This window comes from Chelativorans sp. ZYF759, assembly GCF_012911015.1.
Lineage (GTDB): Bacteria > Pseudomonadota > Alphaproteobacteria > Rhizobiales > Rhizobiaceae > ZYF759.
Map to the genome: position 1 here is coordinate 112,606 of NZ_WVVV01000002.1, position 335,037 is coordinate 447,642.

Annotated in this window: 332 protein-coding genes, 8 tRNA genes, 1 pseudogene and 1 riboswitch (1 of these 342 only partly in view); of the genes and pseudogenes, 172 read left to right on the top strand and 169 right to left on the bottom strand. The window is 65.5% G+C overall.

The window, feature by feature from the left end:
• The 3 genes in view from hfq to GRZ55_RS04430 are tightly spaced (at most 25 nt apart) and all read left to right on the top strand, a layout consistent with a single transcriptional unit that may run on beyond the window.
• Nucleotides 1–151 carry the 3' portion of an RNA chaperone Hfq gene (gene hfq / locus GRZ55_RS04420; protein ID WP_169285696.1) on the top strand. Its footprint begins 95 nt before the window's first position, so only the last 151 of its 246 coding nucleotides appear in the window; its start codon lies off the left edge, out of view; the stop codon is at nucleotides 149–151.
• Nucleotides 152–1,513: a GTPase HflX gene (gene hflX / locus GRZ55_RS04425; protein WP_169285697.1), complete on the top strand. Its 1,362-nt coding sequence runs from the start codon at nucleotides 152–154 to the stop codon at nucleotides 1,511–1,513. It begins immediately after the preceding gene.
• Nucleotides 1,514–1,538: 25 nt separating this feature from the next.
• A complete protein-coding gene (locus GRZ55_RS04430) occupies nucleotides 1,539–1,874 on the top strand; it encodes an NIPSNAP family protein (protein ID WP_246734516.1) in 336 nt (111 codons plus the stop codon).
• A 7-nt stretch (nucleotides 1,875–1,881) separates the two neighbouring features.
• On the opposite strand, the gene mazG is transcribed toward GRZ55_RS04430, so the two are convergent.
• The gene (gene mazG / locus GRZ55_RS04435; protein WP_169285698.1) at nucleotides 1,882–2,706 is read right to left on the bottom strand and encodes a nucleoside triphosphate pyrophosphohydrolase; all 825 of its coding nucleotides are present in this window, start codon (nucleotides 2,704–2,706) and stop codon (nucleotides 1,882–1,884) included.
• Between the two features lie 90 nt (nucleotides 2,707–2,796).
• On the bottom strand, nucleotides 2,797–3,015 hold the full coding sequence (locus GRZ55_RS04440) for a helix-hairpin-helix domain-containing protein (protein ID WP_169285699.1): 219 nt from the start codon (nucleotides 3,013–3,015) through the stop codon (nucleotides 2,797–2,799).
• Between the two features lie 467 nt (nucleotides 3,016–3,482).
• On the opposite strand from GRZ55_RS04440, the gene GRZ55_RS04445 reads away from it, so the two are divergent.
• The gene (locus GRZ55_RS04445) at nucleotides 3,483–4,196 is read left to right on the top strand and encodes a superoxide dismutase (RefSeq protein ID WP_169285700.1); all 714 of its coding nucleotides are present in this window, start codon (nucleotides 3,483–3,485) and stop codon (nucleotides 4,194–4,196) included.
• Nucleotides 4,197–4,404: 208 nt separating this feature from the next.
• On the opposite strand, the gene GRZ55_RS04450 is transcribed toward GRZ55_RS04445, so the two are convergent.
• The 9 genes from GRZ55_RS04450 to GRZ55_RS04490 form a co-directional block, all read right to left on the bottom strand.
• Nucleotides 4,405–4,875: a YbaK/EbsC family protein gene (locus tag GRZ55_RS04450; RefSeq protein WP_169285701.1), complete on the bottom strand. Its 471-nt coding sequence runs from the start codon at nucleotides 4,873–4,875 to the stop codon at nucleotides 4,405–4,407.
• A 12-nt stretch (nucleotides 4,876–4,887) separates the two neighbouring features.
• Nucleotides 4,888–5,703, bottom strand: a complete 816-nt coding sequence (locus GRZ55_RS04455) for an MBL fold metallo-hydrolase (RefSeq protein ID WP_169285702.1) — start codon at nucleotides 5,701–5,703, stop codon at nucleotides 4,888–4,890.
• The gene (locus GRZ55_RS04460) at nucleotides 5,696–6,487 is read right to left on the bottom strand and encodes a TatD family hydrolase (RefSeq protein WP_169286006.1); all 792 of its coding nucleotides are present in this window, start codon (nucleotides 6,485–6,487) and stop codon (nucleotides 5,696–5,698) included. The genes GRZ55_RS04455 and GRZ55_RS04460 overlap by 8 nt, the downstream gene beginning before the upstream one ends.
• 8 nt (nucleotides 6,488–6,495) lie before the next feature.
• Nucleotides 6,496–8,046, bottom strand: a complete 1,551-nt coding sequence (gene metG / locus GRZ55_RS04465) for a methionine--tRNA ligase (protein WP_169285703.1) — start codon at nucleotides 8,044–8,046, stop codon at nucleotides 6,496–6,498.
• A gap of 77 nt (nucleotides 8,047–8,123) precedes the next feature.
• Nucleotides 8,124–9,176, bottom strand: coding sequence for a DNA polymerase III subunit delta' (locus GRZ55_RS04470; RefSeq protein WP_169285704.1), 1,053 nt, complete (start codon nucleotides 9,174–9,176; stop codon nucleotides 8,124–8,126).
• Nucleotides 9,173–9,841, bottom strand: a complete 669-nt coding sequence (gene tmk / locus GRZ55_RS04475) for a dTMP kinase (protein WP_169285705.1) — start codon at nucleotides 9,839–9,841, stop codon at nucleotides 9,173–9,175. Before tmk ends, GRZ55_RS04470 begins: the two co-directional genes overlap by 4 nt.
• 103 nt (nucleotides 9,842–9,944) lie before the next feature.
• The gene (locus tag GRZ55_RS04480; RefSeq protein WP_169285706.1) at nucleotides 9,945–11,108 is read right to left on the bottom strand and encodes a D-alanyl-D-alanine carboxypeptidase family protein; all 1,164 of its coding nucleotides are present in this window, start codon (nucleotides 11,106–11,108) and stop codon (nucleotides 9,945–9,947) included.
• A gap of 94 nt (nucleotides 11,109–11,202) precedes the next feature.
• The gene (locus GRZ55_RS04485; RefSeq protein ID WP_169285707.1) at nucleotides 11,203–12,432 is read right to left on the bottom strand and encodes a septal ring lytic transglycosylase RlpA family protein; all 1,230 of its coding nucleotides are present in this window, start codon (nucleotides 12,430–12,432) and stop codon (nucleotides 11,203–11,205) included.
• A gap of 210 nt (nucleotides 12,433–12,642) precedes the next feature.
• Entirely contained in the window at nucleotides 12,643–13,038 is a 396-nt protein-coding gene (locus GRZ55_RS04490) for a hypothetical protein (RefSeq protein WP_246734517.1), read from the bottom strand.
• A gap of 123 nt (nucleotides 13,039–13,161) precedes the next feature.
• On the opposite strand from GRZ55_RS04490, the gene GRZ55_RS04495 reads away from it, so the two are divergent.
• Nucleotides 13,162–13,251 (top strand) — tRNA-Ser (locus tag GRZ55_RS04495).
• A gap of 317 nt (nucleotides 13,252–13,568) precedes the next feature.
• Here the strand turns inward: GRZ55_RS04495 and GRZ55_RS04500 are convergent.
• The 4 genes from GRZ55_RS04500 to GRZ55_RS04515 all read right to left on the bottom strand — a co-directional run bounded on the left by GRZ55_RS04500 (nucleotide 13,569) and on the right by GRZ55_RS04515 (nucleotide 17,009).
• Nucleotides 13,569–13,826, bottom strand: a complete 258-nt coding sequence (locus tag GRZ55_RS04500; RefSeq protein ID WP_169285708.1) for a hypothetical protein — start codon at nucleotides 13,824–13,826, stop codon at nucleotides 13,569–13,571.
• A gap of 559 nt (nucleotides 13,827–14,385) precedes the next feature.
• Nucleotides 14,386–15,219 (bottom strand): 3-deoxy-8-phosphooctulonate synthase, encoded by an 834-nt coding sequence (kdsA, locus tag GRZ55_RS04505; protein ID WP_169285709.1) that lies wholly within the window; start codon nucleotides 15,217–15,219, stop codon nucleotides 14,386–14,388.
• Entirely contained in the window at nucleotides 15,216–16,025 is an 810-nt protein-coding gene (locus GRZ55_RS04510; RefSeq protein ID WP_169285710.1) for a VOC family protein, read from the bottom strand. The genes kdsA and GRZ55_RS04510 overlap by 4 nt, the downstream gene beginning before the upstream one ends.
• A gap of 36 nt (nucleotides 16,026–16,061) precedes the next feature.
• Complete coding sequence (locus GRZ55_RS04515) at nucleotides 16,062–17,009, bottom strand: alpha/beta hydrolase (protein ID WP_169285711.1); 948 nt, start codon at nucleotides 17,007–17,009, stop codon at nucleotides 16,062–16,064.
• 175 nt (nucleotides 17,010–17,184) lie between these two features.
• Here GRZ55_RS04515 and GRZ55_RS04520 point away from each other — a divergent pair, with 175 nt between their 5' ends.
• Nucleotides 17,185–18,309 (top strand): glycosyltransferase family 1 protein, encoded by a 1,125-nt coding sequence (locus GRZ55_RS04520; protein ID WP_169285712.1) that lies wholly within the window; start codon nucleotides 17,185–17,187, stop codon nucleotides 18,307–18,309.
• Between the two features lie 18 nt (nucleotides 18,310–18,327).
• Here GRZ55_RS04520 and GRZ55_RS04525 read toward each other — a convergent pair whose 3' ends face one another.
• The 3 genes from GRZ55_RS04525 to tpiA form a co-directional block, all read right to left on the bottom strand.
• Nucleotides 18,328–19,956, bottom strand: a complete 1,629-nt coding sequence (locus GRZ55_RS04525; protein WP_169285713.1) for a CTP synthase — start codon at nucleotides 19,954–19,956, stop codon at nucleotides 18,328–18,330.
• A 133-nt stretch (nucleotides 19,957–20,089) separates the two neighbouring features.
• A complete protein-coding gene (gene secG, locus GRZ55_RS04530; protein WP_169285714.1) occupies nucleotides 20,090–20,467 on the bottom strand; it encodes a preprotein translocase subunit SecG in 378 nt (125 codons plus the stop codon).
• Between the two features lie 135 nt (nucleotides 20,468–20,602).
• Complete coding sequence (gene tpiA / locus GRZ55_RS04535) at nucleotides 20,603–21,370, bottom strand: triose-phosphate isomerase (protein WP_169285715.1); 768 nt, start codon at nucleotides 21,368–21,370, stop codon at nucleotides 20,603–20,605.
• A 141-nt stretch (nucleotides 21,371–21,511) separates the two neighbouring features.
• Between tpiA and GRZ55_RS04540 the strand changes: the two genes are divergently transcribed.
• The 6 genes from GRZ55_RS04540 (at nucleotide 21,512) to lexA (ending at nucleotide 27,745) form a co-directional block, all read left to right on the top strand.
• Entirely contained in the window at nucleotides 21,512–23,395 is a 1,884-nt protein-coding gene (locus GRZ55_RS04540) for a peptidyl-prolyl cis-trans isomerase (RefSeq protein WP_169285716.1), read from the top strand.
• Nucleotides 23,396–23,406: 11 nt separating this feature from the next.
• Nucleotides 23,407–24,432, top strand: a complete 1,026-nt coding sequence (trpD, locus tag GRZ55_RS23365; protein WP_368856589.1) for an anthranilate phosphoribosyltransferase — start codon at nucleotides 23,407–23,409, stop codon at nucleotides 24,430–24,432.
• Nucleotides 24,429–25,244: an indole-3-glycerol phosphate synthase TrpC gene (gene trpC, locus GRZ55_RS23370; RefSeq protein WP_368856582.1), complete on the top strand. Its 816-nt coding sequence runs from the start codon at nucleotides 24,429–24,431 to the stop codon at nucleotides 25,242–25,244. The genes trpD and trpC overlap by 4 nt, the downstream gene beginning before the upstream one ends.
• 6 nt (nucleotides 25,245–25,250) lie before the next feature.
• Nucleotides 25,251–25,748: a cyclic pyranopterin monophosphate synthase MoaC gene (moaC, locus tag GRZ55_RS04550; protein WP_169285718.1), complete on the top strand. Its 498-nt coding sequence runs from the start codon at nucleotides 25,251–25,253 to the stop codon at nucleotides 25,746–25,748.
• Between the two features lie 2 nt (nucleotides 25,749–25,750).
• Nucleotides 25,751–26,956: a gephyrin-like molybdotransferase Glp gene (gene glp / locus GRZ55_RS04555; RefSeq protein ID WP_169285719.1), complete on the top strand. Its 1,206-nt coding sequence runs from the start codon at nucleotides 25,751–25,753 to the stop codon at nucleotides 26,954–26,956.
• A 78-nt stretch (nucleotides 26,957–27,034) separates the two neighbouring features.
• Nucleotides 27,035–27,745 (top strand): transcriptional repressor LexA, encoded by a 711-nt coding sequence (gene lexA / locus GRZ55_RS04560; protein ID WP_169285720.1) that lies wholly within the window; start codon nucleotides 27,035–27,037, stop codon nucleotides 27,743–27,745.
• A 39-nt stretch (nucleotides 27,746–27,784) separates the two neighbouring features.
• Here lexA and GRZ55_RS04565 read toward each other — a convergent pair whose 3' ends face one another.
• Complete coding sequence (locus GRZ55_RS04565; protein ID WP_169285721.1) at nucleotides 27,785–28,594, bottom strand: VOC family protein; 810 nt, start codon at nucleotides 28,592–28,594, stop codon at nucleotides 27,785–27,787.
• Between the two features lie 144 nt (nucleotides 28,595–28,738).
• Here GRZ55_RS04565 and GRZ55_RS04570 point away from each other — a divergent pair, with 144 nt between their 5' ends.
• Nucleotides 28,739–29,287 carry an alpha/beta hydrolase gene (locus GRZ55_RS04570; RefSeq protein WP_169285722.1) on the top strand — a complete coding sequence of 183 codons (549 nt, stop codon included), beginning with the start codon at nucleotides 28,739–28,741 and terminating at the stop codon, nucleotides 29,285–29,287.
• Here the strand turns inward: GRZ55_RS04570 and GRZ55_RS04575 are convergent.
• Nucleotides 29,284–29,670, bottom strand: coding sequence for a septal ring lytic transglycosylase RlpA family protein (locus GRZ55_RS04575; protein ID WP_169285723.1), 387 nt, complete (start codon nucleotides 29,668–29,670; stop codon nucleotides 29,284–29,286). The genes GRZ55_RS04570 and GRZ55_RS04575 overlap by 4 nt on opposite strands.
• Nucleotides 29,671–30,010: 340 nt before the next feature.
• On the opposite strand from GRZ55_RS04575, the gene GRZ55_RS04580 reads away from it, so the two are divergent.
• Nucleotides 30,011–31,558 (top strand): DEAD/DEAH box helicase, encoded by a 1,548-nt coding sequence (locus tag GRZ55_RS04580; protein WP_169286008.1) that lies wholly within the window; start codon nucleotides 30,011–30,013, stop codon nucleotides 31,556–31,558.
• Here GRZ55_RS04580 and GRZ55_RS04585 read toward each other — a convergent pair whose 3' ends face one another.
• A complete protein-coding gene (locus GRZ55_RS04585; RefSeq protein ID WP_169285724.1) occupies nucleotides 31,559–31,879 on the bottom strand; it encodes a TfoX/Sxy family protein in 321 nt (106 codons plus the stop codon).
• A gap of 64 nt (nucleotides 31,880–31,943) precedes the next feature.
• Here GRZ55_RS04585 and GRZ55_RS04590 point away from each other — a divergent pair, with 64 nt between their 5' ends.
• Nucleotides 31,944–32,435 carry a GFA family protein gene (locus tag GRZ55_RS04590; RefSeq protein WP_169285725.1) on the top strand — a complete coding sequence of 164 codons (492 nt, stop codon included), beginning with the start codon at nucleotides 31,944–31,946 and terminating at the stop codon, nucleotides 32,433–32,435.
• Between the two features lie 22 nt (nucleotides 32,436–32,457).
• Here GRZ55_RS04590 and sufA read toward each other — a convergent pair whose 3' ends face one another.
• From sufA to GRZ55_RS04610, 4 genes are all read right to left on the bottom strand, one after another.
• The gene (gene sufA, locus GRZ55_RS04595) at nucleotides 32,458–32,844 is read right to left on the bottom strand and encodes a Fe-S cluster assembly scaffold SufA (protein ID WP_169285726.1); all 387 of its coding nucleotides are present in this window, start codon (nucleotides 32,842–32,844) and stop codon (nucleotides 32,458–32,460) included.
• A 108-nt stretch (nucleotides 32,845–32,952) separates the two neighbouring features.
• Nucleotides 32,953–33,279 carry a membrane protein insertion efficiency factor YidD gene (gene yidD / locus GRZ55_RS04600; RefSeq protein ID WP_169285727.1) on the bottom strand — a complete coding sequence of 109 codons (327 nt, stop codon included), beginning with the start codon at nucleotides 33,277–33,279 and terminating at the stop codon, nucleotides 32,953–32,955.
• A 20-nt stretch (nucleotides 33,280–33,299) separates the two neighbouring features.
• Nucleotides 33,300–33,440 (bottom strand): hypothetical protein, encoded by a 141-nt coding sequence (locus tag GRZ55_RS04605; RefSeq protein ID WP_169285728.1) that lies wholly within the window; start codon nucleotides 33,438–33,440, stop codon nucleotides 33,300–33,302.
• Between the two features lie 10 nt (nucleotides 33,441–33,450).
• Nucleotides 33,451–33,897 carry an iron-sulfur cluster assembly scaffold protein gene (locus tag GRZ55_RS04610; RefSeq protein ID WP_169285729.1) on the bottom strand — a complete coding sequence of 149 codons (447 nt, stop codon included), beginning with the start codon at nucleotides 33,895–33,897 and terminating at the stop codon, nucleotides 33,451–33,453.
• Nucleotides 33,898–34,141: 244 nt separating this feature from the next.
• Between GRZ55_RS04610 and folE the strand changes: the two genes are divergently transcribed.
• The 4 genes from folE to GRZ55_RS04630 all read left to right on the top strand — a co-directional run bounded on the left by folE (nucleotide 34,142) and on the right by GRZ55_RS04630 (nucleotide 37,292).
• Nucleotides 34,142–34,777, top strand: coding sequence for a GTP cyclohydrolase I FolE (gene folE, locus GRZ55_RS04615; protein ID WP_169285730.1), 636 nt, complete (start codon nucleotides 34,142–34,144; stop codon nucleotides 34,775–34,777).
• Nucleotides 34,778–34,813: 36 nt separating this feature from the next.
• The gene (gene hisI / locus GRZ55_RS04620; RefSeq protein WP_169285731.1) at nucleotides 34,814–35,236 is read left to right on the top strand and encodes a phosphoribosyl-AMP cyclohydrolase; all 423 of its coding nucleotides are present in this window, start codon (nucleotides 34,814–34,816) and stop codon (nucleotides 35,234–35,236) included.
• 84 nt (nucleotides 35,237–35,320) lie between these two features.
• A complete protein-coding gene (locus GRZ55_RS04625) occupies nucleotides 35,321–36,298 on the top strand; it encodes a patatin-like phospholipase family protein (protein WP_169285732.1) in 978 nt (325 codons plus the stop codon).
• Between the two features lie 88 nt (nucleotides 36,299–36,386).
• Complete coding sequence (locus tag GRZ55_RS04630) at nucleotides 36,387–37,292, top strand: patatin-like phospholipase family protein (protein WP_169285733.1); 906 nt, start codon at nucleotides 36,387–36,389, stop codon at nucleotides 37,290–37,292.
• Here the strand turns inward: GRZ55_RS04630 and recJ are convergent.
• Together recJ and glpX are read right to left on the bottom strand one after the other, a co-directional pair.
• On the bottom strand, nucleotides 37,279–39,081 hold the full coding sequence (recJ, locus tag GRZ55_RS04635) for a single-stranded-DNA-specific exonuclease RecJ (protein ID WP_169285734.1): 1,803 nt from the start codon (nucleotides 39,079–39,081) through the stop codon (nucleotides 37,279–37,281). The genes GRZ55_RS04630 and recJ overlap by 14 nt on opposite strands.
• 137 nt (nucleotides 39,082–39,218) lie before the next feature.
• Entirely contained in the window at nucleotides 39,219–40,196 is a 978-nt protein-coding gene (gene glpX, locus GRZ55_RS04640; protein WP_169285735.1) for a class II fructose-bisphosphatase, read from the bottom strand.
• 724 nt (nucleotides 40,197–40,920) lie between these two features.
• On the opposite strand from glpX, the gene GRZ55_RS04645 reads away from it, so the two are divergent.
• The gene (locus tag GRZ55_RS04645) at nucleotides 40,921–44,742 is read left to right on the top strand and encodes a vitamin B12-dependent ribonucleotide reductase (RefSeq protein ID WP_169285736.1); all 3,822 of its coding nucleotides are present in this window, start codon (nucleotides 40,921–40,923) and stop codon (nucleotides 44,740–44,742) included.
• Between the two features lie 444 nt (nucleotides 44,743–45,186).
• Here the strand turns inward: GRZ55_RS04645 and istB are convergent, their stop codons facing one another.
• Nucleotides 45,187–45,978, bottom strand: coding sequence for an IS21-like element helper ATPase IstB (gene istB / locus GRZ55_RS04650; RefSeq protein WP_169285737.1), 792 nt, complete (start codon nucleotides 45,976–45,978; stop codon nucleotides 45,187–45,189).
• The gene (gene istA / locus GRZ55_RS04655) at nucleotides 45,968–47,500 is read right to left on the bottom strand and encodes an IS21 family transposase (RefSeq protein WP_169285738.1); all 1,533 of its coding nucleotides are present in this window, start codon (nucleotides 47,498–47,500) and stop codon (nucleotides 45,968–45,970) included. The genes istB and istA overlap by 11 nt, the downstream gene beginning before the upstream one ends.
• Here istA and GRZ55_RS04660 point away from each other — a divergent pair.
• The 5 genes from GRZ55_RS04660 (at nucleotide 47,499) to GRZ55_RS04680 (ending at nucleotide 52,048) form a co-directional block, all read left to right on the top strand.
• The gene (locus GRZ55_RS04660) at nucleotides 47,499–48,149 is read left to right on the top strand and encodes a hypothetical protein (RefSeq protein WP_169285739.1); all 651 of its coding nucleotides are present in this window, start codon (nucleotides 47,499–47,501) and stop codon (nucleotides 48,147–48,149) included. The genes istA and GRZ55_RS04660 overlap by 2 nt on opposite strands.
• Nucleotides 48,150–48,292: 143 nt before the next feature.
• A complete protein-coding gene (locus tag GRZ55_RS04665; RefSeq protein ID WP_169285740.1) occupies nucleotides 48,293–48,739 on the top strand; it encodes a hypothetical protein in 447 nt (148 codons plus the stop codon).
• Between the two features lie 607 nt (nucleotides 48,740–49,346).
• Nucleotides 49,347–50,225, top strand: a complete 879-nt coding sequence (locus GRZ55_RS04670) for a DUF2971 domain-containing protein (protein WP_169285741.1) — start codon at nucleotides 49,347–49,349, stop codon at nucleotides 50,223–50,225.
• Nucleotides 50,226–50,567: 342 nt separating this feature from the next.
• Nucleotides 50,568–51,236, top strand: a complete 669-nt coding sequence (locus tag GRZ55_RS04675) for a DUF2726 domain-containing protein (RefSeq protein ID WP_169285742.1) — start codon at nucleotides 50,568–50,570, stop codon at nucleotides 51,234–51,236.
• A 413-nt stretch (nucleotides 51,237–51,649) separates the two neighbouring features.
• On the top strand, nucleotides 51,650–52,048 hold the full coding sequence (locus tag GRZ55_RS04680) for a hypothetical protein (RefSeq protein ID WP_169285743.1): 399 nt from the start codon (nucleotides 51,650–51,652) through the stop codon (nucleotides 52,046–52,048).
• 98 nt (nucleotides 52,049–52,146) lie between these two features.
• On the opposite strand, the gene GRZ55_RS04685 is transcribed toward GRZ55_RS04680, so the two are convergent.
• On the bottom strand, nucleotides 52,147–52,392 hold the full coding sequence (locus GRZ55_RS04685) for a hypothetical protein (protein WP_246734519.1): 246 nt from the start codon (nucleotides 52,390–52,392) through the stop codon (nucleotides 52,147–52,149).
• A gap of 171 nt (nucleotides 52,393–52,563) precedes the next feature.
• Here GRZ55_RS04685 and GRZ55_RS04690 point away from each other — a divergent pair, with 171 nt between their 5' ends.
• Both GRZ55_RS04690 and GRZ55_RS04695 read left to right on the top strand, forming a co-directional pair.
• Nucleotides 52,564–54,078, top strand: a complete 1,515-nt coding sequence (locus GRZ55_RS04690) for a YcjX family protein (RefSeq protein ID WP_169285744.1) — start codon at nucleotides 52,564–52,566, stop codon at nucleotides 54,076–54,078.
• Nucleotides 54,075–55,136 (top strand): YcjF family protein, encoded by a 1,062-nt coding sequence (locus tag GRZ55_RS04695; RefSeq protein ID WP_169285745.1) that lies wholly within the window; start codon nucleotides 54,075–54,077, stop codon nucleotides 55,134–55,136. The genes GRZ55_RS04690 and GRZ55_RS04695 overlap by 4 nt, the downstream gene beginning before the upstream one ends.
• A 22-nt stretch (nucleotides 55,137–55,158) precedes the next feature.
• Here the strand turns inward: GRZ55_RS04695 and GRZ55_RS04700 are convergent, their stop codons facing one another.
• Nucleotides 55,159–56,073 carry a DMT family transporter gene (locus tag GRZ55_RS04700; RefSeq protein ID WP_169285746.1) on the bottom strand — a complete coding sequence of 305 codons (915 nt, stop codon included), beginning with the start codon at nucleotides 56,071–56,073 and terminating at the stop codon, nucleotides 55,159–55,161.
• Between the two features lie 337 nt (nucleotides 56,074–56,410).
• Here GRZ55_RS04700 and GRZ55_RS04705 point away from each other — a divergent pair, with 337 nt between their 5' ends.
• Nucleotides 56,411–56,902 carry a hypothetical protein gene (locus tag GRZ55_RS04705; protein WP_246734543.1) on the top strand — a complete coding sequence of 164 codons (492 nt, stop codon included), beginning with the start codon at nucleotides 56,411–56,413 and terminating at the stop codon, nucleotides 56,900–56,902.
• Nucleotides 56,903–57,020: 118 nt separating this feature from the next.
• Nucleotides 57,021–58,865: a monovalent cation:proton antiporter-2 (CPA2) family protein gene (locus GRZ55_RS04710; RefSeq protein WP_368856583.1), complete on the top strand. Its 1,845-nt coding sequence runs from the start codon at nucleotides 57,021–57,023 to the stop codon at nucleotides 58,863–58,865.
• Between the two features lie 4 nt (nucleotides 58,866–58,869).
• Here GRZ55_RS04710 and folK read toward each other — a convergent pair whose 3' ends face one another.
• From folK to folP, 3 genes are read right to left on the bottom strand one after another with little or no spacing between them, the layout of a single operon-like run.
• Complete coding sequence (gene folK, locus GRZ55_RS04715) at nucleotides 58,870–59,367, bottom strand: 2-amino-4-hydroxy-6-hydroxymethyldihydropteridine diphosphokinase (protein ID WP_368856584.1); 498 nt, start codon at nucleotides 59,365–59,367, stop codon at nucleotides 58,870–58,872.
• 7 nt (nucleotides 59,368–59,374) lie between these two features.
• The gene (gene folB, locus GRZ55_RS04720) at nucleotides 59,375–59,761 is read right to left on the bottom strand and encodes a dihydroneopterin aldolase (RefSeq protein ID WP_246734520.1); all 387 of its coding nucleotides are present in this window, start codon (nucleotides 59,759–59,761) and stop codon (nucleotides 59,375–59,377) included.
• Nucleotides 59,739–60,584, bottom strand: coding sequence for a dihydropteroate synthase (gene folP, locus GRZ55_RS04725; protein WP_169285748.1), 846 nt, complete (start codon nucleotides 60,582–60,584; stop codon nucleotides 59,739–59,741). The genes folB and folP overlap by 23 nt, the downstream gene beginning before the upstream one ends.
• Nucleotides 60,585–60,731: 147 nt before the next feature.
• Here folP and GRZ55_RS04730 point away from each other — a divergent pair, with 147 nt between their 5' ends.
• Nucleotides 60,732–61,349, top strand: coding sequence for a DUF922 domain-containing Zn-dependent protease (locus GRZ55_RS04730; protein ID WP_169285749.1), 618 nt, complete (start codon nucleotides 60,732–60,734; stop codon nucleotides 61,347–61,349).
• Nucleotides 61,350–61,371: 22 nt separating this feature from the next.
• Here the strand turns inward: GRZ55_RS04730 and GRZ55_RS23685 are convergent, their stop codons facing one another.
• The 3 genes from GRZ55_RS23685 to GRZ55_RS04745 form a co-directional block, all read right to left on the bottom strand.
• Nucleotides 61,372–62,064 (bottom strand): NAD(P)/FAD-dependent oxidoreductase, encoded by a 693-nt coding sequence (locus tag GRZ55_RS23685; RefSeq protein ID WP_169285750.1) that lies wholly within the window; start codon nucleotides 62,062–62,064, stop codon nucleotides 61,372–61,374.
• A gap of 17 nt (nucleotides 62,065–62,081) precedes the next feature.
• The gene (locus tag GRZ55_RS04740; protein WP_169285751.1) at nucleotides 62,082–62,402 is read right to left on the bottom strand and encodes a 2Fe-2S iron-sulfur cluster-binding protein; all 321 of its coding nucleotides are present in this window, start codon (nucleotides 62,400–62,402) and stop codon (nucleotides 62,082–62,084) included.
• 134 nt (nucleotides 62,403–62,536) lie between these two features.
• On the bottom strand, nucleotides 62,537–62,866 hold the full coding sequence (locus GRZ55_RS04745) for an Hpt domain-containing protein (protein WP_169285752.1): 330 nt from the start codon (nucleotides 62,864–62,866) through the stop codon (nucleotides 62,537–62,539).
• Between the two features lie 275 nt (nucleotides 62,867–63,141).
• Between GRZ55_RS04745 and GRZ55_RS04750 the strand changes: the two genes are divergently transcribed.
• The 12 genes from GRZ55_RS04750 (at nucleotide 63,142) to gcvP (ending at nucleotide 78,553) form a co-directional block, all read left to right on the top strand.
• Nucleotides 63,142–68,151 carry a hypothetical protein gene (locus tag GRZ55_RS04750; RefSeq protein ID WP_169285753.1) on the top strand — a complete coding sequence of 1,670 codons (5,010 nt, stop codon included), beginning with the start codon at nucleotides 63,142–63,144 and terminating at the stop codon, nucleotides 68,149–68,151.
• Nucleotides 68,152–68,290: 139 nt separating this feature from the next.
• A complete protein-coding gene (locus GRZ55_RS04755; protein ID WP_169285754.1) occupies nucleotides 68,291–69,259 on the top strand; it encodes an alpha/beta fold hydrolase in 969 nt (322 codons plus the stop codon).
• A gap of 50 nt (nucleotides 69,260–69,309) precedes the next feature.
• Nucleotides 69,310–70,095, top strand: a complete 786-nt coding sequence (locus GRZ55_RS04760) for a hypothetical protein (protein WP_169285755.1) — start codon at nucleotides 69,310–69,312, stop codon at nucleotides 70,093–70,095.
• The gene (locus GRZ55_RS04765) at nucleotides 70,092–70,562 is read left to right on the top strand and encodes a YaiI/YqxD family protein (protein WP_169285756.1); all 471 of its coding nucleotides are present in this window, start codon (nucleotides 70,092–70,094) and stop codon (nucleotides 70,560–70,562) included. Before GRZ55_RS04760 ends, GRZ55_RS04765 begins: the two co-directional genes overlap by 4 nt.
• Complete coding sequence (locus tag GRZ55_RS04770; RefSeq protein ID WP_246734521.1) at nucleotides 70,559–71,182, top strand: DUF1345 domain-containing protein; 624 nt, start codon at nucleotides 70,559–70,561, stop codon at nucleotides 71,180–71,182. Before GRZ55_RS04765 ends, GRZ55_RS04770 begins: the two co-directional genes overlap by 4 nt.
• 171 nt (nucleotides 71,183–71,353) lie before the next feature.
• Nucleotides 71,354–71,782: a hypothetical protein gene (locus tag GRZ55_RS04775; RefSeq protein ID WP_169285757.1), complete on the top strand. Its 429-nt coding sequence runs from the start codon at nucleotides 71,354–71,356 to the stop codon at nucleotides 71,780–71,782.
• Between the two features lie 424 nt (nucleotides 71,783–72,206).
• The gene (locus tag GRZ55_RS04780; RefSeq protein ID WP_169285758.1) at nucleotides 72,207–72,602 is read left to right on the top strand and encodes a type II toxin-antitoxin system VapC family toxin; all 396 of its coding nucleotides are present in this window, start codon (nucleotides 72,207–72,209) and stop codon (nucleotides 72,600–72,602) included.
• Nucleotides 72,599–73,435, top strand: coding sequence for an S-formylglutathione hydrolase (fghA, locus tag GRZ55_RS04785; RefSeq protein ID WP_169285759.1), 837 nt, complete (start codon nucleotides 72,599–72,601; stop codon nucleotides 73,433–73,435). The genes GRZ55_RS04780 and fghA overlap by 4 nt, the downstream gene beginning before the upstream one ends.
• A 122-nt stretch (nucleotides 73,436–73,557) precedes the next feature.
• Nucleotides 73,558–73,938: a helix-turn-helix domain-containing protein gene (locus GRZ55_RS04790; RefSeq protein ID WP_169285760.1), complete on the top strand. Its 381-nt coding sequence runs from the start codon at nucleotides 73,558–73,560 to the stop codon at nucleotides 73,936–73,938.
• Nucleotides 73,939–74,009: 71 nt separating this feature from the next.
• Nucleotides 74,010–74,097, top strand: a riboswitch (glycine riboswitch).
• A gap of 147 nt (nucleotides 74,098–74,244) precedes the next feature.
• Entirely contained in the window at nucleotides 74,245–75,345 is a 1,101-nt protein-coding gene (gcvT, locus tag GRZ55_RS04795; RefSeq protein ID WP_169285761.1) for a glycine cleavage system aminomethyltransferase GcvT, read from the top strand.
• A gap of 6 nt (nucleotides 75,346–75,351) precedes the next feature.
• On the top strand, nucleotides 75,352–75,720 hold the full coding sequence (gene gcvH, locus GRZ55_RS04800; RefSeq protein ID WP_169285762.1) for a glycine cleavage system protein GcvH: 369 nt from the start codon (nucleotides 75,352–75,354) through the stop codon (nucleotides 75,718–75,720).
• A 28-nt stretch (nucleotides 75,721–75,748) separates the two neighbouring features.
• Complete coding sequence (gcvP, locus tag GRZ55_RS04805) at nucleotides 75,749–78,553, top strand: aminomethyl-transferring glycine dehydrogenase (protein ID WP_169285763.1); 2,805 nt, start codon at nucleotides 75,749–75,751, stop codon at nucleotides 78,551–78,553.
• Nucleotides 78,554–78,588: 35 nt separating this feature from the next.
• Here gcvP and GRZ55_RS04810 read toward each other — a convergent pair whose 3' ends face one another.
• The 17 genes from GRZ55_RS04810 to GRZ55_RS04890 form a co-directional block, all read right to left on the bottom strand.
• The gene (locus GRZ55_RS04810; RefSeq protein ID WP_169286014.1) at nucleotides 78,589–79,272 is read right to left on the bottom strand and encodes an ABC transporter ATP-binding protein; all 684 of its coding nucleotides are present in this window, start codon (nucleotides 79,270–79,272) and stop codon (nucleotides 78,589–78,591) included.
• Nucleotides 79,272–80,576 (bottom strand): lipoprotein-releasing ABC transporter permease subunit, encoded by a 1,305-nt coding sequence (locus GRZ55_RS04815; RefSeq protein WP_169285764.1) that lies wholly within the window; start codon nucleotides 80,574–80,576, stop codon nucleotides 79,272–79,274. Before GRZ55_RS04815 ends, GRZ55_RS04810 begins: the two co-directional genes overlap by 1 nt.
• Nucleotides 80,576–81,901: a proline--tRNA ligase gene (proS, locus tag GRZ55_RS04820; protein ID WP_169285765.1), complete on the bottom strand. Its 1,326-nt coding sequence runs from the start codon at nucleotides 81,899–81,901 to the stop codon at nucleotides 80,576–80,578. The genes GRZ55_RS04815 and proS overlap by 1 nt, the downstream gene beginning before the upstream one ends.
• A 501-nt stretch (nucleotides 81,902–82,402) precedes the next feature.
• Nucleotides 82,403–83,821 carry a peptidoglycan DD-metalloendopeptidase family protein gene (locus tag GRZ55_RS04825; protein ID WP_169285766.1) on the bottom strand — a complete coding sequence of 473 codons (1,419 nt, stop codon included), beginning with the start codon at nucleotides 83,819–83,821 and terminating at the stop codon, nucleotides 82,403–82,405.
• Nucleotides 83,822–84,057: 236 nt separating this feature from the next.
• Nucleotides 84,058–84,705 carry a protein-L-isoaspartate(D-aspartate) O-methyltransferase gene (locus tag GRZ55_RS04830; protein ID WP_169285767.1) on the bottom strand — a complete coding sequence of 216 codons (648 nt, stop codon included), beginning with the start codon at nucleotides 84,703–84,705 and terminating at the stop codon, nucleotides 84,058–84,060.
• A complete protein-coding gene (surE, locus tag GRZ55_RS04835; protein ID WP_169285768.1) occupies nucleotides 84,702–85,460 on the bottom strand; it encodes a 5'/3'-nucleotidase SurE in 759 nt (252 codons plus the stop codon). The genes GRZ55_RS04830 and surE overlap by 4 nt, the downstream gene beginning before the upstream one ends.
• Nucleotides 85,460–86,752 (bottom strand): serine--tRNA ligase, encoded by a 1,293-nt coding sequence (serS, locus tag GRZ55_RS04840; protein WP_169285769.1) that lies wholly within the window; start codon nucleotides 86,750–86,752, stop codon nucleotides 85,460–85,462. The genes surE and serS overlap by 1 nt, the downstream gene beginning before the upstream one ends.
• Before the next feature lie 72 nt (nucleotides 86,753–86,824).
• Nucleotides 86,825–87,622: a twin-arginine translocase subunit TatC gene (gene tatC, locus GRZ55_RS04845; protein ID WP_169286015.1), complete on the bottom strand. Its 798-nt coding sequence runs from the start codon at nucleotides 87,620–87,622 to the stop codon at nucleotides 86,825–86,827.
• 47 nt (nucleotides 87,623–87,669) lie between these two features.
• The gene (gene tatB / locus GRZ55_RS04850; protein ID WP_169285770.1) at nucleotides 87,670–88,371 is read right to left on the bottom strand and encodes a Sec-independent protein translocase protein TatB; all 702 of its coding nucleotides are present in this window, start codon (nucleotides 88,369–88,371) and stop codon (nucleotides 87,670–87,672) included.
• 50 nt (nucleotides 88,372–88,421) lie between these two features.
• Nucleotides 88,422–88,643, bottom strand: coding sequence for a twin-arginine translocase TatA/TatE family subunit (locus GRZ55_RS04855; protein ID WP_169285771.1), 222 nt, complete (start codon nucleotides 88,641–88,643; stop codon nucleotides 88,422–88,424).
• Nucleotides 88,644–88,679: 36 nt separating this feature from the next.
• Nucleotides 88,680–89,786 carry an ABC transporter ATP-binding protein gene (locus GRZ55_RS04860; protein WP_169285772.1) on the bottom strand — a complete coding sequence of 369 codons (1,107 nt, stop codon included), beginning with the start codon at nucleotides 89,784–89,786 and terminating at the stop codon, nucleotides 88,680–88,682.
• 56 nt (nucleotides 89,787–89,842) lie between these two features.
• Nucleotides 89,843–90,592 (bottom strand): SMC-Scp complex subunit ScpB, encoded by a 750-nt coding sequence (gene scpB / locus GRZ55_RS04865; protein WP_169285773.1) that lies wholly within the window; start codon nucleotides 90,590–90,592, stop codon nucleotides 89,843–89,845.
• Complete coding sequence (locus GRZ55_RS04870) at nucleotides 90,585–91,397, bottom strand: ScpA family protein (protein WP_169286016.1); 813 nt, start codon at nucleotides 91,395–91,397, stop codon at nucleotides 90,585–90,587. Before GRZ55_RS04870 ends, scpB begins: the two co-directional genes overlap by 8 nt.
• 66 nt (nucleotides 91,398–91,463) lie before the next feature.
• Complete coding sequence (gene nagZ / locus GRZ55_RS04875) at nucleotides 91,464–92,483, bottom strand: beta-N-acetylhexosaminidase (RefSeq protein WP_169285774.1); 1,020 nt, start codon at nucleotides 92,481–92,483, stop codon at nucleotides 91,464–91,466.
• Nucleotides 92,484–92,558: 75 nt separating this feature from the next.
• A complete protein-coding gene (locus GRZ55_RS04880) occupies nucleotides 92,559–95,219 on the bottom strand; it encodes an SPOR domain-containing protein (RefSeq protein ID WP_169285775.1) in 2,661 nt (886 codons plus the stop codon).
• Between the two features lie 106 nt (nucleotides 95,220–95,325).
• Entirely contained in the window at nucleotides 95,326–97,086 is a 1,761-nt protein-coding gene (argS, locus tag GRZ55_RS04885) for an arginine--tRNA ligase (protein WP_169285776.1), read from the bottom strand.
• A gap of 62 nt (nucleotides 97,087–97,148) precedes the next feature.
• On the bottom strand, nucleotides 97,149–98,372 hold the full coding sequence (locus GRZ55_RS04890; protein ID WP_246734524.1) for a deoxyguanosinetriphosphate triphosphohydrolase: 1,224 nt from the start codon (nucleotides 98,370–98,372) through the stop codon (nucleotides 97,149–97,151).
• A gap of 82 nt (nucleotides 98,373–98,454) precedes the next feature.
• Between GRZ55_RS04890 and erpA the strand changes: the two genes are divergently transcribed.
• The 7 genes from erpA to GRZ55_RS04925 all read left to right on the top strand — a co-directional run bounded on the left by erpA (nucleotide 98,455) and on the right by GRZ55_RS04925 (nucleotide 104,703).
• Nucleotides 98,455–98,805, top strand: a complete 351-nt coding sequence (gene erpA / locus GRZ55_RS04895; protein WP_169285778.1) for an iron-sulfur cluster insertion protein ErpA — start codon at nucleotides 98,455–98,457, stop codon at nucleotides 98,803–98,805.
• 6 nt (nucleotides 98,806–98,811) lie between these two features.
• On the top strand, nucleotides 98,812–99,609 hold the full coding sequence (gene xth / locus GRZ55_RS04900; protein ID WP_169285779.1) for an exodeoxyribonuclease III: 798 nt from the start codon (nucleotides 98,812–98,814) through the stop codon (nucleotides 99,607–99,609).
• Between the two features lie 45 nt (nucleotides 99,610–99,654).
• On the top strand, nucleotides 99,655–99,948 hold the full coding sequence (locus tag GRZ55_RS04905; RefSeq protein ID WP_169285780.1) for a hypothetical protein: 294 nt from the start codon (nucleotides 99,655–99,657) through the stop codon (nucleotides 99,946–99,948).
• A gap of 236 nt (nucleotides 99,949–100,184) precedes the next feature.
• Nucleotides 100,185–101,279 carry a sensor histidine kinase gene (locus GRZ55_RS04910; protein WP_169285781.1) on the top strand — a complete coding sequence of 365 codons (1,095 nt, stop codon included), beginning with the start codon at nucleotides 100,185–100,187 and terminating at the stop codon, nucleotides 101,277–101,279.
• A gap of 210 nt (nucleotides 101,280–101,489) precedes the next feature.
• Nucleotides 101,490–103,532, top strand: coding sequence for a DNA topoisomerase IV subunit B (gene parE, locus GRZ55_RS04915; protein WP_169285782.1), 2,043 nt, complete (start codon nucleotides 101,490–101,492; stop codon nucleotides 103,530–103,532).
• 67 nt (nucleotides 103,533–103,599) lie between these two features.
• Nucleotides 103,600–104,394 carry an alpha/beta hydrolase gene (locus GRZ55_RS04920; RefSeq protein ID WP_246734525.1) on the top strand — a complete coding sequence of 265 codons (795 nt, stop codon included), beginning with the start codon at nucleotides 103,600–103,602 and terminating at the stop codon, nucleotides 104,392–104,394.
• Between the two features lie 66 nt (nucleotides 104,395–104,460).
• Complete coding sequence (locus tag GRZ55_RS04925) at nucleotides 104,461–104,703, top strand: PepSY domain-containing protein (RefSeq protein WP_169285783.1); 243 nt, start codon at nucleotides 104,461–104,463, stop codon at nucleotides 104,701–104,703.
• Here the strand turns inward: GRZ55_RS04925 and GRZ55_RS04930 are convergent, their stop codons facing one another.
• The gene (locus GRZ55_RS04930) at nucleotides 104,704–105,846 is read right to left on the bottom strand and encodes a DUF2336 domain-containing protein (RefSeq protein ID WP_169285784.1); all 1,143 of its coding nucleotides are present in this window, start codon (nucleotides 105,844–105,846) and stop codon (nucleotides 104,704–104,706) included.
• A gap of 126 nt (nucleotides 105,847–105,972) precedes the next feature.
• Here GRZ55_RS04930 and GRZ55_RS04935 point away from each other — a divergent pair, with 126 nt between their 5' ends.
• Together GRZ55_RS04935 and GRZ55_RS04940 are read left to right on the top strand one after the other, a co-directional pair.
• A complete protein-coding gene (locus tag GRZ55_RS04935) occupies nucleotides 105,973–106,425 on the top strand; it encodes a MaoC family dehydratase (protein ID WP_169285785.1) in 453 nt (150 codons plus the stop codon).
• Nucleotides 106,425–107,303, top strand: a complete 879-nt coding sequence (locus tag GRZ55_RS04940) for a CoA ester lyase (protein ID WP_169285786.1) — start codon at nucleotides 106,425–106,427, stop codon at nucleotides 107,301–107,303. Before GRZ55_RS04935 ends, GRZ55_RS04940 begins: the two co-directional genes overlap by 1 nt.
• A 3-nt stretch (nucleotides 107,304–107,306) precedes the next feature.
• Here GRZ55_RS04940 and GRZ55_RS04945 read toward each other — a convergent pair whose 3' ends face one another.
• Entirely contained in the window at nucleotides 107,307–107,915 is a 609-nt protein-coding gene (locus GRZ55_RS04945) for a flavin reductase family protein (RefSeq protein ID WP_169285787.1), read from the bottom strand.
• 3 nt (nucleotides 107,916–107,918) lie between these two features.
• Nucleotides 107,919–108,503, bottom strand: a complete 585-nt coding sequence (locus GRZ55_RS04950; protein WP_169285788.1) for a nitroreductase — start codon at nucleotides 108,501–108,503, stop codon at nucleotides 107,919–107,921.
• A gap of 115 nt (nucleotides 108,504–108,618) precedes the next feature.
• Between GRZ55_RS04950 and GRZ55_RS04955 the strand changes: the two genes are divergently transcribed.
• On the top strand, nucleotides 108,619–109,563 hold the full coding sequence (locus GRZ55_RS04955; RefSeq protein ID WP_169285789.1) for a hypothetical protein: 945 nt from the start codon (nucleotides 108,619–108,621) through the stop codon (nucleotides 109,561–109,563).
• Between the two features lie 81 nt (nucleotides 109,564–109,644).
• On the opposite strand, the gene GRZ55_RS04960 is transcribed toward GRZ55_RS04955, so the two are convergent.
• Nucleotides 109,645–110,238, bottom strand: coding sequence for a hemerythrin domain-containing protein (locus tag GRZ55_RS04960; protein ID WP_246734526.1), 594 nt, complete (start codon nucleotides 110,236–110,238; stop codon nucleotides 109,645–109,647).
• An 81-nt stretch (nucleotides 110,239–110,319) separates the two neighbouring features.
• Entirely contained in the window at nucleotides 110,320–110,718 is a 399-nt protein-coding gene (locus tag GRZ55_RS04965) for a GFA family protein (RefSeq protein ID WP_169285790.1), read from the bottom strand.
• A 156-nt stretch (nucleotides 110,719–110,874) separates the two neighbouring features.
• Here GRZ55_RS04965 and GRZ55_RS04970 point away from each other — a divergent pair, with 156 nt between their 5' ends.
• A complete protein-coding gene (locus tag GRZ55_RS04970) occupies nucleotides 110,875–112,152 on the top strand; it encodes a phosphatidylserine/phosphatidylglycerophosphate/cardiolipin synthase family protein (protein WP_210257224.1) in 1,278 nt (425 codons plus the stop codon).
• Here the strand turns inward: GRZ55_RS04970 and GRZ55_RS04975 are convergent.
• From GRZ55_RS04975 to GRZ55_RS04985, 3 genes are all read right to left on the bottom strand, one after another.
• Nucleotides 112,070–113,368, bottom strand: coding sequence for an FAD-dependent oxidoreductase (locus tag GRZ55_RS04975; RefSeq protein ID WP_169285792.1), 1,299 nt, complete (start codon nucleotides 113,366–113,368; stop codon nucleotides 112,070–112,072). The genes GRZ55_RS04970 and GRZ55_RS04975 overlap by 83 nt on opposite strands.
• Before the next feature lie 16 nt (nucleotides 113,369–113,384).
• On the bottom strand, nucleotides 113,385–114,761 hold the full coding sequence (locus tag GRZ55_RS04980) for a class II 3-deoxy-7-phosphoheptulonate synthase (RefSeq protein ID WP_169285793.1): 1,377 nt from the start codon (nucleotides 114,759–114,761) through the stop codon (nucleotides 113,385–113,387).
• A gap of 98 nt (nucleotides 114,762–114,859) precedes the next feature.
• Nucleotides 114,860–115,507, bottom strand: a complete 648-nt coding sequence (locus GRZ55_RS04985; protein ID WP_246734527.1) for a gamma-glutamylcyclotransferase family protein — start codon at nucleotides 115,505–115,507, stop codon at nucleotides 114,860–114,862.
• A gap of 177 nt (nucleotides 115,508–115,684) precedes the next feature.
• On the opposite strand from GRZ55_RS04985, the gene GRZ55_RS04990 reads away from it, so the two are divergent.
• A complete protein-coding gene (locus GRZ55_RS04990) occupies nucleotides 115,685–116,590 on the top strand; it encodes an esterase (RefSeq protein ID WP_169286020.1) in 906 nt (301 codons plus the stop codon).
• On the opposite strand, the gene gor is transcribed toward GRZ55_RS04990, so the two are convergent.
• The 5 genes from gor to GRZ55_RS05015 all read right to left on the bottom strand — a co-directional run bounded on the left by gor (nucleotide 116,565) and on the right by GRZ55_RS05015 (nucleotide 119,639).
• A complete protein-coding gene (gene gor / locus GRZ55_RS04995; protein WP_169285794.1) occupies nucleotides 116,565–117,956 on the bottom strand; it encodes a glutathione-disulfide reductase in 1,392 nt (463 codons plus the stop codon). The genes GRZ55_RS04990 and gor overlap by 26 nt on opposite strands.
• A 90-nt stretch (nucleotides 117,957–118,046) precedes the next feature.
• Entirely contained in the window at nucleotides 118,047–118,601 is a 555-nt protein-coding gene (locus GRZ55_RS05000) for a DUF2059 domain-containing protein (RefSeq protein ID WP_169285795.1), read from the bottom strand.
• An 18-nt stretch (nucleotides 118,602–118,619) separates the two neighbouring features.
• Nucleotides 118,620–119,318, bottom strand: a complete 699-nt coding sequence (gene rpiA / locus GRZ55_RS05005; protein WP_169285796.1) for a ribose-5-phosphate isomerase RpiA — start codon at nucleotides 119,316–119,318, stop codon at nucleotides 118,620–118,622.
• A 138-nt stretch (nucleotides 119,319–119,456) separates the two neighbouring features.
• Nucleotides 119,457–119,530: transfer RNA gene (locus GRZ55_RS05010), tRNA-Gly, on the bottom strand.
• 24 nt (nucleotides 119,531–119,554) lie between these two features.
• Nucleotides 119,555–119,639 (bottom strand) — tRNA-Leu (locus GRZ55_RS05015).
• A gap of 178 nt (nucleotides 119,640–119,817) precedes the next feature.
• On the opposite strand from GRZ55_RS05015, the gene lipB reads away from it, so the two are divergent.
• The 4 genes from lipB to GRZ55_RS05035 all read left to right on the top strand — a co-directional run bounded on the left by lipB (nucleotide 119,818) and on the right by GRZ55_RS05035 (nucleotide 124,470).
• Nucleotides 119,818–120,522: a lipoyl(octanoyl) transferase LipB gene (gene lipB, locus GRZ55_RS05020; protein WP_169285797.1), complete on the top strand. Its 705-nt coding sequence runs from the start codon at nucleotides 119,818–119,820 to the stop codon at nucleotides 120,520–120,522.
• A gap of 11 nt (nucleotides 120,523–120,533) precedes the next feature.
• A complete protein-coding gene (gene ggt / locus GRZ55_RS05025) occupies nucleotides 120,534–122,282 on the top strand; it encodes a gamma-glutamyltransferase (protein ID WP_169285798.1) in 1,749 nt (582 codons plus the stop codon).
• 116 nt (nucleotides 122,283–122,398) lie between these two features.
• Complete coding sequence (locus GRZ55_RS05030; RefSeq protein WP_169285799.1) at nucleotides 122,399–123,457, top strand: branched-chain amino acid ABC transporter substrate-binding protein; 1,059 nt, start codon at nucleotides 122,399–122,401, stop codon at nucleotides 123,455–123,457.
• Between the two features lie 5 nt (nucleotides 123,458–123,462).
• Nucleotides 123,463–124,470, top strand: coding sequence for a P1 family peptidase (locus tag GRZ55_RS05035; protein ID WP_169285800.1), 1,008 nt, complete (start codon nucleotides 123,463–123,465; stop codon nucleotides 124,468–124,470).
• A gap of 157 nt (nucleotides 124,471–124,627) precedes the next feature.
• On the opposite strand, the gene GRZ55_RS05040 is transcribed toward GRZ55_RS05035, so the two are convergent.
• Entirely contained in the window at nucleotides 124,628–125,290 is a 663-nt protein-coding gene (locus GRZ55_RS05040) for a TetR/AcrR family transcriptional regulator (RefSeq protein ID WP_169285801.1), read from the bottom strand.
• A 76-nt stretch (nucleotides 125,291–125,366) separates the two neighbouring features.
• Here GRZ55_RS05040 and GRZ55_RS05045 point away from each other — a divergent pair, with 76 nt between their 5' ends.
• The 6 genes from GRZ55_RS05045 to purB all read left to right on the top strand — a co-directional run bounded on the left by GRZ55_RS05045 (nucleotide 125,367) and on the right by purB (nucleotide 130,561).
• A complete protein-coding gene (locus GRZ55_RS05045) occupies nucleotides 125,367–126,353 on the top strand; it encodes an NAD(P)-dependent oxidoreductase (protein WP_169285802.1) in 987 nt (328 codons plus the stop codon).
• Nucleotides 126,350–126,928, top strand: a complete 579-nt coding sequence (locus GRZ55_RS05050; protein ID WP_169285803.1) for a methyltransferase domain-containing protein — start codon at nucleotides 126,350–126,352, stop codon at nucleotides 126,926–126,928. The genes GRZ55_RS05045 and GRZ55_RS05050 overlap by 4 nt, the downstream gene beginning before the upstream one ends.
• 112 nt (nucleotides 126,929–127,040) lie before the next feature.
• Nucleotides 127,041–127,496: an Rrf2 family transcriptional regulator gene (locus GRZ55_RS05055; RefSeq protein ID WP_169285804.1), complete on the top strand. Its 456-nt coding sequence runs from the start codon at nucleotides 127,041–127,043 to the stop codon at nucleotides 127,494–127,496.
• Nucleotides 127,486–128,370, top strand: a complete 885-nt coding sequence (locus GRZ55_RS05060) for an NAD(P)/FAD-dependent oxidoreductase (RefSeq protein WP_169286021.1) — start codon at nucleotides 127,486–127,488, stop codon at nucleotides 128,368–128,370. The genes GRZ55_RS05055 and GRZ55_RS05060 overlap by 11 nt, the downstream gene beginning before the upstream one ends.
• Before the next feature lie 68 nt (nucleotides 128,371–128,438).
• A complete protein-coding gene (locus tag GRZ55_RS05065) occupies nucleotides 128,439–129,173 on the top strand; it encodes a DUF2259 domain-containing protein (RefSeq protein WP_169285805.1) in 735 nt (244 codons plus the stop codon).
• A gap of 80 nt (nucleotides 129,174–129,253) precedes the next feature.
• Entirely contained in the window at nucleotides 129,254–130,561 is a 1,308-nt protein-coding gene (purB, locus tag GRZ55_RS05070; protein ID WP_169285806.1) for an adenylosuccinate lyase, read from the top strand.
• 264 nt (nucleotides 130,562–130,825) lie between these two features.
• Here the strand turns inward: purB and GRZ55_RS05075 are convergent, their stop codons facing one another.
• Nucleotides 130,826–133,120 (bottom strand): ComEC/Rec2 family competence protein, encoded by a 2,295-nt coding sequence (locus GRZ55_RS05075; RefSeq protein ID WP_169285807.1) that lies wholly within the window; start codon nucleotides 133,118–133,120, stop codon nucleotides 130,826–130,828.
• 128 nt (nucleotides 133,121–133,248) lie between these two features.
• Here GRZ55_RS05075 and gltX point away from each other — a divergent pair, with 128 nt between their 5' ends.
• The 5 genes from gltX (at nucleotide 133,249) to GRZ55_RS05100 (ending at nucleotide 139,119) form a co-directional block, all read left to right on the top strand.
• Entirely contained in the window at nucleotides 133,249–134,667 is a 1,419-nt protein-coding gene (gene gltX, locus GRZ55_RS05080) for a glutamate--tRNA ligase (protein ID WP_169285808.1), read from the top strand.
• Nucleotides 134,668–134,828: 161 nt separating this feature from the next.
• A complete protein-coding gene (gene gltA / locus GRZ55_RS05085; RefSeq protein WP_169285809.1) occupies nucleotides 134,829–136,118 on the top strand; it encodes a citrate synthase in 1,290 nt (429 codons plus the stop codon).
• 365 nt (nucleotides 136,119–136,483) lie between these two features.
• On the top strand, nucleotides 136,484–136,762 hold the full coding sequence (locus GRZ55_RS23740) for a DUF4212 domain-containing protein (protein ID WP_210257225.1): 279 nt from the start codon (nucleotides 136,484–136,486) through the stop codon (nucleotides 136,760–136,762).
• A 12-nt stretch (nucleotides 136,763–136,774) separates the two neighbouring features.
• Nucleotides 136,775–138,616: a sodium:solute symporter family protein gene (locus GRZ55_RS05095; protein WP_169285811.1), complete on the top strand. Its 1,842-nt coding sequence runs from the start codon at nucleotides 136,775–136,777 to the stop codon at nucleotides 138,614–138,616.
• Nucleotides 138,617–138,762: 146 nt separating this feature from the next.
• The gene (locus GRZ55_RS05100) at nucleotides 138,763–139,119 is read left to right on the top strand and encodes a YggT family protein (protein ID WP_169285812.1); all 357 of its coding nucleotides are present in this window, start codon (nucleotides 138,763–138,765) and stop codon (nucleotides 139,117–139,119) included.
• A 75-nt stretch (nucleotides 139,120–139,194) separates the two neighbouring features.
• Here GRZ55_RS05100 and GRZ55_RS05105 read toward each other — a convergent pair whose 3' ends face one another.
• Nucleotides 139,195–139,647, bottom strand: coding sequence for an outer membrane protein assembly factor BamE (locus tag GRZ55_RS05105; protein ID WP_246734549.1), 453 nt, complete (start codon nucleotides 139,645–139,647; stop codon nucleotides 139,195–139,197).
• 175 nt (nucleotides 139,648–139,822) lie between these two features.
• On the opposite strand from GRZ55_RS05105, the gene GRZ55_RS05110 reads away from it, so the two are divergent.
• The 11 genes from GRZ55_RS05110 (at nucleotide 139,823) to GRZ55_RS05160 (ending at nucleotide 151,119) form a co-directional block, all read left to right on the top strand.
• Nucleotides 139,823–140,377 carry a ubiquinol-cytochrome C chaperone family protein gene (locus tag GRZ55_RS05110; protein ID WP_169285814.1) on the top strand — a complete coding sequence of 185 codons (555 nt, stop codon included), beginning with the start codon at nucleotides 139,823–139,825 and terminating at the stop codon, nucleotides 140,375–140,377.
• Nucleotides 140,374–140,940: a DUF177 domain-containing protein gene (locus GRZ55_RS05115; RefSeq protein WP_169285815.1), complete on the top strand. Its 567-nt coding sequence runs from the start codon at nucleotides 140,374–140,376 to the stop codon at nucleotides 140,938–140,940. The genes GRZ55_RS05110 and GRZ55_RS05115 overlap by 4 nt, the downstream gene beginning before the upstream one ends.
• A gap of 94 nt (nucleotides 140,941–141,034) precedes the next feature.
• Complete coding sequence (plsX, locus tag GRZ55_RS05120; protein WP_169285816.1) at nucleotides 141,035–142,096, top strand: phosphate acyltransferase PlsX; 1,062 nt, start codon at nucleotides 141,035–141,037, stop codon at nucleotides 142,094–142,096.
• Between the two features lie 3 nt (nucleotides 142,097–142,099).
• Nucleotides 142,100–143,071: a beta-ketoacyl-ACP synthase III gene (locus tag GRZ55_RS05125; RefSeq protein ID WP_169285817.1), complete on the top strand. Its 972-nt coding sequence runs from the start codon at nucleotides 142,100–142,102 to the stop codon at nucleotides 143,069–143,071.
• Nucleotides 143,072–143,183: 112 nt separating this feature from the next.
• A complete protein-coding gene (locus GRZ55_RS05130) occupies nucleotides 143,184–143,510 on the top strand; it encodes an integration host factor subunit alpha (protein WP_169285818.1) in 327 nt (108 codons plus the stop codon).
• A gap of 111 nt (nucleotides 143,511–143,621) precedes the next feature.
• Entirely contained in the window at nucleotides 143,622–144,155 is a 534-nt protein-coding gene (locus tag GRZ55_RS05135; RefSeq protein WP_169285819.1) for a MerR family transcriptional regulator, read from the top strand.
• A gap of 207 nt (nucleotides 144,156–144,362) precedes the next feature.
• Nucleotides 144,363–145,046, top strand: coding sequence for an outer membrane protein (locus tag GRZ55_RS05140; RefSeq protein ID WP_169285820.1), 684 nt, complete (start codon nucleotides 144,363–144,365; stop codon nucleotides 145,044–145,046).
• A 702-nt stretch (nucleotides 145,047–145,748) separates the two neighbouring features.
• The gene (gene uvrA / locus GRZ55_RS05145) at nucleotides 145,749–148,670 is read left to right on the top strand and encodes an excinuclease ABC subunit UvrA (protein ID WP_169285821.1); all 2,922 of its coding nucleotides are present in this window, start codon (nucleotides 145,749–145,751) and stop codon (nucleotides 148,668–148,670) included.
• 238 nt (nucleotides 148,671–148,908) lie between these two features.
• Nucleotides 148,909–149,220: a DUF4258 domain-containing protein gene (locus GRZ55_RS05150; protein WP_169285822.1), complete on the top strand. Its 312-nt coding sequence runs from the start codon at nucleotides 148,909–148,911 to the stop codon at nucleotides 149,218–149,220.
• A 4-nt stretch (nucleotides 149,221–149,224) separates the two neighbouring features.
• Complete coding sequence (locus tag GRZ55_RS05155; protein WP_246734561.1) at nucleotides 149,225–149,431, top strand: hypothetical protein; 207 nt, start codon at nucleotides 149,225–149,227, stop codon at nucleotides 149,429–149,431.
• Between the two features lie 209 nt (nucleotides 149,432–149,640).
• Nucleotides 149,641–151,119, top strand: coding sequence for a hypothetical protein (locus tag GRZ55_RS05160; protein WP_169285824.1), 1,479 nt, complete (start codon nucleotides 149,641–149,643; stop codon nucleotides 151,117–151,119).
• A gap of 6 nt (nucleotides 151,120–151,125) precedes the next feature.
• On the opposite strand, the gene GRZ55_RS05165 is transcribed toward GRZ55_RS05160, so the two are convergent.
• Both GRZ55_RS05165 and GRZ55_RS05170 read right to left on the bottom strand, forming a co-directional pair.
• Nucleotides 151,126–151,515, bottom strand: a complete 390-nt coding sequence (locus GRZ55_RS05165) for a type II toxin-antitoxin system VapC family toxin (protein ID WP_169285825.1) — start codon at nucleotides 151,513–151,515, stop codon at nucleotides 151,126–151,128.
• Nucleotides 151,512–151,931, bottom strand: coding sequence for a type II toxin-antitoxin system Phd/YefM family antitoxin (locus GRZ55_RS05170; protein WP_169285826.1), 420 nt, complete (start codon nucleotides 151,929–151,931; stop codon nucleotides 151,512–151,514). The genes GRZ55_RS05165 and GRZ55_RS05170 overlap by 4 nt, the downstream gene beginning before the upstream one ends.
• A 157-nt stretch (nucleotides 151,932–152,088) precedes the next feature.
• On the opposite strand from GRZ55_RS05170, the gene GRZ55_RS05175 reads away from it, so the two are divergent.
• Nucleotides 152,089–152,484 carry a hypothetical protein gene (locus tag GRZ55_RS05175; protein ID WP_169285827.1) on the top strand — a complete coding sequence of 132 codons (396 nt, stop codon included), beginning with the start codon at nucleotides 152,089–152,091 and terminating at the stop codon, nucleotides 152,482–152,484.
• A gap of 89 nt (nucleotides 152,485–152,573) precedes the next feature.
• Complete coding sequence (locus GRZ55_RS05180; RefSeq protein WP_169285828.1) at nucleotides 152,574–153,377, top strand: DUF72 domain-containing protein; 804 nt, start codon at nucleotides 152,574–152,576, stop codon at nucleotides 153,375–153,377.
• Between the two features lie 180 nt (nucleotides 153,378–153,557).
• Here GRZ55_RS05180 and GRZ55_RS05185 read toward each other — a convergent pair whose 3' ends face one another.
• A complete protein-coding gene (locus GRZ55_RS05185; RefSeq protein ID WP_169285829.1) occupies nucleotides 153,558–155,090 on the bottom strand; it encodes an NAD(P)H-hydrate dehydratase in 1,533 nt (510 codons plus the stop codon).
• Between the two features lie 207 nt (nucleotides 155,091–155,297).
• On the opposite strand from GRZ55_RS05185, the gene GRZ55_RS05190 reads away from it, so the two are divergent.
• Both GRZ55_RS05190 and glnA read left to right on the top strand, forming a co-directional pair.
• Nucleotides 155,298–155,636 carry a P-II family nitrogen regulator gene (locus tag GRZ55_RS05190; RefSeq protein WP_169285830.1) on the top strand — a complete coding sequence of 113 codons (339 nt, stop codon included), beginning with the start codon at nucleotides 155,298–155,300 and terminating at the stop codon, nucleotides 155,634–155,636.
• Between the two features lie 46 nt (nucleotides 155,637–155,682).
• Nucleotides 155,683–157,092, top strand: coding sequence for a type I glutamate--ammonia ligase (gene glnA, locus GRZ55_RS05195; protein WP_169285831.1), 1,410 nt, complete (start codon nucleotides 155,683–155,685; stop codon nucleotides 157,090–157,092).
• A gap of 79 nt (nucleotides 157,093–157,171) precedes the next feature.
• On the opposite strand, the gene GRZ55_RS05200 is transcribed toward glnA, so the two are convergent.
• The 3 genes from GRZ55_RS05200 to gatB all read right to left on the bottom strand — a co-directional run bounded on the left by GRZ55_RS05200 (nucleotide 157,172) and on the right by gatB (nucleotide 159,718).
• Entirely contained in the window at nucleotides 157,172–157,651 is a 480-nt protein-coding gene (locus GRZ55_RS05200; protein WP_169285832.1) for a pyridoxamine 5'-phosphate oxidase family protein, read from the bottom strand.
• 111 nt (nucleotides 157,652–157,762) lie between these two features.
• The gene (locus GRZ55_RS05205) at nucleotides 157,763–158,149 is read right to left on the bottom strand and encodes a PRC-barrel domain-containing protein (protein ID WP_169285833.1); all 387 of its coding nucleotides are present in this window, start codon (nucleotides 158,147–158,149) and stop codon (nucleotides 157,763–157,765) included.
• A gap of 66 nt (nucleotides 158,150–158,215) precedes the next feature.
• Nucleotides 158,216–159,718: an Asp-tRNA(Asn)/Glu-tRNA(Gln) amidotransferase subunit GatB gene (gene gatB, locus GRZ55_RS05210; RefSeq protein ID WP_169285834.1), complete on the bottom strand. Its 1,503-nt coding sequence runs from the start codon at nucleotides 159,716–159,718 to the stop codon at nucleotides 158,216–158,218.
• 192 nt (nucleotides 159,719–159,910) lie between these two features.
• Between gatB and GRZ55_RS05215 the strand changes: the two genes are divergently transcribed.
• Genes GRZ55_RS05215 through GRZ55_RS05230 form a run of 4 tightly spaced genes read left to right on the top strand, consistent with a single transcriptional unit; the run spans nucleotide 159,911 to nucleotide 164,874 of the window.
• On the top strand, nucleotides 159,911–161,371 hold the full coding sequence (locus GRZ55_RS05215) for a deoxyribodipyrimidine photo-lyase (RefSeq protein WP_169285835.1): 1,461 nt from the start codon (nucleotides 159,911–159,913) through the stop codon (nucleotides 161,369–161,371).
• Entirely contained in the window at nucleotides 161,368–162,708 is a 1,341-nt protein-coding gene (locus GRZ55_RS05220; protein WP_169285836.1) for an NAD(P)/FAD-dependent oxidoreductase, read from the top strand. Before GRZ55_RS05215 ends, GRZ55_RS05220 begins: the two co-directional genes overlap by 4 nt.
• 11 nt (nucleotides 162,709–162,719) lie before the next feature.
• On the top strand, nucleotides 162,720–163,568 hold the full coding sequence (locus GRZ55_RS05225; RefSeq protein ID WP_169285837.1) for a DUF1365 domain-containing protein: 849 nt from the start codon (nucleotides 162,720–162,722) through the stop codon (nucleotides 163,566–163,568).
• Nucleotides 163,569–163,599: 31 nt separating this feature from the next.
• Entirely contained in the window at nucleotides 163,600–164,874 is a 1,275-nt protein-coding gene (locus GRZ55_RS05230) for a cyclopropane-fatty-acyl-phospholipid synthase family protein (protein WP_246734528.1), read from the top strand.
• A 10-nt stretch (nucleotides 164,875–164,884) separates the two neighbouring features.
• Here GRZ55_RS05230 and GRZ55_RS05235 read toward each other — a convergent pair whose 3' ends face one another.
• The 3 genes from GRZ55_RS05235 to GRZ55_RS05245 form a co-directional block, all read right to left on the bottom strand.
• A complete protein-coding gene (locus GRZ55_RS05235) occupies nucleotides 164,885–165,361 on the bottom strand; it encodes a hypothetical protein (protein WP_169285838.1) in 477 nt (158 codons plus the stop codon).
• Nucleotides 165,362–165,427: 66 nt separating this feature from the next.
• Nucleotides 165,428–167,401 (bottom strand): bifunctional 2',3'-cyclic-nucleotide 2'-phosphodiesterase/3'-nucleotidase, encoded by a 1,974-nt coding sequence (locus GRZ55_RS05240; RefSeq protein WP_169285839.1) that lies wholly within the window; start codon nucleotides 167,399–167,401, stop codon nucleotides 165,428–165,430.
• A 111-nt stretch (nucleotides 167,402–167,512) separates the two neighbouring features.
• Nucleotides 167,513–167,989, bottom strand: coding sequence for an Lrp/AsnC family transcriptional regulator (locus GRZ55_RS05245; protein ID WP_169285840.1), 477 nt, complete (start codon nucleotides 167,987–167,989; stop codon nucleotides 167,513–167,515).
• A gap of 136 nt (nucleotides 167,990–168,125) precedes the next feature.
• On the opposite strand from GRZ55_RS05245, the gene ald reads away from it, so the two are divergent.
• Nucleotides 168,126–169,241 carry an alanine dehydrogenase gene (gene ald / locus GRZ55_RS05250; protein WP_169285841.1) on the top strand — a complete coding sequence of 372 codons (1,116 nt, stop codon included), beginning with the start codon at nucleotides 168,126–168,128 and terminating at the stop codon, nucleotides 169,239–169,241.
• Nucleotides 169,242–169,316: 75 nt separating this feature from the next.
• On the opposite strand, the gene GRZ55_RS05255 is transcribed toward ald, so the two are convergent.
• From GRZ55_RS05255 to GRZ55_RS05270, 4 genes are read right to left on the bottom strand one after another with little or no spacing between them, the layout of a single operon-like run.
• Nucleotides 169,317–169,889 (bottom strand): GNAT family N-acetyltransferase, encoded by a 573-nt coding sequence (locus GRZ55_RS05255; protein ID WP_169285842.1) that lies wholly within the window; start codon nucleotides 169,887–169,889, stop codon nucleotides 169,317–169,319.
• Entirely contained in the window at nucleotides 169,886–170,737 is an 852-nt protein-coding gene (gene sseA, locus GRZ55_RS05260) for a 3-mercaptopyruvate sulfurtransferase (RefSeq protein WP_169285843.1), read from the bottom strand. The genes GRZ55_RS05255 and sseA overlap by 4 nt, the downstream gene beginning before the upstream one ends.
• Before the next feature lie 11 nt (nucleotides 170,738–170,748).
• Nucleotides 170,749–171,489, bottom strand: a complete 741-nt coding sequence (locus GRZ55_RS05265; RefSeq protein WP_169285844.1) for an alanyl-tRNA editing protein — start codon at nucleotides 171,487–171,489, stop codon at nucleotides 170,749–170,751.
• Nucleotides 171,486–172,523 carry a cysteine synthase A gene (locus GRZ55_RS05270; protein ID WP_169285845.1) on the bottom strand — a complete coding sequence of 346 codons (1,038 nt, stop codon included), beginning with the start codon at nucleotides 172,521–172,523 and terminating at the stop codon, nucleotides 171,486–171,488. Before GRZ55_RS05270 ends, GRZ55_RS05265 begins: the two co-directional genes overlap by 4 nt.
• Nucleotides 172,524–172,751: 228 nt before the next feature.
• Between GRZ55_RS05270 and GRZ55_RS05275 the strand changes: the two genes are divergently transcribed.
• Nucleotides 172,752–173,393, top strand: coding sequence for a ChrR family anti-sigma-E factor (locus GRZ55_RS05275; protein ID WP_169285846.1), 642 nt, complete (start codon nucleotides 172,752–172,754; stop codon nucleotides 173,391–173,393).
• A gap of 42 nt (nucleotides 173,394–173,435) precedes the next feature.
• Complete coding sequence (locus GRZ55_RS05280) at nucleotides 173,436–174,251, top strand: SDR family NAD(P)-dependent oxidoreductase (RefSeq protein ID WP_169285847.1); 816 nt, start codon at nucleotides 173,436–173,438, stop codon at nucleotides 174,249–174,251.
• Here GRZ55_RS05280 and GRZ55_RS05285 read toward each other — a convergent pair.
• Complete coding sequence (locus tag GRZ55_RS05285) at nucleotides 174,232–175,563, bottom strand: MFS transporter (RefSeq protein ID WP_169285848.1); 1,332 nt, start codon at nucleotides 175,561–175,563, stop codon at nucleotides 174,232–174,234. The genes GRZ55_RS05280 and GRZ55_RS05285 overlap by 20 nt on opposite strands.
• A gap of 107 nt (nucleotides 175,564–175,670) precedes the next feature.
• On the opposite strand from GRZ55_RS05285, the gene GRZ55_RS05290 reads away from it, so the two are divergent.
• The gene (locus GRZ55_RS05290) at nucleotides 175,671–176,642 is read left to right on the top strand and encodes a carboxylesterase (protein WP_306785593.1); all 972 of its coding nucleotides are present in this window, start codon (nucleotides 175,671–175,673) and stop codon (nucleotides 176,640–176,642) included.
• A gap of 3 nt (nucleotides 176,643–176,645) precedes the next feature.
• Here GRZ55_RS05290 and GRZ55_RS05295 read toward each other — a convergent pair whose 3' ends face one another.
• Together GRZ55_RS05295 and GRZ55_RS05300 are read right to left on the bottom strand one after the other, a co-directional pair.
• The gene (locus GRZ55_RS05295; protein WP_169285850.1) at nucleotides 176,646–177,851 is read right to left on the bottom strand and encodes an MFS transporter; all 1,206 of its coding nucleotides are present in this window, start codon (nucleotides 177,849–177,851) and stop codon (nucleotides 176,646–176,648) included.
• A gap of 109 nt (nucleotides 177,852–177,960) precedes the next feature.
• Complete coding sequence (locus GRZ55_RS05300) at nucleotides 177,961–178,689, bottom strand: GGDEF domain-containing protein (RefSeq protein WP_210257226.1); 729 nt, start codon at nucleotides 178,687–178,689, stop codon at nucleotides 177,961–177,963.
• A 253-nt stretch (nucleotides 178,690–178,942) separates the two neighbouring features.
• On the opposite strand from GRZ55_RS05300, the gene GRZ55_RS05305 reads away from it, so the two are divergent.
• Nucleotides 178,943–180,400: a TrkH family potassium uptake protein gene (locus GRZ55_RS05305; protein ID WP_169285852.1), complete on the top strand. Its 1,458-nt coding sequence runs from the start codon at nucleotides 178,943–178,945 to the stop codon at nucleotides 180,398–180,400.
• Between the two features lie 73 nt (nucleotides 180,401–180,473).
• A tRNA-Pro gene (locus GRZ55_RS05310) sits at nucleotides 180,474–180,550 on the top strand.
• Between the two features lie 98 nt (nucleotides 180,551–180,648).
• On the opposite strand, the gene GRZ55_RS05315 is transcribed toward GRZ55_RS05310, so the two are convergent.
• The 10 genes from GRZ55_RS05315 to GRZ55_RS05360 form a co-directional block, all read right to left on the bottom strand.
• Complete coding sequence (locus GRZ55_RS05315) at nucleotides 180,649–180,921, bottom strand: hypothetical protein (protein WP_169285853.1); 273 nt, start codon at nucleotides 180,919–180,921, stop codon at nucleotides 180,649–180,651.
• Between the two features lie 218 nt (nucleotides 180,922–181,139).
• Nucleotides 181,140–183,182, bottom strand: a complete 2,043-nt coding sequence (locus tag GRZ55_RS05320) for a S8 family serine peptidase (RefSeq protein ID WP_169285854.1) — start codon at nucleotides 183,180–183,182, stop codon at nucleotides 181,140–181,142.
• A gap of 527 nt (nucleotides 183,183–183,709) precedes the next feature.
• A complete protein-coding gene (locus GRZ55_RS05325) occupies nucleotides 183,710–184,507 on the bottom strand; it encodes a tetratricopeptide repeat protein (protein WP_169285855.1) in 798 nt (265 codons plus the stop codon).
• Entirely contained in the window at nucleotides 184,494–186,218 is a 1,725-nt protein-coding gene (gene ilvD / locus GRZ55_RS05330; protein ID WP_169285856.1) for a dihydroxy-acid dehydratase, read from the bottom strand. The genes GRZ55_RS05325 and ilvD overlap by 14 nt, the downstream gene beginning before the upstream one ends.
• A 233-nt stretch (nucleotides 186,219–186,451) precedes the next feature.
• Nucleotides 186,452–189,223: a valine--tRNA ligase gene (locus GRZ55_RS05335; protein WP_169285857.1), complete on the bottom strand. Its 2,772-nt coding sequence runs from the start codon at nucleotides 189,221–189,223 to the stop codon at nucleotides 186,452–186,454.
• Between the two features lie 155 nt (nucleotides 189,224–189,378).
• The gene (locus tag GRZ55_RS05340) at nucleotides 189,379–190,095 is read right to left on the bottom strand and encodes a PopZ family protein (RefSeq protein WP_169285858.1); all 717 of its coding nucleotides are present in this window, start codon (nucleotides 190,093–190,095) and stop codon (nucleotides 189,379–189,381) included.
• 159 nt (nucleotides 190,096–190,254) lie between these two features.
• Complete coding sequence (locus GRZ55_RS05345; RefSeq protein ID WP_169285859.1) at nucleotides 190,255–191,640, bottom strand: TolC family outer membrane protein; 1,386 nt, start codon at nucleotides 191,638–191,640, stop codon at nucleotides 190,255–190,257.
• Between the two features lie 184 nt (nucleotides 191,641–191,824).
• Entirely contained in the window at nucleotides 191,825–192,499 is a 675-nt protein-coding gene (locus GRZ55_RS05350) for a protein-L-isoaspartate O-methyltransferase (protein WP_169285860.1), read from the bottom strand.
• A 36-nt stretch (nucleotides 192,500–192,535) separates the two neighbouring features.
• Nucleotides 192,536–192,609 (bottom strand) — tRNA-Cys (locus tag GRZ55_RS05355).
• Between the two features lie 89 nt (nucleotides 192,610–192,698).
• Nucleotides 192,699–192,983, bottom strand: coding sequence for a hypothetical protein (locus tag GRZ55_RS05360; protein WP_169285861.1), 285 nt, complete (start codon nucleotides 192,981–192,983; stop codon nucleotides 192,699–192,701).
• Between the two features lie 186 nt (nucleotides 192,984–193,169).
• Between GRZ55_RS05360 and GRZ55_RS05365 the strand changes: the two genes are divergently transcribed.
• The 3 genes from GRZ55_RS05365 (at nucleotide 193,170) to GRZ55_RS05375 (ending at nucleotide 194,147) form a co-directional block, all read left to right on the top strand.
• A tRNA-Asn gene (locus GRZ55_RS05365) sits at nucleotides 193,170–193,244 on the top strand.
• A 118-nt stretch (nucleotides 193,245–193,362) separates the two neighbouring features.
• Nucleotides 193,363–193,758 (top strand): DUF6481 family protein, encoded by a 396-nt coding sequence (locus GRZ55_RS05370; protein WP_169285862.1) that lies wholly within the window; start codon nucleotides 193,363–193,365, stop codon nucleotides 193,756–193,758.
• Between the two features lie 197 nt (nucleotides 193,759–193,955).
• The gene (locus tag GRZ55_RS05375) at nucleotides 193,956–194,147 is read left to right on the top strand and encodes a hypothetical protein (protein WP_169285599.1); all 192 of its coding nucleotides are present in this window, start codon (nucleotides 193,956–193,958) and stop codon (nucleotides 194,145–194,147) included.
• A 1-nt stretch (nucleotide 194,148) separates the two neighbouring features.
• Here the strand turns inward: GRZ55_RS05375 and GRZ55_RS05380 are convergent, their stop codons facing one another.
• Nucleotides 194,149–194,415 carry a hypothetical protein gene (locus GRZ55_RS05380; protein ID WP_169285863.1) on the bottom strand — a complete coding sequence of 89 codons (267 nt, stop codon included), beginning with the start codon at nucleotides 194,413–194,415 and terminating at the stop codon, nucleotides 194,149–194,151.
• A gap of 95 nt (nucleotides 194,416–194,510) precedes the next feature.
• Between GRZ55_RS05380 and GRZ55_RS05385 the strand changes: the two genes are divergently transcribed.
• On the top strand, nucleotides 194,511–194,840 hold the full coding sequence (locus GRZ55_RS05385) for a hypothetical protein (RefSeq protein WP_169285864.1): 330 nt from the start codon (nucleotides 194,511–194,513) through the stop codon (nucleotides 194,838–194,840).
• A gap of 111 nt (nucleotides 194,841–194,951) precedes the next feature.
• Nucleotides 194,952–195,107 carry a hypothetical protein gene (locus GRZ55_RS05390; protein ID WP_169285865.1) on the top strand — a complete coding sequence of 52 codons (156 nt, stop codon included), beginning with the start codon at nucleotides 194,952–194,954 and terminating at the stop codon, nucleotides 195,105–195,107.
• A gap of 6 nt (nucleotides 195,108–195,113) precedes the next feature.
• On the opposite strand, the gene GRZ55_RS05395 is transcribed toward GRZ55_RS05390, so the two are convergent.
• From GRZ55_RS05395 to GRZ55_RS05405, 3 genes are all read right to left on the bottom strand, one after another.
• Nucleotides 195,114–196,589: a DASS family sodium-coupled anion symporter gene (locus GRZ55_RS05395; RefSeq protein WP_169285866.1), complete on the bottom strand. Its 1,476-nt coding sequence runs from the start codon at nucleotides 196,587–196,589 to the stop codon at nucleotides 195,114–195,116.
• 37 nt (nucleotides 196,590–196,626) lie between these two features.
• Nucleotides 196,627–196,702 (bottom strand) — tRNA-Thr (locus GRZ55_RS05400).
• Between the two features lie 154 nt (nucleotides 196,703–196,856).
• Nucleotides 196,857–197,483, bottom strand: a complete 627-nt coding sequence (locus GRZ55_RS05405) for an invasion associated locus B family protein (RefSeq protein ID WP_169285867.1) — start codon at nucleotides 197,481–197,483, stop codon at nucleotides 196,857–196,859.
• Between the two features lie 238 nt (nucleotides 197,484–197,721).
• On the opposite strand from GRZ55_RS05405, the gene GRZ55_RS05410 reads away from it, so the two are divergent.
• Nucleotides 197,722–199,542, top strand: a complete 1,821-nt coding sequence (locus GRZ55_RS05410) for an extracellular solute-binding protein (protein ID WP_169285868.1) — start codon at nucleotides 197,722–197,724, stop codon at nucleotides 199,540–199,542.
• A 20-nt stretch (nucleotides 199,543–199,562) separates the two neighbouring features.
• Nucleotides 199,563–200,252 carry a DsbA family oxidoreductase gene (locus tag GRZ55_RS05415; RefSeq protein ID WP_169285869.1) on the top strand — a complete coding sequence of 230 codons (690 nt, stop codon included), beginning with the start codon at nucleotides 199,563–199,565 and terminating at the stop codon, nucleotides 200,250–200,252.
• 76 nt (nucleotides 200,253–200,328) lie between these two features.
• Here the strand turns inward: GRZ55_RS05415 and GRZ55_RS05420 are convergent, their stop codons facing one another.
• A complete protein-coding gene (locus GRZ55_RS05420) occupies nucleotides 200,329–200,721 on the bottom strand; it encodes a type II toxin-antitoxin system VapC family toxin (protein ID WP_169285870.1) in 393 nt (130 codons plus the stop codon).
• Nucleotides 200,721–200,963, bottom strand: coding sequence for a type II toxin-antitoxin system VapB family antitoxin (locus tag GRZ55_RS05425; RefSeq protein WP_169285871.1), 243 nt, complete (start codon nucleotides 200,961–200,963; stop codon nucleotides 200,721–200,723). Before GRZ55_RS05425 ends, GRZ55_RS05420 begins: the two co-directional genes overlap by 1 nt.
• Nucleotides 200,964–201,168: 205 nt before the next feature.
• On the opposite strand from GRZ55_RS05425, the gene GRZ55_RS05430 reads away from it, so the two are divergent.
• A complete protein-coding gene (locus tag GRZ55_RS05430; protein ID WP_169285872.1) occupies nucleotides 201,169–201,471 on the top strand; it encodes a GIY-YIG nuclease family protein in 303 nt (100 codons plus the stop codon).
• 336 nt (nucleotides 201,472–201,807) lie between these two features.
• On the opposite strand, the gene GRZ55_RS05435 is transcribed toward GRZ55_RS05430, so the two are convergent.
• The 6 genes from GRZ55_RS05435 to GRZ55_RS05460 all read right to left on the bottom strand — a co-directional run bounded on the left by GRZ55_RS05435 (nucleotide 201,808) and on the right by GRZ55_RS05460 (nucleotide 207,427).
• The gene (locus GRZ55_RS05435) at nucleotides 201,808–202,464 is read right to left on the bottom strand and encodes a DedA family protein (RefSeq protein WP_169285873.1); all 657 of its coding nucleotides are present in this window, start codon (nucleotides 202,462–202,464) and stop codon (nucleotides 201,808–201,810) included.
• Nucleotides 202,403–202,750, bottom strand: coding sequence for a hypothetical protein (locus tag GRZ55_RS05440; RefSeq protein ID WP_169285874.1), 348 nt, complete (start codon nucleotides 202,748–202,750; stop codon nucleotides 202,403–202,405). The genes GRZ55_RS05435 and GRZ55_RS05440 overlap by 62 nt, the downstream gene beginning before the upstream one ends.
• Nucleotides 202,751–202,865: 115 nt before the next feature.
• Nucleotides 202,866–203,084, bottom strand: coding sequence for a hypothetical protein (locus GRZ55_RS05445; RefSeq protein WP_169285875.1), 219 nt, complete (start codon nucleotides 203,082–203,084; stop codon nucleotides 202,866–202,868).
• 47 nt (nucleotides 203,085–203,131) lie between these two features.
• Complete coding sequence (locus tag GRZ55_RS05450) at nucleotides 203,132–203,527, bottom strand: cupin domain-containing protein (RefSeq protein ID WP_169285876.1); 396 nt, start codon at nucleotides 203,525–203,527, stop codon at nucleotides 203,132–203,134.
• Nucleotides 203,528–203,639: 112 nt separating this feature from the next.
• Nucleotides 203,640–207,137 (bottom strand): transcription-repair coupling factor, encoded by a 3,498-nt coding sequence (gene mfd / locus GRZ55_RS05455; protein ID WP_169285877.1) that lies wholly within the window; start codon nucleotides 207,135–207,137, stop codon nucleotides 203,640–203,642.
• Nucleotides 207,134–207,427 (bottom strand): succinate dehydrogenase assembly factor 2, encoded by a 294-nt coding sequence (locus GRZ55_RS05460; RefSeq protein ID WP_169285878.1) that lies wholly within the window; start codon nucleotides 207,425–207,427, stop codon nucleotides 207,134–207,136. Before GRZ55_RS05460 ends, mfd begins: the two co-directional genes overlap by 4 nt.
• A 95-nt stretch (nucleotides 207,428–207,522) precedes the next feature.
• On the opposite strand from GRZ55_RS05460, the gene recG reads away from it, so the two are divergent.
• The 3 genes from recG to GRZ55_RS05475 all read left to right on the top strand — a co-directional run bounded on the left by recG (nucleotide 207,523) and on the right by GRZ55_RS05475 (nucleotide 210,916).
• The gene (gene recG / locus GRZ55_RS05465) at nucleotides 207,523–209,628 is read left to right on the top strand and encodes an ATP-dependent DNA helicase RecG (RefSeq protein WP_169285879.1); all 2,106 of its coding nucleotides are present in this window, start codon (nucleotides 207,523–207,525) and stop codon (nucleotides 209,626–209,628) included.
• A 214-nt stretch (nucleotides 209,629–209,842) separates the two neighbouring features.
• Entirely contained in the window at nucleotides 209,843–210,130 is a 288-nt protein-coding gene (locus GRZ55_RS05470; RefSeq protein ID WP_169285880.1) for a GIY-YIG nuclease family protein, read from the top strand.
• Nucleotides 210,131–210,505: 375 nt separating this feature from the next.
• Complete coding sequence (locus GRZ55_RS05475) at nucleotides 210,506–210,916, top strand: hypothetical protein (protein WP_169285881.1); 411 nt, start codon at nucleotides 210,506–210,508, stop codon at nucleotides 210,914–210,916.
• A 20-nt stretch (nucleotides 210,917–210,936) separates the two neighbouring features.
• Here GRZ55_RS05475 and GRZ55_RS05480 read toward each other — a convergent pair whose 3' ends face one another.
• The 3 genes from GRZ55_RS05480 to glmU all read right to left on the bottom strand — a co-directional run bounded on the left by GRZ55_RS05480 (nucleotide 210,937) and on the right by glmU (nucleotide 215,084).
• Nucleotides 210,937–211,647, bottom strand: a complete 711-nt coding sequence (locus GRZ55_RS05480) for a DUF502 domain-containing protein (protein ID WP_169285882.1) — start codon at nucleotides 211,645–211,647, stop codon at nucleotides 210,937–210,939.
• Nucleotides 211,648–211,738: 91 nt separating this feature from the next.
• A complete protein-coding gene (gene glmS / locus GRZ55_RS05485; protein ID WP_169285883.1) occupies nucleotides 211,739–213,562 on the bottom strand; it encodes a glutamine--fructose-6-phosphate transaminase (isomerizing) in 1,824 nt (607 codons plus the stop codon).
• Between the two features lie 175 nt (nucleotides 213,563–213,737).
• Nucleotides 213,738–215,084: a bifunctional UDP-N-acetylglucosamine diphosphorylase/glucosamine-1-phosphate N-acetyltransferase GlmU gene (glmU, locus tag GRZ55_RS05490; RefSeq protein WP_169285884.1), complete on the bottom strand. Its 1,347-nt coding sequence runs from the start codon at nucleotides 215,082–215,084 to the stop codon at nucleotides 213,738–213,740.
• A gap of 96 nt (nucleotides 215,085–215,180) precedes the next feature.
• On the opposite strand from glmU, the gene GRZ55_RS05495 reads away from it, so the two are divergent.
• Nucleotides 215,181–216,104 carry a DMT family transporter gene (locus GRZ55_RS05495; RefSeq protein ID WP_210257229.1) on the top strand — a complete coding sequence of 308 codons (924 nt, stop codon included), beginning with the start codon at nucleotides 215,181–215,183 and terminating at the stop codon, nucleotides 216,102–216,104.
• Nucleotides 216,105–216,107: 3 nt separating this feature from the next.
• On the opposite strand, the gene GRZ55_RS05500 is transcribed toward GRZ55_RS05495, so the two are convergent.
• A complete protein-coding gene (locus tag GRZ55_RS05500) occupies nucleotides 216,108–216,881 on the bottom strand; it encodes a cytochrome c biogenesis CcdA family protein (protein ID WP_169285885.1) in 774 nt (257 codons plus the stop codon).
• Nucleotides 216,882–217,081: 200 nt separating this feature from the next.
• On the opposite strand from GRZ55_RS05500, the gene GRZ55_RS05505 reads away from it, so the two are divergent.
• A tRNA-Lys gene (locus GRZ55_RS05505) sits at nucleotides 217,082–217,157 on the top strand.
• A gap of 208 nt (nucleotides 217,158–217,365) precedes the next feature.
• On the opposite strand, the gene GRZ55_RS05510 is transcribed toward GRZ55_RS05505, so the two are convergent.
• From GRZ55_RS05510 to GRZ55_RS05520, 3 genes are all read right to left on the bottom strand, one after another.
• Entirely contained in the window at nucleotides 217,366–217,713 is a 348-nt protein-coding gene (locus tag GRZ55_RS05510) for a uroporphyrinogen-III C-methyltransferase (RefSeq protein ID WP_169285886.1), read from the bottom strand.
• A 170-nt stretch (nucleotides 217,714–217,883) separates the two neighbouring features.
• Nucleotides 217,884–218,255: a DUF2155 domain-containing protein gene (locus tag GRZ55_RS05515; RefSeq protein ID WP_246734553.1), complete on the bottom strand. Its 372-nt coding sequence runs from the start codon at nucleotides 218,253–218,255 to the stop codon at nucleotides 217,884–217,886.
• A gap of 138 nt (nucleotides 218,256–218,393) precedes the next feature.
• The gene (locus tag GRZ55_RS05520; protein ID WP_169285888.1) at nucleotides 218,394–218,792 is read right to left on the bottom strand and encodes an NADH:ubiquinone oxidoreductase subunit NDUFA12; all 399 of its coding nucleotides are present in this window, start codon (nucleotides 218,790–218,792) and stop codon (nucleotides 218,394–218,396) included.
• A gap of 145 nt (nucleotides 218,793–218,937) precedes the next feature.
• Here GRZ55_RS05520 and GRZ55_RS05525 point away from each other — a divergent pair, with 145 nt between their 5' ends.
• Nucleotides 218,938–219,354, top strand: a complete 417-nt coding sequence (locus GRZ55_RS05525; protein ID WP_169285889.1) for a hypothetical protein — start codon at nucleotides 218,938–218,940, stop codon at nucleotides 219,352–219,354.
• Nucleotides 219,355–219,359: 5 nt separating this feature from the next.
• Here the strand turns inward: GRZ55_RS05525 and GRZ55_RS05530 are convergent, their stop codons facing one another.
• From GRZ55_RS05530 to GRZ55_RS05540, 4 genes are all read right to left on the bottom strand, one after another.
• Nucleotides 219,360–219,860 (bottom strand): GNAT family N-acetyltransferase, encoded by a 501-nt coding sequence (locus tag GRZ55_RS05530; protein ID WP_169285890.1) that lies wholly within the window; start codon nucleotides 219,858–219,860, stop codon nucleotides 219,360–219,362.
• A gap of 50 nt (nucleotides 219,861–219,910) precedes the next feature.
• Nucleotides 219,911–220,039 carry a hypothetical protein gene (locus GRZ55_RS23610; RefSeq protein WP_256379791.1) on the bottom strand — a complete coding sequence of 43 codons (129 nt, stop codon included), beginning with the start codon at nucleotides 220,037–220,039 and terminating at the stop codon, nucleotides 219,911–219,913.
• A 108-nt stretch (nucleotides 220,040–220,147) separates the two neighbouring features.
• The gene (gene hdaA / locus GRZ55_RS05535; protein WP_169285891.1) at nucleotides 220,148–220,852 is read right to left on the bottom strand and encodes a DnaA regulatory inactivator HdaA; all 705 of its coding nucleotides are present in this window, start codon (nucleotides 220,850–220,852) and stop codon (nucleotides 220,148–220,150) included.
• On the bottom strand, nucleotides 220,849–221,982 hold the full coding sequence (locus GRZ55_RS05540) for an AI-2E family transporter (RefSeq protein ID WP_169285892.1): 1,134 nt from the start codon (nucleotides 221,980–221,982) through the stop codon (nucleotides 220,849–220,851). The genes hdaA and GRZ55_RS05540 overlap by 4 nt, the downstream gene beginning before the upstream one ends.
• 161 nt (nucleotides 221,983–222,143) lie before the next feature.
• Between GRZ55_RS05540 and purM the strand changes: the two genes are divergently transcribed.
• The gene (gene purM / locus GRZ55_RS05545; protein WP_169285893.1) at nucleotides 222,144–223,208 is read left to right on the top strand and encodes a phosphoribosylformylglycinamidine cyclo-ligase; all 1,065 of its coding nucleotides are present in this window, start codon (nucleotides 222,144–222,146) and stop codon (nucleotides 223,206–223,208) included.
• Nucleotides 223,205–223,918, top strand: coding sequence for a phosphoribosylglycinamide formyltransferase (gene purN / locus GRZ55_RS05550; protein ID WP_169285894.1), 714 nt, complete (start codon nucleotides 223,205–223,207; stop codon nucleotides 223,916–223,918). Before purM ends, purN begins: the two co-directional genes overlap by 4 nt.
• 10 nt (nucleotides 223,919–223,928) lie before the next feature.
• Here the strand turns inward: purN and GRZ55_RS05555 are convergent, their stop codons facing one another.
• On the bottom strand, nucleotides 223,929–224,660 hold the full coding sequence (locus GRZ55_RS05555; RefSeq protein ID WP_169285895.1) for an SDR family oxidoreductase: 732 nt from the start codon (nucleotides 224,658–224,660) through the stop codon (nucleotides 223,929–223,931).
• Nucleotides 224,661–224,802: 142 nt separating this feature from the next.
• Here GRZ55_RS05555 and GRZ55_RS05560 point away from each other — a divergent pair, with 142 nt between their 5' ends.
• A complete protein-coding gene (locus GRZ55_RS05560) occupies nucleotides 224,803–225,363 on the top strand; it encodes a TetR/AcrR family transcriptional regulator (protein WP_368856585.1) in 561 nt (186 codons plus the stop codon).
• A 35-nt stretch (nucleotides 225,364–225,398) separates the two neighbouring features.
• Here the strand turns inward: GRZ55_RS05560 and GRZ55_RS05565 are convergent, their stop codons facing one another.
• Nucleotides 225,399–227,504 carry a molybdopterin-dependent oxidoreductase gene (locus GRZ55_RS05565; protein ID WP_169285897.1) on the bottom strand — a complete coding sequence of 702 codons (2,106 nt, stop codon included), beginning with the start codon at nucleotides 227,502–227,504 and terminating at the stop codon, nucleotides 225,399–225,401.
• A 105-nt stretch (nucleotides 227,505–227,609) separates the two neighbouring features.
• Here GRZ55_RS05565 and GRZ55_RS05570 point away from each other — a divergent pair, with 105 nt between their 5' ends.
• Nucleotides 227,610–228,458, top strand: coding sequence for a 23S rRNA (adenine(2030)-N(6))-methyltransferase RlmJ (locus GRZ55_RS05570; protein WP_169285898.1), 849 nt, complete (start codon nucleotides 227,610–227,612; stop codon nucleotides 228,456–228,458).
• Between the two features lie 53 nt (nucleotides 228,459–228,511).
• On the opposite strand, the gene GRZ55_RS05575 is transcribed toward GRZ55_RS05570, so the two are convergent.
• Nucleotides 228,512–229,747, bottom strand: a complete 1,236-nt coding sequence (locus GRZ55_RS05575; protein ID WP_169285899.1) for a serine hydrolase — start codon at nucleotides 229,745–229,747, stop codon at nucleotides 228,512–228,514.
• Nucleotides 229,748–229,984: 237 nt separating this feature from the next.
• Here GRZ55_RS05575 and GRZ55_RS05580 point away from each other — a divergent pair, with 237 nt between their 5' ends.
• Both GRZ55_RS05580 and GRZ55_RS05585 read left to right on the top strand, forming a co-directional pair.
• Nucleotides 229,985–230,650, top strand: a complete 666-nt coding sequence (locus GRZ55_RS05580) for a TetR/AcrR family transcriptional regulator (protein WP_169285900.1) — start codon at nucleotides 229,985–229,987, stop codon at nucleotides 230,648–230,650.
• Nucleotides 230,651–230,883: 233 nt separating this feature from the next.
• Nucleotides 230,884–232,509 carry an FAD/NAD(P)-binding protein gene (locus tag GRZ55_RS05585; protein ID WP_169285901.1) on the top strand — a complete coding sequence of 542 codons (1,626 nt, stop codon included), beginning with the start codon at nucleotides 230,884–230,886 and terminating at the stop codon, nucleotides 232,507–232,509.
• Nucleotides 232,510–232,561: 52 nt separating this feature from the next.
• Here the strand turns inward: GRZ55_RS05585 and GRZ55_RS05590 are convergent, their stop codons facing one another.
• The 4 genes from GRZ55_RS05590 to GRZ55_RS23745 form a co-directional block, all read right to left on the bottom strand.
• A complete protein-coding gene (locus GRZ55_RS05590) occupies nucleotides 232,562–232,903 on the bottom strand; it encodes a TraR/DksA C4-type zinc finger protein (RefSeq protein WP_169285902.1) in 342 nt (113 codons plus the stop codon).
• 121 nt (nucleotides 232,904–233,024) lie between these two features.
• Entirely contained in the window at nucleotides 233,025–234,035 is a 1,011-nt protein-coding gene (locus GRZ55_RS05595; protein WP_169285903.1) for a CNNM domain-containing protein, read from the bottom strand.
• Nucleotides 234,032–235,408, bottom strand: a complete 1,377-nt coding sequence (locus GRZ55_RS05600) for a hemolysin family protein (RefSeq protein WP_169285904.1) — start codon at nucleotides 235,406–235,408, stop codon at nucleotides 234,032–234,034. Before GRZ55_RS05600 ends, GRZ55_RS05595 begins: the two co-directional genes overlap by 4 nt.
• A gap of 399 nt (nucleotides 235,409–235,807) precedes the next feature.
• On the bottom strand, nucleotides 235,808–236,170 hold the full coding sequence (locus tag GRZ55_RS23745) for an exopolysaccharide biosynthesis protein (protein WP_368856586.1): 363 nt from the start codon (nucleotides 236,168–236,170) through the stop codon (nucleotides 235,808–235,810).
• On the opposite strand from GRZ55_RS23745, the gene GRZ55_RS05610 reads away from it, so the two are divergent.
• Nucleotides 236,151–236,588 carry a hypothetical protein gene (locus GRZ55_RS05610; RefSeq protein WP_169285906.1) on the top strand — a complete coding sequence of 146 codons (438 nt, stop codon included), beginning with the start codon at nucleotides 236,151–236,153 and terminating at the stop codon, nucleotides 236,586–236,588. The two genes, GRZ55_RS23745 and GRZ55_RS05610, sit on opposite strands and share 20 nt — an antisense overlap.
• Nucleotides 236,560–237,216, top strand: a complete 657-nt coding sequence (locus tag GRZ55_RS05615) for a ribonuclease T2 (RefSeq protein ID WP_169285907.1) — start codon at nucleotides 236,560–236,562, stop codon at nucleotides 237,214–237,216. The genes GRZ55_RS05610 and GRZ55_RS05615 overlap by 29 nt, the downstream gene beginning before the upstream one ends.
• 84 nt (nucleotides 237,217–237,300) lie before the next feature.
• On the opposite strand, the gene GRZ55_RS05620 is transcribed toward GRZ55_RS05615, so the two are convergent.
• Nucleotides 237,301–237,981, bottom strand: coding sequence for an outer membrane protein (locus GRZ55_RS05620; protein ID WP_169285908.1), 681 nt, complete (start codon nucleotides 237,979–237,981; stop codon nucleotides 237,301–237,303).
• A gap of 276 nt (nucleotides 237,982–238,257) precedes the next feature.
• On the opposite strand from GRZ55_RS05620, the gene GRZ55_RS05625 reads away from it, so the two are divergent.
• From GRZ55_RS05625 to GRZ55_RS05655, 7 genes are all read left to right on the top strand, one after another.
• Nucleotides 238,258–239,202, top strand: a complete 945-nt coding sequence (locus GRZ55_RS05625) for a calcium/sodium antiporter (protein ID WP_169285909.1) — start codon at nucleotides 238,258–238,260, stop codon at nucleotides 239,200–239,202.
• Nucleotides 239,203–239,216: 14 nt separating this feature from the next.
• Nucleotides 239,217–239,978, top strand: a complete 762-nt coding sequence (locus GRZ55_RS05630) for an SDR family oxidoreductase (RefSeq protein WP_169285910.1) — start codon at nucleotides 239,217–239,219, stop codon at nucleotides 239,976–239,978.
• Nucleotides 239,975–242,053 carry an excinuclease ABC subunit UvrC gene (uvrC, locus tag GRZ55_RS05635; protein WP_210257230.1) on the top strand — a complete coding sequence of 693 codons (2,079 nt, stop codon included), beginning with the start codon at nucleotides 239,975–239,977 and terminating at the stop codon, nucleotides 242,051–242,053. The genes GRZ55_RS05630 and uvrC overlap by 4 nt, the downstream gene beginning before the upstream one ends.
• Nucleotides 242,054–242,146: 93 nt before the next feature.
• The gene (gene pgsA, locus GRZ55_RS05640; RefSeq protein ID WP_169285911.1) at nucleotides 242,147–242,740 is read left to right on the top strand and encodes a CDP-diacylglycerol--glycerol-3-phosphate 3-phosphatidyltransferase; all 594 of its coding nucleotides are present in this window, start codon (nucleotides 242,147–242,149) and stop codon (nucleotides 242,738–242,740) included.
• The gene (gene moaD, locus GRZ55_RS05645) at nucleotides 242,730–242,993 is read left to right on the top strand and encodes a molybdopterin converting factor subunit 1 (protein WP_169285912.1); all 264 of its coding nucleotides are present in this window, start codon (nucleotides 242,730–242,732) and stop codon (nucleotides 242,991–242,993) included. Before pgsA ends, moaD begins: the two co-directional genes overlap by 11 nt.
• A gap of 5 nt (nucleotides 242,994–242,998) precedes the next feature.
• Entirely contained in the window at nucleotides 242,999–243,478 is a 480-nt protein-coding gene (locus GRZ55_RS05650) for a molybdenum cofactor biosynthesis protein MoaE (protein ID WP_169285913.1), read from the top strand.
• 90 nt (nucleotides 243,479–243,568) lie between these two features.
• Entirely contained in the window at nucleotides 243,569–245,041 is a 1,473-nt protein-coding gene (locus GRZ55_RS05655; protein WP_169285914.1) for a sensor domain-containing diguanylate cyclase, read from the top strand.
• Between the two features lie 13 nt (nucleotides 245,042–245,054).
• On the opposite strand, the gene ndk is transcribed toward GRZ55_RS05655, so the two are convergent.
• Together ndk and GRZ55_RS05665 are read right to left on the bottom strand one after the other, a co-directional pair.
• The gene (ndk, locus tag GRZ55_RS05660) at nucleotides 245,055–245,477 is read right to left on the bottom strand and encodes a nucleoside-diphosphate kinase (RefSeq protein WP_169285915.1); all 423 of its coding nucleotides are present in this window, start codon (nucleotides 245,475–245,477) and stop codon (nucleotides 245,055–245,057) included.
• A 75-nt stretch (nucleotides 245,478–245,552) separates the two neighbouring features.
• On the bottom strand, nucleotides 245,553–246,242 hold the full coding sequence (locus tag GRZ55_RS05665; RefSeq protein WP_169285916.1) for a glutathione S-transferase family protein: 690 nt from the start codon (nucleotides 246,240–246,242) through the stop codon (nucleotides 245,553–245,555).
• A gap of 64 nt (nucleotides 246,243–246,306) precedes the next feature.
• Here GRZ55_RS05665 and GRZ55_RS05670 point away from each other — a divergent pair, with 64 nt between their 5' ends.
• Nucleotides 246,307–246,819, top strand: coding sequence for a DinB family protein (locus GRZ55_RS05670; protein ID WP_169285917.1), 513 nt, complete (start codon nucleotides 246,307–246,309; stop codon nucleotides 246,817–246,819).
• On the opposite strand, the gene GRZ55_RS05675 is transcribed toward GRZ55_RS05670, so the two are convergent.
• Nucleotides 246,820–247,743, bottom strand: a complete 924-nt coding sequence (locus GRZ55_RS05675) for a diacylglycerol kinase family protein (RefSeq protein WP_169285918.1) — start codon at nucleotides 247,741–247,743, stop codon at nucleotides 246,820–246,822.
• Between the two features lie 127 nt (nucleotides 247,744–247,870).
• Here GRZ55_RS05675 and GRZ55_RS05680 point away from each other — a divergent pair, with 127 nt between their 5' ends.
• Nucleotides 247,871–249,748, top strand: coding sequence for an ABC-F family ATP-binding cassette domain-containing protein (locus GRZ55_RS05680; RefSeq protein ID WP_169285919.1), 1,878 nt, complete (start codon nucleotides 247,871–247,873; stop codon nucleotides 249,746–249,748).
• A 76-nt stretch (nucleotides 249,749–249,824) separates the two neighbouring features.
• Nucleotides 249,825–250,529 carry an HAD family hydrolase gene (locus GRZ55_RS05685; RefSeq protein WP_169285920.1) on the top strand — a complete coding sequence of 235 codons (705 nt, stop codon included), beginning with the start codon at nucleotides 249,825–249,827 and terminating at the stop codon, nucleotides 250,527–250,529.
• A 3-nt stretch (nucleotides 250,530–250,532) separates the two neighbouring features.
• Here the strand turns inward: GRZ55_RS05685 and GRZ55_RS05690 are convergent, their stop codons facing one another.
• Nucleotides 250,533–250,982 (bottom strand): DNA polymerase III subunit chi, encoded by a 450-nt coding sequence (locus tag GRZ55_RS05690; RefSeq protein ID WP_169285921.1) that lies wholly within the window; start codon nucleotides 250,980–250,982, stop codon nucleotides 250,533–250,535.
• A 6-nt stretch (nucleotides 250,983–250,988) separates the two neighbouring features.
• On the bottom strand, nucleotides 250,989–252,482 hold the full coding sequence (locus GRZ55_RS05695; protein ID WP_169285922.1) for a leucyl aminopeptidase: 1,494 nt from the start codon (nucleotides 252,480–252,482) through the stop codon (nucleotides 250,989–250,991).
• 226 nt (nucleotides 252,483–252,708) lie between these two features.
• Between GRZ55_RS05695 and GRZ55_RS05700 the strand changes: the two genes are divergently transcribed.
• From GRZ55_RS05700 to GRZ55_RS05720, 5 genes are all read left to right on the top strand, one after another.
• Nucleotides 252,709–253,494, top strand: a complete 786-nt coding sequence (locus GRZ55_RS05700) for a phosphatase PAP2 family protein (protein ID WP_169285923.1) — start codon at nucleotides 252,709–252,711, stop codon at nucleotides 253,492–253,494.
• A gap of 123 nt (nucleotides 253,495–253,617) precedes the next feature.
• Nucleotides 253,618–254,817: an LptF/LptG family permease gene (locus GRZ55_RS05705; protein ID WP_169285924.1), complete on the top strand. Its 1,200-nt coding sequence runs from the start codon at nucleotides 253,618–253,620 to the stop codon at nucleotides 254,815–254,817.
• A complete protein-coding gene (lptG, locus tag GRZ55_RS05710) occupies nucleotides 254,814–255,902 on the top strand; it encodes an LPS export ABC transporter permease LptG (RefSeq protein WP_169285925.1) in 1,089 nt (362 codons plus the stop codon). The genes GRZ55_RS05705 and lptG overlap by 4 nt, the downstream gene beginning before the upstream one ends.
• Nucleotides 255,902–258,286 carry an LPS-assembly protein LptD gene (locus GRZ55_RS05715; RefSeq protein WP_368856587.1) on the top strand — a complete coding sequence of 795 codons (2,385 nt, stop codon included), beginning with the start codon at nucleotides 255,902–255,904 and terminating at the stop codon, nucleotides 258,284–258,286. The genes lptG and GRZ55_RS05715 overlap by 1 nt, the downstream gene beginning before the upstream one ends.
• 101 nt (nucleotides 258,287–258,387) lie before the next feature.
• Nucleotides 258,388–259,332, top strand: a complete 945-nt coding sequence (locus GRZ55_RS05720; protein ID WP_169285927.1) for a SurA N-terminal domain-containing protein — start codon at nucleotides 258,388–258,390, stop codon at nucleotides 259,330–259,332.
• A 39-nt stretch (nucleotides 259,333–259,371) separates the two neighbouring features.
• Here the strand turns inward: GRZ55_RS05720 and GRZ55_RS05725 are convergent, their stop codons facing one another.
• Together GRZ55_RS05725 and dusA are read right to left on the bottom strand one after the other, a co-directional pair.
• Nucleotides 259,372–260,202 carry a sulfite exporter TauE/SafE family protein gene (locus GRZ55_RS05725; protein WP_169285928.1) on the bottom strand — a complete coding sequence of 277 codons (831 nt, stop codon included), beginning with the start codon at nucleotides 260,200–260,202 and terminating at the stop codon, nucleotides 259,372–259,374.
• Nucleotides 260,203–260,267: 65 nt separating this feature from the next.
• Nucleotides 260,268–261,293, bottom strand: coding sequence for a tRNA dihydrouridine(20/20a) synthase DusA (gene dusA, locus GRZ55_RS05730; RefSeq protein WP_169285929.1), 1,026 nt, complete (start codon nucleotides 261,291–261,293; stop codon nucleotides 260,268–260,270).
• A 232-nt stretch (nucleotides 261,294–261,525) separates the two neighbouring features.
• Here dusA and GRZ55_RS05735 point away from each other — a divergent pair, with 232 nt between their 5' ends.
• Nucleotides 261,526–261,867, top strand: a complete 342-nt coding sequence (locus GRZ55_RS05735) for a hypothetical protein (RefSeq protein ID WP_169285930.1) — start codon at nucleotides 261,526–261,528, stop codon at nucleotides 261,865–261,867.
• 142 nt (nucleotides 261,868–262,009) lie between these two features.
• Here GRZ55_RS05735 and GRZ55_RS05740 read toward each other — a convergent pair whose 3' ends face one another.
• From GRZ55_RS05740 to GRZ55_RS05755, 4 genes are all read right to left on the bottom strand, one after another.
• Nucleotides 262,010–262,393 carry a DUF427 domain-containing protein gene (locus GRZ55_RS05740; protein WP_169285931.1) on the bottom strand — a complete coding sequence of 128 codons (384 nt, stop codon included), beginning with the start codon at nucleotides 262,391–262,393 and terminating at the stop codon, nucleotides 262,010–262,012.
• Nucleotides 262,394–262,529: 136 nt separating this feature from the next.
• Nucleotides 262,530–264,035 (bottom strand): glucosylglycerol-phosphate synthase, encoded by a 1,506-nt coding sequence (ggpS, locus tag GRZ55_RS05745; protein ID WP_169285932.1) that lies wholly within the window; start codon nucleotides 264,033–264,035, stop codon nucleotides 262,530–262,532.
• Nucleotides 264,025–264,825 (bottom strand): HAD family hydrolase, encoded by an 801-nt coding sequence (locus GRZ55_RS05750; protein WP_169285933.1) that lies wholly within the window; start codon nucleotides 264,823–264,825, stop codon nucleotides 264,025–264,027. Before GRZ55_RS05750 ends, ggpS begins: the two co-directional genes overlap by 11 nt.
• Complete coding sequence (locus GRZ55_RS05755; protein WP_169286025.1) at nucleotides 264,822–265,946, bottom strand: NAD(P)H-dependent glycerol-3-phosphate dehydrogenase; 1,125 nt, start codon at nucleotides 265,944–265,946, stop codon at nucleotides 264,822–264,824. Before GRZ55_RS05755 ends, GRZ55_RS05750 begins: the two co-directional genes overlap by 4 nt.
• 410 nt (nucleotides 265,947–266,356) lie before the next feature.
• On the opposite strand from GRZ55_RS05755, the gene GRZ55_RS05760 reads away from it, so the two are divergent.
• Complete coding sequence (locus tag GRZ55_RS05760; RefSeq protein WP_169285934.1) at nucleotides 266,357–267,109, top strand: DUF1428 domain-containing protein; 753 nt, start codon at nucleotides 266,357–266,359, stop codon at nucleotides 267,107–267,109.
• A gap of 34 nt (nucleotides 267,110–267,143) precedes the next feature.
• Entirely contained in the window at nucleotides 267,144–267,812 is a 669-nt protein-coding gene (locus GRZ55_RS05765) for a glutathione S-transferase family protein (protein WP_169285935.1), read from the top strand.
• A gap of 14 nt (nucleotides 267,813–267,826) precedes the next feature.
• Here the strand turns inward: GRZ55_RS05765 and GRZ55_RS05770 are convergent, their stop codons facing one another.
• The 3 genes from GRZ55_RS05770 to GRZ55_RS05780 are packed head-to-tail and all read right to left on the bottom strand — an operon-like array spanning nucleotide 267,827 to nucleotide 270,470.
• Nucleotides 267,827–268,771 carry an acetamidase/formamidase family protein gene (locus tag GRZ55_RS05770; RefSeq protein WP_169286026.1) on the bottom strand — a complete coding sequence of 315 codons (945 nt, stop codon included), beginning with the start codon at nucleotides 268,769–268,771 and terminating at the stop codon, nucleotides 267,827–267,829.
• Nucleotides 268,772–268,830: 59 nt separating this feature from the next.
• Nucleotides 268,831–270,102 carry an RNA polymerase sigma factor gene (locus GRZ55_RS05775; protein WP_169285936.1) on the bottom strand — a complete coding sequence of 424 codons (1,272 nt, stop codon included), beginning with the start codon at nucleotides 270,100–270,102 and terminating at the stop codon, nucleotides 268,831–268,833.
• Entirely contained in the window at nucleotides 270,099–270,470 is a 372-nt protein-coding gene (locus GRZ55_RS05780) for a YciI family protein (RefSeq protein WP_169286027.1), read from the bottom strand. Before GRZ55_RS05780 ends, GRZ55_RS05775 begins: the two co-directional genes overlap by 4 nt.
• A gap of 278 nt (nucleotides 270,471–270,748) precedes the next feature.
• On the opposite strand from GRZ55_RS05780, the gene deoC reads away from it, so the two are divergent.
• From deoC to maiA, 4 genes are read left to right on the top strand one after another with little or no spacing between them, the layout of a single operon-like run.
• A complete protein-coding gene (gene deoC / locus GRZ55_RS05785; RefSeq protein ID WP_246734559.1) occupies nucleotides 270,749–271,681 on the top strand; it encodes a deoxyribose-phosphate aldolase in 933 nt (310 codons plus the stop codon).
• 11 nt (nucleotides 271,682–271,692) lie between these two features.
• Nucleotides 271,693–274,071 carry an aldehyde dehydrogenase family protein gene (locus GRZ55_RS05790; protein WP_169285938.1) on the top strand — a complete coding sequence of 793 codons (2,379 nt, stop codon included), beginning with the start codon at nucleotides 271,693–271,695 and terminating at the stop codon, nucleotides 274,069–274,071.
• A gap of 25 nt (nucleotides 274,072–274,096) precedes the next feature.
• Entirely contained in the window at nucleotides 274,097–274,600 is a 504-nt protein-coding gene (hpaR, locus tag GRZ55_RS05795) for a homoprotocatechuate degradation operon regulator HpaR (RefSeq protein WP_169285939.1), read from the top strand.
• Nucleotides 274,597–275,247, top strand: a complete 651-nt coding sequence (gene maiA / locus GRZ55_RS05800; protein WP_169285940.1) for a maleylacetoacetate isomerase — start codon at nucleotides 274,597–274,599, stop codon at nucleotides 275,245–275,247. Before hpaR ends, maiA begins: the two co-directional genes overlap by 4 nt.
• A 305-nt stretch (nucleotides 275,248–275,552) precedes the next feature.
• On the opposite strand, the gene GRZ55_RS05805 is transcribed toward maiA, so the two are convergent.
• Together GRZ55_RS05805 and GRZ55_RS05810 are read right to left on the bottom strand one after the other, a co-directional pair.
• Nucleotides 275,553–275,981 carry a phasin family protein gene (locus tag GRZ55_RS05805; RefSeq protein ID WP_169285941.1) on the bottom strand — a complete coding sequence of 143 codons (429 nt, stop codon included), beginning with the start codon at nucleotides 275,979–275,981 and terminating at the stop codon, nucleotides 275,553–275,555.
• A gap of 70 nt (nucleotides 275,982–276,051) precedes the next feature.
• Nucleotides 276,052–276,585, bottom strand: coding sequence for a GNAT family N-acetyltransferase (locus GRZ55_RS05810; protein ID WP_169285942.1), 534 nt, complete (start codon nucleotides 276,583–276,585; stop codon nucleotides 276,052–276,054).
• A 203-nt stretch (nucleotides 276,586–276,788) separates the two neighbouring features.
• Here GRZ55_RS05810 and rirA point away from each other — a divergent pair, with 203 nt between their 5' ends.
• Nucleotides 276,789–277,250 (top strand): iron-responsive transcriptional regulator RirA, encoded by a 462-nt coding sequence (rirA, locus tag GRZ55_RS05815; RefSeq protein WP_169285943.1) that lies wholly within the window; start codon nucleotides 276,789–276,791, stop codon nucleotides 277,248–277,250.
• A 47-nt stretch (nucleotides 277,251–277,297) separates the two neighbouring features.
• Complete coding sequence (locus GRZ55_RS05820) at nucleotides 277,298–277,612, top strand: antibiotic biosynthesis monooxygenase (protein ID WP_169285944.1); 315 nt, start codon at nucleotides 277,298–277,300, stop codon at nucleotides 277,610–277,612.
• A 60-nt stretch (nucleotides 277,613–277,672) separates the two neighbouring features.
• Here GRZ55_RS05820 and putA read toward each other — a convergent pair whose 3' ends face one another.
• Nucleotides 277,673–281,290 carry a bifunctional proline dehydrogenase/L-glutamate gamma-semialdehyde dehydrogenase PutA gene (gene putA, locus GRZ55_RS05825; RefSeq protein WP_169285945.1) on the bottom strand — a complete coding sequence of 1,206 codons (3,618 nt, stop codon included), beginning with the start codon at nucleotides 281,288–281,290 and terminating at the stop codon, nucleotides 277,673–277,675.
• Nucleotides 281,291–281,430: 140 nt separating this feature from the next.
• Here putA and GRZ55_RS05830 point away from each other — a divergent pair, with 140 nt between their 5' ends.
• Nucleotides 281,431–281,880, top strand: coding sequence for an Lrp/AsnC family transcriptional regulator (locus tag GRZ55_RS05830; RefSeq protein ID WP_246734531.1), 450 nt, complete (start codon nucleotides 281,431–281,433; stop codon nucleotides 281,878–281,880).
• Here the strand turns inward: GRZ55_RS05830 and GRZ55_RS05835 are convergent.
• The 5 genes from GRZ55_RS05835 to GRZ55_RS05855 form a co-directional block, all read right to left on the bottom strand.
• Complete coding sequence (locus tag GRZ55_RS05835; RefSeq protein WP_246734532.1) at nucleotides 281,867–283,072, bottom strand: cytochrome-c peroxidase; 1,206 nt, start codon at nucleotides 283,070–283,072, stop codon at nucleotides 281,867–281,869. The genes GRZ55_RS05830 and GRZ55_RS05835 overlap by 14 nt on opposite strands.
• 21 nt (nucleotides 283,073–283,093) lie before the next feature.
• The gene (locus tag GRZ55_RS05840; RefSeq protein ID WP_169285948.1) at nucleotides 283,094–283,528 is read right to left on the bottom strand and encodes a FixH family protein; all 435 of its coding nucleotides are present in this window, start codon (nucleotides 283,526–283,528) and stop codon (nucleotides 283,094–283,096) included.
• Nucleotides 283,529–283,601: 73 nt separating this feature from the next.
• On the bottom strand, nucleotides 283,602–284,636 hold the full coding sequence (locus GRZ55_RS05845) for an aldose epimerase family protein (protein WP_169285949.1): 1,035 nt from the start codon (nucleotides 284,634–284,636) through the stop codon (nucleotides 283,602–283,604).
• 9 nt (nucleotides 284,637–284,645) lie between these two features.
• Nucleotides 284,646–286,103 carry an NAD-dependent succinate-semialdehyde dehydrogenase gene (locus GRZ55_RS05850; RefSeq protein ID WP_169285950.1) on the bottom strand — a complete coding sequence of 486 codons (1,458 nt, stop codon included), beginning with the start codon at nucleotides 286,101–286,103 and terminating at the stop codon, nucleotides 284,646–284,648.
• Between the two features lie 119 nt (nucleotides 286,104–286,222).
• Nucleotides 286,223–287,170, bottom strand: coding sequence for an AEC family transporter (locus GRZ55_RS05855; protein ID WP_169285951.1), 948 nt, complete (start codon nucleotides 287,168–287,170; stop codon nucleotides 286,223–286,225).
• Between the two features lie 148 nt (nucleotides 287,171–287,318).
• On the opposite strand from GRZ55_RS05855, the gene GRZ55_RS05860 reads away from it, so the two are divergent.
• From GRZ55_RS05860 to GRZ55_RS05885, 6 genes are all read left to right on the top strand, one after another.
• On the top strand, nucleotides 287,319–287,873 hold the full coding sequence (locus GRZ55_RS05860) for a histidine phosphatase family protein (RefSeq protein ID WP_169285952.1): 555 nt from the start codon (nucleotides 287,319–287,321) through the stop codon (nucleotides 287,871–287,873).
• 132 nt (nucleotides 287,874–288,005) lie between these two features.
• Entirely contained in the window at nucleotides 288,006–288,293 is a 288-nt protein-coding gene (locus GRZ55_RS05865) for an acyl carrier protein (protein WP_169285953.1), read from the top strand.
• 22 nt (nucleotides 288,294–288,315) lie between these two features.
• Nucleotides 288,316–289,506, top strand: a complete 1,191-nt coding sequence (locus GRZ55_RS05870; RefSeq protein WP_169286028.1) for a beta-ketoacyl-ACP synthase — start codon at nucleotides 288,316–288,318, stop codon at nucleotides 289,504–289,506.
• 20 nt (nucleotides 289,507–289,526) lie between these two features.
• Entirely contained in the window at nucleotides 289,527–290,792 is a 1,266-nt protein-coding gene (locus tag GRZ55_RS05875; protein WP_169285954.1) for a beta-ketoacyl-ACP synthase, read from the top strand.
• 33 nt (nucleotides 290,793–290,825) lie between these two features.
• Nucleotides 290,826–291,854 carry a zinc-binding dehydrogenase gene (locus GRZ55_RS05880; RefSeq protein WP_169285955.1) on the top strand — a complete coding sequence of 343 codons (1,029 nt, stop codon included), beginning with the start codon at nucleotides 290,826–290,828 and terminating at the stop codon, nucleotides 291,852–291,854.
• On the top strand, nucleotides 291,854–292,792 hold the full coding sequence (locus GRZ55_RS05885) for a lipid A biosynthesis lauroyl acyltransferase (protein ID WP_169285956.1): 939 nt from the start codon (nucleotides 291,854–291,856) through the stop codon (nucleotides 292,790–292,792). Before GRZ55_RS05880 ends, GRZ55_RS05885 begins: the two co-directional genes overlap by 1 nt.
• A gap of 10 nt (nucleotides 292,793–292,802) precedes the next feature.
• On the opposite strand, the gene GRZ55_RS05890 is transcribed toward GRZ55_RS05885, so the two are convergent.
• From GRZ55_RS05890 to GRZ55_RS05905, 4 genes are all read right to left on the bottom strand, one after another.
• Entirely contained in the window at nucleotides 292,803–293,711 is a 909-nt protein-coding gene (locus GRZ55_RS05890) for a DmsC/YnfH family molybdoenzyme membrane anchor subunit (protein ID WP_169285957.1), read from the bottom strand.
• Nucleotides 293,712–294,473 (bottom strand): 4Fe-4S dicluster domain-containing protein, encoded by a 762-nt coding sequence (locus tag GRZ55_RS05895; RefSeq protein WP_169285958.1) that lies wholly within the window; start codon nucleotides 294,471–294,473, stop codon nucleotides 293,712–293,714.
• Nucleotides 294,470–297,313 (bottom strand): molybdopterin oxidoreductase family protein, encoded by a 2,844-nt coding sequence (locus tag GRZ55_RS05900; RefSeq protein WP_169285959.1) that lies wholly within the window; start codon nucleotides 297,311–297,313, stop codon nucleotides 294,470–294,472. The genes GRZ55_RS05895 and GRZ55_RS05900 overlap by 4 nt, the downstream gene beginning before the upstream one ends.
• Nucleotides 297,314–297,404: 91 nt before the next feature.
• Complete coding sequence (locus GRZ55_RS05905; RefSeq protein WP_169285960.1) at nucleotides 297,405–297,863, bottom strand: L,D-transpeptidase; 459 nt, start codon at nucleotides 297,861–297,863, stop codon at nucleotides 297,405–297,407.
• 212 nt (nucleotides 297,864–298,075) lie between these two features.
• Between GRZ55_RS05905 and GRZ55_RS05910 the strand changes: the two genes are divergently transcribed.
• From GRZ55_RS05910 to GRZ55_RS05930, 5 genes are all read left to right on the top strand, one after another.
• A complete protein-coding gene (locus GRZ55_RS05910; RefSeq protein ID WP_169285961.1) occupies nucleotides 298,076–299,353 on the top strand; it encodes an acetylornithine deacetylase/succinyl-diaminopimelate desuccinylase family protein in 1,278 nt (425 codons plus the stop codon).
• A gap of 88 nt (nucleotides 299,354–299,441) precedes the next feature.
• On the top strand, nucleotides 299,442–300,923 hold the full coding sequence (locus GRZ55_RS05915; protein WP_169285962.1) for an ABC transporter substrate-binding protein: 1,482 nt from the start codon (nucleotides 299,442–299,444) through the stop codon (nucleotides 300,921–300,923).
• Nucleotides 300,924–301,004: 81 nt separating this feature from the next.
• Nucleotides 301,005–301,952, top strand: a complete 948-nt coding sequence (locus GRZ55_RS05920; protein ID WP_169285963.1) for an ABC transporter permease — start codon at nucleotides 301,005–301,007, stop codon at nucleotides 301,950–301,952.
• Complete coding sequence (locus tag GRZ55_RS05925; RefSeq protein ID WP_169285964.1) at nucleotides 301,949–302,821, top strand: ABC transporter permease; 873 nt, start codon at nucleotides 301,949–301,951, stop codon at nucleotides 302,819–302,821. Before GRZ55_RS05920 ends, GRZ55_RS05925 begins: the two co-directional genes overlap by 4 nt.
• A complete protein-coding gene (locus GRZ55_RS05930) occupies nucleotides 302,818–304,494 on the top strand; it encodes an ABC transporter ATP-binding protein (protein WP_169285965.1) in 1,677 nt (558 codons plus the stop codon). The genes GRZ55_RS05925 and GRZ55_RS05930 overlap by 4 nt, the downstream gene beginning before the upstream one ends.
• Here the strand turns inward: GRZ55_RS05930 and GRZ55_RS05935 are convergent.
• Entirely contained in the window at nucleotides 304,491–304,868 is a 378-nt protein-coding gene (locus GRZ55_RS05935) for a TerB family tellurite resistance protein (RefSeq protein ID WP_169285966.1), read from the bottom strand. The genes GRZ55_RS05930 and GRZ55_RS05935 overlap by 4 nt on opposite strands.
• A gap of 143 nt (nucleotides 304,869–305,011) precedes the next feature.
• Between GRZ55_RS05935 and GRZ55_RS05940 the strand changes: the two genes are divergently transcribed.
• Nucleotides 305,012–305,797, top strand: coding sequence for a TSUP family transporter (locus tag GRZ55_RS05940; RefSeq protein WP_169285967.1), 786 nt, complete (start codon nucleotides 305,012–305,014; stop codon nucleotides 305,795–305,797).
• A 59-nt stretch (nucleotides 305,798–305,856) separates the two neighbouring features.
• On the opposite strand, the gene GRZ55_RS05945 is transcribed toward GRZ55_RS05940, so the two are convergent.
• The 4 genes and pseudogenes from GRZ55_RS05945 to GRZ55_RS05960 form a co-directional block, all read right to left on the bottom strand.
• Nucleotides 305,857–306,318 carry an SRPBCC domain-containing protein gene (locus tag GRZ55_RS05945; RefSeq protein ID WP_169285968.1) on the bottom strand — a complete coding sequence of 154 codons (462 nt, stop codon included), beginning with the start codon at nucleotides 306,316–306,318 and terminating at the stop codon, nucleotides 305,857–305,859.
• Between the two features lie 92 nt (nucleotides 306,319–306,410).
• A pseudogene (locus GRZ55_RS05950) lies at nucleotides 306,411–306,824 on the bottom strand (GFA family protein).
• Between the two features lie 38 nt (nucleotides 306,825–306,862).
• Nucleotides 306,863–307,327: an SRPBCC family protein gene (locus GRZ55_RS05955; protein ID WP_169285969.1), complete on the bottom strand. Its 465-nt coding sequence runs from the start codon at nucleotides 307,325–307,327 to the stop codon at nucleotides 306,863–306,865.
• Nucleotides 307,327–307,644 carry a helix-turn-helix transcriptional regulator gene (locus GRZ55_RS05960; RefSeq protein WP_169285970.1) on the bottom strand — a complete coding sequence of 106 codons (318 nt, stop codon included), beginning with the start codon at nucleotides 307,642–307,644 and terminating at the stop codon, nucleotides 307,327–307,329. The genes GRZ55_RS05955 and GRZ55_RS05960 overlap by 1 nt, the downstream gene beginning before the upstream one ends.
• A gap of 150 nt (nucleotides 307,645–307,794) precedes the next feature.
• On the opposite strand from GRZ55_RS05960, the gene GRZ55_RS05965 reads away from it, so the two are divergent.
• The 4 genes from GRZ55_RS05965 (at nucleotide 307,795) to mmsB (ending at nucleotide 311,313) form a co-directional block, all read left to right on the top strand.
• The gene (locus tag GRZ55_RS05965) at nucleotides 307,795–308,643 is read left to right on the top strand and encodes an AraC family transcriptional regulator (RefSeq protein ID WP_169285971.1); all 849 of its coding nucleotides are present in this window, start codon (nucleotides 307,795–307,797) and stop codon (nucleotides 308,641–308,643) included.
• A 79-nt stretch (nucleotides 308,644–308,722) separates the two neighbouring features.
• Nucleotides 308,723–309,130: a VOC family protein gene (locus GRZ55_RS05970; protein ID WP_169285972.1), complete on the top strand. Its 408-nt coding sequence runs from the start codon at nucleotides 308,723–308,725 to the stop codon at nucleotides 309,128–309,130.
• An 87-nt stretch (nucleotides 309,131–309,217) separates the two neighbouring features.
• Nucleotides 309,218–310,393 carry an isobutyryl-CoA dehydrogenase gene (locus tag GRZ55_RS05975; RefSeq protein WP_169285973.1) on the top strand — a complete coding sequence of 392 codons (1,176 nt, stop codon included), beginning with the start codon at nucleotides 309,218–309,220 and terminating at the stop codon, nucleotides 310,391–310,393.
• A 35-nt stretch (nucleotides 310,394–310,428) separates the two neighbouring features.
• Nucleotides 310,429–311,313: a 3-hydroxyisobutyrate dehydrogenase gene (gene mmsB, locus GRZ55_RS05980; RefSeq protein ID WP_169285974.1), complete on the top strand. Its 885-nt coding sequence runs from the start codon at nucleotides 310,429–310,431 to the stop codon at nucleotides 311,311–311,313.
• Between the two features lie 263 nt (nucleotides 311,314–311,576).
• On the opposite strand, the gene GRZ55_RS05985 is transcribed toward mmsB, so the two are convergent.
• Nucleotides 311,577–311,930 (bottom strand): hypothetical protein, encoded by a 354-nt coding sequence (locus GRZ55_RS05985; RefSeq protein WP_169285975.1) that lies wholly within the window; start codon nucleotides 311,928–311,930, stop codon nucleotides 311,577–311,579.
• 37 nt (nucleotides 311,931–311,967) lie between these two features.
• Nucleotides 311,968–312,372, bottom strand: a complete 405-nt coding sequence (locus tag GRZ55_RS05990) for a carboxymuconolactone decarboxylase family protein (RefSeq protein ID WP_169285976.1) — start codon at nucleotides 312,370–312,372, stop codon at nucleotides 311,968–311,970.
• Nucleotides 312,373–312,438: 66 nt separating this feature from the next.
• On the opposite strand from GRZ55_RS05990, the gene GRZ55_RS05995 reads away from it, so the two are divergent.
• Entirely contained in the window at nucleotides 312,439–312,720 is a 282-nt protein-coding gene (locus tag GRZ55_RS05995; RefSeq protein ID WP_169285977.1) for a type II toxin-antitoxin system RelE/ParE family toxin, read from the top strand.
• 10 nt (nucleotides 312,721–312,730) lie between these two features.
• Nucleotides 312,731–313,027 carry a HigA family addiction module antitoxin gene (locus GRZ55_RS06000; protein ID WP_169285978.1) on the top strand — a complete coding sequence of 99 codons (297 nt, stop codon included), beginning with the start codon at nucleotides 312,731–312,733 and terminating at the stop codon, nucleotides 313,025–313,027.
• 6 nt (nucleotides 313,028–313,033) lie between these two features.
• Here GRZ55_RS06000 and GRZ55_RS06005 read toward each other — a convergent pair whose 3' ends face one another.
• From GRZ55_RS06005 to solA, 3 genes are read right to left on the bottom strand one after another with little or no spacing between them, the layout of a single operon-like run.
• Entirely contained in the window at nucleotides 313,034–314,410 is a 1,377-nt protein-coding gene (locus GRZ55_RS06005; RefSeq protein WP_169285979.1) for an aspartate aminotransferase family protein, read from the bottom strand.
• A gap of 48 nt (nucleotides 314,411–314,458) precedes the next feature.
• A complete protein-coding gene (locus GRZ55_RS23615) occupies nucleotides 314,459–314,584 on the bottom strand; it encodes a hypothetical protein (RefSeq protein ID WP_256379792.1) in 126 nt (41 codons plus the stop codon).
• A gap of 32 nt (nucleotides 314,585–314,616) precedes the next feature.
• Complete coding sequence (gene solA / locus GRZ55_RS06010) at nucleotides 314,617–315,765, bottom strand: N-methyl-L-tryptophan oxidase (RefSeq protein WP_169285980.1); 1,149 nt, start codon at nucleotides 315,763–315,765, stop codon at nucleotides 314,617–314,619.
• 106 nt (nucleotides 315,766–315,871) lie between these two features.
• Between solA and GRZ55_RS06015 the strand changes: the two genes are divergently transcribed.
• From GRZ55_RS06015 to GRZ55_RS06035, 5 genes are all read left to right on the top strand, one after another.
• Nucleotides 315,872–317,449: a trimethylamine methyltransferase family protein gene (locus GRZ55_RS06015; RefSeq protein WP_169285981.1), complete on the top strand. Its 1,578-nt coding sequence runs from the start codon at nucleotides 315,872–315,874 to the stop codon at nucleotides 317,447–317,449.
• Nucleotides 317,450–317,625: 176 nt separating this feature from the next.
• Complete coding sequence (locus GRZ55_RS06020) at nucleotides 317,626–318,060, top strand: endonuclease domain-containing protein (protein WP_368856588.1); 435 nt, start codon at nucleotides 317,626–317,628, stop codon at nucleotides 318,058–318,060.
• A gap of 270 nt (nucleotides 318,061–318,330) precedes the next feature.
• Complete coding sequence (locus GRZ55_RS06025; protein ID WP_169285983.1) at nucleotides 318,331–320,943, top strand: FAD-dependent oxidoreductase; 2,613 nt, start codon at nucleotides 318,331–318,333, stop codon at nucleotides 320,941–320,943.
• Nucleotides 320,944–320,992: 49 nt separating this feature from the next.
• Nucleotides 320,993–321,799, top strand: coding sequence for a nitroreductase family protein (locus GRZ55_RS06030; protein WP_169285984.1), 807 nt, complete (start codon nucleotides 320,993–320,995; stop codon nucleotides 321,797–321,799).
• A gap of 55 nt (nucleotides 321,800–321,854) precedes the next feature.
• Complete coding sequence (locus GRZ55_RS06035; RefSeq protein ID WP_169285985.1) at nucleotides 321,855–322,604, top strand: NYN domain-containing protein; 750 nt, start codon at nucleotides 321,855–321,857, stop codon at nucleotides 322,602–322,604.
• Between the two features lie 23 nt (nucleotides 322,605–322,627).
• Here the strand turns inward: GRZ55_RS06035 and GRZ55_RS06040 are convergent, their stop codons facing one another.
• Together GRZ55_RS06040 and GRZ55_RS06045 are read right to left on the bottom strand one after the other, a co-directional pair.
• Nucleotides 322,628–323,470 (bottom strand): phosphate/phosphite/phosphonate ABC transporter substrate-binding protein, encoded by an 843-nt coding sequence (locus GRZ55_RS06040; RefSeq protein WP_169285986.1) that lies wholly within the window; start codon nucleotides 323,468–323,470, stop codon nucleotides 322,628–322,630.
• A gap of 41 nt (nucleotides 323,471–323,511) precedes the next feature.
• Complete coding sequence (locus GRZ55_RS06045; protein WP_169285987.1) at nucleotides 323,512–324,522, bottom strand: fatty acid desaturase; 1,011 nt, start codon at nucleotides 324,520–324,522, stop codon at nucleotides 323,512–323,514.
• Nucleotides 324,523–324,665: 143 nt separating this feature from the next.
• On the opposite strand from GRZ55_RS06045, the gene GRZ55_RS06050 reads away from it, so the two are divergent.
• From GRZ55_RS06050 to GRZ55_RS06060, 3 genes are all read left to right on the top strand, one after another.
• The gene (locus GRZ55_RS06050; RefSeq protein ID WP_169285988.1) at nucleotides 324,666–325,520 is read left to right on the top strand and encodes a helix-turn-helix domain-containing protein; all 855 of its coding nucleotides are present in this window, start codon (nucleotides 324,666–324,668) and stop codon (nucleotides 325,518–325,520) included.
• Between the two features lie 55 nt (nucleotides 325,521–325,575).
• Nucleotides 325,576–326,589, top strand: a complete 1,014-nt coding sequence (gene bmt, locus GRZ55_RS06055; protein WP_169285989.1) for a betaine--homocysteine S-methyltransferase — start codon at nucleotides 325,576–325,578, stop codon at nucleotides 326,587–326,589.
• 178 nt (nucleotides 326,590–326,767) lie between these two features.
• A complete protein-coding gene (locus GRZ55_RS06060; RefSeq protein ID WP_246734534.1) occupies nucleotides 326,768–327,733 on the top strand; it encodes a glutaminase in 966 nt (321 codons plus the stop codon).
• Nucleotides 327,734–327,748: 15 nt separating this feature from the next.
• Here the strand turns inward: GRZ55_RS06060 and GRZ55_RS06065 are convergent, their stop codons facing one another.
• The 3 genes from GRZ55_RS06065 to GRZ55_RS06075 form a co-directional block, all read right to left on the bottom strand.
• Nucleotides 327,749–328,654 carry an N-formylglutamate amidohydrolase gene (locus GRZ55_RS06065; protein ID WP_169285990.1) on the bottom strand — a complete coding sequence of 302 codons (906 nt, stop codon included), beginning with the start codon at nucleotides 328,652–328,654 and terminating at the stop codon, nucleotides 327,749–327,751.
• Nucleotides 328,655–328,715: 61 nt separating this feature from the next.
• A complete protein-coding gene (locus GRZ55_RS06070; protein ID WP_169286030.1) occupies nucleotides 328,716–329,417 on the bottom strand; it encodes a hypothetical protein in 702 nt (233 codons plus the stop codon).
• Between the two features lie 92 nt (nucleotides 329,418–329,509).
• Nucleotides 329,510–331,084, bottom strand: a complete 1,575-nt coding sequence (locus tag GRZ55_RS06075; protein WP_169285991.1) for a trimethylamine methyltransferase family protein — start codon at nucleotides 331,082–331,084, stop codon at nucleotides 329,510–329,512.
• Between the two features lie 240 nt (nucleotides 331,085–331,324).
• Here GRZ55_RS06075 and GRZ55_RS06080 point away from each other — a divergent pair, with 240 nt between their 5' ends.
• Entirely contained in the window at nucleotides 331,325–332,026 is a 702-nt protein-coding gene (locus GRZ55_RS06080; protein ID WP_169285992.1) for a B12-binding domain-containing protein, read from the top strand.
• 18 nt (nucleotides 332,027–332,044) lie between these two features.
• Here the strand turns inward: GRZ55_RS06080 and GRZ55_RS06085 are convergent, their stop codons facing one another.
• Complete coding sequence (locus GRZ55_RS06085; RefSeq protein ID WP_169285993.1) at nucleotides 332,045–332,200, bottom strand: entericidin; 156 nt, start codon at nucleotides 332,198–332,200, stop codon at nucleotides 332,045–332,047.
• 101 nt (nucleotides 332,201–332,301) lie between these two features.
• On the opposite strand from GRZ55_RS06085, the gene GRZ55_RS06090 reads away from it, so the two are divergent.
• From GRZ55_RS06090 to GRZ55_RS06105, 4 genes are all read left to right on the top strand, one after another.
• The gene (locus tag GRZ55_RS06090) at nucleotides 332,302–332,868 is read left to right on the top strand and encodes a DUF1638 domain-containing protein (RefSeq protein ID WP_169285994.1); all 567 of its coding nucleotides are present in this window, start codon (nucleotides 332,302–332,304) and stop codon (nucleotides 332,866–332,868) included.
• 131 nt (nucleotides 332,869–332,999) lie between these two features.
• Complete coding sequence (locus tag GRZ55_RS06095) at nucleotides 333,000–333,632, top strand: exopolysaccharide biosynthesis protein (RefSeq protein ID WP_169285995.1); 633 nt, start codon at nucleotides 333,000–333,002, stop codon at nucleotides 333,630–333,632.
• Between the two features lie 110 nt (nucleotides 333,633–333,742).
• Nucleotides 333,743–334,045, top strand: a complete 303-nt coding sequence (locus GRZ55_RS06100; RefSeq protein ID WP_169285996.1) for a virulence factor — start codon at nucleotides 333,743–333,745, stop codon at nucleotides 334,043–334,045.
• Between the two features lie 81 nt (nucleotides 334,046–334,126).
• Nucleotides 334,127–335,037, top strand: a 911-nt coding sequence (locus tag GRZ55_RS06105; RefSeq protein ID WP_169285997.1) for a methyltetrahydrofolate cobalamin methyltransferase, incomplete at its 3' end; no start/stop codon positions are given.

Genomic DNA, 335,037 nt, shown 5'->3' on the forward strand with positions numbered 1-335,037 from the left:
GCTGACCGGCGTCGTGACGTCGTTCGACAACTTCTGCGTGCTCCTGCGCAGGGATGGCCATTCGCAGCTCGTCTACAAGCATGCGATCTCCACCATCATGCCGAGCCAGCCCGTGCAGCTCTTTGACGCGGACGAGAACCGCGAGGCCTGATTGGCCAACGACATCGTTCCTGACACGTATTCGACCGAATCGGTGACGGCTCGCGCCGTCATCATCGTGCCGATCCTTCCGCAGCAGTTTCGCGACTCCGCGCGCGCCACGGAACGTACAGCTGAGGCACGTCTGGAAGAGGCGATCGGGCTCGCCTGCGCGATCGATCTCGATCCCGTCCATTGCGAGGTTGTCACGGTCAGTTCGCCCCGCGCCGCAACGCTCATCGGCACCGGCAAGCTTGCCGAGCTGGCCGAGATCGTGAAGGAGGCGGAGGCCGAGCTGGTGGTCGTCGACCACGCTCTCTCACCCGTCCAGCAGCGCAATCTCGAAAAGGAACTCCATGCCAAGGTGCTCGACCGCACCGGCTTGATCCTCGAGATTTTCGGACGCCGGGCGCGCACGCGGGAAGGGCGCCTTCAGGTCGATCTCGCGCATCTCGAATACCAGCGCGGCCGCCTCGTCAGAAGCTGGACTCACCTGGAGCGCCAGCGCGGCGGCGGCGGCTTCATGGGCGGCCCCGGCGAAACCCAGATCGAGGCCGATCGGCGGCAGCTGCAGGAACGCATCACGCGGCTGAAACGCGAACTGGAGCAGGTCCGCCGCACCCGCGACCTGCACCGTTCCAAGCGCCGCAAGGTGCCGCATCCCATCGTCGCGCTTGTCGGCTACACCAATGCGGGCAAGTCCACGCTCTTCAACCGGCTGACGGGCGCCGGCGTGATGGCCAGGGACATGCTTTTTGCCACGCTCGACCCGACGTTGAGGCGGGTTCACCTGCCGCACGGCACGGAGGTCATCTTCTCCGACACGGTGGGCTTCATCTCCGACCTGCCGACCCATCTCGTGGCGGCCTTCCGGGCCACTTTGGAAGAGGTCATCGAAGCCGATCTCGTCATCCATTTGCGCGACATTGCCGATCCCGATACCGCCGCGCAGGCCGAGGACGTGGTCGAGATCCTGTCCGACCTCGGTGTCGAGCGCGACAACGAACGGGTGCTCGAGGTCTGGAACAAGATCGACCTGCTCGATGCCGACCAGCACGACCATATCGTCCAGGCCAGTGGCTCCGCGCAGGCCATCGCGGTTTCGGCGATCACCGGCGAGGGTGTCGACACGCTCCTGTCGGAGATCGAACGGCGCATTGCGGGAACGCTGGAATCGATGGATCTGTCGCTGTCGCCCGACCAGCATGGCGAGCTGGAATGGATCTACCGCAACGCCGAGGTACTCGCGCGCACCGACCGCGAGGATGGCGGTGTCGATGTGCGGGTGCGTGCCCCCGAAACGGCCTGCCGGCGCATCCGCGAACGCGTGGCGGCAACCAGCCGGCCAGCGCCAGGGGGCCCTGAATCTGTCTGACATGCGCCGTTTGCAGCGGAGGTGAATGTTGATCTACCAGTTGCGGATCTACGAGATTTTCGAAGCGAACAAACTGGAATTTCACGCCCGTTTCCGGGATCACGCGCTACGCATCATGAAGAGCTACGAATTCGACATCGTGGCGGCCTGGGAAGCCAGGTCTCAAGAGAGGACTGAGTTTCTCTATGTCGTGCGCTGGCCCGACGAGGCGACGATGAAGAGCCATTGGGCCAGGTTCATGGCCGACGAGGAATGGCAACGCATCAAGCAGGAAACGGCGGCCGTCAGCGGAAGACTCGTCGGCGAGATCCAGGAGCGCATCATGCACGAGGTCGAATATTCGCCTCGCCAATGGCGGTAACTGCGGGCTAGCGCCGCCGCTTGGCGGCCTGCCAGAGCGCTTCCATCTCGTCGAGCGTGGCGTCCTGGAGCGTGTCGCCGCGTTCCAGAAGCGCCTGTTCGATGGCGTGGAACCGGTCCCGGAACTTGTCGTTGGTGCCGCGCAACGCGTCTTCGGCCTCGACGCCCAGATGCCGGCCGAGATTGACCACGGCAAACAGCAGGTCGCCGAATTCCTCCGCGATCTCGGCCTTGCCGCCAGCTGCCACGGCCTCGCGCAACTCGCCGATCTCTTCCTCGATCTTGTCGAGAATGGGCGGCGCCTCCGACCAGTCGAAACCGACACGCGCGGCCTTCTGCTGCAGCTTGAGCGCGCGCACCAGGCCGGGCAGGGCAAGCGGTATGCCGTCGAGATAGCCCTTGCCGTTTTCCTCCGGATCGAGCCCGCGGGCGAGCCGCGCGGCGCGCTTCTCGGCCTTTTCCTCTGCCTTGATGTTCTCCCACATGCCCTTGGCCATGCCGGCGCCGCGCGCTGTCTCGTCGCCGAAGACATGCGGATGGCGCCGGATCATCTTTCGCGTCACCGTCTCGACGACGTCGCCGAAATCGAAACTGCCTTCTTCCTCCGCCATCCTTGCGTGATAGACCACCTGCAGCAGCAGATCGCCCAGTTCCTCGCGCAGGTCGTCCTTGTCGCCACGCGCGATGGCGTCGGCCACCTCGTAGGCTTCCTCGATCGTGTAGGGCGCGATCGACGCGAAATCCTGTTCGAGATCCCACGGACAGCCGGTGACCGGGGTCCTGAGCGCTTCCATGATTTCGATGAGGCGAAAGACGTCGCGGGAAGGTGTCATCCTGCGACGCTATGCGAAGCCAGGGCGAGGGCCAATGCCCAGCTTGCGCCAGCGGGGCTTGTCCACAGGCGGACCGGCTGGACGGGAGTCTCAGGAAGGCCTGTAGTCGAGACCCTTTGCGGCCAGGGCATCGCCCAGTATGGCGATCGCCTTCGGCCCGATACCATGGATCGCCAGCAGTTCCTTCTTTGAATGGCTGGCCACCTGGTGCAGCGTGGTAATGCCATTCTGGGACAATTCTCGCGCAGCTGTCTTGCCGATGGCATTCGGCAGATCGCCGACAGGGCGGATATCGGGTGTAGGGGCCATTACGCGTCAGTCCACCGTTGCATCCAACTCCGGCAGACTAGCCGGGGAGAGCGATAACGAGCAACGTGGCTCAGCCTCCCATAGCCACATCCGTCAGTCGCATAAGATAGATTATGGAACTCACATATGCCCACAAACCCGGTGGATTGGGATTGAGACCGGCTCGATAGCCGCAATATACACCACACCAAGCAGTCCTCACACCGGGCGTTCGATGCACCATGGCAATCACAGACGGACTGCCGGCCCCGTCCACACGGTGCTTCTTTGATCAGCACGACATTCTTGCCGCATCAGCGGGTTAGCCGATCTTGCTCATCTCGGTTTTGAGTTGCACGTGCGGCCTGGATGGGATTTCCGCGGCCGCGCGCCAACGCGTGCGCGATGATCGCCATTCCGTGACCGGGTCATCTGAACATTTCAAGCTTCAAGGCGTTTGCGACCTACGAACACCGAGGAGATCCACAATGCTTCGAACCACTTTTCCCGCCACGGCCGTTGCCCTCGTGTTGGCGTCATCCGCCGCCTTCGCACAGGAGGATTTCGGGTCCGCGACCGCGCCGTTCTCGCTGCCCGAACTGCCTTATGCGACCGATGCGCTGGAGCCCGCAATCGATGCGGAGACGATGGAACTGCACCATGGCATGCATCATCAATCCTATGTCGACACGCTCAACGAGGCCGTCGAAGCCGACCCGGCGCTGGCCGACATGACCCTCGACGAACTCGTGGCCGCTGCCGGCGGTCTGTCGGACGAGGTCCGCAACAATGCGGGCGGCCACTGGAACCACTCCTTCTTCTGGCCCTTGATGGCGCCCGAGGGCGAAGGCGGCGAGCCTTCGAAAGAATTCGCCGGCGCCATCGATGCGGTCTTCGGCTCCATGGACGAGTTCAAGAGCGCCTTCGAGGAAGCCGGCACCGGCCAGTTCGGCTCGGGCTGGGCCTGGCTCATTGTCGACGGCAACGGCGAACTGGCCATCACCTCCACGCCTGACCAGGACAATCCGCTGATGGACGTGGCCGAAATCCAGGGTACCCCCATCCTTGGCAACGACGTGTGGGAACACGCTTATTACCTCACCTACAACAACCGCCGCGCCGAATATCTGAGCGCCTGGTGGGATGTGGTGGACTGGGAACAGGTCTCCGCCAACTACGCCGAGGCCGTGGCCGCGCAATGACGCTGACGGGACGCCCGGGCAATCGGTCCGGGCGCTTCCCCTGCCCTTCGCCCGCCACCTGTCCTCAGCCGAGCGCCGTCATGCATCTCGTCCCCATCCCGCTCGCACTGCTGGCCTCGGCCGCTGGCGCCTTCACGCTGGTCTCGATGATTCCCACATAGAGCGCCTTCTGAAGGTGCCGCGGACGCTGGATGCGCGGGCCCCTGTTCTACGCAGCCAGCGCCGCGACCTGTGCCCCGGCCGCGTCAAGCAGCGCGCGTGGCTCGGCTGAAAAGACCGCGTCATGCGCGCCGGCCGCCGCCCACACGACCTTGAAACCGAGCAGCGTCTCGTCGGCAAAGGCGGTTATGGGCTCGAGATGGCCGATCGGCGCCACGCCGCCGATTGCGAAACCGGTGCGCTCACGGATAAGCCGCGGGTCGGCGCGCTCCAGCGCCTCGCCGGCCAGCGCGGCCGCCCTTGTCGTGTCGAGCCGGTTGTTGCCGGCCACCAGGAACAGCACCAGCCGGCCGGACTCCTTGCCCTGGAAGATGAGCGACTTCACGATCTGCGCCACGTCGCAGCCGCATTGCTGCGCGGCTTCTTCTGCGGTGCGCGTGGACTCACCCATGCGCCGCACCTCGATCGTCAGCCCGGCCGCCTTGGCGGCTTGCTCGACACGGCGGATGCTCTTGCTCATTTCCTCACCATTTCAGTCACTTGCAGCGTCGAATTCAATCACCATGCCATCATGCCCCGGCCGCACGTGATCCGGTGTTTCACGCGCGACCGTCTCGTAGTCGAGCGGAATATGCATATGGGTGAGGATGGCGCTGCGGGGCTTGAGGCGCTCGATCCATTCCAGCGCTTCGCCGAGCGACAGATGGCTCGCATGAGGCTTGTACTGCAGCGCGTCGATGACCAGTAGGTCGAGATCCTGAAGCTGCGCCGCGGTGTCGCCGGGAAAGTCGCTGACATCAGAGCAATAGCCGATCCCGCCGACCCGATATCCCAGCGCGATGATGTCGCCATGGATCAGCGGCAGCGGCTGGAAGGTGATCGCACCGCCCGCGCCGTCTATCGTGAACGGCAAGTCGTGGGCGACGGCGTGCGCGCGCAGGATGGGCGGATAGGAACTGCCGGGCGGCGTTTCGAAGCAATATCCAAACGAATGATGCAGCCGGTCGAGGGTCGGCCGGTCCGCATGGATGTCCACCAGCCGGCGCTGGTAGAGCGCGAAGCCGCGCAGATCGTCGATCCCGTGTATGTGGTCGGCATGCGGATGCGTGTAGACCACCGCGTCGAGCGCCTGCACGCCCGCATCGATCATCTGCAGGCGGAAATCCGGCCCCGTGTCGATGACGACGCGGGTGGTCCCCGTGTCCGACACGCGCTCGATCATGGCCGAGGCGCGGCGGCGGCGGTTTTTCGGGTTGGCGGGATCGCAATTGCCCCAGTCGCCGGTGATGCGCGGCGTGCCCGGCGACGAGCCGCACCCCAGAAGCGTGAAGCGCAGCCGGTCAGGCATCGATGTCCGGCCGCTGCGCCCGCGCGAACAGGCGGAAGAAATTGTCGGTCGTCAGCCGCGCGATCTCCGCGTCATCCACGCCGATCGTCTCGGCCAGCACATGCGCGGTATGGGCCACGTAAGCCGGCTCGTTGCGCTTTCCCCGGTGGGGCATGGGCGCGAGATACGGCGCGTCGGTCTCCACCAGAAGACGCTCGCGCGGCACGTCGCGTGCGATCGCCCGCAATTCCTCCGATTTCTTGAAGGTGAGGATGCCCGAAAACGACACATAGCCGCCGAGCTTCACGCCGGTTTCCGCCAGCTTGCGGCCCGAAGAGAAACAATGCAGCACGAAGGGGAAGGCCCCCTTCCCCATCTCGTCTTCCAGGATGGCTGCCATGTCGTCGTCCGCGTCGCGGGCATGAATGACGAGCGGCAGCCCGCTTTCGCGCGCCGCGGCGATATGGGTGCGCAGACCCGCCGCCTGGTCGTCGCGCGGCGCCTTGTCGTAGAAATAGTCGAGGCCGGCCTCGCCGATGGCGACCACCTTCTCGTGCTCGGCCAGCCTGAGCAGCTGGTCGACCGTGACGTCCGTCTCCTCGCCGGCATTGTGCGGATGCGTGCCGACCGAGCACCAGACTTCCTCATGCGCCTCGGCGATCGCGCGGATATCGTCGAAACGGCGTACCCGCGTCGAGATGGTGACCATGCGCTTGACCCCGGCCGCGACCGCGCGCGCGATGAAGCCCGCGCGGTCCTCGGCGAAATCCGGAAAATCCAGATGGCAATGGCTGTCGACAAGCATGCTCACGGTCAGGCTGTTCCCGCGTCCTGGTCGACATAGCGCGGAAAGACGCCCTGCGGCGCCGGCAGCGCCGTGCCGGGCACCAGCGCATGGGCATCGCCCAGATGCGCGAAGTCGCGCGCATCCGGCGCCACCGCGAGAAGGTCGAGCAGCTTGGCGGCCGAGCCCGGCATGAAGGGCTGGCACAATATCGCCAGCCGCCGGATCGCCTCCGCCGTGGTGTAGAGCACGCTGTTCATGCGCGCGGGATCGGTCTTCTTCAGCGCCCACGGCTCCTGGCCGGCGAAATAGCGGTTGGCCTCCGCGACCACGGCGAAGATTGCAGCCAGCGCATGGTGGAGCGCCTGGTCGCCCATGGCCTTGCGCGCCTCCGCCAACGCCTTTTCCGTCTGCGCCAGGATGGCACGATCGGCCTCGGTCGCCTCGCCCTTCTCGGGCACCTTGCCGTCGCAATTCTTGGCGATCATCGATAGCGAGCGCTGCGCCAGATTGCCAAGATCATTGGCGAGGTCGGCATTGGTGCGGTTGACGATGGCCTCGTGGCTGTAGGTGCCGTCCTGGCCGAACGGCACCTCGCGCAAGAGGAAATAGCGCACCTGGTCGAGGCCATAGGTCTCGATCAGCGCGAAGGGATCGACCACGTTGCCGACCGATTTCGACATCTTCTCCCCGCGGTTGAACAGGAAACCGTGCGCGAAGATGCGCTCGGGCAGTTCGATGCCCGCCGACATCAGGAAGGCCGGCCAGTAGACGGCGTGGAAGCGCACGATGTCCTTGCCGATGATGTGGGTCGCCGGCCACCACGACCAGGCCTTGCCCTGGGTGTCGGGATAGCCGGCCGCGGTGATGTAGTTGGTCAGCGCGTCGACCCACACATACATGACGTGCTTCTCGTCGCCCGGCACCGGAACGCCCCATGAGAAGGTCGAGCGCGAGATCGAGAGGTCGCGCAGGCCGGACTTCACGAAGCTCATGACTTCGTTGCGGCGTTCGGCCGGACCGATGAAGTTCGGGTTCTTCTCGAAATGCGCGATCAGCCTGTCCTGATAGGCCGAAAGCCGGAAGAAATAGGTCTCTTCCTCCTGCCATTCGACGGGCGAGCCGAGCGGCTCGCGGCGCACGCCATCATCGCCGAGCGTCGTTTCGCTCTCGTCGAAATAGGCTTCCTGGCGGACCGAATACCAGCCCTTGTAGCTGTCGAGATAGATGTCGCCATTATCCGCCATTGCCTTCCAGATCGCCTGGCTGGCCACGTGATGGCGCTTCTCCGTGGTGCGGATGAAATCGTCGTTGGAGCCGCCGACGGCTTCCACCATGGTGCGGAAGATGGCCGAGTTGCGGTCCGCCAGCTCCTGCGCGCTGATCCCCTCCTTGTCGGCCGTCTGCTGCATCTTCAGCCCGTGCTCGTCGGTACCCGACAGGAAGAACACCTGCTTGCCGTCCAGCCGCTGGAAACGAGCCAGCGCATCGGTGGCAATCACCGTATAGGCGTGCCCGATATGGGGCTTGCCGTTCGGGTAGAAGATCGGGGTGGTGATGTAGAACTTGTCGCGCGTCATTCGAAAGCATGTCCGGGAGTAAGGGCTGTGGCGCCCAGATAGCCCATCGGGCGCTGATTGGCCATATGCCCGGACCGTCAGCGCGCCATCTCGTGCAGCTGCCGCAGCAGGCCCACCACATGCTGGCGCTTGTCGAGATTGTAGACCCGCGTCGCGCCGATGCGTTCCGTGGCTTCCTGCCAGAAGGAGGAGAGTTCGGCGGCCTGGCGCAGCCGCCCTTGCCCCGCCGCCTGGCGTGCCAGTTCCGAGATGCGCCCGAGCACGGCGTCGTTGAACACGGCAAAGCGCGCGCCATCGTCGCGCGCCGCGACCCCGTCTGCCACCTTGTAGGCGGCCGCGGCGTCGAAACGCGGTGCGTCCACCAGTTTGCGCAGTTCGGCAACGATATCCAGGCCGGAAAAGCGCGTCAGCATCAGGGCGTCGCGCACGCTGCCGCCCGCCTGTTCGAGAAGCAGGCGACGCCGCGCCTCGTCCTCCGGCAGCTCCGCCCCGATGGCGTGGAGCGCCCGCATCAGGTCGGCATCGCCGAGCGGACGCAGGCGCAGGATGCGGCAGCGCGACCGGATGGTGGGCAGGAGCCGGCCCGGCGAATGCGCCATCAGGAAGAACAGCGTGTTGGCGGGCGGTTCCTCGAGGCTCTTCAGGAGCGCGTTGGCGGCATTGGCGTTCATGTCGTCGGCCGGATCGACGATGACGACGCGGTACCCGCCGTCATGGGCCGTCATGGACAGGAAACGGCCCACGCGTCGCACCTCGTCTACGGTGAGCGCCTGCTTGAAGCCCTTGCCGCGATCGGCCACCGGCCGCGTCAGATGCAGAAGCGAGGGGTGTGCCCCCTGCGCAATCAGCCGTGCGGTCATGCTGGCCATGTCGGGCTCGCCCAGTTCGGCGGGCGCCGCGCGCGCATCGGCATGGGACAGGATATGGCGCGCCAGCCGGAAGGCGAGCGTGGCCTTGCCGATGCCGGCCTTGCCGGCCAGAACCAGGGCATGATGCATGCGCCCCGAGCGATAGTCGGCGGCAAGCTGCGCGACCTCGTCGTCATGGCCGAAGAGATGCGGGTTTTCCGGCGGCTCCGGCACGTCTTCGAGACTGTCGTGCTGTTCGGGATAGAGGCGCTCGTAGCTCATGCCCGCTCCTCCATCCTGACGGCGCCGCCCTCGCCCGCCAGAGCGGCTTCAACGGCCGCCGCGATGTCGGCGGCCACGCTGTCGGGATCGCGCCCGGCATCCACCACGACGCAGCGTTCTGGCTCGGCCCGGGCGATGGCGAGATAGGCATCGCGCCGGGCCCGGTGGATGTCCAGCGTTTCCTTCTCGTAGCGGTCGGGCGTGTCGTCGCCGCGCCGGGCGGCGGCCCGCGCAAGCCCCTGCTCCGCCTCAAGATCGAGGATGAGTGTCAGATCCGGCATCATGCCGTTGATCGCCACCCGCTCGAGCGCCTTCATGAAGCCGGGCGAGAGCCGGGCGTCACCGCCCTGGTAGACGCGGCTGGAATCGAGAAACCGGTCGCAGAGCACGATGCTGCCGCGCGCGATGGCCGGCCGGATGACCTGCTCGACATGATCCGAACGTGCGGCGGCGAAAAGAACGGCTTCCATGGCCGGACCGAATGGCTCCGCCGCACCCGACAGAAGCACGTGGCGTACCGCCTCCGCACCGGGCGAACCGCCCGGTTCGCGGGTGACCAGCACCTCGTGGCCCGATTCGCGCAGGCGGTCGGCGAGCCGTGAAATCTGGGTGGATTTGCCCGCCCCTTCCCCGCCTTCGAAGCTGATGAAGATGCCGCGTTTCAAGACCTGTCGGAGCCTGCCGGTTGCGCACCGCCCCAGCGGGCGGCACGGCGTTTGTCATGCCGGCAAGCTCTAAGGCTTTTGTCCGCGAAGGTCCACGCCCGGACTAGCGCAGCCAGCCCACCAGAAGCTCCTGCACCGCGTCGAGCGCACGCTGGTGGATCTGGCCCGTGGGTACGCTTTCGGCCGCGTAGAGCGGCGTTTCCTGGCTCATCGTGTCGCCGATCCACACCCGCAGCGTGGCGATCTGCTGGCCTTCCTCGACGGGGGCGTCGACCGGCCCGCGATAGACGATGCGCGCGCTCATCCGGTCGCGGCTCATCGTCGGCACGAAGATCGAGACCGGTCCGTTCGCGCGCAGTGGCACGGAACGCTGCGCCCCGCCATAAAGCCGCGCCTCGCCGATCACCGAGCCTTCGGCGAAGATGTCGGACCGCTCGAAGGCCCGCATGCCCCAGTCGAGGATGCGCCTGGCCTCCTCGGCCCGCTGCGCCTCGCTGGTCATGCCGCTCATCGCCACGAACAGGCGCCGATCGCCGCGCGCCACCGAGCCCACGATGCCGTAGCCCGATTCGGTCGTGAAGCCGGTCTTCATGCCGTCCGCCCCGATATCCATGCGCAGGAGCGGGTTGCGGTTGCGCTGCAGGATGTTGTTCCAGGTGAAGTCGGGCTGCGCGTAGAAGCGGTAATATTCGGGATATTCGGCCCACATGTGGCGCGCCAGCTTCACGAGTTCGCGTGCCGTCACGAACTGCCCTTCGGCCGGAAGGCCGGTCGAATTGACGAAGACGGATCGCTCCAGCCCGATCTGGCGCGCGCGTTCGGTCATGAATTGCGCGAAATTCTCCTCCGAGCCCGCCATGCCTTCGGCGATGATGATGCAGCCGTCATTGGCCGATTGCACGATCACGCCCTGGATGAGGTCTTCCAGCCGGATGGAGGAGCCGAGCTCGGCGAACATGGTCGACCCGCCCGACATGGCGCCACCGCTGCGCCAGGCGTTCTCGCTGACCAGAAACGTGTCGTCCATGGTCAGGCGCCCGGTCTTCAGCGCGTTGAAGACGACTTCCATCGTCATCAGCTTGGCCAGCGAGGCCGGCGGGATCAGCTTGTCGGGATCCTTGGCGAACAGGATCGTGCCGGTCTCCGCGTCGACCATGAAGGCGGTGTCGGCGCGTGTTTCGTAGAGCTGCGCCTGCGCCGGAACGACGATGAAGGATAGAAGTAGCAGCAGCACGCCGAAGCGGGCCCGCGAGAAAGCACGTGTCATTGATCCGCCTGATTCTGCATCCTGTCCCCAGCGGAACGAAGGTAGCAGTGCGCGGGACCGCGCATCAAGAAAAGATCGCGTGAGGGTTGCAGCCTCAGTCGCGAACGGTCAGGGCGTCGGTGGCACCGGCATCCCAGGCGGCCTTGAGGATATCGTCGATCGACGCGCGCCCGTCGGGCCGCACGACCAGGGAGGACATGCCGCCGCTCGCCGCCAGGATCTCGACGGCACCGAGCGCGGCCAGCGGACGGGCCAGACGCCGCGCTGTGGCCTCGTCGGCAAATGTGCCGGCGGCAACATGCATGCCCGACACCGCATTGGCCGCCGCGGCCTGTTCGGCATTGCGGCGCTCCCAGGAAGCGACGGCGGCCGTATCCGACACCCGGCCGCTCGCCAGACCTTCAAGCGCGGCCGACGCGGCCACGATACGGTGGTCGGCATAGGAAAGCGCCAGGCCGGCAGCCTGCGCCTGCGCCAGCAATTGCGGGCGCTGCGGCAGGATGGGCCCGTGCTGGGGCATGGTGGGGAAATCGCCGGCGCTGCCTGGCGTCGAAGCCGGCGCACCCGTCGCGCCGATCGCGGCACCCGGGCGCCGCCCGTCAAAGGCCGGCGCGGACGCTGCCGCGGCGCTCGGCGTGGCACCGTTCATGGCCATCATCACGCCGCTCGGCAGGCCGTCCGAGGGATCGGGCCCGCGCCCGCCGGGGCGATAGGAAGCCATGAGGAACTGTTCGTCCTGGCCGTGCAGCGGCGCACGACCCAGATATTCGACCTGCACCCGCGCCACGCCATTGCCCTTGGTGCCCAGCACCTCGGCCGAGCGGCGCGACAGGTCGATGATGCGCCCGGACACGAACGGCCCGCGATCGTTGACCCGCACGACGAGCGAGGTGCCGTTTTCCAGATTGGTGACCCGCGCATAGCTGGGCAGCGGCATGGTGGGATGGGCCGCCGTCAGGTGATGCATGTCGTAGACTTCGCCATTGGCCGTCAGGCGGCCATGGAAGGCGCTGCCGTACCAGGAGGCCTGCCCGACCTTGCGGTAGTCCGGCTCTTCCTTGGGATGGAACCACTGGCCGCGGATCTGATAGGGCCGGCCCACATGGTCGCGCCCGCCGCCGCGCGGCAGGCCCCGCTCGAGATTGGAAACCCGCGGGCTGGCAGCCACGCCCCAGATGGATTCGGCGAAATATTCGCCCGTGCGCGTCTGCTTGGCCGTCTGCTGGGTCGGCTTGGCGCCGCAGGCCGCCAGCAAGGCGGCACAACAGGAGATGATGACGGCAGCAGGCGCGCGCGAAAACAACCGTTGTCCGCTGAAAGGCATTCTTGACCCGTCCCCTTGCCTCGCCCGCCAGGATGGCGACCGGGCGAAGGCCTCGTCCCGTCCCAAGCGAGGCCTGAATTTCACTCTGTACGCCTAATGGCGCGAAAGTTCTTAGCAGCCTGTTAAGGAAATGTGGCCAGAAGGGGGCGATTCTTGGTTAACGGCGCGGACGCCGCCGCTTTTGCCGGCGACGGCGGGCTGGAACCGGCCTCAGCCGGAAATCCGGGCGGTGCCTTCCATGCCGTCATTGCGCTGCCAGTTGATGCTGTTTTCGCCGGTCGACTGGATGGTGAAGCAATGCGTCTCGCCATCGTACCAGCTCGGCCATTGCTGGCACATGCGGTTATCTTCCACCCACCAGCTGCCGGTCTCGCGCGGCGCGAACATGCGCGCCAGCGTGATTCCGGAAATGTCGCCCGTCACCTCGCCATTGGCGCCGTAGCGCAGCGGCAGGGTCACGCCGTAAGACGTCGACAGGTGGACGGTGCGATCCTGGATCAGGCCGCGTATCTCGTCTCCCGACAGCGCATTGGCACTGGCGGGGCCGGCCATCGTGACGGCCAGGAGGACGGATGCGGTGCAGGCGGCGAGGCTCTTCAGGGCCATTGGGCTATCTCCGGGTAGAATGGACACTGCCGCAAACTACGCTGCGCGACCGCACGCGGATCAGACACGAAAGGTGAAAGCTTGAAAAGAACAGCCACTTGGCCCATTAACGCGGGCTGAAACGGAGGGATGGCCGAGCGGTTTAAGGCACCGGTCTTGAAAACCGGCGTGGGTGCAAGCTCACCGTGGGTTCGAATCCCACTCCCTCCGCCATCCACCGCCGATTGCCCCCCGACGCGCGATACTCTCGCGATTACCGCCGGCTATTCCTATGGCGGCGACAAAAGCCATGGCGCCCGCGTCGGACTGGCCGGCGAGTTCTGACGGCCAGATCGTCAGAACCGCAAGCGATCGTATATGTTTGAACACCCCAAGACGAAAATGCCCCCGCCAGAGGCGGGGGCAACTCTTGCCGGCGCCCTTGGGGCGGGGGTCTTCGGCACCGGCAAGAATACTCTAGTCGGCGCCCGAAACTTCATCGCTTAAAATTGTTAGGGCTTACGGCGAATTTCTTGCCGGCCGCTGTCGGCTCACGTCGAACTGATGGGCAGTCGCTGCGAGATCATGCCGGCCAAGGCTGCCCAGCTCCCGGCGGGCGCTGCCTGTGGGGCGGTCATTTGACGGGGCGTGCCGATCGGGCCGCAACCCGGCGCCCAGTCGATCTGCCTCATCTTGCGCGTGGCATGTGCGGCGTTCCTGGCTCGCACCCGCGCGGTGTGGGTCATCCCGTCGGCGCGGTAGGCGCACAGGAACACGGGGCCAAGCCTTTCCTCTGCGTTTCTCATCATGTGCCTCTTCGAAATCGGGTTTTGCTGAATCAACTCCCCCGGACGGCGGGGGTTCCCGATGATCGAACAAGCTGGCGTGGTGGTCAGCCTCGGCCGTCTTCCGTTCCCGGCGACCGGCGGCAAGGGCCGCAAGCTGCCGCCGGAATCAAAGATGCCCGGACCGCGCGTCGGCGCGGTCCGGGCATGTGTCAGTCCTTGGACTGATGGTCGATCCGTATCAGAGAACGCCGACCAGAAGCAGGACGATGATCAGCGAAAGCGGGACGCCGAGGAGCCAGAGGATGATGGGCATTTTTCGAATTCCTGTTTGAGTTGCCGTTGCCTCAATAACGACACACCCGGCAATCCGTTCCCATCTTCGTGGCTTTGGCTAATTTTCTTTCCGCTCCCAGGTCAGGTCGGTGAAGGCGAGAACCACGGCGAAGGTCGCGAAGAATGCGACGACGGCGGTGGTGAGAAGCATGGTTTCGGCGGGCATGTCGGACCTCCATTGGCTATGTGTCACCAATGGCGCTGGGCCGCCTTCAAGACCTTGACCAAGGTCAAATCCGCGTCGAAATCAGACCTCTTTGGCGACGCGGTCGAGCCGCATCAGCGTCTCGATCAGCGCCGGCATGTCGGCCAGCGGCACCATGTTCGGCCCGTCGGAGGGCGCATTGTCGGGATCCTCGTGGGTTTCCACGAACACGCCCGCGACACCCACCGCCACCGCTGCACGCGCCAGCGGCCCCACGAACCGCCGGTCTCCGCCGCTGGAGGCGCCCTGCCCGCCCGGCTGCTGAACCGAATGGGTCGCGTCGAAGATCACCGGCGCGCCGAAATCCGCCATGATTGGCAGCGAGCGCATGTCCGACACGAGCGTGTTGTAGCCGAAGGACGCGCCGCGCTCGGTCACCATGACCCGGTCATTGCCGGAGCCCGTCAGCTTGGCGATCACGTTCTGCATGTCCCAGGGCGCCAGGAACTGCCCCTTCTTCACATTGACGATCTTGCCCGTCGCCGCGGCCGCCACCAGGAGGTCGGTCTGGCGGCACAGGAAGGCCGGGATCTGCAGCACGTCGACGGCTTCGGCCACCGGCGCGCATTGCTCGGCCGTGTGCACGTCGGTCAGAACGGGAAGCCCCAGATCGCGCCGCAGGTCGGCGAAGACCGGCAGCGCGGCGTCGAGCCCGAGGCCGCGTCGCCCGGTGAGCGAGGTGCGATTGGCCTTGTCGAAGGAAGATTTGTAGACGAGCCCGATGCCGAGCCCCGCGCACATCTCCTTCAGCCGCCCCGCCACCTCGAACGCGTGGTCGCGCGATTCCATTTGGCACGGGCCGGCGATCAGCGCGAGCGGCGCGTCATTGGCGAATCGGACGCTGCCGATTTCGATGGAATGCTGCGGTTTGGTCATGCTTCCTCGAAGATAAATTCTGTGCCCTGTCCCGGCGCCGGCGGCACGGTAAGGCGGTTGCCCGACCTCGTGTAGTCGATGCCGGCCTCGGAAAACAGTCTTTCCGTGCGGGCGCCGTCGGTCACGGCCAGAACGATGCCGGCAAAACGCAGCCCCGAGCCGTGCCGACCTGGCCTCATCTCGATGGTGCCGGCCGGGGTGGGCACGGCCACGTCCAGAAACGCGCGCGCACGGGCCGGGTCCCCGGCCTCGGCGAGAATCGCGCTGATCGCGCGGGCGCCGTTGGCGTGAATCTCGAGAGCGGACCGATCCACCTGAGGCACGCCGATGCGCTGGCAGGTGAAAAGATAGCCAGCCGTCTCGGAAGGTTCGGCGGCGAAGGCCAGTCTGAACGAAGCGGTGCCGCTTGCCCCGTCCGGATCGCGAAAGCCACGCGAGAAGGTGAGCATCGGTCCGGCCGAAATCCCTTGTGCAACAAAGCCACGGTCATCGGCCGCGGCATCTTCGGTCTTGAAGACCAGTGCCGAAAAACCTTCTTCGCCCAATTCCTGCCGGAAGGCCCTGTCGCGCGCCACGAAGACATTGCCGGCGCCCACCGCCTCCTCGACGGATGCTGCGTTGCCGATCGCCAGTGGCTCCAGAAAAGTGTCGTCGGAGAAATAGACGCAGGCATTCACCGTGCCGAATGGATGGACACCCTCCGGTGCCACCGTGAAGCCGAGCGCGGCCAGCCGCGCGCGTGCCGTCGCCAGATCGCCGACGGGCAGCACGCAATGATCGATGACGCGAAGGGCGGGACTGGTCATGCCCTCATCTGCCCGCTTTCGCCGCGCCGTTCAAGATCAGGGTATGATGGCGGTTGCCGCTGTGCTGGCCAGCGTTGCCGCCCCGCGTTCCATCTTCGCCAGGAAGCCCGCCACCGTGACCCCTGCCCCGTGGCGGATGATGTTGAGATGGTTGGCGCCCGGAAAGACATGCACGGTCGCAAGCCCTTCATTCAGCGCCGCCAGCTGCTTGGCGAAGAAGGCCGGTGTCACGCTGTCGAGTTCGCCGGCCAGTATCAGGATCGGCGCATCGATCAGCCCCATGCGCGAGCGCGTGTCGAACTGGCTGCTGACGCGCCAGATCGGCAAAGGCGCGGCCTGATAGCGCACGACATCCGCGAAGCTGGTGAAGGGCGCCTCCAGGATGACGCCCAGCGGGTGGAAGGCAGCCGCCGCGTAGCTCGCGATGCCAGTTCCCATCGAATAGCCGTAGATGACGTAGCCGTCCGGCGCCAGGGCGCTGTCTTGCGCCAGATCGAGCAGGGAGCGTGCGTCACGGTAGAAATCCGCCTCGCCGGGACGACCGGGATTGCCGCCATAGCCGCGATAGCTGGCCAGAAGCAGGCCGTAGCCCTGATCGGCCAGCTGGAACAGATGGGCGGGCTTGCGCGCGAAATCGCCCATGCGGTCGGGGAAATAGACGATGACCGGCTTGCCGGGCGCAGCCGGCCGGTACCAGTTGCGGAGCGTCAGCCCGTCATGCGTCTTCAGGTCGACCGCCTGGAAGCCGTCCCGATCGGCCAGCGCCATGATGGAGACGCGGAAGCGGTCGGCATAGAGATACATCTCCGGGATGGTCAGTCCGGCCAGGAAGCCCGTGGTCGCGAGGAACACGAGCAGCGCCGAGGCAAGCTTGACGGGCCTGCCCGCGTATCGTGTCCTGCGCCTCGCCTCGACTGTCGCCATGTCGCCAAGCCCCGTGCCACCGACCCACGGGATCGCACCCGTCGACCAAATCAGTAACATCACGCTAAACCGATTGGATGTTACAGTCTCGTCACGTTTCGTGAATGTTACTGATTGTGATGATGCCGCAACACTGCCGGGCCGGGATGCGAACCCCTTTTGTTTCACGGCTCCTTGCGCGGCCGGACAGGGGCATGGAACGACAGCGCAGCCGTGTCATTGGGAGTTCATGGTGATGACCGACAAGAAGACCGAGCCTGGCCGCTGGCGAATCGATTTCTGGAACCGCCGGCGCCAACCCGAGCCTGCCGAGCATGACTGGAACCTGGACGTGAAAAGGATCCTGTTCGTCACCGACGCCTGGGAACCGCAGGTCAACGGAGTCGTGCAGACGCTGAAGAGCCTGTTTGCGGCTCTGTCGGCAATCGACATCGAAGTCGCCCATCTGACCCCGGCCGGGCATCGCACCCTGCCCCTCCCCTCCTACCCGGATATCCGGCTGGCCCTGACCACGCGCGGCCAGATCGCGCGCCGCATGGAGGAGGTCAGGCCCGACCACGTCCACATCGTGACCGAAGGTCCGCTCGGCATCCATGCACGCCGCGTCTGCCTGAGCCGCGGCCTGCCCTTCACCACGAGCTACCACACGCGGTTTCCCGAATATCTGCGCGCCCGCGTGCCGGTGCCGGAAGCCTGGAGCTACCGCTGGCTGCGGGCCTTCCACAATTCCGGCAGCGGCACGATGGTGGCGACGCCGTCGCTGCGCGAGGAACTGGCCGCGCACGGATTCGACAAGCTCATGCTGTGGGGCCGCGGCGTGGATACCGAGACCTTCCACCCGCAGCTGCGCGCCGATCTTGGCCACCAGCGGCCGGTCTTCCTGTATGTTGGCCGGGTCGCGGTGGAGAAGAACCTGCCGGCCTTTCTCGATCTCGACCTGCCGGGCACCAGGATCGTGGTCGGCGACGGACCGGATCTCGCTTTGCTCAAGGGCCGCTACCCGCACGTCGTCTTCGCCGGCACCAGGCGAGGCGAGGAACTGGCCCGCTATTTCGCCAGCGCCGACGTTTTCGTTTTCCCCAGCCGGACCGACACGTTCGGCCTCGTGCTGCTCGAGGCTTTGGCGAGCGGAACGCCGGTTGCCGCCTACCCCGTCACCGGTCCGGCTGACATCTTCGCGGATGGGCGCGGCGGCGCGCTGTCGGCCGATTTGCGCACGGCCGCCCTCAAGGCGCTCGAAATCCCGCGCGAGGAAGCGCGCGCCAAGGCGCTCGAATATGGTTGGGACGCGTGTGCCCGGGCCTTCATGGAAAACGTCCAGCAGGCCCAGCACGATTTCGCCGCCCGCCAGGCGGCCTGATCTTCACGCCAGCTGGCTTCAGACCAGCCGGCTCTGCTCGACCGCGGCGGCGATGAAGGACGCAAAGAGCGGGTGCGGCTCGAAGGGCCGGCTCTTCAGCTCCGGATGGTACTGCACGCCGATGAACCAGGGGTGGTCGGCATATTCGACCGTCTCCGGCAGCACGCCGTCGGGCGACATGCCGGCAAAGATCAGCCCGCACGCCTCCAGCCGCTCCTTGTAGTCGATATTGACCTCGTAGCGGTGGCGATGGCGCTCGGAAATATGTGTGCTGCCATAGATCTCGGCGATCTTGGACCCCGGGCGTAGCGCCGCGTCATAGGCGCCGAGCCTCATCGTGCCGCCGAGATCGCCCGATGCCCTGCGCTTCTCGAGCATGTTGCCCTTCAGCCATTCGGTCATCAGGCCCACCACGGGCTCGTTCGTCTCGCCGAACTCGGTCGAGGACGCCTTTTCGATCCCCGCCAGCGAGCGCGCCGCCTCGATGCAGGCCATCTGCATGCCGAAACAGATGCCGAAATAGGGCACCTTTCGCTCACGCGCGAATTTGGCGGCCAGGATCTTGCCCTCGGAGCCACGCTCGCCGAAACCGCCCGGCACCAGGATGCCATGCACCTTCTCGAGCCAGGGCGAAGGGTCTTCCTTCTCGAAGATTTCCGATTCGATCCATTCGAAACGGACCTTCACCCGGTTGGCCATGCCGCCATGGGCGAGCGCCTCCATCAGCGACTTGTAGGCGTCCTTGAGACCCGTGTACTTGCCCACGATGGCGATCGCCACCTCGCCTTCGGGATTGTGGATGCGGTCCGAGACCTCGTGCCAGCGTTCCATGCGGGGCTTCGGCGCCGGATCGATGCCGAAGGCGGCCAGCACTTCCGAATCCAGGCCTTCCCCGTGATAGGCCATGGGCACGTCGTAGATATGCGCCACGTCCAGCGCCTGGATGACGGCCGATTCGCGCACGTTGCAGAACAGCGACAGCTTGCGCCGCTCCTCGACGGGAATTTCCCGGTCGGCGCGCACCAGCAGGATGTCGGGCGCGATGCCGATCGAGCGCAATTCCTTGACCGAATGCTGCGTCGGCTTGGTCTTGAGTTCGCCCGCCGCAGGGATCCACGGCATCAGGGTGAGGTGGATATAGACCGCCCCGCCGCGCGGCAGTTCGTTGCCGAGCTGCCGGATCGCCTCCAGGAACGGCATCGCCTCGATGTCGCCGACCGTACCGCCGATCTCGCACAAAACGAAATCATAGTCGTCATTGCCGTCGAGGACGAAATTCTTGATCTCGTCGGTGACGTGGGGAATCACCTGGACAGTCGCGCCCAGATAGTCCCCGCGCCGCTCGCGGTCGATGATGTTCTGGTAGATGCGCCCGGTCGTGATGTTGTCGGCCCGATTGGCCGAGCGCCCGGTGAAGCGCTCATAATGGCCGAGATCGAGATCCGTCTCCGCACCGTCGTCGGTGACGAAGACCTCGCCATGCTGATAGGGCGACATCGTGCCCGGATCGACATTGAGATAGGGGTCGAGCTTCCTGAGCCTGACACGGTAGCCGCGCGCCTGGAGAAGCGCGCCGAGCGCCGCCGAGGCAATGCCTTTACCGAGGGAGGAAACCACGCCGCCAGTGATGAATACGTATCGCGCCATGGGAGTCAGGGCTTAGCGCCGCCTCCCCGATTCCGCCAGAGAAAATTTCGCTTTTTCATCTTTATCCCCGCTTCAGAGCGCAAAGAGAAAGGGGCGGTCGCCCGCCCCTCGCTGATGGTTCCGGACCCGGATTCTACTGGCCGCTCGGGACCTGTGGCTGTCCGGTGGGCTCCGTGCCGCTCGGCGGCGCGGGTGTGTCGTCGCCTCCCAGCTGGTCCAGCACGCCGCCACCGCCCTCGGGAAGCGTCTGCTCCTGGCCCGGCATGCGGTCGAAGATGTCGACCGGCTGCGCGCCATAGCGCGCCATCAGCGAAAGGCTGAGCGAGGTGGCGAAGAAGGCCACGGCCAGGCCGGCAGTCACCTTGGTCAGGAGATTGCCCGAGCCGCGCGCGGCAGCGAAGTTCGATCCGCCGCCAATGCCCAGGCCACCGCCCTCGGATCGCTGCATGAGCACGACAGTGACCAGCGCGATCACGATCATCAGATGGATGACGATGAGAATTGTCTGCATGGGAAGAACAGGTGCTTTCGGTTGTAAGCGTTCGGCTCGCGAAAGGCGGCTCCTTACACGGCTTCTTGCCGTATTCCAAGCCCCGTGCCCGCCCATATGGGCATCGACACGACGCCTGAAAAGGTCAATGGCCCATCACAGCTTGCGATAGGCCTCCGCGATGCCGAGAAAATCGTCGGCCTTGAGGCTTGCACCGCCCACGAGCGCGCCGTCCACATGGGCGACCGCCATCAATTCGGCGGCGTTGGCCGGCTTGACCGACCCACCATAGAGAATGCGCATCCGCGCGGCTTCCGACTCGCCCACCGCCTTCGCCAGCTCTGCGCGGATATGGGCATGGGCCTCGGCCACGTCGTCTGCCGTCGGCGTCAGGCCGGTGCCGATCGCCCATACCGGCTCGTAGGCCAGGATCAGATTGGCCGCATTCGCGCCCCCCGGCAGCGACCCCTCGATCTGGCGCGAGAGCACGTTGAGCGTCTCGTCGTCCTCGCGCTCGTCCTTGGTCTCGCCGATGCACAGGATCGCGACCAGCCCGCCCCGCCAGGCGGCCTCCGCCTTGGCGCGCACGTCGGCGTCGCTTTCCTCATGGTCGGCGCGTCGCTCGGAATGGCCCACGATCACATGGCTGGCACCTGCGTCCTTGAGCATTTCGGCCGAAACGTCGCCGGTATGCGCGCCGCTGGCTTCGGCATGGCAGTCCTGGCCGCCGACGCCCACCGGCGTGTCGCGCAACGCCTCATGGGCACGCGTCAGAAGCGTCGCCGGGACGCATATCAGCGCCTCTGTCTCGGTCTCGAGCCCTTCCATGAAGGCATTGCCGATGCGAACGAGCTCGGGCAGCGAGGCACCCGTCCCGTTCATCTTCCAGTTTCCGGCGACAAGTGGCCTGATGCCTGGCGTCATGGCTCGATCAACCTCATTCCGTTTCGGGGATGGGGCCTTCCTACCAAAAAGCGGCCACAAAGCAATCGACACTGGGCGTCTGGGGCGGTATTCCCGATCTTGCTTTCGAACGCACACGCTATTTCAGGTAACGGACGGTCCATGCTCACATCGCTCAGAAACGCTTCCGGCTCGCTGGTGGTCAAGCTGCTGCTCGGCCTGCTCGTGCTCAGTTTCGCCGTATGGGGCATTTCCGGCCAGATGCTGGGCGGCGGCAGCAACAACGTCGTCACCGTGGGCGAAACCAGCGTGTCGCCGATCGACTATCGTCTCGCCCATGACCGGCAGATGATGATGATGTCGCAGCAATTCGGCACCCAGCTGACGCGCGAACAGGCCCGTGCCTTCGGCGTCGACCAGCAGGTGCTCAGCCAGGTGGTCGCCGGTGCCCTGCTCGACGAACAGGCCCGCGAGATGCGGCTCGGCCTGTCGGTGGACCGACTTGCGGCACTGACCGCCGAGGATCCCGCCTTCCGGGGCCCGGATGGCCGCTTCGACCGGGGACAGTTCGAATGGGTGCTGCGTCAGGTGGGCATGCGCTCGCAGGACTATCTCGCCAACCGCGAGCGCGTCGCCAAGCGCCAGCAGATCGTGGAGGCCGTATCCGACGGCCTGACCCTGCCCGACACCTTCCTGCGCGCCATGGCGCTGCACCAGGGAGAGCGTCGCAGCGTCGACATGATCATCCTGCCGCCGCGCCTGGTCGACGATGTCGAGGCCCCCACCCAGGCCGAACTTGAGGCATGGTACGAGGCGAACCAGGAAAACTACGTGGCGCCGGAATACCGCACCGTCAGCTATCTGCGCCTCGACCCGGACTCGCTGGCCGACCCCGCCGCCATTTCCGACGACGAGGTCGAGGCCTATTACCAGGCCAACATCGAACGCTTTTCAGCCGAAGAGCAGCGCCGCATCGAGCAGATCGTCTTTGGCGATGCCGACGAGGCGGAGGCTGCGCTTGCCCGCATCAGAGACGGCGAGGATTTCGCCGCCGTCGCCCAGGACCTCGGTCGTGCGCCGGGCGACCTGCTCCTCGGCATCTATGCCGAAGGCCAGGTTCCCGACGCGGCGATCGGTGCGGCCGCGTTCGAACTCGACGAAGGTGAGGTCAGCGACGTGGTCGAGGGCATGTTCGGTGCCATCCTTCTGCGCGTGACCGAGATCACCCCCGCCGGCGCCGAGCCGCTCGCCGATGTCGAGGACGAGATTCGCCAGGAAATCGCGCTCGACCGCTCGAGCGACATGGTCATGAGCGTCTACGATTCCTACGAGGATGCGCGCGCTGCGGGCGATACGATGCAGGAGGCCGCAGACAGCCTGCAGCTCAACGCCGTGACCATCGAGGCCATCGACGCCTCCGGCAGGACGCCGGATGGCTCCACCCTCGACATTCCGGAAGCCTCCGCGCTGGTCGAGGAAGCCTTCGCGACCGAGGAAGGCGTCGAGAACCCGCCGATCAACATCGGCACGCTGGGCTTCCTCTATTACGAGGTCGACGCCATCGCCCCCTCGCGTCAGATGACGCTCGACGAGGTGCGCGAGCAGGCCGCGGCCGACTGGACGGCGGCGGAGCGTGCCTCGCGCCTGTCCGAGCTTGCGGCCGACATCCGCCAGCGTGTGGACGGCGGCGAGAGCCTCGCGGAGATAGCGGAAGAGCTGGGCCTGTCGGTCCAGAACAAATATGGCCTCAACCGCACGACCAACGACAGCGATCTCGGCCGCGATGGTGTCGCCGCCGTCTTCGCCGTTCCCCAGGGCGCGACCTCCGCGATGTCGTTGCCCGATGGACGCGGCCACGTCGTCTTCACCGTCACGAATGTCTCGCAGCCCATGGCCGCGGGTCCCGACGCCATCGACGAGAACACCCGGACGCGCATGTCGGCCGGGCTTTCGGACGATCTTCTCGACCAGCTGGTCGCCCGTCTTCAGGGCGTCTACCCGGTCTCCGTCAACCAGAATGCGCTGCAGCAGGCGCTGAGCTTCTGAGCGTTGCCATGGTGGGGGAGTTCAAGACCTATGTCGCGAAGGCCGGGAGCGGAAAGCCCCTCTCCTTCGAGGATGCGCGCGCCGCCTTCGACCTGATGATGTCGGGCGAGGCCACGCCGACCCAGATCGGCGGCTTCCTGATGGCGCTGAGGGTCCGCGGCGAGACCGTCGACGAGATCTCCGGCGCCGTCGCCACGATGCGCGCCAAGATGCTGACGGTAAAGGCCCCCGACGACGCGGTCGACATCGTTGGCACCGGTGGTGACGCGTCGGGCTCCTACAATGTCTCGACCTGCGCCGCCTTCATCGTGGCGGGCGCCGGCGTTCCCGTCGCCAAGCACGGCAACCGCGCGCTCTCCTCGCGTTCCGGCGCCGCCGACACGCTGGCCGCCTTGGGCGTCGACATTGAGATCGGGCCGGAACTCATCGCGCGCTGCATCGATGAGGCCGGTCTGGGCTTCATGTTCGCCCCCTCGCATCATTCGGCCATGCGCCATGTCGGCCCCTCCCGCGTCGAACTCGGCACCCGCACCATCTTCAATCTGCTCGGCCCGCTCTCCAACCCCGCCGGCGTCTCGCGCCAGCTGGTCGGCGTCTTCGCACCCGAATGGGTCGAGCCGCTCGCCCATGTGCTGAAGGGCCTCGGCTCCGCGACGGTCTGGGTCGTGCACGGCGACGGTCTCGACGAGATGACGACCACCGGTCCGACCCAGGTCGCGGCACTCGAAGAGGGCGAGATCCGCACCTTCGAGATCACGCCGGAAGATGTCGGCCTCGCCCGTGTGCGGCCCGAGGCGCTCAAGGGCGGCGACGCCAGGCACAACGCCCGCGCGCTCAAGGCCGTCCTGTCGGGAGAAGCAGGCCCATATCGCGACATCGCTCTTCTCAACGCCGCCGGCGCCCTGGTCGTGGCCGGCCGCGCGCGCAAGCTTGCCGACGGCGTCCGGCTCGCCGCGCAATCCATCGACGAAGGCCGCGCCATGAAGGCGCTCGACAGGCTGGTCGCCGTCTCGACCGGCAGGGAGGCGCCGTTGTGACCGACATTCTGCGAAAGATCGAGGCCTACAAGCGCGAGGAGATCGCCGCCGCCAGGACGTCCGTGCCGCTCTCCGAACTGAAGGCGCGGCTTGCCGATGTCGCGGCCCCACGCGGCTTTGCCGAGGCCCTGCGTCGCAGGATCGATCAGGGCCGCTTCGCGCTGATCGCCGAAATCAAGAAGGCGAGCCCGTCCAAGGGTCTGATCCGGGCCGATTTCGATCCGCCCGCACTCGCCCGCGCCTATCAGGCTGGTGGTGCTGCCTGCCTGTCTGTGTTGACCGACACGCCTTCCTTCCAGGGCGCGCCTGAATTCCTGACCTCCGCGCGCGCCGCCACCACCCTGCCCGCGCTGCGCAAGGACTTCATGTTCGAGCCCTACCAGGTCTATGAGGCGCGCGCCTGGGGTGGAGACGCGATCCTGATCATCATGGCAAGCCTTGCGGACGAGGAAGCCCGCGCGCTCGAAGACTGCGCCTTTGACCTCGGCATGGATGTCCTGATCGAGGTCCATGACGAAGCCGAACTGGAACGCGCGCTCCAGCTCTCCTCCCCGCTCATCGGCATCAACAACCGCAACCTCCGCACCTTCGAGGTCAGCCTCGAGACCTCCGAACGCTTGGCGGCGATGATTCCCGACGACCGCCTCATGGTCGGCGAGAGCGGCATCTTCACCCATGAGGACTGCCTGCGGCTCGCGCGGTCGGGAATCTCCTCCTTCCTCGTCGGCGAGAGCCTGATGCGCCAGGACGACGTGGCCGCCGCCACCAGGCAACTGCTCGAAGGCGCCGCCGCTCCCGCGGCCGCCGGCTGAACGGACATGACGGAACCAAGCGGCAAGCGCCTGACCCATCTGGCCGAATCCGGCGCCGCCGACATGGTCGACGTCGGCGCCAAGGACGAGACAGTGCGCACGGCGGTGGCCGAAGGTCGGGTGCGCATGCGCCCCGAGACGCTCGACCTCATCCTCGCCGGCAACGCCAAGAAGGGCGACGTGATCGGCATCGCGCGTATCGCCGGCATCATGGCCGCCAAGAAGACGCATGAGCTGATCCCGCTCTGCCACCCCCTGCTGCTCACCAAGGTGACGGTCGACATCGAGCCCGACCATGCGCTGCCCGGCCTGCGTGTGACGGGGCGTGCCCGCGTCACCGGCAAGACAGGCGTCGAAATGGAAGCGCTGACGGCCGTCTCCGTCGCTTGCCTGACGATCTACGACATGGCCAAGGCGGTCGACCGCGAGATGAGCGTGGAGGGCATCCGGCTGCTTGAGAAGACGGGCGGCAAATCCGGCGACTTCCGCGCCGGGAGCGCCTGAACATGGCGCTCCTCCCGGTCGACGAGGCACTTTCCCGAATCCTCGCCGGCGCACATCCCCGGGCGCCCGAGACCGTGCCGCTGGCCGAGGCCGGCGGCCGCATCCTCGCCGAAGACGTCATCGCCTTGCGCGACCAGCCACCCTTCGATGCCTCGGCCATGGATGGATATGCTGTGCGCGCGAGCGATATCGCATCCCCGCCCGCAAGTCTGCGCGTGACAGGCGAGGCCGCTGCCGGCCGCCGGTTCGGCGGCGAAGTCGGCCCCGGCGAGGCGGTGCGCATCTTCACCGGCGCGCCGGTACCGCCGGGCGCCGACACCATCCTGATCCAGGAGAATGCCCGCCGCATCGACGCGACCACGATCGAGGCGCTGGACGCCACGGCCGCAGGGCGCCACATCCGCCGCGCGGGCCTCGACTTCGCCACCGGGCGGCGCGTGCTCGAGGCGGGGCGCGAACTGGATGCGGCCGCGCTGTCGCTCGCCGCTTCCGCCAACCGCCCTGCCCTGTCGGTCCATGGTGTTCCCACCATTGCCATTCTCGCCACCGGCGACGAGCTCGTAGCGCCCGGCACGCCGCCCGGCCCCGACCAGATCGTCTCTTCCAACAATGTCGGCGTGGCGGAGATCGTGCGCCGTGCCGGCGGCCGCGCGCTCGATCTCGGCATCGCCCGCGACCGCGAGGCCGAGATCGGCGCATCGATCGCAGGCGCGCGCCGGCAGGGCGCCGACGTGATCGTCACCATCGGCGGCGCGTCGGTGGGCGACCACGATCTGGTCCACAAGGCGCTGTCAGGCCAGGGCATGGAGCTCGATTTCTGGAAGATCGCCATGCGGCCCGGCAAGCCGCTGATGTTCGGGCGGCTCGGCGAAACCCTGGCCATCGGCCTGCCCGGCAACCCGGTCTCCGCCCTCGTCTGCGCGCATCTTTTCCTGGCCCCGCTGGTGGCAAGGCTCTCGGGAAGGCCGCACCACCACGACGTCAGGACCATGCGTCTCGGCGCCGACATGGCCGCCAATGCCGAGCGCCAGGACTATGTCCGCGCCATTGCCGGCACGACCGATGGCGAGATGGTGGCGACCCCCCTCGACCTGCAGGATTCCTCCATGCTGTCGGCCCTTGCAGCCGCCAACGCCCTCATCGTGCGCCCGCCCAATGAACCGGCCGCCCAGAAAGGCGCGCCCTGCCAGGTCGTGATGCTGCGCTAGGCCACGGCTCCCGCACTTGCGGAACACGTCACGAACAGATACAGTCTGTTCTGCATTTGTTTAGGCCGAGGTGGCGCGATGTTGACCCGCAAGCAGCACGAACTTCTGATGTTCATTCATCAGCGCATGAAGGAATCCGGCATCCCGCCCTCCTTCGACGAGATGAAGGACGCGCTGGACCTCGCTTCCAAGTCCGGCATCCATCGCCTCATCACCGCACTCGAGGAACGAGGCTTCATCCGACGCCTCGCCAACCGTGCCCGCGCGCTCGAGGTCATCCGCCTGCCCGAATCGATGTCGCCCGGCCTGGCCCAGGGCCGCAAGTTCACCCCCGGCGTGATCGAGGGGGGCCGTTCCGGCGAAAAGCGCCGTCCGCCGGTGGCGGGCAACGATCAGGACGCCGGCGGCTCGATTTCGGTCCCCGTGATGGGCCGGATCGCGGCCGGTGTGCCCATCGACGCGATCCAGCACCAGACCCATTCGATCAGCGTGCCCCCGGACATGATTTCCGGCGGAGAGCATTATGCGCTCGAGGTGAAGGGCGATTCGATGATCGAGGCCGGCATCTTCGAGGGCGACACGGTCATCATCCGCCATGCCTCGACCGCCACGCCCGGCGAGATCGTCGTGGCTCTCGTCGATGGCGAGGAAGCGACGCTGAAGCGTCTGCGCCGCAAGGGCGATTCGATCGCGCTCGAAGCCGCCAATCCCGCCTATGAGACCCGCATCTTCGGCCCCGACCGTGTGAAGGTTCAGGGCAAGCTGGTGGGCCTCATCCGCCGCTACTGACGGCGCGTCCGCGCGTCTCGGTCAGGACCGGGTGCGAGCCTATGCCCGCCCCGGCACGATCCTGATTTCGCTGCCCCAGGGGTCGGCCGTCACCCGCTCGCCGGTCGCGGCGCCATCCACCATCTCGACAAAGGCCAATCCTGCCCTGGTCGCCTCGCGCGGCCCGGCATTGCGGCTCCTCCAGATATTGGCCCCGATATGGTGGTGATAGCCGCCACTTGAGAGGAACACCGCCTGCGAGCCGTAATGGGCCGTCGTCTCCAGGCCCAGTTCGTGCCACCATTCCTCTGCCGCGTCGACGTCGCCGGCGCGCAGATGCACATGCCCGATCACGGTGCCTTCCGGCGCCCCCTGCCAGCCGGCATCGCCGGCATCGAGGGTCGACAGCAGGCCGTCCACGTCCAGCCTCTCGGTTGTCATCGCGATCCGCCCGTTCTCCCGCTTCCAGACCTCCTGCGGCCGGTCGGCATAGATCTCGATGCCGTTGCCTTCCGGATCGTTCAGATAGATCGCCTCGGAGACGTGGTGGTCGGAGGCACCGGTAATCGCGATCCGGCTGTCCACGGCATGCTGCACCCAGCGCGCGAGATCTGCGCGCCCCGGCAGGAGGAACGCCGTGTGGAAGAGGCCCGCCGAGCGGGGATCGTCGGGCGCCAGGCTTGGCGCATGTTCGATCTCCAGCAATTCGCGCCCGCCCGCGCCAAGCGCGATCGCGGCGCCGCTGCGCCGCATCTCCGTCAGCCCGAGCAGCGATCTGTAATAGGATGCCAGCGCCTCGCCGTCGCGCGCGCGCAGGCCGACGCGGCCGACATGGATCGGCGTCGTGGCGGAAAAGGGAAGGTCGGACATGGGTTCTCTCCGGACAAGGCGGCCGTGGGCCTTTCCGTCAAGATCGGAGCTACGATCGTTCACCACAAGTGATATGAATCGAAACAGCGCGTTCACACATTTCACGGCGTTGCATCGCGGCGCGCCTGCGGCTAGTCACGCGGCATGAAGGCAAGCGAAGCAGATATTCTGATCGTGCCGGGATACACCAATTCCGGTCCCGGCCACTGGCAGACGCGGTGGCAGACAAAACTGTCCACGGCACGCCGCGTCGAGCAGGCGGAATGGACCAAGCCCGTCCGCGAGGACTGGACGCGCACCATCGCCGAGGCGGTGAACACGGCCGAGCGGCCGGTTGTCCTGATCGCCCATTCGCTGGGCGTGGCGGCCGCCGTGCAGGCGCTCGACGCTTTCGAGAAACGGGTCGCGGGCGCGTTTTTCGTGGCCCCGCCCGATGTGGCGAACCCGGCGATCCGCCCCCGCCACCTGATGACGTTCGGCCCGTATGCGCGCGACCCCCTGCCCTTTCCGTCCGTGCTCGTCGCCAGCCGCAACGACCCCTATTGCGATTACGATGTCGCCGAGGACATCGCCGGCGCCTGGGGATCGCTGTTCATGGATGCGGGCGAAGCCGGCCATCTCAACACCGAGTCCGGTCACGGACCCTGGCCGGAAGGCCTGCTCGTCTTCGCCCGCTTCCTGTCGAGGCTCTAGCGCAGCACTTCCAGCTTCACCGGCGCAACGCCCGAATTGACCATGCCGATGGCGCCCGCGGCGCCACGGGAAAGGTCGATGATGCGGCGTCCGGCAAAGGGTCCACGATCGTTGATGCGCACCACCACGGCGCGTCCGTTGCGCTGGTTGGTCACGCGCACCTTGGTGCCGAAGGGCAGGCTGCGATGTGCGGCCGTCATCTGGTGCATGTCGTAGCGCTCGCCATTGGCGGTGCGCCGGCCGTGGAACTTGGAGCCATACCAGGAGGCCTGGCCGCTGGCGGACTGCGCCACGGGCTGTTGGCTGGCATGGGAAGGTTCAAGGGAAAGGAGGGAGAAGGCAAGCAACGCCGCAGGCACTGCGGCAAGTCCGGTTAGCTTCATCGACGGATTCCGAGTTCTTGTTTGCGATTGAAGCCCCCCGGCTGGGGCTGGCATCTGACCGCTCGGATTGACGACAACTTGGCGACAAATTGACGATTTCTAGGCAATTCTCCTAAGACCTGATTGATTTCCTTCGCTGAACGCTTATCTTTCGAGCCTCAAGGAGCCGCCGCCGGTTGACATCGGACGGCGCGTTCCTTAACGCCGACAGGCATGGGTCCGTCCGGATGCGGCGGTTCAGGAGCCAGTGCACCCCTACTGCGCAGGCAACATCAGCAAAGACCAGGCAAACGTGTCATCAGACGATAAGACCGAAGCAGGCGCCATCGACGCGCCCCAGATCACATTCGACCAGCTGGGCCTGTCCCGTAAGGTCGTCTCGGCCGTCGCCGACGCCGGCTACACGATCCCGACGCCGATCCAGGCGGACGCCATTCCTCATGCCGTCGCCGGCAAGGACGTGCTGGGCATAGCGCAGACGGGAACGGGCAAGACGGCGGCCTTCGTGCTGCCCATGATCACCCGGCTCGAAAAGGGCCGCGCCCGGGCGCGCATGCCGCGCACCCTCATCCTCGAACCGACGCGCGAACTCGCCGCGCAGGTCGAGGAGAATTTCGTCAAATACGGCAAGAACCACCGCCTCAACATCGCGTTGCTCATCGGCGGCGTCTCCTTCGATGAGCAGGAAAAGAAGCTCGAGCGCGGCGTGGACGTCCTCATCGCCACGCCGGGCCGCATGCTCGACCATTTCGAGCGCGGCAAGCTGCTTCTGACGGGCGTCGAGATCCTCGTCATCGACGAGGCCGACCGCATGCTCGACATGGGGTTCATCCCCGACATCGAGCGCATCTGCAAGCTGATCCCCTTCACCCGCCAGACGCTGTTCTTCTCGGCCACCATGCCGCCGGAGATCACCAAGCTCACCGAGCAGTTCCTGCAGGCTCCGGTGCGCGTCGAGGTGTCCAAGGCGGCATCGACGGCAACCAACATCGTCCAGCGCCTGGTCAAGTCCAAGTCGAAGGGCTGGGACAAGCGCGAGACGCTGCGCAATCTCATTCGCCAGGAAGGCGACGATCTCACCAACGCGATCATCTTCTGCAACCGCAAGGTCGATGTGTCGGAGCTCTTCCGCTCGCTGGTGAAGCACGATTTCGACGCCGGCGCGCTGCATGGCGACATGGACCAGCGCGCGCGCATGGCCATGCTGGACGGCTTCAGGAAGGGTAAGCTCAAGCTGCTCGTGGCCTCCGACGTGGCCGCACGCGGACTCGACATTCCCGCCGTCAGTCACGTCTTCAACTTCGATGTGCCGATCCACGCCGAGGACTATGTCCACCGCATCGGTCGCACCGGCCGTGCGGGCCGGTCGGGCAAGTCCTTCACCATCGTCACCAAATCGGACGCGAAATATCTCGATGCGATCAAGAAGCTGATCGGCCAGGATATCGAATGGCTGGACGGCGACGTCTCGACCATCGCACACGATGACGAGGATGATTCCCCCCGGCCGCGCCGCGGCCGCGAGCGCAAGCCGCGTGGCGACAGCAAGCCGCCCCGGAAGACGAGAAGTGCGCCAGCGCCCGTCGAAGACGATGCGCCGTCGGTCGTCCCGGCCGAGCCGCTTGCCCCCGCCGCCGTCGTCGAGGCGGTCCAGGAGGAAAAGCCTCAGCGCAAGCGCCGCGACGCGATCAAGGCCGAGAACGCCGAACGCAAGGCGGCCCAGCCCGAGGCGGCTCCCGCCCCACGTCGCGAAGACCCTGCCCCGCGGCGCGACGACAATGACAGGCGCGGCGGCAAGCGCCGTGGTCGCGACCATGATGAGGGTGACGGGACCATCGGTTTCGGCGACGACATGCCCGCCTTCATGAAGATCGAGGTTAAGGCCTGATTATTTGCGGCTGCGCAACGCGGCCGCAAATGCCTTGCGCGCCCATTCGGCGCGCTCCTCCGGATCGTCGACCGCCGCATCCGGCACGCTCCAATAGGGCATCGCGGTCGTCTTGCCCTCTTTCCCCTCATAGATGAACTGGCGCGAACCGGCAGCCTTGAACTCCGGTGCGCTCTCGGCATCCGCCTTCAGCAGGATCTCGCCATAGGCTTCGAGCGCGAATATCTGCCCGTCGCGGTAGATGCCCGTTCCACCGAACATCTTGCGTGTCGTGACCGGCCCGAAGCCCTCGAAGAAATCGGCTATCTCGTCCTGTGTCATCGCCGAACCATTCCATGCCAGATGCGTTCAATCTGGCAGGAACGCAGCCGGGAAGGAAGACGCCATGCCCATGCTGATGACAGGCTCCTGCCGCTGCGGCGCCGTCCGCTTCGAGGTCGCCAGCCACACGCCCGTCCCCTACCAGCTCTGCTACTGCTCGATCTGCCGCAAGCAGCAGGGCGGCGGGGGATATGCCATAAACCTCGCGGCCCTCGCCGCGACGCTGAAGATCGAGGCCGACGGCGAATTGGGGCTCTACCGGGCGGAGATCGAGGAGGCTGGCGGTTGCCGCATCTCGTCGGGCGAACGCCGCTTCTGTCGCGAGTGCGGATCGGCTCTGTGGCTGTTCGATCCCAGCTGGCCCGAACTCGTCCACCCCTTCGCCAGCGCCATCGACAGCGACCTGCCCCGGGCCACGGAGCGGGTCCACCTCATGCTGCGCTACAAGGCGTCATGGGTGGAGCCCGCCATCCGCCCAGGCGATTCTACCTTTGATCTCTATCCGAAGGAATCGATTGAGGACTGGCACCGGCGCCGGGGATTGTGGGTGGAATAGGCGCCGGTAGGATGGCGCTGCCTTAGACCCCGCTCGCCGCCCGCGCTTCGGCCAGTTCCTTCAGGTCTGCGGGCTTGAGCTCTACCGATTCCCCGCAGCCGCAGGCCGATGACTGGTTGGGGTTGTTGAAGACGAATCCCGTCCTCAGCGTCGTGACCTCGAAATCCATCTCGGTTCCGAGCAGGAACAGCGCCGCCTCCGGCGCGACCCAGACATGGGCGCCCTCATGCTCGATATGATCGTCACCGGTGGCGGGCTCCGTCACCAGGTCGATAGTATATTCCATGCCCGCGCAGCCGCCCTTCTTGATGCCGATGCGCACGCCGCGCACGCTTTCGCGGCTGTCGACGATTTCACGAACGCGCGCTGCCGCTGCGTCCGTCATGGAAATAACGGAAAATCTGCCCATCTCTTGCTCCATTCGGCACGGGTTCAAGGCCCGCGGAAAGGGTGAGTCCCGAAAATGGGGGAGAAGGCGGCGCCTTGCAAGCCTTCAGCGTTGCATCGCGGCGCGGCGTCAGTCCCCATCGTGTTTCCGGCTGACGCGCCACAGGCGCCACGGCGCCCACCAGACCTGATCGGCGGCCAGATGGTCGGGCACCAGATCGATGCCATGCGTGCCGCCCGGACCGCACCGCATCACGCGGAAAAGACCCATCCAGCCCCCCTGCCACAACCCATGCCGCGCGATCGCCTCATAGGCGAATTCCGAACAGGTGGGAAAATGGCGGCAGGAATTGCCGATGAAGCCGGACAGCGTCAGCTGGTACAGCCGCACCAGCGCGGTGCCGAGCAGCCGTCCCGGCGTCTTCGGCCAGGGACCCGGGAAATTGCGGGAAGGCATCTTGGCAATCCCCTTAAGGCTCAAGGCGTCCACGCAGAAGTCGCCGAGCTGGGTCTGTCGCCGCGTGCCACACAACCGAAGACCAGCGGGTTCCTTGCCGGATAGCGCGCGATGATCGCCAGCACCTCGTGGCGATGAAGCAGCGCCTCGGAGGGTTTCATGGCCGGCTCCTCACGCCGCGGCGCCGGCCCGCCGCCGCTCCACCTGGTCGATCGCGTCGACCACCGCGTCGAAGGTAAGCAGCGTGGAGGCATGCCGCGCCTTGTAGTCGCGCACGGGCTCCAGAAATTTCAGATCCGCGAAACGCCCCTCGGGCGGCGCGCCGTTTTCTTTCAGCATGCGGCGCATTGTCTCGCGCACGGCACGCAGCTCGTCGGCGCTGGCACCCACCACGCTGCTGGCCATGATGGCCGAGGATGCCTGGCCGAGCGCGCAGGCCTTCACCTCATGCGCGAAGTCGGTGACGACACCATCCTCGAGCCGGATGTCCACGATCACCGTCGAACCGCAGAGCTTGGAATGGGCGGTCGCGGTCGCGTCTGGCGCCTCCAGGCGTCCAAGGCGGCCGATATTGCCTGCGAAGCCCAGAATTTTCTTGTTGTAGACCTCGTCGATCATGGCGTTCCCCATTTCGGGCCCTTGGCGCAAGAGCTTCTCGCGCCGCAGTCTTTCAATTGATGGTCGTCGCAAATATATAAGGGTCAGTACCGGCGGCCAGCAAGGCTGGCGCGGACGCGACATGCCGGTACGCATATGCAGGCCGATTCTCGGGCAGGAAACAGGGTTCTTCTTTTCCCGCGAAGGGCTGTGGTCCGTTCAACTCGTCGCGCCGTATAGAGCGTGACTACGGGAGACGCCTTTCATGGACGCGATAATCAAGAGTTTTCCTCCCCTGCAGCAGGATGCCCCCCCCAGGCCCGAGCGCCCTTCCCAGGCCGAAGTCGAGGCCGCCGTGCACACGCTTCTGCGCTGGACCGGTGACAACCCCGATCGAGAGGGTCTGCTCGACACGCCCAAGCGCGTCGCCAAGGCCTATCGGGAGATGTTCGGTGGCTACGACCAGGACCCGGTCGAGGAGTTGGGCCGCACCTTCGAGGAGGTCGCCGGCTACGACGATCTTGTCCTCATCAAGGACATCCCCTTCCATTCCCATTGCGAGCACCACATGGTGCCGATCATCGGCCGGGCCCATGTCGGCTACCTGCCGGATGGCCGCGTGGTGGGCCTGTCCAAGATCGCGCGGGTGGTCGACATATTTGCCCACAGGCTGCAGACGCAGGAAGCCATGACCGCGCAGGTCGCCGGCACCATCCAGGACGTGCTCCAGCCGCGCGGCGTGGCCGTGATGATCGAGGCCGAGCACATGTGCATGGCCATGCGCGGCATCCGCAAGCCGGGCTCGACGACGCTGACGTCGACCTTCACCGGCGCCTTCCGGGACACGCCTGAAGAGCAGGTTCGGTTCATGATGATGGTGCGCGAAGGAAATCGGCGCTAGAAGGCTGCTTCCCGCAACCTGCCCCGGAATTTTGACGTGTCCAGATTTCCAGAACCGCCTCGCGACAAGGCCGCGCTCGAAGAGGGTGCGGCCTTTACGCCGCGTTTTGACGCCGACGGCCTCGTGACTGCCGTCGTGACGGATGCCGAAGACGGAACCTTGCTGATGGTCGCGCATTTGAACGCCGAGGCGCTCGCGTTCACGCTCGATACAGGCATCGCCCATTACTGGTCGCGCTCCCGCGCGCAACTCTGGAAGAAGGGCGACACCTCCGGCAATGTCCAGCATATCGTGGAAATCCGAACCGACTGCGACCAGGACGCGCTCTGGTTCAAGGTGCGTGTCGCCGGCGACAACGTCTCCTGCCACACCGGTCGCCGCTCCTGCTTCTACCGTGTCGTGCGATCGGGCCAGCAAGCGCCGGAACTCGTCGAGAGCGAGCCTTCGGCGACGGCGTGAAGCATCCCTCTTCGCGCGCCGGCTCATATTCACCAAATTCACACGCTTTCTGCGGCATGATGCGCGTGGGACAAGGAGAGGATGATGCTGGATTGGGCATCCTTGCGCGGGAGGCATGACGCGGATCTGATGAAGGACGCGCCGGTTCCTCCCCATGAGGGGGATCCTGTGGTGGCTGGTGGACCCCCGCCGGGCATCGCGCTCGCGCTGGGCGGCGGCGCCGCCCGCGGCTGGTCCCATATCGGTGTTTTGCGCGCCCTCGACGAGGCGAATATCCGGGTCGACATGATCGCCGGAACCTCGATCGGCGCCCTGGTCGGCGGATGTTATCTGGCCGGCAAGCTCGACGAGCTCGAGGAATTCGCCCGATCGCTGACCAAGCGCAAGGTCTTCGGCCTTCTCGACTTCAACTGGGGCGGCAGCGGCCTTTTTGGCGGCATGCGGCTCACCCAGCGCATGGAGGCGCATCTGGCCGGCGTGACCTTCGCCGACCTGCCGCGGCCCCTCGTATGCGTCGCCGCCGAAATCCGGACCGGCCACGAGATCTGGCTGTCCCAGGGTAATCTCATCACCGCCATGCGCGCCTCCTACGCCCTGCCGGGCGTGTTCGAGCCGGTGTCCTGCAACGGGCGCGTGCTCGTCGATGGCGCGCTGGTCAATCCGGTCCCCGTCTCCGCCTGCCGCGCCCACGAGCAGCGCCTGGTGGTGGCCGTGAACCTCCATTACGATCTCTTCGGGCGCGCCGCCGTCATCAAGCACAGTGCCGACATGCCGGACGGCAGCGGCGCGGACGATGCCCATCTCGTCATCGATCGCGGCCCGCGCGAGCGCGAATCGCGCATCGGCATTACCGGCGTGATGGTCGAGGCCTTCAACATCATCCAGGACCGCATCTCCCGCGCCAGGCTGGCGGGCGATCCGCCGGATCTGTCGCTCCAGCCCAAGCTCGGCCATGTCGGACTGACCGACTTCCACCGTGCCGACGAGGCCATCCGCCTGGGCTACGAAGCGACCCGCGCCCAGATTTCCGAACTTCAGCGGCTCCAGGCCGTGCTGGCCTGATATCTGCGTCGACCTGTTGCCGCCCGCCGCTTGCATCGGCGCGAGATTCCGCCCACATCTGGCGCGCGGCAAGCAAGGGTGAGACGGCGTGACTTCTTTGGAAAAGCCCAGGATCGGTCTGGCTCTGGGTTCGGGCGGCGCCCGTGGCTGGTGCCACATAGGCGTTCTGCGCGGACTCGAGAAGATGGAGATCTGGCCCGACGCGATCGCCGGCTGCTCGATGGGCGCCCTCGTCGGCGCAGCCTATGCGGCCGGGCGGCTCGACGAATTGGAAGACTGGGCCTGCAGCCAGACCAAACGTTCCATCATGGGGTTGATCGATGTCCGTCTCACTGGCGGCGGTGTCGTCGGCGGGGCCGAAATCCTGTCCATGCTCGGCACGATCGGCATCCCGGACCGGATCGAGGAACTGCCGATCCCGTTCGTCGCGGTGGCCGCCGACATCCAGACCGGCCGCGAGATATGGCTGCGCGAAGGACCGCTCGCCAAATCGATCCGCGCCTCCGTTGCCATTCCCGGCGTCTTCAGCCCCGAACGCGTCGACGGTCGCTGGCTGATCGATGGCGGCGTCGTCAATCCGATCCCCGTCTCGGCCGCCCGTGCGCTCGACACCGATATTGTCATCGCCGTGAATCCGGACGCCCGCATGAATGGCGGATTCTGGAAACCCGGCATGACGCGGCCCGGCCTGCCCACGCTGTCCGATCTGCTGCCTGACCTGCCCGAATCGCTGCGCAGCCTGTGGCCGAGCCAGCCGCAGCGCGAGATCGTCACCCCGCCCGCCTATCTCGAGCTGGTATTGACCGCCATCGACATCATGTCCGAGCAGATCCGCCGTAGCCGGCTGGCGGGCGACGCGCCGCACGTGCTGCTCAACGCCTACCTGACCGATATGAGCGTGCTCGATTTCCACCGCGCGCGCGAGGCGATTGACGAGGGCGAACGCATGGTGGAAGCCCACGCGGAGTGGATCCGCGCGGTCACGTCCGGATAGGTCGCATCGCTGCCGGCGCGGCATCCAGAATCCTGAATTGGGGCTTCCGGCTCCCGTTCCAGTGGTTGATCGACAGCGTGCCTGCCAGATGCACCGCCTGGCCCCGGTTCTCGAACAGGAAACGGCCGAGCTCGTTGTCGGCCGCCCGGAAGGCGATCGCCTGCAGCCGCCCGCCCGCATCCGACCTGAGATTCACCCGCACATGGGCGGTCCCGACCCCCGCCGCGTCGATGATCGTGTGGCGCGGCAGGGCGAGGATCGGCTGGGAATGGCCGGTTCCGTAGGGACCCGCCCGCTCCAGCATCTCGCACAGCTCGATCGTCGCGCCATCCGCCGACACGGCCGCGTCGATGCGCAGCGCGTCCTGTGCCCTGAGTTCGTCCACCACCGATGCCGCCCGCTCCTCGAAGAAGGCGCGCAGTTGGCCGAGCTTCTCGCGCCGCAGCGTGATGCCGGCGGCCATCGCATGGCCCCCGCCCTTTTCGATAAGCCCCGCCTCCAGCGCGTCGCGCACGATCCGCCCCAGGTCGAAGCCCGCAATGGAGCGACCCGATCCCGTCCCCGTTCCGTCCGGCCGGAAGGCGATGGCGAAGGCCGGACGCCGCGCCTGCTCCTTCAGGCGGGCCGCGATCAACCCGACAATGCCCGGGTGCCATTTGTCGCTTGCCGTGACGATCACGCCGGGCGGGTTGGACGAGGCGAGTTCCGCATCCACCTCCTGGCGCGCCTCCGCCAGCATCGCCTGCTCCATCGCCTGCCGCTCCTGGTTCAGCCGGTCGAGCGTTTCCGCGATGGTCTGGGCGTCGACGGGATCCTCCGTCGCCAGCAGGCGGCTGCCAAGTGCCGCATCGCCGATCCGCCCGCCCGCATTGATGCGCGGGCCGATCAGGAAGCCCAGATGGAAGGCGCTGAGCGGCTCGCCGATGCGCGCGGTGCGCGCGACCGCCGCCAGCCCCGGGTTCTGCATCTGGCGGGCGGCCTGGAGTCCTTTCACCACGAAGGCGCGGTTGACGCCGATAAGCGGCACCACGTCGCACACCGTCGCCAGCGCGACCAGGCTGAGAAGCGACAGCAGATCGGGCCCGGCATCGTGCCCGCCCTCCCGCAGCACGCGCGCGGTCCGCACCAGTGCCAGGAACACGACCCCGGCCGCGCAGAGATGCCCCTGCCCCGACATGTCGTCTTCGCGATTGGGATTGACCACCGCCACCGCCGGCGGCAGTGCCCCGGAGACCTGATGATGGTCGAGCACGACGACCTCGGCCCCTGCCGCGTTCGCCGCCTCGATCGCCGCCTGGCTGTTGGTGCCGCAATCCACGGTGACGATCAGGCTGGCGCCACGCGAAACCAGCTCCTGCATGGCCTGGGGGTTGGGGCCGTAGCCTTCGAAGATGCGGTCTGGAATATAGATCTCCGCGACCATGCCGAAATGGTCGAAGTATCGCTTCAGGAGCGCGGCCGAAGCTGCTCCATCAACATCATAATCCCCGAATATGGCCACGCTCTCGCGCTGCCGGATAGCCTGCGCGAGCCGCGCCGCCGCGCGGTCCATGTCGGTCAGCGAGGAGGGATCGGGCAGGAGGTCGCGGATCGTGGGATCGAGGAACCGGGCGGCCGCGTCGAGCGCCACGCCGCGCCCCGCCAGGATACGCGCCACGATGTCGGGCACGCCATGCGACTGCGCGATCGCCATGGCGATGTTCTCCTGGCGCGGGTCGAGCCGGTGATGCCATGCCGTGCCACAGGCCGACTGCCTGATGTCGAGGAAAGGGCGCTGCTCAGACGTCATGATTCGTTCCGCTCCCGAGGACCGGCGACACTAGCCGACGCGGGCGGCGAAGCCAAAGGCGCCATGCCGTGCCGGCAGCGGCGGGAGACGAAGCCGCCACTGCCGTCCTTGCGGCGGGTCGAAGCGGAACGCCGCGCTCAGAACTTCTCCAGATCCTGATGCCTGGCCTTGATCTCGCGCACCGTGCGCGAGGAGGAGCGCATGACGATGGTGTGCGTCTGGACCGAATCGCGGCCGAACTTCACGCCGGCCAGCAGGCTGCCATCGGTCACGCCGGTGGCGGCGAATAGAACGTCGCCGCTCGCCATCTCTTCCATCGAATAGACCTTGCCGGGATCGGAAATGCCCATGCGTTCGGCCCGCGCGCGCTTTTCCTCCGTGTTGATCTGCAACCTGCCCTGCATCTGGCCGCCGATGCAGCGCAGCGCGGCGGCCGCCAGCACGCCCTCCGGCGCGCCCCCGGTGCCGATATAGATGTCGATGCCGGTCGCGCCGGGCTCGGTGGTGTGGATGATGCCGGCCACGTCGCCGTCGCCGATCAGCTGGATCGCCGCCCCCGTCGCGCGCACCGCCTCGATGAGGCGGGCATGGCGCGGACGGTCGAGGATGCAGGCCGTGATCTCGCCCACCGGCACGCCCTTGGCCTTGGCGAGCCGTGCGATGTTGTCGGCGGGCGGCGCGTCGATGTCCACCAGCCCGTCCGCATAGCCCGGCCCGATGGCGATCTTGTCCATGTAGATGTCGGGCGCGTTCAGAAGGCTGCCCTTCTCGGCGATCGCGATGACGGCCAGCGAATTGGGCAGGTTCTTGGCGCAGATCGTGGTGCCTTCCAGCGGATCGAGCGCGATGTCGACCCCTGGCCCCTCGCCGGTGCCCACTTCCTCGCCGATATAGAGCATCGGCGCCTCGTCGCGCTCGCCCTCGCCGATCACCACGGTGCCTTGGATCGGCAGCCGGTTGAGCTCCGAGCGCATGGCGTCGACCGCGGCCTGGTCGGCGGCCTTTTCGTCGCCGCGTCCGCGCAGCCTTGCTGCCGCCACGGCCGCGCGTTCGGTCACGCGCACCAGTTCGAGGGTCAGGATCCGGTCGAGACCGGACGAGGCGGATGTGAGCATCTTGGCTTCCTGCGCATGTGGCCCGTCGGGCGATTGGGCCTCTTTTGGCAAACAGGCTCCGGAGCGGCAAGTGTCGCGCGCCATGTGAATCGATTGAAAGCCGCGCACCCGATCTTTGTCCGCGATCGCGCCGGACAGCCATGGCCCGCCCACTGCCCCAGCGTCATGTATGAAGCCCCTCGCTATGCCCGCTATCCACACCCGCCGACCACAAGATATGGTGGGTCGTAAAACTTACACACTCCAGCCCTTGACGCTCCATCCCGAGTCATTTCTTATGACCCTGACGCTCGCGTTCCGGCGTCGCCGGTCAGGTTTCGATCCCGGCACCAATCCCAAGGTTTCTCATGCGTTTCGGCGGACCTACCCGTTCCGACAGCGGGCTGTTCGCGTGCGTTTCCTTGCGACCGGACCTGGCATTTGGAAGTAGCGTAAACAGCCTGTTAATACTATATTTAGTGTTTGCGGTGAGTTTTCGCCCTAGATACGGTGTGCCTCCTCTTCCGGGAGAATCACCACGGCAACACGGCAGGGCCTCGGCGCGAAAGCGGGGGCCGGCCGATCCGGCCCTTGGCCGGGACGGTGCGTGCGGCTGGTTTCGGGCAGGAATGAGGGGGTCGGCGCGCACGTCGTGCTGGCATGAATGCGGATGGCGCGCCAGGCGAAGAATACGAGGCTTCGCTGTGGATAATGAGCGCCTAGATATTGGGACATAGAGGACACGATGCGCATCGAACGCCGTTTCACCAAAGCCGGGCAGAACGCCTATTCGGAGATCGAATTCCGCAAGGCGGTGAGCGAGATCCGCAATCCGGACGGCTCGATCGTCTTCCGGCTGGCCGACATCGACGTGCCCGCGCAGTTCTCGCAGGTGGCCTCCGACATCCTGGCCCAGAAATATTTCCGCAAGGCCGGCGTGCCGGCGCGCCTGAAGCGCGTTGAGGAGAACGACGTCCCCTCCTTCCTGTGGCGTTCCGTGGCCGACGAGGCCGCCTTGGCCGAACTGCCCGAGGACGAGCGTTACGGTTCGGAAACCGACGCGCGCCAGGTCTTCACGCGGCTGGCCGGCACCTGGACCTACTGGGGCTGGAAGGGCGGCTATTTCAAGTCCGAGGAAGACGCCAGCGCCTTCATGGACGAGCTTTCCTACATGCTCGCCACCCAGCGCGTGGCGCCCAACTCCCCGCAATGGTTCAACACCGGCCTTCACTGGGCCTACGGCATCGACGGCCCCGGCCAGGGCCACCATTATGTCGATCCCTTCACCGGCAAGCTGACGCGCTCGAAATCCGCCTACGAGCATCCCCAGCCCCATGCCTGCTTCATCCAGTCCGTCGGCGATGACCTCGTCAATGATGGCGGCATCATGGATCTGTGGGTGCGCGAGGCCAGGCTGTTCAAGTACGGCTCCGGCACCGGGTCCAACTTCTCCTATCTGCGCGGCGAGGGCGAGAAGCTGTCGGGCGGCGGCAAGTCGTCGGGCCTGATGAGCTTCCTCAAGATCGGCGACCGCGCCGCCGGCGCCATCAAGTCGGGCGGCACCACGCGCCGCGCCGCCAAGATGGTCGTGGTCGATGTCGACCACCCCGACATCGAGGCCTATATCGACTGGAAGGTCAAGGAGGAGCAGAAGGTCGCCGCCCTCGTCACCGGCTCCAAGATCGTCAAGCAGCACCTCACGGCCATCATGAAGGCCTGCGTCAATTGCGAGGGCAATGGCGAGGATTGTTTCGATCCGAGCCTCAACACCGCGCTGAAGCGCGAGATCAAGGCCGCCAAGAAGAACCAGGTCCCCGAGAACTACGTCAAGCGCGTCATCCAGTTCGCGCGCCAGGGCTACACCTCGATCGACTTCGCCACCTACGACACCGACTGGGATTCGGAGGCCTACCTCACCGTTTCCGGCCAGAACTCCAACAACTCGGTCTCGCTCAAGGACGATTTCCTGCGTGCCGTCGAGGAGGATGGCGACTGGCACCTGACCGCCCGCAAGGACGGCAAGGTCATGAGGACGCTGAAGGCGCGCGACCTGTGGGAGAAGATCGGCCACGCCGCCTGGGCGTCCGCCGATCCGGGCCTGCACTTCAACACCACCATGAATGACTGGCACACCTCGCCCGAGGCCGGCCCGATCCGCGCCTCCAACCCGTGCTCGGAATACATGTTCCTGGACGACACGGCCTGCAACCTCGCCTCGCTCAACCTGCTCGCCTACCGCAAGCAGGACGGATCGTTCGACATCGAGGCCTATGAGCATTCGGTCCGCCTGTGGACCATCGTGCTCGAGATCTCGGTCATGATGGCGCAGTTCCCGTCGAAGGAAATCGCCCAGCTCTCCTACAAGTACCGCACGCTGGGCCTCGGCTACGCCAATATTGGCGGCCTCCTGATGACCAACGGCATCCCCTACGATTCCGACGAGGGCCGTGCCATTTGCGGCGCGCTGACGGCGGTCATGACGGGCGTCGCCTACGCCACGTCCGCCGAGATGGCGGCCGAACTCGGCGCCTTCCCCGACTATGAGCGCAACGCCCCCCACATGCTGCGCGTCATGCGCAACCACCGCCGCGCCGCCCATGGCGAGAGCACGGGTTATGAGGGCCTGTCGGTCAATCCGGTACCGCTCATCGCGTCCGATTGCCCCGAGCCCGTCCTGATGGAGCGCGCACGGCGGGCCTGGGACCGCGCGCTGGAACTCGGCGAAAAGCACGGCTACCGCAACGCCCAGTCGACCGTGATTGCGCCGACCGGCACGATCGGCCTCGTCATGGATTGCGACACCACCGGCATCGAGCCCGACTTCGCGCTGGTGAAGTTCAAGAAGCTCGCCGGCGGCGGCTATTTCAAGATCATCAACCGCGCCGTGCCGGAGGCGCTGCGCACGCTGGGCTATTCCGAATCCCAGATCGCCGAGATCGAGGCCTATGCGGTCGGTCACGGCAATCTCGACCAGGCGCCCGGCATCAATTCGGCCACCTTGCGCGCCAAGGGTTTTGGCGACGACAAGATAGCCGCGCTCAACGAGGCGCTGACGGCGGCCTTCGACATCAAGTTCGTCTTCAACCAGTGGACGCTCGGCGTCGACTGGCTGAAGGAGACGTTTGGCTTCACCGACGAGCAGCTTTCCGATTTCTCCTTCGAGATCCTGCCGGCACTGGGCTTCTCCAAGAAGGAGATCGAGGCCGCCAACATCCATTGCTGCGGTGCCATGACGCTGGAAGGCGCCCCGCATCTGAAAGAAGAGCACTATCCGGTCTTCGATTGCGCCAATCCCTGCGGCAAGGTCGGCAAGCGCTATCTGTCGGTCGACAGCCACATCCGCATGATGGCGGCTGCCCAGCCCTTCATCTCGGGCGCCATCTCCAAGACCATCAACATGCCCAATGACGCGACGGTGGAGGACTGCAAGTCGGCCTACATGCTGTCGTGGAAGCTGGCGCTCAAGGCCAACGCGCTTTACCGCGACGGCTCCAAGCTGTCCCAGCCGCTCAACGCCTCCCTCATCGAGGATGACGAGGACGAGGACGATCTGGTCGAGGAGCTGGTCGCCGCCCCCACCGCGGCCCAGGCCGTGCAGGTGACCGAGAAGATCGTCGAGCGCGTGGTCGAGCGTCTCTACCGCGACCGCGAGAAGCTGCCCAACCGGCGCAAGGGCTACACCCAGAAGGCGGTCGTCGGCGGCCACAAGGTTTACTTGCGCACCGGCGAGTTCGACGACGGGCGCCTCGGCGAGATCTTCATCGACATGCACAAGGAAGGCGCCGCCTTCCGCGCCATGATGAACAATTTCGCCATCGCGATCTCCATCGGCCTGCAATATGGCGTGCCGCTCGAGGAATATGTGGAGGCCTTCACCTTCACCAAGTTCGAGCCGGCCGGCATGGTCCAGGGCAATGACGCGATCAAGAACGCCACCTCGATCCTCGACTATGTCTTCCGCGAGCTGGCCGTCTCCTATCTGGAGCGCAACGATCTGGCCCATGTCGACCAGTCGGACTTCTCCAACACCGCGCTCGGCAAGGGGATTTCGGAGGGCAAGACCACGCCCTATTCGCGTGGCCTGACGCGCGGTGCGCCGCTCAAGCTGGTGACCGGCGCCGCCGAGCCCAAGGGCCAGGCGGCTCCCTCCACCGGTGGCCAGCCGGGCGCCCCTGCCCCGCAGCGCGCCGCCCCCACGGCCATCGCCGGCACCAGCGTGCGCGCCATCGCGCCCGTCGGCGGCACGGTGACGGCGCTCAAGACCGTGTCTGCGGAGAAGCTCGAGGAGGCCGTGGCCTTCAAGCGCGACTACGAGGACCGGGCGAGCGAACGGGCCGAGCAGATCGCGCAGGACAACGCGCAGGAGAGCGCCGAAACCGCCCTCTTCACCGAAGCCGCCGCCCAGCAGGCCGCCGAAGCCAAGGCGCTCGCCGCCGAACGCCGCGCCAAGGCGATCATGCAGGGCTACACCGGCGACATGTGCTCGGAATGCTCCAACTTCACCATGGTGAGAAACGGCACCTGCCTGAAATGCGACACCTGCGGTAGTACAAGTGGGTGCTCTTGATACTAAAGCTACTCGCGTTGACGAAGGGTTCTGGCAAGCAAAGCTATGAGCCATTGGGGGGCGGCGCGCCCTCAATAGCGCCGTAGCCGCCCCCCAATGGCGACTGCAGCCCTGTTCGGCAAGGGCAGACCATAACGCTGATGCCAGCCCCCTTGGACCTGCCCCGAAAGGGGCGGGCTTTGAGAGCCTGCATCAAGCGAGTTCCCAGCCGCGCAACTCTGGAGTGGATCCGTGCTGCATCTCATGGACCATGGGCCTGCCAGTGCTCTGCAGTTTTCAGACCAACCAGTTCGAACACTTCGGAGTGTGGGTCCGCCCGTCGGCAGCTGGCGCTTCAGCAGACCCCTCTTGATCGATCATGTGCGTCAGGGTGTTGGTTTCCGCTGAGAAGTGACCCGGGTTTTCCATCGAGTTTTGACCCGGCTGAAGTTTATGTTCTTGGGGTCACGCTGGGGTCAAGGGCCGAGGGTCCTCCTTCCGTTTTGTTGCCGCAGCCGAGCTTGCCTTGAAGCGGAAGCTGTCGTTTCCGGTTTCCAGGATGTGGCAGCGGTGGGTGAGGCGATCAAGCAGCGCGGTGGTCATCTTGGCGTCGCCGAAGACGGTGGACCATTCGCTGAAGCTGAGGTTGGTTGTGATGACGACGCTGGTGCGCTCGTAGAGCTTGCTCAGGAGATGGAACAGCAATGCCCCGCCGGAAGCGCTGAAGGGCAGATAGCCCAACTCGTCCAGGATCACGAGGTCGAGGCGCACGAGGCTTTCGGCAATTTGGCCGGCCTTTCCCTTTGCCTTTTCCTGCTCCAGCGCGTTGACCAGCTCAATGGTGGAGAAGAAGCGGACCTTGCGCCGGTGGTGCTCGACTGCCTGGACGCCGAGAGCAGTGGCGACATGGGTCTTTCCGGTTCCCGGCCCACCGATCAGGACAACGTTGTGAGCGTCCTCGAGGAACTCGCAGCGGTGCAGCTGGCGCACCTTGGCCTCGTTGATCTCGCTGTCGGCAAAGGTGAAGCCGGACAGGTCCTTGTAGGCGGGGAAGCGCGCCGCCTTCATGTGATAGGCAATGGAGCGTACCTCGCGCTCGGCCAGTTCGGCTTTCAGGAGCTGCGAGAGCATCGGCACAGCGGCATCGAAGGCCGGGGCGCCCTGTTCCATCAGATCGGTGACGGCCTGGGCCATTCCGAACATCTTCAGGCTGCGCAGCATGATCACGACGGCGGCGCTGGCGGGATCATGACGCATGACGGGTCTCCTTCACGTGGCCGCGCAGTCCGTCATAGCGTTCGACGTTGGCCCTGGGCTCGTTGTTCAGGGCAAGAGCCAGTGGGGTATCGATGGGCGGCATGTCATGCGTCTTTGCGTCGATCAGGCGATGCAGGATGTTCAGCACATGGGTCTTGGTCGGCACCCCCGCCTGCAAGGCCAATTCCACGGCCGTCAGCACGACCTGCTCGTCGTGGTGCAATACCAATGCCAGCACATCGACCATCTCGCGGTCGCCGCCTGGCCGCCGCAGCAGGAGTTCCTGCAACTGCCGGAAGGCGGGCGGCATCTCCACGAAGGGCGCGCCATTGCGCAGGGCGCCGGGCTTGCGCTGGATGACGGCCAGATAATGCCGCCAGTCATAGATGGTGCGCGGCGGCAGATGGTGAGAACGCTCGATCAGCCGCGGATGCTCGCACAGGATCCGCCCTTCGGCCGCTACGACGATCCGCTCGGGATACACCCTCAGGCTGACCGGCCGGTTCGCGAACGAAGCCGGCACGCTGTAGCGGGTGCGCTCGAAGCTGATCAGGCAGGTCGGCGAGACACGCTTGCTGAGTTCGACAAAGCCGTCGAAGGCAGGTGGCATCTGCATGAGAGCCGCTCTCTCATCCGCCAAGGCATCGGCGATGCTGCCAGGCAAGGCCCCATGCGGAATCTCGTGCCATAGCTCCCGGCAGCGTCGCTCCAGCCAGGCGTTCAGTGCCGCCAGGTCCGGGAGGCTCGGCATCGGCTGCCAAAGGCGGTGGCGAGCGTCCTGGACATTCTTCTCCACCTGGCCCTTCTCCCAGCCGGCCGCCGGATTGCAGAACTCCGGCTCGAACACATAGTGGCTGGTCATCGCCAGGAACCGGGCGTTGACCTGGCGCTCCTTGCCCTTGCCGACGCGGTCAACGGCGGTGCGCATGTTGTCGTAGATGCCCCGCGCGGGAACGCCGCCGAAGACCCGGAAGGCATGACCGTGGGCATCGAACAGCATCTCGTGGGTCTGCAGCAGATAGGCCCGCAGCAAGAATGCCCGGCTGTGCGACAGCTTGATATGCGCCACCTGCAGCTTGGTGCGCTCGCCGCCCAGAATGGCCCAGTCCTCGCTCCAGTCGAACTGGAAGGCCTCGCCGGGCGCGAAGACGAGCGGCACGAAGGTTCCGCGCCCCGTGGTCTGCAGTTCCCGCTGTCGATCCGCCCGCCAGGCTCGTGCAAAGGCGGCAACCCGGTTGTAGGAACCGGTGAAGCCCAGCGCGACAAGATCGGCGTGGAGCTGCTTGACGGTGCGGCGCTGCTTGCGCGACTTGCCGGCCTCCGTCTTCAGCCAACCCGCCAGCTTCGCGGCATAAGGATCAAGCTTGCTCGGCCTCTCGGGCACGGTGAACTTCGGTTCAACCGAGCCCGACCTCAGATACTTCCTGATCGTATTTCGCGACAGGCCAGTGCGCCGCGCGATCTCCCGGATGGGCACATGCTCACGCAGTGCCCAGCGCCGGATTATGCTCAAAAACGCCATGTCGATCACTCCGATAACCCCCGACGATGCCAGCCAGGGGGAGGGTCTCACATGGGTCAATTCTCAGTGGAAATCTTGCGCCTGCCCGGGTCACTTCTCGGTGGAAATCAACAAACTGTCATCAGAGGTAATGGATGTAGCTGCAGAAGCGTCCATCGTCCTCGCCGAAACTGGCATCCAGGAAGTGCTCGAAGGAAGAGCTGGCGGACCTGCTGCCGCTCCCTTGAAACGTGGCTTGGACGGAATGGCGATGCGCCGCGGGATCGAGGTGCTTGGCACGGAGGATGTTCGTGAGGCTGCGGAGATTTTGACTGCCAACGGCGTCTATTGGAGACGTGTGCGTCCGGGGATTATCTGCACGAAGGCACCCGGCCAGTACGGTCCTTGTACCAAGGGGCGAGGAACTCCCGACAAGGGAGCGTGCAGAACTTCATGCGTTGCACGCCTTGAGCTCGAACTCGCCAAGGCGCAGTGCCGTGAAGAACTCTTGATGCATATCGACGAATACACGCGATATGCCGATCATCCTATGAAATCTGCGCGTCTTCAAGGTCAGATTCTGGCAAATCTCCATCGATGGCAGGATATTCGGGAGGAAGTAATCGCCAACTCCGATATTGCACGACAAATTTGGAGCCGTGTGGCATGACGGAAGCCTCCCATAAGCGTCCTCGGATCGAACGACCCCAGAGGAAGCTACGAGCGCCTCCTGCTGCCCAGCGCATAGCGGTACCCTCTGCCCCGACTGAACTTGACAGCTTCGCCCGTATCGATTGGGCCCTCCGAAAGATCATGGAAGAAGTCAAGCACAACCGGGGCGAATACCCCTATTCATCCCGTGCCCCCACGATCCGCGAGGTTCTCTTCAGAGCCGGACTCAGCGCCCGCTACCTGGAGAACCAGAACGGAACTCGCAGTCGCGAAACGTTGAAAGCACGATGTAAGGAGAAGATTAAGCGCGTTCTCCGTAGAGTGAAGTCCGGACGATATAATGCTGCCCGTCGGACCCACAAGGCCGATGGAAATCGCCATGAGCCCTCCCGCTGGGTCGAACTTCGAGAAAAATTGCAGTCACTGAAACAACGATGGGCAGAGCAAGAGCTTGAATACATCGACGCTCAGAACTGTATTCAGGAATATGAGGGACGATTGCAGGAACTGACTGCAGAAGTCGATCGGCTCCGGAACCTCCTTGCAGCCTCCAACATCCACATTCTGCATCGACCGACAGGTCATTAACTTCCAGCTTCGCCGGATATGACCGAGGCCTTGGTGCGATCCTGGGCATCGCAGTCGTCAAGCTCGACGCGGCCGCCTTTAGAGTCCGGACCGCACAGAGTTTTCGTCGAGCGGGGTGACATATTTCACGGCTGCTGAAAGGGCGATGCGTCGGGATCATTTCTTGCTGACCGATGTTTGTGCCTATTGCGAAACCCACACATCGGCACAGTGGGAGACGTCGGCAACGTCATGCCATACGCCATCGGCCACAACTTCCGGATCACCCTGGCATGGTTCGGGGAGATCTTGTTCCTGACCCTGGCTGCCATACTGTCCCGGTCCCCGCCGCCCCGCTCAGGCGTCGCCTGACAAAGTAGGTTCTTCATTGGGGTTCAGCATGCAAGCGCTGCCCCTTTGAGTTGGAGCTATTGCGAGTAGCAACACGAGTAGCTTCTCCATAACCTCCTGAAATGCAGAACTTTTTGCTCAAAGGCATGAATAGAAAACGGGGGCCACGAGCGGGTGTAGCTGAGGGGCGAAATCTATCCCTCATTTTGAGGTTGCTGTAAGTTCACCTGCCCTATCGGCGGGTGAACTTATTTGATTCGGAGTTGCAGTGCATCGAATGGCCTATCTCGAACATATTCCGACCAGACCCCTGTACCACTACACCAACGAAGCTGGCTTTAGAGGGATACTGCAATCACGTGAATTATGGCTCTCTGATCTTCAGCAATCTAATGATCCACGTGATCTTCATATGGGCTTGGCGACACTGCGCCAAATAATGAATAATATTCGCGTTCGCGATTATTCTCAGAAAACTGGTGATACGCTCGCAAAGATGATTATGAAGATAACTAGATATTTCGAAACTGATCGTCTATATACAACATGCTTTACACCATACGCCGATAATATAAATATGTGGCGCGAATACGGAGATGGTGGAAAAGGTTATTCAATTGGATTTAGGCCTCGCGCGATAACTGATATGCACGGACGCATATATCAAGTAAGATACATCGACGACGATAGTCACGATGATTTATACAATCTCATTTCCGAAATACTTAAGCCAATAGAAATATACGGCGACGGAATTTTTCATAGTATCGAAAGAGAATTGGAGATTGCCACTGCTTTGATCTCAATAGCTGGCTCTCTGAAGCATATCACTTGGGAATATGAGCACGAGGTTCGCTTAACTTTTGCGGCCGGCGACAACAGACCGTCCAATCAAATGCCAGTTTCCTTTTTTCCCGATGAGCGGGAAATGCAATGGAAGAAATTCCGAACACGTCAAGCAGGCGAAAAGATGATAAAATATCATTCGCTCCCATTTGGGAAATTTGTCGGACAGGAAAACAACCCCAGAGAAGCTGTCTTTTGTGTACTGCTAGGTCCAAAATCAAACCTAAGTGAGGGGGACGTCAAAAAGATACTTTTGGACAACGGATTCAGCAGCTTTAATGTCTCTAGTTCGACGTGCGCTTTCAGATGAGTGAGCCGCCTAAGCGGGTGTATTGGGTTCGATGCATTGTCTCCATTCTGTTGCCCCCACCGCGGAGACCGTCCAAAAGATCGAGACGGAAATCCGCGACGCCATCCGCTTCCACATCGAGGGCCTGAAGTAAGACGGCCAGCCCGGTCCAGATGCCGCCAGCCGCACCACCTGGATCGAGGCCTGATCGCGCTTCAGTCGCCAGGCGTATCCGTCCCAACCTCCCGCCACTCGGCCATCGACGCCCCACAAATTCAACGGCTCGCCAGTGGCCAAGACAGTACATGCAAATCGAAATATGCAATTAATACTTCTCCGATCTTTTCTTTTTATCCTGAGGGGATGCTGACCCCGTTTCTTGCCGATTTCGAACAGCTGCTCCTGTTGACTGGCGTCCTGCTGGTCGGCGCCGCTGTGGGGAGCAGCATCGAGCGATATCGATCCAGTCAGCGCAGAAAGGCGTGGCGGCAGAAGAACCCGCACTGGGAAAAGCAGCCGGGCTGGCAGGATTTGCGAGTCGTGCCGGCGACGCCCGCGCCTTCGTCGAGTGCCAGCGATGCCGTCGATCAACTGAGAATCGTCCTCGGCGCCGAGTTTGCCGCACGCGCGCTCCTCAACCGCAGCGAGGCGCGCGTGTTTCGTGAGCTCGATCGCATCGTGCTCGGCTTCAATCCCGCTTGGCAGGTGATGGCGCAGGTGTCGCTGGGCGAGATCCTGAGCAGCAGGGACACAAACGCCTATAGATGTATCAATTCGAAGCGGGTCGACCTGCTGCTCGTGGACGAACATTGCCGTCCACGGCACGTGGTGGAGTATCAGGGCGGCGCCCACCATCAGGGTTCTGCCGCAGCAAGAGATGCCGTGAAGAAGGAAGCGCTCCGGCGGGCCGGCATCGGCTACCATGAGGTCATCGCGGGCCAGACCACGCCGTCCGACCTGCGCCGCCTCATCGAGCGTTTGGTCGACCGGCCGCCGGAGCTCCCAGCCTCCGTTCCCACGATCAAGGCCTGAAGGCAGGCGCCGGCGGACGATGAAACACCCTCCGGTCGGACTCCGTCTACGGCACCGACGATTGGCCGCCTCCTCCCCGCCGTCGTCATCCCAGGGCAAGCGAAGCAAGGCGGAGCGCGACCCTGGGATCCATGCCTGAACGGCCAATGGCGCGCGCGGCGCCTAACCGTAACCGCTAATCGATCACCATTCAGACCTGGATGCCCGGGTCTTCGCCTCGCTCCGCTCGGCTCTGCCCGAGCATGACGAAGCGGAAAGGTGACTGCCCTTTCTGCCCACCCCCGGTGGACAGATCCCCCTGTCCTCTCCCGCCAATCCGCTGATTCCTCACCCCTTTCCCCTCAGCCCGCATTTTTTCCATCCACACCCCTGCGCCCTGCCCCACACTGCGTCCCAGAGCAGCAGAGGCGCCCATGCGGATCCACCCGGCCATCGCGGACAACAGCAAGCACCTCCGGCATCTCGCCGCGATGCTTCGCGCGCTGGCCGATCTCGCGGAACGGGCCGCCGGACGCTCCCGCGTCGTCTGCGCGCTCGTGCTGTGCCTGCTTGACCCCGCCGAGGCGGTCGCCCGCCAATATCTCCAGAAAATTGCGCCGGGCGCTGTCACCCCACCGGCCCGGGCGCCACTGCGGTCGATCGACGCCGTCGCCGAGGCCCTTGACCTTGCGGCGCGTTTTCGCGCGCTTGCCGACACCCTCGCCGCGCTGGCGCATAATTGCCGCCGGTCGGCCACGCCAGGGAACCAGCCGCCCGCCCGGTCATCGCGTCCGGCCGCGTGCGCCGCCATCGCCGGGCTCGACAGTTCCTAGGCCACGCGGCGCGCCCAGGCTGTGGCATTTCGAAGGGCGGCGGCTCAGCTCCAGCCGCGCGCAGCCGGACAGCCGGGCGCGGCGTTGCGGCTTGGCGCCTACGAGATCAGGTCGCCGCGCTTCCACTCCTGCCTTGTATGGTTGCGCAGCCGCATGCGGGGCACGATGAAGCTCGCGGCAATTGGCGCCAGAACCAGGGCCGCCACGACGACGGCCGGGATGAGATAGTTGGCGTGTTCGGCAAGTGCCGGGATTGCCAGAACAGGCACGATGCCGAAGCCGAAGAGAACCGCATTGGCCACCAGGGTACACGCGATCATGAGCCATATGTGGGTGCTGAACATGTTGAAAATCCTTTTTCGTTCCCATGGGGAAGCCCCGAGACGACAGGAAGTTCCGCCTCCGGCGGGTCGCGGGCGCAGACAGGGGCGCGCGGCCGTCGACCGGCCCCACGCCGATCGCCACGGTGAGGCGCCGCCACGACCCGCATTTCAAATCCCCTCCCCGCCCCCTATATGGGAAAGGCCCCCGCGGCTCCTGTTCGTCCCACCAGCAAGAGGCTTCCCCCTACCTTGGCGTCCCTGACCACATTCGGCGACGAGGCCCGCATCGCGCTCGACACGATTTCGGGCCGCGCCTCGGGCCTGGTGCAGCCGGCTCTCCGGCTGGGCGTCACCGGCCTGTCCAAGGCCGGCAAGACGGTCTTCATCACCTCGCTCGTCCACAATCTCGTCCATGGCGGGCGCCTCCCGCTCTTCGAGGCGCAGAAGAACGGCCGCATCGCGCGTGCCAGCCTCGCCCACCAGCCCGACGACGCCGTGCCCCGCTTCCAGTACGAGGACCATGTCCGTGCCCTGGTCGACAGCCGCGTCTGGCCGCAATCCACCCGCGCCATCTCGGAGCTGCGCCTCGTCATCGAATTTGAATCGGCCTCTGCCTGGGGCCGCATGTTCTCGCGCGGGCGCCTCGCCCTCGACATTGTCGACTATCCCGGCGAATGGCTGCTCGACCTGCCGCTTCTCGCCAGGGACTACGCCACTTTTTCGCGCGAGGCGCTGGAACTCGCCGCCCTGCCCGCCCGCGCCGATCTGTCGGAGCGCTGGCGCCAGCTGGCCGAGGCCACCGACCCTTTCGCCGAGGCCGACGAGATGCGCGCGCGCGATCTTTTCGAGGCCTTCGCGGCCTATCTGAAGGCCTGCAAGGAGGATGACCGCGCGCTGTCCACGCTGCCGCCCGGCCGCTTCCTGATGCCGGGCGATCTCGAAGGCTCGCCGGCGCTCACCTTCGCGCCGCTATCCGGCCTCGATGGCCGGCGCGCACCGCCCAACTCTCTCGCCGCCATGATGGAGCGGCGCTATGAGGCCTACAAGCGCCACGTGGTCAAGCCTTTCTTCCGCGAACATGTCGCGCGGCTCGACCGCCAGATCGTGCTCGTCGATGCCATGCAGGCCATGAATGCCGGTCCCGCCGCCGTGGCCGATCTGGAGCGCGCGCTGACCGAGATCCTGGCCTGTTTCCGCGCCGGGCGCGGCAGCGTCTTGACCGACTGGTTCGCGCGCCGCATCGACCGCATTCTCGTGGCCGCCACCAAGGCCGACCACATCCATCATGAAAGCCACGACCGGCTGCAGGCCATTGCCCGCCGCCTGACCGACCGGGCGCTGGAGCGGGCCAATTTCTCCGGCGCCGAGGTCGACGTGCTCGCCATGGCCGCCGTGCGCGCCACCCGCGAGGGCACCGCCCGCCACGGCAAGGAAGAACTTCCCGTCATCATGGGCACGCCGATCAAGGGCGAGACGATCGCCGGCGAGCGCTTCGACGGCAAGACCGAGACCGCCATCTTTCCGGGCGACCTCCCCGCCGACCCCGCAGAGGCGCTGCGTGCGGCGGCCGACGAGGACAACGCCATCCGCTTCGTGCGTTTCCGCCCACCGAAGCTCGAAAAGACCGCCGAGGGCCTCACGCTGTCGCTGCCGCATATCCGGCTCGACCGGGCCCTTCAGTTCCTGCTGGGAGATCGGCTGGCATGACCGAGCGCAGACGCCCCGCCTCCTTCCGCATCGAGCCCGAAATCCCGCCGGCCGAGCCCACCCCGCGCGCCGAGGCGCCGAAAGCCCGCAAGCCCCGCGCGGCCGACCCCGCCCGCGTGGAACCCGCCGAAATTGACGTCTTCGACGAGGTCGACGCGCTGGACGCGGCGCCGCCGCCGCCGGCTTTGCCCGCCAGGCGCCGCTCGCGCCTGCGCGCCGTCTTCCTGTGGTCGGCGGGCCTGCTGGTCTCGCTCGCTGTCGGCCTGTGGACGGAAGCCCTGGTCCGCGAACTCTTTGCGCGCGCCGAATGGCTGGGCTGGGTGGGGCTCGTGCTCGCGCTCATGGCGGTGGCCGCGCTCGTGGTCATCATCGCCCGCGAGGCGATGGCGCTCGCCCGGCTCGCCTCGGTGGCCCGGCTGCATGAGCGCGGACGGGAGGCCATTGCCGCCAACGATCCGAAGAAGGCGCGCGCGCTGGTCGACGAACTGGCCGGTTTCGTGGCCGCCCAGCCGGAAACGGCGGCCGGCCGACGCGCGCTGGAGGAGCTGCGCGGCGACATCATCGACGGTGCCGATCTCGTGCGGCTGGCCGAGGTCGAGCTTCTCGCGCCTCTCGACGAAAGGGCGCGCCGGCTCACGCTCGATGCCGCCAAGCGCGTGTCGCTGGTCACCGCCGTCTCGCCGCGCGCCCTGGTCGATCTCGCCTATGTCGCCTTCGAAGCCGCCCGCCTCATCCGCCGCATCGCCGAACTCTACGGCGCCCGGCCGGGCACGCTCGGTTTCCTGCGCCTGGCACGCAACGTGATCGCCCATCTGGCCATCACCGGCGCGCTGGCGGCCGGCGACGAATTCGTGCACCAGATCGTCGGCCAGGGGCTCGCCGCCCGGCTCTCGGCAAGGCTGGGCGAAGGCATCGTCAACGGCATGATGACCGCCAGGATCGGCATCGCCGCCATGGAGACCTCGCGCCCCCTGCCCTTCTCCGCGATCAAGCGGCCTGGCCTGTCGGATTTCCTCGGCGTGCTCGTCGCCTATGTGCGAAAGTCCGGCCGCGCGTAAAGCCCGTTCGCTGGCAGCCCGGCTATTGGCGTAAAGACAGGATGCCACCTCCCACGATGAGCAATATGCCTAGCGTCGACGTCATGTCCGGCACCTCGGCGAAAAAGACGAAACCCCAGATGACGGCAAACCCGACATAGGCGAAGTCGAAGGTACCGATCATCGCAGGCGGCCCGTTCTGATACGCGATGGCCGCACCGATGCTTCCGATCAGGATGGCAGCAGCCAGCAGCGTCATGGACATCCATTCGGCGGCGCCCATGCCTGCCCACGGAGCCAGCAGGAACCCATGCCGCGCGGTTTCCGGCAGCAGCAGGATAAGCGCTGCCGCCAAGCCGCCGACGATGACAAAGCTGAAGTTGAGGGCCAGCGACAGCATCAGCGGGTCGTGATCGCGGCATCTGGTGCGCGTCAGGATCATGGCGCCCGCATAGAGCATCGCTGATATCAGCGGCAGGATTGCATAGGTGTTGAAATCCCCCGCTGCGGGACGGAGGATCAGCAACACGCCCAAAAACCCCATGAAGACCGCGGCCCAGCCAGTGCGCGAGATATGATCACCCACGAAGAGGGCCGAGAACAGCGTGATGAAGATCGGAAGCGTGTAATAGGCGGCGGCAGCCGCTGGCAGGGTCAGTTCGGAAAGCGATAGATAATAGCAGACCCACATGCCCACCAGCATCCCGCTGCGCAGGGCTACCCACCCGATCGCCTCCGGTACCCGGATCATCCCTCGCGTTCTTGTCCACAAGATACCGAGCAGCACCGGAATGGCGATCAGCGATCGGAGCACGAATATCTGCCAGATGACGAAGCTGCCGCTCGTCATCTTGATCAGCGCGTCGCCCAGGGAGAGCGCCAGCACGGTCAGGATGATGACGCCGACGGCAAGTGGGATACTGTCGGCGCTTTGCTCCTGCGGGCGTGCGTGCTTCATCCGGGCCTTCTCCGGTTGTCTCGCAGGAACGTTAGGTGAACACCGGAGTACAGGCAAGAACCGGGGGGACGAAAGCCGTCATCCCGACAGCGAAGCGCAAGCGAGGTGAGCCAAGCGCGCGCGGAAGATGAAACGCAGACACCGCCTGCGCGTTATGGGCTTGCCAAGCAGGCCGGAGTGAATCATTGTCTCCCGCAACGGGCATAGACGGGGCGTTAACCATTCGCCTTCACTGTCCCCGGGAACGGGCCGGGCCAGGCCTCCAACGGGTGAACTCATGACAAACCGCCTTTCCAAGACGATTTTCACCGCCCTTTTCGCCGCTGGCTTCATCGGCATGACCGCCGCCGCCTCCGCTTCGGAAGCCGACAGGCGCTTTTTTGATTCGGTCAGCGGACAGTGGTCGGGCCCCGGCGAGATCGTCGCGGGCAAATATGCCGGCACCAAGTTCATGTGCAATTTCACTGGCTCGACGCCCGAAGGCAAGGTTGGCATGTCGCTCGATGGCGGCTGCCGCGTGGGTCTGTTCACCCAGCGCATGTCCGCCAATATCGAGCAGCACGGCCGTTCGGGCTATCGCGGCACCTTCATGGATGGCTCCCAGGGCGAAGGCCTCGACGTGGTCAGCGGCCAGGTCACCCGCGAGCAGGTGATTTTCGCGATTAACCGCAACGCCCTCAACGGTGCCATGCAGGCGCGCCTGTCGGATCCCAACACCATGCAGGTGACGGTATCCGTCAGGGTGGACGACACAATGGTGCCGGTCATCGGCGTCAACCTGAAGCGCGCCGACGGCCGCGCGGTCGGCTCGACCGCCCAGAACTACTGATCCAGGCGACGCCTGACCTGACCGCCTTGGGATCGGCGCCCTCCTTCGGGGCGCGCCCTGCCCATTTCAGTGTCCCGATCGGGCATCCGGTCCGTCTGCCCTCTTCCGGAGCAACGCCGTGCCGACAGACGAGTTGAACGCCGGGCTCGATCTCCTCCCGGTGGTCGCCCTGTTGGCGGCCGGCGTCATCGCCGTGCCCCTGTTCAGGCGCTTCGGCCTCGATTCCGTGCTCGCCTATCTGGCCGCCGGCCTCGTCATCGGGCCGCATGGCATTGCGCTCTTCACCGATCCCCAGACCATCCTCAACGTCGCCGAGATAGGCGTCGTCATGTTCCTGTTCCTGATCGGGCTCGGCATGCAGCCCTCGCGCCTGTGGAGTCTGAGGCGCGATATCGTCGGCCTCGGCTTCCTCCAGGTCGCCACGAGCGGCGCGGTGCTGACCCTGCTTGGCGTCGCCATGGGCTTCAGCCCTGCCGTCGCTTTCGTCTTCGGCATGGGCTTCACGCTCACCTCGACGGCGGTGGTCGTCCAGATCCTGAACGAGCGCGGCGAGCTCGGCCTGCCCAAGGCGCAACGCATGATCTCCATCATGCTGGTGGAGGATCTGTCGATCGTCCCGCTGCTGGCCTTCGTGGCCTTCATCGCGCCGGGCGGCGAAGACGTCACGGCTGCCGACAGGTGGCTGGCCGTCGCCATCGCCATCGGCGCGGTCGTCGCATTGGTCCTCGTCGGACGCTTCCTCCTCAACCCGCTGTTCCGTATCCTCGCCCGCACCGGGGCACGTGAGGTATTGACCGCGGCCGCCCTCCTCGTCGTGCTGGGCGCCGCGCTCGCCATGGAATCGGGCGGGCTCTCCATGGCCATGGGTGCATTCCTGGCTGGCGTGCTCCTGTCGGAAAGCACCTTCCGCCACCAGCTGGAGGCCGACATCGAGCCGTTTCGCGGCATCCTTCTTGGCCTGTTCTTCCTGGGTGTCGGCATGTCGCTCGACCTCGACACCATCGCCGCCAATTTCGGCATGGTCAGCCTGGCGGTGCTGGCCTTCATGGCCGGCAAGGCCATCGTTATCTACAGCATCGCCCGGCTCCTGCGTTCCGCCCACGCGGAGGCGCTGGAACGCGCGGGCATGATGGCGCAGGGCGGCGAGTTCGCCTTCGTGCTCTATGCCGCCGCCGCGGCGGTCGGCCTTATCGACGGCCCCACCAACGCCATCTTCACCTCCACCGTCATCATCTCCATGGTTCTCACGCCCTTCGTGATGATCGCGCTCAGGCGTTTCATTCGCCCGCCGGCGCCTTCCATGGACGGTGTAGAGGCACCGGACGGGCTGAGTGGCAACGTCCTCATCATCGGCTTTGGCCGGTTTGGCCAGATCGCCAGCCAGCCGCTTTTGATGCGCGGCTGCGACGTCTCCATCATCGACAACGACGTCGAGATGATCGAGGCGGCCGGCAGCTTCGGCTTCAAGGTCTATTTCGGCGACGGCACACGCCTCGACATCCTGCACGCCGCCGGTGCCGGCAGCGCACGCGCGGTCCTCGTCTGCGTCGACGCGCCCGAACAGGCAGAGCGTATCGTGCGCCAGATGCAGGCCGAATTCCCTCTGGTGCCGGTGCTGGCCCGTGCCTATGACCGCGGCGCCGCCATCCGGCTGATGGAGGCCGGCGCCAGCTACCAGATTCGTGAGACGCTGGAATCGGCCATGGCCTTCGGTGCCGAGGCGCTCGCCCAACTGGGCGTGTCGGAGGAGGAGGCGGGCGAACTGATGGCCGAGATGCGCCGCCGCGACGCCGAGCGGCTGGAGCTGCAGATCTCGGGCGGCATGCATGCGGGCGACGACCTGCTCAAGGGCAACGCCCCGCGCCCTGCCCCGCTGGCCAAGCCGACACGCTCGGGACGGCCCGGCAACGAGGAAGCCGCGAGCGCGCTGTCGGCCAAGCGGCGCATGCCGCCGGAGACCTGATCTCTCAGCCGCGCCACCAGGCGGCAGGGCTTTCCAGCTTTGTGATACCGGCCGTATCGAGCGCGTCGGCCCACGCGGCCACCGTTTTCCCGTCGACCTCGGCATCCGTTGCTATTTCGGACAGGGGCAGCAGCACGAAGGCCCGCTCCACCATGCGCGGATGCGGGACCTGCAGGCCCGCTTCGTCGATCCGCTCGCTGCCGAACATCAGGATGTCGATGTCGATGACGCGCGGCCCCCAGCGTATGTCGCGGACGCGCTTGAGGGAGGCTTCGACCTCGAGGCAGAGCGCCAGCAGATCACGCGCGCCCAGCCGGCAGTCGACCGCGGCCACCGCGTTGAGAAAATCGGGCTGGTCCGTCAGGCCCCAGGGCGGCGTGCGGTAGAGCGAGGAGACGGCCACCACGTCCACACCGGCATCCGCATCAAGCGCGCGCAAGGCCGCGGCCATCGCGGAAGCCGGATCGCCGATATTGCCGCCGAGCCCGAGATAGGCCCTCACGGGCGCGTCATTCCGGCCAGGCAACGGTCACCTCGACATGATCGAGCACGCCCGCGACCGGCGCATTGGGCTTGCGCACGGTGATGCTGGCCTTGGCGATCTGGGGGAAACGCCGGCACAGAGACTGCGCCACATCCAGCGCCAGAGCTTCGATAAGATGGCGGCGGCGGCCGGTGATGATGCGCTCGATCTCCGCGAACACGATTCCGTAATCGACTGTATTGGCGATGGAATCGTCCGCCAGCGAACCGTCCGGATTCACCCGCAGTTCCGCATCCACGTAGAAGCGCTGTCCGAGGGTTTCCTCCTCGGCATGGACGCCATGGCGCGCGAAGAAGGCGCAGTTTTTCATCCGCAGGACGTATGACAATTCAGTTCTCCGCCGGTCGGGCATGGTCGAGGATGGCGTCGGCAATCGCCAGGGCATCGATATTGGTCGCCACGTCGTGGACCCGAAAGACCACGGCGCCCTTCAGGCGCAGCGCGACGCTGGTCGCCGCCGTCCCGGCGTCCCGCGCCTCCACCTCCCTGCCCGTCACATGACCGATGAAACGCTTGCGCGACGTGCCGACAAGGAAAGGGAAGCCAAGCGGCGCCAGTTCCCCGAAACGCGCGATGATCTCCAGATTCTCGTCCGCGCCCTTGGCGAAGCCGAAGCCGGGGTCGAGCAGGATTTGCTCGTCGTCGACGCCCGCCTCCCGCGCGATCTCGATCGAGCGCGTCAGGAAGGCGAACTGGTCGCCGATGACATCGGGCAGTTTCTCGCGCTCGCGGCCCGTATGCATCAGCACAAGGCCTGCCCCGGTGTCCGCTGCGACCCTTGCAATGCCGGGCTCGCGCTGGGCACCCCACACGTCGTTGACGATGTGGGCGCCTGCCTCCACCGCCAGCCGCGCCGTTTCCTCGCGGTAGGTATCCACCGAAATGATCGCGTCGCCCCGTGCCGCCAGCGCCTCGATGACCGGCAGCACGCGTCGCTGCTCTTCCCCGGCATCGATCGGTTCGGCGCCCGGCCGGGTCGACTCCCCGCCCACATCGACGATCAGCGCGCCTTCCGCCAGCATCCGCTCGGCCTGCGCGACCGCCTGGTCTGCCACGGCGAACCGGCCACCATCCGAAAAACTGTCCGGCGTGACGTTGAGCACCCCCATCACCACGGCTTTCGAACCGAGCGGCAATGTGCGGCCATGCGCGAGCTTCCATTCGAATGCGGGCATTGCCGGTCCCAGGGTGTTGAAGTAGGCGGACTTGTGGGTGCCTTTGCAGACAAAATCAACGAATTTCCGCTACCTTTGGCATAAGCTCTTCAATTGGCCATCTTCGGCTGACGGAATGGCCACTCGTCAATTTTTGCGGAGCATTGCATGTCTCGCCTGCTGTTGTCGCTGCTTGCGGCCCTCGTCATCGCCGGCCCGGCTGGCGCGTCTTCCGTCGAGCGCAGCTACAGCTATTTCACGATCGGCGGGTCGACCCTGGCGGAGATCGAGGAAGAGCTCAACCGCCGCGGTCCGATGGTGGGCACGACCGAGCGCCGCCATCCCGGCGCCACCCGCATGCAGTTCGCCACCCGCGTCAGCTACGGCGGGAGCGACGGGCGCTGCGGCGTGATCGATGCGAGCGTCGAGCTAAACGCCAACATGATCCTGCCACGCTGGCGCATCACCCGCGATGCCGGCATGGAAACCCGCATCATCTGGGACACGCTCGCCGCCGACATCAGGCGTCATGAAGAGGCCCATGTGGTCATCGCGCGCAACTACGCCCGGGAAATGGAGGCCGCGCTCAAGGCGGTGCGCAACGAGCGCGATTGCGAGGCCGCCGAAGCACGCGCGGAAAAGATCCGCACCGAAATCCTGCGCCGTCACGACGAGGCCCAAGTCGAGTTCGATCGCATCGAAGCCATCAATTTCGAGCGCCGCATGCTGCGGCTCCTCGACTACCGCCTCGAGCGCATGGAAGACGGTCGCCTGCCAATGCCGTGAGTGCGGCAGGCGCCGCCGGACCTCATTTTTCCACGCCCAGGCGCCGTTGCAGCGTCGGCGAGGTGCTCGCATAGAGCGGCGGCGTCCTGCCGTCGGGGCTGAGGTGCCTGCGCGCGGCCTGCGCCATCAGCGCCGCCTCGTGGAAGGCCGACAGGATGAGCCTCACCTTGCCCGGATAGTGGCACGCATCCCCGATGGCGAAGACGCCGGGCATCGAGGTGGCGAAGGTCGCGCTGTCGACCGCGATGGCGCCGTCGGCTGCCTCAAGCCCCAAGGCCGATACCGCAAGGGGCTCCACGGTAACCGTATCCGGGTCCGATGATTGCGCGTCTTGTCCCGCGCGGAACGCCCCGCCGCCCGCTGCGACGACCACCATCCTGCCCAGCAATGTGTCGCCCGTATCCGTCGCGACCGCATATCCCTGACCCGCCTGGCCTTGGATCGACGTGGCTTTGCAGCGGAAACGAAACGCCGGCGAGAACGCATTCGCCTGCTCCAGCAGTCGACCCGCAATGTCGCCGGCATCGATGCTGGCGAAGCCAGGCATGTCGTAGACGGGCTTGTCCGCATAAAGCGCGGCGCATTGCCCGCCGGGCCGGTCCAGCGTGTCGATCAGGAGACTGCGAAACCCGAAAAGGCCGAGTTGGAAGGATGCGAACAGGCCCGCCGGCCCGGCGCCGATGATGATCGCATCGATCTCCGCGGGCTGGTCCATGGACGTGCGCGCGACGGTCAGCCCTGCCTTTCGGGAACCGAAACCACGAGTCCGTCGATCTTGTCGTCGACCTTGATCTGGCAGGAAAGGCGCGAGTTAGGCTTCACCTCGTAGGCGAAATCCAGCATGTCTTCTTCCATCGGGGAAGGTTCGCCGACCACATCCGTCCAGGCCTCATCGACATAGACGTGGCAGGTCGCGCAGGCGCACGCTCCACCACATTCCGCCTCGATCCCCGGCACGGCATTCTTGATCGCGTTCTCCATCACGGTGGAGCCGGTTTCCGCCTCGACGTCGAAGCGCGTTCCATCGAAGGCGATGAAGGAGATCTTTGCCATGCGCGTACCTTGCCAATTTCGAAGATGCTGAAAGGAGCGGGAGAAAGCCCGGGAGCGGTTTGCCGACAGATAAATGCTGAAACGCAGGTGTCAACAGCGCCGGGCGTCGGACATCTGAAAGGCCGCCCTCGCCGTCAGTCCGACATCGACCGGATTGCCGCGTCGATCCGGTCGGCCAGAACGCCGAATCTGCCGATCAGCGTGTCCTCGGCGGGCTGGCGTTCGATGCCGGCGGCGCAGTCGCCGATTTCGAACGCCCCCAGTCCTCTCGCGGCGCCCTTGACCGCGTGGGCGATCTGCCCGCGTTCGGTCGCGTCGGCGGCCGCCAGCCTCAGGCGGGCTTCCGCGATCTGCGTCTGGAACATGGCCAGGAGTTCGCGTTGCAAATCCCTGTCGCCGAGCGTGGCACGGTTAAGGTGCTCTCGGTCGATGGGCGAAGCTGTGTCATGCTTGGTTGTGGACATCTGGCAACTTTCCGTCACGGGCGGGCCGGCTGGGGCTAGGATAGCGTCGCGCGACACACCCGGGAAAGACGATTCACGAACAGGCCCCAAAGAAATTTCCTCAAATGCCACCGGCCGTTAACCCTATGTTTAAACTTTTAGGAATGCGCGAGAATGCGTGTTCCAATCGGCAGCCGGTAAAGCTACCATGAGTGTGGGCGTAGAGTAGCCTCAATAGCGCGGTCACGAGGGGCCAAACATGGCGGACCGCGAAACATGTACAGGGTATAGGCGGCATGGCGCGTAACACGGCAAGTTCCACCGACATCGACCACGAGGTCGCGCTCGACCTTGAGGACGCACTCGAACTCGAACTGGCGAAGGATCAGGCCCCTGCCGGGCTCGACATCGCCGCCTCCATGGAGGATTTCGAGCGGCAGATCTCCGAAGCCGCGGAAGAACTCGCGCGCGACCGCGATGCCGTCCCGCCGGTGGCCGCGGCAGCTCCTCAGGCAGCCCAGCCCTCCCGCGCCGCGCCGAGCGCGCCCAAGGAACAGCCAAAACCCAAGCCCACCAAGGCTGCCAACGATCCCCTCGACGATGGCGGTCAATCGCAGGCCGAACTGCGCCCCGTGCACCCGCGTCCCTCTGCGGCCTCGCCGGCCCTGTCGCCTGCCAATGACGATCGTCACAACGAATACCGCGCCTTCCAGCGCTCGCTGTCGCGCCACACGCCGAGAACCGTCTACTGGATCGTGGCGTTGCTCAGCATCGGCTGGGTCAGTGCCGGCCTCGCCATCGCCAACCAGCTCTACGGCCCGCAGATCTGGCAGATCTCGTCCGTCCCCGAACTGATGGCCATGCCCCAGGCGCTCGTCGTGGCGGTGGTCACGCTCGTGCCGGTTCTCCTGTTCTGGGGCTTCGCCGTCATGGTGCGTCGCGCCAACGAGATGAAGCTTGCAGCCCGCTCGATGAGCGAGATCGCCTTCCGCCTGGCAGAGCCCGAATCCATGTCGCAGGACCGCGTCATGACCGTCGGTCAGGCGGTTCGCCGCGAGCTTCAGGCCATGAACGAGGGCATTGAGCGCACGCTGGCACGCGCCGTCGAGCTGGAGACCCTGGTCCACACCGAGGTCAGCGAGCTCGAGCGCGCCTATTCCCAGAACGAGGGGCGCATCCGCACCCTCGTCGACGGTCTCGGCGCCGAGCGCGAGGCCGTCATCAACCATGCAGAGCGTGTCCGCGCCTCCATTTCCGGCGCGCACGAGACACTCAAGGAAGAACTCGACGCGGCCAGCAGCATGGTCCGTCGCAACATCTCCGACATCACCACCGAGCTGAGCCAGACCATCGACGTGTCCGGCAGTGCGCTGGTCGAACGGATGAACGAAAGCGGCAGTGCGATCAGCTCCGCCATCGATCAGCGGCTTGAATCCCTTCCCGATCGTCTTCAGACGTCGGGCGAAGCGATCGCCAACCTGCTCGACTCGCGCATCGCGCGGCTTGGCGCCTCCACCGACGAGGCGATGCAGTCGCTCACCGGCATGCTCGACACCCGCACGAGTGACCTCGTGTCGATCATTGGCGACGCCGGCCGCTCCATGACCGACCAGTTCGGCGTGCGCATCGGCGAGATGGAAGAGACGCTGAAGACCCGTGGCCAGGCCCTGATCCAGGACTTCGAGACCCGGGCCGAACTGCTCGAGAAGGGTGCCGAGAAGCTCAACACCGCCCTCGAAGCGCGCTCGCGTCAGATCAATGAGACATTGCTCGTCAGGGCCCGCGAGATCGCCCAGACCTTCAATGACGGGCGCAGCGACATCAGCGCCCTGATCGAGGAAGGCAAGGCCAAGATCGGCTCGGAACTGGCCGAGCTCGTCACCTCGACCTCCGACATGCTGGCCGCCCGCGCCGCCGATTTCCGGGACGGCCTGGCCAGCGGCCGCGCCTCGATCTCCGAAGCCCTCGAGACCGACCTTCGCCTCCTGGCGGAAGCCCGCGCCGGCGTCGACGAATCCGTTGCGGGGCAGATCGAGCAGATCGCCCAGAGCCGCACCCGCATCGCCGACGAACTCCGTTCCGATCTGGGCATGCTCGCCGAAACGCGGGCCGAGGTGGAGAACATTCTCGCCGTCCAGATGGACAAGCTGAGGGAAGGCCGCACCGGTCTTTCCGCCGCGCTGCAGGACGATCTGGAACGGCTCGCGACCACGCGCGCCGATCTCGACGCCACCCTCAAGGATCATGTCGAGGGGTTGACCGCCCGCCAGGCGGAACTGTCGCGGTCGATCGCCGACGACGTCGCCCGTATCGATCAGGCCTTCGGCGCGCAGACCGGCATCATCGAGGAGCGCACCGATTCCATGCGCCGTGCCTTGGAGATGGGCGTCGACAGTGTCCGCAAGACACTCGAGAACAGCGCCGTCGTCATCGCCGGTTCGCTGCGCGACAAGGTTTTGGAAGCCACGGCGGCACTCGGCGAGGAAGCCGAGGCGGCCATGGGCAATGTCGACCGCCGCATCGGCCAGAGCATGGGTAGCGTCGAGCAGGTGCTCGCCGAGCGCGCGGATCAGATCCGGCTCGTCTTCGAGGAAGCCGACCGCACGCTGGCATCGCGTGTCGATGAGACGGGTGTTGTCCTGGCCTCCCGCGCCGACGAGATCGTCAACGTCTTCGCATCGGCCGATGAGCGCATCGCGGCCCGCACCGAAGCCACGGCGGAAACGCTCAAGAACCGCATGGGCGAGACGGGCGCCATCCTGGCATCGCGCGCCGACGAGATCGTGAATGTCTTCACCACCGCCGAGGAGCGTATCGCAGCGCGTGCCGAGGCCACGGCCGAAATGCTCACGAGCCGCATCGGCGACGTCGCGGATTCCTTCAAGGACACCGACATGCGCCTGGGCCAGCGTGCCCAGGACATCGCGCGGGTCTTCGAGGATGCCGACCAGCGCATCATCCAGCGTACCCATCAGAGTTCGGCCGAACTCGACGCCAGGGCCCAGCAGATACTCGAGGCCCTCGAAAGCGTGGAAAGCCGCCTCGACCGCGGCGCGGCCGCCGTCGGCCAGAAGATCGACGAGCAGGTCGCCGGCACCGAAATGCGCCTCACCGAACGCGCCGATGCGATCGCCCGCACCTTCGCGGCCATCAACCAGCAGATCGAACAGGGCAGCCAAGAGGCCATCCTGTCGATCGATGGCACCACCTCGCGGCTTCAGGAAGCCTTGCAGGCAACGGGCGCGCTTCGCGAGAGCATCCAGGAAGCCGCACGCAGCATCGACGCCCGCAGCGGCGACATCGCCGAGACCTTCCTGGCGGCCGACAACAAGCTGGCGCGCAGCGCCGAACAGCTGACCGCGCGTATCGACAGCGAGATCGCCGTCGCGGCCGAGCGGCTGGGCCAGGGCGCGGAAGCCATTGGCGACCGCCTCACCGAGCAGGTCGGCCGCACGGAGGCCCAGCTCATCGAGCGCGCCAACGTGATCGCCGAAACCTTCTCCGCCGTGAACCAGCACATCGGCCGGCGCACGGGTGAAGCCACCCAGGCCATCGAGTCCACCACCCGCCAGCTTGGCGAGATGTTGTCGGCCCGTTCGACGGAGATCACACGTATCCTTGACGAGACCGCACGTCCGCTGGCCGACCGGTTTGCCAGCAGCGGGCAGGAACTCCAGCAGAGGATCGAGACCACGACGCATCAGGCCATCGAGCGTCTCAGCCAGGAGAGCAACGTCCTGGTGGACATGCTGGGCGACCGCACATCCGCCACCGTGAGCGAACTCGAGCAGGCGCGCCACGCGCTTACCCGCAGCGTTCGCGAGATGAACGAGCAGCTCAGCGGTTCGGCCGCGCAGCTGGGAGAGGTCGTCGAGACGACGACCGCGGAGGCCACGCGCCGCCTCAGCAGCCAGAATGCCGCCCTTGCCGCGAGCGTGAAGGAACTGACCGGCCAGCTCGACCAGTCCAGCACGAAGCTCGCCGACCTCGTCGACGGCGCCGTCATGAACCTGGCGACCCTCGATCAGAACCTGGCCCGGTCCGCGCAGAACTTCTCGGAAACCGCGGAAAGAGCGACGAGCAGCTTCGAGGCTTCCTCGCGCCTGATCGACACCAACACGACGAAGCTGTCGACCCTCTCGTCCAAGACCCTGAGCGACGTGGGCGCGATCGCCCACAGCTTCAGCGAGCACGGCAAGATGCTGCAGAACGCCAGCGATCTTCTCGGTTCGGCGCAGAACAACCTCACCTCCACCCTCGAGGAGCGCAAGGAAGCGATCGAGAGTCTGTCGAGCGGGCTGCTGAAGAAGTCGGAGGAGATCGAACGCGCGATGCGCTCCTTCGAGAACATCATCGAGAAGACGCTGGAGAAGGCCGAGGGCCGGACGCTGGGCGCTACCGAACAGCTGCGCGTCGCCGTTGGCGAGGTCGTCGAGGCGGCCGGCAAGAAGTTCTCGGATGCGACGGACGAAATCCGCCGCACCGCCGCCACGATCCGTTCCGAGCTGGAAGAAACCCGCAGCGAGCTGAAGCGTGGCGTTACGGCGCTGCCGGAGGAAACCCGCGAATCCACTTCCGCCATGCGCAACGCGGTCAGCGAGCAGATCAACGCCTTGAAGGAACTGGCTGATATCGTTGCGAAATCGGGACGCGCCTTCGACGTCTCCACCCCTTCGGCACAGCCTGCCGCACCGGTGCGCGGTTCCGCGCCCCAGGCCCCGCAGCCTGCCGCCCGCGCCACCACGATGGAACGTCCCGCCGCGGCGTCGCGGCCTGCGGCAGCATCGCGGCCTGCGGCGACCTATGCGCCGGCCTCCCAGCCGGAGCCGCGGCAGGCCTCGGCGGCAGACCAGCCACAGGGCCGCGGCTGGGTCCGCGACCTTCTGCGCGGTGCCTCGCGTGAAGACGAAGCGGCGCCGGCTCCGAAGGCCGGCCCGACCGTGGGCGAGCGTTCACGCCTCCATCTTGTCGAATCGCTCAATTCGCTGTCGGTCGACATCGCCCGGGCGATCGACCACGATGCCTCGATCGAGCTGTGGGACAGATATCGCCGCGGCGAGCGCAACGTCTTCACCCGCCGGCTTTACACGCTCAAGGGTCAGCAGACCTTCGACGAGATCCGCCGCAAATATCAGGCAGATGGCGAGTTCCGTGCCGCCGTCGACCGTTATTGTCAGGATTTCGAGAAGCTGCTCAACGACGTGACGGCCAGTGACCGCGACAACATGATGGCCCAGACATATCTGTCGTCGGACACCGGCAAGGTCTACACGATGCTGGCGCATGCCAGTGGCCGCCTGCAATAGGCTCGGCCGAAGGCATGCATTTGGCGGGAGCGGCAACGCTCCCGCTTCTTTATGTGCAGTCCCCCGCCGGGCACTGGCCTCTTCGGCCCCGGCGGCCTAGACTGCGCCGTTGGATTTCGGGGATTTCGGGAGGTTTTGGGTGAAGGGCGCGATCGGTATCGTGGCGGGTTTGACCGTGGCGCTCGTGCTCGCGGCCGCGGCTTTCTTCTTCTATGGAAGTTGGCAGTCCGCACGTTTCCTCCAGGCTTCCCTTGCAGTTGGCGGTCCGACGGCCCAGGGGACCGGCTGGCCTGCTCCAGAGGCGCCGTCCGATATCGGTTTTGCCGGCGATCCCGGTCAGGCCTTCGGCTACGAGTTCCGCACCGTGCGCCTCGGCTCGGATCTGGGCGACATGCCGGCCTGGCTGGTCCCGCCGCAATCCGGAGCGATGCAGGACCGGCCCTGGGCGATCTTCGTTCATGGCATCGGCGGACGTCGCGAGAATGGCTACCGCTTCCTCCCGGTCCTGCATCGGGCGGAATTGCCGGTCATGCTGATCTCCTACCGCAATGACGAGGGCGCCCCGCCCTCTTCCGAAGGCATCTACGCTTTCGGCCTGACCGAGTGGCGAGATCTGGAATCGGCGGTCGAGCATGCCGTCGATCACGGCGCGTCGTCGGTGGTGCTTGTGGCAGAATCGATGGGCGGCGCGATTGCGGGCCAGTTCCTGCGCCGTTCGCGGCTTGCCACACGCGTGTCGGCCGTTGTGCTCGATGCGCCGGCCCTGGATTTTCCGGGCCTCGTGGCGGCCCAGATCGACCGCGAGGGCATCCCGTTCGCCGGTATCATCGCACGCGGCGGCTTTGTCCTGTTCGGGCAGCGCACGGGCGTGGACCTCGCCCAGGCCTACACAATCCCGGACTTCATTGCGTTTCCCGGCCCGCTCTTCCTGTCGCACGGGGCAAATGACCGGCTGGTGCCGGTTGCCTCCAGCGACCACCTCGTGGCCAACCGCGCCCACCCGACCGAGTATCTTCGCACGGAGGCGGATCATATCCTGTCGTTCAAGGCCGATCCGCAGGCCTATGAGAGCGCTCTGTCGGCTTTTCTCGCCGGCTTGGGTGAGTGAATGAACCTTGACGCACGCATTGCGTTATCGCGCATTGCAGGAGCATTGAGATGTCCTACCGCAGATTGATCGCCAGCGGCGTTGCCGCCACCGCCCTACTCGTTCTTGCCGGTTGTGGCGAGGACCCGACGATCGTGACGGAATCCGGTCCGTCCACTTCCGAGAGCACCAGTCCCGATGACCAGAACCAGCCGGACACCATGGACCGGGTCCGCGAGGGTGCCGGCCGACTAGCCACCGAGGCCGAACGCCTGGCCGGCGAGGCGCGCGAACGCGCCGAGGAGGCCTTCCGGAACCCGGGCCCTCTCCTGGAACAGGCCGGCGAGGTCGCCGACCGCATCGGCCAGTCCGTCGACGAGATCGTGCGCCGGGCTGCCGAAGACTTGCAGCATGGCGTGGAACTGCTGGAGCAGCGGATCGCCGAGATGTCCGGAGAGCGTGTTGTGCGCGAAGACGCCGATGCCGCGCTGCCGCCGGAAGAGAACCTCAATGCCGACACCAGCGCCGCGGCCCGCGCCGTCCAGGCGGGCGTCGGTCCGGATTATGTCGGGGTGTGGGCCGAGACGCCCGCGGCCTGTGCCCGCATCGACCAGGAACCTGTCGAGATCTTCGCCGTCATCACGCCGACCACCATCCGCCGGTATGAGAGCGTCTGCAACTTCCAGGCCGCCCAGGTCGAGGAAGGCAGCGCGCAGGTCAACGCCGAGTGTATGGCCGAAGGTGATGCGGAAGAGCGCAATATCTCCTTCGCCATGCCGGATTTCGACACGCTTCGCATTTCCTACGACGGCCAGCCCGGTGGCGCCGAACTGATCCGGTGCCATCTGACGCAATGACGGAAACGAAACCCTCGATCTTCGTCGACGCCGATGCCTGCCCGGTCAAGGACGAGATCGTCCGCGTCGCGGAGCGCCATGACCTGGTCGTGACTTTCGTGGCCAATGGCGGCCTGCGTCCCTCGCGCGACCCCATGATCCGGAACGTCGTCGTGCCCCAGGGCGCGGATGCCGCGGATGACTGGATCGTCGAGCATGCACGGCCAAACGACATAGCGGTGACGGCCGACGTGCCGCTCGCCGCACGGCTGGTGGAAAAAAATGTTCATACGCTCGGCCCCACGGGAAGGCCATTTACCGTGGAATCCATCGGAATGGCCGTCGCGATGCGCGATCTGAAACAGCATCTTCGCGAGAGCGGCGAGATCAAGGGCTACAATCCCGGCTTTACGCATCGCGACCGCTCGGCTTTCCTTTCGGCACTGGATCAGGCCGTCCGGATCGCCAGGAAGACGGTCGCCCCTTGACCGCGGGCAACCGCCACCTGCCATTCTACCTCGCGGCCGGTGCCGCTGCAGTTTCGACTATCTCGGCAGTCTGGGTCGCGCCGCTGATGGTCTCGATCATTGCGTCGAATGCCTTCTTCGCGACCTATCTCGCCTTGGCGCTTTCACGGATGTTCGGTCACCCCGGCGGGCAGCGAGGCAGGGCGGCCGGAGACAACGATGAACCCGCATGGGTCATCTTCTTGATCACCATAGGTGCCGTGGGGACAGCACTTGCCGCCCTCTTCATCGTTATCAATGCGCGCGACACGCCGGGAGCCGGTATTCTGGTGCTCGCGTTCTGCGCCGTACCCCTGGGCTGGGCGGCCATCCACGTGATGGCGGCAGCACATTACGCTCATCTTTACTGGCAGGACGCCGACAAGACGGCAAAGATCGAATTCCCCAGGACAGAGGAACCCGGGCCGACCGAATTCGTCTATTTCGCGTTCGTGATCGGCATGACTGCCCAGACGTCCGACGTGTCGATCAATTCATCCGAAATTCGCGCGGTCGCCACAGTTCATGCCATCGTTTCGTTCTTTTTCAACACCGTCTTGGTGGCGGCAGCCGTCAACGCGGCTGTCGCCCTGGGCAATTGATTGCCCACCGACGCCGTCTCCACTTCTGGGCGAAGACTCACGACACTCATGAACGTTTGACGAGTGTAAAGCTGGACTCCTGCAGCGCCGGGTGATTAGCCTTTGGGCCGCGCTTCCCCGCATGGCGACGGTGACGAGCGGTTGCTCCGACTTCGCCAGAGGAACACCTTCATGAAGCATTTTTACGCAGCACTGGCCATGACGCTCGCCTTCATGGCACCGTTGGGCACAGCCACCGCGCAGGACGCGGCGGCAATGCCGGATCTCAAGGGGAACTGGGTCGGCAGCAGCGAGACCGTGCTGATGGGCAGCGCCCTCCATCACGCCGACGGCGACGCCGAGCCCCGCTTGAGCGAGGTGGCATTCACGATCGCGATCGAAGGCCAGGATGGAAGACGCTTCTGGGGAACGGTTTCGTCGCCGCAGGGCAACGAGGCCATTCTGGGTGTGATCGGCTTCGACAACAAGTCGATCGTCGCCAGGGACGTCGATGGATACATGGAGGGTGACCTCGCCGACGAGGACACCATGCACCTGATCTATTCCCATTCGGGTGACTCGACCGTCATCGCGGCCACCACCTTCAAGCGACAGGACTAGGTCTTCCCGCGTGGCGCCGCACCTTCTCTCGGTCCGGCGCCACGCCGACGACCTCGATGAGGCCGCCAGCGCTCCGCCACGCGCGCCAAGCCCCCGTGGTTTGCGCCACCAGGCCTGCGGTGATATCAGACTGATATCAACCGAGGTGTTCCCATCGCCAGCATCTTGATCAGGAATATCCCCGAGGACGTCCTCAGGCGCTTCCGGGAACCTGCCAAGGCGGACGGCAAGTCAGCCGAACAGCTGGCGCGCGCGAGGCGATCGCGGAGAAGGCTCAACCGGATCGCGAGGAGGCTTGGCGCCAGATCGATATCCTGCGGTCGGAAACAAGAAGAGTGGACGACTTCGATATCGTCGGGGAAATCAGGCGCGACAGGGAAGAGCGAGCCGATCGCGTTCTGGGCCACGCCCGGGGAACTGATGAATGATTGTTGACGCCAGTGCCGCCGTGCCGGTCCTCGTCAATCATGCGCTGACCGAACAGGCACGCTCGGTGCTCGCCGGAAGAGATCTCAGTGGGCCCGCGCTGATCCTGACGGAGACGGCCAACGCCTTGTGGAAGTATGCAATCAGCGGCGGAATGACTGCAGAGCAGATCAATGCGGCCATCCGCCAGATACATTCAATCGTCCATACGGTCCCTGATGAAACCATTATGGCGCAGGCCGTAAAACTGGCGGTCGCGCACCGCCATCCGGTTTACGCCTGCCTCTACCTCGCCCTTGAGAGGCGCGCGCCGCTGGCGACCGCCGACCGCCGCATGGCCGCCCTCGCCCAGCAACTTCTCATCCCAACAGAACTGATCGAGCCTGATTCATGAAAACCATCTCCACCGCAAAATCCCATGGCGGCACCCAGGGTGTCTATTCCCACGCCTCCGATGCCTGCGGCTGCGACATGACCTTCGCCGTCTTCGTCCCGCCTCAGGCGGAGCATGGCCCCTGCCCCGTGGTCTGGTATCTGTCCGGTCTCACCTGCACCCATGCCAATGTGATGGAAAAGGGCGAGTACCGGCGCTGGGCCGCCGAACTCGGGGTAATCGTCGTCTGTCCCGACACCAGCCCGCGCGGCGATGATGTGCCGGACGAAAAGGACAACTGGCAGTTCGGCAAGGGTGCGGGCTTTTATGTCGATGCCACCCAGTCGCCCTACGACAAGAACTACCGCATGTACTCCTACGTGACGGAAGAGCTGCCGAAGCTGATCGGCGCGCACTTCCCGGCCGACATGAACCGTCAGTCGATCTTCGGACATTCCATGGGCGGCCATGGCGCCATGACGATCGCGCTTCTCCATCCCGACCGTTTCAAGGCCTGCTCGGCCTTTGCCCCCATCGTCAACCCGATGACCGCCGGTTGGTCGAAGGGCGCCTTCGAACGCTATCTCGGCCCCGACCAGGCCACCTGGCGCCGGCACGATGCGTGCGCCTTGGTCGAGGACGGTGCGCGGTTCCCTGAATTCCTGATCGACCAGGGCACCGCCGACGGCTTCCTGGACGAGGGTCTGAGACCCTGGCTGTTCGAAGCAGCCTGCAAGGATACCGGCATCGCCCTGACTCTGAGAATGCAGGAAGGTTATGACCATTCCTACTTCTTCATTTCCTCCTTCATGGAAGACCATCTGCGCTGGCACGCCGAGCGCCTGAAACGCTAGTCGGACCCAAATCGCCATCGGGCGGTTGAAAGCCCGGTCCCGGACGCCCATGCTTCAGCCACGACGCGTGCGCGGCCAGATTGCGCGCCCGTCTTCGCGAACGGAATGAAGGGGGAGAAAATATGCCCGACACCGCCACGATCTATTCCGGCAGTCCCGATCTCGACACGATGGGCGGGCGGCTTTCGCGTGCCCGCGATGCGCTCGGCCTGTCCGCCGCCCAACTGGCGCGCCGCCTCGGCGTGCAGACATCGACAATCAGCGCATGGGAGACCGATCGCTCCCAGCCCCGCGCCAACCGGCTCAGCATGCTGGCCGGCGTGCTGAATGTCAGCCCGTCCTGGATCCTGCACGGCGTGGGCACCGCCCCGGTCGAGGACACGCGGCCCGAGGCCGTGCGTGCGCTCGAATCCCAATTGGACCGCATGAAGCAGCTCCATGCGGAGATGGGCGAGATCATCAGCCAGTTCGAGATCGAACTCGGATCGCTCGCGGACCGCTGATTGCCGATCAGCGCAGGTGACAAGTCGTCGCGCTTGGGCTAGCGTCCGACTCGTCGAGGGCGCGAATGCCCTGCCATCTCGCGGGAGAGAGCAGCCTGTGCTGCCGCCGAAGGGGAAATCGCCCGAAATCTCTCAGGCAAGAAGAACCGTGAGACGGACAAGACGCTCTGGAAAGTCGGGGACGCATCCCCGCGCCGAAGGTGTAAGCGCTGCCGACAGGGTTCCGGGGCGCGAGTCTCTCAGGCTTCAGACAGAGGGGCACGACCAACGACCGCTCGCGCGGTCGCGTGCGACTCTGGAGGCCACATGGCGCAAACGGGCGAACTGAAGACACTTCCTCTCGATGCGATGCATCGCCGGGCCGGCGCCCGCTTCGGAGCCTTTGCCGGCTGGTCCATGCCGCTCACCTATCCCGACGGTGTGATGAAGGAGCATCTTCACACCCGCGAAAAGGCTGGCCTTTTCGACATCTCCCACATGAAGCTGTTTCTGGTCTCGGGCCCGGGCGCTGCTTCGGCGCTGGCGACCGCCTGTCCGTTCGATCCCGAGGCCCTTGGCGAGGGACAGTCGAAATACACCTTCTTCCTGAACGATCATGCCGGCATCATCGACGATCTGATCGTCACGAGACTCGGCGCCGACCGCTTCATGGTTGTCGCCAATGCCGGCAATGCCGAGATTGACCAGCGCCATCTCGAGCTGGTCCGCGTCGATCTGGCCTGGACATTGAAGCCGCTCGACCGCGTCTTCCTCGCCCTCCAGGGCCCTGCCGCCGAAGACGTGTTGAAGGAGGCCGGACTCGACCTGTCCGATCTCACCTTCATGGAGGGTCGCGAACCGCGCGAAGGCTGGTTTGCCACCCGCTCGGGCTATACGGGCGAGGACGGTTTCGAGGTGGCCCTGCCGCCCGAGGAGGCCGAAGCCTTCGCCGCGGAACTGCTGGCCGACGAGCGCGTCGCCTGGATCGGGCTTGCCGCCCGCGACAGCCTTCGCCTCGAAGCCGGTCTCTGCCTGCACGGGCAGGACATCACACCCGATACCACACCGCTCGAAGCAGGCCTGATGTGGGCGATCCCCAAGGCGCTCAGGGCGAATGGCCGGTTCATCGGCGCCGAGGCCCTGCGCCAGCGGCTTGCCGGAAGCCCTGAAGAACGGCGGGTCGGCATCAAGCCCGAAGGCCGCCAGCCCGTGCGCCCGGGAACGGTCCTCTTCGACCAGGATGATCGCGAGATCGGCCGCGTCACCTCCGGCGGCTTCGGCCCCTCGGCAGGCTTTCCCGTGGCCATGGGCTATGTCGCGGGCGAAAGCCGGCCCGGTCGCCAGATATTCGCCGATGTGCGCGGCAAGCGCCTGCCGGTCGAAATCCACGCTCTGCCCTTCACGCCGCATCGCTACCGCAAAGGATAAGCTCACATGGCAACCACGTATTTCACCGAAGATCACGAATGGGTCCGCGTCGAGGGCGGCGAGGCCACGGTCGGCATTACCGACTACGCCCAGGAGCAGCTTGGCGATCTTGTCTTCGTCGAACTGCCGGAGACGGGCAGGACCCTGGCGAAGGGCGACACGGCCGTCGTGGTGGAATCCGTCAAGGCCGCCTCCGACGTCTACGCCCCTGTCGATGGCGAGATCACCGCCGTCAACGACGCGCTGTCGGATGATCCCGCACTGGTCAATTCCTCGGCTACCGACAAGGGCTGGCTCTGGAAGATGAAGCTGTCCGACGAAAGCCAGCTCGAAGGGCTGATGGACGAGGCCGGTTACAAGGCCACGCTGGAATAGCCCTGAACATACCCTCCAACAGGAGATGATGATGAGTGAAGCGAATCTGACATTCGGCGACCGCCATGTGGGTCCTGGCCGCAACGACCTGAGGTCGATGCTGGCCACCCTCGGCGTCACCTCCCTGGAGACCCTCATCTCGCAGGCCGTGCCGCAATCGATCCGGCTGGAACGCCCGCTCGACCTGCCGGCCGCCGCCAGCGAGCACGCCGCACTGGCGGAGCTCTCGGACATCATGGGCCGCAACACCATGCTGAAGAGCTTCATCGGCGCCGGCTACCATGGCTGCCTGGTGCCGCCCGTCATCCAGCGCAACCTGTTCGAGAACCCCGCCTGGTACACCGCCTACACCCCGTATCAGGCCGAGATCAGCCAGGGACGGCTCGAGATGCTGTTCCACTTCCAGACGCTGGTCACCGAACTCACCGGCCTGCCCGTAGCCTCCGCCTCGCTGCTGGACGAGGCGAGCGCGGTGGCCGAGGCCGTCGGGATCGCCTATCGCCATCACCGCCAGAAGCGCCACAAGATTTCCATTGCCGGCGAGATGCTCCCGCAGACAATGGATGTCGTCGCCACGCGCGCCGAGCCGTTGGACATCGAACTGGGCAACGGCACCGTTGACGCGGAAACGGCGGCCCTGATCGTGCCCTGGCCGGACAGCCGCGGCGTCTTCGTCGACCACAAGGGTCTTATTGCCAAGGCGCGCGAACTCGACGTCCTGGTCGTCTTCGTCGCCGACCCGCTGGCGCTCGCGGTCTCGGACTCACCGGCCTCTCTGGGCGCCGATATCGCCGTCGGCTCCATGCAGCGTTTCGGCGTGCCCATGGGTTATGGCGGCCCGCATGCCGCCTATTGCGCCGTGGCCGAAAAGCTGACCCGCCTGATGCCCGGCCGCATCGTCGGCCAATCGGTCGACGCGCATGGCCGCCCTGGCTACCGCCTGGCGCTGCAGACGCGCGAACAGCACATCCGCCGCGACAAGGCGACCTCCAACATCTGCACCGCGCAGGCGCTGCTGGCCAACATGGCCGCCGCCTACGCGATCTGGCATGGACCGAAGGGCCTGCAGGCCGTCGCCGACCGCATCCACGGCCTGGCCGCGCGCTTCTCGCAAGCCATGCGTGAAGCCGGGCTGGCAACCGCCCCGGGCGGCTTCTTCGACACGATCACTGTCGCCGCCAAGGGCGGCGCGCAGGACCTTGCCGCGAAAGCTCAGGAAGGCGGCCGCCTTCTGCGCGTCCTCGACGAGGACCACGTCGCGATCACCTTCGACGAATGCTCCAACGAAGACGATCTGGCCGCGCTGGCGGCACTCTTTGGTGCAGATGTTCCGGCCAGGGCAACCCCGGCACTGCCCGGCAGCCGTCGTGGCGACGCGTTCATGACCCAGCCGGTCTTCCACGAAAATCGCTCCGAAACCGAGATGATGCGCTTCCTGCGCCGGCTCGCCGACAAGGATCTGGCGCTCGACCGAGCGATGATCCCGCTCGGCTCCTGCACGATGAAACTGAACGCGGCCGCCGAGATGATGCCGGTCTCCTGGCCTCAGGTGGCCGGCCTCCACCCCTTCGCGCCCGCCGCCCACGCCGCGGGCTACCGCCGGATGGCCGACGATCTGGAGCGTTGGCTGGCAGAGATCACCGGCTTCGATGCCGTCTCGCTGCAGCCCAATGCCGGCAGCCAGGGCGAATATGCCGGCCTGCTCGCCATCCGCCGCTACCACCGCGAGCGCGGCGAAACCGAGCGCACCGTCTGCCTGATCCCTTCTTCCGCCCACGGCACCAATCCGGCCAGCGCCTCCATGGCCGGCATGGACGTCGTCGTCGTGCGATGCACCGACGAAGGCGACATCGACATCGACGACCTCAAGGCCAAGGCCGAACAGCATGCCGAGCGGCTGGCGGCGCTGATGATCACCTATCCCTCCACCCACGGCGTCTTCGAGGAAGGCGTCAAGGACATCTGTGCCGTCGTCCATGCGCATGGCGGACAGGTCTATCTGGATGGGGCGAACCTCAACGCCATGGTCGGGCTGGCACGGCCGGGCGACCTCGGCGCCGATGTCTGCCACATGAACCTGCACAAGACCTTCTGCATCCCGCATGGCGGGGGTGGACCGGGCATCGGCCCGATCGGCGTCAGGTCGCATCTGCAGCCCTATCTGCCGGGCCATGTCGAACAAGGCACCAGCCACGCCGTGGCGGCCGCACCGCTCGGCAGCGCCTCGATCCTGCCGATCACCTGGATGTATATCCGCATGATGGGGGCAAGCGGCCTGAAACACGCCACCGAGGTCGCAATCCTCTCGGCCAACTACATCGCCGAAAAGCTCAAGGCGCACTACCCCGTGCTCTACAAGGGCCGCAACGGGCGCGTCGCGCATGAATGCATCCTCGACACGCGTGTGCTGAAGGAAAAGGCCGGCATCGGCGTCGAGGATGTCGCCAAGCGCCTCATCGACTACGGTTTTCACGCGCCCACCATGTCCTGGCCGGTGGCCGGTACGCTGATGGTGGAGCCGACCGAATCCGAACCCAAAGCCGAACTCGATCGCTTCTGCGAGGCCATGATTGCCATTGCCGAGGAGACCGAACGTGTCGCCAAAGGCGAATGGCCGAAGGACGACAATCCCCTCGTCAACGCGCCCCATACGGCCGAGGAAGCGGTTGCAGACGAGTGGACGCATGCCTATCCGCGCAGGCTCGCCGTATTGCCGGCCGGCGATGGCGCGGCGACGTCCAAATACTGGCCGCCGGTGTCGCGCATCGACAATGTCGCGGGAGACCGCAACCTTGTCTGCGCCTGCCCGCCGATCGAGGCTTTGGCCAGTTGAGGAGATCGGGCGGAGCCGTTGCGCTCCGCCCGCCGTCACATGTCGACGATCTTGCCGCCCGCGATCGTGATGCGGCGGTCCATGCGGCCCGCCAGCTCGTGATTGTGGGTGGCGATCAGAGCCGTGAGGCCGGACTGGCGCACCAGCGCCTCGAGCGCGGAAAAGACATAGGCCGCGGTCTCGGGGTCCAGGTTGCCGGTCGGCTCGTCGGCGAGCAGCAGCAACGGTGCGTTGGCGACCGCGCGCGCGATGGCGACGCGCTGTTGTTCACCACCCGACAGCTCTGACGGCCGGTGATCGGACCGGTGGCCGATCTTCATGTAGTCGAGCAGCTCCGCCGCGCGCTGACCGGCCTCGGCCGGGGAAAGCCCCCGGATGAGCTGCGGCAGCATGATGTTCTCGAGCGCGGTGAATTCCGGCAGGAGATGGTGGAACTGGTAGACGAAGCCGATGTCGTTGCGGCGGATGGCCGTGCGCGCGTCGTCACTCAGATCGCCGCAGGAGCGGCCGTTCAGGAATATCTCGCCGTCGTCCGGGCGCTCCAGCAGTCCCGCCAGATGCAGGAGTGTCGACTTGCCCGCCCCAGAGGGCGCCACCAGCGCCACCGTCTCGCCACGCCGCAGATGCACCTCGGCCGCATCGAGGATGACGAGCTCGCGCTCGCCCTGGTGATAGCGGCGGGAGATGCCCTTGAGCTCGAGCAGGCTGGTGCTGGCCATCATTCGTATCTCAATGCCTCGACGGGATCGATCTTTGCCGCCCGCCAGGCCGGAAGCAGCGTGGCGAAGAAGGACAGGACAAGCGCCATGATGACGACCGAAATCGTCTCGCCGGCATCCATGCGGGCCGGCAGCTGGCTCAGGAAATAGAGTTCCGGATCGAAGATCCGCGTGCCCGACAGCCACGAGAAGAACTGGCGGATCGATTCGACATTGAGCACCACGATGATGCCGAGGATCACGCCCGCAAGCGTGCCGGTCACCCCGATCGCCGCCCCCGTCATCAGGAAGATGCGCATGATGGCGGCGCGGGTCGCCCCCATGGTGCGCAGGATGGCGATGTCGCGCCCCTTGTCCTTCACCAGCATGATCAGCCCCGAGATGATGTTGAGTGCGGCCACCAGAACGATCAGGGTCAGGATCATGAACATGACGTTGCGCTCCACCTGCAGGGCGGAGAAGAACGTGGCGTTGCGCTGGCGCCAGTCGCTGATGATGATCTGCCGCTGGGCGGCTTCCTCGATGGCTGGCCGCATCTGGCCGACAGCGTCGGGATCGTCGACGAAGAGCTCGATCGAATGGGCGATGCCTTCGGCGTTGAAATAGAGCTGCGCCTCCTCCATCGGCATGTAGATGATGGCGGCGTCTATTTCCGACATGCCCACCTCGAAGATGGCGGCGATCGGATAGGTCTTCTGGCGGGGCGTGGTGCCGAACGGCGTCACATCGCCTTCCGGGGCGATGAGCGTGATCGGATCGCCCTGCATCAGCCCCAGCCGCTCGGCCATGCGCGAGCCCACGGCAATGCCCTCGCCGGCCGCGAAATTCACCAGCGATCCATGTTTGATGTTCTCCGAGACGCTCGGCAGGCGCGTCAGATCCTCGGCCCGGATGCCGCGCACCAGCGCGCCCGTACCGGCACTCACCCGCCCTGAGGCGAAGACCTGACCCTCGATGAGCGGAATGGCGAGCTGCACGCCCGGCACGCCCTCGAGCCGCCCCGCGACCTCTGCATAATCCTCGAACGAACGGTCGATCGGCTGCACCACCAGGTGGCCGTTGATGCCCAGGATCCTGTCCATCAGCTCGGCGCGGAACCCGTTCATCACCGCCATGACGATGATCAGCGTGGCCACGCCCAGCATGATGCCGACGAATGAGATCGAGGCGATCACCGAGATCACCGTCTCCTTGCGGCGCGAACGCAGATAGCGCCACGCCACCATGCGCTCGAAGCCCGAGAAGGGACCTGCGCCGGGCGGCTTGCGTACCGGCACGCTTTCCTCGGCGACCGCTGTGCTCATCAGGCGACTCCCAGCCTTGCGATGACCGAATCGGGCGACACCGTCTCGCGCTCGCCCGTGGCGCGATTCTTGATCTCGACTTCGCCCGCGGCGACGCCGCGTGGGCCGACGATGATCTGGTAGGGAAGCCCGATCAGGTCGGCGGTGGCGAATTTGCCCCCTGCCCTCTGGTCGGTGTCGTCGTACAGCACGTCGATGCCGGCGCGTCCCATTTCGCCGTAAAGCCGTTCGCACAGGCCGTCGCAGGCGTCGTCGCCCGCCTTCATGTTGATCAGCGCGACATCGAAGGGCGCCACCGAGCGCGGCCAGATGATGCCGTTCTCATCATGGCTCGCCTCGATGATCCCGGCCACCAGCCGCGACGGGCCGATACCGTAGGATCCCATCGACACGGCATGTTCCTTGCCGTCGGGTCCCAGCACCTTGGCGCCCATCGGTTCGGAGTATTTCTGCCCGAAATGGAAGATGTGGCCTACCTCGATGCCGCGCGCCGCCAGCCGGTCGCTCTCGCCGACCTTCTCCCACTCGCCCTCGTCATGCATGTCGTCGGTGGCCGCATAGGGAGTCGTCCACTGCGCCACGATCCCCGAAATCGCCGCGTCGTCGGAAAAATCGGTCTCCTCGCCCGGCACCGGCAGTTCCAGGTAGTGCCGGTCGCAGAACACAGCGCTTTCGCCGGTCTCGGCCAGGATGATGAACTCGTGGCTGAGGTCGCCACCGATCGGCCCGGTCTCGGCGCGCATCGGAATGGCCTTCAGACCCATGCGCTCGAAGGTGCGCAGATAGGCGACGAACATGCGATTGTAAGCCGCCTTGGCGCCCTCGAAATCGAGGTCGAAGGAATAGGCGTCCTTCATCAGGAACTCTCTGCTGCGCATCACACCGAAACGCGGACGCACCTCGTCCCGGAACTTCCACTGGATGTGATAGAGGTTCAGCGGCAGGTCCTTGTAGGACTTCACATGCGCGCGGAAGATGTCGGTGACCATTTCCTCGTTGGTCGGCCCGTAGAGCATGTCGCGCTCGTGCCGATCCTGGAGGCGAAGCATTTCTTTGCCATAGGCCTCGTAGCGCCCGCTCTCCATCCAAAGGTCCGCCGACTGAATGGTCGGCATCAGTATTTCATGCGCGCCCGACCTGTTCTGCTCTTCGCGGATGATCGCACAGACCTTGTCGAGTACTCGCTTGCCGAGCGGCAGCCAGGAGAAGGAGCCCGCCGCCTGCTGCTTGAGCATGCCTGCCCTGAGCATCAGCCGGTGCGAGACGATTTCCGCCTCGCGGGGGTTTTCCTTGAGGATGGGAAGAAAGAAGCGCGACAGCCGCATGGGAAATCCGTGAACAAAGAGGACGGCGCTGGAATCGCTGCCGTGCAGGCGTTCTGCATGGGCTTCTTAGCCATTTCAAGGCTTGTTGGAAACCCGACCTCGCAGCGGTCGCGTGCATCCCGCGCGCGGGATCCTGCCAAAGAATTGTGCATTGCAGCACAATCCATTGGCAATCACGAGAAATTTCCTAGTGACAAACGCAACGATCATGTTCTACTGTCCGCTCATAAAACGAGAAGACGGTGAAACAATCCGTCTTCCTCACGCGGTCAAAGTCTTGGGAGGATGCGATCTAGGCGCGACTACCCGCAGCCGCCGGTTTACCGGAAATGATCGGACGCGTTTAATTGCAAGGCCTCGCGCCTTGCATTTTTTTTGGCCCATCGTCCAATCTTTAGTCCCACTATAATTGAAGAGGCCCGCCCCTTGTCGGGGCGGGCAACGAAACGATCCGGACTGGAGACAAAACGGACCGATCTTCTTCTTCTTGCCTGGAGGCAGCTACTCCAGGAAGGACGTGGGATCGACCGGTGTCGAATCCTTGCGGACTTCAAAATGCAGCCGTGGCGTGTCGGCCGCGCCGCTGGTTCCCGAAAGCGCGATTTCCTGGCCGCGGCGCACAGTGTCGCCGCGCGAGACATTGAGCCGGCTGTTGTGGCCGTAGACGGTGACGAGCCCGTCATCGTGACGGATCAGCACGGTATTGCCGAACTCGCGCAGGCCGTCACCGGCATAGATAACGACGCCGTTCTCCGCGGCCCGCACGGCCGTGCCCTCGGGAACCGAGATGTCGATGCCGTCATTGGTCTTGCCCCCGATCGAATCACCGAAGCCGGCGATCACCCTGCCGCGCACGGGCCAGCGGAGCCCGGAGGGACCCGATGCCGCGGGCGCCGTTTCCTGGGGACTGATCGTGCCCGTGGTGAGCGGCTCGGCGGATTGTGCCGAAGGCGTGGTGGTCGCGGCCTGCTGCTGCCCGCCTGCCGCGGGCGCGGAAGCCACTGGAGCAGGCGTCGACGGTGCCGGCGTGGCCTGCGCCGTCTGCTGCGGTACCTGGCCACCCGCTGGAATGCGGAGCTCCTGTCCGATGCGGATGAGGCCGTTGTCGAGATTATTGGCCTGCTTCAGCGCATCCACGCTGACGCCGGTGCGCCGTGAAATACCACTCAGCGTATCGCCGGAGACGACCTTGTAGGTTCCGCCCGCCGCGGGCGCGCCTGTAGTCGCGCCGTCGCCTGGCTGGCTTGAAGCCTGCCCCTGGCGCTCCTGCAGTCCCGGCTGCTGCGGAAGCACGGCCTGCTGGTTCGGCTCCGGTAGCTGCGGGCTCGACGGCTGGGGCGCATTGGCGTTGCGCGGCTGGCCGCCGGGCTGCGAAAAGGTCGGAATGACGATGTTCTGGCCGGCGGCGAACTGCTGGCCGCCCGACAGGCCGTTGGCTTGGCGCAGGGCGTCTTCGGGCACGTTGTAGCGGCTCGCCAAGGCGGCCACCGTGTCGCCCTGGCGAACGGTCACCCGGCTGCCGCCCTGTGCCGACCAGCCGCCGGGGTGGGGCTGCGTCGCCTGCGGCGCGGGAGATGAGGGAAGCGGCTGCGCCTGCTGGACCTGCTGCGTCGAGCCCGTCACCGACGGATCGAGCGCGCTGCGGGACACCGGCGCGAGAGCCGGACCGGCCGAGATCGTCCCGGAAGGCGCTGACTGGACGGGCTGCGGATAGTGCTGCTGCTGGGGCGCGGCCACTGCCATTCCCGCCTGGCTGCCGACATTGGCTGCCGGCGTTGGCGTGAGGCCAGCGCGACCGAGAATGCCGCCGCCGCGCCGCGGCTGCTGGGCCACCGTGCCGGTATAGGTCTGATCGACATCGCCGGGGAACGGCTGGTGCGCGGGAGCCGTCTGAGCTGGCGCCCGGGAGGAGCCGGTCATGATGGAATCCTGGAACCGCGTGATGTCGGAACTGCACCCGGCGGCGAGCCCGCCGAGGATGATGAGTGCCGCTCCTTGCGTCAAACGGCGCCGATGATTGCCTGCCACACCCGAACGCATCGCTACCTACCCAAGTTACTCGTTACCTTGGGTTGATTAGAGCGCGTTAATCTTACTGCACGGTTAAGGATGCCGACCGAATTGCGGCAAATGGCAAGCAAATGCTTGAACGGACTTCATATTGATGCGGCCATGCCTTCGGCCAGCGGCTGCAGGCGGACACGACCCAGCTCTTCGCGCTCGAACCGGCTCCCGACCTTGGAGAGTTTCGCAAGCGCCTGCTCGCCTTCCGCCGGCCCGATGGGGGCCACCGCGATCCCGCCCGTCGATAGCTGGTCGACCAGATGCCGTGGGTGCTCGGCATAGGCTGCCCAAACGACGATGCGGTCGAACGGCCCCTCGGCGGCCAGCCCCTGGCGCCCGTCCGCCTGCCGCAGGAGCACATTGGACAGTTCCAGCACCTCGAGTCGCTGGCTGGCCAGTTCTATCAGCGTGCGGTAGCGGTCGAGCGTGATGACGCGGGCGACCAGGCGGCTCATCACGGCGGCGGTGTATCCCGACCCCGTTCCGATCTCGAGAACCTTCTGCCCAGGTTGGAGATCGAGTGAGGCCAAGACGCGCGCCTGCAGGTCTACACCCTCGATCGCCTCGCCGCACTCGATCGGCAGCATGCCCTGCGACCAGCTGTCGGCATGCCACTGCGTCGGCACGAAGCTCCGCCGCGGCGTGGTTTCGAAAGCGGTCATCAGATCGCGGCTGTCGATGCCCAGCCCGCGCATGCGCAGCAGAAAGGCGGCAAATCCCTCGCGATCCGATCCCGTCATGAAAGTGCCTTGGCCAGAGGGTCCAGCATCTCGTTCGCCGTGAGGTCGAGATGGAGCGGGGTCACCGCCACGAAACCGTCGCGCAGCGCGGCCATGTCGGTGCCGTCCAGCACCTCCTGGGCCTCGCGCCCGAAACGCAACCAGTAATAGGGAAAGCCGCGCCCGTCCTTGCGCTCGTCGATCCAGAACCCGTGCAGCCGCTTGCCCTGTGTCGCGACCCGCGCGCCTTTGACCTCGCCGGGTGCGATGGCGGGGAAATTGACATTCAGGAACACGCCCTTCGGCAGATCCAGCCCGACCAGCTTGGCGATCAGTTCCTTGCCGACCGTTTCCGCCGTGTCCCAGCGCAGCTGCCGCCCTTCCTCGGTGACCGTATAGGCCTGGCTGAGCGCGATCGAGCGCACGCCCAGCAGCGTGCCTTCCATGGCGCCCGCGATGGTGCCGGAATAGGTCACGTCGTCGGCGATGTTGGAGCCGGAATTCACCCCCGACAGGATCAGGTCCGGCGGCTCCGGCAGAAGCCGTCGCACACCCATGATGACACAGTCGGTCGGTGTGCCGCGCAGCGCGTAGTGGCGGTCGTCGAGCTTGCGCATGCGCAAGGGCTCGGACAGCGAAAGCGAATGGGCAAAGCCCGACTGATCGGTCTCCGGCGCCACGACCCAGACGTCGTCGGAGATGGTTCTGGCGATGCGTTCCAGCACCTCCAGCCCCTCGGCGTGGATGCCGTCATCATTGGTCAGGAGAATGCGCATCAGGCGGCCCCGATCGTTTCCAGCCCGCCCATATAGGGGCGCAAGGCTTGCGGAATGGTGACCGAACCGTCCTGGTTCTGGTAGTTCTCGATCACCGCAATCAGCGCCCGCCCGACGGCCACGCCCGAACCGTTGAGCGTGTGGACGAATTCGACGCCCTTGCCTTCCGTCGGCCGGTAGCGCGCATTCATGCGCCGGGCCTGGAAATCGCCGCAGACCGAGCAGGACGAGATCTCGCGATAGGCGCGCTGTCCCGGCAGCCACACCTCGATGTCGTAAGTCTTGCGCGCGCCGAAGCCCATGTCGCCGGTGCACAGCACCACCGTGCGGAACGGCAGCTCGAGCCGCTTCAGCACTTCCTCCGCGCAGGCCGTCATGCGCTCATGCTCGTCGATCGAGCTTGCCGCATCAGTAATCGAAACCAGCTCGACCTTGTAGAACTGGTGCTGGCGCAGCATGCCGCGCGTATCGCGCCCGGCCGAGCCTGCCTCCGAGCGGAAGCACGGCGTGAGCGCCGTATAGCGGCGCGGCAGCGTGTCGTGCGCGACGATTTCCTCGCGCACGAGGTTGGTTAGAGAGACCTCGGCGGTGGGGATGAGCCAGAACCCCTCCCTGGTCTGGAACAGATCTTCCTCGAATTTCGGCAACTGCCCCGTGCCGAACATGGCATCGTCGCGCACCAGCAGCGGCGGCTGCACTTCCGTGTAGCCGTGCTCGGTCGTGTGCAGGTCGAGCATGAACTGGCCGAGCGCGCGTTCCAGCCGCGCGATCTGTCCCGACAGCACAGTGAAGCGCGAGCCCGACAGCTTCGCCGCGCGCTCGAAATCCATCTGGCCGAGCGCCTCGCCGATTTCGTAATGCTCCTTGGCCCAGTTCCATTCGTTGCGGCGCCCGACCCGGCGCACCTCGACATTGTCGCTCTCGTCTCGGCCGACCGGTACGTCATCAAGCGGCAGATTGGGCAGCACGGCGAGAGTCGCTTCGAGTTCCTTGTCGAGTTCGCGCTCACGCGCCTCGCCGGCCTGGATGAACGACTTGATGTCGGCGATCTCGGCCTTCAGCGTTTCCGCCTTGACGCTCTCGCCCGCGCGCATCGCATTGCCGATCTCCTTGGAGGCGGCGTTGCGGCGTTCCTGCTTTTCCTGCAGCTCGGTCAGATGGGCGCGCCGGGCATCGTCGCGGGCGATCACCTTGTCGACTTCCACGGACGCGGCCGAAGCTTCCCAGCCGCGCTTTTCGAGCGCCTTGGCGAGAGCCTGCGGGTTTTCGCGAATCCATTTGATGTCGAGCATGTTCGAACGTCCCTGTTGCGAGCCGCAAGGGCGTAAACCGCAATCGGAACGGACGCAAGATCGAAGCGCGCGCTACTCCGCGGCCGCGCTCGCTTCGCCTTCCTCGGCCTCCGCCTTCTCGCGCGCCAGCCGGCGCTCCTCGCGCTGACGTTCCACCATGCGCGCCGTCCAGATGGATATTTCGTAGAGAAGGATCGTCGGGACCGCGAGCCCGATCTGGCTGACCGGATCGGGCGGGGTCAGCACGGCCGCCACGATGAAGGCGCCCACGATCGCGTATTTGCGCTTGTCCTTGAGGCCCTCGGAGGTCAGCAGTTCGGCGCGCGCCGCCAGCGTCGTCACGACAGGCAGCTGGAAGACCAGCCCGAAGGCGAAGATCAGCGTCATGATGAGGCTGAGATATTCCGAAACGCGCGGCAGGAGCGAGATCTGGATCGCATCGTCCGGTCCCACCTGCTGCATCGACAGGAAGAACCACATCACCATCGGCATGAAGAAGAAATAGACCAGCGCCGCACCGATCGAGAACAGCACCGGGGTCGCGATGAGAAACGGAATGAAGGCCTGGCGCTCGTTGCGATAGAGGCCGGGCGCCATGAACTTGTAGATCTGCGTGGCGATCAGCGGAAAGGCGATCAGGAGCCCGCCGAACATGCCGAGCTTGATCTGCGTGAAGAAGAACTCCTGGGGCGCCGTATAGATCAGGTCGACCTTGTTGGAATCGAGACCGGCCCAGTCCGAGGCCCACAGAAACGGCTGGACCAGCAGGTTGAACAGGTCGCGTGCCATGAAGAAGCAGAGCAGAAAGGCGATGAAAAACCCGCCGATCGACCACATCAGGCGACGCCTGAGTTCGATCAGGTGTTCCATCAGCGGCGCCGACGACTTGTCGATATCCTCGTCTTCTTCGGGGCGGCTCAATTCTTCTTCCCGGCTTTGCTGGCGCTACCTTCGGGCTTGGTGGTCTTGGCCCGGGCGGATGGCGCGTTCGGTTTGGATGTCGCCGCTGCGGCCTTGCCCGAAGTGCCCGCGGTCTTGGAGGGCGTGGCGGCTTTGGCCGACGCGGAAGCAGCCTTTGGTCTGGCGGTCGCCGCGGGCTTGGCAGCGGCAACGGGCTTTCCAGGCGCAGCAGCCGCGGTGGCGGGCGCCGTGGTCCTGGCTTTCGCCGCCTTCGCAGCCGCCTCTGCGCGTTTGGCGCCGACGGCTTCGGGCAGCGGACGCGAGGCCGCCTTGCCCCCCGCGACGGCGGCGGTGCTGGCCGGCGCCTGCGTCGCTGCATCGCCTGCCACGGCGTCGCTCGTGCCGGGCTTGGTCGGGGACATCGCGGAATCGAGCCCCGCCTTGACGTCCTTCGCCGCCCGTTCCATCGGCGACATCGCCTTCTTCAGTTCGCTCGCCGGATTGAACTTGCGCGCCTCGCTGGCAAGGTTCTTCACCTCGTCCAGATCGGCTTCCTTGATGGCGTCGTCGAACTGCTTGCGGAATTCACCCGCCATCGAGCGGATCTTCGACGTCGTACGCCCGAAGGCGCGCATCATTTTGGGCAAGTCCTTGGGGCCCACGACCACGATCAGGACGATCGCGATCACGAGCATCTCCGGCCATCCGAGATCAAGCATGACTCGTCACGCGAAAGGGCAAGGTCGGAAAGCCGCGCAAGGCGCGGCGATCAGGTCTTGCTCGCCTTTTCCTTTGTCGTGCTCTGGACGGTCTCGTCATTGCGATGCTCGACGGTCTTCGGATCCACCGCCTCATCATCGGACATGCCTCGCTTGAAGCTCTTGATGCCCTTGGCCATGTCGCCCATCAGCTCGGGGATCTTGCCGCGGCCGAACAGCAGCAGCACCACCACGAGGACGATGAGCCAGTGCCATACAGAGAAGGTACCCATGATCGCTCTCTTTCGAATTATTTCCCAACTGGAGACTTATGCATTTTCGCGTTCTGTTTCAAACACTAGAACGTCGGAGGGGCGTACGGAAAGGAAAATATCCCGAACGTCCGACGGCAGGACGCCGCAGCGCACGCGCGCCCGGATCGGCTCTTCGGCACCCGCCACCGCCATTTCCAGATGCTCGACCACGCCCAGGAAACGCCGCGAGAGGATGCGCGCGGGCACTTCGCCATGGGATTCGTGGAGGTCGAAGCCCGACAGGCGGATGGCCACGTCGACCCTTTGTCCGTCCCCGATGTCGCCGCAGGGCACCCGGCCGAGCGGTGTATCCACCGCGCCGCCCGAAACGCGAGCGGGCAGGACGTTGAGTTCGGAAAAGAAACCGGCTGCAAACAGGCTGGCCGGGTTCTGATAGAGATCCTCCCCCGTGCCCGCCTGCACGAGCCGTCCATCCTTCAGGAGGGCGATGCGGTCGCCCATGCGCATCGCCTCTTCGGCGTCGTGCGTGACGACGATGGCCGTCGCCCGGCTCTGGCGCAGGATCGCCAGCGTTTCGGCGCGCACCGAATCCTTGAGCCGCGAATCAAGGCCGGAGAAGGGTTCGTCCATCAGCAGCACGGAGGGACGCGGCGCCATCGCCCTGGCCAGCGCCACGCGCTGCTGTTCTCCGCCCGAAAGCACGTGCGGATAGGAATGGGCATAGCGCTCCAGCCCCACCCGCCGCAGCGAGATCATCGCTTCCTTCTCCGCCTCGGGCCTGGACAGTGCGGTGAGGCCGAACCGCACATTGTCGATGATCGTCATGTGGGGAAACAGCGCGAAATCCTGGAACACCAGGCCGACGGATCGCTTCTCCGGCGGCAGGAAAACCTTGGGCCCCGCGATCTCGCGATCGTTGAGCAGCAGCCGTCCGCCCGTCTGCACCTCGATGCCCGCCGCAATGCGCAGAAGCGTCGTCTTGCCCGACCCCGAAGGCCCGAGCAGGCACAGGACCTCGCCCGGATTGGCGGCGAGCGACACCCCGTGCAGCGCCGGCACGCCGGGGCTGAACTCGTGGGCGACGTTCTCGAAAGTCAGGCGTGCCGCAAAGGTCACGCCCGCAGTCACCCGGGATGCGGCCCCGGGCTCGACTACCGACATCGGTTTCTCCGCGCGATTGGAGCCGTCAGGAGCCCGCATCGTGCGGGCGCCTCTCGTCAATCATCCTCGATCCGGGGTGTCAACAGCCCGAGTTCTTCCAGGTCGATATCGGTCAGCGGGTCTTCATCCTCCGACAGCTCGTCCGTGTGGGCCGGCGGCTGCGGCACCGAGAAGTTGGAAGGCATGCGCGGCGACAGCAGCCCCGCGCCCTTCAGCTCGTCCATGCCGGGCAGATCGCGGATTTCCTCGAGCCCGAAATGATCCAGGAACGCGTCGGTCGTGCCGTAGGTCACGGGACGGCCGGGCGTGCGGCGGCGGCCGCGCAGCCGCACCCATCCCGTTTCCAGAAGCGTGTCCAGCGTGCCCTTGGAGGTCTCGACGCCCCTCACCTCCTCTATCTCGGCGCGGGTCGTCGGCTGGTGGTAGGCGATGATGGCCAGCACCTCCAGCGCCGCACGCGACAGTTTCCGCTGCTGGATCGCGTCCCGGCTCATCAGGAAGGCCAGGTCACCCGCCGTGCGGAAGGCCCAGCCCTCGCCGACCCTGACCAGGTTGACGCCGCGGCCCTCATATTGCCGGCGCAGCTCTTCCATCACCGCGGCCACATCCGTGCCGTCCGGCAGGCGGGCCGAAAGAGCCTTCTGGCTGACAGGCTCGGCCGATGCAAATACGATCGCCTCGGCCATCCGCAGGGTCTCGCCCATATGAGCGTGCAACTCGGCCTGCCCCGTCTCGTCCTCCCGATCCTCGCCCATCTCGCCGTCGCGGACGAAGGGGATCACCTTGGCCTTGCCGCCCTCACTCATTGCCGGCCTCCGCTTGCGGGCGATCGACCGGCTCCGGGCGCCTGCGCATGTAGAGGGGCGCGAACGCCGCGTCCTGGCGCATCTCCAGCGTGCCTTCGCGCACCAGTTCCAGGCTCGCGGCAAACGAACTGGCGATCGCCGTCGCGCGCTCTTCGGGCCGGGGGATATAGCGCAGGAGGAAATGATCGAGCGCCGTCCAGTCGCTGAAGGAGCCGATCAGCCGAGTGAGAATGTCGCGCGCCTCCTTGAGCGACCACACGCCGCGCTTGGCGATGCGCACATTGGTGATCGCCCGGCGCTGCCTTTGTCCGGCATAGGCCGTCAGCAGGTCGTAGAGCGATGCCGTGTAGGCGCTGCGGCGCTCGTCCACGATCGCCTCCGGCATGCCGCGCATGAAGACGTCGCGGCCGAGCCGGTTCCGGTTCACGAGTCGCGAAACGGCATCGCGCATGGCCTCAAGTCGCTTCAGGCGGAATTGCAGGATGGCCGCCATTTCCTCGCCGCTCGCCTCGCCGTCATTGGCGGGTTTGGGGATCAGAAGCCGGGATTTCAGATAGGCGAGCCAGGCCGCCATGACCAGATAGTCGGCCGCCAGTTCCAGTCGCACCGCGCGCACGCGCTCGATGAAATCCAGATATTGTTCGACAAGGGCCAGGACCGAAATGCGCGACAGATCGACCTTCTGGCCCCGTGCCAGATGGAGAAGCAGGTCGAGCGGTCCCTCGAAGCCCTCCACGTCCACCACGAAGGCGGGATCGGAACTGGTCCTGTCGGGCGCGGCATCCTCGCTCCACAGCCGCTCCAGCGGCGTGGCCGAACCTGATGCTTTTTGGGGACCCGCGCTCACCGCCCGAAATACTCCTGTTGATCGTCAGGCCGCAGCCTCGAAGAGAGATCTGAACTCCGCCCGCAATGCGGCGATGTCGAGACCGTCGCCCGATGACAGCAGGGCGCAGGCCCGCTGCGCCCGTTTCAGCGCCTCGCCGGCCAGGATGGGCGCGGCCCCTGCGACCGGCCCCATCTCGTCCATGACGCCGTTGCAGTGAAGGACCACATCGCAGCCCGCCGCAAGGCTGGCCGCCGTACGCCGGGCGAAATCCCCAGAAAGTGCGCGCATCGACAGGTCGTCGCTCATCAGGAGCCCGTCGAAGCCGATCTCCTCGCGGATGATCTGCGAAACGATCTTGGCCGACGTCGTGGCCGGCGCGCTGCCGTCGATGGCGGTGTAGACGACATGCGCGGTCATCGCCATCGGCATGTCGTTGAGCGCCCTGAAGGGCGGGAAGTCATGCGCCGACAGCGCCTCGTGGGACGCGTCCACCTTCGGCAGATCCAGGTGGCTGTCCGCGAGCGCCCTTCCGTGCCCCGGAATGTGCTTGATGACCGGCAGCACGCCGCCCGCCAGCAGCCCTTCCGCCGCGGCCCGGCCGAGGGCTGAGACCGTCTCGGGATCCTTGCCATAGGCGCGGTCACCGATCACGTCATGCGCGCCATCCACCGGCACGTCGAGCACCGGCAGGCAGTCGGCGTTGATGCCGTAGCCTGCGAGATCGGCCGCATGGAGCCGCGACATCAGCCAGGCCGCCCGCAGGCCGGCCTCCGCGTCGCGCCGGTAGAGCGCGCCGATGGCCGCCCCGGGCGGATAGGTTTCGGCCAGCGGCGGCCGCAGGCGCTGCACGCGCCCGCCTTCCTGGTCGATGAAGACCGGCGCGGCATTATCGTCCACGCAGGCACGCATCTCGGCCACCAGCTCGCGGATCTGGTCGGGCTCGGAAAGATTGCGCGCAAACAGGATGAAACCCCACGGGCGCTCGCCCGCGAAGAAGTTTTTTTCCTCGGCCGACAGACGAAGCCCGCTGGCGCCGAGGATCATTGCCTTTGATTCGCTCATGGATGCCACAATAGAACGAAGGCGGCGCGTTCGCACGCGCCGCCTTCGATTGATTTTGTGAGTTGCCTCAGCCCGTCAGCGCGAAACGAAGCAGCTGCCGCCGGCCTGCTGGTAGCGGGTGCACAGGTTCACCGCCTCGTCGCGGGTCGCCATCGGAATGCGCACCCGGTAGAAGGTCCGCCCGTCGACCTGGGCGCTGACGATGTTCACGCCCCGGCCCTCAAGCAGCGAACTGTAGCGGCGCGCGAGGTCCTGATAGGTCGCCTGGGCGCTCTCCGAACTTGGCTGCGAGGCAATCTGCATCGACCATTCGCTGGTCTGCGTAGCCTGCGGGGCAGCCGGCGTCGGCGCGACGGCGGCAACCTGCTGCTCCGGCTGCGGTGCCGGGGTTGGCGCTGCGGCAGCGGGCTGTTGCTCCGCGGGCCTGGCTGCCGGCGCAAGCTGGATCTCCTCGGGCATGGCGGCAGCGGCCTCGACGGTCTCCTCGGGAGGAGCCGACGGTGCCTGCGCGGCGGCATTGTCGGGCTGGGCCAGCTGTTGCACGGGTGCGGGCGCACTTTCTGGAGCGGCGGATGCTTCCTCCTCGCGCGGGACGATCGAGCCGTCGGGACGTACCACCATCGTGCGCACCCGGCGCGGCTGCAACGCCACCACGTCGTCGGCGGCGTTCGAGGCCGAGTCGCCCGAAGCGGCATCGAGCCGGTCATCGACCTTCACCGCCGACAGGTCCGAGCCGAAGCCGGCATCGCTGTCAGCGCCGGGACCCACGATACGCGGCGCGTTCTGGACCGTGAGATCGATCGGCTCTTCGGCGGTATCGATAAGGCGCGTCTGGGAAGGCTCCGCCTCCTCGCGGCCACCGGCGACACGCTGGTAGACCTCGTTGTCCTGGTTGGGCACCACCGTGCCGCCCGGCTCTTCGGGACGAACGCGGACGGGCTCGCCATCGGCCTGCAGGAACACCGGCTCTCCGCCGCCTGCTCCCCCGCCCGACCAGAGCGCGAACACGCCGACACCACCAAGGAGCAACAGGGCAACGGCACCACCGGCAACCATCATGTTCCTGCGCCGGTTGTCGCGCAGCACGGGGCGGTCGCCGTCCATGTCGTCGGCCAGATCGTCGTCATGACGATAGGCAGCGAAGCCCGTTGCGGCGCCGGCGCTCTGGAAGTCACCCCGGAAGGCGGCATCGTCATAGTAGGACGGGTCCGCCGTCTCCGCGTCGTCGGCATGCAACTGGCCATTGCCTGGCCCGACATTCACGGCCGTATCCCATTCGAACTCCGGCTCTGACGCATGGCCCGACGCCGCGTCCTCGGCGGCGTAGGCCTCTTCCGCTATCCGGTCCGGCTGATCGTCGCCGAGTTCGAAGGCACGGCTCAGTTCGGCAGTCAGATCGTCATATTCGCTCGCCGCCTTCACCGGTTCGTCGACCGGCAGATCGGGGATCTCGAATTCCGCGCTGCGGATCGGCTCGAAATTGGTCATCTCGACCGTCTCGATCTCCGGAACGTCGCGATCGGCAGCGGCCGGACGCGAGGGCCAGGCCACGCGAGCCGCCACCGGGGCAGCCGCCTGGACGACGGATTCCTCGGCTCGCGGCATGGCGGGTGCGGCATGGGCGGCATGGGCGGCAGGCTCCGCTGCAGCCGCTGTACCCGGCTTGTCGGCGCCGGCGAGCAGCATCGTCAGTTCTTCTTCCAGGCTCAATGGCTGGGGTGCGGACTGGCTCTGGTCGGCGTCGGAGACAGGCTCGGGTGCCTCGGCGACGAACATCTCTTCATCCGCAACGGCTTCGGCCGGCTCGTACAGGCTGTCCTCGAATGGTGCCGCCTCGGCCGTATCGAACCCAGCGGGCTCTTCCGCTGCAAACGCGGCGGCGGCGCTCGGCTCGGCGCGGACCGGCTCCGCCTCGAGCGCACTCATGAATTCCTCGTCGAACTCGAATTCCTCGAAGGCGGCTTCCTCATGGAGGGGAGCTTCTTCGGGCTGCGGCGCCATGGCGACGGCGGAGGGCACGGAATCAACCTCTGCTTCGCCCCAGCCTTCATTGGACAAGTCGCCGCCTGACGGTTCCTGCTCTGATGCGGGAGCTTCATCGTCCCGCGCCGTGACCGAGGCAACCTCCGGCGGCTGCGCCCACCGCTCGGGCTGCGTATCGCGGGTCTGCCAGTCGTCGTGGGAACGCGCTGCCGGGACAGGATCGTCGGCAGTTTCGAAGTCGAGATCGTCGATCGCCTCGACCATGGCATAATCGGATTCCGACCATGGGTCGTCGGAAGACGCAGAAACATCCGCCGATGTCGGTTCGTCTTCGGCGGGCAGCGCCGGCTCGTCGTCGAGGCCGGTATCGAAGGCTGCCCCGAGCTCCGCATCGAGATCGGAGAAATCGAGCTCGTCGACCATCTCGTCGGTCGGCCCGGCATACGTTTCGGCCTGCGGTGCGGCAAACGCTTCGGCCTGCGGCGCGACCGGCGCGGCGGGCTCGTCATGCGGTTCGCGCGCCACGTGCGGCGTGTCGGCAACAGCAGGCTCTGCGGCAGCTACGGGTTCGTCATATTCGCCAAGGTCCAGATCGCCCAGAAGCTCGTTCTCGAGGTCGAGAGCAAAATCGCTTTCGTCCACCCGCTGTTGATCCTGCCGCGGGTCGTGTCCCATGATCCGGGTCAGTTCCGCGAAGGGATCGTTGTCGTCGAGGTCCGGGCGCTCACTGCGCCCTGCAATATTGTCTGCCATGCCTTTTCCCGCACTGAATAGTGGTCGGACGCCGGCGACGTCTCAAACTTTGTTTCGGCCCGTACCAGCGCAATGTGGGCAAATGGTGTCAGGAAACGATGGCGGTCTAGCGCATCTCAGCGGGAGCTTCCGCGCCGATCAACGCCAGGCCGGACGTCAGGACGTCACTCACAGCCTGCACCAGCCCGAGTCTGGCATAGGTCAACTCTGGGTCGTTAACCTTAACAAACCGTAAGTCGTTTGTCTCTGTGCCGCGATTCCAGTGTCCGTGGAACGTGCTGGCGAGATCGTGGAGGTAAAAGGCGAGACGATGCGGCTCGAGTTGCTGGGCCGCCGACTCGATCAGGCGCGGATATTCGGCGAGCTTTCGGATCAGCCCGACCTCGCCCTCGTCGGTCAGCCGGTGGGCCGCCGCCGCCAGCGCATCGCGGGCGATCATCCCGTCGACGCCAAGTTGCTCCTTCGCCTGCCGGAAGACCGAATGGCAGCGTGCCGAAGCATACTGCACGTAGAAGACCGGATTGTCCTTGGACTGCTCGGTGACCTTGGCGAAATCGAAGTCCAGCGGCTCGCCATTCTTGCGGAACAGCATCATGAAACGAACCGGGTCGCGCCCGACCTCGTCGACGACCTCGCGCAGCGTGACGAAGGTCCCTGCCCGCTTGGACATGCGCACGGGCTCGCCGGCGCGGTAGAGCTTGACCAGCTGGCACAGAAGGATGGTCAGCTTCACCTCGCCGTCCGACAGCGCGCGCGCCAGCGCTTCCATGCGCTTGACATAGCCGCCGTGGTCGGCGCCGAGGATGAAGATCAACTGGTCGAACCCGCGCGCGATCTTGTCCTTCATGTAGCCGACATCGGCCGCGAAATAGGTGTAGGCGCCGTCCGACTTGACCAGCGGGCGATCCATGTCGTCGCCGACCTCGGTGGAACGGAACAGCGTCTGTTCGCGATCCTCCCAGTCGTCCGGCGTCTGACCCTTCGGCGGCGGCAGCTTGCCCTTGTAGACATGCCCCTTCATCGTCAGGTCGTTGATCGCGTTGCGGATGGCCGAAGCGTGGTCGGCATGCAGCGTGCGCTCGGAGAAGAACACGTCGTGATGGACGCCGATCGCGGCCAGATCGTCGCGGATCAGTTCCATCATGGCATCGATGGCGCGGTCCTTGGCGATCTCGAGCGCCTCGTCTTGCGACATCTCCATGAGCCGCGCACCGAATTCCGCCGCCAGCTTCTCGCCGACCGGCACGAGGTAGTCGCCGGGATACAGGCCTTCCGGAATCGCGTCGATCTTCTCGCCCATCGCCTCGCGATAGCGCAGCAGCACCGAACGGCCGAGCACGTCGATCTGCGCACCGGCATCGTTGATGTAATATTCCTTGGTCACGTCGAAGCCCGCGAAGGCCAGCACGTTGGCGAGGGCGTCGCCCACCACCGCGCCGCGGCAATGCCCCACATGCATCGGCCCGGTGGGATTGGCCGAGACATATTCGACATTGATCCTGCGGCCCGCGCCGACGGTCGAACGGCCGTAATCGGTACCCGCCTTCAGCATGTCGGCGAGCTGTACCTGCCAGAACCCGTCCGAAAGCCGCAGATTGATGAAGCCCGGCCCGGCCACTTCGACCGAGGCCACGTCGGGATCGGCCCGCAGCGGCCCGGCAATGGTCTCGGCCAGCGCGCGCGGGTTCTGACCCAGGGATTTGGCCAGCACCATGGCGGCATTGGTCGCCAGATCCCCATGCGTCGCATCTCGCGGTGGCTCGACCGTCATGCGCGAGAGGTCGAGCGCGGCGCCGTCCTTGGTCTCCAGGCCGAGCGCCTGGATCGACTTGCGGATGCGGTCGCTGAAATCAGCGAAGATGTTCATGGTCGGGCTTTCGTGACGGGAAGGTTGCACGTGCGGGCCGGGGCCGGCAGAACGGGCATCGCCTAGACGAAATCGGGCGTATGGTCAAACAGGCGCCGGTGTTCCTTGATCGCGTAGGTGTCGGTCATGCCGGCCAGGAAATCGGCCACGCGGCGCGCGCGCAGGGCCAGGTCGCGGAGCGGCTCGGTGCCGCGCCAGGCCTCGGGCAGCGCGCCATCGTCCTCCATGTAGCGGTCGAACAGCTCGTCGACGACACGTTCGGCCCGCGCCCGCACCGCCATGACGTCGGGATGCCTGTAGAGATTGGCGTAGAGAAAGGCCTTCAGTTCCTTCTCGGCGGCCTGCATTTCCTTTGAGAAGGCGACCACCGGTCGGCCTGCGGCATGAATGTCCTCCGCGCTCTGCGGCTGCAGTTCTCCGATGCGGGTTGTCGCCGTGGATATCGCGTCCTCCACCATCAGCGTGATCTGGCGGCGCATCAGCTCGTGTCCGGTGCGCACGGGATCGAGGTCGGGGTAACGTTCCCTCACCTCGGCCAGGATCGCCGCCGGCAGCGTGACGTCCTCCAGCATGTCCAGCGTCAGGAGCCCGGCGCGCAGGCCGTCATCGATGTCGTGCGTGTCATAGGCGATGTCGTCGGCCAGGGCTGCGGCCTGCGCCTCGAGACCCGCATGGCGCGACAGTTCCAGATCGTGGCGCTCACAATAGTCGAGGATCGATTGCGGCACCGCCCCGTCGATCCCCCTGCCCTCGGCATCGACCAGCGGCCCGTTGTGCTTCACCAGGCCCTCCAGCGTCTCCCAGCTCAGGTTCAGCCCGTCGAACTCGGCGTAGCGGTGCTCCAGCAGCGTCACGATCCGCAGCGATTGCGCGTTGTGGTCGAAACCGCCCCACGGCGCCATCTTGCGGTCCAGCGCCTCTTCGCCCGTATGGCCGAAGGGCGTGTGGCCGAAATCATGTACCAGCGCCACCGCCTCGGCCAGGTCCTCGTCGCCCCGCAGCGCCCTGGCGAGCGCCCGCGCAATCTGCGCGACCTCGATCGAATGCGTCAGCCGCGTGCGGAAATGGTCGCCCTCGTGGGCAATGAAGACCTGCGTCTTGTGCTTCAGCCGGCGGAAGGCCGTGGAATGGATGATGCGGTCGCGGTCGCGCTGGAAGGGCGTGCGCGTGCGGCTTTCGGGCTCGGGCACCAGCCGCCCGCGCGACCGCGCGGGATCGCTCGCATAGGCCGCGCGCGGCCTGTGGCCGAAACCGATATCGCCCAAAACTGTCTTGTCAGTTGCCAATGTCGCCGCGCCCGTCCCGCGTGTTGACTTGGGGTGTGCCGCTCCATACCTATGTTGGGACCATGAACGCAAGGTGACGCCGATGGGCATGGACGCAGCTACCGAGATGAAGAACGTGGAAGTCAGCGATGCCGCCGCCGCGCGCATTGCGAAGATTCTGGCCGGCGAGCCCGGCAAGACCGCGCTGCGCGTGTCGGTCGAAGGTGGCGGCTGCTCGGGCTTCTCCTACAAGTTCGACCTCGTGGACGAACGCAACGAGGACGACACCGTGCTCGAGAAGAACGGCGCCACGGTGCTGATCGACGAATTGTCGCTTGTCTATATGGGCGGCTCGGTCATCGACTTCGTCGACGATCTGATCGGCCAGTCCTTCCAGATCAAGAATCCCAACGCGGTTGCCTCCTGCGGCTGCGGCACCTCCTTTTCGATCTGACATCACATGCGCGTCGCGACCTGGAACATCAACGGCGTCAAGGCGCGCCTGGACAACCTGCTGCACTGGCTTGAGGAGGCATCCGCCCCCGAGATCGTCTGCCTGCAGGAGATCAAGTCGGTCGACGAGCAGTTTCCGCGGCTTGAGATCGAGGCGCTCGGCTATCATGTCGAAACCCATGGACAGAAGGGGTTCAACGGCGTCGCCATCCTGTCGAAGCTGCGCTTCGACGAGGTGAACCGCGGCCTTCCCGGCGACGAGGCCGACGAGCAGTCCCGCTTCATCGAGGGCGTGTTCTCCGTCGATGGCGGCGTGGTCCGCGTCGTCAGTGCCTACATGCCGAACGGCAACCCGATCGGCACCGAAAAATTCACCTACAAGCTCGCGTGGATGGAGCGCCTCCAGGCCTGGACCGAAGCCCGCATGGCGCTTGAGGAGCCGCTGGTCCTGGCCGGCGACTACAACATCATTCCGCATCCGGTCGATGCCCGCGACATTTCCGACTGGCTGGGCGACGCGCTCTACCAGCCGCAGAGCCGCGCCGCCTTGCGCCGGCTGGAAGCGCTCGGCATGACGGAATGCGTGCGCGCCGTCACCGATGCGGCCGAGACCTACACTTTCTGGGATTATCAGGGCGGCTCCTGGCAGAAGAACAACGGCATCCGCATCGATCACATCCTGCTCTCGCCCGAAGCCGCCAACCGGTTCGCATCGGCCGCGATCGACAAGCGGGTGCGTGCCTGGGAGAAGCCGTCCGATCACGTACCGGTGATCGCCGAACTGGATTTTCACGCGCCGCATTGAGCCTGCCCGCGTGGCCGGGCCGGCTTCTGCGTGGTAATATTGTTCATGGACCCGGCCTCGGCATTCGCGTTTCTGCTCGCCGCCTTCACCGCTCCCGACATGGAGCCGGACGGTCCGCTGTGCCGCGCCAACGGCCAATGGTACCGTCAGGGCGAGATCGCCTGCATCGAACCGCCCTGCATGGCCCCGCGTCTGTCGCGCTGCGGCATGGTGCTCAACAACTCCGCCTGGGTGAAGATCGAGGACGGTTGTCCCACCACATCGGCTCCGCCGGACGGCTCCTTCCTGACGGCGACGAGCGGGTTCCCACCTTTGCCGCAGGACCGTTGCGGCCGCTGAGCACGCAGCTCCTCGAATTGTGGCGGCCGGTCCGCAGGGCTCCGAAATTGCCGGAGCGGCGCGCCAAAGATTCTTCCCCCGAACAGCCCTGATCGCTGCAATTGAGATATTTTCAGTTGCACGCAAAGATCGTAGAGTGCCCGTCCAGTCGAGTAGCAGTGGGGAGCTTCATGTCTGTCGCGTCTAACTCCTCCACGTCCGGAACTGACGGTCTGTTGCTCCCCCGCAGCGGACGGATGGCCCAGCAGATCCTCTCCTTTGATTGGGCCGGCACCTCGCTGGGACCCATAGGCAGCTGGCCCAGGTCGCTTCGCAACATCCTCAGCACCGTGCTGGCGTCCCGTCAGCCGATCTGCTTCTGGTGGGGGCCGGACCTGTTGCAGTTCCACAATGACGATTACCTGCCCGTGCTGGCGGACCGGCAGGATCGGGCTCTCGGCGCCCCGTTCGAGGAGTTGTGGGCGGATGTCTGGGACGATGTGAAGCCTTTTGTCGACGAGGCCATGGCCGGCCGGGGCACATGGGCTGAAAACCTGCCTCTCGACATGGTCCGCAACGGCGCTGTCGAACAGACACTCTGGACGTTCTCCTACAGCCCCCTTTATGACGACGACGGACGGATTGCGGGACTGATGAACATCGTCTCGGAGACGACAGAAGCAATCCGCGATCGGGACACGCTGGCCGCCGAGATCGAACGCGCCAGTGCCGCGCTCGCCGCGCAGCGGGAAGCGGAACGACAGCAGCGGCTTCTCCAGCGCGAATTGTCGCATCGTTTGAAGAACACCCTCACCATGGTGCAGGCGATCGTCTCGCAAAGCCTGGAAAATGCGACGGATCCGGCCGACGGCGCACGCCGGGCGTCCGAGCGCATCCAGGCACTCGCCAGGGCCCAGAACATGCTGACGTCGGGGAACTGGGAGAACGCGGACATACGCGAAGTGATCGGTGCCGCGGTCGCTCCGCATTTTGACGGGACGGAAAGGGTGAAGATCGCGGGGTCGAATGTCGGCCTCTCCGCGCAGCAGGGTCTGGGACTGTCGCTGGCGGTGCACGAACTTTCGACCAATGCCGTCAAATATGGCGCCCTGTCCACGCATAAGGGCCGCGTCAGCATCGGCTGGACGGTCGACGAGGAGGGCGCGTTTCACTTCGAGTGGGTCGAACAGGACGGACCGCCGGTCAGGCAGCCGGAACGGCAGGGCTTCGGATCGAGGCTGACGACACGCGTCGTGCCCACCTATTTCGACGGAAAGGCCGCCGTCGAGTTCAGATCCGACGGCATCGTCTACAGCCTGAGCGGCCGCCTTGCCGGTGGCTCGCCGGACTGAACATCGCATCCGACGTCTTTTCGCGCGGTGATCCCCGACCTGGCCGGAGCCGCGGGTGGCAGGTCGGCTTGCCAAAGCAGGGTGTCACGGTCCCGTCCGTTCTCCAGTGGCGGCATTTCCCCCGGCATGCGGCTGACGACCGAACCCGTTCGCTTCCCCAATTGAAGCGTGGCACTATCGCCCGTGATTCGCAGCCGATATACGGTGCCCATGCACGAAGACCTTTTTTCAACCGCCCCCCCGTCCCCGCCCGAACGCGAGCCCGAGGCCCCTGCCCCGCGACCGGCGCCGGCGCGCAAGCCTGCTCCAGTGGCCGATGCCTCCGACAGCTATGGCGCCGCCGACATCGAGGTGCTGGAAGGCCTCGAACCGGTCCGCCGTCGCCCCGGCATGTATATTGGCGGCACGGATGAAAAGGCGCTGCACCACCTCTTCGCAGAGGTGATCGACAATTCGATGGACGAGGCCGTCGCGGGCCACGCCACGCTGATCGAGGTCCGCTTCGACGCGGATGGCTCGCTGACGGTCATCGACAATGGCCGCGGCATTCCCGTCGACCCGCATCCCAAGTTCAAGGACAAGTCGGCGCTTGAGGTCATCATGACCACGCTCCATGCCGGTGGAAAGTTCGACTCCAAGGTCTACGAGACCTCCGGCGGCCTGCACGGCGTGGGCATCTCGGTCGTCAACGCGCTGTCCGAGAGCCTGCGGGTCGATGTCTTCCGTGCCCGCCAGCATTACCGGCAGAGTTTTTCGCGTGGCCACGCACAGGGGCCCATCGAAAGGATCGGTGAGGTCCACAATCGGCGCGGCACGCAGGTGCGCTTCAAGCCCGATCCTCAGATTTTCGGCGCCAAGGCGGCTTTCGACCCCGCCCGTCTCTACAAGATGGCGCGTTCCAAGGCCTATCTTTTCGGCGGCGTGAAGATCCGCTGGTCCTGCGACGCCAGCCTGCTGGATCCCAAGGGCGAAACGCCCGATACCGCGGAGTTCCACTTCCCCGGCGGCCTCAAGGATTATCTCGGCGCCTCGCTGAACGGCGACTTCCAGGTCACGCGCGAGCCCTTTGCCGGCAAGAGCGCACGCCAGGGCGGCCACGGCTCGGTCGAATGGGCCGTCACCTGGTTCGGCGGCGATGGTTTCGTGCATTCCTACTGCAACACGATTCCCACTGCCGAGGGCGGCACCCATGAGGCGGGCTTCCGCACCGCGCTGCTGCGCGGCCTGAAATCCTATGCCGAACTCACCGGAAACAAGCGCGCCGCCGCCATCACCAGCGAGGACGTGATGATCTCGGCGGCCGGCATGCTGTCGGTGTTCATCCGCGAGCCCGATTTTGTCGGCCAGACCAAGGACCGTCTGGCCACCACCGAGGCCATGCGGATCGTCGAGCAGGCGGTTCGCGATCCTTTCGACCACTGGCTGGCGGAAAATCCGCAGGAGGCCACCAAGCTGCTCGACTGGGTGATTGCGCGCGCCGACGAGCGCGTGCGCAGGCGCCAGGAAAAGGAAGTCAACCGCAAGTCCGCCGTGCGCAAGCTGCGCCTTCCGGGCAAGCTTTCCGATTGCACGCAGAACGCGGCCGGCGGCACCGAACTCTTCATCGTCGAGGGCGATTCGGCCGGCGGCTCCGCCAAGCAGGCCCGCGATCGGGCCAGCCAGGCAGTGCTTCCCCTGCGCGGCAAGATCCTCAACGTCGCCAGCGCCGGCCATGACAAGCTGACCGCCAATCAGACGATCGCCGACCTCGTCCAGGCGCTCGGCTGCGGCACGCGCAACAAATACCGTGACGAGGATCTGCGCTACGACCGCGTGATCATCATGACCGACGCCGATGTCGACGGCGCCCACATCGCGGCGTTGCTCATCACCTTCTTCTACCAGGAGATGCCGCAGCTCATCAAAGGCGGCCACCTCTTCATGGCCGTGCCGCCGCTCTACAAGATCACCCAGGGCGGCAAGACGATGTATGCCCGCGACGACGCCCACAAGGACGAACTCCTTCGGACCGAATTCACCGGCCGCGGCAAGATCGAGCTTGGCCGCTTCAAGGGGCTGGGCGAGATGATGGCGTCGCAGCTCAAGGAAACGACCATGGACCCGAAGAAGCGGATGCTGCTGCGTGTCGAGATCGGCGATGCCCAGGAGGAGACCACGAAATCCGCCGTGGATGCGCTGATGGGCACCAAGCCCGAGGCGCGGTTCCGCTTCATCCAGGAGCGCGCCGAATTCGTCGAGGAGCTCGACATCTGACCTCGATCAGCCTCGCTGAGGGCTGCCGGTAGCCAGGGCGGGAGGTTGCGCCATCACCAAGACCATCTTGAAGATCGCACTGGTGCTGGCGCTGGGCTACGGCCTGGTCGTGGCGCTGATGTATTATGCCCAGCGTGGGCTGCTCTATCCGGGCGCGAGCCTTGCCGGCGCCGCGCCGCGTACCGCGCCCTGGGGCAAGTCCGCCCGCATTCGCACCGAGGACGGCGAAATCCTCTACGCGCTTCATGCCCGCGCTTCCGTCGGCGCGCCCACGGTTCTCTACTTCCACGGCAATGCGGACCGGGTGACCAACTATGCCTTCCTGGCCGAAGGGCTGGCCGCCCGTGGCATCGGCCTGCTCGCGGTCTCCTATCGCGGCTTCACCGGTTCGTCCGGCAGCCCGACCGAGGCCGGCCTGCTCCTGGACGGGTTGGCGGCTTACGATTGGCTCGCTTCCAACACCAGCGGCCCCATCATCGCGCTTGGCCAGTCGCTGGGCAGCGCAGTCGCGATCCATCTGGGGCGCGAGCGGCCCGAACTCGACGGCCTCATCCTGGTATCGGCCTTCGATTCCATCGTCGGTCTGGCATCGGGGATCTATTTTTTCCTCCCCGTCCGGCCGTTCCTCAAGGACACCTTCCGCGCGGACCGATGGATCGCGGATGTCGGCCAGCCGAAACTTTTCGTCCATGGCGAGCGGGATGCCGTCGTCCCCATCCGGCATGGCAGGAACATCTTCGAACTGGCGCCGGAGCCCCGCCAGATGCGGCTGTTCGAATCCCGTGGCCACAACGATATCTGGACCGACGAACTGATGGACGATGTCGCTGCCTTTATCCGCGCCCTGCCGGGACGGGATTGAGGGAACGAACGCCTCCTGAAGTCATTTCCGAAACGCTGACCCCAGCAACACGAAAAGGACATTCAGATGCGTAACGCCCTCATCGCCCTCTCGGCCCTCGTCTTCCTGCCCACCGCCGCACTCGCCCAGCCGCCGGCGGACGCCATGCCCTTGTCGGAAATCCTCGCCTCGATCGAGAGCGAGGCCGATTTCAGCCATTTCGACGACGTCGACTGGGATGATGACGGCTATTGGGAGATCGAATACTACCGCGCCGACGGCGCCAAGGTCGATGTCGACATTGACCCGGTGAGCGGTCAGCCCCGCTGATCAGGCGGCCGCGATCGCCAGCGCGTGGCCCCGCGCATTGTCTCTGAGGGCGTCCAGATGGATTTCCTTCAGAAGCCTGGCGAGTTCCTGATGCGCTTCCCCCGGTCCGCTCTGGCCGGGGGTCGCCCCGATCTCCTTCAGCATCATCCAGCTGACTTCCTGCGCGCCGGCCAGACGACGCCCATTGGCGACGTCGCGCCAGATCTTCAGCGCGGACAGGATCACGCCATGCGTTGCATCCGCCAGTCCCGACGCGCGCAACAGCGCCGCGATGGCGACGTCGCGCCCTGATGCCAGCAACGACCGCACCCGCTCCTCGCCTTTGCCCGACAGCGCCACGAGCGCGGTCCCGAAAAAATCGATCTTGCCATTGGCGACCGCCCGGATCAGGAAGCCGGCCGTCAGATCGCCCCTGAGACGCAGATGCTCGACCAGCGCCGCCAGTTCGTCTTCCGGCGTTGCCTCGATCAGCGTCACCGAAGCGCGCACGCAGGCGGCCCGGGTGATGCGCTCGGCCCTGCGTTCACCCATCAGCGCCAGCACCAGCGGCGCGCTGCGCAAAGCCTCGCCCAGCTTCACCAGCAGCATGTGTCGGCAGTCGGCGGGCAGCCGCGGATCGGCGATCAGCGCTTCGCGCAGTATCGCCGAATCGCCGTGACGCTCCACCATCCGGCGAAAGCTCAGATTGGCGATCCTCGCGCCAGAATTCTGCAGCAGTTCCAGGCAGGCGCCCTCCTCGCCGACTTCGGCAAGCGCGGCAGACACCGCCATGGAGACCTGGGCCCGCATGGCCACGAAGCGCTGGACGTCGCCGTCGCCGCCCGCCACGCGGTCGATCAGATCGAGATCGGTAAGCAGCGGCGAACGAACGAGAACGAGCGAGGCCACCTCCTTCTGGTCCTGGGCAAGGCCCGCCACGATCTGCGCCGGCGCGTGGGGGCTGAGGCAGAACACCTCCGCCATTGCGAGCCGCACCTTCTCGGAGGGATCGTCGAGGAGCAGCGTCAGCGCGGCCTCGGCTTCGCAGCGATCCTCGAAGCGTATATCGTTGCCCAGATAGGCCCGCGCGAGGGCGGCCGCCGCAACCGAGCGCTCCGCCACCTTGGCGTGGTTGACCCATTTGAGAAAGTGACTGATGACCATTGAACGCCGTCCCCGAAACCTAGGGCGAGACTGGCCCAAAATGGTTTACGAACGGTTCACCATGTTTATTAAGCCCTTGGAAGCGAGCCGTTTTGGCCGCGCTCGGCGCTGACGGGAGGAGGAGCGATGCCTGGCCTTTACCTTGAGGAATTCGAACTCGGAATGGTCATTCGCCACCCCATCCGGCGAACGGTGACGGAGACGGACAACATCCTTTTCTCCACCATGACCATGAATCCGCAGCCGCTTCACATCGATTTCGACTTCGCAGCGAAATCGGAATGGGGAAAGCCGCTTTTCAACTCGCTGTTCACGCTCGGCCTGATGGTCGGCATCTCCGTGCACGACACCACGCTCGGCACCACCGTGGCCAATCTCGGCATGAAGGAGACTGTGTTTCCGAATCCCCTCTTCCACGGCGACACCGTACGGGTGGAAACCGAGGTGAAGGGCGTGCGCGAATCGAAATCCAGGCCCGATCGCGGCATCGTCGACCTCGAGCACCGCGCCTTCAACCAGGACGACGTGCTGGTTGCCCGATGCCTGCGCCAGGCCATGATCATGAAGAAGCCCGTCTGATGCGTTCGCTGCTTTTTGTTCCCGCCGATTCCGAACGGAAGCTCGAAAAGGGCCTCGAATCGGGCGCCGACATTCTGATCGTCGATCTCGAGGACTCCGTCTCGGCCGCCAACAAGCGCGCCGCGCGCGAGATGGCGGCGGCCTTCATCGCTGGCCGGGATCGAGCGAGCGCCCCTGCCCTTTATGTCCGGGTCAACGATCTCGCGACCGGGCTCACCGACGACGATCTGGCCGCCGTCATCGCCGCTCGGCTGCGCGGCGTCATGCTGCCCAAATCCGGCGGCATCGACGATGTGCGTCGGCTGGCGGTCAAGCTCAGGGTTCATGAGGCCCGTGCGGGGATCGAGGACGGCGCGACCCGCATCATCCCGCTCGTTACCGAGACGGCTGCCGGCGTGCTCAATGCGGCCACCTACGCCACGGGCGAGCCCCGCATGGAAGCTCTGACATGGGGCGCGGAGGATCTGTCGGCGGCGATCGGCGCGCAGGCGACCCGCGATGCGGATGGCCGGCTGACCGATGTCTTTCGTCTGGCCCGCGCCACGACCATCCTCGCCGCCTCGGCTGCCGAAGTGCCGGCCATCGACACCGTCTTTCCCGATTTCCGCGATCTCGACGCCTTCCGGCGGTCCTGCGAGGAGGCCGTGCGCGACGGCTTTGCCGGCTGCATGGCGATTCACCCGGCGCAGGTGCCGATCATCAATGAGGTCTTCTCGCCCTCGCCCGAGGCCATCGCCGAGGCGGAAGGCATCGTGGCGGCCTTCGCGGCGGAGGGAAATCCCGGCGTCGTGGCGATTTCCGGCAAGATGTTCGACCGGCCGCATCTGCGGCGGGCCGAAAACCTCCTCAGCCGTGCCGGGAAAAGCGCCGGCGCGTGAAGCCTACTCGCCTTTCCATTGGGGCCGGATCATCTCGAATACCTCGCTGATGGAGGCATATTCGCGATAGCCGAGCCGCGAGACCGTGCCGGCCTTCACGATGTCGAACAGGCCGTCCGTCAGCGCCTCGTCCTTGATGTGGATGCCGACCACCTCGCCGAATACCACGATGCTGCCACCAGGCTTCCCGTCGAGCCCTTTGGGATGATGGATTTCCGTCATCCTGCATTCGAGCGCGGCCAGCGCCTCGCCCACGCGCGGCGGGGCGACGAGCTTGCTGGCCACCGGCGTCAGGCCGGCGCGTTCGAATTCCGAGACGCCGCGCGGCGCGTCGATGCCGGTCATGTTCATCTGCTCGGCAAGATCGCGTCCGACCAGATTTGCGACGAATTCTCCGGTCTCGCGGATGAAGGACAGGCTGTCCTTCTCGCCCTCCGAGGCGAACATCACCATGTGCGGATGCGAGCCGATCGCGTTGAAGAAGGAATAGGGCGCGAGGTTGAGCGACCCATCCCTCGCGATGCTCGATATCCATCCGATCGGCCGCGGCGCGACGAGCGCCTTGAAGGGGTCGTGGGGAAGGCCGTGGCCGTTTTTCGGCTCGTAGAACATGGCTCAGCCCTCCCAGGGACCGGAATAGTCGCTGGTGAGCGTCGCGGGGTCGGGCCGCGGGCGGTCGGGCAGTTCTCCCTCATGCCGGCCGATATGGATGAAGCCCACCGCGCTCTCATGTGGTGCCAGGCCGAGAAGGGCGAGGCCTTCCCGGTCCTCTGAATACCAGTTGGTGATCCAGTTCGTGCGGTAACCCAGCGCGTTGGCAGCGATCATCAGGTTCATCGCCGCCGCCGCCCCCGACAGGAGCATTTCCCATTGCGGTATCTTGGGGTTTTCCCGGGCTACGGAGACCACGCCGATGACGAGCGGCGCGCGCGAGAACCGCGTCCGCTCTTTCTCCAGCCGCATTTCGGGCAGTGGTCCTTCGCGCTTCTCGGCCAGCTCCGCCAGCATCTCGCCAATCTTCACGCGCGCATCGCCGCGATACAGGATGAAGCGCCACGGCGCGAGCCGGCCGTGATCGGGAACCCGCGTCGCGACCTTCAGCATCGTGGCGATCTCGTCGTCGCTGGGCGCTGGACCCGTCATCTCGTCGATTGGCGCGGATCGTCGCGACAGCATGAAATCAAGCACGGTATGGGACAAATCTGGCTTCCTTGTCGTCTTGTTGGGAGAGAGTGTGCCGGGCGGGCGATGGCGTAATGGGTGCTGGCTGCCGACAGGACTTGAAAATGCCACCAGCTTGCGCTTCAAGGCAAGCATGCGTTTGGCCCTGCCTTTCCTGCTGAAGATCGTGTGTGCCGTGGTCCTCCTCCTTGGAGCGGGGCAGATGGCGCTCGCCCAGTCCTTCGGTGATTCGACCCCGCAGTTCCACTTGCCGTCGATCCAGCCCTATGCGCCGCCCACGATCGAATCGCCGCTGTCGACCATTGGCGGCGGGCAGCTTTCGGTCTCGGCGCATCTCACCGAGGAATCGCCGGCGCTGGATCGCGGCCTGGTCTGGCGCATCTTCAAGCCGGAGGCCGGCCCCGACGGCCGTCTGCCGCTCGTCGCCTCGGCGCAGGGTGGAACAGGCGTCTTCGATCTCGAGCCCGGCAGCTATCTGGTCCATGCCTCCTTCGGCCGCGCCGGCGCCACCAAGCGCATCCGCATCGGCAATGGCGTGGTCAGCGAATCGCTGGTGCTGGAAGCCGGCGGGCTGAAGCTGGACGCCGTGCTGTCGGGCGGGGTGCGCATTCCGCCGAACCGGCTGCGCTTCTCGATCTATGAGGCGTCGGCCGATGCCGTGGGCGAACGCGCGCTGATCGTTCCCGACGTCAGCCCGAACACTGTCGTCAGGCTCAATGCCGGCATCTACCACGTCGTCTCGACCTATGGCAGCGTCAACGCGGTGATCCGCTCCGACATCCGTGTCGAGGCGGGCAAGCTGACCGAGGCGATGGTGGAGCACAAGGCCGCCGAGGTCACCATGAAGCTGGTGCGGGATACCGGGGGCGAGGCAATTGCCGATACCTCCTGGTCGGTCCTCACCGAATCCGGCGACATCGTGCGCGAGAGTGTCGGCGCCTTCGCCTCGATGGTCCTGGCCGAGGGCAACTACGCCGTCGTCGCAAAGAACCGCGACCGGCTCTACCAGCGCGAGTTCACGGTCGAAGCCGGCCGCAACCGAGATGTGGAAGTGCTGGCCGCCGAGGCCGAGAACTAGCGGCCGCGAAGTTGCCTCGCGGGCGACGCCCGCTCCGGCCTGCCATATCCTCCGTATCGCGCGCGCAGCCTGCATGGGCGCTCAATAGCCACCGAGCTCGCGATCGCCCTTTTCGAGGATCAGCGGAATGATCAGATCCTCTTCATCGTCGAGGTGCCGGGCCAGCATGGCCACGAGTCGCTCGTTCTCGTTGGCATAGGCGTCGGCGGCAAAACGCTGCGCGTCGTCGTCGCCCGCGAGCGCCTGGATGAAGGCGTTGGCCGTGCCCGCATTGCGCTCGAGCGCGTCATGGATCAGGTGATGATCCGAATCGAGAATGTCGAAGCCGCGCTTCAGCCCCGTCTCGACACGAGCGAAGACCGGAAAATAATGCTGGTCCTCGACATTGTGGTGCCCGTCGAGGTGGCCGAGAAAATAGTTCAGCCGCGGCGCGAAGAACTGCGCGAATTCCGTCGCCGTTGATCGACCCTCGCGATAGTCGGCGATCGACCCGGTGAGGATGCCGCCGAGTTCGCGGAACATGTCGTGTCGCTGCAGCCACATGCGCGCCATCCCGTGCACGTTGGGATGGGCTTCCCAGCTGTCGCGCGGATATTTGGCGACGAGGTAGCGCAGATCCTCCGGCAGGCCCGAACGCTGTTCGAGCGTGAGGATGTCTTGTATCTGGGAAGGCAAGGCGGACTCCAGGGCGAGGTTGTGCGCTGGAGATAGGCCTGCCCGGCTCGCCTGCCAACCCTGGCCCCATTGACGAACCGTTCAGCTATCCCTTCCGTCCGGCGATTGCGGCAGCCCGTCCGCGATCTCGTAATAGTCGCCTTTGTCGGCCACGAAGATATGGCCAGTGGCCTCGAGCCCCGACGGGAGGTCGAAGCTGCCGGCCATCACGGAGGTTCGCGGCGAACGCGAATCCTTCCAGAACAGCGCCGACCCGCACACGCGGCAGAAGCCGCGCCGGGCAAAATCGGAGGCCGAGAACCAGGTGAGATGGTCTTCGCCCTCCACCCGCAGATGGTCGTCGTCCACGTCTGTTGCCGCGTAGTGATGCCCGCTCTGGCGGCGGCACTGCGAACAATGGCAATAGACCACGCCGCGAAGGACGCCTTCCGTTTCGTATCGCACTGCCCCGCAAAGACAGCCGCCCGTGTTGCGCTGCATCGTCCAACCTCCTGCTATGATGCTGGCAGGTTCGCACATTGCCCCGCCATCGTGGAATCCCGAATACTGAAGCCAGGATTCAACCCGATTGAGCCTAAACTCCGGAACGAATCCGACTTTTCGACGTTTTCCGGCCGGCACAGAGGGGCATATGCATTGAACTTGCGACTGGCCTGGCGGATCGGTCTGGCATTTGTGATCGTTGGCATACTTGCCATCGTCGCGCTCAATCTCGCGCCCGAACGGCGCGACCTGCGGGAACCGATCCCGCATCTTCATGCGGTTTCCGATCCTCAGTTCCTGCGCACCATGGAAGGCATCTTCAGCGGCAATCTGCGCGGGGGCCACGAGATCGACACGCTGCTCAACGGCGTCGAGATCTTTCCTGCCATGCTCGAGTCCATCCGCGCGGCCACCGACACGCTGAACTTCGAGACCTTCGTCTACTGGTCCGGCGAGATCGCGGAGGAATTCGCCAACGAAATGGCCGCCGCCGCCCGCCGCGGCGTCGAGGTGCGGGTGCTAATCGACTGGGCCGGCTCCATCCCCTTCGAGCAGCGGCTGATCGACATCATGGAAGAGGCCGGTGTTTTGGTGCACCGGTTCCGGCCCATCCGCTGGTACACGATCGACCGGGTCAACAACCGCACCCACCGCAAGATCCTGCTGGTCGACGGCAATATCGGCTTCACCGGCGGCGTCGGCATCGGCGACGAGTGGCTGGGCGACGCGCGCGCGCCCGACGAATATCGGGAGAACCATTACCGCATCACGGGCCCGGCCGTGGCACAGCTGCAGGCCGCCTTCGCCGAGAACTGGCTCGAGGCGACCGGCGAGGTGCTGCAAGGCGAGCGCTTCTATCCGGAGCAGCCGACCGACGGCGAGATCACAGCCCAGCTCGTGAAATCGTCACCGCGCGGCGGCTCGCGCTCGATGCACCAGATGCTCTTGATGTCGCTGGCGTCTGCCACGCAGAACATCCGCATCGGCATGGCCTATTTCGTGCCCGACGACATCGCCATCGGCCAGTTGGTGGATGCGGCAGAGCGCGGCGTGGAAATCGACATCATCCTGCCCGGCCCGCACATCTCCAAGGAGACCGTGCGTCATGGCTCGCGTTATTTCTGGGGCGATCTGCTTGCGGCCGGCATCCGCATCCACGAGTTCCAGCCGACCATGTACCATGCCAAGCTCTTCATCGTGGACGAGGACTGGGTGTCGATCGGCTCGGCCAATTTCGACGAGCGTTCCTTCCGCCTCAACGACGAGGCCAATCTCAACATCTACGACCGCGACTTCGCGCTCCAGCAGATCGAAATTTTCGAGGAAGACTTGGCGCGCTCCAGGCTGATCACTCTGGAGGAGTGGGAGAACAGGCCGTGGCGCCAGAAGTTCCTCGACTGGGTCGCGAGCCACCTCCGGACCCAGCTCTGATCAGGGGCGACGTCACATGTTCAGGACGTATGCCGAGGCCAACCAGTCGGCCCGGAATGCGCCTCAGGAGCGGGAAACGCGCAAGAAGCCGTACCGGCAGGGGCGGTTTGAGGCTTTGTCCCCGCTGCGCCAGCACCGGCGCCAGAAGGCGGTTGTGGGCCAGAACCTGCGCCGCCTGGGTGAGGCGGGTCGGGAAAATGCGCCGCCTCTCGATGGCGGCAAGATGGTCGCCGGAGAGCGACCCTTCCGTCAGCGGCCCGGCGAGAATGTTGGCCGCGGCCACCGCGTCCTGGATCGCGAGATTGATGCCCACGCCGCCAACCGGCGACATCGCGTGTGCGGCGTCGCCGATGCACAGCAAGCCCGGCCGCCACCAGCGTCTCAGTCGATCGACCGAGACCGAGAGCAGGCTCACGTCGTCGAAGCTGGCCAGCGCCTCCGCCCTTTCGGCCTCGAACGGCAGGAGAGCCCCCACATCGCTGCGGAACGCCTCGATGCCGCGGGCGCGCACCGCCTCCGCCGCTCCCTTCGGGATCACGTAGGCGCACTGCCAATAGTCGCCGCGGTAGATGCGCACCATGAGGCGGCCGGGGTCGAAGCGGCCGGCGGACTCCTCGGTGTCTTCCGGCTTTCGTGGCAGCCGGAACCAGAGCACGTCGATGGGCGCACCGAGTTCTTCCACCTCGAGCGCCGCCGCCTTGCGCATGTCAGAGCGTCGCCCGTCCGCGCCGACGACCAGCCGGGCCCTGATCTCCAGGGGACCATCCGGCCCTTCGGCGGTGACGCCCACGACTGACCCGCCCTCGTTGATGAGGCCTGTTGCCCTGGTGCTCATGAGGCAGCGGAAGCCGGAATGCCGTTCCCCTTCCCGCTTCAGGAAGTCGAGAAAATCCCACTGTGGCATCATCATGATGTAGGGTGAGTGCACCGGCAGGTGGGACATGTCCGCCACCGGCGTCTCGCTGGCGCCGATGCCGGCGGACATCTGGTGCACCTTCTGATGCGGCAAGCGTTGTAGGCCCTCGAAGAGGTCCAGCTCGTGCATCACCTCGAGGGTGGAGGGATGCAGCGTGTCGCCGCGGAAATCGCGCAGGAAGTCCGCATGTTTCTCGAGCACCAGCACGCTGGCACCGGCCCGGGCCAGCAGCATGCCGAGCATCATGCCGGCCGGCCCACCGCCCGCGATCGCGCAATCGGCGGTGAGCCTCGCGCTCATCGAGCGCCCCGCCCGGTCAGCCGTTGACTGCCTTCTTCTCCGGCTGGTTCGCATGGGCCTTCTTCAGCAGGCCCGACAGGAGGAAGGAGAGCTCCAGCGCCTGGTCTGCATTGAGGCGCGGGTCGCAATGGGTGTGGTAGCGGTCCTGCAATTCGTCGTCGCGAATGGCGCGTGCGCCGCCCGTGCACTCGGTGACGTTCTTGCCCGTCATCTCGATATGGATGCCGCCGGGATGCGAACCTTCCGCGCGGTGGACATCGAAGAAGGTCTCCACCTCACTCAGGATGCGGTCGAAGGGCCGCGTCTTGTAGCCCGCCGCGGTGATCGTGTTGCCGTGCATCGGATCGCACGACCACACCACCTTGCGGCCTTCCTTCTGCACCGCGCGCACCAGTTGCGGCAGGTGCTCGGCCACCTTCTCGTGCCCGAAGCGCGCGATCAGCGTCAGGCGTCCCGCCTCGTTGTCGGGGTTCAGGATGTCGATCAGCCTGATGAGGCCGTCCGGCGTCATCGACGGGCCGCATTTCAGGCCGAGCGGGTTCTTGATGCCGCGGCAATATTCGACATGCGCCTGCTCGGGCTGGCGCGTGCGGTCGCCGATCCAGATCATGTGGCCGGAGGTCGCGTACCAGTCGCCCGACGTCGAATCGACGCGCGTCAGCGCCTCCTCGTAGCCGAGCAGCAGCGCCTCGTGGCTCGTGTAGAAATCGGTCTCGCGCAGCGAGGCATGGCCTTCTGAGGTGATGCCGATCGCCTTCATGAAGTTGATCGTCTCGGTGATGTGGCTCGCCAGTTCCTGGTAGCGTTCGGCCTGCGGGCTGTCGGAGACGAAACCGAGCATCCACTGATGCACGTTGTCGAGGCTCGCGTAACCACCCTGCGCGAAGGCGCGCAAGAGGTTGAGAGTGGCGGCCGACTGGCGGTAGGCCATGCGCTGGCGCGCCGGATCGGGCGTGCGGGAGGCCTCGTCGAACTCGATCCCGTTGATGATGTCGCCGCGATAGGACGGCAGCGTGATGCCGTCCTTGGTCTCGCTGTCCGACGAGCGCGGCTTGGCGAACTGTCCGGCGATGCGGCCGACCTTCACCACGGGCTGCGCGCCGGCATAGGTCAGCACGACCGCCATCTGGAGGAAGACACGGAAGAAGTCGCGAATATTGTCGGCGCCGTGCTCGGCGAAGCTTTCCGCGCAGTCGCCGCCCTGCAGCAGGAACGCCTGGCCCTCGGCCACGGTCGCGAGCTGCTTCTTCAGCTTGCGCGCCTCGCCGGCAAAGACGAGCGGCGGATAGCTGGCCAGCTGCTTCTCCGTTGCGGCCACGGCATCCTGGTCGGGATAGGCGGGAACCTGGCTGATCGGCTTGCCGCGCCAGGAATTCGGAGACCACTTCGTCATTGTCTTGTCCAACTTTCAGCAGTTTTGGGCGTTCCGCGCCCCAAAAGACGTCCGCTCATCGCGGACGCGGCTCCCATACACCAAGGGAGACACCTATTCTACCCTGACCGACCGACCTGGACGAAGCGAATTCCGCCTTTGGCGGCCAGAAGCGCATCGAAACGCGCCGCCAGCTCCGCCCCGAGCGCGACCGCGCGCGGGTAGATCGGCGCGTCCCGGTCGGCATGCACGGGCAGATCGAACGCGTCCGTCTCCGACAGGAACCGCGCCAGCCCCCCTTCCCCGTGCTCGTTCAGAAAGCCGAGCATCACCGCATCGAGATAGCTCTGGAGGATCGTCGGCGGCGCGCGGTTGACCGGCAGATCCTCTTCGGCCACGTAAAGCCAGATCGGGCAATCGGCCGGCAGTTCTTGCCCGAGTTCCAGCCTGCCGGGATCGATCGCCACCCGCCGGTAGCGGGCCTCGCGCGCGTCGATGGCGGCAAGGTTCTCGGCCCGGTCGATGACCAGCAGCCCGTCGCAGCCCGCCCCCTTCTCCTCGCGCACCGTAAGCAGCGCTGCGGGAAAGCCAGGCATGTCGGGCCGTGGCCGCCAGCTGCGGCGCCAGCCATTGAGCCGCGCCGGCACGGCATGCACGATCTCCGTGCGGTGGGTCGCGCGACAGACCAGCGAGCCGTAGCCGAAATAGGCGACCTGCCCCTTTGCCGCGGGCGGAAGATTGGCGAGAGCATCGACGGGATTTTGCATGCGGCGCATGCTATCCGGCCGGCGCCGCGAGGCAAGGGTCCGCCTATTGACTTTGACGTTAACGTCAATGCTACGCTCGACCCGTCACTTCACCATCGGGACGGCATCGACATGGGCGGACGAGCGGCAACGAGACCTTCGCAGCGCGCGGCAGCGCCTCTTTCCACCCTGCCCGGCATCGAGCGGCAGAAGATCGCCTTTCGCGCCGCCGACGGCTTTCCGCTCTCCGGCACGCTCTTTTCGGGGAGCGGCGACGGGCCGCTGGTCCTGATCTCCTCGGCCACCGCCGTGCCGCAGCGCCTCTATTTCGGCTTCGCCGCGCATTTGGTTGAGCGCGGCGCCAGGGCCGTCCTCACCTATGATTACCGTGCCACGGGGGCTTCGCCCGCCCCGTCGGCCTGGCGCCGGCGCATCTCGATGAAGGACTGGGCGCTCCTCGACTTCCCCGCCGCCGCGGCCGCGCTGGAGACCGTCGCCCCCGGACACGCCATGGCGGGCATCGGCCAGTCGTTCGGCGGACAGGCACTCGGCCTCTCCGGCATCTCGGACCGTTTCCATCGCTACGCCATCGTGGCCAGCATGTCGGGCGCCAGGCGCCTGCTGGACGATCCCTGGGTGTGGCCGCGCATGAACCTGCTTGGCGTGCCGACCGCCATCGCGCTGGGCCGCATCCCCTCCTGGATGGGCATCGGCGAGGAACTCCCCGGCAGCGTCTTCCGCGACTGGGCGCGCTGGTGCCGGATGAGGAACTACTTTTTCGACGACCCTAATCTGCCCGAGACCGCGAATTTCGCGCAGGTCCGCATTCCGCTCCTCTCGCTCGGCATGCTGGACGATCCGTGGGGAACGCCGCGCGCCGTCGCCCATCTCCTGGAGCGCTACGGGAACGCCGACATCACCGAGCGCTGGTTCGGCCCCGAACATGTCGGTGGCCATCCGGTCGGTCACCTGGGCTTCTTCCGCTCGCGCTTTTCGCACACCCTGTGGCCCGCGCTCGGCGAGTGGCTCCTGAGCGGCAGGCAACCCGCGATCGGCACCACGCGCGCCGAAATCCCGGTCAGTCGACGCGCTTCCCGTTCCTGATCCGGTAGCTCGGCTGGTACATGGTGACCAGTTCCTCGGCAGCCGAGGGGTGGACCGCCATCGTGCGGTCGAAATCGTCCTTGGTGAGCTGCGCCTTGAGCGAGATCGCCAGCAGCTGCGCCATCTCGCCCGCATCGGGACCCAGCACATGCGCGCCGACCACGCGCCGGCTCTCGGCCTCGACCACCAGCTTCATCAGCATGCGCTCCTGGCGGCCTGACAGCGTGTGGCGCATGGGCCGGAAGCTCGCCCGGTAGATCTCCACCTCGGCAAATTCGTGCGCCGCATCCTCTTCCGACAGGCCGACCGTCCCGATCTCCGGCTGCGAGAAGACGGCGGTGGCGATCATGTCGTGATCGGGCGATGTCGGCTTGTCGCGATAGAGCGTGTCGATCAGGCACATCGCCTCGTGGATCGCCACCGGCGTCAGCTGCACCCGGTTGGTGACGTCGCCGATGGCAAAGATGTTGTCGACATTGGTCCGCGAATGCTCGTCCACGATGATCTCGCCGACGCTGCCGGTCGCGACCCCCGCTTCTTCCAGCCCCAGCCCGTCCGTGTTCGGCTTGCGGCCGATGGCCAGCATCACCTGATCGACGGTCATCGTCGTGTCGTTCGAAAGATGGGCATCGAATCGGCCGTCCCCGCGCTTCTCGATGCGCGAGAATATCGTGTGGCAGAGAATGCGGATGCCCTTGGCCTCCATCGCCTCGTGCAGCGAGGAGCGCAGATCGTTGTCGAAACGACCAAGGATTTCCTTGCCGCGATAGACCAGCGTCGTCTCGACCCCGAGACCGTGGAAGATGTTGGCGAACTCCACGGCAATGTAGCCGCCGCCTGCGATGACGATGCTCCGCGGCAGTTCCTTGAGCTCGAACGCCTCGTTGGAGGTGATGCACAATTCGTGGCCGGGCAACGCCTCGTGCGGGTTCGGCCGGCCCCCCGTGGCGACCAGGATCCTCTCGGCGGTGACCACGCGATCCTCGCCGACGAGACGGATCTCGTGCTTGCCCTCCAGCACCGCGCGGCTTTCGATGATCTCGGCGCCCGCCTTGTCGAGGCCCGCCCTGTAGAGCCCTTCCAGCCGCGCGATCTCGCGGTCCTTGTTGGCCTTTAGCGTCGTCCAGTCGAACCGCGTCTCGCCCACGCTCCAGCCATAACCGGCCGCATCCTCGAAATGCTCGGGGAACTGGGACGCATAGACGAACAGTTTCTTGGGCACGCAGCCGCGGATCACGCAGGTGCCGCCGAAGCGGTATTCCTCCGCGATCGCCACGCGCTTGCCGAGCGAAGCCGCGAGCCGGCCGGCGCGCACGCCACCCGATCCGCCGCCGATCACGAACAGATCATAGTCGTAGTCGGCCATTCTTCGTCCCATCGCTGCGGGTTGGTAAGGGCGGGTGCACGGTCTCGCTCGCCCGGCGGCGCGGCCGCCGCCTGCGGGGCGTCAGACCGTCTATTGCTGCTGCGGCATGTCCAAGTTGAGCTCGACATCGGTATCGATGTCGCGGTCGACCTGTTCCTGCAGCGCGCTGCCGACGCCCTGCGAGAGGTCGCGCGCGATCCCGTTCTGCCAGATCTCGGCGGCGCGGAAGACTTCCTGCGTCATCTCCGGCCCGACCTCGAGCAGCTTGCGGCCGGCGGGCGAGGAATAGAATTCCGCCAGCTGGTTCAGCTCTTCCTCGGAGAAGTTGCGCGCATAGGTCAGTGCCGCCTCGCGCTCCAGGTCGACGCGCCGCGGGGCCAGCGCGATCGCCTGCTCGTCCACGGTGCGGTTGATCACGCTCACCAGGTCGGGATTGTTCGAGATCAGCGTGTTCTTCAGCTCGATCGCGGCCTCGGGCAGGATCAGGTCGAAACCTTCCGTCGAACGCATCGCCGAGATCGCGGCGCGCGCGGCCCTGAGATGGGTGTCGGAAATCTCCTGTGCGGCCGCCGGATAGGCCATCGCAGCGAAGCCGAGAGCGGTTGCGGCTGCCAGGGTGCGGCGAAGCCTCGTGCTGAGGGTCATGATGATCGAACTCCTTCTTTAGCGGTTCGAATGCAGTTCAGTGATTCCGGAAGGCCCCGCCAGTATGGCCAGATCGGCAAGGTCGATGAAAAGACCGTGCTCGACCACGCCGGGTATGGAAAGAAGGGCGCTGGAAAGCGCTCTTGGATCGGGAATGCGGCCAAAAGATGCGTCGACGATCTGGTGCCCGCCATCGGTGACAAAGGCCTTTCCGCCGGCCTGGCGAATGGCCAGCGGCCCCGACAGGCCGAGCGCGCCGGCCGCCGACTCGATCGCCGCGATCGTGGCGCGCAGCCCGAATTCATTGACCTCGATGGGCAGCGGAAAGCGCCCGACCGTTTCGACCTTCTTGGACTCGTCGGCGATCACGATCATGCGGCGCGAGGCCGCCGCCACGATCTTCTCGCGCAGAAGCGCCCCGCCCCCGCCCTTGACCAGCACCAGGCCGGGACCGACCTCGTCGGCGCCGTCGATGGTGAGGTCGAGCCGGGGTTCCTCGTCGAGGCTCGCCAGCCTGACGCCGAGTTCACGGCAGAGCGCGGCGGTGCGTTCGGAGGTCGGCACGCCGATGATGGCGAGCCCGCCCGCCACCTTCTCGGCCAGGAGCCGCACGAAGGCCTCCGCGGTCGAGCCGGTCCCGATGCCGAGCTTCATTCCGTCTTCGACATGCGCGAGCGCGGCTCTCGCCGCCTCGGTCTTTAATGCTGCTGCGTCCATGACCGCCCGGATCGTGTGATTTGATGCGAGCCTCTAGCATTTTTGGCGCACTTCGCAAACGCCCACCGCTCGCCGGAGAACCCGGCCCGCAAACGCGCCGCGGCATGGGGCGCACGATCGGAAGAAAGGGTGGTGGTCTGGAGCGGGTAGCGGGAATCGAACCCGCATATTCAGCTTGGAAGGCTGCTGCTCTACCATTGAGCTATACCCGCGAAGGGGCCTCGCCTGGCGAGGAATGGTGCGGTCGAGAAGACTCGAACTTCCACGGGTTGCCCCACAGCGACCTCAACGCTGCGCGTCTACCAATTCCGCCACGACCGCACGCAGCTGGATGCCGGCGCTGCCGGCTCGGGGCATGTAGCAAATAGCCCATGGCGAAACAAGTGCATCCGAGCGCCTTTCGTCGCGAATGCCCAAACTGCCGAAAGGCCTTGCTGCCGCGGGCTGGACGCATGGGTTCGAAGGCGCCATATGGGAGGCACGAGGTCAACGAACGACGATGAACATCCGCCCGCAGACCGGCACGATTCTCTTTCCCCGCGACGACGCGGCGGCGGTCGCCTTTGCCCGCGCCGCCGGCCTCACCGCCTATCCCGAAGCCCTCGCCTTGATGGAGGCCCGCGCGCGCGCCATCGCGGAGGGCGACGCCGGCGAGCTCGTCTGGCTGGTCGAGCACCCGCCGCTCTACACCGCCGGCACCAGCGCGCGCCAAAGCGACCTCGTCGAGCCCGGGCGCTTTCCCGTCTTCGATGCCGGGCGCGGCGGGCAATACACCTATCACGGGCCCGGCCAGCGCGTGGCCTATCTCATGCTCGACCTGAAGCGCCGCCGTCAGGACGTGCGCGCCTTCGTCCAGGCGCTCGAGGAATGGATCATCCGCGCGCTCGCCCGTCACGACATCGCCGGCGAACGCCGCGAGACCGGCGTCGGCGTCTGGGTGGAACGGCCCGACGGCCCTGGTGCCGAGAAGATCGCCGCCATCGGCATCCGCCTGCGCCGCTGGGTCTCCTTCCACGGCATCGCGATCAACGTGCGTCCCGATCTGTCCCATTTTGCCGGCATCGTGCCCTGCGGCATCCCCGGCGCCGGCGTGACCAGCCTCGCGGAGCGCGGGGTTGACCTTTCCCTCGCCGAATTCGACCGGTCGCTCAAGGCCGCCTTCGAGGAGGTCTTCGGTCCGGCCACGCCCATCGAGGAAGCCTAGGAGACAAGACCATGCGCAGCCCTGCTTTTGCCCTCCTTCTGTCTGTCGCCCTGGTGGGCGCCGCCCAGGCCCAGCAGCTCTCCGACCAGATCGCGCCGGAAGCCGCCACGGGCACGGCCGCGCGCCAGGCCGTTACCGCCGATACCCGCATGGTCGCCGCCGCCAACCCGCTCGCCGCCGAGGCAGGCCTCGACATATTGCGCGCCGGCGGCAGCGCGGCCGATGCGCTCGTCGCCGTGCAGACGGTGCTGGGCCTGGTCGAACCGCAATCCTCGGGGCTCGGCGGCGGGGCGTTTGCGCTCTGGTACGACGCGCAGACCGGAGAGATCACCACCTATGACGGCCGCGAGACGGCGCCTGCCGCCGCCGGTCCCGACCTCTTCCTCGACGACAATGGCGAACCGCTCGCCTTTTTCGACGCCGTGGTCGGCGGCCGCTCGGTCGGCGTGCCGGGCATTCCGCGCCTCATGCAGGAGATGCATGCAAGTCACGGCCGGCTCGACTGGCCAGGCCTTTTCGATCCCGCCATCGAACTGGCCGAGGCGGGTTTTGCCGTGTCGCCGCGCCTGGCAGGGCTTCTCCAGGAAGAGTTCGGCCGCCTCGATCGCCAGGAAGCCGCCCGCGCCTATTTCTTCGACGAGGCGGGTGCGCCCCGCGCCGAAGGTCATCTTCTGGCCAACCCCGCCTATGCCGATACGCTGCGCGCGCTGGCCGAAGGCGGCGCCGATGCCTTCTATGCCGGGGAAATCGCCGAGGCGATCGTGGCGGCCGTGGAAGGCTTCGAGGACAATCCTGGCCGCCTCTCGCTCGACGACCTCTCGGCCTATGAGGTGATCGAGCGCGAACCCGTCTGCGTCACCTACCGCGCGCACGAGGTCTGCGGCATGGGACCGCCCTCTTCCGGCGGGCTCACCGTCGGCCAGATCCTCATGATGCTCTCGCCTTACGACATCGCCACGCTCGGCCACGACGACCCCACCGCCTGGCGCCTGATCGGCGACGCCACGCGTCTGGCCTTCGCCGATCGCGGCCGCTACATGGCAGATTCCGATTTTGTCGACATGCCAAAGGGCCTTTTGAACGCGGACTATCTGGCCGAGCGTGCCCGACTGCTTGAACGCCCCGACGCCCTGCCCGCCGACGCCGTCTCGCCCGGCGAACCGCCCTGGGACGACGCGACGCTGCGCCTCGACGGCCACGAATTCGAACGCCCCGCCACCACCCATTTCGTCATCGTCGACGATTGGGGCAACATCGCCTCCGTCACCTCCACCATCGAGAGCGCCTTCGGCTCACGGCTGATGGCGGCGGGCTTCCTTCTGAACAACCAGCTCACCGATTTCTCCTTCCGCCCCGATGCCGATGGCGAGGCCGTCGCCAACCGCGTGGAGCCCGGCAAGCGGCCGCGCTCCTCCATGGCCCCCACCATCGTGCTTCAGGACGGCGAGGCGCGCCACGCGCTGGGTTCGCCCGGCGGGGCGACCATCATCCCCTTTGTCGCGCGCACCATTGTGGCGCTGATCGACTGGGAGATGGACATGCAGCAGGCGATCTCCCTGCCGCATGGGGTGAACATGTTCGGCGACTATTTGGTCGAGCAGGGCACGGCGGCCCAACAGGCCGTGCCCGACCTCGAGGCGCTGGGCTTTGCGACCGCCATCCGCCCGCTCACCTCCGGCCTTCAGGGCATCACGATCATTCCGGACGGGCTGATCGGCGGTGCCGATCCGCGCCGTGAAGGCGTGGCCGTGGGCGATTGAGGCCCGGCGTCGCCGCCCTTGGGCCGCGCTTGCCGCTTGATCCCGCGCCCATTCCATGGGAACCGGGGGGACGGTCTTCCTTCAAACGCAAAATGCCCAGCGAGCCCGCCCTTCCCATGCGTCTTGTCGCCCTGATCCTGGCTCTTCTGTTCGCCGCCCCGCTGGCGCGGGCGGAGGGCTTCGTGATCGGGCTGGCCGCGCCGCTTTCCGGCCCCTATGCCATCATCGGCGAGCAGATGCGCCAGGGGGCGGCGGCCGCGCTCGCCAACAGCGGCGCCGAGCTGGTGATCGTCGACGATGCCTGCACGGCCGCCTCCGGCGAGGCCGCCGCCGCCCGCCTCATCGCGCGCGAGGTGGCGGTCGCCGTCGGTTTCGTCTGCACCGAAAGCGTGGAGGCAGCCCTCCCCGCGCTCACTGAAGCCGGCATTCCCGTCATCAGCCCGGTCATCCGCACCGTCTCGCTCACCGACCGGCGCCAGCGCACCGGCTGGCCCTTCTTTCGCCTCGCGCCCCGCGGCGATGCCGAACACGCGGCGGTTGCCCGCATCCTGATCCCACGCTGGCGCGGCGACCTCTACGCGCTGATCGACGACGGCACCATCTATGGCCGCGAGCTCATCGAGAGTTTTCGCCTCGAGGCCGAGACGGCCGGGCTTTCGGCCGTCTTTATCGACACCTACCGCCCGCAGATGGAAAACCAGGTCGCCCTCGTCGGCCGGCTCGCGCGTTCCGGCGCCACCCATGTGCTGGTCGGCGGCGACCGGGAGGATGTCGCCATCATGGCGCGTGACGCCGCCGAGATGGGCCACGATCTGGTGCTGGCCGGCGGCGAGGCCCTGCGTGCGGCCCCCGGCGAGGTGCCGCTTGCCGAAGGCGTGCTGATGGTCGCCCCGCCCGAATGGTCCGAACGCGCGGCGGACGCGACGATCCAGGCGCTGCGCGACGCCGGGATCGAGCCGGACGGCTACGTGCTGCCCGCGCATGCGGCCATGGAAATCGCCGTCATCGCGGCGGCCGCCGCCGAGGATGGCAGCGAGTTGGTTGCCGACGTGCTTTCCGCCCGCGCCTTTCCGACCGTCATCGGCACCGTCGCCTTCGACGCTCAAGGCGACCTCGCCGATTTCGCCTACCGCCTCTACCGTCACGACGGCAGGCAGTTCCTTCCCGTCGAGTAGCCATCATGCCCGCACCCGGACCGAAAAACCTCATCACCGACGTCGCCGGCCTGCGGGTCGGCCAGGTCGAGGATCACGCTTTGCGCTCCGGCGTCACCGTCGTCCTCTGCGACGAACCCGCCGTGGCGGGGTTCGAAGTGATGGGCGGGGCGCCCGGCACGCGTGAGACCGATCTTCTCCACCCCCACAACATGGTCGAGACCGTCAACGCCATCGTGCTGTCGGGCGGTTCGGCCTACGGGCTTGACGCCGCCTCCGGCACACAGGCCTGGCTCCGCGAACAGGGTATCGGCCTGTCCGTGCGCGGCCACATCGTGCCGATCGTGCCGGCCGCCATCCTGTTCGATCTCGTCAATGGCGGCGACAAGGACTGGGGCCGCTACCCGCCCTATCGCGAGATGGGATATGAGGCGGCATCGCGGGCCGGCCTCGATTTCGCGCTGGGCACCGCGGGTGCCGGCACCGGCGCGCTGTCGGCGGGCTTGAAGGGCGGCCTCGGCTCGGCATCGCTGCGCTTAGCCAGCGGCATCACCATCGGCGCGCTCGCCGCCGTCAACCCGGCCGGCTCCGTCACCGTCGGCCAGACCCGCCATTTCTTGGCCGCCCCCTTCGAGATCGGCGACGAATTCGGCGGCCTCGGCCTGCCCTTGCCCTTTCCGCCAGACGCTGCCACCCCGCGCTGGAAATGGCAGGACCCCGCAAGTGCCGGCGCCAACACCACCATCGCCATCATCGCCACCGACGCGAAACTGACCAAGCCCGAAGCCAAGCGCCTGGCGATCGCCGCCCATGACGGCTTCGCCCGCGCCATCTGGCCCGCCCACAGCCCGGTCGACGGCGATCTGGTCTTTGCGCTCGCCACCGGGACCAGCGGGATTACCCCCGACCATTCAGCCGCCATGGACATCTATGCCCATGCGGCGGCGACCATGGCCCGCGCGATTGCGCGGGGGGTGTATGAGGCGCGGGCGGTGGAAGGGGATTTGCTGCCGGCGTGGGGGGAGCGGGGGTGAGGGCAGGTTTCGACCCCACAAGAGACATAACGGCGTTCGTGCGGATTTCTCGGAAGCGGCCGCAGACTCCCGATTGACGCAGCTTCTGACGCTGCGCGCAAACGTGCCGTCGGCCGAGGGCCGGGCATAGCCGGAGCACGCATGCTCCGATCCCAGATCAAGTAGTCGAGCGACTCCCCAAGGCGCCGATGTGGCCATAGTCGACGCCAGCCTCGAAGGCTCGGCTTAGGGTCGCGACCGTGGCGCGTAGCTGGTCCTCAACAGGCGCGTTCACCTCGATGGCCTGCGCAAGCAGTTGGGGATGAATGAAGGCCGTGACGGCGTCGCGCACAACGCTTGCCGCCGTGGACACGTCGCTGACGTGCCATTCTCCCCGGTCGACACCCTGGGCGATCAGCGTCTCGATCAGCCGGGTCATGCGCTGCGCGTAAGCGAGGATCATGTCCGGCCGCTCGACCAGGATGCGCCGGTACAGGTCGTGGATCTCCCTGTCGCCTGTGAACCGCGCACGCTTGCGATGGTGGATGTCGAGAATGATGAGCAGGAGGCGCTCGGCAGCGGGACCCTCCGCGTCCAGCCACTTGCCCGCAAGTTCCTCCTCTTCGTCCATGGCCTCCTGGACGATGGCGTCCATGACCGCGGCCTTGGAGGGAAAGAACCGATAGAGCGCCGCGTGGCTGACCCCCAGCGCTCTGCCGATATCCACCATGTTGGTCTTGCCCTCGCCCAGTCGACGGACGAGCGCGGTCGCAGCCTCGAGAATTGACGCAGGCGAGATGACGTTCTGCTTTTCCGACATGGCAAAAAAATAGGTTCCCACCACCCTCTTGTCAACAAGTTACAAAATACGTAGATTGTAATTTGTAACACTGATCCGTTGATGAAGAGGCAGAAAAATGACCAAGGCCTTCGTAACAGGTGGCACCGGCTTTCTTGGCGGCCGACTGATAAGGATGCTCGTAGCAAGAGGCTGGCAGGTCCGCGCCCTCCACCGATCTCCCGGTGATGCCGCGAAACTGTCAGCATTGGGTGCCCTGCCGGTGCCTGGCGACCTCGACAGTATCGAGGCGCTGTCACACGGGATCGGCGACGCCGAAGTGGTGTTCCACGCCGCGGCCATGTTCAAACTGTGGGGATCGGCAGAAGCGTTCGAGCGGGCGAATGTCGACGGCACGCGCAATGTGCTGGCGGCGGCGAAGGCGCAGGGGGTCAAGCGTTTCGTTCAGATCGGCGCGGGTGCCGTCGTCATGGGGCCGGGAAAGCACATGCGGGGCGTCACCGAAGAGGCACCGTTTTCCTTGCCCCATTGGGCGCCTTACATCGCCAGCAAGGGACGCGCGCAGCAGATGCTGATGGAAGCCGACGATCCTGCCGGCATGCGCACCGCGATCATCCTTCCCCCGATGATCTGGGGCGCCGGCATGCCCATGATCCGGGAGACCATCCACAATGTGAATGCCGGGAGGTTCAGGTGGCCGGGCGGCGGCAAGAGCCTGATGTCCACCGCGCATGTCGAGAACGTGTGCCATGCCGCCGTGCTCGCGGCCGAAAGCTCGACCGGCGGTCGCGCCTATTTCGTGACCGATGGCAAGGATCGAAGCCTGCGCGAGATGATGGGGACCTTGCTTGCCACGCAAGGCGTCGATCCGGGCAACAGGTCAGCCCCCCTCGGCGTGGCCTGGTTCATGGCGACCGTCATGGAGAATGTATGGCGCACCTTCCGCCTCAAGGGCGAGCCGCCGCTGACGCGCCAGATGCTGCGACTGGTCGGCTACGACTTCACTATGTCCGACCGCCGCGCCCGCGACGAACTGGGATATGCTCCGGTCGTCACCTGGGAACAGGGCGTCGAGGAAATGCGGGCGGGAGCTCTCCGGCCATGAATTCAAGATCCGCATCCTCGGACGCTTTCATCTTCTTTCGCGCATGGAGCCGAAAGCCGCTTCGCGTCGCTTCGATTGTCCCGTCCGGGCAGTCGCTTAGCCGATTGATTACCCAGGAGCTTGACGAGAACTGCGGCCCCGTCATTGAACTTGGGCCGGGTACTGGAGTCTTTACGCGTGCCATCATCGCGCGCGGCGTCGCCGAACAGAACCTCGTTCTCGTCGAAACGGGCCGCGAATTCGTCGACATGCTCTCGCGACGCTTCCCGCGGGCGACCGTCCTCGAGGCCGATGCCGCCGAACTCGGAAGTTTCGGCATTCGCGGCCCGGTCGGCGCAGTGGTGAGCGGGCTACCGCTCCTGTCGATGTCAACGAACCAGGTCGAGGCAATTCTGTCAGGCGCGTTCAGGCATCTCTGTTCCGATGGCTTTTTCTACCAATTCACCTACGGGCCCCGTTGCCCCGTCCCTCGGAAAACGCTCCGCCTGCTGGGACTGGAAGCCAGACTGATCGGACGCGCGTTGCTCAACTTCCCACCCGCATCCGTCTACCGGATATCGCGAAAGCAGCTGTAGACAAGCATTGCAGTCCCTTGTCTGGCTCACTGAAAGCCGTCGGTCCGCAAACCACCCCAAATCCGGCCTCCCCCCCTTGCCCCCCACCCCMTCATGTAATAATCAAAGTTACATGAAACGCGACTCCCGCCTCTCCTCCGTCCTCCACGGCCTCCTGCACATGGCCGACCATGACGGCCCGATGACCTCCGAACAGCTCGCCCAATGCATGGGCACGCATCCCGTCGTCGTGCGGCGCACCATGGGCGGGTTGCGCGAGGCGGGGCTGGTGGCGTCGGAACGCGGCCACGCGGGCGGCTGGCGGATCGTCGCCGATCTCAACAAGGTCACGCTGCGCCAGCTGCACGAGGCCCTGGGCGAGCCCGCCATCTTCGCCATCGGCAACCGCAACCAGAGCCCCCAATGCCTGGTCGAGCAGGCCGTCAACGCAACGCTGAACGATGCGTTCGCCGACGCCGAGGCGCTGCTGCTCGAGCGTTTCGCAAGGGTCACGCTCGCCGATCTCGCCGCCGAATTCAGCCGTCGCTTCGCCAACCACAAATCCCGAAAGAAAAATGATGCAGCATGATGTCATCGTCATCGGCGGCTCCTATGCCGGCATGGCCGCCGCCCTCCAGCTCCTGCGCGCGCGCCGCTCCGTGCTCATCGTCGACGCCGGCCAGCGCCGCAACCGCTTCGCCAGCCACTCGCACGGCTTCTTGAGCCAGGACGGCGCCGACCCGGCCGAGATCGCGCGCACCGCCCGGCGCCAGCTCGAGGCCTATCCCACACTCTCCTGGATCGACGGGACGGCCGCGGCCGCCAGCGGCGAAAAGGACGGCTTTTCGGTGAGCCTGGCGGACGGCTCGGGCCACGAAGCACGCCGCCTGCTCTTTGCCACCGGGGTCGCCGACGGCCTGCCCGAAATCGAAGGCCTCCAGGAGCGCTGGGGCAGAAGCGTCTTCCACTGCCCCTATTGCCATGGCTACGAGCTCGACCGGGGCAGGATTGGCGTCATTGCCACCGGCCCGATGTCGATCCACCAGGCGCAGCTCATCCCCGAATGGGGCGAGGTCACCTTTTTCACCAACGAGGCCATCACGCTCGACACCGCCGCCCGCGCCGATCTGGCGGCGCGCCACGTCACGATCGAGGAAATCCCCATCGCCCGCATCGAGGGCCATGCCGAGATCGTCTTGACCGACGGGCGAGAACTCGCCTTCGCCGGCCTCTTCACCGCCCCCCATGCCACCCCCGCCACGCCCATCGCAGAAAATCTAGGCTGCGCGCTGATGGAAACGCCGATGGGCATCCAGATCCGCACCGACGAGGCCAAGGAGACCACCCTGCCCGGCGCGTTTGCCTGCGGTGATGTCGCGAAGATGCCGCATTCGGTGACGCTGGCCGTCGCCGACGGCGCCTGGGCCGGCGCCAACATCCACCGCACGCTGGTCTTTGCCTGAGGCGCGGGGGACGGCGGGCGCGTCCTGTGCTAGCCTCACCTTGGGATTTTTCGAGCTGGAGGCCTGTCATGCGACCGCTATTCACCGCCCTCGCGGCATTCGTTCTCGCCGCCCTCGCCGCGCTTCCCGCCCGCGCGGGCGATGCCGCCACGCTGGAAATTCTCGGCTTTTCGGCCGATGGCGGCATCTTCGCTTTCGAACAATACGGCGTCCAGGACGGTTCCGGCTTTCCCTATGCCGAGCGTTTCTACATCGATGTCGACAATGACAGCTGGCTGCCTGGCACGCCGATCCGCGTGCGCCTCGACGACGAGCTGGCGTCGGTGGAGCAGGCCCGCCAGGAGGCCCGCGACCAGGCCCAGCCCATCGTCGCGGACGACGAACTGGCCGCCCATCGCGGCTTCACCGCCGGCATGAACCCCGTGACGGAATATTCCGCCGACCCGCACCGCATGGCGGTCAACCCGCGCCCCGTCTTCCCGCCAATCGACGACCCGCTCGAATTCCGCATCGAGGAAGTCACCGTCTCGCCGCCCGAGCGCTGCGAGGGGCTGGGCTGGGACATCAAGGGCTTTCGCCTCATCCGCATCGCGGCCGTTCCCGGCGGCACCACCGAGCTGGTGCACGAGGACGGGATGAGCGTGCCGTCGAGCCGCGGCTGCCCGCTGGGCTACGCGATCGGCGCCATCCAGGCCTATTTCCCGCAAGGTGGCAGCCCGGCCTACGCGGTGCTGGTCGCCATCCGCACCTTCGGCTTCGAGGGCCCCGACCACCGCTGGATGGCCATCGTCGGCAGGCTGTGAGCTCCCGGGCCGCGACGTTGTGATTCCGGGCGGCGTCTGCTACGTCGCCCGCATCTTCCGCACGCCACCCAGGATTGACGATGATCCCGCGCTATTCGCGGCCCGAAATGGCCGCCCTCTGGTCACCCGAGACCAAGTTCCGCATCTGGTTCGAGATCGAGGCCCATGCCTGCGACGCGCTGGCCGAGATCGGCGTCATTCCGAAGGAGGCCGCAAGAACGATCTGGGAAAAGGGCGGCCCCGCCACCTTCGACGTCGAGCGCATCGACGAGATCGAGCGCGAGACCAAGCACGACGTCATCGCCTTTCTCACCCATCTGGCCGAGATCGTCGGCCCCGATGCCCGCTTCGTCCACCAGGGCATGACCTCGTCCGACGTCCTCGACACCTGCTTCAACGTCCAGCTGGTGCGCGCCGCCGACCTCCTGATCGCCGATCTCGACGCCCTGCTCGCAGCACTCAAGAAGCGCGCGCTCGAGCACAAGGACACCGTCACCATCGGCCGCAGCCATGGCATCCATGCCGAGCCGACCACCTTTGGCGTGAAACTCGCCTTCGCCTATGCCGAGTTCGACCGCTGCCGCAAACGCATGGAGCTCGCCCGCGAGGAGATCGCCACCTGCGCGATCTCGGGCGCCGTCGGCACCTTCGCCAATATCGACCCGCGGGTCGAGGAACATGTCGCCGAGAAGCTCGGCCTCAAGGCCGAGCCGGTCTCCACCCAGGTGATCCCGCGCGACCGCCACGCCATGTTCTTCGCCACGCTGGGCGTCGTCGCCTCCTGCGTCGAGCGCCTGGCGACCGAGATCCGGCATCTGCAGCGCACCGAGGTGCTGGAAGTCGAGGAGTATTTCTCGCCCGGCCAGAAGGGCTCCTCGGCCATGCCGCACAAGCGCAACCCGGTGCTCACCGAAAACCTCACCGGTCTCGCCCGCATGGTGCGCGCCTACGCGCTGCCCGCCATGGAAAACGTGGCGCTCTGGCACGAACGCGACATCTCGCATTCCTCCGTCGAGCGCATGATCGGCCCGGACGCCACCGTCACGCTCGATTTCGCGCTGGCGCGGCTGACCGGCGTGATCGAAAAACTGCTCGTCTATCCCGACACGATGGAAAAGAACCTCCACCGCTTCCGCGGTCTCATCCACTCCCAGCGCGTGCTGCTGGCGCTGACCCAGGCCGGCGTAAGCCGCGAGGATTCCTACCGCCTCGTCCAGAGAAACGCCATGAAGGTCTGGGAACAGGGCGCTGATTTTCTGGAGGAATTGCTGGCCGACACCGACGTCCGCGCCGCCCTCTCCGAGGACGATATCCGCGAGAAATTCGACCTCGCCTATCATACAAAGCACGTCGACACGATCTTCGCCCGGGTGTTCGGGTCGGCATAGATCGCCTCCCTCACCCTCCCCTCGATGGGGAGGGTCGGTCCTGAGCTTGTCGAAGGACCGGGGTGGGGTGCTCCGCCGCCATCACCCCCTCCCGCCGCTACGCGGCGACCTCCCCCATCAAGGGGGAGGTAAAGGCAGCCGCAACGCTCCACTCTCCCTTTAGGCGGTGTCTGGCGCCACCGCCCCCTCACCCTCCCCTCGATGGGGAGGGTCGGATCGAAGATCCGGGGTGGGGTGCGCGCCGGTCCAACCGCCACCAGCCCACTACTCCGGACGCCATGGCGCCAGCCCGCGCGCCTCGCGCGAAAAGCGCCGATGTCCGTGCCAGGGCCGGTAGGGTTCGCCGATCGCGTGTTCGATCCGCACGCCCGCGCCCGAAAACGTCACCGCGACGCTGCCGCGCCGCGCCATGTCGCGCTTGGTCAACACGATCGTGCCCGCCCCGCACGGGTTTTCAGCCGTCGCGTCGTCGATCACGATCAGCACCGCCGCTAAACAGAGCCCCCCTGCCCGTTCTGCATCCGGCACATGCGCCACGACCTGCCCCGAAACGCTTCTGGCCACGCAGACATCCTCCTGGCAGGCAAACCCCGCCAGCCCTTCCCCCCGCGCCGCCGCCGGCGTCCAGAAATCCTCCAGTCCCAGCGCCCGCGTCCAGTCCTGCACGGTGAAGGCGTTGGGCCGGTCTCGATTGACCGCCAGCACCTCCGGCGCGGTCCTTACCGCCACCAGGCGCCCGTCCTCCGAGATCAGCACCTCCGGCAGCGTCCGGTCGGTGAGCATCCACGCCCCCAGCACCGCCGGGATCAGCGCGCTCGCCCGCAAGACCGTGGTCGGCAGCGTGGCGAGCACCAGCGCGAGCGTCAGCACCAGCACCCCGCCGGCCGGCAGGATGCCGATCGCGTCGAAGGGAGACCGGTCCGAGACCCAGGCCGCGACCCAATTGACATATGTCAGTCCCGCCCCCATCACCCACAGGAACGGCCCGTCGAGCCCCAACGGCATCGCCAGAACCGAGATGACGGCAAACGGCATGACGATGGCCGTCACCACCGGCATGGCGGCCAGGTTGGCAACCAGTGCCAGCGGCGGCACGCGGTAGAAATGGTAGGCCCCGTAAAGCGCGGTCGCCAGCCCCGCGATGATCGATGTCATGGCCAGCCCGCCCAGAAAATAGAGTATGTAACGCCTGATGCGGGCCGCCAGCGAAAGATTGGCGGGCGGCACGAGGCCCTTCTGATAGCGCCGCGCGCGATGCTCCGACCACGCCGCATAGGCCCCGATCAGCGAGGCCGTGGCCGCAAAAGACATATGAAAGGACGGCCCCGTCACCTCATGCGGCGACACCGCGATGATGATGAGCGCGGCGATCGCCAGATTGCGCATGGTCAGCGCCGCCCGGTCGAAGAGCAGCGCCGTCAGCATTACCGCCAGCATGATGAAGCTGCGCTGGGCGGCGACCGCGGCCCCCGAGATCGCCAGATAGAAAGCGCAGGCCAACAGCGCGGCGAGYGCGGCATATTTCTTGACCGGGTGGCGCGAGGAGAAATCCGGAAACAGCCCGAACGCGATCCTGAAGCCGAGTAGCACCGTGCCGGCCACCAGCGCCATGTGCAGCCCTGATATCGCGAGAATATGCGCCATGCCGGTCCGCCTCAGCGCCTCGGCCGTCTCTTCTGGAATGCCGGCGCGCATGCCCGCGATCAGCGTCGCCGCGATCTCGCCTTCAGGCCCGGCGATCTGCGCGCGCACCCGCTCGGCCAGCGCCAGTCGGATGCTCTCCACCCAGTCGGCCGCCCGCTGGCGGGCCGTGGCCTCGCCCCCCGGCGGCGCCTCCGCCAGTTCCGGATCACGGTAGAAGAATCCGACCGCGCCCAGCCCGTCGAACCAGGCATGAAAGGAGAAGTCGTAGCTGCCTGGCCTGACCGGTCCCGACAGCGGCATCAGCTGCGCGACCCCGCTCACCACGCTTCCCGGATGCGTGCCCGGCGGGACCGCGCGCGCCGAAAGGCGCACCCGCTCGGGCGCGAAGCGCAGTTGAGGCCGTGCGGTGGCAATCAGGTCGAGCGTCAGGCGGATGCGCCCCGAGGCCTGGTGTTCGATGCGCACCACGCGGCCCGTCACGCGCGTGGCGACTTCCGAGCCGTTCATCTGCGTGGCCGCGCGCAGGTTCTCGACCTTGCCCGCCCCGATCCCGGCCAGCAGGAAGAGCATTGCGGCCAGCCCCGCCCGCAGCACGATCGTCTGGCGCAGCGCCAGCAGAAGCACGCAGAGCCCCGACATGGCCAGGAGAAGCGGTAGCCAGGGAGGTTCATGGGCGAGATTGAAATAGACCAGCGCGCCGGCCGCCATCATCACGGGCAGGAAGACGAACCCCGTCCCCCGCTCCCATTCGTCCTCCAGCGCCCGCGTCAGGCGGGCGCGAAATGCGGTCCGGAAGCGGCGGGTGCGCGGTCGCGTCGGGGACCCTGTGTCGGGCGCGAGCGGGTCCCCGGCTGCGTTTCGGCGGCCGTCGAACTGCCGGCGTTCGCCGACGATTTCCGCAGCATCCGCGCTCATGCCGACGTCCCCGGTTGGGGGCGAGCGCTTGCACCCCCGATCCCCTATGCTACATGAACGCCCACGAAACGCCACGTCGCGCCACGGAGGCCCCGGTCCGTCCGCGCGCTCCCATTCCAGGATTTGTCATGACCGCCAACGTCGTCACCCGCTTCGCGCCCTCGCCCACCGGCTATCTGCATATTGGCGGCGCGCGCACGGCCCTCTTCAACTGGCTTTTTGCCCGCCACACCGGCGGCAGGATGCTGCTGCGCATCGAGGACACCGACCGCGAACGTTCCACCGACCAGGCCCGCGACGCCATCCTGGAGGGCCTGTCCTGGCTCGGTCTCGGATGGGACGAAGAGCCGGTCTCGCAATATGAGCGCGCCGACCGCCACCGCGCGGTGGCCCTCGAGCTGCTGGAAAAGGGCGAGGCCTATCATTGCTACGCCAGCCAGGAGGAACTGACCGAGATGCGCGAAAAGGCCCGCGCCGAAGGCCGCCCGCCGCGCTATGACGGCCGCTGGCGCGACCGCGATCCCGCCGAGGCGCCCGAAGGCGTCAAGCCCGTGGTGCGGATCAAGGCGCCGCGCGAAGGCGAGACGATCGTCCATGACAAGGTCCAGGGCGAGGTGCGCTTTCCCAACAAGGATCTCGACGATTTCATCATCCTGCGCTCCGATGGCGGGCCGACCTACATGCATGCCGTCGTCGTCGACGATCACGACATGGGCGTCACCCACATCATCCGTGGCGACGACCACCTGACCAACGCCGCCCGCCAGACCGTCATCTACAAGGCGATGGGCTGGGACGTGCCGGTCATGGCGCATATCCCGCTGATCCACGGCCCGGACGGGGCGAAGCTGTCCAAGCGCCATGGCGCGCTCGGTGTCGAGGCCTATCGCGAGATGGGTTACCTGCCGCAGGCGCTGCGCAACTATCTCGTGCGCCTCGGCTGGAGCCATGGCGACGACGAGGTGATCAGCCTCGACAAGATGATCGAATGGTTTGAGATCGAGGACGTCAACAAGGGCGCCGCCCGCTTCGACTTCGCCAAGCTGGAGGCCCTGAACGGCCTCTACATGCGCCAGTCCGGCGACCGCGAGCTCTATGACGTGTTCCTGGACACGCTACCCCACCTGCCCGATGGCCCCGCTTTGCTCGAGCGGATGGGCGAGACGGGCCGTGCGCGCCTGCTCGCCGCCATGCCCGGCCTGAAGGAACGCGCGAAAACCCTGGTCGAACTGGCCGACAGCGCCGCCTTCCTCTTCGCCGAACGCCCGCTCGCCATGGACGAGAAGGCCGCCCAGATCCTGGCCGATGGCGGCCGCGAGGTCGTCGCCGCGCTGCTGCCGCGATTCGAGGCGCTGGGCGAGTGGACGGCCGCCGCCACCGAGGCCGAGGTGCGCGCCCATGCCGAGGAAGCGGGCCTCAAGCTCGGCAAGGTGGCCCAGCCCCTGCGTGCCGCCTTGACCGGCCGTGGCGTGTCTCCCGGCGTCTTCGACGTGCTTGAGGTGCTGGGACGCGAGGAAAGCCTGGGGCGGCTGCGCGACGCCGGCTAAGCCGACGCAGCGGCAGCACTTTTGCAATGCAACATTGGCCCTTCGCCTTACTTGGCAGGGTTCCTCAAATGCGCTAGCTAGTGCGCGCCGGTCGGCGCAGACGAGATTTCCGACAAAGCGATATTGAGTTCCCGGAGGGATCGAGATTGAAAGGTGCTGAGATGACGAATTCGACCGCAAAGCTGGAATTTGGCGGCAAGTCCCACGAATTCTCGGTTCACAAGGGCTCGGTGGGCCCGGAAGTCATCGACATCAGCTCTCTCTATAAGGAGACCGGAGCTTTCACCTACGATCCCGGCTTCACGTCCACGGCAAGCTGCGAATCGGAGATCACCTTCATCGATGGCGACGAAGGCATCCTGCTGCACCGCGGCTACCCCATCGACCAGCTCGCCGAGCATGGCGACTTCCTCGAGACCTGCTACCTGCTGCTTTATGGCGACCTGCCGACCAAGGTGCAGAAGGAGGATTTCGACTTCCGCGTCACGCGCCACACGATGGTGCATGAGCAGATGAACCGCTTCTTCACCGGCTTCCGCCGCGACGCGCACCCCATGGCGGTGATGTGCGGCGTGGCCGGCGCCATGTCGGCCTTCTACCACGACTCGACCGACATCGCCGATCCGCACCAGCGCATGGTCGCCTCGATCCGCATGATCGCCAAGATGCCGACCATCGCGGCGATGGCCTACAAATACCACATCGGCCAGCCCTTCGTTTACCCGCGCAACGAGCTGAACTACGCCGCCAACTTCCTGCACATGTGCTTTGCCGTGCCGTGCGAGGAATACAAGGTCAATCCGGTCCTGGCGCGCGCCATGGAACGCATCTTCATCCTGCACGCCGATCACGAGCAGAACGCCTCGACCTCGACCGTGCGCCTCGCCGGCTCCTCCGGCGCCAATCCCTTCGCCTGCATCGCGGCCGGCATCGCCTGCCTGTGGGGCCCTGCCCATGGCGGCGCCAACGAGGCGGCCCTCAACATGCTGTCCGAGATCGGCACCGCCGACCGCATCCCGGAGTTCATCGCCCGCGCCAAGGACAAGGATGATCCCTTCCGCCTGATGGGTTTTGGTCACCGGGTCTACAAGAACTACGATCCGCGCGCCAAGATCATGCAGAAGACCTGCCATGAGGTGCTCGACGAGCTCGGCGTCAAGGACGACCCGCTGCTCGAGGTCGCGATGGAACTCGAGAAGATCGCACTGACCGACGAGTACTTCATCGAGAAGAAGCTTTATCCCAACATCGACTTCTATTCGGGCATCACGCTCAAGGCGCTCGGCTTCCCGACCACCATGTTCACCGTACTCTTCGCGGTGGCGCGCACCGTCGGCTGGATCGCCCAGTGGAAGGAAATGATCGAGGATCCCAAGCAGAAGATCGGTCGCCCGCGCCAGCTCTATACCGGCGCGCCGCAGCGCGACTACGTGCCGATCGCCAAGCGCTAGGCCGAATCGCTTTCACGCGCATTCGTTGCGGGGCCGTCCTTCGGGGCGGCCCTCCTTGATTCTGGCTTGGCATGGGGCGCTGCCGGCGCTTTGCCGGCAAGGTACGGGCCGCCTCGCCCGGTCACCGCAAAGCCTTCTGCCGCAAGGCCTCTGCCGATCGCTGCGCCTGCGTCTAATCCCAAAGTCCAATTATGGCGGACCACCCCCGGTGGTATGCATTTCACACGCGCGGAAATCTGCATGCCTGGGGGCAGGCACATCCGTTGGCGGACCCGGCGGCGGAATACTCGGCTGTCGGGGGTGGAGGATGCGGAAGGGGGCGCCGCGGCGCCCGGTTTCGCAACAATCGGAGGGAGGATTCCCAAGTGGCTCAACTCAGTGCGGTAGACCGCGCCGAGCATTGGAGGCGAACGCGCAATCTGATGATCGGGCATCTCGTGGTCTGGTTCATATTCTCATTCGGCGTGCACATGTTCGCCGACCAACTCTATTACGTTAACTTCTTCGGCTGGCCGCTCAGCTACTATCTCGCGGCTCAGGGCTCGCTGATCGTCTTCGTCGTTCAACTGTTCCTGTTCAACAGGCAGCAGAACGCCATCGACGTTCAGTTCGGCGTCGATGAAGCCAGCCACGCAATCAAGTAGGAGGGTCGCCCCATGAAAATGCAATGGGAAGGCGAGTCCTTCATGCAGAACCTGCCGAAGCTGTACGGTCTCTATACCGGCGGCTTCTTGGCATTCTTCGCGCTGATGGCGGTTCTGGAGCAGCTCGGGCTGCCCGCCAACGTCATCGGCATCCTGTTCGTGATGTTCACGATCGGTATCTACGCCTTCATCGGCATCCTCTCGCGCACGATGGCGGTGGAAGCCTACTACGTGGCCGGCCGCTCCGTGCCGCCGGTCTTCAACGGCATGGCCACGGCGGCCGACTGGATGTCGGGCGCCTCCTTCGTCGCCATGGCAGGCGGCGTGTTCATGGCCGGCTATTCCTACATGGCCTTCATCGTGGGCTGGACGGGCGGCTACATTCTCGTGGCCACCCTGATGGCGCCTTACCTGCGCAAGTTCGGCTGCTACACGGTGCCGGACTTCATCGGCACGCGCTACGGCGGAAAGATGACCCGCTTCGCGGCGGTCGTGGTTCTTGTCGTGGCGTCCTTCACCTATGTGACGGCGCAGATCACCGCGACGGGCACCATCGCGGCACGTGCACTGCTCATCCCCTTCGAGGTGGGCGTGTGGTTCGGCCTGGCCGGCATTCTCGTCTGCTCGATGTTGGGTGGCATGCGTGCGGTGACCTGGACCCAGGTGGCCCAGTACATCGTCCTCATCGTCGCCTATCTGATCCCGCTGGTCTGGATGTCGGTGGTGCAGGGTTTCGGCCCGATCCCGCAGTTCACCTACGGGCCGGCAGTCGAGCGCATCATGGAGCTCGAGCCGATACTGGGTGTGGGAACGCCGCCACTTGAGGCGGTACCTGGACTGTCCGCCCTGACGGCACTCCACGCCGACCCGGCGGCAGGCATCATGGCCGCCTGGCAGTTCGTCACGCTGGTGGCCTGCATGATGATCGGTACGGCATCCCTGCCGCACATCCTGATGCGCTACTTCACCACCCCCACGGTGCGTGACGCGCGCAACTCGGTGGCATGGTCGCTGTTCTTCATCTTCCTGCTGTACTTCTCGGCGCCTGCCCTGGCGACCTTCAGCAAGCTCTCGATGATCGACCCGACACTGCCGACGGCGATCATCGGACAGCCCATCGAGGCAGTCATGGCGCTGAGCTGGATCCAGAACTGGAGCGAGATCGGTCTGTTGCGGGTGATCGACCAGAACGGTGACGGCATACTCCAGATCAACGAGTTCTTCCTGAACCCGGACATCATCGTGTTGGCAACGCCGGAAATGGCCGGTCTGCCCTACGTGATCTCAGGTCTGGTCGCCGCTGGCGGTATGGCGGCAGCCATGTCGACCGCCGACGGTCTGCTGCTCGCCATGGCCAACGCCTTGTCGCATGATCTCTACTACAAGATCATCGACCCGAAGGCGGAGACCAGGAAGCGTCTGTTGACCTCGCGCATCCTGCTGCTGGGCATCGGTGCGGCTGGCGCTCTCGTGGCCAGCATGCAGCTCACCGGCATTCTGGGTGCGGTTGCCTGGGCCTTCTGCTTCGCCATGTCCGGCCTCTTCTTCCCGCTCGTCCTCGGCGTGTGGTGGAAGCGGGCGAACCGGCAGGGCGCATTGGCGGGCATGGTCGTCGGCCTCTTCGTCGGCTGGTGGTACCTGCTGGCCGTCCGCAACCCGGACGCCTGGTACGGCATCGCCGCGCCTTGGCTCGGTCTCAACGACCTGCGCTTCGGCATCGTCGGCATCACGGCCAGCCTGGTCGCCATGGTGGCGGTGACATACATGTTCCCGGCTCCCGACCAGGAGACCCAGGACATGATCGACGAGCTGCGCATTCCGAGCGGCAAGACGATCATCGGAGCGACAAGCTGATCGTGCCCTTCTGCACGACAGGCCAGTAACGGATGCCGGGGCGGGGAAACCTGCCCCGGCATTTGACTTGAGAACCAAGCCCTCCACGGGCTAAGGACAAGGACGGCGCGTTGCCCGGGGGCCGTGCCGCAGATGCGGAGTTGGGGATGATCGAGGGTGTTCCGTTCTGGGCGGTGGTTGTCGATTACGCGCTGGGCGTGATCATGTGGACGCTGATCGGCCGCTTCGGCATGCGTATATTCCTGCCGGAAGACACCAAGTTCTTCTTCGCCCGCTTCTTCATCCGCGTGACCGACCCGATCCTGCGGCTCTTCGCGCCAATCACGCCGGGCTTTCTGATCCAGCCCATGGTGCCACTCTACGTGGCCTGGTTCTTCTTCATGTTCCGCTTCTACGTGATGCCCTGGCTGCTCGGCTATTCGGTCATGGGCATGCTGTCCTTCCCGCTGGAAGGCGAGATCGCCCGCGCGATCTACTATCTGGGCTCCCTGCTGACGCGCTGACGCGCGCCACATGCAGAAAGGCCCGCGGAGATCTCCACGGGCCTTTGAATTCGATTCTCGAAATGAGCGGGCCGCCTAGAGTCCCGGAAGGCTCGTCGGGCGACCGCCGCCGGCCACGCCCGCAATCATCTGCTGCAGGAAGTTCTGCTCGCGTCCCGCCGTCGGCGTGGTGCGCGAGATGAAGTCGAACACGCGCCCGTCCTGCATGCCGTAATCGGCGATCTGGGACACGCGCCCGTCCCCGCCGAAATAGACCGCCATGACGCGCTGGTCGACAATGCGCGGATTCATGAAGGCGACCGGGCGGCTGCGCGTCTGCGAGACGTAGTAATACGCCTCGTTGTCGAAGGTTGCGGTGATCGAGGGCGTGCCCAGCGCCAGCAGAACCTGCTCGCGGCTCGAGCCTTCCGGCACCATCGCCAGCATCTCTTCGTCTGCGATATAGCCCTGCTGCAGCGTCTCGCCGGGCATCAGCGTGTCCGCGGCCGTGCAGCCGGAAAGGAAGATTGCGGCGCCGCAAGCCAGCATGATGGCACGCGCACGCGTACCGGTCTCGACTGCGGACTTGCCAGATTTCTCGTTACGTACCATGTCATCCCCGTTATGGCCGTGCTTGCGCTGGCCGCCGAAAGCGGTAAACCAGCTTGGGCGCCGATGCAACATCCAGGCCGGCTCGAAGCGAGCAGCGCAAGAGAAATAGCCCATGTTCAAGCGACTTTTTGGTCTTTCGCGATCTCCCAACGAGAAGATCGTCGATTCCCTCTACGAACAAATCGTGGCGGCCGCACGGCAGCCGCGCTTCTACGCCGACTGGCTGGTGCCCGACACGCCCACCGGCCGCTTCGAGATGCTGTCGCTGCACATGTTCCTGTTTCTCAGGCGCTCGCGCACCGGCAACGAGGCCTTGGGCGCGATCGCCCAGGAGACGGTCGACATGTTCTTCACCGAAATCGACCACTCGCTGCGCGAGCTCGGCATCAGCGACACGGGCGTGCCCAGGCGCATGAAGAAGCTCGCCAGGATGTTCTACGGCCGGACCCAGACCTACACACAGGCGCTCGAGGCCGGCGACCGGACCGCCATAGCCGAGGCGCTGGCGCGCAACGTCGCGCCCTCCGATCCCGCCTGGCCGGGCGCCGACGACCTTGCCGCCTATGCGCTGGCCGCCGACCGCGCGCTGGCGCTGCAGTCCGACGCGGCCATCGTGGCGGGAAACATCTCCTTTGCCGCGCACGCCCCTGCGGAGGTTGAGCCATGAACAGCGCCCCGGCCGCACCGAGCCCGCTTGCCTACCCGATCAACGTCGCCCGCCTGCCCACGCGCGGCATGCCGCTGCGCATCGTCGCCGACGAGGACCAGCGCCGCGAACTGGCCGACGCGCACGGACTTCTGTCGGTGGAACGGCTGGAGGCCGAATTGCTGGTGACGGCCTGGAAGAGCCGCGGCGTGCGCGTCACGGGCCGGCTGCGCGCCAAGATCAGCCAGAGCTGCGTGGTAACCCTCGAACCCGTCGTCTCGCGTATGGACGAGCCGATCACCGCGGTCTTCGCCCCCGAAGGCTCGCGCCTGTTGCGCCCCGACATGGACGAGGGCGGGGAAATCCTGCTCGACGCCGAGGGACCCGACGGGCCGGAGCCCTTCAGCGGCAACGAGATCGATGCCGGTGCCCTTGTCGAGGAGTTTTTCGCGCTCGCCATCGATCCCTATCCGCGCAAGGCCGGCGTGGCGCTCGAAGCAGGTGAGGAAGCCGCCGATCCCGACGCCGAAGAGGCGCGCGGTCCCCTCCATGATCAGCTCCGGCAACTAAAGAAGAACGGCTGATCGGCCAAAACGCTGTTGTGCCCGCTCTCAAAACCGCTATTTTCGCCCGTCTCCGGCCAGGCCCGGGCTCCTTTTCATGCGAGACTGACATTTCGTGATACGCATCTCAATTGACGCCATGGGTGGCGACCACGGTCCGGAGACCATCATTCCGGGTCTCGCCATGGTTGCCGAGCGACGCCCCGACATACGCTTCGTCATCTTCGGGCAGGAGGCGCGCGTGCGCCCGGTCCTCGACGCCCACCCGCTTGTGGCCGAACGTTCCGAGTTCCACCATTGCGATGTGTCGGTGGGCATGGACGACAAGCCCAGCCAGGCGCTGCGGCGCGGGCGCTGGAAATCCTCCATGTGGCGCGCCATCGAGGCGGTGAAGAACGGCGAGGCCGACGTGTGCGTGTCTGCCGGCAACACCGGTGCGCTCATGGCCATGTCGAAATTCTGCCTGCGCACCATGGCCGACATCGAACGTCCGGCCATCGCCGCCATCTGGCCGACCATGCGCGGCGAAAGCGTGGTGCTCGATGTCGGCGCCACGATCGGCGCGGACGCGCAGCAGCTGATCGACTTCTCCATTCTCGGCGCCGCCATGGCCCGCGCCGTGCTCGGGCTGGAACGCCCCTCCATCGGCCTGCTCAATGTCGGTGTCGAGGAGATCAAGGGCCAGGAGGAGGTCAAGGAGGCCGGGCGCCTGCTGCGTGAATCCGGGCTCACGACGCTGAAATATCACGGCTTCGTGGAGGGCGACGATATCGGCAAGGGCACGGTGGACGTCGTGGTCTGCGAAGGTTTTGCCGGCAACATCGCGCTCAAGACGGCCGAGGGCACTGCCCGTCAGATCGGCACCTATCTGCGTTCGGCGATGAGCCGCACCTTGATGGCCCGCATCGGCTACCTCTTCGCCAAGGGAGCCTTCGACCGCCTCAGGGAAAAGATGGACGTCCGCAAGGCCAATGGCGGCGTCTTCCTCGGCCTCAACGGCATCGTGGTCAAGAGCCACGGCGGAACCGACGGCGAGGGCTTTGCCGCTGCCGTGGAACTCGGCTACGAGATGGTGCGGGCCGGGCTCCTGGCGGGGATCGGCGAGGAAATGGCCAGGTATCATGGCCGCGAAGCCGGACGCACGCGCGTCGAGGCGAAAACGGCGAACAAGGAATAGACGATGATCAGGTCCATCGTACGCGGCACGGGCACCGCCCTTCCCCGCCGCGTCATGAAGAATACCGATTTCGCAGGCGTCGTGGAGACTTCGGACGAGTGGATCGTCCAGCGCACCGGTATCCGCCAGCGCCACATCGCCGAGCCCGACGAGACCACGGCCTCGCTCGGTGAAGAGGCTGCCCGCAAGGCGCTGGAAGCCGCCGGGCTCACGCCGGCCGACATCGACCTGATCGTGCTGGCCACCTCGACGCCCAACAACACGTTCCCGGCCACCGCCGTCGAAATCCAGCAGAGGCTTGGCATGACGCACGGCTTCGCCTTCGACATGCAGGCGGTCTGCTCGGGCTTCGTCTACGCCGTCAACACGGCCGATCTCCACATTCGCGGCGGCATGGCCAGGCGCGCGCTTGTCATCGGCTCTGAAACCTTCTCGCGCCTGCTGGACTGGAACGACCGCACCACCTGCGTGCTTTTCGGCGATGGCGCCGGCGCGATCGTCCTGGAAGCGGCCGAAGGCGAAGGCACGCTGGCCGATCGCGGCGTGCTGGCGGCCAGCCTGCGCTCGGACGGCTGCCATCGCGACAAGCTCTATGTCGATGGCGGCCCGTCGACGACCGGCACGGTCGGTCATCTGCGCATGGAGGGCCGCGAGGTCTTCAAGCATGCCGTCTCCATGATCTCCGACGTCATCGAGACCGTCTTCGACCAGGCCGGCATCACCGCCGACGACATTGACTGGTTCGTGCCCCACCAGGCCAACAAGCGTATCATCGACGCCTCGGCCAAGAAGCTCGGCATCGCGCCCGAGAAGGTCGTCATCACCGTCGACCACCACGGCAACACCTCCGCCGCCTCCGTCCCCCTCGCCCTGCACACGGCGGTGGCCGACGGACGGATCAAAAAAGGTGATCTCGTCCTGCTTGAGGCGATGGGCGGCGGATTTACCTGGGGCGCCGTGCTCCTAAGATGGTAAACGGCTCATATACCAAGGTTTGAGCTTCCGTCCTTGACCTCGTTTGCTCAATTTCCTAACGTCTGGGCTAATTGCGGTTTTTCAAATATTTCAGCATGGTTAGGCGATCCTGATGGGGGGTAAGACCGTAACGCGCGCCGATCTGGCCGAGGCAGTCTACCGTAAGGTCGGCTTGTCGCGAACGGAATCCGCCCAGCTCGTGGAAATGGTGCTGGAGGAAATCTGCGAAGCCATTGTCCGCGGGGAAACGGTCAAGCTGTCCTCCTTCGCGACCTTCCAGGTCCGCTCCAAGAACGAGCGTGTGGGGCGCAACCCCAAGACCGGCGAGGAAGTGCCGATCTCGCCGCGGCGCGTCATGACCTTCAAGGCCTCAAACGTGCTCAAGCAGCGTATTCTGCGCTCGCACCGCACCAATTCACGCGTCGAAGAAGAGGTCTGAGGCAAGCCCGCCGCCTTATTCGGTGGATTAAGCCTTTCGGTCCACTTGAAAGTCAGCCCCCAAAAGGCTGATCATAAAGCCGATTCGTGACATCAGCACTGGGTACCCGGCATGGACAAGAGCCCCGACGCCTTCCGTACCATCAGCGAGGTCGCCGAAGATCTCGACCTGCCGCAGCACGTGCTTCGTTTCTGGGAAACGCGATTTACCCAGATCAAGCCGATGAAGCGTGGCGGCGGCCGTCGTTATTACCGGCCCCAGGATGTCGATCTGATCAAGGGCATCCGCCACATGCTCTACGACCAGGGCTATACGATCAAGGGCGTGCAGCGCCTCCTGAAGGAAAACGGCAACCAGTTCCTCGTGGCCATCGGCGCGGGCGACGTGGCCGCCGCCGAAGCCATCACCCTGCGCAAGGCGGAGGCGGAGGCGACGGCCTCCGCGGACAAGCTGGCCATCGACGACACGGTGCTCGGCAAGCCGCGCATGAAGGCCGGCCGCCGCTTCTTCGGCCTTGGCCGCACGGAAGAGGACGGCCCGGTGGAAGCCGACGAGGGGCGCCTGACCCGAGACAACCGTGCCCTCCTCCAGGAAGCGCTGTTCGACCTCCTCGAATGCAAGCGCCTGCTCGACCAGGTACGCTGACGGCAATTCCGTATACTGAGATTCCGGGCACTTGCACTGCTGCTTTGATTGACAACCAGGGCTCGTGGCGAAGTTGCCGAACGGCCACTACTTGCCTCATTTCGTTCGCCGCAAGTCCAGCTGCCCGCTCTTTCCGCTTGCCAACGGCCGTTTACTGGCGAAACCTCTGCGTGAAGGTTGCAGGCCTTCAAGGAGAGGAGACCACAAATGCTCAAGTACAGAATGGCAGTTCTGGCGACCGCACTTGCCGGGGTGGCATTGACCGCCACGCCTTCGTCAGCGGCAGATCCCAGCTATTGGGACCAGCCCAGCCCGACCTTCGACTGGAGCGGCTTCTACGTAGGTGCACATGTCGGTGCTGGCGGCAGCCGTGTTGGCTGGGAATTCATACCCGGGGGTACAACCGCCAACCACAATGGAAGTGGGGCCTTCGGCGGCATCCAGGCCGGCTACAACATGCAGTATGACAGCTTGGTCTTCGGTGCCGAGGCGGACATCTCATATGCCGGGATCAACGGCAGCACGCCGTGCCCAAATCCCGATTTTGCGTGCCAATCGCGCATCAACTGGCTGGGTTCGGCACGTCTGCGGGCCGGCTTCGCGTTCGATCAGGTTATGATCTATGGTACCGGCGGTCTCGGCTTCGGCAATGTGCGTATGCAGACGGTGGACTTGGTCGGCGCGCTCGGCACAAGTGGAGAAACCAGAACCCGGGCCGGATGGACGCTGGGTGCCGGTGCCGAGTTCGCATTCGCGGATGGCTGGTCCTTGAAGGGGGAGTATGTTTATTACGATCTCGGCAGGGCAAATTACACCGTGTTCCCTGCCCTGGAGGCCCGTGCCCGGACGCAGATCCACACCGGCAAGATCGGCGTGAACTTCCGCTGGTAGTCCGTCCGAACCGCAGTCTCTTCGAAAGCCCGGCCTCGGCCGGGCTTTTCTTTGGCCGGCATGGTCGAGGCGCCGGCCCGGCAAAAACCCCGCCGCCTTGTCCAGGCGGGCGGGGCTCTTCTGCGCGGCAACTTGGCCGCCCTGCCGGATCCTGTCCGGCTCGTGATTTCGGATGCGTCTCGGGACGGCGCCCGATGATCCGACTGTCAGTCTCTGCGATGTGGTTTGGAAACGACCTTCACGGTTTGCCGCTTGGTCCGGCGGCACCTATGAAAGGCGCGGCCCCGCGCTTCTGCGGAGCCCGTGGGACTGTCCGGTGGAGTCATTCCTTCACCTCCCTGTTGGCTTCACCAAGCCTGCCGGGCGCTGATCCGGGTGCCGCGCATCGTCGCGCAGGCCGCCCACCGGCGCCGGAGAGCGTCATCGCGCTCGTCCCGGAAAGGCACGAAACAGTCTGCGCCCGACCTGCCCCAAGGTCAAGCGAAGTCGGACGGCGCACGCCAAATGTGATCGGCCGCTTCGCCGGATGTCAGCATGTTGTTCGATATTTGTTCTTTCCGCTTGCTCCCTCCGGGAAAAAACGGGAAAACATCGCCTCCTCTTCCGCGCGCGCCTCGACGCCGGCGCGGATCGACCTACATGAGGGGCTGGCCGGGACGCCCGGGCCAGGCGCAAGAACAGCAACGAGCGGCAATCCCGGCCATGCCCGAACACAAATTCATCTCCATCCGCGGCGCGCGCGAGCACAATCTCAAGAACATCGACATCGAGCTGCCGCGCGACAGCCTGATCGTCATGACCGGCCTGTCGGGTTCCGGCAAGTCGTCGCTCGCCTTCGACACGATCTATGCCGAGGGACAGCGCCGTTATGTCGAGAGCCTGTCGGCCTACGCGCGCCAGTTCCTCGAGATGATGCAGAAGCCCGATGTCGACCAGATCGACGGGCTGTCGCCAGCCATCTCCATCGAGCAGAAGACGACCAGCCGCAACCCGCGCTCCACCGTCGGCACCGTCACCGAGATCTACGATTATCTGCGCCTGCTGATGGCGCGTGTCGGCGTTCCCTATTCGCCGGCCACCGGCCTGCCCATCGAGAGCCAGACCGTCTCCCAGATGGTCGACCGCGTCATGGCGCTGGAGGAAGGCACCCGCCTCTTGCTGCTCGCCCCCATCGTGCGCGGCCGCAAGGGCGAATACCGCAAGGAACTGGCCGAGCTGCAGAAGAAGGGGTTCCAGCGCGTCAAGATCGACGGCGCCTTCTACGAGATCGCCGACGCGCCGACGCTCGACAAGAAGTACAAGCACGACATCGACGTCGTCGTCGACCGTATCGTGGTGCGGCCCGATCTGGCGGCGCGCCTCGCGGATTCGCTGGAAACCGCGCTGAAGCTCGCCGACGGCCTGGCCGTAGCCGAATTCGCCGACCGCCCCCTGCAGGGCAAGCTGACCGGGGCCGATTCGGTCAACAAGAGCGCCAACGAGACCCACGAACGCCTCGTCTTCTCCGAAAAATTCGCCTGCCCGGTGTCAGGCTTCACCATTCCCGAGATCGAGCCGCGGCTCTTTTCCTTCAACAACCCCTTCGGCGCCTGCCCCACCTGCGATGGCCTCGGCAGCCAGCAGGCGATCGACCCGATGATGGTCGTGCCCGACGAATCCCTGACCCTGCGCGCCGGCGCCATCGCACCCTGGGCCAAGTCCACCTCGCCCTATTACCTCCAGACGCTGGAAGCGCTCGGCAAGGCCTACGGCTTCAAGGTCGCCGACCGCTGGAGCGACCTGTCCGAGGAGGCCTGTGACGCCATCCTCAACGGCACCGGCGCCCGCAAGGTCACCTTCCGCTACCAGGACGGTCTGCGTGCCTACGACACGACCAAGACCTTCGAGGGCGTGGTGCCCAACCTCCAGCGCCGCTGGAAGGAGACCGAATCGGCCTGGGCGCGCGAGGAGATCGAGCGTTACATGTCGGCCACCCCCTGCCCCGCCTGCTCGGGCTACCGGCTGAAGCCGGAGGCGCTCGCCGTCAAGATCGCCGGCCACCACATCGGCGAGATCACCGCCATGTCGATCCGCAAGGCCGCGAAATGGTTCGAGGAACTGCCGGCCTCGCTGACGCCCAAGCAGAACGAGATCGCGACCCGCATCCTCAAGGAAATCCGTGAGCGACTGCGGTTCCTGAACGATGTCGGCCTGGATTACCTGACCCTGGCACGCAATTCCGGCACGCTGTCGGGCGGCGAGAGCCAGCGCATCCGGCTCGCCTCCCAGATCGGCTCCGGCCTGACCGGCGTGCTCTACGTGCTCGACGAGCCGTCCATCGGTCTTCACCAGCGCGACAATTCCCGCCTGCTGGACACGCTCAAGCACCTGCGCGACCTCGGCAACACGGTCATCGTGGTCGAGCATGACGAGGACGCGATCCTCACCGCCGACCATGTCGTCGATATCGGCCCCGCCGCCGGAATCCATGGCGGCAGGGTCATCGCGGAGGGCAAGCCCGCCGAGATCATGGCCAACCCCGCCTCGCTCACCGGGCAGTACCTGTCGGGTGCGATGGAAATCCCGATGCGGACCGAGCCGCGTCCCATCCGGAAGGGCAAGCGCATCCGCGTGGTGGGCGCGCGCGCCAACAATCTGAAGAACGTCACCGCCGACATCCCGCTCGGCACCTTCACCGCCGTCACCGGCGTGTCGGGCGGCGGCAAGTCGACCTTCCTCATCGAGACGCTGTTCAAGGCGGCGTCCCGCCGCGTCATGGGTTCGCGCGAGCACCCCGCCGAGCACGACCGCGTCGAGGGTCTGGAATTCCTCGACAAGGTCATCGACATCGACCAGTCGCCCATCGGCCGCACGCCCCGCTCCAACCCCGCCACCTATACCGGCGCCTTCACGCCGATCCGCGACTGGTTCGCAGGCCTGCCCGAATCCAAGGCGCGCGGCTACCAGCCCGGCCGCTTCTCCTTCAACGTGAAGGGCGGGCGCTGCGAGGCCTGCCAGGGCGACGGCGTCATCAAGATCGAGATGCACTTCTTGCCCGACGTCTACGTCACCTGCGACGTCTGTCACGGCAAGCGCTACAACCGCGAGACGCTGGACGTCACCTTCAAGGGCAAGTCGATCGCCGACGTGCTCGACATGACCGTCGAGGAGGCGGCCGAGTTCTTCGCCGCCGTGCCCTCCGTGCGCGACAAGATGGAGACGCTCAAGAAGGTCGGGCTGGGTTATGTCAAGGTCGGCCAGCAGGCCACCACGCTCTCGGGCGGCGAGGCCCAGCGCATCAAGCTCGCCAAGGAACTGTCGCGCCGCGCCACCGGCAAGACGCTCTACATCCTCGACGAACCCACCACCGGCCTGCACTTCCACGACGTGGCGAAACTGCTCGAGGTGCTGCACGAACTCGTCGACCAGGGCAACACGGTCGTCGTCATCGAGCACAATCTGGAGGTCATCAAGACCGCCGACTGGGTCCTCGACCTCGGCCCCGAAGGCGGCGACGGCGGCGGCGAACTCGTCGCCCAGGGCCGCGTGGAAGACATCTGTGCCGAAGAGCGCAGCTACACCGGCCAGTTCCTCAAGGAAGTGCTGGAAAGAAGGCCGGGACGGCGGCGGGAAGCGGCGGAGTAGAGCCGTCCTCTCCGCGTCGCCCTCTTCGGACGCCGCCCCGCCGCTTCGTCATCCTCGGGCTTGACCCGAGGATCCATGCCTGAACGCCGGACAATCGGCGAAACCGGATGCGATGGCCGATCCCCCTCGGGAGACGTCCTGAAGGAAAGAGAGGCGCGCCAGAGGGCGCTGTTCTTGATAAGCTCACGCCCATGACCGGAAACCGAAGCGGTACAGGGCGCTAGGCAGTGGAGCGGTAATGGACGATCTTGTCGACCAGATACGCTCGCGTATCGAGAACGGCGCGTTCAGGGTATCCGGACACGCCCAAGGTCGATTTGACGAACGGGGTCTGCGGCTTACCGATATACTTGCAAGCGTGAAAACCTGGACGATCGTCGGGACCTATGTGCAAAGCCGCATGGGCCCATCCTTCCTGGCAAAGCACGACCTGCCGGGTGGTCCGATCCATGCGGTATCTGCCGACGCGGCCCATGCCGTTCTCGTAACCGTCTACCATCCTGACAAGGACAAGTGGGATGAACACTCCACGACCCGCCGCCAAGAGTGAACAGGTGACACGACTCGTCGACGAGGGCGCCTACATTGCGAAGGTGCCTGTCACGCTGATTTACGAGCCCGATGACCCCACCGATTGGGGGCCCTATCTGTCAGCCGATGACGCGCTCAAGCTCGACGAGGTACGACAGGCCCTGAGGCGCGGCGACATCACCGCCGCCGCCCGCCATGGGGAGGTCTTCGAACTCACGAAGGTGGCGTGAAAAGCGGGCGAACGGCTCCATAGGCCGCAGCTTGCGACAAGCGCCGCCATTACCCCGCCTCGTCATCCTCGGGCTTGACCCGAGGATCCACGCCTGAACGCTCGGCGATGGGCGAAACCGGACACGACGGCTAATCTCCCCCGCTCGTGGGGGAGATGTCCGGCGGGACAGAGGGGCGCCGTAGGGCGTGTGCGCTGATGAGCCGAAACTTGGAACGTCCACCCAAAGCCTCGGTGCATGAACTTCACGACATCGTCGCTGAAATCATTTCAGAACTCGCACGCATTCAGAATCTGCCGCGACCGTATAGGGACGAGGAGGATGACTTTCCTTTTCCTCGCGAGATCGCCGTAGGAAATGGATTAGTCGTCACAATTAGCAGGAAGATCGATCAACTCATCGGAGATGTTGCTCGATCGATGCGCAGCAGCGCGCTACTGGAAGGCCAATTCACCGCCGATGATTACCGAAAACTCGTTCGACGCGCCTTTGGACCAGCTCTTGCCAGAATTGAGCTCAGCCTCCCACTCACCCAAAACGCAAGGTCGGTTTTGGCTGACGTTGACGCAAAAGTCACCGAGGAGATCGACTGGCTTTTGAACAACGGCCGGCGGGAGTATGCGCTTGGATGCACACTCTTCACCTTCACGGACTTTCCGCCCTTTGTTATCGGCCCCGTCCGCTTTGAGCCGCGAGAGATATGGCTGGACCGAAAGGCTTCGGATGGACGCTCAGCGCGCATTAGCCGGGGCGGTCGGATAGAGCGGTTTGGGCATCAAATCGCCGATGGCCCGATTTCAAACGTTGCGAAGCGACGAATCTTGCGCGCATGGCAAGGGCAGAAGCCGAAGGGTCGCAAGCCTTCCGTCGACAGCCATAGTGAACGAGACATCATCGAAGCAATCCGCGACTGCCCGTACGTATGCAGTGTTAAGATGCCGGGGTTTGGAGACAAGGCCGGACAGGACAAGGCACTGCTGGCGGCCCGCCTCGCACTGACGACCATATCCCTAATCTGGGAAAGACCATCGAAGGCTTTGGACGGTCTCAACCTGCTTTTCGACAGGGAGATGCGGGGTCGATCACTGCTATCCTTTACGTCAGACGGCTTGATCCTCGGTGGCAGGATGACATCCAACATGCCACATGCGCCTTGGGCCAGGCGCGACGAGTTGCAAAAGCACTTTGAAGAGTTTGCAGGTGAGTTCGCGGTTGCTGGTGAGGCCTTGGAATGGCTGCTCAACCCAACGGGCAACGACCAAAGGCCACAGCTCATGAGCACAATCACACAAGCGATGATTTGGCTTCACGATGGGTGCCGCGAAATCACCGATCTCAAAGCAATCGTCAGCTTCGCGTCGTCCATGGAAATTCTCGCCGGTGGAGACGGAAAGAAATCAATTGTCAGACTTGTTCATGCTCGCCTAGGAGCTGACGAAAATACAAGAATCCATCGCGATGGTTTCAGCGTGAGAGAAGTCATCGACCAGATATACGACCAAGGCCGCACACGCTTCATCCATGGCCCAAGAAAGAAGGGCAATGATGTTTGGGGAGACAAGCTCGGCCACGACTGGTCGGAAACACGAGGAAATGCAGAACGTCTCGCGCGGATGTGTTTAGTAAGCTCCATGGAATGGTCTGCGGAAAATCCCCAAGGCGATGATCCTCGTCTCTTATTGAAATAGAACAAATCACCCCCAAACCACCTCCGCCCCCAACTTCCCCAACCCCCGGTCGCTCGACACGAGCCGCAGCCCTTCCACCATCGCCTGCGCCACCAGCATCCGGTCGAAGGGGTCACGGTGGTCGCCGGGAAGCAGGCCGGCGCGCAGCGCGTGGCGCGGCGTGACGTTGAGGATCGACAGATTGGCGGCCGCCGCCAGTTCTTCAAAGCCTTCCATGAAGGGCGCGACCTCAGGCCATTTGCCGAGCCGGAATTTCTGCGACATCTCGTAGGCCGAAATGGCGCTGACATAGGTCTCGCCCCGGTTCTGCTCGATCGTGTCGCGAAGGCGCGGGCCGATGCGCCGCTCGCCCCGCAGCCACCACACGAAGACACTGGTGTCGAAGAGCAGGCTCAAGTTTTGTCCCTGCCGGGATCGACCGCCTCATCGCCTTCCCAGGCGCGCAGTTCCTCTTCCGACAGGGGATCGAAGAACGCGTCGGGCACCGGCGGCAGATGCGCCAGCATGCCGAAACCGCGGATGCGCTTCTCCTCCGTCGGCACCAGTTTTGCCACCGGCTTGCCGTCCTGCATGATCAGAAACTCCCTGCCCGCTTTCACCGCCGCGCGCATCGCGCCGACATCGTACTCCGCCTGGCTGTCCTCCGCGAAGCCGCCGGGCGGCGAGCCACCCATGATCACTCCGCTATCGACCGGCACCAGCCGCACCGCCGGCTTGTTGCGGCGCGCGATCACGATCTCCTCGCCGGCCTCGGCACGTGCCACGAGGTCGGAAAGCCGCGTCTTGGCGTCATGCATGTTGATGATGGCCATGCACATATCCTAGCTAAGTATCTGGCTAGGTACAACCGAAGGAAGGCCGTTCATCCCGTGGTCCCGCCTTTGGCCGTCTACCTCCCCTGCCAGGGAAAAAAGTCTGTCCACCTCTCCTTCGAACGCCTGACAATGGCCCGAGAAAGGAGACCGCGCGGTGAAGGCAGCGCATCACAAGGACCCGAATGTCGAAGCGCTGAAGCGCATCGTCGCACTGCTTTTGTCGCTGGCCGGCCTCGCCCGCCGCGCTTCCGCCCACTCCGCGCCCATGCGCTTCCTCGTCCAATTCGTCATCGGCCGCGCCGAGACCGCGGTCCTCGCCTTCATCGGGGTGCCGGCGGAAGAGGCACGCCCCCGCGCGCACGGGCTGCCGGGTCCGTCCGATCTGCTCTTGCTCTCCGCCCGCCTGCACACCCTCGCCTTGCTGCTTGCCCAGGCCTGCCGCATGGACCCGCGGACAGGCGAGACGCGACCCGTTCCGAGCGCCCTCCCGGCCCTCCTCGCGATCCTGCCTCTCCCCCTCCCCCTCGCCCCGTTCCACGACACGTCCTGACCTGGCCGCACCTGTCAGCAGCCTCGTCCTTCCGGGTGGACATTTCGGTCCGGCCCGCGCACGGTCGCGCCCAAAAAGAGGAAGAGAGAATGACCACATCAGGCACCATCCGCGCCGGCATCGGCGGCTGGAATTTCGAGCCTTGGGAGGGCACGTTCTATCCCGCCGACCTGCCGAAGAAGCGGCAGCTCGAATTCGCCTCGCGGCAGCTCTCGACCATCGAGATCAACGCCACCTATTATCGCGGCCAGACGCCGGCCACCTTCGCCAAATGGGCGTCGGAAGTGTCCGATGGCTTCGTCTTCGCGCTCAAGGGCAATCGCTTCGTCACCAACCGCAAGGTGCTGGCGGAGGCCGGGCCCTCGCTCGAAAAATTCTTCGCCCAGGGGCTGGAGGAACTGGGCCCTGCCCTCGGGCCGCTGGTCTGGCAGTTCGCGCCGACCAAGAAATTCGAGCCCGACGATTTCGAGTCCTTCGTGAAGCTTCTGCCGACCGAGCACGCCGGGCAAAAACTGCGCCACGTGCTGGAGGTCCGCCACGCTTCCTTCGCCGTGCCGCAATTCGTTGACATCGCCCGCCGCCATGGCGCGGCGATCTGCTATGCCCACCACCACGACTACCCCGAGATCGCCGACGTCACTTCCGATTTCGTCTATGCCCGCCTGCAGAAGGGCGAGGACGACGTCCCCACCGCCTACAAGCCAGGCGAACTCGATGCCTGGGCGGCGCGGGCGAAAGATTGGGCCGAAGGCGGCCAGCCCGGCGACCTGCCGCTGGCCGATCCCGGCCACCAGCCGGAAAACCGCCCGCGCGACGTCTTTGTCTATTTCATTCACGAGGGAAAGATCCGCGCACCCCAGGCTGCGCAGGCTTTGATGGAGCGGCTCGGCTAGGAGCCGTGCACCCTCCCCTTGATGGGGGTGAGGAGCGGTCGGCACTTGCCGAAGCCAACGATTTGGCTTCCGGAGCGACGAACGCCCGGAGCCATAGCGGAGGGCACGCGGGGAGGATGGCGGAACCGACTGGGGGAGTCGAGGTAAGTCACCCCGGCCTGCACCCCAAGTGGCGGCTGGTCACTCGCCCATCAATTCCCGCAGCACCCCCGGCACCAGCCCCGGCAGGTCCTCCGCGATCAGCCCGGGCCCGAACCGGCGGCCCGCATCGGCATGGATCCACACCGCGGCACAGGCAGCCTCGAAGGTGGGCATCCCCTGCGCGATCAGCCCGGCGATCAGCCCGGCCAGAACGTCGCCGGAACCCGCCGTCGCCAGAAGCGGCGTGCCATTGGCGTTGATGACGGCCCGCCCGTCGGGCGCGGCCACCACCGTGTCCGCCCCCTTCAGCACCACGACGCCAGACGCGCGCGCGGCCGCCCGGCGCGCCCGTTCCAGCTTCGAAGGCACGCTGTCGGCGTTGATGTCGGGAAACAGCCGGCCGAACTCGCCCTCATGCGGCGTCAGCACCAGCCCCGCCGAAGTCTCGGCCGCCGCAAACAGCGTGTCGGGCGCCGCTGCGCAGGCGGTGATCCCGTCGGCGTCGAGCACCAGTGCCGGCCCGCCCTTCATCGCCAGCAGTTCCAGCGCGTGGGTGCGGGTGTGGTGGTTCACCCCCGCCCCTGGCCCCAGCACGAAAGCGGCGGGCTTTCGCTCCTTCACGAATTCGGAAAGATCGTCGACGCTGTCGGTCCGCCTCAGCATGATGGCCGTCAGATGCGCGGCATTGACCAGCACCGCGCTCGACGGCGAGAGCAGCGTGACGGCGCCTGCCCCGGCACGCGCCGCGCCCATTGCCGCCAGTCGCGCCGCCCCGGTCGCCGACGGTCCGCCGGACATCACCCCCACATGGCCGCGCCTGTATTTATGCGTATCGGCTTCCGGCCTCGGCAGGCGAGCGGCCCACAGCGCGGGCCCGTTTCGAAACGCTCTTGGCCCGATCTCGTCCAGCACGGAATCGGGGATGCCGATATCGGCCACCACTGTCGTCCCGCAATGTCTGCGGCCGGGCATCAGCAGATGACCGGGCTTCAGGCGAAAGAAGGTCACCGTCAGATCGGCGTCGAAGGCCGCCCCCATCGCCTGGCCGGTCTCGCCGGAGATGCCGGAGGGCAGATCCACCGCCACGACGGGCGAGCCGGCCGCCTCCACAGCGCCGATCACCGTCGACACGTCGCCGGCCAGCGGCTTCGACAGCCCGGCGCCGAACAGCGCGTCGACCACCAGCCGGTCCTCCGCAGGCGCGAAAGAAGCAAGCGGCGCCGCCTCGACGGGACAGGCCTGCCTGGCGCGCGCCGCGTCGGAACCCTGCCCCGGCACGCCCAGCGCCCATACCCGCACATGCAGCCCGCCCTCGGCCAGCAGCCGTGCCACGACATAGCCGTCACCACCATTGTTGCCCGGTCCGCAAAGCACGTCTAAGCCGGCCGCTTCGGCATGACGAGAGAGGATTTCCGCCGCGATGGCCCGCCCCGCGTTCAGCATCAGCCCGTAGCCGTCGAGCCCTCCGCCGGCGATGGCCAGCTGGTCGGCCCGGGCCATTTCGTCGGGCGTCAGCAGGGCGTGCGCTTCGGACGAATGCCCATTCTTTTCGCCATTTGCATAATTTTTCATCAGGCCTCACAATCAATGGCCCCGGTCGGCTGAACGCGCTTCGTGCGATGCATCGAATGACGAGCTTGAAACCCTGTCATGCTCCGCCGCTCGCGTTTTTCAGGCGCTTTTCACCAAATCGGGTCCGAATTGGCACGCTTCGTGCTTTCATTTTACCTGAAACGGGTCCCAAGACCTGTTTTCTATCCCATCGGAGGCCATTCTCGCATGAAAAAGATCGAGGCGATCATAAAACCCTTCAAGCTCGATGAGGTGAAGGAGGCTCTCCAGGAGGTCGGCCTTCAGGGCATCACCGTCACCGAGGCCAAGGGTTTCGGGCGCCAGAAGGGCCACACGGAACTCTACCGGGGGGCCGAGTATGTCGTCGACTTCCTGCCCAAGGTGAAGATCGAGGTGGTGCTGGGCGACGAGCAGGTCGAACAGGCCATCGAAGCCGTCCGCAAGGCTGCCCAGACGGGCCGCATCGGCGACGGCAAGATCTTCGTCACCAATGTCGAGGAAGTCGTGCGCATCCGTACGGGGGAAACCGGTCTCGACGCCATCTGAGCATCGGGCCAATCAAGTTTGCACTTTGTCATCACAGGAAAAACACATGACCACAGCCAATGACATTCTGAAGCAGATCAAGGACAACGACGTGAAGTTCGTCGACCTGCGCTTCACCGACCCGAAGGGCAAGATGCAGCACGTCACGATGGACGTCGTCGCGGTCGACGAGGACATGTTCGCCGACGGCGTGATGTTCGACGGCTCCTCGATCGCCGGCTGGAAGGCCATCAATGAATCCGACATGGTGCTGATGCCCGACACCGAGACGGCCCATATGGACCCGTTCTTCGCGCAGTCGACCATGGTGATCGTGTGCGACATTCTCGATCCGGTCTCGGGCGAGTCCTACAATCGCGATCCGCGCGGCACGGCCAAGAAGGCCGAGGCCTATATGAAGGCCGAAGGCGTGGGCGACACGATCTATGTCGGCCCCGAGGCCGAGTTCTTCGTGTTCGACGACGTCAAGTACAAGGCCGATCCCTACAACACCGGTTTCAAGCTCGATTCGACCGAGCTGCCCTCCAATGACGATGCCGAATACGAGACCGGCAACATGGGCCACCGCCCGCGCGTCAAGGGCGGCTACTTCCCCGTCCCGCCGATCGATTCGGGCCAGGACATGCGCTCCGAGATGCTCTCGGTCATGTCCGAAATGGGTGTCGTCGTCGAGAAGCACCACCACGAAGTGGCGGCCGCCCAGCACGAGCTCGGCATCAAGTTCGACGCGCTGACGCGCAACGCCGACAAGATGCAGATCTACAAATACGTCATCCACCAGGTCGCCAATGCCTATGGCAAGACGGCCACCTTCATGCCGAAGCCGATCTATGGCGACAACGGCTCGGGCATGCACGTGCACCAGTCGATCTGGAAGGACGGCAAGCCGACTTTCGCGGGCAATGAATATGCCGGCCTGTCGGAGACCTGCCTCTATTACATCGGCGGCATCATCAAGCACGCCAAGGCGCTCAACGCCTTCACCAACCCGTCGACCAACTCCTACAAGCGTCTGGTCCCCGGCTTCGAGGCTCCGGTCCTGCTGGCCTATTCGGCACGCAACCGCTCGGCATCCTGCCGCATCCCGTTCGGCACGTCGCCGAAGGCCAAGCGCGTCGAAGTCCGCTTCCCCGATCCGACCGCCAATCCGTATCTCGCATTCGCGGCGATGCTGATGGCCGGTCTCGACGGCATCAAGAACAAGATCCACCCGGGCGCCGCCATGGACAAGGATCTCTACGACCTGCCGCCGAAGGAGCTCAAGAAGATCCCGACTGTCTGCGCCAGCCTGCGCGAGGCCCTGCAGAGCCTCGACAAGGACCGCGGCTTCCTGAAGGCCGGCGGCGTGTTCGACGACGACCAGATCGATGCCTATATCGAGCTGAAGATGGCCGAGGTCCTCCGCTTCGAGATGACCCCGCATCCGATCGAGTTCGAGATGTACTACTCCGTCTGATCCTCCCGGACGAAAAAGGGGCCGCGCTGGCGACAGCGCGGCCCTTTTTTGTTGGGTGGAAGAAAATCCGGGCGTCAGGTCACATGCGGACCTTGGCCTGATCGCCCATGTCGGGCGCCCCGGAGGTCATCGCGGCCACGGCCATCTTGGCATAGGCGACGATCGTGCCGGGTCCGTCCCAGTACTGCGCATCGCGCGGCGTCACCTTCAGCACGCGGATCGACGGGTCGTCCGGATCGTCCCACCAGGCCTTTGCCGGGGTCGACCAGAGTTCCTTGATCTTGGCGCGGTCGTTGGAAACCACGGCATCGCCCGAAAGCGACACATAATTCTGCCCGCTCGTATCGGCGAAGAAGAGCGCCACGGTGGGGTCGCGCGAGATCTCCTCGTCCTTGTGGCTCTCGGCGTCGGTGAGGAAATAGATGCAGTGCTCGTCACGCTCGACATGCGCGGCCATGGGGCGGCCGCGGATCAGCTTTCCGTCGTGGCTCGCCAGCATGCAGATGCCGATCTTCTGCATCAGTTTCCACACGCGCTCGATGTCGCCTTGTTCGGCCATTTGGTCTTGCTCCTTGGATGTGAACCTCTGGCAGGCGAACGCGCCGCCAGGCGCGTTGTTCCCGCCGACCCCGACGGCGTGGGGAGCCGGCGGGACCAGTTTTTTGACCGATCAGACGTAGGGGACGCCGTAATGATCGTGCACGGTACGGCCATAGGCCGGGTCCCGCCACGGGTCTTCCTCGCGGCCGTAACGGGGTGCGCCCTCGAGCTGTTCGCGGGTCACATCAACGACATAGCCACCCATGTCCTTGCTGTAGTCGAGCGATTTCCACGGCAGCGGGTGGTAGCTCTCGCCAATGCCCAGGAAGCCGCCGAAGCTCATCACCGCGTAGGCAACCTGGCCTGAATGTTTGTCGACCATGAAGTTGTAGACGTCGCCGAGGCGCTCGCCCTGGCGATCGTAGACGGCGGTGCCTTCGACGCGGTTGGAAGCGATGAGGCGGGCGGTTTCGTCCGTCTCGACGTCGGTGCCGGTATTGCGGTCAGTATAGGCCATGGAAGGTCTCCTTGGTTGGGGACCTTCTAAGCGTCTGACGTTCTGGATGTTCCGGCCCGTCGCGGCCTACTCTTCGATGCCGAGCTTTGCCTTGACCAGTTCGTTGACGGCCTGCGGATTGGCTTTGCCGCCGGTGGCCTTCATCACCTGCCCGACGAACCAGCCGGCCATGGTCGGCTTGGCCTTCGCCTGCTCGACCTTGTCGGGATTGGCGGCAATCACGTCGTCGACGGCCTTCTCGATCGCCCCGGTGTCGGTGACCTGCTTGAGGCCGCGTTCTTCCACCAGCACTTTCGGGTCACCGCCCTCGTTCCAGACGATCTCGAACAGATCCTTGGCGATCTTGCCCGAAATGACGCCGTCCTTGATCAGCTCGATGATACCGCCGAGCTGATCGGGCGAGAGTGGCGACTCGTCGATGTCCCGGCCGGCCTTGTTGAGCGCGCCCAGCAGATCGTTGATGACCCAGTTGGCCGCCATCTTGCCGTCGCGACCCTCCGCCACCTTCTCGAAATAATCGGCGATCGCCTTGTCGGAGACGAGCACAGAGGCATCGTAGGCCGACAGTCCAAGCGAGGCGATGAGACGCGCCTTCTTGTCGTCCGGCAGCTCGGGAAGCCCCTCGGCCAGAGCGTCGACATAGGCCTGGTCGAATTCCAGCGGCAAGAGGTCCGGATCGGGGAAGTAGCGATAGTCGTGCGCCTCTTCCTTCGAGCGCATCGAGCGTGTTTCGCCCTTGTGCGGGTCGAAGAGCCGTGTCTCCTGATCGATCTTGCCGCCATCCTCCAGAATGCCGATCTGGCGGCGCGCTTCATATTCGATCGCCTGGCCGATGAAGCGGATCGAGTTGACGTTCTTGATCTCGCAGCGCGTGCCGAATTCACCGCCGGGCTTGCGCACCGACACGTTGACGTCGGCGCGCAGCGAGCCCTCCTCCATGTTGCCGTCGCAGGTGCCCAGATAGCGCAGGATGGTCCTGAGCTTGGTCACGAATGCCTTGGCCTCGTCCGAGGAGCGCAGATCGGGTTTCGACACGATCTCCATCAGCGCCACGCCGGAACGGTTCAGGTCGACATAGGACATGGCAGGGTGCTGGTCGTGCAGCGACTTGCCGGCATCCTGTTCCAGATGCAGGCGCTCGATGCCGACCTCGATATCCTCGAAATTGCCCTGTCGGTCCGGCCCGACGGAGACGGTCACCACCCCCTCGCCCACGATCGGCTGCTTGTACTGCGATATCTGGTAGCCCTGCGGCAGGTCGGGATAGAAGTAGTTCTTGCGGTCGAAAACCGAGCGGTGATTGATCTCGGCCTTCAGCCCGATGCCGGTGCGGATGGCCTGCTTGACGCATTCCTCGTTGATCACCGGCAGCATGCCGGGCATCGCCGCATCGACAAGGCTCACATTGGAATTCGGCTCCGATCCGAAACTCGTGGACGCGCCCGAGAACAGTTTCGAGTTCGACGTGACCTGCGCGTGGATCTCCATGCCGATAGTGATTTCCCAATCTCCGGTGGCCCCGGAGATCAGGCGCTTCGGATCGGGCAGGCGTGTGTCGACGAGGGTCATGTAGGGGCTGTCTCGAGGCTGTTCGGTGTCGCCATTTCGCTAGACCAATAGCCGCCCCGAGGCAAGACATGGCTCATCCGCACCCCCGCAGAAGGATTTGCCCGAACGCCGCTTCCGGCAAATCCAGATGGCCCGTCCGGGCGTATGACCTTCCGTTACAACGAGACTGCCGAAAGCAGACCCGCCCGCCTCATGACCACTTCCCCCCAAAGCGACGCAAACCAGACCGCGATCGTGCTTTTCCGGCACGATCTGCGCATAGAAGACAACCGCGCCCTGTCTGCAGCCGCTGAAAACTTCGAGACGGTCATCCCCGTTTTCGTCTTCGACGAGGATTCGGAGGGAACACGTCCGATCGGCGGCGCGCGCCGCTGGTGGCTGCACCATTCGCTCGAAGCACTCGCGGCGTCGCTGGACAGGCTTGGTGCGCCGCTCATCCTGCGAAGGGGCAGGATGGACGAGATCGTCCCCGCTCTGGCGGATGAGACCGGCGCCGCTGCCGTGTTCTGGAACCGGCGTTACGATCCGCCCGGCATGGCGGCCGACCGCCGCATGAAGGCGGCGCTCAGGCAGGCGGGTGTTGAGGCGGAGAGTTTCGAGGGGCACCTGTTGCACGAGCCGTGGCAGGTCAAGACCGGCTCGGGCGGCTATTACCGTGTCTACAGCCCGTTCTGGCGCGCACTCTGCGCGCAGGGCGATCCCCGCCCGCCCGTCGATGCTCCCGGGAAACTGAAGGCACCTTCAAGGACACCCGGCTCGGAAGAGCTTTCGGACTGGACGCTGCTGCCGACCACGCCCGACTGGGCCGGCGGTCTGCGCGAGAGCTGGGCCCCGGGCGAGGCTGCCGCCCAGGAGCGCCTTGCCGAATTCCTGGACGGCGAGATCGAAGGGTATGCCGATGACCGGGACAGGCCCGACAAGCCCGCGACCTCGCGCCTCTCCCCTTACCTGACCCATGGCGAGATCACCCCCTATCAGATCTGGCACGCCGTCACGCAGAAGACTGGCATCCAGGCACGTGATGCCGAGAAATTTCTCAAGGAGGTCGCCTGGCGTGAATTCTCCTGGCACCTCCTTCATCACAACGCCGATCTGGCCACCCGGAACTTTAATGCCGATTTCGACGCCTTTTCGTGGCAGGGTAAGGCCGACGACCTCCAGGACTGGCGAAGAGGCCGCACCGGTTATCCCATCGTCGATGCCGGGATGCGGCAGCTGTGGCGCACGGGCTGGATGCACAACCGGGTGCGCATGGTCGCGGCTTCCTTTCTGATCAAGCACCTGATGATCGACTGGCGCGAGGGCGAGGCCTGGTTCTGGGACACGCTGGTTGATGCCGACCCGGCCAACAACGCCGCCAGCTGGCAATGGGTGGCAGGCTCGGGCGCCGATGCCGCGCCCTATTTCCGCATCTTCAACCCCATCCTCCAGGGCGAAAAATTCGATCCTCGGGGCGATTATGTCCGGGCCTTCGTCGAAGAGGTGAAGGACCTGCCCGATCGCAGCCTTCACAAGCCTTGGGCAGCCGGCAAGGACGCGCTCGACAGAGCGGGGATTGAACTCGGCAGGAATTATCCTTGCCCCATCGTGGACCATGGCGAGGCGCGCGGTCGCGCCCTTGCGGCATATGACAAAGTGAAAGAGGCATCATGAATATCGTCCCCTTGTCCCGTGCCGAGGACGGCAGGCAGAAGATCGCGGTCGTCGGATCGGGCATAGCGGGCGCCTCGGCCGCCTGGGCACTGTCTGCCACAGCCAACGTGACGCTCTACGAGGCCGAGCGTCGCGCCGGCGGCCATACCGCGACCGTCGACGTGGACTATGACGGCATCTCCGTGCCGGTGGACACCGGCTTCATCGTCTACAACGAGCTCAACTATCCCGATCTCACTTCCATGTTCGCCCATCTCGGCGTGGCCACGCATGAAAGCCGCATGGGTTTCGGTCTGTCGCTCGACGAGGGCCGGCTGGAATGGAGCGGCCAATCCTACCGTTCCATTTTTGCCCAGCCGCTTAATGCCCTGTCGCCGTCCTTTCTGCGCATGCTGTCGGAGATCATGCGCTTCAACCGGACCTGCGTGGTCGACCGGGATGCGGGCCGGCTCGCCGGCCATTCCATCGGCTCCTATTTGGCCGAATGCCGCTTTTCCAGCGCATTCCGCGACAACTACCTCATTCCCATGGCCGCCGCGATCTGGTCGACCCCGCGCGTCAAGATGCTGGAATTCCCGGCCTCCACCTTCGTCACCTTCTTCGAGAACCACCGCCTGATTCACGAGGAGCGCCCGGTCTGGCGCACCGTCTCTGGCGGCTCGCGCAATTACCTGGAAAAGCTGCTGGCCCCGCTTGCAGGCAAGGTCCGGCTGGCCACGCCGGTCGAGACCGTCATCCGCGACGCGCTTGGCGTCACACTCTGGGCGAAGGACCGGGAGCCGGAACGTTTCGACGCCGTCGTGCTCGCCGGGCACTCCGACCAGACACTGGCCATGCTGGGCGATGCATCGCCGGTCGAGACCACCATCCTCTCATCCGTCCAGTATCGCCCGAACCGCGTCGTTCTCCACCGCGATCCCCGTCTGATGCCGAAACGCCGGGGCGTCTGGTCTGCCTGGAACTATCTGCGCTCCTCGCGCGGGGAGGAAGAGCCCGAAGTCTGCGTCACCTACTGGATGAACGAGCTGCAGGGCATAGACCATTCCACGCCGCTATTCGTCTCGCTCAACCCGGTGATCGAGCCGCGCGCCGAACTGACCTTCGGTGAGTGGTCCTTCGCCCACCCGCAATTCGATGCCGCCGCGATCTCGGCCCAGGCCCGGCTTGGCGAGATCCAGGGTCATCGTCGCACCTGGTTCGCCGGCGCCTGGACCGGATTCGGCTTCCACGAGGACGGGCTGCGCTCGGGTCTCGACGCGGCCCGCGGGCTGGGCGCCACGATCCCCTGGCGCGCGGCTCCGATTGCCGATGTGGAACTCGCCGAAGCGGCGGAGTAGGATCGGCGATTATGGCGCTTGCACGACGCATCACCACTATGACGGACAACGGGGCTCCCCCCGGGGCCGCTGTCGCGCTCTATCCCGGCGAAGTGATGCACGCCCGCATGAAGCCCTTCAGCCATCGCTTCACCTACAAGGTGTTCTCCCTGCTGATCGACCTCGATCGCCTGGAAGAAGCCGGCAGGGCCTCGCCGCTTTTCCGGGTGAACCGGGCAGGCCTCCTCTCCTTCCACGAGGCCGACCATGCCGAGATCGAGGGCGAAGGCCTGCGCGCGATGGCGGACCGTCTTCTGGCAAAGTCGGGACTGGCCGAGCCGGCGGCACGCATCCTGCTCCTGGCCTATCCCCGCATGCTGGGCTACGTCTTCAATCCCATCTCTGTCTTCTTCGCCTATGGGCGCGACGGCGGGCTTCTCGCCGTCATCTACCGTGTGCGCAACACCTTTGGCGAACGTCATTCCTACGTCGCGAAGGTTGAGGAGGGCGAGTTGAGCGAGGCGGGTCTGCGCCAGCAGCGCACCAAGATCTTCCATGTCTCCCCCTTCATCCCGCTCGGCGCGCGGTACAATTTCCGTATCCTGCCACCGGGCAAGGCCGTCCGCGTGCGAATCCACGAAACCGAAGCCGGCGAACCGCTGCTCGCGGCCACCTTCGTCGGAGAGGAAAAAGCCTTCACCACTGCCTCCCTCCTGCGCGCCCTGGCCCGCACGCCCTTGATGACGTGGAAGGTTGTTTACGCAATCCACTGGCAAGCCTTGAAAATCTGGCTGAAAGGAGCGACTTTCCATACCTCTCCGCCGCCGCCGGAGCCGGTTAGTTTCCACGATCAGGAAGGGGCTTTCCGTCCTGGTGAATAGAAGGATCATCGCGTCGGCGGGACGGCGCAGCATGAGCAGGTTTTATGAAATGACCGACACCACCGCCTCTCCCTCTCCCCAGGCCGCACCTGTCCGGCTCGATGACCGCAATTTCGCAGAGGTAACCCGTGGCCTGCCCGCCAAGGCCAGGCTGGCGCTGTCCGTCGGCATGAAACTGCCCAAGGGCACGCTGGTGGTCCACACGCCCGAGGGCAAGGTGATGGAAGTCGGCGGCAACGCACCCGGCCCCCATGCCGAGATAATCCTGAAGAACTGGAACCTGCCACGCCGCGCATTTTCCGGCGCAACCATCGGCGTGGCCGAATCCTACATGGATGGCGACTGGGAGAGCCCCGACGTCACCGCCTTTCTCGAGCTGTTCGTCGTCAACGAAGAGGCCGGCGAGAAGATCGCCGGCGGCGCCAACTGGCTCCTGACTGCGGTCGAGCGCGTGCGCCACTGGTTGAACGACAACACGCGTTCGGGGTCCAGGCGCAACATCTCGGCCCATTACGATCTGGGCAACACCTTCTATCGCGAATGGCTCGATCCCTCGATGACCTATTCCTCGGCGCTGTATGCGAATGGCGCCAACGATCTGGAAAGCGCGCAGGCCGCGAAATACCGCGCGCTCGCCCAGGATACGGGCATCGGGCCGAACGACCATGTTCTCGAGATCGGCTGCGGCTGGGGCGGTTTTGCCGAATTCGCCGCGCGCGAGATCGGCTGCAAGGTCACCGGCCTCACCATCAGCCGCGAGCAGCATGATTTCGCCAGCGCGCGTATCCAGAAGGCCGGTCTGGCCGATAAGGTCGACATCAAGTTTCAGGATTATCGCGACGAGACCGGCCGATACGATCGCATCGCCTCCATCGAGATGTTCGAGGCGGTCGGCGAGAAGCACTGGCCCGTCTTTTTTTCCAAGATGAAGGAATGCCTCAAGGCGGACGGGGCGGCCGGGCTTCAGATCATCACCATCAAGGACGAAGCCTTCGACGCCTACCGCGCCCGTCCGGATTTCATCCAGCGCTATGTCTTTCCCGGCGGCATGCTGCCCTCGCCCGAGCGCCTTCGCACGCTTGGCGACCAGTTCGGCCTCACCTACGCCCGCGACCGCATTTTCCCGCATGACTATGCGCGCACGCTCGCGGAATGGCGCGAGCGTTTCTGGGCATCGTGGGACCGGATCCGGCCGCTCGGCTTCGACGACCGTTTCAAGCGCATGTGGGAGTTCTACCTGCATTATTGCGAAGCAGGTTTCCGCGCCAGATATATCGACGTGCGGCAGGTGGTGTACCGGGCCTGAGCCCCTGCCTTTAGCGGGCGTCCGCCGCTTTCATGTCATCGTCACTTTGAAACGCGGCAAGCCGGCCGGCCGAGTCGCGGTCGAGGTAGACCCACAGCCGTGTCGTGCCCCTGCTCCAGCAGAGGCTCGCATCCCTGTGGACCATGCATTGTTCACCAGCACCCTCGAAACCGAGTTCGGCCGCAACGGCCCTGGCGAATTCCTCGGGCCACAACCTGTCGTTGGTTTCCCGGTAGACCGAATAGGTGATGCGATCCTTCGGCGAAAGGTTCGCGGTGATGAGCCCGCCTTCCGGCAAATCGCAGGAGATGAACTGCTCGCCCTCCCTTTCACCGATGATCAGCCTGGTGCACTCGCTCCTGAGGTAGTCCTGGATCTGCGACATCGACATGCCGATCCTCACTTTCACCCTCTCCTGCGCCTGAGCGGGTACTGCGGCCAGCACCAGGAAAGCAGCTAGGAACACCTTTCCGACAGCAACACTCATGGACTGGTCCTCCCACCAATCGCGGGACGGGAGGACCGCGCAGGGCGATCCTCCCGTCCCATCAACCTATAGCGTGATGCGGAAGCGGGCGAAGCCGTCCTCGCCTTCCCCCGCCTCCTCGATGGCGACGCCCTCGACCTCGCCGATGAAGGCGGAGGCACGCGGGCCCGTCTCGAACAGCACCGTCGTGCCCTCCATCGGCGCAAAGCCCCAATTGCCGTCGGCCGAAGGGTTGATCGTGCCCTGCTCGACGATGTAGCGCACGATGACGTCGCGATTGGTATCGGGCGCCTCGAAGATCACCTTGTCGGGGCCGATCTCGGGGAAACTGCCGCCACCGCCGGCGCGGTAATTGTTGGAGGCGACGACGAATTGCTGCTCCGGGTCGATCGGCTGGCCCTCGAATTCCAGATCGACGATGCGGCTGGAATCCGCATTGATGAGCTCGCCGCGCGGCGAGTATTTCGGCGGCTGGCTAAGGTCGATCCCGTAGGTCACCCCGTCGATGACGTCGAAATTGTAGGACGGGAAGTCCTCATTGATGAGCGGCTGGTCGCTCGCTCCAGGCTCGATCTGGTTGAAGATGCCGGCCGACATCTCCAGCCACTCCTTCACCTGCGCACCGTTGATCAGGACCGCCTGGACGGTGTTGGGATAGAGATAGAGATCGGCCACGTTGCGAATGGCGACCGCGCCCGGCGGCACCTCGGTGAAATATTCGGGCCCGCCGCGACCGCCCGCCTTGAACGGTGCCGCCGCCGATAGCACCGGGATGCCGGCATGTTCGGTGCCGCTCAACATGTCCTCGATGTACCAGGTCTGGGCGTTGGAAACGATCTGCACGGAAGGATCGTCGGCCACCAGCGCAAAGAAGGAATGCAGCGCGGCCGACGTCTCGCCGACCGGCTGGCCGACATAGGCGATGGTTGCCTCGTGGTCCTCGCGCACCGCCTCCTCGACCTCCGCCTTGCTTTCGACCAGTGGCCGCGTCTGGCCGTCGACGCGTTCGGAGATCGGCCGCACCTCGCTGGTGGAACCCACGACGCGCCATTCATTGCCGTCGCGCTCCAGCATCAGGTCGACAAGGCCCAGATGCGAGCCCCAGAATCCGCCCATGACGCCCGGCTTGCCGCCGATCGTGCCCGACGCGATGTCGACGCCGTCGACACCCTCGAATTGCGGGCCGGGGAAGGCCAGATGGCTGTGCCCGGTCAGGATCACGTCGACGCCGTCGATCATCGCGATCTGCAGCGAGGCGTTCTCGAGGTTTTCCTGGTACGCGGCCGGGCCTACGCCCGAATGCGAAAGCGCGACCACGATGTCGGCGCCTTCCTCGCGCATCTGCGGCACCCATGCCTCGGCGGCCTTGACCATGTCGCGCGCCGACACGTTGCCTTCCAGGTGACGCGAGTCCCAGGTCATGATCTGCGGCGGGACGAAGCCGATCAGGCCGATGCGGATCGGGTGTTCCTCGCCGGCGCCGTCGGTCACCGTGCGGTCGAGAATGACATAGGGCGGCAGGATCAGGTCGTCGTCGCGCGGGTTCTCGGCCAGGCTGCCGCGCGCGACATTGGCGCAGACGATCGGGAAATCGGCGCCGTCCAGCACCTTGAACATGAAGTCGAGCCCGTAATTGAACTCATGGTTGCCGAGCGTGGAGGCATCGAACTCCAAGACGTTCATCGCCTTCATGATCGGATGGACGTCGCCATCCTGCATGCCGCGCTCATAGGCGTAGTAGTCGCCCATCGGGTTGCCCTGCAGGAAGTCGCCATTGTCGAGCAGCAGCGAATTGGTCGCCTCGGCCCGGATCTCGTCCATGATGGTGGCCGTGCGCGCCACGCCCATCGTGTGGTTCTCGCGGTCGGCGTAGTAGTCGTAGGGAAAGACGTGAACATGAAGATCCGTCGTCTCCATGATCCTCAGATGTGCCTGGTTGGCGGCAGCGCGCAGCGAAAAGGGGTGCAGCATGATCAGCGCGCCGGCGGCACTGGCACCGGCAAGGAATGTTCTGCGCGAAAGTGAATGGGTTCGTGCCATGATGCCTCTCCTGAAGAGTTTTCTGGTCGCCTGTCCCCGCGGCCGCAGTGTCGCGCCTGGGCTTGCATGTGTCCAGCCGGATATCGACCGCCCGGCCCCCTCGCCCCGACGCTAGCCCAGTTCCGGCTTCATGCCGACATTCGTGCGGTCGACGATCTCGCGCAACGCGAACGAGGAATTGATCCGCGTCACATGCGGCATCGCGGTGAGCCATTCCTTGTGGATGCGCTCGTAATCCTGCAGGTCCTTGGCCGCGATGCGCAGGATGTAATCATACTCCCCCGACATCAGGTGGCACGAGAGGACATTCGGGCAGCGCTTCACCGCCGCCTCGAAATCCGCCAGCGTCTTCTCGAACTGTCCCGACAGCGAGATGTGCACGATGGCCGTCATCCTGTAGCCGAGCGCGGCATTCGAGAGCCGCGCGTGATATCCCTTGATGAAGCCTTCCTTCTCCAGCCGATCCAGTCGGCGCGAACAGGCCGACTGCGACAGCCCCACCTTTTCGGCAAGGGCCGCGTTCGGCAGACGCCCATCGGCCTGCAGCGCCTCCAGAATCGCGACATCGATGCGGTCGTGCTGGCCCATGCGCCGAATAATCCTCGTTTCACCCTTTTCCGCGCAAGAATGCACGGAAATCCGGCCCTCGACCAGCCTGCTTTGCAAGCTCCTTCGGCTGCCGTTGCGGTATTCTTGGCCGATAATCCGGAGGAGTTGGCAGAACATGCGCATCGGGTGCCCGAAAGAGATCAAGAACCACGAATACCGCGTCGGACTGACCCCCGGCGCCGTGCGCGAATATGTGGCCCATGGCCATGAGGTGTTGGTGGAAACCGGCGCCGGCGCAGGCATCGGGGCCGACGACAACGCCTACCGCGCCGCCGGCGCACGCATCGCGGCTGCGGCCGAAGACGTGTTCGCCAAGTCGGACATGATCGTGAAGGTCAAGGAGCCGCAGCCCTCGGAATGGGTGCAGCTGCGCGAAGGGCAGATTCTCTACACCTACCTGCATCTGGCGCCTGATCCGGAGCAGACCAAGGGTCTGTTGGCCTCGGGCGTGACCGCCATCGCCTACGAAACCGTCACCGACGAGCGCGGCGGCCTGCCGCTGCTTGCCCCGATGTCGGAAGTCGCCGGACGCCTCGCCATCCAGGCCGGCGCCACCGCGCTGCAGAAGGCCCATGGCGGGCGCGGTATCCTGCTTGGCGGCGTGCCCGGCGTCCTGCCCGCCAAGGTGACGGTGATCGGCGGCGGTGTAGTCGGTCTCAATGCCGCCAAGATGGCCGTCGGGCTCGGCGCCGACGTCACCATCATCGACCGTTCGATCCCGCGCCTGCGCCAGCTCGACGACATCTTCAACGGTCGCATCCATACGCGCTATTCCACCGTCGAGGCCATCGAGGAAGAGTGCTTCTCGGCCGACATGGTGGTGGGCGCGGTGCTGATTCCGGGTGCTGCGGCGCCGAAACTCGTCAGCCGCGAGATGCTGTCGGGCATGAAGACCGGCGCGGTGATGGTCGACGTCGCCATCGACCAGGGGGGCTGCTTCGAGACCAGCCACGCCACCACCCATGCCGAGCCGACCTACGAGGTCGACGGCATCGTGCATTATTGCGTGGCCAACATGCCGGGCGCGGTGCCGGTCACGTCCGCCGCCGCCCTCAACAACGCCACCCTGCATTACGGCCTGCAGCTGGCCGATCGCGGCATGAAGGCGCTGATGGACGACACGCATCTGAGAAACGGGCTCAACGTGCACAAGGGCCGCGTCACCAATGCCGCCGTGGCCGAGGCGCTGGGCTACGAATTGGCGGAGCCGCGCACCGCGATCGCGGCCTGATTCCTCCCTCCGCGTCTCTTCCTCCTGCGCGGAGAAACGGCCCGCCGGTCTGCACCACCGGCGGGCCATTTTTGTTCAGGGCCGGAACAGGATGTCCGCACGTTCCCGGTCGCCAAGCGGCACGACCCGCTCCTGCGACTGGGCGACCGGCACGAAGCCCATCTTCTGGTACAGCGCCAGCGCGCTCGGGTGATCGAGCGTGCAGGTCTGCACGATCACCTTCTCGGGATGGTGCGCCCATGCCGCCTCGATCGCCGCGCCCAGGAACCAGCGCCCGAAGCCGCGCCCGATCGCATGCGGCATCATGCCGAAGAACACCAGTTCCACCGCGCCCTTCCGTTCCGTGCCGAGATCGAAAAAGCCGGCCGGTGCGCCGTCGAGATAGAAGACCCTAATGTCGCGGCTCTCCGAATGGATGGCCGCCGAAAGCTCTTCGTCGTCGAGCCGCAGCGAATTGACCCAGTGCCATTTGCGGCCCACCCGGTCCATCAGGTAGCGGTAATAGTGAAGCGGGATGTCCTTCACCCGCAGGACCGCGATCTGGGCACCGAGGGGCAGGGGCGGATAGCGCGTCGGCGGCTTCGTCATCTCCAGATAGGTGACCGTGACCTCGATCGGCTCGATGATCCCCGCCTCCGCCATCCTCATGCCTCGCCGGTCGCGACTGGCGTATCCTGCAGGCCGCCCCATTCCGACCAGGAGCCGTCATAGAGCCGGTTGTCGGTGTGGCCGACTGTTTCCAGGGCCAGCGTGATCACCGCCGCGGTCACACCGGAGCCGCAGGACGTCACGACGGGCCTTTGTAGATCGATGCCGGCTTCCGCGAAGACCCGCTTCAGCTCCTCGGGTGGCCGCAGATGGCCGTTCTCGACCAGGTTGAGGAAGGGCAAGTTCTTCGCTCCCGGCATGTGACCCGAGCGCATGCCGGGACGCGGCTCCGGCTCCACGCCGGTAAAGCGGCCAGGCGACCGGGCATCGGCGATCTGTGCCTCGCCCGTTTCCACGATATGCCGCATGTCTTCCAGCCCGGCCACGCGCTTGTTGTCGAAATCGACTTCGAAGAGACAGCCCGCCGTCTTGGTCTGCTCGGCCGTCACGGGCCGACCCGCCTCCTTCCAGCCATCCAGCCCACCGTCGAGGAGATAGACGTTCTCGACCCCCATCACGCGGAACATCCACCACACGCGCGGCGCCGAGAAGAATCCCGGCCCGTCATAGACGATCACCGTGTCGCGGCTGGAGATGCCCATCGAACCCGCATATTGCGCGAAGTGGCGGGGGCTCGGCAGCGTATGCGGAAGGTCCGCGCCCGGTTCGACCACCTCGTCATGATCGAAGAAGATCGCCCCCGGAATGTGCCCTTCATCGAACTCGGCGCGCGCATCGCGGCCCTGCGCCGGCAGGTACCATGAAGCGTCGATGACGATGGTGCCGGGCGCGCCCAGCCTCTCCTGAAGCCAGTCGGCAGAAACGACGAAGGGGCTGGTGGGCTGCATGGGCTGTCTCCTCAGGCGGCGGGGGGTGGGCCGAAGCGAAGCCGGAAACGCCGGTTCTCCCTGCCCTTCTTTTCGATCTTGCCGATATGGACCTCGCCCACCTCGCCGGTGCTTGCGACATGGGTCCCGCCGCAGGGCTGGCTGTCGATCTCGCCCGAGGCGCCGATCGCCACCAGCCTGATGCGGCCGGAGCCAGCCGGCGGGCGTACATTCTTGGACTTCACAAGAGTTGGATTGGCCACCAGGTCCCCGTCCGTGATCCATTTGACGGAGATCGGATGGTCGGCGGCCACGAGCGCCATCAGCTTGGCCGTGACGTCCTCCTTGGTCAGCCCGGCATCGGGGAGGTCGAAGTCGACCCGGCTGTCCTCCTCGCCGACCGCTGCGCCGGTGATGGGATAAGGGCAGACCACGGTCAGAAGGTGACAGGCCGTGTGCATGCGCATCAGCCTGTGCCGCCGCTCCCAGTCGATATTGAGCGTCAGCACCTCTCCGACTTCCGGCAGCGGCTCACCTGCCGCCGGCACATGGATGATCTCTTCCTTGGACTGGCCGGTGATGGTCGCCGCGATATCGATCCGCGATCCGTCCTGGCGCTCGAAATGCCCTGTGTCGCCGGGTTGTCCGCCGGAGGTGGCGTAGAAGATGGTGCGGTCGAGCAGGATGCCGCCACGCTCGTTGACGCCCACGACCGCCGCCGTCGCCTGCTTCAGATAGGCATCGTCCTGGAACAGGGCGGCGCCCGCGCTCATGGCGCGACATCCTCGAAGGGGATGGCGATGTCGGGCGTGCGTTCCATCCATTCGGGCACCGGCAGGTCCTTGCCGCGCAGGAAGTCGGGGTTGAACATCTTGGACTGGTAACGGGTGCCGTAGTCGCACAGGATGGTCACGATGGTGTGGCCCGGCCCCAGCTCACGCGCCAGCCGCACCGCGCCGGCAATGTTGATGCCGCTCGACCCGCCGAGGCACAATCCCTCTTCCTGGATCAGGTCGAAGACGATCGGCAGCGCCTCGTCGTCGGGGATCTGGTAGGAGAAGTCGGGTGTGAAGCCTTCGAGATTGGCCGTGATGCGCCCCTGCCCGATACCTTCGGTGATCGACGAGCCCTCCGACTTCAGTTCGCCCGTCGTGTAGTAGCTGTGAAGCGCCGCCCCCAGCGGGTCGGCGATGGCGATCTTCACGGCGTTGCTCTTGGCCTTCAGCCCGGCCGAAACACCGGCCAGCGTGCCGCCCGTGCCCACGGCGCAGACGAACCCGTCGACCTTGCCGTCGCTCTGGCGCCAGATCTCCTCGGCCGTCGTCTCGACATGACCGTCACGGTTGGCGACATTGTCGAACTGGTTCGCCCAGATGGCCCCGTTGGGTTCGCTTTGCGCAAGCTTTTCCGCCAGCCGGCCGGAAACCTTCACGTAATTGTTCGGGTTGCGGTACGGCACCGCTGGCACCTCCAGCAGTTCGGCGCCGAGGAGCCGCAGCGCGTCCTTCTTCTCCTGGCTCTGCGTATCGGGGATCACGATCACCGTGCGGTAGCCGAGCGCCTTGCCGACGACCGTCAGCCCGATGCCGGTATTGCCGGCCGTGCCCTCGACGATCACCCCGCCGGGCTTCAAGAGACCCTTCTTCTCGGCATCGCGAACGATGAACAGTGCAGCGCGGTCCTTGACCGACTGTCCGGGATTCATGAACTCGGCCTTGCCGAGGATCTCGCAGCCCGTCAGTTCCGAGACGCGCCTGAGCCTGATGAGCGGCGTATTGCCGATCACATCGATCACCGATTTGTTCATGCCATATCCCTCGAACCTGCTGGGCTGGAAATTATGAACCCAGCCTCCTACATGCAAGAAAGCATTTCCCCGCTATCGCGCTATCATGGCAAAAACTGCCTCACCCGACTAAGCCGGGAGGGCACTGATCCGCTTTGAATTCCATGGCGTATATGGCACAAGGACGCGGCAAGACAAGGAAACACGGTCGCGCTTCGAGATGATGACATTATTGGAAGCTGGGGCAGCATGACCGCCGACACAATCGATACCATGGACGCGCTGATGGCGCGCTTTGTTGCGGGCTCCCTGCCGTATCCCGCGCATGTGCTTGTCGAATCCCACCTCGAGCTAAAGCCCGACAACCGTCGGTTCGTGCGGGGTATGGAAGAGCTGGCGGGCCGCACGCTGGATGATACCGGCGCCGTCGAACTGTCGGACCGCGAGCGTCGGCTTGCCGCAATCCTCGACAGCGAAGCAGCCGCCGAGGCGGTCCCGCTGGCCGACGATGGTGTGTTCCCGCGCGCCCTGCGCGACTTCATCGGCTTCAACGTGGATGATGTTCCCTGGCGCACCAAGCTCCCCGGGTTCAAGGAATATGATCTGGGCGATGTCGACGGCTGCCACGTGAATCTTTTCTGGATCCGCCCCGGCCGGCCGATTCCCACCCACACCCATGAGGGTTCCGAGCTGACGCTGGTGCTGGACGGGGCCTTTACGGATGTCGTCGGCCGCTACGGCCGCGGCGACATCTCGGTGGCCGACGAATCGATCGAGCATCGCCCCGTCGCCGATCTTGAGCGGCCGTGCATCTGTTTTGCCGTCACCGACGCACCATTGCGTTTCACCGGCACCTTGCGCCAGCGCCTGAGCGACCTTATCGGGGCGTGATCTGACGGCTTCTGGCCAACCGCCTGTTTGGAACATGACGACATGACGCTCTATCGCGCGAAACCGGCCGACGGCGTGGCCTGGGTTACCGGAGCCAGCACCGGCATCGGTCGCCAGCTTGCGCTCGATCTTGCCGGCCAGGGCTACACGGTTGCCGCAACGGCGCGCGACGCCGAAAATCTGGAAGCCCTGGCCCAGGAGGCCGCGACCCGCAACTTGCGCATCCTCGCCATGCCCTGCGACGTCACCGACGAAAAGGAAATGGACCGCACAGTCGCCCGCATCGAGAAGCAGGCGGGACCCATCGCGCTCGCCATCTTCAATGCCGGCACCTATTCGCCGACCCATGGCGAACGGCTGGAAACCGACAATTTCATCAACACCTTCCGCGTCAACGTGTTCGGCGTCGTCTTCGGCCTCGTGCCGGTCGTCGACCGCATGCGCGAGCGCGGTTTCGGGCAGGTCGTGCTGGTGGGTTCCGTCACCTCCTATTTCGGCTTGCCGTCGGCTGCCGCCTATGGTGCCACCAAGGCCGCGCTGAACAACATGGCCCAGTCGCTCAAATACGATTTCGACAAGCTCAACATCCGCATTCAGGTGGTCAATCCGGGCTTCGTCGACACGCCGCTGACGGCAAAGAACAAGTTCGACATGCCGGGGCTGATGGCGGTCGACAAGGCCTCCGCCAGATTCGTTGACGGCATCGCACGCGGCGGTTTCGAGATCGTCTTCCCGCGCCGCCTGGCCTGGATGCTGAAAGCCGGCACCTTCCTGCCGCAGATGCTCTACCACCGCATCATCCGCAAGGCGACGGGGTGGGACCAGCGCCGTTTCGGCATCAAGAAGAAGCCGAAATAGCCGGCTCGTTCCCCTCGATGCGTGTGCGCAGGGCCTTCTGCCTGACCTCGTCCAGCGGGAACCCCCACATTAGCCAGATTGCCACGCCCTTGAACGCGATCGGCACCCAGCCATAGACGATCGCCAGCGCCATCAGAGATCCGGGCGCATTCTGGCCGCCGGGTTCGAATCCGAACAGCGACAAAAGGGGAAAGGCGATGCCCACCCCCAGCGCCAGCGCCAGCTTGGTCGTCAGGCTCCACGCGGCGAAATATTGTGCCGATCGCTGTTCCGATGATGCCGCCGTGTCCTCGTCGATGATGTCGGCCTGGATCGACGCCGGCAGCGACAGGTCGAAACCGAGCGCGAGACCGGTCGCCACGCAGACCAGCGCGAAGGCGATCACGTTCCCCTCGCCGATGAGCGGAGCCGTGGCGAAGACTGCGCAGGTGGCGATCATCGCCACGCTCCAGGCACGGTGTTTTCCGAAACGTCCCGCCAGAGCCAGCGCCAGCGGCACGCCGGCCAGCCCGCAGGCGAAATACAGAAACAGCAGCGGCCCGCGCATTTCCGGCACGCCAAGCCGGTCGGATACGAAATATAGAAACAGCGTCGCCGGCACCGCATTGGCCAATCCGTTGAAGAGATAGGCCACGATGAACCGGCGGAACGGCGCGTTCGCCGCCATGACCGCCAGGCCTTCGCGCAGGCTGATCTGCGTCTTCGAGTGGTCGCGTGGTTCGGCGACCCGGCTCACCGTCACGGCGCCGGTGAGAACCAGAAGCCCCGCCACCGACAGTCCAAGTATCGCAAGCCCGTGCAGGCTGTCGGGATCGTCGAAACCGATCGCGAAAGGCAGCGCGATCGCCACCAGCGTACCGACCAGCGTAAAACCTTCCCGGAAGCCGGCGACACGGCTGCGTTCGCGGTACTGCCCCGCCATCTCCGCTCCCCACGCCTGGTAGGGCAGGATCGCCGCGGTGTAACCGATCGACAGCACCAGCCCCCAGAGGAGCACATAGCCGATACCCGCGGTCACGGGCGGCCAGAACAGCATGATCGCTGCCAGAGCACAGATGGGAATCGACACCATGAACAGCGCCTTGCGCCGCCCGATTCTGGGTCGCCATCGGTCGCCCACCCATCCGATCATCGGGTCGCTGACCGCATCCGCGAGCCGCACCGCCAGCAGCGCGGCGCCGACGCTTGCCAGCGGCAGCCCCAGCGATTCGGAATAGAAGGTCGGCACGATGATGTAGAGCGGCAGCGTCAGCGCCGCGAGCGGCACCGCCGGCAGGGCGTACTGGATCAGGGTCTTGGCGGGGATGGACATGCAGGGCCTTGGGGCTAAAGTCTGTCCTGTTACGAAGCGCGGGGGCTCGTGGTTCTCCGGCGAACTGTCTTCAGGAAAAAACCTCTTCGGAGGCCAGGATGGGGCACATGTTCTACGCGACGGCCTTTGCACTGGCGGTGGTCGCCGTGGCCTACCTCCTGGGACCCCGGGCGGTCGCGGACCAGAACGTCCGCTTCGACCCGGCCGCGATTGGCCCAGATCCGCAAACCTACCTCGCCGCGCGCGAAGGCGAACATGCCGACATCCGCGATGGGCTCGCCAGGGAGATCATCTGGGCCGATCCGGCGACGCGCGCGCGCACGCCCGTATCCATCGTCTACATCCACGGCTTTTCCGCCTCGAAGGGCGAAGTGCGCCCCCTGCCCGACCTGATTGCCGCCGATCTCGGTGCCAACCTGTTCTACACCCGCCTGGCTGGCCATGGCCAGGATGGACCCACCATGGGCGCGGTCAGGGCCGAAGACTGGATAGATGATACCGCGGAAGCCCTCGCCATCGGCCGCGCAATCGGCGAACGCGTGGTGGTGATCGCCGCCTCGACCGGCGCCACGCTCGCCAGCTGGGCCGCCACCCGGCCGGACCTCGCCGAACATGTCGCCGCGATGATCCTGATCTCGCCCAACTACCGAATCAACGGTGCCGGTGCCGGTCTGCTGTCCGCCCCCTGGGGCGGGCAGATCGCCCGCCTGCTGCTGGGTCCGCAGCGCGGCTTCACCGCAACGAACGAGCTCCAGGCGCATCTGTGGACAACCTCCTACCCGACGAACGCCCTGCTTCCGCTCGCCGCAACGGTCGCCATGACGGCTGCAAGCCGTGTGGAGGACATCTCCATCCCCGCCCTCTTCGTCTTCTCCGACAAAGACAAGGTCGTCGATCCACGGGCCACCCACGCCGTCATCGGTCGTTGGGGCGGCCCGACGCGCACCTTGCTTGTCAGCGATTCCGAGGACCCCAACCATCATGTGATTGCCGGCGACGCCTGTTCGCCTTCCACGACGACCCGCCTGGCCGGGGCGAGCCTGGAGTTCCTGCGCGAAATACTGGGCGAGGCCGACTGAGCTTCAGATCTTCGTCGTCTGTTCGGGCCGCGCATCCTTCGCGAACAGGAAGATGAATAGAGCCACCGCCATCAGCAACGCGTAGAAGCCGAACAGGGCGACATAGGCCCGCACGGGATCGTCGGGCACGGCGGCGGCCGCCACGACGCCTCCGGTGGCGAACTGGATCACGCCCACGCCGCCGATCGAGAAGAAGTTCAGGAGCGTGACCCCCCGCCCGGTCAGTTCGGGCGGCAGGAAGGCGCGCCCATGCGCCATGAGAAGCCCGTAGGAGGCACCCGACACGCCAATGATCGCGAACAGGACCGTCACCGTCCACACGCTCGCCAGCGGCATCATGGCCAGCGTGACAAGCGCCATGAGCCCGATGAGATTGCCCACGACAGCGACCCATTTGCGCGTCCGGAAGAAGGTGTCGAGCGGCCCGTAAATGAAGTTGCCGGCCACCATGGCGAGCGCCATGATCAGCGTGACATGGCCGATGAAGAGCAACTCCGCGCCGTGGACCTCGAGCAGATAGGGGCCCGCCCACAGGCCGCGAATGCCCATGGCGGGGGCGTAGTTGATCGCGATCAGCGGCAACAGCAGCCAGAGCGTGCGGATCTTGAAGAGGTCGATATAACCGCCGAATCCGGCGCGGCCCACACCGTCCTCGGGCAGTTTCGCGGGATCGCGCACGATGAAGAAGATCGCCACCGCGTTCAGCAGCGTGATCGCTGCCAGGCCGATCATCACCTCGCGCCAGCCAAAGGCTTCGGCCGCGGCCGCCAGCGGCGAGGCGCCGATCACGTTGCCGGCCGAACCGAAACCGATCAGCCAGGACGTCAGGATGGCAAGCCGGGCGGCACTGAAGCTGCGCGCGAAGATGAACACCGACGCCATCAGGACCGGCGAACAGCCGATGCCGATCAGCGTCATGGCCGCGATCACCATCCATGGCTGGCTGGCCGCCGCGAAGAGCAGCGCGCCACCGCCCCCGCCCACGGCCAGCAGCACCGACGCCGTCAACCGGGGGCCGTAGCGGTCGAGCGACACGCCGACGGCGAACTGCATGAGCGCGAAGGACGCGAACCATGCGCCCGAAGCGACCGACAACTGGGTATTGGTCATGCCCAGCTGGACCGTCAGTTCCGGCGTCAGCACGGCAAGGAAAGTGCGGTAGAATTGCGACAGCACATAGGCTGTCGCCAGCGCGGCGAGTCCGGCCATCAGGCGTTGTCCGTCCCGTTTGTGTTCTTCTTGTTCCGCCGGCCGACCGGCCAACGCGGGCAAGGCTTAGATCAAGCGCGGACTGGAGGCAACGGGCCTGATTGGCCTGTCAGGCTGCGCCAGGCAGGGCACAGACCACCCTGTCGCGCCCCGCGCGTTTGGCGCCGTAGAGGTGAGTATCGGCCTCGTTCATCAGCGTTTCGAGCCCCTGGCCCGGCTTGCGCACCGCGATGCCGATGCTGACGGTGAACTGCACGACCTCCGGCAGATCCGAAAGCGCCATCTCCCGCACCCGCCGCCGGATCTTTTCGGCCAGCGACTGCGCTGCCCAGATGTCGGCCCCCGGCATGAACACGGTGAACTCCTCGCCGCCGATCCGCGCGGCGACCGCGTCCTTGCCGACATTGGCGGAGATCAGCGCCCCCAGGCTGCGCAGCACCCTGTCGCCCACGGCGTGGCCGTGTGCATCGTTCAGCTGCTTGAAGTTGTCGACGTCGATGTAGAGAAGCGCGCCGCCGCCGGAACTCTCGCGCAGGAGGCTTTCGGTCTTGTGCATGAAGCAGCGGCGGTTGGCGAGGTTGGTCAGTTCGTCCATCCGCGACACCCGGTCCAGTTCCGCCGCCACGGTCCTCAGACGCACGTTCTGGCCGATAAAGAGATAGCCCAGCGGATATCCGAGCACGATCACGATGACCGTCGTGAAGAACAGGTCGAGGAGAAGCCTGTCCTCGAAGAAGATGGAATAGAAGAGCAGCGTCAGCGCGTTTGCGCCCATCAGCGCCGCGCCCACCATCAGCGTGGTTTGCCTCAGCACGGACATCGTCTCGAGCCTGCGCATCAGCACATCCCCAACTCCCCACATGAAGCAACCCCTGTCTGATTTGGGCGTGCATTAGCACCGGAATATGAAGATTGCCTTTGCGTCATGTGCGCGATCGCGCCGGCGGCGCGGGGTCGCCACGTTAAAGCTGTTGGCGTGCGGGCTCGCCTGTTGCAAATTGCCCGCCCTCTCGCCAATGTCGCGCGACGAACAGCAACCGGCCAACGCTGCCGGCGCCGTGCGGAGGCGCCAGGATACGAGGTATTCTTCCGTGCCATATTCCGCCATCCGCGCTGCCGTGCACATCGCGGCGATTTTCGCGATCTACCTCTCCGTCGTGATGCTGGTGCCGGCGGCCGTCGATCTCTATTACGGCAATGACGACTGGCAGGTCTTCGCCTTCTCGGCCTTCTTCACCGGAGGTCTGGCCCTGGCGGTGGTGCTCGCCACCCAGGGCGCCGCGCCGCCGATCACGTCGCGCTTCGGCTTTTTCGTGGTCAATCTACTCTGGGTGCAGACCACCCTGATCGGCGCCATCCCGCTTCTTGCTTCCTCGCTTGAGATCAGCGTCACCGACGCCATCTTCGAGGCCGCTGCCGGCGTGACGACCACCGGCTCCACCGTCATCGTCGGGCTCGACAATCTGCCCCCCGGCCTCCTCCTGTGGCGCTCGCTGCTGCAATGGATGGGCGGACTCGGCGTCATCGCGCTCGGGCTGTTCGTCCTGCCGCTGCTCAACGTCGGTGGTGTGTCCTATTTCAAGATCGAATCCTCCTCGATCGAGGACCGACCCTTCGAGCGTTTCTCGACCTACACCGTCGCCCTCATCGGCATCTATATCGTTTTGACCGTCATCTGCACCATCGCCTACGCGGCAGCCGGCATGGGCGGGTTCGAAGCGCTCAACCACGCGCTCACCACCATCTCCACCGCCGGCTTTTCCACCCATGATGCGTCGATGGGCTACTATGCCGACCAGCCGGCCATCCTGTGGGTGGGCACGATCTTCATGTTCATCGGCGCCCTGCCCTTCTCCATCCTTATCCTCTTCGGCCTGCGCGGCCGTCTCGACGCGTTGCGCGATCCCCAGATCCGGGTCTTCGCGATCTATGTGCTGCTGCTCATTCTCGCGGTTTCCATCTATATGCGCGTGTCCGGCGAGATGAGCTTTTTCGATGCCCTCACCCAGACCGCCTTCAACTTCATGTCGATCATCACCACGACGGGCTATGCGAGTTCGGACTACGGTCAATGGGGCGCCTTTGCCTTCGCCTGCGCCTTCGTCGCCATGTTCCTCGGCGGCTGCTCCGGTTCGACCACCGGCGGCATCAAGGCCTATCGCTTCCTGATCCTGTTCGAGCTCTTGGCAAACGGCCTGCGCCGCCTCGTCTATCCCAACACGGTGCTGTCGGTGCGCTATGGCGACCGCCCGGTGGACGAGACCATGCAGCGCGCCGTCGTGCTCTTCATCTCGGCCTTCCTCGTCATCTGGCTCATCACCATCGTGCTTCTGGCCGCGACCGGTCTGGATTTCATCACCGCCATGTCGGGCGCCCTGACGGCGCTCACCAATGTCGGCCCCGGCCTTGGCGACACGATCGGTCCGGCAGGCAATTTCTCGTCCCTTCCGGACGTCTCCAAATGGATCCTCACGGTGGCGATGTTGATGGGGCGGCTCGAGCTTCTGGCCGTGCTCGTGATCTTCACCCCGGTCTTCTGGCGCCGTTGAGTTCAACCGCGGTGCAACGCCGTCATTTTGCACTTGCGCCGCACACAACCAGCCTATAAGCCTCCCCTCGGTTCGGAGCGTAGCGCAGCCCGGTAGCGCACTTGACTGGGGGTCAAGGGGTCGTGGGTTCGAATCCCGCCGCTCCGACCAATATCTTCAAGATATGGAACTGCACCGGGGAATGAGTTGCCGCTTTCCAGCACGGGAAGCGACAGCGAATATGCCGCCTGACGCGGCCCCGGTCGCTCTCAGTCGTCCTTCCCGCCCCTGGGACGATAGGTAACCTCGCCGGTGGGCACTTCCGCACCGAAATGAAGCGAGAACAGAAGACGGTTGCGCTCGTCCGTGACATGCATGGTCCAGGGTGACCCCTGGTGCCAGAAGGCCCCGTCAAGTTCCCTCAATACCGCCCCCGCAAGCGAAATCGCTTCGGCGCGCGCCTCATCCACCCCCGACATCTCCGTCCCTTCCGGATCGGGCGCCTGGGAGCCGTTGTCGATGTGGAAAAAGTATCTGGGCATCGGCATCTCCAAAGACTTGCTCTGAAGAACAATCGAGCGTGGCGTTTGTTCGCGCCGATTGCGAAAACGCCGTCGAAACACGCTCGAAGCTGCCTCCCCCGCCGATAACGGCGCGGGATGGGTCGCAAAAAAGGCCGGGACGCTGCCGTCCCGGCCTTCGTGTCTGATCGATGGTCTTTTCCGCCCGCAAGCCGCCCGCTTGGCGGCCCCTGTTCGTCCTAGAAGCTCAGACGCAGGCCGGCACCGACAGTATGTGCATTGGCGTTGCGCTGGAACGCCGCGCTATAGCCGGCGAAACCGCTGAGACGTCCGCCGTCGGAGGCGAAGTTGACATTTGCGCCAACCCGCAGGACGTCCCGGCCAAGGGCCGCGCTTCGCGCCGCGATCGTTCGGCCCAGAAGCTCGACATTGGTCAGATAGGCATTGTCGCCCATCAGGCGGCCATAGGAAGCATCGGCCTTCACCCGCAGGACGCCGGTATTCATCGGCATCGGCGCCGAGGAGAACCGCAGCCCGGGGCCGACCTCGAACTGCCGCAGGCTGGAAGCCTGCGCGTCGAGGCCGAAGATGCCCGCACCCGTCTCGCTCGCGGCATTTGTGTTCTGCCAGCGCGCCATGGCGCCGATGAAGGGCGACAGCGACATGCCATTCGCCATTTCGAACTCGTGTCCGGCGCGCAGATCCGCTTCCACGCCACTGCCCGACAGCCGCGTCCGGCCGATCGGCGTTGCCGAGGTGCCGACGGCACCGGCAATCGAATGACGCGTCAGGGTCTGGCCGAAGAACGCCGCCTGCGCCGTCCCTTCCACGAACCAGCCATTCTCCTTCCACTCGCCATAGGCGCCGAGATGGAAATTGTCGGCCGTGGCCTGGTCGTCGGATCCTGCGGTCGTGAGGCGGGTATTGGTGTAGCCGCCCGCAACGCCGAACTGGAACGTGTCGCCGTTGATGAGGTCGGCACCGACAATCACGCCCGCCGTGTTGCTGCGCGCGCTGTTGGAGGAGGGGCCGGCCGCGATGGAGGCGGTGCCGAAGATCGGCATGGCCCACACGCCCGGCACCACCGGATTGGTGACCCTGGCGCCGCCGCTGCCCATCGAGCCGCCGCCTGCCGCATAACCCATCAGCATCATGTCGGCGCTGCCGGAGGCCTGATTGCCGCCCGAAACGCTCAGCCGCTGGCGCATGGCCTGGCTGACATGCCCCAGCGCGGCAGAGCGCGACCAGGCCGCGTTGGCGAAGCTGCCCGCCGTGCCCGGATCGATGGTGGAAACCATGTTGCCGACATTGAGCAGGCCCCAGCCATAGACAGCATCGATGCCCGGCGCGCCGATATCGGTGGCCGTCTGCAGAACCAGCTGCGCCAGTTCCGGCGCCGTCGCATTCGGGAACATCTCGGCGGCGATCGCCATTGCCCCGGTCACGTGCGGCGCGGCCATGGAAGTGCCGTTGATGCTGTAGTAGCCACTGCCGGGCACCGACGACCAGATCGCGTCATCGCTACCTTCCGGACCGTCGCCACCGGGCGCCGCCAGGCACCAGTCCGCTGCAATTCCGCAGCGCTCGGAATAGCTGGCAATTGTACCGGTCGGACCCACGGCGGCCACGGCCAGCCAGTTCGCCTGCAACTCCGGGAAATAATAGGGCAAGCCTGCGAACACGCCCGGTTGCGATTGCGCGGCATTGCCGGTCGAGAATACCTGCACGGCGCCGGCCGCCGCTGTATCGCGGAATGCCTGCAGCTGTGCCGGCGCAAATGACTCGATATCCTGCCTCGTGACCTCGAGAATGGTAATCGTCCGATAGGAGGGCGGCGGCTCCTGCAGCCCCCAGGAATTGTTGAAGATCCGAATGCCCTGGTCCAGCCCCCAATAATAGCCGGCCGCGAAGCCGCCATCGCTCGGCGCTGCATTCCAGTTGATGCCGTATAGAAGCGCGCCGGGGGCAACGCCCACATTCTGCCCGAGAACCGTACCGGCCACGTGCGTACCATGCAGTTGGGCGGGGCCGTACGGGCTGCCATCGACATTGAAGCCGCCCTGCCAGCGATCCGCATATTCAGGGTGATCGAATTGGATGCCGTTATCCATGACGCCGATCTTGACACCTGCGCCGGTAAAGCCGGCATCACGCGCCTGATCGACCCCGATCATGCGCAGCCCCCACAGCCGCTCGTCGATCGCCTGCGCATTCGCCAGCGAAACCGTGGCCACGCTGGCCGATAAACAGATCATACCGAACTTGATGATAGACTTTGTCAAAACGACCCCCAGTGAATTCCCACGCGCCCTGCCGCGCGCCTTGCTCCTGCCCGTCACATCCGACCCGATCATGGTGCGGACATGATTGCCCCATCTGCCAATGACGGAGCAGCTACCCTGCCTGTTCCTGGAAGAGACACCATCATATGGTGAACAAGCCGTTAAATACATGATCTGCGTACATGTAATCGCGCCTTCTACATGCTGATATATATCTGCGTAGACGACTGACTTGCCGTAGACTTGTGATCCTGAACAGGCTTCCTTGAGCTATCCACTTGCCCCGGATCGGTCAAGTTCCCAACACGCTGCCGCCTGACTAATTTTGGGTGCATTTCTCCCGCCTGCCCGCAAGGCTGCGTTTCAGCCGACGGCAGCGCTCGGGCGCCGTCATATGTGTTGGTCTGCAAGTCTGGAGAGAGTGCGTACGAACCCACGGACCAGCCCGTCCATCGCCTGGAAAGCCGGCCCCGTTTTGTCGATGGGTCGATGTGCTGAGAGGTATCGAGAGCTGCGGAAGTGCCCGCCTAGCGCCCGCCCTGCGCGATGATGTCCTCGGCGAGCGCTATCGCAGTGCGCCGGTCGACCTCGTCGGCGAGCGCGAAGGCCTCTTCCTGCATCTGGCGGATCCAGCCCTGTTCCGAGGCGGGCGCACGGTGAAGCGCGGCCGTCATCATGGCCAGCCCGCGTACCGCGCGGCCCGACTGGAACAGGAGATCGCCCAGCGTTGCCTGTGCGCCTGCATGGCCCTTTTCCGCAGAAAGCTGCAGCCAGCGCGCGGCCTGCTGCACATTGGCCTTGAAGCCGTGATTGCCCAGGAACATGCGTCCGACTTCGAACTGCGCCGCAGGATGCCCGTAATTGGCGGCCGCACGCATGAAATAGTCCTGCGCGAGCGCCGGGTTGGGGCGCACCGGGCTGTCGGGGATGCCGTAGAGCAGGTAGCCGCCAAGCGCCACCAGCGCATCCGACAGATAGGGCTCGTCCGGGCTGCCCGGCTCGACATCCTGCTGCACGATGTCCTGGAAGAACTTGAAGGCCTCGTACTCGTCGCGTGTCACGCCGTCGCCGTCGGCATACATGCGCGCCAGCTTCCAGCGCGCCCCGAGCTGGCCGTTCTCGGCCGCGTAACGATAGGCCTCGAGCGCCTGGTCCTTGTCGCCGCTCTGATAGGCGGTGAAGCCGAAGCGGAACACCGCCCAGGGGGAGTCGCGACCTTCCGCATAGGCGCGGTCTTCGGCCAGCGCCTGCGTGCCCGCGCCGAAGCCGGCCACAGCGAAGGCGGCTGCCACCATCCCTGCCCTGAGCGCGTCAGATATCGGCATAACAGTGCGTTTCCTTTGCCGCGCCAGGATGCGTCACCGCACCCTTGCGGGCCGACCCTACGGTCTGGGCATATTTCCAGATCGCGCCCGACTGGTAGTCGGTCTCGCGCGAGTTCCAATCCTTGCGGCGGCTTTGCAGTTCATCGTCGCTGAGGTCGACGGAGATCGTCCCCTCCACCGCGTCGATGGTGATGATGTCGCCGTCCCTCAACAGACCGATAGGACCGCCGGCGGCGGCCTCCGGACCCACATGGCCGATGCAGAAGCCGCGCGTGGCGCCCGAGAAGCGGCCATCGGTGATCAGTGCCACCTTGTCGCCCATGCCCTGCCCGTAAATGGCAGCCGTGGTGGCCAGCATCTCGCGCATGCCTGGACCGCCGATCGGGCCTTCATAGCGGATGACCAGAACCTGGCCTTCCTTGTAGTCGCGTGCCTTGACGGCTGCGAAAGCCTCTTCCTCGGAATCGAAACAGCGCGCCGGGCCGGTGAATTTCAGGTTCGCCATGCCGGCGACCTTCACGATCGCCCCGTCCGGCGCCAGATTGCCTTTCAGCCCCACCACGCCACCGGTCTTGGTGATCGGCTTGTCGGCGGGACGCACGACGTCCTGTGCGTCGTTCCAGGCAACCTTCTCCATGTTCTCGGCGATCGTGCGACCGGTCACCGTCATGCAGTCGCCGTGGAGATAACCGTGGTCGAGCAGCGTCTTCATCAGAAGCGGAATGCCGCCGGCCTCGAACATGTCCTTGGCGACATATTTGCCGCCCGGCTTCAGGTCGGCGATGTAGGGCGTCTTGTGGAATATCTCGGCCACGTCGAAGAGATCGAACTCGATGCCGCATTCATGCGCGATGGCCGGCAGATGCAGCGCCGCGTTGGTCGAACCGCCGGAAGCCGCCACCACCGCAGCCGCATTTTCCAAAGCCTTGCGCGTGACGATGTCGCGCGGCCGGATGTTCTTGGCGATCAGTTCCATGACCTTTTCGCCCGCCGCGAAGTTGAAGCGGTCGCGCATCTCGTAGGGTGCCGGCGCGCCGCAGGAATAAGGCAGCGCGAGCCCGATCGCCTCGGCGACGGTGGCCATCGTGTTGGCGGTGAACTGGGCGCCGCAGGAGCCCGCCGACGGACACGCGGCCTGCTCGATCTCCATGAGATCGTCATCGGAGATCGAGCCGACCGAGTGCTGTCCCACCGCCTCGAAAACGTCCTGGACCGTGATCTGCCGGCCCTTGTAGGAGCCAGGCAGGATCGAGCCGCCATAAATGAAGACCGAAGGCACGTTGAGGCGGACCATCGCCATCATCATGCCGGGAAGGGATTTGTCGCAGCCCGCCAGCCCGACCAGCGCGTCGTAGCAATGGCCGCGCATGGTGAGTTCCACGGAATCGGCGATCACCTCGCGGCTGACCAGCGAGGCCTTCATCCCCTGATGGCCCATGGCGATGCCATCGGTCACGGTGATGGTGCAGAATTCGCGCGGCGTGCCCTGGGCAGCAGCCACGCCCTTCTTGACCACCTGCGCCTGGCGCATCAGCGAAATGTTGCAGGGCGCGGCCTCGTTCCAGCAGGAGGCGACGCCGACCAGAGGCTGGGCGATTTCCGCCGACGACAGCCCCATCGCATAGAGATAGGAGCGGTGCGGTGCGCGCGCGGGACCTTCGGTCACATGGCGGCTCGGCAGTTTCGTCTTCGAGATCACTTTGGCGTCCATACTCATCCTTGCCGCCGAAACGGCGGCCTCCCCTGCGATCTGGGCGCTTACTGAACCCGCGCCAGTCGAAGGAGCCTTTGACGTGCGCTGGGTTTATGGCGGGAAATGGGCGCCCCGTTCCCATGAAGGGGTATAGCGCATCGGCACCAAGGGGGCTGTGGCAGGAATGCCACAGAATCATCATGCCGGCCCGGATCGCCGGACCGGCATGGAACCAATTGGAAACTATGTCTTCAGGCGACCCGCGACAGTGCGACCGTCAGACGGTCGCGCGTTTCGGCATATTCCGCGCGCTTTTCGCGCTCCGCTTCCACGATCTCGTCCGGCGCGTTGGCGACGAATTTCTCGTTGGCGAGCTTCTTGTCGATCCGCGCCATCTCGCCCTCTGCCTTGGCGATTTCCTTCTTCAGCCTTGCGGCCTCCGCCTGGAGATCGATCAGGTCGCCGAGCGGCAGGCAGGCCGTCGCCTCGCCAACCACGATCTGGGCGGCCGCCTTCGGCGCCTCGGAACCGAAGGCGATCTCGCCGATACGCGCGAGCCGCTTGATCGCCGGCTCGTGGCGGGCGACACGCTCGCGGCTGACGCTGTCTGCGCCGACCACCACGAGCGGCGCGATTGCGCCGGCCGGCACGTTCATCTCCGAGCGCACCGAACGGATGCCGGAGACGAGATCGATCAGCCAGTTGATCTCGGCCGCCGCGTCGGCGTCTTCGGGCCCGCCTTGCGGCCAGGCCGCATGGCACAGCAGCCCGTCGCGCGCATGAGCGCCCGCCGTGTGCTCCCACAGCTCTTCCGTCATGAAGGGCATGAAGGGATGCAGGAGCTTCAGGATCTCGTCGAGCACATACGCCGCCACCGCCTGGCTTTCGGCCTTGGCCGCCTCGTCGGCACCGGCGAAGACCGGCTTAAGCAGTTCCAGATACCAGTCGCAGAACAGGTTCCACACGAAACGGTAGGCCGCCGCCGACGCCTCGTTGAAACGGTAGCGTTCGACGCCCTCGGTGACGGCCGCGGTCGCACGCGACAGTTCGGTGAGGATCCAGCGGTTGATGGTCAGCTTCGCCGACGCGGGATTGAAGCCCGGGTCGCGCTTCACCCCGTTCATCTCGGCAAAACGCGTCGCGTTCCAGAGTTTGGTGCCGAAATTGCGGTAACCGGCGACCCTCTGCGGGTCGAGCTTCACGTCGCGCCCCTGCGCCGCCATGATGGCCAGCGTGAAGCGCAGCGCGTCGGCGCCATATTCGTCGATCAGTTCCAGCGGGTCGATGACGTTGCCCTTCGACTTCGACATCTTGGCACCGTTCTTGTCGCGCACCAGCGCGTGCACATAGACGGTGTGGAACGGCTCTTCCTCCATGAAGTGCAGGCCCATCATCATCATGCGGGCGACCCAGAAGAAGATGATGTCGAAACCCGTCACCAGCACGTCGGTCTGGTAGTAGGTCTTCAGCTCCTTGGTCTGGTCGGGCCAGCCGAGCGTCGAGAAGGGCCAGAGTGCCGAGGAGAACCAGGTGTCGAGCACGTCCTCGTCGCGGGTCAGGATCTTGCCCGGCTCGTAATTGTCGAGCTGCTCCTTCACCCAGTCGCGCCACGGCGTGTCGACGGCCAGGTAGTATTCGACCGCATCGTCCAGCGCGCGCTTTTCGTCCCGCGCGACGAAGACATGGCCGTCCGGGCCGTACCAGGCGGGAATGCGGTGCCCCCACCACAGCTGGCGCGAGATGCACCAGGGCTGGATGTTCTCCATCCACTCGAAATAGGTCTTTTCCCAGTTCTTCGGCACGAACTTCGTGCGCCCCTCGCGCACGCTGGCGATCGCTGGCTTGGCCAGCGTCTTGGCGTCCACATACCACTGGTCGGTCAGGTAAGGCTCGATCGGCACGCCGCCGCGGTCGCCATGCGGGACCATGTGGCGGTGCGGCTCGACCTTGGCCAGGAACCCGCCCTCCTCCATCATCTCCACGATGCGCTTGCGCGCCGCGAAGCGGTCGAGGCCTTCCAGTTCGCTGATCGTGCGCGTGACTTCCGGATGGCTCTCCAGCCCCTCCATGAAGTCGTCATTGTCCTTGAGCGTGATCGCCGCTTCGGTTGTCAGCACGTTGATGGCGCGCAGGTGATGGCGGCGCCCGACCTCGAAATCGTTGAAATCATGCGCCGGCGTCATCTTCACCGCGCCGGTGCCCTTTTCCGGATCGGAATATTCGTCGGCCACGATCGGCAGGCGTCGTCCCACCAGCGGCAGGATGACGTTCTTGCCGACCAGGTGGGTGTAGCGCTCGTCCTCCGGGTGCACGGCCACGCCGCTGTCGCCCAGCATCGTCTCCGGCCGCGTCGTCGCAACGGTGACGAAGGTCGAGCCATCCTCGGGATCGAAGGTCTTGCCCTCGATCGGATAGCGGAAATGCCAGAGATTGCCTTCGATCTCGATCTGCTCGACCTCGAGATCCGAAATGGCGGTCAGAAGCTTCGGGTCCCAATTGACCAGCCGCTTGTCTTTGTAGATGAGGCCTTCCTCGTAAAGCTTTACGAAGACTTCGATAACCGCCTTCGATAGCCCCTCGTCCATGGTAAAGCGCTCGCGCGACCAGTCACACGAGGCACCCAGCCGCTTGAGCTGGTTGACGATGATGCCGCCGGATTGGGACTTCCACTCCCAGACCTTGTCGACGAACTCCTCGCGCGTCAGGTTGCGGCGGTGGATCTGCCTTTCGGCCAGTTGCCGTTCCACCACCATCTGCGTGGCGATGCCGGCATGGTCCATGCCCGGCTGCCACAGCACGTTCTTGCCGCGCATGCGCTCGAAGCGCACCAGGATGTCCTGCAGCGTGTTGTTGAGCGCATGGCCCATGTGCAGCGAACCGGTAACGTTCGGCGGCGGGATGACGATCGTATAGGGCTCTGCGTCGGCTGCGGCGCCCGCGCCGGCGCGGAAGGCATCCGCATCGGCCCAGCGTCCGGCAATTTTCGGCTCGACGGAGCCGGCGTCATAGGTCTTTTCGAGCATGGGGGTCCCGCATTTCCAGCGTTCCGTTGGCCTCGCTGTAAACCGGATGGGTCTGGCCGAGTCAACCGCGCCGCATCGACGCCCCTCAAATGGACAAGGCCACCGTCGCCGGCAGCCCTGTCCACGGGTCCCACCCCCGAAGTTCGTGTCGGGCCTCAGGCGCCGCGCGCCACCCGCTCGATTTCCTCGCGCACCAGGCGCTCGACCAGCACCGGCAGGTTGTTGTCCATCCACTCGCGCAGCATCGGGCGGATCATTTCCTCCGCCATCTCATCGAAGGAGCGCCGGCGGCTCGCCGCGAAGACCTCCGAAAGTTCCCCGAACGCGGCGGCCACCTGGCGGCCGGCCTGCTCCGAGATGATCGAGGGGCGCAGCTCGCTCGGTGCGTCGGCGGCGGGCTCCTCGACCGTCTTCTTGTCGGCGCTGGTCGCCTCGGACGCCGGCGCGGCATGCGCGCCGTTGACGCCCGCATACGAGGGCGAAGGCGCCTGGCGCGTCGGCTCTGCTGGCACATCTCGCCGCACGGACTCCGGCGTCTTGGCGGGCTCATGCGCCTGCACCGCGTCGATCGCGTTCAGCGAGGCCTTGATGTCGGACATGGAGGGGCGCACCTCCGGCTTCACCTCGGGCGCCGTCCTGGCCGGCTGTGCCTTGTCGGCCTCTTCCCGCCCCAGCCCGTCGCGAAACGCCTGCACCTCGATCACCGAGCCCTCGCCGCCGGCCGGACCTTCGTCCTCGTTGTCCCAGTCCTGCGCCGCCATCTCTTGCTGCGGCTTGGTGGACCCCGGCTCGCTGTCCTCGATGATGCGCCGGATGGAGGCAAGGATTTCCTCCATTGTCGGTTCGCGCTGAATGCTGCTTGGTTGTGCCATTGTCACCGTCTGCCGCCCCCGTGACCTCGATATTCGAACATGCCGCCTGGCCATGGGGCGGATGCGCTGCGAATCAGCCAAGCCTAACGCAGACGCCGGGGCAAATGAATCCCCCGGCGCCGTACGAACCGCTTTCACACAGGAATTGAAGTTTCGGCCTCAGCGCCCGTCGGGCGTGCTCGTGCCGATCCACAGATCCTTGACCGCATCGTAATGTTCCTGCGGCCGATGCTCGTTGACCGGCAGGCCAAGACGGCGAACCGACAGCGCGCCGATGGCCGACAGGATGGCGTAGCTCGCCACGACCTGGTCGCGCTCGGAACTGGCCAGGTTGATCTGGGCGTTGATGACGTCGGCCTGGGCGTTGAGCACGTCGAGCGTGGTGCGCTGTCCGACATTGCGTTCTTCGGTGACGCCCGAAAGCGCGAGTTCGGCGGCCGAGACAAGCTGCCGGTTGGCCGCGGCGACCTCGCGCGCGGCGACGAACTGGGTCCAGGCCGAAGCCACCGCCTGGCGCACCTGGTCGCGGCTCACATCGACCTCGATGCGCGCCTCGCCGAGCGACTCCTTCGACTGGCGCACCCGCGCCGACGTCTGCCCGCCCGAATAGATGGGTACCGTGAGGTTGAGGCCGATCGTGGCCGAATTGGTGGTCGTCGTCTCGTACCCGCCGACACTGACACCGGGCAGGCCGGCGGCCGGTGCGCGGCGGATCTGCGACTGCACGCTGGCCTGTGCCGAAACCTGCGGCAGCAGCGCGCCTTCCGCGGCCTTCACCGCGAAGGAGGCGACGTCGACGAGATGCTGGGTCGCCACGATTGCCGGATGCTCGCGCAGCGCGATGACGAAGGCGTCCTCCATGCTGCGCGGCAGGAGGCTTGTCGCGGGGCTCGCCGCCTGCAGCTGGCCGGGGTTCTCGCCCACCAGCTGGCGATAGGTGGCCTCGGACACCTGCACCTGCGCGCGCGCCGCGCTCAGCTGGGCCTCGGCAGCCGAACGGCTGGCCTGCGCCTGGGCGGTGTCTGTCCGCGTGCCCTCGCCGACCTCGAAACGCGATTCGGCCGCGCGCACCTGCTCGGCCAGGAATTCGAGGTTGCGCTGGCGGAACGCCGCGATGCGGCGGTCGCGGATGACGTCCATGAAGGCCGCCGCCGCGTTGAACAGCACGTTCTGTTCGGTATTGCGCAGGCTCTCGTTGGAGGCGCGCACCCGGGCTTCGGCCGCCCGCACGTTGTTCTGTGTCTGGAAGCCGTCGAAGATCGACTGCTGGATCTGCACGCCGAACTGGCCCGTGGAAATCTGCGTGCCGGCCTGTTCGGTGACACTGGCGCTGCCCGAGCCCACGATCTGCGGGCGATAGCCGGATTTCGCCAGCGGTACGCCTTCATTGGTGACGCGCACGCCGGCGCGTGCGGCGTTCAGTTGCGAATTGTTCTGATAAGCCTTCGCCAGCGCCCCCGTGAGGGTCTCCGCCATCGCTGGACCTGAAAACAGCAGCGACGTAGCCAGCAACGCGGCCGGAAAGACCCTATTCAACACGGACATACCCTACCTCGTGCGATGTCGGGCGATTGCGGCAATGCCTACCCCTGGCATGCCCCCGCCCTCAAACTTCTGGTCCGGCTCCGCCAGCGCAATCGCACCCGCCGTCCCTGCATGCCAAAACATTACAGCAATTTCCACGAGTGCAAGTGACAGTTCGGTAACACAGGTGACAAAACGTCCCCGGTCAGAAGACGAAGCCGGGCTCTCGCTGGAACTCGGGCAGCGGGCGCACCGCGGCGTTGAACGAGGCGCGGCTGGAAACGACGCCGCCTTCCTTGATGAAAAGCGTCGCGCGACCCGCATTCCCGTGGCCGACGACCGCCACCAGCCGTCCGCCATTCTTGAGCTGGTCCAACAGCGCATCGGGCACGAAATCCACCGCCCCTTCCAGGATGATGAGGTCGAACGGGCCCTGGTCCGCGCAGCCCTCGGCGAGCTTGCCGCCCACCACCGCCACGTTGTCGCAGCCGAGTCGCGAAAGGATGTCGGTTGCCTGTGCCTCGAGGTCGGGATCGCTCTCGAGCGCGATCACCGAGCCCGCGAGCTTCGACAGCACGGCCGAGGAATAGCCCGTGGTACACCCCACATCGAGCACGAAATCATCGGGACGAACCCGTGCCATCTGCACCAGCTTGGCGAAGGGGGACGGCTCCATGATGTAGCGTGCCGGCTGCCCGTCGCGCGCATCCGCCACGATGATGTCCTCGTCGATATAGGCCAGCGCCCGGCGCCGCGAGGGCACGAATTCCTCGCGCGGCAGCGTTCCCATGGCGGTGAGCAGGTGCGACTCCGTCACGTCGGTCGTCCGCAGCTGCCCGTCGACCATCTTGATGCGCTGGAGGGTGAAGTCGGCTGTCATCGAGCTATTCCGGATATGAGATGCACCGGAAGCATGTGGAGGCCTCGGCCGGAATCGAACCGGCGTGCAAGGATTTGCAGTCCTCTGCGTAACCACTCCGCCACGAGGCCCCGCCGCTTGCGGCGTCTGGGAAGCGACCTGTTAACAGAGGCGTGAAGGCTCGGCAAGTCGCGCGGCGCGTTTCGCGCGCCCATTTCGGCTAGGGATTGCGGCGTCCGTTGCGCCGCCCCCACTGGACCACGAATCGGCGGCGCCACCGACGGATCGCGGCGAATTCATAGGACAGGACGAGCAGTCCCAGCGGAATCATCCAGAAACCGAGAATCGGCAGGAAGCCCAGGAAGCCGAGGAAGACCAGCACGAAACCGATGATCACCCGCACCAGCCGCGATTGCGGCAACACGAACTCGCGCCCGAATATCCGGATGCGGCGCAGCTTCTCGCCCGCCGCCCTTTCGAGTTCCTGCTCGACCTCCGTGCCCATCGCCGCTCCCTGGCCGAGCCTTGCGCCATCCGCCGTCCTGGCGATCGTGGCCTCGCATGCCTATATGAGGTGTGGCGAAACCGCCCACCAGAGCGCCAAGGGGTTCTATCGGCAAATTTTTGCGCAATGCTCTTTGCAATGCCAAAAACTGTTTGCTATAGGCACCGCACTCACGCGAGCAGGTATTCCCCGGTAGCTCAGTGGTAGAGCAACCGGCTGTTAACCGGTTGGTCGCTGGTTCGAATCCGGCCCGGGGAGCCACTCTTCATCAGAATGTGGCCATAGCCTGAGTTTCGCTCTCATGGGATTTCCTGTATCCGCCGGCTGCAGGCACCGCATCGTCGTGCCGGCCTGATTTCACACCTCGCAAGGACAACGAATGCAATCTCGCAAGACCCCCGACTTCCTCGACCGCCAATCCGATGCTGCCGCCGCCAAGCGCGCCATGCTTCAGCGTGCCCGCTCCGTGGCCGAAGATCCCAAGATTGAGGCGCGCCGCGCCGCGCGCGGCGAGATCGTCAAGGCACGCGAAGCGCGCGCCGCCGAGCGTGCCGCGGCCCGGAAGATCGAGGAAGCCCGGGCGGCCGAGGCAAAGGCCCGCGCCGATGAGGCCGCCCGAATCGCGGCGGCCGAGGAAGCCGAGCTTGCCGTGGCCATCGAGAAGGAAGAGGCCGATAGGCAGCTCGCCCTTCTGGCCGAGCAGAAGGCCGCGCGCGACGCTCGCTATGCGGCCCGCAAGGCGGCCAAGAAGGAACGCCGCAAGGGCGGCATGTGAGTTTCGGCGCCAGGGCCCGCGCGCGGGCATCTGGCGGCCGTCGAAGATAAGGGGCTGGCGACAGGATCGCCGGCCCCTTTTGTCTGTCGGGTCCTTTGCCGGGGGCGGGCCGGCGCGCGGTCGACATAGGCTCTCGCCTTGCCCTCGGGAACACCGCCTCTTTCCGTACGTTGCTCCTTTCGAACGGAGAACCTGCAATGAGCGACGACCCGAACACAGCCGGTCAGGACCGGCCCGACGGCGACAAGGCCATGGACGACGAACTGGCGATGCGCCTCGCCGAGGAGACGGATCTGTCCCCCAATCAGGCCAAAAGGCTGATCGAAAAGCACGGCCGCGACTACGAGAAGCTCCGCGAGCTCGCCGCGACTTTCAAGGCGGAAGGCTAGACTAGCCCTGCGCCTTCACCTTCACCGGTCGCCACACCACCATCTCGCGCTTGCGCGAACTTTCCTGGCGAAAGGGCAGCGCACGGCCGTCCGGGCCATGGCACTGGCTGCATTTGAAGCGCAGCGACGCGATCGAGCGCCCCTCGCCGTAGATCGAGGCGAGATCGCCGGCCAGGAAACAGGCCTCGTGCCGGCAGGAGGGGCACGTCACCTGGATCAGGAAGTCGTGGCGGGCGGCAAGGCCGAGGGTTCGTATCGTGCGTGTCATGAGAACGAAATAGGAACATATCCCTCCTTCGGTCAATCGGCTGGCGCAATCACTTTTTTGGCGGCATGGTCGGCGCTCGCGTATTCCGGTGGGCCATGAACACAGTCAACCTTGCCCTTCTGGGGGTTTCCACGGCGGCTTTCCTCGCAGCGGCCAGTGCCGCCAAGAGCTGGGCGCTCAGGCCGGGATGGTTCTGGCTGCTCCTGACGCTGGCGCTCTACACGATCGGCAACCTGATCATGCTGCGGCTTATCCGCGATTTCGGCATGGGCGCCGCGCTCAGCCTGTCGGCCGTTATCCAGCTCGTCGCGGTCAACCTCATCGCGCTGACAGTCTTCGGCGAACGCCTTTCCGGTCTGCAGACACTGGGCATCGCGCTCGCCATCGCCGCCATCGCGCTCATCACGCTGGCCCCCGAGGCCTGACGGATAGATCGCCCGCCGCGGCCACTTGCCTCAAATGCCATCCTTTTCGGCAACCAACGCGACACGCTTGGCGGCTAACCTGTCTGACGGGGGCGTGGGCTGGAGAACAAGATGGCCAGGCGAACCGACAATCTCTACGGCAACTACAATGCGGCAAGCTCCGCAAAACCGCGCGCTTCCGGCCTCATGCGGGCATCGGTGGAGTGGATTGCCGTGGCCCTCGTCATGGCGGCGGGCGCGGCGATCGTCCTGTTCTGGTTCGCCTGACGAGCCTCAGCCGGCCACCGGCATCAGCGGCTGCAACGCGAGTGCCGCGGCCGAGACCAGCAGCACCGAGACCAAATTCATCACGATGCCGGCCCGCACCATGTCGGCCACCCGCACATGTCCGGAGGCAAAGACCAGCGCATTGGGCGGCGTGGCGACCGGGAGCATGAAGGCGCAGCTGGCCGCCATCGCGACGGCGGCCGAGATCGTCACCACGTCCATGCCGGTTGCCGCTGCAACCGTCGCCACGATCGGCAGCAGCGCGGCCACGGCGGCCGTGTTGCTGGCCAGTTCCGTCAGCATCACCACCGTTGCCGTCAGGAGCAGCAGGAAGACCAGCGGCGGCAGGCCGCCCACCGCCGACAGCGCCTCGCCGATCCAGATGGCCAGTCCGCTGCGGTCCATGGCGGCCGCCAGCGACAGCCCGCCGCCGAACAGCAGCAGCACCTCCCAGGGAATACCCTTGGCCTCGTCCCAGCTCATCAGGAAGCGGCGGTCCTGCGCCATGCCGCTCGGGATCAGGAACAGCGCGAAGGCGCAGGCAAGCGCGATGCCCGGATCGCTCATCCCGCCGAGCCCCGGCAGGTTGTTGAGCAGCGGCCGGGTGATCCACAGCGCGGCCGCCACGAAGAAGACCAGCGCCACGCGCTTTTCGGCCTTTGTGATGGCCCCGCTCTCGGCCATCTCGGCCAGCGCGTCATGTCGCCCGCCCGAATCCGAAAGTTCCGCACCGATCGGAAAGACCAGCCGGGTCAGGATCAGCCAGCCGAGTGGGAGGAAGACCACGACCAGCGGCACGCCGACCGTCGACCAGGCCGCGAAGGAAAGGTCGATCCCGTGGCTTTCGAGCAGGTAGCCCGCCAGAAGCGCATTGGGCGGCGTCCCGATCAGCGTGCCGACCCCGCCGATGCTGGCCGCATAGGCAAGCCCCAGAAGCAGCGCCAGCGCGAAACGCCGCGCGGCCGCCTTGTCTTTTGTCCCCTCCTCCATCACCGCCACGATCGACACCGCCACCGGCAGCATGAGCACGACGGCCGCCGTGTTGTTGATCCACATGGACAGGAAGCCGCTGGCCACCATGAAGCCGAGCACCAGGCGCCGTGGCTCCATGCCGATCGCCCGAATGGTCCAGAACGCCATGCGCCTGTGCAGGCCCCAGCGCTTGACGGCGGCGGCAAGCAGGAAGCCGCCCAGAAACAGGAAGACGAGCGGGTTGGAATAGGGTTGGGCGGCGGCCGTGACGTCGCCGATCCCCAACAGCGGCAGGAGGATCAGGGGCAGGAGCGCCGTGGCGCCCATCGGCACCGGCTCGGTGCTCCACCAGATCGCCATCATCAGCGCCAGGCCAAGCGTCTGCCAGCCCGCGACCGGCAGACCGCCCGGTGGTGGCAGGATCAGCGTCGCCGCGAAGATCAGCGCGCCCACCACGAGCCCGATGCGCGACGAGACGGCGAGTAGCGGCTTTGTTCTGGCTGAAGGCATCGGCTCGGCGGGCGGTTCTTCTCGAGGCGCAAATGAGTGGTGCCGGCTGAGGGATTCGAACCCCCGACATCGTGATTACAAATCACGCGCTCTACCAACTGAGCTAAGCCGGCCTGCGCCGCCGCGCACGGTGCGGGCTCCGGTTACCACAACCAGCCCGCCAGTAAAGGAATTTTGTGCCTGTGGCGCTCCCTCGCCCGGCCGCCGCAACGAAAAACGGGGCCCAACGGCCCCGTCAATTCGTTCTTCGAGCTTAAGACCCGTCGATCACTCGGCCTCGAGCGAGCGCTGCTGCTCTTCCTGCAGGCGGCGCTGGAAATCCTCGGTGTTGCGCGAGACATAGTCCTGCAACTGGCGCTGACGCGCCTCGAGGTCGGACTGCTGCATCGGTTCGCCGTCGAAGGCGGCGGTGAAACCGGCCAGCGACACCTGCACGGGGCTCTGCTGGTTCTGGAAGTTCACCGAGGTGAGCGTCAGGGCCTGGCCGCGCTTGAAGGAGGCGACGACATTGTCGTCGAGCGGCGCCTCGGCGATGCAGCGGTCCGGCAGGCACACCACATATTCGAGCTGGCGGGTCTGGCCGCCGTCGATCTGCATGCCGATGCCGGGCGGGATTGCGCGGCCCGACGGCACGGTCACTTGGAAGACGCGCTGGTTCACCTGGCCTTCGAGCGTCAGCATGCTGACCGCCGTGATCAGCTGGCCGGATTCGGCGATGACGATGTTCTGCACATTGCAGATGTCGACATCTTCCTGCTTCGTGCAGGCCTTGTACCAGCCTTCCGGCGGCTGTTGCTGCTGGGCATTGGCTGCCAGCACGCCGCTGGCCAGGATACCGGCCACACCGGCCGCCACGAGCGAAGCGCGGCACGCATTGGAGATCTCTTTGGTCATGTCGTCCGTTTCATCCTCTGGTCGTGCTGTCGTCGGGACGGCAGATTCATGTCGCTGCCGATCTGTTGATGAAATACGGCAGCAGCATGACTTCGCCCGCTTACAATGAAAGCAGGGCGCGATCCAGACCCCGCCACCGGCTTTTCGTCATCTTTTGGGGCCAGTTTGCGGGCTGGGTTCCAATCCGTGATACTGACCAGTCAAACTGCCCAATCGAATCGTCGATGGAATTGCCCCCATGCCAAGATTGAACGCCCGCGCTGTCGCGCCCCTGTTTGCCGTGATCTTCGCCGCCCTGGCCCTGCCGGCCGCGGCCGAAGGGCCGTCCCACGGCCTTGCCATGCATGGCGAGCCGGCGCTCGGCGCGGATTTCGAGCATTTCCCCTATGCCGATCCCGACGCGCCCAAGGGGGGACGGCTGAATTATGCCGTCTCGGGCTCCTTCGACAGCCTCAACCCTTTCATTGTGCAGGGAGACGCCTCGCGCGGCCTGTTCGACCAGTTTTTCGGCTACAACGTCTTCGAGACGCTGATGGCGCGCTCTCGCGACGAGCCCTTCACGCTCTATCCGCTCATCGCCGAATCGGTCGAGACCGACGAGGACCGCACCTTCGTCGAGTTCACGCTGGACGCGGATGCGCGGTTTTCCGATGGCGAGCCGATCCGCGCGCAGGACGTGATCTTCTCGATGGAACTCCTGGCCGAGAAGGGTCGCCCCCTCTACCGCAACTGGATCGGGCTGGTGGAGAAGATGGAGATCGTCGGCGAGCGCGGCGTGCGCTTCACCTTCAAGGAGACCGCCGACCGCGAGATTCCCCTGCTTCTGGCGCTTCTGCCCGTGCTCCCCGAACACGCCACCAATGTGGAACGTTTCGACCGCTCCACCCTCACGCCCATGGTCGGCTCCGGCCCCTATGTCATTTCCGAGGTGCGCCCCGGCGAGTTCGTGCATCTTTCCCGCAACCCGGACTATTGGGCCAGGGACCACCCCTCCAAGACGGGTCTCGACAATTTCGACGAGATCCGCGTCACCTATTTCCGCGACGACAATGCCATGTTCCAGGCCTTCCAGCGCGGCCTCGTCGACATCTTCCAGGAAACCAGCTCCAGCCGCTGGGCGACCGGCTACGACTTCCCCGCCGCCCGCGACGGCCGCGTGATCCAGGAGAATTTCGAGATCGGCCTGCCATCCGGCATGTACGGCTTCGTGCTCAACACCCGCCGTCCGCAATTCGCCGACATCCGCCTGCGACGGGCGATCGCGGGGCTGCTCGATTTTGAATGGATCAACCAGAACCTCTTTTCCGGCGCCTATGTGCGCACCAGGAGCTTCTATGACGGATCGGAGCTTTCCTCCCACGGCGTGCCGGCCAGCGAGGCCGAACTGGCTCTCCTCGGCGATTATGCCGAGACCATTCCCGCCGAAATCCTCGACGGCACGTGGGCACCGCCCGCCAGTGACGGTTCGGGCCGCGACCGCGCCTTCATGCGCGCCGCCATGGAGCTCTTCGCCGAGGCCGGCTACCGCGTGGACGGTGGTCGCCTGCTGGGCCCCGACGGGCGCCAGCTTTCCTTCGAGATCATGCTGAACGGTCCCTCCGCCCAGCCGCTCGCCATGGCCTGGCAGCGCACGCTGGAGCGTGTCGGCATCGCGGTCTCGATCCGCGTCGTCGATTCCGCGCAATATCTCCAGCGCCAGCGCACCTACGATTTCGACGTCATGCTCATGACCTACACCTCGTCCCTCTCGCCGGGCGCCGAACAGATCATGCGCTGGGGTTCGGAGGCCCGCGACCTTGACGGCACGTTCAACTTCGCCGGTGCGGCCGACCCCGCCATCGACGCCTTGATCCAGTCCATTCTCAGCGCCCGCACGCGCGAGGATTTCGTCACCGCCGTGCGTGCCTATGACCGGGTGCTGCTGGCCGGCGCCTATGTCGTCCCGCTCTATCACCAGCCCGAGCAATGGGTCGCACGCCAGAACTACATCCGGCATCCGGGCGCCACGCCCGTCTACGGGCCCCAGTTCCCCACCTGGTGGCACGACCGCGCGAACTGAAACCAGCAGGGAAACTCATCATGGAAGACCGGCAGAGCCTTGCCATCGACGTCGTGTCCGACGTCGTCTGCCCCTGGTGTTATGTGGGCCAGAAGCGGCTCGCGGAGGCGATGGCGATCGCGCCCGAGATCGACGTCCGGCTGCGCTGGCGCCCCTATCAGCTCGACCCGACCATCCCGCCCGAGGGCCTCGATCGCGACAGCTACATGAAGGCCAAGTTCGGCGATGAGGGACGGCTGGAAGAGATGCAGGCGCGGCTGGAGGCGCTCGGCCGCGATGCCGGCATCGTCTTCCATTTCGAACTGATCACGCGCTCGCCCAACACGCTCGATGCCCACCGCCTCATCCGCTGGGCGGCAAGCGCCGACGGAACCGACGTGCAGGACGCCGTCGCGCAACGGCTCTTCCAGCTCTATTTCGAGGAAGGGGCGGATGTCGGCGACCGGGCCGTGCTGATCGGGGCCGCGCGCGAATGCGGCATGGACGCCACCCTGGTCGAGACGCTGCTCGCCGCCGGCGCGGATGTGGACGAGGTCCAGACGGAGATCGAGACCGCCCGGCGCATGGGGGTCACCGGCGTGCCCTGCTTCCTCATCGAGAACCGCTACGCCATCATCGGCGCCCAGGACGCCGAGACCCTGGCCGATGCGATGCGCCAGATCGCGGGCGCGAAAGCCCGGGGCGAGCTGGACGGGCCGGCACAGGGCTGAGGCCCTGCATGGGGAGAGCTGGACGCAGAGCGGCCGGTGGAAAGGTCATGCGAAGCCGGATCAGATGGTCTTCGGCTCAAGCCAGATCCGTGTGGGCAAAATCCCCGCCCTTGTAGAGCAGCGTCACGCCCAGCCGTTTCGCGCAGGCATAGGCAAGGCAGTCGGCGAGGTTGAGGCGGGCGGGATGCCCCCTGCCCTTGCCGTATTCCTGAAAGGCGTTGATTGCCAGATCGGCATCGGCAGGCTCGATCGCAACCAGCGCGATACCCGCATCCGCCAGGAAACGGTGAACGGCAGCTCCCGCCTCCAACGGCTCCACGGCAAGCTTCGAGGACAGCCGCATTGCCGTTTCCAGCACGACGAGCGCAGATGTCGTGCAGCTCGCGGCTTTTTCGATCCGCCCCGCCCAGTCGTCCGCATCCTCCTCTTCCGAGAGGATGGCAACAAGGACCGAGCTATCCACGAACATCAGCCGTGGCCCCACATCGCATCGATCTCGTCCCTGGTCATGTCGCGACCCTCACCTTTGGAGCGGGCCCGCAATTCGCTGGCGATCGTGCGTGCGCGCTCGGCAAGCGGCGTCCGCCCGGCCTCCCGGTGCAATTCCGCCTCCAGCGCGGCGATCACGGCTTCCGTCATGGAAATCTTGCGCTTGGCGGCCAGTTCCCGTGCCAGCGCATGCGCCCTGGGGTGTCTGATCTGCAGATTCACGGTCCGCACCTCGCGAGGAATTGTTGTCATTACAGAATAGCAGAGTTGTCATGACAGAGCTAGGCGCATCCGCAACGCAGCAGCCCTCATCCTGAGGTGCGCAGCGAAGCGAAGCCTCGAAGGACGAGGGCTGCGCACGCCCTTGCCAAAAGCCCTACCTTTGCGAAACTCCCGCGTAACGGTGGGCGGGCCTGGAGCTTTCGTCGTGGAGGTCACGGTTTACATTCTGCGCTGCTCCGACGGGAGCTTCTACACCGGGCTAACCAAACAGGAGATCGAAGCCAGGCTGTGGGAGCACAATCAGGGCATCTATGATGGTTACACGAAGAAGCGGCGGCCAGTGGAACTGGTATTCACGGAAACCTACGACCGGATAACCGACGCGATTGCCCGTGAGCGGCAGATCAAGGGGTGGAACCGGGCCAAGAAAGAGGCCCTGATCCGCTACGACTATGAGGCATTGCCGGAACTTGCGAGCCGGAGACGGCGCCCGCAGCCCTCATCCTGAGGTGCGGAGCGAAGCGGAGCCTCGAAGGACGAGGGCTGCCCCCACCTGGAACCACCCTCGTGGTTCGATGCTTCGCCTTCGCTGCGCTTCGGCTGCGCACCTCACCATGAGGGTTCCCGTTGCAGCCGGCACACATGGAGCCACGGCGACACCTCGTCTTCAGATGCAAAGTCCCCCGCCAGCCTCATCCCGAGTCGCTGATGGAAAAGCAGCCTCGAAGGACGAGGACGCTCTTTCCGACATCCCCTCCACGCGCCAGAATCAAGCCAGGGGTCTGGCCAGTTCGATCTCGCCTCTGATCGGAATGCCAGAGGCACCAACTGGGCACAAGGCGCCCTACTGCCTCGGCCGCCGCCGCTGCGCCAGCCTGAAAAGCAGCACACCCAGCAGGACGGTGATGATCCCGGCGGTCAGGAATGCGATCGAATTGCCGAGCAGCTCCGCCAGCTGCGCTATGCGGCTCGAGAATGCGTAGCCGAGGCCGACATAGACCCCGACCCAGATCGCCTCTCCGGCGGTGTCCCAAAGCGTGAAGCGCGCCCAGCCCATGCGCGTGGCGCCCGCCAGGAGGTTGACGTAGGGGCCGAGCGGGCTGAACAGCCAGGTGCTGAAGAAGACGCCAACGCCGCCCCACCGATCCACGATCCGTCGCGCCCTTCCGAACACGATGGCGCGATTCGGCTCGCTTTCCAGCCGCGCGGTCAAGGCTGCGCCACCGAACCTGCCGATGTGGTAGCCGGTCTGGTCGCCGAGAACCGCGCCGGTCAGCGCAGCCAGCAGGACATGCGTCGCGGAAAGATCGCCGGACGCGGCAAAGGCTCCTCCGGCAAGCATGACGAAGGACGTCGGGACCGGCAGGCCGAGACAGGAAAGATAGGTGGCAGCCAGGATCAGGACGATCCCGTAGGTCGAAACGAGACCGAAGGCGATCTCAGTCATCGAGGTCGGCTCGATGGTCCAGAATGGCGGCGCGAAGGCTGGCCGCGATCTCATCGACGCTCTCGCCCCTCTCGGCGGCAATTTCCGCGACCGTCAGCCGGGGGCGCTCGCCGGTTTCGAGGTCGAGGGCCTCAGTCAGCACCTCGGGCGGCACGTTCCACGATCGTGCGATATAGCGGATCGGCATCCACCCTTCGATCGTCTGTTCCTGATGCGCCGGATTGGCCCAGTGAAGCGTGAAGATGACGGTGCGAACGAGGAAGAACGACGTCAGCGACAGCGCCACCAGAAAGACGATGAACAGCCCGCGGTGAGCGCGCCATAGCTGCGTGATGCTCATGTCGGGCGGCTCCCCGGCCTGTATCGCGGTGAATCGGTTCGGTGCCGCTCGGCCGACGGTCGCTCACGCTGTCCCACGGGACAATCCGCCGATCGGGCGCTGCCGCTCCGACCCGCTACTTTCTCTCGCTGTCGGCCTGGTTCTTCAAGGTCAGATACATCAGACCCAGATAGACCGCCGGCACGATGCCGAGGATCATGAACTCCAGGAAGCCGGCTGGCGCGCATTCCATGCAGGCGAACCGATATGCCGTATAGGCCACGGCGGCCAGGATGATCGCCAGGCCCGTCCACCAGGCCATCATCGGATTGCGCGATCGGGTGTCGTTGGCCATGTCCGGTTCTCCCTTTGGTGCCGCCGCGGACATGCGCGGGGCGACGGCTACTCGCTCGTCACGCCATCGAAATGCTCTTCGTGCGCATCGGCGTCGGCCTTGGTGGCGTGGACCGTTCCATGGCGATGCTCGGGTGGGGCGTAGAGGGTGTAGAGCCTGAGGGGCTCGCTCCCCGTGCTCTTCACATTATGCCGGGCACCCGCCGGAACGATCATGGCCATGTCTGCTCCGATCTGGCTGACGACGCCATCGATCAGGATTTCTCCCGATCCCGCCTCGACGCGGAAGAATTGGTCGCGGTCGTCGTGCACCTCTTCGCCGATTTCGTCGCCGGGCTGAATCGCCATCAGCACGAGTTGCAGGTTCTTGCCCGTGTAGAGAACGCGCCGGAAGTCGTCATTCTCCTCCGTCAGGTTCTCGATGTCGTCGACGAAACCTTTCATGGGGTCTTCCTTGGTGTTCGAGGCATTCAGGGCATCCGCGTGGGTGCAAGGTCTCACCCTACAGGCTTGTTCGGGCGCAGCGTTGATCGCGATCAACTTCGCCTTCCCGCCTCTACCCCGCCTTTTCCACCAGCCCTGCCAGCTGCGTCATCACCACCGCGGCGCCCTTGAGCCGCTTCTCCGGGGTCGGCCAGTCGCGCGAGAAGAACACGCTCTGGTCGGGCCGGATCTTTGCGAGCGACCCCTGTTGCGCGATGAAGCCCACCAGCCCCGTCGGATCGGGGAAGGAATTGTGGCGGAAGGAAACGACCAGCCCTTTCGGCCCGGCGTCGAGCTTTTCCACATTGGCCGTGCGGCAGAGCGACTTGATGAAGACGATCTTCATCAGGTGATCGACCTCCTGCGGCAGCGGTCCGAAACGATCGATCAGCTCGGCGCCGAATCCGTCGATCTCCTGCGGGCTCTGCAACTCGCCCAGCCGACGATAGAGACCGAGGCGCAGCTGCAGGTCCGGCACGTAGTTTTCGGGGATCATCACCGAGGTGCCGACCGCGATCTGCGGCGACCAGGCCTCGTCGACGGCCGCACCCGAACCCTTCATCTCCGCCACCGCCTCCTCCAGCATCTGCTGGTAGAGCTCGAAGCCGACCTCCTTGATGTGGCCCGACTGCTCCTCGCCGAGCAGATTGCCCGCCCCGCGCAGATCGAGATCGTGGCTCGCCAGCTGGAAGCCGGCGCCCAGCGTATCGAGCGACTGCAACACCTTGAGCCGCTTTTCGGCCAGCGTCGTCAGCGAGCGCTTGGCCGGCAGGGTGAACAGCGCGTAGGCACGGAGCTTGGAGCGTCCCACCCGCCCGCGCAACTGGTAGAGCTGCGCCAGCCCGAACATGTCGGCGCGGTGCACGATCAGCGTGTTGGCACTCGGGATGTCGAGGCCGGATTCCACGATGGTGGTCGACAGAAGCACGTCGTAGCGCCCGTCATAGAAGGCGTTCATCACGTCGTCGAGCTCGCCCGCCGCCATCTGGCCGTGGGCCGTGGCGACCTTCAGCTCCGGCACCTGTTCGGCCAGGAACTGCGCCACTTCGGCAAGATCCGAAATGCGCGGCACGACATAGAAGCTGTGCCCGCCGCGATAGCGTTCGCGCAACAGCGTCTCGCGGATCACCAGCGGGTCGAACGGCGCGATGAAGGTGCGCACCGCCATGCGGTCGACCGGCGGCGTGGCGATCAGCGACAGCTCGCGCACCCCCGTCAGCGCCAGCTGCAGCGTGCGCGGGATCGGCGTGGCCGAAAGCGTCAGCACGTGCACGTCCGACTTCAGCTCCTTCAGCCGCTCCTTGTGCTTGACCCCGAAATGCTGCTCCTCGTCGATGATCAGCAGGCCAAGGTTCCTGAAGGTGACCGCGGGGCCGAGCAGCGCATGCGTGCCCACGACGATGTCGACGGTCCCGTCGGTAATGCCCTTCTTGGTTTCGGCCAGTTCCTTCGTGCCGACCAGCCGCGAGGCCTGGCGCACCTTCACCGGCAGGCCGGCGAAGCGTTCGGAGAATGTCTTGAAATGCTGGCGCGCCAGCAGCGTCGTGGGCACCACCACCGCCACCTGCAGCCCGCCCATCACCGCCACGAAGGCCGCCCTCAGCGCCACTTCCGTCTTGCCGAAACCGACATCGCCGCAGATCAGCCGGTCCATCGGCCGCCCGAGCGAGAGATCGTCGATCACCGCGTCGATGGCCGACTGCTGGTCCTCGGTCTCGTCATAGGGGAAGCGTGCGGCGAACTCGCCATAGATGCCGTCCGGCGGCGACAATTGTGGCGCCGGGCGCGTCTGGCGCTCGGCGGCCAGCGCGATCAGCTGTCCCGCCATGTCGAGCAGGCGGCGCTTCAGTTTCGCCTTGCGCGACTGCCAGGCGACGCCGCCGAGCTTGTCCAGCACCACGCCGGCCGCATCCGAGCCGTAGCGCGACAGGAGTTCGATGTTTTCCACCGGCAGGAACAGCCGGTCGTCGCCCGCATAGCGGATTTCCAGGCAGTCATGCGGTGCGCCCATCGCTTCGATGGTCTTCAGCCCGGCGAAGCGGCCGATGCCGTGATCGGCATGCACGACGATGTCGCCGGACGACAGCGATGCGACTTCGGAGATGAAGTCCGCCGCCCGCTTGCGCCTGCCGCGCCGCACCAGCCGGTCGCCCAATATATCCTGTTCGGCGATCACCGTCAGCCGCTCGGTCTCGAAGCCGGTCTCCAGCGGCAGCACCGCCATGGCCGCCGTCTCGGCCGGCAGCTTCTCGGCGTCGCTGAGTGTCTCGACGGTCCTCAGATTGCCGAGCCCGTGTTCGGTCAGGATCTGCGACAGCCTGTCGGCTGAACCCGCCGTCCAGCCGGCCACGATCACCCGCCGCTTGGCCTTGCGCAGGGCGGCGATGTGGCCGACCACCTCGTTGAAGACATTGGCCGAAGGGTCTGCCCGCTCCTCGGCGAAGCTGCGCCCCGACCGGCCGCCCGCATGGATCACGCGCGCGCTACCTCCCTCGGGCGCCTCGAAGGGGGTGAAGGACAATGTCTGACGGCCCGCGCTTCTCTGCGCCACCTCGTCGGGGCTCAGATACAGCCCGTCCGGCGCCATCGGGCGATAGGGCACCGCCTCGGCGATCGCCCCGCCTTCCGCCTGGCGCTGCCTCGCCTCGTAATGGTCGACGATCAGTGTATGCCGCTCGGCGATCGCCTCTTTCGCCAGGTGGTCGAAGACGATCGTCGCCTCGTCGAGATAGTCGAACACCGTCTCCAGCTTCTCGTGGAAGAGCGGCAGCCAGTGCTCCATCCCCGCGAACCGCCTGCCCTCGCTGACGGCTGCATAAAGCGCGTCGTCCCGCAGCGGCGCCCCGAAGGCCTCGATATAGCCGCGCCGGAAACGGCTGATCGTCTCCGGCGTCAGCGTCACCTCGCTCATCGGCTGCAGCTCGACCGAGCGCTTCTGGCCGGTCGAGCGCTGGGTTGCCGGATCGAAGGCGCGGATCGTCTCCAGCGTGTCACCGAAGAAGTCGAGCCGCAGCGGCTCCTCCGCGCCCGGCACGAAAAGATCGAGTATGCCGCCGCGCACCGCATATTCGCCGACCTCGCGCACGGTCGAAACGCGCTCGAAGCCGTTGCCCTCCAGCCGCGCCACCAGGCTTTCCATGTTCACGACGGAGCCGGGCTGCGCAAAGAAGCCCTGCGCGGCGATTGCGTCCGCCGAGGGCATGCGCTGCAGCACGGCATTGGCGCTGGCCAGCACCAGCGCGCGGTGCGGGGCGGCCTTCAGCGCCGCCATCTGCGTCATCGCCGACAGCCGCCTGGCCGCCACCGCGCCGCCGGGCGACACCCGGTCATAGGGCAGGCAGTCCCAGGCCGGCAGTTCCAGGATCGGCAGGCCGGGGGCGGCAAAACGCACGATGTCGGCCAGCGCCGGGATCATCTGCCCGTCGCGCGCCACGAACAGCACCGGCCCCTGCCGCGCCGGATCGGCCGCGAGCGCCGCCAGCACGAAGCCGGCATGACCGTCGGCCACGCCGTCCAGCACGAACTGTCCCGAAACGTCCGGCGCCAGCGCGATTTTCCCGATCAGGCTCATGTCTCGCGGGGCCTCGCCACCTGGCGCGAAGCCTCGAGGATGCGGCCGAACAACGCCGTGTCATGCACGGCGGCCACCTTCTCCCGCCCCGTCAGCCAGTCCAGGATTTCCTGGTCCTGCACCTCCAGCAGCGCCTCGAACTGCGCGAGTTCGTCATCCGACAGCGTCTCGATCTCGCGGTCGGCGAATCCGCCCAGCACAAGGTCGGTCTCGCGCATGCCTCGATGCCAGGCGCGGAAGCGTGCCCGCCGCCTGCGGTGATCGAGTTGGTCGCCCGGCTGTCCGCTCATGGAAGTTCTGTCCTTTTCGACGATGGCGCGCATATAGCGCGCGTGATCTCCGATGTCAGCCTTGCGCGGCGATCCTGCCGACATATTGTGCCCCCATGCGCCCATCCCTCCTCGATCCCCTCTTCGCCCCCGTCACGACGCTTTCCGGCATCGGGGAGAAGCTTGGCCATCTCCTGGCCCGCATCGTGCCCGTCGACACGGCCGGCCGCGAGCTGCGCGTCGGCGACCTGATCTTCGCCCTGCCGCACTCGCTCATCGACCGGCGCAACCGGCCGGGCATCGCGCTTGCCCCCGAAGGCGCCATCGTCACGCTGGAAGTGCGCATCGACCGTCACCAGGCGCCGCCGCGCGGCTCCAGCGCCCCCTACCGCATCTTCGCCCATGACGAGACCGGCGAGATCGCGCTCACCTTCTTCCGCGCCAAGGGCGACTGGCTGGCCCGCCAGATGCCCGAGGGCGAGACCATGCTGGTGTCGGGCCGCATGGAATGGTTCAACGGCCGCCCCTCCATGGTCCATCCGGACCACGTGGTGCCGATCGACAAGGCCGACGAGCTGCCCGAGATCGAGCCCGTCTATCCCGGCACCGCCGGGCTCGCCCCCAAGATCCTGCGCCGCGCCGTTGTCGAGGCGATCGCCCGCGTCCCCGCCCTGCCCGAATGGCAGGATGCCGCCTTCATGGCCAGACACTCTTTCCCGTCCTTTGCCGACGCGCTTGCCCGGCTTCACGCGCCCCGCGATGCCCATGATTTGGCGCTCGAATCGCCTTCCCGCCGCCGCCTCGCCTATGACGAGATCCTGGCTGGCCAGCTGGCGCTGGCGCTCGTGCGGGCCCGCATGAAGCGCGCCGCCGGCATTCCCCTTCTGGGCGACGGCGCCATCGAGGCCAGGATCCGCGCCGCGCTCCCCTGGTCGCTCACCGCCTCTCAGGAGACCGCGCTTTCCGAGATCAAGGAGGACCTTTCCTCGCCCGAGCGCATGCTGCGGCTGCTCCAGGGCGATGTCGGCTCCGGCAAGACTGTGGTGGCCCTTCTCGCCATGGCGCGCGCCGCCGAAGCCGGCCGCCAGGCGGCCCTCATGGCGCCCACGGAAATCCTCGCCCGCCAGCATTTCGCCACCATCGCGCCCTTGGCCGAGACCGTCGGCCTTCGCACCGCCATCCTGACCGGCCGCGAGAAGGGCCGCGAGCGCGCGGCCACCGCCGCTGCCATCGACGCCGGCGAGATCGACATCGTCATCGGCACCCACGCGCTCTTCCAGGAAAGCGTCTCCTTCCGCGACCTGGCGCTGGCCATCATCGACGAGCAGCACCGTTTCGGCGTCCACCAGCGCCTTGCCATGACGGCCAAGGGCACCGCACCCGACATGCTGGTCATGACCGCCACGCCCATCCCGCGCACGCTGGTGCTGACCGCCTTCGGCGACATGGACGTCTCTCGCCTCACCGAAAAGCCGCCCGGCCGCCGCCCCATCCGCACCGTCACGCTGCCCGACGACCGCATCGACGAGCTCGTTGCCCGCATGGAGACGGCCGTGGCCGAAGGCCAGAAGATCTACTGGATCTGCCCGCTGGTCGAGGAATCCGAGGAGGTCAGGCTCACTTCCGCCGAGGAGCGCTTTGCGTCACTCAAACCCGTCTTCGGCGATCGCATCGGCCTCGTACATGGCCGCATGTCGGGCCGCGACAAGGACGAGGCCATGCGCGCCTTCAAGGCCGGTGAGACGCGGCTCCTCGTCGGCACCACGGTGATCGAGGTCGGCGTCGACGTGCCCGACGCCACCATCATCGTCATCGAACATGCCGAGCGTTTCGGCCTCGCCCAGCTCCACCAGCTGCGCGGCCGCGTCGGCCGCGGCGAAAAGCCCTCGAGCTGCGTGCTCCTCTACCACGACCCCTTGGGCGAAATCGCCCGCGCCCGCCTGGCCGTCATGCGCGACACCGAGGACGGTTTCCGCATCGCCGAAGAGGATCTGCGCCTGCGCGGCGAAGGCGAACTCTTGGGCACCCGCCAATCCGGCACCCCCGGCTTCCGCGTGGCCCGCCTCGAAGCCCACGGCGACCTGCTGGAAGCCGCCCGCGACGACGCAAGGCTCGTGCTTACGCGGGACCCGGAACTGGCGGGGGCGCGGGGGGAAGCGCTGCGGCTGTTGCTCTATATGTTCGGCCGCGATGACGCGGTGCGGTTGCTCAGAGCGGGGTAAGCCCCCCACCTTCGGCATCCCAGGGCAAGCAGGCCGAAGGCCGTCGCGCAGACCCTGGGATCCATGCCTGAACAGCCAATGCCGCGCAGGGCGCAACACCGGAACCGGCCATCCATCCCCGTTCAGACAGGGATCCTCGGGTCGAGCCCGAGGATGACGACCCCCAGTGTGACCACCCCTCCCCTGTCCGGCCCCCAGCCGCTAATCTCTCGCCATGACGGGCTATGTCTACATGCTGGCCAGCCAGAAGCGGGGCACGATCTATATCGGCGTCACCTCTTCGCTCGGCCGCCGCATCCCCGAGCACCGGGAAGGCACGGGCTCGCGCTTTACCGGCCGATACGGCGTGCGCCGACTGGTCTGGTACGAGGAACATGTCGACATCCGCGACGCCATCATGCGCGAAAAATCGCTCAAGCGCTGGAAGCGGCAGTGGAAGATCGACCTGATCGAGAAGACCAATCCCGACTGGGAAGAGCTCTTTCGCGGGTGGGGCTGGTAGGGCCCTTCCACGCGGGTTGCCCTTCACCAACGTTCAGGCATGGATCCCAGGGTCTCCATCTCGCTGCGCTCGCCTCCGCCCTGGGATGACGAAGTGCGGAGGACATGGTCATCCGCCAGCGTTGGAATATGTCCAACCCACCCCACGCGCTTCGTCATCCTAGGGCGAAGCAGGCCGAAGGCCGTCGCGGAGACCCTAGGATCCATGCCTGAACGGCCAATGCCGCCAGGGGCGTGATCACCCCCGTGGAGCAATTCCCGCCCCCTCTCCCGCCAACCTCTTGATGCCATGCCCCTTTCCCCGCCCGCCAAATTTTTTCCATCCACACCCTCGGCCCCTGCCGCACACTACGCCCTCGATCCACAGAGGCCCGGCATGCGTTTCCACCCCACCCCCGCGAAGAACGCAAGGCAGCTCCGCCACCTCGCAACCCTGCTCTGCGCGCTGGCCGACCTGGCGGAACGCGCCGCGGGCCGCGCGCCAATCGTCTGCTGGCTCGTCATCGGGCTCATCCGACCCGCCGAAGCGGTCGCCCGCCACTATGTCGATGGAATTGCGCCCGGCGCAGCCCAGATGCCGGCGCCGCTTCGGCCGTTCGGCGGCGCAGAAGAGGCCCGTCGTCTGGCAGGGTGTCTTCGCTTCTTGGCCGCCACCCTCGCCGCATTGGCAAAACAGAGCCTTGACCTTTTTCCGGCAGCACCCGCGAACCGCCGGCCCGCCGACCGGGCCGCGCCATCGCCTGCCGGCGTCATGGCATGGCCGGCCCGGCAACCCTGTCCGCCGTAATGCGGCACGCCGCCGCCGCCCTATTCCACCGCCGTACGCCGGTCCTGTTCGGCCTTTTGGCGCGCTTCGGCGGCAAGCCGCTGCGTGGTCGCGTCATATTCGGGCGAGACGAGGCCTGCCGAAATCACCAGCTTGGCGCCCTCCTCCACGCTCATCGACAGTTCGATGATGTCGGTCTTGGGCACGAAGAGCAGGAAGCCCGAGGTCGGGTTGGGCGTGGTCGGCAGGAAGACGGCCACCGTCTGGCCGGCCGCGTCGCCCACCTTGGCCTGCACCTCGCCGCCCGTCTCCGTGGCCATGAAGACCAGCGCATAGAGGCCCTTGCGCGGATATTCGATCAGCCCGACCTTCTGGAAGGTGTTGGACTTGTCGGAAAGCACCGTTTCCAGGATCTGCTTCAGGCCGTTGTAGATCGAGCGCACCAGCGGCATGCGCCCGACGATGAACTCGCCGGTCTGCACGATCTTGCGGCCGATGATGTTGGCGGTGAGAAAACCCACCAGCGTGATCAGCACCAGCCCGATGATCAGCCCCAGCCCCGGCACGCGGAACGGCACATAGGTGTCGGGATTGTAGGTCGAGGGAATGTAGGGCACGACCCAGGAATCGACCCAGCCCACGAAGGACCAGATCAGCCAGATGGTGATGACCAGCGGCGCGCACACGATGAAGCCCGTGAAGAAATAGGTCCTCAGGCGGTGCATAAGGGAGTGTCTGGGTGTGTCGGTCATGGGTGGTTTCGAAGGGGCCCCGGTCTCCCCCTTCTAGGGCAAACCGGGCTGCTGTTGAATAGGCCAAATGCGGGCGGAAAGACCCGCGGGCCTATTCCACCGTCACCGACTTGGCGAGGTTGCGCGGCTGGTCGACATCCGTGCCCATCACCACTGCCGTGTGGTAGGCCAGCATCTGGATCGGCAGGGCGTGCACGATGGGCGCGCAGATCTCGGGCACGTTGGGCATCACGATCGTCTCCATCGTGTCGACGCTGCAGGCCGCCGCCCCCTTCTCGTCGGTGATCAGGATGATGCGCCCGCCGCGCGCGGCCACTTCCTGCATGTTGGAAACGGTCTTCTCGAAGATGCGATCATGCGGCGCGATCACGATCACCGGCATGGTCTCGTCGATCAGCGCGATCGGCCCGTGCTTGAGTTCGCCCGCCGCATAGCCCTCGGCATGGATGTAGGAGATTTCCTTGAGCTTCAGCGCGCCTTCCATGGCCAGCGGATAGTTCGTGTCGCGGCCGAGATAGAGCACGTGGCGCACCTGGGAGAGTTCGCGCGCGACATGTTCGATCTGCTCCTGCAGCTTGAGCGCCTGGTTGATGTATTTCGGCACTTCCGAGAGCTCGCGCACCAGCCGCTTCTCGTCGTCGCTGGAGATCGTGCCGCGCTGCACGGCAGCCATCACCGCCAGCGAGGCCAGCACCGAGAGCTGGCAGGTAAACGCCTTGGTCGAGGCGACACCGATCTCGGGGCCGGCAAGGGTGGGGAAGATCGCGTCGGATTCGCGCGCCATGGTGGATTCGCGCACATTGACCACCGAGGCAATCGGCATGCCGATCGCGCGGCAATAGCGAAGCGAGGCCAGCGTGTCGGCCGTCTCGCCCGATTGCGAGATGAATATCGCCGCGTCCTTGTCCGACAGCGGAATCTCGCGGTAGCGGAACTCGGAGGCGACATCGATGTCGACGGGCAGCCGCGCGAAGCGCTCGAACCAGTATTTACCGATCAGTCCCGCCAGATAGGCCGTGCCGCAGGCCGAGATCGCCAGCCTGTCGATGGCGGCGAAATCGAACGGCATGTCGATGGCTTTCACCGTGCCCGTGGTGAAGTCGAGATAGTTGGCCAGCGTATGGGAGATCACTTCCGGCTGCTCGTAGATCTCCTTTTCCATGAAGTGGCGGTAGTTACCCTTGTCGACCAGGAAGCTCGTGCCCACCGATTGCTGGCGCTTGCGCTCGACCTTGCTGCCTTCCATGTCGAATATCTGCATGCCGTCGCGGCGCAGCACCGCCCAGTCGCCATCTTCCAGATAGGTGATGGAATCGGTGAAGGGTGCCAGCGCGATCGCGTCGGATCCCAGATACATCTCGCCCGTGCCGTGGCCCACGGCCAGCGGCGGGCCGTGCCTTGCGCCGACGATCAGGTTCTCCTCGCCGCCGAACATGATCGCCAGTGCAAACGCACCCTCCAGCCGCTTGAGCGCGGCGAAGGCGGCATCCACGGGCGCGGCCCCGCGTTTCAGCTCGCGCGAGACGAGATGGGCGACCACCTCGGTGTCGGTCTGCGAGGAGAACGTATAGCCGTCGGCCTTCAGCTCCTCGCGCAGCTCCGCGAAATTCTCGATGATGCCGTTGTGGACCACCGCCACTTCGGCGGAAAAATGCGGATGCGCATTGGTCTCGTTGGGCACGCCATGGGTCGCCCAGCGCGTATGGCCGATGCCGGTCGTCCCGCCCAGCGGGTCGGTGCCGATCAGCCGTTCCAGATTGACCAGCTTGCCCTCGGCGCGCCGCCGTTCCAGCCGGCCGTCGCTTATCGTGGCCACGCCCGCCGAATCATAGCCGCGATATTCGAGCCGCTTCAAGGCGTCCACGATCAAGGGTGCGACAGGCTGGTTGCCCACGATCCCGACGATACCGCACATGGTCTTTGCTCCGTATTGTGTCCGCGCCGGTCGCGACCCTCTGTTGAGATGCCATTAAGAGAAGCAGACGAAGCAGCGAAGTAAATCTTGGTAACGCGACGTGACCGAATAAGCCGGTTTCATCATGAAGTCTATGCGCCCCGACCCGCGCCGCACACCGCCGGGAATGGCGGCTTCAGGAAGAAGCCTTCTTCAGGGCCCTCAGCCGCGATGCCCTGCCCTCCTTGGTCACCTGTCGCGCCCGGCCGAAGGCCAGCGAATCGGCCGGCACGTCGCTCGTGATCACGCTGCCCGAGGCGATGAAGGCGCCTTCGCCGATGGTCAGCGGCGCCACCAGCGACGTGTTCGACCCCACAAACGCGCCGGCCCCGATCTCCGTCCGGTGCTTGGAAACGCCGTCATAATTGCAGGTGATGGTGCCGGCCCCGATATTGGCCTTCGCGCCGATATGCGCATCGCCGACATAGGTCAGGTGGTTGACCTTGGCGCCCTCCTCCAGCACCACGTTCTTGACCTCGCAGAAATTGCCGACCTTGGCGTTGCCGCCAATATCGGTCCCGGGCCGCAGCCGCGCGAAGGGGCCGATCTCGGCACCGCCCGCCACATGGGCGCCTTCGAGATGCGAGAATGCGCGGATGCGCGCGCCAGCCGCCACGCGGACGCCTGGGCCGAAGACCACGTTCGGCTCGATCAGCGCGTCGGCCTCGATCTCGGTGTCGTGCGACAGATGCACCGTTTCAGGCGCCAGCATGGTCACGCCCGCCAGCATGAGGTCCCGGCGCCGCCGCTGCTGCCAGACCGTCTCCGCCTGCGCCAGTTCCGCCCGGCTGTTGATGCCGAGCGCGCTTTCGACGCCCGTCTGCGAGGCGATCGCCTTGAGCCCGCGCGCATTGGCGATTTCGACGATGTCGGTCAGGTAGAACTCGCCCTTGGCATTGTCATTGCCGACCGCCTCCAGCAGCTCCAGCGCATGTTTCCCGTCGATCACCATCAGCCCGCTATTGCAGAAATCGATGGCGAGCTCCGCCGCCGTGCAGTCCTTCGCCTCTCGGATGGCGACGAGCCTGCCATCCGTCTCGACCAGCCTTCCATAGGCGCCGGGCTCCTCGGGGCGAAAGCCCAGCACCACCACCGCGGCATCTTCGCCGACAAGCCGCTCACGCGCCGCGGCCAGTTCCGCCGCTGCCAGCAGGGGCGTGTCGCCGAACACGACCAACACGTCGTCGAACCCTTGCGCGATCGCGTCGCGCGCCGCCAGCACCGCATGGGCGGTGCCCAGCCGCTCGGTCTGCTCGAAAAACCGTGCCTGCGGCGCGAAGCCTTCGGCCGCGGCTTTCACCTTGTCGCCGCCATGACCGACCACGATGGCGACCTCGTCTCCGCCGGCCGCTTCTACCGCGCGCACCACATGGGCCAGCATCGGCAGGCCGGCGACCGGGTGCAGAACCTTGGGCAGTCCGCTCTTCATGCGGGTGCCCTCGCCGGCGGCAAGCACGATGGACAGGCAGCTTCTTGGGCTCATGGTCGACGTCCGGAAAATGCGGGTTGATAGGCAGGCGGCGACTCTTTAACACGCCCGCAGCCGCGATCAAATTCGCCGGCCGCAGGGATTTTCCGTTTGTCCGCATCCGTTTCCGGCCGCACCCGGCTGGCGATCCTCGTCATGATCGTCACCCCTCTGTTCTTCTCCACCAACCTCATCTTCGGTCGGGGCGTGGTGGATGAGGTCGCGCCCTTTACCCTGGCGCTCATCCGGTGGGGCGCGGTCGCGCTGGCGCTTTGCCCCTTCATCGTCCTCGAATGGGCGACCGTCCGCCCGCTGGTCTCGGCCAGGCCGGGCCTGTTGCTGCTTCTGGCCTTTCTCGGCATGTGGATCTGCGGCGCCATCGTCTATCTCGCGCTGGGGCTGACCAGCGCCACCAACGGCACGCTGATCTACACGACCTCCCCGGTCATCATCATCCTTCTGGAAGCGCTGTTTTTCGGGCGGCGCATCGGCTGGCGCGAGGGCGCAGGCGCGCTCATCGCCTTTGCGGGGATCGCCACCATCGTGCTGCGCGGCGATCCGGGCGCTCTCCTGTCGCTCGACTTCAACCTCGGCGATCTCGTCTTCGTGGGTGCCGCCATCTCGTGGGCGGCCTATTCCATCCTCTACCGGTCGGGTCCGCTGCGTGCTGTCTCCAACATGACACTTTTCGCCGTGGTGTCGGCGTTGGGCGCGCTGCTGCTGATCCCGTTCGCTGCCGTCGAATGGGCGCTCGGCTGGCCGCTTCCGGCGACGGGTGCCGCCTGGGGCGGCATTGCCGGCATCGTCGTCTTTGCCTCGCTGCTGGCCTTTTCGGGCTTCCAGTTCGGCGTGCGCGAACTCGGCGCGCCGCTGGCTGGCATGTTCATGTATCTGATGCCGCCTTATGGCGTGGGACTGGCCGTCCTCTTCCTGGGCGAAAGCCTGGAGCCGTTCCATCTGGCCGGCATCGCCATGGTCATGGCCGGCATCGTGCTGGCCACCCTGCCGGCGCGGCTCCTGTCGCGTCCCGGCTGAGCCTCAGCCGAGCAGGCCGAGCGCGGGGAAGGTTTCGAGCAGCCAGAACGCGGCCCACTCCACGCCGCCGGTCATGAACAGGATGCCCGCGATGACGAGCAGCGCCCCCATGATCTTTTCCACCAGGCCCAGATGCACGCGGAAGCGCGACAGGAAGCGCATGAAGGCGCCCGAGAACATGGCCGCGATCAGGAAGGGAATGCCGAGACCCAGCGAATAGGCGCCGAGCAGCATCGCGCCCTCGCCCACCGTCTCGCGCCCGCCGGCCAGCGTCAGGATCGGCCCCAGCACCGGGCCGATGCAGGGTGTCCAGCCAAAGGCGAAGGCCAGTCCCATCACATAGGCGGCAGACGCACTCGCCGGCGAACCGTTGGCCTGGAAGCGCGCCTCGCGCGACAGGAGCGGGATGCGGATGACGCCGAGGAAGTTCAATCCCATCAGGATGATAACGGCACCCGCCGCCAGCGCCAGTTCCTGCTGCCACATGCGCAGGAACGCGCCCGCCGCCGAGGCGCCGGCGCCGAGCACCACGAACACGGTGGTGAAACCCAGCACGAAGGCCACCGCCGCGCTCATCAGTGCGAATCGGGCGGGGCTGGCCGCCACCGCGGCCGCACTGCCGGCGGCGCCCGCCGCGCGCGGCTCGGCCCTGAAATCGTCCATGGAGACACCGGCCATGTAGCACAGATAGGGCGGCACGAGCGGCAGCACGCACGGCGACAGGAAGGAGATCGCCCCCGCCGTGACCGCGCTCAGATAGCCGACATCGATTGCCATGAACCCCTCGGGAAAGCCGTTCGTCCTCGTCGCCCCGCATATAGAGGGCGGGCGGGCACAACGCAAAATCACCAATGCGTGGCGAGGGGTCGCAGGCGGGCGGCAAAACCGCGCCGATCGCCCGAATCCGGCATTGACCGCCACGCCCACCCTGCCTATGTTCCGCCGCACCTTGAGGGCGCGCCAGTCGCCCCTTCCGGGAGCGCGTAGCTCAGTTGGTAGAGCAACTGACTTTTAATCAGTAGGTCCAGGGTTCGAGCCCCTGCGCGCTCACCATCTCTTCCGGGTCGCCATCATCATCGAGAATGCCGGCAGCAACGGTCTCCCGACCGCGCGCGTGCAACATCATGCTGCTCAACATGAGGGTACGGATCTGCGGTGTGAGAATGAGCTTGAAGCGTTGGCTCGCGTGCCGAGCACCAACTCTGCATGCAGCCAGCGCCCGGGCGTGCAGGCCCGGGCGCTGCTGGAAACGCACCGCCTTCTACTCGGCGTCGGTCTCGTCGCCTTCTTCCGCCTCGGGCGCCGCGGGTTCGGTCGCGGCGGGCGTCTCGGTCGCCTGGCCCTGAAGCTCTTCGATCTCGGCGTCGCGCGCGGCGAGTTCGGCTTCCAGCGCCTCGACCTGCTCGTTGAGCGCCTGGTTTTCCGCGGCGAGCGTCTCCGCGTCGGCCGCCATGGTGCCGGCCGTCTCGTTGGCCTGGACGAGTTCGGTCTCCGCCGTCGAAAGCCGCGCCTCGAGTTCGTTGACCTGGCCCATGGCCACGAAATAGCCGATCGCGCCACCGACCACGAGTGCAATCACCGCCGTGATCCAGGTTTTTCCGTCACCCATCTTCATCTCCATTCTTGCAAGGCCCCGCGCGCGCCGCAACGCGTGCGGGCGCCGATCGTCACCCTTCGACGGCATGAATTTTCGTCCAACCCGGAGAGCGGCCGTCGAACGCCCTCCGTATATAGGAACGGGCCCATGGCCCGCACCAGACTGAAACCGGTGTCGGCCGCTCAGTCCGACGGGCCATCCGGCGGCGGCACCTCGGACTCGCCCTTGCAGGCTTTCAGCCAAACGTCATAGACGGCGTGCTCGACGGCGTTCAGACCCGGGCTCTCGGCGAACATCCAGCCCGAGAAGATGCGGCGGATCGTGCGGTCGAGCGTGATCTCGTCGACATCGACGAAGGATTCGGTGCGCGGCTCCTCGCCCTCGCCCGAGCTGACGCACACGCGCGGCGTCACCTGCAGCGCGCCGAACTGCACCGTCTCGTCTATATAGACGTCGAAGGTGATGGTGCGGCCGGTGATCTTGTCGAGCCCGGTGAATTCGGCGACCGGGTTCTCCACGCGCGCCTGCTGGGCGGCGGCAGGCGCCGCCACCATGAGAATGGAAGCGGCACAAGCGATGCCCCGGCATGTTGCGGACAGCATGTTCTTCATTCTCCAGGCCCCGCTTGCTCTCTCGTGGCCTTTCGCTAGGCCCCGATTGTGGCGAGAACGGTCACGTCCCGATCCGAAAGCTCAGTTGCCCGGCGTCCAGGCATCGTAGTCGCCCGTCACGCGCGGGCGCTTCTCCTGCGACTGCACGGAGCCGCGCGGCCGATAGGCCGCGGCCGTGCCGGTCATGTTGGGCACGTGCGGCTTCTGCCACTCGCGCGGCGTGTATTCCTCCGCGCTCGGCGGCGTGTCGACGCGGTGATGCAGCCAGCCATGCCAGCCGGGCGGCACGGCGGAAGCATCGGCATACCCCTTGTAGATCACCCAGCGCCGCGTGCGGCCCTCCGAATCGGTGCCGCCCTCGTAATAGAGATTGCCGAACTCGTCCTCGCCGACGGCGGTGCCGGCCCGCCAGGTGTGGAAGCGGGTGTTGAGATTCTGCCCGTTCCACCAGGTGAAAATCTGGGCGAGGAGCGTCTTCATGATAGACCCTTTCGGCGCCTGCGCGCTGCGTGCCTTGTCTGGCGACCTTATGGCGACTGGCCGTGGCCATTGCAAGACCTGTCGAACCGGCCCAGGATCGATTGCGACTCAACCGGGCAAGGGCGGGCATGGGGATGAAACGGACATGAAGGCGGGCATCATCGCAATCGCGGCACTGGCCATCCTGGCGACGCTTCAGCCGGCCGCGGCACAGCGGCTGGGCATCGCCATCGTGGAAGCGCCCGAACAGTCGAGCGGCATGTGCTTTGCCGACAATCTCGACCGCGGTTTCGACTGCGCACGCGCCGAATGTGTAGCGGGCGGCGCCGAAAGCCGCGATTGCCTGCGCGTGGCGTGGTGCTATCCGGCCCGCTGGAGCGCGGACGTATTCTTGCAGAGCAGCGAGGGCTTCCACTGGCACGAATATCTCTGCGGCTGGGCCACGCGCGAGGCCGTCGAGGCGGCGGTCCGCGTCAAATGCGAGGAGCAGGGGGAACTTGAGCTGATCGAATGCGCCATGGTCCGGCTCTGGGACGAAGGCGAGGAGATCGCCTTCGAATAGCAGGCTCAATCGGCCCAGACGATCGGCCGCTCGTAGATCGCGGCCGGAATGCCCGAGCCCGCCTGCCCGCAATCCGCCGTCTGGCCGACCTTGGCGAAACCCTGCTGATGGTAGAAGCCCACGGCCTTGGCATTGGCTTCTTCCACCTCGAGACGCATCTTGTCGGCGTCGGGAAAGCAGCTTTCGATCTCGTCGAGCAGCAGCGAGCCAATGCCCTGTCCCTGCAGGCCAGGACGCACATAGAGCTGGTGCAGCGTCACCGTCTTGTCCTCGGGCGAATAGGTCGCGAAGGCGACGCCGCCGAGCGTGGCACCGTCATCGGCGACGAGGAATTCCGAGTGCGGCTGGTCCAGCCGCGTTTCGAGCGTCGCGGCGGAATGCCATTCATCGGTGATCGCGCGCACGCGCTCGGCCCCGTAGATCGCGTCATAGGTGTCGTGCCAGGTCGCGACCAGAAGCTCGCGCACGGCCGCAATATCCAGGCTGGAGACGGTTCTGACGAACATGGGCTACTCCGCGATCGGGCAGGCTCTATGGCCATGCGCCCGTCCGCCCGTCAAGGCAGAAGAGCCGGCCCTGCGATCGCATGCGCGAAGCTTCCGCCGCCCAGCGCCCACAGCGCGGCCACGAAGAAACCCACGAAGACCAGCAGCGCGATTTCGAATTCAAAGTTTCTCTGGCTCATCTGCATCCCCACGATCAGATCCTCTCGTGGGTGTGGGGATAGGCCTCGGGCGGGACGGATTTTCGGCGCGATCTGGGCCTTTCCATGGCTTTTCGGTTAACGCGACATTCACAGGTCGAGCGCGCCCTGCCCTGCATCGAGCATGTTCACCACCTCGCCGGCCAGGGCACGCGAGATGCGGCTCTTGCGTTCCAGCGCCAGCCGGTCGAGCCGGTCGACGACCGCGATGGCGGTGGCCAACGAGCGCTCGATGCGCCGAACGATGAAATCGATGACATGCGGCTCGACCTCGACCTGCCGGTCGGCGAAAAGTTTGGCCATGATGGCGCACAGAAGCGCGTCGTCGGGTTCCCCGATCTCCACCAGCGCGGCCGCCTTGAGCCGCGATTGCAGGTCGGCAAGACCGACTGGCCATGACACGGGAAAGCGGCGGGCGGTCATGAGCAGATGCGTGCCCGCGCCGCGCACCGCGTTGATGAGGTGGAAAAGCCCTTCTTCGTCGAGACCCTCCGCATCGGCATCGTCGAGGAAGACCGGTCCTTGCAACACGGCCTCCAGCGCCGCTTCGCCGATCTTGCGCGGGGCAAGGATTGCCGCCCCGCTGCGCTCCCGCCAGACTGCGCCCATATGGGATTTGCCCGACCCCGAGGGTCCGGCCAGCACCACGACGGGCGCCGGCCAGTCCGGCCAGCGATCGATCAGCGCCACCGCCGCCTCGTTCGAGGCGCCGACGACCAGATCCTCGCGCGCCTGACGGTCGGTATTGGCAAGGTCGAGCGGCAATTGCCGGAATGTCGGACGCCCGGCGCTCATGGCCCGGCCTGCGGGCCCTTGCTGCCCATATAGAGTGGCGACACGAGATAGCGCGCCAGGGCGAAACGCACGAGCACGCCGATCGCCGCCGCCGCGGGCACCGCGATCAGGAGCCCCACGAAGCCGAACAGCACGCCGAAGGCGAACAGCGCGAAGATGAGCCAGACGGGATGGAGCCCCACGCTCCGTCCCACCAGCCGGGGCTGCAGGATGTTGCCCTCGATCAGCTGGCCGAAAACGAATATCCCCGCGACGAGCACGATCATGTGCCATTCGGGCCAGAACTGGACCAGTGCCACCCCGACGGCCAGCACCAGGCCGAGCGCGGCACCCACATAGGGTATGAAGGACACGAACCCGGCAAAGAGGCCGATCAGCAGCCCGAAATTCAGCCCGACCAGCGTCAGCCCGAGCGCATAATAGATGCCCAGCGCAAGGCAGAGCGTGCCCTGCCCGCGCACGAAACCTGCCATCGAGCGGTCGATGTCGCTGGCGATCTGGCGCACGGTGTTGACATGGTCGCGGGGGATCAGGCTGTCGACGCGCGCCACCATCCGGTCCCAGTCTAGCAGCATGTAGAAGGCGACCACCGGTGTGATCACGAAGAGGCCGGCGATGTCGATCAGCGCGCGGCCCGAATTCCACAGGGACTGGAACAGCGCGGTCAGGAAGCCGGCGGCCTGGGTCAGCAGGCCCGAGAGCCCTTCGCGCAGGCTGGACGGCTCCACGCCCAGGGTGCGCGACAGCCATTCGGGATCGAAATCGGTCACGATGAACTGCAACCGCGTGACATAGGACGGAATGCGCGTGATGAATTCCGCCAGCTGCGACACGAGGATCGGCACCACCAGCATCAGCGCGATCACGAAGCCGACGAGGAAGCTCAGCACGATCAGCGCCGTGGCGAGCGCCCGCGACAGGCCCAGACGTTCCAGACGGTCCGCCACAGGGTCGAGGAAATAGGCCAGGATCATGCCGGCCACGAAAGGCAGCAGGATCGAACGGAACACATAGAGAAAGCCGATGAAGGCGAGCGCGGTCACCAGCCAGAAGATTGCCTGGCGCCGCAGCTGGGCAGCCTCGATCGCTCGGGTCGCCCGTTCATGTGTCGCTGCCTTGGGTTCGTCCATCGTCTCGCATGCCCCGGAGCCTGTCCCGCGAGATAGGCCGCGCGCCGAGCCTCGGTCAAGTGAACCTTTGCCTGGCCGCGCCGCCGATGGTGTCCTGTTTGACTTGCGAGCCTCAAGCCTTCGTGCGAATAGCCGCCGATGAGCCACAGCGGATGCGGTCGATGAGCGAACAGAAGAACGGTCTCACCTATGCCCAGGCTGGCGTCGACATCGACGCTGGCAACCGTCTGGTAGACCTCATCAAGCCGATGGTGCGCTCCACGCGCCGCCCCGGTGCCGACGGTGAGATCGGCGGATTTGGCGGGCTGTTCGATCTCAAGGCCGCGGGCTTTACCGATCCCGTCTTGGTCGCGGCCAATGACGGCGTCGGCACCAAGCTGCGGGTCGCCATCGAGGCCGGCCGCCACGACACGGTCGGCATCGACCTCGTCGCCATGTGCGTCAATGACCTCGTCGTCCAGGGCGCCGAACCCCTCTTCTTCCTCGATTATTTCGCCACCGGAAAGCTCGATCCCGAACAGGGCGCCGCCATCGTCTCCGGCATCGCGGAAGGGTGCCGCCAGGCGGGCTGCGCACTTATCGGCGGCGAGACGGCCGAAATGCCCGGCATGTATGCAGGCGACGATTACGACCTTGCCGGCTTCGCGGTGGGCGCTGCCGAGCGTGGCCAGTTGCTGCCCACCGACGATATCTGCGAGGGCGACGTGCTGTTGGGCATCGCCTCCTCGGGACTTCATTCCAATGGTTTCTCGCTGGTGCGCCGCGTCGTCGAGCACGCGGGCGCCGGCCTCGACCGGCCCGCCCCCTTCGACAGCGGGCGCACGCTGGGGCAGGCTCTGCTCGAACCGACCCGCATCTATGTGAAGCCGCTGCTCCAGGCGATCCGCGCCACCCATGGCATCAAGGCGCTCGCCCACATCACTGGCGGTGGGTTTCCGGAGAACATACCGCGTGTCATGCCGGCCTCATGCGCGGCCGAACTCGACCTCGACACGATCCACGTCCCGCCGGTCTTCTCGTGGTTGGCCACAGCCGGCGGCATTGCCCATGCCGAGATGCTGCGCACCTTCAATTGCGGCATCGGCATGGTGGTGGTCGTTGACGGCGGCCAGGCCGCCCAGGTGGCCGCCGTGCTGCAGCAGGCCGGCGAAACCGTCACGCCCATCGGCCGCGTCGTGCCGCGCCGCGACGCCGGCGTCGTCTACAGGGAACATCTCGACCTATGATCACCAGAAAGCATCGCGTCGCTATCCTCATTTCGGGACGGGGGTCCAACATGGCCGCCCTCATCGAGGCCGCTGCCGACGAAAACTTTCCCGCCGAGATCGTGGGCGTCATCGCCGACCGCACCGATGCGCGCGGTCTCGAGCGTGCCCGTGCGCTCGGCATCCCCGTCCAGGCGATCACCAGGGAAGACCATTCCGACAGGCAGGCGCTCGATTCGGCCGTCGATGCGGCGCTCGGCAACATGGGTGCGGACTATGTCTGCCTCGCCGGCTATATGCGTATCCTGTCGCCGGCCTTCGTCGAAAAATGGGCCGGACGCCTGCTGAACATCCACCCCTCCCTGCTGCCGCTCTTCAAGGGTCTCGACAGCCACCGCCGCTGTCTTGATGCCGGCATGCGGATCCATGGCTGCTCGGTGCATTTCGTCACCGCCGAAATGGATGCCGGGCCCATCATCGCCCAGGCTGCCGTGCCGGTCCTGCCTGCCGACAATGAGGACGTGCTGTCCGCGCGCGTCCTGCGCGCCGAACACGCGCTCTACCCCCTTGCCCTGCGGCTGGTACTGGAGGGCAAGGTGCGCATGGAAGAGGGCCGCGCCGTCCATGAATACCTGACCGAGGACGAAGGCGAGGCCAGCCTCTTCGCCCCGGCTCGCAACGCCATCTCCGGCCCCGCCGACATCGAGAGCCTGGCCCGCTTCACGCCTTAGCCTCGTCGCCTTACCAGGGCGCTTCGCCATCAGGCTCGATGAACCGCCCGGTCACCGCGTCATCGCCGAGAAGTGCGTATCGGACCGGCAGCCTGGCGCCCTCTTCCGGCGTCATGAAGCCGTTGTTCCCGGTCAGGTCCGTCCTGACATAGCCGGGCGCCACCGAGTTCACGACGATGGGCGTGGCCTTCAGTTCCGCCGCCAGTTGCACCGTCAGCATGTTGAGCGCCGCCTTGGAGGCGTTGTAGCCGATCAGCCGGGCTTCGTAATAGGGCGAGGACGGATCGCCATTGATCGCCAGCGATCCGAGCGTGGTCGCCAGATTGACGATGCGCCCCGCCCGCGACCTGCGAAGCAGGGGCAGCATCGCCTGCGTCACGGCGAGCGTGCCAATGAAGTTTGTCTCCATGAGCCGGCGCGCCGCCGCGGCCTGTGCCATGGAAGGCGGGCCATCGGCCGCGTCGACGATACCGGCATTGTTCACCAGTATGTCCAGGCGCCCATGCTCGGCCGCGATGCGCTCGGCCGCACGGGCGATCGTGGATTCGTCGTTGAGATCGATCTCGATCGCCGCGACATTCAACCCGCTCGCCGACAGCTCATCGATCGCCGCCCGCCCGCGCTCGGCGTCGCGGGAGCCGAGCAGCACGGTGACATCGGCTTCTGCGAGCTGACGGGCGATCTCCAGCCCGATGCCCTTGTTGGCGCCGGTGACGAGGGCAATGCGTTGTGTGCCAGTCATGGAATGTCCTTTCAGAACTTGGCCTGTGATCGCCGCCAATATATGAAGGATCATTCAGATTGAGGATTCGCGTATGCATGCGACCCCGCCGCGCCATCTGAGCCCGCGGAAAAGGCCGGTTCAGGCCCGGGCGACCGTTACGGTGGACGCCATTTTCGAGGCGACCATTCAGGTTTTGCTGGCCGAGGGAGTGTACCGCCTGACCACGACCCGCGTCGCCGAGCGCGCCGGTGTATCCGTGGGCACGATGTACCAGTACTTCCCGCACAAGCAGGCGCTGCTTTATGCGTTGAACGAACGCTACCTGGACATCGTCGCTGATCGGGTCGAGACGGCCTGCCGCCGGCATCACGGCGCCACGACGGCGGAAATGGTCGAGGCGCTGGTCATGGCCTATTGGGATGCCAAGACCGAGCGCAGCGACGTCACCCGCGCACTCTACCGCTCCGTGGTCGAGCTCGACAACGCGGCACTGATAGAAGCTTTCGCCGGGCGGATGGACGCCGCAACGACCGCCATGCTCGCGAGCGCCCCCGACGCGCGTTACGCCGACATCGTCCTGGTCAATGCGACGTTGCTGTCGGTGATCTTCGGCACGGTCAGAAACGTTTTCGAGCGCAACCTGCCCGAGCCGATGCAGGCCGACATCCGCAGCCAACTCTCCACGATGTGCCTGTCATATCTCGAGGCATCCAAAGGCTGATCGCCGTTCGCCGTTCGGTGGGAAGGCCACCCCGATCAGGCTCGGGCCGGGCGCACCCAAACCTTCGTGTCGTGGAACGCCGCCCCGCCGCAGGGCGCGGCGGCATCCGCGCCCGTCAGCACGTTGATCCCCTCGCCCCGCTCATGCGCGGAATTCGGCCAGATTCCTTCGGCGATCACCACGCCCGTCCTGACATCGTCCGACAGGCGCGCATGCAGCACCACCTCGCCGCGATGGTTGCCGATCTCGACCCGCTGTTCGTCGGCGAGACCCAGGGCTGCGGCATCTTGCGGGTGGATCAGCAATTCCGGCCGCTTTTCGCGCTTCACCGATCCGGGCGTCTCCGTGAAGCTGGAATTCAGGAACGATCGCGCCGGCGACGTCGCCAGCCGGAAGGGATGTTCGGCGTCCGCCGTCTCGATCAGGTCGACATGATCGGGAAAGTCCGGCAGGCGCTCATGCGGTCCTTGGAAACCGACCGAGGGCGGCGGCAGGTTGGGCACCGCGGTTCCCGTCCATTGCGGCCGGAAGCGGAATTTTCCGTCGCGGTGGCCGAAACCGTTGAGGTAATGCGCGGTCTCGAAATCCGGCTGCATGTCGACGAAGCGGTCCTCCTTGAGCCGCTGAAAGGCGCCGCCCTCCCCCAGCATGCGGTCGATATGTTGCTCCTCGCTCATGCCGAAGCCGGGCATCTCCGCCACGCCCAGCCGCTTGGCAAGCTCCTCGATCACGAAGAGATTCGTACGCGGGCCGTCTGGCGGCTCCACGAGCTTCGGCCCGGGGATCATGTATTGGTTGCCGCCGCCCTTGTAGATGTCGTCATGCTCGAGGAACATGGTCGCGGGCAGCACAACATCGGCGAGCTTCGCCGTATCCGTCATGAACTGCTCGTGCACGCAGGCGAACAAATCCTCGCGCAGGAAGCCCTGCTTCACCAGCCTTTGCTCGGGGCAGACATTGACCGGGTTGGTGTTCTGGATCAGCAGCGCGGTGACCGGCGGCCCGCCGCGAAGCGCCTCCGCGTCGCCCGTCAGCACCCGCCCGATCTGCGACTGGTCGAGGAAGCGCACGGAAGGATCGCGATAGGCCGTGCCTTCAAGCACGCTCTTGTCCAGCCTGTAGATGTCGCCATTGTTGTGGAACGCGCCGCCCCCTTCATGCTGCCAGCATCCCGTCACCGCCGCGATGGAGGTCGCCGCATGCATGTTGACGGCACCGTTGCGCTGGCGCGCAAAGCCGTAACCGAGGCGGAAGAAGGTGCGTTTTGTCGTGCCGACAAGCCGTGCGAAAGCCTCGATCTCGGCCACCGAAAGACCGGTGATCGCGGCTGCCCATTCGGGCGTCCGGGTCGCGAGATGCGCCTCCAGCCCCTTCGGGTCGTCGGTGTATTTCTCCAGGTAGTCCCAGTCGGCCATCCCCTCGCGGAACAGCACGTGCATCACGGCGCAGGCCAGCGCACCATCGGTACCCGGTCGGAGGACCAGACCGACATCGGCCTGTTTCATCGTGGCATTGTCGTAGATGTCGATGACCACGATCTTGGCGCCGCGTTCCTTGCGGGCCTTGACCGCATGGGTCATCACATTGACCTGGGTGGCCACCGCATTGGTGCCCCAGATCACCACGCAGTCGGATTTCGCCATTTCGCGCGGATCGGGACCGGCCAGCCGCCCCGTGCCCATCACGTAGCCCGTCCAGGCCAGATTGGTGCAGATCGTTCCGAAGAAGCCGGAATATTTCTTGGCGTGGCGCAACCGCTCGATCGAATCGCGCTGCACGAGGCCCATCGTGCCGGCGTAGAAATAGGGCCAGACCGCCTCCGCCCCGTGTTTCTCCTCGGCGCGTGTCAGCCTTTCGGCCACGAGGTCGAGCGCGGCTTCCCAGCTTGCTTCCTTCCAGACCCCCTCGCCCTTGCCGCCGGCCCGCACCATCGGGGTCAGAAGCCGCTCGGGATGGTGGATGCGCTCGGCATAACGCGCCACCTTGGCGCAGATCACACCCGCCGTGTAGCTATTGTCCTTCGCCCCGCTCAGCCGGCCGATCCGCCCGCCGGGCAGGATCTCGACATTGAGCGCGCAGGTCGAGGGACAGTCGTGGGGACAGGCGGAATGGCCGATTCTGATGTTTGCGGGAGCGTTCATGGTCGAACTCACTAGCGCAATTTCGTCTCCCGGAGTAGGCACCAGCATGCCTGTTGGATTGATGCAGCCACCGGGCGGCGCCCCCCTGCGCGGAGCCGACCGCCCATGAACTACCGCCACGCCTTCCACGCCGGCAATTTCGCCGACGTGCTGAAGCACGCCGTGCTGGCGCGCCTGATCGACTACTTGAAACGCAAGGAAGCGGCCTTCCGCGTCATCGACACCCATGCCGGTGTCGGCCTCTATGACCTCTCCTCCACGGAAGCCGGCCGCACCGGCGAGTGGGAGACCGGCATCGCTCGCCTCCTGGACGCGCCCGCGACAGGCCGCGCGGGCGAATTGCTGGCACCCTATCTGGACGTGGTCCGTGGGCTCAATCCGGACCGCCTCACGCTCTATCCCGGCTCCCCGCTCGTCACCCGCAGGCTCCTGCGTGTCCAGGACCGCCTGACCGCGATCGAATTGCACCCCGCCGATGCCGCCCTGCTCAAGGCGAATTTCGCCGGCGACTTTCAGACCAGGATCATCGAACTGGACGGCTGGCTCGCGCTAGGGGCGCATCTGCCGCCAAAGGAGCGGCGTGGCCTGGTGCTGATCGACCCGCCCTTCGAAAAGCCCGACGAATTCGATACCATCGTGAAAGGCGTTGCGAAGGCCCACCGCCGCTGGCCGGGGGGCACCTATGCGATCTGGTATCCGATCAAGAAGGTCGACGAGGTCGAGCGATTTCGAAAGGGCCTTGCCGCCCTCGCGATCCCGGGCATCCTCGACATCAGGCTCACCATCCGTGCGCCTGGCCCTGAGCCCCGCCTCCACGGCTGCGGCATGGCCATCCTCAACCCGCCTTACGTTCTCGAAGCCGAAATGGCCGACATCCTGCCCCATCTGGCGAACACGCTGGCGCTCGACGATGGCGCGGGAGCCGGAACGGTGTGGCTGACGGCGGCGAGCTAGCCGCTGGTCGCCGACCCGGCCTGCGTTGTGCCGCAGGCCGGGTCGATGTCAGCTTATGAACCGCCGAGACGCTCGGTGATCTGCGAAAACAGCTGTGCGTTTTCCGCATCGCGACCGACCGGTTGGGCCGTATGGCTCACCTTCACGATGACCAGATCATTGCTTGGATCGATGTGGATGTACTGATGATGTAGGCCCCTGGCCGCATAGGCATCGGAGTTGGCATCGGTCCACCACTGATATTGATAGCCCAGGGGGGCGTCAGGCGCGGTCGGCTCATAGCCCTCGTCGGCAATTGTCGCCTCACGCACCCACTCGGCCGGGATCACCTGCTTGCCGTTTGCCATGCCCCCGTTCAGGAACATGAGACCGAAACGGGCATGGTCGCGCGCCGTGGCGTTGAAGCCGGCTCCGTAGAATTCGCGCCCCACGGAATCGGGCCCGTCCATGATCCAGTAGGCGTCGTTTTCCATGCCGGCTGGTTGCCACAGCTTTTCCGACATGTATTCAGACCCGGTCATGCCCACGGCCTTTTCAAGAATGCAGCCGAGCACGCTCGTATCCAGAGTCGCATAATTGAACGAGGCATCGGGCGCGTTGTCGCCGGGCTTGGAGTCGTTTGCCGCATAGTCGCACCAGCGATAGCGGTAGGCCACCAGCGAATTGTCATGCACCGTGGTCAGCTGCGTTTCGCTGCCGAATTCGTAGACCTCGAGCCATTCGACACCCGAACGCATGCGCAGGAGATCGCGGATGGTCGGCCCGTCATAGCCGGTTCCTTCCATTTCCGGCAGGTAGTCGGTCACCTTGTCGTCGAGGCTCTGAATAGCGCCATCTGCCAATGCGAGCCCGATCAGCGTGGAGACGTAGGACTTGGCAACCGAGAAGGTCAGGAACCGCGTGTTCTCGTCGCTGCCATTTCGATAGGTCTCATGGACGATCTTGCCGTCCTTGATGACAACAAGCGCGTTCGTGGACGTGGCTTCGAGAGCCTCTTGGAGACTGAGCGTCCGGTCGCCGATCGTATAGTCGCCATCCAGAGATACCGGTTCGGAGGGCAGCTCCCACACCTCGCTGCCCGCTTCGACGGTGCGGCTCGCGAACAACTGATCCATGTGCTGGAACGTCAGATAGTTGAGGTTGGCATCGAACATATGCGCCCGTGCCGTGATCATGGTTGGCGTGAGCCAGCGTGAATCGTCCTCTGCGACAGCATGAGAGAACGGGATGCAGCCCGCGATGGCCACAGCCATCGCCATGCGGTGATTTTTCAGTATGGATTTCAACATTTTTGGAACCTCCCTGGAAAAGACTGTCCCGGTCGCCGATGACCTCCGCATTGTGGACCGAGCCGATGGCTGCATTGATTGTTATGCAATGTAACCATTGGCAACATTGCCGAGGCGGCCCTGTCCGTCAAGAGGCTTGGTCAAGCCATGCATTTGTCTGTCGGGCAGAGACATGCGTTGAGACCGGGCCTGTCGTGCGGTAGTCCATATCGGCGGAAATGCAGCAGGGAGACCGTCGTGAGCGCTGGCACGGACACTGGAAAGAAGACCGGCTATCATCACCACGACCTGCGCAACGCGCTGCAGGACGAGGCGCTAAGGTTCATTTCGGAACGCAATGGACCCGCATTCTCGCTTCGGGAGCTCGCCGAGGCTGTGGGTGTTTCACACACCGCCGTCTATCGGCACTTTGCCAACAAAGCCGCCTTGCTCGAAGCACTGACCGAGCGTGGATTTGGCGTGCTGCACCGGTATCAGCAGTCCGAGATCGCGAAGGCTGGCTCCGATCCCTTGGAGCGGCTGCACGCGCTGGACGAGGCCTATATTGCTTTCGCCCGCGAGAACCCGGGGGCATTCTGGCTGATGTTCGGAAATCGCGGAGAGGAAACCGATCGCGCCAAATCACGGCCCAACATCAACAAGGAAGCTCTCCGGGAACTCATTGATGCGATCGTGCTGTGCCAGCGCGAAGAGATCATCATCCCCGGCGATCCGTTCCGCATCGCGAGCTATCTGATCATGGCTCCCCACGGACTGGCATGCTATTCAGCCAAAGACCTCGAGATGGTCGGCGTACCGGGCGAAGTCATGACCACGAGGATGCTTGCGGAGATCGCCTTGATCCCCGTGATGACAAATCCACCATCGCCTGGCGAAATCACGTCCCGTTATTTCTCGGCCTGAACGACAGCTGGGCCGACCGATCTGGCTGGCTCGCACGATTGACCGCATAGGTGGTACGGCAAGCGCGCCCTGCCCCTGCGGCCACCGACGAGCCGTCTCGCAGCGGGCCGCCCGGCGGCCGGCGCCCCAAGACGAATTTTGCGCCGGGCAGGAACAAGGCGACCGCTTGAAGCTTTCTTGCTGGCCGGTGCGCAACTGCATCCAGTCACCACCCGACCGGCGCAAGAGGCTTCATGCACAGCGTATGTGTCATCGGTACGGGTCCAACCGCCCTCTACACGCTCCACGCCCTCCTGGCGGCGCCGCAACCGCTGGCCATCACTTTCTACGAGAAGTCGGGCTCGGCTGGCACGGGAATGCCCTACCGTGCCGAGATCAACGACCCCGCCCTTCTCGCCAACATAGCCAGCATCGAGCTCCCGCCCCTGCTCGAAACCCTGCAGGCCTGGCTGGAAAGTCGTTCGCCGAGGGCCCTGGATGCGATGGAAATCGAGCTCGACGAAGTGGACGAGCGCACCTTCCTGCCGCGCGTGGTGCTTGGCACCTATTTCCGCGATCAGTTCTTCCGCCTGCTCGACCTCGGCCAGCGCCGCGGCTTTGCGATTGAGGCCCGCGTTGGCTGCGAGGTGCTCGACATCGTGCCGTTGCCTTGCGCCATCCGGGTGACGGGCATCGATTCTGAGGGGAGGCAGTTCAGCCGCGAATTCGATGAAGTCGTTGTCGCCACGGGCCACACCGTCGCAGCCGACACGGCCACCGACGCGACCTATTTCGACAGCCCCTACCCGACCAGCCGCCTGCACATGTGCCCGCCCGGCCGGATCGGCATCCTCGGCACCTCGCTCAGCGGCATCGACGCGGCGGTGACGATCGCCGCGCGCCACGGCACCTTCGCCCGCGACGGCTCGGTCTATACGCCGAACGCCGAGGCCGGCGGCCTGCGGCTGACCATGATGTCGCGCCACGGCTACCTGCCGGAGGCCGATTTCTACTGTCCGCTCCCCTACCAACCGCTCGATATCTTCACCGACGAGGCGGTGGACGGCGAGGTTGCCGCAGGCGGCGACGGCCTGCTCGACCGCCTCTTTGCGCTCATCGCACGCCAGCTGCGCGCCGAAGCACCCTCGCACCCGCTGGCCGGGCACGGCATGACGGCCGACAGTTTCGCCGACGTCTATTTCCGCCCGCGCTCTGATGCCGATCCGCTGGCATGGGCCCGCGAAAACCTGCGCCAGACGGAGGACAACCGCGCCCGCCGTCACACGGTAGCCTGGCGCTACGCGATCCTGCGCATGCACGAGCCCTTCGAACGCGCCGTCGCTGCCCTGGACGAGGCCGACCACGCGCGCTTTGCCGGCGGCCTGAAGCGCGTCTTTGTCGACAATTACGCCGCCATTCCGCCGGCTTCCGTTCGCCGCATCCTGGCGCTGGCGGAGGCCGGGTGCCTGGAGATCGCAAGGCTCGGTGATGATTATGAGCTCGGTGGCGCGTCAGAAGGGCCTCCCTACCGCCTGTCCAGCGCCGGGGAAGAGCGCGATTTCGACGCGGTGGTGGTGGCGATCGGCGAACCCGCCCGCTCGCATGCGGACTATCCGTTCCCCGGGCTGCGGGAGCATTTCGCACGTGTGGAACGTTTCGGCCGTCCTTGCACGCTCGACGAGGATTTCCGCATCCCGGCCACGCGCGGCGGATCGGTCTATTTCCTCGCCCTGCCCTATTTGCTGGAAGGCCGACCCTTCGTGCAGGGCCTCGTCGCCTGCCACGAGCTGGGCTCGCTCGCCGCCGCATCGATCATCCACCGCGCGGGACCCGCTCCGCAATCAGCCGCGCCGGAATTGGGCATCCAGCCGGCGGCCTGAGCGGCGGCCCCTGCGTTTTGGCGGGTTGATCAGCCCCGCGCCGCCCCGGCTGTCAGGCGCAGCGCACGCATTTGAGCGCGGCAGGATCAATCTCCAGACGCTTTTCGCCGATGAACTCGTCGCAATCCACGCAGTAGCCGTAGTCGCCGTCATTCATCCGCCGCAAGGCCTGGTCGAGGGCCACGATACGCGAACGACGCCGCTGTTCCACCGCATTGGCCATGGCCTGCATCTGAAGCGCATCCATGCGCGACAGGCGACCCACCGATTGCTGATCGAGCTCGACCGGCTGGCGGTGTTCGCGCGTGGCGTCCGACTGCTGCCTCAGTTCCGCCAGTTCCTGCTCGATCAGCGGCCGCAAGTGGGCTTCGACTGCCTTCTGGTCAGGTTCCATGACACTTTTATGCGCTTCGCGTGCCAGAGCGGCAAGATGGGCACCTTGCAGGTGCCCAATTTCCCGGCCGAACCGATCATCCTGGCGCGGATGCGCGAGGAGATACGCAGCATTACCCCTTCTAGGGCGTCGTACCGACCGGAAGTACCCGCTTCAGGATGTCCGCGAGGCTGACGATTCCGCGCACCTCGTTGTTGTGCATTACGACGGCGAGTTGCACGCTTGAGCCGCGCATGCGGCCGAGTGCCTCGTAGACGGGCGTCTGCGCCTCGAGCAGGAAGGCAGGCCGGGCACATTCCATCGCGGGCTGGTCATCCGTCAGAAGCAGGGTGTCGCGAACGTGCACAACGCGTGGCGGTTCACCGTCCGTGCCGAGCATCAGGATACGCATATGCCCCGAGGCCAGCGCAGCAGCCCGCGCATCGGCGACCGTTGCCGTGGACGTCACGTGCGTCGGCGTCACGTCGGGTATGAGGGCGTCGACCCGCAGGGTTCCTAGGTCGATAAGCCCCGAGATCTGTTGCTGCATCTGCGGCTCGAGCGTGCCAACCCTGGCTGAATGTTCGACAAGCTGTCGGATGGTCGCGATGTCCTGGCCCCCGACGGCCGCACTTTCGACGGGCTCCACACCGCTGGCCTTCACCAAGCGGTTCGCAAGACTGTTCACCCAGCGCAGCAGCGGCCGCAGCGGCCAGATATAGGCCCGCGAGATCAAGCCGATGGCCAGGGCCGACCGTTCGGGGTGTGCGATGGCCCAGGATTTGGGTGCCATCTCGCCAACCACCAGATGCAAAAAGGTGACGACGAAGAGCGACAGGCCAAAAGCCATGCCGCCGGCAGCCCAGTCCGGCAGGCCCCAGGTGATGAACACTGGGCCAAGCCAGGCATCGACGGCGGGCTTGGTCACTGCACCGAGAGCGAAGGTGCAGGCCGTGATGCCCAGCTGGGCCCCGGCCAGCATCAATGTCAGGTCGTTCATGCCGCGAAGGGCGGCCCGAGCAGAGCTGCTGGCGACGGCAAGCTCTTCGAGACGATGCCGACGTGCCCCCAGCAGTGCAAATTCGATGATGACGAAGAAGCCGCTCAGGGCGATGAGCGCCACGGTTGCAAGGCTGACGATCAGCGGGCTCATCGGCCATCCTCGAACATCGCCACCTCGACCAGCCGCACCCGCAGTTCGGTCGGGACATGGCGCTCGACGCGCAGCACGTCGACCTCGAGCCGGTGCCGAACGGGCGTGTCTGCAACCAGTTCGGCCGGATCGACGGGCAGGTCGATGATCACCGTCTCGCCTTCGGTCGGTAGCGCACCCAGTTCGGCGATCAGCATACCTGCCACCGTCTCGACATCGCCGCGCGGCAGTTCGTGTCCGATGGCGCGCTCAACCTCGTCCAGGTGCACGTCGCCCTCCATGATCCAGATGTCGTCGCCCTGCGCGACCACGGCCGCGCCGATCTCGACATCGTGTTCGTCGGTGATTTCACCGACTATTTCCATGGCAAGATCCTCGATCGTCAGCACGCCGGCGAAGCCGCCATATTCATCGATGACGCAGGCAAGCTGGTTGGTGGTCGCCACCAACTGCGCCAGGGCGTCCGGCAAGGGCATCAGCGTGGGCATCACGGTGGCGGGCCGCATCACGGCGGCGACGCGCTCATTGGTGCCCCCCGTGGCCAGGCGCTCCAGCACGTCGGACAGGTGCACGACACCCACGGGGGTGTCCTCGTCATCGATCACGGGGTAGCGCGTGTGGGCGCGCGCCATGAGTTCGCGCAGTTCCTCGAGCGTGGTCTCGGGGCTGACCCAGTCCACCTGCGAGCGCGGCACCATCGCGTGCTCGACGTCGCGCTGCGGGAAGTCGAGGATGCGGTCCATCATCAGCGACAGCTCGACAGGCAGGTCGCCGCTGTCGCGGGAATCGGCGATGATACGCGGCAGGTCGACGGCCGAGGCGCTGACGTCGAGGTCGTGAACAGGCTCAATGCGCAGCGCCCGCAGCAGCAGATTCGCGGATTTGTCGAAGAAGCCGACGAGCCAGCCGAAGACCGTGAGATAGATGAGAGTCGAACGGGCGAGGCCGCGCGCCAGCGGCTCCGGATTGGAGATGGCGAGGTTCTTCGGATAGAGCTCTCCGAAGATCATCTGGACAATGGTGGCCAAAGCGAGAGCCAGTGCCGTGCCGACGGTCACGCCCACCTCGGCCGGGACGCCGATTCCACCGAGCAGCATGCCGAGCGACTGGCCGACCAGCGGCTCGGCGACGTAGCCGACGAGCAGGCCTGTGACCGTGATCCCCAGTTGGGCACCCGACAGCATGAAGCTTGTGCGTTTCGTCACCGCCAGCGCGTGCTTGGCGGAGGCATCGCCCTCGGCGGCCCGCGCCGCGAGCCGCGTGCGGTCGACCGCCATGTAGGCGAATTCCTGCGCGACGAAATAGCCGTTGGCGGCAATGATCGCCAGGATCACGAGGATACCCAGCAGCAGCAAAAGGATTGGCTCGATCACCGCGCCACCGCCAGCATGGAGGGCGGGACAGGAATGGCTCGTATTGGCCTATGGTCCACGGCGGGTACAGAGTCTTCTATGTTGCGAATGGTTTGCAGATGGGACGGACGTGGCACGTCGTCAAGCCCCGCCCGGAAACTTCCGGGTCGAGCGCGCAGTTGATCGGCTGCGTCCTTGAGGGCACGCGGATCAGGAGTCTCCCTCCCCGCCGATCCGTCCTGTTGCGGGCCCAGTTCTTCTATCATTCGATCCGCGCCCGACCGACCATCGTCCGGCTCCGGTGAATTGGTGAAAACAAGCCGGGAAATCACCAGAACACGCTCTGCAGAAAGACCATCGGGATGTCTGCCGCGATCGTCATGATTGCGAGACCGGCCACCGCGAAAACCCCGTCCCGCCTCAGCAGTCCAACCGAGAACGACAGAACCGCGGCCCCGAGATAGAGCTGGAGAACGGTACGACCTCCAGCAGAGGCATCAGTGCCCCGGCGATCATGCAGAGCAATTGCAGGAGTGTTCGCCCGGCAGTTCCGACAAGCAAGTGCAGACGGCCTTGGCGCGTGTACCGGTCGAGATAGTCCGCCACCCACTGCATCTTCTTAACGCCGGTGCGCAGCCTGGCGGCCGGCACCTGGCATCGAACCACGACATCAGGAAGACGCAGATGCCCCCCAACCAGCCTTGACCTTCCGCGCGCCATCGGGGATTCTGGCTGTCTGACACCCCATGAGGAACCGCCCCGGATGAAGTCTCTTGCCCGCATTGCCGCCGCGCTTGCGTTGTCCCTTTCCGTGCTGGCGCCGGGGCCGGCCGTTTCGGCCGATCTGATTCGTGGCGTGCATGCCTATGATCCGGGCGTGTGCGGCAACGAGCGTGTGCTCGGTACGATCGGGCGGCGCTTCGACCATCAGGTCCGCCACGTGCCCAATCTGCCCCCGGTCGGCATCGCGGCCTTCTATCAGGTGCGCGAGAACCGTTATCTGCCGGCCATGGAAGACCGGCCGATTGACCGCCGCTATTGCCAGGCGACGGTGGCGCTGACCGACGGTCACCAGCGCGACGTCTGGTATCTGATCGAGATCCCGATGGGTTTTGCCGGCATCGGCTCCAATGTGGAGTTCTGCGTGGCCGGCTTCGACCGCTGGAACGTCTATGGCGGAGGCTGCCGCGTCCTCCGCTAGGCGTCGGGCGCTCCCCGCCCTCCTCGCCGGTCTTCTCCTCGCCGCCTGTGGCGCGCAGCGGGAAGACGACGGACCGGGTCATTTCTACGTGCTGGCCGTCTCATGGTCGCCGAGCTACTGCGCGGCCGAGGGGGCCGCGGCCAATCGGCGTCAATGCGGCGCGCGCCCGGGTTTCGGCTATGTCGTCCACGGCCTCTGGCCGCAATATGAGGAAGGCTGGCCCGAATTCTGCGCACCCGGTGCCGAGGAATGGGTGCCCGATACCATCGTCGACGACATGCTCGACATCATGCCCTCGCCGGGCCTGATCGGCCATCAATGGCGCAAGCACGGCTCCTGTTCCGAGCTTTCGCAGGAGGATTATTTCGCCCTCACCCGCCGGGCCTTCGAGCGCGTCGCGCTGCCGGTGCCCGATGCGGCGCGAATCGTGCCACAGGATCTGGCGGGCGCGATCGTTTCGGCCAATGCGGGACTGAATTCCGCCGCCATGGCGGTTACCTGCGACGGCGAGTTCCTGCGCGAGATCCGCATCTGCATGGGCGAGGATCTGGCCTTCCGGCCGTGCCCGGAGGTCGCCGCACGCGGCTGCACGGCGCGCGCCGTCCTCATGCCGCCAGTGCCGCGCTAGGCGCGGCAAAAAAAGGGGTGAGCCCCAAATGAAAAAGGCCGGGCACAGGGCCCGGCCTTCTCGTTACTGGTTCGGCAGGCAGCCTTAGAACTTGACGCCAAGGCCGACGCCCACGCGGTGGTCGCGCGAGCTGACCGACTCGGAACCGGCGCCGAAGTCGAAGTTGCGGTTGCTGTACTGCGTGTAGCGGTACTCGACGCGGCCGAAGACCTGGTCGGTCAGGCGGGCATCCATGCCGGCGCCGACGGTGAAGCCGACGAGAGCCTGCGTGTCGCTGTCGAGACCAACAACGTTCGGATCGACGGTCAGACGCTGTCCGGCAATACCACCGGTACCGTAGATGAGGATGTCGTCGGTAAGGGCGGCGCCCAGACGGGCGCGCAGCGAACCGTCGATGCCGGTGCGGGCGTCATCGCCAGCAGCGGTCGAACCGGTGAAGCGCGTGTAGTTCACGTCAGCCTCGACACCGTATACGAACATGTCGTGCTGGAAGTTGTAGCCGGCGAACGCGCCGCCATACCAGCCGTCGGTGGTGATGTTGCCGGTCGTGTCGTTGCCGACGCGGCCGCTGAATCCGTAGCCGAACTGGAGACCAGCATAGGGGCCGGTCCAGGTAGCGATCGGACCGAAGTCCATCGGAGCGCTGGGCTGAGGAGCCGGCGGCTCCTGGAAGACGACGTCAGCCGCATTGGCGGGGACTGCCGCGAGGACGGCGATACCGAGGGCAGCGGCAAAGGGCCGGGCGAGAATCTTGCTGGCTTTCATTCTTTTTACTCCTGAGCCGAAGGAAACGCATTACGCTTCCGACTTGAAAAAGCACCTCGTCCGGTCTTGGGAAACCTGCGATCCGAGGCGCTGCGGTTCCGGACATTGCTGCCCGAATGAGGCTCAAACACACCACAAAGGTGAAGGTTTCCTGTCTGAAATCAGGCGGAAAGATGACGTTGCATTTTCGTCACAGGCCGTATGGGGCTTGGTGCCACGGCGCCCCTCACCTATATGCGCGCCACAGCAAGCCTCCAGCCGCCGGTTCCCTTTCCCATGTTACTCAGCACCATGTTGCTCCTCGCCGGAATGGCCCTCCTCTTCTGGACCGGCGACTTTCTCGTGAAGGGCGCGGTGGGGCTGGCCGAGAACCTCGGCATCCCTCAACTGGTGATCGGCCTGACGGTGGTCGCCTTCGGCACCTCGGCACCGGAGCTCTTCATTTCGGTGCAGGCAGCCCTGGCCGGGCAGTCGGGAATCGCCGTCGGCAACGTGGTCGGCTCCAACATCGCCAACGTGCTGCTCGTCATCGGGCTGCCGGCGCTTCTGGCACCCATCCTGGCCGATCAGGCCGGGTTGCGGAGAAACATGCTGGCCATGATAGGCCTGACCGTCGTTTTCCTCTGGCTCCTGTCAAATGGCGTGATCGGCAGGCTTGAGGGCGGGTTGCTGTTTGCCGGGCTCTGCGCCTTCATCGGCTGGCAGATCTATGAGGGCATCACCGCGGACCAGCCCGTCGACCACGACTTTCACGAGGAACTGGGCGATGCACCCCACACCGGGTGGAAGGTCGCATTCTACCTGGTAATCGGCATTGTCGGCCTCCCCCTGGCTGCCCAGCTGACGATCGCCGGCGCCGTCGACATCGCGGAGTATTTCGATATCTCCGATGCGGTTATCGGGCTTACCGTGATCGCGATCGGAACCTCCTTGCCCGAACTCGCCACGACCCTCATGGCGGCGATTCGCAACAGCGGCAGCGTCGCGATCGGCAACATCGTGGGGTCCAACATCTTCAACCTCGCCGCCATCATGGGACTGACGGCACTGATCGCCCCGGTCACCGTCGCCGACCGCATCATCCTTGTCGACATGTGGGTGATGCTCGCGACCAGCCTGCTGCTGGCCGCTCTCGCCTTCGCCCGAATCACGTCAGGAAAGGTCATGGGGGTGGCTATGCTCGCCGCATTCGGGGCCTATATTGCCAGTTTCCTATACTGAGGCTGGGTGGCGACATGCGAGCGGGACAGGCCGTTCTGGTGACGGGAGGCGCAAGGCGCGTCGGGCGGGCGATCGTGGAAGATTTGGCCGCGCACGGTTTCGCGGTCGCCATCCACGCGAACACGTCGATTCAAGACGCCTGCGAACTCGCGACCCGGATTTGCCAGGACGGTGGACAGGCGGTCGCGGTCGAGGCGGACCTGTTGGACGAGGTCGCGACGCGCGGGCTGATCGAGCATGTCGAGACTTCCCTCGGACCGGTGACGCTGCTCGTCAACAACGCATCGATCTTCAAGGACGATCGGGTGGAAGACGGCATTTGGCCGGATTGGGACGCCCATTTTGCCGTACACGTCAAAGCGCCCGCGATCCTCACCTCGCAAATGGCAAGACGTCTTCCTGCTGGGTGCGAAGGGCTGGTGGTCAATCTCATCGACCAACGGGTCTGGGCACCGACGCCCTTGAACTTCTCCTATACCCTGTCCAAATCAGCTCTCTGGACCGCGACGCAGACCATGGCGCAGGCGCTTGCGCCGCGCATCCGCGTCAACGGCATCGGCCCCGGACCGACCCTTGCAAACGATCGGCAGGACAAAGCCGCATTCCGACGGCAGGCAGAAGCCGTCCTCCTGAAGCGTTCGCCGGACCTCTCGGAATTCGGGGCCACGATCCGTTGGCTCGTGGAGGCAAGGTCTGTGACAGGACAGATGATCTGTCTTGATGGCGGCCAGCATCTTGCCTGGGAGACGCCGGATACGGCAGACGGACCGCAATGACAGCGCGCATACCCTCCCTCCCCACCCCTTCCAGCACGCGGACGACGGATACGTCCGAGGATGTTGCCGGCTACCTGCCCGACACGGGCGACGAGGCGGAAGAGGACCTTGCCGACGCGCCGGCGGAACTGGCTGGGCCGGCCGCGCAGATCGAATGGGACCATGGCGGACGGACGGTCGCTGGAAAGACCGGGATCGAACTCGTTCAGACGCTGGTCAAGCGGCTGCCCAACGCGCCCGGCGTCTACCGCATGATGAATGCCGCCGGCGACGTGCTCTATGTCGGCAAGGCTCGCAGCCTGAAGAAACGCGTGACCAACTACGCCCAGGGGCGCGGCCACACCAACCGGATCGGCCGCATGATTCGCGAAACGGCCGCGATGGAATTCGTTGTCACGCGGACGGAAACCGAGGCACTTCTCCTCGAAGCCAACCTCATCAAGCGCTTCCGCCCGCGCTTCAACGTGCTCCTGCGGGACGACAAGTCCTTCCCCTATATCGTGCTGAGCAAGGACCATCCGGCGCCGGGCATTTTCAAGCATCGCGGCGCCCGCTCGCGCAATGGCGAGTATTTTGGCCCCTTTGCCTCTGCCGGGGCCGTCGCGCGGACCATTAATGCGCTCGAGCGCGCCTTTCTCCTGCGCAGCTGCACCGATTCGGTCTTCGAGAGCCGCACGCGCCCCTGCCTGCTCTACCAGATCAAACGCTGTTCCGGCCCGTGCACCGGCGAGATCGCGCAGGCCGATTATGCCGAACTGGTCAATGAAGCGCGTGACTTCCTGTCGGGGCGGTCCGGAAAGGTCAAATCCGAAATCGCTTCTGCCATGCAGGAAGCCTCCGAAGCGCTCGATTTCGAGCGGGCCGCCCTTCACCGCGATCGTCTGTCCGCCCTCTCGCATGTCCAGGGACATCAGGGCATCAATCCGCGGGGCGTCGAGGAAGCCGATGTATTTGCCATCCATCAGGAAGGCGGTCAGAGCTGCATCGAGGTCTTCTTCTTCCGTACCGGACAGAACTGGGGCAACCGCGCCTATTTCCCAAAGGCGGACCCCGCGCTCAGCCCAGGAGAGGTTCTGGGTGCCTTCCTTGCCCAGTTCTACGACGACAAGCCCTGCCCGCGTGCGCTGCTGCTGTCGCATGATGTCGAAGACCAGCAATTGTTGGCGGACGCCCTCTCCGCACGCTCGGGACGCAAGGTCTCGGTCACCAGTCCGCAACGCGGGGAGAAGCGGGAACTGGTGACGAATGCCCTCGACAATGCACGCCAGGCGCTCGGGCGCCGGCTGGCCGAGACCTCGTCGCAGCGGCGCCTGCTGGAAGGGCTCGCGCAAACGCTTGGTCTCGCAGCGCCGCCGCGTCGCGTCGAGGTTTACGACAATTCCCACATCATGGGGTCCAATGCCGTGGGTGCCATGATCGTCGCCGGCCCCGAAGGCTTCGTGAAGAACCAGTACCGCAAGTTCAACATCAAGACGGAGGGCATCGCGCCCGGCGACGACATCGCGATGATGCGGGAGGTCATGCAGCGCCGCTTCGCCCGGCTCCTGAAGGAAAATGCGGAAGGGGCGCCCGCGGCAGCGCTCCTCTCCGACGAGGACGATGATGAAGCCCCTCTTCCCGCCTGGCCCGATCTAATCCTGATCGACGGCGGCCAGGGCCAGATGAGCGCCGTGCGAGAGGTGCTCGCCGAACTCGGCATCGCGGAACGGGTCACCGCCATCGGTGTGGCGAAGGGAGCCGATCGCGAGGCCGGACGCGAGCGCTTCTTCATGGAAGGTCGCCAGCCCTTTACCCTTCCGGTCCGCGACCCCGTCCTCTATTTCGTGCAGCGCCTGCGCGATGAGGCGCACAGATTTGCCATCGGCTCGCACCGCGCGCGCCGAAAGAAGGAACTCGTCAGGAACCCGCTCGATGAGATCGCCGGCATCGGCCCGGCGCGAAAGCGCGCTCTGCTCCACCATTTCGGCACGGCCAAGGCGGTCGGGCGCGCGGGCATCGAAGACCTGCTGAAAGTCGAGGGCGTCTCGGAGGCCATGGCCCGATTGATCTACAACCACTTCCATCCCGACAGCTGAGCGGTCCTCTCGCATTTGGTTCTCTGCCACTGGTGGTTGACCTTCCATGCGCGTATCTGCTTTCTGTCGACACAGCCCAACGGGACCATTTCCATGTCGAAGCAGGCCTACAATCTGCCGAATCTTCTGACCTATGCCCGCATCCTGGCGGTGCCGCTGATCGTGCTGTGCTTTTTCACCGAAGGTGAGCTGAACTCCAGCAACTTCGCGCGCTGGTCGGCACTGTTCATCTTCGTCGCCGCCAGCGTCACCGACTATCTTGACGGATATCTCGCGCGGATATGGGAGCAGACGTCGAATATCGGCAAGATGCTGGACCCTATTGCCGACAAGCTGCTGGTTTCCACCTGTCTGCTGCTTTTGGCTGCAAACGAGACCATCGCCGGCTGGTCGCTCTGGGCCGGCATCATCATCCTGTGCCGTGAGATACTGGTTTCCGGTCTGCGCGAGTATCTCGCCGCCCTCAAGGTTTCGGTTCCGGTCACTCAGCTGGCCAAGTGGAAGACGACGATGCAGATGGTGGCCATCGCTTTTCTCCTGGTCGGTCCCGCGGGTGACGCGCTTTTGCCGGCCGGACTCACCATGTCGATCGGGATCACGCTGCTGTGGATTTCGGCGATTGTGACCCTCTATACCGGTTACGACTACTTTCGGGCAGGGCTGAAGCACGTGATGGATGGCCAGTGACGTGAAACTTGTCTATTTCGCCTGGGTTCGCGAACGGATCGGCAAGGCTGAGGAGGACATTGATCTTCCGGCAGAAGTATCGACCGTAGCCCAACTCCTCGTTTTCTTGCGTGAACGCGGCGAGGAGTACCGAAATGCACTCGCGCGGCCGGAGGTCATCCGCGTGGCCATCGATCATGAACATGTGGATCACGGCCATTCCATCGCGGGTGCGCGCGAAATCGCGCTCTTCCCGCCCATGACCGGCGGTTGACGAGCATGGAGCCCGTCCCCGCCCCCATTCTGCGGATCCAGGCGGCAGATTTCGACGTTGCCGCCGAAATCGATCGCCTTTCGCAAGCGAGGGCTGATGTCGGCGCGATTGTCACCTTCACCGGTATTTGCCGCGCCGAGGAGGGTCGGCTGGCGGCACTTGAGCTTGAACATTATCCCGGCATGGCCGAAGCCGAAATCGGACGTATAGCCGGCGAAGCCGTACGGCGATGGGAGCTTTCCGGTCTTACCGTCATCCATCGGATCGGCCTTGTGAAGCCGGGCCAGAACATCGTCCTGGTTGCCGCGGGATCGGTGCACCGGCAAGCCGCATTCGAGGCGGCCAGCTTCGTCATGGATTTTCTCAAGTCGCGGGCCCCGTTCTGGAAACGGGAGCACCTGAATGACGGTACGACCGGCGATTGGGTGGAAGCACGGGATGCCGATGAGGACCGAATTCGCGGCTGGGCAGTTACGAAGGATTAACTCACTCGAGCATTGATGCCGTTGCATTAGGTGATTTTTCAACCAGACCGAGCCAAAAATCCCCCACGCACGTAAACTCAGGCGGGGCGGATGGCAGAGCTCTACTTTCAAGGCGGCACATCCCTATTCGGTCACTGGACGACGTTTCTCGTCGCCTTAGCCATATTCACGGCCGGCCTGGGGCTCGTCTGGTACCGGCTGCTCTACCTTTCCGAGAGCGCCGAGAACCAGAATGCGCGCGAACTGATCGAGAACCTGTCCGAGGGCATCTACCGCTCCACCCTCGATGGGGGCATCCTTTCGGCCAATCCGGCCCTGGCGAAGTTGAATGGGTGCGACACGTCCGAAGAACTTCTCGGGATGGTCAACGACATTGCTGGTCAGTGGTATGTCGATCCGAACCGCCGCAGCCAGTTCAGGCGCATTCTCATGCGCGACGGCCAGATCCGCGACTTCGTGTCGGAGGTCTATCGATACAAGTCCCGGGAAACGATCTGGGTGGTCGAGTCGGCGCGCCTCGTTCGCGACCCCGTGACGAACAGGCCCCTCTACTACGAAGGGTCCGTGCGCGAGATTACCGAAACCATGAAGCGTCTCCAACTGGAGCAGTTCTATCAGAAGCTGATCAGCCAGATACCCGGCGGCCTCTTTCAGATCGCGCGCAGCGCCAGCGGTAGCTTCAACATGAGCTTCGTCAGTCCTGGCTTCCGCAAGCTAGTCGGGCTGGAGGAGGACGACGCGATCCTGACGACCGAAGACTTCTTCGCGATGATCCTACCCGAAGACCGAGGCGACTTCCTTGCCTCTTTGAACAGGTCGGCCAGGGAGCAGTCACGGTGGGAATGCGAGTTCGCCGCGATCGACGCCAAGGGTGTGCGCAAATGGCTTCGCATCGCCGCGGCCGCCGAGACCGCGGACGGTGGGACCGTCTGGCATGGCTATCTGACGGACTGTTCGCTGCGCCGGCAGCACGAACTCGAGATCGAGCAACTTGCCTACAAGGACCCGCTGACGGACCTGCTCAACCGGCGCATGCTGTTCGAGCGGCTCCGCAACGCCAGCCGCAAGTGCCTCCGGCACCGCCGCCACGGTGCGCTGCTGTTTCTCGATCTCGACAATTTCAAGGAAATCAACGACAGCCACGGCCATCATGTGGGCGACTCGTTGCTGCGGACCGTGGCCCGGCGGCTTGAGGATTGCACGGGGCGGCGCGAGGTCGTGTCCCGGATGGGAGGCGATGAATTCGTCGTACTGGTGGAGGATGCTGGCCGCGAACGTGCCGACGCTGCTCAGAGATCACTGCTGCTCGCCGGCCAGCTGCTGGCAGCCTTGCGCGAGCCCTGCATCATCGGCGGGATCGCTCACCGTACTTCAGCCAGTATTGGCATTGTCGTGTTCGACGGACGCGACGAGACGGCCGACGACGTCCTCAAGAAGGCTGATCTGGCGATGTACCGCATCAAGGCCACCGGCCGTGACGGGCTTGCCCTCTATGACGGCGAGGGCACGGAGATCGCAGAACGCCCGGCGGCGGCAGAGTCCCGCCACCGCCTGAGCGCCTGAGTTCCGTCTGAGCTCAGCCGACGATTTCGGTTTCGGCGAACCAGTAGGCGATTTCCTGGGCAGCTGTTTCCGGTGCGTCGGAACCGTGGACGGAATTTTCGCCGATCGACTGCGCGAAAGCCTTGCGGATGGTGCCCTCGGCCGCATCGGCCGGGTTGGTGGCACCCATCACCTCACGGTTCTTGGCAATGGCGTTCTCGCCCTCCAGAACCTGAACGACAGTGGGCCCCGAGACCATGAAGTCGCACAATTCGCCGAAGAAGGGCCGGTCCTTGTGAACGGCATAGAAGCCCTCGGCCTGCCGGCGGCTCATCCAGACGCGCTTCGACGCGATGACGCGCAGGCCGGCATCTTCCAGCATCTTGGTGATGGCGCCGGTCTGGTTGCGCGCGGTCGCGTCCGGCTTGATCATCGAAAAGGTGCGTTCGATCGCCATGTGAATTCCTTCGAATGTTGGGGTGGGAAACTGGATGGCGGGTCTATACAGGCGCACCATGGGGCTGTGAAGGGGCTATGCCGCCGCGACCCGCGCCCCGAGCCCGCCATGCAGTGAAAGGCATCTCTCGAACCATTCCGCCACCGGGTCGCCCTCTTCCAGAAGGCGAAACGGTGAGACCACCCGCGCCCATTGAAAGGCGCCAGCGACGATGTAGTCGCAAAACAGAGGCTGCCGGCCGCCGATGAATGGCTGCATGCCGAGCGTCGAGCGCAGCGGCTCCAGCGACTGGCGAAAGACGGCCAGCCCCGTGTCGCGTTGCGCCGGAACTTCCTCCAGCCGCTTGCCGAAACGGGCCTCGCGCGTGGTGCGGAAATGGGCTTGGTCTTCGGGGGCCAGGCAGTCGTGGATATCCATGAGCACTGCTGCGCCAATAAAGGGATGGATCGTCAGTTGGCACCATCTCTCGATGAACCGTGCCATGGCCTCTCCGCCTTCGCCGGAAAACAAGGACGGCCGTTCTGGATAATTTCTTTCGAGGTAGAGCGCGATGGCGAAACTGTCGGCCACGACCGCACCCCCATCACGGATCACCGGGATGGTTGGCGACACGCCATCCTCCACCGCCGGAACCTGGGTAAATGTGGTCGGCACGCTCTTGAAGTCGAGCCCCTTGTGGGCCAGCGCGAACGCCACCTTCCAGCAATGCGGGCTGAACGGGCGTTGCGGGTCGCGCCCGACGAGTTCGTACAAGCTGATTGTCATTGGCAGGAAGCCTTCCACCGGTGTAGTGCTCCATCCCATCGAGCGGGACTAACGGATAATGCCCATGCACCAGCATTTCGCAATGATGGCCGCCTATAATCGCTGGTCCAACAGGCTGGTCTATGACTGCGCCGCCCAACTCGACGTCGACGATCTGGATCGACAGACGGGCGCCTTCTTCGGCTCGCTCATGGCCACGCTGAACCATGTCCTGGTCGCCGATCGCATCTGGATGAAGCGCTTTACCGGCGAAGGTGACGCGCCGACGCGGCTCGACGCCACCATCCATCGTGGCCTTGCGGAACTGCGCACCGCACGCGAAGCGGAAGATGCGCGCATCGTTGCCTGGATCGATGGTCTCGACGATGCGGCATTCGGCGGCCGTTTCACCTATCTGACTGCCACCGACATGCGGACGGTCTCCCAGCGGCTGGCGCCCGCCCTGGCACATTTCTTCAATCACCAGACCCACCACCGCGGCCAGTGCCACGGGATGCTGACCGGCTTCGGCCAGCCATCGCTGGCACTTGATCTGATCTATTTCCAGAGAACGCCGGAAGGCCGCCCCTACGCCTGATCATCCCCGAAGCCGCAACGCATTCGGAACCACCTCGATCGAGACGGGAGTGAAGCCCGCCGTCTCGCCATCGATCTCCAGGCCGACCGGGCGCGTCATCGCCGCGATCTCGACATGCTTGCCGCGATGGAAGGAGCACAGGCCCAGGTTGCGGTGCGACCCGTCATAGACCAGTCGGAGCGCACGGATCAGAGCCAGGCGCGAAGCGTCGCGCACGATCACGATGTCGAGCAGCCCATCATCCATCCGCGCATCCGGAGCGATCATCATACCTCCGGCGAAGGAATGGTTGTTGGCCACGGCCACCAGCGCGCTCTGCCCTGCAAAGACTGTCTGCCCGTCGATGCGCACCGTCATCCCTACGCCGCCATAGCCAATGAGCTCTCGCAGCGTGTGCCACGCAAAGAGCGCCTTGCCCGTCAGAAGCCGCTTCGACGACGCGTTGACCGCACGCGCGATGTCGGCCGATATCCCGAGGCTCGCGATGTTGAGGAAGCAGCGCTGCTGCTTGCTCCCGTCCTCCAGCCGGTAGGTGACCCGCGCCGCGTCCAGATGGCGCGGAGGACGCGTCTTGATAGATCGGGCAAGGAGCGCCGGATCGCGCTCGACGCCCAGCGAACGCCCAAGATCCGAGCCCGTCCCGACAGGAAGAAGCGCGAGGTCGGGAAGTTTCGGGCGAGAGGCAGCATCCTTCATCATGCCATCGACGACCTCGCTGGCCGTACCGTCCCCGCCGGCGGCGATGATCACGTCCACGTCCTGCCGCGTGAATGCCGCCGCCAGCCCGCGGCCGTCTCCCGGACGCTGGGTCACGGCAACATCGAGCCGACCGAGAGCGGCCGTCAAGGCAGCCTCGGCAGCCGGCCACATGCGACCCATGCGCCCGCCGCCGGCGGCGGGATTGACGATGACCGCGACCCGCAAACGACCCCTCCTCCTGCGATCAAGCATGTTAGCCGGCAACGCGCCGTTGTAGAAGGTCTCAGGCAATGCTGATCGAGATGCGCCCTCCCCTCTTGCGCCGGCGGCGCGGCTCCGCCAAACAGGCGCCATGCTGATCCTAGATGACATTTCGCTGCGCGTGGCCGGAAGGCTGTTGATCGACCATAGCTCGCTGACGCTTCCATCCGGTGCCAAGGCAGGCCTCGTCGGCCGCAACGGCACGGGCAAGACGACGCTGTTCCGGGCCATTACCGGCGATCTCGCCACCGAGAGCGGCCGTATCAGCCTGCCCAAGGGTAGCCGACTCGGACAGGTCGCACAGGAAGCTCCAGGCACGGAAGAACCGCTGATCGACATCGTGCTGGCGGCGGACCGCGAACGTCTTGCACTCATGCAGGAGTCGGAAACGGCAACCGACGCTCACCGCATTGCCGAGATCCAGACCCGGCTGGCCGACATCGACGCCCATTCGGCCGAAGCGCGCGCCGCGACCATCCTTGCGGGCCTCGGCTTCGACCACGAAGCGCAGAAGCGGCCGGCTTCCTCCTTCTCCGGCGGCTGGCGCATGCGCGTGGCCCTAGCGGCCGTGCTCTTTGCCGAGCCCGACCTCCTGCTGCTCGACGAGCCGACCAACTACCTCGATCTCGAGGGCACCATGTGGCTGGAGAGCTATCTCGCCAAATATCCGCATACGGTGCTTCTCATTAGTCACGACCGTGACCTCCTCAACCGCGCGGTGGATTCCATCGTTCATCTGGAAAACAAGAAGCTGACATTCTGGCGCGGTGGCTATGACCAGTTCGAGCGCCAGCGGGCCGAAAAGATCGAACTGCTCCAGAAAAGCGCGGTCAAGCAAGATGCCAAGCGCAAGCACATGCAGGCTTTCGTCGACCGCTTCCGCTACAAGGCGTCGAAGGCGCGTCAGGCGCAGTCGCGGCTGAAGGCACTGGAGAAGATGGCGCCCGTCGGCGCGATCGTCGACGAGCATGTGCGCCCCTTCTCCTTCCCGGAGCCGGACAAGCAGGTCGCCTCGCCCATTGTGGCGCTGGAAAAGGCCTCCGTGGGCTACGAGCCGGGCAAGCCGATCCTGAAGAACCTGTCGCTCAGGATCGACAATGACGACCGGATCGCCCTGCTTGGCGCCAATGGCAATGGCAAGTCGACACTGGCCAAGCTGCTGTCTGGGCGCCTCTCCGTCGACCAGGGCACGATCACGGTAGCCCCCGGACTGAAGGTCTCCATCTTCGCCCAGCACCAGCTTGACGACCTGCGGCCCGAGGAAAACGCCGTCGAGCATGTTCGCCGCCTGATGCCCGAAGCGGCGGAAGCAAAGGTGCGTGCCAGGGTCGCACAGATGGGTCTGCCAACAGAGAAGATGAACACACCGGCAAAGGATCTGTCGGGCGGTGAGAAGGCGCGCCTCCTGATGGGACTGTCCAGCTTCGAGGGTCCCAACCTCTTCATTCTCGATGAGCCGACCAACCATCTCGACATAGACTCGCGCCGTGCCCTGATCGACGCGCTCAACGAGTTTCCGGGCGCCGTCATCGTGATCGCGCATGACCGCCATCTGCTCGAGGCGACGGTCGACCGGCTGTGGCTCGTTTCGGGGGGAACGGTCGCGCCGTATGACGGCGATCTCTCCGACTACCGCAGTCACATCACCGGCGGCCAGAGCGATCGCCGCGAGAAGCGCGAGGCCGACAAGGCCTCGAAGGCGGATCGCCGACGCGAGGCCGCGCAGCGGCGCGCAGCTCTGGAACCACTCGCCAAGGAGATCAAGACCTTGGAGGGGCTTGTCGAGCGGACCCGCAAGCGGATGGAGGCCATCGATCGCGAACTGGCCGATCCCACGCTCTATGACCGCAACGCCGCCCAGGCGACGAAGCTGGCCAAGGAACGGTCCGAGCTTGTCGATCGCCTCGCCGTGCAGGAAGATCGCTGGCTGGAGCTTTCGGCCGAGTATGAGCAGGGAACGGCGGCATGACGATCCGCAACGGGATCGATGCTGCGGTGCGCTTCGTTTCTGGCGAGGGCCGATCCAGCGATTTCGGGGATATCTGATGGGCAGCCTCACCACCATCGGCTTCGATGCCGACGATACGCTTTGGCAGAACGAGCAGTTCTTCCGGATCACGCAGGATCGCTTCGAGGCTTTGCTGGCCGACCATGCCGAGCCCGACCACATATCCGATCGCCTGCTGGAAGCCGAGAAGCGCAATCTCGGCAGATACGGTTTCGGCATTAAGGGCTTCACCCTGTCGATGATCGAGACGGCGATCGAGATCACCAACGATCGCGTGCCGGCTTCGGTGATCCGCCAGATCCTGGAGGCCGGCCGTGAAATGCTGGAGCATCCGGTCGAGACCCTGCCTCATGTCCGCGAGACGCTCGAACGCCTCACCGGCCGCTACCGGATCCTGCTCGTCACCAAGGGCGATCTGTTCGATCAGGAGCGCAAGCTGGCTGCTTCCGGCCTCGGCGAATTCTTCGATGCGGTCGAGATCGTCAGCGACAAGACGCAAGCCACCTACGAGCGCGTCTTCGCGCGTCACGGCGACGGCGCCGAGCGCGCCATGATGGTCGGCAACTCGCTCAAATCCGATGTCGTGCCGGCAATCGCGGCCGGCGGCTGGGGCGTCTTCGTGCCGCACGAACTCACCTGGGTGCTGGAGCATGTCGAGCCGCCGCGCGACGACCCGCGCTTCCGCGAGATCCCCCATCTGGGGGAACTGGAAAAAGTAATTGTCGCCACCGAGGAAGCGTGAGCTTCAGGCCTTTTTCTGCCAGCGGCGATCGGGGCCCTGCTGCCAGTAGGTGACCTCGTGTCCCGCGCCCTTCAACGCGGACCATTGCCGCCGCGCAGCCGCAAGCTGTTCCTCGTCATGTCCATCGAACATGACAACACCACGCGCATAGCCCGACAGATCGGGCGGCTCCGCCCCCTCGACGACGAACCGCACCTGCGCGCCATTCGCATTGCCGGGTCCGGTGGTCAGCAAGACCGGCTGGTGGGCGGCGTGTGGCGAGCCGTCGAGCCCGTGCGCGAGAAAGGAATCGTCGCGATAGGTCCAAAGATGCGTTTCGAGCACGTCACGCCGTTCCTCGCTCGCGGTCTGGACAGCGGCCCGCCACCCTCGCTCCAGGCTTCTTTCCAGGAGCGAGGGCAAGGCTTCCTCGAGCGTCGATTCCGTGAGGTGGTAGAAAAGCACCTCGGTCATGGTGGCCTACTTCTCGAAATTTTCGGCGACGAGGCGATCGAGCAGCCGCACGCCGAAGCCCGACGCCCAGGACTGGTTGATGTCGCTGGAGGGCGAGGCCATCCCCGTCCCGGCGATGTCGAGATGCGCCCAGGGCGTATCCTTGACAAAGCGCTTCAGGAACTGGGCCGCGGTGATCGAGCCCGCGTGGCGTCCGCCGACATTCTTCATGTCGGCGTTCTTGGATTCGATCATCTTGTCGTAGTCGGGGCCGAGCGGCAGGCGCCAGAGCTTCTCGCCGGTCGACAGCCCCGCCGACAGGAGCTTCTCCGAAAGGTCGTCGTCATTCGAGAACAGCCCGGCATGGACATTGCCGAGGGCCACCAGGACCGCGCCCGTCAGGGTGGCGAGGTCGATCATGAACCGCGGCTCGAAGCGTTCGTTGCAATACCAGAGCGCGTCGGCCAGCACGAGCCGCCCCTCGGCGTCGGTATTGATGACCTCGATCGTCTGGCCCGACATCGAGGTCACGATGTCGCCCGGCCGCTGCGCGGTCCCGTCCAGCATGTTTTCGACAAGGCCGATGATGCCGATCACGTTCGCCTTGGCCTTGCGCGCGGCCAGCGCGTGCATCAGCCCGGTGACGGCGGCAGCACCGGCCATGTCACCCTTCATGTCCTCCATGCTGGCGGCCGGCTTGATCGAGATGCCGCCCGAATCGAAGACCACGCCCTTGCCGATGAAGGCGATCGGCTTGTCCTTCGCCTTGCCGCCATTCCACTGCATGACGACCAGACGCGGCGGCTTCGCCGAACCCTGGGCGACGCCGAGCAGTGCGCCCATGCCCAGCTTCTTCATCTCTTTTTCGCCCAGAATCTCGATCTTGACGCCCAGGCTTTCCAGTTTGGCGGCCCGGTCGGCGAATTCGACGGGACCGAGCACATTGGCTGGCTCGTTGACCAGTTCCCGGGCGAGCAGCACGCCCTCGCCAACCCCTTCAAGATCCTCGAAGGCGCGCTTGGCGCCCGCCGGATCCGCACACAGAATCGTGAAGCGCGCGGGTTTGGGTTTCTTGCCGTCCTCACCGTCCGACTTCTTCGTCTTGTATTTGTCGAATGCGTAGGAGCGCAGGAGAATTCCCAGCCCGACATTCGCTGCGTCGTCCGCTGAAATATCCGTGTCCGGAAGGTCGAGCACGACCGACACCGACGCGCTCTTCCGAGACGCGGCGAAGGCGACCCCGCCGATGCGCAGCCACGCTTCTTCCTTCAACTCGGCCGGCTTGCCGGCGCCAACCGCCACCAGCCGGTCAAAGTCGGTACCCGACGGGGCCACGACATCGAGTGTGGCGGCCAGCGCGCCCTTGAAATCGTTGATTTTTGCGGCGCGCTCGAGGGCGCCATCTGGATTGCACGTCCGGGCAGCCTCTCCCAAACCCATTCCGTCGGCGGCAAGGACGACGACCGCTCCCTTGGCTGGCGTCGCGATCCTGGCAAAGGTGACTTGCGGGCGATGGGACATGCATTCTCCATTTATTCGTGGTCAGGCGGCCGGCGCGTCGCGCAGCGCAAGTTGCAATCGGCAGCGGGGCTCTTCGGCATTGGAGATAGCGTTTTCCGTCGCTCGCCTCAACACAGGTCCATCTTCTGCACACCGGGCGATCCGCCGTTGCCCATGGAACGAGTCTTTCGGCGGTTGGCCAAGACGTGTATCGAGAGCCAATGTTGATTTCCAAGGGTTACGTTTGTTGACACAGGATGCTCTCCGACACGGTTCCGCTCCCGCGAACAGCACGCAAGGCGCCCCCTCTCCCTATCTCGCGCCCTTCTCCAGGCCCGGGGTAGCGATCGGTCTCGGGCTGGCGACCCTCGCTCTGCTCGTGATCTTCAACCGTTTTCCTCAACTCGATTTGGCCGTCGCATCCTGGTTCTTCACGGAGCAGCCCTGTCCCGAGGACGATCCCGGCCCAGTGTGCGGCAGCTTCACGGCGATGAACAACACGACGCTGATGCTGATACGGGAAGTTCTGCACTACCTGCCGGTCAGCCTTGCCATACCCTTGCTCATCGCGGCCATTCCGGCGGGCCTGTCGAGTGTCCGCAGATACCGTCTGTTCGCGCGGGGCGCCATGACGGCGGTGGCCGCCATTCTCATATCCCCGCTACTCATCGTGAACGGCCTGCTCAAGGAGTTCAGCGGCCGGCCGAGGCCTGTGCACACGGATGTGTTCGGCGGCGACTGGCCTTTCGTCGAGGCGGGGCGCTTCACCGATTATTGCAGCTCGAACTGCTCTTTCGTGTCCGGGGAGGCTTCGACCGGATTCTGGTTGATCTGCCTGGTACCGCTGTTTCCTGCCCGTTTCAGGCCTCTCGCCTGGGTCGTCGCCTTGTCGCTCGCCGTGACGACCTCCGGTCTCAGAATTGCCTTCGGCGGACATTATCTGTCCGACGTCTTGCTCGGTGCGGCGATCACGATCTTCGTCTTCTCGGCGCTGGCGGCACTCGCACGGTGGCGGCGCTGGTACGAGGTCTGAGCGCGGTCCGGCGAAACGAAGAATTAACCCTGTCGATAGGTCGATTTCTTTTCAAATTGTCCATACCGTCGCCAAGCCTGATCCTGAGAAGGACGCTCGCGAAACAAGGAATCCGCCCACCGAATGCCAGTCGCCGAGAGATACATACTCCGCAACCTGCTGGTGACGTCGGGCCTGTCGCTGGCGACGATGCTCGTGCTCGTCATGATCACGCAGGTTCTGATCTTCCTCCACGTGGTGACGAATTCGAGTGAAGCACTGCTGACGCTGGGCAAGCTGGTGGCGTCGCTTCTGCCGTCGCTGACCACGATCGTCATGCCCTTCGCACTGCTTATCGCCGTCGGACACACCTTCAACCGCATGCACACCGACTCGGAGATCATCGTGCTGGAAGCGGCTGGCGCGCCGCGCAGCATGCAGATCCGGCCCGTCATGCTGCTTGCGGCAGCCATGTCCGGGCTGACCCTCGTCAATTCACTGGTCGTCGAGCCATACGCCAACCGGCAGTTGCGAACCACCATCTACGAATCAGCGGCCAACGTCGTGCAATACGCAGCGAGCACGGGCGCCTTTCACCGCATCGAGAACAACCTGTATCTGCAGTTCGGCGGCCAGCTCAGCAACGGTGATTTTTCCGGGCTCTTCATCGCCGACATGCGCGAGCCCGACAGCGAGTTCATCTATTATGCGAGCCGCGGCCGGATCGTGGCCCAGTTCGACTATGAGATGCTCGTCATGTTCAACGGCGAGATCCATCGCCGCAACGCACGCACCGGCGAGGTGTCCACCATCACCTTCGCCTCCTACGCGCTCGATCTGGCCGATTTCGGGCCCTCGCGCGGCACGCCCTTCTATCAGCCGAAGGAGCGCTCGACCATGGAGGTCTTCTGGCCGGACATCAACGATTCCTATTTCCAGAGGCAGCCTCATCGCTTTCACGGCGAGGCGCACCGCCGGCTCACCGAGTGGCTCTATCCCTTGGCCTTCGGTCTGGTGGCTCTCTATTTCGCCATCGGCGCCCGCTCCAACCGCGAGGAACAGCTTCTTGGTATCGGCGCGGCGGTCGGCGCCGCACTCGCCTTCCGCGGCGGTGGCTTCATCTTCCTGAACGATGCGGGCCGCTCGGCCTTTGCCAGTTTCATGCTCTATTTCCTGCCGATATCCTGCATCGTCCTTTTTGCCTGGCTACTCGTATCGGGACGCCGCGCACGCGTTTCGCAACGCTGGCTCGACCGGATCGCCGCGCTGACGGCGCGGGTGGCGGAACTTCGCCGGCGCGGACTGCGCGGATGGCTGGGATCCCGCGAAGGAACGGCACGATGATTGGCGGCACGCTCTTCTGGTATTTCTCGCGCCGCTTCTTGGTGACCGCCCTGCAGCTTTTTGCCGGCATCACCATCATCATCTTCCTGGTCGACTTCACGGAGTTCGCACGCCGTACCTCAAGCCATGCCGAATACACGGTACAGCTCGGCCTTCTCGCTTCCGCCCTGCGCATTCCCCTCATCCTGCAAACGGCGATCCCCTTCATGGTCATGATCGCCGCCATGGTGACTCTCACCGCACTGAACAGACGCTACGAACTGGTCATCGCACGCGCATCCGGCGTCTCGGCATGGCAGTTCCTGGCCCCGCTGCTTTTCGTCAGCTTCTCCATCGGCATCTTCTCCGTCATGGTGTTCAACCCGCTTTCCGCGACTGCCCTCGCCTCGGCGCAGGAAATCGAGTCACGCCTCGTGGGTGGCGGCGCGGCGCGCAGCGGCGGCAACGAGATTCCGTGGCTGCGCCAGCGCACGGAGGAAGGCACCACCATCATCGGCGCGGCCCACACCGCGCGCCGGGGCCAATTGCTATCCGACGCCACCTTCATCGAGCTTGATGAGGAAGGCCAGATCCGGCGGCGAATCGACGCAAAACATGCGGAACTGATGCTCGGCCGCTGGGAATTGCAGGACGTCACCTTGTTGCGGCGCGGCAACACACCGGAACGAATAGACACCATGCAGATTCCCACGAATCTGGATCCGACATTCGTTGAAGAGCGGTTCACCGTGCCCGAGATCATCTCGATCTACGAGTTGCCGCGCAAAATTGCCGCTTCCCGCTCCTTCGGAATGAGCGGAAACTCGTTCTCAACCCATTTTCATTCACTGCTGGCCCTGCCGTTTTTCCTGGCCGCGATGACCCTGATAGCGGCAACCGTGACGATGCGCTTCGCGCGTATGGGACAGCCGATCTACATCATTCTGGGTGGCATCCTGGCGGGCTTTCTGCTTTATGTCCTCACGGCCGTGATGCGCGCGTTCGGGGGCAGCGGGATTGTGCCGCCGCTCATGGCAGCATGGTTGCCGGTCTTCATTGCCGGGTTTTATGGGGTGACGTTTCTTTTGTACAAGGAGGACGGCTAGTGGGGACCGAAGACGCACGCGCATTGCGACGCGCGCGCCAGCTTCTCCTTGCGGGGGTTGCCGCAGCCGCGTGCCTGGCGGGTATGGGCCTCATGGCACCTGCTCCCGCCCATGCACAGCAGGCCGATCTCGGGTTTACGCCCTCCCCCGGTGCCCAGATGCTTCTGGAAGCCGATACGCTCGTTTATGACAACGACCGCAACACCGTCAGCGCGGTAGGCCGCGTCCAGATCGACTATGACGGTTTCCGGCTCGTCGCCCAGCGCGTGACCTATGACCGCGACACCAGCCGCTTGATTGCCTTCGACGGCGTCGAGATCGTGGATCGCGACGGCAATCGCTTCCTCTCCGACCAGATCGACATAACCGACGATTTCCGCGACGGCTTCGTTCAGGCATTGCGCGTGGAATCGGCCGATAACACCTATTTCGCGGCCGAAAGCGCCGAGCGGCGGGATGGGGAAATCACCACGTTCAACCAGGGCATCTACACCGCATGCGAACCCTGCGAGGCGCGCCCGGATCAACCGCCGATCTGGCGCGTAGGCTCGCGGCGGATCATCTGGAACGGTCGCGCTCAGACGATCCGCTTCGAAGGCGCCCGGTTCGAGTTCTTCGGGCTGCCGATCGCCTATCTGCCCTTCTTCGAGATTCCCGATCCGACCGTACGCCAGAAATCCGGCTTCCTCACGCCCAATTTCGGTTTCCAGTCCGAACTCGGTGCAAGCGCCACAATTCCTTATTATCTCGCGCTCGCCCCCACATACGACCTGACCGTCCAGGGAACCTACTATACGCGCCAGGGCTTCCTGGCCGAGGCGGAGTGGCGACAGCGTTTCGAGTCCGGCGGCTACAATCTGCGCGTGGCGGGCATCGTGCAGCAGTCTCCCGAGGCATTCGGTGACGGTGCGAACAACGTCAACAACAACGTTCGCCAGCGCTTCATGGCGGCATCCACGGGCCGGTTCCATATCAACCCGCGCTGGTCGTTCGGCTGGGATGTCATGGTCCAGACCGACAACAATTTCGCGCGTACCTACAGCATTACCGACAATGCGGACAGCGTTCGAACCTCGCAGGTCTATCTGACGGGACTCAACGACCGGAACTACTTCGATCTGCGGGGATACCACTTCCAGGTCCAGGAGGATCGGCTCGACAGCCACCCGCGCGCCCGCAATCCTCGCCAGCCCTGGGTCCTGCCGTCCTTCGATTATCAGTTCACGCCCGACGAGCCTGTCGGCGGCGGCGAACTGACCGTAAGCCTGAACGCCCAGAGCCTGTACCGCAGCACGCTGGATGACGCCAACTTTGATGCGGACAACCAGACTCAGAACCTGCGCGGGCTCGACGGCAATTCCACGCGGTTCACCGCCGAGGTGGAGTGGAAGCGCAGCGTCATCACGCAAGGCGGGCTGGTCTTCACGCCGCTCCTGCACGGGCGCGGCGACGCGATTTTCACGAATTTCGGGGACGGTGCGCAGCAGGCCTTCAGCCAGCCGCCATTCGACACGGCGGCAGAAGTCCGCGCTGCATACTACCGCTACATGGCAACCGCCGGCATGGAGGTCCGCTGGCCGGTGCTGTTCTCCACCTCAAGCGCGGCCCACATCCTGGAGCCGATCGGCCAGATTTTCGTGCGGCCCGACGAGCCCTATGGCAATTCGCTCGGCATCCCCAACGAGGACGCCCAGAGCCTCGTCTTCGACGCGACCAACCTCTTCCAGCGCGACAAGTTCTCGGGATTCGACCGGATCGAGGGCGGTACGCGCGCCAATCTCGGTTTCCGCTACACAGGCGATCTCGGCGGTGGCTGGTCGACCCACGCCATTTTCGGCCAGTCCTACCACCTGGCCGGCCGCAACCCCTACGCCTCGCCGGATCTCGTCAATGTCGGCGCCTACTCAGGGCTACAGACGGCCCGCTCCGATTATGTCGGCCAGGTCGGCATCGGCACGCCGAACGGTTTCAACTTCATCGCAGGTGCCCGTTTCGATCAGGCGAATTTCTCGCCCCGCCGCGCCGACCTGACGACTACCTACAGCGGTTCCTTCACCAGGCTCGCCGCCCGTTACTCCTACATCGCCGCCCAGCCGACCTACGGCTTCGCAGATGATAGACAGGAAGCCACGATCTCCGGCTCGACGCAGGTGGCGGAACACTGGCGCGTCTTCGCCTCGGGCACCTACGACTTCCAAAACAGCCGCCTCACGAGCCGCTCCATCGGCTTCACCTATGACGACGAGTGCTTCCTCTTCACTCTTTCCTATACGGAACGCCATCCGGTGAACCGGGACGAAGTGAGCCGCAGCCTTGGCTTCCGGGTCTCGCTGCGCACGCTGGGCGACTTCGGAACCTCGTCATCCGTCTTCGACAGCTTCTAGCTCACGGCCTTGTGTGTCATGCTTTCGCCCAAGAAGGCGCTGACAAGGGTGCAAAATTGCGCTAGCGCAGGTGCGGACATCGAAATTCAGGGAACATCGATATGAAAAAGGTCACGAGAGGCCTGCTGATCGGCACCATGACCGTCTTGCTCGCCGCCACGGCCGTTCCGGTCTCCGGCGTGATGCCTGCGCAGGCGAGCGAGATTCGCGTCGTGGTCAACGAGACGCCTATCACCAGCTACGATATCCAGCGTCGTCAGGCCTTTCTCAGGCTCCAGCAGCAGGGGGGCGGCGCCGATCGTGCCACCACCGAGATGATCGACCAGACCTTGCGCCTCCAGGAGATGCAGCGGCTGAACGTTCGCATCAGCGAGGATCAGGTCACCGATTCCTACAACAACTTCGCACGCACCAACAATCTGACCGCCGCGCAGCTGAACGAGATCCTCGCTGACTCAGGCGTCACCCGCGATCACTTCCGCCAGTTCATCCGTGCACAGATGGGCTGGGCGCAGGTCCTTCAGGCCCGGGCGCAGTTCGAGCAGGGCGGCGGCGGTCGCGTGAGCGAACAGGAAGCCGTGCGCCGCATGATGGAACAGGGCGGCGAGAAGCCCTCGGCGACCGAATACATGTTGCAGCAGGTCATCTTCGTGGTTCCGGCCGCCGAACGCGGTGCCCGTCTCGCCCAGCGTCGCCGCGAAGCCGAACAGTTGCGCGCCCGCTTCCAGAGTTGCGAGACGACGCGCGAGATGTCGCGCGGTCTCATCGACGTGACGGTCCGCGATCTCGGTCGGGTGCTTCAACCGGAGCTGCCACCGGATTGGAAAGACCGCATCACCTCCATCCGGGCCGGACAGGCCACGACCGTGCGCGATACCGAACGCGGCGTCGAATTCATCGCGATCTGCAGCGCCCGCGAAGTGTCGGACGACCACGTGGCGCAGCTCGTTTTCCAGGCGGAGAACCAGACCGAGAGCGGCTTGCAGGCCCTGTCGGAAAAATATCAGGCCGAACTGCGCGAGCGCGCCCGCATCAACCGACGCTGACGCCTGAAGGGCCGCGGGAAGCGGCCCTGCATATCCGCGTCAGAGCAGCGAGGCGAAGAACCTCGCCGACATCGCTAGGCAGAAGATGCCGAACGCGATCTCGAGATGCCGCTTTTGCATCCAGTGCGCGATGCGCACGCCGTAAGGAGCCACCACCAGCGTGATAGGGATGATCAGCGCCACGGCCACCCAGTTCACGAAGCCGGTCGAGAGGATCGGCAGCAGCGGGTTTCCCCACCCCGCCCAGATGTAGCCCAGCGTACCCGGAATGGCGATCAGGACGCCGACGCCCGCCGAGGTGGCGACCGCCTGATGCATCGGCCTGCCGAACAGGGTCATGAAGGTGTTGTTCAGGATTCCGCCTCCGATACCCATAAGCGTGGACAGATAGCCGATGACGACACCCACGATGGAGCGCATCGGATTGCAGGGAAGTTGGGATCCGAGACGCCAGCTTTCGCGGTTGAACAGCAGCCGAACGCCGACCAGGATCATGATGGCCGCGAAAATGGCGCGCAGGCCCGCACTGGAGATGTAGGCGGCCGTCAGCGCCGCCAGCACCACGCCGATCGGTACCGAGATCAGGAACCCGCGCAGGACGTCCATGTCGACCGCCCCGCGCGCCTTGTGCGCGAAAAAGGACCGGATGGAGGTCGGCACGATGATGGCCAGCGACGACCCGACCGCCAGATGCATGCGCACCGCCTCGTCGATCTCGATCAGCCCGAACACCTGATAGAACACCGGCACCAGGACGGCGCCGCCACCAATGCCGAATACGCCCGCCAGAAGCCCCGCGACGACGCCAGCCGCCGCCATCGCCACGACGAACGGAGCCAGTTCGCCGGCAATCGATGCAAATTGATCCATGAAATCCATGTCCCGAGACGAGAGACGCTGGCTAGCCCAAACGGGGGACCGTGTAAATCGGCCAGTCAGGCCGCGTGCAACTCCAGCCCCTGCGTGATGGCCTGATGGGCCTTTGTCAGCACCTCGGGGCCGGCTCCCGGCCGGGTAGCTTCGGTCGATAGAATCTGGCGGAAACGGCGCGCGCCCGGCTGGCCGTGGAACATGCCGACCATGTGGCGCGTGACATGGCTGAGCCGGCCGCCGGCCGCGATGTGGCGTCCCGCATGTTCGGCCATAGCCGCGATGATCTCGCCCGGATCGACCGGATCGACCGCCTCGCCGTAAACCAGCCTGTCGACCTCGGCCAGAACGCCGGGATTCTGATAGGCGGCCCGGCCGATCATTGCGCCATCGGCATGGTCGAGATGGACGAGCGCTTCCGCTATCGATTGAACGCCGCCATTCAAACCAATGAATCGACTCGTATTCTCCTGCTTCAGCCGATAGACGCGCTCATAGTCGAGCGGCGGGACTTCGCGATTTTCCTTGGGGCTGAGGCCCTGCAGCCATGCTTTGCGGGCATGCACCCACAGCGCGTCCGCGCCCGCCATCCAGACCGCCTGTGCCAGCCCGTCGAGCGCCGGTCCGGGATCCTGTTCGTCGACCCCGATGCGGCACTTCACCGTCACCGGCACGTCGACGACCTCCTTCATGGCCGCCACGCAACGCGCCACGATATCGGGCGTCTTCATCAGGCAGGCGCCGAAGGTGCCGCTCTGCACGCGATCGGAGGGACAACCCACATTGAGATTGATCTCGCAATAGCCGAAACCCGCGCCGATCCGGGCAGCCTCGGCAAGCTTCTTGGGCTCCGAGCCGCCGAGTTGCAGCGCAACGGGCTGCTCGACGTCGTCAAATCCCAGGAGCCTTTCGCGCGGCCCATGGATTGCGGCATCCGCCACCACCATTTCGGTATAAAGCAGCGCACGACGCGTGAACTGACGGTGCAGGAAACGACAATGCCGATCCGTCCAGTCCATCATAGGTGCAACGGCTAGAACGGGAGCCGTGTAGATCGCGGGCGTCCATTGGCCCTTGCTGTCTTCTGCCATCATCTCTTCTCAAACGTGTCCGCCGCCGGCAAGGACGCGGGCCGGGAGGGGTGCCTACGCCATATATAGGGGCAGCGCGGATAAATCGAGGCACGGCCACGGGCGCCTGACACTGTGGCCGGCAGGACACGCCGGGCCTTGGCGGGAATGCAGTCAATCTCCATCCCACGGGAGCAAAACCCGAGCTCCGATGGTTCGAGAAGAGCGAATCGTCAGGAAGATGGAGAAGGCCATGGCCGACAGGCAGAATGTGAGCAGCAACGGCGCCCAGGTAAGGGGCGACATCCAGGCGGGCGACACAGGAGACAAGCGGCCGGGCTTCGACCCGGCCCTCGCCCCGCTGGAAACCGATTCCGAAGCCGGCGGTGTCGGTCTCGAAGGCGCGAGCGCCGAGTTGGCGCGCACCAGCCAGCGCAGCGACGTCAATCGCGGCCCCGATCCTTCCTTCAGCAGCGCCATGCGCCCGCCGGAGCGTCCCATACGTCGTCATGCGCCACGCTGGGCATGGCCCGTCGCCGTCGCGGTGGCAGTCGCCGCAGCGCTTGTGGTCTTTATTTTCGTAGGGACCGGCTAGGCCGCCAGAAACCGCTTAATCTCCGACACAGCGGCTGCAGCGCCAGCACGAAACTGTTGCAGCCCGCCCCCGACCTCACACGGGGGGCGCCCCGCGCGAGATGGTGGCCTCAACCCGTCGACGGCTTGTGTCGGACTCCGCTCTAGCCTGGCCAGTCCGCGACGCGCTGCGCCTTCTCTTCGGACGTCACGATATCCGCATCGAGCTCGTCCGACACAAAGGCGGCGTGGGCAACCGGCACGCGCCCATCCTCCGTCGCTTTTTCGAACACGATGACGGCAGCTTCCAGCCGCTCGCCCACCGCCACCACGTCCCAATAGGACAGGAGCGGGCTGTCGGAAGGACGACCGCTTTCCGTGAGCAACTCGAAATTCACGTCCCTGAAGGGCACGAGATGCAATTCTTCGCCGTCATGACACAATGCGGTGAGAGCCGCCTCGCTGGAAGCAATTACCGCACCGCGATAGCGGATGTTCACCACTCCCTTGAAGGGCTCTACGCTGGCAATCCGGTCATCCAGTGGCATCGTCGCTCCTTGCTTTCGCTACATGGTCGCGCCTGGGCACGGCCTCGCTGCCCCGGCTTCGTCTCCCTACGATCTGCCGGGCGCAATTGTTCCGAAAGCCTGCCATGCGCCTTGCAGGTCGCTGGCATCGAGGCGGTCAGCTGGCGGCGGCGAAATCGACCACCGCTTCATCGCCCCTGGCGAGCGCCCGCATCTGGTCTTCCGCCCAGAAGCGGACGTCCTGGCGCGCCACCATCTCGCGCAACGCGCCCATCCGGTGGCGACGCTCTTCCTCTCCCATGGCGAGCGCCTGCAGGACAGCCTGGTCCATGGAGCGATGCGAGAAGGGATTGGTGAGGATGGCCGAGTGCAGCTCCACCGCTGCGCCGGCGAATTCCGAAAGCACCAGCACGCCGTCGCCATCCACCCGCGCCGCGCAGAACTCCTTGGCCACGAGATTCATGCCGTCGGCCAGCGGCGTGATCCAGGCGATGTCGGCCGCGCGGTAATAGGCAACCAGGCTTTCGAATGCCAACGGACGCGAGATCAGCGTTACCGGCTGCCAGTCGAGGCGGCCAAAGCGGCCGTTGATCCGCCCTGCGATCTGTTCGAGGTCGTTCTGGATGTTCTCGTAGACCGACATGTTGCGGTTGGCGGGCACGGACACGTGCATCAACCGGATATGCCCGCGCAGATCGGGATTGTTCTCGATAAGCCGCTCGTAGCTCTCCAGCTGCTCGATGCCGCCTTTTGTGTAGTCGGTGCGACCGACCGACAGGAGCAGCCGCGACTGGCCCAGTTCCTGGCGGATTTCCGCCGTCTGGCTGGCCGTCTCCGGGCGCCCGGCAATGGCCTGGATATAGCCCACGTCGACCCCGACGGGCGACGCCTGGAGCGCCACGGTCCGGCCCTCGAACTGCAACGTCGTCGGCACGGTCTGCTCGGAAAGCGCGGTCGCGCGCGACGACATGGCCTCGCTCACCTTCTGCCGGTCCACGACGGTGGCCTCCAGCAGGCTGCGCGCAGCCGAAACGAAATTGTTCACGTAGCGGGGAATGTGAAAGCCGATCACATCGCAGGCGAGCAGGCTCTTGAGGATCTCCTCGCGCCACGGCAGCACGTTGAACATGTCGGCAGAGGGAAACGGCGTGTGGTGGAAGAAGGTGATCTTCACGTCCGGCCGCAGCTGCCGCAGATAGCCCGGCACGAGCCAGAGGTTGTAGTCGTGGATCCAAACGACCGCACCCTCCGCGGCTTCCGCCGCGGCTGCCTCGGCAAAAGCCCAGTTGACTTCCCGAAAGGTCGGCCAGTCGACGGGATCGTAATTGTAGCGTTCCTTGAAGCCGTGCAGGATGGGCCAGAAGGCCTCCTTCGAGCTGACGTGATAGAAGCTGCGGATCTGGTCGGCAGTTAGCGGCAGCCGCGAAACGGTATAGCTCCCGTAGGCATCGTCGATCTCGACCACCCGATCGAAATCCGGGTTGCTGACGTCCTCCACCTCCTTCCAGGCCACCCAGGCACCGCTGTCGAACCTTCCGAAGAAGCTCTTCAGCGTCGGCACGATGCCATTGGGGCTCTTGTTTTCCTTGAAGACGGTCTTCCCGCCTTCCTGGACTTCCTCATAGGGCTGGCGATGGTAGACGATGACGAGATTAGAGGGCATGCGTTCTTCTTTCTGGAATGTCGTGGAGTTCGAAGGCGGCAATCGCCTCCATGATGCCCGCAGCGCCATGCGCGCGGGCCTTGTGAATCGTGGTCGAGCCGGCGATCTCTTCGAGCAGCCGGGCTTCCGAGTTCCCCACCGCGACCGCCTTCAGGCCGCAGATCAGCATCGAGAGATCGTTCAGCGTGTCGCCGGCAGCCAGGACACGCTCTTCCGGGATCGCGAGATGTTCGACGAGGCGCCGCAGGGACGGCCCTTTGGACACGCCTCGGGGCAGCACGTCGAAGAAGCGGTTGTCGGAGATCAGGCTGTCCAGCCCCATCTCCTCGACCATGGCGACGGCACGCGGGTCGAACTTGGCGGGATCGAGGTCGTAGCTGACGCGATAGCGGAAGGGCGTCGGCTGGAGCGTCAATCCCGGATGACCCTGCAACGCGTCGCGCACCGCCATGCCGCTGTCTCCCCAACGCCGCGAAATGTCTGCTTCCAGCGCCGCGATCGGCTCGACGCGTTGCTCCTCCCTGTCCACCCGCGCGATGGTTGTGCCGACGTCGCCCACGACCAGATCCGGCCAGGGCAGTCCCTCGTGCGAACACATGCGCAGGATGAACTCCGGATCGCGCCCGGTGACGAAGATAAGACCGATGCTGTCGCGATTATCCTCGATCCACCCATAGAGCTCGGCCCGGTCGCTGTCGGTGCCGCCGAGAAACGTCCCGTCGAGATCGGTCGCGAGCGTGAGGCGGCGGGATTTCAGCGGCGGCAGGCCGGCATGCAGGCCAGTGTTCATATGGCAATTCCCTTGAAGTTGAACGGTGCGGCGGCCGGAGCATCGGCAAACGACAGATCGAGCGCGCGGGGCTCGGCCTCGATCGGGCGCGACCACAGCGCCCCGAAGGCCTGCGCCAGATCGGCGCCTTCGTGCAGCACCGCATGAACGGTCTGGCAGATCGGCATCGCGACACCGATCCGGCGCGCGAGATCGATCACGGAATGGGCGTTCGCTTCTCCTTCCACCACGACGGGCTTGCCGCCGAAGCAGTCGCGCCGCGCCAGGCCCTGTCCCAGTTGCAGGCCGAGCGACATGTTGCGCGAGGTGGTCGAGGAGCAGGTCAGCGTCAGGTCCCCTGCCCCTGCCAGACCCGTGACCGTCTCGCGCCGGCCGCCAAGCGCCTCGGCCAGCGCCTTCATCTCGTCGATGCCGCGCGTGATCAGCGCCGCCCGCGTATTCTCCGCAAAGCCCGCGCCCGACATCATGCCGCAGGCGATGGCGATCACGTTCTTGACCGCGCCTCCCACCTCGACGCCGACGAGATCATCGGAAACGTAAGGACGGAACCCGCTCCCGGATATGGAAACGGCGAGCCGTACGGCCGGGGCGGAACCCGGGTCCAGACGATGGCGGTAGTCGAAGGGAAATGCCACGGTGGCGGCGGTGGGATGATCGAGCGCGGTCTCTCTGGCGAAGGTCGGTCCCGATATGGCGCCGACAGGGTGGCCCGGCAGTTCCTGCGCGACGACTTCCGAAAGCAGCAGCCCGGTGCCGCGCTCGATGCCTTTGCAGCAAAGGGCGATGGCGGCGTCGGGATTCAGGAGCGGGCCTATGCTGCGCGACATGTCGCGCAGCGACGTCGATGGCGTCACGAGAAGCACGGCGTCGGCTCCCGCCAGCGCGGTGGCCAGATCCGATGTGGCTCTCAGGCTCGCGGGCAACCTTACGCCGGGAAGATACTCGGCGTTTTCGCCAGTGGCGCTGATCGTCTCGGCCAGGTCCGGGCGGCGTGCCCAGAGCATCACGTCACGGCCGTTGCGGGAAAGAACTGTGGCGAGAGCGGTTCCCCAGGCCCCGGCGCCGATGACGGCAAAACGGGAATAGGGGACTGGGGGAGCTTGTAAGAGAGGATCCTGGATGACGTAGGCCTGTTAGCTGTGATTTCGTTGGACGCAAACTCGCCACCCGGTCCCGACACCAATCGCCACGCAACGCGCAGCGAAAATCTGAAGGGTACCGGCCAACCAGTCGCTTTGTCTTGGCACAGCCCCAATTCTAGCGCTTTCTCGCCGCAATGCAAGGTTTTTGCTGCAGCGCAGCAAAGCCGGGTGCCTCAACTGCCGGGAATTTGGCGCCCTTGGCAGGCCCGCTGGATGCGATTGCGTGCTTTGGTATCGCAGGACTTGGGGGCCCGCGCGCCTCCCCTGTTTTTGTCCCATCACACGGCAGTGAATGTCAGCATGATCGCGCCAGGCCTTTCCCAAACCACATTAGGTTGATATCAATCCAATAGTCCAGCCGGGCGGGTTGCGATGTCGAGGAGAACACCATGATCTACGTCGAAGGATTTGTTACCCCCGTTCCCACTGCCAACCGGCAGGCCTACCAGCAACATGCGGCAGGCGTCGCGCCCATGTTCCGGGAGTTCGGCGTCGCCCGCATGGTCGAGGCCTGGGGTGACGATGTGCCGGATGGCAAGGTCAACGACTTCAAGGGAGCCGTCCAGGCCAGGGCTGACGAAACCGTGGTCTTTTCCTGGTTCGAGTATCCCTCCCGGGAAGCGCGCGATGCCGCCAACGGCAGGATGTCTGCCGACCCCCGCATGGAGGAAATGGGCAATTCAATGCCCTTCGATGGCAAGCGCATGATCATCGGCGGCTTCCAGGCCTTCGTGGATGAGGGTACCGGAGACGGCATGGGCTACGCCGACGGTTATCTGTTGGCCGTCCCGGAAGCCAAGCGTGAAGCATATCGCGAACTGGCGGCGCGGATGGCCCCCGTCTTTCTCGAGATGGGCGCCATTCGCGTCGTCGAGGCCTGGGCAGACGACGTTCCGGAAGGCAAGGTCACGGATTACCGCCGCGCCGTCATCGCGAAACCGGACGAGACGGTGGTCTTCTCCTTCGTGGAATGGCCTTCCCGGGAAGCCCGCAAGGAAGGCTGGAAGCGGATGATGGAAGATACGAGGAGCCACCCCGACGGTGAGATGCCATTTGACGGCACCCGTATGATCTACGGCGGTTTCACGCCGATCCTCGACATCCGGCATGGTGCGCGGCTCGTCGACCGCAAGGTCGCCTAGCACCGTCCAGTCCCGCGTCAACGGAGGATCGTGCATGATTACCCTTACCGCGCTTGCATGGGTCCCGCCCTTTGCGCAGGGCCTTGTCCGAGATCTGCGCGTCCGCTGGGCGTTGGAGGAAGCCGGTGTGCCCTATGGCGTGCGCCTGCTCGACGCAGCCGATCAGTCGAGCGCCGAATATCGCCGTCTGCAGCCTTTCGGCCAGGTACCGGCGCTCTGCGACGGCGATATCGAACTCTTCGAATCCGGCGCGATCGTGCTCCATATCGGCGCGCGCAGCGAGGTCCTGCTGCCGACCGACCCCGACCAGCGGACCCGCGCCGTCACGTGGCTTCTGGCCGCGCTCAATACGGTGGAGGTTCCCGTCCAGCAACTCGCGGCGATCGATCTTTTCCACGCGACGAAAGAATGGAGCCGGCAACGGCGGCCGGAAGTGGAAGCATCCGTGCGCAATCGGCTAGCTGATCTTGAGGCCTGGCTTGGTGACCGGGACTACCTCGAGCAGCGTTTCACCGCGGGCGATTTGATGATGACCAGCGTGCTGCGCATCCTGCGCCACACCGACATCGTCGCCCGGATGCCCACCCTCGCCGCCTACCAGGCAAGATGCGAGGCGCGGCCTGCCTTCCAGAAAGCTCTTGCCGACCAGATGGCCGCATTCGCCGCGACCGAAGCAGAGCGGGAGCAGCGTGGCGCGGCCTGACCCGGGCCTTTTTCCTATTCCAGCACGAGCCGCGGAAAGTAGAAGGACACCACCCAGTTCGGTGCGTCGACGATCTCGCTGATCCTCAGATCCCCGGCCACGCTCGCCAGCATGTAGGCATCGACCGCCGCCATGCCGGTGCGCGTGGAAAGCAGTTCCACCATCTGGGAGACCGCGTCCCGCGCCGCCTGCATCAGATCGGGCCCGATCCCGGTCGTCACGTCGTAGCCCGCACCGTCGAGATGCCGCGTCACCGGCCCCCTGGTGCGGAAGCGCGGGAAAGCCGGTGCCGCGCCCTTCTCCAGTTCGAATTTCAGCGCCACCGACATCGGGCTCTCGATCGCCGTGCCGCAGACCTCGCCATCGCCCTGGGCGGCGTGCGTGTCGCCGACAGAGAACAGCGCACCCGCCACCTCCACCGGCAGCCACAGTTCCGTCCCTTCCCCGATATCGCGAATGTCCATGTTGCCGCCCACCCTGCGCGGCGGCACCACGCTGTGTGTTCCGGCTTCCGCTGGCGCCAACCCGATCGTGCCGCAGAACGGTTTCAGCGGCACGCGCCCGCCCGGCCCGAAGGCCGCTGGCGCCATCGCTGCCGTGTCGTAGCTCCAGACATGCAGCGCCGGCTCCGCAAACTGGTCGGCCAGAAGCCCGAAGCCCGGAATATTGGCCGTCCAGCCCCAGCCACTCGGCGCAAGACCGAGGATCGTCACCTTCACCGCGTCGCCCGGCTCCGCCCCGTCGATGAAAACCGGCCCCGTGACCGGGTTGACCTTCCCGAAATCCATGCGCCCGATGTCTTCTGCGGTGGAGCCCGGCGAAAGCTGTCCGCCAGAGGCGTCGACCGTGTCGAATTCCACCGTCTCGCCAGGCGCCACCCTCAGGGCGGGCGCGTTGTCGCGGTCCCAGCCATGATGGTGGATCGTCTTGTGCAGGGAATGGTCGCAGCCATGGGCCATGGGAAACTCCGCTTCTCGCGCTTCCGGTGGGGCCATCCTGACCCGACCTCCTCGACGGCTCAACCCTGGTCGACCCCCTCCCGTTCCCCCGCATCGCGTTGCAGCCCGTCGAGCTGAATGCGGATCTGGTTGGCTTCCGCCGCCGAGCCGGCGAGCGAGATGGCGCGGTCGAAAGCGTCTTTCGCCTCCGCGTCTCGGCCGAGCTGTTTCAGCAGCCAGCCGCGCACTCCGTGAAAATGGAAGTAGGATCCGAGCCGGTCGCCGAGCGGCTCGACCAGCGCCAGCGCGGCCTCCGCCCCGTGCGCCTTGGCCACCGCCACCGCCCGGTTCAGCGTGATGACCGGTGAGGGCTGCATGCGTTCCAGCGCCGCGTAGAGCAGGTCGATCTGCTTCCAGTCGGTGTCTTCGGGCCGCTGCGCCCTGGCATGGAGTGCGGCGATCGCAGCCTGCGCCTGATAGGGTCCGGGAGCGCGATGCCGCACGGCCTTGTCGACCAGCGCCAACCCCTCGGTGATCATGCCCCGGTTCCACAGGCTCCGGTCCTGGTCGTCGAGCAACACGATCTGGCCGGCTGCGTCGTGGCGTGCCCGTTGGCGCGCGTGCTGCAGCAGCATCAGCGCCGTCAGCCCCATCACCTCCGGTTCCGCCGGATACATGCGCAACAGGAGGCGGCCCAGCCGGATCGCCTCGTCGCACAGCGCGCTCCGCTCGGCCACATGCTCGCCGGTCGCGGAGTAACCTTCGTTGAAGACGAGGTAGACCATCGCCGCCACGGCGCCCAGCCGCTCCGCTCGTTCCACCGCGTCCGGTGCCGCGAACGGCACCCCGGCCGAGGCGATCTTGGCCTTGGCCCGCGTGATGCGCTGCTCCATCGCCGCCTCGCCCACCAGGAAGGCACGCGCGATCCGCTCGACAGGCAGCCCCGAGACGATCCTGAGCGCCAGCGCGATCTGCCGCGTTGGCGGCAGGTCCGGGTGGCAGCACACGAACAGCAGCCGCAGCACGTCATCGCGATAGTCGGCCTCGTCGATCGTCGCGACCAGTTCCGCCTCGCGGTCGCCGTCATCCGATATCGTTTCCTCCGGTGGCAGTTCCGTCAGCCTGCCGGTCTTGCGCTTCTCGTCGATGCCGGCATTGCGGCCGACCAGCACCAGCCAGGCGACGGGATCGCGCGGCGGACCGTTCCGGGGCCAGTTGCGCAGCGCCCGCAGGCTGGCGTTCTGGAACGCCTCCTCGGCAGTGTCGAGATCGCGGAAGTAGCGCAGGAGCGCGGCCAGCGCCTGGGGACGCGCGGAACTGAGGGCCGCGTCTATCCAGGCGAGCTCGCTCATAGGGTCGCCGGCACGGGCGAATAGAGGCCGACCGGCCGCACTTCGTGCGTCCCGCCCGGATTCGCGATCTCCAGCCTGCGTGCCACGTCGATCGCCTCTTCCAGATCCTTGCATTCGACAAGGTAGAAGCCGAGCAGCTGCTCCTTGGTTTCGGCGAAAGGTCCGTCGAGCACCAGCGGCTCGTCGCCCTTCATGCGCAGGCTGGCGGCCGCCGTGGTTGGAAGAAGGCGGGCAACGGGCCCGAGCCGACCTTCCCTGGCCAGGTCCTCCTGCACGGCGGCGAGTCTGGCCATGCAAGCCTCCTCCTCTTCGCGCGTCCAGGCGCCCACCACGTCTTCCTTGTGATAGCAGAGAATGGCGTAGAGCATGAGGAAGCCTTTCATGTTGGCAAGGACGTGAGCAGCAAGGCTAATCCGACACGACGCGCACCGACAATAGTCACGCCGCCCGCCACCAGCCGTTTGTTTTGATGCCAATTCATGCCATAGGATGCCTTTCGGGCCGTTGGTCCGTGTCTTGTGCCGCAATGTGAGTGAGTCCAATGGCTTCGCAGGCAAGCGACCCAATCCAGGCGAGCGGAGCAAGCCTTCATCGGCTGCCGACCGGTCGCGACGAGCAGTCAACCAACCTGCCCCGCAATCCCGGCATGCCGCTCGATCTCGGCTGGCTGGAGGAAATGCGCCACGTCAACCGTTCGGCGCTGGAGCGCCGCGTCGGCACCTTGACCAGGCGACGCTCCATCAAGGGCGACAACCAGGCCGCCTGGTTGCTGCGCGCCATCTCGCTGATGGACCTGACGACGCTGTCGAGTGACGACACGCCGGAGCGCGTCCGGCGCCTGTGCGCCAAGGCACGCAACCCGTTGAGGCCGGACCTGGCCGAAGCTCTTGGCCTCGGCGAGACCCTGATCCGCCCGGCCGCGATCTGCGTCTATCACCCCTTCGTCGCAACTGCCGTCGAGGCGCTCAAGGGCACCGGCATCCACGTCGCCGCCGTCTCCACCGCGTTCCCGCACGGTCTCGCACCGCTGCACACGCGTCTGGCCGAGATCATCGGCTCGGTCGGCGACGGAGCCGACGAGATCGATGTCGTCATCCCGCGCGGGCTGGTGCTGGGCGCCCGCTGGCAGGAGCTCTACGACGAGATCGCCGCCTTCCGCGAGGCCTGCGGCGAAGCGCATCTGAAGGTTATCCTCGGCACCGGCGATCTCTCGACGCTGCGCAACGTCACGCTGGCCTCGATGGTGGCGATGATGGCGGGCGCCGACTTCATCAAGACCTCGACCGGCAAGGAGAGTGTCAACGCCACCCTGCCCGTCGGTCTCGCGATGACCCGCTGCATCCGCACCTACCGCGAGCGCACCGGCTTCCTGATCGGCTTCAAGCCCGCCGGCGGCATCTCGACCGCCAAGGCCTCGCTCGACTGGATGGTGCTGATGCGCGAGGAGCTGGGCCGCCGCTGGCTGGAGCCCGAACTCTTCCGCTTCGGCGCCTCCAGCCTGCTCACCGATATCGAGCGCCAGCTCGAGCACCATCTGACCGGCCGCTATTCGGCCGCCCACCGCCATGCCATGGGCTGAGCAAGATCGTCATGAACATCCTCCAGCGCTATCACGACATGGATTACGGCCCCGCTCCCGAATCGCGTGCCGAGGCCGATAGCTGGCTGAAAGGCCGCGATTTTTCCGCCGCCCTCTTCATCGACGGCAAATGGCGCAAGCCGGCCGCCGGCCGGACCTTTGACACCACCGACCCCGCGACCGGCAAGGTGCTCGCCAAGGTGGCCGAGGCCGGCGCTGCCGACATAGACGCAGCCGTCACCGCCGCCCGAAAAGCCCTGCCTGGCTGGCGCAAGGCATCCGGCTACGAGCGCGCCCGCGTGCTCTATGCCATCGCCCGAGCCATGCAGCGCCATGCCCGCCTCTTTGCCGTGCTGGAATCGCTCGACAATGGCAAGCCGATCCGCGAAAGCCGCGACATCGACGTGCCGCTCGCCATCCGCCATTTCATCCACCATGCCGGCTGGGCCCAGTCGCTGGACGACGAGTTTCCCGGCATGCAGGGCGTCGGCGTCGCCGGCCAGATCATCCCGTGGAACTTCCCGCTCCTGATGCTGGCCTGGAAGATCGCGCCGGCACTCGCCGCCGGCTGCACGGTCGTGCTCAAGTCTGCCGAATTCACGCCGCTGACCTCGATCCTCTTCGCCGAGATCTGCGAGCGCGCGGGCGTGCCGAAAGGCGTCGTCAACATCGTCCAGGGCGGGCCGGAAGCGGGCGCGGCCATCGTCGAGCATGACGGCGTCGACAAGATCGCGTTTACCGGCTCCTCGGAGGTCGGCAAGATCATCCGCCGCGCCACTGCCGGCTCGGGCAAGAAACTGTCGCTGGAACTCGGCGGCAAGTCGGCCTTCATCGTCTTCGAGGATGCCGATCTGGACTCGGCCGTGGAAGGTCTCGTCGACGGCATCTGGTTCAACCAGGGCCAGGTCTGCTGCGCGGGTTCCCGCCTGCTGGTGCAGGAAAGCGTGGCCGAGCGCTTTCTCGCCAAGGTGCGCGAGCGCATGGGCCATCTGCGCCTCGGCGACCCGCTCGACAAGAACACCGATATCGGCCCGCTCGTCGACAAGGTACAACTCGAGCGCGTCCGCTCGATGGTGGCGAAGGGCGAAGCTCAGGGCGCCACGATCTGGCGGCCCGACTGTGCCTTGCCCGAGACCGGGTATTTCCATCTGCCCGTGCTCGCCACCGATGTCGGCACGTCGAATCTGCTGGTCCAGGAAGAGGTGTTCGGCCCGGTTCTCGCCGCCATCAGCTTCCGCACCACCGGCGAGGCGATCGAACTCGCCAACAACACGCGCTACGGGCTCGCAGCCTCCGTTTGGTCGGAAAACATCAATCTCGCCCTCCATGTCGCGCCGCAACTGAAGGCCGGCGTGGTCTGGATCAACGGCACCAACCTCTTCGACGCCGCCTGCGGCTTCGGCGGCTATCGCGAGAGCGGTTTCGGTCGCGAGGGCGGCCGCGAGGGCATGCTGGAATATCTGGCGCCCGCAGCCGCCAAAAAGGCCACCGCCATCGAACCCTGGCCCTTCCCCGGCGGCGCCGGTGTGCGTGAGGCTGGCGACGTGGCCGTCATCGACCGCACCCCAAAACTGTTCATCGGCGGCAAGCAGGTACGCCCGGACGGCAACTATTCCTACGCGATCCACGACGCCAAGGGCCGACTCGTCGGCGAAGCCGGCATCGGCAGCCGCAAGGACATCCGCGACGCGGTTTCCGCCGCGCGCAAATCCGGCTGGGGCGCGGCCACGGCCCACAACCGTGCGCAGGTGCTCTTCTTCCTGGCCGAAAATCTCGCCATCCGCGCCGACGAGTTTGCCACCCGCATCGCCTCGCTCACCGGCGCCTCGGCCAAGTCCGCCCGCGCCGAGGTCGATGCCGCGATCGAGCGTATCTTCGCTGCCGCCGGCATGGCCGACAAGTTCGAAGGCACCGTCCACCAGCCGCCCATGCGGGCCATTGCGCTCGCCCTGCACGAACCTGTTGGCACGCTTGGCATCGTCGCGCCCGACGACGAGCCGCTGCTCGGCCTCGTCGCCATGATGGCGCCCGCGCTCGCCATGGGCAACGCAGTCGTCGCCGTGCCCTCGCCGCGCCACGCTCTGGTTGCCACCGATCTCTACCAGGTCTTCGAGACCTCCGACCTGCCCGCCGGCGCGGTCAACATCGTCACCGGCAACCCGGCAGAACTGGCCGCCGTGCTGGCCAGACACGACGATCTCGACGGCCTGTGGTGCGTGGCCGATGCCGAGACCTGCCGCACGGTCGAGATTGAATCGGCGGGAAATCTGAAGCGCGTCTGGACGAGTGGCGGCCGTGCCACCGATTGGAACGGCCCCCAGGGCAAGCTCGCCGCGCTTCTGCGGCGAGCCGTGGAAGTCAAGAATGTCTGGGTACCCTACGGCGACTGAGCCTGGACGAAAGGATATTGAAACGATGAATGCAGTGGACCGGCAGACCGTGCCGGATCGTTCCGGGCAAGGACGTGCACCGGTGCACCTCGACAGATCGCTCCCGATCGCACTCCTGCGCGCGCGCGAATCCATCATGACCCGGTTCCGGCCCCTGCTCGCCGAGCACGGTACGACGGAGCAGCAATGGCGTGTTCTGCGCGTTCTTCAGGAGACCAGCCCGCTTGATGCAAGCCGCCTTGCCGAGCGCGCCTGCGTTCTGGCGCCAAGCCTCACGCGGATGATCAAGACGCTCCACGACCGGGGTTTCGTGCGCCGCATGCAGGACAATGGCGACGCACGCCGCAGCATGCTCTCGATCACGCCCGCCGGCGTCGCCTTCATCGAGATGATCGTTCCGTCCGCGCTCGCCATTCACGACGAACTGCGCAGCCGCTACGGCGCGCAACGCCTGGAGGCCCTGATCGACATGCTGAACGAACTCGCGGCCATTGAAGAGTCGGCACAGGTCCAGGATGGGGACCAATGAGCCGGATCATCCTGCATAACTACTTCCGCTCTTCCACCTCCTACCGCGTGCGCATCGCCCTTGCCCTGAAGGGTCTGGACTACGATTACGTCGCCCATCACCTGCGCCATGGCGAGAACCGGAAACCGGAGTTTCTTGCGATCAATCCGCAGGGGCTCGTGCCGGCTCTCGTCTGGGAGGACGGCACGGTACTGGCCCAGTCTCTGGCCATCATGGAGTTTTTGGAGGAGATCGCGCCCGAGCCGGCTCTCCTGCCGGCTGATGCGCTGGGTCGCGCGCGTGTGCGCATGATCTGCCAGATGATCGGCTGCGACATACACCCCATCAACAACCTGCGCGTTCTGAATGCGCTGCGCTCGCGCTATGGCGCGGACGATGCCGAAATCGGTGATTGGTTCAGGCACTGGGTCAACGAAACATTCCAGCCTCTTGAGAAGATTCTGGAAGATTCATCCGACACCGGCCGCTTCTGCCATGGCGACACCCCCGGCATGGCGGATATCTGCCTGGTCGCGCAGGTCGCCAACAACGCACGATACAATGTCGACATGACGCCATACCCCGTCATCTCGCGCATTCGCGACGTCTGTATGGAGATGGCGGCCTTCGCCGATGCCGCGCCGGCACAGCAGCCTGACGCGGAATAGCACTATCGGCCTTCGATGATGTCAGCCTCAGGCGTCGCCATGTCGGCATTGGCAACGACGGGCGCCGGCGCAATGACAGCCTGCGGTCCCGCGCCTGCGTCTCCGAAAAAGTGGAATACGGTCCCGACCACGGCGATCATTGCCGCCAAGGCAAATAGCTTTCCAAGCATGTGAAACAACTCTGCGATTTCATTCTTGCGCCCTGGAGGAAGCCCTCCTGGGCACTCGACCCTTCGCAGATAGAAGTCTCACCAAGTGCAATTGGTTCCGATCTTTTTCGGGCTGACCGGCTTACCTTGCGATGCCTATTTCCGTTCGAGTCCCGATCGCATCTCTTCCATGCTCTCTTGGATCCGGCGACGCAGAATCTCGATCGATTCCTCGTTGGACTTGCGCACCAGACTGGCCATCTCGCCCGTGTTGCGCACCGCCGCTTCGAAAGCCTTGCGCGTGAACTCGGCCTGCTTTCGCATGGCCTCCTGGGGATCAGCGCTCGCCTGCAGGTCGCGGGCCATGGCGCCGAATTCCTCCAGCGTCTCGCCCAGCATCTCGCGCTGGCGGGCCATGATCTTGGAAGTTCCCTCGCCGGCCGCCTGCGCGCTCTGCTGGAAGGCTTCGAGGTTCTTGCGGTGGGTCTCGATCACCCGCTCGACATCGGGAGCGGGCATCTTCATCTGTTCGCCGAACTTGGCGAACATGTCGATTATGGAATCCGATTGCGGTTTGCGGGCCATGACAAACTCCTGAGATCGCGATCTTCGGAGTGTAGGCCCGTTGGCGCCGGCGTTCAATCGCGCACCGACATCAGGCCGACAGCTGCATCTCTGTAAGCCCTTCAAGATCCGGCCGCCCGAGTTCTATCTCGCCCATCGTCGAACCATCAGAAAAGCTGAGCCGTGCCCGGAAGGTTCGCGCGAGCCGCTTCATGGCCTCGTTGTTGGGGTGGGTGGTCACGAGCAGCCGCGTGTAGTCGAGTGCGTGCGCATGCAGGATGAGCCGACGGAAGAGCCGGCGCCCGATCCCCCGTTTCTGGTGCCCGGGCTCCACCGAAAAGGCGATCTCACCCGTATCCGCAAGCTCCGGCCGCTCGTGCAGTTCCGCCGCACCATGCACATGTCCCTCGCGGCCGAGATAGCCGACCACGGTGGTGCCGTCATGAAAACAGCGCTCCGCATAGGTCGAAAGGAAAGCGTCGCTGGCGGTGCCGTTGAAGCGGTCCCGGCGGCTGTCGCGGTCCAGACGCAGCAGGTGCTCCGTGAATTGCGAGAGGTCGGAAGGCCTTAATTGCCTGATGCGACCTTCGATGGAATCGGTGAAGGCAGATACGATATTGTCCATGGCGCGCTCCTCGAGAGGTCCTCCCCGAGTCGTCGCAACTCGCCGACCGCCAATATTGTGCAGCGCAGCATGAATTTCAAGCGCCAAGCGCACGGCACCTCGTCGCAAAAACATGACCCATACGGTCAACTTTACTTGCAATTTCCTGGAATTGTTCTAATCTACCGGGAATTCGCTCCCGATGGAACAGGAGAAGCAGTCTCATGCGGCTTACCCGCCAGACCAACTACGCCGTCCGTATCCTCATGTATTGCGCGGCGAATCAGGGCCGGCTGAGCCGTGTGCCCGAAATCGCGGCTGCTTATTCCGTGTCCGAGCTTTTTCTGTTCAAGATTCTCCAGCCGCTCGTCGAGAACCGCATGATCGAGACCGTCAGGGGCCGCAATGGCGGCATCAGGCTGGCCCGGCCGGGATCGGAGATTACGCTTTTCGAGGTCGTGCGCGCCACGGAAGAGAATTTCGCCATGGCCGAGTGTTTCGAGAACGACGCGACGGAGTGTCCGCTGGTGGATTCCTGCTCGCTGAACGAGGCCCTGCGCAAAGCGCTCGGCGCCTTCTTCGAGGTGCTGGAGGGTTATACGATCGAGGATCTGGCGCGAAACAAGCCCAAGCTGCGTCATCTGCTCAATATCGATGATGGCGCCGCGGCAATCCGGGCCAACTGATCGCGCCGGCCGCGCTTTCTCCTTCATGTCACAGAGGTTGATGACTCATGTTTTTTGCGATGAACCGTTTCAAGGTGGTCCGTGGTTCCGAAGAGGCCTTCGAGACGGTGTGGAAGAACCGCAATTCGTCGCTGGACGAGATGCAGGGCTTCAAGTCGTTCCATCTTTTGAAGGGCCCGGTGAACGAGGAGGAGGGCTACACGCTCTACGCCTCGCACACGATCTGGCAGAGCCATGGAGATTTTGTCGCCTGGACGAAATCCCAGAACTTCCGCGACGCCCACAAGAATGCCGGCGACCACAAGCCGGCTTATCTCGGACACCCTGTTTTCGAAGGCTTCCAGGTCGTCGAAGGCGCCTGACCGCCTCTCGTTTCCGGCACGCGGGGCAATGTTGCCCCGCCACCCAGCCCTGATCTGTCTTCAGCTCGATGCCAGCAGGCTGGCATTGCCGCCGGCCGCTGTCGTGTCCACGCAGACCGCCCGCTCATGGGCATAGGCCGCCGGGTAGGCCACTTCCGTAACGAGCGGCACGATCTTCCCGTCCCGTGCCGCCAGCGCCCTTCGCATCGCGCCCACGTCTTCTCCATCGCCCGAGAATGCGACCAGGTCCAGTTCGAGCGCATCGAGGGTGGACGGCTCGATCTGTCCGTCGATCACGGCCAGCGGCAGCCCCTTGCCGACCAGCGGCTTCAGCGCCTCCGAGGCGATCGGCGCCACGGCCAGGACGGCATTCCCGGCCCCCAGCGCCTGAACCACCTGCCAGACCAGCGCGTCTGAATCCGGCCCCAGGCAAAGGGCCTTTCCACGCGGCACCAGGCTCACCGTGTTGGCCTCCCCGGTCGGCCCTGGCAGGTCGATCGGTCCGAAATCGAGCCCCGCGACCGCCGCGATCGGCTCCGACGCCTTGCCGCGCAGAAGCTTGCGCAGGATGGCGACCCGGTCGGGACGCGTCGCCCAGTTGCCGCGGGCCGCATCCGGCATGTGCTCGGCCAGCATGCGCGCGGCGATCTTGGGCGCCGTCGGCCCCGCCGTCCCACTGGGTGCGATGGCAGCCGATCGCCGGAAGCGTCTCAGATAATGCGGCCCACCCGCCTTGGGCCCCGTCCCCGAAAGTCCCTCCCCGCCGAAAGGCTGCGAGCCGACCACCGCCCCGATCTGGTTGCGGTTGACGTAGATGTTGCCGGCATGGACACCGTCCACGATCCGCTGCACGCGCTCCTCGATCCGTGTATGCAGCCCGAAGGTCAGCCCGTAGCCGCGGCCGTTGACCGCGCGGACCACCTCGTCCAGCTTCTCCGCCTCATAGGTCGCGACATGGAGAACCGGTCCGAAGACCTCGCGCTCCACCTCCTCGATCCCCGACACCTTGATCACCTGCGGCGCCACGAACAGCCCGTCTTCCGGCGCGTCAATACGCGCCAGCAGCTTGCCCCTCGCCTCCATTGCGTTGCAGTAGCTGGAAATACCATCGCGGGCCTCGGCGTCGATCACCGGCCCCACATCGATCGACACATGCCAGGGATCGCCGACCGACAATTCGGCCATCGCGCCTTTCAGCATGTCGAGCATCCTCGCCTCGACATCCTTCTGCACGTAGAGCACGCGAAGCGCCGAGCAGCGCTGCCCGGCGCTCTGGAAGGCGGAAGCCAGGATGTCGCGCACGGCCTGTTCCGGCAGCGCGGTGGAATCGACGATCATGGCATTGAGACCGCCGGTCTCGGCAATCAGCATGGCGTCTGGCGCGGCCGTCTCGGCAAGTTGCCGCTCGATGAGACGCGCGACTTCCGTCGACCCGGTAAAGCACACGCCGGCGATGCGTGGATTGGCCGTCAGTGGGGCGCCGACGGATGGCCCGTCACCCGGCAGGAGATGCAACACTTCTCCGGGCACGCCCGCCTGCCACATCAGTTCGACCGCCCGTGCGGCGATCAGCGGCGTCTGTTCCGCCGGCTTGGCGATGACGGCGTTTCCGGTCACCAGCGCCGCTGCAACCTGCCCGGTGAAGATCGCCAGCGGGAAGTTCCAGGGCGAGATGCAGGCGATCACGCCGCGCGCCGGGCCGATGCTCTCCACCCGTGCCGCCTCGTTGGCATAGTAGCGCAGGAAGTCGACCGCCTCGCGCACCTCCGCGATACCGTCGAACAGTGTCTTGCCGGCCTCGCGGGCAGCCAGGGCGAAGAACTCGCAGGCATTGTCCTCATAGAGATCGGCGATCTTCCGCAGGATGTAACCGCGTTCGACGACCGGCATTGCTGCCCAGGCCGGCTGCGCGGAGACCGCCGCCGCCACGGCCGTTTCGACCGCTGCGGCGTCTGCCTCCACCACCGTGCCGACCACGTCGGCCGGATCGGCGGGATTCAGCACCTCGCGCCCGGCCTTCTTGCCGCCCGCACCGCCCGCCTTCCAGCGATGCGGCGTGGCAAAGGGCGCCCTGCCCGCTTCGATCTCGGCCCGCATCACAGGGTCTGTGACGTCCCAGCCCCTGGCATTTGCCCGGCCGGAACCGAATATCTCGGAAGGCATGGGAATGGCCCAGTTATGTGCCGGCCCCTGCCTGGCAACGAGCTCGAAAGGATCGCGTGCGATTTCCTCGGCCGGCACGGCCTCGTCGACGATCTGGTGCACGAAGGAGGAATTGGCGCCATTCTCCAGAAGCCGCCGGACGAGATAGGCCAGCAGGTCCTCATGCGCCCCGACCGGCGCATAGATGCGGCACCGCGTCCCCTGCGCGCGCCGTATTGTCTCGTGCAGCGCCTCCCCCATGCCGTGCAGGCGCTGGAACTCGAAGCGATCGCGGTCTTTCGCCATCGCCAGGATTGCTGCCACCGTATGCGCGTTGTGGGTGGCAAACTGCGGATAGATGCGGTCGGTCATCCCCAGGAGCTTTTTGGCGCAGGCAATGTAGGACACGTCCGTATTTGCCTTGCGGGTGAAGACCGGATAGCCGCGGAGACCCGTCACCTGCGCGCGCTTGATCTCGGTATCCCAATAGGCGCCCTTGACGAGGCGGACCATGATGCGCCGGTCGAGCTTTTGCGCCAGTGCATGCAGCCAGTCGATGACGAAGGGCGCGCGCGGCCCGTAAGCCTGCACCACGACCCCGAACCCGTCCCAGCCCTTCAACGTCGGATCGGCCAGAACCTGCGCGATGACGTCCAGCGAGATGTCGAGGCGGTCGGCCTCTTCGGCATCGACATTGAGCCCCATGCCGGCGTCGCGTGCCGCATGGGCAAGGGAAGAAAGCCTGTCGACCATGACGGGCAGCATCGTCTCGGCCTTCACCGCTTCGTAGCGCGGGTGGATCGCCGACAGCTTGACCGAGATGCCTGGATTGGTCCTGATATCGGTCCCTTTCGCGTGTGCCGCCAGGGACGTGATCGCATCCGCATAGGCCCTGTGATAGCGCAGCGCATCGGCCTCGGTCCGCGCCGCCTCGCCCAGCATGTCGTAGGAGAACAGATAGCCCTTCCTGGCCTGGTCGCGACCGCGCCTCACCGCCTCGGCGATATTGCGCCCGAGCACGAACTGGTCGCCCATTTCGCGCATCGCAGCGGCAACCGCGCGGCGAATGACGGGCTCGCCAAGCCGGCGCACCAGCGCCCGAAGCGTCTGCGCGACACCCTGCTCTCCCTCGTCGAGCACCCTGCCCGTCAGCGCCAGGGCCCAGGTCGAGGCGTTCACGAAGATCGAGCTCGATTCACCCGAATGCGCCGACCAGTCATGCGGTGCGATCTTGTCGCGGATCAGGTCGTCGACCGTCTCGGCATCGGGCACGCGCAGCAGTGCCTCCGCCAGGCACATCAGCGCCACGCCTTCCTCGCTCGAAAGGCCGTATTCGCCGAGAAACGCCTCCATCAGCTTCGGTTCGGAGGAGGCGCGCACCTTGCGGACGAGGTCGGCCGCCGCCGTGCAGATTTCGTCCCTCTCGTTCGGCGACAGGCTGGCTCCCTCGACCAGCGCCGCGAGCGCTTCTGCTTCATCCGCCAGATAGTGGGCGCGGATGGATATGCGTTGGGGGGCAAGTGCGTCGCGGCTCATCGGGCTCTCCTTCGCATCGCGGGATCGTGCCGAACCTATCATGGCCGAAGCGCGCGGAGCGATCCAATCCGCGCATCTCCGCGATCTGTTTGATCCACAGATGCTTCACACTGCAGCTCGTACGGTCTATGATTGACGTCATGCCAGACCGATTGGACCGCATCGACCGCAACATTCTCGCAGCGCTGTCGCGCGAGGGTCGGCTTTCCATGAGCGCGCTGGCCGATCAGGTTGGTCTCTCCAAGACGCCCGTCCAGGCGCGCGTCCGCCGGCTGGAGAACGAAGGCTATATCCGCGGCTATGCGGCGATAATCGACCGGGAGAAGACCGGCGAAGGCCATGTCGCCTTCGTCCAGGTCAAGCTCGACGACACGCGTTCGGCAGCACTCGACGCCTTCAATCAGGCGGTGCTCAAGGTACCCGAGATCGAGCAGTGTCACATGATCGCGGCCAGCTTCGACTATCTCCTGAAGGTCCGGACCGGGGACATCGCCGCCTATCGCCGTGTCCTCGGCGAACGCATCTCCGCTTTACCCCACGTCGCCCAGACATCGACTTTCGTCGCCATGGAAACGGTCAGGGATCGCTGAGGTCGTCGTCCAACGTCTTGAGAAAGGCGATCAGCGCCAGCCGGCCGCGATCCGTGAAGATGACGGGCGAAATCTGGCTGATCCCAGAGACCGGCTTCGGCGCCTCGCTGTAATGGTCGATGACCGCCTCCAGCGTCGCGATCTGGCCGGAATGCATGTAGGGCGGGCGGGAGGCGGCGCCGCGCAGCGATGGCGTCTTGAAGGCGCGCTCCAGCTCCGGGCTTGCCGTCACCATGAAGCGCAATTCGCCGCACTCGGCTTCATCCGCATCGCTGAAGGCGCCGAGGCAGTTGAACGGGTCGGCCAGCAGCTTCTCGATGATGCCCGCCCGGCCCCGGTCCTCGGGAAGCCCCGGCACCGGCGGCACGCCGGTATTGTGAAAATGATCGTCGGTGAAACGGGGACCGTTGTGGCAATCGATGCAGTTGGCCTTGCCGATGAAAAGGCGAAGCCCCTCGGTTTCGAGCGCCGTCAGCGCCGCCTCGCCTGCCGGCTCCTGACCGGCCGATACGGCATCGGCGAAGCGATCGAACCGGGTCGGCTGGTGTCGGATCGTCCTCTGGAACGCATCGAGCGCCTTGCCGACATTGGCATAGAGCCTGTCGACGGCATACCGCTCGTCCTCCTGCAGCCTGCGCCAGGCATCTTGCGCGCCCGGATTGCCCCGAGGACTGCCATGCGCGGGAACGGTGGAGAGGTCCGGCAAGGGTCCGAAAATGGCCTCGTACGCCTCGCGATGATGGGCAACGACACGATGCGCCACCGCGGCGCGATCGAACCCGTGTTCTGCGGCATCCTCGATCGGATCGAGCGCCTGGCTCCACAGGCTGTCCTTGCGCCCGTCCCAGAACTGCCAGGGGCTGTAGGCCGCATTGGCGAGCGGCATGGTGCGCCGGTGTGTGGTTCCGACCCCCTCCGCCAACGCCAGATCGTCCTGAAACTGCCGCTCGGGCAAATGGCAGGTTGCGCAGGCGACCGCGCCGTTGGCGCTCATGCCCGTGTCGAAAAACAGGGTTTCTCCGAAAGCAGCCGCATGGGGATTGTCGGCGAACCGGTTCGAGGGATCGTGCGGCAGTTCGCCCAGTGCCGACAGCGACAGCGATGCGATCGCGCGCTTCTCCTGTTCGGAGAAATCGGCCTGGCCGCAGGCTGAAAGGACCGCAAGCGCCGCCCCCAGACCCACCCGTGCCATCGATCGTCGCCAGCGTCCCATTTACTCGATCACGAGGTTGAAGGTCACGCTGTCCTCGCCCGCCGGCGATGAGATATCGAGCGTCAGCTCCCACCATCCACCCATGTTGAAGCGTACGCCCTCGATGAGGTAGCGCCCCTCGCCCTGGTGTCCTGTCGCCTGGGGGGCGGTGGGCAGGCCGTGGCCATGCTGGGGCATGCCACCATCGATCGTGACCTGCGCGTCTTCCACGGGGCTGCCGTCGGCCAGCCGTACGGTCGCGACCCAGCTGTGCAGCGCGCCCTGAACCACCGGTCCGATCTGGGGCGCGATCTGGACCTGGTAGATTCCGGCTTCCGTCGGGCGTTCGCGCGACAGATCGAGATCAGCGGGAGGCGGCGCCATCATCCGCCACGCCATGAAGCCAACCACAGCCACGACCAGCAAAGCGGCACCACCCAGAATCCATCTCAGCATGCTTGTATCCCCTTGTTCCACTGGCGTCAGTGGGCCTTCCAGCTACCGGAAGGTCAAGCGGCGATGCGGATGCTCAGTCGCCCGTTGTCTCGCTCGGCAGTTGGAAGCGGTATTCCGTGACCTGTCGATAGGTCTCGCCCGGCCGCAGCACGGCCTGGGGGAAATGCGGGTTGTTGGGCGAATCGGGCCATATCTGCGGTTCCAGGCAGAGCCCGGCGCGGGCGCCGTAGATGCGACCGCCGAGGCCCGGCACCTCGCGCGGGGGGAAATTGCCGTCGAAGAACTGAAGCCCGGGTTCCGTTGTCCAGACCTCCATCTCGACACCGGCACGCCCTCCCTGCAGCCAGGCGGCTTGGCGCATGGGCCCACGTTGCGAGGAAAGGCAGAAATTGTGGTCGTAGTCCATCGTCTCCGCCTCCCATTCGAGTCGGATCGGACGGGGCAGCACGAAATCGAATGGGGTCCCCTCGACCGGCACGACATGCCCTGTCGGCACGAGTTCGTCGTCGACGGGCAGATAGGCGGAAGCAGCGATCATCATGCGGTGATCGAGGACGTCGCCCGCCCCGCCATCGTCGAGATTGAAGTAGGAATGGTGCGCCAGGTTGCACAGCGTCGGTCGATCGCACCGCGCCTCCAGCTCGACCGACAGCGTTGCGGGCGGCTTCAGCCGATAGGTGCAGGTGATGTCCAGATCGCCGGGAAAGCCATCCACGCGGTGCGGATCGTGCAGGGCCAGCGTGATGTGGTCCTTTCCGGCTTCCTCGACCGTCCACAGCCTTTCATGAAGCCCGAAGCTGCCGCCGTGAAGTGCATGGTCCGTGCGTCCGGGATCGACCTGGAATTGCTCGCCATCGATCGTGAACCGGCCGTTGCGGATGCGGTTCGCATGCCGGCCTACCATCGCCCCGAAGAACAGCGAGTGGTCGAAATAGCTGGCCACGTTCTCGAAACCGAGCACGAGCGGTGCTGCGTGCCCCTTGAGGCGCAGATCCTGGACGATCGCCCCCAGATCGAGGATGGAGGCCGACAATCCGCCGGCCTCCAGCCGATACTTTGTGACGGGGCGACCCTGTGGTGTCTGTCCGAAAAGGTCACCCTCTGCCACGTTGTCTCCCTAGAGTCCGAGGCCGCCGATACAGACATATTTGGTATCGAGGTAATCCTCGATGCCCTGGTGACCGCCTTCGCGCCCGATGCCCGACTCCTTCACACCGCCGAACGGCGCTTCCGGCGTCGTGATCAGGCCCTCATTGACGCCGACCATGCCATATTTCAGCCCCTCCATCACGCGGAACGCGCGCCCGAGATCGCTTGTGTAGAAATAGCAGGCCAGTCCGAATTCGGTGTCGTTGGCCATGGACACGGCCTCCTCCTCCGTCTCGAAGCGGAAGATTGGCGCAACGGGGCCGAATATCTCGTCCTTCATGAAGTTCATCTCGGGCGTCGCCTCGGAAATGACCGTGGGCTGGAAGAACGTGCCGCCGAGTTCGTGGCGATTGCCGCCGGTGACCACCTTGCCGCCCTTGGCCTTGGCGTCGGCGATGAACTCCTCGACCTTCTCGACCGCCTTGTCGTCGATCAGCGGCCCCTGCTGCACGCCGTCATCGAGGCCGGGTCCCACCTTCAGCGCCCCCGATGCCTTGGCGAACTTCTCCACGAAGCGGTCATAGATGCCGGCCTGCACGAAGAAGCGGTTGGTGCACACGCAGGTCTGGCCGGAATTGCGGTACTTCGCGGTGACCGCGCCTTCCACGGCCCGGTCGAGATCCGCATCGTCGAAGACCAGGAAGGGCGCGTTGCCCCCCAGTTCCATCGACACCTTCTTGACCGTGGAAGCCGACTGCTCGATCAGCATCTTGCCGACATCGGTCGAACCGGTGAAGGTGATCTTCTTGACCAGCGGATGGGTCGTCAGTTCCTTGCCGATCTCCGAGGCCGAACCGGTCACCACGTTGACCACGCCCGCCGGAATGCCGACTTCCTCGCAAAGGGCACCCCAGGCCAGCCCCGAATAGGGCGTCTGGCTCGCCGGCTTGACAACGGCGGTGCAGCCGGCCGCGATCGCCGGTCCGATCTTGCGGGCCAGCATCGAGGACGGAAAATTCCACGGCGTGATGGCCGCGATGACGCCGGTCGGTTCCTTGGTCACGATGATGCGGCGGTCGCCCCAGGGCGAAGGGATGACATCGCCATAGATGCGCCGCGCCTCTTCCGCGAACCACAATATATAGGCCGCCGACGAGGCAATCTCGCCCTTCGATTCCGTTAGCGACTTGCCCTGCTCCATGGTCAGGAGTTCGGCCAGCGGCTGCTGGTTGTCCATCATGGCGTCGTGCAGGGCGCGGAGCATCTTGGAACGCTCGACGGCGGTCGTCTTCTTGAAGCTCTCGAAGGCCTTCTGGGCCGCCTCGATGGCGCGGGTCGTCTCCGCCTTGCCGGATTTCGGCACGGTGCCCAGCTTGAGGCCGGTAGCGGGGTTGATGACGTCGATCGTCGCGCCGGAGTCGGCTTGCACCCACTGGCCGCCGATCAGATTGGCCTCGCGCATGAAATGGCTGGTCTTCTGCAACATCAATTCTCTCCTGTCCGGGCGCGGCGCCTCCCCCGTCGGGATGGCGTCATCGCACGTGGGTGAATGAAATATCGTTCAGCCCGTCCAACGGCAATGGCCAGCTTGCGTTCCCCTCTGGCTCAGCCGAACACGGCCTCGACAACGACCAGCCAGAAGGCGGCCGTCAGCGCGCCGACGGCGGTCGTCAGCGTCATCGTGTTGGAGGCGAGAGCCTGGCCCGTGCCAAAGCGCGAGGCGATCAGATAGGGATTGACGCCCGTGGGCATCGACGCCCCGATCACCGCCACCTTGGCGATCAGCGGCGGCAGATCGAACAGCACGGCGAGGCCGAGCACGATCGATGGCATGAGGACGAGCTTGATGGGTGAGAGCGCGAGCGCAGGCCCCACCGCGCCCCGGATGCCGAACTGAACCAGCCCCAGGCCAACGGCAAACAGCGCGACCGGCCCGGCAACGCCCGCGAGCGCGTCCACGATGGGACGGACGGGACCTGGGATGGGAAATCCCGTCAGCCGCCAGAATATCCCGGCCAGTATGCCGATGATGAGCGGATTGCCCAGGAAGACCTTCAGGAACTGGCGGGCGATCGCCATCGGCGCCGCCGCCCCGCCCGACGTGTCGAGCCGCGCGAAGAGCACGATCGTGGCCGCCATCATGATCGGCAGATGCACCATGACCAGCAGCGACAGCACCTCCACGCCGGCCTGTCCGTAGACCCCGATGACAAGCGGCAGGCCCAGCAGAACGAGGTTGGAGAACGACGCTGCAACCCCGCCTACGACCGCCGCGCGCGAATCGCGGCCGAAGACGCGGCTCACGATCAATTGTCCGCTGGCCCAGGCGACCAGCACGGCGGCGAAATAGATCGCCCAGAACAGCCAGGGCCGCATGCCCGAGAAATCGGCCTCCACAAGCGTCCGGAAGAGAAGCAGCGGCAGGGCGATCGTCACCACGAATTCCGTCAACGCATCGCCCGTCCGGGCGCCGATGAGCCTCGCGCGCCCGAAAACATATCCGAGCGCAACGAGCCCGAAGACGAAGATCAACGTGTCGGCGAGCGATGACATCACCCCTCATCGCACGGCGTGTTCTTCGCACAAACAGCGCACTTGCAGGTCTGCCATGTTGCCTCTGCACGCCACGTCAGACCTCGCCTTGCCTTTTGTGGAGCCTTCCGATCCCTATATTGGAGGAAAAGAAGGTCGGGATTCTCGCATGCTCAAGCTCATATTTGCCGCGCTGACAATCGTCGTGGCGTTCCCCGCCCACGCCACCGAGGCCGGGTGGGCGCTGCTGCGCAATGGCGGGCAGACGGTGCTGCTGAACCACGCCAACGCGCCGGGAGCCGGAGATCCAGCCAATTTCGACATTGAGAGCTGCCGCACCCAGCGCAACCTGTCCGAACGCGGCCGCCACCAGGCCCGCCGCATCGGTGCGCTGCTGGCTGCGCGCTCCGCGCCGGTCGAGGAGGTCTATGCCGGCCGCTACTGCCGCACCCTCGACACCGCCAACCTCGTCTTCGGCGAATCGGCGGTCGAACTGATGGAGGCGCTCGATCTGGTCACCGGCGACGAGGAACGCGATGCCGAGGCCTTCCGGGCCGTTCTGGAACGCGTTACGGACTATTCCGGCTCCGGGAACATGTTCATGGTGACACATCCTGAAAACGTCAGCGAATGGGCCGGAATCCGCTCGCGCGAGGGCGAAGCCATCATCGTTGCGCCCGATGGAGAGGGATTGCGCGTCATGGGCAGGGTCGTGCTGAACTGAAACAGGCAGCGTGTGGGACCGGTCAATTTGGTCGGCTCAGGCCTTTTTTCCGACGACGGACTTTTCCTGCCACCCAAAAGGCTCTAGACGGGCAACCTGCCTTTTATCGAACTTCCACTGAGGGAAGCATCCGTGACATCCACATTCGACAGGGTCGCCGACATCATCGCTGAGACCAGCGAGATCGACCGCGACAGCATCACGCCCAAGAGCCACACGATTGACGATCTGGGCATCGACAGCCTCGACTTCCTCGACATCGTCTTCGCGATCGACAAGGAATTCGGGATCAAGATTCCGCTCGAGAAGTGGACCCAGAAGGTCAACGAGGGCGAAGCCTCCACGGAGGAATATTTCGTGATGGAGAATCTCTGCGCCAGGATCGACGAACTGGTTGCGGAGAAGGCAGCTTCTGCCTGATCCGAAAAAGGGGCGCGCAGCGCTGATGAGCGAACGGGACGTCCTGATAACCGGCCTCGGCCTGGTAACCTGCTTTGGCGAAGGACCCGAGGCCCACTGGTCTGCGATCACCAGCGGTGAAGCGGAGCCGAGGCTCGATTCGACCCGTTTCGCGCCCTACACGATACACCCGTTGCCGGAAATCGACTGGGGCCGGCAGATCCCCAAGCGGGGCGATCAGCGCCAGATGGAAACCTGGCAGCGGCTCGGCACCTATGCCGCCGGCATGGCGCTCGACGATGCCGGGCTGAAGGGCGACGAGGAAGCCTGCGCGCGCATGGACATGATCGTGTCCGCCGCCGGCGGCGAGCGCGATGTCGAGGTGGATGGCGCGATCCTCGAAGCCGCCCGCACCCGGGAAGACCGGGGCGTTCTCGTCAACGAGAAGCTGACGACGGAATTGCGTCCGACGCTCTTCCTTGCCCAATTGTCCAATCTTCTCGCCGGCAACATCTCGATCGTCCACAAGGTCACCGGCTCTTCCCATACATTCATGGGCGAGGAAGGCTCGAGCATCGCGGCAATCCAGACCGCTGCCGCACGTATCCGCTCGGGTCAATCGAGCCATGTGCTGGTGGGTGCGTCCTTCCAGACCGAGCATCCCGACATGCTTTTGGGCTACGATCTGGGCGGCTTTCTGGAGCGCGAGGGCTGGCGCCCGCTGTGGAGCCGGGACCAGGGCAAGGGCGGCGGCGTGGTGACGGGTTCGGCCGGCGTCTTTCTTGTACTCGAATCCCGTGCGCGCGCGGAAGCGCGCGGCCAGAAGGCCTATGCCGCGATCCGAAATGTCGTTTCGGGTTACGCCGATCGTCCCTTGGGCGGATTGACCGCCGAGATCACCCGCATGCTGGCCGATCTCGAGCTGCCGTCGGGCCCGCTCCTGGCCATATCGGGCGCATCTGGCGCGCATGAAGCGACCACGGCCGAGAGGGATGCACTTTCCGCGGGCGGCGATATCGCCGTGCGCGGCATTGCCGCCTTGTTCGGCCATGTGAAGGAGGCGCAGTTCCCGCTCGCTGTGGCGCTCGCTGCACTTTGCATCGCCAATCGCAGCGCTGTCCCGCCTGTCGAAACCGGTGTGGAAACTCTCTTCGACGGCGTGCCGGAACGCGTTCTGGCCACCACCATCGGCTATCACCGTGCCGAGGGCATGGCCCTCCTCGAACCCGCCTGAACGCCCGGGAGACGGATGCCATGAAGATGACCGATCACAAGGGCAGGCCTCAGGTCGCCGTTACCGGCCTGGGCATCGTGACATCGCTCGGCAAGGGCAAATCCGACAATTGGGCCGCGCTGACGTCTGGAAAGTCGGGTATCCACTCGATCACCCGTTTCCCGCTCGATCATCTGTCGACCACCATTGCCGGCACCGTCGATTTCCTCGAAGCCAGCGACAAGGGCGCCGGCGCCCTCACCTTCCAGCTGGCCGACCTTGCGGCGGCGGAGGCCATTGAACAGGCCGGACTCGATGGCAGGATCGACGCCCCGCTCTTCCTCGCCTCGCCCCCCGTCGAGATCGACTGGAACGCACGCTTCGCGCTCCACGCGGCCGGTGTCGAAGGCGAAGGCTGCAACCGCCTGCTTGACGCCGCGCGCCGGGCCGAGAACCATGATCTGTTCCCGGCCTCTCAATTCGGCACGATCGCCGAACAGCTCGCCCGCAAATACGGCGTGCGCGGCCTGCCGATCACCCTGTCGACCGCCTGCGCTTCCGGCGCCACCGCGATCCAGCTCGCCACCGAGGCCATCCGTCGCGGCGAATGCGAGCGCGCGCTGGCCATCGGGGCTGACGGCTCGGCCACGGCCGAGGCACTGATCCGCTTTTCGCTTCTGTCGGCGCTCTCGACCCAGAACGAGCGCCCCGAAAAGGCCTCCAAACCCTTCTCGAAGGACCGGGACGGCTTCGTGCTCGCCGAGGGCGGCGCGGCCCTGGTGCTGGAATCGCTCGACAGCGCGCTTTCACGCGGTGCCGAGATCCTCGGCATCATCCGCGGCTGCGGCGAACGTGCCGACGATTTCCACCGCACCCGCTCCAAGCCGGACGGCTCGCCGGCCATTGCCGCCGTCAGCGCCGCGATCGAGGATGCCGGCATGCGTCCCGACGAGATCGGCTACGTCAACGCCCACGGCACGTCGACGCCGGAGAACGACAAGATGGAGCATATGTCGCTCTCGGCTGTCTTCGGCGAACGCATCCGTCACATTCCCGTCTCTTCCAACAAGTCGATGATCGGCCACACTCTCTCCGCCGCCGGCGCCGTGGAGGCGGTTTTCTCCATCCTCACCATGCGTGAAGGTGTCATCCCGCCGACGATCAATTACGACAATCCCGATCCGGCCATTGAACTCGACGTGGTGCCGAATGTCGCAAGGCAGGCCTCCGTCAGCTCGGTCCTGTCCAATTCCTTCGGCTTCGGCGGACAGAACACCTGCCTTGTCATGGCGCGCGAACCGGTCTAACCCGCCTCGCAAGACCGGATATCAGGAAAAAACATGCGCGCATTGCAGCTTGTCGAGGAGCGAAAGCTCGAGATCGTCGATCTACCCGAGCCGGAAGCACCCGGTCACGGCGAAGTGACGGTCCGCATCGCGGCCGTCGCGCTCAACCACATCGACGTCTGGGGCTGGCGCGGCATGGCATTCGCCAAGCGCAAGATGCCGCTGACGGTGGGCGCCGAAGCCTGTGGCCATGTCGAGGCGATCGGCCCCGGCGTGGCGGGCCTGGTGCCGGGCCAGCTCGTCTCGATCTTCGGCGCGCGCATCTGCGGCCGCTGCCGCAATTGCCGCGAAGGTCGCGACAATCTGTGCGAGCACGTCGAAGGCGTGCACGGCTTCCACCTCGACGGCTTTGCGCAGGAGAAGATGAACCTGCCGGCCCGCCAGCTCGTCGCCGCGCCTCCCGGTGTAGACGTCATCGGCGCTGCCGTCGCCCCCATCACCTTCGGCACCGTCGAGCACATGCTGTTCGACAATGCGAAGCTCCAGCCGGGCGAAACCATCCTCATTCACGCCGGCGGATCGGGCATCGGCTCGGCCGCCCTCCAGCTTGCTCGCCGCATGGGTTGCACCGTCATCACCACCGTCGGCTCGGACGACAAGATCGAGAAGGCCAGGGCGCTCGGCGCCGATCACGTCATCAACTACCGCGTGGACCGCTTCGAGGGCGTGACGCGCAAGCTGACGAAGAAGAAGGGCGTCGACGTCGTCTTCGAGCATGTCGGCGCCGATACCTGGGCGGGCTCCATGCTTGTTCTGAAGCGCGGCGGGCGCATCGTCACCTGCGGTTCGACGTCGGGCGTATCGACCAGCATCAACCTGATGCAGCTCTTCCAGCAGCAGATCAAGATCTTCGGCTCCTTCGGCTGCCGCAAGGAGAACATGGAAAACGCCATGCTGAAGATGGCCTCGGGCCAGGTCCATCCCGTCATCGACCGCGAGGTGGGCTTTGACGGCATCGGCGAAGCGCTGGAGCGCATGGAAAGCCGCCAGGTCTTCGGCAAGATCGTGCTCAGGATCGATTGATGGCCAGCGGAAAGTCCGCTCTCAGGCCGCTTCTCTTCAGGACCGCACGTGGCCTGAAAAAGTTGGAATACTGGCTTGTCGCCCGTCTCGCCATGGGCGCCCTGTGGATCTGCAGGCTCCTGCCGGCCGAAAAGGCGCTGTCGCTCGGCGAATGGGTCGCACGGCGTCTGGGCCCACTGTTCGGCCGTCACCGTGTCGCCTTGGCCAATCTGCGCGCCGCCTATCCCGAGAAGCCGGAAGAGGAGATCCAGCAGATCGCCTCCGACATGTGGGCTCACATGGCCCGGCTCGCCGTCGAATATATCTATCTGGCCGAATTGTTCGATTTCGACCCCGACAACCGGGGCGCCAGCCGCATCGAGGTCGACGGCGAGGATATCTTCCTGAAGCTGCGAGAAGAAAAGAAGCCGCACATCATCTTCACGGCCCACATGGGCAATTTCGAGCTTCTGCCGATCGCCGCGGCGAGTTTCGACCTGCCTGTGACCGCCCTCTTCCGCGCGCCCAACAATCCCTATCTGGCCGACTACATCCTCAAGGCCCGCCGTTCATCCATGGGCGAGCTGCTCGCCTCGCGCGCGGGCGTGTCCTTCGCGCTGGCCCGCATCCTGGAGCGCGGCGGCAATATCGGGGTGCTCGTCGACCAGAAATTCCTGCGGGGCGTCAAGACGACCTTCTTCGGCAGGCCCTGCCTCACCAGCCCGCTTCTGCCCAAGCTCGCGCGGCAATATGAGTGCGGCGTCTACCCCGCGCGCTCCGTCCGCCTGCCCGGCAACCGCTACCGCCTCATCGTCGAGGACCGGCTCGAACTGCCGCGCACGCCGCAGGGCATCGTCGACGTGCCGGCCACCGCGCAGCTCCTCAACGACGTTGTCGAGCGCTGGGTGCGCGAAGATCCCGCGCAGTGGATGTGGTTCCACAAGCGCTGGTCGAAATGAAGGCCGGCCTTCAGTAGTAGTTCATGACCGCATGCCTGGCCTCGGCGAAGAACAGCCAGCGCTCGACCATCACGCCCGCCCCGAAGGCCAGGACCGCCAGCGCCAGCAACACCATGGCGCCCCCGGCTGGCAGGAACAGCGCGATGAACGCCAGGATCAGCGGTGCCACCAGCCCGGCCGCGAAGGCGATCCGGAACAGCTTCGATGCATGCTTGCGGGCGATGCGGAACCCCATCTCGCTGGTCAGGTAATTGTCGTTGATGTGCGGCGGTTCGAAGAGCCGCACCTTGCCGATGGCGCCGAGTCCGGTCGCTGTCTCCGGCGTCGAGCGCGGCCGGCGCTGAAGCCGGTTGCGCCAGGCGAGCTTGACCGCCCACGCGGCGACGAGCAACAGCATGCCGGCAATCGCCAGCCCAGCCCAGGGCCCGGTCCCTGATGCGGCGAAGAGGGACGCCGCGAGCGCCCCGCCGGCACCCGAGAACAGTAGGTAGGAGGCCGGCGTCAGCGGCGTGTGCCAGGCGTCGATCGCCTTCAGCGAGGCGTAGATCATGGCCGTGCAATAGACGGTGACGGCGGCCAGCACCGTTCCGGCAAGGCCCGCCCAGATGAGATGCCGGTCGAGAAAGATGACCGAAAACGCATTGAGCGTCAGCGGCACGAAGGTGACAAGCGCCATGACCCCTTCCCGCGACAGCCAGCTCGTGCGCCACTGGCTGAGCGCGCGCCAGGCACGCTGCGGATTGCCGAGATGCAGGGTCGACGAGATCAGCCCGCCGCCGATGAGAAGCAGCGCAAGAACATGGGCGATCTTGGTCGACCATGAGAGCGGATCGAGAAGCCCCAGCCCCAGCACCGCGGCCAGCCCGTAGCCGAGGCCCGAGGCCGTGGTGAAGACGATGATCGAGAGCGCGGGATGCATTCAGATCCGGTCCAGCATGGAATCGACCCAGGCGAGCAGCCCCCTGGCGCCGCTTGTATCCTCGACCTGCACCGGTGCGCTCGATGCAAGGTTCCGGCGCGGGCGCGGCGGCAGGTATTTGTTGACCGGCCGCGTCCCCTGCTCCGGCATCAGGTCGAAGCCGCCACGCGCGGCAACCATCTTCGACACGTCGGAACCGGGATCGGCCAGATCGCCGAAATGCCGCGCATTGGTCGGGCAGGTCCGCACGCAGGACGGCACCCGGTCGATCTCGGGGATCGTCTCGTTGTAGATGCGGTCGATGCACAGCGTGCACTTCTTCATAACGCCGGCCGACAGGTCCATCTCGCGCGCGCCATAGGGGCAGGCCCAGGCGCACAGGCCGCAACCGATGCACATATCCTCTTCGACCAGCACGATGCCGTCATCGGCGCGCTTGTAGGAGGCGCCGGTCGGGCACACGGTCACGCAGGGCGCGTCCTCGCAATGAAGGCAGGATTTGGGGAAATGGACGATCCGCGCCTCGCCGCGTTCGCCCACCACCTCGCCCCCTTCGGGAACGACTTCATAACTGTGCACGCGGTTGAGAAATGTACCGGAGACGGCGCCTCCATAGGGGTCCTGGTCGGAAAGCGCCGCGCCGTAGCCGCCCGTGTTCCACTCCTTGCAGGAGATCACGCAGGCATGGCAGCCCACGCACACGTCGAGATCGATGACGAGGCCGAGCTTCTTCGGCGTTGATTCGGACGGAAGCGAGGTCATTTGCTCCACTCCTGCCCGTAGCGCAGTTCCTCCGCCCCTTTGCCCGTCGGCACCCGGGCGGGCCTGAAGGCCGGCTCGCTGGCGCTTGCGGGCCCGGCCGGCTCGATGCGCACGCGCAGGTCGTACCAGGCTGCCTGGCCCGTCACCGGATCGGAATTCGACCAGCGCATGCCGTCTTCACGTGGTGGCAGAAGTTCGTGGATCAGGTGATTCAGCAAAAAGCCCTTTTCGCTTTCGGGAACTTCATCCTTGAGCCCCCACGCACCCTTGCGCTTGCCGATCGCGTTCCAGGTCCACAACGTGTCGCGATTGCTGGTCTCGGTACGCGCGACCTGCACCTTGATCCGTCCATGATGTGAGACGATCCACGCCCAGTCGCCGTCCTCCAGCCCCTGCTCCTGGCAGATTGCGGCCGGCACGAACATCCGGTTGGCGGTGTGGATCTGGCGCAACCAGGCGTTCATCGACCCCCAGGAATGATACATGGCCATCGGCCGCTGGGTGATGGCGTGCAGCGGAAACTCGCTTCGGTCGACGGCCGCTTCCTCGAGCGGGCGATACCAGGACGGAAGCGGCGTGAACGCCGCCAGGATGCGCGCACGGTGGGCTTCGGGCGCAACCGGCTCGCGCAGGCCTTCCGCCGACAACCGGAACTTCTGCAACTCTTCCGACCAGAGCTGGAAGGTGACCGGCTGCGGCGTATCGAAGAACCCCATCTTGACCGCGAAATCCTGATAGGCCGCGTTGGCGTGTTTGAAGAAATGCGCCTCTGGAGGGATCTCGGCGGAAAAGAACGATCCGTTCTCGATGTAGCGGTTCAGTTGCTCGGGGTTCGCCGCACCCCTGCCAGCGCGCGTCCCGTCCCTTCCCCTGAAGCCCGACAGCGGGCCGATGCCCGGCCTGCGCTCGTGATTGACGATGTAGTCGGCATAATCCGCGTAGAGCGCGCCGCCGCGGCTGTCCACGAAACCGGGAAGCGCCAGCCGCGCTCCGAGGTCGATCAGGACGGACTGGAAGGGGCGGACGTCTCGCTCCGCCGCCACGACAGGCCAGCGGATGGCGTCGTTCACGGATTCGGGCTCCGATATCGGCCGGTCCAGCATCGAGATGCAGTCGTGGCGTTCCAGATAGGTCGTGTCGGGCAGCACCAGATCGGCATAGGCGACCGTCTCGGAGGCATAGGCATCGGCCACGATGATCTTCGGGATGCGGTATTCGCCGGTCGCCTCGTCCTTCTCCTCCAGCATGGCGATCGTGCCGGCCGTGTTCATGGACGAGTTCCAGGCCATGTTCGCCATGTAGAGGAACAGCACGTCGATCGGATAGGGATCGCCCGCGTGGGCGTTGGCGATCACCATGTGCATCAGTCCATGGGCCGCGATCGGCGCATCCCAGGAAAAGGCTTTGTCGAGCCGGGCCGGCCGCCCTTCCGCGTCGACCAGCAGATCCTCCGGCCCCAGCGGAAAGCCCAGATGCGGCCCGGACAAGGGCTGGTTGGACCCGAAATGCTCTGCCTTGCCGTGCGGGCGTGGATGGGCGGAAAGCGGCTTCGGATAAGGTGGCTCGAAGCGGAAACCGCCCGGGCAGTCCACCGCGCCGATCAGCACCTGCAGCATGTGCAGCGCGCGGGCCGTCTGGAATCCGTTGGAATGGGCCGAGATGCCGCGCATCGCATGAAACGATACCGGGCGGCCGACAAAGCTCTGATGGCGCTCGCCATTCATGTCGGTCCAGGGCTGGTCGACCTCGATTGCCTCCTCGAAGGCCACGCGGCCGATCTCTGCCGCCAGCCCGCGGACCGTGTCTGCTGAGATGCCGGTTTCGGCCGCCACCGCTTCCGGCGCGTATTTTGCGTCGAGATATTCCTTGGCGAGATGGTCGAAGACCGGGATGGCAAAGCGGCCATCATCCAGTTGGAAGCGTCCGGACAGCGCAGGCCGCGCGCCCTTGGAGCCCGAAGGCACCGGCCTTTCGGTCACGGTCTCGTAGACCAGCGGCTTGCCTTCGCCGTCGCGGGCAAACAGGCCGTGATCCTTCGTGCCCGGAGCGTCGACCACCAGCCAGGCGGCATTGGAATAGCGCACGAGATAGTCGACATCGATACGCCGCGCCTTTAGCAACTCATGCACCAGCGACAGGATCAGCAGGCCGTCCGTGCCGGGCCTGATCCAGATCCAGTCATCGGCGATGGAGGAATAGCCGGTGCGCACCGGGTTCACCGAAACGAAGCGCGCGCCGCGCTTTTTGAGCTTGGAAAGCCCCATCTTGATCGGGTTGGAATCGTGGTCTTCCGCCACGCCGAACATCACGAACAGCTTGGTGCGGTCCCAATCCGGCGAACCGAATTCCCAGAAGGCGCCGCCGATCGTCATGATGCCGCCGGCCGCCATGTTGACCGAGCAGAACCCGCCATGCGCGGCGTAGTTCGGGGTCCCGAACTGCTGCGCCCAGAAGCCGGTCAGCGACTGCGACTGGTCGCGCCCGGTGAAGAAGGCGAGTTTCTTGGGATCGGTCCGGCGCACATCGCCCAGCCATTCGCCGGCAATCGACATCGCCTCGTCCCAGGAAATCTCCTGGAACCGGCCCGAGCCGCGGGGTCCCACACGCTTCAGCGGCGCGCTCAGCCGGGCCGGCGCATGCTGCGTCATGATGCCGGCCGAGCCCTTCGCGCACAGCACGCCGCGATTGACCGGGTGGTCGCGATTGCCTTCGATGTAGCGAATCTTGCCGTCCTTGATATGGACGTCGATCCCGCATCGACAGGCGCACATATAGCAGGTGGTCTTGCGGATTTCGTCCGAGACCGGCTTGGAGAGATCGATCCGTGGCCGTTCGTTCATGAAAAAGCGTTCCTTCGGCGTCCACTCGTAGCCAGAACGCTGCGCGAAGGAAACGGCAATTCGAGAGACATGCCCCGCTTTTGCGGGTGACCTAGCGCCGCAATTCGGCCGAAAGTGAAGGGGCTGCTTCGTCGGTGACGATGATGCGGGTGTTTCCCGCCCCGATCTCGCGCACCAGCTCGTAGAAGATGCGCGCATTCTCGTTGGCAAGGCGTACGCAGCCATGCGACGCCGGCTGCCCCAGGCGGCTCACCGCCGAAGTTCCATGCACCGCCCAGCCGCGATCGTAGAACACGGCGAATGGCATCGGCGCGTTGTCATAGGTGCGCGAGTGCCACATCCGGTGAATGCGGTAGGGCCGAAACTCGCCCCTTGGCGTGACGAAACCGGGACGTGCCGTGGAGACGCTCCAATGGTGGATTACCCTGCCATGACGTTCCACTGTCATCGTCTGGTTCGCAACATCGATCGTGGCGACCAGGCTTGCCGCCTGCGCACCGCCTGCGGTCATCAGCGCGGTTATGCTCGCCGCCAGAACCCATCTCACCATTACCCTGCGCCCCCAACGCAAACCCACCGGCGCCAGTCAACCGCAGCGGGCGACAGGCAGCAACACACGAAGATGCTATCGCCAATCCTTGAACGAGTGCTGAACAGGGGGAAGCCGGCAGAAAAAACCGGACCTGCGGGCAAATTGGTCGCCCCGATTTTTGCCCCGCCGCCCCGCTTGCCAGACGATCTCAAACGCTGTTCATTCAGCGCATGAATGAGTCACTTCTCCGCGCCGTCGAGGATCGCCGCGAGGCGGTCGTCACCCTCACCCAGGATCTGATCCGCTTTCCCACGGTGAACCCGCCGGGCGAGGCCTATACGCCGTGCGCGGAGTTCATCGGCGCCTATTTGCGCAGGCTTGGCTTCCAGACCCAGCTTATCCGCGGCGAAGGCGCGCCCGGCGACACCGACCGGTTTCCGCGCACCAATATTGTGGCTCGCCGCGAGGGTCGCTCGCCCGGCGCGACGGTTCATTTCAACTCGCACATCGATGTTGTCGAGGAAGGGCATGGCTGGACCGTCGACCCCTTCGCCGGCGTCGTGAAGGACGGAAAGGTCTATGGTCGCGGCGCCTGCGACATGAAGGGGGGCCTTGCCGCCTCCATCATCGCAGTAGACGCCTTCATCGCCGTCTACCCCGATTTTCCGGGGGCCATCGAGATATCCGGGACGGTGGACGAGGAGTCGGGCGGCTTCGGGGGCGTCGCGCATCTGGCAAAGCAGGGTTTCTTCTCCAAGCCACGCGTCGACCACGTCATCATCCCCGAACCCCTCAACAAGGACCGCATCTGTCTGGGTCACCGCGGCGTCTGGTGGGCGGAGATCGAGACCAAGGGCGAGATCGCCCATGGCTCCATGCCGTTTTTGGGCGATTGCGCCGTGCGCCACATGGGCGCGGTGATGCATGCCTTCGAGGAAGAGCTCTTCCCGCTCCTCGACAGCAAGCAGACAGAGATGCCGGTGGTGCCCGAGGGCGCGCGCCGCTCGACCATGAACATCAATTCCGTCCATGGCGGCCAGACGGAAGACTACCGGCCGGGCCTGCCCTCCCCCAATGTTCCCGATTCCTGCCGCATGACCATCGACCGACGGTTCCTGCTCGAGGAGTCGCTCGACGAGGTGAAGAGCGAGGTCGTCTCCATCCTGGACCGTCTGACACGCGACCGCGACAAATTCCGCTACGACATTCGCGACGTGATGGAGGTCCTGCCGACCATGACGGAGCGCAACGCCCCCGTCGTCACCGCGATTGCAGAGGGCATCCGGGAGATTTTCGGCCGCGAGCCGGACTACGTCATCTCGCCGGGAACCTACGACCAGAAGCACGTCGCCCGCATCGGCCATCTGCACGATTGCATCGCCTACGGCCCGGGCATCCTCGACCTCGCCCACCGCCCCGACGAATGGGTCGGCATCGACGACATGGTGGAATCGGCCAAGGTCATGGCCATCGGCATGGACGCGCTCCTGCGGGGCGCGCGCACTTGAGCAAATCGTTGCGCACATCCGCATTTACTCCAGCATCAATTCGCGCTTTGATCGCGACAACCAAAATCCAGTGGGGAGTTATCGGGTCATGAGAATTCTGAAATCCATTGTTGTGGCGACCGCGCTGACGCTTGCCATGGGGACCGCGGCCAACGCCCAGCGCACCGACATCGTCATCGGCATGGTGCTGGAGCCGCCGCATCTCGACCCGACCGCGGGCGCGGCCGCCGCCATCAAGGAGATCGGCTACCAGAACATCTTCGAGGGCCTCACCCGCATGAACGACAGCGGCGAGGTCCTGCCCGCTCTCGCCCGCTCCTGGGAGATTTCGGAAGACGGCACAGTCTACACCTTCGAACTGGCCGAAGGCGTCACCTTCCATGACGGCACGCCGTTCTCGGCCGAAGACGTCAAGTTCTCGCTCGACCGCGCCCGCGCCGAGGATTCCACCAACCCGCAAAAGGGTCTTTTTGCCGCCATCGAGAATGTCGAGGTGATCGACGACACCACCGTCGAGGTCACACTTTCGGCCCCGCAGGGCAACTTCCTGTTCAACATGGCCTGGGGCGAGGCCGCCATCGTGTCCGAAGCCTCCGCCGGCACCAACCAGGAGAACCCGATCGGCACCGGCCCGTTCAAGTTCGACAACTGGGCCCGCGGCTCGGCCGTCACGCTGACGCGCTACGAGGAGTATTGGGGCGACGACGTCTATCTCGACCGCGCCGAATTCCGCTTCGTGCCGGATGCCGCCGCCGCGATCCCGGCCCTCCTGTCGGGCGACGTGCATGCCATGTCGAACATGCCGGCCGGCGACGCGCTTTCGCAGATCGAGAACGATCCGCGTTTCGAGGTCGTCATCGGATCGACCGAAGGCGAGACCATCCTGTCGCTCAACAATGCACGCGAGCCTTTCGACGACCTGCGCGTGCGCCAGGCCATCGCCCATGCCATCAACCGCGACGACGTGATAGCCGCCGCCTCCTCCGGCCTTGGCGTGCCCATCGGCTCGCATATGGCGCCTCACAACCCCGCTTATGTCGACCTGACCGACACCTACCCCCACGATCCGGAGCGGGCCCGCGAGCTTCTGGCCGAGGCCGGCCACGCGGACGGCTTCTCGGCCACCCTGCGCCTTCCCCCCCCGCCCTATGCGCGTGACGGCGGCCAGGTGATCGCCGCACAGCTGCGCCAGGTCGGCATTGAACTGGAGATCATCCCCGTGGAATGGGCGGAATGGCTCAGCCAGGTCTTCACCGACAAGGATTTCGACATGACCATCATCAGCCATGTCGAACCGGTGGACATCGGCATCTACGCCCGTGACGACTACTACTTCCAGTACAGCAACGAGGAGTTCAACGCCGCCTACGAGGAACTCACCGTGACGGCTGACGAGGACCGCCGCAACGAGATCTTCCAGGACCTCCAGCGCATCCTCGCCGAGGACGCCCCGGTCGGCTTCCTCTACCAGATGCCCAAGATCGGTGTCTGGGACGCCCGTATCGAAGGCATGTGGGAAAACTGGCCGCTCGCCGTGTCCGATCTCAGCCAGGTCCGCTGGACCGAATAGAGCCGGCACGTTTCGACCGTCCCTCCGGCCGCCGGCCGGAGGGACACTGAAAAATAACGCCTCGCGGCGCGTCCCGGTGACATGACCGTCTTCCTCCTCAAGCGCATCCTGATCGGCCTCGTGACGCTCGCATTGGCCTCGATGGTGGTCTTCGCCATCATGGAGCTTCTGCCCGGCGATCCCGCACGTCTCATGCTCGGTATGAACGCGACCGCTGAATCCGTTTCCGCCCTGCGCACGCAGATGGGTCTCGATGACCCGATCCACCTGCGCTACCTCAACTGGGTCGGCGGCATGTTGGTGGGCGATTTCGGCCGCTCCTTCACCTATTCCGCACCGGTCATCGGCCTGATCGCCGAGCGCGCGGTCGTATCCCTTCCCCTGGCGCTGATCGCGCTGGTCCTGTCCACGATCATCGCCATACCCGTCGGCATCTTCGCCGCCGCCCGGCGCGGACGCGCCGGCGACACGGTTTCCATGGGCGCGGCCCAGATCGGCGTCGCGGTGCCGAATTTTTGGTTCGCGCTGATGCTCGTCTATGTCTTCGCCGTGTGGCTGCAGCTCGTGCCGGCCGGCGGTTTCCCCGGCTGGGGCGGCGGCATCTGGCCGGGCCTGCGCGCCCTGATCCTGCCGGCAGTCGCGCTCGCCCTGCCGCAGGCCGCCATCCTCGCCCGCGTCACGCGCTCGGCCATGCTGGAGGTCTTGGGCGAGGATTACATTCGCACCGCGCGCGCCAAGGGCATGCCGCGCCGCCATGTTCTGTGGCGACACGCGCTTCGAAACGCCATGATCCCGGTGCTCACCATCATGGGCCTGCAATTCGCCTTCCTGCTGGCCGGCACCATCATCATCGAGAACGTCTTCTACCTGCCGGGCCTCGGTCGCCTCGTCTTCCAGGCCATCACCCAGCGTGACCTGATCGTCGTCGAAGGCGTCGTCATGCTGCTGGTGGCCAGCGTCATCGTGATCAACCTTCTGGTCGACCTCTGCTATGCCTTGGTCGATCCTCGCCTGAGGGCGGCCCGATGAGCGCGCCCGACGCCGCCACGCCGCCGGAGGGCATCGGCGCCTTCCTGCGCGACGCCTTCTCCAACCGGTCCTTCCTGATCGGCGCGGTCATCACCATGCTGATCGCCGCAATGGCGCTCCTGTCCTTCGTCTGGACGCCCTATGACGTGACGGACCTCGTCGTCGCCAGCCGCATGCAGACGCCTTCGGCCGAACACTGGCTCGGCACCGACCATTTCGGCCGCGACATCCTCTCGATGATCATGGTTGGGGCGCGCAATTCGATCGCCGTGGCCGTGGTGGCCGTCGGCATCGGCGTCGCGATCGGCGTTCCGCTCGGCTGCTGGGCGGCCGCCCGCGGGGGCTGGATCGACGAGGTGCTGATGCGCTTCAACGATCTGGTCTTCGCCTTTCCCGCGCTGCTCTCGGCGATCATGATTACGGCGATCTTCGGCCCCGGCGCTGTCAATGCCATCATCGCCATCGGCATCTTCAACATCCCCGTCTTCGCACGCGTGGCACGCGCCGGCGCCTTGTCCATCTGGCCGCGCGAATATGTGCTTGCGGCCCGCGCCGCCGGCAAGGGCCCCACCCTGATCACCATCGAACACATCCTGCCCAACATCGCCTCGATCCTGCTCGTCCAGGGCACGATCCAGTTCGCGCTCGGCATCCTGGCCGAGACCGGGCTTTCCTATCTGGGCCTCGGCGCGCAGCCGCCCATGCCGTCCTGGGGGCGCATGCTGTTCGACGCCCAGACGCGCATGATGGTGGCGCCCCACCTCGCTCTCTTCCCGGGCATGGCCATCGTCATCACGGTGCTCGGTCTCAACCTCTTGGGCGATGGGCTGCGCGACCTGCTCGACCCGAAACTGAGGCGACGGCGATGAGCCTGCTCGAGATCGAGAAACTGCGGCTCGACATTGCGGGCATCCCCATCCTGAAGGGCATCGACCTGTCGATCGCCCAGGGCGAGGTCATGGGCATCGTCGGCGAATCCGGCTCCGGCAAGTCAATGACGGCGCTGACGGTGATGAAGCTCCTGCCCGAGGCCTCACGCGCGGCCGGCCGCGTCACCTTCGACGGGATCGACATCCTGGCGGCTCCCGAAGCCGCAATGAACAAGCTGCGCGGCGACGATGTCGGCATGGTCTTCCAGGAGCCGATGACCGCGCTCAACCCGGTCAAGACCATTGGCGAGCAGGTCGCCGAGGGCATCCGCTGGCACACCGGCGCCAGCCGCGCCAATGCCGAGGACCGCGCCCGCGCCATGCTCGACCGTGTGGGCCTGCCGGAAAGGCAGTTCCCCCTCAACCGCTATCCCCACGAATTGTCGGGCGGCCAGCGCCAGCGTGTCGTCATCGCCATCGCCTGCGCGCTTTCGCCGAAACTGCTTGTTGCCGACGAGCCGACAACCGCGCTCGACGTTGTGCTGCAGGCGCAGATCCTCGATCTTCTGCGCGATCTTGTCCGCGAACGCGGCATGGGGCTGATGCTGATCTCGCACGATCTGGCCGTAGTGGCCGAGATGGCCGACCGCATCACCATCATGCGCCATGGCGAGGTGCTGGAAGCCGGGCCGGCGGCGGATATCCTGGCCGCCCAGAAACATCCCTATACGAAACAGCTCGCCCACGCCTCCACCCACGTGCCGGAGGTTAGGCGCTCCCATACCCCCCGTCCCGTGGGGGAGGTCGCGCCGCAGGCGCGGATGGCGGGTGAACGCCCCGAGGACCGGTCAAGGCCCCCTCTCCTCTCCATCGCCGACGTCGTCAAGGACTATCCCGGCCGCCGCTCCTCGCTGTTTCGCAAGCCGGAGCCCTTCCGCGCCGTGGACGGGGTCTCCTTCGACCTGCGGGAAGGCCAGTCGATCGCGCTGGTCGGGCGGTCGGGTTGCGGAAAATCGACGCTGGCCCGCATGATCCTGGCGCTGGACCGCCCCACCGCCGGCTCGATACGCCTGCTCGGCGACGAGCTGTCGGACAAGAGCGAGCCCCAGCTGCGCCCCTTGAGGCGCAGCATGCAGGTCGTCTTCCAGGACCCTTACGGCTCCTTCGACCCGCGCCACAATGTGGAGCGGCTGGTGGCAGAACCTCTCCATCTCCTCGAAACCCGGCCCGACCGCGCCGAACGGCGCGAGCGTGTCGCCGCAGCCCTTGCCGAGGTCGGCCTGCAGGCCGCCGACATGGAGAAATACCCGCATGAATTCTCAGGCGGCCAGCGCCAGCGCCTGTCCATTGCGCGTGCCCTCATCACGCGGCCGAAGCTGATCGTCGCCGACGAGCCCGTCTCCGCCCTCGACGTGTCGATCCGGGCGCAGATCCTCGACCTCTTCGCCGATCTCAATCACCGGCTGGATGTCGCCTATCTGTTCATCACCCACGATCTTACCGTCGCCCGTGCCATCACCGACGACGTGATGGTCATGCATGACGGAAAGATCGTCGAGCGCGGGCGCACGGGCGCGGTACTCGATGACCCGCAATCGGAGGCCGGGCGTGCCCTCGTCGATGCCGCCCCCGATCTCGAACGCGCGCTTGCCCGCCGCAACGCGCCCGCCTAACCGAGATCGCCTGCCAGATCGGCCCTTTCGAGATCGAGAATGTCCAGGAGGCGAACCAGAAAGCGATCCTGTCGTGACTTCAACGCATCGTCGGCATGCGCGATCGCGATCATCCGCCGCGCCAGCGCGACGCGTCTGTTCCGCTCGAAGGCGCGATAGACCGCGACGTTCTGCAGGGTGTTGGCGGTCCGGCCCATGCGCTCGACCACGGCCATGAGCGCGGGAAAGGTGTCAGGCCCCACGCCGAATTCCTCGCGGCAGATGCGCTGCAGCGCTTCCATGCCCGCAGGGCGCTCCTCGCCGTCCACGAGGATCATGCGGAACAGCATGAGAAGTTCGGCGATTGTGGCCGGATCTTCGGCTGCAGTCTTCAAGCAGCATCTCCCTTGCTCGCTCCGATTTCGCCGGCGCCGCCCTTCCGGCAGCGCGACCACGGGCGGCAGGAGCCTACGCCCGAATCTGACTTGCGCAAACAGGGTCGCTGTGATCGAAGCGCGACACCTTTCCGGATCGTCCCATGCCCGAACTCAGCCTCGAAATCGTCCTTCTGCTGGCCGCCGCGGCCTTCCTGGCCGGCTTTATCGATTCGATAGCCGGCGGTGGTGGCCTCATTACGGTGCCGACCCTTCTTCTGGCGGGTTATCCACCGGTTGTTGCGCTGGGCACCAACAAGCTGCAGGGGCTGTTCGGCTCGGGCTCGGCCACGCTTTCCTACGCCATGAACGGGCATGTCGACCTGAAAGGGCAGTTGCCGTCGGCCGCCCTGGCCTTTCTGGGCGCCGTGCTCGGCGCCCTTCTGGCAACCGTCCTGCCCGCCGACATTCTTCGCCTCGCGCTCCCCCCGCTCCTTGTCGCGATCGCCCTGTATTTTGCCCTCAAGCCCAGGCTCGATGATGTCGACCGCGCCCAGCGCATGACCCCTTTCCTGTTCGGGCTCACCGTGGTGCCCGTCATCGGCTTCTATGACGGCGTGTTCGGCCCCGGCACCGGATCGTTCTTCATGCTCGCTTTCGTCGGGCTTGCCGGCTACGGCGTCCTCAAGGCCACGGCCCACACCAAGCTCCTCAATTTCAGCTCCAATGTCGGCGGGTTCCTGCTCTTTGCCGCCGTCGGCGCCGTGGCATGGAAGATCGGGCTGATGATGGGCGCGGCGCAGTTTCTCGGCGCGCGTGTCGGCGCGGGACTGGCCATGAAGAACGGCGCGCGGCTGATCAAGCCCCTGCTGGTCGCCACCTGCATCGCGCTCGCCGTGAGGCTGCTCTGGGAACCCGACCATCCGCTGCGGCTCCTGGTCGGGCTTTAGCCTCGACGCCCTGAGCCCGCCCCCGCACGTGGTTGTGCGGAGCGGGAGTTCGATCCCGCCTAGGCGGAAGCTGCGTCGAGGACGAGCAACTCGGTCCTGCCGGTCTCGATCAGCTCACGGAGGCTGCCCTGGACCAGAATGGTCCAGGCGTCCGAGCAGGCATCGTAGCACTCGCCCGCGGGCTTGAGGCCGACATGGGTAAACACCACTTCGGTCATGTCGCCCTTGGGCGCGATGTCGAAGGTGATGGTGGTGCCATCCCATTCCGTCACGTCTTCGATGAAATTCAGCCTGCTTTCGAGGACCCGCCAGGTGACCCGTTTGCCCGGCACCAACTCGGTCACCTGCTGCTTCGACAGATGCAGGTCCTTGTAGCGATAGGTGAAGATGTCGCCAAGTTGGCGCGTATCGCCCTCGAATTCGCCGCTCCACCAGGCGCGCGGGTCGTTGATGGCCGCAAAAACCGTCTCCGGGCTTTGAGCGACGGTGAAGCGGGTGGTGAAATCTGCGTCGTCGGTCATGTCTCTGTCCTTTCCGGTGAAGATTCCGGCAGCGCGAAGCTCGCCGGCATGCGCCTGCGAACGGGTTCGCAGAATTCCGGCCGCGGCGAAGGTCAGCCCGGCATTCGTTCGAACGCCGGCAGCGCGGGATCGATCGCGTCCCAGGCGTGGCCGCGGAAGCTGTAGGTGAGTGCCTGCGGCTCGAACTGGCCCGGGTCGTCCAGGCTGGTCGCATGGACCGCGATCAGGTCGGGCATCGCCGCGAAGGTCAGGAAGACCGGCGTGCCGCAGGTCGGTCAGAAGGCATGGATCTTGTCGTTGCCGCTGTCGCCCGCGACCCGCCAGGTGTTTGCCTCGCCCTCGATCCTCATATCGGCGCGCTGCGCGAAGGTCAGATAGGAGCCGTGCCCCGTGCCGCTGCGTTTCTGGCAGTCCAGGCACTGGCAGTGGTTCTGGAAAATCGGCGCACGGCTGGTCTCGTAACGGATCGCGCCACACGCGCATCCGCCGCTGTAAATTCTGGTCATGATGGTGGTCCTCGGAATACGCCCGGTTCGACGCCGGATCAGGCGGCCTTCGGCTTGGCGAAGATGTCGAGACCCTGGCCCGTCTCCAGGAAGGATTTCAGGCTCGACAGCACCGCCGGCCAGCCCTTGCTGATGCCGTTCGCCATCCCGCTGCCGGCCTCCAGCTCGTCATGGCTGACAGTCAGCCGCACCATGTCGTCATATTCGACGATGTCGAACGTCACCCGGCTGTGCGCGGCCGGATCTTCGGCCTGCGAGGCGTTGGCCCAGCTGATGACGAGACGTGTCGGTGGCGACGCCTCGATCACCTTGCCGACGAGTTCGACGGTTCGCTCGTCATTGGCGCGGATGTGCTCCCACTTCGAGCCCGGCCGCCAGTCGGAGACGTTCTCGTGGCCCCAGTAACGCTTCGCTATATCCGGTTTGGTGATCGCCTCGAAAACCTTCTCCGGCGTCGAGCTGATGTAGGTCACATACACGAAACTGGTGGTCTCTCTCGTCATCACTGCTCTCCTTCGAGCTCGTTCTTCAGATCATGCAGCAGGCCGAGCCGCTGATGCTCGAACTTCCGCACCCACCGCTCGTAGACCTCGTAGAGAGGCACCGGATTGATGAAGTGCCGCTTTTCCCGGCCGCGCCTGACCGTACTCACGAGATTGGCCGCCTCCAGGATGCCGAGGTGCTGCGTCGCCGATTGCCGGGCCATGTCCAGATTCTCGCAAAGCTGGCCGAGCGTCTGGCCGTTCGTTTCACTCAAGAGATCGAGCAGCTTTCGCCGGGTGGGGTCGGCCAGCGCCTTGAAAACCTTGTCTGTATCCATCGTCTCACTCGTTGTGTGGGCACATATGCAGGTAAATACCTGCATGTCAAGCGCAGTCTTTTGCCTGCATGCGGAATCGCGGACCACTATCCCTTGTCCGACGGGAGCGGTCACTGGCGGTGACGGTCGTTTTCGCTGTAGTCTGTCCCGATGCGGAACGAACCAGACCTGCCGGCCACTCTTCCCCGGCCGGGCACGATCCACATCGCCAATGAACGCTTCCGGCTCCTCAAGGTGCCGGCCCCGCCCGCGCTCGCCGGCCTCGTGCAGGATTTTGCCCTTTACCGGGAGTTTTCGCCAAAACCCATCCGCCAGACCGAAACCGCCTCGCTGGTCGTGCCGCTGCTGATCGGATTTGCCGACCCATTCGACATGGCGCTCGGCCGCGAGCCGCGCGCCGACGAGGGTTTCCAGAGCTTTACGGCGGGCCTTTGCCTGGCACCTGTGATGATCCGCTCGGCCGGCGGCTCCTCCTGCCTCGAGATCACGCTGACCCCGCTCGGCGCGCGCCGGTTCTTCGGCCTGCCGATGAGCGAACTGACCCATCGGATGGTGCGGCTCGACGATCTGGAGGACCGATCGCTGAACGCCCTTCGCCAGCGGCTCGGCAACGAACGCGACTGGACCCGGCGGCTCGCCATCGCCGAGGAATTCGTCAGCCGCCGGATCCTGGCCGGTGCGCCCCTCTCGCCCGCCGTGGCATGGGCCTATTCGTCCATCCTCGCCACGAAGGGCCGGATTTCCGTGACGCGGCTTGGCGAAAAACTTGACTGGAGCCGAAAACATCTTGCGCGGAAATTCCACGACGAGATCGGACTGGCCCCCAAGGCGATCTCGCGCATCGTGCGTTTTAATGCCGCGCAGGAGATGGCGAAAGCCGGCGAGGGCTGGGCCGGCATCGCGGCCGAATGCGGCTATGCCGACCAGGCCCATCTGTCGCGTGAGTTCCGCGACTTGGCGGGGCAACCCCCTACGGCCTGGCTGGCCGGCACCACCTGACCGACAGGTAACATTCCTTCAAGATCGGTGGTCTCCACCATGCGAGAGTGGTTCATCATCCGCCTTGAAGGAGACCTCCATGACCCGCACGATCGAACCGCCGCGCATCTACCCGACCTTCCGCTACCAGGACGCGCTTTCCGTCCTCGACTGGTTCACCGATATTCTCGGTTTCGAAGTCCGCGAGAAGCATATCGAGGACGGCCGCCTCGGCCATGCCGAACTCGCCTTCGGCTCCTCCATGATCATGATGGGCGAGGCGGCGGAGGATTTCTTCGGCGGCATCGTGGGCCAGCCGGGCCACGAGGGCGGCAAGGCAACCTATGTGGCCATCGACGACATCGACGCCCTGTTTGCGAGAGTTGAGGCTTCGGGCGTGGCCATCGAGCAGGGTCTCACCGAGCGACCCTATGGCAGTCGCGAATTCATCTGCCGCGACCCTGGTGGCAATGTCTGGTGTTTCGGCACCTACTGGCCGAAGGCCTGACAGGCAACGCGTCCCAGCTCTGCCCGCATGGACGTTGCGCACCTCCCGCATTGGGCTAGATTGGGCCCGATCAAAAGGGAGGATCACATGGACGCGATCGCCGAAAGGGCTCCAGGCCAGTTCGATCTCAACGAGGATCAGCGTGCGATCCAGGACATGACCGTCGCCTTCGCGGCCGAGCGCGTCGCGCCTTTCGCGCTCGAATGGGACCGCGAGCGTCATTTCCCGGCCGACGTGATCCGCGAGACCGGCCCGCTGGGCTTCGGCGGCATCTATGTCGGCGAGGATGTCGGCGGCTCCGGCCTCGGCCGCCTGGATGCCGTTCTCATCTTCGAGGCGCTGGCGGCCGCCTGCCCGGGATTCTCCTCCTTCATATCGATCCACAACATGGCCGCCTGGATGATCGATACCTTCGGCTCCGACGACCAGCGCCAGCGCATGTTGCCGAAGCTCACCTCCATGGAATGGCTGGCGAGCTATGCGCTGACCGAACCGGGCTCCGGCTCCGACGCCGCCGCGCTCAAGACACGCGCCGTGCAGTCCGGCGGCAATGGCGGCGACTATGTGCTCAACGGCGCCAAGCAGTTCATCTCGGGCGCCGGCGATTCCGATGTCTACGTCACCATGGTCAGGACCGGCGAGGATGGGCCGAAGGGCATCTCCACCATCGTCGTGCCGAAGGACGCGCCGGGTCTCTCCTTCGGTGCGGTGGAAAGCAAGATGGGCTGGCACATGCAGTCGACCCGCCAGGTGATATTCGAGGACTGCAAGGTGCCTGCCGAGAATGTCCTGTCGGGCGAAGGCTCGGGCTTTCGTATCGCCATGGCGGGCCTGGACGGCGGCAGGCTCAACATCGCCGCCTGCTCGCTGGGCGGCGCGCAGGCGGCTGCCGACAAGGCACTCTCTTATGCCGGCGAGCGCCAGGCCTTCGGCCAGACCATCGACCGTTTCCAGGCGCTGCAGTTCAAGCTGGCCGACATGGAGACCGATCTCCAGGCCTCGCGGACCCTGCTCTACACCGCCGCCGCCCGGCTCGACGCCAAGGCCCACGACGCGTCCAAATGGTCGGCCATGGCCAAGCGTTTCGTCACCGACCGCTGCTTCGACGTCGCCAATGACGCGCTGCAGATCCATGGCGGTTACGGCTATCTGCACGAATACGGCATCGAGAAGCTGGTGCGCGACCTGCGCGTCCACCAGATCCTCGAAGGCACCAACGAGATCATGCGCGTCATCATCGCCAGGCAGCTGATCGGGAGATAGGCGGCTCGCCGAGCCAGCCACATCGGGGAGGACACATGACCACCATCGCATTCATCGGCCTCGGCAATATGGGCAATCCCATGGCCGCCAATCTGGTCAAGGCGGGGCACGCGGTGCGTGGTTTCGACCTCATGGCCGCCAATCTGGAGACGGCGAAGGCAAATGGGGTCGCCATCGCCGCCGATGCCCGCGCGGCCGTCGAGGGCGCCGATGTCGTCGTCACCATGCTGCCCGCCGGCAGACATGTGCTGTCGGTCTATGAGGACATCGTGCCGGCCGCGGCCAGTGGCACGCTATTCATCGATTCCTCCACCATCGACGTCGACTCCGCGCGAAAGGCGCATGCCATCGCAACCGAAGGCGGCATGCTGTCGATCGACGCGCCGGTGTCGGGCGGCGTCGGCGGCGCGGAAGCGGGAACCCTCACCTTCATGGCCGGTGGTTCGCAAGAAGCCTTCGCCAAGGCCGAGCCGGTCCTGGAGCCGATGGCCGGCCGCGTCGTCCATTGCGGCGAGGCCGGCGCCGGTCAGGCGGCCAAGATCTGCAACAACATGATCCTGGGCATTTCGATGATCGGTGTCGGCGAAGCCTTCGTGCTGGCCGAAAAGCTCGGCCTCTCCCACCAGGCACTTTTCGACGTGGCCTCCACCTCATCGGGTCAGTGCTGGTCGCTGACCACTTACTGCCCGGTGCCCGGCCCCGTCCCGAATTCGCCCGCCAACCGCGACTACAAGCCGGGCTTCGCCGCTGCCCTCATGCTGAAGGATCTGCGGCTGGCTCAGGAGGCTGCCCAATCGGCAGGCGCCGTCACGCCGCTCGGCGCCGAGGCAACCCAGCTCTATGCGCTGTTTGAAGCCATGGGCCATGGCGGCACGGATTTTTCCGGCATCATCAACTTCCTGCGCGGCAGGGCGGGCTGAAGACCCCCTGTTCCGCTGCGTCATCTTCCCGATGCAAAAAAATGCCGGATTCAGATTTGCTTAAGCTCCTGATAACCGCACGGTAACGATGTCCCGCTAGAAACGGACACAAGGCGGCCGGCACAGCCGCCCCCCGCTCCGGAAAAGGTATTGCGTACCGGAGCCGACAGTTTCGCAGCGTATCGAGTAAGCGAATGCCGTGCGTATCTTCGGCAAGGCCGCGTCCTCCGGTTCGGAGCACGCGGCTTTTGCCGTTTTACGCGCTATTTGCTCCTGGCCAGGCGCCTGTAATTGGCGCGCACGGCCTTGCCGGATGGAACCATCGCCGCATCCATCGCCTGCTCGATGGCCTTGCCGTTCATGAGAGAGGGCGTGCGTCCCGCCATCACCTCCGGCCAGAAGCTGAACATCGACCCCACAAGGCTGGTTTGGGCCGCTGCCATTCCTTCGGCAAAAGCTTTCGCCTTTTCGCTGCCGGCCAGCAGAGTTTCCGTGCGTACTGAGGTGTGGCTCTGCGCCTCGGCCATCAGCAGCGGCATGCGCATCGCCATGACGGCGGGCACAAGCATGAGTTGGCCCGCACTACGCTTGGCGCTGCGGGATAGTTTTCTCGCCATGTCGAATGCTCCGACCGGGCCCGCGCGGCCGGTCAATTCAGGGGAGAAACTGCGGATCGACGGGCGGCCGCAGGCCATTGGCGAGACGGTTGGTCTCGTTGGCCATCCCCACAACGGCCAGAAGCTCCATCAGTTGCGCCTCGCTCATGCCTTTCGCACGCGCCGCGGCCGTGTGCGAGAAGGTGCAGTACTCGCAATTATTGGTGGCCGAGACGGCGATGTAGATCATCTCCTTGGTCAAAGGATCGAGCGCGCCCGGCGCCATCACCTCGCGGATGCTTTCCCAGGTCCTCTTCAGCAGCTTCGGATCATGCGCCAGCACCTTCCAGAAATTGTTGATCCAGTCCGTCCCCCGCGCATTCATGATGTCGTCATAGACGGCACGCACCTCCGGCGAGGCATCCCCGATCTCGATCAGCGGGACGATGGATGATTGCGACATGATTTTCTCCTGGACGTTGAGTTCAATTGCATCTCCAAGGATTGTACGTTATATGTATCACGTATCATGATCAAGTCGTTCGCCGACCGGCGCACTGAGCAGTTCTATCGCGAAGGCATTTGCCCGAAAGCCTGGCGCCATTTCGAGGAGCGCGCGCTGGTGAAGCTCGACATGATCAACCACGCGGCCACCCTGGATACCCTGCGTTTCCCGCCGGGCAACAGGCTGGAAAAGCTGAAGGGCGACCGTAGGGAACAGTGGAGTATCCGGATCAACGACCAGCACCGCATCTGCTTCCAATGGGCCGGCGAGGACGCGTTCGAGGTCGAGATTGTGGATTATCATTGAGGATAAAGACATGACGCGCGTGACGACCCACCCCGGCCGGATGCTCTATCTGGAGTTCATGGAGCCGCTCGGCCTCAGTTCGCGGGCGCTCGCCGAGAGGATGTGCGTGCCGGCCAACCGGGTCAGCGAGATGGTTGCCGGCCGGCGATCCATGACCGCCGACACGGCAATCCGGCTTGAGCACCTCTTCGGGATGCCCGCGGATTTCTGGCTGCGGGTGCAGGCCGGCCACGATGCCACGAAAGCCCGTGCGGAAAACGACTATTCCGCCATCAGGCCATTCGACACGTCGCAACTGGTCTCCTGATCCAGGCTATTTCCGCAGATCGGCTTCCGCCAGATCGAGCGCTTTCGAAATACGCTCGGCCGCCATGTCGATCGTCTCCTTCGTCCAGATCAGCGGCGGCGACAGGATCATCGTGTCGCCCACGGCGCGCATCATCATGCCGTTGACGATGGCATGGTCGCGCACGGCCACGGACGCAGCCCCCTCGCCCGCGAAGCGCTCCTTTGTAGCCTTGTCCTTGACGATCTCGATGGCCGCCAGCAGCCCGAAGGTGCGGACCTCGCCGACGATGCCGTGGCCCGAGAGCGCCTCTGTCAACGCCTTGCGCAGATAGGGACCGGTCTCCTCGCGCACACGTTCGATCATGCCCTCCTTCTCGATGATGTCGAGATTGGCGAGCGCCACCGCGCAGGCGACCGGATGACCCGAATAGGTGTAGCCGTGGTAGAACTCGCCGCCCTTTTCCACGAGGGTCGACGCGATACGGTCGCCAACCAGCAGGGCCGACAGCGGCTGATAGCCCGAGGTGAGCGCCTTGGCCGTGGTAATCGTGTCGGCTTCGATGCCGTAGGTCTGGGCGCCGAACCACTCGCCCGTGCGCCCGTAGCCCGTAATCACCTCGTCCAGCATCAGCAGCACGTCGTATTTCTTGCAGATGCGCTGGATCTCCGGCCAGTAGCTCTCCGGCGGGATCTTCACCCCACCCGCGCCCTGGATCGGCTCGCCGATGAAGGCCGCGACGTTCTCGGCACCCGCCGCCAGGATCGCCTCCTCCACGGCGCGCGCTGCCCTGAGCCCGAAATCGTGGTCGCTCTCGCCGGGCTCCGCCAGCTCGAACGCATAAGGCGGCATCACGTGGTCGATGTTGGGTACGGCGCCATAGAGCTGGTCGCGCATGGCCGGCATTCCCCCCAGCGACGTGCCGGCGATGGTCGAACCGTGATAGGCCCATTTGCGCGCGATGATCCGGTTCTTCTCCGGCTTGCCCTCGAGCGCCCAGTAGTGGCGCACGAGCCGGAGAGCCGTGTCATTGGCTTCCGAACCCGACGAACCGTAAAAAACCTGCTTGATATTGTCGGGCGAAATGCGGGCGAGTTTTTCGGCCAGAAGCACCGGCGTCGGCGTCGTGCAGCGGAAGAAAGAATTGTAGTAGGGCAACTCCTTCATCTGCTCGTAGGCGGCCTCCGCCAGCTCGTGCCGGCCATAGCCGATATTCACGCACCAGAGCCCGGCCATGCCGTCGAGCAGTTCGTTGCCTTCGCTGTCGTAGATGAAGGGGCCGTCGGCGCGCACGATCATGCGGCTGCCTGCTTCGCGCAGATCCTTGTGGTCGGTGAAGGGATGGAGGTGATGCGCTGCGTCGATATTCTGAAGCTGCTGCAGGGAAAAGTTCTTGTAGGCCATGTGCTTGTGTACTCCCGTTGAATCGATCCGGCAGGGCCGGCAGCGAACTTACGGGCAGTGCTGTGGCGAATAGCCGATCCGCGCGCACAGCCGCAACAGCTCGGCGTGCAGCGTGCGCGGCGACGGCGTCATCGCGCCGCCGTTGCAGTCAATATGCGTGACGGAAAGCTTCATCCTGGCAATCTAGCCGAGCGCGCCTCCCGGGTTCAACCGTCCATGTCGGACGAGCCTTCTCCATTCAGCCGCGCCATCGTAAATCGCGAGATGTCGTGCACAGTCCCGCCGCTCTGCGCCAGATCGGCCAGCACCTCGCCGATGACGCTCGCGAATTTGTAGCCATGGCCCGAACAGGGTGATGCGATGACGATACGGTCATCGTCGGGATGAAGGTCGATGACGAAATCCTCGTCTTGCGTCTTGGTGTAGAAACAGGTCTTCATCGCGCGCAGCGGCCCCGCCGCCGCCGGCAGATAGGCATCGAGGAAATCGCGTATGCGCGCCTCGTCCGCCGGCCCCGCATCCTGAACCGCATCGTCGGCGTGGCCGAGCGCCCCGCTCGCCAGGTGCGAGGCGCATTTGAAGCCCGCCCCGATATCGGGAAAGCCGTAGGCGATGTCGTCCTCGCCATCGATGATGAAGACCGGCAGCTTGCCAGGCGTCACGGCTTCCGGCTCACGTGCTGAAAACCAGCACAACACCTGCCGCGCCAAGGTCAGATGCGGCTTGAGATCGGGCAAGAGATCGCCGATCCATCCGCCGGCAGCGACGACGACACGACCCGCGCGCAGCTCGCCCGAAGCCGTCCGCACCCTTATGCCGTCGCCCGATGGTTCGATGGCGAGAACCTGGGTCTGGTACCGCACCTGCGCGCCCTGCCCTCTTGCAAGTTCCAGATGCAGCCGGTTGGCCAGTTCCGGCCGCACGAAACCGCCATCGGGTTGCCAGACCGTCATGTAGCCCTCCGGCAAGCTGAACTGCGGATGCCGCCGGCGCATCTCGGCCGTGTCCAGCACCTCGTGCTCCAGCCCGTGCAACCGGCTCGCCTCCAGAGAACCCTCGAAGATGACGCTGCCCGGCTTGCCGATCTCCAGCACGCCTGTCTTCGTCAGGACGGTCTCGCCCGTCAGCCGCTCCAGTTCGGCCCAGTTCTGGTAGGCTTGGCGCGCCAGCGGCACGTAGGAGGGATGTTCGAAATAGCCGAGCCGTATGGCCCGGCTCTCGCCATGCGAGGAGCCCTTGTCGTGGCCTTCCTGGAAACGTTCGAGACCGACCACCCTGAGGCCTCGTCGGGCCAGATGGCAAAGGGCCGCCGACCCCATCGCGCCGAGCCCGATCACCGCCACATCGAAATCCATTTTTCCCCCGCTGCACCAGCCGAATTGACTCGACAAATCGCCCCATCCCTATTCGAGTGCGCGGGGGAAGCACAATACGGGACCTGCCCGTCGCCCGGAGGCACGCATGACCGAGCAGAGCCTGCAAACCGAACCCCCGCTCCGCACCGACGGGCCACGGCGTGGCGGCCGTGCCGGCAAGCGTGAGGCCCGCGAGGCCCGCTTCGAGCAGCCGCCGGTGCGAAAGCTGCGCATCCCGTTCGAGCCCACGAAGATCGTGTCGGAGGACGAGCTCGAATCCATCCATCTCGCCTCGCTGCGCATGTTGGCAGAGATCGGCATCGACGTGCTCCATGACGAGGCCCGCGAGACGATGCGCGAGGCCGGCGCTCATGTCGAACCCGGCAGCCAGCGCGTCCGCTTCGACCCCGACATGATCATGGAGTGGATCGCGCACTGCCCCTCCGAATTCACGCTGCACGCCCGCAACCCGGCCAACGATATGCACTTCGGCGGCAACAATCTGATCTTCGCCCAGATGGCGTCGGCCCCCACCTGCTCCGATCTGGACAATGGCCGCCGACCCGGCAATCAGGCCGATTTCCGCAATTTCCTGAAGCTCGCTCAAGTGCACAACATCATCCAGTGCACCGGCGGCTACCCGGTCGAGCCGGTCGACCTCCACGCTTCCAGCCGCCATCTCGAATGTATTCGCGATCTGGCGACGCTCACCGACAAGCCCTTCCACATCTACTCGCTCGGCCGCGAGCGCAATCTCGACGGCATGGAGATCGCCCGCATCGCCCGCGGCATCTCGGAAGAACAGTTTTCGCGCGAGCCGTCGGTCTATTCCATCATCAACACCAACTCGCCGCTGAAGCTCGACATCCCGATGATGGAGGGCATCATCCAGATGTCCTCGCGCGGCCAGATCGTCATCGTCACCCCCTTCACGCTGGCCGGCGCCATGGCGCCCGTCACCATCGCCGGCGCGCTGGTTCTGCAGAACGCCGAGGCCCTCGCCGCCATCGCCTTCGCGCAGATGGTGCGCAAAGGTGCGCCCGTCGGTTATGGCGGCTTCACCTCCAATGTCGACATGAAGTCCGGCGCGCCCGCCTTCGGCACGCCCGAATACATGAAGGCGCAGCTGATCGGCGGACAGTTGGCGCGCCGCTATCGAATCCCCTACCGCACCTCCAATGTCTGCGCCGCCAACACGGTCGACGCCCAGGCCGCCTATGAAAGCGTGTTTTCGCTCTGGGGCGCGATCCAGGGCGGCGCCAACTTCATCCTCCATTCGGCCGGCTGGCTCGAAGGCGGCCTGCGCTGCTCCTACGAGAAGATGATGCTCGACATCGACCTCCTCCAGATGGTGGCCGAATTCCTGACGCCGCTCGACCTGTCGGAGGACGCGCTGGGCCTCGACGCCATGCGCGAGGTCGGCCCCGGCGGCCATTTCTTCGGCGCTGCCCACACCCAGGCCCGCTACAAGGACGCCTTCTACGCCCCCATCATCTCCGACTGGCGCAATTTCGAGACCTGGCAGCTGGCCGGCTCCCCCACCGCGCTCGAACGCGCCAACCGGCTCTGGAAGGAACGCCTCGCGGCTTACGAAAAACCGGCAATCGACCCCGCGATCGCCGAAGAAATCGACGCCTTCGTCACCCGCCGCACCGCCGAAGGCGGGGCGCCTACGGATTTTTGAGGGGGTCGGACCGTGCTCTTCATCGCTTGGGTGCATCGATGAACAAGCCCCCCCCTCCGTCACGGGCTGACGCCCGCGACACCTCCCCCCCACTGCGTGGGGTGGAGGATACGCCGTCACGTACCCACACCCCCATCCTCCACCCTGCGAAGCGGGGGGGAGGTGGCACGCGAAGCGTGACGGAGGGGGGGCCGCCGCCCCCAAAATCATGCAGCCGCCGCAAACCCGGCACGACCGAACGCGCGCGTGCTCTGCGCTGGCAAGAAAACAGCGCCGAAGGACTGCTCTGGCAGGAACTGAGAGGCCGCCAGCTCGCCGGCTTCCAGTTCACCCGCCAGTTCCCCATCGGCCCCTACTTCGCCGATTTCTGCTGCCGCAAATCAAAGCTCGTCGTCGAAGTCGACGGCTCCCAGCATGCCGATAGCGAGCATGACCGGCGCCGCGATCTCTTCATTCGTTCAGCAGGCTACGCGATCCTGCGCTTCTGGAACGGCGACGTCCTGAAACACCGCACCGCGGTCTGCGAAAGCATCCTCGCCACGTTGAGCGGGAACCTGCCGGCCGAGACGGACCATGGCGATCTGCGTTTTGCTGCGGGCCGACATGACTGAACTTCTCCGCCAGAAAGCCTCCCCTTCGTCGCGGGCTGACGCCCGCGACACCTCCCCCCCACTGCGTGGGGCGGAGGAGACGCCGTCGCGTACCCACCCCCCCATCCTCCACCCTGCGAAGCGGGGGGGAGGTGGCACGCGAAGCGTGACGGAGGGGGGGAACCGCCTCTCCACGACGCTGACGCCTGAGCGTGCTCCCTGCAGGCGTCCCGTTGCTGGCCCTTCAGTGGCCAAACCCACTTCCTTGCTCCACCAAACGGACTCAACCCCATGAAATCCCACTATCGCGCGATCGTCATTGGCGGCGGTGTCGTTGGCTGCTCGGTGCTCTATCATCTGGCCAAGGCCGGCTGGTCCGACGTGCTGCTGATCGAGCGCTCCGAACTCACCTCCGGCTCCTCCTGGCATGCCGCCGGCGGCTTCCATACGCTCAATGGCGACCCCAACGTGGCCAGGCTGCAGGCCTATACGGTCTCGCTCTACAAGGAGCTGGAGGAGATTTCCGGCCAGTCCTGCTCGCTGCATCTGACCGGCGGCGTCATGCTGGCCGACTCACCCGAGCGCATGGATTTCCTGCGGCTCGCCCACGCCAAGGGCCGCTATCTCGGCATGGAAACCGAACTCATCACCCCGTCCGAGGCCAAGGCCATGTTCCCGCTGATGGACGAGACGAAGTTCGTCGGCGCCATGTGGGACCCCGTCGAGGGCCATCTCGACCCCTCCGGCACCACCCACGCCTATGCCAAGGCTGCCCGCACGCTGGGTGCCGAGATCGTGCTCCGCAACCGCGTCACGGAGTTGACCCAGGAGCCCGACGGCACCTGGAACGTGGTCACCGAGCAGGGAACGGTGCAGGCCGAGCATGTCGTCAATTGCGGCGGGCTGTGGGCGCGCGAGGTGGGCCGCATGGTCGGGCTCGAACTGCCGCTGCTGGCCATGGAGCACATGTATCTGCTCACCGAGCCGATGCCGGCAGTCGAGGAATTCAACGCCAAGACCGGCCGCGAGATGGTCGGCGTGCTCGACTTCAAGGGCGAGATCTACACCCGCCAGGAGCGCAACGGCGTCCTTCTCGGCACTTATGAGAAGGCCTGCAAGCCCTGGTCGCCCGTCGACACGCCCTGGGATTTCGGCCACGATCTGCTGGCCCCCGACCTCGAACGCATCACGCCGTCGCTGGAAATCGGCTTCGAGCATTTCCCCGGCATCGCCAATGCCGGCATCAAGCAGGTGATCAACGGCCCCTTCACCTTCGCCCCTGACGGCAACCCGCTGGTCGGCCCGGTGCAGGGACTGACCAATTTCTGGTGCGCCTGCGCCGTCATGGCGGGTTTTTCGCAGGGCGGCGGCGTCGGGCTGGCGCTGTCGAACTGGATGGTCAACGGCGATCCGGGCTTCGACGTCTGGGGCATGGACGTGGCCCGCTTCGGCGAATGGGCGAGCCTGCGCTACACCAACGCCAAGGTGCGCGAGAACTATTCGCGCCGCTTTTCCATCCGCTTCCCCAACGAGGAACTACCCGCCGCCCGGCCCGCCCAGACGACCCCTCTCTACGACACCTTGCTTGCCCAAGGCGCGGTCATGGGCGACAGCTGGGGGCTGGAAACCCCGCTCTGGTTCGCGCCGAAGGGCACCGAGCCGAAGGACGTGGTCTCCTTCCACCGCTCCAACGACTTTGAGCATGTGGCTAGGGAAGTCCGCGTCACGCGCGAGCGTGTCGGCGTCACCGAGATCGCCAATTTCGCCAAATACGAGGTCTCGGGCCCCGGCGCGCATGGCTTCCTCGACCGGCTGATGACCAACCGCATGCCAAAACCCGGCCGCCTCGTGCTGACCCCGATGCTCAACGAGGCCGGCAAGCTGATCGGCGATTTCACGATTGCCAATCTGGGTGAAGACCGCTTCATGATCTGGGGCTCGTCGGCGGCCCAGAAATACCACATGCGCTGGTTCGAAAAGCACCTGCCAAAGGACGGCTCGGTCCGCCTCCACCGCTTCGACCAGACGCTGGTCGGCCTCTCCATCGCCGGCCCGAAGAGCCAGGCGCTCTTGGCCGAACTCTGCGACGAAGACGTCTCCACCCCCGCCTTCCGCTTCATGGATGTGCGCGAGATGGCGGTCGGCGGCGCCCCGGCCATCGTCAACCGCATCTCCTACACCGGCGATCTCGGCTACGAAATCTGGATGCAGCCAACCTATGAGCGGCTTGTCTATGCGGCGATCAAGGCGGCAGGTGAAAAACACGGCATCGTCGATTTCGGCATGCGCGCGCTGCTCTCCATGCGGCTCGAAAAGAACTTTCCCACCTGGTTCCGCGAGCTGCGGCCCATCTACGGCCCCTTCGAAGGCGCCATGGACCGTTTCGTCAAGCTGGAGAAGAACGACTTTGTCGGCCGCGAGGCGGCAGCGGCCGAACATGCCGACGGACCGAAACTGCGCCGCGTCTCCTTCATCGTCGACGCGCTCGATGCCGACGTGATGGGCGACGAGCCGATCTGGGCCCGCGTGGGCGACCGGAATTTCGGCACGGTGGAAAAGCCGCATGGCTACGGCGCGCCGAGATTTGGGGCGGATGGCACGGAGATCGCCCCCTCCTCCCCCCTTGCGGGAGAGGTGCCCGCGGAGGGGGGTGGTTCGGCTTCGCACGACTCCTCCCGCATCCGCGGCATCCGCGACGGCGACTGGGCGGTGATCGGTTGGGTGACCTCCGGCGGCTACGCCCATTGGGTGCAGAAATCCATGGCCCAGGGCTACGTCCCGGCCGAACTGGCGACGGACGAAAGCCAGGGCCTGTTCGAGATCGAGATCCTCGGCCAGCGCCGCCCCGCCCGCATCAATGTCGAGCCGCCCTTCGATCCCTCGGGCGAACGCATGCGGGCTTGATCGGGCTCATTAACAGGTTCACTGTCCCCTGACAGTCAGGGAGGACATCATGAACGAACACGCCAATGCCGAGCCGGCCGTCAATCTGGATGAGGCCGAGGCGCAGGTCGATCTGCCGGAGATCGGGTCGCGCGAGCGTTATGTCGCGCTGATGAAGGTGATCGAGAACCGCGTCACCGTGCGCGCCTTCGACCCCGAATTCGAGGTGCCGCGTGAGCATTTCGAGATGATCCTCGAGGCCGCCCGCCACGGGCCGTCCGGCGCCAATGCACAGCCCTGGCATTTCATCGTCGTCACCGATCCGGAGCTCAAGAAGGAAATCTCGGGCTACTTCGTCGAAGAGCAGCGCCGCCGCGCCAAGCTGAAAATGAAGTTTCCGACGCCCGATTACCGCGGGCTGGCGACCGCACCCGGCTTAATCGTCGTTGCCACGGATTTCCGCTGGGTCAGCGCCTTCCCCGTTCTAAAGGACGACGAGAGCGATCTGAACCGCATGTACAAGGAAAATGCCGAGCGCATCCTGCTGCAATCCGTCGCCGCCGCCACCATGTCGGCGCATCTGGCCGCCGCAGCCCTTGGCTACAATGTCTGGTGGGTGACCGCCATCGGCCAGGAAGCCGCGCAGGACGCCATGAAGCCGTTGCTCGGCATACCGGAAGAACTGTCGGTGCTCGACATCATGGCCTTCGGCCCGCCGGCCAAGAAACCCTACAAGCGCTGGCGCAAGTCGCTGTCCGACATCACCAGCTGGAACCGCTTCGACCCCGCCCACCACATGGACGACGCAGAGCTGGAGGACTGGATCCAGAACCGCCGCCACCGCGTGATGTACAAGGACGCCTCCAACGTCGATTGACCCTTCGGCTGGCGGCGGGCTGGCGCATTGCAACGTGCCGTGAGAGAAGGGACCCATGTCACTTGAAAACCGTTCGCCCCGACTTGCCGTCCTGATCGATGCCGACAACGCGTCGCCGAAGATCGCGGATGGCCTGTTCGAGGAGGTCGCCAAGCTCGGCGAAGCCAGCGTTCGCCGCATCTATGGCGACTTTTCCACCGCCCGTTCCAAGGGCTGGGCGGATCTTCTGGCCCGCCATGCCATCATTCCCCAGCAGCAATTCGCCTACACGACCGGCAAGAACGCCTCCGACATCACGCTGGTCATCGACGCGATGGATCTCTTGCACAGCGGCCGCTTCGACGGCTTCTGCCTGGTCTCCTCCGACAGCGACTTCACGCGCCTGGCCGCCCGTATCCGCGAGCAGGGTGTCGATGTCTACGGTTTCGGCGAGAAGAAGACGCCCGAAAGCTTCCGCCACGCCTGCCGCCGCTTCATCTACACCGAGAACCTGCTGCCTGGCGCTGCCGCCAACACGCAGGACGCGGCTGCCCCGACAAAATCGCTCGAACCGCCGAGCGCTGCCGTGCCCCTGCTCAACAAGATCCTCGAACAGGTCGAGACCGACGATGGCTGGGTAAGGCTTGGCATGGTGGGAACGCAGCTCGCCAATCTCGCGCCCGATTTCGACCCGCGCACCTATGGCTTCAGAAAGCTGAGCGACCTGGTGCGAAAGACCGATGCCTTCGAGATCGACCATCCTGAGGGCGAATCCCCCCGAATCCGGCGCAAGGAAACGGCGCGCCGGCGTGGCCCCAGGAAGTAGCGCGTCGAGCGCGGACGTCCCGATCAGAAATCGCTCAGTATCCGCCGGAGCTCGCCGCGAGTGTCGGCGGGCAGCGCCGCCGCGCAGACATACGGCAGGCCCTTGCGCCACGACGTCCAACCGACCGGATTCAGTTTCTCGGCTTCAGGGTGGAAACGCCTGAAAAGACTCCAGCTTCGGCAATCGAGCGCCGCCACATCCGCCCTGCCCTCGACCACCGCCAGCGCCGAATCCCGGTGGGACCCCGTCTCCACCGTCCCGGCAAGAATCGCCAGGCTCTCGCCCGCAGCCTCGATATCGCGCTGCAGCGCCAGGAAGCCCGACATGGAATCTGGCCCATTGTACGCCAGCCGCTTGCCGCGAAGAAGGTCGAGCGGCAGATCACCCTGAGGCTCAGCCTCCCCTCTGTGGGGATGGTCGATCCGCCCGGCGGATCGGGGTGGGGGTTCGACCGCGCGTCGCCCATCACGGCGCATCACGATCACGCTCGAATAGAGCGTCCCCTTGCCGCCTTCGACATCCGAATAGTCCGGCTGGCCGACGACTTCGACCAGGCCGGCGAGGTCGGAAGTCTCAAGCGGGCCCCAGCAGGTCTGGGCGAAAAGCATTTTCGGGTGTCGCCACAGCGTGAAGAGATCGAGCCCGTCTGGTGGCAGCGAGGCGGGATCGGGCGCGATCACCCTGCCCTGCCCGTCCCGGATCCCGTCCGGCACCGGCGGCATGTCTGCGTTGCGCCGGGCGAGCCTCTCCGGCGCGCTGATACCGGCCGCGCGCAGCCGGTCGCGGATGTCCGCCCACTGGGCGTCAGTCTCCGAGCGCCTTTCCGGCCAGTCATACATCGGCAATGCGGCAATGAAACTGCTCATGACGCCTTATGCGGACCGCGCCGGGCATGTGGCAAGCCGCGTCACTCCTTCGGCGGCTTGGCCGGGACGGGCGCCGTGCCGGCACCGTGGACGGATCGAGCGCGCACCCTGGGGCGAAAGGCCCGGCCAAGCTCCGGCTCGCGCCGCAGCACCGGGTGCGTCACCGGCTCTTTCGACCGGAAGGCGTAATCGCGCAGGAGCGCCCAGTAGCCGGCATAGGCATAGCCACCATTGAGCTTCAGCCATTCCGACCTCCGCGCCCTGAACTGGGCTGGCAGATCGTACCACGCCACGTTCGGCATCTTGTGATGCACGAGATGCAGATTGTTGTTGAGGAAAAGCAGCGACAGCGGCGAGCGCTCCACGATGATGGTGCGCCCGTCCGGCCGCTCCGACCATTGGTGTTCAGCGAAGGTGCGGACCGCGATCAGGGACTGCCCCAGATAGGCCGGCACCAGGATATAGAGCCATAACGGCATGTCGAACAGCACGAGGATGACCGGCAGCACCACAGCCAGCCCACCAAGATGGTTGAGCCAGGCGCGCAGCACCTGCCGGTCGCCTGTCCGGATCAAGCGCACTTCCCCCGCCAGAAAGCCCGCATTGGCCAGAAGTGGCCCGATCGCCAGTCGGCCGAGCATGGTGTTGTTGACCCGCAGCAGCAGCTGCAGCCAGTTGGGCAGCGCGCGGTATTGCCAGAGCGCCCGATAGTAGCTCTCGGGATCGTCGAACGGGTCGGTCAGACGCTCGTCGGCATGGTGACGCAGATGCAGCGTCTTGAAGCGGCGATAGGGCCAGACAAGGCCGATGGGGAGCGCGACGAGCAGCTCGTTGAGCGCGGCATTGCGGGTCGGGTGGCCATGGCTCGCCTCGTGCATCAGCGAGGAGTGCCAGGCCACCATCAGCGTCACTATCGCCAGCGCGGTCATCGGATAGGCCGGCCAGAGCCAGATACCGGCCGCAAGCCAGCTGCCATAGCATGCCGCGATCACCCCGATCGTCGGCCATTCCAATGTGGGCGCGCGTCGCCGCGTGCTGGTCCTGATTGTCATCTCCGTGCTCGCCCCCGAACCCTGATTCCTGACAACCCAGTGTCAGGGGCGGCAGCACGGCTTTCAACGCGACAATGTGCTGGAAATGTTTATACTGAAACTCAAGAACGACAGCTGTTTACCAAAGTCACCAACCACGGCCCATGGACAAGCGCGATCTCTCCGATCTCTTCCGCGAGCGGCTGAAGACCATCCTCGTGCGCTCCGGCCAGAACCAGTCATCCTTCGCAGCCGGTGTCGGCATCGACCGCTCGGCCCTGTCGCAACTGCTGTCTGGCGCCAGCACGCGTCTGCCCCGCGCCGAAACGCTGCTGTCCATCGCAGAAAGCCACCGGGTTTCGCTCGACTGGCTTTTGGGGCTGTCGCAGGATGAGGGCTTGAGCGCCGAAATCCGCCGCACCATGGAACTGGAGGAAGGCTCCGGCGTCGCCGGCAGCACGCTTCTGGCCCAGTGGCACGCGGAGGCCGCGGGCACCAAGATCCGCTACGTGCCGGCCGGCATCCCCGATCTCCTGCGCACCGGCGAGGTGATCGAATACGAGGCCGGCATCACCAACCGCGACCGCGAGACCGAACTCGACGAGACCCGGTTCCGCATCGACTACAACCGCCGGCCCGAGACCGACATGGAGGTCTGCCTGCCCGTCCACACGCTGGAGATCTTCGCCAGGGGCAACGGCGTCTGGTCGGGACTGCCCGAGGCCGCGCGCCGGCGCCAGCTCGAGCATATGGCCCGCCTGCTGGACGACCTCTACCCTTCGTTCCGGCTCTACCTCTATGACGGGCGCGCGCGCTACTCGATTCCCTACACGATCTTCGGCCAGATCCGGGCGGCCATCTATGTCGGCGAGATGTATCTGGTCCTCAACGCCACCGAACCGGTGCGCACGCTGACCCGCCATTTCGACAATCTGATCCGCGCCGCCGTCGTCAATGCGCACGAGGCCGCCGCACATGCGCGCATGTTGGCCGACACGATGCCGCACACTGCCGATTGACGCTCCCACATCCCGCCTCTATCTGCGTCTCGGACCTCTTGCGAAAGACCGTGCCATGTTGAACCCGCTCGCCGATCTGCTTGCCGAGAAGGGCGTACTTCTGGCCGACGGGGCAACGGGCACCACGCTCTTTTCCATGGGGCTGGAAGCGGGTGATGCGCCCGAGCTGTGGAACGTCGAGCATCCCGAGCGCATCGTGGCCCTGCATCAGGGCTTCGTCGACGCCGGCGCCGACATCATCCTCACCAATTCCTTCGGCGGTACGCGCCACCGTCTGAAGCTGCATAACGCCCAGGACCGCGTTCACGAGCTTAACCGCGCCGCGGCCGAGATCGCACGCGGCGTGGCCGACGCCGCCGACCGGACAATCGTGGTGGCCGGTTCCGTCGGCCCGACGGGCGAGCTTCTGCAGCCGCTCGGCGCCATGACCTATGATGAGGCGGTGGAATCCTTCCGCGAGCAGATCGAGGGCCTGAAGGCGGGCGGCGCCGATGTCGCCTGGATCGAGACCATGTCGGCGCCGGACGAGATCCGTGCCGCCGCCGAAGCAGCCATCGCCGTCGGCCTTCCCTATGTCTATACCGGCTCTTTCGACACGGCCGGCCGCACCATGATGGGGCTCTCGCCCGCCGACATCCACGGCGTTGCCGATGCACTGCCGCAGCCGCCGCTCGCCGTCGGCGCCAACTGCGGCGTCGGCGCATCCGACATCCTGGCTTCCCTTCTCGACATGGCCGAGGCGCGACCCGACGCGGTCATGGTCGTGAAGGGCAATTGCGGCATTCCCGAATTTCGCGGCACCGAGATCCACTATTCCGGCACGCCGGAACTGATGGCCGACTATGTCCGGCTCGCGGTCGATGCGGGCGCCCGCATCATCGGCGGCTGCTGCGGTACCACCTGCCGGCACCTGGCGGCCATGCGCTCGGCCCTCGATGCGCATGAGCCGGCACAGCGCCCCGCCCTTGACGATATCGTCAGCCGCATCGGGCCGTTGCGCAACAAGCAGGCCTTCCAGAGCGGGGGCGATGGCACCCGCGAGGCGAGGCGCGCGCGACGCGCGCGTTAGTTGTTTCGGTGGGGAACCCACCGCGCGCCCGCGGGTTATCAGAGGCGGCGGACCAAGAGCCGGCACGGGAAGCCTTGTGCGACCCGCCCGAGTTTAGGACCGCCTGGCAGGCCCGGGCACTCCAGCGCGATCCCAACGGCCCGGGTCTGCCTGCCTCACCAACCCAGGGGACTCCCTTTTGACCGATCAGAACGGCAAGACCGATATAGCGAAGCTGTCCGCCGTGGCCGACCGTATCGCCAACGACCTCATGGAAACCGAGGAATGGGGCAAGCCCTCCTCCCTGTCGCCCAAGATGCAGGGCATCGACACACACCAGTTCGGCATCGCCATCCACACCGCCGAAGGTGACACCGTCACCGCCGGCAAGGCGGATGCGCCCTTCACCATCCAGTCGATCTCCAAGGTCTTCTCCCTGACCCTCGCGCTCGAGATGTTCAGCGGCAAGGTCTGGGAGCGCGTCGGCAAGGAGCCTTCCGGCGACCCCTACAATTCCATCGTCGACCTGGAGCGCCACGAAGGCATCCCCCGCAATCCCTTCATCAATCCCGGCGCGCTGGTCATCAATGATCTCCTCCACAAGGCCGAACGCGACGATGGCGGCAAGACCAATGTGCGCGACCTCCTCAACTCGCTGCTCGACGGCGAGGAAGTTGGCATCGACGATGAAGTTGCGCAGTCGGAAGGCGGCTCGAACTTCGCCAACCGCGCGATGGCCAACCTCTCCAAGCATTTCGACAATTTCGAGAACGACGTCGAAGCCGTGTTGAAGGACTATGTCGACCAGTGCGCCATCACCATGTCCTCCCGCCAGCTCGCGCGTGCGGGCCGTTATCTCATGGTTGAACGCGCCGATTCCGACGACGAGGCCGCCAAGCGCCGTGCGCGACGCGTCCGGCGCATCAACGCGCTCATGCTGACCTGCGGGCAATATGACGGCTCGGGCGAATTCGCCTATCGCGTCGGCCTGCCTGCCAAGAGCGGTGTCGGCGGCGGCATCCTCGCCGTCGTCCCGAACACGGCCTCAGTCTGCGTGTGGGCGCCGGGTCTCGACGATTACGGCAACTCGCTGCTCGGCACCGAGGCGCTGGCGCGTCTGTCGGAAGAGATGGACTGGTCGGTCTTCGGCGCGCGGTCGCACTAGGGCGTCGCGCCCGGCTCAGTCCACAAGGCGCGCTTTCGTCCATCCGGCCAGCTCGCCGGCAAGCATCCCGATGTCGCGCTGCACGTTCGAAAAGCGCTCGATCTTCTCCAGCGTGTCCAGATCCATGTAGAGTCCGCGATTGATCTCGATCTGCAGGCTGTGCCGGCCTTGCCGCGGCCGCCCGTGGCGCTCCACGATATAGGCGCCCTGATAGGGATCGTTGATGGCGACCGAATAGCCCATGGCCTCCAGCCGTTCCGCCACGAAACGCGTGAAGGCCGGCTCGCAGCTCTTTCCTTGAAGGTCGCCGAGAACGAAATCGGCGCGTTCGCGGCCGGGATCGGGCGTCATGGCATCGCCCACCGGCCGCATCGAATGCCAGTTGACGTGCCACACAGCGCCGCCTTCGCCCTGTGCTGTCGCGATCGCGGCCTCCAGCGCGGCATGGTAGGGTCGCCAGCAACCGTCCAGGCGCCGCTGCACCTCCTCCACCGTCAGGGGCCGGTCATAGATATGGGCATCGTCATGCATCCGCCGGAAGATCAGGCCGGTGCCCTGCTTGGAATGACGCGTGGGTGAGAGCGGATCCGGCCAGACCGCCTCCAGCATCTCCTCGTCGATATCGTCGGACGCCCGGTTGGGGTCGATATAGGCACGCGGGAAGTTGGCCGAGATCGTCGTCACGCCGTGGCTCTGCGCGTCCTCGATCAGCAGGTCGACGAAGCGATCCTCATATTCGCGCAGCAACCTCAGGCTGATGATCGAACTGAAATCCTCCGGATAGTAGCGTCCGCTGTGCGGGGAATCGAAGACAAGCGGCACACCGCCTGCGCCCTTGGCGACATTGACGGGTTCTGCTCCTTCCCGCTCTGCGAGTTCGACGAGTGCTGCGCGCGCCGCGCGGTCGGTATTCTCGGACATGCTTCCCCTTGCCTTGAAAGGCAAACGCCGATTGCCGCGGCGGGTTCCCCATCCCGCGGGCCTAGCCGGCGATGGCCTTGCGAAAGGCGCGCATGAGAAAGGCCTGGAACGGCGCGCCATAGCGATAGGCGCGGTGCGGACAGGCATGTCGCGCCAGGCAGCCGCCCTCCATGCACCCCCGCCCCCTGGACGAAGCGATATGGGCCCCGCACGCCCCGTGGTCGAACCGGTCTCCGAATGCGCCTGCTGGACAGGCATTCAGGCAGGGTTTTCCGACACATAGCTCGCAGAGATGAATCGGTTTCTGCGCCTCTTGGTTCATCTCCTCGGCCGCCAGCGCCCGATCGAACAGCAAGGCGCCCCGATACGCATGCCAGAGACCAAATTCGGGATGCATCAGGATGCCGAGAGGCGACGGTTTGATCCCTTCCGCCCGCATCGCCCATTGCTGGAAGGGAGCGAAGGGTTTGTCGTTCGGCATGATTACGTGCGCGCCGCACGTCTCGGCGACCGCCTCCAGCACCAGCCGCGACCAAGCGTCAAGCGGGTCGGCGAGTGCCGCCGGCTGGGTGGCCGCCCAACGCTGAAAATGCGGCCAGAAGCCGTCTCCGGCATTGCCGACAAGCAGGACCGACCTTGCGGCGCGTCCGCCCGGTCCTTGGACGAAAGGTTCGTCGGGTCCGAAATCGATGCCGCCGCGCAGGCGGAGTCCGTGCTTCGCCAACGCCGTCCGGATCGCCCCTGGCGAGCCGTCTTGAACCATCACTTGCTCTGGTCCGGATCCCGGAATGCCGAGCGCCAGACTTCCTTGTGAATGATATCGGCCACTTTAGCCCGGCCGTTTGCGGGCCCTTTTCAGGTGAAGGCGTCGGGCATGGACTCCTTCTTCTTGGCCATGAAGTCGCGCAACCCGTCGTGAATGCCTGGATCGAGATCCGGTGCCTCGTAGGTTTCGAGCCATTTGCGCGCCAGCAGATTGGCGCGCTCCTCGGCGCGCTTTTCGCCTTCCGCCTGCCATTGCTCAAAGGAATTGTTGTCGGCGATCGAGGAACGATAGAAGGCTGTCTGGAAATTCGCCTGCGTATGATTGCAGCCGAGATAGTGGCTGCCCGGCCCGACTTCCGCGATGGCGTCCATCGCCTGGCCGTTCTCCGACAGGTCGACGCCCTCGGCCATCTTCTGCTGCATGCCGAGCTGGTCGATGTCCATCATGAACTTCTCGTAGCAGGCCGACAGGCCGCCCTCGAGCCAGCCGGCGGCATGCAGAACGAAGTTCGTGCCGGCGAGCACCGTCGTGTTGAGCGTGTTGGCGCTCTCATAGGCCGCCTGCGCATCGGGAATCTTCGAGGCGCAGAGCGAGCCGCCGGTGCGGAAAGGCAGGTTCAGCCGTCGCGCCAGCTGCGCGGCCCCGAAGGAGACCAGCGAAGGCTCCGGTGTACCGAAGGTCGGCGCTCCCGATTGCATCGAGATCGAGGAGGCGAAGGTGCCGAAGACCACGGGCGCGCCGGGCCGCACGAGCTGCGTGAAGGCCGCCCCCGCGAGCACCTCCGCCAGCACCTGCGTCAGCGTGCCGGCGACCGTGACCGGGCTCATCGCGCCCGCCAGGATGAAGGGCGTGATGATGGTTGCCTGGTTGGCGCGCGCATAGACCTTCGCCGCCCCCAGCATGGTCTCGTCGAAGACCATCGGCGAATTCGCGTTGATCAGGTTGACGACGACCGCATTGTTGTCGACGAACTCCTTGCCGAACAGGATTCGGCACATCTCCACGGTGTCCTCGGCGCGCTCCGGCGCCGTCACGGATCCCATGAACGGCTTGTCGGAATAGCGCATGTGGGAAAACACCATGTCGAGATGGCGCTTGTTCACCGGCACATCCACCGGCTCGCACACCGTGCCGCCCGAATGGTGGATCGAGGGCGCCATGTAGGCGAGCTTCACGAAATTGCGGAAATCCTCCAGCGTCGCATAGCGGCGGTTGCCGTCGAGATCGCGCACGAAGGGCGGGCCGTAGACCGGCACGAAGACCGTGTTGTCGCCGCCGATCTCGACCGACCTGGCGGGATTGCGCGCATGCTGCGTGAACTGGGCCGGCGCTGACTTGAGCAATTCGCGGCACAGCCCTTTCGGGAAATGCACTCGCTCGCCCTTGATGTCGGCTCCCGCCTCCTTCCACAGCTCGAGCGCTTCGGCATCGTCGCGGAACTCGATCCCGATTTCCTCCAGAACGCGGTCGGCATTGGCCTCGATCAGCGAAATGCCTTCCTCGTCGAGAACTTCATAAGGCTTGATCAGCCGTCGGATATAGGTCAGCGACTGGCCTGGGCCGCCGCCGCCGCGCGCGGCGCGCCGTGCGGCCGCTCCACCGGCCGATCCGCGTCCGCGTCGGGCTCCGCCCGCATCCTGTTCGGGTGACGTTCTGTCGTCCATGGCGCTCAATTCCCTGAATCGTTTTGGCCCGCCTGGCCGGGTCGTCGGCGGATCGTAGCCGACAGCCTTGCGCGAAACGGCCCGCCAACGCCAGCACGTGTCGCAAAATCGACACGGAAACAAGGTCGTATGCGCCGGTCGTTTTCGTTTTGTCCGGCGTCGCATTCCGGCTATGGCGCAATCGGGCGCCAGACTATGAATTGCTGTCCAACGCCGCTTCGCGGACATCAGGAGCCTGCAATGTCTGATGATGAAATCGTCCTCTCCGAACTCGCCGACGACGATCTCGTGCAGCAGATGCACGACGACCTTTATGACGGGTTGAAGGAGGAGATCGAGGAAGGCACGCGCATTCTGCTCGATCGCGGCTGGACGCCTTACGACGTTTTGACAAAGGCACTGGTCGAAGGCATGCGCATCGTGGGCGAGGATTTCCGCGACGGCATCCTGTTCGTGCCCGAGGTGCTTCTGTCAGCCAATGCGATGAAGGCGGGCATGTTCATCCTGCGGCCGCTGCTGATCGAGACCGGCGCGCCCAAACAGGGCAAGATGGTCATCGGCACCGTCAAGGGTGACATTCACGACATCGGCAAGAACCTTGTCGGCATGATGATGGAAGGCGCGGGATTCGACGTCATCGATCTCGGCATCAACAATCCGGTCGAGAACTATCTGGCGGCGATCGAGGAGCACAAGCCGGATATTATCGGTATGTCGGCGCTCCTGACCACCACCATGCCCTACATGAAGGTCGTCATCGATACGATGAAGGAAAAGGGCATCCGCGACGACTATGTCGTGCTGGTCGGCGGAGCACCCCTCAACGAGGAATTCGGCCGGGCCGTCGGAGCGGATGCCTACTGCCGCGACGCGGCAGTAGCAGTGGAAACCGCGCAGGAATACATGAAGCGCAAGCACAATGTGCGCGGCGCCGCGTCCTAGCGGCAGGCCACGTCGTGGTTACTGAGCGGACCGTGCGACGTTGCGCCCAGCCTGCTGCGTCGCGTCGACGGTCTGGGCGGTGTCCTGGCCAACGCCGCGGATCGTGTTGGCGCAACCGGCCGCGAAGCCGACCATGGCAAGGATTACGACAACGCGTGTCAATGAAGTGAGCATGGCAACTTCTCCTGGTGCGCCGGAACAAGCCGGCAGGGCGATTGACTGTGACGCAGGTTAAACGCGCCAATCACGAAAAAGTTCTTGTCATCGGGTGCGGAATGCTCGCCCGGGAGATATTGGCGATCAGGGACGGCTTGCGTCTGGATCACCTCGAACTCACCTGCCTGCCGGCCGACCTTCATTTCCACCCTGAGCGCATCGCCCCCGCCATGGATGAGGCCATCGTCCGCGCGCGCGCCGAGGGCTACACGAACATCCGCGTCGGCTATGCTGATTGCGGCACCGGTGGCATGCTGGACAAGGTGTGCGAGAAGCACGGGGTCGAACGGATGGCCGGGCCGCACTGCTTCGCCTTCTACCAGGGGATGGACCGCTTCGAGGCCCTGGCCGACGGCGACATGAGGGCCTTCTACATGACCGATTTCCTGTGCCGCCACTTCGAGGCCTTCTTCATCCGTCCGCTCGGTCTCGACCGACACCCGGAGCTCGCCGTCGACTATTTCGGCAATTACGAGAAGCTGGTCTATCTGGCCCAGACCGACGAGCCCGCGCTCGACCGTGTGGCCGAGGACGCCGCGGCCATGCTCGGCCTCGTTTATGAGCGCCGGGCCACGGGCTATGGCGACCTTGCCACCGCGCTGGCCGCGACGCGCCCGCAGCCCTGAGACGATCGGGCGCGGCAGGCCGCCGAACTTTTGTCGACTTCTGGGCGTTCACCTCCGCACTCCCTGCGGACCGCCGAAAATTTTGTTGATTTTCACGTTCGTCTAACAGCATGCAATGTAATTTGACGAACATGGATCAGAAGCTGCCCACCCTTTACGACCAGCAGGTGCCGCCTCCGCGCCGCCTGTCGGTTATCTTTCGGCAGCTTTCCGCACGGGATGAAGCAAGCATCAGCATCGGCGAGATTCGCGATGCGCTGGGCGACCGCAGCTTTGCGGCGCTGCTGCTCCTCTTTGCGGCACTTAACCTGCTGCCCCTGCCGATCGGCTCGACCCTCATTCTCGGTCCCCCGATGGTGCTCGTGGCTCTTCAGATGGCGCTCGGTTACGAAGCGCCCTGGCTACCGCGATGGCTGACCTCCCGGGGCATTTCAACCCAGCGCTTCGGCAAGGCCGCAAAACGGCTGATTCCCCTGCTCGAATGGCTGGAGCGCTTCGTGCGCCCTCGTTCCTGGCCCTTTGCTCCTGGCACCGCCGACCGGCCGATCGGCCTGATCGCCCTTGTCATGGCGATTGCCGTGACGCTGCCCATCCCGCTCGGCAACTGGCTTCCCTCCCTGTCGGTCGCCGTGATCGGCCTGGCGCTAGGCGAGCGTGACGGTCTTTGCCTGGCGGCCGGCTGCGGCATCGCGGTCGTGGCGCTTGCCATCATCGGCGCGGTGGTGGGCGCGGGAACGGTTTTGGCCGGCATGGTCTTCGGCTGAAGCCTGCCGCGCGCCGCGTCGCTTTTGAATTGCCGCGCGTCGTGCCCCAACAAGCGGGGCGGTGGCCCATAGGGCAATTGTCGGCACGTGCTTTTCACAGGTGCTTTGCCATGGCCGACCTCACCATAGTCTACTGGCGCGACATCCCCGCGCAGGTCATCGTCCGCAAGGGCCGGGCGAGCGCCAAGCGTGAACTGCCCAAGCGCTTCATCGAGGCCATCGACATGTGCGCCATGCGCGTCGGCGCCCGCGATTCAGATGCCTATCTCGCCGAATGGCGCCGAGGCGACGCGCTGCCGGTATCCGACGATCTCGAAGCCGAGGCGGACCGCGCCATGAGCGCCATCGACGCCGAATATGACCGCGACCGTCTCGTTGCCCTGGTCCAGGCGGATGGTCGCCTCGATGGCTGAACGGCCGGCCGGCCGCGCGCCGATATTCACTGAACTTTCCCGCCAGCCGGGCACTCACCCTTCCCCATGGAGCAACGCCACATGACCCGCACCATCGTCGCCTCGGCCCGCAAGGAGGTCGTCATCGGCTTCGATCAGCCCTTCCGCGTCATCGGCGAGCGCATCAACCCGACCGGCCGCAAGAAGCTCGCCGCCGAGATGGTGGAAGGCAATTTCGACACCGTGCGCCGCGATGCGCTGGAACAGGTGGCCGCCGGCGCCGACATTCTCGACGTCAACGCCGGTGTGACCGCCGTCGATCCCAACGCCACCGAACCCGCGCTGCTGGTTCAGACCATCGAGATCGTGCAGGGCCTGGTCGACGTGCCGCTGTCGATCGATTCCTCCGTCTCCGCCGCCATCGAGGCCGCACTCAGGGTCGCGCGCGGCCGTCCGCTGGTCAATTCCGTCACCGGCGAGGAGGAAAAGCTCGAGGCCATCCTGCCCCTGATCAAGAAATACGACGTGCCCGTGGTCGCCATCTCCAACGATGAGACCGGCATTTCCATGGACCCCGACATACGCTTCGCCGTCGCCAAGAAGATCGTCGAACGCGCCATGGATTACGGCATCAAGCCGCATGACATCGTCGTCGACCCGCTCGTCATGCCGATCGGCGCGCTCGGCGATGCCGGCCGCCAGGTTTTCGCCCTGCTCCATCGGCTCCGCAACGAATTGAAGGTCAACACCACCTGCGGGCTGTCGAACATCTCCTTCGGCCTGCCGCACCGCCACGCCATCAACGCGGCCTTCATCCCCATGGTCATCGGCGCCGGCATGACGTCGGCCATCATGAACCCCTGCCGCCCGCAGGAGATGGAAATGGTGCGCGGGGCCAACGTGCTTGCCGGCATGGACCGCGACTGCATGAACTGGATCCGCTCCTACAAGGACCACAAACCCGCCGAAGGCGGCGCCTCGCCTGCCGCGGCAGCCCCGGCCGGCGGCGATGC

Bases quoted from the DNA above. Each gene is read 5' to 3' on its own strand.
- GRZ55_RS05855 (WP_169285951.1), bottom strand. From the start codon at position 287,170: ATGTCATCGCTCGCCGACACGTTGATCTTCGTCTTCGGGCTCGTTGCG.
- uvrC (WP_210257230.1), top strand. From the start codon at position 239,975: ATGACAGCGCGCATACCCTCCCTCCCCACCCCTTCCAGCACGCGGACG.
- GRZ55_RS06100 (WP_169285996.1), top strand. From the start codon at position 333,743: ATGGCCGACCTCACCATAGTCTACTGGCGCGACATCCCCGCGCAGGTC.
- parE (WP_169285782.1), top strand. From the start codon at position 101,490: ATGCACGAAGACCTTTTTTCAACCGCCCCCCCGTCCCCGCCCGAACGC.
- GRZ55_RS05900 (WP_169285959.1), bottom strand. From the start codon at position 297,313: ATGAACGAACGGCCACGGATCGATCTCTCCAAGCCGGTCTCGGACGAA.
- GRZ55_RS05140 (WP_169285820.1), top strand. From the start codon at position 144,363: ATGCTCAAGTACAGAATGGCAGTTCTGGCGACCGCACTTGCCGGGGTG.
- GRZ55_RS05540 (WP_169285892.1), bottom strand. From the start codon at position 221,982: ATGGACGAACCCAAGGCAGCGACACATGAACGGGCGACCCGAGCGATC.
- GRZ55_RS04470 (WP_169285704.1), bottom strand. From the start codon at position 9,176: ATGAGCTACGAGCGCCTCTATCCCGAACAGCACGACAGTCTCGAAGAC.
- ggpS (WP_169285932.1), bottom strand. From the start codon at position 264,035: ATGCCCTCTAATCTCGTCATCGTCTACCATCGCCAGCCCTATGAGGAA.
- GRZ55_RS06005 (WP_169285979.1), bottom strand. From the start codon at position 314,410: ATGGCCTACAAGAACTTTTCCCTGCAGCAGCTTCAGAATATCGACGCA.
- GRZ55_RS04670 (WP_169285741.1), top strand. From the start codon at position 49,347: ATGGCCTATCTCGAACATATTCCGACCAGACCCCTGTACCACTACACC.
- moaC (WP_169285718.1), top strand. From the start codon at position 25,251: ATGACGGAACCAAGCGGCAAGCGCCTGACCCATCTGGCCGAATCCGGC.
- GRZ55_RS05315 (WP_169285853.1), bottom strand. From the start codon at position 180,921: ATGCCCAGATACTTTTTCCACATCGACAACGGCTCCCAGGCGCCCGAT.
- GRZ55_RS05875 (WP_169285954.1), top strand. From the start codon at position 289,527: ATGAAGATGACCGATCACAAGGGCAGGCCTCAGGTCGCCGTTACCGGC.
- GRZ55_RS04775 (WP_169285757.1), top strand. From the start codon at position 71,354: ATGAAGCATTTTTACGCAGCACTGGCCATGACGCTCGCCTTCATGGCA.
- GRZ55_RS05705 (WP_169285924.1), top strand. From the start codon at position 253,618: ATGCCAGTCGCCGAGAGATACATACTCCGCAACCTGCTGGTGACGTCG.
- GRZ55_RS05185 (WP_169285829.1), bottom strand. From the start codon at position 155,090: ATGAAAAATTATGCAAATGGCGAAAAGAATGGGCATTCGTCCGAAGCG.
- GRZ55_RS05435 (WP_169285873.1), bottom strand. From the start codon at position 202,464: ATGAGATCGCGGCCAGCCTTCGCGCCGCCATTCTGGACCATCGAGCCG.
- GRZ55_RS05035 (WP_169285800.1), top strand. From the start codon at position 123,463: ATGCCCGCACCCGGACCGAAAAACCTCATCACCGACGTCGCCGGCCTG.
- tpiA (WP_169285715.1), bottom strand. From the start codon at position 21,370: ATGACGCCAGGCATCAGGCCACTTGTCGCCGGAAACTGGAAGATGAAC.
- GRZ55_RS05790 (WP_169285938.1), top strand. From the start codon at position 271,693: ATGAACATCCTCCAGCGCTATCACGACATGGATTACGGCCCCGCTCCC.
- GRZ55_RS04610 (WP_169285729.1), bottom strand. From the start codon at position 33,897: ATGATCGACGAGGTCTACAACAAGAAAATTCTGGGCTTCGCAGGCAAT.
- GRZ55_RS05295 (WP_169285850.1), bottom strand. From the start codon at position 177,851: ATGGCCGGACTCGCCGCGCTGGCGACAGCCTATGTGCTGTCGCAATTC.
- GRZ55_RS05915 (WP_169285962.1), top strand. From the start codon at position 299,442: ATGAGAATTCTGAAATCCATTGTTGTGGCGACCGCGCTGACGCTTGCC.
- GRZ55_RS23615 (WP_256379792.1), bottom strand. From the start codon at position 314,584: ATGAAGCTTTCCGTCACGCATATTGACTGCAACGGCGGCGCGATGACG.
- GRZ55_RS04500 (WP_169285708.1), bottom strand. From the start codon at position 13,826: ATGATGAGAAACGCAGAGGAAAGGCTTGGCCCCGTGTTCCTGTGCGCC.
- GRZ55_RS05920 (WP_169285963.1), top strand. From the start codon at position 301,005: ATGACCGTCTTCCTCCTCAAGCGCATCCTGATCGGCCTCGTGACGCTC.
- proS (WP_169285765.1), bottom strand. From the start codon at position 81,901: ATGCGGCTGTCGCGCTTCTTTCTTCCCATCCTCAAGGAAAACCCCCGC.
- GRZ55_RS05055 (WP_169285804.1), top strand. From the start codon at position 127,041: ATGAAACGCGACTCCCGCCTCTCCTCCGTCCTCCACGGCCTCCTGCAC.
- GRZ55_RS06070 (WP_169286030.1), bottom strand. From the start codon at position 329,417: ATGGTTCAAGACGGCTCGCCAGGGGCGATCCGGACGGCGTTGGCGAAG.
- glnA (WP_169285831.1), top strand. From the start codon at position 155,683: ATGACCACAGCCAATGACATTCTGAAGCAGATCAAGGACAACGACGTG.
- GRZ55_RS05345 (WP_169285859.1), bottom strand. From the start codon at position 191,640: ATGTCCGTGTTGAATAGGGTCTTTCCGGCCGCGTTGCTGGCTACGTCG.
- GRZ55_RS05470 (WP_169285880.1), top strand. From the start codon at position 209,843: ATGACGGGCTATGTCTACATGCTGGCCAGCCAGAAGCGGGGCACGATC.
- GRZ55_RS04695 (WP_169285745.1), top strand. From the start codon at position 54,075: ATGACCGAGCGCAGACGCCCCGCCTCCTTCCGCATCGAGCCCGAAATC.
- GRZ55_RS04985 (WP_246734527.1), bottom strand. From the start codon at position 115,507: ATGCAAAATCCCGTCGATGCTCTCGCCAATCTTCCGCCCGCGGCAAAG.
- GRZ55_RS05720 (WP_169285927.1), top strand. From the start codon at position 258,388: ATGAAAAAGGTCACGAGAGGCCTGCTGATCGGCACCATGACCGTCTTG.
- GRZ55_RS05045 (WP_169285802.1), top strand. From the start codon at position 125,367: ATGACCAAGGCCTTCGTAACAGGTGGCACCGGCTTTCTTGGCGGCCGA.
- GRZ55_RS05415 (WP_169285869.1), top strand. From the start codon at position 199,563: ATGGAAGACCGGCAGAGCCTTGCCATCGACGTCGTGTCCGACGTCGTC.
- GRZ55_RS05360 (WP_169285861.1), bottom strand. From the start codon at position 192,983: ATGGGCACGGAGGTCGAGCAGGAACTCGAAAGGGCGGCGGGCGAGAAG.
- GRZ55_RS04690 (WP_169285744.1), top strand. From the start codon at position 52,564: ATGGGAAAGGCCCCCGCGGCTCCTGTTCGTCCCACCAGCAAGAGGCTT.
- GRZ55_RS04660 (WP_169285739.1), top strand. From the start codon at position 47,499: ATGTCGATCACTCCGATAACCCCCGACGATGCCAGCCAGGGGGAGGGT.
- hdaA (WP_169285891.1), bottom strand. From the start codon at position 220,852: ATGAGCGCCGGGCGTCCGACATTCCGGCAATTGCCGCTCGACCTTGCC.
- lipB (WP_169285797.1), top strand. From the start codon at position 119,818: ATGAACATCCGCCCGCAGACCGGCACGATTCTCTTTCCCCGCGACGAC.
- argS (WP_169285776.1), bottom strand. From the start codon at position 97,086: ATGAACATCTTCGCTGATTTCAGCGACCGCATCCGCAAGTCGATCCAG.
- GRZ55_RS04810 (WP_169286014.1), bottom strand. From the start codon at position 79,272: ATGGCCAGCACCAGCCTGCTCGAGCTCAAGGGCATCTCCCGCCGCTAT.
- GRZ55_RS04825 (WP_169285766.1), bottom strand. From the start codon at position 83,821: ATGACCGGCTCCTCCCGGGCGCCAGCTCAGACGGCTCCCGCGCACCAG.
- GRZ55_RS05905 (WP_169285960.1), bottom strand. From the start codon at position 297,863: ATGGTGAGATGGGTTCTGGCGGCGAGCATAACCGCGCTGATGACCGCA.
- GRZ55_RS04590 (WP_169285725.1), top strand. From the start codon at position 31,944: ATGCCCATGCTGATGACAGGCTCCTGCCGCTGCGGCGCCGTCCGCTTC.
- GRZ55_RS05590 (WP_169285902.1), bottom strand. From the start codon at position 232,903: ATGGAACCTGACCAGAAGGCAGTCGAAGCCCACTTGCGGCCGCTGATC.
- GRZ55_RS05555 (WP_169285895.1), bottom strand. From the start codon at position 224,660: ATGACTGGCACACAACGCATTGCCCTCGTCACCGGCGCCAACAAGGGC.
- GRZ55_RS05385 (WP_169285864.1), top strand. From the start codon at position 194,511: ATGAACACAGTCAACCTTGCCCTTCTGGGGGTTTCCACGGCGGCTTTC.
- glmS (WP_169285883.1), bottom strand. From the start codon at position 213,562: ATGTGCGGTATCGTCGGGATCGTGGGCAACCAGCCTGTCGCACCCTTG.
- GRZ55_RS05520 (WP_169285888.1), bottom strand. From the start codon at position 218,792: ATGAAGACGCTCCTCGCCCAGATTTTCACCTGGTGGAACGGGCAGAAT.
- GRZ55_RS05170 (WP_169285826.1), bottom strand. From the start codon at position 151,931: ATGGCCATCATCAACATGCATGACGCCAAGACGCGGCTTTCCGACCTC.
- GRZ55_RS05390 (WP_169285865.1), top strand. From the start codon at position 194,952: ATGGCCAGGCGAACCGACAATCTCTACGGCAACTACAATGCGGCAAGC.
- GRZ55_RS05665 (WP_169285916.1), bottom strand. From the start codon at position 246,242: ATGACAATCAGCTTGTACGAACTCGTCGGGCGCGACCCGCAACGCCCG.
- GRZ55_RS05370 (WP_169285862.1), top strand. From the start codon at position 193,363: ATGCAATCTCGCAAGACCCCCGACTTCCTCGACCGCCAATCCGATGCT.
- putA (WP_169285945.1), bottom strand. From the start codon at position 281,290: ATGAGCCGCGACGCACTTGCCCCCCAACGCATATCCATCCGCGCCCAC.
- folB (WP_246734520.1), bottom strand. From the start codon at position 59,761: ATGCCCGACCGGCGGAGAACTGAATTGTCATACGTCCTGCGGATGAAA.
- GRZ55_RS04480 (WP_169285706.1), bottom strand. From the start codon at position 11,108: ATGACACGTGCTTTCTCGCGGGCCCGCTTCGGCGTGCTGCTGCTACTT.
- GRZ55_RS05030 (WP_169285799.1), top strand. From the start codon at position 122,399: ATGCGTCTTGTCGCCCTGATCCTGGCTCTTCTGTTCGCCGCCCCGCTG.
- GRZ55_RS05620 (WP_169285908.1), bottom strand. From the start codon at position 237,981: ATGAAAGCCAGCAAGATTCTCGCCCGGCCCTTTGCCGCTGCCCTCGGT.
- GRZ55_RS05965 (WP_169285971.1), top strand. From the start codon at position 307,795: ATGCGGAACGAACCAGACCTGCCGGCCACTCTTCCCCGGCCGGGCACG.
- recJ (WP_169285734.1), bottom strand. From the start codon at position 39,081: ATGACGTCTGAGCAGCGCCCTTTCCTCGACATCAGGCAGTCGGCCTGT.
- gcvT (WP_169285761.1), top strand. From the start codon at position 74,245: ATGGCGCAAACGGGCGAACTGAAGACACTTCCTCTCGATGCGATGCAT.
- GRZ55_RS05340 (WP_169285858.1), bottom strand. From the start codon at position 190,095: ATGGCACAACCAAGCAGCATTCAGCGCGAACCGACAATGGAGGAAATC.
- GRZ55_RS05860 (WP_169285952.1), top strand. From the start codon at position 287,319: ATGCTCAAGCTCATATTTGCCGCGCTGACAATCGTCGTGGCGTTCCCC.
- GRZ55_RS05890 (WP_169285957.1), bottom strand. From the start codon at position 293,711: ATGCATCCCGCGCTCTCGATCATCGTCTTCACCACGGCCTCGGGCCTC.
- GRZ55_RS05775 (WP_169285936.1), bottom strand. From the start codon at position 270,102: ATGAGCGAGCTCGCCTGGATAGACGCGGCCCTCAGTTCCGCGCGTCCC.
- GRZ55_RS05135 (WP_169285819.1), top strand. From the start codon at position 143,622: ATGGACAAGAGCCCCGACGCCTTCCGTACCATCAGCGAGGTCGCCGAA.
- secG (WP_169285714.1), bottom strand. From the start codon at position 20,467: ATGCAGACAATTCTCATCGTCATCCATCTGATGATCGTGATCGCGCTG.
- GRZ55_RS05325 (WP_169285855.1), bottom strand. From the start codon at position 184,507: ATGCCGATATCTGACGCGCTCAGGGCAGGGATGGTGGCAGCCGCCTTC.
- GRZ55_RS04700 (WP_169285746.1), bottom strand. From the start codon at position 56,073: ATGAAGCACGCACGCCCGCAGGAGCAAAGCGCCGACAGTATCCCACTT.
- GRZ55_RS04540 (WP_169285716.1), top strand. From the start codon at position 21,512: ATGCTCACATCGCTCAGAAACGCTTCCGGCTCGCTGGTGGTCAAGCTG.
- GRZ55_RS04760 (WP_169285755.1), top strand. From the start codon at position 69,310: ATGTCCTACCGCAGATTGATCGCCAGCGGCGTTGCCGCCACCGCCCTA.
- GRZ55_RS05205 (WP_169285833.1), bottom strand. From the start codon at position 158,149: ATGGCCTATACTGACCGCAATACCGGCACCGACGTCGAGACGGACGAA.
- GRZ55_RS05530 (WP_169285890.1), bottom strand. From the start codon at position 219,860: ATGTTCGTCAGAACCGTCTCCAGCCTGGATATTGCGGCCGTGCGCGAG.
- GRZ55_RS05975 (WP_169285973.1), top strand. From the start codon at position 309,218: ATGGACGCGATCGCCGAAAGGGCTCCAGGCCAGTTCGATCTCAACGAG.
- GRZ55_RS04910 (WP_169285781.1), top strand. From the start codon at position 100,185: ATGGCCCAGCAGATCCTCTCCTTTGATTGGGCCGGCACCTCGCTGGGA.
- GRZ55_RS23685 (WP_169285750.1), bottom strand. From the start codon at position 62,064: ATGGACCAGCCCGCGGAGATCGATGCGATCATCATCGGCGCCGGGCCG.
- GRZ55_RS06090 (WP_169285994.1), top strand. From the start codon at position 332,302: ATGCTCGCCCGGGAGATATTGGCGATCAGGGACGGCTTGCGTCTGGAT.
- GRZ55_RS05460 (WP_169285878.1), bottom strand. From the start codon at position 207,427: ATGAGCGGACAGCCGGGCGACCAACTCGATCACCGCAGGCGGCGGGCA.
- GRZ55_RS05380 (WP_169285863.1), bottom strand. From the start codon at position 194,415: ATGACACGCACGATACGAACCCTCGGCCTTGCCGCCCGCCACGACTTC.
- GRZ55_RS05650 (WP_169285913.1), top strand. From the start codon at position 242,999: ATGGAGCCCGTCCCCGCCCCCATTCTGCGGATCCAGGCGGCAGATTTC.
- bmt (WP_169285989.1), top strand. From the start codon at position 325,576: ATGTTGAACCCGCTCGCCGATCTGCTTGCCGAGAAGGGCGTACTTCTG.
- GRZ55_RS05130 (WP_169285818.1), top strand. From the start codon at position 143,184: ATGGGGGGTAAGACCGTAACGCGCGCCGATCTGGCCGAGGCAGTCTAC.
- GRZ55_RS05375 (WP_169285599.1), top strand. From the start codon at position 193,956: ATGAGCGACGACCCGAACACAGCCGGTCAGGACCGGCCCGACGGCGAC.
- GRZ55_RS05215 (WP_169285835.1), top strand. From the start codon at position 159,911: ATGACCACTTCCCCCCAAAGCGACGCAAACCAGACCGCGATCGTGCTT.
- GRZ55_RS05225 (WP_169285837.1), top strand. From the start codon at position 162,720: ATGGCGCTTGCACGACGCATCACCACTATGACGGACAACGGGGCTCCC.
- GRZ55_RS06015 (WP_169285981.1), top strand. From the start codon at position 315,872: ATGACCGAGCAGAGCCTGCAAACCGAACCCCCGCTCCGCACCGACGGG.
- GRZ55_RS04490 (WP_246734517.1), bottom strand. From the start codon at position 13,038: ATGGCCCTGAAGAGCCTCGCCGCCTGCACCGCATCCGTCCTCCTGGCC.
- mfd (WP_169285877.1), bottom strand. From the start codon at position 207,137: ATGAGCCTGATCGGGAAAATCGCGCTGGCGCCGGACGTTTCGGGACAG.
- GRZ55_RS05500 (WP_169285885.1), bottom strand. From the start codon at position 216,881: ATGGCAATCGATGTCGGCTATCTGAGCGCGGTCACGGCGGGGGCGATC.
- GRZ55_RS05655 (WP_169285914.1), top strand. From the start codon at position 243,569: ATGGCAGAGCTCTACTTTCAAGGCGGCACATCCCTATTCGGTCACTGG.
- uvrA (WP_169285821.1), top strand. From the start codon at position 145,749: ATGCCCGAACACAAATTCATCTCCATCCGCGGCGCGCGCGAGCACAAT.
- GRZ55_RS05000 (WP_169285795.1), bottom strand. From the start codon at position 118,601: ATGACCCTCAGCACGAGGCTTCGCCGCACCCTGGCAGCCGCAACCGCT.
- GRZ55_RS05725 (WP_169285928.1), bottom strand. From the start codon at position 260,202: ATGGATCAATTTGCATCGATTGCCGGCGAACTGGCTCCGTTCGTCGTG.
- GRZ55_RS04515 (WP_169285711.1), bottom strand. From the start codon at position 17,009: ATGTTACTGATTTGGTCGACGGGTGCGATCCCGTGGGTCGGTGGCACG.
- GRZ55_RS05450 (WP_169285876.1), bottom strand. From the start codon at position 203,527: ATGAAAGGTTTCGTCGACGACATCGAGAACCTGACGGAGGAGAATGAC.
- GRZ55_RS05805 (WP_169285941.1), bottom strand. From the start codon at position 275,981: ATGGCCCGCAAACCGCAATCGGATTCCATAATCGACATGTTCGCCAAG.
- purB (WP_169285806.1), top strand. From the start codon at position 129,254: ATGATCCCGCGCTATTCGCGGCCCGAAATGGCCGCCCTCTGGTCACCC.
- solA (WP_169285980.1), bottom strand. From the start codon at position 315,765: ATGGATTTCGATGTGGCGGTGATCGGGCTCGGCGCGATGGGGTCGGCG.
- mmsB (WP_169285974.1), top strand. From the start codon at position 310,429: ATGACCACCATCGCATTCATCGGCCTCGGCAATATGGGCAATCCCATG.
- GRZ55_RS05885 (WP_169285956.1), top strand. From the start codon at position 291,854: ATGGCCAGCGGAAAGTCCGCTCTCAGGCCGCTTCTCTTCAGGACCGCA.
- GRZ55_RS05110 (WP_169285814.1), top strand. From the start codon at position 139,823: ATGTTCAAGCGACTTTTTGGTCTTTCGCGATCTCCCAACGAGAAGATC.
- GRZ55_RS04860 (WP_169285772.1), bottom strand. From the start codon at position 89,786: ATGTCGGTAGTCGAGCCCGGGGCCGCATCCCGGGTGACTGCGGGCGTG.
- nagZ (WP_169285774.1), bottom strand. From the start codon at position 92,483: ATGAGCGAATCAAAGGCAATGATCCTCGGCGCCAGCGGGCTTCGTCTG.
- dusA (WP_169285929.1), bottom strand. From the start codon at position 261,293: ATGGCAGAAGACAGCAAGGGCCAATGGACGCCCGCGATCTACACGGCT.
- GRZ55_RS05685 (WP_169285920.1), top strand. From the start codon at position 249,825: ATGGGCAGCCTCACCACCATCGGCTTCGATGCCGACGATACGCTTTGG.
- GRZ55_RS05515 (WP_246734553.1), bottom strand. From the start codon at position 218,255: ATGGTGGCGGCGCCTGCCGCCGCCCAGCAGGCGCGCGTGGAGAACCCG.
- GRZ55_RS05750 (WP_169285933.1), bottom strand. From the start codon at position 264,825: ATGAACACTGGCCTGCATGCCGGCCTGCCGCCGCTGAAATCCCGCCGC.
- folP (WP_169285748.1), bottom strand. From the start codon at position 60,584: ATGCCCGCATTCGAATGGAAGCTCGCGCATGGCCGCACATTGCCGCTC.
- GRZ55_RS04930 (WP_169285784.1), bottom strand. From the start codon at position 105,846: ATGGTCATCAGTCACTTTCTCAAATGGGTCAACCACGCCAAGGTGGCG.
- GRZ55_RS04605 (WP_169285728.1), bottom strand. From the start codon at position 33,440: ATGAAACCCTCCGAGGCGCTGCTTCATCGCCACGAGGTGCTGGCGATC.
- glp (WP_169285719.1), top strand. From the start codon at position 25,751: ATGGCGCTCCTCCCGGTCGACGAGGCACTTTCCCGAATCCTCGCCGGC.
- GRZ55_RS05695 (WP_169285922.1), bottom strand. From the start codon at position 252,482: ATGTCCCATCGCCCGCAAGTCACCTTTGCCAGGATCGCGACGCCAGCC.
- GRZ55_RS06045 (WP_169285987.1), bottom strand. From the start codon at position 324,522: ATGACAATCAGGACCAGCACGCGGCGACGCGCGCCCACATTGGAATGG.
- GRZ55_RS05445 (WP_169285875.1), bottom strand. From the start codon at position 203,084: ATGGCCAACGACACCCGATCGCGCAATCCGATGATGGCCTGGTGGACG.
- lexA (WP_169285720.1), top strand. From the start codon at position 27,035: ATGTTGACCCGCAAGCAGCACGAACTTCTGATGTTCATTCATCAGCGC.
- GRZ55_RS05585 (WP_169285901.1), top strand. From the start codon at position 230,884: ATGCACAGCGTATGTGTCATCGGTACGGGTCCAACCGCCCTCTACACG.
- GRZ55_RS04745 (WP_169285752.1), bottom strand. From the start codon at position 62,866: ATGTCCACAACCAAGCATGACACAGCTTCGCCCATCGACCGAGAGCAC.
- GRZ55_RS05420 (WP_169285870.1), bottom strand. From the start codon at position 200,721: ATGTTCGTGGATAGCTCGGTCCTTGTTGCCATCCTCTCGGAAGAGGAG.
- GRZ55_RS05910 (WP_169285961.1), top strand. From the start codon at position 298,076: ATGAATGAGTCACTTCTCCGCGCCGTCGAGGATCGCCGCGAGGCGGTC.
- GRZ55_RS04880 (WP_169285775.1), bottom strand. From the start codon at position 95,219: ATGGCAGACAATATTGCAGGGCGCAGTGAGCGCCCGGACCTCGACGAC.
- GRZ55_RS05525 (WP_169285889.1), top strand. From the start codon at position 218,938: ATGAAGGCGGGCATCATCGCAATCGCGGCACTGGCCATCCTGGCGACG.
- hpaR (WP_169285939.1), top strand. From the start codon at position 274,097: ATGAATGCAGTGGACCGGCAGACCGTGCCGGATCGTTCCGGGCAAGGA.
- GRZ55_RS05255 (WP_169285842.1), bottom strand. From the start codon at position 169,889: ATGAGGATGGCGGAGGCGGGGATCATCGAGCCGATCGAGGTCACGGTC.
- sseA (WP_169285843.1), bottom strand. From the start codon at position 170,737: ATGCAGCCCACCAGCCCCTTCGTCGTTTCTGCCGACTGGCTTCAGGAG.
- gltX (WP_169285808.1), top strand. From the start codon at position 133,249: ATGACCGCCAACGTCGTCACCCGCTTCGCGCCCTCGCCCACCGGCTAT.
- GRZ55_RS04790 (WP_169285760.1), top strand. From the start codon at position 73,558: ATGCCCGACACCGCCACGATCTATTCCGGCAGTCCCGATCTCGACACG.
- GRZ55_RS05190 (WP_169285830.1), top strand. From the start codon at position 155,298: ATGAAAAAGATCGAGGCGATCATAAAACCCTTCAAGCTCGATGAGGTG.
- gltA (WP_169285809.1), top strand. From the start codon at position 134,829: ATGACGAATTCGACCGCAAAGCTGGAATTTGGCGGCAAGTCCCACGAA.
- GRZ55_RS04945 (WP_169285787.1), bottom strand. From the start codon at position 107,915: ATGTTCTACGAGCCGAAAAACGGCCACGGCCTTCCCCACGACCCCTTC.
- GRZ55_RS06030 (WP_169285984.1), top strand. From the start codon at position 320,993: ATGAACGAACACGCCAATGCCGAGCCGGCCGTCAATCTGGATGAGGCC.
- GRZ55_RS05475 (WP_169285881.1), top strand. From the start codon at position 210,506: ATGCGTTTCCACCCCACCCCCGCGAAGAACGCAAGGCAGCTCCGCCAC.
- GRZ55_RS05335 (WP_169285857.1), bottom strand. From the start codon at position 189,223: ATGCTCGAAAAGACCTATGACGCCGGCTCCGTCGAGCCGAAAATTGCC.
- GRZ55_RS04585 (WP_169285724.1), bottom strand. From the start codon at position 31,879: ATGACACAGGACGAGATAGCCGATTTCTTCGAGGGCTTCGGGCCGGTC.
- GRZ55_RS05985 (WP_169285975.1), bottom strand. From the start codon at position 311,930: ATGGCGAGAAAACTATCCCGCAGCGCCAAGCGTAGTGCGGGCCAACTC.
- GRZ55_RS04570 (WP_169285722.1), top strand. From the start codon at position 28,739: ATGAAGGCAAGCGAAGCAGATATTCTGATCGTGCCGGGATACACCAAT.
- GRZ55_RS06050 (WP_169285988.1), top strand. From the start codon at position 324,666: ATGGACAAGCGCGATCTCTCCGATCTCTTCCGCGAGCGGCTGAAGACC.
- GRZ55_RS05350 (WP_169285860.1), bottom strand. From the start codon at position 192,499: ATGACAGCCGACTTCACCCTCCAGCGCATCAAGATGGTCGACGGGCAG.
- GRZ55_RS04685 (WP_246734519.1), bottom strand. From the start codon at position 52,392: ATGTTCAGCACCCACATATGGCTCATGATCGCGTGTACCCTGGTGGCC.
- GRZ55_RS04980 (WP_169285793.1), bottom strand. From the start codon at position 114,761: ATGACGAAGTGGTCTCCGAATTCCTGGCGCGGCAAGCCGATCAGCCAG.
- tatB (WP_169285770.1), bottom strand. From the start codon at position 88,371: ATGCTTGATCTCGGATGGCCGGAGATGCTCGTGATCGCGATCGTCCTG.
- GRZ55_RS04750 (WP_169285753.1), top strand. From the start codon at position 63,142: ATGGCGCGTAACACGGCAAGTTCCACCGACATCGACCACGAGGTCGCG.
- gcvP (WP_169285763.1), top strand. From the start codon at position 75,749: ATGATGAGTGAAGCGAATCTGACATTCGGCGACCGCCATGTGGGTCCT.
- GRZ55_RS06065 (WP_169285990.1), bottom strand. From the start codon at position 328,654: ATGTCCGAGAATACCGACCGCGCGGCGCGCGCAGCACTCGTCGAACTC.
- GRZ55_RS05265 (WP_169285844.1), bottom strand. From the start codon at position 171,489: ATGAGCGCGGGCGCCGCCCTGTTCCAGGACGATGCCTATCTGAAGCAG.
- metG (WP_169285703.1), bottom strand. From the start codon at position 8,046: ATGACGCGCGACAAGTTCTACATCACCACCCCGATCTTCTACCCGAAC.
- rpiA (WP_169285796.1), bottom strand. From the start codon at position 119,318: ATGGACGCAGCAGCATTAAAGACCGAGGCGGCGAGAGCCGCGCTCGCG.
- GRZ55_RS05570 (WP_169285898.1), top strand. From the start codon at position 227,610: ATGAACTACCGCCACGCCTTCCACGCCGGCAATTTCGCCGACGTGCTG.
- GRZ55_RS05880 (WP_169285955.1), top strand. From the start codon at position 290,826: ATGCGCGCATTGCAGCTTGTCGAGGAGCGAAAGCTCGAGATCGTCGAT.
- GRZ55_RS04940 (WP_169285786.1), top strand. From the start codon at position 106,425: ATGCGTTCGCTGCTTTTTGTTCCCGCCGATTCCGAACGGAAGCTCGAA.
- GRZ55_RS04450 (WP_169285701.1), bottom strand. From the start codon at position 4,875: ATGAGCAAGAGCATCCGCCGTGTCGAGCAAGCCGCCAAGGCGGCCGGG.
- GRZ55_RS05925 (WP_169285964.1), top strand. From the start codon at position 301,949: ATGAGCGCGCCCGACGCCGCCACGCCGCCGGAGGGCATCGGCGCCTTC.
- GRZ55_RS04485 (WP_169285707.1), bottom strand. From the start codon at position 12,432: ATGCCTTTCAGCGGACAACGGTTGTTTTCGCGCGCGCCTGCTGCCGTC.
- GRZ55_RS05770 (WP_169286026.1), bottom strand. From the start codon at position 268,771: ATGGCCCATGGCTGCGACCATTCCCTGCACAAGACGATCCACCATCAT.
- GRZ55_RS05510 (WP_169285886.1), bottom strand. From the start codon at position 217,713: ATGGGTGACGGAAAAACCTGGATCACGGCGGTGATTGCACTCGTGGTC.
- GRZ55_RS05970 (WP_169285972.1), top strand. From the start codon at position 308,723: ATGACCCGCACGATCGAACCGCCGCGCATCTACCCGACCTTCCGCTAC.
- istB (WP_169285737.1), bottom strand. From the start codon at position 45,978: ATGCGTCATGATCCCGCCAGCGCCGCCGTCGTGATCATGCTGCGCAGC.
- GRZ55_RS04780 (WP_169285758.1), top strand. From the start codon at position 72,207: ATGATTGTTGACGCCAGTGCCGCCGTGCCGGTCCTCGTCAATCATGCG.
- GRZ55_RS05065 (WP_169285805.1), top strand. From the start codon at position 128,439: ATGCGACCGCTATTCACCGCCCTCGCGGCATTCGTTCTCGCCGCCCTC.
- GRZ55_RS04430 (WP_246734516.1), top strand. From the start codon at position 1,539: ATGTTGATCTACCAGTTGCGGATCTACGAGATTTTCGAAGCGAACAAA.
- GRZ55_RS04440 (WP_169285699.1), bottom strand. From the start codon at position 3,015: ATGGCCCCTACACCCGATATCCGCCCTGTCGGCGATCTGCCGAATGCC.
- erpA (WP_169285778.1), top strand. From the start codon at position 98,455: ATGGGCATGGACGCAGCTACCGAGATGAAGAACGTGGAAGTCAGCGAT.
- GRZ55_RS05850 (WP_169285950.1), bottom strand. From the start codon at position 286,103: ATGTTGCAGAAGACCAGCCATTTCATGCGCGAGGCCAATCTGATCGGC.
- GRZ55_RS04645 (WP_169285736.1), top strand. From the start codon at position 40,921: ATGCGCATCGAACGCCGTTTCACCAAAGCCGGGCAGAACGCCTATTCG.
- purM (WP_169285893.1), top strand. From the start codon at position 222,144: ATGAGCGAACAGAAGAACGGTCTCACCTATGCCCAGGCTGGCGTCGAC.
- glmU (WP_169285884.1), bottom strand. From the start codon at position 215,084: ATGAGCCCAAGAAGCTGCCTGTCCATCGTGCTTGCCGCCGGCGAGGGC.
- surE (WP_169285768.1), bottom strand. From the start codon at position 85,460: ATGCGCATTCTCCTGACCAATGATGACGGCATCCACGCCGAGGGGCTG.
- GRZ55_RS06000 (WP_169285978.1), top strand. From the start codon at position 312,731: ATGACGCGCGTGACGACCCACCCCGGCCGGATGCTCTATCTGGAGTTC.
- GRZ55_RS04525 (WP_169285713.1), bottom strand. From the start codon at position 19,956: ATGGCGCGATACGTATTCATCACTGGCGGCGTGGTTTCCTCCCTCGGT.
- GRZ55_RS05820 (WP_169285944.1), top strand. From the start codon at position 277,298: ATGTTTTTTGCGATGAACCGTTTCAAGGTGGTCCGTGGTTCCGAAGAG.
- GRZ55_RS05615 (WP_169285907.1), top strand. From the start codon at position 236,560: ATGGCGGAGGCTGCCGCGTCCTCCGCTAGGCGTCGGGCGCTCCCCGCC.
- ggt (WP_169285798.1), top strand. From the start codon at position 120,534: ATGCGCAGCCCTGCTTTTGCCCTCCTTCTGTCTGTCGCCCTGGTGGGC.
- GRZ55_RS04765 (WP_169285756.1), top strand. From the start codon at position 70,092: ATGACGGAAACGAAACCCTCGATCTTCGTCGACGCCGATGCCTGCCCG.
- GRZ55_RS04625 (WP_169285732.1), top strand. From the start codon at position 35,321: ATGCTGGATTGGGCATCCTTGCGCGGGAGGCATGACGCGGATCTGATG.
- GRZ55_RS04905 (WP_169285780.1), top strand. From the start codon at position 99,655: ATGGACCCGGCCTCGGCATTCGCGTTTCTGCTCGCCGCCTTCACCGCT.
- GRZ55_RS04815 (WP_169285764.1), bottom strand. From the start codon at position 80,576: ATGAGCACAGCGGTCGCCGAGGAAAGCGTGCCGGTACGCAAGCCGCCC.
- rirA (WP_169285943.1), top strand. From the start codon at position 276,789: ATGCGGCTTACCCGCCAGACCAACTACGCCGTCCGTATCCTCATGTAT.
- moaD (WP_169285912.1), top strand. From the start codon at position 242,730: ATGGCCAGTGACGTGAAACTTGTCTATTTCGCCTGGGTTCGCGAACGG.
- xth (WP_169285779.1), top strand. From the start codon at position 98,812: ATGCGCGTCGCGACCTGGAACATCAACGGCGTCAAGGCGCGCCTGGAC.
- lptG (WP_169285925.1), top strand. From the start codon at position 254,814: ATGATTGGCGGCACGCTCTTCTGGTATTTCTCGCGCCGCTTCTTGGTG.
- gcvH (WP_169285762.1), top strand. From the start codon at position 75,352: ATGGCAACCACGTATTTCACCGAAGATCACGAATGGGTCCGCGTCGAG.
- GRZ55_RS05240 (WP_169285839.1), bottom strand. From the start codon at position 167,401: ATGGCACGAACCCATTCACTTTCGCGCAGAACATTCCTTGCCGGTGCC.
- GRZ55_RS04510 (WP_169285710.1), bottom strand. From the start codon at position 16,025: ATGACCAGTCCCGCCCTTCGCGTCATCGATCATTGCGTGCTGCCCGTC.
- pgsA (WP_169285911.1), top strand. From the start codon at position 242,147: ATGTCGAAGCAGGCCTACAATCTGCCGAATCTTCTGACCTATGCCCGC.
- GRZ55_RS04445 (WP_169285700.1), top strand. From the start codon at position 3,483: ATGCTTCGAACCACTTTTCCCGCCACGGCCGTTGCCCTCGTGTTGGCG.
- GRZ55_RS04665 (WP_169285740.1), top strand. From the start codon at position 48,293: ATGGAAGAAGTCAAGCACAACCGGGGCGAATACCCCTATTCATCCCGT.
- GRZ55_RS05565 (WP_169285897.1), bottom strand. From the start codon at position 227,504: ATGAACGCTCCCGCAAACATCAGAATCGGCCATTCCGCCTGTCCCCAC.
- GRZ55_RS05740 (WP_169285931.1), bottom strand. From the start codon at position 262,393: ATGCCACTGGATGACCGGATTGCCAGCGTAGAGCCCTTCAAGGGAGTG.
- GRZ55_RS05835 (WP_246734532.1), bottom strand. From the start codon at position 283,072: ATGGCACGGGTGGGTCTGGGGGCGGCGCTTGCGGTCCTTTCAGCCTGC.
- GRZ55_RS06095 (WP_169285995.1), top strand. From the start codon at position 333,000: ATGGATCAGAAGCTGCCCACCCTTTACGACCAGCAGGTGCCGCCTCCG.
- GRZ55_RS05895 (WP_169285958.1), bottom strand. From the start codon at position 294,473: ATGACCTCGCTTCCGTCCGAATCAACGCCGAAGAAGCTCGGCCTCGTC.
- deoC (WP_246734559.1), top strand. From the start codon at position 270,749: ATGCCGCTCGATCTCGGCTGGCTGGAGGAAATGCGCCACGTCAACCGT.
- GRZ55_RS04705 (WP_246734543.1), top strand. From the start codon at position 56,411: ATGACCGCCGCCGCCTCCGCTTCGGAAGCCGACAGGCGCTTTTTTGAT.
- GRZ55_RS06025 (WP_169285983.1), top strand. From the start codon at position 318,331: ATGAAATCCCACTATCGCGCGATCGTCATTGGCGGCGGTGTCGTTGGC.
- GRZ55_RS23610 (WP_256379791.1), bottom strand. From the start codon at position 220,039: ATGAGCCAGAGAAACTTTGAATTCGAAATCGCGCTGCTGGTCTTCGTG.
- GRZ55_RS05150 (WP_169285822.1), top strand. From the start codon at position 148,909: ATGGACGATCTTGTCGACCAGATACGCTCGCGTATCGAGAACGGCGCG.
- GRZ55_RS05270 (WP_169285845.1), bottom strand. From the start codon at position 172,523: ATGAACAAATCGGTGATCGATGTGATCGGCAATACGCCGCTCATCAGG.
- maiA (WP_169285940.1), top strand. From the start codon at position 274,597: ATGAGCCGGATCATCCTGCATAACTACTTCCGCTCTTCCACCTCCTAC.
- GRZ55_RS05060 (WP_169286021.1), top strand. From the start codon at position 127,486: ATGCAGCATGATGTCATCGTCATCGGCGGCTCCTATGCCGGCATGGCC.
- GRZ55_RS05105 (WP_246734549.1), bottom strand. From the start codon at position 139,647: ATGCTGGCTTGCGGCGCCGCAATCTTCCTTTCCGGCTGCACGGCCGCG.
- GRZ55_RS04520 (WP_169285712.1), top strand. From the start codon at position 17,185: ATGACCGACAAGAAGACCGAGCCTGGCCGCTGGCGAATCGATTTCTGG.
- GRZ55_RS05625 (WP_169285909.1), top strand. From the start codon at position 238,258: ATGTTACTCAGCACCATGTTGCTCCTCGCCGGAATGGCCCTCCTCTTC.
- GRZ55_RS05410 (WP_169285868.1), top strand. From the start codon at position 197,722: ATGCCAAGATTGAACGCCCGCGCTGTCGCGCCCCTGTTTGCCGTGATC.
- GRZ55_RS05280 (WP_169285847.1), top strand. From the start codon at position 173,436: ATGACGCTCTATCGCGCGAAACCGGCCGACGGCGTGGCCTGGGTTACC.
- GRZ55_RS05765 (WP_169285935.1), top strand. From the start codon at position 267,144: ATGATTACCCTTACCGCGCTTGCATGGGTCCCGCCCTTTGCGCAGGGC.
- GRZ55_RS05945 (WP_169285968.1), bottom strand. From the start codon at position 306,318: ATGACCGACGACGCAGATTTCACCACCCGCTTCACCGTCGCTCAAAGC.
- GRZ55_RS04575 (WP_169285723.1), bottom strand. From the start codon at position 29,670: ATGAAGCTAACCGGACTTGCCGCAGTGCCTGCGGCGTTGCTTGCCTTC.
- GRZ55_RS05200 (WP_169285832.1), bottom strand. From the start codon at position 157,651: ATGGCCGAACAAGGCGACATCGAGCGCGTGTGGAAACTGATGCAGAAG.
- GRZ55_RS05395 (WP_169285866.1), bottom strand. From the start codon at position 196,589: ATGCCTTCAGCCAGAACAAAGCCGCTACTCGCCGTCTCGTCGCGCATC.
- GRZ55_RS04740 (WP_169285751.1), bottom strand. From the start codon at position 62,402: ATGGCAAAGATCTCCTTCATCGCCTTCGATGGAACGCGCTTCGACGTC.
- GRZ55_RS04680 (WP_169285743.1), top strand. From the start codon at position 51,650: ATGCGGATCCACCCGGCCATCGCGGACAACAGCAAGCACCTCCGGCAT.
- GRZ55_RS05440 (WP_169285874.1), bottom strand. From the start codon at position 202,750: ATGAGCATCACGCAGCTATGGCGCGCTCACCGCGGGCTGTTCATCGTC.
- GRZ55_RS05780 (WP_169286027.1), bottom strand. From the start codon at position 270,470: ATGCTCTACGCCATTCTCTGCTATCACAAGGAAGACGTGGTGGGCGCC.
- GRZ55_RS05940 (WP_169285967.1), top strand. From the start codon at position 305,012: ATGCCCGAACTCAGCCTCGAAATCGTCCTTCTGCTGGCCGCCGCGGCC.
- folE (WP_169285730.1), top strand. From the start codon at position 34,142: ATGGACGCGATAATCAAGAGTTTTCCTCCCCTGCAGCAGGATGCCCCC.
- GRZ55_RS05930 (WP_169285965.1), top strand. From the start codon at position 302,818: ATGAGCCTGCTCGAGATCGAGAAACTGCGGCTCGACATTGCGGGCATC.
- ilvD (WP_169285856.1), bottom strand. From the start codon at position 186,218: ATGGACGCCAAAGTGATCTCGAAGACGAAACTGCCGAGCCGCCATGTG.
- GRZ55_RS04925 (WP_169285783.1), top strand. From the start codon at position 104,461: ATGCGTAACGCCCTCATCGCCCTCTCGGCCCTCGTCTTCCTGCCCACC.
- glpX (WP_169285735.1), bottom strand. From the start codon at position 40,196: ATGCTCACATCCGCCTCGTCCGGTCTCGACCGGATCCTGACCCTCGAA.
- gatB (WP_169285834.1), bottom strand. From the start codon at position 159,718: ATGACCCTCGTCGACACACGCCTGCCCGATCCGAAGCGCCTGATCTCC.
- GRZ55_RS05990 (WP_169285976.1), bottom strand. From the start codon at position 312,372: ATGTCGCAATCATCCATCGTCCCGCTGATCGAGATCGGGGATGCCTCG.
- GRZ55_RS06075 (WP_169285991.1), bottom strand. From the start codon at position 331,084: ATGGACGACAGAACGTCACCCGAACAGGATGCGGGCGGAGCCCGACGC.
- GRZ55_RS05275 (WP_169285846.1), top strand. From the start codon at position 172,752: ATGACCGCCGACACAATCGATACCATGGACGCGCTGATGGCGCGCTTT.
- GRZ55_RS05480 (WP_169285882.1), bottom strand. From the start codon at position 211,647: ATGACCGACACACCCAGACACTCCCTTATGCACCGCCTGAGGACCTAT.
- GRZ55_RS05595 (WP_169285903.1), bottom strand. From the start codon at position 234,035: ATGAGCCCGCTGATCGTCAGCCTTGCAACCGTGGCGCTCATCGCCCTG.
- GRZ55_RS05955 (WP_169285969.1), bottom strand. From the start codon at position 307,327: ATGACGAGAGAGACCACCAGTTTCGTGTATGTGACCTACATCAGCTCG.
- GRZ55_RS05125 (WP_169285817.1), top strand. From the start codon at position 142,100: ATGATCAGGTCCATCGTACGCGGCACGGGCACCGCCCTTCCCCGCCGC.
- GRZ55_RS06085 (WP_169285993.1), bottom strand. From the start codon at position 332,200: ATGCTCACTTCATTGACACGCGTTGTCGTAATCCTTGCCATGGTCGGC.
- yidD (WP_169285727.1), bottom strand. From the start codon at position 33,279: ATGCCTTCCCGCAATTTCCCGGGTCCCTGGCCGAAGACGCCGGGACGG.
- GRZ55_RS05680 (WP_169285919.1), top strand. From the start codon at position 247,871: ATGCTGATCCTAGATGACATTTCGCTGCGCGTGGCCGGAAGGCTGTTG.
- GRZ55_RS05235 (WP_169285838.1), bottom strand. From the start codon at position 165,361: ATGAGTGTTGCTGTCGGAAAGGTGTTCCTAGCTGCTTTCCTGGTGCTG.
- mazG (WP_169285698.1), bottom strand. From the start codon at position 2,706: ATGACACCTTCCCGCGACGTCTTTCGCCTCATCGAAATCATGGAAGCG.
- GRZ55_RS05290 (WP_306785593.1), top strand. From the start codon at position 175,671: ATGTTCTACGCGACGGCCTTTGCACTGGCGGTGGTCGCCGTGGCCTAC.
- GRZ55_RS05100 (WP_169285812.1), top strand. From the start codon at position 138,763: ATGATCGAGGGTGTTCCGTTCTGGGCGGTGGTTGTCGATTACGCGCTG.
- GRZ55_RS05230 (WP_246734528.1), top strand. From the start codon at position 163,600: ATGAGCAGGTTTTATGAAATGACCGACACCACCGCCTCTCCCTCTCCC.
- GRZ55_RS04675 (WP_169285742.1), top strand. From the start codon at position 50,568: ATGCTGACCCCGTTTCTTGCCGATTTCGAACAGCTGCTCCTGTTGACT.
- GRZ55_RS05760 (WP_169285934.1), top strand. From the start codon at position 266,357: ATGATCTACGTCGAAGGATTTGTTACCCCCGTTCCCACTGCCAACCGG.
- GRZ55_RS05180 (WP_169285828.1), top strand. From the start codon at position 152,574: ATGACCACATCAGGCACCATCCGCGCCGGCATCGGCGGCTGGAATTTC.
- GRZ55_RS05830 (WP_246734531.1), top strand. From the start codon at position 281,431: ATGCCAGACCGATTGGACCGCATCGACCGCAACATTCTCGCAGCGCTG.
- GRZ55_RS05810 (WP_169285942.1), bottom strand. From the start codon at position 276,585: ATGGACAATATCGTATCTGCCTTCACCGATTCCATCGAAGGTCGCATC.
- GRZ55_RS04975 (WP_169285792.1), bottom strand. From the start codon at position 113,368: ATGAGCGCGAGGCTCACCGCCGATTGCGCGATCGCGGGCGGTGGGCCG.
- serS (WP_169285769.1), bottom strand. From the start codon at position 86,752: ATGCTCGACATCAAATGGATTCGCGAAAACCCGCAGGCTCTCGCCAAG.
- GRZ55_RS05405 (WP_169285867.1), bottom strand. From the start codon at position 197,483: ATGACCAAAGAGATCTCCAATGCGTGCCGCGCTTCGCTCGTGGCGGCC.
- GRZ55_RS05995 (WP_169285977.1), top strand. From the start codon at position 312,439: ATGATCAAGTCGTTCGCCGACCGGCGCACTGAGCAGTTCTATCGCGAA.
- istA (WP_169285738.1), bottom strand. From the start codon at position 47,500: ATGGCGTTTTTGAGCATAATCCGGCGCTGGGCACTGCGTGAGCATGTG.
- GRZ55_RS05220 (WP_169285836.1), top strand. From the start codon at position 161,368: ATGAATATCGTCCCCTTGTCCCGTGCCGAGGACGGCAGGCAGAAGATC.
- GRZ55_RS04830 (WP_169285767.1), bottom strand. From the start codon at position 84,705: ATGACGGGATCGGATCGCGAGGGATTTGCCGCCTTTCTGCTGCGCATG.
- GRZ55_RS05285 (WP_169285848.1), bottom strand. From the start codon at position 175,563: ATGTCCATCCCCGCCAAGACCCTGATCCAGTACGCCCTGCCGGCGGTG.
- GRZ55_RS04730 (WP_169285749.1), top strand. From the start codon at position 60,732: ATGTCTCGCCTGCTGTTGTCGCTGCTTGCGGCCCTCGTCATCGCCGGC.
- fghA (WP_169285759.1), top strand. From the start codon at position 72,599: ATGAAAACCATCTCCACCGCAAAATCCCATGGCGGCACCCAGGGTGTC.
- GRZ55_RS06080 (WP_169285992.1), top strand. From the start codon at position 331,325: ATGTCTGATGATGAAATCGTCCTCTCCGAACTCGCCGACGACGATCTC.
- GRZ55_RS04455 (WP_169285702.1), bottom strand. From the start codon at position 5,703: ATGCCTGACCGGCTGCGCTTCACGCTTCTGGGGTGCGGCTCGTCGCCG.
- GRZ55_RS05610 (WP_169285906.1), top strand. From the start codon at position 236,151: ATGAAGTCTCTTGCCCGCATTGCCGCCGCGCTTGCGTTGTCCCTTTCC.
- GRZ55_RS04855 (WP_169285771.1), bottom strand. From the start codon at position 88,643: ATGGGTACCTTCTCTGTATGGCACTGGCTCATCGTCCTCGTGGTGGTG.
- GRZ55_RS04955 (WP_169285789.1), top strand. From the start codon at position 108,619: ATGCGTTTGGCCCTGCCTTTCCTGCTGAAGATCGTGTGTGCCGTGGTC.
- GRZ55_RS05245 (WP_169285840.1), bottom strand. From the start codon at position 167,989: ATGGGCCAGCACGACCGCATCGATGTCGCGATTCTGGAGGCGCTGCAG.
- purN (WP_169285894.1), top strand. From the start codon at position 223,205: ATGATCACCAGAAAGCATCGCGTCGCTATCCTCATTTCGGGACGGGGG.
- recG (WP_169285879.1), top strand. From the start codon at position 207,523: ATGCGCCCATCCCTCCTCGATCCCCTCTTCGCCCCCGTCACGACGCTT.
- GRZ55_RS04965 (WP_169285790.1), bottom strand. From the start codon at position 110,718: ATGCAGCGCAACACGGGCGGCTGTCTTTGCGGGGCAGTGCGATACGAA.
- GRZ55_RS05630 (WP_169285910.1), top strand. From the start codon at position 239,217: ATGCGAGCGGGACAGGCCGTTCTGGTGACGGGAGGCGCAAGGCGCGTC.
- GRZ55_RS05575 (WP_169285899.1), bottom strand. From the start codon at position 229,747: ATGTTGAAATCCATACTGAAAAATCACCGCATGGCGATGGCTGTGGCC.
- GRZ55_RS05300 (WP_210257226.1), bottom strand. From the start codon at position 178,689: ATGCGCAGGCTCGAGACGATGTCCGTGCTGAGGCAAACCACGCTGATG.
- GRZ55_RS06040 (WP_169285986.1), bottom strand. From the start codon at position 323,470: ATGAGCAGTTTCATTGCCGCATTGCCGATGTATGACTGGCCGGAAAGG.
- GRZ55_RS05840 (WP_169285948.1), bottom strand. From the start codon at position 283,528: ATGCTGAGATGGATTCTGGGTGGTGCCGCTTTGCTGGTCGTGGCTGTG.
- gor (WP_169285794.1), bottom strand. From the start codon at position 117,956: ATGGCCGACTACGACTATGATCTGTTCGTGATCGGCGGCGGATCGGGT.
- GRZ55_RS05735 (WP_169285930.1), top strand. From the start codon at position 261,526: ATGGCCGACAGGCAGAATGTGAGCAGCAACGGCGCCCAGGTAAGGGGC.
- GRZ55_RS06035 (WP_169285985.1), top strand. From the start codon at position 321,855: ATGTCACTTGAAAACCGTTCGCCCCGACTTGCCGTCCTGATCGATGCC.
- GRZ55_RS05095 (WP_169285811.1), top strand. From the start codon at position 136,775: ATGAAAATGCAATGGGAAGGCGAGTCCTTCATGCAGAACCTGCCGAAG.
- GRZ55_RS05960 (WP_169285970.1), bottom strand. From the start codon at position 307,644: ATGGATACAGACAAGGTTTTCAAGGCGCTGGCCGACCCCACCCGGCGA.
- kdsA (WP_169285709.1), bottom strand. From the start codon at position 15,219: ATGACCAAACCGCAGCATTCCATCGAAATCGGCAGCGTCCGATTCGCC.
- GRZ55_RS04565 (WP_169285721.1), bottom strand. From the start codon at position 28,594: ATGTCCGACCTTCCCTTTTCCGCCACGACGCCGATCCATGTCGGCCGC.
- GRZ55_RS05050 (WP_169285803.1), top strand. From the start codon at position 126,350: ATGAATTCAAGATCCGCATCCTCGGACGCTTTCATCTTCTTTCGCGCA.
- ndk (WP_169285915.1), bottom strand. From the start codon at position 245,477: ATGGCGATCGAACGCACCTTTTCGATGATCAAGCCGGACGCGACCGCG.
- tatC (WP_169286015.1), bottom strand. From the start codon at position 87,622: ATGGAACACCTGATCGAACTCAGGCGTCGCCTGATGTGGTCGATCGGC.
- GRZ55_RS05115 (WP_169285815.1), top strand. From the start codon at position 140,374: ATGAACAGCGCCCCGGCCGCACCGAGCCCGCTTGCCTACCCGATCAAC.
- sufA (WP_169285726.1), bottom strand. From the start codon at position 32,844: ATGGGCAGATTTTCCGTTATTTCCATGACGGACGCAGCGGCAGCGCGC.
- GRZ55_RS05670 (WP_169285917.1), top strand. From the start codon at position 246,307: ATGCACCAGCATTTCGCAATGATGGCCGCCTATAATCGCTGGTCCAAC.
- GRZ55_RS04460 (WP_169286006.1), bottom strand. From the start codon at position 6,487: ATGCTTGTCGACAGCCATTGCCATCTGGATTTTCCGGATTTCGCCGAG.
- scpB (WP_169285773.1), bottom strand. From the start codon at position 90,592: ATGAGTGAGGGCGGCAAGGCCAAGGTGATCCCCTTCGTCCGCGACGGC.
- GRZ55_RS23745 (WP_368856586.1), bottom strand. From the start codon at position 236,170: ATGCGGGCAAGAGACTTCATCCGGGGCGGTTCCTCATGGGGTGTCAGA.
- GRZ55_RS04935 (WP_169285785.1), top strand. From the start codon at position 105,973: ATGCCTGGCCTTTACCTTGAGGAATTCGAACTCGGAATGGTCATTCGC.
- ald (WP_169285841.1), top strand. From the start codon at position 168,126: ATGCGCATCGGGTGCCCGAAAGAGATCAAGAACCACGAATACCGCGTC.
- GRZ55_RS05690 (WP_169285921.1), bottom strand. From the start codon at position 250,982: ATGACCGAGGTGCTTTTCTACCACCTCACGGAATCGACGCTCGAGGAA.